This is a genomic window from Bacillus sp. FSL H7-0578 (assembly GCF_038630855.1).
GTDB lineage: Bacteria > Bacillota > Bacilli > Bacillales > Bacillaceae > Bacillus > Bacillus safensis.
The window spans coordinates 402647-864019 of record NZ_CP152045.1 but is presented as its reverse complement, the minus strand read 5'-3'; the positions used below and the strand labels follow the sequence as shown (position 1 = coordinate 864019).

General features: G+C 41.9%; 434 protein-coding genes, 27 tRNA genes, 6 rRNA genes, 9 pseudogenes, 1 CRISPR repeat array, 4 riboswitches and 1 other annotated feature (2 of these 482 only partly in view). Of the genes and pseudogenes, 141 read left to right on the top strand and 335 right to left on the bottom strand.

Features of this window, described 5'->3' with window-relative positions; genetic code table 11:
- The 22 genes from MHB41_RS04350 to MHB41_RS04245 form a co-directional block, all read right to left on the bottom strand.
- Window positions 1-130 carry the 5' portion of a phosphotransferase gene (locus tag MHB41_RS04350; protein ID WP_340899134.1) on the bottom strand. The gene continues 665 nt to the left of window position 1, outside the view, so only the first 130 of its 795 coding nucleotides appear in the window; the start codon lies at window positions 128-130; its stop codon lies off the left edge, out of view.
- Window positions 131-552: 422 nt separating this feature from the next.
- Entirely contained in the window at window positions 553-978 is a 426-nt protein-coding gene (locus MHB41_RS04345) for a hypothetical protein (RefSeq protein WP_340899136.1), read from the bottom strand.
- Window positions 979-1302: 324 nt separating this feature from the next.
- Window positions 1303-1384 (bottom strand) — tRNA-Leu (locus MHB41_RS04340).
- Between the two features lie 37 nt (window positions 1385-1421).
- Window positions 1422-1510 (bottom strand) — tRNA-Leu (locus MHB41_RS04335).
- A gap of 14 nt (window positions 1511-1524) precedes the next feature.
- Window positions 1525-1595, bottom strand: a tRNA-Cys gene (locus MHB41_RS04330).
- Between the two features lie 5 nt (window positions 1596-1600).
- A tRNA-Gly gene (locus MHB41_RS04325) sits at window positions 1601-1675 on the bottom strand.
- A gap of 7 nt (window positions 1676-1682) precedes the next feature.
- A tRNA-Gln gene (locus MHB41_RS04320) sits at window positions 1683-1754 on the bottom strand.
- Window positions 1755-1763: 9 nt separating this feature from the next.
- A tRNA-His gene (locus MHB41_RS04315) sits at window positions 1764-1839 on the bottom strand.
- Between the two features lie 29 nt (window positions 1840-1868).
- Window positions 1869-1942, bottom strand: a tRNA-Trp gene (locus MHB41_RS04310).
- A 14-nt stretch (window positions 1943-1956) separates the two neighbouring features.
- Window positions 1957-2041 (bottom strand) — tRNA-Tyr (locus MHB41_RS04305).
- Between the two features lie 15 nt (window positions 2042-2056).
- A tRNA-Thr gene (locus MHB41_RS04300) sits at window positions 2057-2129 on the bottom strand.
- A 6-nt stretch (window positions 2130-2135) separates the two neighbouring features.
- A tRNA-Phe gene (locus MHB41_RS04295) sits at window positions 2136-2211 on the bottom strand.
- Between the two features lie 18 nt (window positions 2212-2229).
- Window positions 2230-2306: transfer RNA gene (locus MHB41_RS04290), tRNA-Asp, on the bottom strand.
- A 4-nt stretch (window positions 2307-2310) separates the two neighbouring features.
- Window positions 2311-2387, bottom strand: a tRNA-Met gene (locus MHB41_RS04285).
- Window positions 2388-2399: 12 nt separating this feature from the next.
- A tRNA-Val gene (locus MHB41_RS04280) sits at window positions 2400-2475 on the bottom strand.
- Between the two features lie 33 nt (window positions 2476-2508).
- Window positions 2509-2583: transfer RNA gene (locus MHB41_RS04275), tRNA-Glu, on the bottom strand.
- Window positions 2584-2600: 17 nt separating this feature from the next.
- Window positions 2601-2691 (bottom strand) — tRNA-Ser (locus tag MHB41_RS04270).
- A gap of 4 nt (window positions 2692-2695) precedes the next feature.
- A tRNA-Asn gene (locus MHB41_RS04265) sits at window positions 2696-2770 on the bottom strand.
- Window positions 2771-2779: 9 nt separating this feature from the next.
- Window positions 2780-2895 (bottom strand): 5S ribosomal RNA (rrf, locus tag MHB41_RS04260).
- Window positions 2896-3004: 109 nt separating this feature from the next.
- Window positions 3005-5935: ribosomal RNA gene (locus MHB41_RS04255) — 23S ribosomal RNA — on the bottom strand.
- A gap of 182 nt (window positions 5936-6117) precedes the next feature.
- Window positions 6118-7666: ribosomal RNA gene (locus MHB41_RS04250) — 16S ribosomal RNA — on the bottom strand.
- Together the 16S, 23S and 5S rRNA genes with 16 tRNA genes alongside form the textbook arrangement of a ribosomal RNA operon.
- Before the next feature lie 316 nt (window positions 7667-7982).
- Window positions 7983-8861, bottom strand: a complete 879-nt coding sequence (locus MHB41_RS04245) for a nucleotidyltransferase-like protein (RefSeq protein ID WP_024425790.1) — start codon at window positions 8859-8861, stop codon at window positions 7983-7985.
- A gap of 189 nt (window positions 8862-9050) precedes the next feature.
- Between MHB41_RS04245 and MHB41_RS04240 the strand changes: the two genes are divergently transcribed.
- Entirely contained in the window at window positions 9051-9398 is a 348-nt protein-coding gene (locus MHB41_RS04240; RefSeq protein WP_024425201.1) for a YgzB family protein, read from the top strand.
- Window positions 9399-9433: 35 nt separating this feature from the next.
- On the opposite strand, the gene perR is transcribed toward MHB41_RS04240, so the two are convergent.
- Window positions 9434-9871 (bottom strand): peroxide-responsive transcriptional repressor PerR, encoded by a 438-nt coding sequence (gene perR / locus MHB41_RS04235; RefSeq protein WP_012009347.1) that lies wholly within the window; start codon window positions 9869-9871, stop codon window positions 9434-9436.
- Between the two features lie 157 nt (window positions 9872-10028).
- Window positions 10029-10496 carry a thioredoxin-dependent thiol peroxidase gene (gene bcp, locus MHB41_RS04230; RefSeq protein WP_024425791.1) on the bottom strand — a complete coding sequence of 156 codons (468 nt, stop codon included), beginning with the start codon at window positions 10494-10496 and terminating at the stop codon, window positions 10029-10031.
- Window positions 10497-10625: 129 nt separating this feature from the next.
- Between bcp and MHB41_RS04225 the strand changes: the two genes are divergently transcribed.
- Together MHB41_RS04225 and MHB41_RS04220 are read left to right on the top strand one after the other, a co-directional pair.
- Complete coding sequence (locus MHB41_RS04225) at window positions 10626-11921, top strand: glutamate-1-semialdehyde 2,1-aminomutase (RefSeq protein WP_034284215.1); 1296 nt, start codon at window positions 10626-10628, stop codon at window positions 11919-11921.
- A gap of 247 nt (window positions 11922-12168) precedes the next feature.
- The gene (locus MHB41_RS04220) at window positions 12169-13242 is read left to right on the top strand and encodes an aromatic acid exporter family protein (protein WP_034284217.1); all 1074 of its coding nucleotides are present in this window, start codon (window positions 12169-12171) and stop codon (window positions 13240-13242) included.
- A 228-nt stretch (window positions 13243-13470) separates the two neighbouring features.
- On the opposite strand, the gene MHB41_RS04215 is transcribed toward MHB41_RS04220, so the two are convergent.
- From MHB41_RS04215 to fabL, 10 genes and pseudogenes are all read right to left on the bottom strand, one after another.
- Entirely contained in the window at window positions 13471-14367 is an 897-nt protein-coding gene (locus tag MHB41_RS04215) for an ABC transporter permease (protein ID WP_034284214.1), read from the bottom strand.
- Window positions 14368-14384: 17 nt separating this feature from the next.
- A complete protein-coding gene (locus MHB41_RS04210) occupies window positions 14385-15386 on the bottom strand; it encodes an ABC transporter permease (RefSeq protein WP_070326863.1) in 1002 nt (333 codons plus the stop codon).
- A gap of 61 nt (window positions 15387-15447) precedes the next feature.
- On the bottom strand, window positions 15448-17034 hold the full coding sequence (locus MHB41_RS04205; RefSeq protein WP_217008947.1) for an ABC transporter substrate-binding protein: 1587 nt from the start codon (window positions 17032-17034) through the stop codon (window positions 15448-15450).
- Window positions 17009-17986: an ABC transporter ATP-binding protein gene (locus MHB41_RS04200; RefSeq protein WP_217008946.1), complete on the bottom strand. Its 978-nt coding sequence runs from the start codon at window positions 17984-17986 to the stop codon at window positions 17009-17011. The genes MHB41_RS04205 and MHB41_RS04200 overlap by 26 nt, the downstream gene beginning before the upstream one ends.
- On the bottom strand, window positions 17955-18977 hold the full coding sequence (locus MHB41_RS04195) for an ABC transporter ATP-binding protein (protein ID WP_217008945.1): 1023 nt from the start codon (window positions 18975-18977) through the stop codon (window positions 17955-17957). The genes MHB41_RS04200 and MHB41_RS04195 overlap by 32 nt, the downstream gene beginning before the upstream one ends.
- Window positions 18978-19089: 112 nt before the next feature.
- On the bottom strand, window positions 19090-20832 hold the full coding sequence (locus tag MHB41_RS04190) for an ABC transporter ATP-binding protein (protein WP_217008944.1): 1743 nt from the start codon (window positions 20830-20832) through the stop codon (window positions 19090-19092).
- A gap of 95 nt (window positions 20833-20927) precedes the next feature.
- Entirely contained in the window at window positions 20928-21458 is a 531-nt protein-coding gene (locus MHB41_RS04185; protein WP_217008943.1) for a DUF402 domain-containing protein, read from the bottom strand.
- A gap of 147 nt (window positions 21459-21605) precedes the next feature.
- Window positions 21606-21866, bottom strand: coding sequence for a YgaB family protein (locus MHB41_RS04180; RefSeq protein ID WP_034284208.1), 261 nt, complete (start codon window positions 21864-21866; stop codon window positions 21606-21608).
- A 175-nt stretch (window positions 21867-22041) separates the two neighbouring features.
- A pseudogene (locus tag MHB41_RS04175) lies at window positions 22042-22191 on the bottom strand (gamma-type small acid-soluble spore protein); the annotation flags it as partial.
- A gap of 75 nt (window positions 22192-22266) precedes the next feature.
- Window positions 22267-23019, bottom strand: a complete 753-nt coding sequence (gene fabL, locus MHB41_RS04170; protein ID WP_024425211.1) for an enoyl-[acyl-carrier-protein] reductase FabL — start codon at window positions 23017-23019, stop codon at window positions 22267-22269.
- Between the two features lie 81 nt (window positions 23020-23100).
- Between fabL and MHB41_RS04165 the strand changes: the two genes are divergently transcribed.
- Window positions 23101-23325 carry a hypothetical protein gene (locus MHB41_RS04165; protein WP_003217808.1) on the top strand — a complete coding sequence of 75 codons (225 nt, stop codon included), beginning with the start codon at window positions 23101-23103 and terminating at the stop codon, window positions 23323-23325.
- On the opposite strand, the gene mutY is transcribed toward MHB41_RS04165, so the two are convergent.
- A complete protein-coding gene (gene mutY / locus MHB41_RS04160) occupies window positions 23312-24412 on the bottom strand; it encodes an A/G-specific adenine glycosylase (RefSeq protein ID WP_217008942.1) in 1101 nt (366 codons plus the stop codon). The two genes, MHB41_RS04165 and mutY, sit on opposite strands and share 14 nt — an antisense overlap.
- Window positions 24413-24603: 191 nt before the next feature.
- Here mutY and MHB41_RS04155 point away from each other — a divergent pair, with 191 nt between their 5' ends.
- Window positions 24604-25584 carry a metal-dependent hydrolase gene (locus MHB41_RS04155; protein ID WP_217008941.1) on the top strand — a complete coding sequence of 327 codons (981 nt, stop codon included), beginning with the start codon at window positions 24604-24606 and terminating at the stop codon, window positions 25582-25584.
- A 1455-nt stretch (window positions 25585-27039) separates the two neighbouring features.
- A CRISPR array of direct repeats spans window positions 27040-27471; the repeat unit is 32 nt; unit sequence ATTTCAATCCACGCACTCATGTAGAGTGCGAC.
- 175 nt (window positions 27472-27646) lie between these two features.
- Here the strand turns inward: MHB41_RS04155 and cmr6 are convergent.
- The 9 genes from cmr6 to MHB41_RS04110 all read right to left on the bottom strand — a co-directional run bounded on the left by cmr6 (window position 27647) and on the right by MHB41_RS04110 (window position 37230).
- Window positions 27647-28423, bottom strand: a complete 777-nt coding sequence (gene cmr6 / locus MHB41_RS04150) for a type III-B CRISPR module RAMP protein Cmr6 (RefSeq protein ID WP_254114607.1) — start codon at window positions 28421-28423, stop codon at window positions 27647-27649.
- Window positions 28420-28788: a type III-B CRISPR module-associated protein Cmr5 gene (cmr5, locus tag MHB41_RS04145; protein ID WP_041106375.1), complete on the bottom strand. Its 369-nt coding sequence runs from the start codon at window positions 28786-28788 to the stop codon at window positions 28420-28422. The genes cmr6 and cmr5 overlap by 4 nt, the downstream gene beginning before the upstream one ends.
- Window positions 28785-29654 carry a type III-B CRISPR module RAMP protein Cmr4 gene (cmr4, locus tag MHB41_RS04140; RefSeq protein WP_254114606.1) on the bottom strand — a complete coding sequence of 290 codons (870 nt, stop codon included), beginning with the start codon at window positions 29652-29654 and terminating at the stop codon, window positions 28785-28787. Before cmr4 ends, cmr5 begins: the two co-directional genes overlap by 4 nt.
- Before the next feature lie 13 nt (window positions 29655-29667).
- The gene (cmr3, locus tag MHB41_RS04135; RefSeq protein ID WP_340899146.1) at window positions 29668-30900 is read right to left on the bottom strand and encodes a type III-B CRISPR module-associated protein Cmr3; all 1233 of its coding nucleotides are present in this window, start codon (window positions 30898-30900) and stop codon (window positions 29668-29670) included.
- Window positions 30893-32704: a type III-B CRISPR-associated protein Cas10/Cmr2 gene (gene cas10 / locus MHB41_RS04130; RefSeq protein ID WP_340899147.1), complete on the bottom strand. Its 1812-nt coding sequence runs from the start codon at window positions 32702-32704 to the stop codon at window positions 30893-30895. The genes cmr3 and cas10 overlap by 8 nt, the downstream gene beginning before the upstream one ends.
- Window positions 32674-33939 carry a type III-B CRISPR module RAMP protein Cmr1 gene (cmr1, locus tag MHB41_RS04125; protein ID WP_340899148.1) on the bottom strand — a complete coding sequence of 422 codons (1266 nt, stop codon included), beginning with the start codon at window positions 33937-33939 and terminating at the stop codon, window positions 32674-32676. The genes cas10 and cmr1 overlap by 31 nt, the downstream gene beginning before the upstream one ends.
- A gap of 57 nt (window positions 33940-33996) precedes the next feature.
- Window positions 33997-34887: a DUF6602 domain-containing protein gene (locus tag MHB41_RS04120; RefSeq protein WP_342474673.1), complete on the bottom strand. Its 891-nt coding sequence runs from the start codon at window positions 34885-34887 to the stop codon at window positions 33997-33999.
- Window positions 34888-36458: 1571 nt separating this feature from the next.
- Window positions 36459-36680 (bottom strand): sigma-O factor regulator RsoA, encoded by a 222-nt coding sequence (rsoA, locus tag MHB41_RS04115; RefSeq protein ID WP_035391262.1) that lies wholly within the window; start codon window positions 36678-36680, stop codon window positions 36459-36461.
- Window positions 36628-37230, bottom strand: a complete 603-nt coding sequence (locus tag MHB41_RS04110; protein ID WP_024425214.1) for a sigma-70 family RNA polymerase sigma factor — start codon at window positions 37228-37230, stop codon at window positions 36628-36630. The genes rsoA and MHB41_RS04110 overlap by 53 nt, the downstream gene beginning before the upstream one ends.
- Window positions 37231-37396: 166 nt before the next feature.
- Between MHB41_RS04110 and MHB41_RS04105 the strand changes: the two genes are divergently transcribed.
- The 3 genes from MHB41_RS04105 (at window position 37397) to MHB41_RS04095 (ending at window position 39310) form a co-directional block, all read left to right on the top strand.
- Window positions 37397-37561 carry a YvrJ family protein gene (locus MHB41_RS04105; RefSeq protein ID WP_217008937.1) on the top strand — a complete coding sequence of 55 codons (165 nt, stop codon included), beginning with the start codon at window positions 37397-37399 and terminating at the stop codon, window positions 37559-37561.
- A 94-nt stretch (window positions 37562-37655) separates the two neighbouring features.
- Entirely contained in the window at window positions 37656-38819 is a 1164-nt protein-coding gene (locus MHB41_RS04100) for an oxalate decarboxylase family bicupin (protein ID WP_061110592.1), read from the top strand.
- A gap of 68 nt (window positions 38820-38887) precedes the next feature.
- Window positions 38888-39310 carry a regulatory YrvL family protein gene (locus MHB41_RS04095; protein ID WP_061110591.1) on the top strand — a complete coding sequence of 141 codons (423 nt, stop codon included), beginning with the start codon at window positions 38888-38890 and terminating at the stop codon, window positions 39308-39310.
- 4 nt (window positions 39311-39314) lie between these two features.
- Here the strand turns inward: MHB41_RS04095 and MHB41_RS04090 are convergent, their stop codons facing one another.
- Window positions 39315-39782 carry a DinB family protein gene (locus tag MHB41_RS04090; RefSeq protein ID WP_061110590.1) on the bottom strand — a complete coding sequence of 156 codons (468 nt, stop codon included), beginning with the start codon at window positions 39780-39782 and terminating at the stop codon, window positions 39315-39317.
- A gap of 194 nt (window positions 39783-39976) precedes the next feature.
- On the opposite strand from MHB41_RS04090, the gene MHB41_RS04085 reads away from it, so the two are divergent.
- Window positions 39977-41110, top strand: a complete 1134-nt coding sequence (locus tag MHB41_RS04085; RefSeq protein WP_034283758.1) for an NAD(P)/FAD-dependent oxidoreductase — start codon at window positions 39977-39979, stop codon at window positions 41108-41110.
- A 23-nt stretch (window positions 41111-41133) separates the two neighbouring features.
- Here MHB41_RS04085 and MHB41_RS04080 read toward each other — a convergent pair whose 3' ends face one another.
- The 3 genes from MHB41_RS04080 to MHB41_RS04070 form a co-directional block, all read right to left on the bottom strand.
- Window positions 41134-43728, bottom strand: coding sequence for a YfhO family protein (locus tag MHB41_RS04080; protein WP_217008936.1), 2595 nt, complete (start codon window positions 43726-43728; stop codon window positions 41134-41136).
- Between the two features lie 87 nt (window positions 43729-43815).
- Window positions 43816-44799 (bottom strand): glycosyltransferase family 2 protein, encoded by a 984-nt coding sequence (locus tag MHB41_RS04075; RefSeq protein WP_024425218.1) that lies wholly within the window; start codon window positions 44797-44799, stop codon window positions 43816-43818.
- Between the two features lie 300 nt (window positions 44800-45099).
- Window positions 45100-45372: a YfhJ family protein gene (locus MHB41_RS04070; protein WP_024425219.1), complete on the bottom strand. Its 273-nt coding sequence runs from the start codon at window positions 45370-45372 to the stop codon at window positions 45100-45102.
- Window positions 45373-45488: 116 nt separating this feature from the next.
- On the opposite strand from MHB41_RS04070, the gene MHB41_RS04065 reads away from it, so the two are divergent.
- Window positions 45489-45638, top strand: a complete 150-nt coding sequence (locus MHB41_RS04065; protein WP_003217849.1) for a small, acid-soluble spore protein K — start codon at window positions 45489-45491, stop codon at window positions 45636-45638.
- 25 nt (window positions 45639-45663) lie between these two features.
- Entirely contained in the window at window positions 45664-45837 is a 174-nt protein-coding gene (locus MHB41_RS04060; RefSeq protein WP_008360604.1) for a YpzG family protein, read from the top strand.
- A gap of 224 nt (window positions 45838-46061) precedes the next feature.
- On the opposite strand, the gene MHB41_RS04055 is transcribed toward MHB41_RS04060, so the two are convergent.
- Both MHB41_RS04055 and recX read right to left on the bottom strand, forming a co-directional pair.
- Entirely contained in the window at window positions 46062-46376 is a 315-nt protein-coding gene (locus MHB41_RS04055) for a YfhH family protein (RefSeq protein ID WP_025093475.1), read from the bottom strand.
- A gap of 3 nt (window positions 46377-46379) precedes the next feature.
- Window positions 46380-47171, bottom strand: coding sequence for a recombination regulator RecX (recX, locus tag MHB41_RS04050; RefSeq protein WP_024425808.1), 792 nt, complete (start codon window positions 47169-47171; stop codon window positions 46380-46382).
- 94 nt (window positions 47172-47265) lie between these two features.
- Between recX and MHB41_RS04045 the strand changes: the two genes are divergently transcribed.
- The 3 genes from MHB41_RS04045 to MHB41_RS04035 all read left to right on the top strand — a co-directional run bounded on the left by MHB41_RS04045 (window position 47266) and on the right by MHB41_RS04035 (window position 48542).
- Complete coding sequence (locus MHB41_RS04045; protein WP_061110588.1) at window positions 47266-48162, top strand: TIGR01777 family oxidoreductase; 897 nt, start codon at window positions 47266-47268, stop codon at window positions 48160-48162.
- A gap of 52 nt (window positions 48163-48214) precedes the next feature.
- A complete protein-coding gene (locus MHB41_RS04040; RefSeq protein ID WP_017358836.1) occupies window positions 48215-48325 on the top strand; it encodes a YfhE family protein in 111 nt (36 codons plus the stop codon).
- Between the two features lie 61 nt (window positions 48326-48386).
- A complete protein-coding gene (locus MHB41_RS04035) occupies window positions 48387-48542 on the top strand; it encodes a YfhD family protein (protein WP_024425810.1) in 156 nt (51 codons plus the stop codon).
- A gap of 38 nt (window positions 48543-48580) precedes the next feature.
- Here MHB41_RS04035 and MHB41_RS04030 read toward each other — a convergent pair whose 3' ends face one another.
- Window positions 48581-49168, bottom strand: a complete 588-nt coding sequence (locus tag MHB41_RS04030; protein ID WP_061110587.1) for a nitroreductase — start codon at window positions 49166-49168, stop codon at window positions 48581-48583.
- A 274-nt stretch (window positions 49169-49442) separates the two neighbouring features.
- Here MHB41_RS04030 and MHB41_RS04025 point away from each other — a divergent pair, with 274 nt between their 5' ends.
- Entirely contained in the window at window positions 49443-50699 is a 1257-nt protein-coding gene (locus MHB41_RS04025) for a transcriptional regulator (protein WP_034283753.1), read from the top strand.
- Between the two features lie 36 nt (window positions 50700-50735).
- Here MHB41_RS04025 and MHB41_RS04020 read toward each other — a convergent pair whose 3' ends face one another.
- The 3 genes from MHB41_RS04020 to mprF form a co-directional block, all read right to left on the bottom strand.
- The gene (locus MHB41_RS04020; RefSeq protein WP_034283752.1) at window positions 50736-51203 is read right to left on the bottom strand and encodes a DUF393 domain-containing protein; all 468 of its coding nucleotides are present in this window, start codon (window positions 51201-51203) and stop codon (window positions 50736-50738) included.
- Between the two features lie 333 nt (window positions 51204-51536).
- Window positions 51537-52085, bottom strand: coding sequence for a thioredoxin family protein (locus tag MHB41_RS04015; RefSeq protein ID WP_034283751.1), 549 nt, complete (start codon window positions 52083-52085; stop codon window positions 51537-51539).
- Between the two features lie 92 nt (window positions 52086-52177).
- Window positions 52178-54748 carry a bifunctional lysylphosphatidylglycerol flippase/synthetase MprF gene (gene mprF, locus MHB41_RS04010; protein WP_034283750.1) on the bottom strand — a complete coding sequence of 857 codons (2571 nt, stop codon included), beginning with the start codon at window positions 54746-54748 and terminating at the stop codon, window positions 52178-52180.
- 168 nt (window positions 54749-54916) lie between these two features.
- Between mprF and MHB41_RS04005 the strand changes: the two genes are divergently transcribed.
- Window positions 54917-55396 (top strand): MarR family transcriptional regulator, encoded by a 480-nt coding sequence (locus tag MHB41_RS04005; RefSeq protein ID WP_120208572.1) that lies wholly within the window; start codon window positions 54917-54919, stop codon window positions 55394-55396.
- 22 nt (window positions 55397-55418) lie between these two features.
- Here MHB41_RS04005 and MHB41_RS04000 read toward each other — a convergent pair whose 3' ends face one another.
- From MHB41_RS04000 to MHB41_RS03975, 6 genes are all read right to left on the bottom strand, one after another.
- Window positions 55419-55700 (bottom strand): hypothetical protein, encoded by a 282-nt coding sequence (locus tag MHB41_RS04000; protein WP_327827767.1) that lies wholly within the window; start codon window positions 55698-55700, stop codon window positions 55419-55421.
- A gap of 12 nt (window positions 55701-55712) precedes the next feature.
- The gene (locus tag MHB41_RS03995) at window positions 55713-56240 is read right to left on the bottom strand and encodes a YfiT family bacillithiol transferase (RefSeq protein WP_327827768.1); all 528 of its coding nucleotides are present in this window, start codon (window positions 56238-56240) and stop codon (window positions 55713-55715) included.
- Entirely contained in the window at window positions 56237-57262 is a 1026-nt protein-coding gene (locus tag MHB41_RS03990) for a zinc-binding alcohol dehydrogenase family protein (RefSeq protein ID WP_046314304.1), read from the bottom strand. Before MHB41_RS03990 ends, MHB41_RS03995 begins: the two co-directional genes overlap by 4 nt.
- A gap of 90 nt (window positions 57263-57352) precedes the next feature.
- Window positions 57353-57856: a hypothetical protein gene (locus tag MHB41_RS03985; RefSeq protein WP_034283746.1), complete on the bottom strand. Its 504-nt coding sequence runs from the start codon at window positions 57854-57856 to the stop codon at window positions 57353-57355.
- A gap of 100 nt (window positions 57857-57956) precedes the next feature.
- Complete coding sequence (locus tag MHB41_RS03980; RefSeq protein WP_034283745.1) at window positions 57957-58703, bottom strand: anti-sigma factor; 747 nt, start codon at window positions 58701-58703, stop codon at window positions 57957-57959.
- Window positions 58700-59266, bottom strand: coding sequence for a sigma-70 family RNA polymerase sigma factor (locus tag MHB41_RS03975; RefSeq protein ID WP_034283744.1), 567 nt, complete (start codon window positions 59264-59266; stop codon window positions 58700-58702). Before MHB41_RS03975 ends, MHB41_RS03980 begins: the two co-directional genes overlap by 4 nt.
- Before the next feature lie 356 nt (window positions 59267-59622).
- Between MHB41_RS03975 and MHB41_RS03970 the strand changes: the two genes are divergently transcribed.
- Window positions 59623-59949, top strand: a complete 327-nt coding sequence (locus MHB41_RS03970) for a YnfA family protein (RefSeq protein ID WP_034283743.1) — start codon at window positions 59623-59625, stop codon at window positions 59947-59949.
- Between the two features lie 67 nt (window positions 59950-60016).
- On the opposite strand, the gene MHB41_RS03965 is transcribed toward MHB41_RS03970, so the two are convergent.
- The 4 genes from MHB41_RS03965 to MHB41_RS03950 form a co-directional block, all read right to left on the bottom strand.
- Window positions 60017-61057, bottom strand: a complete 1041-nt coding sequence (locus MHB41_RS03965) for an NAD(P)/FAD-dependent oxidoreductase (RefSeq protein ID WP_061110584.1) — start codon at window positions 61055-61057, stop codon at window positions 60017-60019.
- A 153-nt stretch (window positions 61058-61210) separates the two neighbouring features.
- Window positions 61211-61840, bottom strand: a complete 630-nt coding sequence (locus tag MHB41_RS03960) for a rhamnogalacturonan acetylesterase (protein ID WP_340899161.1) — start codon at window positions 61838-61840, stop codon at window positions 61211-61213.
- A gap of 152 nt (window positions 61841-61992) precedes the next feature.
- Complete coding sequence (locus MHB41_RS03955) at window positions 61993-62457, bottom strand: DUF6884 domain-containing protein (RefSeq protein WP_041116240.1); 465 nt, start codon at window positions 62455-62457, stop codon at window positions 61993-61995.
- Entirely contained in the window at window positions 62458-63003 is a 546-nt protein-coding gene (locus MHB41_RS03950) for a VanZ family protein (RefSeq protein ID WP_034283737.1), read from the bottom strand.
- A gap of 176 nt (window positions 63004-63179) precedes the next feature.
- Between MHB41_RS03950 and MHB41_RS03945 the strand changes: the two genes are divergently transcribed.
- The 3 genes from MHB41_RS03945 to MHB41_RS03935 all read left to right on the top strand — a co-directional run bounded on the left by MHB41_RS03945 (window position 63180) and on the right by MHB41_RS03935 (window position 64498).
- Entirely contained in the window at window positions 63180-63758 is a 579-nt protein-coding gene (locus MHB41_RS03945) for a TetR family transcriptional regulator (RefSeq protein WP_046314349.1), read from the top strand.
- Between the two features lie 80 nt (window positions 63759-63838).
- Entirely contained in the window at window positions 63839-64183 is a 345-nt protein-coding gene (locus MHB41_RS03940) for an SMR family transporter (RefSeq protein WP_034283735.1), read from the top strand.
- Complete coding sequence (locus MHB41_RS03935; RefSeq protein WP_041116238.1) at window positions 64184-64498, top strand: multidrug efflux SMR transporter; 315 nt, start codon at window positions 64184-64186, stop codon at window positions 64496-64498. It abuts the gene before it with no gap.
- Between the two features lie 92 nt (window positions 64499-64590).
- On the opposite strand, the gene MHB41_RS03930 is transcribed toward MHB41_RS03935, so the two are convergent.
- From MHB41_RS03930 to MHB41_RS03915, 4 genes are all read right to left on the bottom strand, one after another.
- A complete protein-coding gene (locus MHB41_RS03930; RefSeq protein WP_217008935.1) occupies window positions 64591-65403 on the bottom strand; it encodes a leucine-rich repeat domain-containing protein in 813 nt (270 codons plus the stop codon).
- Between the two features lie 419 nt (window positions 65404-65822).
- Window positions 65823-66149, bottom strand: a complete 327-nt coding sequence (locus MHB41_RS03925; protein ID WP_041116234.1) for a hypothetical protein — start codon at window positions 66147-66149, stop codon at window positions 65823-65825.
- The gene (locus MHB41_RS03920; RefSeq protein ID WP_217008934.1) at window positions 66142-66744 is read right to left on the bottom strand and encodes a sortase; all 603 of its coding nucleotides are present in this window, start codon (window positions 66742-66744) and stop codon (window positions 66142-66144) included. Before MHB41_RS03920 ends, MHB41_RS03925 begins: the two co-directional genes overlap by 8 nt.
- A 17-nt stretch (window positions 66745-66761) precedes the next feature.
- Complete coding sequence (locus tag MHB41_RS03915; RefSeq protein WP_340907453.1) at window positions 66762-72914, bottom strand: SpaA isopeptide-forming pilin-related protein; 6153 nt, start codon at window positions 72912-72914, stop codon at window positions 66762-66764.
- Window positions 72915-73626: 712 nt separating this feature from the next.
- Between MHB41_RS03915 and MHB41_RS03910 the strand changes: the two genes are divergently transcribed.
- Complete coding sequence (locus MHB41_RS03910; protein ID WP_340899164.1) at window positions 73627-75135, top strand: helix-turn-helix domain-containing protein; 1509 nt, start codon at window positions 73627-73629, stop codon at window positions 75133-75135.
- A gap of 53 nt (window positions 75136-75188) precedes the next feature.
- On the opposite strand, the gene MHB41_RS03905 is transcribed toward MHB41_RS03910, so the two are convergent.
- The 13 genes from MHB41_RS03905 to MHB41_RS03845 all read right to left on the bottom strand — a co-directional run bounded on the left by MHB41_RS03905 (window position 75189) and on the right by MHB41_RS03845 (window position 88345).
- Window positions 75189-75470, bottom strand: coding sequence for a hypothetical protein (locus MHB41_RS03905; protein ID WP_024425245.1), 282 nt, complete (start codon window positions 75468-75470; stop codon window positions 75189-75191).
- A 333-nt stretch (window positions 75471-75803) separates the two neighbouring features.
- Window positions 75804-77087, bottom strand: coding sequence for a hypothetical protein (locus tag MHB41_RS03900; protein WP_120208579.1), 1284 nt, complete (start codon window positions 77085-77087; stop codon window positions 75804-75806).
- Between the two features lie 23 nt (window positions 77088-77110).
- Complete coding sequence (locus MHB41_RS03895) at window positions 77111-77680, bottom strand: hypothetical protein (protein ID WP_034283720.1); 570 nt, start codon at window positions 77678-77680, stop codon at window positions 77111-77113.
- Window positions 77681-77905: 225 nt separating this feature from the next.
- A complete protein-coding gene (locus MHB41_RS03890) occupies window positions 77906-79090 on the bottom strand; it encodes a DUF1835 domain-containing protein (protein WP_217008932.1) in 1185 nt (394 codons plus the stop codon).
- A 250-nt stretch (window positions 79091-79340) separates the two neighbouring features.
- Entirely contained in the window at window positions 79341-80528 is a 1188-nt protein-coding gene (locus tag MHB41_RS03885) for an MFS transporter (protein ID WP_120208584.1), read from the bottom strand.
- Window positions 80529-80554: 26 nt separating this feature from the next.
- A complete protein-coding gene (locus MHB41_RS03880) occupies window positions 80555-81376 on the bottom strand; it encodes a MerR family transcriptional regulator (RefSeq protein ID WP_120208587.1) in 822 nt (273 codons plus the stop codon).
- Window positions 81377-81665: 289 nt separating this feature from the next.
- Window positions 81666-81935 (bottom strand): hypothetical protein, encoded by a 270-nt coding sequence (locus MHB41_RS03875; RefSeq protein ID WP_254114605.1) that lies wholly within the window; start codon window positions 81933-81935, stop codon window positions 81666-81668.
- 281 nt (window positions 81936-82216) lie between these two features.
- Window positions 82217-82627 (bottom strand): DUF6508 domain-containing protein, encoded by a 411-nt coding sequence (locus tag MHB41_RS03870; RefSeq protein WP_120208589.1) that lies wholly within the window; start codon window positions 82625-82627, stop codon window positions 82217-82219.
- Between the two features lie 275 nt (window positions 82628-82902).
- Window positions 82903-83754: an LPO_1073/Vpar_1526 family protein gene (locus MHB41_RS03865; protein ID WP_120208591.1), complete on the bottom strand. Its 852-nt coding sequence runs from the start codon at window positions 83752-83754 to the stop codon at window positions 82903-82905.
- A gap of 3 nt (window positions 83755-83757) precedes the next feature.
- The gene (locus tag MHB41_RS03860) at window positions 83758-83937 is read right to left on the bottom strand and encodes a hypothetical protein (RefSeq protein WP_217008931.1); all 180 of its coding nucleotides are present in this window, start codon (window positions 83935-83937) and stop codon (window positions 83758-83760) included.
- A gap of 51 nt (window positions 83938-83988) precedes the next feature.
- Window positions 83989-85008 carry a DUF4062 domain-containing protein gene (locus MHB41_RS03855; RefSeq protein WP_217008930.1) on the bottom strand — a complete coding sequence of 340 codons (1020 nt, stop codon included), beginning with the start codon at window positions 85006-85008 and terminating at the stop codon, window positions 83989-83991.
- A 967-nt stretch (window positions 85009-85975) separates the two neighbouring features.
- Window positions 85976-87373: a 23S rRNA (uracil(1939)-C(5))-methyltransferase RlmD gene (gene rlmD, locus MHB41_RS03850; RefSeq protein ID WP_217008929.1), complete on the bottom strand. Its 1398-nt coding sequence runs from the start codon at window positions 87371-87373 to the stop codon at window positions 85976-85978.
- A gap of 102 nt (window positions 87374-87475) precedes the next feature.
- The gene (locus tag MHB41_RS03845) at window positions 87476-88345 is read right to left on the bottom strand and encodes a DNA-3-methyladenine glycosylase (protein ID WP_217008928.1); all 870 of its coding nucleotides are present in this window, start codon (window positions 88343-88345) and stop codon (window positions 87476-87478) included.
- A gap of 434 nt (window positions 88346-88779) precedes the next feature.
- On the opposite strand from MHB41_RS03845, the gene MHB41_RS03840 reads away from it, so the two are divergent.
- Both MHB41_RS03840 and corA read left to right on the top strand, forming a co-directional pair.
- Window positions 88780-89289 carry a hypothetical protein gene (locus MHB41_RS03840; protein ID WP_024425256.1) on the top strand — a complete coding sequence of 170 codons (510 nt, stop codon included), beginning with the start codon at window positions 88780-88782 and terminating at the stop codon, window positions 89287-89289.
- A gap of 133 nt (window positions 89290-89422) precedes the next feature.
- On the top strand, window positions 89423-90382 hold the full coding sequence (gene corA, locus MHB41_RS03835) for a magnesium/cobalt transporter CorA (protein WP_034283707.1): 960 nt from the start codon (window positions 89423-89425) through the stop codon (window positions 90380-90382).
- Window positions 90383-90479: 97 nt separating this feature from the next.
- On the opposite strand, the gene pdaA is transcribed toward corA, so the two are convergent.
- Window positions 90480-91271: a delta-lactam-biosynthetic de-N-acetylase gene (pdaA, locus tag MHB41_RS03830; RefSeq protein ID WP_034283706.1), complete on the bottom strand. Its 792-nt coding sequence runs from the start codon at window positions 91269-91271 to the stop codon at window positions 90480-90482.
- A 101-nt stretch (window positions 91272-91372) separates the two neighbouring features.
- Window positions 91373-91564, bottom strand: coding sequence for an SE1561 family protein (locus MHB41_RS03825; RefSeq protein WP_012009274.1), 192 nt, complete (start codon window positions 91562-91564; stop codon window positions 91373-91375).
- Between the two features lie 146 nt (window positions 91565-91710).
- On the opposite strand from MHB41_RS03825, the gene yfkAB reads away from it, so the two are divergent.
- The 3 genes from yfkAB (at window position 91711) to MHB41_RS03810 (ending at window position 94618) form a co-directional block, all read left to right on the top strand.
- Window positions 91711-92832, top strand: coding sequence for a radical SAM/CxCxxxxC motif protein YfkAB (gene yfkAB / locus MHB41_RS03820; protein ID WP_041106321.1), 1122 nt, complete (start codon window positions 91711-91713; stop codon window positions 92830-92832).
- A 7-nt stretch (window positions 92833-92839) separates the two neighbouring features.
- Complete coding sequence (locus MHB41_RS03815; RefSeq protein ID WP_024425846.1) at window positions 92840-93676, top strand: mechanosensitive ion channel domain-containing protein; 837 nt, start codon at window positions 92840-92842, stop codon at window positions 93674-93676.
- 222 nt (window positions 93677-93898) lie between these two features.
- On the top strand, window positions 93899-94618 hold the full coding sequence (locus tag MHB41_RS03810) for a YebC/PmpR family DNA-binding transcriptional regulator (protein WP_024425262.1): 720 nt from the start codon (window positions 93899-93901) through the stop codon (window positions 94616-94618).
- A gap of 354 nt (window positions 94619-94972) precedes the next feature.
- Here MHB41_RS03810 and MHB41_RS03805 read toward each other — a convergent pair whose 3' ends face one another.
- The 3 genes from MHB41_RS03805 to MHB41_RS03795 all read right to left on the bottom strand — a co-directional run bounded on the left by MHB41_RS03805 (window position 94973) and on the right by MHB41_RS03795 (window position 97333).
- Window positions 94973-95734 carry a YfkD famly protein gene (locus MHB41_RS03805; RefSeq protein WP_223255680.1) on the bottom strand — a complete coding sequence of 254 codons (762 nt, stop codon included), beginning with the start codon at window positions 95732-95734 and terminating at the stop codon, window positions 94973-94975.
- Window positions 95735-95822: 88 nt separating this feature from the next.
- The gene (cax, locus tag MHB41_RS03800; RefSeq protein WP_034283700.1) at window positions 95823-96890 is read right to left on the bottom strand and encodes a calcium/proton exchanger; all 1068 of its coding nucleotides are present in this window, start codon (window positions 96888-96890) and stop codon (window positions 95823-95825) included.
- A gap of 65 nt (window positions 96891-96955) precedes the next feature.
- Window positions 96956-97333: an OsmC family protein gene (locus tag MHB41_RS03795; protein WP_268413710.1), complete on the bottom strand. Its 378-nt coding sequence runs from the start codon at window positions 97331-97333 to the stop codon at window positions 96956-96958.
- Window positions 97334-97408: 75 nt separating this feature from the next.
- Between MHB41_RS03795 and MHB41_RS03790 the strand changes: the two genes are divergently transcribed.
- Both MHB41_RS03790 and MHB41_RS03785 read left to right on the top strand, forming a co-directional pair.
- Complete coding sequence (locus MHB41_RS03790) at window positions 97409-98572, top strand: MFS transporter (protein ID WP_268413708.1); 1164 nt, start codon at window positions 97409-97411, stop codon at window positions 98570-98572.
- Between the two features lie 16 nt (window positions 98573-98588).
- Entirely contained in the window at window positions 98589-99095 is a 507-nt protein-coding gene (locus tag MHB41_RS03785) for a GNAT family N-acetyltransferase (RefSeq protein WP_268413707.1), read from the top strand.
- Window positions 99096-99303: 208 nt separating this feature from the next.
- Here MHB41_RS03785 and MHB41_RS03780 read toward each other — a convergent pair whose 3' ends face one another.
- Genes MHB41_RS03780 through MHB41_RS03770 form a run of 3 tightly spaced genes read right to left on the bottom strand, consistent with a single transcriptional unit; the run spans window position 99304 to window position 100964 of the window.
- Complete coding sequence (locus MHB41_RS03780) at window positions 99304-100122, bottom strand: YhjD/YihY/BrkB family envelope integrity protein (protein WP_024425272.1); 819 nt, start codon at window positions 100120-100122, stop codon at window positions 99304-99306.
- Window positions 100123-100149: 27 nt separating this feature from the next.
- Complete coding sequence (locus MHB41_RS03775; protein WP_111927625.1) at window positions 100150-100473, bottom strand: YtxH domain-containing protein; 324 nt, start codon at window positions 100471-100473, stop codon at window positions 100150-100152.
- A gap of 20 nt (window positions 100474-100493) precedes the next feature.
- Window positions 100494-100964: a low molecular weight protein-tyrosine-phosphatase gene (locus MHB41_RS03770; protein ID WP_340899175.1), complete on the bottom strand. Its 471-nt coding sequence runs from the start codon at window positions 100962-100964 to the stop codon at window positions 100494-100496.
- A 173-nt stretch (window positions 100965-101137) separates the two neighbouring features.
- Here MHB41_RS03770 and MHB41_RS03765 point away from each other — a divergent pair, with 173 nt between their 5' ends.
- A complete protein-coding gene (locus tag MHB41_RS03765; RefSeq protein ID WP_217008924.1) occupies window positions 101138-102493 on the top strand; it encodes a sodium:alanine symporter family protein in 1356 nt (451 codons plus the stop codon).
- Between the two features lie 77 nt (window positions 102494-102570).
- Complete coding sequence (locus tag MHB41_RS03760) at window positions 102571-102786, top strand: DUF1128 domain-containing protein (protein ID WP_003214000.1); 216 nt, start codon at window positions 102571-102573, stop codon at window positions 102784-102786.
- Window positions 102787-102893: 107 nt separating this feature from the next.
- On the opposite strand, the gene MHB41_RS03755 is transcribed toward MHB41_RS03760, so the two are convergent.
- A complete protein-coding gene (locus MHB41_RS03755) occupies window positions 102894-103412 on the bottom strand; it encodes a type 1 glutamine amidotransferase domain-containing protein (protein ID WP_070326778.1) in 519 nt (172 codons plus the stop codon).
- Between the two features lie 253 nt (window positions 103413-103665).
- On the opposite strand from MHB41_RS03755, the gene MHB41_RS03750 reads away from it, so the two are divergent.
- Window positions 103666-107958, top strand: a complete 4293-nt coding sequence (locus MHB41_RS03750) for a multifunctional 2',3'-cyclic-nucleotide 2'-phosphodiesterase/3'-nucleotidase/5'-nucleotidase (protein ID WP_111927624.1) — start codon at window positions 103666-103668, stop codon at window positions 107956-107958.
- A 38-nt stretch (window positions 107959-107996) separates the two neighbouring features.
- Here the strand turns inward: MHB41_RS03750 and MHB41_RS03745 are convergent, their stop codons facing one another.
- From MHB41_RS03745 to MHB41_RS03715, 7 genes are all read right to left on the bottom strand, one after another.
- On the bottom strand, window positions 107997-108431 hold the full coding sequence (locus MHB41_RS03745) for a terpene synthase (RefSeq protein WP_111927623.1): 435 nt from the start codon (window positions 108429-108431) through the stop codon (window positions 107997-107999).
- 65 nt (window positions 108432-108496) lie between these two features.
- Window positions 108497-109225 carry a trehalose operon repressor gene (gene treR / locus MHB41_RS03740; RefSeq protein WP_061110564.1) on the bottom strand — a complete coding sequence of 243 codons (729 nt, stop codon included), beginning with the start codon at window positions 109223-109225 and terminating at the stop codon, window positions 108497-108499.
- A 19-nt stretch (window positions 109226-109244) separates the two neighbouring features.
- Window positions 109245-110945 carry an alpha,alpha-phosphotrehalase gene (treC, locus tag MHB41_RS03735; RefSeq protein WP_342502606.1) on the bottom strand — a complete coding sequence of 567 codons (1701 nt, stop codon included), beginning with the start codon at window positions 110943-110945 and terminating at the stop codon, window positions 109245-109247.
- A 15-nt stretch (window positions 110946-110960) separates the two neighbouring features.
- Window positions 110961-112397 carry a PTS system trehalose-specific EIIBC component gene (gene treP / locus MHB41_RS03730; protein ID WP_101676698.1) on the bottom strand — a complete coding sequence of 479 codons (1437 nt, stop codon included), beginning with the start codon at window positions 112395-112397 and terminating at the stop codon, window positions 110961-110963.
- 168 nt (window positions 112398-112565) lie between these two features.
- Window positions 112566-112952 carry a DUF1992 domain-containing protein gene (locus MHB41_RS03725; protein ID WP_041116179.1) on the bottom strand — a complete coding sequence of 129 codons (387 nt, stop codon included), beginning with the start codon at window positions 112950-112952 and terminating at the stop codon, window positions 112566-112568.
- A 179-nt stretch (window positions 112953-113131) separates the two neighbouring features.
- Window positions 113132-114856: a methyl-accepting chemotaxis protein gene (locus MHB41_RS03720; protein ID WP_041116177.1), complete on the bottom strand. Its 1725-nt coding sequence runs from the start codon at window positions 114854-114856 to the stop codon at window positions 113132-113134.
- A gap of 31 nt (window positions 114857-114887) precedes the next feature.
- Entirely contained in the window at window positions 114888-116546 is a 1659-nt protein-coding gene (locus tag MHB41_RS03715; RefSeq protein WP_046314247.1) for a pyridoxal-dependent decarboxylase, read from the bottom strand.
- 579 nt (window positions 116547-117125) lie between these two features.
- On the opposite strand from MHB41_RS03715, the gene MHB41_RS03710 reads away from it, so the two are divergent.
- Window positions 117126-119108: an LTA synthase family protein gene (locus tag MHB41_RS03710; protein ID WP_061110560.1), complete on the top strand. Its 1983-nt coding sequence runs from the start codon at window positions 117126-117128 to the stop codon at window positions 119106-119108.
- A gap of 98 nt (window positions 119109-119206) precedes the next feature.
- Window positions 119207-119794, top strand: a complete 588-nt coding sequence (locus MHB41_RS03705; RefSeq protein ID WP_061110559.1) for a YjgB family protein — start codon at window positions 119207-119209, stop codon at window positions 119792-119794.
- Window positions 119795-119838: 44 nt separating this feature from the next.
- Here MHB41_RS03705 and MHB41_RS03700 read toward each other — a convergent pair whose 3' ends face one another.
- Complete coding sequence (locus tag MHB41_RS03700) at window positions 119839-120342, bottom strand: DoxX family protein (RefSeq protein WP_024426621.1); 504 nt, start codon at window positions 120340-120342, stop codon at window positions 119839-119841.
- Window positions 120343-120537: 195 nt separating this feature from the next.
- Here MHB41_RS03700 and MHB41_RS03695 point away from each other — a divergent pair, with 195 nt between their 5' ends.
- Window positions 120538-121296: a DUF817 domain-containing protein gene (locus MHB41_RS03695; protein ID WP_340899182.1), complete on the top strand. Its 759-nt coding sequence runs from the start codon at window positions 120538-120540 to the stop codon at window positions 121294-121296.
- A gap of 18 nt (window positions 121297-121314) precedes the next feature.
- Here the strand turns inward: MHB41_RS03695 and nagE are convergent, their stop codons facing one another.
- Entirely contained in the window at window positions 121315-122682 is a 1368-nt protein-coding gene (gene nagE / locus MHB41_RS03690) for an N-acetylglucosamine-specific PTS transporter subunit IIBC (RefSeq protein WP_034283672.1), read from the bottom strand.
- Between the two features lie 188 nt (window positions 122683-122870).
- Between nagE and map the strand changes: the two genes are divergently transcribed.
- The 3 genes from map to MHB41_RS03675 all read left to right on the top strand — a co-directional run bounded on the left by map (window position 122871) and on the right by MHB41_RS03675 (window position 124178).
- Window positions 122871-123620 (top strand): type I methionyl aminopeptidase, encoded by a 750-nt coding sequence (gene map / locus MHB41_RS03685; protein ID WP_024424611.1) that lies wholly within the window; start codon window positions 122871-122873, stop codon window positions 123618-123620.
- A gap of 124 nt (window positions 123621-123744) precedes the next feature.
- Window positions 123745-123906 carry a hypothetical protein gene (locus tag MHB41_RS03680; protein ID WP_087976421.1) on the top strand — a complete coding sequence of 54 codons (162 nt, stop codon included), beginning with the start codon at window positions 123745-123747 and terminating at the stop codon, window positions 123904-123906.
- Window positions 123907-124040: 134 nt separating this feature from the next.
- Window positions 124041-124178, top strand: coding sequence for a YflJ family protein (locus tag MHB41_RS03675; RefSeq protein WP_064497716.1), 138 nt, complete (start codon window positions 124041-124043; stop codon window positions 124176-124178).
- Between the two features lie 42 nt (window positions 124179-124220).
- Here the strand turns inward: MHB41_RS03675 and MHB41_RS03670 are convergent, their stop codons facing one another.
- Complete coding sequence (locus MHB41_RS03670; RefSeq protein ID WP_034283671.1) at window positions 124221-124871, bottom strand: MOSC domain-containing protein; 651 nt, start codon at window positions 124869-124871, stop codon at window positions 124221-124223.
- Between the two features lie 122 nt (window positions 124872-124993).
- Here MHB41_RS03670 and MHB41_RS03665 point away from each other — a divergent pair.
- Window positions 124994-125268, top strand: a pseudogene (locus MHB41_RS03665) (acylphosphatase).
- Between the two features lie 19 nt (window positions 125269-125287).
- On the opposite strand, the gene MHB41_RS03660 reads toward MHB41_RS03665, so the two are convergent.
- Together MHB41_RS03660 and MHB41_RS03655 are read right to left on the bottom strand one after the other, a co-directional pair.
- A complete protein-coding gene (locus MHB41_RS03660) occupies window positions 125288-126394 on the bottom strand; it encodes a nitric oxide synthase oxygenase (protein ID WP_101676693.1) in 1107 nt (368 codons plus the stop codon).
- A 104-nt stretch (window positions 126395-126498) separates the two neighbouring features.
- A complete protein-coding gene (locus tag MHB41_RS03655) occupies window positions 126499-127056 on the bottom strand; it encodes a PadR family transcriptional regulator (protein ID WP_340899183.1) in 558 nt (185 codons plus the stop codon).
- A 112-nt stretch (window positions 127057-127168) separates the two neighbouring features.
- Here MHB41_RS03655 and MHB41_RS03650 point away from each other — a divergent pair, with 112 nt between their 5' ends.
- Window positions 127169-127654 carry a phenolic acid decarboxylase gene (locus MHB41_RS03650; RefSeq protein ID WP_008341777.1) on the top strand — a complete coding sequence of 162 codons (486 nt, stop codon included), beginning with the start codon at window positions 127169-127171 and terminating at the stop codon, window positions 127652-127654.
- A gap of 61 nt (window positions 127655-127715) precedes the next feature.
- Here the strand turns inward: MHB41_RS03650 and MHB41_RS03645 are convergent, their stop codons facing one another.
- From MHB41_RS03645 to MHB41_RS03590, 12 genes are all read right to left on the bottom strand, one after another.
- Window positions 127716-129347, bottom strand: coding sequence for a M14 family metallopeptidase (locus MHB41_RS03645; protein WP_041116161.1), 1632 nt, complete (start codon window positions 129345-129347; stop codon window positions 127716-127718).
- 177 nt (window positions 129348-129524) lie between these two features.
- Window positions 129525-130823 (bottom strand): citrate:proton symporter, encoded by a 1299-nt coding sequence (locus MHB41_RS03640; protein ID WP_034283666.1) that lies wholly within the window; start codon window positions 130821-130823, stop codon window positions 129525-129527.
- Between the two features lie 347 nt (window positions 130824-131170).
- Window positions 131171-132148 (bottom strand): tripartite tricarboxylate transporter substrate-binding protein, encoded by a 978-nt coding sequence (locus MHB41_RS03635; protein WP_034283665.1) that lies wholly within the window; start codon window positions 132146-132148, stop codon window positions 131171-131173.
- Window positions 132149-132151: 3 nt separating this feature from the next.
- A complete protein-coding gene (locus MHB41_RS03630) occupies window positions 132152-132847 on the bottom strand; it encodes a response regulator (RefSeq protein ID WP_024424602.1) in 696 nt (231 codons plus the stop codon).
- 3 nt (window positions 132848-132850) lie between these two features.
- On the bottom strand, window positions 132851-134446 hold the full coding sequence (locus MHB41_RS03625) for a sensor histidine kinase (protein ID WP_340900255.1): 1596 nt from the start codon (window positions 134444-134446) through the stop codon (window positions 132851-132853).
- 140 nt (window positions 134447-134586) lie between these two features.
- Complete coding sequence (locus tag MHB41_RS03620; protein ID WP_340899184.1) at window positions 134587-137634, bottom strand: exosporium glycoprotein BclB-related protein; 3048 nt, start codon at window positions 137632-137634, stop codon at window positions 134587-134589.
- A gap of 112 nt (window positions 137635-137746) precedes the next feature.
- Window positions 137747-138829, bottom strand: a complete 1083-nt coding sequence (ribD, locus tag MHB41_RS03615) for a bifunctional diaminohydroxyphosphoribosylaminopyrimidine deaminase/5-amino-6-(5-phosphoribosylamino)uracil reductase RibD (RefSeq protein ID WP_135032920.1) — start codon at window positions 138827-138829, stop codon at window positions 137747-137749.
- 283 nt (window positions 138830-139112) lie between these two features.
- Complete coding sequence (locus tag MHB41_RS03610) at window positions 139113-140870, bottom strand: WD40 repeat domain-containing protein (RefSeq protein ID WP_176966827.1); 1758 nt, start codon at window positions 140868-140870, stop codon at window positions 139113-139115.
- Between the two features lie 4 nt (window positions 140871-140874).
- Complete coding sequence (locus MHB41_RS03605) at window positions 140875-141678, bottom strand: SUMF1/EgtB/PvdO family nonheme iron enzyme (RefSeq protein ID WP_034282727.1); 804 nt, start codon at window positions 141676-141678, stop codon at window positions 140875-140877.
- Between the two features lie 32 nt (window positions 141679-141710).
- Entirely contained in the window at window positions 141711-142436 is a 726-nt protein-coding gene (locus MHB41_RS03600) for a GTP cyclohydrolase II (protein WP_034282729.1), read from the bottom strand.
- A gap of 281 nt (window positions 142437-142717) precedes the next feature.
- On the bottom strand, window positions 142718-143374 hold the full coding sequence (locus MHB41_RS03595; protein ID WP_034282731.1) for a methyltransferase domain-containing protein: 657 nt from the start codon (window positions 143372-143374) through the stop codon (window positions 142718-142720).
- Between the two features lie 954 nt (window positions 143375-144328).
- Window positions 144329-144676: a general stress protein gene (locus tag MHB41_RS03590; protein ID WP_034282732.1), complete on the bottom strand. Its 348-nt coding sequence runs from the start codon at window positions 144674-144676 to the stop codon at window positions 144329-144331.
- Window positions 144677-144897: 221 nt separating this feature from the next.
- Here MHB41_RS03590 and MHB41_RS03585 point away from each other — a divergent pair, with 221 nt between their 5' ends.
- Together MHB41_RS03585 and MHB41_RS03580 are read left to right on the top strand one after the other, a co-directional pair.
- A complete protein-coding gene (locus tag MHB41_RS03585) occupies window positions 144898-145275 on the top strand; it encodes a YfmB family protein (RefSeq protein ID WP_024426642.1) in 378 nt (125 codons plus the stop codon).
- A gap of 120 nt (window positions 145276-145395) precedes the next feature.
- Window positions 145396-146400: an NADP-dependent oxidoreductase gene (locus tag MHB41_RS03580; RefSeq protein WP_024426643.1), complete on the top strand. Its 1005-nt coding sequence runs from the start codon at window positions 145396-145398 to the stop codon at window positions 146398-146400.
- Window positions 146401-146437: 37 nt separating this feature from the next.
- On the opposite strand, the gene MHB41_RS03575 is transcribed toward MHB41_RS03580, so the two are convergent.
- On the bottom strand, window positions 146438-147580 hold the full coding sequence (locus MHB41_RS03575; RefSeq protein WP_024426644.1) for a DEAD/DEAH box helicase: 1143 nt from the start codon (window positions 147578-147580) through the stop codon (window positions 146438-146440).
- A 152-nt stretch (window positions 147581-147732) separates the two neighbouring features.
- On the opposite strand from MHB41_RS03575, the gene MHB41_RS03570 reads away from it, so the two are divergent.
- Entirely contained in the window at window positions 147733-149286 is a 1554-nt protein-coding gene (locus tag MHB41_RS03570; protein ID WP_024426645.1) for an ABC-F family ATP-binding cassette domain-containing protein, read from the top strand.
- A 47-nt stretch (window positions 149287-149333) separates the two neighbouring features.
- Here MHB41_RS03570 and MHB41_RS03565 read toward each other — a convergent pair whose 3' ends face one another.
- Entirely contained in the window at window positions 149334-150524 is a 1191-nt protein-coding gene (locus tag MHB41_RS03565; RefSeq protein WP_144496707.1) for an MFS transporter, read from the bottom strand.
- Between the two features lie 56 nt (window positions 150525-150580).
- Entirely contained in the window at window positions 150581-151006 is a 426-nt protein-coding gene (locus MHB41_RS03560; protein WP_024424586.1) for a MerR family transcriptional regulator, read from the bottom strand.
- Window positions 151007-151149: 143 nt separating this feature from the next.
- Here MHB41_RS03560 and folE2 point away from each other — a divergent pair, with 143 nt between their 5' ends.
- Window positions 151150-152046: a GTP cyclohydrolase FolE2 gene (gene folE2 / locus MHB41_RS03555; RefSeq protein WP_081124078.1), complete on the top strand. Its 897-nt coding sequence runs from the start codon at window positions 151150-151152 to the stop codon at window positions 152044-152046.
- A 32-nt stretch (window positions 152047-152078) separates the two neighbouring features.
- On the opposite strand, the gene MHB41_RS03550 is transcribed toward folE2, so the two are convergent.
- Complete coding sequence (locus tag MHB41_RS03550; RefSeq protein ID WP_268413567.1) at window positions 152079-153962, bottom strand: ABC-F family ATP-binding cassette domain-containing protein; 1884 nt, start codon at window positions 153960-153962, stop codon at window positions 152079-152081.
- Between the two features lie 132 nt (window positions 153963-154094).
- Here MHB41_RS03550 and MHB41_RS03545 point away from each other — a divergent pair, with 132 nt between their 5' ends.
- Window positions 154095-155168 (top strand): glycosyltransferase family 2 protein, encoded by a 1074-nt coding sequence (locus MHB41_RS03545; RefSeq protein ID WP_024426649.1) that lies wholly within the window; start codon window positions 154095-154097, stop codon window positions 155166-155168.
- A gap of 180 nt (window positions 155169-155348) precedes the next feature.
- Window positions 155349-156740: an amino acid permease gene (locus MHB41_RS03540; RefSeq protein WP_024426650.1), complete on the top strand. Its 1392-nt coding sequence runs from the start codon at window positions 155349-155351 to the stop codon at window positions 156738-156740.
- A 36-nt stretch (window positions 156741-156776) separates the two neighbouring features.
- Here MHB41_RS03540 and MHB41_RS03535 read toward each other — a convergent pair whose 3' ends face one another.
- Both MHB41_RS03535 and MHB41_RS03530 read right to left on the bottom strand, forming a co-directional pair.
- Window positions 156777-157010: a hypothetical protein gene (locus MHB41_RS03535; protein ID WP_034282744.1), complete on the bottom strand. Its 234-nt coding sequence runs from the start codon at window positions 157008-157010 to the stop codon at window positions 156777-156779.
- A gap of 6 nt (window positions 157011-157016) precedes the next feature.
- Entirely contained in the window at window positions 157017-157274 is a 258-nt protein-coding gene (locus tag MHB41_RS03530; RefSeq protein ID WP_003213975.1) for a hypothetical protein, read from the bottom strand.
- Between the two features lie 65 nt (window positions 157275-157339).
- Here MHB41_RS03530 and MHB41_RS03525 point away from each other — a divergent pair, with 65 nt between their 5' ends.
- The gene (locus tag MHB41_RS03525) at window positions 157340-157819 is read left to right on the top strand and encodes an Hsp20/alpha crystallin family protein (RefSeq protein WP_024424582.1); all 480 of its coding nucleotides are present in this window, start codon (window positions 157340-157342) and stop codon (window positions 157817-157819) included.
- On the opposite strand, the gene MHB41_RS03520 is transcribed toward MHB41_RS03525, so the two are convergent.
- Complete coding sequence (locus MHB41_RS03520; RefSeq protein WP_034282746.1) at window positions 157800-158027, bottom strand: hypothetical protein; 228 nt, start codon at window positions 158025-158027, stop codon at window positions 157800-157802. The two genes, MHB41_RS03525 and MHB41_RS03520, sit on opposite strands and share 20 nt — an antisense overlap.
- 92 nt (window positions 158028-158119) lie before the next feature.
- On the opposite strand from MHB41_RS03520, the gene MHB41_RS03515 reads away from it, so the two are divergent.
- The gene (locus tag MHB41_RS03515; RefSeq protein ID WP_046314051.1) at window positions 158120-158467 is read left to right on the top strand and encodes a hypothetical protein; all 348 of its coding nucleotides are present in this window, start codon (window positions 158120-158122) and stop codon (window positions 158465-158467) included.
- A 120-nt stretch (window positions 158468-158587) separates the two neighbouring features.
- On the opposite strand, the gene MHB41_RS03510 is transcribed toward MHB41_RS03515, so the two are convergent.
- The 3 genes and pseudogenes from MHB41_RS03510 to MHB41_RS03500 form a co-directional block, all read right to left on the bottom strand.
- On the bottom strand, window positions 158588-159220 hold the full coding sequence (locus MHB41_RS03510; RefSeq protein WP_034282747.1) for a type 1 glutamine amidotransferase family protein: 633 nt from the start codon (window positions 159218-159220) through the stop codon (window positions 158588-158590).
- A 74-nt stretch (window positions 159221-159294) separates the two neighbouring features.
- Window positions 159295-160257 (bottom strand): YafY family protein, encoded by a 963-nt coding sequence (locus tag MHB41_RS03505; RefSeq protein ID WP_046314053.1) that lies wholly within the window; start codon window positions 160255-160257, stop codon window positions 159295-159297.
- A 63-nt stretch (window positions 160258-160320) separates the two neighbouring features.
- Window positions 160321-160573: pseudogene (locus MHB41_RS03500) on the bottom strand (recombinase family protein); the annotation flags it as partial.
- Between the two features lie 216 nt (window positions 160574-160789).
- On the opposite strand from MHB41_RS03500, the gene MHB41_RS03495 reads away from it, so the two are divergent.
- Both MHB41_RS03495 and MHB41_RS03490 read left to right on the top strand, forming a co-directional pair.
- Complete coding sequence (locus tag MHB41_RS03495; protein ID WP_034282752.1) at window positions 160790-162829, top strand: penicillin-binding transpeptidase domain-containing protein; 2040 nt, start codon at window positions 160790-160792, stop codon at window positions 162827-162829.
- A 147-nt stretch (window positions 162830-162976) separates the two neighbouring features.
- A complete protein-coding gene (locus MHB41_RS03490; protein ID WP_034282755.1) occupies window positions 162977-164215 on the top strand; it encodes an MFS transporter in 1239 nt (412 codons plus the stop codon).
- Between the two features lie 202 nt (window positions 164216-164417).
- Here the strand turns inward: MHB41_RS03490 and MHB41_RS03485 are convergent, their stop codons facing one another.
- From MHB41_RS03485 to rfbF, 5 genes are read right to left on the bottom strand one after another with little or no spacing between them, the layout of a single operon-like run.
- On the bottom strand, window positions 164418-165347 hold the full coding sequence (locus tag MHB41_RS03485; protein WP_034282757.1) for a putative nucleotide-diphospho-sugar transferase: 930 nt from the start codon (window positions 165345-165347) through the stop codon (window positions 164418-164420).
- Complete coding sequence (locus MHB41_RS03480) at window positions 165348-166538, bottom strand: glycosyltransferase family 2 protein (protein ID WP_034282759.1); 1191 nt, start codon at window positions 166536-166538, stop codon at window positions 165348-165350.
- A complete protein-coding gene (locus tag MHB41_RS03475) occupies window positions 166535-167446 on the bottom strand; it encodes a putative nucleotide-diphospho-sugar transferase (RefSeq protein WP_024426658.1) in 912 nt (303 codons plus the stop codon). The genes MHB41_RS03480 and MHB41_RS03475 overlap by 4 nt, the downstream gene beginning before the upstream one ends.
- Before the next feature lie 12 nt (window positions 167447-167458).
- Entirely contained in the window at window positions 167459-168430 is a 972-nt protein-coding gene (locus tag MHB41_RS03470; protein ID WP_025092661.1) for a GDP-mannose 4,6-dehydratase, read from the bottom strand.
- A gap of 4 nt (window positions 168431-168434) precedes the next feature.
- Complete coding sequence (gene rfbF / locus MHB41_RS03465) at window positions 168435-169199, bottom strand: glucose-1-phosphate cytidylyltransferase (RefSeq protein WP_098676671.1); 765 nt, start codon at window positions 169197-169199, stop codon at window positions 168435-168437.
- Window positions 169200-169553: 354 nt separating this feature from the next.
- Here rfbF and MHB41_RS03460 point away from each other — a divergent pair, with 354 nt between their 5' ends.
- Complete coding sequence (locus tag MHB41_RS03460) at window positions 169554-169703, top strand: DUF1540 domain-containing protein (RefSeq protein ID WP_072367870.1); 150 nt, start codon at window positions 169554-169556, stop codon at window positions 169701-169703.
- 200 nt (window positions 169704-169903) lie between these two features.
- The gene (locus MHB41_RS03455) at window positions 169904-170983 is read left to right on the top strand and encodes a DUF3900 domain-containing protein (RefSeq protein ID WP_034282768.1); all 1080 of its coding nucleotides are present in this window, start codon (window positions 169904-169906) and stop codon (window positions 170981-170983) included.
- Between the two features lie 62 nt (window positions 170984-171045).
- On the opposite strand, the gene MHB41_RS03450 is transcribed toward MHB41_RS03455, so the two are convergent.
- Window positions 171046-172248 carry an MFS transporter gene (locus MHB41_RS03450; protein WP_098676673.1) on the bottom strand — a complete coding sequence of 401 codons (1203 nt, stop codon included), beginning with the start codon at window positions 172246-172248 and terminating at the stop codon, window positions 171046-171048.
- Between the two features lie 102 nt (window positions 172249-172350).
- On the opposite strand from MHB41_RS03450, the gene MHB41_RS03445 reads away from it, so the two are divergent.
- Complete coding sequence (locus MHB41_RS03445) at window positions 172351-173259, top strand: LysR family transcriptional regulator (protein WP_024424569.1); 909 nt, start codon at window positions 172351-172353, stop codon at window positions 173257-173259.
- A gap of 34 nt (window positions 173260-173293) precedes the next feature.
- On the opposite strand, the gene MHB41_RS03440 is transcribed toward MHB41_RS03445, so the two are convergent.
- A complete protein-coding gene (locus MHB41_RS03440) occupies window positions 173294-173773 on the bottom strand; it encodes a YbaK/EbsC family protein (RefSeq protein WP_034282772.1) in 480 nt (159 codons plus the stop codon).
- A gap of 145 nt (window positions 173774-173918) precedes the next feature.
- On the opposite strand from MHB41_RS03440, the gene MHB41_RS03435 reads away from it, so the two are divergent.
- Complete coding sequence (locus tag MHB41_RS03435; protein WP_340899187.1) at window positions 173919-175118, top strand: MFS transporter; 1200 nt, start codon at window positions 173919-173921, stop codon at window positions 175116-175118.
- A 17-nt stretch (window positions 175119-175135) separates the two neighbouring features.
- On the opposite strand, the gene MHB41_RS03430 is transcribed toward MHB41_RS03435, so the two are convergent.
- On the bottom strand, window positions 175136-175867 hold the full coding sequence (locus tag MHB41_RS03430) for a MurR/RpiR family transcriptional regulator (protein WP_034282778.1): 732 nt from the start codon (window positions 175865-175867) through the stop codon (window positions 175136-175138).
- 197 nt (window positions 175868-176064) lie between these two features.
- Between MHB41_RS03430 and MHB41_RS03425 the strand changes: the two genes are divergently transcribed.
- Entirely contained in the window at window positions 176065-177393 is a 1329-nt protein-coding gene (locus MHB41_RS03425) for a 6-phospho-beta-glucosidase (RefSeq protein WP_024424565.1), read from the top strand.
- A 34-nt stretch (window positions 177394-177427) separates the two neighbouring features.
- Here the strand turns inward: MHB41_RS03425 and MHB41_RS03420 are convergent, their stop codons facing one another.
- Window positions 177428-178075: a DUF3885 domain-containing protein gene (locus tag MHB41_RS03420; protein WP_340899188.1), complete on the bottom strand. Its 648-nt coding sequence runs from the start codon at window positions 178073-178075 to the stop codon at window positions 177428-177430.
- Window positions 178076-178188: 113 nt separating this feature from the next.
- Between MHB41_RS03420 and MHB41_RS03415 the strand changes: the two genes are divergently transcribed.
- On the top strand, window positions 178189-178389 hold the full coding sequence (locus MHB41_RS03415; protein WP_340899189.1) for a hypothetical protein: 201 nt from the start codon (window positions 178189-178191) through the stop codon (window positions 178387-178389).
- A gap of 10 nt (window positions 178390-178399) precedes the next feature.
- On the opposite strand, the gene MHB41_RS03410 is transcribed toward MHB41_RS03415, so the two are convergent.
- Together MHB41_RS03410 and MHB41_RS03405 are read right to left on the bottom strand one after the other, a co-directional pair.
- Entirely contained in the window at window positions 178400-179311 is a 912-nt protein-coding gene (locus MHB41_RS03410) for an NAD(P)/FAD-dependent oxidoreductase (RefSeq protein ID WP_098676678.1), read from the bottom strand.
- Window positions 179312-179376: 65 nt separating this feature from the next.
- Complete coding sequence (locus tag MHB41_RS03405) at window positions 179377-179814, bottom strand: Rrf2 family transcriptional regulator (RefSeq protein WP_340899192.1); 438 nt, start codon at window positions 179812-179814, stop codon at window positions 179377-179379.
- Between the two features lie 184 nt (window positions 179815-179998).
- On the opposite strand from MHB41_RS03405, the gene MHB41_RS03400 reads away from it, so the two are divergent.
- Window positions 179999-180370 (top strand): hypothetical protein, encoded by a 372-nt coding sequence (locus MHB41_RS03400; protein WP_046314086.1) that lies wholly within the window; start codon window positions 179999-180001, stop codon window positions 180368-180370.
- 113 nt (window positions 180371-180483) lie between these two features.
- Here MHB41_RS03400 and MHB41_RS03395 read toward each other — a convergent pair whose 3' ends face one another.
- Window positions 180484-181809, bottom strand: a complete 1326-nt coding sequence (locus MHB41_RS03395; RefSeq protein ID WP_046314088.1) for a 6-phospho-alpha-glucosidase — start codon at window positions 181807-181809, stop codon at window positions 180484-180486.
- 17 nt (window positions 181810-181826) lie between these two features.
- Complete coding sequence (locus tag MHB41_RS03390; RefSeq protein ID WP_340899197.1) at window positions 181827-183416, bottom strand: alpha-glucoside-specific PTS transporter subunit IIBC; 1590 nt, start codon at window positions 183414-183416, stop codon at window positions 181827-181829.
- Between the two features lie 148 nt (window positions 183417-183564).
- Between MHB41_RS03390 and MHB41_RS03385 the strand changes: the two genes are divergently transcribed.
- Window positions 183565-184329: a MurR/RpiR family transcriptional regulator gene (locus MHB41_RS03385; RefSeq protein WP_081124069.1), complete on the top strand. Its 765-nt coding sequence runs from the start codon at window positions 183565-183567 to the stop codon at window positions 184327-184329.
- A 135-nt stretch (window positions 184330-184464) separates the two neighbouring features.
- On the opposite strand, the pseudogene MHB41_RS03380 reads toward MHB41_RS03385, so the two are convergent.
- The 3 genes and pseudogenes from MHB41_RS03380 to MHB41_RS03370 form a co-directional block, all read right to left on the bottom strand.
- Window positions 184465-184908: pseudogene (locus MHB41_RS03380) on the bottom strand (SMI1/KNR4 family protein); the annotation flags it as partial.
- A gap of 106 nt (window positions 184909-185014) precedes the next feature.
- Complete coding sequence (locus tag MHB41_RS03375) at window positions 185015-185989, bottom strand: tRNA-dihydrouridine synthase (protein WP_340899199.1); 975 nt, start codon at window positions 185987-185989, stop codon at window positions 185015-185017.
- A gap of 403 nt (window positions 185990-186392) precedes the next feature.
- A complete protein-coding gene (locus MHB41_RS03370; RefSeq protein ID WP_340899202.1) occupies window positions 186393-187520 on the bottom strand; it encodes a tetratricopeptide repeat protein in 1128 nt (375 codons plus the stop codon).
- 465 nt (window positions 187521-187985) lie between these two features.
- Between MHB41_RS03370 and MHB41_RS03365 the strand changes: the two genes are divergently transcribed.
- Entirely contained in the window at window positions 187986-188714 is a 729-nt protein-coding gene (locus tag MHB41_RS03365; protein ID WP_340899204.1) for a hypothetical protein, read from the top strand.
- A gap of 195 nt (window positions 188715-188909) precedes the next feature.
- Here the strand turns inward: MHB41_RS03365 and MHB41_RS03360 are convergent.
- From MHB41_RS03360 to MHB41_RS03345, 4 genes and pseudogenes are all read right to left on the bottom strand, one after another.
- Window positions 188910-189005 (bottom strand): annotated as a pseudogene (locus MHB41_RS03360) (peptidase M15); the annotation flags it as partial.
- Window positions 188996-189121: pseudogene (locus MHB41_RS03355) on the bottom strand (N-acetylmuramoyl-L-alanine amidase); the annotation flags it as partial. The pseudogenes MHB41_RS03355 and MHB41_RS03360, both read right to left, overlap by 10 nt.
- A 566-nt stretch (window positions 189122-189687) precedes the next feature.
- Window positions 189688-191082, bottom strand: coding sequence for a 23S rRNA (uracil(1939)-C(5))-methyltransferase RlmD (rlmD, locus tag MHB41_RS03350; RefSeq protein ID WP_340899207.1), 1395 nt, complete (start codon window positions 191080-191082; stop codon window positions 189688-189690).
- Window positions 191083-191143: 61 nt separating this feature from the next.
- A complete protein-coding gene (locus MHB41_RS03345; RefSeq protein ID WP_024424554.1) occupies window positions 191144-192052 on the bottom strand; it encodes a diacylglycerol kinase in 909 nt (302 codons plus the stop codon).
- 181 nt (window positions 192053-192233) lie between these two features.
- Between MHB41_RS03345 and MHB41_RS03340 the strand changes: the two genes are divergently transcribed.
- Entirely contained in the window at window positions 192234-193187 is a 954-nt protein-coding gene (locus MHB41_RS03340) for a nucleoside hydrolase (protein WP_144496724.1), read from the top strand.
- Between the two features lie 31 nt (window positions 193188-193218).
- Here the strand turns inward: MHB41_RS03340 and MHB41_RS03335 are convergent, their stop codons facing one another.
- Window positions 193219-196419: an efflux RND transporter permease subunit gene (locus MHB41_RS03335; protein WP_061110520.1), complete on the bottom strand. Its 3201-nt coding sequence runs from the start codon at window positions 196417-196419 to the stop codon at window positions 193219-193221.
- A gap of 131 nt (window positions 196420-196550) precedes the next feature.
- On the opposite strand from MHB41_RS03335, the gene MHB41_RS03330 reads away from it, so the two are divergent.
- Window positions 196551-197396 carry a TetR/AcrR family transcriptional regulator gene (locus tag MHB41_RS03330; protein ID WP_061110521.1) on the top strand — a complete coding sequence of 282 codons (846 nt, stop codon included), beginning with the start codon at window positions 196551-196553 and terminating at the stop codon, window positions 197394-197396.
- Between the two features lie 179 nt (window positions 197397-197575).
- Here MHB41_RS03330 and gatB read toward each other — a convergent pair whose 3' ends face one another.
- The 3 genes from gatB to gatC are packed head-to-tail and all read right to left on the bottom strand — an operon-like array spanning window position 197576 to window position 200782.
- Window positions 197576-199006: an Asp-tRNA(Asn)/Glu-tRNA(Gln) amidotransferase subunit GatB gene (gene gatB, locus MHB41_RS03325; protein WP_061110522.1), complete on the bottom strand. Its 1431-nt coding sequence runs from the start codon at window positions 199004-199006 to the stop codon at window positions 197576-197578.
- 13 nt (window positions 199007-199019) lie between these two features.
- The gene (gene gatA, locus MHB41_RS03320; RefSeq protein ID WP_024424550.1) at window positions 199020-200477 is read right to left on the bottom strand and encodes an Asp-tRNA(Asn)/Glu-tRNA(Gln) amidotransferase subunit GatA; all 1458 of its coding nucleotides are present in this window, start codon (window positions 200475-200477) and stop codon (window positions 199020-199022) included.
- Window positions 200478-200491: 14 nt separating this feature from the next.
- Window positions 200492-200782, bottom strand: coding sequence for an Asp-tRNA(Asn)/Glu-tRNA(Gln) amidotransferase subunit GatC (gene gatC, locus MHB41_RS03315; RefSeq protein ID WP_024424549.1), 291 nt, complete (start codon window positions 200780-200782; stop codon window positions 200492-200494).
- 423 nt (window positions 200783-201205) lie between these two features.
- Here gatC and putP point away from each other — a divergent pair, with 423 nt between their 5' ends.
- Together putP and MHB41_RS03305 are read left to right on the top strand one after the other, a co-directional pair.
- A complete protein-coding gene (gene putP, locus MHB41_RS03310; protein WP_034282812.1) occupies window positions 201206-202687 on the top strand; it encodes a sodium/proline symporter PutP in 1482 nt (493 codons plus the stop codon).
- A gap of 161 nt (window positions 202688-202848) precedes the next feature.
- On the top strand, window positions 202849-203547 hold the full coding sequence (locus MHB41_RS03305; RefSeq protein ID WP_169510856.1) for an MgtC/SapB family protein: 699 nt from the start codon (window positions 202849-202851) through the stop codon (window positions 203545-203547).
- Window positions 203548-203590: 43 nt separating this feature from the next.
- On the opposite strand, the gene MHB41_RS03300 is transcribed toward MHB41_RS03305, so the two are convergent.
- The 5 genes from MHB41_RS03300 to MHB41_RS03280 form a co-directional block, all read right to left on the bottom strand.
- Entirely contained in the window at window positions 203591-204598 is a 1008-nt protein-coding gene (locus MHB41_RS03300) for a phosphotransferase (protein ID WP_061110523.1), read from the bottom strand.
- 127 nt (window positions 204599-204725) lie between these two features.
- Window positions 204726-205895, bottom strand: coding sequence for a CamS family sex pheromone protein (locus tag MHB41_RS03295; RefSeq protein WP_231122822.1), 1170 nt, complete (start codon window positions 205893-205895; stop codon window positions 204726-204728).
- Window positions 205896-205937: 42 nt separating this feature from the next.
- Entirely contained in the window at window positions 205938-207944 is a 2007-nt protein-coding gene (ligA, locus tag MHB41_RS03290; RefSeq protein WP_176966838.1) for an NAD-dependent DNA ligase LigA, read from the bottom strand.
- Between the two features lie 40 nt (window positions 207945-207984).
- Window positions 207985-210207 (bottom strand): DNA helicase PcrA, encoded by a 2223-nt coding sequence (pcrA, locus tag MHB41_RS03285; protein ID WP_120208675.1) that lies wholly within the window; start codon window positions 210205-210207, stop codon window positions 207985-207987.
- Window positions 210208-210264: 57 nt separating this feature from the next.
- A complete protein-coding gene (locus tag MHB41_RS03280; RefSeq protein WP_120208677.1) occupies window positions 210265-210957 on the bottom strand; it encodes a heptaprenylglyceryl phosphate synthase in 693 nt (230 codons plus the stop codon).
- Between the two features lie 273 nt (window positions 210958-211230).
- On the opposite strand from MHB41_RS03280, the gene MHB41_RS03275 reads away from it, so the two are divergent.
- Window positions 211231-211596, top strand: coding sequence for a DUF2283 domain-containing protein (locus tag MHB41_RS03275; protein WP_034282823.1), 366 nt, complete (start codon window positions 211231-211233; stop codon window positions 211594-211596).
- 23 nt (window positions 211597-211619) lie between these two features.
- Here MHB41_RS03275 and MHB41_RS03270 read toward each other — a convergent pair whose 3' ends face one another.
- The gene (locus MHB41_RS03270; RefSeq protein WP_017366762.1) at window positions 211620-211850 is read right to left on the bottom strand and encodes a hypothetical protein; all 231 of its coding nucleotides are present in this window, start codon (window positions 211848-211850) and stop codon (window positions 211620-211622) included.
- 139 nt (window positions 211851-211989) lie between these two features.
- Between MHB41_RS03270 and MHB41_RS03265 the strand changes: the two genes are divergently transcribed.
- Entirely contained in the window at window positions 211990-213570 is a 1581-nt protein-coding gene (locus tag MHB41_RS03265) for an FMN-binding glutamate synthase family protein (protein ID WP_061110524.1), read from the top strand.
- 251 nt (window positions 213571-213821) lie between these two features.
- On the opposite strand, the gene MHB41_RS03260 is transcribed toward MHB41_RS03265, so the two are convergent.
- Both MHB41_RS03260 and MHB41_RS03255 read right to left on the bottom strand, forming a co-directional pair.
- On the bottom strand, window positions 213822-214136 hold the full coding sequence (locus MHB41_RS03260; protein WP_024424524.1) for a YerC/YecD family TrpR-related protein: 315 nt from the start codon (window positions 214134-214136) through the stop codon (window positions 213822-213824).
- A 561-nt stretch (window positions 214137-214697) separates the two neighbouring features.
- Entirely contained in the window at window positions 214698-216440 is a 1743-nt protein-coding gene (locus tag MHB41_RS03255) for an adenine deaminase C-terminal domain-containing protein (RefSeq protein WP_252050220.1), read from the bottom strand.
- A gap of 125 nt (window positions 216441-216565) precedes the next feature.
- On the opposite strand from MHB41_RS03255, the gene MHB41_RS03250 reads away from it, so the two are divergent.
- Window positions 216566-216787: a DUF2892 domain-containing protein gene (locus tag MHB41_RS03250; protein ID WP_024426689.1), complete on the top strand. Its 222-nt coding sequence runs from the start codon at window positions 216566-216568 to the stop codon at window positions 216785-216787.
- 31 nt (window positions 216788-216818) lie between these two features.
- Here MHB41_RS03250 and MHB41_RS03245 read toward each other — a convergent pair whose 3' ends face one another.
- Genes MHB41_RS03245 through MHB41_RS03230 form a run of 4 tightly spaced genes read right to left on the bottom strand, consistent with a single transcriptional unit; the run spans window position 216819 to window position 220803 of the window.
- Window positions 216819-218084: a peptidase gene (locus MHB41_RS03245; protein ID WP_340899223.1), complete on the bottom strand. Its 1266-nt coding sequence runs from the start codon at window positions 218082-218084 to the stop codon at window positions 216819-216821.
- 14 nt (window positions 218085-218098) lie between these two features.
- Complete coding sequence (locus tag MHB41_RS03240; protein WP_024426691.1) at window positions 218099-218764, bottom strand: 3-oxoacid CoA-transferase subunit B; 666 nt, start codon at window positions 218762-218764, stop codon at window positions 218099-218101.
- On the bottom strand, window positions 218740-219426 hold the full coding sequence (locus MHB41_RS03235) for a CoA transferase subunit A (RefSeq protein WP_024426692.1): 687 nt from the start codon (window positions 219424-219426) through the stop codon (window positions 218740-218742). Before MHB41_RS03235 ends, MHB41_RS03240 begins: the two co-directional genes overlap by 25 nt.
- A 12-nt stretch (window positions 219427-219438) precedes the next feature.
- Window positions 219439-220803 (bottom strand): aspartate aminotransferase family protein, encoded by a 1365-nt coding sequence (locus MHB41_RS03230; RefSeq protein WP_024426693.1) that lies wholly within the window; start codon window positions 220801-220803, stop codon window positions 219439-219441.
- A 191-nt stretch (window positions 220804-220994) separates the two neighbouring features.
- Here MHB41_RS03230 and MHB41_RS03225 point away from each other — a divergent pair, with 191 nt between their 5' ends.
- Window positions 220995-222653: a PucR family transcriptional regulator gene (locus MHB41_RS03225; RefSeq protein ID WP_024426694.1), complete on the top strand. Its 1659-nt coding sequence runs from the start codon at window positions 220995-220997 to the stop codon at window positions 222651-222653.
- Here MHB41_RS03225 and ablB read toward each other — a convergent pair.
- The 21 genes from ablB to MHB41_RS03120 form a co-directional block, all read right to left on the bottom strand.
- Complete coding sequence (gene ablB / locus MHB41_RS03220; protein ID WP_024426695.1) at window positions 222648-223493, bottom strand: putative beta-lysine N-acetyltransferase; 846 nt, start codon at window positions 223491-223493, stop codon at window positions 222648-222650. The genes MHB41_RS03225 and ablB overlap by 6 nt on opposite strands.
- Before the next feature lie 21 nt (window positions 223494-223514).
- Window positions 223515-223709, bottom strand: coding sequence for a hypothetical protein (locus MHB41_RS03215; protein ID WP_024424515.1), 195 nt, complete (start codon window positions 223707-223709; stop codon window positions 223515-223517).
- 111 nt (window positions 223710-223820) lie between these two features.
- Complete coding sequence (purD, locus tag MHB41_RS03210; protein ID WP_024426696.1) at window positions 223821-225095, bottom strand: phosphoribosylamine--glycine ligase; 1275 nt, start codon at window positions 225093-225095, stop codon at window positions 223821-223823.
- Between the two features lie 12 nt (window positions 225096-225107).
- Entirely contained in the window at window positions 225108-226646 is a 1539-nt protein-coding gene (purH, locus tag MHB41_RS03205) for a bifunctional phosphoribosylaminoimidazolecarboxamide formyltransferase/IMP cyclohydrolase (protein ID WP_070326827.1), read from the bottom strand.
- A gap of 15 nt (window positions 226647-226661) precedes the next feature.
- Entirely contained in the window at window positions 226662-227231 is a 570-nt protein-coding gene (purN, locus tag MHB41_RS03200; RefSeq protein ID WP_024424512.1) for a phosphoribosylglycinamide formyltransferase, read from the bottom strand.
- Entirely contained in the window at window positions 227228-228268 is a 1041-nt protein-coding gene (purM, locus tag MHB41_RS03195) for a phosphoribosylformylglycinamidine cyclo-ligase (RefSeq protein WP_024424511.1), read from the bottom strand. Before purM ends, purN begins: the two co-directional genes overlap by 4 nt.
- A gap of 96 nt (window positions 228269-228364) precedes the next feature.
- Entirely contained in the window at window positions 228365-229795 is a 1431-nt protein-coding gene (gene purF, locus MHB41_RS03190; RefSeq protein WP_024424615.1) for an amidophosphoribosyltransferase, read from the bottom strand.
- Window positions 229771-232002 carry a phosphoribosylformylglycinamidine synthase subunit PurL gene (purL, locus tag MHB41_RS03185; protein ID WP_120208697.1) on the bottom strand — a complete coding sequence of 744 codons (2232 nt, stop codon included), beginning with the start codon at window positions 232000-232002 and terminating at the stop codon, window positions 229771-229773. The genes purF and purL overlap by 25 nt, the downstream gene beginning before the upstream one ends.
- On the bottom strand, window positions 231986-232669 hold the full coding sequence (purQ, locus tag MHB41_RS03180; RefSeq protein WP_024424510.1) for a phosphoribosylformylglycinamidine synthase subunit PurQ: 684 nt from the start codon (window positions 232667-232669) through the stop codon (window positions 231986-231988). The genes purL and purQ overlap by 17 nt, the downstream gene beginning before the upstream one ends.
- A complete protein-coding gene (purS, locus tag MHB41_RS03175) occupies window positions 232666-232920 on the bottom strand; it encodes a phosphoribosylformylglycinamidine synthase subunit PurS (protein ID WP_003214349.1) in 255 nt (84 codons plus the stop codon). Before purS ends, purQ begins: the two co-directional genes overlap by 4 nt.
- On the bottom strand, window positions 232913-233635 hold the full coding sequence (gene purC, locus MHB41_RS03170; RefSeq protein WP_025092620.1) for a phosphoribosylaminoimidazolesuccinocarboxamide synthase: 723 nt from the start codon (window positions 233633-233635) through the stop codon (window positions 232913-232915). The genes purS and purC overlap by 8 nt, the downstream gene beginning before the upstream one ends.
- 72 nt (window positions 233636-233707) lie before the next feature.
- Window positions 233708-235003 carry an adenylosuccinate lyase gene (gene purB, locus MHB41_RS03165; RefSeq protein ID WP_008355754.1) on the bottom strand — a complete coding sequence of 432 codons (1296 nt, stop codon included), beginning with the start codon at window positions 235001-235003 and terminating at the stop codon, window positions 233708-233710.
- Entirely contained in the window at window positions 235000-236142 is a 1143-nt protein-coding gene (purK, locus tag MHB41_RS03160) for a 5-(carboxyamino)imidazole ribonucleotide synthase (RefSeq protein ID WP_120208699.1), read from the bottom strand. Before purK ends, purB begins: the two co-directional genes overlap by 4 nt.
- Window positions 236135-236623 carry a 5-(carboxyamino)imidazole ribonucleotide mutase gene (gene purE, locus MHB41_RS03155; protein ID WP_039183007.1) on the bottom strand — a complete coding sequence of 163 codons (489 nt, stop codon included), beginning with the start codon at window positions 236621-236623 and terminating at the stop codon, window positions 236135-236137. The genes purK and purE overlap by 8 nt, the downstream gene beginning before the upstream one ends.
- Before the next feature lie 169 nt (window positions 236624-236792).
- Window positions 236793-236894: riboswitch (purine riboswitch) on the bottom strand.
- Between the two features lie 79 nt (window positions 236895-236973).
- Window positions 236974-237174, bottom strand: a complete 201-nt coding sequence (locus MHB41_RS03150) for an NETI motif-containing protein (RefSeq protein ID WP_012009137.1) — start codon at window positions 237172-237174, stop codon at window positions 236974-236976.
- Window positions 237171-237725, bottom strand: coding sequence for a DUF2179 domain-containing protein (locus MHB41_RS03145; RefSeq protein WP_024424505.1), 555 nt, complete (start codon window positions 237723-237725; stop codon window positions 237171-237173). Before MHB41_RS03145 ends, MHB41_RS03150 begins: the two co-directional genes overlap by 4 nt.
- A 205-nt stretch (window positions 237726-237930) precedes the next feature.
- A complete protein-coding gene (locus tag MHB41_RS03140) occupies window positions 237931-238722 on the bottom strand; it encodes a hypothetical protein (protein ID WP_120208701.1) in 792 nt (263 codons plus the stop codon).
- 222 nt (window positions 238723-238944) lie between these two features.
- Complete coding sequence (locus MHB41_RS03135; RefSeq protein ID WP_024424503.1) at window positions 238945-239124, bottom strand: YezD family protein; 180 nt, start codon at window positions 239122-239124, stop codon at window positions 238945-238947.
- Window positions 239125-239135: 11 nt separating this feature from the next.
- Window positions 239136-239297: a hypothetical protein gene (locus MHB41_RS03130; protein ID WP_166644707.1), complete on the bottom strand. Its 162-nt coding sequence runs from the start codon at window positions 239295-239297 to the stop codon at window positions 239136-239138.
- 208 nt (window positions 239298-239505) lie between these two features.
- On the bottom strand, window positions 239506-240831 hold the full coding sequence (locus MHB41_RS03125) for an NCS2 family permease (protein WP_056767517.1): 1326 nt from the start codon (window positions 240829-240831) through the stop codon (window positions 239506-239508).
- A 144-nt stretch (window positions 240832-240975) separates the two neighbouring features.
- Window positions 240976-241077, bottom strand: a riboswitch (purine riboswitch).
- A 115-nt stretch (window positions 241078-241192) separates the two neighbouring features.
- A complete protein-coding gene (locus MHB41_RS03120; protein WP_340899241.1) occupies window positions 241193-242089 on the bottom strand; it encodes a LysR family transcriptional regulator in 897 nt (298 codons plus the stop codon).
- 100 nt (window positions 242090-242189) lie between these two features.
- Between MHB41_RS03120 and MHB41_RS03115 the strand changes: the two genes are divergently transcribed.
- A complete protein-coding gene (locus MHB41_RS03115) occupies window positions 242190-243377 on the top strand; it encodes an MFS transporter (RefSeq protein WP_340899244.1) in 1188 nt (395 codons plus the stop codon).
- A gap of 18 nt (window positions 243378-243395) precedes the next feature.
- On the opposite strand, the gene MHB41_RS03110 is transcribed toward MHB41_RS03115, so the two are convergent.
- Together MHB41_RS03110 and MHB41_RS03105 are read right to left on the bottom strand one after the other, a co-directional pair.
- On the bottom strand, window positions 243396-244844 hold the full coding sequence (locus MHB41_RS03110) for a DUF4179 domain-containing protein (RefSeq protein ID WP_327827367.1): 1449 nt from the start codon (window positions 244842-244844) through the stop codon (window positions 243396-243398).
- Window positions 244813-245358: a sigma-70 family RNA polymerase sigma factor gene (locus MHB41_RS03105; protein ID WP_327827368.1), complete on the bottom strand. Its 546-nt coding sequence runs from the start codon at window positions 245356-245358 to the stop codon at window positions 244813-244815. The genes MHB41_RS03110 and MHB41_RS03105 overlap by 32 nt, the downstream gene beginning before the upstream one ends.
- A 179-nt stretch (window positions 245359-245537) precedes the next feature.
- Between MHB41_RS03105 and MHB41_RS03100 the strand changes: the two genes are divergently transcribed.
- Window positions 245538-245723 (top strand): hypothetical protein, encoded by a 186-nt coding sequence (locus tag MHB41_RS03100; protein WP_046314157.1) that lies wholly within the window; start codon window positions 245538-245540, stop codon window positions 245721-245723.
- A gap of 4 nt (window positions 245724-245727) precedes the next feature.
- On the top strand, window positions 245728-246288 hold the full coding sequence (locus MHB41_RS03095; RefSeq protein ID WP_327827370.1) for a GNAT family protein: 561 nt from the start codon (window positions 245728-245730) through the stop codon (window positions 246286-246288).
- A 340-nt stretch (window positions 246289-246628) separates the two neighbouring features.
- On the opposite strand, the gene MHB41_RS03090 is transcribed toward MHB41_RS03095, so the two are convergent.
- Window positions 246629-247810 carry a hypothetical protein gene (locus tag MHB41_RS03090; protein WP_342502605.1) on the bottom strand — a complete coding sequence of 394 codons (1182 nt, stop codon included), beginning with the start codon at window positions 247808-247810 and terminating at the stop codon, window positions 246629-246631.
- A gap of 324 nt (window positions 247811-248134) precedes the next feature.
- Window positions 248135-248444 (bottom strand): annotated as a pseudogene (locus MHB41_RS03085) (GMP synthase (glutamine-hydrolyzing)); the annotation flags it as partial.
- Between the two features lie 104 nt (window positions 248445-248548).
- On the opposite strand from MHB41_RS03085, the gene MHB41_RS03080 reads away from it, so the two are divergent.
- The 4 genes from MHB41_RS03080 to MHB41_RS03065 all read left to right on the top strand — a co-directional run bounded on the left by MHB41_RS03080 (window position 248549) and on the right by MHB41_RS03065 (window position 253247).
- Entirely contained in the window at window positions 248549-249436 is an 888-nt protein-coding gene (locus MHB41_RS03080) for an AraC family transcriptional regulator (protein ID WP_335350870.1), read from the top strand.
- 219 nt (window positions 249437-249655) lie between these two features.
- Window positions 249656-249921, top strand: a binding site (T-box leader).
- Window positions 249922-249978: 57 nt separating this feature from the next.
- On the top strand, window positions 249979-251640 hold the full coding sequence (locus tag MHB41_RS03075) for a 2-isopropylmalate synthase (protein ID WP_335350871.1): 1662 nt from the start codon (window positions 249979-249981) through the stop codon (window positions 251638-251640).
- On the top strand, window positions 251641-252699 hold the full coding sequence (locus MHB41_RS03070) for an AraC family transcriptional regulator (protein WP_098676699.1): 1059 nt from the start codon (window positions 251641-251643) through the stop codon (window positions 252697-252699). It begins immediately after the preceding gene.
- Between the two features lie 38 nt (window positions 252700-252737).
- A complete protein-coding gene (locus MHB41_RS03065; RefSeq protein WP_065215072.1) occupies window positions 252738-253247 on the top strand; it encodes a YbaK/EbsC family protein in 510 nt (169 codons plus the stop codon).
- A 55-nt stretch (window positions 253248-253302) separates the two neighbouring features.
- Here the strand turns inward: MHB41_RS03065 and guaA are convergent, their stop codons facing one another.
- The 5 genes from guaA to MHB41_RS03040 all read right to left on the bottom strand — a co-directional run bounded on the left by guaA (window position 253303) and on the right by MHB41_RS03040 (window position 260393).
- Entirely contained in the window at window positions 253303-254844 is a 1542-nt protein-coding gene (gene guaA / locus MHB41_RS03060; RefSeq protein ID WP_024424487.1) for a glutamine-hydrolyzing GMP synthase, read from the bottom strand.
- Between the two features lie 186 nt (window positions 254845-255030).
- The gene (locus MHB41_RS03055) at window positions 255031-257232 is read right to left on the bottom strand and encodes a transglutaminase domain-containing protein (RefSeq protein ID WP_340899258.1); all 2202 of its coding nucleotides are present in this window, start codon (window positions 257230-257232) and stop codon (window positions 255031-255033) included.
- A 9-nt stretch (window positions 257233-257241) separates the two neighbouring features.
- Complete coding sequence (locus MHB41_RS03050; protein ID WP_335350874.1) at window positions 257242-258327, bottom strand: DUF58 domain-containing protein; 1086 nt, start codon at window positions 258325-258327, stop codon at window positions 257242-257244.
- 101 nt (window positions 258328-258428) lie between these two features.
- Window positions 258429-259391, bottom strand: coding sequence for a MoxR family ATPase (locus MHB41_RS03045; protein ID WP_268413426.1), 963 nt, complete (start codon window positions 259389-259391; stop codon window positions 258429-258431).
- A gap of 102 nt (window positions 259392-259493) precedes the next feature.
- Window positions 259494-260393 carry a cation diffusion facilitator family transporter gene (locus MHB41_RS03040; protein WP_044335634.1) on the bottom strand — a complete coding sequence of 300 codons (900 nt, stop codon included), beginning with the start codon at window positions 260391-260393 and terminating at the stop codon, window positions 259494-259496.
- A gap of 482 nt (window positions 260394-260875) precedes the next feature.
- Between MHB41_RS03040 and gabP the strand changes: the two genes are divergently transcribed.
- The 3 genes from gabP (at window position 260876) to MHB41_RS03025 (ending at window position 264539) form a co-directional block, all read left to right on the top strand.
- Complete coding sequence (gabP, locus tag MHB41_RS03035) at window positions 260876-262264, top strand: GABA permease (protein ID WP_024424482.1); 1389 nt, start codon at window positions 260876-260878, stop codon at window positions 262262-262264.
- 97 nt (window positions 262265-262361) lie between these two features.
- The gene (locus MHB41_RS03030) at window positions 262362-263894 is read left to right on the top strand and encodes a multicopper oxidase family protein (RefSeq protein WP_340899262.1); all 1533 of its coding nucleotides are present in this window, start codon (window positions 262362-262364) and stop codon (window positions 263892-263894) included.
- A gap of 273 nt (window positions 263895-264167) precedes the next feature.
- Entirely contained in the window at window positions 264168-264539 is a 372-nt protein-coding gene (locus tag MHB41_RS03025; protein ID WP_095407866.1) for a carboxymuconolactone decarboxylase family protein, read from the top strand.
- Window positions 264540-264753: 214 nt separating this feature from the next.
- On the opposite strand, the gene MHB41_RS03020 is transcribed toward MHB41_RS03025, so the two are convergent.
- Window positions 264754-265803 carry a hypothetical protein gene (locus MHB41_RS03020; protein WP_041116021.1) on the bottom strand — a complete coding sequence of 350 codons (1050 nt, stop codon included), beginning with the start codon at window positions 265801-265803 and terminating at the stop codon, window positions 264754-264756.
- 73 nt (window positions 265804-265876) lie between these two features.
- The gene (locus MHB41_RS03015; RefSeq protein ID WP_024424478.1) at window positions 265877-266245 is read right to left on the bottom strand and encodes an RlpA-like double-psi beta-barrel domain-containing protein; all 369 of its coding nucleotides are present in this window, start codon (window positions 266243-266245) and stop codon (window positions 265877-265879) included.
- 209 nt (window positions 266246-266454) lie between these two features.
- On the opposite strand from MHB41_RS03015, the gene MHB41_RS03010 reads away from it, so the two are divergent.
- From MHB41_RS03010 to MHB41_RS03000, 3 genes are all read left to right on the top strand, one after another.
- Window positions 266455-267129, top strand: a complete 675-nt coding sequence (locus MHB41_RS03010; protein WP_024424477.1) for a hypothetical protein — start codon at window positions 266455-266457, stop codon at window positions 267127-267129.
- A 124-nt stretch (window positions 267130-267253) separates the two neighbouring features.
- On the top strand, window positions 267254-267721 hold the full coding sequence (locus MHB41_RS03005; RefSeq protein WP_098676705.1) for a hypothetical protein: 468 nt from the start codon (window positions 267254-267256) through the stop codon (window positions 267719-267721).
- Between the two features lie 138 nt (window positions 267722-267859).
- Entirely contained in the window at window positions 267860-268210 is a 351-nt protein-coding gene (locus tag MHB41_RS03000) for a DUF4064 domain-containing protein (protein ID WP_025092751.1), read from the top strand.
- A 30-nt stretch (window positions 268211-268240) separates the two neighbouring features.
- On the opposite strand, the gene MHB41_RS02995 is transcribed toward MHB41_RS03000, so the two are convergent.
- Window positions 268241-268675 carry a hypothetical protein gene (locus MHB41_RS02995; RefSeq protein WP_024426725.1) on the bottom strand — a complete coding sequence of 145 codons (435 nt, stop codon included), beginning with the start codon at window positions 268673-268675 and terminating at the stop codon, window positions 268241-268243.
- 244 nt (window positions 268676-268919) lie between these two features.
- On the opposite strand from MHB41_RS02995, the gene MHB41_RS02990 reads away from it, so the two are divergent.
- Window positions 268920-269456: a hypothetical protein gene (locus tag MHB41_RS02990; RefSeq protein ID WP_024426726.1), complete on the top strand. Its 537-nt coding sequence runs from the start codon at window positions 268920-268922 to the stop codon at window positions 269454-269456.
- A 109-nt stretch (window positions 269457-269565) separates the two neighbouring features.
- Here the strand turns inward: MHB41_RS02990 and MHB41_RS02985 are convergent, their stop codons facing one another.
- From MHB41_RS02985 to groES, 6 genes are all read right to left on the bottom strand, one after another.
- Window positions 269566-270204, bottom strand: a complete 639-nt coding sequence (locus tag MHB41_RS02985) for an FMN-binding negative transcriptional regulator (protein ID WP_111927677.1) — start codon at window positions 270202-270204, stop codon at window positions 269566-269568.
- A gap of 20 nt (window positions 270205-270224) precedes the next feature.
- The gene (locus MHB41_RS02980) at window positions 270225-270743 is read right to left on the bottom strand and encodes a GNAT family N-acetyltransferase (protein WP_111927678.1); all 519 of its coding nucleotides are present in this window, start codon (window positions 270741-270743) and stop codon (window positions 270225-270227) included.
- A gap of 20 nt (window positions 270744-270763) precedes the next feature.
- Window positions 270764-271216, bottom strand: coding sequence for a MarR family transcriptional regulator (locus MHB41_RS02975; RefSeq protein ID WP_041116013.1), 453 nt, complete (start codon window positions 271214-271216; stop codon window positions 270764-270766).
- A 108-nt stretch (window positions 271217-271324) separates the two neighbouring features.
- A complete protein-coding gene (locus MHB41_RS02970; RefSeq protein ID WP_255290936.1) occupies window positions 271325-271456 on the bottom strand; it encodes a hypothetical protein in 132 nt (43 codons plus the stop codon).
- A 138-nt stretch (window positions 271457-271594) separates the two neighbouring features.
- Window positions 271595-273229, bottom strand: coding sequence for a chaperonin GroEL (gene groL, locus MHB41_RS02965; protein ID WP_024424467.1), 1635 nt, complete (start codon window positions 273227-273229; stop codon window positions 271595-271597).
- Between the two features lie 54 nt (window positions 273230-273283).
- Window positions 273284-273568: a co-chaperone GroES gene (groES, locus tag MHB41_RS02960; protein WP_024426730.1), complete on the bottom strand. Its 285-nt coding sequence runs from the start codon at window positions 273566-273568 to the stop codon at window positions 273284-273286.
- 229 nt (window positions 273569-273797) lie between these two features.
- Here groES and MHB41_RS02955 point away from each other — a divergent pair, with 229 nt between their 5' ends.
- From MHB41_RS02955 to MHB41_RS02945, 3 genes are read left to right on the top strand one after another with little or no spacing between them, the layout of a single operon-like run.
- Window positions 273798-274532, top strand: coding sequence for a CPBP family intramembrane glutamic endopeptidase (locus MHB41_RS02955; protein ID WP_034283019.1), 735 nt, complete (start codon window positions 273798-273800; stop codon window positions 274530-274532).
- Window positions 274529-274723: a YdiK family protein gene (locus tag MHB41_RS02950; RefSeq protein WP_003213897.1), complete on the top strand. Its 195-nt coding sequence runs from the start codon at window positions 274529-274531 to the stop codon at window positions 274721-274723. The genes MHB41_RS02955 and MHB41_RS02950 overlap by 4 nt, the downstream gene beginning before the upstream one ends.
- A gap of 56 nt (window positions 274724-274779) precedes the next feature.
- Complete coding sequence (locus tag MHB41_RS02945; RefSeq protein WP_024426732.1) at window positions 274780-275406, top strand: NUDIX domain-containing protein; 627 nt, start codon at window positions 274780-274782, stop codon at window positions 275404-275406.
- A gap of 38 nt (window positions 275407-275444) precedes the next feature.
- Here the strand turns inward: MHB41_RS02945 and tatC are convergent, their stop codons facing one another.
- The 4 genes from tatC to moaC are packed head-to-tail and all read right to left on the bottom strand — an operon-like array spanning window position 275445 to window position 277577.
- Entirely contained in the window at window positions 275445-276203 is a 759-nt protein-coding gene (gene tatC / locus MHB41_RS02940; RefSeq protein WP_098676753.1) for a twin-arginine translocase subunit TatC, read from the bottom strand.
- Between the two features lie 6 nt (window positions 276204-276209).
- Window positions 276210-276389, bottom strand: a complete 180-nt coding sequence (locus MHB41_RS02935) for a twin-arginine translocase TatA/TatE family subunit (protein ID WP_008355689.1) — start codon at window positions 276387-276389, stop codon at window positions 276210-276212.
- A gap of 27 nt (window positions 276390-276416) precedes the next feature.
- Window positions 276417-277070, bottom strand: a complete 654-nt coding sequence (locus MHB41_RS02930) for a redox-sensing transcriptional repressor Rex (RefSeq protein WP_008355687.1) — start codon at window positions 277068-277070, stop codon at window positions 276417-276419.
- A 15-nt stretch (window positions 277071-277085) separates the two neighbouring features.
- The gene (gene moaC / locus MHB41_RS02925) at window positions 277086-277577 is read right to left on the bottom strand and encodes a cyclic pyranopterin monophosphate synthase MoaC (RefSeq protein WP_327827379.1); all 492 of its coding nucleotides are present in this window, start codon (window positions 277575-277577) and stop codon (window positions 277086-277088) included.
- Window positions 277578-277715: 138 nt separating this feature from the next.
- Between moaC and MHB41_RS02920 the strand changes: the two genes are divergently transcribed.
- Complete coding sequence (locus MHB41_RS02920) at window positions 277716-279638, top strand: ABC-F family ATP-binding cassette domain-containing protein (RefSeq protein WP_034283021.1); 1923 nt, start codon at window positions 277716-277718, stop codon at window positions 279636-279638.
- A gap of 270 nt (window positions 279639-279908) precedes the next feature.
- On the opposite strand, the gene tsaD is transcribed toward MHB41_RS02920, so the two are convergent.
- The 12 genes from tsaD to MHB41_RS02860 all read right to left on the bottom strand — a co-directional run bounded on the left by tsaD (window position 279909) and on the right by MHB41_RS02860 (window position 289102).
- Window positions 279909-280937, bottom strand: coding sequence for a tRNA (adenosine(37)-N6)-threonylcarbamoyltransferase complex transferase subunit TsaD (tsaD, locus tag MHB41_RS02915; RefSeq protein ID WP_065215059.1), 1029 nt, complete (start codon window positions 280935-280937; stop codon window positions 279909-279911).
- The gene (gene rimI, locus MHB41_RS02910; protein WP_327827380.1) at window positions 280930-281358 is read right to left on the bottom strand and encodes a ribosomal protein S18-alanine N-acetyltransferase; all 429 of its coding nucleotides are present in this window, start codon (window positions 281356-281358) and stop codon (window positions 280930-280932) included. The genes tsaD and rimI overlap by 8 nt, the downstream gene beginning before the upstream one ends.
- A gap of 25 nt (window positions 281359-281383) precedes the next feature.
- A complete protein-coding gene (tsaB, locus tag MHB41_RS02905) occupies window positions 281384-282073 on the bottom strand; it encodes a tRNA (adenosine(37)-N6)-threonylcarbamoyltransferase complex dimerization subunit type 1 TsaB (protein WP_070326861.1) in 690 nt (229 codons plus the stop codon).
- Window positions 282054-282530, bottom strand: a complete 477-nt coding sequence (gene tsaE, locus MHB41_RS02900) for a tRNA (adenosine(37)-N6)-threonylcarbamoyltransferase complex ATPase subunit type 1 TsaE (RefSeq protein ID WP_034283027.1) — start codon at window positions 282528-282530, stop codon at window positions 282054-282056. The genes tsaB and tsaE overlap by 20 nt, the downstream gene beginning before the upstream one ends.
- A gap of 13 nt (window positions 282531-282543) precedes the next feature.
- On the bottom strand, window positions 282544-283521 hold the full coding sequence (gene thiL, locus MHB41_RS02895; protein ID WP_041115977.1) for a thiamine-phosphate kinase: 978 nt from the start codon (window positions 283519-283521) through the stop codon (window positions 282544-282546).
- 273 nt (window positions 283522-283794) lie between these two features.
- A tRNA-Asp gene (locus MHB41_RS02890) sits at window positions 283795-283871 on the bottom strand.
- Between the two features lie 4 nt (window positions 283872-283875).
- A tRNA-Met gene (locus tag MHB41_RS02885) sits at window positions 283876-283952 on the bottom strand.
- An 18-nt stretch (window positions 283953-283970) separates the two neighbouring features.
- Window positions 283971-284086, bottom strand: a 5S ribosomal RNA gene (gene rrf, locus MHB41_RS02880).
- A gap of 61 nt (window positions 284087-284147) precedes the next feature.
- Window positions 284148-287078 (bottom strand): 23S ribosomal RNA (locus MHB41_RS02875).
- A 182-nt stretch (window positions 287079-287260) separates the two neighbouring features.
- Window positions 287261-288809 (bottom strand): 16S ribosomal RNA (locus MHB41_RS02870).
- A 131-nt stretch (window positions 288810-288940) separates the two neighbouring features.
- Window positions 288941-289014: transfer RNA gene (locus tag MHB41_RS02865), tRNA-Gly, on the bottom strand.
- Between the two features lie 11 nt (window positions 289015-289025).
- Window positions 289026-289102: transfer RNA gene (locus MHB41_RS02860), tRNA-Arg, on the bottom strand.
- 369 nt (window positions 289103-289471) lie between these two features.
- Here MHB41_RS02860 and gltP point away from each other — a divergent pair.
- Window positions 289472-290722, top strand: coding sequence for a glutamate-aspartate/proton symporter GltP (gltP, locus tag MHB41_RS02855; protein ID WP_024425437.1), 1251 nt, complete (start codon window positions 289472-289474; stop codon window positions 290720-290722).
- Window positions 290723-290757: 35 nt separating this feature from the next.
- On the opposite strand, the gene MHB41_RS02850 is transcribed toward gltP, so the two are convergent.
- Together MHB41_RS02850 and MHB41_RS02845 are read right to left on the bottom strand one after the other, a co-directional pair.
- The gene (locus tag MHB41_RS02850; RefSeq protein WP_120209044.1) at window positions 290758-291777 is read right to left on the bottom strand and encodes a S66 peptidase family protein; all 1020 of its coding nucleotides are present in this window, start codon (window positions 291775-291777) and stop codon (window positions 290758-290760) included.
- 62 nt (window positions 291778-291839) lie between these two features.
- Window positions 291840-292715 (bottom strand): DMT family transporter, encoded by an 876-nt coding sequence (locus MHB41_RS02845; RefSeq protein ID WP_034284064.1) that lies wholly within the window; start codon window positions 292713-292715, stop codon window positions 291840-291842.
- Between the two features lie 297 nt (window positions 292716-293012).
- Between MHB41_RS02845 and MHB41_RS02840 the strand changes: the two genes are divergently transcribed.
- Together MHB41_RS02840 and MHB41_RS02835 are read left to right on the top strand one after the other, a co-directional pair.
- Window positions 293013-293738, top strand: a complete 726-nt coding sequence (locus MHB41_RS02840; protein WP_041116816.1) for an AzlC family ABC transporter permease — start codon at window positions 293013-293015, stop codon at window positions 293736-293738.
- Entirely contained in the window at window positions 293735-294061 is a 327-nt protein-coding gene (locus MHB41_RS02835; protein ID WP_034284067.1) for an AzlD domain-containing protein, read from the top strand. The genes MHB41_RS02840 and MHB41_RS02835 overlap by 4 nt, the downstream gene beginning before the upstream one ends.
- A 36-nt stretch (window positions 294062-294097) precedes the next feature.
- Here MHB41_RS02835 and MHB41_RS02830 read toward each other — a convergent pair whose 3' ends face one another.
- Both MHB41_RS02830 and MHB41_RS02825 read right to left on the bottom strand, forming a co-directional pair.
- Window positions 294098-294760: an O-methyltransferase gene (locus tag MHB41_RS02830; protein ID WP_120209042.1), complete on the bottom strand. Its 663-nt coding sequence runs from the start codon at window positions 294758-294760 to the stop codon at window positions 294098-294100.
- Between the two features lie 148 nt (window positions 294761-294908).
- Window positions 294909-295094, bottom strand: coding sequence for a CsbD family protein (locus MHB41_RS02825; protein WP_034284069.1), 186 nt, complete (start codon window positions 295092-295094; stop codon window positions 294909-294911).
- A gap of 126 nt (window positions 295095-295220) precedes the next feature.
- Here MHB41_RS02825 and MHB41_RS02820 point away from each other — a divergent pair, with 126 nt between their 5' ends.
- On the top strand, window positions 295221-295772 hold the full coding sequence (locus MHB41_RS02820) for a GNAT family N-acetyltransferase (RefSeq protein WP_034284071.1): 552 nt from the start codon (window positions 295221-295223) through the stop codon (window positions 295770-295772).
- A 4-nt stretch (window positions 295773-295776) separates the two neighbouring features.
- On the opposite strand, the gene MHB41_RS02815 is transcribed toward MHB41_RS02820, so the two are convergent.
- Window positions 295777-296364 carry a LysE family transporter gene (locus MHB41_RS02815; protein WP_061110609.1) on the bottom strand — a complete coding sequence of 196 codons (588 nt, stop codon included), beginning with the start codon at window positions 296362-296364 and terminating at the stop codon, window positions 295777-295779.
- Between the two features lie 109 nt (window positions 296365-296473).
- Here MHB41_RS02815 and MHB41_RS02810 point away from each other — a divergent pair, with 109 nt between their 5' ends.
- Entirely contained in the window at window positions 296474-297037 is a 564-nt protein-coding gene (locus tag MHB41_RS02810) for an XRE family transcriptional regulator (RefSeq protein ID WP_024425428.1), read from the top strand.
- A 33-nt stretch (window positions 297038-297070) separates the two neighbouring features.
- Here MHB41_RS02810 and MHB41_RS02805 read toward each other — a convergent pair whose 3' ends face one another.
- The 6 genes from MHB41_RS02805 to MHB41_RS02780 form a co-directional block, all read right to left on the bottom strand.
- Window positions 297071-297364, bottom strand: coding sequence for a hypothetical protein (locus MHB41_RS02805; protein ID WP_024427793.1), 294 nt, complete (start codon window positions 297362-297364; stop codon window positions 297071-297073).
- A 350-nt stretch (window positions 297365-297714) separates the two neighbouring features.
- Window positions 297715-298767, bottom strand: a complete 1053-nt coding sequence (locus tag MHB41_RS02800; protein WP_024427794.1) for an LLM class flavin-dependent oxidoreductase — start codon at window positions 298765-298767, stop codon at window positions 297715-297717.
- Between the two features lie 17 nt (window positions 298768-298784).
- On the bottom strand, window positions 298785-299408 hold the full coding sequence (locus MHB41_RS02795; RefSeq protein ID WP_024425425.1) for a nitroreductase family protein: 624 nt from the start codon (window positions 299406-299408) through the stop codon (window positions 298785-298787).
- A complete protein-coding gene (locus tag MHB41_RS02790; RefSeq protein WP_041116800.1) occupies window positions 299392-299865 on the bottom strand; it encodes a MarR family transcriptional regulator in 474 nt (157 codons plus the stop codon). The genes MHB41_RS02795 and MHB41_RS02790 overlap by 17 nt, the downstream gene beginning before the upstream one ends.
- Before the next feature lie 108 nt (window positions 299866-299973).
- Window positions 299974-300516: a dihydrofolate reductase family protein gene (locus MHB41_RS02785; RefSeq protein WP_024427796.1), complete on the bottom strand. Its 543-nt coding sequence runs from the start codon at window positions 300514-300516 to the stop codon at window positions 299974-299976.
- A 77-nt stretch (window positions 300517-300593) separates the two neighbouring features.
- Window positions 300594-301145 (bottom strand): TetR/AcrR family transcriptional regulator, encoded by a 552-nt coding sequence (locus MHB41_RS02780; RefSeq protein WP_024425422.1) that lies wholly within the window; start codon window positions 301143-301145, stop codon window positions 300594-300596.
- 149 nt (window positions 301146-301294) lie between these two features.
- Here MHB41_RS02780 and MHB41_RS02775 point away from each other — a divergent pair, with 149 nt between their 5' ends.
- The 3 genes from MHB41_RS02775 (at window position 301295) to MHB41_RS02765 (ending at window position 302918) form a co-directional block, all read left to right on the top strand.
- Window positions 301295-301918, top strand: coding sequence for a GNAT family N-acetyltransferase (locus MHB41_RS02775; RefSeq protein ID WP_340899281.1), 624 nt, complete (start codon window positions 301295-301297; stop codon window positions 301916-301918).
- A gap of 68 nt (window positions 301919-301986) precedes the next feature.
- Window positions 301987-302382 carry a VOC family protein gene (locus MHB41_RS02770; protein WP_024425420.1) on the top strand — a complete coding sequence of 132 codons (396 nt, stop codon included), beginning with the start codon at window positions 301987-301989 and terminating at the stop codon, window positions 302380-302382.
- Entirely contained in the window at window positions 302379-302918 is a 540-nt protein-coding gene (locus tag MHB41_RS02765; protein ID WP_024427798.1) for a GNAT family protein, read from the top strand. Before MHB41_RS02770 ends, MHB41_RS02765 begins: the two co-directional genes overlap by 4 nt.
- Here MHB41_RS02765 and MHB41_RS02760 read toward each other — a convergent pair.
- Window positions 302915-303184: a YesK-like family protein gene (locus tag MHB41_RS02760; protein ID WP_024425418.1), complete on the bottom strand. Its 270-nt coding sequence runs from the start codon at window positions 303182-303184 to the stop codon at window positions 302915-302917. The two genes, MHB41_RS02765 and MHB41_RS02760, sit on opposite strands and share 4 nt — an antisense overlap.
- 41 nt (window positions 303185-303225) lie before the next feature.
- Between MHB41_RS02760 and MHB41_RS02755 the strand changes: the two genes are divergently transcribed.
- Window positions 303226-303699, top strand: coding sequence for a GNAT family N-acetyltransferase (locus MHB41_RS02755; RefSeq protein WP_208946086.1), 474 nt, complete (start codon window positions 303226-303228; stop codon window positions 303697-303699).
- Here MHB41_RS02755 and MHB41_RS02750 read toward each other — a convergent pair.
- From MHB41_RS02750 to MHB41_RS02740, 3 genes are all read right to left on the bottom strand, one after another.
- Complete coding sequence (locus tag MHB41_RS02750) at window positions 303691-304446, bottom strand: GNAT family N-acetyltransferase (protein WP_340899285.1); 756 nt, start codon at window positions 304444-304446, stop codon at window positions 303691-303693. The two genes, MHB41_RS02755 and MHB41_RS02750, sit on opposite strands and share 9 nt — an antisense overlap.
- 173 nt (window positions 304447-304619) lie before the next feature.
- Window positions 304620-305822, bottom strand: a complete 1203-nt coding sequence (locus MHB41_RS02745) for an MFS transporter (protein ID WP_087975217.1) — start codon at window positions 305820-305822, stop codon at window positions 304620-304622.
- Window positions 305823-305853: 31 nt separating this feature from the next.
- Window positions 305854-306459: a TetR family transcriptional regulator C-terminal domain-containing protein gene (locus tag MHB41_RS02740; RefSeq protein ID WP_340899287.1), complete on the bottom strand. Its 606-nt coding sequence runs from the start codon at window positions 306457-306459 to the stop codon at window positions 305854-305856.
- Window positions 306460-306880: 421 nt separating this feature from the next.
- Between MHB41_RS02740 and MHB41_RS02735 the strand changes: the two genes are divergently transcribed.
- Both MHB41_RS02735 and MHB41_RS02730 read left to right on the top strand, forming a co-directional pair.
- A complete protein-coding gene (locus MHB41_RS02735) occupies window positions 306881-307333 on the top strand; it encodes a helix-turn-helix domain-containing protein (RefSeq protein ID WP_024427804.1) in 453 nt (150 codons plus the stop codon).
- A 56-nt stretch (window positions 307334-307389) separates the two neighbouring features.
- On the top strand, window positions 307390-308274 hold the full coding sequence (locus MHB41_RS02730) for an alpha/beta hydrolase (RefSeq protein ID WP_268420927.1): 885 nt from the start codon (window positions 307390-307392) through the stop codon (window positions 308272-308274).
- Between the two features lie 35 nt (window positions 308275-308309).
- On the opposite strand, the gene MHB41_RS02725 is transcribed toward MHB41_RS02730, so the two are convergent.
- From MHB41_RS02725 to MHB41_RS02700, 6 genes and pseudogenes are all read right to left on the bottom strand, one after another.
- Entirely contained in the window at window positions 308310-309458 is a 1149-nt protein-coding gene (locus tag MHB41_RS02725; protein WP_340899293.1) for a type II asparaginase, read from the bottom strand.
- An 878-nt stretch (window positions 309459-310336) separates the two neighbouring features.
- On the bottom strand, window positions 310337-311098 hold the full coding sequence (locus MHB41_RS02720; RefSeq protein ID WP_034284105.1) for an SDR family NAD(P)-dependent oxidoreductase: 762 nt from the start codon (window positions 311096-311098) through the stop codon (window positions 310337-310339).
- Between the two features lie 166 nt (window positions 311099-311264).
- Window positions 311265-311393: pseudogene (locus MHB41_RS02715) on the bottom strand (MmcQ/YjbR family DNA-binding protein); the annotation flags it as partial.
- A gap of 101 nt (window positions 311394-311494) precedes the next feature.
- Entirely contained in the window at window positions 311495-312388 is an 894-nt protein-coding gene (locus tag MHB41_RS02710) for an alpha/beta hydrolase (RefSeq protein ID WP_217008895.1), read from the bottom strand.
- A gap of 180 nt (window positions 312389-312568) precedes the next feature.
- Window positions 312569-314008: a DHA2 family efflux MFS transporter permease subunit gene (locus MHB41_RS02705; RefSeq protein ID WP_217008894.1), complete on the bottom strand. Its 1440-nt coding sequence runs from the start codon at window positions 314006-314008 to the stop codon at window positions 312569-312571.
- A gap of 79 nt (window positions 314009-314087) precedes the next feature.
- Window positions 314088-314660 (bottom strand): TetR/AcrR family transcriptional regulator, encoded by a 573-nt coding sequence (locus MHB41_RS02700; protein WP_098677671.1) that lies wholly within the window; start codon window positions 314658-314660, stop codon window positions 314088-314090.
- A 271-nt stretch (window positions 314661-314931) separates the two neighbouring features.
- Between MHB41_RS02700 and MHB41_RS02695 the strand changes: the two genes are divergently transcribed.
- Window positions 314932-315660, top strand: coding sequence for a glycoside hydrolase family 16 protein (locus MHB41_RS02695; protein WP_046313988.1), 729 nt, complete (start codon window positions 314932-314934; stop codon window positions 315658-315660).
- 42 nt (window positions 315661-315702) lie between these two features.
- Here MHB41_RS02695 and MHB41_RS02690 read toward each other — a convergent pair whose 3' ends face one another.
- Window positions 315703-316104, bottom strand: coding sequence for a MerR family transcriptional regulator (locus MHB41_RS02690; protein WP_008346757.1), 402 nt, complete (start codon window positions 316102-316104; stop codon window positions 315703-315705).
- Between the two features lie 218 nt (window positions 316105-316322).
- On the opposite strand from MHB41_RS02690, the gene MHB41_RS02685 reads away from it, so the two are divergent.
- Complete coding sequence (locus tag MHB41_RS02685; protein WP_098677661.1) at window positions 316323-317372, top strand: NAD(P)-dependent alcohol dehydrogenase; 1050 nt, start codon at window positions 316323-316325, stop codon at window positions 317370-317372.
- A gap of 329 nt (window positions 317373-317701) precedes the next feature.
- Entirely contained in the window at window positions 317702-318163 is a 462-nt protein-coding gene (locus tag MHB41_RS02680; RefSeq protein ID WP_098677662.1) for a CarD family transcriptional regulator, read from the top strand.
- 277 nt (window positions 318164-318440) lie between these two features.
- On the opposite strand, the gene MHB41_RS02675 is transcribed toward MHB41_RS02680, so the two are convergent.
- Both MHB41_RS02675 and MHB41_RS02670 read right to left on the bottom strand, forming a co-directional pair.
- Window positions 318441-318644, bottom strand: a complete 204-nt coding sequence (locus tag MHB41_RS02675; RefSeq protein ID WP_003214229.1) for a cold-shock protein — start codon at window positions 318642-318644, stop codon at window positions 318441-318443.
- A 367-nt stretch (window positions 318645-319011) separates the two neighbouring features.
- Window positions 319012-319389, bottom strand: a complete 378-nt coding sequence (locus tag MHB41_RS02670) for a hypothetical protein (protein ID WP_034284113.1) — start codon at window positions 319387-319389, stop codon at window positions 319012-319014.
- A gap of 564 nt (window positions 319390-319953) precedes the next feature.
- Here MHB41_RS02670 and MHB41_RS02665 point away from each other — a divergent pair.
- The 3 genes and pseudogenes from MHB41_RS02665 to MHB41_RS02655 form a co-directional block, all read left to right on the top strand.
- Entirely contained in the window at window positions 319954-320850 is an 897-nt protein-coding gene (locus MHB41_RS02665) for a DUF2935 domain-containing protein (protein ID WP_044335098.1), read from the top strand.
- Between the two features lie 421 nt (window positions 320851-321271).
- Window positions 321272-321628: a hypothetical protein gene (locus tag MHB41_RS02660; RefSeq protein WP_267542883.1), complete on the top strand. Its 357-nt coding sequence runs from the start codon at window positions 321272-321274 to the stop codon at window positions 321626-321628.
- 287 nt (window positions 321629-321915) lie between these two features.
- Window positions 321916-322005: pseudogene (locus MHB41_RS02655) on the top strand (hypothetical protein); the annotation flags it as partial.
- Window positions 322006-322128: 123 nt separating this feature from the next.
- Here MHB41_RS02655 and MHB41_RS02650 read toward each other — a convergent pair.
- From MHB41_RS02650 to MHB41_RS02590, 13 genes are all read right to left on the bottom strand, one after another.
- A tRNA-Leu gene (locus MHB41_RS02650) sits at window positions 322129-322212 on the bottom strand.
- Between the two features lie 48 nt (window positions 322213-322260).
- A tRNA-Leu gene (locus MHB41_RS02645) sits at window positions 322261-322343 on the bottom strand.
- Window positions 322344-322350: 7 nt separating this feature from the next.
- A tRNA-Lys gene (locus MHB41_RS02640) sits at window positions 322351-322426 on the bottom strand.
- Window positions 322427-322455: 29 nt separating this feature from the next.
- Window positions 322456-322530, bottom strand: a tRNA-Gln gene (locus MHB41_RS02635).
- A 20-nt stretch (window positions 322531-322550) separates the two neighbouring features.
- Window positions 322551-322622: transfer RNA gene (locus tag MHB41_RS02630), tRNA-Glu, on the bottom strand.
- A gap of 9 nt (window positions 322623-322631) precedes the next feature.
- A tRNA-Ser gene (locus MHB41_RS02625) sits at window positions 322632-322722 on the bottom strand.
- Between the two features lie 4 nt (window positions 322723-322726).
- Window positions 322727-322801: transfer RNA gene (locus tag MHB41_RS02620), tRNA-Asn, on the bottom strand.
- A gap of 222 nt (window positions 322802-323023) precedes the next feature.
- Window positions 323024-324871 (bottom strand): sigma-54-dependent Fis family transcriptional regulator, encoded by a 1848-nt coding sequence (locus MHB41_RS02615; RefSeq protein ID WP_267542882.1) that lies wholly within the window; start codon window positions 324869-324871, stop codon window positions 323024-323026.
- Window positions 324872-324974: 103 nt separating this feature from the next.
- Window positions 324975-326354 carry a dihydrolipoyl dehydrogenase gene (lpdA, locus tag MHB41_RS02610; protein WP_267542881.1) on the bottom strand — a complete coding sequence of 460 codons (1380 nt, stop codon included), beginning with the start codon at window positions 326352-326354 and terminating at the stop codon, window positions 324975-324977.
- Between the two features lie 16 nt (window positions 326355-326370).
- A complete protein-coding gene (locus MHB41_RS02605; RefSeq protein ID WP_061110627.1) occupies window positions 326371-327501 on the bottom strand; it encodes a dihydrolipoamide acetyltransferase family protein in 1131 nt (376 codons plus the stop codon).
- Window positions 327502-327518: 17 nt separating this feature from the next.
- Window positions 327519-328556 carry an alpha-ketoacid dehydrogenase subunit beta gene (locus MHB41_RS02600; protein WP_046313978.1) on the bottom strand — a complete coding sequence of 346 codons (1038 nt, stop codon included), beginning with the start codon at window positions 328554-328556 and terminating at the stop codon, window positions 327519-327521.
- A gap of 20 nt (window positions 328557-328576) precedes the next feature.
- On the bottom strand, window positions 328577-329554 hold the full coding sequence (locus MHB41_RS02595; protein ID WP_268480576.1) for a thiamine pyrophosphate-dependent dehydrogenase E1 component subunit alpha: 978 nt from the start codon (window positions 329552-329554) through the stop codon (window positions 328577-328579).
- 201 nt (window positions 329555-329755) lie between these two features.
- Entirely contained in the window at window positions 329756-330229 is a 474-nt protein-coding gene (locus MHB41_RS02590; protein WP_046313976.1) for a SprT family protein, read from the bottom strand.
- A gap of 98 nt (window positions 330230-330327) precedes the next feature.
- Here MHB41_RS02590 and cmpA point away from each other — a divergent pair, with 98 nt between their 5' ends.
- The gene (cmpA, locus tag MHB41_RS02585; RefSeq protein WP_008346893.1) at window positions 330328-330462 is read left to right on the top strand and encodes a cortex morphogenetic protein CmpA; all 135 of its coding nucleotides are present in this window, start codon (window positions 330328-330330) and stop codon (window positions 330460-330462) included.
- A 20-nt stretch (window positions 330463-330482) separates the two neighbouring features.
- On the opposite strand, the gene MHB41_RS02580 is transcribed toward cmpA, so the two are convergent.
- The 14 genes from MHB41_RS02580 to acpS form a co-directional block, all read right to left on the bottom strand.
- Window positions 330483-332642 carry a Tex family protein gene (locus MHB41_RS02580; RefSeq protein ID WP_342502604.1) on the bottom strand — a complete coding sequence of 720 codons (2160 nt, stop codon included), beginning with the start codon at window positions 332640-332642 and terminating at the stop codon, window positions 330483-330485.
- Window positions 332643-332718: 76 nt separating this feature from the next.
- The gene (locus MHB41_RS02575) at window positions 332719-333318 is read right to left on the bottom strand and encodes a PP2C family serine/threonine-protein phosphatase (protein WP_024427379.1); all 600 of its coding nucleotides are present in this window, start codon (window positions 333316-333318) and stop codon (window positions 332719-332721) included.
- Window positions 333318-334106, bottom strand: coding sequence for an RNA polymerase sigma factor SigB (gene sigB, locus MHB41_RS02570; RefSeq protein ID WP_024427378.1), 789 nt, complete (start codon window positions 334104-334106; stop codon window positions 333318-333320). The genes MHB41_RS02575 and sigB overlap by 1 nt, the downstream gene beginning before the upstream one ends.
- Entirely contained in the window at window positions 334072-334560 is a 489-nt protein-coding gene (rsbW, locus tag MHB41_RS02565; protein WP_024425393.1) for an anti-sigma B factor RsbW, read from the bottom strand. The genes sigB and rsbW overlap by 35 nt, the downstream gene beginning before the upstream one ends.
- Window positions 334557-334886 (bottom strand): anti-sigma factor antagonist, encoded by a 330-nt coding sequence (locus MHB41_RS02560; protein WP_024425392.1) that lies wholly within the window; start codon window positions 334884-334886, stop codon window positions 334557-334559. The genes rsbW and MHB41_RS02560 overlap by 4 nt, the downstream gene beginning before the upstream one ends.
- A gap of 59 nt (window positions 334887-334945) precedes the next feature.
- Window positions 334946-335953, bottom strand: coding sequence for a PP2C family protein-serine/threonine phosphatase (locus MHB41_RS02555; protein WP_024427377.1), 1008 nt, complete (start codon window positions 335951-335953; stop codon window positions 334946-334948).
- 10 nt (window positions 335954-335963) lie between these two features.
- Window positions 335964-336365, bottom strand: coding sequence for an anti-sigma regulatory factor (locus MHB41_RS02550; protein ID WP_024427376.1), 402 nt, complete (start codon window positions 336363-336365; stop codon window positions 335964-335966).
- A gap of 2 nt (window positions 336366-336367) precedes the next feature.
- Entirely contained in the window at window positions 336368-336736 is a 369-nt protein-coding gene (gene rsbS, locus MHB41_RS02545; RefSeq protein WP_003214235.1) for an RsbT antagonist protein RsbS, read from the bottom strand.
- Window positions 336737-336740: 4 nt separating this feature from the next.
- Window positions 336741-337571 (bottom strand): RsbT co-antagonist protein RsbRA, encoded by an 831-nt coding sequence (locus MHB41_RS02540; RefSeq protein ID WP_034283948.1) that lies wholly within the window; start codon window positions 337569-337571, stop codon window positions 336741-336743.
- Between the two features lie 115 nt (window positions 337572-337686).
- On the bottom strand, window positions 337687-338037 hold the full coding sequence (gene ndoA / locus MHB41_RS02535) for a type II toxin-antitoxin system endoribonuclease NdoA (RefSeq protein WP_024425388.1): 351 nt from the start codon (window positions 338035-338037) through the stop codon (window positions 337687-337689).
- Window positions 338038-338041: 4 nt separating this feature from the next.
- Window positions 338042-338323 carry a hypothetical protein gene (locus MHB41_RS02530; protein ID WP_003214273.1) on the bottom strand — a complete coding sequence of 94 codons (282 nt, stop codon included), beginning with the start codon at window positions 338321-338323 and terminating at the stop codon, window positions 338042-338044.
- Between the two features lie 294 nt (window positions 338324-338617).
- The gene (gene alr, locus MHB41_RS02525; protein ID WP_061110629.1) at window positions 338618-339799 is read right to left on the bottom strand and encodes an alanine racemase; all 1182 of its coding nucleotides are present in this window, start codon (window positions 339797-339799) and stop codon (window positions 338618-338620) included.
- Window positions 339800-339926: 127 nt separating this feature from the next.
- Complete coding sequence (locus tag MHB41_RS02520) at window positions 339927-340943, bottom strand: outer membrane lipoprotein-sorting protein (protein WP_098677666.1); 1017 nt, start codon at window positions 340941-340943, stop codon at window positions 339927-339929.
- A 160-nt stretch (window positions 340944-341103) separates the two neighbouring features.
- Complete coding sequence (gene acpS / locus MHB41_RS02515; RefSeq protein WP_061110630.1) at window positions 341104-341469, bottom strand: holo-ACP synthase; 366 nt, start codon at window positions 341467-341469, stop codon at window positions 341104-341106.
- Between the two features lie 94 nt (window positions 341470-341563).
- Here acpS and MHB41_RS02510 point away from each other — a divergent pair, with 94 nt between their 5' ends.
- Window positions 341564-342169, top strand: coding sequence for a rhomboid family intramembrane serine protease (locus MHB41_RS02510; RefSeq protein ID WP_041116754.1), 606 nt, complete (start codon window positions 341564-341566; stop codon window positions 342167-342169).
- A gap of 54 nt (window positions 342170-342223) precedes the next feature.
- Here MHB41_RS02510 and MHB41_RS02505 read toward each other — a convergent pair whose 3' ends face one another.
- From MHB41_RS02505 to MHB41_RS02475, 7 genes are all read right to left on the bottom strand, one after another.
- Window positions 342224-343720, bottom strand: coding sequence for a PH domain-containing protein (locus MHB41_RS02505; RefSeq protein WP_061110632.1), 1497 nt, complete (start codon window positions 343718-343720; stop codon window positions 342224-342226).
- Window positions 343710-344189: a PH domain-containing protein gene (locus MHB41_RS02500; protein ID WP_024425383.1), complete on the bottom strand. Its 480-nt coding sequence runs from the start codon at window positions 344187-344189 to the stop codon at window positions 343710-343712. Before MHB41_RS02500 ends, MHB41_RS02505 begins: the two co-directional genes overlap by 11 nt.
- 112 nt (window positions 344190-344301) lie before the next feature.
- Entirely contained in the window at window positions 344302-345792 is a 1491-nt protein-coding gene (locus MHB41_RS02495; protein ID WP_061110633.1) for a DEAD/DEAH box helicase, read from the bottom strand.
- Between the two features lie 165 nt (window positions 345793-345957).
- On the bottom strand, window positions 345958-346296 hold the full coding sequence (locus MHB41_RS02490) for a glutamate synthase (RefSeq protein ID WP_034283957.1): 339 nt from the start codon (window positions 346294-346296) through the stop codon (window positions 345958-345960).
- Between the two features lie 127 nt (window positions 346297-346423).
- Window positions 346424-347116 (bottom strand): alpha/beta fold hydrolase, encoded by a 693-nt coding sequence (locus tag MHB41_RS02485; protein ID WP_061110634.1) that lies wholly within the window; start codon window positions 347114-347116, stop codon window positions 346424-346426.
- A gap of 18 nt (window positions 347117-347134) precedes the next feature.
- Complete coding sequence (gene murF, locus MHB41_RS02480; protein WP_034283960.1) at window positions 347135-348499, bottom strand: UDP-N-acetylmuramoyl-tripeptide--D-alanyl-D-alanine ligase; 1365 nt, start codon at window positions 348497-348499, stop codon at window positions 347135-347137.
- An 80-nt stretch (window positions 348500-348579) separates the two neighbouring features.
- Window positions 348580-349662 carry a D-alanine--D-alanine ligase gene (locus MHB41_RS02475; RefSeq protein ID WP_034283962.1) on the bottom strand — a complete coding sequence of 361 codons (1083 nt, stop codon included), beginning with the start codon at window positions 349660-349662 and terminating at the stop codon, window positions 348580-348582.
- A gap of 184 nt (window positions 349663-349846) precedes the next feature.
- On the opposite strand from MHB41_RS02475, the gene MHB41_RS02470 reads away from it, so the two are divergent.
- Both MHB41_RS02470 and fbpB read left to right on the top strand, forming a co-directional pair.
- Window positions 349847-350167 (top strand): thioredoxin family protein, encoded by a 321-nt coding sequence (locus MHB41_RS02470; protein WP_034283964.1) that lies wholly within the window; start codon window positions 349847-349849, stop codon window positions 350165-350167.
- A 315-nt stretch (window positions 350168-350482) separates the two neighbouring features.
- Window positions 350483-350632: a Fur-regulated basic protein FbpB gene (gene fbpB / locus MHB41_RS02465; protein WP_065215285.1), complete on the top strand. Its 150-nt coding sequence runs from the start codon at window positions 350483-350485 to the stop codon at window positions 350630-350632.
- 99 nt (window positions 350633-350731) lie between these two features.
- Here fbpB and MHB41_RS02460 read toward each other — a convergent pair whose 3' ends face one another.
- From MHB41_RS02460 to MHB41_RS02425, 8 genes are all read right to left on the bottom strand, one after another.
- Complete coding sequence (locus MHB41_RS02460) at window positions 350732-351067, bottom strand: hypothetical protein (protein WP_017366657.1); 336 nt, start codon at window positions 351065-351067, stop codon at window positions 350732-350734.
- Window positions 351068-351184: 117 nt separating this feature from the next.
- A complete protein-coding gene (locus MHB41_RS02455) occupies window positions 351185-351952 on the bottom strand; it encodes an ABC transporter permease (protein WP_340899309.1) in 768 nt (255 codons plus the stop codon).
- Window positions 351945-352856: an ABC transporter ATP-binding protein gene (locus MHB41_RS02450; protein WP_061110636.1), complete on the bottom strand. Its 912-nt coding sequence runs from the start codon at window positions 352854-352856 to the stop codon at window positions 351945-351947. Before MHB41_RS02450 ends, MHB41_RS02455 begins: the two co-directional genes overlap by 8 nt.
- Window positions 352857-352983: 127 nt before the next feature.
- Window positions 352984-354225: a dicarboxylate/amino acid:cation symporter gene (locus tag MHB41_RS02445; RefSeq protein WP_034283966.1), complete on the bottom strand. Its 1242-nt coding sequence runs from the start codon at window positions 354223-354225 to the stop codon at window positions 352984-352986.
- A gap of 76 nt (window positions 354226-354301) precedes the next feature.
- Window positions 354302-354435, bottom strand: a riboswitch (cyclic di-AMP (ydaO/yuaA leader).
- A 63-nt stretch (window positions 354436-354498) separates the two neighbouring features.
- Complete coding sequence (locus MHB41_RS02440; RefSeq protein WP_024425375.1) at window positions 354499-355521, bottom strand: AI-2E family transporter; 1023 nt, start codon at window positions 355519-355521, stop codon at window positions 354499-354501.
- A gap of 197 nt (window positions 355522-355718) precedes the next feature.
- Window positions 355719-356987 (bottom strand): C4-dicarboxylate transporter DctP, encoded by a 1269-nt coding sequence (gene dctP / locus MHB41_RS02435; RefSeq protein ID WP_041107478.1) that lies wholly within the window; start codon window positions 356985-356987, stop codon window positions 355719-355721.
- A 124-nt stretch (window positions 356988-357111) separates the two neighbouring features.
- Window positions 357112-357795, bottom strand: coding sequence for a response regulator (locus MHB41_RS02430; RefSeq protein WP_034283970.1), 684 nt, complete (start codon window positions 357793-357795; stop codon window positions 357112-357114).
- Window positions 357792-359396, bottom strand: coding sequence for a sensor histidine kinase (locus MHB41_RS02425; protein WP_169737561.1), 1605 nt, complete (start codon window positions 359394-359396; stop codon window positions 357792-357794). Before MHB41_RS02425 ends, MHB41_RS02430 begins: the two co-directional genes overlap by 4 nt.
- Before the next feature lie 82 nt (window positions 359397-359478).
- On the opposite strand from MHB41_RS02425, the gene MHB41_RS02420 reads away from it, so the two are divergent.
- Window positions 359479-360576 carry a DctP family TRAP transporter solute-binding subunit gene (locus MHB41_RS02420; RefSeq protein WP_041116739.1) on the top strand — a complete coding sequence of 366 codons (1098 nt, stop codon included), beginning with the start codon at window positions 359479-359481 and terminating at the stop codon, window positions 360574-360576.
- A gap of 25 nt (window positions 360577-360601) precedes the next feature.
- Here MHB41_RS02420 and MHB41_RS02415 read toward each other — a convergent pair whose 3' ends face one another.
- A complete protein-coding gene (locus MHB41_RS02415) occupies window positions 360602-361432 on the bottom strand; it encodes an EcsC family protein (protein ID WP_034283975.1) in 831 nt (276 codons plus the stop codon).
- A gap of 155 nt (window positions 361433-361587) precedes the next feature.
- On the opposite strand from MHB41_RS02415, the gene MHB41_RS02410 reads away from it, so the two are divergent.
- The 4 genes from MHB41_RS02410 to MHB41_RS02395 all read left to right on the top strand — a co-directional run bounded on the left by MHB41_RS02410 (window position 361588) and on the right by MHB41_RS02395 (window position 364350).
- On the top strand, window positions 361588-361848 hold the full coding sequence (locus tag MHB41_RS02410; RefSeq protein WP_024427360.1) for a GlsB/YeaQ/YmgE family stress response membrane protein: 261 nt from the start codon (window positions 361588-361590) through the stop codon (window positions 361846-361848).
- 221 nt (window positions 361849-362069) lie between these two features.
- Window positions 362070-363347, top strand: a complete 1278-nt coding sequence (locus MHB41_RS02405) for an Nramp family divalent metal transporter (protein WP_098677669.1) — start codon at window positions 362070-362072, stop codon at window positions 363345-363347.
- A 71-nt stretch (window positions 363348-363418) separates the two neighbouring features.
- Window positions 363419-363988: a GNAT family protein gene (locus tag MHB41_RS02400; protein ID WP_034283978.1), complete on the top strand. Its 570-nt coding sequence runs from the start codon at window positions 363419-363421 to the stop codon at window positions 363986-363988.
- A 98-nt stretch (window positions 363989-364086) separates the two neighbouring features.
- Window positions 364087-364350 carry a hypothetical protein gene (locus MHB41_RS02395; protein ID WP_008346966.1) on the top strand — a complete coding sequence of 88 codons (264 nt, stop codon included), beginning with the start codon at window positions 364087-364089 and terminating at the stop codon, window positions 364348-364350.
- A 40-nt stretch (window positions 364351-364390) separates the two neighbouring features.
- Here the strand turns inward: MHB41_RS02395 and MHB41_RS02390 are convergent, their stop codons facing one another.
- The 14 genes from MHB41_RS02390 to MHB41_RS02325 form a co-directional block, all read right to left on the bottom strand.
- Window positions 364391-364615, bottom strand: a complete 225-nt coding sequence (locus MHB41_RS02390; protein WP_034283982.1) for a hypothetical protein — start codon at window positions 364613-364615, stop codon at window positions 364391-364393.
- Between the two features lie 346 nt (window positions 364616-364961).
- Complete coding sequence (locus MHB41_RS02385) at window positions 364962-365438, bottom strand: DUF2247 family protein (protein ID WP_034284336.1); 477 nt, start codon at window positions 365436-365438, stop codon at window positions 364962-364964.
- Window positions 365439-365442: 4 nt separating this feature from the next.
- The gene (locus MHB41_RS02380) at window positions 365443-367035 is read right to left on the bottom strand and encodes a T7SS effector LXG polymorphic toxin (protein ID WP_340900258.1); all 1593 of its coding nucleotides are present in this window, start codon (window positions 367033-367035) and stop codon (window positions 365443-365445) included.
- 192 nt (window positions 367036-367227) lie between these two features.
- Window positions 367228-368949, bottom strand: coding sequence for a pyruvate oxidase (locus MHB41_RS02375; protein WP_034283856.1), 1722 nt, complete (start codon window positions 368947-368949; stop codon window positions 367228-367230).
- A 67-nt stretch (window positions 368950-369016) separates the two neighbouring features.
- Window positions 369017-370843, bottom strand: coding sequence for an APC family permease (locus tag MHB41_RS02370; protein WP_034283853.1), 1827 nt, complete (start codon window positions 370841-370843; stop codon window positions 369017-369019).
- Window positions 370844-370955: 112 nt separating this feature from the next.
- A riboswitch (cyclic di-AMP (ydaO/yuaA leader) is annotated at window positions 370956-371100 on the bottom strand.
- Window positions 371101-371169: 69 nt separating this feature from the next.
- Entirely contained in the window at window positions 371170-373257 is a 2088-nt protein-coding gene (locus MHB41_RS02365; RefSeq protein ID WP_061110672.1) for a cellulose biosynthesis cyclic di-GMP-binding regulatory protein BcsB, read from the bottom strand.
- 4 nt (window positions 373258-373261) lie between these two features.
- A complete protein-coding gene (locus MHB41_RS02360) occupies window positions 373262-374530 on the bottom strand; it encodes a glycosyltransferase (protein ID WP_024427352.1) in 1269 nt (422 codons plus the stop codon).
- Window positions 374523-376235, bottom strand: coding sequence for a DUF2334 domain-containing protein (locus MHB41_RS02355; RefSeq protein WP_046313945.1), 1713 nt, complete (start codon window positions 376233-376235; stop codon window positions 374523-374525). Before MHB41_RS02355 ends, MHB41_RS02360 begins: the two co-directional genes overlap by 8 nt.
- A complete protein-coding gene (locus MHB41_RS02350; RefSeq protein WP_046313943.1) occupies window positions 376225-377076 on the bottom strand; it encodes a diguanylate cyclase in 852 nt (283 codons plus the stop codon). Before MHB41_RS02350 ends, MHB41_RS02355 begins: the two co-directional genes overlap by 11 nt.
- The gene (locus tag MHB41_RS02345) at window positions 377057-378139 is read right to left on the bottom strand and encodes a glycosyl hydrolase family 8 (RefSeq protein ID WP_340899322.1); all 1083 of its coding nucleotides are present in this window, start codon (window positions 378137-378139) and stop codon (window positions 377057-377059) included. The genes MHB41_RS02350 and MHB41_RS02345 overlap by 20 nt, the downstream gene beginning before the upstream one ends.
- A gap of 197 nt (window positions 378140-378336) precedes the next feature.
- Window positions 378337-380523 (bottom strand): DNA topoisomerase III, encoded by a 2187-nt coding sequence (locus MHB41_RS02340; protein ID WP_041116726.1) that lies wholly within the window; start codon window positions 380521-380523, stop codon window positions 378337-378339.
- Window positions 380524-380595: 72 nt separating this feature from the next.
- Window positions 380596-381651 (bottom strand): tartrate dehydrogenase, encoded by a 1056-nt coding sequence (locus MHB41_RS02335; RefSeq protein WP_061110670.1) that lies wholly within the window; start codon window positions 381649-381651, stop codon window positions 380596-380598.
- Between the two features lie 98 nt (window positions 381652-381749).
- Window positions 381750-382673, bottom strand: a complete 924-nt coding sequence (locus MHB41_RS02330; protein WP_061110669.1) for a DMT family transporter — start codon at window positions 382671-382673, stop codon at window positions 381750-381752.
- Window positions 382663-383490: an AraC family transcriptional regulator gene (locus MHB41_RS02325; protein WP_061110668.1), complete on the bottom strand. Its 828-nt coding sequence runs from the start codon at window positions 383488-383490 to the stop codon at window positions 382663-382665. The genes MHB41_RS02330 and MHB41_RS02325 overlap by 11 nt, the downstream gene beginning before the upstream one ends.
- A 153-nt stretch (window positions 383491-383643) precedes the next feature.
- Between MHB41_RS02325 and MHB41_RS02320 the strand changes: the two genes are divergently transcribed.
- Together MHB41_RS02320 and MHB41_RS02315 are read left to right on the top strand one after the other, a co-directional pair.
- Window positions 383644-384318 carry a GntR family transcriptional regulator gene (locus MHB41_RS02320; protein WP_061110675.1) on the top strand — a complete coding sequence of 225 codons (675 nt, stop codon included), beginning with the start codon at window positions 383644-383646 and terminating at the stop codon, window positions 384316-384318.
- A gap of 129 nt (window positions 384319-384447) precedes the next feature.
- The gene (locus tag MHB41_RS02315) at window positions 384448-384744 is read left to right on the top strand and encodes a DUF3817 domain-containing protein (RefSeq protein ID WP_340899327.1); all 297 of its coding nucleotides are present in this window, start codon (window positions 384448-384450) and stop codon (window positions 384742-384744) included.
- 61 nt (window positions 384745-384805) lie between these two features.
- Here the strand turns inward: MHB41_RS02315 and MHB41_RS02310 are convergent, their stop codons facing one another.
- Window positions 384806-387055 carry a hypothetical protein gene (locus MHB41_RS02310; protein WP_267542880.1) on the bottom strand — a complete coding sequence of 750 codons (2250 nt, stop codon included), beginning with the start codon at window positions 387053-387055 and terminating at the stop codon, window positions 384806-384808.
- A 158-nt stretch (window positions 387056-387213) separates the two neighbouring features.
- On the opposite strand from MHB41_RS02310, the gene MHB41_RS02305 reads away from it, so the two are divergent.
- Together MHB41_RS02305 and MHB41_RS02300 are read left to right on the top strand one after the other, a co-directional pair.
- A complete protein-coding gene (locus MHB41_RS02305; RefSeq protein ID WP_041116719.1) occupies window positions 387214-387432 on the top strand; it encodes a hypothetical protein in 219 nt (72 codons plus the stop codon).
- Window positions 387433-387445: 13 nt separating this feature from the next.
- Window positions 387446-387628: a hypothetical protein gene (locus MHB41_RS02300; RefSeq protein ID WP_046313932.1), complete on the top strand. Its 183-nt coding sequence runs from the start codon at window positions 387446-387448 to the stop codon at window positions 387626-387628.
- 615 nt (window positions 387629-388243) lie between these two features.
- Here the strand turns inward: MHB41_RS02300 and MHB41_RS02295 are convergent.
- The gene (locus tag MHB41_RS02295) at window positions 388244-388666 is read right to left on the bottom strand and encodes a pyridoxamine 5'-phosphate oxidase family protein (protein ID WP_061110666.1); all 423 of its coding nucleotides are present in this window, start codon (window positions 388664-388666) and stop codon (window positions 388244-388246) included.
- A 294-nt stretch (window positions 388667-388960) separates the two neighbouring features.
- A complete protein-coding gene (locus tag MHB41_RS02290; protein WP_024425561.1) occupies window positions 388961-389830 on the bottom strand; it encodes an SDR family oxidoreductase in 870 nt (289 codons plus the stop codon).
- A 156-nt stretch (window positions 389831-389986) separates the two neighbouring features.
- Here MHB41_RS02290 and MHB41_RS02285 point away from each other — a divergent pair, with 156 nt between their 5' ends.
- Window positions 389987-390598 (top strand): class I SAM-dependent methyltransferase, encoded by a 612-nt coding sequence (locus tag MHB41_RS02285; RefSeq protein ID WP_046314021.1) that lies wholly within the window; start codon window positions 389987-389989, stop codon window positions 390596-390598.
- 16 nt (window positions 390599-390614) lie between these two features.
- On the opposite strand, the gene MHB41_RS02280 is transcribed toward MHB41_RS02285, so the two are convergent.
- The 3 genes from MHB41_RS02280 to MHB41_RS02270 all read right to left on the bottom strand — a co-directional run bounded on the left by MHB41_RS02280 (window position 390615) and on the right by MHB41_RS02270 (window position 394635).
- Window positions 390615-392702, bottom strand: a complete 2088-nt coding sequence (locus MHB41_RS02280; protein WP_061110665.1) for a transcription antiterminator — start codon at window positions 392700-392702, stop codon at window positions 390615-390617.
- A gap of 129 nt (window positions 392703-392831) precedes the next feature.
- Entirely contained in the window at window positions 392832-393914 is a 1083-nt protein-coding gene (locus tag MHB41_RS02275) for a C45 family peptidase (protein WP_061110664.1), read from the bottom strand.
- Between the two features lie 88 nt (window positions 393915-394002).
- On the bottom strand, window positions 394003-394635 hold the full coding sequence (locus tag MHB41_RS02270) for a GDSL-type esterase/lipase family protein (RefSeq protein ID WP_340899332.1): 633 nt from the start codon (window positions 394633-394635) through the stop codon (window positions 394003-394005).
- 406 nt (window positions 394636-395041) lie between these two features.
- Here MHB41_RS02270 and MHB41_RS02265 point away from each other — a divergent pair, with 406 nt between their 5' ends.
- Window positions 395042-395677: an FMN-dependent NADH-azoreductase gene (locus MHB41_RS02265; protein WP_024425558.1), complete on the top strand. Its 636-nt coding sequence runs from the start codon at window positions 395042-395044 to the stop codon at window positions 395675-395677.
- A gap of 33 nt (window positions 395678-395710) precedes the next feature.
- Here the strand turns inward: MHB41_RS02265 and MHB41_RS02260 are convergent, their stop codons facing one another.
- The 8 genes from MHB41_RS02260 to MHB41_RS02225 form a co-directional block, all read right to left on the bottom strand.
- Entirely contained in the window at window positions 395711-396484 is a 774-nt protein-coding gene (locus MHB41_RS02260; RefSeq protein ID WP_061110662.1) for an IclR family transcriptional regulator, read from the bottom strand.
- Window positions 396468-397514 (bottom strand): biotin-dependent carboxyltransferase family protein, encoded by a 1047-nt coding sequence (locus tag MHB41_RS02255; RefSeq protein ID WP_061110661.1) that lies wholly within the window; start codon window positions 397512-397514, stop codon window positions 396468-396470. The genes MHB41_RS02260 and MHB41_RS02255 overlap by 17 nt, the downstream gene beginning before the upstream one ends.
- Entirely contained in the window at window positions 397511-398257 is a 747-nt protein-coding gene (gene pxpB / locus MHB41_RS02250; RefSeq protein ID WP_041116700.1) for a 5-oxoprolinase subunit PxpB, read from the bottom strand. Before pxpB ends, MHB41_RS02255 begins: the two co-directional genes overlap by 4 nt.
- Window positions 398258-398275: 18 nt before the next feature.
- Window positions 398276-399067 (bottom strand): putative hydro-lyase, encoded by a 792-nt coding sequence (locus tag MHB41_RS02245; RefSeq protein ID WP_041116698.1) that lies wholly within the window; start codon window positions 399065-399067, stop codon window positions 398276-398278.
- A gap of 5 nt (window positions 399068-399072) precedes the next feature.
- Entirely contained in the window at window positions 399073-400290 is a 1218-nt protein-coding gene (locus MHB41_RS02240; RefSeq protein ID WP_061110660.1) for an NRAMP family divalent metal transporter, read from the bottom strand.
- 26 nt (window positions 400291-400316) lie between these two features.
- Window positions 400317-401075, bottom strand: coding sequence for a 5-oxoprolinase subunit PxpA (locus MHB41_RS02235; RefSeq protein ID WP_061110659.1), 759 nt, complete (start codon window positions 401073-401075; stop codon window positions 400317-400319).
- Window positions 401076-401257: 182 nt separating this feature from the next.
- The gene (locus tag MHB41_RS02230) at window positions 401258-402013 is read right to left on the bottom strand and encodes a Cof-type HAD-IIB family hydrolase (protein WP_024425552.1); all 756 of its coding nucleotides are present in this window, start codon (window positions 402011-402013) and stop codon (window positions 401258-401260) included.
- Between the two features lie 126 nt (window positions 402014-402139).
- Window positions 402140-402409, bottom strand: a complete 270-nt coding sequence (locus MHB41_RS02225; RefSeq protein ID WP_080769491.1) for an excalibur calcium-binding domain-containing protein — start codon at window positions 402407-402409, stop codon at window positions 402140-402142.
- A gap of 184 nt (window positions 402410-402593) precedes the next feature.
- Between MHB41_RS02225 and MHB41_RS02220 the strand changes: the two genes are divergently transcribed.
- Genes MHB41_RS02220 through MHB41_RS02210 form a run of 3 tightly spaced genes read left to right on the top strand, consistent with a single transcriptional unit; the run spans window position 402594 to window position 403552 of the window.
- Window positions 402594-402971 (top strand): VOC family protein, encoded by a 378-nt coding sequence (locus MHB41_RS02220; protein WP_081123991.1) that lies wholly within the window; start codon window positions 402594-402596, stop codon window positions 402969-402971.
- 25 nt (window positions 402972-402996) lie between these two features.
- The gene (locus tag MHB41_RS02215) at window positions 402997-403290 is read left to right on the top strand and encodes a DUF5316 family protein (protein ID WP_340899337.1); all 294 of its coding nucleotides are present in this window, start codon (window positions 402997-402999) and stop codon (window positions 403288-403290) included.
- A 25-nt stretch (window positions 403291-403315) separates the two neighbouring features.
- Entirely contained in the window at window positions 403316-403552 is a 237-nt protein-coding gene (locus MHB41_RS02210; protein ID WP_041116688.1) for a DUF2651 family protein, read from the top strand.
- A 198-nt stretch (window positions 403553-403750) separates the two neighbouring features.
- On the opposite strand, the gene MHB41_RS02205 is transcribed toward MHB41_RS02210, so the two are convergent.
- The 5 genes from MHB41_RS02205 to MHB41_RS02185 form a co-directional block, all read right to left on the bottom strand.
- On the bottom strand, window positions 403751-404143 hold the full coding sequence (locus MHB41_RS02205) for a RidA family protein (protein ID WP_340899338.1): 393 nt from the start codon (window positions 404141-404143) through the stop codon (window positions 403751-403753).
- A gap of 226 nt (window positions 404144-404369) precedes the next feature.
- Window positions 404370-406118 carry a methyl-accepting chemotaxis protein gene (locus MHB41_RS02200; protein ID WP_041116683.1) on the bottom strand — a complete coding sequence of 583 codons (1749 nt, stop codon included), beginning with the start codon at window positions 406116-406118 and terminating at the stop codon, window positions 404370-404372.
- A 97-nt stretch (window positions 406119-406215) separates the two neighbouring features.
- A complete protein-coding gene (locus MHB41_RS02195) occupies window positions 406216-407337 on the bottom strand; it encodes a mannitol-1-phosphate 5-dehydrogenase (RefSeq protein WP_041116680.1) in 1122 nt (373 codons plus the stop codon).
- A gap of 1 nt (window position 407338) precedes the next feature.
- On the bottom strand, window positions 407339-407773 hold the full coding sequence (locus tag MHB41_RS02190) for a PTS sugar transporter subunit IIA (RefSeq protein WP_012008933.1): 435 nt from the start codon (window positions 407771-407773) through the stop codon (window positions 407339-407341).
- 95 nt (window positions 407774-407868) lie between these two features.
- On the bottom strand, window positions 407869-409311 hold the full coding sequence (locus MHB41_RS02185; protein ID WP_034283798.1) for a PTS mannitol transporter subunit IICB: 1443 nt from the start codon (window positions 409309-409311) through the stop codon (window positions 407869-407871).
- 507 nt (window positions 409312-409818) lie between these two features.
- Here MHB41_RS02185 and MHB41_RS02180 point away from each other — a divergent pair.
- The 3 genes from MHB41_RS02180 to MHB41_RS02170 all read left to right on the top strand — a co-directional run bounded on the left by MHB41_RS02180 (window position 409819) and on the right by MHB41_RS02170 (window position 412870).
- The gene (locus MHB41_RS02180) at window positions 409819-411453 is read left to right on the top strand and encodes a copper resistance CopC/CopD family protein (protein WP_101677055.1); all 1635 of its coding nucleotides are present in this window, start codon (window positions 409819-409821) and stop codon (window positions 411451-411453) included.
- 15 nt (window positions 411454-411468) lie between these two features.
- Window positions 411469-412083: a DUF1775 domain-containing protein gene (locus MHB41_RS02175; protein ID WP_041106532.1), complete on the top strand. Its 615-nt coding sequence runs from the start codon at window positions 411469-411471 to the stop codon at window positions 412081-412083.
- Window positions 412084-412273: 190 nt separating this feature from the next.
- Window positions 412274-412870, top strand: coding sequence for an NAD(P)H-dependent oxidoreductase (locus tag MHB41_RS02170; RefSeq protein WP_034283793.1), 597 nt, complete (start codon window positions 412274-412276; stop codon window positions 412868-412870).
- Between the two features lie 44 nt (window positions 412871-412914).
- Here the strand turns inward: MHB41_RS02170 and MHB41_RS02165 are convergent, their stop codons facing one another.
- Genes MHB41_RS02165 through gabT form a run of 3 tightly spaced genes read right to left on the bottom strand, consistent with a single transcriptional unit; the run spans window position 412915 to window position 417010 of the window.
- Window positions 412915-414309, bottom strand: a complete 1395-nt coding sequence (locus MHB41_RS02165) for an NAD-dependent succinate-semialdehyde dehydrogenase (protein ID WP_340899343.1) — start codon at window positions 414307-414309, stop codon at window positions 412915-412917.
- On the bottom strand, window positions 414284-415672 hold the full coding sequence (locus MHB41_RS02160) for an APC family permease (RefSeq protein ID WP_340899345.1): 1389 nt from the start codon (window positions 415670-415672) through the stop codon (window positions 414284-414286). Before MHB41_RS02160 ends, MHB41_RS02165 begins: the two co-directional genes overlap by 26 nt.
- A 21-nt stretch (window positions 415673-415693) precedes the next feature.
- A complete protein-coding gene (gene gabT / locus MHB41_RS02155) occupies window positions 415694-417010 on the bottom strand; it encodes a 4-aminobutyrate--2-oxoglutarate transaminase (protein ID WP_211043864.1) in 1317 nt (438 codons plus the stop codon).
- A 109-nt stretch (window positions 417011-417119) separates the two neighbouring features.
- Here gabT and MHB41_RS02150 point away from each other — a divergent pair, with 109 nt between their 5' ends.
- The gene (locus MHB41_RS02150; RefSeq protein WP_041116672.1) at window positions 417120-418544 is read left to right on the top strand and encodes a PLP-dependent aminotransferase family protein; all 1425 of its coding nucleotides are present in this window, start codon (window positions 417120-417122) and stop codon (window positions 418542-418544) included.
- A gap of 31 nt (window positions 418545-418575) precedes the next feature.
- Here MHB41_RS02150 and MHB41_RS02145 read toward each other — a convergent pair whose 3' ends face one another.
- Window positions 418576-418887 carry a metalloregulator ArsR/SmtB family transcription factor gene (locus MHB41_RS02145; protein WP_034283858.1) on the bottom strand — a complete coding sequence of 104 codons (312 nt, stop codon included), beginning with the start codon at window positions 418885-418887 and terminating at the stop codon, window positions 418576-418578.
- A gap of 124 nt (window positions 418888-419011) precedes the next feature.
- Between MHB41_RS02145 and MHB41_RS02140 the strand changes: the two genes are divergently transcribed.
- The 5 genes from MHB41_RS02140 to MHB41_RS02120 all read left to right on the top strand — a co-directional run bounded on the left by MHB41_RS02140 (window position 419012) and on the right by MHB41_RS02120 (window position 424405).
- A complete protein-coding gene (locus MHB41_RS02140) occupies window positions 419012-419386 on the top strand; it encodes a hypothetical protein (RefSeq protein ID WP_101677053.1) in 375 nt (124 codons plus the stop codon).
- Between the two features lie 139 nt (window positions 419387-419525).
- Entirely contained in the window at window positions 419526-420392 is an 867-nt protein-coding gene (locus tag MHB41_RS02135; RefSeq protein WP_251027254.1) for a TetR/AcrR family transcriptional regulator, read from the top strand.
- 16 nt (window positions 420393-420408) lie between these two features.
- Entirely contained in the window at window positions 420409-421845 is a 1437-nt protein-coding gene (locus MHB41_RS02130; RefSeq protein WP_046313897.1) for an MDR family MFS transporter, read from the top strand.
- Window positions 421846-422019: 174 nt separating this feature from the next.
- Window positions 422020-423396: an aspartate kinase gene (locus tag MHB41_RS02125; RefSeq protein ID WP_034283784.1), complete on the top strand. Its 1377-nt coding sequence runs from the start codon at window positions 422020-422022 to the stop codon at window positions 423394-423396.
- A 163-nt stretch (window positions 423397-423559) separates the two neighbouring features.
- Window positions 423560-424405 carry a GAF domain-containing protein gene (locus MHB41_RS02120; protein ID WP_340899350.1) on the top strand — a complete coding sequence of 282 codons (846 nt, stop codon included), beginning with the start codon at window positions 423560-423562 and terminating at the stop codon, window positions 424403-424405.
- A gap of 257 nt (window positions 424406-424662) precedes the next feature.
- Here the strand turns inward: MHB41_RS02120 and MHB41_RS02115 are convergent, their stop codons facing one another.
- The 8 genes from MHB41_RS02115 to MHB41_RS02080 all read right to left on the bottom strand — a co-directional run bounded on the left by MHB41_RS02115 (window position 424663) and on the right by MHB41_RS02080 (window position 433282).
- Window positions 424663-425997, bottom strand: coding sequence for an MmgE/PrpD family protein (locus tag MHB41_RS02115; RefSeq protein WP_340899352.1), 1335 nt, complete (start codon window positions 425995-425997; stop codon window positions 424663-424665).
- A complete protein-coding gene (locus tag MHB41_RS02110; protein WP_340899354.1) occupies window positions 425988-427145 on the bottom strand; it encodes an amidohydrolase in 1158 nt (385 codons plus the stop codon). The genes MHB41_RS02115 and MHB41_RS02110 overlap by 10 nt, the downstream gene beginning before the upstream one ends.
- 34 nt (window positions 427146-427179) lie before the next feature.
- The gene (locus MHB41_RS02105) at window positions 427180-427926 is read right to left on the bottom strand and encodes an amino acid ABC transporter ATP-binding protein (protein ID WP_025093644.1); all 747 of its coding nucleotides are present in this window, start codon (window positions 427924-427926) and stop codon (window positions 427180-427182) included.
- A gap of 12 nt (window positions 427927-427938) precedes the next feature.
- A complete protein-coding gene (locus MHB41_RS02100) occupies window positions 427939-428613 on the bottom strand; it encodes an amino acid ABC transporter permease (RefSeq protein WP_024427305.1) in 675 nt (224 codons plus the stop codon).
- A gap of 24 nt (window positions 428614-428637) precedes the next feature.
- Window positions 428638-429429 (bottom strand): amino acid ABC transporter substrate-binding protein, encoded by a 792-nt coding sequence (locus tag MHB41_RS02095; protein ID WP_034283775.1) that lies wholly within the window; start codon window positions 429427-429429, stop codon window positions 428638-428640.
- Window positions 429430-429450: 21 nt separating this feature from the next.
- Entirely contained in the window at window positions 429451-429954 is a 504-nt protein-coding gene (locus MHB41_RS02090) for a GNAT family N-acetyltransferase (protein WP_024427303.1), read from the bottom strand.
- A 17-nt stretch (window positions 429955-429971) separates the two neighbouring features.
- The gene (locus MHB41_RS02085; protein WP_340899357.1) at window positions 429972-431297 is read right to left on the bottom strand and encodes an LLM class flavin-dependent oxidoreductase; all 1326 of its coding nucleotides are present in this window, start codon (window positions 431295-431297) and stop codon (window positions 429972-429974) included.
- Between the two features lie 197 nt (window positions 431298-431494).
- Window positions 431495-433282, bottom strand: coding sequence for a right-handed parallel beta-helix repeat-containing protein (locus MHB41_RS02080; protein ID WP_340899358.1), 1788 nt, complete (start codon window positions 433280-433282; stop codon window positions 431495-431497).
- A 262-nt stretch (window positions 433283-433544) separates the two neighbouring features.
- On the opposite strand from MHB41_RS02080, the gene MHB41_RS02075 reads away from it, so the two are divergent.
- Window positions 433545-435038 (top strand): peptide MFS transporter, encoded by a 1494-nt coding sequence (locus MHB41_RS02075; protein ID WP_340899359.1) that lies wholly within the window; start codon window positions 433545-433547, stop codon window positions 435036-435038.
- Window positions 435039-435084: 46 nt separating this feature from the next.
- On the opposite strand, the gene MHB41_RS02070 is transcribed toward MHB41_RS02075, so the two are convergent.
- Window positions 435085-436476: an amino acid permease gene (locus tag MHB41_RS02070; protein WP_340900260.1), complete on the bottom strand. Its 1392-nt coding sequence runs from the start codon at window positions 436474-436476 to the stop codon at window positions 435085-435087.
- Window positions 436477-436832: 356 nt separating this feature from the next.
- Window positions 436833-437447 carry a dienelactone hydrolase family protein gene (locus tag MHB41_RS02065; RefSeq protein ID WP_046313885.1) on the bottom strand — a complete coding sequence of 205 codons (615 nt, stop codon included), beginning with the start codon at window positions 437445-437447 and terminating at the stop codon, window positions 436833-436835.
- A gap of 313 nt (window positions 437448-437760) precedes the next feature.
- Here MHB41_RS02065 and tcyA point away from each other — a divergent pair, with 313 nt between their 5' ends.
- The 3 genes from tcyA to MHB41_RS02050 are packed head-to-tail and all read left to right on the top strand — an operon-like array spanning window position 437761 to window position 440011.
- Window positions 437761-438576, top strand: a complete 816-nt coding sequence (gene tcyA / locus MHB41_RS02060; protein WP_142946756.1) for a cystine ABC transporter substrate-binding lipoprotein TcyA — start codon at window positions 437761-437763, stop codon at window positions 438574-438576.
- A complete protein-coding gene (locus tag MHB41_RS02055) occupies window positions 438563-439255 on the top strand; it encodes an amino acid ABC transporter permease (protein ID WP_024427294.1) in 693 nt (230 codons plus the stop codon). The genes tcyA and MHB41_RS02055 overlap by 14 nt, the downstream gene beginning before the upstream one ends.
- Before the next feature lie 12 nt (window positions 439256-439267).
- Window positions 439268-440011, top strand: coding sequence for an amino acid ABC transporter ATP-binding protein (locus MHB41_RS02050; RefSeq protein WP_024424287.1), 744 nt, complete (start codon window positions 439268-439270; stop codon window positions 440009-440011).
- Window positions 440012-440051: 40 nt separating this feature from the next.
- Here the strand turns inward: MHB41_RS02050 and MHB41_RS02045 are convergent, their stop codons facing one another.
- The 3 genes from MHB41_RS02045 to MHB41_RS02035 form a co-directional block, all read right to left on the bottom strand.
- Entirely contained in the window at window positions 440052-440336 is a 285-nt protein-coding gene (locus MHB41_RS02045) for an AbrB/MazE/SpoVT family DNA-binding domain-containing protein (protein WP_024427292.1), read from the bottom strand.
- A gap of 98 nt (window positions 440337-440434) precedes the next feature.
- Window positions 440435-440995, bottom strand: a complete 561-nt coding sequence (locus tag MHB41_RS02040) for a class D sortase (protein WP_061110639.1) — start codon at window positions 440993-440995, stop codon at window positions 440435-440437.
- Between the two features lie 6 nt (window positions 440996-441001).
- Window positions 441002-444616, bottom strand: a complete 3615-nt coding sequence (locus tag MHB41_RS02035; protein WP_340899364.1) for an isopeptide-forming domain-containing fimbrial protein — start codon at window positions 444614-444616, stop codon at window positions 441002-441004.
- 537 nt (window positions 444617-445153) lie between these two features.
- Between MHB41_RS02035 and MHB41_RS02030 the strand changes: the two genes are divergently transcribed.
- The 3 genes from MHB41_RS02030 to MHB41_RS02020 all read left to right on the top strand — a co-directional run bounded on the left by MHB41_RS02030 (window position 445154) and on the right by MHB41_RS02020 (window position 447222).
- Window positions 445154-445798 (top strand): YitT family protein, encoded by a 645-nt coding sequence (locus tag MHB41_RS02030; protein ID WP_061110376.1) that lies wholly within the window; start codon window positions 445154-445156, stop codon window positions 445796-445798.
- 82 nt (window positions 445799-445880) lie between these two features.
- Window positions 445881-446468, top strand: coding sequence for a hypothetical protein (locus MHB41_RS02025; RefSeq protein WP_340899366.1), 588 nt, complete (start codon window positions 445881-445883; stop codon window positions 446466-446468).
- A gap of 61 nt (window positions 446469-446529) precedes the next feature.
- Window positions 446530-447222, top strand: coding sequence for a 4'-phosphopantetheinyl transferase superfamily protein (locus MHB41_RS02020; protein ID WP_061110378.1), 693 nt, complete (start codon window positions 446530-446532; stop codon window positions 447220-447222).
- Here the strand turns inward: MHB41_RS02020 and MHB41_RS02015 are convergent.
- Window positions 447219-448556 (bottom strand): PLP-dependent aminotransferase family protein, encoded by a 1338-nt coding sequence (locus MHB41_RS02015; protein ID WP_061110379.1) that lies wholly within the window; start codon window positions 448554-448556, stop codon window positions 447219-447221. The genes MHB41_RS02020 and MHB41_RS02015 overlap by 4 nt on opposite strands.
- Window positions 448557-448692: 136 nt before the next feature.
- On the opposite strand from MHB41_RS02015, the gene MHB41_RS02010 reads away from it, so the two are divergent.
- The 6 genes from MHB41_RS02010 to MHB41_RS01985 all read left to right on the top strand — a co-directional run bounded on the left by MHB41_RS02010 (window position 448693) and on the right by MHB41_RS01985 (window position 453486).
- Window positions 448693-449601: a DMT family transporter gene (locus MHB41_RS02010; protein WP_254114600.1), complete on the top strand. Its 909-nt coding sequence runs from the start codon at window positions 448693-448695 to the stop codon at window positions 449599-449601.
- Window positions 449602-449949: 348 nt separating this feature from the next.
- Window positions 449950-450249: a hypothetical protein gene (locus MHB41_RS02005; protein ID WP_024427284.1), complete on the top strand. Its 300-nt coding sequence runs from the start codon at window positions 449950-449952 to the stop codon at window positions 450247-450249.
- Between the two features lie 64 nt (window positions 450250-450313).
- The gene (locus tag MHB41_RS02000) at window positions 450314-451738 is read left to right on the top strand and encodes a hypothetical protein (RefSeq protein ID WP_217008888.1); all 1425 of its coding nucleotides are present in this window, start codon (window positions 450314-450316) and stop codon (window positions 451736-451738) included.
- 8 nt (window positions 451739-451746) lie between these two features.
- Window positions 451747-452436 carry an ABC transporter ATP-binding protein gene (locus tag MHB41_RS01995; protein WP_061110381.1) on the top strand — a complete coding sequence of 230 codons (690 nt, stop codon included), beginning with the start codon at window positions 451747-451749 and terminating at the stop codon, window positions 452434-452436.
- Window positions 452393-452926: a stage II sporulation protein M gene (locus tag MHB41_RS01990; RefSeq protein WP_061110382.1), complete on the top strand. Its 534-nt coding sequence runs from the start codon at window positions 452393-452395 to the stop codon at window positions 452924-452926. Before MHB41_RS01995 ends, MHB41_RS01990 begins: the two co-directional genes overlap by 44 nt.
- A gap of 20 nt (window positions 452927-452946) precedes the next feature.
- Complete coding sequence (locus tag MHB41_RS01985) at window positions 452947-453486, top strand: hypothetical protein (RefSeq protein WP_041116633.1); 540 nt, start codon at window positions 452947-452949, stop codon at window positions 453484-453486.
- A 30-nt stretch (window positions 453487-453516) separates the two neighbouring features.
- Here MHB41_RS01985 and MHB41_RS01980 read toward each other — a convergent pair whose 3' ends face one another.
- Both MHB41_RS01980 and MHB41_RS01975 read right to left on the bottom strand, forming a co-directional pair.
- Window positions 453517-454257: an alpha/beta fold hydrolase gene (locus tag MHB41_RS01980; RefSeq protein WP_065215329.1), complete on the bottom strand. Its 741-nt coding sequence runs from the start codon at window positions 454255-454257 to the stop codon at window positions 453517-453519.
- Between the two features lie 6 nt (window positions 454258-454263).
- Window positions 454264-461373 carry the 3' portion of a non-ribosomal peptide synthetase gene (locus MHB41_RS01975; protein ID WP_326134945.1) on the bottom strand. It continues 1086 nt past the right edge of the window, so the window shows 7110 of its 8196 coding nt (coding positions 1087-8196); its start codon lies beyond the right edge, outside the window; the stop codon is at window positions 454264-454266.

Sequence of the window (461373 nt, the reverse complement as noted above, 5' to 3'; positions counted from 1 at the left end):
AATGCTTTAGCAGCTTTCGTATATTGATATTGTCTGACTTTACTTCTCGACGAACCGTATCTCCAGAACGATATACGTTCGAGACATTGCCACCTGTCAATAACTCCTCATGATCATTTTGTTTTTTCATAAATTCTCCCCTCAAACTGGGTCACCATGTTGATGTCAGCTAAAGATGTGTATGTACCCACAAATATTCATTTAGTTACTCAAAGGTAGTACAACTGTTTTATGTGAATGTGCTGCTCCATTTTGTTTCCTTACATGGTTAAATGTATCTTATCAAATGTTGCAAATCATCTAAAGATTATTCTGCCAAAAGAAGTACATACTCATTATTTTCTAATAGGTTCCTATTTTTTATCTAAATAACTCATTTAAACCACAAAAAAACGTTTTACCACGAGGGTGAAACGTTAGGTTCATGGAAAAACCAATCATGAAAATTTTAAAAGATACCGGTGGCCGGGGTCAAACCAGCACTCCGTGATAAATTATTCTAAAAAGGCAAGGTATACCCTCTTAAAGTAAAGCCCCTGTTAATGAAAAGAATTAAAGTTCTTCCTGATATATTTCTGATTTTATCGGCTTTAAACTCAAAGGTATTTTAAACTCATGAATACTTTCAATATGATTAAAAAAATGATCGATATCGTCATAATCCATTGACCATTCTTCTACCACCTTTAACTTTTTTAACTCGCTTGTTGGTTTAAATAAAAATTCACAGTGTAGTTGTTCCATGTGAGAATAATCATCTTCTTCATAAACTGTAAACTGACGTACAAAGTCAAAATGAAATAGGTCCTCTCCTGTAAAATCATAGACACCACACTGAAATAAAATTTCTTTATCTTCTTCGCCCTCAACTGTCTCCTTTGAAAAAGCCTTAAATGTTTCCCAAACCTTTTTTATATCATCGTTATCTTCACCAATGCTATCTTTAAGATAACTTTCAGCATTTTTAACCGTAATCATTACAACTCTCCCTATGTACAATTTATCCAATCCTCTTTCAATTATCCTACCCCTTTAGTTTAATAATAAGGCAACCATCAATAAAGTAAAAGATAATCTCCTTAATATGTTCCTCAAATGATTCAACATAAGACTTAGTTTCCTTTTCTAAAATTGCTAATTCACCTTTCACCAGTGAATACGATTTAAAGTAATTTTGTCGTGTGAAAAACCAGCTAAAAAAATTAAAAAACGCCCTCCTACAATTTGTAGAAAGACGTTTTAAACGTTGATATTCCTTAATTCTTCTGTAATTGACGACAATAAAGAATATCTAAAACTAGATACCGGTGGCCGGGGTCGAACCGGCACTCCGTGAGGAACACGATTTTGAGTCGTGCGCGTCTGCCAATTCCGCCACACCGGCATGATCATTAAAGAGCGCATCTTATATTAAAAAACAATGGTGCCGAGGGCCGGACTTGAACCGGCACGGTAGTCACCTACCGCAGGATTTTAAGTCCTGTGTGTCTGCCAATTCCACCACCCCGGCAGTCTTTTCAAAAAAGGCGACACCCGGATTTGAACCGGGGATAAAGGTTTTGCAGACCTCTGCCTTACCACTTGGCTATGCCGCCATTATTGGAGCGGAAGACGGGATTCGAACCCGCGACCCCCACCTTGGCAAGGTGGTGTTCTACCACTGAACTACTTCCGCACATCAACTGGGCTAGCTGGATTCGAACCAACGCATGACGGAGTCAAAGTCCGTTGCCTTACCGCTTGGCTATAGCCCAATAATAAAATGGGGCGATTGATGGGAATCGAACCCACGAGTGCCAGAGCCACAATCTGGTGCGTTAACCACTTCGCCACAACCGCCATAGATGTTATGAATCATATTAAGAAATTGGCAGGGGCAGTAGGAATCGAACCCACACCGGAGGTTTTGGAGACCTCTGTTCTACCTTTAAACTATGCCCCTATGAAAATAAAAAATGGTGGAGGGGGGCGGATTCGAACCGCCGAACCCGGAGGGAGCGGATTTACAGTCCGCCGCGTTTAGCCACTTCGCTACCCCTCCACTTTTGAAAAACAGTGCCGGCAAGAGGACTTGAACCCCCAACCTACTGATTACAAGTCAGTTGCTCTACCAGTTGAGCTACACCGGCAAATAGTGGTGGCTCGGGACGGAATCGAACCGCCGACACACGGATTTTCAGTCCGTTGCTCTACCAACTGAGCTACCGAGCCAAGTATTCTTTTGAAAAATGGCGGTCCGGACGGGACTCGAACCCGCGACCTCCTGCGTGACAGGCAGGCATTCTAACCAACTGAACTACCGGACCATTTTGGTTGCGGGGGCAGGATTTGAACCTGCGACCTTCGGGTTATGAGCCCGACGAGCTACCGAACTGCTCCACCCCGCGACGATAAAGATATGGTGGAGGATGACGGGCTCGAACCGCCGACCCTCTGCTTGTAAGGCAGATGCTCTCCCAGCTGAGCTAATCCTCCGAATAAAAAATGCTGGTGTATATTCTATAAAAATGGTGACCCGTACGGGATTCGAACCCGTGTTACCGCCGTGAAAGGGCGGTGTCTTAACCGCTTGACCAACGGGCCCTTTATTATGTAAATTGTGGCGGAGAGCAAGGGATTCGAACCCTTGAGACGGGGTTACCGCCTACACGATTTCCAATCGTGCTCCTTCGGCCACTCGGACAGCTCTCCAAATTGGCTCCGCAGGTAGGATTCGAACCTACGACCGATCGGTTAACAGCCGATAGCTCTACCACTGAGCTACTGCGGAATGAAGAAAGCCTGGCGATGTCCTACTCTCACAGGGGGAAACCCCCAACTACCATCGGCGCTGAAGAGCTTAACTTCCGTGTTCGGTATGGGAACGGGTGTGACCTCTTCGCCATCATCACCAGACAATTTAGTGACAAAAGATATTATACTATGTATTGAAAATAAATCAAGAGATATTTTAAAAATGTTCTCTCAAAACTAGATAACAATGTTCATGCTTCACATTAGAATATAGGTTAAGTCCTCGATCTATTAGTATCTGTCAGCTCCACGTGTCACCACGCTTCCACCTCAGACCTATCAACCTGATCATCTTTCAGGGATCTTACTTCCTTGCGGAATGGGAAATCTCATCTTGAGGGGGGCTTCATGCTTAGATGCTTTCAGCACTTATCCCGTCCGCACATAGCTACCCAGCGATGCCCTTGGCAGAACAACTGGTACACCAGCGGTGCGTCCATCCCGGTCCTCTCGTACTAAGGACAGCTCCTCTCAAATTTCCTGCGCCCGCGACGGATAGGGACCGAACTGTCTCACGACGTTCTGAACCCAGCTCGCGTACCGCTTTAATGGGCGAACAGCCCAACCCTTGGGACCGACTACAGCCCCAGGATGCGATGAGCCGACATCGAGGTGCCAAACCTCCCCGTCGATGTGGACTCTTGGGGGAGATAAGCCTGTTATCCCCGGGGTAGCTTTTATCCGTTGAGCGATGGCCCTTCCATGCGGAACCACCGGATCACTAAGCCCGACTTTCGTCCCTGCTCGACTTGTAGGTCTCGCAGTCAAGCTCCCTTGTGCCTTTACACTCTGCGAATGATTTCCAACCATTCTGAGGGAACCTTTGGGCGCCTCCGTTACATTTTAGGAGGCGACCGCCCCAGTCAAACTGCCCACCTGACACTGTCTCCCTGCCCGATAAGGGCAGCGGGTTAGAAGGTCAATACAGCCAGGGTAGTATCCCACCGATGCCTCCACCGAAGCTAGCGCTCCGGTTTCCAAGGCTCCTACCTATCCTGTACAAGCTGTACCAACATTCAATATCAGGCTGCAGTAAAGCTCCACGGGGTCTTTCCGTCCTGTCGCGGGTAACCTGCATCTTCACAGGTACTATAATTTCACCGAGTCTCTCGTTGAGACAGTGCCCAGATCGTTGCGCCTTTCGTGCGGGTCGGAACTTACCCGACAAGGAATTTCGCTACCTTAGGACCGTTATAGTTACGGCCGCCGTTTACTGGGGCTTCAATTCGCACCTTCGCTTACGCTAAGCGCTCCTCTTAACCTTCCAGCACCGGGCAGGCGTCAGCCCCTATACTTCGCCTTACGGCTTCGCAGAGACCTGTGTTTTTGCTAAACAGTCGCCTGGGCCTATTCACTGCGGCTTCTCGGGGCTTTAACACCCTAAGAAGCACCCCTTCTCCCGAAGTTACGGGGTCATTTTGCCGAGTTCCTTAACGAGAGTTCTCTCGATCACCTTAGGATTCTCTCCTCGCCTACCTGTGTCGGTTTGCGGTACGGGCACCTCTCACCTCGCTAGAGGCTTTTCTTGGCAGTGTGGAATCAGGAACTTCGCTACTAAATTTCGCTCGCCATCACAGCTCAGCCTTTACGGGAAACGGATTTGCCTATTTCCCAGCCTAACTGCTTGGACGCGGATATCCAATACCGCGCTTACCCTATCCTCCTGCGTCCCCCCATTGCTCAAATGGTGAGGAGGTGGTACAGGAATATCAACCTGTTGTCCATCGCCTACGCCTTTCGGCCTCGGCTTAGGTCCCGACTAACCCTGAGCGGACGAGCCTTCCTCAGGAAACCTTAGGCATTCGGTGGACGGGATTCTCACCCGTCTTTCGCTACTCATACCGGCATTCTCACTTCTAAGCGCTCCACCAGTCCTTCCGGTCTGGCTTCACAGCCCTTAGAACGCTCTCCTACCACTGTTCGTAAGAACAGTCCGCAGCTTCGGTGATACGTTTAGCCCCGGTACATTTTCGGCGCAGAGTCACTCGACCAGTGAGCTATTACGCACTCTTTAAATGGTGGCTGCTTCTAAGCCAACATCCTGGTTGTCTAAGCAACTCCACATCCTTTTCCACTTAACGTATACTTTGGGACCTTAGCTGGCGGTCTGGGCTGTTTCCCTTTCGACTACGGATCTTATCACTCGCAGTCTGACTCCCAAGGATAAGTCATCGGCATTCGGAGTTTGACTGAATTCGGTAACCCGGTAGGGGCCCCTAGTCCAATCAGTGCTCTACCTCCGAGACTCTTACCTTGAGGCTAGCCCTAAAGCTATTTCGGAGAGAACCAGCTATCTCCAGGTTCGATTGGCATTTCACCCCTACCCACACCTCATCCCCGCACTTTTCAACGTGCGTGGGTTCGGGCCTCCATTCAGTGTTACCTGAACTTCACCCTGGACATGGGTAGATCACCTGGTTTCGGGTCTACGACCACGTACTCATGCGCCCTATTCAGACTCGCTTTCGCTGCGGCTCCGCATCTTCTGCTTAACCTTGCACGGGATCGTAACTCGCCGGTTCATTCTACAAAAGGCACGCCATCACCCGTTAACGGGCTCTGACTACTTGTAGGCACACGGTTTCAGGATCTATTTCACTCCCCTTCCGGGGTGCTTTTCACCTTTCCCTCACGGTACTGGTTCACTATCGGTCACTAGGGAGTATTTAGCCTTGGGAGATGGTCCTCCCGGATTCCGACGGAATTTCACGTGTTCCGCCGTACTCAGGATCCACTCTGGAGAGAACGACATTTCAGTTACAGGGCTGTTACCTTCTTTGGCGGGCCTTTCCAGACCTCTTCGCTTATATCATTCCTTTGTAACTCCGTATAGAGTGTCCTACAACCCCAAGAGGCAAGCCTCTTGGTTTGGGCTGTTCCCGTTTCGCTCGCCGCTACTCAGGGAATCGCATTTGCTTTCTCTTCCTCCGGGTACTTAGATGTTTCAGTTCCCCGGGTATGCCTTCTCATACTCTATGTATTCAAGTATGGATACTACTCCATTACGAGCAGTGGGTTTCCCCATTCGGAAATCTCCGGATCAAAGCTTGCTTACAGCTCCCCGAAGCATATCGGTGTTCGTCCCGTCCTTCATCGGCTCCTAGTGCCAAGGCATCCACCGTGCGCCCTTTCTAACTTAACCATTTCTTACTTTAGAAAGAATCACTATGTGTGATGAACTTTGCATTGCATTCAATGTGAATGTATTACTTATTGTTATCTAGTTTTCAAAGAACAATCCTGTCTCGCTAGAGACATGTTTTGAAGGAATGATCCTTCAAAACTAAACAAGACGAAAACGTACGCTGCTCCATATATCCTTAGAAAGGAGGTGATCCAGCCGCACCTTCCGATACGGCTACCTTGTTACGACTTCACCCCAATCATCTGCCCCACCTTCGGCGGCTGGCTCCATAAAGGTTACCTCACCGACTTCGGGTGTTGCAAACTCTCGTGGTGTGACGGGCGGTGTGTACAAGGCCCGGGAACGTATTCACCGCGGCATGCTGATCCGCGATTACTAGCGATTCCAGCTTCACGCAGTCGAGTTGCAGACTGCGATCCGAACTGAGAACAGATTTATGGGATTGGCTAAACCTTGCGGTCTTGCAGCCCTTTGTTCTGTCCATTGTAGCACGTGTGTAGCCCAGGTCATAAGGGGCATGATGATTTGACGTCATCCCCACCTTCCTCCGGTTTGTCACCGGCAGTCACCTTAGAGTGCCCAACTGAATGCTGGCAACTAAGATCAAGGGTTGCGCTCGTTGCGGGACTTAACCCAACATCTCACGACACGAGCTGACGACAACCATGCACCACCTGTCACTCTGTCCCCGAAGGGAAAGCCCTATCTCTAGGGTTGTCAGAGGATGTCAAGACCTGGTAAGGTTCTTCGCGTTGCTTCGAATTAAACCACATGCTCCACCGCTTGTGCGGGCCCCCGTCAATTCCTTTGAGTTTCAGTCTTGCGACCGTACTCCCCAGGCGGAGTGCTTAATGCGTTAGCTGCAGCACTAAGGGGCGGAAACCCCCTAACACTTAGCACTCATCGTTTACGGCGTGGACTACCAGGGTATCTAATCCTGTTCGCTCCCCACGCTTTCGCTCCTCAGCGTCAGTTACAGACCAGAGAGTCGCCTTCGCCACTGGTGTTCCTCCACATCTCTACGCATTTCACCGCTACACGTGGAATTCCACTCTCCTCTTCTGCACTCAAGTTTCCCAGTTTCCAATGACCCTCCCCGGTTGAGCCGGGGGCTTTCACATCAGACTTAAGAAACCGCCTGCGAGCCCTTTACGCCCAATAATTCCGGACAACGCTTGCCACCTACGTATTACCGCGGCTGCTGGCACGTAGTTAGCCGTGGCTTTCTGGTTAGGTACCGTCAAGGTGCGAGCAGTTACTCTCGCACTTGTTCTTCCCTAACAACAGAGCTTTACGATCCGAAAACCTTCATCACTCACGCGGCGTTGCTCCGTCAGACTTTCGTCCATTGCGGAAGATTCCCTACTGCTGCCTCCCGTAGGAGTCTGGGCCGTGTCTCAGTCCCAGTGTGGCCGATCACCCTCTCAGGTCGGCTACGCATCGTCGCCTTGGTGAGCCATTACCCCACCAACTAGCTAATGCGCCGCGGGTCCATCTGTAAGTGACAGCCGAAACCGTCTTTCATCCTTGAACCATGCGGTTCAAGGAACTATCCGGTATTAGCTCCGGTTTCCCGGAGTTATCCCAGTCTTACAGGCAGGTTACCCACGTGTTACTCACCCGTCCGCCGCTAACATCCGGGAGCAAGCTCCCTTCTGTCCGCTCGACTTGCATGTATTAGGCACGCCGCCAGCGTTCGTCCTGAGCCAGGATCAAACTCTCCGAGGTATGCAGGATGCATATCACACATGCGCTGCTACACGATGTAGCGAACTTAGCATGTGATCACTTCCTGCCTCGCCAGTTTGACTGACTACCTATGAAGTATCATAGGATTTTTTTATAAAAACTCGAATTAACAGGTACGTTTTGTCTTGTTTAGTTTTCAAAGATCATCTTCGTCGTCTCTCAGAGGCGACTTTCTTAATATAACATTTGAGCGCCGTGTGCGTCAAGCGTTTTTTAGAATTTCTTTTTGTCAGCTTTTCTTTCAAAGCAACTCAGTTGCTCATTAGCGACGTTTAATAATATACCATCATAATATTCATGCGTCAATATCTTTTTTCACAAAATATCCTCGATGATAGATTTTTTGTCCCTTTGTCTCAATCGGCTCCACTTGAACAATTCCTTTTTCCACAAAGAAATCAATCATGACGCTAAGGTCAGGCGTGAAATACTTTAGATCTGGGTGTGCAAGAAGCTCACCAAAAAGCCATATATCCTTCTGTTCCATGACATGACGCAAATGAGCGGCACCAATTTCTGCTTTTGAATGGATCAAAAAATCATTTGCTAAAAATAAAAGTTCCAAACGTTTATGCAGACTTTCATGGCTTTCAATCAGTTCTGAGTAAAGTTTGTATACTTCAGGTTCCATATGACGCACTTGGTTCCAAACGGTCACTTCTGGGTGGAAGCCTTTATCAATTACTTCAATACGTGCTAGGTGATGCAGGGCATGCACAATGGAATTATATGCATCAAGGAATTGATTTGACTCAAAAAATGCTTTTCCTTCTATATATCTGCGAATGAGCTTGCCATATTCTAAACCGATTTTGAGCTTGCGGTTTGAAAACGGGAATGTACTTAGTTCATCAATTAAGTTGAAGATATATTCATTTCGATCAAACAGGACTTTTCCATTCAAAATCCAATCGATGATTCGGCGGTTAGTGCCGAGGGTAATCCATTCCTTCAGTTGATCATCTGTGACAACATTTAAAGAAGCTGTTTGGTGATCGGATTCATAGTGCTTGATAAATAAAGGCTCTTCCGCTTCTTTTACGATGACCAAAAGTGCTGCATCAAAGTTATCCGTCTCAGAAGATACTTTATGTCTTCTTTCTACTATAATCACAGCTAATGTGTCTGGATGGCTTGCTCTCTCTTGATAAATAGGACGGAGAAGATTTTCCATAGTGATTCCTCCAATACTCGGGTGTAAGGTTCTTCTCTAATGCTATGTATTTCTCCTCATAGAATCAAAATTCCTTCAATACATGAAAAAAGATCATTGAATCATTATAAGCAATTTATTCACAAAACTCTATAACTAATTCAAACGGAAAGGTAAAATGTGCTATATTGGAGATAAGGGGGACTAGGGATGGCGAAATACTCCAGTAAGATTAATAAAATCAGAACATTTGCACTTAGTTTGGTTTTTGTTGGCTTTCTGATCATGTATATCGGTGTGTTCTTCAAGGAATCGATTTGGCTGTCGACTTTCTTTATGCTGCTTGGCGTCTTATCGATTGGATTAAGTACAGCCGTTTACTTTTGGATTGGTATGCTTTCTACGAAGGCAGTACGTGTCGTTTGTCCAGGCTGTGAGAAGGAAACAAAAGTGCTTGGGCGGGTTGACATGTGCATGCATTGCAGGGAGCCGCTTACACTTGATCCAGCATTAGAAGGTAAAGAGTTTGATGAATCCTACAATCGAAAAAAGTCATAAAAATAAGCTGACCTTTTAAACGGTCAGCTTTTTCATTAATGATTTTCTTTTTTCGCACATTCTTGACAAGTTCCATAGATCTCCAAGCGATGATGACTGACTTTAAAGCCTGTCACATGGGATGCAAGCTGTTCAACTTCATCAAGGCCAGGATAGTGAAAATCTACGATTTTTCCGCAGTTTTCACAAATCGCATGGTAGTGGTCAGATGTCGCAAAATCAAATCGGCTTGAGGAATCACCATACGTTAATTCCTTTACTAATCCAGATTCCCGGAAGACTCGTAAATTGTTGTAAACCGTTGCGACACTCATATTTGGAAATTTTCCTTCAAGTGCTTTATATATATCGTCCGCGGTTGGGTGTGTCATAGAATTTACGAGAAACTCCAAGATGGCATGGCGCTGCGGGGTAATTCGAACACCGGTTTCTTTTAGAGCATCTAAAGCGTCTTTTAGTTCGTGAGCAGCCATTTCATCATGCACCTCTCTTCAAAAATATTCTTATATTATAATCTTTATAAATAGTGTACCCCCAGAGCCGAAACTTTGTCAATTACAATCCTCTTTTTTACCTATTCTTCTTTACAAAAAAGACCGGCATGACTGCCGATCTCATCCTGTGAGGATATTAAGCGTGAGCTTTCAATTCCTCAAGCGCTTCCTCTACGTGGTCTTTTACCTTTACTTTTCGCCATTCTTTCACAAGCGTGCCTTCTTTATTAATCAGAAACGTTGAACGCTCGATTCCCATATATTCTTTTCCAAAGTTCTTTTTCAGCTTCCATACCCCAAAGGCTTCAGACAATTTCTGTTCATCGTCTACAAGAAGAAGAAAAGGCAAATCATGTTTTTCTTTAAACTTTTGGTGCTTGTCCTGACTGTCTGGGCTTACGCCGATAATGACAGCATCTAATTCTGCAAAGCTTTGATGGCGGTCGCGGAAATCACATGCTTCTGTTGTACAGCCTGGTGTCATATCTTTTGGATAGAAATAAAGAACAATATGTTTTCCTTTAAAATCAGAAAGCTTTACTTTCTCCCCATTGTCACCGGTTAATTCAATGTCAGGTACTTGCTGCCCTACTTCGATTGTCATGACACAATCCCTCCAACCTATTTTTTAATTAGCCTATCCAATTTTGAGAGGATATTCAACTAAGGACGCTTGCATCGGCATGTTAAAATAATGATAGACGACGTGATACGTTGAGATAGGAGGCTATTTATGAAATTCACAGAATCAGAAAAATTACATCAAGAGGCGCTGGAGCACATTGTTGGGGGTGTCAACAGCCCGTCTCGTTCATATAAGGCAGTAGGCGGCGGTTCACCCGTTGCGATGGAAAGAGGAGAAGGCGCTTATTTTTGGGATGTTGACGGAAACCGCTATATCGATTATCTGGCAGCATACGGTCCAATTATTACAGGACACGCCCACCCGCATATTACAAAAGCCATCACGAAAGCGGCTGAAACAGGTGTCCTTTACGGAACACCAACGAAGCATGAAGTCACTTTTGCTAAAATGCTGAAGGAAGCCATGCCTGCTTTAGACAAAGTTCGTTTTGTCAATTCAGGTACAGAAGCGGTGATGACAACAATTCGAGTGGCTCGCGCATATACAGGCAGAACAAAAATCATTAAGTTTGCCGGATGCTATCACGGCCACTCTGATCTTGTGCTAGTGGCTGCAGGCTCTGGTCCTTCCACTTTAGGAACACCCGATTCCGCGGGCGTACCAAAGAGTATCGCCAATGAAGTCATTACCGTTCCATTTAATGATATTGACAGCTATAAAGAAGCATTAGATCGCTGGGGAGATGAAATAGCAGCTGTCCTTGTCGAACCAATTGTCGGGAACTTTGGCATCGTAGAACCTAAGGACGGTTTCCTGCAGCAGGTCAATGACCTCACACATGAAAAAGGCGCACTGGTGATTTATGATGAAGTCATTACCGCTTTCCGCTTTATGTATGGCGGTGCACAGGATTTGCTTCAAGTAAAACCTGACCTCACTGCATTAGGAAAAATTATTGGCGGCGGACTTCCTATCGGCGCTTACGGCGGTAAAAAAGAAATTATGGAACAAGTGGCCCCGCTTGGACCAGCCTATCAAGCTGGCACAATGGCAGGAAACCCTGCATCCATTCTTTCAGGTATTGCCTGCTTGGAATTGTTAAAAGAAGACGGCGTTTACGAGCGTCTTGATCAGCTAGGCGCTATGTTAGAGGAAGGCATTTTAGCCCATGCCAAAAAGCATCAAGTAGATATTACAGTGAATCGCTTAAAAGGAGCGCTCACAATTTATTTCACAACAGAAACGATTGTGAACTACGAGCAGGCTGAAAATACGGATGGCGAAATGTTTGCCCGTTTCTTCAAATTAATGCTCGCGCAAGGCATTAACCTCGCTCCTTCTAAATATGAAGCTTGGTTCTTAACGATCGCACATACTGAAAAAGATATTTCTGAGACGTTGCAAGCAGTAGATCATGCATTTGCACAGCTGAAACAATCATAATGAAGTCCAAAACAGGCGTAAAAACATGCGTCTGTTTTTTTATTTACCAGCTCTTGTTTGTCAAAAGCGTGCGAATCTGTTACATTTCTTCTCAATACCTTCTTTTGATGTTTTCATGAACTTTCAAAAATCACTTGAATATTTCGGAAGACCGCTGTATATTACTTAGTTGTTTCATCAAAATATGAATGATAAATGACGAGTGATCATCTATTATCGAAAAGAAAGGAATGCAGGGACAAAACCAATGAAACTTGGAGCCCGTATTTTAAAAACTGGTATTGCCATTGTACTCGCGCTTTACCTGGCAACATGGCTTGGGTTGCCAACGCCCGTCTTCGCGGGAATTGCAGCTGTATTTGCTATCCAGCCATCTATTTATCGATCTTTTTTAACCATTGTTGATCAAGTGCAAGCCAATATTATTGGAGCAGCGCTTGCCATTACGTTCGGTCTGCTTTTTGGCACAGGACCAGTCATTATCGGTTTAACCGCCGTCATGGTCATCGCCATTAATTTAAAGCTGAAGATTGAACACACGATTCCGATTGCACTTGTAACCGTCATCGCGATTTTAGAAAGTGCAGGGGATCATTTCCTTTCCTTTGCCCTAATCCGAACAGCTACTGTGGTGTTAGGAGTTCTTTCTTCATTTTTAGTGAATTTAATCTTCCTGCCGCCAAAATATGAAACAAAACTTGTTCATCACATTATGGAAAATACGGAGGAGATTTTAAAATGGATCCGTCTGAGCTCCAGACAGTCTACTGATCATTCCACATTAAAGGATGACATCGATCAAATAAAAGAACGCATGATCAAATTAGATCATATTTACTTGCTATACAAAGAAGAACGAAGCTATTTAAAGAAAACCACGTATGTCAAATCAAGAAAGCTTGTTTTGTTCAGGCAGGCCATTATGACATCGAATCGCGCTCTGTATTTGCTGAAAAAGCTTCATAAATTAGAAAATGAAATTCATTTAATGCCAGAGCATTTCAGGGAAAGCTTAACGGATGAAATTGATTATTTACTGTATTGGCATGAGCGCACATTGATGAAATTCGTCGGAAAAATGAAGCCGCAGGATGATGAATTTCAAAATGAATGCTCTCTTCGCCTTGAGACGTTAACGAAATCATTTATTCAGCATCAGCAAAACCAAGAAAACGACTTACTCGATTACAACATGCTGAATGTCATGTCCAGCATCATCGAATACCGTGATGAATTAGAGCATTTAGATACATTGATTACAAGCTTCCAGACGTATCACCCAAAAGATAGTGAAATTGAGACAGAAGAAAAAGAAGCATAAACAGAAAAGACCGATTCCTAGAATCGGTCTTAAATTGTTGACAAAGAGCTAAAATGATCTTGATTTTAGCTCTTTGTCTTCTTTTCAGCGTAACCTGAAAACCTTTGCAGTCTAGGAAGAACGAGTACCGGAGCGGAGCGAATTGAGTATTCGTGAGCACCGGCACGCAGGACTGACACCGAATGCGAGGGTTTGCCTGCGCGCTAAGACCGATTCTGAGAATCGGTCTTATTTTATTTTCTTCATTTTAGGATCCAGTGTGTCTCTTAATCCATCCCCCATCAGGTTAAAGCCTAGAACCGTCAGCATGATCGCTATTCCTGGGAAGAATAATGTCCAAGGGGCTTGAACGAGATAAGGTCTCGCATCGGCGAGCATTTTCCCCCATTCTGGACTTGGCGCCTGTGCCCCCAATCCTAAAAAGCCTAAAGCCGCTGCCTCAATAATTGCGGTGCCGATTGCTAGCGTTGCCTGTACGATGACTGGCACCATACTATTTGGCAGAATGTGACGCAGTACGATGCGGCGGTGTGACATCCCCACCGCCTTTGCTGCCAGCACGTATTCTTCTTGTTTAATACTCAGCACTTTTGAACGAACGAGCCGTCCAAAGGTTGGGACATTAATTATCGCAATGGCAATAAGGGCATTTTGTAAGGAGGGGCCTAGGATGGAGACAATAGCAATCGCTAATAGAATGCTAGGAAAAGCGAGTAAAATATCAAACAGTCTAGAGATCACAGCATCTAGCACTCTTCCGCCATAGCCTGCTATCAATCCAAGCAGTGTGCCTAAAATGACAGACCCGAGAACCGAGAAGAAACCGACCCATAAGGAAATCCGTGCTCCATGCACAACTCTTGAAAATATATCTCTGCCGAAATCATCCGTACCAAACCAGTGCGCAGCTGAAGGGGCACTAAATCGCTCACCAAGTGATTGCTCATTGATTCCATAAGGAGCAATGAGCGGTGCAAAGATCGCTAGGATCAGAAATAAAAAGACAATCACACTGCCAATGACCGCCAGCTTGTGCTGAAAGAACTGCTTCATTGATTCAAGAATCAATGATTGAGAGCGTTCATCTTTTGTCTGAGGTGGTTCAAGCTCTTTTTGTGCTTCCATATTGTCACTCTCCCTCCCTAATATTTAATCCTTGGATCAATGACCGCATACAAGATGTCCACAATGAAATTGATCAGGACAAATATAAGCGCAACGACAAGAATACCTGTTTGAATGACTGGGTAATCACGATAACTGATGGCGTCATATATATACCGTCCGATTCCCGGCCAAGCAAAAATGGTTTCTGTTAAAATCGCTCCACCAAGCAAGAGGCCCGTTTGAAGACCAATAATCGTCAAGATCGGAATGAGCGCATTTTTCAGGCCATGCTGATAAATGATAAAAAATGAACGTACTCCTTTTGCTTTTGCTGTTCGAATAAAGTCTGAATGAAGCACTTCCAGCATACTTGCCCTTGTAATTCTCGCAATAATCGCAGCAGGAATTGTTGCGAGTGCTGTACTTGGTAAGATCAAATGCTTGATGCTGTCAGTGAATTGATCAAACCGGCCTTGCAAAAGCGTGTCCAGTGTATGAATATACGTGATCGACTCGACTGGATTCCTTACATCTTCTCGGCCTGTTGTCGGCAAAATACCTAATTCGATCGAGAACAGCCACTGCCCCATTAAACCTAACCAGAAAATCGGCATGGACACTCCGATGAGTGCAATAAACATCGCGGCATAATCAAAGAAAGAATGCTTAAACCAAGCACTAATGATTCCGGCATTCACTCCCACAACAATCGCCAGCACCATGGCAAAAAAGGTCAATTCTAACGTCGCAAATAAGTAGGGCTTCATTTCCTGGGCAATAGCCGCTCCTGTTCGAATGGAAGTTCCTAAATCCCCTTTTAAAAGGCCAAGCATATAATGACCGTATTGAACGTACCATGGCTGATCTAAACCGAGCTGGATCGTTAATTGTTCTACTGCCTCTTTCGTTGCCCGCTGTCCTAAGATGACCTGCGCTGGATTTCCAGGTATAAAACGAATAATTGAAAACACGACCAATGTCATTCCGATGAGTACTGGGATGAGCATTCCTGCCCGCTTCATACAATAAGCAAACAAACAGCTTTCACCGCCTTTTTCTTTGTTTGAATAAGGGAGATACAAGATCTCCCTTATTTGCTTATTCGAAATACACGTCAGTTAAAGCTTCTGAACCAGTTGGATGCGGCTGATAGCCTTTTAAATCATTAGAAGCGGCAAGCATTGGAATCGAATGCACCAATGGAATCCAAGGCGCTTCGTCATGAATGATTTCCTGTGCTTTTTTATACAGCTCATTTCGTTTCTTTTGATCTGTGTCTGTTTGCGCTTCAATTAAAATGTCATGCATTTTATCATTTTGAAAAAATGTATAGTTGTTGCCGCCAATGCTGTCTTTGTCCAGCAGCGTGTAAATGAAATTATCAGGATCGCCATTGTCCCCTGTCCAGCCTAATAAGAACACATCTGCTTCCCCTTTACTTGCTTTATCTAAATAGGTGGCCCAGTCATATGTCACAATTTCTGCTTTGACGCCGACCTTTTCAAAATTTGACTGAATGACTTCTGCTACCTTCATCCCATCTGGCATATATGGACGCGGTACAGGCATTGCCCAAAGCTTGATGCGAAAGCCGTCAGGGAAGCCCGCTTCTTTTAATAGTTCTTTCGCTTTTTCTGGATCATACGGATATGGCTCAATGTCGTCATTGTAGCCTTCTAAAGCAGGCGGCAATGGATTTTTTGCTGGCTCAGCAAGTCCGCCATAAAATGACTCAATAATCGATTCTTTATCGACCGCATAATTGAGTGCCTGACGAACGAGCTTGTTATCAAGCGGCTTTCTTGTGACAGTCAGTCCGATATAGCCTACGTTCATCGATGGTCTTTCAATGAGCTGGAGTGCTTTGTCGGTTTTAATGCCATCTAAATCTGATGGATTCACGCCATCCATTAAGTCGATCTCGCCTGTTTTAAGGGCATTTAAACGAGCAGAGTTTTCTGGAATGGAGCGGAAGATGATTTGATTCAGCTTTGGCTTATCCTTCTGCCAATAATCCTCGTTTTTTTCTAACACGATACGGTCGTTTTGCTTCCACTCTTTAAACTTGAATGGTCCTGTCCCCACTGGATTTTCTCTAAATGAATCGCCGCTTTTTTCAACAGCCGCTGGACTTGCGATGCCAAATGGTGACATAGCAATGTTTTTGAGGAATGTCGCCTGCGGGCGCTTTAGCTGAAATTCAATTTCATGCTCGCCTTTGACGATGATGTCTTTAATGACATGCCCTTTATCTTTTTTATAGCCGCCAAACATCCCATAGTAAGGAAACTTTTCTGCGTCTCCATTCATCCAGCGCTCAAAATTGAATTTCACTGCTTCTGCGTTAAAGTCTGTACCATCGTGGAATTTCACACCTTTTCTTAAGTAGAACGTGTATGATTTTCCGTCCTTTGCAACATCCCATTCTGTTGCGAGGCCAGGATGGATGGTCGTGTCTTTCTCACCGTAATTCAAGAGCTTTTGAAATATATTCTCTGTGACCTTAAAGGTTTCGCCTTCTGTTGTGGTGATTGGATCTAGTGAAGTGGAATCTCCCCCTCTGCCAAATACGAGGGTATCTTTTGTTGCCTTTTCTTCTGATGTCGGTGAAGACGAGCATCCCCCTAAAAAGAGCGCCAGTGCCAGCACAAAAATGAAACTACTGAATAACCATGTCTTCTTCATTGTTTTCCTCCTTTTGATATAAATAACACGCGGCTGCGTGCCCCGGTGCCTCCTCATACAAAGCAGGAACTGCTTTCAGGCATTTCTCCCATCTTTTTGGACACCTTTTGTAGAAAGGACAGCCGCCGCGTTCCGTCATTGTGGTCTCTTCTGCTGCCACATCTTGCGCCTCTAGTACGTGATCCATATGTGGAATGGATTTCAGAAGCAGCGACGTATAGGGATGAAGCGGACTGTGAAACACATCTTCGGCAGGCCCCATCTCCACAATGCGCCCAGCATACATGACGGCGATCCGGTCGCTCATATATCTGACAACCCCAAGGTCGTGAGAAATAAACAGATACGTCAGAGAAAGCGTCTTTTGCAATTCAAGCATCAAATTCAAAATTTGCGCTTGAACGGATACATCCAAAGCCGAAACTGGTTCATCGGCAATGACAAGACTTGGGTGCGTAATAAGTGCTCTAGCAATACCGATACGCTGCCTTTGCCCGCCGCTGAATTGATGCGCATAACGTTCTCCGTAGGAAGGATCAAATCCAACAATGTGCAGCATCTCTTTTACCCGTTTCCGTCTTTCTGCTTTCGTCCCATGCTGATGGACAATCAGGGGTTCCTCTAAAATATCTTTGATTTTCATTCTTGGATTTAAAGAAGCATATGGATCTTGAAAGATCATTTGAATGTCTTTTCTTAAGGAACGCATGTCTCGTTCTTTTAGAAGGGTGATCTCCTGCCCTTTTAATTGAATAGAGCCTGACGTCGGTTCAGTCAATCTCATTAGGCTTTTGCCAAGTGTTGATTTCCCGCAGCCTGATTCACCAACAATGCCAAGCGTTTCTCCTTCCTTCACGTGAAAGGACACTTGATTTAAAGCCAAAGTCGATTGTTTATGTTTAGAAAAAAAAGCGGCTGTGTCATACCGTTTTGTCAGCTGATTCACTTGCAAAAGTGGGTGACTCAGTGTCTTCTCCTCCTTCCATTAGAAAACATGCCACGCGGTGATTCTGTTCAATGGATTGTAAGGCTGGATCTTTTTCAAGACATTGCGCCATTTGATATGGGCAGCGTGGTGCAAATTGACAGCCGGACCGGATGGCCCCTGGCTTAGGCACATGACCTGCAATAGAGATGAGCTTTTCTTTTTTCTCTTTAAACGATGGAACTGAGGCGAAAAGACCTTTCGTGTAGGGATGCAGAGGTTTTTGATAAATACGGTCAACGGTTCCTTCTTCTACAATTCGACCGGCATACATAATCATGACTCGCTGGCATATTTGCCGCACGACGCCTAGATCGTGGGTAATAAATAAAATAGCAGTGTCCATCTCTTCGTTCAGCTTTTTGAGCAGACGAAGGATTTGCGCTTGGATGGTCACATCAAGTGCAGTTGTCGGTTCGTCAGCGATCATGAGCTTTGGATGACAAAGCATTGCCATCGCTATCATGACTCGCTGGCGCATGCCGCCTGATAATTCGTGTGGATATTTTTTAAGTAACGATTCCGCTTGCTTCAACCCAACTGTTTGAAGAAGATCAATCGCCTTCGCTTTTGCTTCTTTCTGACCGATTGATTGATGTGTAAAAAGGGCTTCCGTCATTTGTTTGCCGATGGTCATTAATGGGTTCAGAGATGTCATTGGCTCTTGGAAAATCATCGAAATGTCATTTCCTCTTATCTCTCGCCACTGTTTCTCTGAAAGTGACAGCAGATTTTGCCCTTCGAAATAAACCTCGCCCGTTGTATCAGTTTGCTGATTCAGACCCATTAATGACATGCTTGTGATACTTTTCCCGCAACCAGATTCGCCCACAATCCCTAACGTTTCCCCTTTTTGAATCGAGAACGATATGTGATGGACGATGGGTACTTTTTGCTTTTTCTGCTGAAACGCAATGGACAGCTGTTTGACATCTAGCAGCACGTCTTGTTCTTTCACATATTCACCACCCCGTCATACTTTTTAAAATTGTATTGAGACAAGCTGGGAAATATGTCATGTTTTTGACAAGCATAAAAAAGCCTATCCGCTAGAATCGGATAGGCTTCTACTAATTTAAAGTTTGAATGGTAAATAAATGACGATAGTGGCTGTCTTGGTTCATTAATTCTTCGTGTGTTCCTTTTTCCACAATTTCGCCTTGTTCCATGACCACAATTTGGTCAGCATGTGTAATGGTTGATAATCTGTGTGCGACAATAAAGGTTGTGCGATCCTTCGCCAGCTTTTGCATCGCTTCTTGAATGTAATGCTCACTTTCTAAATCAAGTGCGGACGTCGCTTCGTCTAAAATCAAAAGCGGTGGATTTTTAAGAAATACCCTTGCAATGGAAATCCGCTGTTTTTGCCCGCCTGACAGCTTCACGCCCCGTTCTCCTACTTTCGTGTCATATCCTTCAGGAAGAGACATAATAAAATCATGCGCATTTGCCGCTTTTGCAGCCGACACGATATTTTCAAAAGGTGCTTCAGGGTCACCAACCGCAATATTTTCTTTAATCGTGTCACTGAATAGGAATGTATCCTGCAGCACCATTCCGACTTGATTTCGAAGACTTCTTGCTTTGTACTCTTTGATATCAATGCCGTCAATTTCAAGTGACCCGTTTGTGACATCATAAAACCTTGGAATTAAGCTGACGAGTGTCGACTTCCCTCCACCGCTCATTCCTACAAGCGCAACCGTTTGTCCTTTTTCTACTTTCAAGGAGATATTGTGCAGAATCTCTTCCTGCGTGTGTTCATAACGAAACGACACATTTTTAAACTCTATCTCTCCTTTTAAATGATTGGCTTCTTTTGCATTCGGCCGGTCTGTGACCTCATATGGCTCATCAATAAACTCAAAGATCCGATCCATTGATGCAACGGACTGGGTTAACGTCGTGGATGAGTTAATGAGACGGCGAATCGGATTGTACATCCGGTCAATATAGCCGACAAAGGCGATCATGGTCCCAATCGAAAGCGATCCATTAATCACAGTGTAGCCAGCAAATGCAATGATTAACAGCGGTGCAATGTCAGTGATGGTATTGACGACGGCAAATGTTTTGGCGTTCCAATTCGTATGGTTGATTGCTTTGTTTAAGAAATTTTTGTTTTCATCATGAAAATTCTCTTGTTCATATTCTTCAATCGCAAAGCTGCGAATGACCGGCATTCCTTGTACCCGCTCATGCAGGTGCCCTTGCACTTCAGCCAGCGCCTGTGACCGCTCTTTTGTCAGCTTGCGAAGCCGTCCGTAAAAATACTTTACTGCAAACGCGTATAGCGGAAAAATAATGACAGACACGATGGTGAGCTTCAGATCCAGTGTACACATAATAGCGATCACGATCAGTACAGTCATCATATCCAGCCAAATGTTCATGAGCCCTGTGATGACAAATTCCTTTGTCTGCTCCACATCGTTGATCACTCTTGAAATAATTTCTCCTGTTCTCGTGTTGGCATAATAACGAAGACTTAGCTTTTGAATATGCGAGAACAGTTTTTCCCGAATATCAAATAATACCTTACTGCCTGTCCACTGAGCGTAGTATTGTCTATAGTATTCAACAGGCGGCCTCAACACTAAAAATAATACGAGCATGATTCCCATTATGATCAGTAGAGTTGATGTCTTTTCTTCAGCTGACCCCGAGCCTTGAATGACATCATCAATGACATACTTTAAAAGCAGAGGCAAGGTTAAGGGAATCGAAAACTTAATCATTCCGATGACCATTGTCAATGCAATCTGTTTTTTATACGGTGTTACAAAAGCCATGTAGCGTTTAATGACCCCCATGTAAATCTCCTTCCCAATCTATCAGTGCCTCTTATCCGTACGCAGTCAAAAACCTGTTAGCCTAAAAAGCCAAACAGGTTTTTTGATGCTCTTGCTTATTTTGTATAATGTAAAAAACGTTCATACCACATATCCACAAATTCAGGCGCAAACGGACCTTTCCGCTGGTGAATCCAATACAGTAATGTATTCAGATGCTCTCTTAAGATACTATCGATTTCTTTTGGATAATTCATCTGCCTCTTATGATCTGCATATTCGTCCTCATCCAAAATATTGTACGTCATGTCTGGAAAGACTTTGACGTCTAAATCGTAATCAATATACTTAATTGCCTCATCATCTGTCGCAAAAGGAGAGCTGATGTTGCAGTAATAATATACCCCATCATCTCTAAGCATCCCAATTACATTAAACCATTGTTTTGCATGGAAATAGCAAATAGCCGGTTCTCTCGTCATCCAAGTACGGCCGTCGGATTCAGTCACCATTGTACGGTCGTTTGCACCAATGATACACAATTCCGTTGCTTTCAGAATGGTGGTTTCATTCCAAATCCTGTGGATCAAGCCATTATGTTTATAGCTTTGAATTTGGATGGTTTCTCCTTCCTTGGGATAGCCCATATTTTCTCCCCTACTTTCTATAACAAACAAACCTAACAGTCCAAAGACCTAATTTCCCAACTAAACATGTCTCTATTATATTATACCGTTACATCATTAAAAAATGAAATGAAAAAGCCATTCAACCCAATTGAACGGCACACTGACTTACATCACGCTAGAACTCTTTTCCATCTGTTTATATGAGTTGATGACCTCTTCTGTCTGTTTTGTAAATAAGGTTTGCACTTTTTGCAGTTCCTCACGTTTCTGTTTGATCTGATCACAAAGCCTATGCCACTCTTCTTTTTTTTCATCCTGCTGCAATTGTTTTTCTGTTTCTAAGCATAGATCGAGTTCTCCCTGCACATCGAGCAGCTGATCCATGAGCTGCATTTGTTCTTTTACAAGCTGATCGAAATCAGACATCTAACTCCTCCCTTTTCATCGAATCCACTTTTTGTCTGTATACCATTTCTTGAAAGAAAGAAGAAATCCTTTGACTGTTTATGTAGAGGTTTTACAGGTTTTGTCGGATGGTGATGAGAGGCAAAAAAGAAAAGCACTTCATTCGTATATGAAGTGCTTTCCTTTGTTTCAGTGATTAGCTGTTTTGTTGTTTGTTTTGCTCAGCTTTTTGGTTGTATTTTTTTACTTGCTGTACGTCAGTCTCACTAGCAAATTCAGTACCAAATTGACCGCCTTGTGCAGAAGCTTGGTTTTGTTTCTTCACTTGTTGCGCGTTTGTTTTGTTTTGTTGTTGATCCATCATTATCACCTCCACGCACATTAATTTGTGCAGAAGGTGCAGATCCTATTCATGATTTTTTTAAACAAGCAAAGAACGTCCGCCATCCACAATAATCGTCTGGCCTCTAATCATGTCTGCTTTGCCTGATACAAGGAATTCCACGCTGTCGACCATGTCTTTAATTTCCACCATTCGGCCGGCAGGTGTGTTTTTCTTCGCATCTTCTAAAAGCTCTTCACGGTTCGGGAAGTGCTTAAGTGCATCGGTATCGATTGCGCCGCCTGATACAGCATTGACAACGATATTTTTTTGTGACAGCTCAACAGAAAGGTAACGTGTCAAAGCTTCTAGTGCTGCTTTTGATACGCCGACTACTGTGTAATTTTCAAGATAGCGAATAGAGCCTAGTGAGCTAATGCTGACGATATGTCCGCCGCCGTTTTTCTCCATTAGTTTTGCCGCTTCTTGTCCGCAGAATAACAAGGCTTTCGCATTGATATTCATTGTCCAGTCCCAATGATTTTCTTCAAGGTCCATAATTGGACGCTGAACGCCAGATGCCGCATTGTTCACAAATACGTCTAAACGGCCAAACGTTTCGTCAATTTGCTGGAACATGTCTTTGATTTTCTCTGGCTGACCAACGTTGGCTTTGACAACTAATGTTTTAACACCCATCGCTTCAATTTCTTCAGCTGTTTCAAGTGCTGCTTTTTTGCTTCTTGCATAGTTAATGACAATGTCATATCCTTTTTCAGCGAGGCGGAGGGCTACTTCTTTCCCTACTCCTCTGCTGCTTCCTGTAATTAATGCACATTTACGTTGACTCATTATCGTTCATCTCCTGATTTGAATAGTTTTCGTTCATTCGCTTCACACTAATAGGAAAGTTCCTATTAGGAGGTTACATTCATGTATGTCGGACGCGATTTAAGCCAGCTTGGCATGATGTCCAAGGATCAATGGAAAGATACTGAGCTTGCTTACTTTCATCATGCTTTCCAACAAATTTTACCTTATTTGAACGAAGAAGGGCAATCTAAGTATCGAGAAATCATTTCTGAAATCGAAGACCGCGGGGGTCTGCACCGAAATGAAGCAGATTATACTCACGGTACAACGGTTAAATACGACTAGGCTGCTCAAGTGCCATCTTCCAAATTTTTTGGTGTGAGACTGGCAAAGCATACGCATCAAATTCTTCTGTTGTGACTTTCTTCAGCATCGTGTCATCAGATACAGAGGTAACTCGTCCAAAGAAAACAGAAATATTCCAGATGAGGTGGGTAAATACATGCTGAATGGTGCCTTCTAAATCACCAAGCTCCGCTTGTACACCTGCCTCCTCTTTTAAGAAATCAATCAGCTGCTCTTTTTCCGTTTTTCTTCCCTTCATGGTTTCCATATTAGGGAATTCCCATAAATTCGCAAGGAGGCCTGTACTTGGCCGCTTATGAATATATAGGTTGCCTGCGTCATCAAATAACACCGCTGCTGCCATTGATTTTGCAGTCGGCTTTTTCTTTTTGCTTTTCACTGGGAGCTCATGCTGAACGCCTTCCTCAAGTGCCGAGCAATGCATGTTCACAGGGCAAATGAGGCAGGCAGGGGATGTTGGGGTACAAATGAGCGCACCAAGCTCCATCAGCCCTTGATTAAATTCTGACGGCTTTTCCCGGGAAATGAGCTGATCGACCGCAAATTCGAAAATGTTTCTCGTTTTTGGTTTTGCAATATCATCCCATATGGACAAAATACGAGAAATGACCCTCATCACGTTGCCGTCTACCGCAGGATACGGCTTGTTATAGGCAATACTCAGAACTGCGCCGCTCGTATATGGGCCTACACCTTTGAGCTTTGAAAATTGCTCTTTCGTATCAGGCACCACGCCACCGTAGGATTCATATACTTCTTTCACAGCTGCCTGTAAATTACGCACTCTTGAGTAGTAGCCAAGACCTTCCCATGCTTTCATGACCTTTTCTTCATCAGCTAAAGCGAGATCCTTCACCGTCGGAAATTGCTCCATAAACCGGTTGAAATACGGAATGACCGTATCTACTCTCGTTTGCTGGAGCATGACTTCTGATACCCAGACGCGGTATGGATCTTGATTTTCACGCCACGGCAGTGTTCGTTGTTCTTTTTCATACCAATCAATTAAATCATGCTGAAATCCCGCAATATCTTTGCGGTCCAGCTTTTCTTGAATGTCTTTCATATCTATACTCCTTCTCATTGGACCGAGGGCTAACGTTCTGAATAGAACCTTATTTGTTGTATACTGTTTGTAGATACGTTAACATGTTACATTAAATCGGGATAAAGCAAAAGTGATTTTGCACATAGTCTTGATTGGAGACGTATACTTTGTATGATTGTTCCTAAGCATGACAACTAGGAGGTAATCAATTGGACACTGGTACTCATGTAGTAATGGGCATTTCTCTTGGGGGACTTGCACTTTTAGATCCAGCCGTCAGCGCAGATCCACACATGGCACACGCCGTGATGATCGCGACCATCTCCGGCTCCCAAGCACCAGACATTGATACTGTGCTAAAACTAAAAAATAATGCGGTTTATATAAGAAATCACCGAGGATTTACACATTCCATTCCGGCTGTACTGTTCTGGTCATTGCTGATTCCGGCTGTGATTTTCCCATTTGTGCCGGGGGCGAATTTACTTCACCTTTGGTTATGGACACTATTAGCCGTTGTACTTCATGTGTTTGTAGATATATTTAATGCATACGGCACACAGGCCATTCGTCCATTTTCAAAGAAATGGGTAGCACTTGGGATCATTAATACGTTTGATCCGTTTATCTTTTTTACACACCTTGTCGCCATTGTCGTTTGGGCGATTGGCGGACATCCCGGCTATACGTTTATTACGCTGTATGCCGTGATTTTCTGTTACTATATCGTCAGGGTCATCATGCAGCTTCAGATTAAACGTCAGCTGCGTGCACGATTCGATGAAATTGAAGAGATTATTATTTCGCCTACAATGAAGTTCAGACAATGGCGCATTGCCGTAAAATGTAAATCCTCTTTCCATGTTGGGCGCAGCATGAATGGTGAGGTCGTCATTTTAGACACATTTAACCGTGTGCCGGTCCCTGATACTGAAATTATGAAAATTGCTAAGCAAGATGAAAACATTTCAGCCTTTCTCTCCTTCTCCCCTGTCTACCGGTGGGAAGTGGATAAATACAAGGATCATTATGAAGTGCGGTTCATTGATTTGCGCTACCGCAGCAAAGGTCACTATCCTTTTGTCGCGATCTGCCATATCGACATGGACCACCAAATCAAAAATTCCTATACCGGCTGGATTTTCAGTGAAGAAAAACTGCAAAAAAAATTAAGACTCGGCTCTGTGTGAGCGAGTCTTTTTTTGTTGTGTAGGGCTTGAATTTAGGTGAATAGATATTTGAATTTATGTAATTCGCAGAAACTGTGAACTATGCACTTATGTTGAGTGCGACTAAAAACAATTTTAAGTAGTAGATGAACAATGGTATTTCAATCCACACACTCATGTAGAGTGCGACTTAAACTGACCAGTGAGGGTCAAAGTGCGAAAAAATTTCAATCCACGCACTCATGTAGAGTGCGACATTTGCGCTGCTGTTTGAATTTGATGGGGGTGTATTTCAATCCACGTACTCATGTAGAGTGCGACTGCGATTTCCGCCTTAATTATAATATTTTTTAGGAAATGATCCTTAAGTTTCTATATAGAATTTTGTTTTCACCCCTGAAAAATATACATTTTTTCCCATTTTTGTCGAATGAAACGGTGCGAATGTTTCAGGGATTTTATGTTCACCTCACATTCGCACCGACTTTTTCTTAGTATGAAATCTATTGAAACTTGTTAATCATACTTCTTTATATTTCAGCAACAATTGAATTCAATTAGATTCATGACTACTGAGGCAGGAGGCAGAGTTATGTTTTCGCAATTATTAATCCACCCACTCATGTTGAGTGCGACGACCAATACGGTGACACGCCGGTTAAATCAACGATATTTCAATCCACGCACTCATGTAGAGTGCGACTTGTTCATTTTCCTATTACTGCTGATGTCCGCCTATTTCAATCCACGCACTCATGTAGAGTGCGACTGCAATTTCTGCCCTAATTATAACATTTTTTAGGGAATGATAGCCAAAACCACCTCTAATAAAATATACATTTTTTCTCAATTTTGTCGAATGAAAAGGTGCGAATGCCCCAGGAATTTTATGTTCACCTCACATTCGCACCGAATCTTTCTTAATCCTATTTAATTAAAAACTATTATTGATGATAATCATACTTATTTCGCTGTTTCATCAACAGCTTTGAATTCATTAATAAAATGGGTGAGACAGAGTTATGTTTTTCACACCTATATCAAGTGCAATTGTCCATATATCTTTCAAGCTACATTCTGACAAGAATTTTATTCCTCACACTCATATAGAGTGCGATTTTAAAAAAACATCAAGCTGAACCATCGGCTAATTTAAACCCACGCACTCATGTAGAGTGCGACTGCGATTTTCGCCCTAATTATAACATTTTTTAGGGAATGATCGGCAAAACCCTTAAGTTTCTATATAGGAATTAAGTTTTCACCCCTAAAAAATATACATTTTTTCTCATTTTCGTCGAATGAAACGGTGCGAATGTTCCAGGGATTTTATGTTCACCTCACATTCGCACCGACTTTTTCTTAGTATGAAATCTATTGAAACTTGTTAATCATACTTATTTATATTTTCAGCAACAATTGAATTCAATTAGATGCATGACTACTGAGGCAGGAGGCAGAGTTATGTTTTCGCAATTATTAATCCACCCACTCACGTAGAGTGCGACCTATTTTGACCAAAAAAGTCAGCGACGCTTCAGATTTCACCCCACGCACTCATGTAGAGTGCGACGAAAACTAGCTCCTTTTGAAAGCGAGCCGCATTATTTCAATCCACACACTCATGTAGAGTGCGACCAGTATTTTTCTTGTTTGGGTTACCTTGTATCAATTATTTCAATCCACGCACTCATGTAGAGTGCGACTGTCCTGCTCATGCTGATGGTAAGCAGCAGGAAGCATTTCAATCCACGCACTCATGTAGAGTGCGACAATATAAGAAGCCTACGATCATTACAAGCAATTTAAGATTTCAATCCACGCACTCATGTAGAGTGCGACCTTGTCTAAAGAGCGAACTCTACTCAGTGATTAAATTTCAATCCACGCACTCATGTAGAGTGCGACTGCGATTTTCGCCCTAATTATAACATTTTTTAGGAAATGCTCGTCAAAACCCTCAAGTTTCTATATAGAATTTTGTTTTCACCCCTAAAAAATATACATTTTTTCTCATTTTTGTCGAATGAAACGGTGCGAATGTTCCAGGGATTTTATGTTCACCTCACATTCGCACCAAGTTTCATGAAATGACGTCGTCAATTTTAAGTCTTCCATAACCTGCATTTGTTTTAGCGCCGATTCCTTCGTGTTCTAAAGCGCCTAGTAAGATGGTTTTGGCGAGTTCGAGCCATTCCGCTTCTTCTGGTAGATTCCTTTTTGTTTTCAATAGAAGTTGAAAGCGGCCGTTGACCACCGTTAAGAAATGAATCGGTGTTGGTGAGTCATCGTCTCGAGGGGCTGGAACACTTCCCCCTTTGTTCATCTTATCTAGCTTGACGCTGTTGTAGTCTGAATGATGTGGTGTCATCACATCCACTTTGAATGCTTCTCCTACCGTCTCTGGCATCATGAGCGCATCATGAAATTCGATGATACCGGCACGTTCGTTTGTTCCAAACAATGTGTTGTAATCACTACCATCTTGTTTTAGTTCTTCAAAGTTTTCACCTAATACAGAATGGGCATAATGAGAGGCTACGCCTTTTAAAGCTGTTCCTGGTAAATAAGGAATGCCGTATATCGGGTGTAATAACAATCCCGTTTCAAGTACACCCTCTCCTCCATGTCCAATGACTAACGGCGATATGGACTTGACTAGGCATGTGGGGTTCGTATCGGTATAATATTGCTCCACAAATCTTTCATACAAAAAGCGATTTTCCCCCCACTGTTTTCGATGTAGACGAATTACATTTTCATAAAATGACTGCTTCTCCGCACTGTCATTTATGATGTCCGACAATGTAGAACCACCAATCTCCCATTTGCTTTTGTTTAAGGTTAATGACAGATTCATTGGATGTCCTCCACATTTTCCGCCCCTTGTTCCACCTTTAAAATAGATTCCGCATATCTTTTTAACCAAACAGATGCACTTAAAGCTTGTCTTGATTTGATTAAGTAATTTCGATTAGAAGCTGACCAATCTCCTTGTATATCTAGTGTTTCTTTTATATCCTGAACGAATTGTTGATAAGCATTTCCTTTTTTTGATTTTGCTTCAAAAAATGTAATGGTGAGCCTTAATCCATTTGTTAAGATCATTGAGGCGAATCTGTGACAGAGTTGTCCATATTGATTTGAGAAATTCTCCTCATTCGTTTTGGCATTCATCACATGTTGATACGCTTTCTCAGCATAATGATGTTGAATGAGTTTCATGATCTCTCCCCTCCTGTCATACGCCAGGATACTCTTCCTTTACCTACGTTTGTGTTTCCACCTAATTGAAGATACATCTGTTTTTCTAGTTGATTTAAAAGTTGATGTCTAACAGATAAATCATTGCTTCCATCGACACGATCACACCACATGAGTCCATAAAATATGGCTTCTGCCGGTACATACTCTTCATACCAGAGAGCTCCTTTACTAACTGTTTGGGTTTCATGATCAATTCTAATACGAGGTGTCACTTCAGAATTCATGGTGACAATGTATTGAAAAACGTCATCACTTACAATCACAAATCGTTCTATCCAAAGAGTTTGTGATTGTTTATCGTCGAATAAGAGTTTGGCCATCTGTTTAGCAAAATCGGTTAGTTGTTGAGATTTTTTCGCAGCCCCTTGAAATTCACCTAGATATAATTCGTCATTCTCTACTAATTTAGAATTCATGGTGACTAGCGTGCTTGATTCTTCTATGAAATCAGGGATATCCAGCGATACGCCTAATGCTTTTGCATCGCGGGCTAATCTTTTCAATATGAGTGGACTTGCCACATATCCAAATGTACCGTATCTACTCGCCACCGGGAATGAAAATAACCGGCCATCTGTCATGACGACTGCTCCTGCGCTTCCATCTTGATCTCCTTGTGTACCAAATACTTTTTGTACGAATGTGTCTTGTCCTTTCGCGCGATAATGCTCACGCTGCACGCCTTTGATACTGCTTCCAGGTATAATCGGCCATTCTGTTACTTTTTCTCGTTGAATAGGCATATCAATCACGCCAATTCCTTCACCCGCTCCAATATGAAGGGGGGATAAACAATGTATCCAAAACCAACGGCTTGCTTCCATCATCTCACTCCTCTTATTCATTCGGTTTCCATATTCCCCAAAGTGCTAACCCGCAGCCATCTTCACGATCAAACGCTTCTTTGCGCCGGTTACGATCGGATACTGATTGAAGCCACATTTTTTCGGCCAGTTCTGCTGGATCTCCTTCTTCTACTGTAAAGAAGTAAACGCTACCCGCGGGGACTAAGCGGCGGATTGCTTTTTCACGCCCTTTGTCTTTATTTGCTAAGCTCCATCCAGAGATAGGCTGCCAATGTGGAACAGATGCCCAAACCAATTTCAGTCGTACATTTGTATCAAATAGTGGTTTTGACATGAGCTGTTCATCCAGCCAGCCGGGCTGCCATCCTTTACTGAAATAAGCAGGTGTCGCCAATATCATGCGAACATATAGCTTGTTTTTGAGCGATTCTTTAATAGCATCCGGACATGTCCAATCTTGTTGGTATACATGAGGCCTGTCTTCTATATGAGCCAGCCGACGTTCACCACCTATCGGGTGAAGACTTGAGAAAGGCTTTAATTCTTCTGACTCTTCAGTAGATAACTCTATTCCCGCCTCCAGTTTAAAGTCATCTGGGAATAAGAGCGATTCTGTTGAAAATAGATGCTGATCTTTTGCCTTTTTACTGCCAGTTTCCACCTCAATTTGTGTTCGTTCCTGACGCTGTAATGCTGGAATAAATGCTGGTGGTGTTCCCTTTTTGAAAGAATGATTTTCCTTCTGCATATGTTGGTATTCAGTCAAGGCTTCCTTCACCTGACTCTCATCCACTGCGTCTGTCAGCCAGTTCACCATCCACTTTAGTGATACAAAAGCAGGCGGCGATTTCATTTTTTTACGAGCACCAGCTCCAATTGGCGGCCATAATGCCTCACTAAAACGGCCTGTTTTTCCTGTACCATAAAAGCCCTGTCCTTCCGACATCATTGGCTTCGGTCTCACTTGATACATGCCATACTCATCATCGAATAACTCAAGGTCATGAGGCATTGGCACATATAAATGATCATGCCAGCGATATAAAGGACCTCGCACAAGAGATTTTGAATAATAAGAAAGTGGCGTCGTGTGTTTGATTGATTGTCGTTTCTTTGCTAGAGCTGTACGAAGTGTTCCTGCGACCACACTTGGCGGAACATCGTTTAGTGAACGCGCCCGTATACCTGGTACACTTTGAAATGGGCGTGCATCACGAATAAGCAGCGGATCAAGCGGTTGAATGTGAAACCATCTTTCAGGCATGTCCACTTACCTCCTCCAGTTGAAGAGTAATGATCATACATTCAGCGATTGTATGTAATTCTTCTAATGTATTCTTCTTCGGTATATACTTCGCAATCAATTGATCGATCCACTCTTTCGTTTCTTGCTCTGTTTTTGCTTCCGTTTTCTTTTTGAATGCAAGACGTCTTATCTCTAGTGGAATGAGTTCATCTAAAATTTCCGGCTGTTTTCTAAAAGAAGACTGTTCGTATGTTTGATACAACTCTCGTAAGCCATATGCAAAGCCAGATGTGAAATAAGACTGTTTTAACCACGTCGTCATCTCTTGGATAGAGGCCACTGGATCTATTTGAAATGAGACTGAGATATTCATTGTGTCTCCTCCGCCTCGCTTTTGGAAATGAATCGCTAATGAATTCCGCTCTTGTTTCGCATATTGTTCAGCCTGACGTGCCATGCTTCTTACTTCTTCAAGAGGCTCAAGCATATGAACGATGGCGATTCCAATTGAAATCGAAGGAGGTATTTCACTATGTTGATGAGCCTTCATCGTTGAAACAAATTCACTTTGTAATTTCCCAGCTGCTTCTAAGCATTGGTGCACCGGTACATAAGCCATGACATCATCTCCACCACCATAAATCAATGTACCTTCACATTTGGAAATAATCTCACTTGCCTTTGAAGCAAAAGTTGAGAGCGTTTTAGAAAATGCAATATGACTTTCTACATGCTGTATATTTCGCAGTTGGCTGCCCATCTTATCTCCATCCGCCATGAGAAAGGCATAGTAAGGTGAAGGTACTGGTGGTTTGATCGGCTGGCCGTGATGTTTGCTGTATTCACCTTTGAAATATTTTTCAAGCAGCTGTGTGATGTTATTTTTTGCTTCTGTTTGTGCTATTCCAACAAGTCCTCGTTGTTCAAGAAAATCTTCAATTCTTCTTTCATAAAAAAGCGATGCCTCACTCAAATCAAGAGGAGCTACTGTCAGGTTCGTATTCTCAAGATACGTTTCTACATTTTTCACATATTGTGTGGCTGCTTTCTTCATCTGTTCATTTTGTTCCAACATGTTTTGATAGGGAGCAAAAGCTTTATCGCATACAGATGGAAATGTCTCGCTCGGATGCTTATGTAAGGACAATCGTTTGATCACTGAAATCGCATCTAATGATTCATGTTCACCAATTCCCCATTTCGCTAGTTGCGCCACTTGCTGTGGTGTTTTTTGCTTTTGGAAAACAGACTCTCGTCCACCATCAAGTGATGATTTTGGTTCACCGAATAACGCCCCTGGTTCATTTTGTTTAAAATCTCTTAAAGTCTTCCGTGCCGCCATTAAGCCTTCGACTTCTTGAAGAGCCAAATGATATGGACTTGCGGACGCATTTGCCGCTTCCTCTTGAGTTTGCATCTCAGTCCATACAGTATAAAATTCTATTAAATCATCTACTTGTCGATTCCATGTGCCTATTTGAATATAAGGATCCACAATCTCTCTTACAAAGTCTGCGTATTCCTTCCATTTGTCATATACTGCTTTTTTTACTTGTCTTGCAACGGATGAAGGTTGTTCGTGTGAGATTTCCCCCAATATTTTATTTGGTGCGTTGTTTGGTTCTGCAGAGGATTCGTTGAACACAGGGAAAATAAGCGTTCCACCCAGTTCCTGAAATTTCTTCGCACCTGCTTTACTTAATTCAGATAGAAGAAAAGAGCCAAACCATAAATCACGCGTCCGCCTTGCTTGCGCAATAAATTCTTGAACGGGCCCTATCGAAAATAGCATCAATGTTTGTTTTTGTAATTCTTCTGACAAAATGTTTGCACCTCCTTGCTATGTAAAAAGGCTTGAATCGCCGATGAGTGCGTACGGCCACTCTCGTCTTGTAATGGGTTTTTTGAGTAGGTGGCTGTTGGGTAGATACTTTGTTCATCTGTCACATCGGGCAAAGGCTTTCTGTCCCCTAAAAGCGATAAAGCTTCGATCTTTGGTTGCTGCAGCACCATCACCATGCCCACTGATTCCTTTTGATTAATAGCCAATGGTTTTAAGATGAGTGGTGAAGCTAAGCGATCCTTTCCTTTAGGTAGGAGCGTTACAGGATCTGGATCTTTCCCACTATCTTTAGGAGCAAATCGGAACTGAATAGGCAAACCAAATTGAGCTCTAGGAAATGCTTGATATCTAAATGGTTTCTCTTTTGGATAAGGGATGTGATGACCTGATTTAGCCTTACCTGTTAACAGACGAATAGTATCTGCTTCCGGCCAGCAACTTCTTCCCCTTTTTTTGTCCGGGTTAGATCTTCTTCGAAATGTTTCATATGTCTGAATGACAGACCGCCAGCTTGAGATCATAGATGATGGAAATGCCTGTACTTTGAATTCTCGACTAAGCGTCGGCCATTCTCGGCTTGATGCTGGCAATTGGATGTCATATTCTAAAAGCTTTTGCTCAAACCATTTTTCCAATTGGCTTTTTGTCCTCTTGTTGTGTGGTGAAAATTGCTTGCAATATAAACTGCCACACCCACGTCTCGTTCTTGACCCAAGCCCACCGAAGTTGATCCAAGCCCATAATGCTGCTTCAACTTCTTTTTTGATTAACTCAAAATCGGTTGTTTTTTTAGATAACCGGATATTTAAAGAAAATTGCGCCTTCATGAGGTATGGTGTTTTATCTTTCATATTTGAAAGAACATACCGTGGAAAAGGATGATTTTTCTTTTTAAAAAATACTTTTGAATTTCTTTTCACTTCGTCTTTTTCATAATGGGTTACCACTTGAATCTGGCTCGCTTGTTCTGTATGACCAAATATCTCTGCTTCTCTTTTAGATAATTCATTCGCATTTTTGCAGGCAGCTCCTCGAGTTGCACGCCACCAGAAACGAAGATGTCCACGAATTGCACTTTCTCGAATCGGTCTGTCTTGATCAATTGAGTTTGATTGGGGCCCTCCCCCAAACATTGGCGTAACCAAATGAATAGTGAGCGGCTCTTTAAAAAGTCTTTGGTCTTCATGAATTTTCTTGTCAATCGCATGTTTCACATCATGCCAATTCGTTTTGGGCTTACTAGATTCCCTTGTCATGTCGCTCTCCTTTCTTCACTTCGTTATCTGTTTCTGAAATAGCTCGGCATATGCATAGTGAGGGAAAAACATGGGATTGTTAATGAGCATCAGCAATTGATTTAATTGGAAGTTCAGCGTTAACAGATCGTATCCATCAATACGTAAATCGCTGAGTTTGTTCGAAATCACTTTGTCTTTACTATCATCTTTATTTTTCTCACTATTTTTTTTCTTTTCTTTATCCTCTTGTTCCTTAGACCTTTCTGGATCATAACAATTTAATTCATTAGCCCACCATCCTAGCTTTTTATCTTCATTAGGAGCTCTTAAATGAAATACACTCTTTTGTTTCATAAGAATAAGGTCAAATGCTTTGTCTAATATTTCAAACATCTTTGAAGATGAGTTTGCTGTTTGCCTTTTTAAATTACTTGCTAAAATTAAAATAGGACGTGTTCGTTTCTGTGTATCATTTTCAACCATGTCAACCCCTTTGGCGGCTATCCTAGCTATTCCTTTTGTTTTCGGTACTAATTTTTTTATATTGTCAGACCAAACTTTTAAATTATCAACATCGAAATTTGAACTTTTACATTCTATAGCAACCGCAACCGCCTCAATCGGTATAAATTTCAACGAATTGTGTTGGAACACATACGGCGTATACTGCTCATCAAATACGGCAATATCGACTTCGTTAGAATGATTTCCTTCTGAGTCAATAATGATGACACCTTGTGCTAATGAATACTTTTTAGGAATGATTTTCCGAAAAAACTCCAACCACATCACTTCTCTAGAATCTCCTGTCAGCCCGCCATGATTAGAAGCAAAGTCGACTTCTTCGGATATCATGCTGTTTAATCTTTGATAATTCTCTAAGATCAGCTGCTCAACTTTACCAGTTCGCTCCGTTTCACCCAAACCAATTCCTCCTTCATCATTCACTACGAATGGATAAAATTTGAATCTAAATAACTACTTTTCATTTCGACTTGTTTTGAGATTTTTTTAGGTGTATTCAGGAAAAAGAAGAAGAAAAAAACATGACTGCAAGGAGTCATGTTTTCACTATACAAATGAACAGTATATTCTGATGGCTTTTGTATCTGAAAGAGGGTGTTGTAAGAAGATGATCTTTAAGGTAGTCATAACCGTTTAAGAGCATATTTCAATCCACACACTCATGTAGAGTGCGACTGTCTGAAATGTCTGTAATGCCGGAAGTTGTTTCATTTCAATCCACGCACTCATTTAGAGCGCGACTGCGATTTCTGCCCTAATTATAACATTTTTTAGGGAATGATAGGAAAAATCCACAAATTTCAATATATAATTTTGTTTTCTTCTTCATAAAATATACATTTTTTCTCAATTTTGTCGATTGAAAAGGTGCGACTGTCCTGGGGTTTTTATGTTCACCTCACATTCGCACCGACTATTGAGTCAGTCTTGTTTTTTCACACCTATATCAAGCACAATTGTCAATATATCTTTAATAGCTACCTACTGATGAGGGTTTCAATCTCACACTCATTTAGAGTGCGACAATCAAACATGTTACAGCTGGTCATGAGCAAAGAATTTCAATCCACGCACTCATGTAGAGTGCGACTGCGATTTCCGCCCTAATTGTAACATTTTTAAGGAATAATTGTTAAAATTCACAAATTTCAATATATAATTTTGTTTTCTCTTATTAAAATCAAGAATAGCTAAGCACTCATGTAAAGTGCGACACGGCAATCATGTTTAAAAGCCGAAGCAGGCTAATTTCAATCCACGCACTCATATAGAGTGCGACTGCGATTTCCGCCCTAATTATAACATTTTTTAGGGAATCATAGCCAAAACCCTCAATTTTCTATATGGAATTTTGTTTTCACCTCTAAATAATATACATTCTTTCTCATTTTTGTCGAATGAAAAGATGCGAATGCCCCAGGGATTTTATGTTCACCTCACATTCGCACCAATTTTTTATTAATCCTATTTAATTAAAAACTATTGCTCTAAAGGTACTTATTCATTATTTAATCAACAGGTTTGAATTCATTTAAAAACATGTCTACTGAGCCAGAGTCATGTTTTTCACACCTAAATCAAGCACAATTGTCAATATATTTTTCAAGCCACCTACTGACGAGAATTTCAGTCCTCACACTCATGTAGAGTGCGACGAGTACCAAACGAAGCAGCTTGCCGGCTATTATCATTTCAATCCACCCACTCTTGTAGAGTGCGACTTCATGAGACAGGACGTAAATCTCGATGCAAGCGATATTTCAATACACGCACTCATGTAGAGTGCGACTGCGATTTCTGCCCTAATTGTAACATTTTTTAGGAAATGATAGGCAAAATCCACAACTTTCAATAAAGAATTTTGTTTCCCCCTTTATAAAATATACATTTTTCCTCAATTTTGTCGAATAAAAAGGTGCGAATGTCCCGGGGATTTTATGTTCACCTCACATTCGCATCATAAGCCTTTCTTACATCTTCGTCATATATTCCACAATAAACTCCCAAAAGCCAGGTCCTTCTTGGTAAATCAGCCAGTCTACTTTTTCGATGAGTTTGATATAGAGTTCTTGTTCGAGGTCTTCTCTTTCTTGATATGCCGTGTTTTGTAGTTTCTTTTTGATCATGGGTGTGAAGGTTTCAATGAGTTCTTCCATTTCTCCATTGGTCATTTTGTCTTCGTGCACGGACATCTCCCCCTGTTTCTTCTTTTAGTTTGTTGAGTGCTTTTTTGTGAATGTTTGAGATGTTTTGTCTTGTTTCGCCTAACTGATCGGCTATTTCCTTCATCGTTTGGCCTTCGACATAGATTTGGGTTAAGACCATTTTTTGTTTGTCTGTGAGCTGCTGGTAGGCCTTGTACAATGTTTGGTCTTGCAGATGCTCTCCTAAGTCTTGCTGGTTGAAGAGCACGGCTTCATACGTATCTGTTTGAACAGGGTCTTTCACTTCTTGTGTATCAGGATGATCGAGTATGAGCGGAAAACGCTGCTGTTTCTTTTTTACTCGTTTGTCAAAGTCGACTGAAAAGATGCGTATCATTGTGGAGATATACTTGATGATGCGGATTTTCTGATAGAACTGTTTGAACTCGGAATCTAGTTTTTTGGCATTTTCCTCGTTTGGCTCTTCCATGACTTGCCGGAGCAGCTGCTCGTTTTTCGGGTTGCTTAAAAACTGCTGAATGAGCGGGTGATCAATGATTTCCTTCCATTTTGCTTTCAATAACAGCCGATAATCCATGTGCATCCTCCCCTTTGTTCCCTCTACTAGCATTAAGTGGACAAAAGTTAAAAAAAGTAAACTTCGTGAAACGGGTCTAATGGTTCATTTTATCCCCCTCTACTTTCCTTTTTCTTCTTTCATACCACTTATATAGAAGACGAGCATCCGCTGGGAGGTGAGACAAATGGAGACCTTTTTTTCAGAGGAATGGCTGAAGCAACTCGGTCAGGCTGGCTTCCCTGCCATTTTGACGGTTTACTTGCTGACACGCTTTGAACGAAAGTTTGATGAATTAAGCAAGCTCATCCAACGATTAGTCGCTGCTCAAAAAAATGATGAATTAGATTGACATCTGCTTGATTCGTTTCACCTTATGAAAACGAGGGCGAAATGAAAGGCCTTTTGTCACCTCACACAATACGATGTTGAAAGGGGATTTTATCATGAGTGAAAAGCCAAATGGAATACCACAGCCGATTCGAGGAGAAAAAGGAGCAACGGTCAAAATTCCACGTAATCTCGAGCGGGACAGACAAAATCCAGATATGCTCACGCCGCCAGAAACCGATCATGGAACGGTCTCCAACCTGAAATATTCTTTTTCTGATACACACAATCGTTTAGAAAAAGGCGGCTATGCCCGAGAGGTAACAGTCCGCGAACTGCCGATCTCTAAAAGTCTTGCATCTGTCAATATGCGGCTAAAGCCTGGTGCGATTCGTGAGCTTCACTGGCATAAGGAAGCGGAATGGGCGTACATGATTTATGGGGAAGCCCGGATCACATCGGTTGATGCAGAGGGGCGCAATTTTACAGAGGATGTGACTGAGGGTGATTTGTGGTACTTCCCTTCTGGCCTGCCGCACTCTATCCAAGCACTTGAACCGGGAGCTGAATTCTTGCTTGTATTTGATGATGGGTCATTCTCAGAAAATAGTACGTTCCAAGTAACTGATTGGCTTGCCCACACGCCAGAGGAAGTCGTGCTTAAGAACTTCGGTATGACAAAAGAGCAGTTTGACAAGCTGCCAGAGAAAGAAAAGTATATTTTCCAAAAAGGAATTCCTGGTTCCCTTGAATGTGACAAGGTGAAAACAGAGCAAGGGGAAGTCCCGAATTCATTTAAATATGAGCTGTTAAAACAGGAGCCGATTACGTCAAGCGGCGGACAAGTGTGGATTGCGGACTCTACCAATTTCAAAGCGTCTAAAACGATTGCATCCGCTCTTGTGAAAGTTGATCCAGGTGCTATCCGAGAGCTGCACTGGCATCCAAATACGGATGAATGGCAATATTTTATTTCTGGAAAAGCACGAATGACGGTCTTTGCTTCTGATGGACATGCGAGAACCTTCAACTATCAGGCGGGAGACGTTGGCTATGTGCCATTTGCGATGGGGCATTATGTAGAAAATACAGGAGACGAACCGCTTTATTTCTTAGAAATCTTTAAGAGCGATCATTATGCAGACATTTCACTCAATCAGTGGCTTGCGGTCACACCGAAACAGCTTGTTTTGGATCATTTAGATCAAGGCGAAGATTTCTTAAAACTGCTTGATACTGAAAAACACCCTGTGATCGCTGCGCCTAAAAAAGAGGATTAACGTATGACTTCCTGCAAAAAGGCTGTCCTTTTTGCAGGTATCTTCATGTAAAGGAGTGTTGTTTACCCATGCAGCAATCTGTTCACGCTTTATGGCAAGGGCTGAAATGGCTCATGGCGGCGTCGGCTGTCTGTTACATATTTTTGTTGTTTTGTGTGCTGTTCTTTCATTTGACGGGTGCTTTTTATCATTCGATTTTATCGCTGCTTCTGTTTATGGGCATCTATGTTGTACTTGGTATCTCTTTTGAACATCTGGAACACGTGCTCATGCGGTTTGTTCGTAAGTGCCGGTCCAAAAAACGATCCATCGTTTTCTATGCCGTTTTACTTCACCTTTTGTTTATTTGGGGTGCTGTCTATGTATCAGACGAATTGGTTGACGGCATTTTGCTGACTACTTCTGAAGAAATTCTATTTGCGCTTAGTCTTTGGCTATTTCATTTTTTGTTTGATTATGCGACGTTTTCGTTTGATAAGGGAGCTTCGTGAGGCGCTATCGTCTTTTTGTGGAGAGCGCTTGTTTGACCTGCTCCATATGATGGAGATCATGCTTAATCAAACCTTGAAAATAACTTGATAACGTCAGCTCGGTTTGACCGATCAGAAAGGGTGTAGTCCAGCGAGATGCTTCGATTTTCTTCATTTCTTGAAGCAATTTTGTTCTAACAGCAATAAATCGCCCAATCGTCTCGCTTCTCTCTTCCTTTCTTGCTCTTTCGGCTGACTGCTGATTCATTTCATGCACATCAGGTGCCTGAGGTAACGCTTTATTGTTCCAAAATTCCTTTAGGCGATCGTGTAAAATAAATTCATCCCATGGAACGAAATGTGCGATGATCTCAGCAATACTCCACTTTCCATCAGCAATAGTGCGGCGCCATTCTTCGTCTGTTACATCCGCTAGTGACAGTACCCATTCAAGGGTGAGTTCGTAGTGTTTTATCACGGTGTCTTTGTTCATATTTTGTTATCCCCTTCATGTTTTCAAAAGAAATTGGTTAGTTTCATTCTTGCGAAATCATTTATAACATATTATCATATACTTTAATTACCAAATGAAAAGGGGGAATTGTCATACGCTGTCCTACATGAAAAAGCCTATTTTTTGTACTAAAATAAACCGACCGGTCTGTTTATATGGAAGGAGGAAAAATGATGAAATCTCAAAATGTGATCATTATTGGCAGTGGTGTAGCAGGATTGGCTACTTCTTTATTTTTAAAAAAGGCTGGAATGGAAAGTACGATTTATGAAAGCAGGTCAGATGAAGAATTAGAAACAGGCGCAGGTTTTTTACTGTCTCCAAATGGGGTAAAGATTTTGGATGAAATCGGGTGTAAAAATGAAGTGATAGCAAATGCAGCAGTGATAAAGAGGATCCAGCAAATAAACAGTGAAAATGAAGTGGAAGCAATCTTTAACAATCATAGCGAAAAATATCATCATGCCCCTTTGATCAACGTCATGAGAGCACAAATCATAACCATCCTTTTAAAGGAAGTTGAGCGACAAGGAATCGAAGTGAAATACAACAAAAAGTTAACCTCGATCAAACAGCAGCCTCATTCCGTTCAGGTTCTTTTTGAAGATGAAACTGTGATAACAGGTGATATTGTAATAGGAGCAGATGGGACTTTTTCGAAAACAAGAGAAGCGGTTGCATTTAATGCTAAATTAGACTATAGCGGTTTTTGGGGACTTCAAGGGGTATCCTATGTGAAGGATTTTGTCTTAGAGGAGGCAACGAGTTATTTTTACAATGATGAACACTTTCAATTCATTTTTGGAAAAGCGCATCCGACAAATCAATTGAATATTTTATGGCAGGCTTTCTCGCAACGTCCTGAAAAATTACCTGCAAAACATTTTGAGAAAGCCAGCAAAGAAACCATTCGACAGTTATTATATCAACAAATGGAAGGCTGGAATATTCCGAAGCACCTTTTTGACATGATCGATCATACAGAGATGTTTTTCCCAAGAAGTATTTATGAAATCAAGGACCTCTCTGTGTGGTCAAAAGGACGTGTTGTTCTTGTAGGTGATGCTGTACATACGGCTAATCCTTTTGTTGGTCAAGGAGCATCATATAGTCTAGAAGATGCGATGGTCATAGCAAAGATGCTGAGGGATCATGATTATCGAGATGCGTTCTATTATTATGAACAGGATCGAAGAACGAGGACAGAAGAGTTAAATGCGTTATTTCAGCATATGAATATTCAACACGATATTGATCGAAAGATGAACGAATACCATATTAAATGGGAAGAAGAAACATATGTATGAGATGAAAGATAAAAAAACACCACTTATGATGAAAAGTGGTGTTTCTTGTGTTTTCTTCGTGCATATAAGATCGCACCAATCAAACTGACGAGTGAAATCAACGCGAGAATTCTGATATAAGGCGGATAGTAGGTTAACACAATCTCGTTTTTGCCTTTTTCTATTGGAAAACCGATAAAGGCGTAATTGGCTTGTTCAATATCGGTCTGCTTTCCGTTCACCGTGAGCTCCCAGCCTTTTTCATATGGTACTGGCAGAACCATATAATCATTGCCACGTTTGTTATCATATGAAATCGTAAAGCGGTTGTTTTCGAGCTTTACCTGCTGGCTGCCATGATCCTGTTTTTCTTTTTCATATGCCTTTTCTAGGATGCGGTAAGGCTCTTGATACAGCCTCAGTTGATTGAGTTCATACGTCCCTTTTGGTACTCGAATGGAAAGGATTTTTTCCGCAGGGACTCGAATCGTCACTTCATTGACACCTGTTTTGTAGATGGATGTATTGCTTTTTCGTGAGGTGACGTAGTGATCAACAGATAACTGAAATCCTTCGTTACGGTCTGTCCGCTTCACATAAAAGCTCACATACACATCCCCAGCGCGGGCCATATCATCTGGCAGCGTGATATTCAGGCCGCCTGTTTCTCCGTATACATCAAGCACGCCATGTTCGTATATGGCTTGTATCGTATGAATATTTGTATCCTTGACTCGATCTGGCGCGTGCTCAATTTCAGCGTTTCCTTTTTTGTCTAAAACCACACCTTGCAGCATCGCATGCTCCCTATCAAGTGCTGAGGCATCCTTTAAGGATTCTTCTGAATAAACGGTGCTTGTTGTTCTTGCAAATGGCAGCGGCCGTGTATTTTCATACACTTTATAATGCTCGCTTTCCAATATAGGCTTAAAATAAGCTGGCGGTGAGTAAGGCATCGCGCTCGTTCTCATATAATACTTTCCATAGGTCAGGCTGTATAAATTCGCCCTGTCCCCCATTGTTGCATAACGGCTGACACTTTCCCGTCCCATATCGATTTGCAGGTCATTCCAGTAGAAATTGAGTAAATGCTGATTCAATATACTTGAATACGCACTCATGCCTTGAAAGCCTTCAAATAACGGGGTGTTGTTGCGCACGCCGTTCATCCAGTCAATCCGGGCAAGCGGATCTTTTGAAGAGCGGCTTTGAATCTGCTGAATGAGCTTCATTTGCTCATGTCCAGCATAAGCCTCACTATTCAGATACGTATCTGATACGCTCTTAATATTGCTTCTTTCAGATAAGTAGCCTTGCTGATACACGCCTGCTGTCAGTAAGCTGACAACGATGAGCACAGCTGAAAAGAGACGAAGGTGCTGGCGTTTTTCCGCATGAATCAAAAGGAAAAACAAGCTGATCACAAGCAGTCCTATGCCTGTAAATACAACAACATCCATATTTCCCTTTGCTCGTTCTGATAAGATGACTGCGAGAAGAAACACGATCCAAGCGCCTAAGACCGCACGCTTTTTCCACTTCCACTCGATTTGCGAGAAATGCTTGATGGTGATGGCTGCGACCGCTCCAACTGTAAAGGCAAGAATGTACTCAAATCTGTACTGCGGTGCTGAGAAACCATTAAACACGCTCGCCATCTTTGGACTGTAGTGAAAAACAATGAGCAGAACGCTGATCGATGTAAACATGAAAAACCACCTGTTCCGGTAAAGCGGAACGAGGAACATACAAATGAGAAAGATCACAGGTAATAAATACACCCTGCTTGTAAACAGCAGATGATCATGCAGATCAAACCAAGGTATGGATTGATCATATGGCGGCCTTATATTATTCAGAAAGCCATAGACAGACGGGACAAAAAAGGCGGCACTGATTCCAAAGGATAACAGCGTAGAGACCGCCAGCGTCCAGAACACCTTCCACCCGTTCTCCTCACTTCGAAGCTTGATGATATATCTGAAGACAAGATAGATCGCTAAAAAGATAAAATGAATATAAGCAAAGTAAAAATTGTTGATAAGCATCAGGCTGCACGCCGCAATAAACCAAGCCGGCTTACCTGTTTTGAAAATCCGTTCAACCCCAAGTACAAGCAGCGGGAGCCACATCATACTGTCGGTGAAAAACTCCCAAAATGTTTGATGCCGAAAATACACAATAGACAATCCGTAAATTGCGGCTCCTGTTAATGCGCTCAGCCTATGCTGAACCATTGAAAGAAGCACACGGTAAGCGATGAAAAGAATAAGCGTCAGCTTGATCACACTCAGCCAAATGACGGCATTTGCCCAGAAATGAATGTCCGTTGACTGGATGAAATGAAGCGCATTCATCAGCCAGACGACAGCGACTGTGACCATAAAGACAGTCGACGTTGTGAAATAATAACCTAATTGCGTATATGTACCGCCGCCTAGACCGAATTGATAGGAATAAAAGAAGTTCCCTTTGACGTATTCATCGTAAAGCAGCTTTTTAAATGGGAGCATTTGTGAGATTCCGTCTCCATCTCCTGTCATATACCGGCCTTGCGTATATTCATATAAGAAAAAGGAGTGTCCTAATAAAGCGAGAATGAGGCACATTCCTATCATTATCCATCTACGTTTCATCATCTAAATCCTTTCCACAAAAGATCCACTTTTCTTTGAAACAAAACAACCCAGCAAGCGATTCGTGCTTGCCGGTTATTTGACTCCACGTTATTTAAATAACTGTGTTAACACTCGGTCTTGTTCCTTTGAGCTTGTCTCTTGTTCCATCACATTTGATTCCTGGATTAAATAATGCGGCCTCTTTTTCGTTTCATAATAGATACGGCCAATATATTCTCCAATCACACCTAGACTCAAAAGCTGGACACCTCCGAGGAACAGCACAGCCGATATTAAAGTAAAATAACCCGGCACCATAATGCCCGTTCTGACGATTTGAATAAAGGTGGCCACGATGTAAATCAATGAGAGAAATAAGATCAGTATGCCAGTATAAAAACAAATTCGCAGCGGGCGGTTGTTAAAGGAAATGACGCCATCTATGCCATAGTTAAATAATTTCTTCAGTGACCATTTTGTATCACCATGCTGTCTTTCTACATTTTCATAATAGATGACCTTTTCTTCAAACCCAATCCAGCAAAAAAGCCCTTTCGAAAAACGATTCCCCTCTTTCAGCTGAAGCAATGCATCGATGGCTTGGCGTGAAATTAAACGGAAATCCCCGACGCCATCACGCAAGTCCACTTCTACTACCTTGTTCATCACCTTATAGTACATGGATGACAGGTAAGAGCGCAGCTTGCTGTCACCTTTACGATTCCGTTTGGCAATGACTTGATGATAGCCTTCTTCATATCCCCTGACAAAGTCCTGAATTAAATACGTCGGGTGCTGCAGATCGGCGTCCATAATAATCGCAGCTGCTCCTTTTGCATGTTCAAGACCTGCCAAAATAGCGGCTTCCTTTCCAAAGTTACGCGAAAAGGAAATATATTTAACCTTTGCACTTTTTCGAGAGAGCTCTCTCATGTATTGAAGCGTGTTGTCTTTGCTTCCATCATTCACAAAGATGATTTCAAAGTCATAATGAAAATCGCGAAACTCTTCCTCGAGTGCCTCAAAGATTCGTCTGATGTTTTCACCTTCATTGTAAGAAGGAATTATAACAGAGAGCAGTTCCCGTTCCATATCGCACCTTCTCTTCACTTTTTTCACATAGTCTGATATGTTCATTATTCCTTTTTTGTCAGAAAACGAAACCCTTTTTTATTATCCATAAATTACATGTCTCTTTAATCGTTTCATTATATCAGAGTTTTATTTCCATTGATTTTCAGCAGGATGAATTTAATGTAATTTTAAGTTTAATCATTGTAAAAAGCCTGTAATTTTGATCACAGACTGGGTATTGTTTCATAAAATTGTTTGTTCATTTATATATTTTCCTATTTATTGAAAAAGATGAATGGAAGTGAAAGGGCAGCCTTTTTAGTGAAGCAGCCCTCGATTGTTTTGTTGCAGATGCTCGTTTGCCTTTGATTGTTTATTTTGAAATAAATGCAGCTGCGCTCCGTAGCTCTCGATCCACTCTTGGACAATTCGTTCTGTTGTTTCCTGTCCTTTATACTTACGGCCAGCCTTTGCATAGGTCGTTTCAAAATCACTCCAAAGCAGCTCTACCCATGTACGTGCTTCGTCATATGTCAGCATATTGTTTTTTTCCATAAGTTGTTCTGTTAGTCGCTCAAAGTATTGTTCCATGCCTGTTCCTCCTTCATCTAGCAGAAAGTGCCTTTTTAAAAAAACTTCTTTTTTCATATACTACCCTTACGTCTTCAAAAGACGCAAATGATTTGTATTGTTTGGAGGGAATCGATATGCGTAATAAAGCAAAAGGCTTTCCAAATCAGGTAAATCACAAGTTTGAAGGCGAACCAGGCGCTACAGATGCTTATGCGTCTAAACGGCCGAATGGTGAAACGAATACACGTCCACAGGAACGTATGAGGGCATCAGGGAAACGCTAATTTTTCCAAAGGGAGTGCTTGAGATATGAGTTCAAATGGGAAATCGTATATGGCAGACTTTGTTCAATTAAGGACAACCGCTTACCCTCAACCATGGGCAAATGCAAAGCATTCTGCCTCTCAGGTCAACGGAGAAACGCAGCAAACGCAGCACGACATCGTACTTCAGAACAACGTCCGTAAACAGCGTTCGAAGTAAAGAAAAGGACTGATCACTTGGATCAGTCCTTCAGATTGTTGACAAAGGGCTAAAATGATTTTTATTTTAGCCCTTTGTCTTCTTTTCAGCGTGATAGAAAACCTTTGCAGTCTAGGAAGGATGAGCACCGGAACGGAGCGAATTTGACATTCGTGAGTACCGGCGCGCAGACCTGACAACGAATGCGAGGGTTTGTCTACACGATGAAGGACTGATCACTTGGATCAGTCCTTTTGCGTCAGCATTGAAATCGGCAGAGCATCTTCTTTATTTGGAGCCGATACTCTGTATCCCCACGCAAAAACGCCATTTAGATATTCTACATAAAACTCTTCGTCTGTGTCTTTGATTTGATAAGTCGTTTTCGTTTGAATCAAGGCTGGATCTAATAAATAGGCTTTCGCCATATCGATTTTCCGTTCTAAAACTGCGTATTCATTCACAATGCCAAGCTGCTCAGCCTTTCGTGCTTTTTCAGAAAGGGCGGCAATCTCCTGCTTCAATTCATATTCTGTCATCTCACTATAGCGTTTTTCCATCTGTCATTCCCCTTTGTCTAAAACGTGATCAATTGTATCGAGATCAAAGCCTTTTCTGAATAAAAATTGCTTCACTTTCATCTTCTTTTCAAATGATCCGTCATATCCTACCTTGCGTTTTGCCTTCTCCAGCATATAAAGGAGGGCTTCTTCTTCCTTTTCCTCTTCTTGTCCATCATAGGCTTCTTGAAGGGCTTTATCAATGATCTCAAACGAAAATCCCTTTCGCTGCAGCTGCAGCTTGATGCGCTGCTCGATCTCTTTTGCAGAACGATTTTTTTCTTTTTTGACAAGCTTGAGAACCTGCTTTACGGCTTCCTCCAGCTGTAAATCATCAGGGTATTGAGACAGCGCCTGTTCAATCGTGTCATCGTCTATCCCCTTGAGCTTCAATTCTTTTTTTAGGACGGACGGTCCTTTGCTGTTCGTTTTCCGGTGGGTGCTGACATAGGCTTCTGCAAATTCAAGATCATTTACATACTTATAATGCTTTAATTTGTGTATAATTTCACTAATAGCAGGTGCAGGGATTTCTTTTTTCGTTAAATAATCGGTGACTTCTTTTACTGATCTCATTCGGTAGGATAAATAATCAACGGCCTGCTGAAATCCTTTTTTCACCGAATCACCGAATTGAATCTCAATGATATCTGCTTCGTCCAGCTCTTTTCCTTTTTTCAAATCGTGCTGGACGAGCACATCTAAATCAACGCTAAAGGCGTACTTTTCATCAAGAAAGATGTTTACCCGCTCTGTATTGTTTTTCTGAGCAGAAATTTTTGTAATATAGGGCATCCTGTGATCACTCCTTTTCCAAAACAGTCAGGATGTTTCTTCTGATTCAAAATCGTGAAAGATATAGGTATGTATATGAGAGGAGAGATGTCAATTGAATATCGCCATTACCGGAGGAACCGGTTTTATCGGCCAGCATGTTACAAAAGTGCTCGCTGCTGAGGGACATCATCTATATATTTTAACAAGAAATCCAAAGGAATCCGAACAAAATCATTTACATTATGTGCAGTGGCTGACCGAAGGTGCTGCGCCTGAGCATGAATTACCTGCCATTGATGTATGGATTAACCTTGCTGGAAAATCCATTTTTACACGCTGGACAGACAAGGCAAAAGAAGGCATCCTCTCCAGCCGTCTCAAATCAACACAAGAGATAAAACGCATTATAGAAGCGCAGGAATTGAAACCTTCTGTGCTGATTCAAGCAAGTGCTGTCGGGATTTATGGCACATCTCAAACAGGAGATTTTACGGAGGAATCACCTCCTGCAGATTCTGATTTCTTAAGTCATACATCAAAACTTTGGGAGGCTGAGGGACAAAAGATTGAAGCACTCGGCATTCGTACAGTCTACACACGCTTTGGCGTCGTGTTGGGCGAAAAAGGCACACTGCCGCTGATGACACTTCCTTACAAGCTGTTTGCCGGCGGGACAATTGGGTCTGGCTCGCAATGGGTTTCATGGGTTCATGTTGAGGATGTGGCACATCTCATTGCTTATGCGATTCATCATGACGACCTGTCAGGTCCGCTCAATGCGACATCACCGAATCCTGTTCAAATGAAACAGCTTGGACAAACCATTGCTTCTGCCCTTCACCGCCCCCATTGGCTGAAGGTGCCATCTTTTGTGATCAAAACGGCGCTTGGTGAAATGTCATTACTTGTTTTAGAAGGCCAGCGTGCTCTGCCAAAAAAAGCACTGCTCTCTTCTTATGACTTTTTGCACCCTGAACTAAAAGAAGCGATTTTGCATTCTGGGGAATAAATGTTGTCAAAAACACCCATCCTATTAAAAATGAGATGAGGGGGCGATTTTGATGAAGAAAAAAGAACACCAGCCAACTTCGAAGCTGAAGAAAACCCAGGAAGTCCTGTATCAGCAGGAATTCAAAAAAGCGGAAAGAGCAGCAGAAAAAAGAAACAAATAAGGCGGATATTCCCCTCCAACAAGCACATAACTAAAGTGATCTTGTAAAGGAGGGAAAGGCTTTGAAAAAAGAACAACACAAAAAATCCAACCACGAGCTCGCGGCACAAGAGACGGATGGCGAATATGTTGAATTTTCCAAAGAACTTGCAGATCCGAATGACGTAAAAGCAATGGCACGTATGAAAGCAGCCGATCAGCGCGCCAAAAAACAATAAGTAAAAAAGCAGACCTTATTCAGCGGTCTGCTTTTCTTTTATTTGATTTCAGTAAGAAGACTTGATGCTTTCTGGCGTGATTTTTCCTCAGGCACCTCTTCTGGATAACCTATATGAAGGATCGCAGCAAACCGTTCATTTTCCTTTAATCCCATGTCTTGTTGAAAGCCTTTGTCGTATAAAATACGTCCGCTCTTCCATACCATACCGATCCCTTGATCCCACGCAAGCAGCTGAAGATTTTGAATGAGCGCGCTGACAGCGGCAAAATCATCATTTCTCACAACAGGGTTCTCGTCTTCTTTTAGCACGACAAGTAAAAGCGCTGGGACCTTAGAAAAGTAATCTCTGTATTGATTGATTTTTTCTTCTTTTGCATCTGGGTTGTTGCGCTGAAAGAAAGCAATGAAGCGCTCTACAAAAGTCGCTTTGGCTTCATCCGTCACCGCATATAAAAAGCGCCACGGCTCCGTGATTTTATGATTAGGTGCATAGACTGCATCCTCTAATAGCGGCTGAAGCTGCTCAATCGTCACCGGTGTGTCTTTGAATTTTCGAATCGATCGTCTATATCTGACAGCGTCTCGAACCGTTAACGCTTCTGTTTGTTGTTTCATTTCTGGCATAAATGTCATCCTTTCAATCAACTTAATTGAAATTGATTCTCATTCACATTATAAACGTCATCGTGTGCAGTTGCAAATCAAGTATCTCTTCTCCCCGTCTGCTAAATAGTTGTTTGACTTTTTCAAGTAATGTTACAATCATATTACGTTTTAAACAAATTTTGAGAAAAAAGCCAAGATGATGAAATGATTTTCAAGTATTCCCATTTTGTCTGATCTTGTTTTTTTGTCAAAAGGCTTTCAACCATGATTGGAAGGGAGGCTTCTGGATGGAATGAAAATCAATATTGGACAAATCATTAAACTCTACCGTTATAAACAAAATATGACCCAATCTGAATTGGCAGAAGGAATTTGTTCTGTCTCTCATTTAAGTAAAATTGAAAATGGCTCAAAGGAGGCCAATCAAGATACGATCAATCTGCTGCTTGAACGGCTTGGCATCAGCCAAGAAAAGCTGTCACAAAAGGCGCGTCATCTGCTGTCACTTTTGGATGAGTTTCAAATGAATATGTATTTCTATGCTCTCGATCAGGCTGAACAAAATGCAGAAATGATCATTCAGCACGAGGAGCAGTTCTTTTCGCTCGATTTAGGCATTCAGTATCATTTGTCCTTATTTCAATTTTATTTACTAACGGATAAACAGCCGCTTGCCTTAAAAACACACCGCGTGCTCAAAAAATTCGAAAAAACCTTTATTGAAACGGAAAAAGAAATTTTTGAATATCTTGACGGCATTCATCAAATTAAAATTGGTCAGCTTGAAGATGGACTGAAAAAGCTTGAAAGCTGCTTTTCCTACGCTTCAGTTGAACAAAGTGATTTGTATTATCACTATGCAAAAGCACTTGGAAACTTGGGACAGCTGGGTGATGCGCTTGAAGCGACACATCAAGCGATGGATTTATATAGACAAAAGAACAATTTCAAGCGGATTATTCACTGTACACTTATTCACGGCGTGATCTCACTTGAACTAAAAGCCTATCAAACTGCGAAGAAATATATAAAGGAAGTGATTTTGCACACGTCCCTTCACCCTGATGCCTTTATTAAAATGTCCGCTTATTTTTATTACGGGGTGCTCTTAAAACGTGAAGGTGATTTCTCTTCAGCTGTGCCTTATTTACTAGATTCACTCAATTACTTTAATCAAGAACAGATAGAAGATCGTTACTGTGAAACGCTATATGAAATTGCGACACTATATGCTGAATATGACCGCAAAAAAGCACTTCCCTACATACACGAGCTGTTAAAACAGCCTCGTATTCAGCCAAACTGTTTATATATGATCAAAATCTATAAATTGATGATTGAGGAAAACCCTCTTGATTTGAAAACCTATTTGGTCGAAGCAGCCCTTCCTTACTTTGAACACAATGAGCTGCACAGTGAATATTTGTTTGCTCTTAGAACCTTACTTACCTATGCAGGTGCTGAGCTTGATGAGCAGACGTATCAGTCCTATACAAAAAAGCTTCTTGATCATTTAGCGGGATATCTTCCCTATTACAAAAAAGCATGACCTTCTGCCGATCGAAGGTCATGCTTTTTCTATTTATTAAATGGTCTCTTGTTGATCTGTGTCATGATGGTTCACCGGTTTGACAGAATGAATATACCGTCTTTTTGCAAAGAAATCGTACGCATGCTGTCCAAAGCCAAGCCAAATACTGAGCAAGATGAATGGGACCGTTCCCCATAAAGCAGGGATATGGCAGGCCATACGCAGCCAAGTATAAATCCCTGAATTCTTTTGATTTTTGGCTAGGGAAATAGACACGATTCGTTTTTCCGCCTTCTCTTCACTGATTTTATTCAGCCTGAGCAGCTGCGAGTGTCTAAAGGATTCAAAGTGAATCCGATTTTTCCAATCGAGTGATCTTAATAAATCAATCATTTTTGCACATGCAGGACTTTGTCCGTCATAAAACACAAGCAGCCTCAGTGATTTAATGGAACGCTGTTCTCTTTTTTTCGATTCAGCGAGCTTCTTTTTTTCTTGATCGAGATAAATGATTTTTTTCATAAATTGATCGCCTGTCCTTTTCCGTCATTTTTTTAGTTCGTTCAAAGGAGATTACAACTAGATTACTATAGTTGCTGGGCCTCTTGTATTGGGAAAAAGCCAACCGTTGTGCGTTATATGAGCCTTTGGATAAGGGCAAAATCATTGATTTCATGGCATATATGAGGTTTTTCAACTAAAAGTGGTTGGGAAAATCGTGGTGCTTTGCGGTTTTCTGCGGTATTTGATAGAATTCTGCGGTTTTCTACATCTTTATGCGGTGGTTTTGTAGGTAAAACGCAAAAACAAGATAAAAAAAGACTACTTCCCATTGCGGCGAAGTAGTCTTTTGGTTTATATTTTTGCCAAAACTTCTACTATTTCTTTCTCAATATCTTTCCATAAGTAACGGTCGGTCGTATAGTGATGTGCGGCTTCTTTCGCAAATACTTGAAAAGCTTCTTCAAAATCAGGTGCATCTTTGTCCGGTTTTTTCTCATCGACAAAGCGCTGTGCTTCTGCTGAGCGAGGTCCCCATTTGCCCACTTCATTCCCGTCCTGATCAATGATGACGATAATCGGAATCGATCTTGCGGTCCCGTTCGTTAAATACTGATCCATCAGGTCTAGATTCTCATCCCGAATGAAATAGCGCACATCAATGAGTGCTTCATTTGCAATACGCATGAAAATCGGAACATTGACCATCGCATCTCCGCACCAATCCGCTGTGATGACAAGCGCTCGGAGCTTTTTCTTTTGCAGCTTTTGAAGCAGCTCTTTTTCTTTTTGATGAATTGCATACTGGTTGTACACCGTGAGCAGATTTTCCCGGTTTTTCTCCATGTTGTGTACATATGTACGTTCAGCTAATCCCTTTGTAAACCATTCATTTAATGTCATATGAACATCCCCCTTACCCTTCAACTTTACCACTTTTGCTATTCTTTTGTCTAAAAAAACCTTCACCTAGTGAAAGGTAAAGGTCTTTTGGTTTATGGACGCCGCTTTCGATTTGGGTCCATCCCGATCAGCTTGGTGACTAGCACCATTGTGACAGGCAGTGACGTATTCTTTTTATATGCTAAATATTTCCCGCGCCATTCAGGCTTATATTTCTGTTTAAATGACCGTAAACCGCTGAAGCTGTACATGTATCTGACATTGTTGAAAATAACACTCGCCAAACGCTCCGTGAGAAAGGACTGATGGAACGTCCCCACATTCGATAAAGGTGCCATTCCCATGTTAAACGATTTGTAGCCTCTTTCTTTCGCCCATTGAAACAGGTGGATAAACAGCGCATCCATCATCCCGTTCGGTGCATCATGCATATGACGCATTAAATCGATGGAAATCTCCCCTTCTTGATACATCGGCATCAATGATACAAAGGAAATGATCTGCCCTTGCTCATCCTTTAGAATCGCAATCGGTGCTTTTTGAAGATAGTCTTCTTGAAAATAACCGAGCGAAAATCCTTTTTCTTTTTTCTTTCCGAGCCAGCTGTCAGAGATCTGTTTTAAGGTGGAGATCAACTCATTTGAAAAGGGAGGTTCCAGCATTTCAAAGGTGTAGCCTTCTCGTTCAAATTTATTCGCCACAGCTCGTAAATTTGATTTTTTCTTACCTGACAGAGTAAACGTTTCTAAATCGACCATGGCTTCTTCCCCAAGCTTAAAGAAGTGAAAGCCTAAGTCATGATAAAGAGCCATCCCTTCTCGTTCTACTTGATAAAAAGCGACGCGGTAGCCGGCTTTTTCTGTCTCCTGTAAAAACTCTTCAAGTACAAGCGGATAAGACGCCTCACGTCCAGATGGATCTCCGAGCACAATGACGCAGCGGCCAATTCGCCCAAACTGAAGCATTGCTTCTCCATCACTTGAGAAAAATAGTTTTTTGTCGCCTAAAAAGCCAAGATGACTGAGGGCATTTCCGCCCTTTTCTTCTAAAAACGTTTTTAATTTTTCATCATCTGCTTTTTCTCCAATCGGAAAGGCTTTCTTATTAAAAATCAATTTACTAATGAAGAAGAAAAGCGGTACACCGATGAGAGCGATCATGCTTGTCATCGTGATATGCCGTTCATTATGCACCAAGTAATCCTTACTCAAGAAATGCCCGATTTTTGTCCAAATAAAGTTGCCAATCACATTATAGTTAAAGAGCACGAATAAATAACCAGCGGCAGCCGTCACAAACTGATTTAAGGAGTAAGGTGCCTGCTGCTTCACAAATTGATTTCGAAGAGAGAAAAACACAGCCATGATGACTGGCAAAATAAAGATCAGACTGAGGTTAAACCCCTTTAACAAAGTAAACACAAAACCGCCTGCTAAGGAGATCATTGTCAGCACGTACGATCTTTTCGTTCTTTTATACACTTCAATGGACAAAATCATCAGAATGATTCCGAACATTAAAGAAAGACCATTAAATCCTGATAACAGAAAGCGCGGAATGCTGGTAATCACACCTAATCGATCAACTGGAAGCACAACAGATGCCATGATAAGCAAGCCGCTTCCAAAGGTTAAAATCGATAAAGATCCGTACAATAAACGGATTAATAAAGCACGGTGCAAAACAATTAAAACGTTCGTTGTTTCAATGGCAGGTGCCATTTTCGGATTGCCTTCAAGACGTCTAAGCGTCGTTCCCGTTAAATCGTAAGCAGCTAGACAAAGCCCTAAAATAAACGGGAAAATCGAGTACACGAAACGGTACAAGACGAGCGCCGTCAGCACCATCTCTTTATCAAAACCAATGTATTGCATGCTCAGTAAAAAGATAAGGTCAAACGAACCAAAGCCGCCCGGAACCATACTGATTAAACCGCCGATTGACGCAATCGCAAATACACCTAATACAATTCGGACATCGACATTCATCCCCATAGAGACAACAGCCATGTACATGACAAGTCCAGCTGCCAGCCATTCTAAAAACGATGCCCCGATATAAGCGTAAATTGGATGCTTCAGTCCATTTTCACCGCTCTCAATCGAGCTTTTTCGAATGGATGCCATGACGATATATATCGGTACAATACAGGCAAAGATAATGACAAATGCCCATAGCCACGGCTCCTGGCTGATAATACTTTCAACTGGAAGCACCCTGACCAAGATCAAATCACTGAAAATAGATAAGCCCAAAAGGACAGAGGAAGTCAAAAGGGCAATGCCTTTCAGCAATTTTTTCGTATCTGTTATGTACTCCTTATAGAGAAGCGTTCTAAGCCCTGCTCCTGATAGACCGCCAAATCCAAGAACACTGTTAAAGGAGTTCGCAATCCATGAAATGCGTATCGTTTTCCAGCCGCTGATCGGCATATTCAGGCTTTTTCGTAAAATAAAATCATATAAGGACATCGATAAAACCGCGACAAGTCCAAGAAAGACAAGAATAAACAAGTCCATTCGGTTCAAGCTGTCAATAATATAAAACGTCTTTTTAATGGAAAGTCCGCTCAGCTCCTGCTTTGCAACGAAGATTAAGACAAGGATAATGACGATCGGAAAAAGCATTTTTAAGATGGTCATACCCGTTTTTTTGTTCCACATGTTTTTCCCAACTTTCTAGGTTGCTTCATTATTTCAACTGAACATTATTATACAACAAATACCACTTGATTCATGCAGTTTAACATTTAAAAGCTTGACGAACCTTTCAATTAGAAGTAAAAATCAGTAATATAAAGAAAAAGAGCCGCTTAAAGGAAGTGAACAAGCGTGGAATATAATATTCATGACACCACCGTATTAAAAGAAGAGATTCTATCTCCAGAAGAAAAAAAGACATGGGTTCTTTATATGAAAGTGCTCACAGCTGCAGGTCTTGGAGATGTTTCTGAATGGATGAAGCTTGATATGAGTATGCCTCAAATGAAGGTGCTCATGCTGCTCAATAACCATGGCTCTCTCAAAGTATCCGAAATCGCTGAAAAAATGGGCGCTTCTTTGTCCAATATGACAGGCCTGCTTGACAGGTTAGAACAATCTAACTTTGTCATGCGAAAGCACTCTGAGCGTGACCGGAGAATCATTGTCGTAGAGCTGACAGAGGAAGCGAAAAATATTTTCAGAAGTATTTATCAAAAAGGACACGAAAAAATCAAAAATTCCCTGCAGCGGCTCAATGACGAGGAAAAAGAAAAAGTCAATGAAGGCCTTGCTATCTTAGAAAAAGCACTGCGTCCTGAACGCGGCTAAATATGAAAAGGAAAAAAGACGGTCACTTGAGGTCCGTCTTTTTTATTTCTTCTACTTGTTTATCTGAGAGGACGAAATTTTTTTGAAGAACTTCCCTGTCATCCCATAAAAGATAGGCTAAGCCAATGATGAGAAAAAAGATGCTGATCCACGTACCGCCAGGAAGCAGCTGTTCAAGTTCCTCAATCGTTCTTTCTGAGCCTAAGCTGTGACTATAACGTATCTCAAAAAGAACATATTTCGCTATATAAAACAATCCCGCCATACAGATAAACATGGCGCCGACAATTCTTCTACCAGACATGCGTTTACTCCTTTAAATCCACTGATTTCTTTTGATTAATTCCGTGATATGGGCAAGGTGATGCTTTGAATGCCAGACGTACATTCCTGCTGCATTATATAAGGACACCGTTTGTTGATCGGCAGGGTGATAATAAGAAGCGTTGAAGTCATCCTCTGACATTCCCCGCAGTAAAGTGACCCACCTGCGATGCAGACTGCTGATCAAAGGCAGGGATAAACTAATGGGCGCCTTGCTGTCAGGAAGTGAGGCAAATCCCTCCTGATCATATGGACGTATGTCCGGTGTATCTTCTGTCAAAGCAAGTTTGAATCGTAAGTATGCATTCAGATGGCTGTCTGCTACGTGGTGAATGAGCTGACGAACAGTCCATCCTCCCGGCCGATAAGGTGTATCAAGCTGCGCATCTGTAAGCGGTGCAGTCACCGCTTCATACTCTTCGGGGATTGCAGCCAGCTGATCAATCCATGCTTCAAGCTGTGCTTTCGTTTTTGTTTCAACCGGTTCATATAAGCCAATCGGATATTGTAATGACGTCATACGTTCTCCCCTTTCTCAAATCCTTCAAGTACAAATTTGCCAATCATCTTTCCATGCTCAAGTGTTTGATGTGCCTGCTTCAAGTTAGCAGCATTGATCGGACTGAGAACCTTTGTTAAAGTATGCGTTATTTTTCCCTGCTCAAATAACTCACCCGCCTCTGTCAAAAGCTCATGCTGTTTGATCATGTCCGCTGTTTCAAACATAGGGCGTGTGAACATGAATTCCCATACAAATGCCGCACTTTTATTTTTGAGTAATTGAATGTCTAGGTTGTGCTGGTTTTCGACAATGGTACAGATCGTTCCTTGCGGTTTGATGGCTTCTGCCATGCCTTTGAAATGTCCATCTGTATCATTTAAGCATAAAATAAAATCCACTTCGCCGATTCCTTTTTCCTCTAGCTGCGCTAAAAGCGGCTGATGATGATCAATGATATGATCGGCACCTAAGGACAGACACCACTCTTTTGTTTCTGGTCTTGATGCGGTAGCGATCACAGTTGCCTTCGTTAATTTAGCTAGTTGAATGGCGATAGAACCAACACCGCCTGCACCACCAATGATCAGCAAGGTTGAGCCTTCAGCATTCCGCTTCATATGCATCCGGTCAAATAAAGCCTCATAAGCCGTAATTGTTGTAAGGGGCATTGCGGCTGCTTCTGCAAAGGATAGATTGGCAGGCTTTTTCGCCACAATACGTTCATCCACAAGCTGGTATTCACTATTCGAGCCTTGACGCGTAATATCTCCCGCATAGTATACGTGATCACCTGGCTGAAACAATGTACACGATTCACCCACTTCAACAACCGTACCGCTTGCATCATAGCCTAGTATTTTCAGTTTTTCTTCCTTCTGATCCTTCGGTGATCTCACCTTTGTATCAACTGGATTCACGGACACAGCTTCTACCTTCACCAGTACATCTCTGCCAGACGCTTTAGGCTTTTCGACCTCCTGATCCATCAGGCTTTGCTCATGCTCAATCGGCAAATACTCCAATAGTCCAACTGCTTTCACTCGTTCGCACTCCCCTTCTCCATTCTTTCTTTCCACATTTTATCATAATTTTCTGATGTTTATGGCTGGATCAAACGAATGACGGCACATTTATGACCTTTTCAGGGCGTTTCGCTCCCTCGCCATGTATGAAGGACGTGCCTTTTGCAAAGAAGGGACATAAGTGAACCAGCTGCTCGTTTTAAAAAATAGCTGAACGTAATAAAACTGGACGTGCTGGAGAAAAACAACGGTCAATAGAAAAAGAGTGAATGAGAGTGTAGATAGATCCGCCCTTCCTTGTATCCATTCATTGATCAAAAGAATCACAAAACCGAGGATGATGAGCTGTTCAACTCTTTGCACGAGCTGGCTAAGGAGCTGCCCGCGTTTTAATAAATCACCAGATTGGTGCTTTCTAATTTTTCTCGATTTGTAGAACCAAATGATACTTTCTGCTAAGTTATGAGTTATAAATAGTGCAATAAGCGCTATCGATAAAGGAGATGGGTGATAAAAAATTGGGACTGCAAATGGGATCACAAGAAAATAAATGGCAATCAATGCGTGTCTGACTGATAAAAGAAATAGGTCTTTTTCTATAGATGTTTTCATGTGTTTCACCTCCGTATGTACTACGTTTCAATTGCCAAAATGTTCCCCTTCGCTATCAAAAAAGGATGCCCCAAGAAGGCATCCTTTTCATGAATCAAACTTAAAAAGCAGCGCTTAGTACGACAGGGCCTTGCGGGAGCTTGTTATCCTTTTTCGGTTCAAGTGTAACAGCCACGGTATCCCATGATTCGCCTGCTTCTTTTTCAGATAACGCATAGGTGACGGTTCCTTCCCCCTTGTTATCTGTTTTAAAGGCACCGGCTGGCACCGGCTGATCTCCTTTAATGAGCCACACTTGATAAACAGCAGATGAATCAAGCTGACCCTTTAAGCCGTCTGCACTCACCACAAGTTCTTTTTTACCGTTATGCTCTATTACTGAAAAAGCACCTGTCGTTTTTGGTGATGCGGCCGATGCCAATGATTTTGTGGCAACAACCCTGACAGGTTCTTCCGCCTGTTCTTTTCCATTCGATAAGAAATACACATTTCCAGCTGCTGATATGAGAAGCAGTGCCGCAACGAGCGGTAAGAGCCACTGGTTTCGTTTCTTTTGCAGCGGTTTGATTTCGTTTGGCTCAGGTGCAGCCTTGAGCTCTTTTTTATGGCTGTTCTTTTCTTCGACTGTCTCTTCTTCAAACACCTGGGATAAAATACGGTCTTTCATCCCTGCCGGAGGTGTTTGGTCACCTGCTAGAAATGGAATGTCAGACATGAGCGATGTTAATTCTTCAAGCTCTTCTTTGCAAGCTGAGCAGTGCTTGATGTGCTCTTCAAATTGCGTTTTTTCTTCTCCTTGTAAATGCCCGTTGAAATAATCAATCACTTGATGTTTACACTGAGTCATGCCTCTTCCTCCTTTCCTCCGCGAGACAGTTTCGATCGCAAATGCTTCAATGACAATCGAACCCTTCCTTTTACCGTACCAATAGGGATGCCCAGCTTGTCTGCGATGCTCTTTTGTGTCATTCCTTTAAAATAGACATCTTCTATGATGGTTTGCTGTTCTTTTGACAATGTAGATACTGCTTCACGTATGATTTGTTTTTCCTCGTTCCATTCTACTTCTTTTGATATATCTTCTTGATGATCAGCTAAATATTCAATCTGCTCATCTTCCAAAGCCGTTTCATTCCGGTTCTTTCTTATAAGATCAATGGCCGTGTTGCGTGACATCATAAATAACCACGAGGAGAATTTCCCTTTATCCGTATGATATTCTCCTATGCCGCGCCAGAGCTTGATGAAGACCTCTTGAAGCACTTCCTCCGCGAGCTCACGGTTGCCAGTCATTTTATAAATAAACGAATATAACACACGTTCATAGCGATCGTACAGCACTTCAAGCGAGGGCTTGTGACGATCATATTTGATCTTTTGATACAGCTCAAAATCTTGCAATGTGTCCATGGTCATCTCCTTCCTTTTTCATGAGAAAGAGCATGCGTATTCATCATGAAATCCTTCACGTATTGCTTATCACTCGATTTACTGAAATAAGCCTACCTTGTACTTTACTCTTTTTTCAAGGAGAAAAAAAGAGTGCTGAAAAAGGAAGTGTGCTCCTCATGAGAATGTACTTACTTTACGACATAACAGACCATTTGGATCACTCGTGGTACAAAAGTCAAGAATCCATGTGTGACCACTCTCTGATCAGCTGATTTTAGCAAACTCTCGTCTCCCTCTCAATTCAATTGAGGTAGAACGCATTCTTTCCTCATGTCATAATAGGGTGTAAATTGGAGAAATTGGAGTGTCCGTATATGATGGTGACGATTGTTCTTTTTTTATTAGCAGGTTTAGCAGAAATTGGCGGCGGCTATTTGGTATGGCTTTGGCTGCGTGAAGCAAAGCCTGTCAGCTTCGGGATCGCCGGCAGCCTCATCTTGGTAGCATATGGCATCATTCCGACCTTCCAGCAGTTCCCGACTTTCGGACGGGTTTATGCTGCCTATGGCGGTGTTTTTGTCATTCTTGCTGTATTCTGGGGCTGGTGGGTCGATCGAAAAACACCTGATCTATATGACTGGATGGGTGCTTTGATTTGTTTGGCTGGAGTCAGTGTGATGTTATTTGCGCCTCGCAGTTAATGGACCCATATAAAAAGTGCTGCCACATGCGATGCGGACAGCACTTTTGCTATGTTATTTGAATGATTTAACGAGCTCCAGCCGTTTGTAATTCTTTGTTTTTCTCTTTAAAGCGTTCGTTATGAGAGGAAACGTACGCCACTTTTTCAGCTTCTGGTTCGATGTAAAGCTTCGCGCTATTCAGTGCATTGACTCCATCAACAAACGTGCCGGCAATTAAGCGGACCTTGCTTTTATGTGTACACAAGTCGCCTACCGCATAGACGCCCGGTAAATTGGTTTCCATTTTTTCATTAACCTCGATCAGTCCCCATTCACCTTGCTTGAGGCCCCATTCTGATAGCACGCTTAAATCGCCTTTCATCCCGTGATTGACGATCACAGCATCTGTTTCGATTCGTTCTTTTTCACCTGTCTCTATGTTTTGAATGGTGACCGCATCAATTTTGTCGCCTTGACCATGCAGCTCTGTTAGTTCATGCGGGGTTAAAATTCGTTTGCAAGTTGCCTTCATGTTGGCGACGTTTTTCTCATGTCCGCCAAACATGTCACGGCGATGCACGACGGTGACACTTTCAGCAATCGGTGCAAGAGCATTGGCCCAGTCAACCGCTGAGTCGCCGCCTCCAGAAATCACAACCCGCTTCCCTGCAAATGTCTTAAGCTCCTGGACAGTGTAATAAAGGTTTGTCACTTCATAGCGGTCTGCATCCTCGATTTCAAGTTTCCGCTGAACTGGAATGCCGTGACCCATCGCTAATATGAGGGTCTTTGTCAAATGACGATCACCATTTTCAGCCGTCAGTAAGATGTGATTATGTTCATCTCGCTCGAATGACGTGATTTTTTGATTCAGTGCAATCTCTGGTTCAAATGTTTTCGCCTGTGTTTCCAGCTGCTGTATCAGCTGTTCTCCTCTTGTTGGCGGCAAACCGCCGACATCCCAAATGACCTTTTCAGGATAAAGAAGGATTTTCCCGCCAAGGCTTTCGTTGTACTCAAGTACCTTCGTCTTTAAGTCCCGCATCCCACTATAAAAGGCGGTGTACATGCCTGCTGGACCGCCGCCAATAATGGTGACGTCAAACAATTCAAGCTGATCTGTCATTTGAGTCCCTCCAGTTTTCCATCGAATGATCTATTTTTCAGTGATATTGATTCTCATTATCATATGTGTCTATTGTAGTCTACTCTAGTGAAGGGAATCAATAGCTTTCTTCAAAAAAAGAACAGGACGAGCGCTCACTCGTCCTGTCATCCATCACACAATGGTTAAACCAAGGTCTTTTAATTCAAGAGAAACAAGTCTTGCAATCGCATCTGCGCCTTCTTTTGTAAAATGCGTGCGGTCCTCAATTCCTGTTGACAGCATAAAGTAAGAAGTCGTTTTCTCTATACCGGAAATTTGATAAAACTGAAGGCTTACCGTATTTAAATCAACAAGAAGGACTTCTTCTTCATCAGCTAGTTCTTTCATAGCGGCACAGTAATCAGGAAAATCATTGATAAATTCTCCGTCTTTTTCATGAAAACGGCCGACTGGCGTGAGTAAAAGTGGTGTTGCCCCTTTTGCTCTTGCTCCATGAATATATTGAGACAGGTAGCTTTTATACGTCGTGAAAGGATCTGTATGCCGCTCAGGCTTTTCCTTGGAAGCATCATTGTGCCCCATTTGTGTGAAAAGCCAGTCTCCTGGCTGAATGTCAGCCAATATGTCATCAAGGCGTCCTTCTTCAATGAATGTTTTTGAGCTTCTTCCACCAATGGCACGGTTCTCGACGTTCACCCCTTGCGCTGTATAGCGGTGTAAAAACTCTCCCCATCCTCCTTGAACAGGACGATCTGGATATGATGAAACGGTCGAATCACCAGCTAAATAGATGGTTGTCATGTTCATACGCCTCCCTTTTTCATTGAGCCACTTCACCCGAGCGATACGGGCATCCTAGTGGCTGCTGAAAAGATATGAAACAATCAGCATCGCTATTTCAATTATTCTCTTTTTAAAGATCAAAACCCTGCTTACCGGTAGATGTGAATGTGTTAAATATGCGGCGGAAGTTCTATTTTTGATTCCACTGCTTGATGTAACGCCTGAAGCATGTAGCCAATTCCTTTATATGGAGCCAGCGGATAATTTGCTTTTTGATGAGGCTGTAATAAAGGGTCGATCACTTTTCGATATTTCTTTCCACCTAGTACCACCAATTCATCATATGCGAAAAGATTTTTTTGATGAAATTGCTGGCTCAGTTCTTCTCGTGTGATCTGCTTAGCATGCGGTGTACCAAAAGCAACATCATAATTTTCATGTATGATATCATCTGCCTTTAAGAACCCGTGCTTCGCTGATAAGATCATCCAGTCTGAAAAAAACGTTTGGGCATAGCTTTTCGTACGCTGATGCAGCGGACTTAAATAAACGAGGTTCGCCGGCTGGCTCCCTGCTTCTGGATCGACGTCCCAAATTTTCTTCGCGCCACATGGAATGATACAAACTCGCTTCACTCAGGTTTTCTCCTTCCTTTTTCGATAGATCTGATACACGATACAGCCTAGCGCTGTGCCAAGTGTATTTAAAAGAATATCATCAATATCGCTGCTTCTTGTAATGATACCAGATTGTGAGAACATCCATTGGAGCAATTCGATCATGGTTGACAGGAGAAAGCCACCAAGAACCGCCTTTTGCCAGCGCATGGTTCGAAAGGCTTGATATAGAAAAAAACCGAGTGGTACAAATAACAATATGTTGCCTGCTAAATTTAAAAAGACAAGATTTGGATAGCCGTGATGGTAGGCGTGAAGATTTTGATAAATGGACTGCAAAGGCAAGAGATTAACACTCACCTGATCTCTTGGGGCGGAAAAACGATTTGGAAAGACCGTCAAATATAATAAAACATTCGTATAAATAAACAGACTGGCAAGAACCAATTCTGTCCGCAAATAAATAAAACGATTGTGCTTTTTTGCCTGTCTGTATCTCATATGTAAATAGAGCGGGACGAGCAGGAGAAAATAAGCAATGGAAAACATAGCACTGGATGTCATACAGAAAGCTGCCCCTTTCTCACATGATGATGCTTGACCATATTTACAGCTTATTCAGGCTTGCCCGCATCTATTCATCACTTATTCTCACATTCAATGAAGAGAAAACCATATTGACAAATCGTCATTTTCTCGCTAAACTGAATGACATTCAGTCAGTTAAGGCCGGTGATGATATGTCGAAACGAGAAAAGATTATGCTTGCTGCGATTGATGCGTTTAAAGAAAAAGGAATCGAAAAGACGACCATTTCGGATATTGTGAAAGCAGCAGGAGTAGCGCAAGGAACGTTTTATTTATATTTTCCTTCAAAGCTTTCCGTCATGCCTGCTATCGCTGAACATTTGATCGCACAGATGGTGCCTGCGATCGAAAAGGAATTAACTCAGCATGCAGATGTCCTCGATCAAGCAGATGCGCTTGTTGAATTCATTTTCGCTTTTACAAGGCAATACCGTGATGTCCTTGCCCTGACCTACTCAGGCTTAGCCGCCACCGAGCATTTAAAGGAATGGGAAGATATTTATGAGCCAATTTACAAATGGGTCGCTGCTTTTTTAGAAAAAGCAAAGCAGGACAAAAGGGTCCGTGCGAATTTGAACTGTCAATATGCAGCCAAATTCATTATCGGTTTACTCGAATCTTCTGCTGAGCAAATGTACTTATTTACGGAAACAGATACAGAAGAGGTTCTGATTCAAAAGCGAGAGGTGAAGCAATTTCTTCTTTACGCACTTGGCTTAGAGACACCTTAACTTAGTACAGCACTTGCTGTACGCTCTTTTTTGGTTTCAAAATGACGAATCGTCATTTTTAAGTTTTAGGAGGAAATACGATGAAAAAAAGCTGGATGTATGTTGCACTCACTTGTTTATTCGAATTACTTTGGGTGTTTGGTTTAAATAGAGCTGATGCTGTGTGGGAATGGGCGGTCATTATCTGCCTGATCCCGGTTGATTTTTATTTTTTAATGAAGGCCTGCGAGAAGCTGCCGACAGGGACTGTGTACGCCGTGTTTGCCGGAGTTGGAACGATTGGTACGTCATTGATGGATTATGCGCTGTTCGGCGGTTCGTTTTCATTAGAAAAGCTCTTATTTATGGGCATTTTAATTCTCGGAATTATCGGACTGAAAGTGTCTGATGGAGATGCACATGAGCAGAAAGGAGAAGCGGTATAAATGGGCTGGTTTTTTGTACTGTTGGCCTCTGCCTGCGAAATCGGCGGCACCATTGGCCTCAATATGTTTAGTAAGAAAAAGCAATTCACGACAGGCATTTTATTTGTCGGCGGGTTTGCCTTATCCTTTTTGTTTTTATACGCCTCGTTTTCTTCCGTTCAAGTCTCCGTTGCCTATACGGTTTGGATTGGACTTGGAACAGCGGGCTCTGTCTTGTTTAATATGATTCTATTTAAAGAGCCGAAAAACATGGTTCGTATACTAAGTTTGCTGCTGATTGTGATTGGTGTGGTTGGGCTCAAGCTGTTTGCGTAATTGAATCACAAGAAAGAAAAAATTTATGATGGTATTGCCATTACAGTAGCAATAGAAAAAGCAATGGAATTGATGTTCCATTGCTTTTTAAGTTAATTTATATACTTTTCTTGGTACGCTTTAAATTGTTCTTCGTATTTTTGCAGCTTTGCCCCATCAACTTTTGAATTTAATTTCGGTTTTCGCTTTCCAATCACCATCACATCTTTATCTACAATAGGACTTGATAAAAAGATGTATGGCGCAAAACGATCACACTTCGTATTTGGGAGGGTTACGGATAACCTGGCATATTCTTCTGTCGGGAATTGGTTCGAAATTTCAAGTTCCTTGAGTCCCACTAATTCCGATATCGGCTCTAAAGACTCGTTCTTCACTTTTATATTTGATAAACACAGATATGTTAAATTCTTGAGGTATCTTAAAGGTTGAAGAGTATTTAAGTTTAATGAATTAAAAAGACCGCCTGACAATTCTAACCATTCTAAATCAGTTTTTTTCTGCAAAGGGGCTATGTCATTCAACTTTGAAAAATCTGTTATGGATAAAGTTTTTAAAAAAGTGTTTTTTGATAAATCCCATAAACTTTGTGCCTTTGTATTCCATTCAAGTGCCAATACCTCAACATCTTTAAGAGAACTGATGATTGATAAATCTTCTACTCTCAGTTCACGCATATAGAGCATTTTGGGATTAACTAAGCTCAAGATCGTATTGAATTCCTTTTGGTTCACTTTGTAAATCCACAATTTCGTCAGATTAGAAAAAGATTTCAACCTTTCAATATTTTTTGTTTTTCCTGTGATTAACAACTCAGTGGAATTTTCATCTACATCGGCTAAATCATGAGCAACTTCTGGTCGTTTATCATGATGAAAAATATATTGGGGGTCTTCTTTTAGCATTCTTCTACCTCCACACCTATAATTAGGGAATATCTAAATAAATTTTATCAGTATTTTGGAGTCAACACATTATTATCCTTAGCACTTTCTGATATTTCTTCTGAAGAAACAGGGGAAGGGATAAAAACTAGATGATCTTCTTTGGTCGTCAATCGTGATTATGACCTCTGTTTTCAATCCATTTTATAAAATCTTTATCATCTAAAATATGGAGCAGTCATTGGAGACTATCTGCTAGGCAGCGGACTTCTACCAATTGATATGCTAATTTTAGTAGATAATAAAGTTAGTAAAATGCCTATATATAAATAAAAGAACTCTAATTCTTATCCGAATTAGAGTCCTCATGATATGACTGATTTTATTTTTCTACCTTAAAATCGAACCCGTTCATCAAAGCCTCTTTTTTTATTTCTCGTTTAATGGGTATCTTGCTGCTCAAGCAAGAAATCCATTGCGTAAATCGATTCGCCTTTCTCATCCAATAAAAAGTACACAATCAATGGCTCTCCAAAAGCTGCTGTCTGCTGCGTGAACAAAACACAGGTGAATTTTTCAATACCAACTGGCAGCTTTCTTTTTAATAAAGGGTGAAGAATAGGCGAAGCCCGAATTGTATCTACATCAACATCCCAACGTTCGTTTTTTAAAGTTGGATAATGCTCTGATAACAATTGGTGTAACATGCCGGTCGTGAGCGCTGCTTTTCCATCGTATCCATCATTTATTATGTTGGTGTTATACATTCGATGGCAGCTCACCCTTTGAAGCGTTGATTCGTATTCCTTTTAAGACAAATCGTTTCTGACCATCAAGTGTACAAGTGATCAATGTCAGTTCATTTTTCCCGCGATCCTTTAGTACATCCACATCCGTCGGTTCAATCGTAGCTGAGCTGACAATTTTATATTCGTATGTTTCAGCTTGATGATGTAAGACGACCTTTTCTCCTTTCGGCACCTCTGGCAGCTGCCTGAAAAGCCGGTCGCCTCTATACCCTCTATGCCCTGCAATCGTGAAATTCCCTTCACCTGGCATTTGATGAGATTTAATTTGAGTCAGTGCAATACCTAAATTTTCTTTTGTTGTAACAGGAAGCACTTTTTCGTTTAAATCAATTGACGGGATCTCTAGCTCCATCACATCTCGCAGGTCTTCTTCTGACACAGTTAAATGTGGAATAGAAGAAAGGGCATCACTGTCATTTTCTGCAATCATCTTTAATGCCTCTTCCATTGCCGCTGTCTCTTGAGAAGTTCGCCACTCATATAGAAAAGGAACGGAGATGAGCATTAGCCCCGCGACCACCAAAAAGCTGCCTAATAAGGTTCTTTTTTTCATCAATACACTCCTTCCTTTTACTGAATGGTTCTTCTTCTAAGAACAAGGAGAACAGTTCCAGACACTACTAGTAAAATCCCTGCATACATCATATAACGCAGCCATTCTTCTCCAGTCTTTGGCAGCTCACCGTTTGAGTCATGAGGCGGATGCTGATCCCCTTTATCTGAAGCTGGAGGATTCGTGTGATCCTCTTCATTCTTCACAGGTGCATTTTTCACAATCATTGTCTTGATCTTCACTTCGCCCATTTGAATTGTAAAAGCGAGCGGCTTCTTTAAAGCTACATAACCATCTGGTGCTTTCGTCTCTGTGAGTATATATTCTCCAGGTGTAAGCCCTTTGACAATCGCTTCTCCGTCTTTTCCTGTTGTCACAGATTTTATGGTTTTCCCGGCTTTTGTACGAATGTCAAAGGCTGCCCCTTTTAAGGTTCTATCTGTCTGCTGGTCTACCTTTATGATACGCAGACTTCCTAAGATCAAGTGATTCTTCGCTGTTAATTGAAGCGGCTTCTGCTGATTTTTCTCAATTGTGAATAGGATCGGCTGATGATCCAATTGATAGCCATGAGGTGCTTTCGTTTCAACGAATTGATATTGTCCCGGTTTTAAATCGTTGATGTGAAGCTTGCCTTTTTGGTCCGTTACAAGTGATTTCTTCAACGTTTTTCCTTCTTTACTCAGAAGAGCAAACTCTGCATTTTCCAGCGTATGTCCCTCATCATCCACTTTGGTCAGTTCCACTGCTCCCGGCGTCAGCTTGTTAATCATTTCTACTTTTGATGGTTTGTCTTGACCTAATCGAATCGTAAAGGTGACAGGTGTCTGATCCAATTCATAGCCGGCAATGCTTGCTGTTTCGACAAATCGATAGGTGCCTGGCTTCAGTTGATCGACTGTCAGTTGACCGTTTTTGTCTGTCTTTAAGTCTTTCTTTATACGTTGATCGTGCTCATCAAGCAGATCGAAGGTCACTCCATTGAGCAACTGACCATCTTCTCCTTTTTTCTGAAGCTGCACAGCACTTGTCGTCCGAATATTTTCTTTTGTCACTTTCACCAGTTGATTTGGGTTGAATTCAATCTTAAAGTCTACTGGTTCTGTATCTAGTTTATGTCCAAAAGGAGCCTTCGTTTCAACCAATTGGTAAGCGCCTGGTTTCAAATCGTTGACAGTGATGATGCCTTTCTCGTTTGTTGTTAAACCCGACATCAATTCTTTACCATCGTCATTGAAAAGGGTAAATTCTGCGCCTTTCAATCTCTCTTTTTCTTCCCCTATTTTGGTGAGTTCTACAGAACCTTTCTTGAGCTGATTGATGGCCTCCACTTGAATCAATTCTTTTTGACCTAATTCAACTTGAAAGGCAAGTGGTTTCGTACTCAATTCATAGCCTTCAAGACTCTTTCTTTCAACAAATTGATAGGTTCCAGGTTTTAAACCTGTGAAGGTGATCTTTCCATCCTGATTGGTTGTAATCCCTTCTCCTCCTGCCACTATCTTTCCTTTGGCATCAGATAGGTCAAAGACAACTCCTTCTAATGATTTCCCATCTTCTCCTTTTTTGTGTAACAGCACTCCGCCTGTAGTGCGGCTATTTTCTTTTGTCACACTGACCAGCTTCTCAGGGTTAAATGGAATAGCAAAAGTGACAGGTGTTTCGTCAAGCTCATGACCGAATGGAGCCTTCGTTTCAACAAACTGATAGGTTCCAGGTTTCAGATCGTTGACGATGATCTTCCCGTTCTGATCAGTGACGAGACCTGTTTTTATCTCTTTTCCATTTGCATCTACAAGCTTAAATTCGGCTCCTTCAAGCACATCATCCTTTTCACCGAGCTTTGTGAGCTGGACAGCTCCAGTTTTAAGATCATTGATCACTTTGATCTCTGCTGGTGTTTTTTGTGCGACTTCGATGGTAAACGGATAAGGTTTATTTTTCTTTTCGTAACCATCAATACTCTCTGTCTCTACGAGCTGATATTTGCCCGGTTTGAGGTTATCGACAAAAAGCTTCCCATCTTCATCTGTTGTCAAATCTTTACGCACAACTTCGTCATTTTGATCCCTGACTTCAAAGCGAACACCTTGAAGTTTCTCGCCATCTTCCCCTTCTTTCATCACTTCTAATGCACTTGTTTCATATAGGTTCTTTTGCGAAATAACGACTGGTTCCTTTGGATCAAGTGGTACTTCAAATTTGATTGGTGTTTCATCTAACACATAACCATCTGGTGCTTTTGTTTCAATGAGCTGATACGTACCCGGTCTTAGTTCGTTTATCGTGATCTTGCCATTTTCTCCTGTGACAAGCGAACCTTTTAACTCATGCCCGTCTTGATCTAATAGCTTGAACTGTGCACCTTCTAGTCTCTCTCCGCCTTCACCTATTTTGCTCAATTCTGCAGAGCCTTTGATGATGTCATTTACGGCGGTTACAGTTGTTGTTTCTGTTTGATTTTCTTTAATGGTGAACGGCCATTTTTGCTGATTTAATTGATAGCCTTTCGGTGCGTTTGTCTCCACAAAATAATAGGAACCTGGCTCAAGATGTTTGAAAAGAATTTCTCCTTTTTCGTCCGTTTTCAAATGGGTTTGGACGGTCTCTCCAGATTCATTTTTCAGTTCAAATTCTGCATTCTCTAATGCAGCACCTGTCTCTTTGTCTTTTTTCATTAATTTGACATGCTGGCGTATTTCTTGGTTCTGCACCGTCATGCTATTTCCTGTTTTCGCTTGATCTCCTGATTCGTAAGGCTGATCAATCGTTACATGGATCGGTTCCTTCGTCTTAATATAACCATCAGGTGCTTTCTCTTCTGTCACGATATAGTCACCATACAGAAGACGATCAAATCGAAGAGCTCCTTCTTCATCTGTTGCCTTTGTTCCAATGACGATACCACTCGCAGCATCTGTCAGAGAAAAGCTTGCTCCTTTTAGCGCTTTTCCAGTACTTGCATCTACCTTTTTAATGGTTAAAGCACCAATCGCTCCTGTGCCATCTCCCATGCCAGCTGTGCGTTTGACCACAATTGAGGCTTCGGATTCCTTTTTGATTTCTTTTACATTTTCACCTCTAAACGTTACTTCGTTTTGAAGTGTACTTCCCACTTTATCTAAAATGAGAGATTGGTATTCTAAAATATATGGTCTCGTGATTTCTTCTTTAAATTTAATTTGAAAAGAATCTGGATCGAATTCAAGGTCTAGCTCATAATCCTTCCCTTTTTCCAGCTCTTCTCCTTTTGCCACTTGCCCCTTTTCATCTATTGTCGTCGAATAGAGATGAAATGAGTTTTCTATTATGGCTTGGTTACTGCTTGGATGATCTATAATCGTCGCATCTTGGACGGTTGATTGACCAAAGTTGATATTCAGTTTCCAATCAATGACTTTCCCTTGTTGATTTCCTGATTTGCTCGTGTATTTCCCTCCATTTGGAATGGACACTACAGCATTCACGTCTGATTCTTTTGTCTGTCCATCATAAAGGGTCGCCTTATTATCGTAGGTTTTCTGTACTAAATCCATTCCTTCAACACTTGTTTGATACGTGATTTTGTATGGGGAATCAATGGCTTTTTTGAAAATGACTTCGAAGCCTGTTTCTCCCTTTTCATTTTCAAGGAATTTGATGTCATAATGTTCTTTCGCTAATACCTCTTTTTCTTCTGCTCCATTTTCCCCGCCTTGTAAATCAAGCGAGTAAACGGTGATTGAATCTTTAAGCAAACGCTGATTTCCTTGAATGAAATCCTCGATTTTCGCCTCTTCTAAATGTTTCAAGTTATAGTTCACACCGATATTCCATGTGATCTCTTTTTTCTTTGCATCATAAGTTCCGTTCTTGAATCCATTTGACTGCGTGTATGTGTCAGGCGTGAAGACAGATTGATTTTCCTTCGTCAAATCCTTGCCATCTTCATTTACCCATTCAAGCTTTACATGATTACGCAGGTTCTTTTGATCCTTATCTGCTCTTTTTTCATAATCAAAAGCCGTTGTATATGTGACGGTATGTTCTGTGTTTATTTCTTTCATAAATTGAATATCAAATCCATTTGCATGTTCAACGATTAGATAGTCTGTGCCTTCTTCAAGCACTGAATTGCCTGTCGTTACTTTTAAACTATCTTTTTGCAGCGTCAATCCTTCGTTTGTAAACGTATCTTTTAATATTAGATTGTTCATCGTTTGTTGATCTTTGTTGAAGGTGATACGCCATGGAATGGTCTTGTTCTTGTAATTCGGTGTTCCATGACTTTTCGTTAGGATTTGCTGGTCAATTCTTTGCTTCCCTTGTTTGCTCTCTTTGCCAGCTGTTACAGTATTGATAATCTCTTCAGCTTCAAAAATCCGCTCGGTTGCTTTCGTTTGATAGGTGATGAGATAAGCTGATTGAATATCTTGATTGAATTGCAAGGTAAACCCGTTTTGTTCATCCTTTTTTTGAGGTTGAACTACATAATTTTCAAACGCTTTAGTCCCTGCTTCGTTGCCATTTTGATCAATTGTGACTTCTTTGACTTGAAATGAATCAGAAATCAGCGCCTGGGTGCCGTTAAAGTAGTCTTCTAACAAAGCGTCCTTTTGAGCCAGCTTTTTTTCGTTATAGTTATATCGAATTTCCCATGTAATTGTTTGTGTGACTGGATCGTAGTGAGCGGCTTTTTTATTTAAAGGACTGCCTCTTGTCACATTCACTGTTCCTTCTGCTGAACTGATCACTTTATCACCAGAAACAAGGGACGCTTTATTACGAAATGCAGATTGATCCTGATTCGTAATATCCGTTTCATACATTAAACGGTAAGCTAGATGAACGTCATCTTTAAATTCAATCGTGAAATCTTGACCATCTGCTGTTTGGCCAATTGTGTAGTGGTTTTCGTCAAGCAGCTGACCAATCGATGTTTCGCCATTTAGCTTTGTATCAATACGATAAAGCTTAATTGAATCTTTTTTCAATGCCTGACCTTCTTGAATCGGATCTAACAGTTTCGCTTGTTTCACATCTTCTAAATCCATATTAAAATCTACTGTCCATTGAATGGTTTCAGCATTGTAAGTTCGATTTGGTTCTCCCTTTTTAGAGACATTTGGGCCATTTGGAATGTATTTAATCGGGATGGATATTTTATCCTTTCCTTCAATCGGGGTAATGACCACTTCTTTTTCTTCAGTAATGACAGTTTTTTTATCTAATTGCGTCCACACTTGAAGTGTTCCATGAATATTTGAATATTGTTTAATAAAATCAGTGAACTCGATGGAGGCATTTCCGCTTTCATCTACAGAAAAATAACCAATGGTTGCCTGATTAAATTTCATCTCAAGACGATCGATTTTTTCATAAATCACTAATTCCTCTGGAACCTTGAAATGGAATTCATCCCCGCCATTATAGCTATGACCGTTCGGGATGGCCCACTCATAGTTAATGGAAATCAGTGAGTTGATATCAGGCTTTTCAACTGAATTTCCTTCCTGATCTTCAAATATTAATTTCGCATCAGTGAGGAGATTTTCTTGTATCAGCATTTGTTTTGAAACACTTTGCAGCCCTGCACGCTTGGACACGCTCACTTTGTTTTTTAGTAATTCATCTTCATCGTTTTGTTTCGTTTGAGCGGCTTCTTGATTGTTAGAAGCTTTATCTTTCTCAGATGAGATTGAGTCATCTTTTGGAAGACTTTCTTCACCCTTATTTTGCTTTGTTTTCTCTTCTTGCTGAGTTATACTGGTGACATCGATGTCAATTGATCCTTCTAAATTTGGATCGATCTCAACATCTTCTTTAAATGTCACCGTCACTTCATTTTCTTTTGAAACGGTATACTCGCCAACAGTTATGTCACCCACAGTAATGGGTTCCTTCTGCTCCTTCTCTACCTGGATGGTTGAAGGAAGAGTGAGAACATACGGATATTGTTTTTTTAGATCAATTCCTTTTATAGACCAATGCACAGTGGCCTTTCTTACTTGCTGATCTTCCATGCTTGATAACTTATTGCCTTCGCTATCAGCAAACTCAATATCCCCATAAATGTTTTCATGAATTTCTTTTGCTTGTGCCCCTGCTAAAGGCAAGATTCCTAATATACTAGACTGTATGACTAGCACTGTAATGAGTGCCAGCGACAATATTCTTTTCAATACATCCACCCTTTTCTAAAATTAATTTTCAACAACGATAAAAAAATCATTCGTATACTGTCAGATCAATCACTCCGCTTCTGATCAATATTTTCTAAAAATTGCACCTTAAGACCCTATGAATAAAATGAGTTGATCAATCATGAGCTTGAAAGGTCATCATGAGTAGTGGTTAGAGTAACTGGATTGGGGTCTATAGAAATGGGGAATAGTGAGAGGATCGTGAAAAGATTAAATGTGAATTTTTATATTTATACTGGAATGAACAATAAACGATGTGTACATGCATATATAAGCATGTATTCACATATGGTTCGTTCATATGAAGAAACAAGCATGTATCATATCGTATGTAAGGTGAGTCAGTTCAGCATTATATAAATCGCATTCCTTTCTACTCCCTTTCATATGGTAATCAAAAAGCTGCTGCGTTTTATTCTTACATTTACCGTTTCAACAGCAAAAAAATAAACTTAAATATCTAAAATGATCCATTTTTATAGGATTCATGGCTTACTTATCACCTTTTAAAAGAAATATATGGAGAAACAGGGAATAACATTTGTTTTCGTCTAATTTTTTTCTCTTTTATCATGAAAAGTGAAGACAAAACGATTTAGCCTAAACATTAAAATCATTTTATGCCTATTTAGAAAATCAAATGTTCTTTAAGTGAACTTCATCATATAGAGGCAAGCCAAGGGAAGGAGTTAGTTGTTTAATGGAGCTCATTGATAATAAATCAAAGAGATGGATAAACATTTTAAAACTGCTTGTATCAAAAGATAAGTGGTGGAGCCTACAAGAGATATCGAATGAAAATATCGGTTCGGTTCGTGCCATTCAAAGCGATTTAGAACAGATGAAGTCGTTCCAAACAGAGAACGGAGAGCCGTTAATCCACATAAAGCCAAGACAAGGCATATCCATTTGTTATACACAGACGATACGAGTCGACTACTATATCAAAGAAATTCTAAAAGATACGATTGAAATTCGATTGATTGACGGCGTTTTTTTTGAACAAAACAGGTCTTTCTATGAATGGATGGACACGCTGAATATCAGTAGATCCACATTGTATAACACCATTCATAAAATCAATTCGCTCCTTATCTCGTATGACATTGAGTTACGACCAGATAGTATGCAGTTCCATGGAAATGAGAAGGAGATCCGTCAATTTTTTGTGGAATTTTTGTTTGAAGTCTATGGAAGCAGGCTTTGGCCATTCGATGATATTCAAAAGCAAGATGCAGTTGATTTTTTACAAAAGCTATTTGAGGTGCTCGAAGTCAATCTACCTGATGTGGCTATAGATAAATTTTGCCTATGGCTCGCCGTTTCCATACACCGAGTGAGGAAAAATTTTTCAATACGACGCAATTATAGGTACTCAATGGATAAGGAAAAACAAACAGCTACAGCTAAAGGTATCTATAATCAAATCAAAAACTTGGAAGAACACGTTTGCCAAATGACAAAGGACACTTTTGGTGTTACGTTGGATCGTCACGAATTTGTCTTTTTACTATTGATTGAACCAGCTATTGGCCATTATAAATCAATTGAAACTGTCGAAGAAAAATTGACGTTCTTTCAATCGCATACACCACACCTCTTCGAAGCTATTCATTCCTTTATCAATCAATTGGAGTTGATTTTTCATCAAGAGATAGCTAATCGCAAGGTGATGACACTGATTCTTCTCCAATATTATGTGTATTCTAGGGAAATTACCGTAAGAGATGGATTCCTTTTCAAAAAGAAATCGAGGTATTTATCAGAGGTAAAAAAACAGCTTCCTTACTTCTATTCGAGGATTACTCATATCATTCAAGAGTTAAAAACAGACGATATACTTGCTTCTTTTGTGAAAAATGAACGAGAATTGATTCGTATCATTACTTCTAACTGGAGGGGGCTTGTTCATTTGGAAATGGATCGGAGAAACGTGTTGAACATTTTTGTCATTTCAACATTAGGTTATAATCATAGTTTGTTGATTGCGGATTTAATTAAATTAAGATTGCCTCCTCTCATTCATATTTTCACAAGTCCAGAAAATACATTAAATGAACTGACAATGGATCGACTTGGGATTGATATGATTGTGACCGATACTGAGCTTCCTAATCAATTAGGACGGTCTACACTGCTGATCAGCTCTTTTCCAACAAAGAAAGAATTGGACAACTTGCACTCAAGATTGGTTGATATGACAAACTAATATTCACAAGAAAAGCTGCTGAGGAGCTCTCAAGCAGCTTTTTTGCTTCTGTATTAATGAAGCGCTATTTGTTCATTCATCAAATCAATGGCGTAAAGCGATTGCTCATATTCATCTAATAAAAGGTAAACTTTGAGCGGTGCAGCGGTTTGATCTGTCTGCTGCGTGAATAGGACACAAGTGAATTTTTCGATTCCTTCTGGCAGCTTGCTTTTCAGAAAAGGATGAAGAATAGGAGAGATTCGAAGGGTATCAACATCTTTCAGCCAAAGCTCATCTTGTAACGCAGGATAATGGTCAACCAAAAACTGACGAAACACTTCCAATGTACTCAAGGTAGATATCCTCACTTTCTTCTATTTATGGCTTTAAGCTTACCTAAAAACAAACATGTTCAACTCATCCTATGATCTTAGTCCGCCTAGTTTCGCTTACTACTAGAGACACGAATTCCTCTAAAAGATTGTAGATCAACTTTACTGCAATGGGTTTTCAATATGTATGACGTTTACTATATGAAATACGAATTCCAACCGATGGACCTATGATCATATTCTTATCTGTTTCTTTCGTGATGAAACGACAACTTCCTTCTACAAAATTCCATTTTTATTCTAAAAAGAGGAAAATAGGCAAAAAAGAACAGCTGCTCACTGTTCTTTTAGAAGTTATGAAAGGTCTGTCAAAGAGAACACTTCACCGCTCACTGCATCAACGCCTTCATGACAGTCGAGCTTTCCGCATAAAACATATTGTTTTTGCACATCGTCATAGACATAGATGGGTGTAAGTTCGAGGCGTTCTCTCAATGTTTCAAAGGCTTCTTTCGGAGATATGGTGATTTCACTAGCTGTTTGAGATGGATTGAGTATCCCGCATACTTGAAACATCTCTTTTTTATCTATGTAATTAATGGCTTCAAAAGTGCTGGCGTCAATGAAGACCTTGATCTTATCCATAAAACCACAGCCTTCTTGCTCATTCGTTTTTAATATCGCTTGGATGTAGCCATGATCACGGTGGAGTGTTTTTAGCACCCACTTCCCTGTATCCTTTGAATATTTTTGCGCCAAAAAGGTTCGAACCGCTTTGATACACGCAGCTTGCTCTTCTTTTGAGATTGGGAAGGTATCTGGTGAAGGCTCCAGTGACAAGGCTTGTTCAGCAGTAATGTCCTCGTTTATATCGATTTCCTTTTTTTCAAAGGCTTTGTTTAACGGTTCATTCCACTCCATGACCTGATGCATGTGTATACAATGCGTTTCTTCACGTCCAATTTCAAACGGTATTGTTCCTGTTCCATCGTTCTTGACATAAATTTCTTCTAACGCATATATAGGGCGGATTCGATTCTGCTCGAAGGATGGCCAATCAAACCGCTGCACTTGCTGCTTAGCTAAATCCTCGATCCTATCAATGGAAAGCACATATTCTTCAGTTTTTAGTCGTTTTTTTGCCATAAATGGCCCTCGATGTATATAGTGAATGAGCTGCCCATGTTCATCCCATTTCACTTCGATTCTGCCTGAAGGCGTCACTTTCACACCATCTATTGCTTCTTCGAAAAAAAGTTCCCCTTTCTCCTTTTGATGCATGTGAAAATGCTCACCATAGACCAATCCTGTTTCTTTTTCGATCCATTGAATGACATGAGCTGGATAAGGCCTCTTAAATGTGACACCATTCTTCGCGAAGGTTTTGTCCATGACAAAAATGACCGTTTCAATCTGACCTGTATTTAAGTTCACGTCAATCACAGCTGTGCCGTCCGGGTTTAGATCATCGTCCTCGGGTTCAGCTTCATGAGAGGGAAACCATTCCATATTCAATGTATAAACCGTTTCATTGAACATATTGACGTAGCGATAAAAACTGTGCCTTTTTAAATAGTAAAGATCTAAACCAAATTTCGCCTTTGTCTGATCGATCAGTTGTTGAATGTTTGCATTCATTTGTTTCACCTCAACATTCTGTTTTATGGAAGAAAAAAGATGACGATAAATCCGAATATGACAATCACTGATAATAATCCTAAAGCCATTGCCATCATGTTTGATTCCTTTGTAAAGCCTTTTAATCCATGCGCTTCCGTCGATCGGTCGATTTTTCTAAAGCGAAAGAGCATGCTTATATTGATAATGGCTAGAGCCATAACAAATAAGAAAATGAGAAACTTAGGTTCTATATGAAAAAATGGATCTTGCATCGTTTGAAAACTAAATGACTGGAAGAACATTAGTCCGCTCAATATCAATTTCCAAATGTTTTCCACTCTTTGTTCTTTCTCCCACTCTTTTCCCAATTTCTCTTTTTCATAAATGGCTACCTGCTCAAATATGGGAATGATAGACTTTGTTGATCCTTTTTTGATCAAGCCGTAAATGCCTTGAAGGAGCATGAAGATTCCTAAACAAAGAAAGAAATATGTAAATTGAATCTCAACTTTTTGAATCAAAACAAAAAAAATCAAGATCATCATGCCAAATAGCAAATTAGAGGTAACTACTTGTTTAGTCCTCATTTTTTTCAGTGCAGCTTGTTCCATGTAATACTCCTCTCCGTTTTAAATGTTTCTGTTGAACGCTCTATCTTTATTACGATTTTACCGAAAAAATGTTTCAATATTTTCCCTTTCCATTGCAGATTCCGTTTTTCTGCGGATCTTAAATTCTTTCATAAATAAAAAATAAGAATTAAACATTCATTTCCATCAGTTCAACGAATGTCTAATTCTTAGAAAACCTACATTTACTTAATTAATTCTATTGTTTTAAATAAAATATCTCGTCATTTCACTTGGGCTGTATTCAATTTGATACGCAGGAGATAATTCACGTTTCACTTCTTTCGTGATTCGCTCTCCTTCTTGATTAAACTTTCTTTCCATGTCTACGCCATTTGGCAGTAAATCATCGATTTCTTCGTCAAACCAGCGACCATACTGTATATTCCAATTCCAAATCTTTGAGAAAAGGGTATCGCTTACTGGTACATCATCTCTTTCTAAATGACATTGACAATGCCCGCAATGAAAGGGTTCACTACCGTAATCTCCTTCAATTTTCACAAAAGGATGATCCACAAACTCTCGACAGCACACCCACTTTTTGAAGTTCTGACCAAACTCTGTCAGTTTAATCGAGTAATAACGCATGGAAGTTCGTTTTCCTTTCATGTCAAAAATCCCTTGATCAATTAATGTCTTGAGTCGATATTCAATAAAATCATCGCCGGTATACTGATCTAAATGACCAATGACTTCTCCTATTAGACGTGGAGTTACGATGTACTCTTCTTCTGGCGCGGACTGATGAAGCCGCTTAGCCATTTTCACTAAATAAGCATCAAATTCATCTTCTGGTACGCTGATCGTTTGCCCTTTTTTCCATATCCGCAGCGTATGATTTTCTTTAGCAAGTGAAAGCCATTCGTTTTGTATTCTTTCTCTCTCTTCTTTTGTCACTGGGTGAATATGCTCTTTACTCTCGTACAAAATTTTAAATTTTTCAGATGCAATTTCTCCGGAATGTCGAATATCCATTCTTCTTGTATTTGTATTGAACAGCTGATCAAATGCTGTCGTTATATTGATTACAGACAATTCAACCCTTTTTTCTTTTAATAAATAGACGGCATATCGCAAGCCAATTTGCTCATGGGCATTACTGCCTGTCCAGATGAGAATACGACTGCCTGCTTTTATTTCTTTTATTTGCTGAAGCATTCTGTGCTGATCGTTGACCATGTCGTCAAAATAGCCAAATTCATTTGACATCACGTTACGCAGCCACTCTATACGGTTCGCTTGTCCTTTATGTTCGTGTAAATGTAGAAGTGGTCCAATCGAATAAATATCATCAAAAGCGATGATATCATCTATTTGATCTTGCTTCATTTCACGTACTGCTTGTTTTAAACTACCGGCAGCTGCCGCCCCAAATATGATATGTATCATCATCCGTCTCCCTTTATCTTACAGTTTATTTCATCTTCACCTATTCATGGTTCTTACGTCAATTCTATTGAGTCAATTTCATTCAAAAGTATGACAAGGAGATCAGGTATTTACAGAAGTAATAAAGCAGAACTGTAGAGATAAGAATTTTTATAAAAAAAGCCCACGAAATGGGCCAAGGAACTACCCGAAATAAGCAGTTCCCACAATACAATACTAAATTTGTATGTTCACTAGTGAATCGATCATGTTATCTACCTTGCTCCATCACCTTCAAACTCTTCTGCTGAGAGATTCGGTCAAACGCCACCATCAAGATAGTCATGAGTAAAGCAAGAAGAACCGTTCCAGCGCTGATCCAGCTTAGGTGCAATATAGATGTCCTGCTCAATACAAGCCCTCCTAACCCCGAGCCTAAAGCAAATCCGAATTGAATAAATGATGTATTGACACTTAATGCGATATCAGGAGATTTGGGTACAAGTGTGACGAGATACAGCTGCTGAGCTGGCGATGTGCTCCATGTAGCAATCATCCATATCATGATCACCACCACCATGACCACGAGTTTCCCTGTCACAAATGCCAGCAGCATAAGCATGATGATTTGTAGAATAATTCCGGAGAAAATTGTGAATGTTGGGCCTTTTTTATCTGCTGCAACCCCTCCAAGACTGGAGCCCAAAAAGCTGCATATTCCCGCTAGTAACAAAATGCCACTGATTTCTGTGATGCTAAGGTTAGCTGATTCTTGCAGGAAGGGCGTTAAATAGGTAAATAAGGTGGAGTATCCTCCTACATAGAACAGCGTCACTGTCACTGCCAGCAAAATTCTCTTATCCTTTAATATCGATAACTGCATACCTAGCGTCACCGTTTCTTGTTCTTTCATAGAAGGGATGCGCCTATACACAACAATCAGCGGAATGAGCGTGATCAATCCAATGGCTGCAAATAATGCTTTCCATCCAATCATGCTGCTTAGAAACGTCCCGATTGGCACACCTAAAACTAAGGAGCTGCTTAATCCCATTAAAATGATGCCAATCGCTGTTCCTCTTTTTTCTCGTTCGACAAGACGAGTAGCCACTGCCATTGCCACCACAATGGCCGTCCCTCCACTAATTCCTTGTAAAACCCTTGTCATTAGCACCATTTCAAACGAATGGCTGACACTTGTGATGATATTACTTAAAGTAAAAATGATCAGCATCCATGATAATATTTTTCTGCGGTCGATATTGATGGTCAGTGCAATGACAATCGGCGCGCCAATTGCTGCGGAAAGTGCTAGTGATGTGACCAATAAACCAGCAGCTGATGTCGTGACCTGTAAATCATCTGCGACCATTTGAATAATTCCTGTAATGATATATTCGATTGTTCCGATTAAAAAGGCTGCTAAAGCAAGTAAATAGACAACGGCTTTATTTTTCATCGTGACGTTTCTCCTTTGGGCAATGTTTACGATTTGACTTCATTTTTTATAGGAATTTGAATTTCAATGAGTCTTCCTTCTCCATTTTCAGCCAACGGGTAATAAATCTCTCTCCCCGGCTGATCTTCTTTCATGCGATATCCGTTATGTTCAATCCATGTCGCCAGATCAACACAAGCAGTTTGTGCAAATGGAGAATCTGAATGAAATAAGAGCGTCGCCATGGTTTCTTCGGCTGGTAACGTACGTATCGTGATGCTTTTAGGCAGAGAGCCCCTTATCGCTTTCGCGGAATACCCAACCTCAAATTCGAACTCACTTTCTTTAGCAATTGATTCCCTCCACAGCACGATTTGCGGCTCAGAGTTCAATTCTTGCGGATGTAACAAATGATGAAACGTTTGAAAGAAGGAAGGGATTTCGTCAACAGTTCCGTTGGATTGAAAAGACATGAAACGTTTGCTTTCAACCGATTTGATGATAACCTCCTGCTCTTTTTCAACACACCCCTCTCGTTTGATGAGGTGCATCCGCTCCTTAATACGCGCTAATTTCTGTTGTTCTCTCTCGATCAATTGCTGAATCTCACTCTCTTTCAAGAGAAACATGCCCTGAATCTGCTCGACAGAAATATCTTCACGAAGAAGCTGTCCCATTTGCTTTAACGTAAAACCTAATTCCTTGTACAGAAAAATTCGATTGACCTCAAGCAGCTGCTCAGCTGAATAATACCGGTATCCAGATTCTTGATCGATCTGCTTAGGCTTTAATAAATCTATTTGGTCATAATACCTTAAGGTTTTTACAGGGACTTTACTTAACATAGAAAAATCGCCGATTTTGAACATCCTGCATCTCCTCCGATTTGTTGATCTGATCAAAGTATAAACCTTTCAGTAAAGGGGAAAGTCAATAGAAGAATTTAATATTCATTCGTATTATCATTAGATTAAGTTGAAGAATACAGACTCCAACTTCACATTCATTATCTATTAAGCATTCAGTCACCATGAAATAACTGCTGTTACGTAAAAAAACCTAGATTTCTTAAAATCTAGGTTTTGCTAATTTTTTGATTCTGATTACATTACATGCACACAATTTGAGTTACTTTGTAAATTTACATCTATATATCGATTAAAGTTTTTCTAACAATCCCATCTGTTCAACAATCTTTATATCATTCATAAATCGTTGTAAACTTACTTTATGCTCTTTTTTTTGTAAATCTGTTGAATAACCTAAGCATATATTAAAAATACTATCTAACCTTTCTCCATTTCCACTATAAAAATAAATCGTCAATACTCCATTATTTTCACTTGCAGGAACCACAACTGTAGCCATCTCTAATACATATTCTATATCTTCTTTAGAAATCGTTCGATCTTTTTTCTTAGCACTCATGAATTCATCCTATGAATAGAACGAATCGTACCTTCAAGTAAATTGAGTATAGACTTCTTATAAATGACATACACACTGTGAATATGACTTTTATCAGGACAATAGGGATCTTGTAAAATGAATTTTATACGTTCATCTTCTTTTTAAATTTTTATTGCATCAAGTTCATATAATAAAATTTGATCAATTTCTTCTATTTTCAAAGGAGGAAAAGTATCGACTACATCGGTTTTATTTTTCATTTGATCACTCCAATAATTGAAATAAACCGCCCACCGCTCTTACTCCAAACAATCCAATCTTTCAAGACACTTCAACATGTTTCCACTTTTAAAGAAATTGAATATGGCTCCCTCACTAAATCGCTCAGCTCTCACCACTCCCATGATGAGAGCAAGTACACACTGCGCATTTAAATTTGAGAGGTCCCCATTCTCGATATCGTTCAATCCACCTTCAATGCCATTATCTTTTAGGATCTCTCTGTAGCGGGTAAGCTCCAGCTCTTGATGTTGTTCTACAAAGGTATAGACATCTTCGATAAAGTGACGGACCGTTTCGGAATAATGGACAAAAGGCATCTGGATTGGGCGTTCAGCTGTTCCATCATTTTCTTGATCGATCACCCATTCTCCGATATGGTCCTCGCGGAGCATCGGTATGTATTTTGTTAGACTCTCGAATTGGCTCATTTCCATCCTCCTCTACCTCATTCATATGGTTTACTCTGATCGACACCTATGGATCAGTATATAAAAAATCCGTGATTATCCTACCGGCTAGACACCAGTATTCAAATCACGGACAGTCTTTATTCACTTCACTTTTTTACACTCTCACCATTGATACAACGGTCTCCACAGTATTGGGTTATAGAATATACAGAAATTTCATTAGTACATTAAAAACAAGTAATTCACAAAAAATCTATTCAAGTTTTATTATAAGAATATCAAAATCAAAAATTTTATCCTACAATCCAGATATCTAAATCACCATACGAGGAACCAACTTTTCTAGTTAAATTAGTATGGCCAATTGCAATTCCAACTGAAGTGATATCCATATTTTTCAAAGATGTTTCATTCCATGATTTCATTATCTGAGAAGATAAAGGGAAACCGTTAATTTTATGAACTATTTCAGCGTTATTTTTAGAATCAAATATCTTCTGATACTTTTTCTTAAAACATTCCTCATATTTAGTTTGACCGATTGATAACCTTCCACATCCAGCATAGATAAGATGTTCTAAAAGTGTAACTTCTTCTACAGTTGGTAGTTCATTAATAAACTTACAATAAATTCTCTCATAGTAATCTAATATTTCATCAATTTCTTTATCAGAGTCTATGTATAGATTATTGACAGTTCTTCTGATAATAAAAACTAAAGAGAGTATATCAATTTGCTTCTGATTTAGCTTCGTAACCACTGATAGTGACTCATCCAATACAATTTGCTTTAACGACCTATCATCTTCTTTTGTTCTTTCCACAAGCAATTCAATTAATACCTCTTCTAAATTTTCATCACCTGTTCTTGCAAATTCTTTTTGAGCAGTGTACATTGCAAATTGCATATCAGGATTTTTCATTTTTTCAATTCCAATAGGATTTTCTTGCTTTAACTTTTCAAGAGTATCAATTACTAATTTCTCAGCTCTATAAGCAGCAATTTCCGCAGCCTGCTGAGAAAGTTCTAAAAAATTCGCCTTAAACAAATCTAGTGCAATATTTCTTGCCTCGTCTGCAGTAACACCAACATTAATAACTTGAGCTTGATAGTTAGTGCTATCCTTACCACCACTTTGCTTCATAATTCAATCCTCCTTTCTAGGTGCATTTATCGTCATACTTCCAGAAGATTGGTAATTATTGGAATTATTCCCACCTTTTTGCTTTTGTAGTACCTTTTTTGATTTAGACATCTGCTTACTAGTCAAAAAAGTTAAAGCAAAAACCCCAATCCCACTAAACACCCATGTATACCATTCCATCATCGTCATCCTCCATTAATTGTATAATATGTAAGCGTTTATTTTCTAATTGTATTAATTATACAAAACAAATCTTGAATGACGAACAAAATTTTTTATTTCTTCAATAGTTTCATTCGTTATATCATTCAATTCCTTATAATATTTTTGATATTTCAATCTTTTCTCATCATCTACAAATCCAAAGTTATCATTTAAGTCAGGATATAAATACTTCCTATCTCCTAAAGTGCCACGTAAAGTAAAAAAATTGACTGATATAAAATAAAAATATTTATTTAACTTTTCAATTATTTTTTCAAATAATCTCTGAACATCTTTATTATAAAAATGGGTGCTGGGTTTTTCAGCAAAATACAGCAGCTCCTCAATCTCTCTTCCTTCGTGAACATAAGACCTTTGAAGAGCTATCGTTTCTATTTGAGAAATAAAATTACCTTCTTCTATAAGAATAATTATCTTATCTAACAAGGATTCATCTAATTCTAATATCTTATTTTTACCATTTTCTACTTGTAATAAATCTTTGAATTTTTTTGTTCCTCTAATCCAACCTTTAAAATTATATTCCTTTTCATCATTTTTCATAAATTCATTTAAAGCTAGAGTAACTTCGGTCGAAATCTGATTTATATCCTGAACAAAGCTAACTAAATTTGAAGTAACCAATTCTTTAAATGTTGCATACTTATCAATATTATGACTATCAACCTCATGTTCATAGACCTTTAAATTAATGTTAAGACTCTTCTTATTTGCTAAGTATTGTTCATTTAAAACTACTGCAAAGACAGGAATTCCATTTTTCAATGCAAATTCGTATTCCAACTGAGTATAACTTTTACCGCTTCTCGGCTCGATTGAACCATACTTACCACCAAGTATCAACATGAGTATATCTGACTCTTTAATCCATTTTTCTATAATAGTCCATTGATTTTTGTTTGCAGGAATAAATAACTCCATTCCTGCAGGAATATGACCCGCTCTCAAAATACCTTCAACAGCTTTTTGTCTTTCATCTATTAAATCTAAGTAAGTAGAAGAAACAAATACTTGTAGCTTTTTACACACGGTCTAACCTCCCGATAATCTTCTATATCAAATAATAAAAAAGAAATTAAAGTTTAATCACAAAACATCTCCTAAATCAAAAGAAAGTTCAAAAAAATGACAAGTATTGTCGCGAGATAAAATAATTAGTATGGATTGCCGCTAAATATCATCTACCAATTAAATAAACTATCTCACTTTTAGAACAATTATCTCTACTTTATCCACGAATAATTTTGTCAAATATTAATATATCTCAACTTAAGAATAAATACCCTTACTTCCCCCTGTGAAATATCATAAAAAATTCACAATGTCTTCTGTAGATACCTTAACAAATAAGCAAGTACCACTGAAATTTCATGGAAATCGATAAGTTTATCCGCTACGACCGTCTAAAATAAACTTTAATTATCATACAAAATAAGCCATTTAAATTTTATTAAAAGTGACCTTGTTCACTCATCTTCTACCACCTTTAGTTTTTTATTCCTCATTTTTAAGTGTTGTAGATAGAACGATAGGAGATTAAATTATTAGAACTATTAAAGATTTCTGAGGTTGCTAAAATCTTAAAGCTATCTGAAGATCGAGTTTATGTACTCAACAATACAAATGATATTTCTCTTATTAAAAGTAGGCAGTTCGGTATGAGTGCTACAGAATGACTAAGTTTATATCAATGTTGGTTTGGGGTAATAGTGATAAATGAACTTGGAAAATTTTATTTCGATGAAACTGTAGCGGAGTATTATATGTCAAAAACAAACTATCCGTAAGAGGATAAAGAAAGATAAGTTAAAGGCTCTAAAACTTGCAGAAAGATTTGAAGCTATATGAAACTGCACTTGAAAAATCTGTTTGACAAGCATACTATAAGTGATTAAAAAAAATGGATAAAACAGTAGAAAAACCCGCTCATTTAGAAATAGGGAAGATTAAAGTACATTACAACCTTCCCTCTCTCTTTTCTCTTATTAGATACAGTTTAATGGACTGTATCTTTTAAAACAAGCTTAACTATCACTTCCACATGCGCCGTATGCGGAAACATATCGACTGGCTGCATGTATTCGATTTTGTAGTCTTTTGACATGTATTCAAGGTCTTTTGCTAGTGTGGATGGGTTGCAAGAGACGTAGACAAAGCGTTTTGGTTTGACTTGTTTGACGGTGTCTAAGAAGGTGCGCTCGCAGCCTGTTCTTGGCGGGTCGACGACGATGACGTCAGGGCGGAAGCCTTCTTTGACCCATTTTGGCAGCCAATGTTCAGCTGTTCCTGTTACATAGGTCGCGTTTTTCATGCCGTGTTTTTTGGCATTTTTCTTGGCATCATCAATCGATTCTTTGATGACATCCATTCCTCGTACTTCTTTGGCGCCATCTGAGAGCCACATCCCAATGGTCCCAACACCGCAATACGCATCGACAACCTTTTCTTTGCCTGTCAGTTTGGCCGCTTTTTTCGCTTCATCGTAAAGCTTTAGCGTCTGCTTCGGATTCAATTGGAAGAAAGCACGTGCACTCAATTCAAATGAGACGTCTCCTAAAAATTCTTGAATGACCATATTGCCAGCTAGGTGAGATGTTTTATGGCCGAAGATGACCGACGTTTTTTCACCATTAATATTGTGCATAATGGACGTCACTTCAGGCAGACGTTTTTGAATGGCTTCGGCTATTTCTTTTTTCTTTGGAAATTCAGGTTTTGATGTGACAAGAACGACCTGCACTTCCCCTGTTTCAAAACCGACACGCACGACAATCGAGCGTACGTCGCCTTTTCTTGTCCGTTCATTGTAGACCGATACGCCGAATTTCTCTAAAATTTTGCGGACAACGCCTGTTGTTTTGTTCGTTTTTGGATGCTGCACGATACATTCCTTGATCGGTACAAGCTTATGGGAATTTAGTCCATAAAGTCCTGCAATGATGTCTCCGCTATGAGAACGTCCTACTTGGAACTGACTTTTGTTTCGGTAGTGCCACGGATCTTCCATGCCGATCGTTGGCCGAATATCAAGCTTTTCAACCGATAGCTTTGTATGACGCTCCATTGATTGAATGACAATATCACGCTTTTCATTTAGCTGCTGCTCATACGCCAAATGCTGAAGCTGACAGCCGCCGCACTGCTCGTATACTGGGCATGGCGGTTTGACTCGATACTCGGAACGCTTTCGCACTTTTCTGACTGTGCCTTCTGCATATTTTGCTTGGACATTCGTTGCTTCAACTACCACTTCCTCACCTGGAAGCGCGCCTGGGACAAAGACCACTTGCTTTTTAAAATAACCGACCCCTTCACCATTAATGCCAAGGCGTTTAATGGTAAGCGGGAACTGCTGTCCCTTTTGCAAAAGGGCACCTTGCTGTTTTTCTTTCACTTTATTCTCTCCGTTCTATTTGAACCCTTAATAGGTTGTCTTCATTTTATTCCATCTCATTAGTATACCACGTCTTAGACAAAGAGAGAAAATGCCTTTCATTTATTTATCTGTCTCAATGCTTCTCCATAAATATAAAGAAGCGTAGCTTAAATATGGGGTCCATTCCTTGCTTAGCGCTGCCATCTCTTCTTTTGTCGGTTTTTCAGGCAGATCAAAGTGCCGTTTGATTGCGTTTTGAATGCCGATATCTGCCACCGGAAAAAGATTTGGTCTTCCAAGCCCATTCATGAGCACATTTTGAACCGTCCAAGGGCCGATCCCTCTAATCGGAAGCAATCGCTCTTCCACCTCCAGATCAGATAAATCGTGTAATTCTTCTAAACAAAGAGAGCCGCTCACAATTCGTTTCGATACATCGATGACATATTCTGCTTTTCGCTGACTAAATTGAAGCTTTCTCAAATCCTCTGTTTCAAGAGAAGCAATGGTTTCTGGTAAAGGATCAAACCATACACCTTCTATTTGCTCGCCGTACGTATGGACAAATCGTTTCGTGAGCTCGTAAGCAAACGAAAGATTAAGCTGCTGATGAATGATGCATTTCATTAAACAATGATATAAATGAAAATCCAGCATGAGCGGCGTTCCGATATGCTGCTCAAAAATGGACGCTAGATTGGTTTGAGAAAAATGGTCTTGAATCATGTGTAATTGATGCTCCATGCCAAATATCCGTTTCACCTCAGAAAGAAGGGGTTCCTCTGGGCCGTTTGATCGCACCCGGAACATAGGCGCATCCTTTGTTCCAGTAGCTTGAACGATGACCACGTACGGTTTTTGCTCTAATCTGATCGGCACTTTTATTTCTCTTTGACTCAAATCGACTGCTTTTAATGGATCACTTGATAAGCGTCTAAGCACTTGATCGAAATGATACGGCGGCTCTACCGCAAGCTGTTTTTCCCACATACATGTCCTCTTCCTTTCTGCAACCATACGCAGATGTGATTGTTTCATTTTGCATGAATGATTCTCTAGATTGAATACTTTTAAACATAAAGAGTACAAGAATTTATCAGTTATATCTTCCTTATTTGTGGTCATTCTCCTTTTGGATAGATGAAAGTTTTTAGTCGAATTCAGCTAAAATTCGACAGCATCCTTCAACATTTTAGGCTCATTTTCCTTAAATTAGAAATAGAACCTCTGGGTGATATCTTCCATTCAAAAAATATTTGTATAATTATGACATATCAAGGAGGTGAACAAAGAAATTAGCGGATTAGGCAATCATTTGTTTTATCTTGCAGGAACATATTTACCTCATTGATGACCGGCTTCACTTAGTTTCACATTTTACAAAAAAGAAGACCCAAAATTTAAAAACAAAGGAGATCCGACCAATGAAAAAAACAATTCTTTCTGTTGCCCTTGCCACTGCTGTTTCTTCGACACTGCCAGTATTCGCTGACGCTGCTGAGCCAAAAACTTCAGCACCTGTTTCTACTACACTTCAGCAAACTGTCTTAAACAAAGCTGCTGAAGGTAAGGCATCTACAACTGCAGGAAACGTTAATATTAACTTTGATGTACTTGGTATTGCAAATGCATTAATCAATGCTGCAAATGCTAACACAAACCGTGAAGGCTTTGTCAAAGGATTAATGGAGTCTGCTTTCTATGCTGCCGGCGCAAAATACAATGTCATGGTATTTAACTTAAGTCAAGGTTATGAGACTCGTTTCAACGGCGTCAAAACGTTTGCTACTGTGAAATACGGAAGTATTACGTACGGAGTCTGGGTATTTGAAAATGGATCTTTCACAAACAAAGGTGACGGCGGCTACATCAACTGGGCATTTAGAGGCTGGTTCGACCGTAATGGTGGTTTCGTCAACTTCCGTCGCCCTTAATTCTCGGTTTTATCCATCAATCATACACGCACATTGAACCGATCTCAAAAATGAGATCGGCTTTTTTTATGAAGAAAACGTATAAGTTCACCGGCGCTGCTTCATGATATAATGCAAGTCTGGAGGGGTGCACATGCTGAGAAAACTTGCAGTGACAAAAAACGGCGACTTGATTGAACATGCAACATTGCAGCAGCTTTCAAGCCCCGATATCGCCTGGTATTGGATTGATTTTCATGCGCCAACGGAAAAGGAAGCAGCGCTTTTAAAGGAATATTTTCATTTCCATCCACTCGCGATTGAAGATTGTTTTCATTATTTACAGCGGCCCAAGCTTGATTTTTATGAAGGATATTTGTTTTTCGTGCTGCATGCCCTTAATCAAAAAACGCTTCGTTCTGAGGAAGTCGATCTGTTTGTTGGTGAAAACTATATCGTGACCTTTCATTTGAAAGAAGCGCCGTACGTTGAACGTGTGATTCGAAAGCTTAAAGGGTCTGATAAAGCGAGAAACAGCGGACCTGAGCATATTGCCTACATGCTGATTGATGAGCTTGTTGATGATTATTTCCCTATTATTTATCAAATTGAAGACAGGCTGAATGAAATTGAAGATGAAGAAGGGCATAAAACGTATGGCACGCTGATGAACGAAGTATTTGGGATTCGATCCGATTTGCTCAAACTGCGAAGAACGATTATCCCGATGAGGGACCTTTTATATCGTATTGTGAACACGAATATGATGAAAAGCGATCCAAACCGCCATGCTTATTTTAATGATATTTATGATCATCTTTTGAAACTCACAGAGATCGTTGAGTCAAACCGTGATATGACAGCCGATTTACGAGACAGCTATCAGACGCTGAATTCCAACCGGATGAATGCGATCATGATGACATTGACCATTGTATCGACCATTTTTATTCCGCTAACCTTTATTGTTGGGGTGTACGGAATGAACTTTGACAACATGCCTGAATTACACTGGAAATATGGCTATTTTGGCGTGCTGATTTTTATGGGTCTCCTCGTCTCGGGGATGCTTTTGTGGTTTAAACATAAAGGGTGGTTTAGGATTTTTAAATAGTGTTTGACTCTTTTTTCACCTCATCATCCTCTTTAGTTTCAGCGTAAAATCAGAGAGGGAAAATCAAAAAGCCTGCAGGTCTTCTGCAGGCTTCTTTCTATAGCTGTGGCAGATGCCATACTTTTTCAAGCATGAGATCGTCTAGACTTTTAAAGGAATATCCTTGTTTTTTCAGAGCGGTGATGGCATCATCCAGCGCTTCTGCATTGTCTCTTGAGACGGTATGAAGTAAGTAAATGGCACCTGGGTGTGCCTGCTTCATCATTTGATCGTATGCATACTGTTTTCCTTTTTGATGATGGATATGCCAGTCCACAAACGCCACTGACCAGAAAATGGTTTGGTAGCCGAGCTGTTTTGTTTCTTTTAATACCCTTTCACTGAACACACCGCGCGGCGGACGAAGATAGAGGTTATCCTGTTTTCCTGTGATTTTGTACACATCTTCATTGACACGGTCCAGTTCTTCTTTGATTTCTTTTGTACTCTTTGTTGTTAAATCAGGATGGTGATAAGAATGGTTGCCAATGATATGACCTTCCTCTGCCATACGTTTGACAAGCCCCGGCTGGTCCTTTACAAAATGACCTGTCACAAAAAAGGTGCCTGGTACTTGATGTTTTTTCAGCACGTCTAAGATCTTGGGTGTGTACCCATTTTCATAGCCATTGTCAAAGGTAAAATAAATCTCTTTCTTTTTCGTGTTGCCTAAATAGAACGCATCATACTTTTTTAAGAGTGCCGTCAATTCTTTGCCCGCATCCGGCGGCCTGTGCTCTTTACTTTTCGCAAATCCCCAGTTAATGGGCTTATTAGACACGGCTTCCGCTTCTGAGAGAGGCATGGAAACAAAAAGCGCACATAAACAGATCAGCATGAATTTTTTCATTTACGTCACTTCCCGGTTTTTCTTCTATTGTGCAGAATAAGACCGAGACTCATACACCGATTCTCCTGCCAATTTAAAGAAAAAAGCCCGCACCGCGCGAGCTATTCTTCCTTCCAATCATTTTTAAACCGTTCATATTTCGCTTCTAGGTCGTCAATCATCTGGATCAGTCTGTCTATATCCTCAACGTCTGTTGATTCAGGATCTAATGAATCAATCACATTCATAAACATATCTAATCGGTTCTTTAAATAATCAACCTGCTGCTCTTTGCTGTCTGCTGCCTTACCCATCGATACACTCCCTTTAGCATTTGTTTATAGCTTATCTTTTTTTCCTTTGTAAATCAATTGTGTCCCTCTTGCGTATAACCGTGATGAGGCTTAAAATTAACTGTTGGCGGGTCTACGTTTGCCCGAATGAAAAGGAGATAGATACCATGAACCAAAAAACAGCACTTCGTCCGATCACACCTGCATACGACCCTTGGGAAGCCTATCTCGATGTGCAGGATTACGGAGAAATGAAGCTGACTAATATTGAATTTACGACAACAACGCTGTGTAACATGAGATGTGAGCATTGTGCGGTCGGCTATACCTTACAGCCTAAAGACCCGAATGCGCTGCCGATAGATTTACTGCTTCGCCGTTTAGATGAAGTTCCGCTCCTGCGCTCACTCAGTATTACAGGCGGAGAGCCCATGCTTTCTCTTAAATCTGTACGGGAATATGTCGTCCCTTTATTAAAGTATGCCCATGAACGCGGCGTCCGTACACAGATCAATTCAAATTTAACCCTTGATTTGGCGCGGTATGAAGAAATTATCCCATACTTAGATGTCCTTCACATTTCACATAACTGGGGCACTGTCGAAGAGTTTGCAACGGTCGGTTTTGCCATGATGGATCGAAAACCAACCTTTGAGCAGCGCGAGAAATTATTTAACCGCATGATTGAAAATAGTCAAGCACTTGTCAAAGCGGGCGTAACCGTATCCGCTGAAACCATGCTGAATAAGCGCACACTTCCATATATCGAACACATCCACCGGCAAATCGTCGAGGAAATGAAATGCCAGCGCCACGAAGTTCACCCGATGTACCCAAGTGATTTCGCCAGCGCCCTTGAATCATTGACGCTTCCGCAAATGCGGGATGCGATTCATCAGCTGCTTGATATTCGTGATCAAAACACATGGATGTTGTTTGGCACCCTGCCATTTTATTCATGCAGCACAGATGAAGAAGACCAGCGACTCCTCAACCGATTGCGCCAGGAGAAAAATGTCACGGTACGAAATGACCCTGATGGACGTTCACGGTTGAATGTGAATATTTTTGATGGGAATATTATTGTGACAGACTTTGGCGATACTCCGCCGCTTGGAAACATCGCAACTGATACATTGCAATCAGCCTATACACGCTGGATGGACACAAAATTAGCAAAAGAATTGAATTGTCATTGCCCAAGCGTGCAGTGCCTCGGTCCGAATGTTTTAGTGAAAAACAGCTATTATCAAGATGTTGATTTTACTTCTCGTACAGCCAGGGGGTAACCGATAGATGGACGATACATTTCTGACAGTGGTCAAAAACAAATACATTGAAATTCTCCTTGTTGGACTCATTCTTTGGCTTGCTGTCTTTATGATTAACAAAGCCCTTCAAATTTTCTTTAAACGAACTGAGTTTATAGAGGACAAGAAGAAGAAAACGATCGAGAGCTTAGTCAAATCGGTCACGCAATACACCGCTTCGATTTGCTTTGTGCTCTATGTCATTTCTCTGTTCTTTCATGACTTTGGGAAAATTCTTGCGGGTGCTGGTGTTGCTGGGATCGTCATCGGTTTTGGCGCCCAGACGCTGATTCGTGATATTTTAGCAGGCGTTTTCCTCATCTATGAACGCCAGATTCATAAAGGGGATTATGTGACGGTGAATAACCTCTTTAATGGAACCATTGAAGAGATTGGTCTCCGCTCATTGCAAATTAGAGAATGGAGCGGCAAGCTGTTAACCATTTCTAACGGAGATATCCGTCAAATCCAAAACTATAACATGCACTACATGCGGATTACGGAATCTGTGTTAATTAGCGCGAATCAAAACCCAGATATCGCCTTTCAAGCACTTGAAACAGCATGTGACAATTTAAATCAAATGCATCATGATTTTCTTAAAAAAGACGAATTTCAAAACGCCATTGAACCCTTTCAAGTTCATGGAATTATGGGTCTGAATAAGCTGAATCGCGGGATTGAAATCACAGTAAAGGGAATGGTCGAAGACGAAAAATACTTCGACGCCGCCCTCGCTGTGCGAAAAGAAATGATCAAACAACTTCATCAGCATGATGTCAAATTGCTTGAGGATCTCGCTTATCCTCAGCCTGCAAAATAACCTCATTTATGATGGGGTTATTTTTTTATATACAAGTTGCCGGGCTGACTCGGGCTTGTGAGAAACATGGAACACTTGAACATTCGCTAACAATTCTCTTCATTTCAGCCCCTCTAACTTCTATCCTCTTGACTGATTCATGTATAATAGATAGCAGAATGATTTCATGCAGCATGGGGACCCTCATACTGTGTATTTTCTAAGTGAAAGAGAGTGAATAAGATGGGTCGTAAGTGGAACAACATTAAAGAAAAGAAAGCATCAAAGGATGCCAGTACAAGTCGTATTTACGCAAAATTCGGGCGTGAAATCTATGTGGCTGCCAAACAAGGTGAGCCAAACCCAGAATCAAACCAAGCACTTCGTTTTGTCCTAGAACGTGCAAAAACATATAGTGTCCCAAAACATATTGTGGACCGTGCCATTGAAAAAGCCAAAGGCGGTGCGGAAGAGAACTTCGATGAGCTGCGCTACGAAGGATTTGGTCCAAACGGATCAATGGTGATCGTTGACGCCCTCACCAATAACGTAAACCGGACAGCTTCAGATGTTCGAGCAGCATTTGGGAAAAACGGTGGAAACATGGGCGTAAGCGGCTCTGTTGCCTACATGTTTGACGAAACAGCTGTCATCGGTGTCGAAGGGAAAAGCGAAGAAGAAACGCTTGAGCTATTAATGGAAGCAGACGTTGATGTACGTGACATCATGGAAGAAGATGAAACGGTGATTGTGTACGCTGAACCAGATCAATTCCATCAAGTACAAGAAGCATTCAAACAAGCCGGCGTAGAAGAATTCACTGTCGCTGAAATCACAATGCTTCCGCAAAACGAAGTGACATTAGACGATGAATCGAAAGCACAATTTGAAAAGCTGATCGATGTATTAGAAGAGCTTGAAGACGTGCAGCAGGTTTATCATAATGTGGATTTAGGGGAATAAAAAATTTAAGCCATAGTAGTCGTTGAGTTCATTCAACTTCTACTATGGCTTTTTTTCTCAAAAAAAATGTAATATATGTATAAAGATGTTAATGTCTACAATTTTCAAGGAGATGAGTTTCATCTTTAAAACATGGTGGTTTTCTTATTATGGATTTATGATCATCCCTTATTTTGGCCTATGTCTTATTTTCAACAACTTACCGATATTGACTAAAGTTATCTTCTTTCTTTTTATCATTTGGTATTTATATAACGCCTTTGACTTTTACAAGAATGAACTAAAAAGAAAAAAAGAGAAAACCTCTTAGAAAAAAACAGTCATCTCCTCTTTTGATAAGAGGAGATGACTGTTTTAATTCATCCCTTGAAACCCAAACGTCAAGTGATCCTGAACAGGAATCCAAGCGCCGATTCCTTGTGAGGTCACGTTTTTTACGACGAGTTTTCGTTTATTTCCTTTTAGCACAAGGTACACTTCTCCGTATGTGACCTTACCTTTTTCGTTAATCGCTGGTGCATAGGCATGAAGCGATGCTGCTTTTTTCGGAGAGACGTGGTATGACTGATCTCGTTTTGTTCCTGCACCAATCACGGTGTCAAAAGCGAGGGGCAGCTTTGTTTTTTGAATCGCTTTTTGCATCATCAATGTTTTCACATCTTCTGGGTTCGGCACTTTTGCTGTGAGGCCGCCACTTACTTTCACTTGCTGCTTTTGAACGTATTTTCCAATGGCTGTTTTGTTGCCGCCTCTGTTATCAATGTGGTTCGTATTCACTTTTTTGTATTCCCAGTTGGCGACCGTTTCGTTTGAATCGTAGCTCAGCGCCCATCTTCCGAGGAAAATGGTCGCACGGTATCCAACAGCTAATGGCGTCCCTGAAATGCTGGATTCATTCAGCATTTTAATCAAATGAGTATTCTCAATCGGTACACTTGTTGTTTTGAACAATTCAGCCGTCAGCTCGCTCGGCTGGAGCAGCGGCTGATCCTGTGACGCGTTGGGATACGTATTCTCCTTGGAGATACTGGCGACAGAGGATGGCACTTTAAATGGCTTTGCCGCCTCTGCTGGAAAGCTGTATAGAAAACTTAAGGATAAGAGAACAACAAACATGATGCGGAGCATCTTTTTCATATCATCACTCTTTCTCATTCATTTTTCCATAGTATTTTCCGCAAAGACGTCCCTTATCCACAAAAGATTATAAAAGGAAAAATCCAATCGCCATAATAAAATAGGCAGCGAGTAATGTGGCGCCTTCAAACCAGTTTGTATCCCCGTCATTAGATAAAATGACCGTGAGCAGCACAGAGGATGCCATCGCAATGAGCTCTGGCAAGGAGAAAATGAGCGGCATCTGCTTATCAAAAAATAGCGAGCTAATGACTAGGATTGGCGCGACCATCATGGCAACCTGAAGTGTGGAGCCAAAGGCAATTTCCACTGCTACATCCATTTTGTTTTTATACGCCATGATGACAGCTGAGGCATGTTCTGCGGCATTGCCGACGATGGCCACAATAATGACACCGATAAACAGCTCACTCCAGCCAAACTGTTCTCCTACCGTATCAAAAGTATGAACAAGACGCTCTGAAATGTACGCAACTGCAATCGTCGAAAGCAGCAAAATGACAGTGGCAAACTTTCCAGACCATTCAGGTGTTTCTTCTTCCGTCTCCGCTTCACCTTGCATACTGTCCTGCTTAGCAACATAGACTCCGCGGTGGCTGACCAGTTTGAAATAGAGCGCCGCGACATAAAGCAAAATCATCACAATGCTGATCCCAATGCTTAAAACAAACTGCTTATTCTCTGCCATCTCCATCGAAAACACTTCTGGAATGACAAACGCTACAATGATGGCAAACATGAGCAAGCCTGAATTGTGCCTTGCATCATGGACATTGAACACTTGGCGCTTATATTTTAATCCGCCAACAAAAAAAGACAGCCCCGCCACAAGCAGTAAATTTCCGATGACTGATCCAGTTAATGAAGCAAGTACGATGGCCGTCAGTCCTTGTTTTAAGGCAAAAAACGATATGATTAATTCCACTGCATTTCCGAATGTGGCGTTTAAAAGTCCGCCAATTCTAGGTCCCGCAATGATGGCAAGACTTTCTGTGGCTCTTCCCATAAAACTAGCAAGACCAATAATGGCGATACAATAAACGGTAAACATGATGACCTGCGGGAAATGAAGAAAACTGCCAATCACCGATAGCGGAACACCGATTGCGACAATCACAAGAAATAAACGATTCATACAGCCATTCTCCTTTACATATGTCTGACTGTTATTCTTTCGTGAGTGCCGTCATCGTATACATTTTAGATTCGCGCGTGTGAGAGGGTGATATCAATACTCTCTTTCACGGACTGCACCATAGAGCAGTGCTTCAATGCAAGGGTGATCATTTTATCGATTTGTTCATCAGATGTATTGATGTCTTCAAATAAGATATGTAAATGAATGCAGGAAATTTTGTTTACAGCTCCTGCCCTTGTCGTTTCAGATGTGATCGTCATCCCTTCATAGGATATTCGCTTTTTACGGCATACATGAATGAGCATTTCTCCAAAGCAGCCTGCAATGGCTGAGGTGAGCAATTGAGATGGGCGGTACCCCAGTTCTTCTGTTCCTGAAATAGGCAGCTGCCTGTCCTCAATAAGTGCGATCCAATGATCCTTTTCGTATGTCAGCTTCATTCCTTTTCCACCTTTCTATTGAAACCCCTCTGGTTCCATTGTACGATGAAATCATGAACTTGTAAGGAGCATCTTATGTCGAGAATTCACTTTATGATTTTAATTTTACTGGTATCCGTATCCGGTTTTTCACAGGGTGCATTACTTCCTGTCATTTCCATTATTTTTGAACATGCCGGCACTTCTCCTACGTTAAACGGCCTGCATGCCACAGGCTTATATCTCGGTGTGCTGCTTGCGTCTCCTTTTATGGAAGCACCGCTTCGCCGGTTTGGATTTAAGCCGTTAATCGTCATTGGAGGAGCTGCTGTCTTTTTAAGCTTGTTTAGCTTTGTGTTTTTTGAATCTTATGTCGTCTGGTTCTTCCTCCGGCTCATGATCGGGATTGGTGACCATATGCTGCATTTCTCTACACAGACGTGGGTGACCTATGCTTCATCATCAAGAAATCGCGGACGAAATATTTCATTGTATGGATTATCATTTGGACTCGGTTTTGCCGCCGGCCCTTTTTTAACGCCGCTCATTGAGATCAATCCAGCCTTGCCTTTTATTATTTCTGGTGCCGTTAGTTTATGTATTTGGCTGCTTGTGTTTGTTTTAAAAAATACATATCCAGATACAGGCGAAGTGCAAACGTCAGAGCAGACAAACAGCTTGAAGCGCTTTAAAAAGGCCTTTCAATTTGGCTGGGTCGCCTTTATGATGCCATTTTGCTACGGCTTTTTAGAAACGACGCTTAATAGTAACTTCCCTGTATATGCGCTAAGAAGCGGTGTGACAGTAGATGCAGTTGCGTTTATTTTACCTGCGTTTGCCATTGGGAGCATTGTCTTTCAGCTTCCTCTTGGGATGCTTAGTGACCGGTTTGGCAGGCGCCGCATCATTTTATGTGTGACACTCGCTGGATCATTCTTTTTCCTTTTGGCAGGGATTTTCATTCAATCCGTTTTGGCTGTGGCCATCTGTTTCTTTATCGCTGGAATGGCTGTAGGCTCTACCTTCTCGCTTGGCATCAGTTTTATGACCGACTTATTGCCAAAGCATCTTCTTCCCGCCGGGAATTTAATGTGCGGGATGGCGTTTAGTGCAGGCAGTATTCTCGGGCCGGTACTCGGAGGATTCTTTGTGCAAACGTTTGAAGGAATGAATTTACTTTACCTTGTCAGCATCGTCATATTATTTGTGTTTTGCTGCGTTCGATTTGGGAGAACGCAGGCAGTGCTGGAAAGTCACTAAAATGGGGGATCAATCGTTGTTTACATATCACATCACAAATGAATTGACTTTGGCATCTCTACAATTAGATGATGCGGACTCACTATTTAGCCTTATTCAAAAGAATAAGGCCCATTTAGGGGAGTGGCTGCCTTGGGTTCATCACTGCAAAAGCATAGAAGCGGTCAAAACGTTTATTCAATCAACTCAAACCACCTACAATGAACAAAAAGGGTTGGAAGCTGGCATTCAGCTGAACGAGCAATTAATCGGTGTGTTCCGTCTGACATTTGATCAACAATTAGGCAATATCGGTTATTGGATTGATGAAGACGCGCAGGGACAGGGCATTGTGACAGCCATCGTGAAATATATGACAGATACCTTTGCTCCTAAAGTCGATGGATTTGAAATTTTTTGTCCTGCTGGCCATGTCAGAAGTGAACGTGTAGCGATAAACGCAGGGTTTCAGCATGATCCTCATTACCAGTCAAAACCTGATACAGCTTTTATTCTTAAGCGATATATACGATTGTCGAAATAAAAACTCCCCTGCATCTATGCAGAGGAGTTTTTTTCATTTAATGATAACCATTTTGCCCGTTTGCACTGCCGCTTGTTTTGTGCTTTGGCTGATGGCCTTTGTTTTGTTTCGTGTTGCTTCCGCCTTTTTTCGATTGTTTGGACATATGTGATTCCCCCATCTATCAAGATTGAACATGTTCGTTCTTCTTTAGGATGCCCGGATTTCTTCACACCTTGCCTGGTACGATTTTACGCTTATGTAAAAGCGCATTGAGCTCGCCGCCAAGAATGATCATGATGCCGGTTAAATAAAACCAGATCATTAAAATAATGATTCCCCCAATACTTCCGTACATCGCACTGTAATTAGCAAACTCGCCTACGTAAAATGAGAACAGCATGCTCACCAAAATCCATCCAATCGAGGCAAAAATAGCGCCTGGCAGAACAAATTTCAATTTCAATCTAATGTTTGGGGCGAAATAGTACAAGGCTGTAAACACAATCAATAAAATCAGCGGGCTAATGATCCACCTCATGGCCGTCCAAATGGTGAGAAAGGCATCTGACTGCCCGACTAATTCAGCGAGAAATAAGCCAAGTTCTTTTCCAAAGACAGGCAGCATTAAGGCAAAAATAATCGTAAGAACCATTGCTATGGTTAAGATGATGGATGTTAAACGTACGAGAATGAAGGAACGATTTTCCTCAACTTCGTAAGCATGGTTAAATGCTCTGACGACGGCATTAATCCCGTTAGATGCAGACCAAAGGGCGGCAATAATCCCGAATGACAGCAATCCGCCGTTACGGCTGTTCAGTGTCTCTTCGGCAATGGATTCAATCATCGAAAGCGCTCCTTCTGGCGCATAACCAGAGATGACGCTTAGGACATCCTTCGACGTCAGCGGCAAATATCCAACGAGCGTCAGCACGAAGATGAGAAACGGAAATAATGAAAGCAAAAAGAAGTAAGCAAGCTCAGCAGATTTTGCCGGTCCTTCATGCAGCAAAAAGCGTTCAATTAACGCTTTAATAAAACCCATACGCTTCATCTCCAATGATCAATCTTTCTATTTCGATCGAAAGTGATCCTTTGTTTCTTCAATAATCTCTAATACTTTTGGGGTTGTTTCCTTTAACTGATTGACTTGTTCATTTAAAAATGACAAATCATCTGAGACTGTTCGCATCAGCTGCTTCGTTTCTTCCATTTTTTCTTTCATGCAAGCAGAAATTCTGGCTGGCTCCTGACGGTATTCCGCCAGCTTTTCCTGACAGTCATTCCATTTGTCTTTGAGCGCGATTCTCGTTGGCCGATGAAATAATGTCAGCAGTGCGCCGCAAGCTGCTCCTATCACAGCTCCTCGAAGCATGATTTGATTTTTTTCTTCCATCTCGTCTGATCTCCTTTCAGTTAAAGGTGTTTCTCTTTTTTTACATACGTCAAAAAACGATCAATTCCTTTTTCAATTAAATTATGTACTTCCTCAAAGTTTCCAGTGTAATAAGGGTCTGGCACATCATCACGATCGTCGTCTTCAACAAAGTCAAGAAGACGGCCAATAAAGTGATGTTTCCCATATCCGGCTATACTGCGAAGTGCTCCTACATTTTCAGCATCCATCGCAATGATATAGTCGTATGCTGTGATGTCCTCATCTATGATTTGTCTTGCGGACATCCCTTCATAGCTGATCCCTTTTTCATCAAGCAGCTTTCGTGTTCCTTCATGCGGAGGGCTGCCTTGATGCCAGCCGCCAATGCCTGCTGAATCAATGACAAAGTGCTCGCTTAGCCCCTCATCTTCTACTCGTTTTCTAAACATGGCCTCTGCCATCGGTGATCTGCAAATATTGCCAAGACATACGAATAATACATGAATCATCCTTCATTCTCCTCCTATCTTTTCCCTAAGAACTGCTTTCGGAAACCTTTTCTCTATCATATCAAGCCCTTTTTCTTTTGAAAACTTTGCAAGAAAAACTCCCATCGGCATTGACACATTATACAAAAAAAGGTGACACTTTAGGAGAAATAAACAAATAAAGGGGGATACATATGGGATGGGTAGAACAGATTGTCAGCAGTATCAATGATGTATTATGGGGACCGCCGCTTTTGTTTTTGATCGTGGGGACAGGGATTTACCTTACCTTTCGCGTGCTCTTCATTCAAATTAGGCTGCTCCCCTATTCGCTTAAGCTGGCATTTTCAAAGCAAGATAAGACATCAGAAGGTGATATTTCTCACTTCCAAGCATTAATGACAGCCCTTGCTGCAACGGTTGGAACGGGAAATATTGTAGGGGTCGCCTCTGCTGTCATTGCCGGCGGACCAGGCGCTGTGTTTTGGATGTGGTTTGCAGCGTTCTTTGGAATGGCGACAAAATATGCTGAAGCTGTTCTCGCAGTGAAATACCGTGTCAAAAATGAAAAAGGGGAAATGTCCGGCGGGCCGATGTACTATTTGGAGCATGGCTTGAAGCAAAAATGGCTAGGGGTGCTGTTTGCTATTTTTGGCGCTACGGCTGCCTTTGGGATTGGGAATCTCGTGCAGTCAAATTCGATTTCTGGTGTCATGAATTCAACCTTTCAAATTCCAACATGGATCACCGGCATTATTATTACGGCCTTTACTGCCCTCGTGATTTTAGGCGGGATTAAAAGCATTGGCCGTGTGACGGCTATTTTTGTACCGGTCATGGCTTTATTCTACGTCATTTGCGGACTGATCATTCTTGTCATGAATGCGGATCTTGTCCCAAGTGCCGTCGGGCTCATTTTTACGGATGCATTTACAGGTCAAGCCGTTGCAGGCGGTGCAATCGGCACCGTAATCCGCTGGGGTGTGGCGAGAGGGGTATTTTCCAATGAAGCGGGTCTTGGTTCTGCACCAATCGCTGCAGCTGCTGCCAAAACAGATATGCCTGCTCGTCAAGCGCTTGTGTCAATGACGCAAGTCTTTATTGATACGATGATTGTTTGTTCCATTACAGGGATCACAATTGTCATGGCCGATATGTACGTCACAGAAAAAAGTGATGCACTCACCTCGTTATCCTTTGCTCATTTCCTTGGTCCAATCGGCTCAATCATTGTTGCAATCGGCTTACTTTTATTCGCCTATTCCACCATTATTGGCTGGTCCTATTATGGCGAAAAATGCTTTACATATTTGGCGAAAGATTCATATGTGATGTATTATCGTGTTGTGTTTGTTATTGCTGTCTTTTTCGGTGCCGTGTTTAAGAATGATTTCGTCTGGGGCGTGGCTGATATGCTAAACGGACTGATGGCTGTTCCTAACTTAATCGGCCTCATCGGTTTATCTGGGGTTGTCGTGTTTGAATCTAAACTAATCATTGATAAGATCAAGCAGGAGAAAAAGGAGAAAAACATCTCGGTGTCGTCTTAATAGCCCTTTTATTCTTTTGCATTTCTGTTAAAATAGACATATTATTCAACACATATGCAGGAAAGGACGTGCCGCCCTTGTCAGAGCAAAAAGCGGCTGAAGTCAATCAGCTGATTGAAGACATTTCGCAAAAGTTAAATATGCTGAACATTGGAGTCATCAAAGCCGAGGACTTCAGTCCAGACAAGTACGAAGATATTGAATTTCTACACCAAATGGTGATGAAAAAATCTTCATTCAGCCCAAGTGAAATGCAAGCCATCGCAAGCGAGCTAAAAAACTTAAGAAAATAATCGTGCAAAGGAAACTGGATTGCGGTTTACGCCGTTTTCTTCCATCCATGCGCAGAAAAAGCCAGCACCCCGCAAGGTGCTGGCTTTGTTTATCCTGTCAAAACTGCTTATTTTGCGAGCAGTTTTAATGATTCACGGTTAAATGCTGGAATGTCATCAGGTGTACGGCTTGTCACAAGCTGATCCTGACAAACGACAACTTCTTCATCTTTGAATTTTGCGCCTGCGTTTTCCATATCTACTTGAATGGATGTATAGCCAGTCGCGCCTCTGCCTTCCAGCGACTTCGCTGTAATGAGCAATTGCGGTCCGTGACAGATCGCAAATACTGGTTTTTTCTCGTCCATAAATGCTCTTGTAAATTGGACATAGCGATCATCTGCACGCAGAATGTCTGGTGAGAACCCGCCAGGAATCAGAAGTGCATCGAAGTCTTCAGGCTTCACGTTATCAATGGACGCGTCCACTCTCACTTCTGCTTCTCCTTGCTTCCCTTTCACTGTTTTTCCTTTTTCGTTTTCAATCACTGTGACCTCATGGCCTGCATCTTTAAAGGCTTTTGCAGGCTCGGTGAATTCAACATCCTCAAAGTAATCTGTTAATACAACTGCAATTTTCTTACCCATGTAGAAACCCTCCTGCTTGATTATCGTTACATTACACACTATACCCGGGTACATTGAAATCAAACATCCTATCCCGATCAGAAAACCCCTTATGATGAAAATAAGCATTTAGACTTATTTATATTCCCTCAACAAGGTAATTCGTATGATTTATGTTATCTTTACAATAATCTGCAAAAAATAACTACAAAAGTTAACGAAACATTTCTACAATAGGTATTGTGGTCAAAAAAATTAGAAAGGCGGAGATCAGGTGAAGAAGCAAGCACATAGGTCTAAACGAAGGAAAAACCTGTCTATTCTGCTCACTTCCATTATGATGATTAGTCTCATTCTCCCAGCAGTACCTACTCATGCAGCAATAGAAAACGGCGATGCCGTAAAAGTCAGCATCTTAGCCACAACGGATGTACATGCCAACATGATGAATTACGATTATTACAGCGACAAAGAAACAAATGAATTTGGTTTGGCAAAAACAGCCGAGCTGATAGAAAAGCACCGTTCACAAAATCCTAATACACTCCTTGTTGATAACGGAGACCTGATTCAAGGAACCCCTCTTGGAGAATACGTTTACAAAAATGAGAAAGACCGCATCATTAATCAAACAAAGGTTCACCCCATTATTCATACACTCAACAAACTAAAGTACGATGCAGGAACACTTGGCAATCATGAATTTAACTACGGATTATCATTTCTTGATGGTACCATTGCCGGCGCTAACTTCCCGATTGTCAATGCGAACGTCAAAAAGTTAAATGGAGAACACCGTTTTACGCCTTATGTGATCCAAGATAAAACCTTTAAAGATGCAAACGGAGCTTCACAAACTGTAAAAGTCGGTTACATAGGATTCGTTCCACCGCAAATTATGACGTGGGATAAGAAACATTTAGATGGACAAGTTCAAGTGCAGGATATCGTCGAATCTGCCAATGAAACCATTCCTGAAATGAAGGAAAAAGGGGCAGATATCATCATCGCTCTTGCCCATACAGGAATTGAAAAAACCGCTTCGCCTAAAGGGTCAGAAAATATGATCTTTGATCTTGCCACGAAAACAAAAGGCATCGATGCGATCGTGTCCGGCCACCAGCACGGCACATTCCCAAGCGCTGAATATAGCGGCGTCGACAAATTCGATGTCTCAAAAGGAACGATCAACGGCATTCCAGTCGTCATGTCAAAAAACTGGGGAAGCTACCTCGGAGTCATTGATTTAACATTAGAGCCTGACGGCAGCAAATGGAAGGTCACAGACGGAACAGGAAAGATTGAACCTGTTGCAGGAGTCACTTCTCAAAACAGCACTGTGAAAGATGCCATTCAAACAACGCATCAAAACACACTTGATTATGTGAGAAAACCTGTCGGTAAAACAGAAGCAGACATTAACAGCTTTTTTGCTCAAGTGATGGATGACCCCTCTATTCAAATTGTGACAGATGCACAAAAATGGTATGCACAAGAAAAAATGAAGGATACCGCGTACAAAAACTTACCGATTTTATCTGCAGGCGCCCCGTTTAAAGCCGGCGGTCGAAACGGTGTGAATTATTATACGAATATCGCAAAAGGTGATTTAGCGATTAAAAATATCGGCGATCTCTACCTTTACGATAACACCGTGCAGATTGTTAAACTCAAAGGCAGTGAAGTAAAAGACTGGCTCGAGATGTCTGCCGGACAGTTTAATCAAATCAAACCAAACGATTCAAATGAACAGCCTATTTTAAACGAAGAATACCGCTCGTATAACTTTGATGTGATCGATGGTGTCACCTATCAAGTCGATGTGACGCAGCCGGCTAAGTACAGCACAACAGGCACCCTTGTCAATGCAAATGCAAACCGCATCAAAAACCTGTCCTTCAACGGGAAACCAGTCTCTGACAATCAAGAATTTTTAGTCGTGACGAACAACTATCGAGCTTCTGGCGGCGGAGGCTTCCCGCATCTGACGCAAGATAAAGTGGTGCTAGCCTCAGCTGATGAGAACCGCCAAGTACTGATGGATTATATTATCGAACAAAAAACCATCAACCCAAGTGCGGATCAAAACTGGTCCATTGCACCAATCAAAGGCGCAACAGTCACATTCGAATCTTCTCTTATGGCTAAGCCGTTTGCTGAAAAATCAAGCAGCATAGACTTTGTTCGTAACGCCAGCACAGATGGTCTTGGCGTGTACAAGCTAGCCTTTAAAGAGGATGGCACAACAGAACCGCCTGCATCAGACAACTGGAATTTAACGGTGATGCATACAAACGATACACATGCACACCTTGATGATGCAGCAAGACGTGCAACAAAGATTAAAGAAGTTCGAGCCGAAAGCAAAAACAACATTTTATTAGATGCTGGAGACGTCTTCTCTGGTGACCTATATTTCACAAAATGGCAAGGACTTGCCGACCTAAAACTAATGAACTTAATGAAATATGATGCCATGACGTTTGGTAATCATGAATTTGACAAAGGTCCTTCTGTTCTTCGTCAATTCCTGACGGGTGATGCTTCAGATGTAGATGCGAAAAATCGTCACCAATTTGAAAAGCCTGCATTCCCGATTGTGTCATCAAACGTTGATGTCTCTAAGGAAAAACAATTGAGCGGCTTAGTGAAAAAGCCAGCGACATTTAAAGCTGGTGAGAAAAAAGAAGCTGGGATTTACCCATACATTCTGCTTGATGTAAACGGTGAAAAGGTGGCTGTATTCGGCTTAACCACTGAAGACACGGCCATTACATCCAGCAGCGGTCCTAACATTCAATTCAAGGATGCATACAAGAAAGCAAAAGAAACAGTTAACACGATTCAAACAGAAGAAAAAATCAACAAAATCATTGCTTTAACACACATTGGCTATAACCGTGACCTTGAGCTTGCTCAAAAAGTAGATGGTATTGATTTAATCATTGGCGGTCACACGCACACCCTTGTTGAAAAATTAAAGGTCGTCAATAAGAAAGAACCAACGATTGTCGCACAGGTAAAAGACTACGGACAATTTTTAGGAAAAGTAGACGTGGCCTTTAATCAAAAAGGAGTCGTACAGCCAAAGGAATCTTCTTTTGATCTCATCACCATCGATGACTCTGTCAAAGAAGATGCTGATGCAAAAGCGATCCTCGATCAGTACAAGGCAGATATTCAAGATTTAAAAACGGAAAAAGTCGGGTCTGCTGATGTCCTCTTAGATGGACAACGCGAGCATGTCCGTGCAAAGGAAACGAACCTTGGGAACTTTATTGCTGACGGCATGCTGAAGAAAGCACAAGAATCTGCTGGTGCTGATCTTGCCATCACAAACGGCGGCGGAATTCGAGGCAGCATTGAAAAAGGAGATATCACTTTAGGTGATATTTTAACGGTCATGCCATTTGGAAACACACTCTATGTCGCAGATTTAAAAGGCAGCCAAATTAAGAAAGCACTCGAACAAGGGCTTTCAGGCATTGAGGAAGGCGGCGGCGCATTCCCTCATGTAGCTGGCATTGAATATACGTTTACACTGAGTAAACCAGCTGGCAGCAGACTCATTGATGTCAAACTGAAAGACGAAAACGGCAAACTAACAGACATTGATGATAAGAAAACATACCGCGTGGCGACAAACGCATTTGTCGGCACAGGCGGAGATGGCTACAGTGTCTTTACAGAAGCCTCTCACGGCGAAGACTTAGGCTATGTTGACTATGAAATCTTCAAAGAGCAAATTGAACAGGCAGACGGCGGGCATATTTCTCCTGTCATCGATCACAGGGTGAAAGAAGTGTTCCTTCCGCGTGCGAAAGGAAAAAGCACCTATGACATTCAAGATGATGAGAAATTCCAAACGTATGTGCAGCATACAAACAAAGCATTGCTCTATTTAGACAAAGCGAGCGAAGCGAAAAACGTTCAATTGTCTCTATCAAAAGCACAGGTAGCCGAGCTGAAGAAAAGAGAGCAAGATCCAAACGTCACCATCTATCATGACAAAGTGGGACTCGCATTACCGCTCTCTAACTTGTCCGAGAAAAGCGCAGATATATGGATGACAAAGACGGATAAGGTGAAAAATGCATTAACGGATACGTATGATTTCCAAATCAAACAAGATCAGAAAAAGGTTTCTACCTTTAAAGATCCTGTCACACTATCCTTTACATTAGATGAGCCTCAAAAGGCGAAGAAACCTGGTGTATATTATGTAGACCGCAAGAAAAACCGTTATGCAAAAACAAGTAACGGATCGTTCGAAAATGGTGTCGTATCAGGTCAAACTGAACACTTCAGCGAATATACCGTACTCAACCAAAGCGGGGCAGCTGGAACAACGCCAGATCAAACTGGCGGAGACGGCGGTACATCAGCGCCAGGCGGAGGTACAGGTACAGATCCAAACCAAGATGGAACCGGACTCCCAGGCGGCACACTCCCGAATACAGCAACAATGATGTATACAGCTGTATTGATTGGCGTACTCATGCTTGCCTCAGGCGGTATCCTATATTACTACCAGCGCAAGCGTACAAGAAAAAATGTATCATCCTAAAAGAAAAGGACAGAGCCTATGCTCTGTCTTTTCTCATCTCAATCTTGGGATAAATAAATCCAATTGCGTTTATCAAATTGTTTCACCTCATCTGATCCTATATGACGCAGCATTCTATTGAAGAATGTGATGTCATCTTCATCATCGACGGCATATAAATCCTCTTGAACATAATCTCTTATAATAAAATTCGTTAAGTTTGTATTATTCACAAAGTCTGCAAAATAATCTTCTACAAGAGTTAAATCCTCTTCACTTAATTTTTCATCATTGATAATGGAAATATGAAAAACATTCAAATACGCTTGTATATCTTCTTCATCCATATAACATAAAGGTTCCAGCTTTCTGTCTTCTGCCGTAAACGGTTTTCGAGTATCTTCAATGATGACATAACATAAAATCTGCTGATCTTTCATCACACTGAATATTTCTAAATCTCTTAATTTTAATGGTCTATTTACTCTCATCATCTTTCCTCCAGAAAGTAGTGATCTATTCGTCATCTACTTTTCCCATAACCTGAAAAGGACAGAGCCTAGGCTCTGTCCGTTCTTTCTCTTCTAGCAAAATCGACGAATCTGAAGCGGTCTAATCGGTGACGGCTTTCTGTGTATTGAAATAGACTCGTATCCTCTAAGAACACATAATTTTTTACCACAACGACATGGTCAAATCCCTTCAAATCAAGGTACTTGGCGTCCTCTTCTGTACATGGCTCTACCACAAATTCTTTTTGAGCATAGCTGATCGATACACCGAGTTCTCCCTCAATATACTCGTAGATTGATCCTTCGCATATGTCTTTAGACAATACTTCGACATGCTTTTGCAAAAAGTAGTCCTTGTCTAAAATCACCTCTTCACCGCTAATATTGCGAGATCGAATGACTTTCCAGACGTCTGTCTGTTCATCAATTTTCAGCTGAGACTGAATATACTGATCCGGTTTGATTAAACCAAATTCATGAACTGTTGTGACCGTCTTTCGGCCAAGCGTTTGGGAAAGCTCTTTAAAGCTGACAAGACCTGAAACAGGAAACTGCATTTTCTCCCGATTCAGCAATACAGAACCTTTCCCGCGGATTTTTTGAATATAGCCATTTTGCACCAGAATATTTAATGCCTTTCTCACCGTCTCCCGGGACGTGTCGTACATGATAGAAAGTTCATGCTCTGATGGGAGGATGCCTTTATCCTGCCATTCACCTTGCTCAATTCGTCTTGCGAGCTGATCATAAATCACTCGAAACTTATTCTCTTTCATTTTCCCTCCGCCCCATTTTCTAGCGTTTGGTTAAATGATAAACGATTGACTCATATGGGCGCAACGTAAATCCCTTGATATGTGCCGGCACATCCTCATAATTGGATAACAGGACTTGCCCCTCCATCTCATCTACAGCCTGCACAAGCTCATCAGGAAGCGTAAAGTCCGCCTCCCCTGCATAAAAGTGGTTGATCACGAGGAGCTTCTCATTCTTGCTTTCTCTAACATAAGCAAAAATCTTTGGATCTTCTGCTAAAAGTAAGGAGAAGCTGCCATATGTGATCACATCAAGTTCTTTACGCAGTCTGCAAAGGGCTTGGTAATGATAGAAAATGGACGTCCGGTCTTTTAACGCAGCTTCGACCGAAATGTCGTTATCGGCTGGCTCAATCCAAGGCGTTCCTGTTGAGAAGCCTGCATTCTTCTCTGAGGTCCACTGCATTGGAGTTCTCGCATTATCTCTTGACTTGACCTTTAAAATGGCGAGTGCTTCTTCCTTTGATTTTCCCTTTTCAAGCATGACTTCGTACATATTGAGTGATTCGATATCACGGTAAGACGAAATGTCCTCAAAGCGAGGATTCTTCATGCCAATTTCCTCACCTTGATAAATATAAGGAGTCCCCTGCATCAGATGAATCGTGGTCGCCAGCATCTTCGCTGATTGCTGATGATACGTGTCATCATCACCATATCTTGAGACGATACGCGGCTGATCATGATTGCACCAGAACAGCGCATTCCAGCCGCCGCCCTCATGCATTTTCGTCTGCCATTCAGACAGAATCGACTTTAATTCTTGAAAATCAAATGGTGCGATCGCCCACTTTTCGCCGTTTGGATAATCCACCTTTAAATGATGGAAGTTAAACGTCATATCCAGCTCCTGCCGATCAGGTCTTGTATACCGAATGCAGTCTGCGATATTCGTTGAAGACATTTCTCCAACTGTCATGCTATCGTATTTCGAAAAAACCTCCTGGTTCATTTCATGCAGAAATTCATGAATTCTCGGCCCGTCCGTATAGTACATGCGGCCGTCGCCTTGCACAGATTGTCCGGCATCATCTAAGAAGCGCTGATCCTTTGAAATGTTGTTGATGACATCCAGCCTGAACCCATCAATTCCTTTTTCAAACCAAAAGTGCATGATGTCATATACTTTCCTGCGCACCTCATCCTTCTCCCAATTGAGATCCGCCTGAGTGACATCATATAAATGGAGATAATAATCTCCTGTTATTTCGTCTAGTTCCCAGGCTGGGCCGCCAAATTTCGACTGCCAATCGTTCGGAGGAGATCCGTCCGCTTTTGGCTCCTTCCAAATATAATAATCTCGGTAAGGGTTATCCTTTGACTCACGCGAGGCTTGAAACCACTCATGGAAAATGGATGTATGGTTAACGGCTAGATCCATGATGACTCGTATTCCTCTCTCATGCGCTTCCTTCAGCATGCGTTCAAAATCTGTCATTGTGCCGTACATGTCATGGATTTTTGTATAATCACTAATATCATAGCCGTTGTCATGCTGCGGGGACTCATACATTGGCGTGAGCCAAATACAATCCGCCCCAAGCTCTTTGATGTAATCAAGCTTTTTCGTCACGCCGTTGATATCCCCTGTACCAGAGCCCGTTGTATCTAAAAAGCTCTTCGGATAAATTTGATAGACCACCGCTTTTTTCCACCACGGTTCATTTGATTGCTGATTCAATTTCCTTCACCACCACTAGTTAAGTTCTTCTGAAAAATCCTTCTTCTTTTTTAGTTTTGCATATAAAAGAGTACCGATGAATGGGAGGATGAGTACAATCACCATTCCAATTGCAAATGCCCCCCAATATTTCGGGATAATGGAGAAGATTCCTGGAATGCCTCCAACACCAACTGAGCTTGCCAGCACCCCTTGAGAGGCGATAAACATACCGGCTAATCCTGAGCTGATCAGTGCAAAAATAAATGGGAATCGATAACGCAGGTTGACCCCAAACATCGCCGGTTCGGTAATTCCTAAATAAGCAGAAATACTTGATGTCAGCGAAAGTCCTTTTTGCTTTTCATCTTTTAAGACAAACATCATTGCCAGTGCAGCTGATCCTTGTGCGATATTGGACAGTGCAAGCATTGGCCATAGGAACGTGCCGTGCAGCTTTGAGTTAATCAATTGAATATCCACAGCGAGGAACGTATGATGCATTCCTGTAATGACTAATGCTGCATACAGTCCGCCATATAATAGACCGCCAAGTGCTGCGAATTGCTGGAATACAGCTACAAGTCCAGATGTTAAAACATTACCGATTGCAAAGGTAACAGGTCCAATGACGATAAATGATAAAAATCCAATGACTAATAACGTAATCGGTGCAACAACTAAAAGCTGAATACTTTCAGGTGTCCGTTTTGTAATAAATAATTCGAGCTTTGCAAGTAAATAAGAGGCAACGAGTATCGGAAGAACCTGTCCTTGATAGCCTACCTTCTGCACTTCAAGTCCAAACAAGTTCCAAACAGGAATGTCACCGGTCTTCTCAGCCGCTCCATAGCCCCATGCGTTTAACAAGTCTGGATGTACAAGCATTAGTCCAAGGACCATCCCTAAAAGCGGATTCCCCCCAAACCGCTTCACAGCTGACCAGCCAATTAATGCTGGCAGGAAGGTGAAGGCAGTGCCTGCAATTAAGTTGATCATATTCGCTAAATCAGCCCATGCCGGATACACATCCACAATCGATTTTTGATCGAAGAAAATATCAGGAGCTGTTAAAATATTGTTAATCCCCATTAATAAACCGGCTGTGACGATGGCAGGAAGAATCGGTATAAAGATATCCGCAAGCGTTTTCACAGCACGCTGCAATGGATTTAGTTTTTGATCAGAGGCACGCTTGACGTCCTCTTTTGTGGCTTCCCCAATCCCCGTCCTTTTGACCATTTCGGCATATACTCGATTGACGACCCCTTGGCCGATCACCACTTGGTATTGACCGTTCGCTGAGAAAGATCCCTTCACTTCTTCAATTTGTTCAAGTGCTTTCTCATCCACCTTACCTTCATCTTTCAGCACAAAGCGCAGCCTTGTCACACAATGTGTCGCTTGATCAATATTTTCTTTGCCGCCGATGGCTTTCACAATCTGATCTGCTGCTGCCTGATAATCAGCCATACTATCCCCTCCGAGATCGTTTTTTTATATAAGAAAAAAGAACCAAAAAACTTGTATATACATGTTTGATTATTATTTTATATTTGTATATACATGTAGTCAACAACAAAATGCAGCGCTTACATAAAAAAAGCCCCCTCAATGTGCTCAGGGAGAGGCAGCGTGTCATCATCTTTTTTTATGCTCCGTTAATTTCTCGTAGACCTTATTTTTATAAAAGGAGGAAGCTGGACGGGCAAAAGTTTGGCGCTTAGATGTAAGTTCATCCAGACGTTTTTGTTTTTCTTCACATATGAGAGACAGCTTTTTTCTCTCCTCTCCGTCTATACTGGAGCGAAGCAGCTCTTTGACAGTCATGAGTTCTTTTTTCAGCGCTGTTTCTTCCCCAGCAAATCCGGCATTTTTCATGATGCGGTAGCCCATTCTAAGTTCTTCTGGTACATGAGCAGCATCATCTTTTGGCAGAGGCTTCCCAAAGCCAGATAATCCTTCAAAAGCCCCGTTATCCATCGCTTTTTTGATCCGTTCTTCTGATAATCTCTGCGCAAAATCCATAGCGTTTCTCCTTTCGCCGCAAGTATTTGATTAAGCATAGCAAAAAAGCTGGCTCTCTCACAAGAGCCAGCTTCAGCATCTAGACAACCCCTCGCATTCGGTGTCTATCCTGCGCTCAGGTGCTCGTCCCTTCTTCGCTGAAAAGAGAAAAAGGGCTAAAATATTTTAGCCCTTTCTCGTTATTTATTGTCGACTTTGAAGGTTGAGACCATTTGTGCTAAGTCATCCGACATATCAGAGAGCTGTTCAATCGCACTTGAAATTTGCTGCATACCAGCACTTTGCTGTTCTGTTGCTGCCGCCACTTCTTGAGAGCTGGCTGCATGTTCTTCCGATACAACAGAAATTTGCTCAATCGATGTAGAAATCGTTTGATATGCTTTCTCAACTTGCTTAATAGAAGCAAGCAAATTGTTCGTTCTTCTTGAAAACTGGGACACACCGTCGTAAATCAAAGCGAAGTTTTGTGACGTGCCTTCCATTTGCTCACGTCCTTCTTCCACTGCTTTACTGCTTTCCTCTACGCTTTCAAGAACGCGCTGACTGTTTTCCTGTGTACCGATGACAAGGTCTGAAACGGTTTTAGCCGCATCCGCTGATTGCTCAGCTAACTTGCGCACCTCATCTGCCACAACAGCAAAGCCTTTTCCTTCTTCTCCAACACGTGCCGCTTCAATGGAAGCATTCAGTGCAAGCAGATTCGTTTGTGCTGAAATGTCTGTAATAATCGAGATGACACTTTCAATCTCCGTTGAATGAGATTGTAATTCTTCTGCTGCCTGCTTTGAGTTGGTCATCTTGTCATGTAGCATATTCAGATGATCAAGCACATGGTTCACTAATTTTTGACCAGATTCTGACTGCTCTTGTACGTTAGATGAAACAGATTTCATTTCATCAACTTCTTTTGTGACACCTTCGATTTGCGTATCGATCTCAGCAACGGATGTCGTACAATCCGTAATATTTGCGACAGAATCATTGATTCCTTCACTCATATTCGTCATGGCTTCTGATACTTGCTGCGCACTTTGACTCGATTCGTTCGTCACCGTACGAAGCTGTGAAGACATTTTCGACACTTCACTAGATGAGTGTGAGATTTTCGAAATGAGCTCTTTGATCCGCCCCTGCATCTTTTGGAAGGATGCGGCAAGCTGGCCGATCTCGTCTTTACTTTCAACCTCTACCACACCAGTTAAATCACCGTCAGCAATTCGGTTCGCTGATTCCATCAATGAACGTGCTGGTTTCGCAATTCTTCTTCCCATAAAGTATGAGAAGAGTAATCCACCGATGAGCACAATGGCAGATGCCACTGTGATATAGATCGTCAGCTTCTGCGTTGTTTGAGGCACGACAGACGCATCTAAATCAATGCCTAAAATCCCTGTCAGCTCACCGCCTGAATCCTTGATTGGCAAAAAGACTGATTTATGTGTACCAAATGAATCTTTGTAAATATCACTTTTGACCATTTTATCTTCAGAAAGAGCTTGTTTCATCTCATCTGAAAATGCATAATCCTGGTCAAAATCATTGTCTTCTCCAGTTAATACGATAATTCTTTCTTTACCGCCTTTATTAGATAACACGTATAAGTTCTCAAGCGTATGATCTTTTTGAAGCTCTGTGAATTTCGTTTTAATCTCGGCATAAATGGGATCATCCTTCCCGCTAATGCTGAGCACGTTTCCATCGATGTTATCGATTTCTTTTTTGGCAGTATCAATATCTGTTGTTAATCGATAATCAAATTGCTTTAATAACTGGGATGATAAATCCTGGCTCACTAGATAAAAGGTTAGAACGAATAATGCAACGGTTGCGAGTAATGTTACGGTAACGACTGACATGATTTTAGAGGATATCGTGTATCCTCCAAATTTCCTTTGTTTCGCCATTTTTTCCTACATCTCCACTCTCAGATTTGATTTAAGCATGTACATTTTCAAATTGTCCACAAACAGATGCAATCACATCTTTTAAATAAGATACGATATGAGGGATATGCTCTGGTAACGTATAAGGTGAGATGACAAAAAACTTACTAACACTTAGATAGAATTCTTGGCCTTCTTTCGAGTTGACAAGTAAAAACTTCGTTGTATCGCCAAAGAACATCTCATCTCTTTTCTCTCCAAGCTTTTCAAACAGCATTTTGTTCAATTCATTGTTCCGCTCAATTTCGATTGAAGTCGCTTCGCCAGAAATCTCTTCTTGAAAACGCGGTGAGCCGTCTAGGTAAATTCTAAATAATGTAGCCATTCCGACGTTGTCATCATTCACGACTTCTGCTTGCGGAATTTCCCGACTAAGTGCTTCTCTGAAGGCAAGGTTCACTTCTAAGAATTGACCAAGCAAGCGCTGATAGCCTTCAATCCCAAACGTTAACAGCACACTCAGCATACTGATCGAGCTTCCCATTCTTGAGCATTCCAGTGTATAACCCGTATGGTATTCCCCGTAGCCTCTATGGCCAACATATGGTGTCTCCTGTTCTTCCAGGTCCAAACGCTTTAAGTCAGCAGCGTTTTTCACTAGGAATAAACTGGATGTGTAAGGTGTTTGGCCAAGCTTTTGAAAATCAAAGCACATCGAGTCTGCAAGAGACAGATGCTGGAATTTCGCTTTGATTTCTTTTAGCATACGAAGAACACCGTCTGAGAATTGCAGCGGGTTTTCCGATACATCATACTCATTAAAGAAAGCAAAGAATCCACCCAGCGCCGAATCTGCATGAATATGCGGCACCTTCAGATCATACTTTTCAGCAATCGTTTCTGCTGTTTCACGTACCCCTTTTACATCATCAATTGCAATGGCATCTGTTGTTCCGGTTGTTGCAACAATATAAACGGGAATCCCGCCACCCTGTGCAACACGTTCCATTTGACAACGCAAATCTTCCATATCCATTGAATGATCTTTATTCGTCTTAATTCTGATTAAGTTGTTTGTGCCAAGTCCTGTTGCTTCCATTGACTTAAATAGGCTGTAATGTGCAGCATCAGAACAAAACGCATAAAGATTTTGCGGAACTCCTTTTCGCAGTGACTCCGGCGCAGCTTTTGCGATCGCTAAACGAAGTCCTGAAAAAATCGCTCCTTGACCTCCCCATGTTGTGTATCCCCCGCTCACATTTGGATCATATCCGATGAGCTTAGACATCATTGAGACCACTCTGACCTCAGCTTCCGCACCTGCTGGTCCATAAACATCCCATAGGTTGTTTCCGTTTACCAGCATCGCTGTCAGCATGCCTAAAATTCCTGGTGTACTTGCCATTGGCAAAATGTTCGTGAAGAAATACTTGGTGTGGTATGGATGGTTATGTAAAAGCTTCAGTAATTCTTCATTCACAAGTTCCGCTTGCTGGCCGTTCATCGGAATTTGACTTGTTTCAGTGAGCTTTTTGTAAAAGTCCTCCCCACGATTCTTTTCACCTTTAAGGTGTGCACGGTTGGGATCTTTCAGGTCATCGACCCCTGAAATGATCTGCTCCATCAATTTGATGAGTTCTTTACGCTCTCCTGCATTTCCGTCCTCACTCGGAAACCAGTTCTGAACGAGGTTCTCTGCTCGTACAGTCATATACTATCAATCCTTTCAATGGAAGATTTCCTGTCACTGTCTATATCGACCCCAATTCAGAAGTTTATAGTCTCAATATGTTCACTTAAGTATATTTAGATAATTTGTTCACTTATTAAAATAAATAAAACCCTTAAAAAACACATGAAAACCATTATTTTCGTGAAACACAAAAATATATTGATATATTGTTCGAGAGGGATTTTTATCCATCGCTTTGTTCCATTCCATGGCTCATTTTTTTTGCTTAACCTGCATAAACATTAAGAAACAATGGAAATACTCTCTAAATGACCATTGTAGAAATCAAATTAATTCTTTAGACTTGTGTCTTTTTACCTGTTTTATTGATATAGCAACTGGAAAATTACTGAATTTTCTGTCAATAATAGGTCGATTTTCATAAAAAGTTTTTCGATGGGCGAATATTTTCATTTTCTCTCCTTTTATTGCTCGGACAGGCTTCCAAAGGCTCTTCACTGGTTATGACTTTTCTATTTGTGCATTTCGTGGTATATTCTAATGGTTCGTTTTCTTTCGTTCCGCCTCTTCCGTTTAACGGAGAAAAGGAGTGTTTATATGAAAACATTTATTCAAAAAAGAGGTCTCGGCTTCTTTCTGATTGCAGCCGTCTTACTATGGCTCAAAACGTATTCAGCGTATTTAATCGAATTTAAACTTGGTATATCAAATGTGCTTCAGCATATTTTGCTTTTCGTGAATCCTATTAGCTCCAGCTTGTTCTTTCTTGGCTTTGCTTTATTGTTCAAGAAAAAATGGCAGTCTGCCGCTATCATTGTGATTCACTTTTTCATGTCTTTTTTACTATACGCAAACATCGTGTACTATCGATTCTTCAATGACTTTATCACGCTGCCTACAGTGATGCAGGCAGGAACGAATGGCGGACAATTAGGTGATAGTGCATTTTCACTCATGCGTTGGACTGATGTGTTTTACTTTATTGATACAATCATTTTGATCGTACTTGCAGTCCGCATGAAAAGGCAGCAGCAAACAAGTACAGCCACTGTACCTGTTCAAAAGTCAAAATCGTTTAGACTCGTCCTTGTGTCCTCTGTTGTGATCTTTGTTTTAAACTTAGTGGCTGCAGAGATCGATCGTCCAGAGCTTTTATCAAGATCGTTCGACCGCAATTATTTAGTTAAATATTTAGGCGCTTATAACTTTACTGTGTTTGATGCCATTCAAAATGTAAAATCAAACAGCCAGCGTGCTCTGGCAAATTCAAATGACGTGACAGATGTAGAGAACTATTTAAAAGCGAACAGCGCTGATCCTAACCCTGCTTATTACGGGAAAGCGAAAGGCATGAACGTCATTACAATTTCTCTTGAATCTCTGCAAAACTTTGTCATTGATTATAAGGTCAATGGAAAAGAAGTAACGCCATTCCTTAATTCATTGGCACACGACAACAAAACGTTTTACTTTGATAACTTCTTCCATCAAACAGGACAGGGAAAAACGTCTGATGCTGAATTTATGATGGATACTGGGTTATTCCCATTATCACAGGGCTCTGTTTTTATTAACAAGGCGCAAAACACATATCAAGCACTTCCTGGTATTTTGAAGAAGGATCAATATACGTCAGCAGAATTCCATGGAAATACGAAAACCTTCTGGAACCGTAATGAAATGTTTAAATCCTTTGGATATGACAGATTTTACGATTCTGAGTACTACGATATGAACGAGCAGGATACGAAGAACTATGGACTGAAAGACAAACCGTTCTTCAAAGAATCGATGCCAATTCTTAAAAACATGAAGCAGCCGTTTTATTCGAAATTCATTACCTTATCGAACCATTTCCCATTTGGAATGGATGAAGGTGATACTGATTTCGAGCCTGGTGATTTCGGTGACTCTGTCGTCGATAACTACTTCCAATCGGCTCATTATTTAGATGAAGCGATTGAACAGTTCTTCAACGATTTGAAAAAGTCAGGTCTCTATGACAATACCGTCGTTATTATGTACGGAGATCATTACGGTATTTCTGAAAATCATAATGAAGCGATGGAAAAAGTGACAGGGCAAAAAATTGGAGATTATGAAAATGCGCAGCTCATGCGTGTGCCGCTCTTTATCCATGTTCCTGGCGTAAAAGGCGGACAGATTCATAAATACTCTGGTGAAGTCGATGTCGCACCAACTCTTCTGCACCTGCTTGGCGATGATACGAAGAACTATTTAATGTCTGGTTCTGATATCTTATCGAAGAACTTTAAAGAGCTTGTGCCATTTAGAAACGGTGACTTCGTGTCTAAGGACTACACGAAAGTAGGCAATAACTATTACAGCAACAAAACAGGCGAGAAAATCGAGCCAACTGACAAGGCATCGCAAGAAAATGAAACGGTGAAAAAGATGCTGGAGACATCTGATAAGATTGTCACCGAAGATTTACTCCGTTTCTACAAGCCTAAAGGCTTTACACCAATTGACCGCAACGATTATGACTATACAAAGAAAGTACAGGATGAAAAGGATTCCTCTTCCGCCAAAGATGAATCCAGCTCTTCTTCAAAATAACGTTCTCATGCTAAGAACCAGCCGATCCTTGATCAGCTGGTTCTTTTCACGTTTGATCATGATGGCCCCGGGTATAGGAGAAGAAGGAGGGATTTATCATGAAGAAAACAGCAGCTTTTGTCGTAACTGCCTCACTTGCTTCATCGGCCCTATTCGGTTTCAGCCCTGCGGTCTCAGCACACGCCATGATTAAACCAGCAGCAGAGCAATCCATTCCTCAAGGTCCAAAAGCCGCGCTTAACAGCATTTATAAGCTGGCACATAAAGGACAAATGCCCTACTATGCGAAGGGACTGAAAATAGGCATTCAAACAAAAAAAGACGTTCATCATCAGCTCGGACATCCATATCCAGAAACAGGTCAAAGCAGCTTTGATTTGTATCATGCTGAAATGGGGAATCCTGGATTTGCTTTTCACTATGATGCGAAAGGCAAAATTGATGAAATCCGTTATTTCGGTACAAATGTAGAAAAAGAAACAAATATCGGCGGTATGACCCCTTCGTTACTAAAGAAACAGCTTGGACCAGCGGATTCAGTGAGTACCATTCCGCAGACAAAAGAGAAAAAATATGTGTATCGAACCGGTGATTATGAACTCGAATTTATCGTAGGCCATGATCCAGATATGAGTCAGCATGAGCTCACCGTCCTGCATATCAACCTCATTAAAGCCGATTCTTAAATAAAAAAGCATCCTGAGCGTTTACTCAGGATGCTTTTCTTTTATTATGATGCCACTTCTAATTGCGGCTTTCTTTTCAATTTTCGTTTGAGGACTGGACCTGCTACATAATCAAGACCAAGTTTTCCGGCATTTCCTTTCGCTGCCATGATGAAGACTGCGATCAGAAGAAGCAGCGGGTTCACAGAGACAGTTCCAGCTAATAAGAAAGAGACATTCATCACGCTTCCAAAAAAGGCTGCCGTTGTTGTAAACAATCCAACAATTAATCCTAGGCCTACTAAGATTTCTCCCCACATGACCATGGCACTGAATAGTCCGGCATTTGGCAAAGCGACATTTTCTAAAAACCATACATAGAACGGATACACTAGATGACCATCTTTGACGACAGGTTCAGATATTGCAAATTGCAAATAGCCTGACGCATCAAATCCACCTGTTAGTTTTCCAATACCAGATGTCAGCCAAGTCCATCCGATATAAAGTCTTGCTGCCAAAAGGATAACGGCTGCCCATACATTCGTTTGTAAGAATTTTGTAAACATGATGATGCCTCCTTTTAAATTATGTGAAATATTTCACATTTTCTTTATGATCTTATTATACTATGCTATATCTAATTTGTGATCTTTTTCACATATATATTCACAAATTGTTCATGAATATCTAGTTGAGGTAAACTTTTCCCTTGCTAAAACCGTCTAAGTCATTTCAGACAGTAAAAAGGGGTTTAATTTTGTATGAAAACACTATTTCATTTTGCTTATTTACAAGCCATCTCATGTCTATTTCCCGTCATGATCTTTGCGGCGCTTGCCCTATCAAAGACGGTGTCTATTCCTTTTCTTCACCGGTATGATTTCATTCTACTGCTTTGCATCGCAGCTCAGATCCTGATGCTGACGCTGCGGCTGGAGACTTGGGCGGAGCTAAAGGTCATTTGTCTATTTCATCTCATAGGAATCTGTTTAGAAGTGTATAAAGTACATATGGGCTCTTGGTCCTACCCTGAAGAAGCTTATACAAAAATATTTGGGGTTCCACTTTATAGCGGCTTTATGTATGCGAGTGTGGCTAGTTATATTTATCAGGCACTTTCACGACTTCATGTAAAAGTGGCCGACTGGCCTCATCCATTTCTTTCAATTGGCATCAGTTTGTGCATTTATCTCAATTTCTTTACGCATCACTGGCTCTATGATGTCAGGTGGTGGCTGACATGTCTGCTTGTTGTTGTGTTTCGGAAAACGTCGGTTTCGTTTCAGGTTGGTCCATCTTCCTTTCGAATGCCGCTTGTTGTTTCATTTCTCCTGATTGGCTTTTTTATTTGGATGGCCGAAAATGTCACGACCTTTTTAGGCGCATGGCAATATCCAAATCAGCAGCATGCTTGGTCTCTCGTCCATCTTGGTAAAATCAGTTCGTGGTTTTTACTTGTTGTCATCAGCATTGTACTGGTGATCGAACAGCGTAAACAAAAAAACGTTCAGCCCATTTGACCTGGCTGAACGTTTTTTTTAATCTCGATCGACTTCCTTACGGAGATCATCTGCGACAAATTCTACATTCGTTCCAATGATGATTTGTACGGTTGTTTTTCCAGAAGTCAGGACCCCTTTGGCACCTGCTTTTTTCAATGTACCTTCATTTAATAAATTTGTATCCTCTACTGTTAAGCGAAGACGTGTGGCACAATGATCAATCGTGGTGATATTGTCTTTGCCGCCAAGTCCCTCTACGAGCATACTCGCTCCTCCTGCCGTCACCGTATCATCCGCTGCGATATCTTCCATGTCATCATCTTCCCTGCCTGGTGTTTTCAGCTTTAATAGTTTAATGAGGAAATAGAAAACGACAAAGTACACGACGCCATAAATGATTCCTACTACAAGAAGCAAGATCGGTTTTTGCGCAATTCCGAAGCTTAAGACGTAATCAATCGCACCTGCTGAAAAGGCAAAGCCGCTATGAATCCCAAGAGTGTTTACAATAAAAAGCGAAAGCCCCGTCAAAATAGCATGGACACCATATAAAAGTGGAGATAAAAACATAAAAGAAAATTCAATTGGTTCAGTGATCCCTGTTATAAATGATGTAAGTGCCATCCCAATCATCAGACCAGCTGTTGCTTTTCGCTTCTCAGGTTTTGCAGTTACAACCATGGCTAGACATGCCGCTGGCAGACCAAACATCATCACTGGGAAGAATCCGGTCATAAAGACACCCGCGCTTGGATCTCCTTTAAAGAATCGCGCTAAATCCCCTGTTGCACCGCTGAATTCCCCGAATTGAAACCAAAATAAGTTATTCAAGACATGGTGAAGTCCTAATGGAATGAGCAATCGGTTAAAGAAACCAAACAGCCCTGCACCTGTTGCACCAAGACTTAAAATCCATTCTCCTAAATCATTGATTACACTTTGAATCGGCGGCCATACATATCCGAAAACGGCTGCTAATAGAATGGTGAAAAGTGCGGTCATAATAGGCACAAGCCGCCTTCCGCTAAAGAAACCTAAGTATTCCGGCAGTTTCGTATCCTTAAATTTATTGTAAACATAACCTGCCAAAAGCCCGCATAAAATACCGCCCAATACCCCCATATTGTTGGTTGAGTTAATCGACGTTGTACCGGCTGACAAAATAAAATAAGAGATCGCTCCTGATAATGCCGCTGCCCCGTTCCCATCCTTTGAAATACCAATCGCTACACCCATTGCAAAAATTAAAGCCAAGTTCGCAAAAATTGCATTCCCTGCCGCATGAATAAACGGGATATTGAATACATCCTCCCGCCCAATGGCCAAAATAATCCCTGCTGCTGGAAGTACAGCGATTGGAAGCATAAATGATTTTCCTAGCTTTTGAAAAAACTGAAACACCATCTGATTTCCCCCCTTTGTCATCATCATGACCAAAATCATTCATGATGTTCATAAAAAATATATCATATGCACGTCTAGTTATCTATACCAATTTGTCCACATCCATTTGAATTCCGCTCTTTACTCTTTTTGCGTAAAATGTGGTAAGCTATTGAATAGAATGAAGATATAGAAAGCGGGAATGAACAGTGATTGTCAAACATGATCATGAGTTAGAAGCCTTAAAAAAAGTCGGCCGAATTGTCGCTTTGGCAAGAGAAGAAATGAAAAGCCAAGCGAAACCAGGCATGTCTACAAAAGAATTAGATTTGATTGGGAAAAAAATATTAGAAGAGCACGGTGCCAATTCAGCACCTGAAAAGGAATATGACTTTCCTGGTACCACTTGTATCAGCGTAAACGATGAAGTTGCACACGGTATCCCTAGTGAAAAAACCATTTTACAAGAGGGAGACCTCGTGAACATTGATATCTCAGCAGAGCTTGACGGATATTATTCCGATACAGGTATTTCATTCGTTTTAGGAACAGGTGATGCTCGTCTTGAAGCATTATGTAAGTGTGCGGAGGATGCGTTCCTTGAAGGATTAAAGCATGCAAAAGCCGGTAAAAGACAAAACCAAATTGGCCGCGCGGTCTACAATACAGCGAAAGAACAAGGATTTACTGTCATTAAAAACCTGACAGGACACGGCATTGGGAAGAATCTGCATGAAGCACCCAACCATATTTTGAACTACTATGATCCATTCGATAATGCTTTGTTTAAAAATGGCACAGTCATTGCCTTTGAACCTTTCATTTCAACAAATGCTGAATCGATTTATCAGGCTGATGATGGCTGGACATTTAAAACACCAGATAAAAGTCTAGTGGCACAGATTGAACATACGATTGTGATTACTAAAGACGAACCGATTATTTTAACAAAGCTGTAAGCCAAGCGAGTCCCCTCCTTCACAGGTGGGGATTTTTTCATGCCCGTTTCACGAATCTGTCACGACTAAACAAAAAAGCCTGTGGTAAAATAGGCAAAGATATGCGAAAGGGGTCTTATTTGATATGTGGTTCATCATCATAGGTGTTATCTTTTTCATCGAAAGTATTATCTTAACGGTTGTAGGGATTAAGAAAAAACAATCCATGATGACCTATCTTGGTGTTATCATCATGATTATGACGGTCGGCATGATCCTCGTTACCCTCAACCCGCCAAATTCATAAATCAATATTTCCAGCATATACATGGATCATAGGCAGATAGAATCAGTTTTCATTTCTTGACACCTGCACGCTTTTCACCTTCTTTTTTGAGATGTTACAATGCAGGCAGTTTCAATTGAAAGGAGTTTTCTATCATGCATTATGGTAGCAAAGGCTGGTATGTCGAAGAATTAAAGAAGCTTGGTGTGACCAAGCATGAAGGAAGAAAGCTTCAAAGCTTAAAAACATATTTCCTTGCAAATCTTCTTGAGCAAAAGAAACGCAGCTCATAAGCTTAGAAAAGCCGCACATCTTAAGCTGATGTACGGCTTTTTTTAAATGTGCTGAATTCGTTTTTCTAAAGACTTCCTGACCACATCTGCTAAGGCATCTACTTCAAGAACGGCTTTCAGTCTCTCTGGACTTGTTTGTCGATATTTGACTTCATTGACCTCATGGACCGTAATGTGATGGGACGCTTTTTCTACTAGTACTAGCGATGCATCAGGCGGCACCATGCCTTCTTTCAATACACGTAAATAAAAGCCTGTATACCCTGTTTTTTGCACTTCCTTTACAAGCTTCATGTTGCCATGCTTAAGAGACAATTTCACACAAGGCTGTCTTGGCTGGCTCACCTCAACAAATGCATCCCCAAGCTGAAACACATCGCCAATATGCACATTCGTTTCAACTAGCTGGCGTACTGTTACATTCTCGCCAAAGGCAGCTTCCTGTAATGGAACCCCTAAAAATTGTTCAAAGTGAGCATAATGATCATACGGAAAGACGCAGACGGCTTTATCATAACCCCCATGATGAACCAAATCCCCCTGACCATCTCCTTCAAAATTGACCTGACTTAAATACACAGGCTCATGAATGCGCCTTTTGTTGATGGCTGTTTTGATTTCTTTTCCATTCGCATAGGTAATGATAGGTTGTCCTACTTGGATTCCTTCTATGTCGTATCTCTTTTGTCCCACGATGGCCATCTCCTTTGGTTGTCTACTGGCTTTTATTTTACATCGTTTGACAATCAAATCATAGTCGAGGCGTGAAGATCAGATGCAGGCTATGGTACGATGTGAAAAAAGGAGTGATGATCATGATTCATTATCACGCCATTGTAAAAGGACGTGTGCAAGGAGTCGGCTTTCGTTATTTTGTTCAGGGAGAAGCTGTCAATCGTGGAATGAAAGGCTGGGTAGGGTACGCAACACAGATGAAGGTCATGTCGAGTTAAAGGTAGAGGGTGAGCAGCAGAAAGTGATTGATTTCTTAGAGACTGTCCGGAAAGGAAGTCCTTTTTCAAAAGTCACCGACATGCAAATGGAGCCGCTCACTGAGCTGGCTCATTATCAGGATTTTCGAATAAGATAATAAAAAAACCTAGCTCTCGCTAGGCTTTTTCTGTCCCGTGATAGGGCTTTTCCTGATAAAAATAGTTTGGTTTCACAATGGTATTGTCGTAATGCTTGTGGAATATGTGGGTAGCAGCTGGTGATACTGGCGGAATCAGCCATGTCCAGTCCCCAGTCAGCTTGCGGTCAGCCTTTTCTTCCTGCTTTTCAAACTGCTTGAATTGATGTGCTGCTGTATGGTGATCAACAATGGTCACCCCTGCTTCACGATAAGAATGGAGAACCGCCACATTCAATTCGACAATGGCTTTATCCTTCCAAAGGGACGCATTCTTGGTTGTGTCCAGTCCTAAAAGAGAAGCGACTTTTTTCAGCATATTGTAGCGGTTTTCATCCGCTAGGTTGCGTGCGCCAATTTCTGTGCCCATATACCAGCCATTAAACGGTGCAGCATTGTAATGAATACCGCCAATCTCTAATTTCATATCAGCAATAATCGGAACCGCATACCATTTTAGTCCCAAATCACGGAATCCATCATATTCAGGATGGGTGATCTCTACCTCTTGGACGATTTCTTTCGGAAGCTCATACAGAACAGGCGGCTGACCTTTTAGCTGAAACATGAGAGGCAAAATATCAAAATGTGTGCCTTCTCCTTCCCAGCCATAGGCTTGACATAATTTTGTTAATTCAAGAGATGCCTCGTCGCCGATGATGCCATATTCCGACTCATAGCCTGCATAACGAACGAGCTGATGATTATAAATGACGACTTCCTTCTGTCTGTTTTTCTCTGGGGGAAAAATCGTAATGGACGGTTTGATTTTCCCGCCATTTGTCGCATACTCAATATGATGAAAGAGCGCCTCCTTCACCTCATCCTCTGTCTTTACATGCCGGCAGTCATGCACTTGCAGGGTCGACCAAAACAAACGGCCAATGCAGCGGTTACTGTTGCGCCATGCCATTTTCGCCCCGTGAGCTAATTCCTCTAGTGTATGCGTATAAATTCCTTCAGACTCAATTTCTTTTTTTATTTCATGCAGACGTGCTGCTTTCTCTTCATTTGACTTGTTTAATTCTTCATAGCATACAGAAATAAAAGCTTCTGCTTCATTCCACAACGCTTCTTGATTACTCAAACATACTCGCCTCACTTTAATACGAATATATCCATTGTAGCGGTTTCTATTGATAAATTCACTCGTTTCAAACCATTTTTTATCATATCATCCGACCATTGTCCTTAGATCATAGATGAATCAATACGTTTAAGGGTCTTTTGGAGCCAGCGGACATAGCCTTTTTCTCTTTCAATTGCCCTTGTGAGCACTAAGTAATGCCCAAATTGCGCTGAATGCAGCGATTCAGCAGAAGGGTCTTCCTCTGTCAAAGCGTGCAGCTTCTGTTCCAGCACATCTACTTTCTTGGTGCGCTCTAACAGTTGATAGGCAAACAGGTCAGCCGCTTCTTTTTTGTCCATGGAGGAGATGAAAAAGGTTTTGAGCATGAATTCATCCTTTGTTGTTTCCGGAATCGGATCTTTTGTTTTTAACCACTGACGCAATTCTTCTTTTCCTGCCGCTGTAATTTGATAGACCTTCTTCTCCAGCTTTTTTCCTTGTATGTGAATATCAAATTCAATAAATCCTTCCTCTGTAAGACGCTTCAGCTCAGGGTAAATCTGACTGTGCTTCGCACTCCAAAACTGTCCAAGGGAATCCTTAAAATGTTTCGTGATATCGTATCCCGTCAGCTCATGCTGATCCAGCAAGCCAAGAATGGCATATTTTAGTACTCTCATGATGTGCCTCCAACGCTTATTCTTTGACAATAGTATACCATAGACTTTAAAATAAATATGTAAATCACAACATGTTTGAAAAAACATCATTCTAATGAAAGAAGGAATAAACATGGATCAATTCGTTGGACTTCATATGATTTATACGTATGAAAATGGCTGGGAATATGAGATTTACATTAAAAACGATCACACCATTGATTACCGCATTCATAGCGGAATGGTTGGAGGACGCTGGGTCCGTGATCAAGAAGTAAATATTGTGAAGCTGACAAAAGGCGTATACAAAGTCTCTTGGACAGAACCAACTGGGACAGACGTCTCTCTGAACTTTATGCCTGAGGAAAAACGCATGCATGGCGTCATCTTCTTCCCTAAATGGGTGCATGAACGTCCAGATATCACAGTTTGCTATCAAAATGACTACATCGATCTCATGAAAGAATCTCGTGAAAAATACGAAACCTATCCGAAATATGTTGTCCCAGAATTTGCGGACATTACGTATATCCATCATGCAGGTGTGAATGACGAAACCATTATCGCAGAAGCACCATATGAAGGCATGACAGATGAAATAAGAGCTGGACGAAAATAAAAAAAGCGGCACGCCTAGTGCCGCTTTTACATTTGATAAAGGGCTATCATTTTAGTCCTTTTTATTGAATGCCTAACGTCTTTTTTGGAAGCATGAAACGATAGACTGGCAGTTCATCACCTGCTTTTGAAGCAATAAACCCTGATGACATATAGCTGTCCTTTGATTCTGGTTCAAGGGCAAGTGAGAGCAAATTGGTTTGCGGCTGTGCCGTGACATATACCTTTGTTCCTTTTGGCAGCTGGCGTTTCTTGTCAACGAGTTTTGTTTCAAGCTGAATATCTGTTTTGCTCTTTTCCTCTCGCTTTGTCACCTGATAGGCTTGTACCGGCACTTTCATGCCAGCCGGCAATGTGACACTTTTTAATCCTAATGTTCTGAGTTTCCTTTCTACTCCTTCATGCCCCGGAAGAATGAGATAAGCTGTCGGCCGTTCTCTTGTTAAGACGGGAACAGCATCGCTCGCACTGTGAAAGCGTACAGGAACTTGAGTCGTTTGTCCCTTCTCAATATCAACCATTTCCAACGAGTCATTGACAGATGCTTTGAAATCGTCTTGAATGACTACCTGATCATCATCATTTGGCAGCAGTCCTTTTTTGACCAGCTTCAGCCGCTCCGTCACCATTTGCTGCTTCACCTGTTTGGCATGTTTCACTGTAGTTTCAATGATTTTTTCATGGGTGGCTACTTGGGCAGCGACGCGGCGGGCAAAATCCTCTCTTCCAATCCCAATCCCTCTGCTTTCTACAAGAAATGACAGGGCTGGCGAAAGTGCAAGGGCATTACGGCCAATTCGCGCATCCGTTCCACCTTCATAGATGTCGATCTTTCCATCCTTTCCTCTTGTGTTTGTATAATACAAATCGTTAGAAAACCCTTTATTTGTCAGCGTTTCACGAACTCCGTTTACATACAACTCATTTGATGTCAGCCGGATGCTTTCTGGAATATTTAGATTCTTCCCTGAAAGAATAAGCAAATCATGATATTTGAGAGCGCCTGATGAACCGATATTTTCAAACTGCTTTTGACCCACATCGTATTCATGGGCATCAATGACCACTTCTGGCGCATACCGATTAAATTCTTGATGCAGGGCTGTCAGTTCTGGAGATTCTAATGTCATATGATCACGGTTTCCGTCTAATCCGTTTGCCAGTCTGCGGTCAAACGCATAAGAACCATCAGGATTGATTCTTGGGACAATGATGATATTGACATGATTGAGTATACGCTCTCCTTCTTCACCTGCTAATCGTTTTGCAATAACGAGAGCAGATTCACCGGAGGCTGGTTCATTTCCGTGTATTTGTGCTTGGAGCCAGATGGTTGGCTTTTTTGAAAGTGGCGTGATGGAGCGATCCTTTGTAAAGTACAGAGCCGGAATGGATCTGCCTTCAATGGATGTTCCAATCTGTCTCTGCGTGGCGTAAGGACTTTTGCGGACAATGTCTCGTAAGAAAGCTTGAAGCTCTTCTTGGGTCGTAAATGCTTCTCCTTTTTTCTGAAAGGCAGGGGTATCAAACGTCTCGTCAGGCTCAGGGTATAGCTTTTTCACTGAAGCCGGCTGTTCATAACTCTTTCCATAATAAGGGGTTTCTGCATGAGCTGAAGCTGGGCTCACCATCGACAAACTGCCTGCTAAGAGGCATGCAGCAGCAAAAAGAATCGTGCCTTTTCGTTTGGACATGCTATCCTCTCCCTTCGTTGATTTGCATTATAAAGAAAAAAACAGCAAAAGTGTCAGTATTTTTCAAAAATAAATCTTTTGGAGGAACAGGCTTGTCTTTGTCTAGGGCAAATGAATGGAGCCTGGTCGGCAATATGACCTAAAAAAAGTGCCTGCCCGCAGCAGACACTTTTTTATTTACCAGATGGAAATGGCCCCAATGAGAACCGCCATGACGGTCATAGCGACGACTGCCAGCACAGCCCATTTCATCCCAAATTTCTGATGCTGATCCAGTGATACGCCAACAAGTCCAACAAGTAAATGAGTCGATGGAACAAGTGGACTTAACATATGAATCGGCTGACCAATAATAGAGGCTCTGGCAATCTCAATTTTATCGACACCATATGCTGCCGCTGTTTCTGATAGGATCGGCAGTACGCCGTAAAAGTATGCATCATTCGGCATAAAGAAAGTAAAGATCCCGCTTGTTAATGCGACAATGACTGGAATAAAGCCGCCCAGCTGCTCTGGAATTGCAGATACAATCGAAATCGCCATTTCATCGACCATTTTCGTTCCAGTTAGAATACCTGTAAAAACACCTGCCGCAAAAATCATCGAAGCAATGGCTAAAACGTTTGTTGAGTGAGCCGCAATTCGCTCACGCTGCTGGTCCAAGTTCGGATAGTTCACGATAATCGCCACACAGAAAGCAAGAACAAATAGAACAGTTAAGCTGACTTTACCTGATACAAGCAGCAGCACCAATAACAAAGTCAGCGCCAGGTTAAACCACCAAAGCTTCGGCCGTTTGATGTCATCTTGCAGTGCCGCTGCCATTTCATTTGCATGAATCGGCTGGTCAAGTTCAATCACACCAAGGCGTTTTCTTTCGGCTTTTCCAAGAAAATAAGCAACAATAATCATACTGAGAACCCCTGCACCAATGACTGGAATCATTGGTCCAAATAAAAGTGAAGGATCGACGCCAAGTGCACTCGCCGCTCTAGGTGTAGCTCCTCCCCATGGAATTGTATTCATAATTCCCATGCCGACCCCGGCAATACCCGCTAAAATAATTGGACGGATGCCAAGCAGCGTAAATAGTGGAAGCATCGCTGTTGTTGTAATCATATACGTTGTCGTTCCATCACCATCAAGTGCAACAAGCATCGTCAAGACAGCTGTTCCGACAACGATTTTTAATGGATCGCCTTTAACGATTTTTAAAATTTTCGCCACCATTGGGTCAAATAAACCCGCATCAATCATAATGCCAAAGTACAAAATCGCAAACATGATCATGACTGCTGTTGGTGCGACTTGCTGCACACCTTTAACAATCATGTCTGAAATTTCAGTAAAATGAAAACCTGCAATAAGAGCAAATGCAATTGGTGTTAACACCAATGCCGTTAAAACAGACATACGTTTCGTCATAATCAAAACCATAAATACAATCATCATAAGAAATCCTAAGATTGCTAACATATTGTTCACCCCTTATGTTGTATACGCTTTCATTAATGTGTTGGTATCCCATTTCCAACCCTTTTTGTCATCATATCTGAGGTGAGAATTGAAGTAAATATTATGAATTTTAATTCTTTTTCGGTCGATAAATGCTTTTTGTTCATTTTGTTCAAACATTGGGCTTTTTAATTCCATGAAAAAAACAAAGGGTTTATTTAAGCCCTTTGTCTTCTTTTCAGTGTGATAGAAAACCTTTGCAGTCTAGGAAGGATGAGTACTGGAGCGGAGCGAATATGAGATTCGTGAGCACCAGCACACAGAACCGGCACCGAATGCAAGGGTTTGTCTACACGCTGGAAGCGGTCTCACTCGATCGCTTGTTCTCCTTGTATCAATTGCTCATATTGCCTTAATTGATCTTCCATAAAGACCTTTGCCTCTTTGCTGTTCATATAACGACTTGTCCAGCCCTTTTGCTTTAATCGCTTTTTCCAGGACTTCGTTTTCGTCATTTTTTGAAGAAGCTGATCCCATTCACGAACCTCATGCTGACTCATTTGTTTTGGGCCCATCACACCGCGCCAATGGGAAAAGATGAGCGGAATGCCCTGCTCTTTCCATGTCGGCACATCTTCAAATCCATCTAAGCGCTGGCTGGTTGTCGTCGCTACGAGCTTCAGCCTCTTTTTTTCATAATCATGACGAACCTCTGTAATGGTAGTCGTTGCTGCATCCACCTCATGGTCGATGAGCGCCTGAAATAAATCATCTGCACTGTCAAATTTCAAAAATTGAATGCGATATGGATCAATTCCTGCCATTTCTGCTGCCCGGGCGAATGAGATTTGATCATCATTTCCAAAATCAGGGGCAAATCCAATTTTTAAGGAATCTGGTTTTTTCTTAAGTGCGTGTAACAGCTCCTTCCCATTTGAAAAAGGAGAATCCACTGGGACTGCGACGACCTGCCACTCTTCTGCAAGGATTGCCAGCGGTGTCACATCATTCATCGTCACGTTACTGCTGCCAAGCAAATTACGGCTTAACAATAAGCTTGAATTTAAACTGATATAGTTGGCTTCTCGCTCCATCATGTATGTCCATCCTTTATCCACCGTTCCGCCTCTTTGATAAAGAATGTTCACAGGCCGGTTCACCAGCTTCTCTTGTTCAAGCACTGATTTCATCACCTGAGCCGTTTGGTCAAATCCCCCCTCTGGTACACCCGACACCACAATATATAAGGAGCTTTGCTGCAGGAAAGAATCACCGGCCTTTTTTTCATTAAAGGTGAGCGTCATACAAAGGCAGAGCACGATCACAAAAAGTATTCCTTTTTTCATCTTTTATGACTCCGCTTGTTTGGCAGGGTAATATTTACGTTCAGGTCTGCCAATGATTCCGTATGCAAGCTCTGCCCGGCATTCCCCTGTTGTCACGAGATACTCTACGTACCGTCTCGCCGTTGTACGTGATGCGCCCATCTTTTCCCCGAGTTCTTCTGCTGTAATTCCGCTATTCTCTGATGCCATCAATGTTTTCACTTTATCCAAGGTCAGTGAATTGATGCCTGTAGGAAGATCTCTGTCATCCCTTTGTTTTGGCTCTTCCTGCATCTGCCCAAAAAACAGATCGATCATCGTTTGATTGACTTCATCCTTTGAATTGATGATGTCTTTCTTCTCTTTATATTCAGTTAAAACTTGTGCAAACTTTTGTGCGGTCACCGGTTTGATTAAATAATGAACCACTCCGTAATGAAGCGCATCTCTTAAAAGCGTCGTTTCCGTTGCAGCCGTGATAATGATCACATCTACTTCAGGATAGCGTTCTCTTAAAAGCGGCAGCAGGTTTGTGCCGAGCTCATCAGGCATATAGACATCAAGCAAGATGAGATCCACTTGTTCCCTCTGGAGCGCCTCCCACATATCCTTTGCACTCTTTGCCTTTCCAGCGACCTTAAATCCTTCTATCTTTTGTATATAAGATTCATGAATGGCAGCGATTCGAAAATCATCCTCCGCAATGAGTACCTTAATCACCATCTATTCCCCCTTTGTGCCTTTCGGTATGTATACAGTGAAGATGGCACCGCCTTCTTTTTGGTTCGCAACTTCAATCCAGCCCCCAAGCTCGTCCAACACTTCTTTCACATTTGCAAGCCCATAGCCTCGTCCTTCTCCCTTTGACGAATGGCCTCTTGTGAAAATCTGTGACAGCTCCTCTTCATTCACTCCATCACCTGAATCTGACACTTCTATGATAATATCAAACCCAATATCTGTGATGAACAGGTCTACCTCGCGCTTCTCCTTATTTAATACAGCTTCAAAAGCATTATCTACGAGATTGCCAATGATGGTGATAAAGTGAGATAGGCTTAAATGAGCTGGGAGCGGCTCTAGTGAGCTATTTTCATCAATGTGGAAATGGACTTTTTTCTCAGATGCTTTCCCTAACTTGCCAAGTAAGATGGCTTGTATTTTAGGAGAACGAATCTGCTTCATGAGTAAATCGTGCTGACGGTTTTGCAGATGATATTCTTCTTTAATTAAGTCGATGGCTTCATCGAATTGCTTCAGCTCAAGCAGGCCTAAGATGGCGTACAGCTTATTTGAGAATTCGTGCGTTTGTGCCCTCAGGTCTTCTGAATATTGACTGACCTCTGTTAATGTATCCAGCAGCTTCGTCAGCTCTGTTTTCTCCCTGAAGCTCACAATCCCTCCGAATACTCGATTCTCCTGCATTACTTTTTTCACATTTAAGACATAGGTTTTATCATTAACGACGGTTTCGATGTTAGGTTCAATCATCTCTGCCTTTAAATAGAGAAGAAGTTTGGCATTTGGCAAGACTTGATCAATATGAAGGGGCAGCTTTGATGAGACGCGCAGCATGTGCTCAGCTGATGTATTCATCATCGTAATCGCGCCTTTCTGGTCAAACGCAATGATCCCTTCTTTTATAGCGAGCAGCATCGCCTCTCTCTCTCGATACAACGAAGCAATTTCATGCGGCTCAAGCCCTAATGTATCTTTGCGAATACTCTTCGTTAAAAAAATCGCACCGAATATGCCAGGCAAAAGCACAAGAAGGGCAATATAGCTAAGTTTCAATAGCTGATGAGCTGTCGCTTGATCAATTTCCTTTTTTAAAAATTCGACGGTGACTGTGCCGATAATTTCTTCATACCCCTCTGTTTCTTTCATAATGGGTGCACTGCCTCTGACAACGGTTTCACCATTAGAATCATCAGTTGATATGGAGGTTCCTCCAAATAAGAGGGTACTTCTTCCTTCCGATACACTGATGGTTTTTCCTACGTCCTCATGATTCGTATGAACAAGGACCTTTCCTTTTCGATTGGTAATGAAGATGGCATGTGCTCTTACTTGCTCCTTCATTTGCTCAAGCACTGCCTGTTCTTCATTTTGGGACGCTGATAGAGCCACCGATGCTTTAATGGGCGGCATATATGATATCGTTCTAGCGGTCTGCACCGCCAGCTGTTCAGCTTGCCCCTGCCTTTCTGATGTCTGCAAAAAACCAAAACAAATGGTTAATAATGCAATGACAACAAGCAAAAGCCCGATAATTAACCCCAAAATTTTCGTTTGTAAAGTGACTTTCCTTTTGCCCATTCTCACCGCTACAACCCCTAATTCAGTAGATTCACCCGAATAGACTCTAAGAAAATGATATCATTTTTTCTGACTAAGTTAAGAGAAAATTCTTTCAAACAAAAAAGACGACTCAAAATCGAGTCGTCCCTGTATGCCTATTACGTGATCGATAAACCAGCACTCGCATAGCCTGCTACGGTATTCACTAAGGAAAGACCTGTAGCTGATGCGGAGAATACAACAAGCAATCGTGTTTCAGGTGTGACTGGTACATTTAGACCAGTCGCGATACCATTTGCAATTGCACCCAGCGTTAAAACACCGGTTAAAGCTGGTGCTAAAGTGACACTCGCTACTTGAGTGAAACTGTTATTTGGTGTTGGTGAAGCAAACAAACTAGCTGTGACCGTAATACTTGTGCCAAGCAAAGAAAGAGCAGCTGTCGTACTGAAATAGCCGGCAAATGATGTGATTGTTCCGGCTCTAGGAACTGAGAACGCCATGTTGAGTAAAGTGCCTGCAGCGCCGGTTAAATCAATCACTCCGCCTAAAATACTGACACCTGTCGCTGAGTTACCAAATCCGATCAAGCTGGATGTTCCAACGAGACCGCCTGCAATTGTTGTCAGGACAGCAGGTGTACCTGAAGCAAACGGAATGATCGCACTCGATCCTGTCACTCCTGTTGGACCGGTGGCGCCTGTTGCTCCTGTACCTGTGACCCCCGTTGCGCCGGTCACTCCGGTGGCGCCGGTGAGACCTGTAACTCCGGTGACTCCGGTGACTCCAGTTAATCCAGTTGCTCCGGTTGCTCCGGTTAAACCTGTGGCTCCCGTGGCTCCTGTTACTCCAGTTGCTCCGGTTAAGCCTGTGGCTCCTGTGACACCGGTCGCTCCGGTTACTCCAGTTAATCCAGTTGCACCGGTCACTCCTGTCGCTCCGGTGACTCCAGTTGCTCCGGTGAGACCTGTAGCTCCTGTGACTCCAGTCGCACCTGTATCACCCGTTACCCCAGTTGCTCCGGTTACTCCAGTTGCACCCGTATCTCCTGTTACCCCGGTGGCTCCTGTGACGCCGGTTGCTCCTGTATCTCCAGTTACACCGGTTGCTCCTGTACCCGTGACGCCCGTTGCTCCGGTCGCTCCTGTATCACCGGTTGCACCAGTTTCTCCTGTCGCTCCCGTGACACCTGTCGCGCCTGCGGCTGCTAATAACGTATAGTCTGAAGAAGTATCCGGTGTGCCTGTTGGCGGCGCTGTATTGACCAGATATGTTCCACCTTCATATGTCACCACTTGACCTACTGGATAGGTTGGCGCTGTTGCTGGGTCAAATGTCAGAATACCAGTTAATCCTACACCGGTTACTCCTGTTGCCCCTGTATCACCAGTTATCCCAGTTGCTCCAGTTGGGCCTGTGACGCCGGTTACACCCGTATCTCCTGTTACCCCGGTGGCTCCTGTGACGCCCGTTGCTCCGGTCGCTCCTGTATCACCGGTTACCCCAGTTGCTCCTGTCGCTCCCGTGACACCTGTCGCGCCTGCGGCTGCTAATAACGTATAGTCTGGAGAAGTATCCGGTGTGCCTGTTGGCGGCGCTGTATTGACCAGATATGTTCCTCCTTCATATGTCACCACTTGACCTACTGGATAGGTTGGCGCTACTGCTGGATCAAACGCTGCAACTCCAGATAAACCGACACCTGTCGCTCCGGTCACTCCTGTTGCCCCTGTATCACCAGTTGGTCCTGTGACGCCGGTTGCACCAGTTTCTCCTGTCGCGCCTGTGATCCCTGTTGCTCCTGTTGCTCCTGTGCCAGTAGCTCCGGTTGGGCCAATTTCCCCCGTCGCTCCCGTAATACCAGTAGCTCCGGTTGGGCCAATTTCTCCCGTAACTCCAGTGACGCCGGTAGCTCCGGTTGGACCAACTTCCCCGGTTGCTCCTGTCACTCCTGTTGCGCCGGTGGAACCCGTGACTCCTGTACCGGTTGCTCCCGTAACGCCAGTCGCTCCTACAGCGGCCAATAACGTATAATCTGGTGACGTATCAGGTGTACCTGTTGGCGGCGCCGTATTGACGAGGTAAGTTCCTCCTTCATATGTTACCACTTGACCTAATGGATATGTCGGCGCTGCCGCTGGATCAAACGCTGTGACGCCGGCTAGACCTACTCCCGTCGCTCCTGTAATCCCTGTGGCACCGGTGGCTCCTGTGGCTCCCGTATCACCAGTTGCTCCTGTGACACCGGTTGCTCCGGTTGCACCGGTGGTACCCGTTGCTCCTGTGACTCCTGTGCCAGTAGTTCCGGTTGGACCAATTTCTCCAGTCGCTCCTGTAACACCAGTGGCTCCGGTTGGGCCAATTTCTCCCGTCGCTCCCGTGACGCCGGTGGCTCCGGTTGGACCAATTTCTCCTGTTGCTCCCGTAACGCCGGTGGCTCCGGTTGGACCAATTTCTCCTGTTGCTCCCGTACCGGTAGCGCCTGTAACGCCAGTCGCGCCTACAGCGGCTAAAAGCGTATAATCTGGTGATGTATCTGGTGTACCTGTTGGTGATGCTGTATTCACAAGATACGTTCCACCTTCATATGTCACCACTTGCCCCAATGGATATCCTGGTGCTGCTGCAGCATCATACGGTACAACCCCAGTTAAACCCACGCCGGTGGCTCCAGTTGGACCTGGATCTCCTGTGACACCTGTTGGCCCTGTACCTGTTTCCCCCGCTGCAGCTAATAATGTATAATCTGCCGACGTATCCGGTGTACCTAATGGAGGTACTGAATTGACGACGTACGTACTGCCATCGTATGTCACCACTTGCCCTACTGGGTAGGTTGGTGCTACTGCTGGATCAAATGCCAAGATGCCTGTTAAACCTACGCCTGTTGGACCGATTGGACCTGCTGGACCTGCTGGGCCTGCTGGGCCTGCTGGGCCTGCCGGACCCGCTGGACCCACTGCACCCGCTGGACCTGCTGGGCCTCTTCTTCCTCTCCCGCCTGGCGGACCTTGAATCACACAAACACAAGGATCTTTTCCGCAGCAAGGATTTTTTACTGGTTTCCTAGGCTTTTCTGATATCCCTTTTTTACAACTATCACATTCCCAGCCATCATCCTTATACGCATCATACCAGCTTCCTTTTTGGTAGTGGTCTGTCGAATGAGTTGGATATGTCTTACCACATTGCCTACATCTTTTCATAGAATCACCCCCATCCATCGTATTCATCATGACTGGGAAAGGTGTATGTACACTTTTATTTTTTTAAAATAATCAAAAGACCTTGCACTTTATGCACAAGGTCCTTCTTTCATTAAAGTCTCATCGTCATTTTTAAATCTTTTCCTACCATACTATAATCCATATCTACCGGCCGGATGGCTTCTTTTAATGATTTCGTACCTTCTCCTTCAAAGAAAGTAGGTGCATCTTTCCCTCCAATTAATAATGGTGCCATATAAATAATGACTTCGTTCACAAGTGACGCTTCTAAAAAGGATGCGCTCACACTCCCTCCCGCCTCTACAAGCACCGACATCACAGAGCGCCTTTTCAGCATACGTAACACCGCATGAAGATCTGTCCGATTTTCTCCGCTTGTGACAAATACTTGATGTCCTTTTTGCACCAGTTGATGGTATTTTTTTTGATCATACTTGTTTGAGGTACAAATGATGGTTTCTGCCATATGATCATTTAAACATTTCGCATGAAGCGGAATCCTTAAGGTGGAATCTAAAATGACACGAATGGGCTGTGTCACGATTGAATCTTTTACAATAAGACCTGCATCATCTTGAATAATGGTTTCGACGCCTGTTATCACAGCATCTGCTTCTTGACGTAATTGCTGCACTTCATTCCTCGCTTCTGTCCCTGTAATCCATTTGCTTTCTTGATGAGCTGTTGCAATTTTCCCATCTAACGAAATGGCTGTTTTTAATATGACATAAGGAAGGTCTGATTGTATCGAATGAAAAAAAGGAAGATTTAAGCTGTCCGCTTCCCGCTTACATACCCCTTCTTCTACTTCTATCCCTGCCTGTTTCAACATCGTGACCCCTTTACCTGCTACAAGTGGATTTGGGTCCCCAGTGGCAATGACCACACGTTTCACCCCGCTCTTTATAATGGCTTCTGAGCAAGGGCCTGTTTTTCCATGATGCGAACAAGGTTCGAGCGTCACATACATATGAGCCCCCTTCGCCTTATCTCCTGCCATTTGCAGTGCATGAATTTCAGCATGCGGCTCGCCCGCCTTCATGTGAGCACCAATTCCAACGATCTCACCTTTTTTGACTACCACTGCCCCGACAAGCGGATTTGGCGAGGTTTGTCCTTTCATGGCCTTTGCGTTGGCAATCGCTAGCTTCATATAAAAAACATCGTCTTTCATGTAAGTCTCCTTTCCTCTCTTTCAAGGGAAAGAACTCCTTCAGGGAATGAAGGAGTTCTATTCTCATGTGCTATATTTTTTCCATCCGTTTCTTTTCAGATCGATCATAGTAAGGCAAGGAATAAAAAAGTTTATAAGATGCTCGTTGTTTACAAAAACAGCATTTGCGACATTCATATTTATTAATGAGGAGCACATGCGGACAATTGAGTACAGACAGACCTTTTTTCATATGTTCCTTGCAAACACTTATCATGAGAATCCCCCGCTTACATTCTTTTTCTTAATGAGAGATTACTTCTTTCGGAAATTGTTCAAATAAGCGTAGTACTTCGGTATGCGTCCCATCTTCTCGAACGTGATAAATCCCGCCGTCATATGAGCTTGCGTATACATCATTGCCTAATTGTCTGATGGCACTAATCCCATTTTGGGCAATTCTAATTGGGCCGGTGTTGACATCCAGCTCTGGATTCCACACAACGATATAGCCCCAATAATCACCGCTTACAATATAGCCTGAGTCTGTGACTGTGACCGATTTAATCGAATACTGGTGTTCGTTATGCTGGCCTAAAATTCTTCCTGTATGCAAATCAAACAATCTCACATTCTTGTCGCGGCTGACAATGGCGATACGGTCTCGTTTACTATCAATAAAGACATCATTTAACAGCTCTGTCGCACCAATGTACTCCGCTTTTAAGGACAAACTCTTTTTATCTAAAAGACAAATGGTTCCTTCAACTGCTGCTGTGATGATAAGATCTCCTTCTACCTTTAATGCTTTAACTGCACAATCGTGTGCTTTGGAACGGCCGATTTCCTTTAAGTGTTCTGTCGAAATGACATGTACATAACCGCCGTAAGTTCCAATATAAAATTGACGATCCTCCTCGTGGAAATACACGCTGTTGACCGGACCTGTGTTAAGATCAAACGAAACCATTTGCTGTAATGACTCATGAACAATATGCACCTGACTTGCATGGTCTCCCCACGCATAATAGCTTCCATCCCGTGCAACAGCTACTCCATTTGTTAAAACGCCCGTCGATTTGGCAATTTCAATCCCATTTTTTCTGAATTTTCCATCATCGGATGCGGTAATAATATCACCTGCATCAGTCAGCGCAATATCATTGATAGATGGTGTCGCCATTTCGATCTCATCTGATACGACTTTGCCCTTTTCGATCGACCATTCACAATATGTTTTTCCAAAGCTGGCTCCTAGTATTGACTTCTCATCCTCTGTCCAGACAAGTGAGCGCTCCCACTGATATTTATGAGGCAGCAGTGTATCGACTAAATCACCTGTTTCATAATTCCACAGCTTAATTAAATGGTCGTAGCCTGCTGTCAGCAAGTAATTGCCGCTTGGGGAAAAATTCACGCGCTTGACGCCCTGTAAATGGGCTTTAATGATTTTCTTCTCCTGTAAAGTACCCGCATCATAAATAATGACGGTGCCATCATCTCTGCCAAGTGCGAATACTTCTTTTTGATTGCTGCCGCTGATCGTATCGAGCTCATAATCAAACGGGCCGATTTCCCCTACAATTTCTCCGGTTTCATACAGCCATACAAGGACATATCCATCATCACCTGTTGTATAAGCTTTATCACCATGTATCCATACAGCTAATACATCTTTGCTATGGCCATGGAATTCTCTTAAAATAGCGCCCGTTTCGATATCCCAGACTAAGCATCTTCTATCTCTGGACACGGATACAAGCAAAGTATCCTGCTTCGCAAAAGCGACGGCTTCTACATCATCTGCATGACCAAACAACGTGCGGATTCGGGTATTTGTGCCTGTATCATACAATTGAATCGTATAGTCTGACGATGCACTCGCTAAATACTTTGCGTTTTCAGAAAGAGATATAGAATTAATGATATGCTCGTGACTGCCAATAAACGTTCCTTCTCCCGTCGCCCGGTTCCACTGATAAATACAGCGGTCATAGCCGCCAGTGTAAACAATTTGGTCGTGCTGAGTTGATAAAACAGATGTAATTGGTCCTCTATGCATGGTTTTACACTCCCACCTTTATATGTTGTTTTTGACGAGTCACTAAACGAAAACCAGTAAATCGAAAAACGGGATCTGGGTGCTTCCCGTGTCTTCTTGCGACTCTGCATAAATCTCCGCCTCTTGCGAAGGAGCCGCCCTTTAAAATGTAGTAATCATTTCCGAGTGTTTCCGTTAAATCATCGACGACCTCGATGCCGCCTTCATATACGTGATATTTGGTATTGACCCATTCCTCGACGTTGCCCCCCATATCATAAAGACCAAATAAGGATCGGCCCTTTTCGTAATGACGGACAGGCGTCGTTTTTTCAATATTTGATTCGTGCGTATTGCAGTAAGAAGGATCAAACTCATCTCCCCACGGGTATTGATTTCTCGTGTTTCCCCGGGCAGCATACTCCCATTCTTCTTCAGTAGGAATTGAAACATCAATCCCAAGTTTCCCGCTCAGCCACTGACAGAACGAGAAGGCTTCCTCAATGTCCATGCCCCAAGCTGGATGATCTTTTCCTCCGCCAAGCTCTTCGTTCGTTAAGCTCTCTGGGTATGTCTGGCCTGTTTCATCACAATAGCTTTGATACAATTCATTGCTGACGACCGTATCTGAGATAAAAAATTCGTTGATATACGGCTGATAGGATGGAAATTCTTTGTACAGCCATTTTTGAAATTTTTTCTCACGGCCGTAGGTTGGATTGAGCAGCTTGTCCTTCCAGAATTCTGCTGCCTTTTTCATATCTTCTTCATTACTTCCAATCGTTGCATAGCCGCTTGGGATTTGAATCCAATTGATATCAGGTTTCACGCTTTTCTCCCGCCTTCTTTCAATAAACTCGTCTATTGATTAATTAATTTCTTCTCATCGACCATATGCCCTGAGGCTGCTTTTGCCTTTAAATAGGCTTCATTGTAGAGAGAGGCTTCGACCGTATGATCAAACCGCAAAACAGGAAGACCGTAAGCTGCAATAGAATCGACTTTATCTGGATTGTTTGTTAGTAAATGCAATGGTTTCCCTTTGTTTAAATAGTGCAAAACAGCTGCTGCTTCCTCGTAATGCCGATCATCATCCCCGCAGCCGATCAGGCGGTTGGCTTCAAAAGTATCCAGCTGCATCTCCTGTAATTTATACGTCAACGCTTTTGCCATCAGCCCAATAGACCGACCTTCTTGATTGGCCATATACACAAGCATGCCTTTTCCGTAATCGGTGATTTTCTTCAGCGATAATGCAAGCTGTGGACCACAATCACATTTCAGTGACCCAAACACATCCCCTGTTTGGCAGACACTATGGATTCGCACAAGCGGCGGCCGTTCATTTTCAAAGTCGCCAAATAAGAGACAAGAGGAAAAGGTTTGCTGCGCGGTACTCATTTGGACAATAGATTCGATCGTTGGTTTTGTATCCCGTTCAACAGGCGCAAAGGCATACCACTTAAATGGCACTTCTTCATGTTGAATGGAAATTGGCAGATTCACAGGCCCCACGAGCAAATAGTGTTTTTCTTGAAAGGTAAAATGATGAATCATTGATTGTAATTCATCTACAAACTTGTTCATTTGTCTCCCCCCTATTCATCACTGCACCCAAATCGACTCCCATAGCGCAGTGATGGAGTGATGAATATGTGTACGCACTCCCTCAGCTTGTGTGCTCCCGCAGAAAGAAATGGATGTGCAGTGTCTCTCATCGCTTTAGACCTTGTCCTTTTCCAGTACAAAGGAGCAGAAATCTTGGTTCATATGCTTTATTTTCTGTCAGAGCAGCAAACGCCCTTGATTGATAGACGCTCTTTCTTCCCATGAACACCTCTGCTAGCTTTGAATCACTCACCTTTGTACTAGATTTTGACGGCAATGACATGATGCTGGCTGATTCCGGCCTTCGCTTGTAACGGTGATATGGATACAAGCTCAAGACCTGATGTACAAATTTTTTCGCCAAGCTGAGAATCTGAAAATGAAAAATGGAAACGGCCATCTTCTCCGATTAATCCTGTTTTCCACTGTTCTCCCCAGACAACAAGTGAAAAGACACCGCCTTCATGAAGTAAAGAAGAGACCTGTTTTAAATAACGTTCATGATCATCAGGATGTTGATGATGAAAGCAGCCATGATCTAAAATTAAATCAAACTGCATCCCGCGTCCCTGATCCATGGACCATGACATAAAATCTTGATGAACAAAATGGACAGGAACTGTTTCTCTTTTCTGTAACCCTTCCCACTCCTCATGCTCATACAGGTCGATACCGACATATCCGGAAAGCCCGCTTAAATGTTCTAGTGCACGGCCGTTGCCGCACCCGATATCCAGCACAGAAGCAAGTGCATTCTTTTCCCTTGAACGCCATGCCTTTAATGACATCACTGCTGCGTCTGTTAAGGATGGATCAGTAGACCACATATCTGTTCTTTGCTCATAATGCTCTTGGAATGCCATGCGCATCTTTTCTAAATAAAGCCCACTGTCTTCATGGTACAAAGCCTTTTTCATCATGAAACCTCCTTCAATTCACAATCTTCTTTTCGGGCAAAGGTGGTTTTCAAGCCAAAAACCTTATGTTAAAATGAAAGATGGATTTTTTAGGAAAATCTGTTTTTCTGAAAAAGGAGAGAAGCACCCCACATGTTCACTCTTCTTTTTCAGCATTCACCCTCATATGCAGCCGTTCGAGGGCCGCATCGCCTCAGCTTGTTCTCTCTTTTTTTCATATGAGTTCACCTCCTTTACCGTTCGATCAACTCACATTTCTTATTGAAACCGCTTTCTCTTTTTTATAAGGACTTAACGTCTTTTTCAATCTCTTACACTATGCTTTTAGTAGAAAGATCAATCTACTGTTTAGAATGGCGATCATTTTTTCTTCAAGTAAACGACGATTTGTTCTGTTCTAGTAGACATTTTTGTATCTAAGAGGCGCTTACGCCTTTGTTCTTGCCACCTCCTTTCACTAGATTATGCTTGGAATAAACCCGCCAGAAATTTAACAACTAATTCCATAATGACTGGATTAAGCCAAATATATTGTTTTTAGTTTATTTTGTCAACAAATTATTTCCTAAACATTAAAATGAATTTCTAATTGAAAATACAGGTATTTTTCGTGGTTTTTTGACCTTAAAACACTTATTTCTACACAAAAATACAACTTAAACCAATAGAACTAAGAAATTTATCTACTAAATTACACAAGTTTTTATTTAATTTTAAATCAAAATAGAAAGATACAATGATTATTTCCCGAATGGTTTTTTGTGATATTTCGACTATTTTTTTGATTCTCCATGATTTTCATTGGTATAACGGCATTTTCAATTAGAGAGTTTACTATTTATTCCATACTTCTGTATTTACTTATTATCGTAAAAAAGATATATGTCTCTCTTTCAGACATGGAAGCATGAAAAAAAGCCCCTTACAAAAGTAAGAGGCTTTTTCGGTTGGCGTTTACGCCCAGTTTTTCACTTTTTCATGATCTGTGACAAAGAGAAGGACTTTCCCTTCGTCTAAATGTTCTTCAAATGTCTCAGCTTCTTCTTTTGAGAAACCAATTTCATGAATTTTATTGCGGAGCTCATCACCCTTTTTACTAAAGATGTTTCCAACCGCATGTTTGAGTCCAACTTCTCTTGAGCCAATCGTATTGGCATCTGCATTATTTGCAATACGCTCTGTTCGATCATCGTCATGGGACAGAACATAAATGTCCTCTCTTGCAACACCGAGTGCCTTTAATTGCTCTACATCTTTTTGAAGTGTTTCATCATTTGAATACTCTCTTACAACAGGTTTCATTTTATATTCCTCCTTTAACGTCTTACGAATCTTTTACCCGTCACTTTTGACATTAAACCTTCCACGAGCACATCCAATTTTCTTGAAAGACGTACTATGTCTATCGACTTATTTTTGACAAAAATCCTGTAAAAATGACTAAATTTTCTGAATTATTATGTTCAATCCTGTTGATTTGTTGTACAATTCTTATACTGGAGGCTAGAAATGAGGGAGAGCTGATGTATTACTTTTCTGCGGAGCAGCAGTTTAATGCTTGGGTTGTCAGTGATTTGGTGAAACAGCTTTTTCAAAAGTGGAATCCTGAAGAAGCAAATACAAAGCCGCTTACATTGTTTGCCGAACAGCACTTTCACATCTCAATTGATTATCTCTTTTCCATCATTATTAACATTGGAGATATCGAGTCAATTGAACAAGATCCACAAGACATGTTGTCCTCATACTTGAATATCCTTTTTCCTTTTGTGACGCGCGATATGATGAAAGCCTCCATGCAAAATGCAAACGAATATTTGTTAAAAGAACGTGATGCGGATGTGTATCAGCTGTTTGGCTGTCTCCCGCCGCTTCTCTCTGTATCTTTTCAGAAAAAGTAGTCCCTTCGATGAGATGGCGGCTGCTTTTTTGTGTGTGTTTTGAAAAGACCGTATGTTTTGAACGAAAAGAAGCATCATGTTAATGTAAATCTAGGCTGTAAGTGAAAGGGAGGATTTGACATGAGTCAACAAAAGCAAATTCAATTAGCTAAACGTCCAAAAGGATTACCTACAAAAGATGTTTTTCATTTTGAAACAGTAGATATACCTGTACCGCAAGATGGAGAGGTCTTGATTCAAACGAAATATGTTTCTGTAGATCCTTATATGAGAGGACGAATGCAGGATACTAAATCCTATACACCTCCGTTCAAGCTAAATGAAGTGATTCAGGGCGGTGTCGTCGGAGAAGTCGTTGAGTCGAAATCGCCTCAATTTGAAAAGGGTGATTTTGTCCTTGGATTCCTTGGATGGCAAGAATATTCCACTGCCAAAGCTGAATCTCTGACTAAAATTGATCCGTCCATTGCGCCATTGTCCTATTATTTAGGCATTTTGGGCATGCCAGGGCAAACCGCTTACTTCGGCCTGCTTGCGATTGGCCAGCCAAAAGAAGGCGAGACGGTTGTCATCTCTGGAGCCGCAGGAGCTGTTGGTTCTGTTGTAGGACAAATCGCTAAGATCAAAGGCGCACACGTCGTTGGAATTGCCGGATCTGATGATAAACTCGCTTATTTAAAAGAATTGGGCTTTGATGAAACGATTAATTATAAAACAACAAATGATTTAGATGATGCCATTGCAAAAGCCTGTCCTAACGGCGTTGATGTGTACTTTGACAATGTAGGCGGCGAGATTTCAGATGCGGTGATGAATCATTTAAACCGTTTTGCACGTATTCCAGTGTGCGGCGCCATTTCTTCTTATAATATTAGCGCAAGCGAGGACATCGGGCCGCGTGTGCAAACAAAACTCATCAAAACAAGCGCATTGATGCAAGGCTTCATCGTTGGCAACTATTCAGATCGTTTTGGAGAGGCAGCGAAGGATCTCGCACAATGGGTAAAAGAAGACAAACTCACATATAAAGAAACAATCATAGAAGGCTTTGACAACATTCCTGACGCATTCCTTGGACTATTCAAAGGAGAAAATGTCGGAAAACAGCTTGTCAAAATTTCATAACAAAAAAGGACCCTGCCAATAATGGAGGGTCCTTTTCTTATGCCTGCTTGGGCGCAAGGTGCAGCTGGCCTTGCTTATACACAATTTCTTCAAGCGAAAGATTCAGCTTTTTCGCCATCTTTTTCAGCATTGATTGCTCTTGAGGTGTGACAAGGCTGATGACTGCGCCTTCTTTTCCTGCGCGCCCGGTTCTGCCTGAACGGTGGATGTAGCCCTCTTCATTTGGCATATCTGCATGAATCACATATGGCAGATCATCAATATCGATTCCTCTTGCTGCAATATCTGTTGCAAGGAGGAGCGGGAATTCACGCTGTTCAAATGATTTCAAGATCACAGCACGTTCAGCTTTTTTTGCTTCACTATGAAGGACACCAAGGTCGACATGATGGTACGCTAATTTCTCTGCATAAATGCTTAAGTTCGTAATGTCACGTACAAAAACGAGCGCCTGCATGTCCTCAAGCCGTGATAGCTTTTGCAGCAGTTTCACTTTGTCACGCTGATCACATAACAGATAATAGTGACCCACTTTCTGCGCTTCTTCCTCGCTTCTAGCAATTTTCAATACTTCTGGTTCAGATGTCATTTCTTTGATCAGCTGAACGGTTTCTTCTTTCAATGTTGCAGAAAAACAAAGGATTTGTCTTTCTTTTAATGTGGACTTAATGATTCCTTGGATCGTTTTCATATGCTCTGGCACAAGAAGCTGATCTGCTTCGTCTAATACAATCGTTTTGACTTCATGCATTTTCAGTTTCTTGATTTTGATTAATTCTTGTACTCGGCCCGGTGTCGCCACAACGATGTTCGGATGTTTCTTTAGTTTTTCTTGCTGCTTCTTGATGTTCGCTCCACCAATCAAGGAGACCGCTTTGATGTCTGATCCTTGTTTAAACTCTTGCACGACATCAAAGATTTGCATCACAAGCTCTCTTGAAGGTGCCAAGATTAAGACTTGCGGATGCTTAATATTGACATCAATTTTATTTAAAAGCGGCAGAACATACGCAAGTGTCTTCCCCGTTCCAGTTGGCGATTCTGCGATCACATCACGCTTCTCCGTAATCCACTCTGCTGTTTTTTCTTGTATAGCTGTTGGTTTTTCGAAGCCAGCCGCTTGAAAGTTTTCCTGAATAAATGGCTTTGCTTCTTTCAAAAATGCCCAATTTTCCGTCATGTCGATCTCCTTTATCCTCATTCAATCTATCCTTTAGTATCTCAAAATCAGCTTTGAAACGCAATTTTTCTTTTGATGCTTTTATCGAGCCGGACAGTTCGATATAATCATGAGAGGCACTAGCCGTTTTGAATCTATTTGAGGTGTAAAAAATGATATTATCTGTTAAAGATTTAAGTCATGGCTTTGGCGACAGAGCCATTTTCCACGAAGTGTCCTTCCGTTTATTAAAAGGCGAGCATGTCGGCTTAATCGGCGCCAACGGTGAAGGAAAGTCAACGTTTATGAATATTATTACTGGCAAGCTGGAGCCAGATGCAGGAAAAGTCGAATGGGCGAAAAATGTCCGTGTCGGCTACCTTGATCAGCATACCGTGCTAGAAAAAGGCAGAACGATCCGTGAAGTCCTTCAGGATGCATTCCATTATTTATTCTCCATGGAAGCCGCGATGAATGACATTTATGGCAAAATGGGTGAAGCCGATCCTGATGAGCTGGAAAAGCTGTTAGAGGAAGTTGGCGTCATTCAGGACGCACTGACAAACAATGATTTCTATATCATTGATTCTAAGGTCGAGGAGATTGCAAGAGGTCTTGGCTTAACGGATCTTGGACTGGACCGTGATGTGACGGAGCTCAGCGGCGGTCAGCGTACGAAGGTCCTGCTAGCGAAATTGCTGTTAGAGAAGCCAGAAATTCTCCTTCTCGATGAGCCGACCAACTATTTGGATGAGCAGCATATTGAGTGGCTGAAGCGTTATTTACAGGAATATGAAAATGCGTTTATCCTCATTTCACATGATATTCCGTTTTTAAACAGTGTTATTAACTTGATTTATCATGTTGAAAATCAAGAGCTCACGCGCTATGTTGGTGATTACGACCAATTTAAACAAGTGTACGAAGTCAAAAAGCAGCAGCTCGAAGCAGCCTATAAAAGACAGCAGCAGGAAGTGGCTGAACTAAAGGATTTTGTCGCAAGAAACAAAGCACGTGTCAGCACAAGAAATATGGCGATGTCCCGTCAAAAGAAATTGGATAAGATGGATATGATTGAACTGGCAGCAGAAAAGCCAAAACCAGAATTCCACTTTAAACCGGCACGTACGTCTGGGAAACTGATTTTTGAAACGAAAGATTTGGTCATTGGTTATGATGAACCGCTCTCCCGCCCATTGAATTTGAAAATGGAACGCGGGCAAAAAATTGCGCTGTACGGCGCTAACGGTATCGGAAAAACGACGCTGCTCCGAAGTCTTCTTGGGGAAATCACACCTATTTCTGGTGAGGTGGAACGTGGAGAATTCTTGCATATTGGCTACTTTGAGCAAGAAGTAAAAGAGCAAAACAGCAATACTTGTATTGAAGAAGTATGGAGCACCTTCCCTTCTTACACGCAATATGAAGTCAGAGCCGCTCTTGCAAAATGCGGATTAACAACAAAACATATTGAAAGCCGTGTGTCTGTATTAAGCGGAGGAGAAAAAGCAAAGGTCCGTCTTTGCAAGCTGATCAACGAAGAAACCAACTTACTTGTTCTCGATGAGCCGACAAACCATTTAGATGTCGATGCAAAAGAAGAACTAAAACGCGCCTTAAAAGAATATAAAGGCAGCGTCTTATTGATTTCTCACGAGCCTGAATTTTATCAAGATGTGGCAACTGAAACTTGGAATTGCGAATCTTGGACGACAAAAGTATTATAACGACAAAAAAGCCTTATATCTTTTGCAGATATAAGGCTTTTTTCTAATTAATGACCTGCTTGGATATTCACCAAATGCTTACGTCCAAGGAGCAGAATAATCATGCCTAGAAGAACAACACCAGCCCCGACATAGTAAGGTGTACTTGCTGTATAGGATTCAGCGAGAACTCCGGCAATCCAAGGAGCAATCGCGCCCCCAATAAACCGTACAGCACTGTAAGAGGATGAAGCAATTGAACGTTCAACCGGTGCTGATCCCATCACAGCTGTCGTGAGAACCGTATTGATCATACCGAGAATTCCCCCAGCAATGACAATTCCGCAGATCACGACCACAACATGAGACGTCCAAACCCCAATGCCGAATAAAATCACAGCAAACGAAGCAAACAAAACCACCAGCGAGGTCAATGTCCCAAGTTTACGATGAATGACCGGCGCGGAGAAGACGGAGGTCACAGCCAAAAATAGCCCCCAACCAAAAAAGACATAACCAAGTCCATGCTCATCAAGATGGAGCACAAATGGTGAATACGCTAAAAGCACAAAGAAACCAAAATTATATAAGAAAGCGGCAGATGCCATCGTTAAAAGCCCTTTATATTTTAACGCCCCGACAGCCTCAAATAATTTCACTTTTTTCTGCGGCTTTTGCATAGGTGGAAGCATAAAGGTAATCGCTAAAAGAGCGATAAGCATTAACACGGCAACGCCAAAGAAAGGCCCGCGCCAAGAAATTGTTCCAAGCTCACCGCCAAGCAGCGGTCCAACCGATATCCCAAGACCTAGTGCTGCCTCGTATAAAATAATGGCCTTCGCACTTCCTCCAACAGACACACCGACAATGACAGAGAGTGCAGTTGAAATAAATAAAGCATTCCCGATGCCCCATCCGCCTCTAAAGCCAATTAATTCATTAATCGTTGAAGAAGTACCTCCTAAAGCAGAAAAAACAATAATAAAAATGAGTCCTACTAATAACGTCCATTTCGCACCAATCCGGCTAGAAATAAAACCGGTAAAAAACATCACAAAGCCGGTCACAAGTAAGTAGCTTGTAAATAAAAGAGACACCTGGCTTGGAGATGCGTGTAATTGCGATGCAATGGCTGGCAGGATCGGGTCAACGAGTCCTATTCCCATAAACGAAATCACACATGCAAAGGCAACAGCCCAAACGGCTTTTGGCTGCCTAAGCAGACTTGTACGCTGTTTCAACACTTCTTCTTCCTTCATTCCATCAGAACCTTTCCTTCAAATGTTGACAAAATAAAATAAACACGCAGAGGTGTTTATTTTTGTAATTGCTCAATTGCATGAGCCGCTCTTTCTTTCATCGCTTCAAGATCCTTTTTAAAGGATTGAATGGTTTCAAGCTTTTTTGAAATCAATTGATGCTGCACAGTCAGCTGCGCCTCAATATCTAACAGCTTCTCTAATCGTTCCTTCGGATCAAGCGACAGCAAGTAGCCTTCTTTATTCAGCTCTAGCTGCTTTCCGATTTCCATAAACGATTGAAGCTCCTGTAAAGAAAAGCCGAGTACCTCTTTTGCCTGCATCACTTTCTCTAGCTCTTCCATGTCGTCCTCTGAGTAAAGTCTGACTCCGCCCTCTGTCCGCTTTGGTGCTGATAATAAACCAATCTCTTCATAGAAACGAATCGTCCGTTTTGTCAGTCCGCTTCTTTTCGCCACTTGATCAATTTTCATCCATTCCATCACCAGTGCCTCCTGCTCATCAATTCATGTTTTATTATACACCTTTATAACCTTAACGTAAACGTCAAAGTTTTAACCCTTGATTTCCTTCGTGTTTTATCGCAAAATAAATAGGAATAATTACGATTTAAAGGAGGTACTATATGCGCTCATTTCCATCTAAAGAAGAACGGCATCAGCTATTCGGATCTGTACCGCCAAGTCTTGGCACAAAGCCTTGGCAAAAAGAGGACATGACGGACATTCAAAAAACAGAGCAAAACTTTTATTTTCATCTTGAACAAGTCGGGATCTGCCGCATGTCCTATCCGGTGCATATCGTATCTAAAACAGCACCACATCGCCAGACAACTACAGCTGAATTTACACTGAGTACTTCCCTGCCAGCTCATCAAAAAGGCATTCATATGAGCCGGCTCACTGAACAGCTGCACTCGTTTTATGAGAGCAGCAAGCCGCTTAATGTGAATGCCCTAAAAGAATGGACGGCAGCGCTCGCCCGGAAAATGGATCAGCCCTCTGCTTCCATTCAAGTTGCCTTTCCATGGTACATGGAAAAACAGAGCCCAGTCACCGGTCAGTCAGGCTTGATGCATGCGACCGTCCAATATGACGTCCATTTTCATGAAAAGGACGGATGGACCTGTCACGTTGGCTGCGATGCACAGGTCACGACATTATGTCCTTGTTCCAAAGAAATCAGTGAATATGGTGCACATAATCAGCGCGGATCTGTTTCCATTCAAGTAGGGTTATTTGAACAAGCATCGCATCCTGACGACATCAAGGCCGCTCTTTTACATATCATCGAGTCCAATGCGAGCGCACCGCTTTATCCCGTGCTCAAAAGACCTGATGAAAAGAAAGTGACGGAAGAGGCTTATGAAAATCCGCGCTTTGTAGAAGATATCACAAGATTAATTGCCATCGAATTATATGAGCAGCCATGGATTAAAAGCTTTCAAATCGAGTGCCGTAATGAGGAATCCATCCACCAGCATGATGCGTATGCCAAATGCTCCTATCAAAAAAACCTGTAGAGCGATTCTACAGGTTTTTTATTTCCACATCTTTATTCATTCAATTCCTCAATCATAAGCGATAATTCTGTCCAGCGGTCCATTGCTTGTTCTAGTTCTTCCGCAACGGCTTTTTGTTCGTCCATCAGCTCTTGAATTTTTCCAAAATCACTTCCTGCTTCTACAATGCTGGTTTCGAGCTGCTGATGTTTTTCCTCTAATGCCTGTATCCGGTCTTCAATCCCGTCCCATTCAAGCTGATCTTTATAAGAAAGTTTTTTTCTCTTTTTAGGTGCGGCTTCTACTTGTTTCTCAGCAGGCTTTGTCTCTGTCCGCTTCTGCTCTTTTTCCTGTTCCATATAATCGCTGTAAGCACCTTGGAAGTGTGAAATGCGCCCATTTCCTTCAAAGACAAGCAGACGGTGAACCACTCGGTCTAAGAAATAACGATCATGGGACACGGTGATGACGACTCCAGGGAACTGCTCTAAATAATCTTCTAAAATACTGAGGGTCTCTGTATCAAGGTCGTTCGTCGGCTCATCTAAAAAGAGAACATTCGGCTCTTCCATTAAGACCTTCAATAAATACAATCTGCGGCGTTCTCCCCCTGACAGCTTACGAATATACGTCCGCTGCATCGATCTTGGAAAAAGGAACCTCTCTAGCATCTGCTCTGCTGTGACAATAACGCCATCAGACGTCTTGACGATCTCAGCTGTTTCCTTGATATACTCAATGATGGTCAGCTCATCATTCATTTCCTTGTGATCCTGCGTGTAATAGCCAATACGAACGGTTTGTCCAATGGTCAATTGTCCTGAGGTCGGTTCAATCTTACCCGCTAGACAGTTCAGCAGAGTGGTTTTGCCGACTCCATTCGGTCCGATGAATCCGATACGATCACCCGGCACGACTAAATCTGTAAACCGCTCCACAAGGGTCTGGCCAGCAAATGAAATTGATAAGTCTTCTGCCTCTATCACTTGTTTCCCCAAGCGGTGCGAGCCGATGGCAAAATCAAGCTCTCCCTTCGCATCAGGTCCTTTTTGATCTTTCAGCTCTTCGACTCTGCCGATACGTGCTTTCTGCTTTGTCGTTCTTGCTTTTGCTCCTCGTCTCAGCCATGCAAGCTCTCGTCTAAGCAAGTTTTGACGCCTCGTTTCTTTCACCTGAGCCTCTGCTTCCCGCTCCGCTCTTTTTTCTAAAAAGACTTCATAATTTCCTTTATACGTATAAAGCTGCCCTTGATTTAACTCATAAATCCGATTGGCCACCCGGTTTAAGAAATAACGATCGTGCGTCACGAGGATGACAGCACCGCTGTATTGACTCAAATATCCTTCAAGCCATTCAATAGTGGCATTATCAAGGTGGTTGGTTGGCTCATCTAAAATCAGCAAACCTGCAGGCTGAATTAAATTTTTAGCAATGGCGACACGTTTTTTCTGTCCGCCAGATAATGCATGTACAGAGCGGCTCACATCTTTCACGCCAAGCTTTGTCAAAATCGTTTTAGCTGAAAGGTTCGCATCCCAAGCATCTTCCTGATCCATTCGATTTTGCATGCGCATCAGCGCCTCTTGTTTTGCCTCATTTTGCGGGTCATGCTCTAAATCGGCGAGTGCCTGTTCATACGCCTTCATCGTTTGAATCATTGGTGCCGTTCCAGAAAAAATGTAGTCAAGAATCGTTTCATTTCCGGTCATTTCAGGATCTTGCTCAAGAAATTCGATATCAAGTGTCCCTGCTTTCGTGATGTCACCTTCCTCAAACGATTCAAGTCCCGCGATGACCTTTAGAAGTGTTGACTTCCCTGTACCATTTGGTCCAATCAATCCGATGCGTTCCTTCGGTTCTATATGAAACGAAATATGATCAAACAGCGTTTTCTCGCCATAGGTTTTATATAATCCTTCAACATTCAATAAACTCATTTTATCAGCCCTTACATAGATTCTTCCTTTATTTTAAATCAGCCAGTAGCAGAAAACTAGTTTTAAAAAACCCGCTGCTGAAAAGAATGTTTCCTTTTGATGCTCGATACACTATGAAGAGGTGATCTAAAGATGATAACCATTAGCTTATGTATGATTGTGAAAAATGAAGAGGAAGTGCTGGCGGAATGCCTTTCTTCTGTTCAAGACATTGTCGATGAGATAATCATCGTTGATACGGGATCAACAGATCAAACAAAAGAGATCGCTCATTCCTTTTCAGCAAAGGTGCTGGATTTTGAATGGGTGCAGCATTTTGCAAAAGCACGTAACTTTGCTTTCTCACATGCAGCGAAAGAGTATATTTTATGGCTCGATGCTGACGATGTTCTGCTTGAAGAAGACCGCCAAAAACTGCTTCAACTCAAGCAGACACTTGATCCCTCAGTGGATGCCGTTTCGATGTTTTATCATGTGGGCTTCGATGAAAGCGGTCAAGTCAATTTCAAATATAGAAGAAATCGCCTTGTGAAGCGTTCCTTAAACTTTCAGTGGTACGGGGCCGTTCATGAGTTTCTTCAAGTGTATGGAAACATCTTTCCAGCAGATATCGCCGTCACACATCAAAAACGCAAGAAAACAACTGCTGGTGAGCCTGGGCGCAACTTGCGAATTTATGAAGACATGCTGGCAAAAGGAGAGGACATGACGCCCCGTGATCTCTTTTATTTTGCCAATGAATTAAGAGACAATGGGCAGCATGTCAGAGCGATTCGTTTTTATCATGAATTTTTAAACACAAAACAGTGCTGGATTGAGGATGAAATTCGCACATGCCAATATTTAGCGGACTGCTATTATGCGGCAGGCTTTGAGGAAGCGGCCTTATCCTCCTTATTACGATCCTTCTTATATGATCAGCCCCGGCCAGAATTTTGCTGCCGGATCGGGGATCATCTAAAAATACAAAATAAACATCAGGCAGCCATCTTTTGGTATGAGCAGGCGCTGAAGGCTCCTGAAAACGAAACAGCCTTCACACTTACACAATATAAAACGTGGTATCCTCACCTTCAGCTTTGCTACTGTTATTATCAGCTCGGTGACCTGGAGCAAGCCAAAATACATCACCATGCCTCCTCCGCCCATCATCCGACTCATCCAAGTGTGCTGTACAATGAAAAAATATTTGCTGATCAGACATAGATCGTCTGACACCACATCCGCCTTCGATCTCACGGCGGATGTCTCTTTTTATACACTTATTCGGTTGTGACGTTTAACACTTTAGTGATTTAAAGCGTTTTTCAACCAATTGACTAAATTGTCATTTGCGCATATACTAACATTCGTCTTACGAAAAGATTTATCCATTAGGAGGTCAACATGAGTTCTTTATTTAGAAAAAAATCTCTCGACCAGCTCATGCTTGAAAGTCAAACAAAGCGGCTCAGCCGTTCGTTAAATACGTTTGATTTAATCTTGCTTGGCATTGGCTGTGTGGTCGGGACTGGAATCTTTGTCATTACGGGGGTTGCTGCGGCAAATGATGCGGGACCTGCGATTATTATATCTTTTATTTTGGCTGCGATTGCATGCGCCCTTGCTGCTTTTTGCTACGCTGAATTCTCCTCTTCCATTCCTGTGTCAGGAAGCGTTTATACGTATTCCTACGCAACACTTGGAGAATTTCTCGCCTTTTTAATGGGCTGGGATCTCATGCTTGAATATGTCATTGCGCTCTCTGCTGTAGCAAGTGGATGGTCGTCCTATTTTCAATCACTGCTCAGCGGATTTGGCCTGCACATACCGAAGGCTTTATCAGCTGCACCTGGAGCCGCTGACGGGGCCGTCTTTAACCTTCCAGGCGCACTCATTATTTTGCTCATCACCTTTATCGTCTCAAGAGGCGTCAAAGAAAGCACAAAGCTGAATAACATTATTGTGCTGATCAAAATTGCCATCGTCCTTCTCTTTATCATTTCAGGCTTTGCTTACGTCAAACCTGAAAACTGGACACCGTTTATGCCAATGGGATTTGAGGGCGTGATCGCAGGCGCAGCAACAGTCTTTTTTGCTTACCTCGGATTTGATGCAATCGCCAATGCATCGGAAGAGGTCAAAAATCCGCAAAAGGCAATGCCGATTGGGATTATGGGAGCGCTCGGTGTATGTACCATTTTATACATCGGGGTTTCCTTTGTCTTAACAGGCATGGTTCACTATACGAAACTGAATGTCAGTGATCCTGTCGCATTTGCTCTTCAAGTGGTCGGTCTGAATAGTGTGGCGGGTATCATATCAGCCGGTGCCATTATTGGGATTACAACGGTACTCATTGCCTTGGTCTATGCACAGGTTCGCTTAACCTTTGCGATGAGCCGCGATGGACTTATGCCAAAGGTTTTCTCAAAGGTTCATCCAAAATCACAAACACCTGTTGCCAACACTTGGCTGACAGGGGCAGTCGCAGCATGTATCGTAGGTTTTGTGAATTTATCGACGCTTGCGAATTTAGTCAGTATCGGAACACTTGCAGCCTTTACGGTGATTTCCATTGCGGTCATCATATTGCGAAAAAAACACCCGAATGTTAAAGCAGCGTTTAAAGTGCCATTCGTGCCTGTGCTTCCAATTATCAGCGCGATCATTTGTATCACACTTGCGACAACACTTTCTTGGGTCACATGGAGAGCCTTCCTCATCTGGATCGCCATCGGTGTTGTTGTCTATTTCACCTATGCAAGACGAAAAAGCCATCTCAATGAAACACATTAGAAAAGAGACACGGGGATTCCCGGTCTCTTTTTTTGCTTAAATCACGCTGTTTTTGACTGAATTTGAGTCCACCATATCTGGATCTAGCACGCTTGAAATCGGAATGACAAGCGGTGAACAATCTCCATTGTCCTCACCAAAACCTTGGTTCATTTTCATTGAGAGAAAATAATCAATCTGCTGATAAGGTCCTAGCGTCAGTGATGCACCCCGATCCATTGCATTGATTTTAAAAGCACCGACATTGACGACTGAGGGTGAGAATAACATCACACGTCACTTCCTTTGAATGGGTTTAGCTGCTGGTGAAAAAGAGGCAGGTGAGTCCACTTGATCTCGATCATCTACATGGCTTTTTGTACCGACAAAACCGCTGGCATCTCCAAAATTCTGTCCGTAACCCTGATTTTTTTTATCTGAGTTTTGCCACTCTGCTAACAAATTTTGTCCGACATTCACCGCCGACGCATTTTCAAAGGAATTAATTTTTAACATGAAAATATTAATATTGATATACGGAGTTGGTTGAACCACAGATAAACCTCCTTTTTATAGGTATATGCAAGCACCCATCAAGTATGTTAACGGGAGGTCTTCACATGGACTTCGAAAAAATGAAGCAGTGGATGGATATTGCCCAGCAAATGCATGGAGATGATTTTTGGAAAATGATCTTCGATGATGAGCAAAGATCCCCCTTTATGGCAAACGGTCCATCTCCATTTACATTCACACAGCAGGATCAGCGGGGTTCAGATGCGTCGTTTCCTCCAATCGACATGGTGGAAACCCATGCAGAAATTCAATATTTAATTTATTTGCCTGGCTACCGAAAGGAAGATGTTCAGGTGTTATCATATGGTGAATATTTGGTTGTGAAAGGACAGCGTTTTTCCTTTTTTAACGAACAGGACTTTCGCCAAAAGCAAGGGAAGTATGGTCCGTTTGAAAAGAAAATCCGCCTTCCAGAAATGATTCTTGGTCAAATGAATGCTGCCTTTAAAGACGGTGTACTTTACATCCGCCTGCAAAAGGATGAAGGAAAAGCGACGGCTATCATCATAGATGACGAATATTGATACTCACTGCGTCTATTTGATCACGATCATCAATTGTTTCAATTGGCAGGATCGTGATCACGCCATCAGCATTCTGTTCCCCAAAGCCATTGTTTCGTTTGATCGTACTGCAATGATTGCGAACAAACGTCGAGCCAAACGTCATAGATGATCCTGTGCCAATCGAATTCGTTTTCATATGGGCAATGTGAACCTGAGTAGGCAGCATATGCTTCTCCCCTTTCTTGTCATCTCTATAAGTATATACGGGGCAGCTTTTCCATAGACTAGAGTAAGGCGGAAGAAAAGGTTGTGGTCTACTTGAAACATTTCATTCAATCACTCTTTAAAAAAATTGAATCCAATCCATCCCCATCTGTCATTGAGCTAGAAAAAAGACTCGCCGCTCTTGAGCAAAAAATGTCTGCACCAGCTGCTCCTGTCTCAGAGGATACACACATCCATATCGAATCCCTGCGAGTGGACAAAATTGACTACCATTTAGAATTTGGGGAGCTTTCTATTGACCAGCTTCAAGGCAGGCTCAATATTGGGGCAACCTATTACACGCCAAAGGACACATGCATCAAAAAATCCACACAAACACCGAAGCCAAAAGAAACAAAAACACCGGTTGTCTCGATTCGATCAAAGCCTTCATCTTCTTAATGTGCTCGGCTTTTTAGTACAATCGGGGCAGTATCACAAACGATAAGACAAGTCCAAAATAAAAAGCTCCACTTCTCTACAAATCAAAGTAGTGAAATTGAGCTTTTTCCGTTACTTCATTTATTTATTTATTGAATTCATCAATCGGAAGAAATATTCAGATTGATGTGTCTTATTCAGGTTATACCAAGAATGTAAGGCATCTGGTGCAAATACTTCTATTTTTTTCAGCACTTCCATTGCAAATTCTAAAGGAGCTATTCCTGATGCAGTAACTAAATTCGCATCAGATACCGCAGGTGCCAACTCATAGAACTTCTCTCCTTTATAGTTAGGACAAACCATTTTAGTATATTCTAAGTTATTACTTGTATGCCTTCTAGTATTTAAGTATCCCATATTCGCGAGCCCGTCAGTTGCACCACAAATTGCAGCAACAATTGTGCCAAGCTCTAAGGCTTGACCAATTCTCCCCAAGATAGGTTGGTGAATTTTTTCACCCCAAGTCGTCCCTCCTGGTAAAATCAAAAGATCTTTGCTCTCAAGATTACATTCTTCAAGGGAAATATCTGGTTTTATGCTCAAACCTCCCATAGTAGTCTTTATTTCTTTATTAACTCCTACTGTAATTACTCTTAAAGGTGCTAAATCTTTTTTGAAATATCTACCTGAGTTTAGTTCAGCGATTAAATATCCATATTCCCAGTCAGACATCGTATCAAATACATATAGATAAACTTTTTTTGTTTGCATCCAATCACCTTCCATTCACAATTGATATAGCTATTATAAAATAACTTCCCTGACAGTTAACGTCAGGGAAGTTATCATACTTGGTAAAATTTTATCAAATCCGACAAAACTTCAATAACTCTTTTCTTAAGACTAATTGGCTCAACAACTTTAATAGATTTATTATAAGGTAAAAGTAAATAAGGTACATATGTATGTATCATATCTTTTGGAAGAAGAAAAACTGCTTGATCTGAAGTCCGTTCTTGTAAATAATGTCCTAAAAACCAATGTTGGCAAATATCAGCCAATACATTTTTATCCCCATGAATCACCAAAGAAATAATCTCTTCCTTATCTTCTAAAGTTGGTAGGAGACTGTTTATAAAAAAGTCACGTGCTGAAAAATTTTCTTTCTGGTCAAAATGATTTACTGTCAGCATTAGACTTTCAATTCGATCTACTCTAAAACTACGCATATCATTCCTAAGATGACAAAATCCAATCACATACCACTTATTATTCCAATAGATTATTCTGTATGGATCGACACACCTATGATGTAATTGCTTTTCTCCACTTTTATTGTAAAGAATTTTCACCGTGTATGCGTCTGCTATGGCCTTTTCCAACTTCTTTAAAGAAGGTTCCAAAGAGATTGAAGGGGTTCGACTTATTACTTCAAGACTAGTTATATGTTGGTTTACCTTTGTTTCTTGCTCTTGATTTGAGTGTTTACTAAGTTTTGAAATGGCCCTTTTTAGCGCTTCATCTCCATAATATCCGGCTTCTTCTGCAAAAACAGCAGCGTGAAATAGTGAAGTCATCTCCTCAAAATCAAAAAATAGAGGGGCCTCTATAAAATTGTTCAATAAACTATATCCACCGTTATGTCCTGGTTCTGAAATAATAGGTACGCCACTCGTTGAAAGTGTATCAATATAACGATACACAGTTCTTATATTCATCTCTAACTTTTCTGAAATTTGTTTTGCAGTTATTTTTTTATCCGAACGAAGCATCCATAAAATGGATAACAAATTGTCTACTTTAGGCATATAATTCCACCTTTATATGAGTTTTATTTCCGATGATATACTTGTGATTTTTGGTATAACTCATCAATTTCTTTCCGATATCTTTCTAATTGAAGCTTTACACAGATTTGTCATTTCACACATTTGATTTACAATTTTATTTTCCTCTTTATAAAGCTTTACTGCATCATGGTATCTCAAGCAGACCTTAAGCATTGGATAATATCACGTTCTAATTGGCTTACACCCGCCATAAATGTAAATTAAGAATTGGCTGTAAGGATTATCTTCTGATATCTAGCTACGTATCTTTTAAGAATTTTAAATTTGTCTTTTTACTGTGAGTAATACAGGGCTAGGTCTGTACCATAAATGATTTCACCTTTTTCTTCAATAGAGGACTTAGATATTATTAATAAAATTGGGTATCCTAAACGATAAATCACAGGTCGTTTTTCTTATCTATTTAGCTAGGTTTCTATGAGAAACTATACAAATCACGACCAATCACTGTAAAATATAGAGGATCTAATCAAAAATTGAGGTGTTTTCATTGTATACGGGTCAAAAAAAATCATTTTGGAAACAGAAAAAAGTCATCATCCCTCTTCTTAGCATCATCGTAGTTGCTGCTGCTTTCTTTTTCTTAAAAGATACTCTTTTCTCAAAAGAAAAAGAGGCTTTAAAAGCCGCTCAAAGCTTTACGAAACATATGGAGAAGAAAGACTTTACGAAGCTGGCAGATGAGGTGACAAGTGCATCTTTGAAAGCCAATGACTTTTCAAAAAAACAACTAGCCGAAAAATACGACAATATTTTCAACGGCATTGGTGCTTATGATCTGAACATATCAAAACTCAACGTTGAAAAACAGGACAAAGGAGATGGGTATCAATTCTCCTATGATGTAACGATGAAAACGTCTCTTGGCAAGCTGCATAAGCTGTCTTACAAGGGCATTCTCTCTGAAGAGGGCGACAAGTGGAAAGTGGACTGGAAACCAAATCTCATCTTCCCGCAAATGGAGAAAGGAGATACCATCAAGGTCAAATCAGACCCTGCTGTCCGCGGAAACATTGTCGATCGAAAAGGACGTACGCTGGCAGAAACAACTGGTGGAAACGCACTTGGCATCATCCCGGGCAAGCTCGGAACAGGAGAAGAAAAAGAACGCAATATCAAAAAAATCAGCAAAGCTTTTGATATAGAGGAAGAACTAATCAACAATCAGCTGAAACAAGCATGGGTCACAGACGACACGTTTGTCCCGCTCAAATCGATGTTAAAACAAAAGCCAATTCCAAAGGACGTCAATGGCGTTACCTATCAATCAAAGGAAATGCGCTACTATCCATATAACAAAGCCGCCGCTCATCTCACCGGATATGTAGGAAAAGCAAATGCGGATGATATCAAAAGGAATCCAGCATTAAAAGCGGATCAAATCATCGGCAAAACCGGCCTTGAATTCACATTTGACAAAAACTTACGCGGACAAGATGGCGGAAGCATTCTCATCGTCCATGATGAAACAGGCATTGAAGAAACATTGCAAAAATCAGCTCGAAAAGATGGAAAAACAGTGAAGCTGACGATTGATGCTTCTTTACAGAAAAAAGCCTATGATCAGCTGAAAGGTGAAAAAGGGGCCGTCACGATCATGAATCCATCATCAGGTGATCTATTAGCACTTGTCAGCACCCCTTCCTACGATGTCAATCTCATGACAAACGGGATTACACCTAAGCAATATCAGGCATACAGTGAAAATCCAGACCTTCCATTCCAAGCTCGATATGCGAGCCGGTATGCACCAGGGTCCACATTCAAAACCATTACAGCCGCCATTGGGCTGGAAACAGGTGTCACAAAGCCTGACAAAGTGCGCACCATTCACGGACTGAAATGGCAAAAGGATCAATCTTGGGGAAATTATCGCATCACCCGGGTTCACGATAAAGAAAAAGTAAATATGGTCGATGCCCTTGTGTACTCAGACAATATTTATTTTGGACAGGAAGCACTCGAAATAGGCAAAGCCACCTACGATAAAAAAGTGAAAACATTTGGATTCGGCGAAGACTTACACATGCCATTTACAATGAAGCCTGCACAAGTATCGAACGATGGCATTCAATCGGATATCTTACTGGCTGACTCGGCGTATGGGCAAGGCGAATTACTCATGTCACCGATTGAACAAGTACATGCCTATTCTCCATTTGCTACAGGAGGCAAGCTTGTCTATCCTCGAGTGATTCAAGATGAAAAAACAGCTTCACCAAAACAAATCATCAAAGAAGGCTCGGCAAACACAGTGAAAGATGCATTGACTAAGGTCGTGACCAGTCCAAACGGAACAGCCCACTCCTTACAAATCGAAGGAGCGGATATTGCCGCTAAAACGGGAACGGCAGAGTTAAAAAGCAAACAAGGTGCAACAGACGGCACCGAAAATGGATTTTTACTTGCGTTTAATCCTAAAAAAGAAGATTACGTCCTCGTCGGCATGATCGAAGGGGTAAAAAACCGCGGCGGCAGTGGGCTTGTCGTTCAAAAAATGAAGCCTGTGATTGCTTCTTTTTACAAATAACTCTTTAGAGACACAAGCTCAATCAAATGCTTGTGTCTCTTTTTTTCTAAATCATGACAATTTGCTATTGTTTTATAGTTCACCTTATGAATAAAATGAGAAGAATGCAAAAATCAGAAAACAGATAAATGAAGGGAGGAAGTCTCATTGGCCATTGCTGCTCGTACAAAGGATAAACCTCAACATTCTGTTACCGGCTCAACGGTTTATCCCATCTTATTGATTATTGGTATTTGTCATATGCTGAACGACACATTACAAGCTGTTATTCCTGCGATGTTCCCTATTTTGGAACGCTCAATGGGGCTGACCTTTACACAATTAGGGCTGATTGCCTTTACATTAAATATGGTCTCCTCCGTGATGCAGCCTGCTATTGGGTGGTACACAGATAAACGGCCGATGCCTTATGCACTTCCGATTGCTTTATTTTCAAGTGCTGTCGGTATATTCGGACTCGCGTTTGCTCCGTCCTTTGCCACCATTCTGCTTTGCGTTGTCTTTATCGGACTCGGCTCTGCGATCTTCCATCCAGAGGGCTCCCGTGTTGCCAACATGGCAGCTGGTCCAAGACGAGGTCTTGCCCAGTCCATCTATCAAGTAGGCGGGAATACAGGTCAAGCCTTTGCTCCGCTTATCGCTGCATTAATGCTCGTCCCGCTCGGTCAGACAGGCGTGGCTTGGTTTACGATTGTTGGAATGTTGGCGGTTGGTTTCCTTCTTTATATTTCAAGATGGTACGCAGGAAGGCTTCAAACCATTCGGGCCCAAGCGAAAAAAACACCTACAAAAGCGGCTAGATCTGATATTCATCGTAAATCAGCACTCATTGCACTTGGCATTATCGTCTTTCTCATCTTCGCCCGCTCTTGGTATGGAAATGCCATTTCGAATTTCTATGCATTTTATGCGATTGAACAATACGGTTTGACGATTAAAGAATCACAGACTTATATCTTCTTATTTCTCATTCTAGGTGCAATTGGGACATTTTTAGGCGGTCCGCTTGCAGACCGCTTTGGCAAGAAAAACGTGATTTTAGTTTCCTTATTGGCATCCTTCCCGCTTGCCCTGCTGCTGCCATTTGCCGGACCCGTTTTTGCTTATGTTTTACTCGGGCTGATTGGGCTCATTTTGACATCAAGCTTCTCTGTTACCGTGGTTTATGCCCAAGAACTATTTCCCGGGAAAATTGGCACAATGTCTGGTTTAACTGTTGGGCTTGCGTTTGGTATGGGTGCAATCGGATCGGTTGCCCTCGGCTCATTCATTGATGCCTTCGGCTTAACGCCTACCATGATCGGTGTTGCCTTTTTACCGATATTAGGCATCCTAGCCTTCTTACTTCCTAGCGACCAAACCATCTCCAAATGGAATGAATCATAAAAAGAAAACCGCTCAATCAATGAGCGGTTTTTTTCAATTGTTGACAAAGGGATAAAATGATGTGTATTTTAGCACTTTGTCTTCTTTTCAGCGTGATAGAAAACCTTTGCAGTCTAGGAAGGGCGAGCACCGGAGCGCAGACCTGACAAAGAATGCGAGGGTTTGTCTACACGCTGAAACCGCTCAATAAATGAGCGGTTTTTCATCTCTCATAAAAATGCGTGTCAGGCACATGCTTCTTCGCAATAAATCCTTGCTTAAATTCTGGAAATACCTTTTGCACCTGTTTAATCTTTTGATGAACCAAGTCGGCATACGGAATATACAAATGATCCACAAGCTTCTGTTCTTTCATATAGTAATACCAATTAAGGTTAAAGGTATTCTCATCAATGATCGTAAAGGCAGAAAAATGATAGAACAAGAGTGGACATTCGTCGAGATACATATCTCCTTTTACAACTGAAAGCTTGTAGTTTTCAATGTTCCAAATCGCCGCATTGGCTCCTTTAGATGCAACGATATGAACCCCTTCAAAATCATCAACCCATCTTTCCACATACCGCTGATCTCCGTACGTCTTTTTTTCTGTATCCATTTCTACTGTACAATGGGCAAGACAATTTTCTTTCCATTGCGTGACTGCCTGTATGGCAACATCTGTGTTACGACAGCCTACAAACCCTGTATTAAAGCGGCCAGACAACTCATAAAAATGATAGAACCGCTTGGAATTCATATGATCCGTCAAAAATAAATGAGCGCTTGGATTCTCTGCAAAAATCGCCTCCGGATCATGATAAAAATACAAATCCGTATCCAGATGGGCAAGATAATCCGCATCTGAGGACTCAAGAATGTTGAGCAGAAAAGCAGGCTTTAACGTCCAGCAATACTCATGAAACGTTCGATCTTCTTTTGCCTTTCGCAGCGTATCATCTTCAATGTCCTCAAGCTGTTCATATTGAACATGCGGGTGAGGGAACTCCTTTAATACATTATAAGCCAAAGGGTCTGCACATAAAACGGACAGCTTAAAGGCATGAGCGTTTTGTTCAAGCGAATGAATCAGCGCCAAAAGCTTAAAAACATGGGTATTCGACACAATGGTTGTAAAGTGATAAGACGCCATTTACAACACATCCACTTGGAACAAATCAACGCGCAACAGCTCTTTCGTCAGCCCTTGAATGGCTTCTACAAGCACCATGCAGCCATACTCCTCACGTGCAAGCTGCGCCGCTTCTGCCAGCTTTTTCAAAGGAACATGCTTGGCTGTCAGCATATCTTTTTTATCCCGCTTGATGCCTACATTCCGCTCTGTGATCAAATGAAGCAGCTCTAAAAAATAGGATAACAGGTCATCAAATGCTGGATTCTCACGCAGCTGCCGAACTTCTTTCACAATATCATTTGTCACAGTGTGAGAAAACGGACCAGAGAAAGCCAAATGGACATCAATGGAATCAATATTGTTATACTTCTCACACATATACAAAATGTTGTATTTGATGTCATCAAATGACGTTAAATTACTTGGATGCTCTTGATGCACACTCATGATATCCTCTCGCAATTCAAAGGAGAGACCAAGCTGATTCAGTCGAATTCCTAAATCATAATCCTCAAATCCATACCGAACGATATTTTCATCAAACATCCCTAGTGCCATGACATGCTTACGTTTAACAGAGGAGTTATTTGTAATAAAAAAGCGCCATGGCAGCTCATAAGAACCTAAATCATAGTGGTACGTTTCCAAAATGTCTTTCAGGATATCAATAAACTCAGACTGCAAATCGAAGCTTTTCTCTAGAAATGCACCATTTTCGACTTCTTCCAATGATAAAAGAGGCGTTTTGTCCTCCATTTTCCGTTTATACAGTCCTTGCTTTTTCAACCGCTTCATATGATCCTTATCAAAAGCTGTGTAAAAATAGCGATAAATCCGCTTCCAGCACACACCGCAAATTACAAGACTCTCCCTGTCAGCATGGGCCTCTGCATGCTTTTGAATAAATCTCGGTTCTGCCAGCATATCACTGTCATGAAAAATGAGCAGATCCCCCTCCGCCTCGCGAATGGCATGATTACGCCCCTTTGCAATTCCTTGATTGACAGGAATACGCACCTTTTTAAATGGGAAGTTCACCTCAATATTCTCGAGCATTTCCATCGTGCCATCCGTTGAGCCATTATCAGCAACAATGACTTCAAATGGAATATCTGTTTCCTGAAGCGTTAAAGAAAAAAGGCTTCCCTCTAAACGCTCTTTGGCATTATAGCTTGGAATAATGACGCTTACCTTTGGCTTTTCATTCATGCGTCATCCTCCTCCCGTTTGGCATAGCCGTTAAACAGCGGGTCGACCTGCTCCACAGATTCAATCACGTGGCGAAGCACTTGCCGATAGGCTTCTTGAAAAAACGGCAGGTCATTTCGTCCCTTTTCATGAATTTGCTGCATCTCATCCTTACTCACAATCCGAAAGCCGCTGTAATGATAGCAAATGAGCGGGTGCCCATCCTCCAGAAGAATACGTCCATTCTCCTCCCGATAAGAATGCTGCCCATAGTTCCAATGACCAATATTCACGCCTTTTGTCTCAATATCTTCTACTTTGTCAAACAGCCTCGGCATATGATCTAGATATCCTTGATCGCCAAACTTGCCTTCTCCCGGTGCATTTTTACATTCTTTTAAGCATTCTTCTTTCCACCAGCTGAGGCATTTTCGTCCGGCTTCATCTCCTTTAAAATGCAGAAAGCCTGAGTTATAGCGTCCTAAAAGCTTCTGAAGCATCTTCACTTCCTCTGCATCAAAGCTTGGAATGACAATATCCCCTCTCGAAATTAAAACAGAAGCATTCGGCTGATGTTGAAAAATCACCTGAGGGCTCTCATAAAAGAACAAATCCGCATCAAGATAGGTCACGCTCTCTGCCTGCTCCTGTTCAAATAACCACTCAATCCAAATCGGCTTTAAGGTCCAGCAATATTCCGATGCATCCCGTTCCTCTTTTTTCTCCAGCAGCTCTGGTGTTTCGAGCTCCCGTACATGAACAAGATCCACATGCGGAAAATTCATTTGATGAAGCAAATCAAATGCAGCATCATCCATACATAACGTCTTGATGACAGCATCATCTTCTACTTGCTTCAACGATAAGAAAAACGCAATGGCTTGATAAAGTCTTCCACTTGAAAGAACCGTACAATATATGCTGTTCATCTATTTACACCTCTATTTTTGAAAGAATTCGCGGTACCATTCAATCGTCTTCTCTAAGCCTTCATCAATGGAGTAATCAGGCTTCCAATCAAGCAGCTTTCTCGCTTTCTCTGCTGACAAATATTGATGCTTAATTTCATGTGTTCCTTGATTCAAAATACGAGGCTTCAGTTCACTTCCCATTGCCTTTAAAATCTTATCCACAAGCTCTAGCACTGTCAGTTGAATCTCGTTACTAAAGTTAAAGGCTTCTCCCGCCAGCCCTTTTTCCTCCATCTTCTCAGCTAGCAGCAAATAAGCCTTCACTGCATCTTCAATGTAGAAGTAATCACGAATAAATGTCCCGTCACTTCTAATTTCCGGCGCCTTTCCTTCTAACACAAGCTGAATGGTTTGCGGAATGATTCTGTTGAAATTCAAATCCCCGCCTCCATATAAATTACCGCAGCGTGTAATACAAACTGGAAGACCGTATGTGTTGTAGTACGTATGAGAAATGAGATCTGCACAGCTCTTCGAGACATCATACGGATGTTTCCCGTTTAACGGCATGTCTTCATCGTATGGCAGCTGCTCTTGATCACCGTATGCTTTGTCACTTGATGCCACGATCACTCGTTTAATCAGCGGCTGTCTTCTGCAAGCCTCAAGCACATTCCATGTCCCTAAGATATTTGCTTCAAATGTAGAAACAGGATGTCTGTTCGCGACCCCAACAATGGCTTGGGCAGCCAAATGGAAGACGGTGTCAATTTCATATTCTCCTAACGCACGTTCAATCGTCTGCATATCCTCTAATGCGCCTTGCACCACATTCATTTTTTCAAATTGACTGCCTTGATATAAATTCGACCTAGGCACCTGATCACGCACAAGTCCAGTCACGTTTGCCCCTTGATCAATCAATTCCTTGACGAGATAGCTCCCTAACAGCCCTGTACATCCAGTTACAAATACGTTCTTTCCATTCCAAAATCCGCTCATGCTGTCACCAAACCTTCCATGGTTGTTTTCCATCTGTCCACATGTCGTTGATTTCCTTCAGGTTTTTATACGTATCAATTGCTGTCCAAAATCCGTGATGCTCATAAACGGCAAGCTCTCCATCATCCGCCAGGTTTTGAAGAGGCTCTGCTTCAAACACGCATTGATCATCGTCTGTCAAATAATCAAATACCTTTGAAGACAACACAAAAAATCCTCCATTGATCATCCCGATACTGTCTGTCTTCTCAGAGAAGGATTGTGCCATCCCGTTATACACCTTCAGTGTCCCGTACTGGGACTTCTTTTCAATGCCTGTGACAGTCGCAGCTGCTCCAAGATCCTGATGACGTTTCAGCAAATGAAACATATTGATATTGGCCAGTCCATCACCATACGTCATCATAAAGGTCTCATCACCAATGTAATCCTGTGCCTGCTTTAAACGTCCGCCTGTCATCGTATCTTCACCTGTATCTAAAAAGGTGATTTTCCAGTTCTCCGATTTCCCTAATAGCTTCATTTCTCCTGTCGTCATATCGAGCTGCATGCTGTGATGCTGCCAGTCGTAGTTCAGAAAGTACTCTTTGATCTTCTCTCCTTTATATCCAAGCAATAGGATAAATTCGTCTACACCGTAATACTGATAGATTTTCATAATATGCCATAGTATAGGCCGGTCTCCGATCATAGCAAGTGGTTTAGGAAGCGCTTGTGTGACCTCACTCATTCTCGTTCCCTTTCCTCCGCAGAGAATGACTGCTTTCATCTTCTCCCCTCATCTCTCTATGAAGATTTTTGATTAAAACCCTATCTTTATGCGGAAAATCAGTACATGTACCCTCATACTTTGTCCGACATCAGGTTTTGAATCTACTCTATTCATATGTCGAAATGAGAGAGTGTGCCACCTAGCATTTAACTATTTTTACAAATAAAAAAAGAGCGAGATTCATATTCTCGCTCTTCCAAAGTTTAAATTGTATATTTTCAGGGTAGATGGTATGATAAACATGTGCATAATCAGCACAGACAGCCTCTTTCTACAAAGAGACTACTAGATTGAATGAATTCAAGTGGCAGCTTGCTTCATTCTCAATATGAATCACGGAGGTGAATTCCCATGGCACAAAACGTTCTTTGTGAAGTGAACTCTTGCCGTTTTTGGGCTGAAAACAGCTGTACCGCTTCTACCATTAAAATTGGTAAAAACACGATGACTGAAGTGACTCGTAATACTGAAACTGATTGCGAAACATTTGAAACAAAATAATCTATTTTTCTCTGAGATGAAGGAACTGGCAGGTTCCTTCTTTTCTTTTATCATTCTATCAAGAATGATAATTATTATCAAGTGTTTTTCAATAAACATTTCTCGGGAAATAATGACACGATATTTCTCCATTCGTTGACGATTTTCACTCCTTTTTCTATACTCAACATATCCGAAGAAGAAAAAGTGGTGACCTATCAATGGATTTTACGATACGTTTTCTCTCATTCTTTGTCGTGGAAATCGAAGGCAAAGATGAACAAGCAAATAAACGGTTTAAACATTATCAAACACTAGATCAAGAAGAATTTGAACAAAGTGAGCTGAAGGACTTTTTAGACGGTGAGCTGAAAAAAATCGTCAAACGAAAAGTGGACAGACACCCTAAATCTGAACAAGTACCGACCAAAATTGGCCGATTTATTGTAGAACCCGGTCATGAGCTCGATTCAAATCCCAACTACAACCTATTTCATCAAACGAGATTTGCAGATACAAAAGAATTGTTTAATGAATGCAGTGAACAGTTTGTTCGCACATATTTAGATACAAGTGCTGTCAGAGGCGGCGTTTTTTTAGTTGCTTCTGCTGTTCCAAAAAAGTATTTCGATGATTCCTTTGTCTTTATTATGAAATGCGATTTCGAACAGAAAGTGGCTTCTATCGCTGATACATCTACCTTGATTAGAAAAGTCGAAATGGCCATTACGACAAAAAACATGAAATCAATTCAATACCCGTTTATGCCAGAAGAGGGCATGACTGAGGAAGCTGAAGTGAAAATTCATCAATCTTCACACGCTCGTTATTTTGAGGACTTTTTGAAATTCGTCGAATACGGTGAATCCATGCCTGAAATCATGAAATCACAGGTCATGAATATGGTACAGGAACAGGTTTTTGAAACATTACAGGATGAAAGTGAAGAATTAAAGCAGTTTGAAGAGGATCTTGAAATATGGGAAGCGAGTGAAAAGCGAGAAATTAGAGAAACACTCGATACAGAACAGGTCACACAAGCGGCCTCCCATATTGTTGAACAAACCCCTGATATCACAATGAAAATGCGTCTAGGCGAAACGGAAATCAAAGGTCTTCTAGCAGACTTCGGCCAATCAATCCATATTGCAAAGCTCAACAATCGATATGTCGTGCTCGTTGAAGCAGATCAAATCGTCTTCGAAAAGGGAAGCACACCTGTTGAGTTTCATAAACCAAATGGGTTAAAAGAGGTGGTCAGCCAGCTGACGCAAAAAGCCTATGATTCAGATCTAGAATAAAAAAACATGACTGCCTCTTGCATCCAGCGCATGAGGCAGTTTTTTGTATAACGCTTGATTTATTACGCTGGATCAGAAGAAACATGCAGCTCCCTGCCTCTTGCCCACATGCTGACAAGCAATAAGCTTATGATGAGCATCAGCCAAAAGACGCTGCTTGATCCAAAAAACTGAATCATCGTATACCCGCACAAGGGTCCTAAAGCCGCTCCCATATCTTGAACAAAGGAATAGCTTGCGAGGAAGCGGTTTTTATCTGTTTGAGCAGACGCTTTTTGAAAAGCAAGCGTGTCCGTTAATGTCGTTAAGATTGTTGAGAGCAGTTGGATCAAAAGCAGCATCACAAGAAACCAGCCGCTTACCTTCAGCATGACCGCCAGAAAACTGAGACCTCCAAATGAAAGAAACATCCAGCAAAGCGTTCGTTCCTTCATCACAAGCCCATCAAACCATCTGCCCGTTTTCGGTGCTACAAATGGTTCCCACCCCCATCTGAGCGCTTGAATGATTCCACTTAAAGCCGAAGCTCCGATAACAAAGCCGAACAGAGCAAATTCACCATGACCAATCCTTGCTTCAATGACATGACTGAATGTTGATGCGAATAACCCTTGTATCACAAGTGCGATCAGCATACCTGTCATTAATACTTTTACAACATCCCGTGCAAGCCACCTCTGTTTGATGACTTGATACACCTGCCCCTCTTCTCCCTTTTCAATCTCATCCAAAGAGACATAAAAAATGACCCCTAGTAATGTGAGTAAACCAAAAACTAACGTCATGGACTGGAAGCCGATCAGGCTGGCGAATATTCCGCCAAATAACATGCCGAATAAACTGCCAAGCCGGTAAAGTCCATTATAAATGCCCGTATAATGCCCTTGAGAGCTTTCCTCCATCTCAGCAATTAATCTCATTCCACTCATACGCAATAACGTCCATGCCAGCCCCCAAGCGCAGCGGCAAATCAGCAGCAGCCAAAAACCACTCACACCATATAGCATCGTGGTCACTGAAGCAATCAAAATAGCGATCAATACACCAGTCTTCATTGGGACAAACCGATAGAGCCACCAAACGACAGGCGTTAGCGGGATGCGGATGAATCGGTTAATGGACAGCAGCAGCCCGACCTCCCAAATAGACGATAAACCAATCTCTTTCCAATAAATCGGAAGAACAATATAAAGCATTGAATCCCCAATCAGTGCAAATGCTGTGATAAGCGATATTGACACCACTTGCTTTCGACGATGATCCATTTCCCTTCCCCCTTCGCTATCTTTACAATAAGGGATGCCTTATAATAAATCTAATGAATGTTTTTGATTAAACCATCAAAATAATTGATAGGTGGTGCAAAGTTGAATTTACATGCCCTTCGGATTTTTGCAAAGGTCGCAGAGACAAAAAGCGTTACACAAACAGCAGACGTACTGTCATTGACACAGCCTGCTGTGACGGCTCAGCTTAGAAGCATTGAAAGTGAGATCGGTTTCCGTCTTTTTAAACGAAATGGCAGAGGCATTACACTTACGGAAATGGGGAAAATTCTATACCCTTATGCCCGGCAAGTGTTCGAGGCTGAAAAGGAAGTAGAATATCAGATCACACTTTTACAAAACGGAAAAAAGGGGCGGCTCCGCATCGCTTCTACCTATGTACCACTTAACTTTTTACTGCCAGATTGGCTTGCTGCCTTTAAAACATCTTCACCACAGACAGAAATTGAATTAAAAAGCGGAAACTCCGCTCAAGTTTTAGAGAGCCTGCTTCAATATGAATCAGATGTGGCCATCGCTGTGATCGAGGATCTGCACCATGAAGAGATTCTCACCTCTCATTTAACGAATTTAAGCTATGATTTTATTGTGCCGGCAGACCATCCATTGAACGGAAAAACTGTCCCGCTAGAGCGCCTGAGTCAGGAGCCTTTTTTGATGCGTGAAGAAGGCAGTTCCACAAGAGATAAGCTCTTTTCATTATTTACCTCGAAAGGGATCAAAAAACCAACCGTTGATTTACAATTCAGCGGTGTTCATGAAGCGATTCAAATGATCAAAGCTGGATATGGCATCACACTTGTTCCCCGTGATGCGGTTCATGGCAGTCTCAAGCGGCAAGAAATTGGGCGCGTGTACATTGAAGGCATTGAGATCGTCAGACCGGTTGTTGTGTGCAAACGGGCGAATGATCTTGAAGAAAATAGAACCGTGGATGCCTTCCTGCAAATGAAAGGTATCGGTCCATTTACTACGCCTGCTGCCAATTAAAAAAGTGCCTGCTTCTGAAACAGGCACTTTTTTTCTATTCGGCTGGCTGCACGATGTCAAACGGTACAGCTTTTGAGGCTTTCACTAATTGTTCTGGGGTGATGAGGATTTCATTTCCCCATTCGCCTGCTCCAACACCTAATATCTCCTCTTCTAATAACGAAGCCTCAATAATGGTGCGGAATCCTTCTGGCTGCCAGCAAAACGGCGGAATCGAGCCAATTCGATAGCCCGTCACTTCAAGAACCTTCTCCGGTGAAGCCATTTTAATATTACGGGAGCCGGCGGCTTTCTTTAGTTTCCCTGACTTAATATGCTGATCAGCGCCAACCATCACAAGCAGCTGCTCTCCTTCTCCTGTTTCAAAAATCAATGTTTTAATCATTTGTCTTTCACGAAAACCAAGAGCTGCCGCTACATTTGCTGCTCCCTTCTCTGTTTCGGCAGAAAATGTTTTGATCTCATATGGGATCTCGTGTTTGTCCAAAAAGTCATGAGCCGGTAATTTTTTCAATCGATTGAACCCCTTTCCTTACAATGTCCTTCATTTAGCTTATCACAATCTTCTCATCCTTAAGATGTATTTTTCAATGGAAAGCCTATGGACCCTTCATCACCATGCTATACTAAACTTGTTTTTGAAAAGGAGCCGGTTTGATATGGGAAACAAGTTTTGGTGTTATACAAGCAGTAAAAGCCTGCTCATGCTGAGTGATATTTTATTTGTGATGACGATCACGTTTGTCATTTATCAAGATACACAATCTGTTGCCTATGCGGCTGTATTTCCGCTGATCAGAACAATATGCCAGCTATTGGCTGGGCTCTTCTCTCCTGTTTTAACCGATTACTTTCAAGCTGGCCGCCTATTGAAATGGGTCCCGCTTTTACGTCTTGGGATGCTCATCGTGTTTACAGCCCAATTTCATTTCTTTCAGCAGCATATAATCTGGCTGTTTAGTGCGCTCATTTTGATTTCCCTCACAGGCGGGTTCATCAGTCCTTTAATGCAGGCCATCATGCCGATGCTTGTGCCAGCAAATCAGCTTGTGAAAGCAAACAGTACAGCCTCCATTTTTCATCAAATGATTCAAATCGCCGGCTATTCGTTCACTGGAATGCTCGTCCTATGGATCGGGCCATTTTATTTAATGTGGATCACTTGTGTCATGATTGTATTGTCTTATCTATTTTTCATTCCTGTCTTTCCTCTTCTCAAGCAAGAAGAGACGGTTCGAAAAGCAAATAAGATGAACAGCTTCAAAGATGGCTGGACGATCATTTGGAGAAATAAAACGGTGCGCACCCTGACCTTTATGGATGTTTGTGAAAATATTGCGGGTGCTGTGTGGATCGGAGCAATTACGCTTGCTTTTGTCACCCATGATTTAAAGCAAGGTGAGGAATGGTGGGGATTTATCAATGCCGCTTATTATACAGGTGCCATCATAGGCGGGCTCTTAGCTGCATGGATGAGTCAGTTTATCCAAAAACAGCTTCTCCTCTTTATGGCAGCTGGTTCATTCATTTATGCAGTGCTGACCATTGTCTATTCACTGAACAGCCTCCCGTGGCTTGCTTTGCTGCTTTGTATTTTGATGGGGCCTGCTTATCAAATCCGAGATGTTTCGCAGCAAACCATTCTTCAAACGGAAACGCCAGTACGTGATTTATCAAAGGTGTATTCGGCTCACTACGTCCTTTCTTCAGTATCGGTCGGTTTATCTATTTTTTTTGTTGGATTGATTGCAGATGTATACGGGGCGAGGTCTGTGTATTTGCTAGGCGGTCTGTTTGTGCTCGTCTGTTCCGGCATTGCCATCCTTGCTTTTATGAAGCAGAAAAAAGAGAGCAGCTGATGTATGCAGCGGCTCTTTTACTTTTCTTTTAACATCGCAAACATGTCACGGGCCATGGCTTCTAAAATATACACAACTGGCGTCTGTGTGGTGATATTGGCTCTGTGGACCCGTTCATCTGTGACGTAGTAGGCAATATTTAAATCTGAAATGCGCGAAATCGTGCAGTGCTGGTTATTCGTAATACTAATGATTGTGCTGCCTTCTCTTTTTAACTTCGAAATATGATCAATCGTAATACTGTTCTCCCCTGATACAGACAGCACAATGGTGACACTATTGTCTAAATACTGCATATTCATCGGGAAAAACGGATCGTTGATGTAAAATGAAAATTTCTCAAGACTTGAAAAGTACCTCGCTCCATACTGCGCCAAAATGCCAGAACTGCCAGTCCCAATAAACAGCACATTTTTTGCCTCAGCAATGAGCTTCGCTGCCTCCTTAATTTTCCCCTCAAAGTCCCCCTTTAATGTTCGTTCAATAAATTCATATAGAAAGTGCTGTGTGCTTTTTAAAGAAGGTGTCTGCTCTGATTCTAAATACATTTTGAGCTTCACTTTAAACTCTGAAAAGCCATCACAATTTACTTTTCGGCAAAAGCGAAGGACAGACGAGGTGGAAATATGTGCAGCATCTGCAAGGTCTCGAATTCTCATGTACACGACCTTTTCACTGTTTTCCATGATATATCGGTATAAAGCGCTTTCTAGTTCATTAAAGCTGGAAATGACCTCACTTGAAAACATCTGACTTCCCCTTTCTCCAACAACATGTCACAATGTGTTTCTTTTATGTAACAAATCTCTAAATAGGGCACCCTTGCCTAAAGACGCTGAAGTCATTTACGCACGCGATGCTCTCACGATAAGCTATTGATGTACACAATAAAAAAGACTTTTCTCTATTATAACATTGCGCGTTACATTATTCGGAGGTGCAGAGCATGGCAAAAGGATTAAAGGTTGTCACAATTGGCGGAGGATCAAGCTATACACCAGAGCTTGTAGAAGGATTTATTAAACGATACGATGAATTTCCGATTAGCGAACTTTGGCTCGTTGATATTGAAGCGGGAAAAGAAAAGCTTGAGATCGTCGGAAATCTTGCAAAACGCATGGTCAAAAAAGCAGGGCTTCCAATCGAGGTTCATTTAACATTAGATCGCAGGAAAGCACTTGTAGATGCTGATTTTGTCACAACACAATTCCGTGTCGGACTTCTTGAAGCACGTATGAAGGATGAACGCATTCCTTTAAAATATGATGTCATTGGTCAAGAAACAAATGGTCCAGGAGGTCTATTCAAAGGACTTCGCACCATTCCTGTCATTCTTGATATTGTCAAAGATATTGAAGAGCTTTGCCCGAATGCATGGCTTGTGAATTTCACAAATCCAGCTGGTATGGTTACTGAAGCCGTTCTTCGTTATTCAAACCATCGCAAAGTCGTTGGTTTATGTAACGTGCCGATCGGCATTCGCATGGGAATCGCCAAAGGGCTTGGTGTCGACGCAAGCAGAGTCGAAGTCAGCTTTGCTGGGTTAAACCATATGGTCTTTGGACTCAATGTATTCTTAGACGGCAAAAGCATCATGGATCAAGTCATTGAAGACATGGCTGATCCAAACTCCAGCATGTCAATGAACAACATTCAAGCGATTCCGTGGGATGCTGATTTCTTAAAAGGGCTTGGCGTCATTCCTTGTCCGTATCACCGCTACTACTACAAAACAAGTGATATGCTGGCTGAGGAAAAGAAAGCAGCAGCAAATGAAGGAACTCGTGCTGAGGTCGTTCGCGCATTAGAAAATGATTTGTTCGAGCTTTACAAAGACCCTGATCTCGACATCAAACCGCCACAGCTTGAAAAACGAGGCGGTGCCTACTACAGTGATGCGGCTTGTAACTTAATTGCATCCATTTATAACGACAAGCATGACATTCAGCCTGTAAACACCATTAATAATGGGGCTATTAGTGACATTCCAAATGATTCTGCGGTTGAACTCAACTGTGTTATCACAAAAGACGGTCCTAAACCAATTGCTGTTGGTGAAATGCCAGTCGCTGTCAAAGGACTCATTTCTCAAATTAAATCCTTTGAACGTGTAGCTGCTGAAGCAGCCGTGACAGGCGATTACAACACAGCTCTTGTCGCAATGACCATCAACCCGCTTGTCCCATCAGATGCCATTGCAAAAAGCATCCTAGATGAAATGCTAGAAGCACACAAAGAATATTTGCCGCAGTTCTTCAATAAAGTAGAAGCATAAAAAGAAGCCGCACTTGTCGAAAGTGCGGTTTTTCTTATTTCGCTGCAAACACGCGGTCCATCTGAGGGCGATCATAGTCTAATAGCCAGTGCTGTAAGCCTTCATAGACTGGTCTTAAACGCTCTGGATCTGCCGCAATGAGATCACAGCCTCGATCATCATATAAGTGAAAAATCATTTTTTTCGAGAGATTCATTAGGTAAATTTCATAACCATGCTTCCCCTTCAAGATTTGATTCGGTGCATAGAAGTCTTCCTGGCAGATCGCATGGAGAAGCGGACGCAATCGAATGTCTTGCAGCTGGCATTTGAGTGTAAATCTCTCTATTGTCAGTGAATCTTCTATTTCTGGACGTACATAGGTCAAAAGCTCATGACGCAATCGGTAACGCATTTTCCGATTGACATATTTTTGATAAACCAAGAGCTGACGCTTCGTTAATTCATGTTCATGTTCTGTATACACATCCGTTACAAGCAGCATCTCGTCTTCTGGATCAAAAGCATATTTCACAATCTCTAAAGCACGATCCCCCGCTTTTTCTAATACAATCGATTCTTTTCCTAATGACCAATCTGCCAATTCAAACCGAAGCCCAATAGGCCACTCATAAAAAAGCGGCGGCGTGAGGATAAGATCAGGAAAATGATTTTTTAAAAATCTATTGGTTTGATCACTCATTTGCTTTCCTTTCACTCGTTTTATTTTTCATTTTACCGTTGAAACATATAGGAAAACAATTGGAAATGAACTGTCATTTCTTATATGATAGAAAGAGATGGAGGTGTGGCCAATTGAAAAAATGGTTTTTACAAGTGTTCCTTACAGCACTAATCACCATGTGGATACAGGCTGGACTTGATCAAGCGAACATCATTCAGATCACCAATGTATGGGTCGATGTCAGCAGCTGGATCCTGATCTTCTCTGTCATCTACGCACTTTTTGAATGGACAGCTCACGTCTTAGCAAAACGAAAAACCGCTCTCCGCTGAACATCTCTTTTCATAGAGATGTTTTTTCTTGAAATTCTTCTTGCACAAGTTCATGAATGACGCCCATTCCTGCCTGGCTTCCGGCTGCTGCTGCGAGAACTAACTGAGCAGGACCGCCTAAATTATCACCACATGCAAAGACACCACTGACGGTTGTACGTCCAAGAATATCTGTTTCAATACCCGCATTCTTCGTCATTTGACAGCCAAGCTTTTCGGCAAATGGGGCTGACTGCTTGAATTCACTTGCGACAAAACCGCCTTCCCTATTCACTATCTCCCCATTCGCAAGCTGTAGAGAGCGCAGCTGCCCATTGTCATGATCAATCGACACAATTGGCACATCAATGACTTGAATAGAATGTGCCGTCAGAAGCGTCTTGTCTTCTTCAGCTAACATGTGCCCATTCGTAAACACGATCAAATCCTTTGTCCAATTGGAAAGAAGTTTAGCCATGTGCAAGGCTCGCTGATTCTCTGCAATGAGGGCAAGTGCTTTCTCCTTTAATTCCCATCCATCACAGAAAGGACAACTAAACAATGTTTTTCCGTACACATCATGAATTCCTTCGATCTCTGGCAGTATATCCTGCAATCCAGTTGCCAAAATGATTTTTTTCGCTTCGAATGCATCCCCCTCGTGTGTTAGTAACGTAAAGCTTTCCTCTTTCTTTTGTATATCAACAATTTGACTTCGTTTGATTTGGATATGAGGATATTTTTGAAGATCTGCCTCTCCGGCTTGTCTAATCTCAAATGGTGTCATTCCATCGTTTGTAATAAATCCATGTGATTCCTGCGTCACTCGATTTCTTGGCAGCTCATTATCAAATACAATGACCTGCTTTCTGCCTCTTCCTACAACAAGTGCTGCACTTAATCCGGCTGGCCCGCCTCCGATAATGGCACAATCTAATAACATATCAATCTCTCCTTTTTTATTAAAGATTTTAAAGACTCTTAATATCTATAATTAGTTCAAAAAAATCACACGTTTAAAAATGGATTTTTTTCTGTTTGCTCAAGTTGGTTCGCAATATCAATTAACCGATTTTGACTTAATGTCTCCTGCATTTTCGTTTCAACATCCTGCATAACTTGTTCAATCAAACAGCCATCATGAGGCATGAAGGAGTCATGCTCTAAAGAGCAGCGAAATAAATTCGTTTGCCCTTCTACAGCCTGAATGACATCTAAAAACGAAATGTCTTCCTTTCGTTTGATAAGGGTGTATCCTCCCTTTGCACCAGGTGTTGATTCAATCAGTCCCGCCTTCACAAGCTTTGTTAAAATTTTGGATAGATAGGTTGGTGAAAGGTCTTGCATCTTAGCAAGAGGCTCAACGCCAATCGCTTTACCCTTTGGCGCAAGAGTTAAAAACACCATCGTATGCAGCGCATAGTTGGTTGCTTTAGAATATTTCATGAGGAAACTCCTTTCTATCTATTATAGACCTTTTATATCTGTAATTGATCATAGATGATTCAAGAGAAAAAAGCAAGAGTTGTGAATCTGCTCCACTTTTCATTCCACATTTCACATTTCCTTCCGATAATAGAAGTAAGCACGAAATAAAGTTTTGATTGAGAACGAGAAGGAGTGAAGAAAAATGTCAGATCAGCAGCACAATGCAGCACACGAAGAAGAAGAGGAATTTAACGTATACGACATGCTTCCGCCGGCAGGTACAATCATCGGAGAAGCAACAGAAGAAGAAATGGAAGCCGCAGCAGCACTTGAAGTGAGACACGTCGCGTTCATGCGCCTTCAAGATATGTTCATTCAATTTGATGGCTCGTCTTACAAAGACTTATTAAAAGACTTCCAAGAATTCGAATTGGATTCCACAAAATTCTGGAGAGCCATTGCTAGACGACTTCAAATCCCATACGAATGGCCAATCCGAATCGACCACGCTAACGGCCCTATTTATATTGGTGAAACAGAGGATAGCCGTGAGGTTGAGGAGAGCGCAGAGTAAGGAATGGCGGCCCCCTTTTGGTAAGGGAGCTTTTTGTCTCCATTACAATACATCGGTTGAAAAAACAAATAAGCAATATGAGCGCTGTCACGCCCATATTGCTTATTCTCGTGTTATGTTAACTCTGGCCAAAATGCTTGATTTGCCACAATTAAGTCGTCTAAAATATCTTTTGCTACTTTAGCACTTGGCACCGTTTTCGATAATGTGATGGCCTGCCATAGTTTTTGATAGGATCCTTCTTCAAATGCTTCTACTACTAATTTTTCTACGCCCACTTGCTGCTCCATGAGACTTTTTTGAAATCTAGGAATCTCTCCAACTACTAATTTTTCTGGACCGCTGCTGCCAACGATACAAGGAATTTCAACCATGGCTGTTGGATCAAAGTTCCTAATAGCGCCATTGTTCTCTACGATCATCAGCATCCGTTCTTTTTTATTAAAAGCAATAGCTCTTGCTAAATCAACAATATAAGAAGCGTGCTCATCAATGGTCAGCTTTGTTTCCTTTGCAGTTCCTTTATCAATGATGGCCTGACATTCACTAAAAACAAAAGCTTCCCGCCCCTCCATCACTTCATTGGCACGCGTGAACTCAATATTTGAATGTGCCACTTCTTCATCTGGAAATAGATAGTATTTCAAATACGTATTCGGTACCGTTTTTGGATCAAGTGCTTGAATATCTTTGGCCTTTTTTAATGTGCTGTTCCAGCTCTTCTGCTGTTCTAGCTCAGATGTTCCATCTGTTGCATAACCATGCTGGCTTACATGCTTAATTACCTCAGGCATTAAGCTATTTCCAGCTTTATCTCGAATATCTGTCCACCAGCCAAAATGATTTAAACCATAGTAATCGACTTCTAGTTCTTTCCGCGAAGATAAGCCTAAATTTTTTGCAATTAATTCTTCGATACCAATTGGCATATCACATATGTTTAAAATCTTGGCATTCGGCCTTAGCTTACGTGTTGCCTCTGCTACTATCGCTGCAGGGTTCGAATAGTTTAACATCCAAGCTTCAGGTGAGTATTTTTCCATATAATCGACAAGTTCTAATACACCTGGAATGGACCGCATCCCGTAAGCTATTCCGCCTGGACCGCATGTTTCCTGTCCGACAACTCCATGCTTCAATGGAATTTTCTCATCTAATTCACGCATTGCATATTTGCCGACACGAATATGTGCCATCACAAAATCGACTTGAGTAAAGGCTTCTTCTGGGTCCGTGCTTGCTAGTAATCGCACTTCTGGTGCTCGTTCTTTTAACATAATCTCACATGCATCTGCAATCGTCTTTTGTCTAGCTTCATCATTATCATAGAGCTTAATTGTATGAATTGGGAACTCCTCTAGATAGTCTAACAGCATCAAAATGATTCCCGGTGTAAATGTACTTCCGCCTCCAGCGATGGTAATATTAAATTTTTTCATCATATCCAGCTCCTTTTTCAATCTAATGAAAGTTTTGTCTCAAAGGACTCTCTTACTTGCGGTACACTTAAGCCAACAATGATTTGAATGCTTTGACCACCCTTCGCCATGCCGTGGGCCAGTTTATTTTTTGTAAAGTAGTCCCTATCTTTCACCAAGCTAGGGTCAATCACTGTAATACGCAGACGTGTGGCACAGTTTGTCACATCTTTAATGTTTTCTTTACCGCCAAGGCCTTCTAAGAAATAAACGGCTTTCTCTTCATACTCAGACGCATAAACGGGCGCTTCCTTTCGGTCATGACCTTTTTTATGAGCATTCTCATAATCCTGTTTTGTATATAGCCTCGTCTCCTCCTCATGTTTTCGTCCTGGTAATGGAATATCAAATTTCACAATCATCCATCTAAAGATGACAAAATACACTGCTGTAAAGAGAAGTCCAATCACCGCTTGGATCAGATAAGTCCCTCCATGATTTGAAGAGAGCGGAATCCAGTTCAATGCAGCTATTTCAATAAGCCCGGAACCCATCATTCCAACAACACCAAACATATTCATGATTGTCACCATGGTCGCTCCAAGAAGTGCATGTATCACAAATAAATAAGGCGCGAGAAATAGGAATGTAAATTCAAGCGGTTCTGTAATTCCGGCAAATATGGCTGTTAATGTGGCCGGTAATACCAATGCCAAAACCTTTTTTCTGTTTTCTTTCGGTGTAGAAAAATACATGGCTAAAGCTATCCCTAAACAGCCGAACATCTTAATATTCCCATGCAATAAAAATCCGTATGGATAAAGATCCTTCAAATCGGAAGTGGAGGACGCAAATTCATTTAAGTGAGCAATCCAATATGGTTTTAACCCCCCATTTACAGCCGCTGGACCAAACTCAAAAGGTGTATAAATAAAATGGTGAAGTCCTGTTGGAATTAACACCCTTTCCAAGAAATGAAACAGCCAGACACCAATATAACCAGACTGTGCCATGAACCCTTGGAGGGATTGAATCCCCTGCTGAACATAGGGCCATACAAAAGCCACGATAAAAGCAATAGGAATCATCACAAAGAATCCGATGATGACAACAAATACAAGCCCCTGGAAAATCCCAAGCATCTCAGGCAGCTTTTGATCATAAAAACGATTATGGATCCAAATGACAATTCCAGATATCATCACCGCACCAATGATACTTGTATCCAGTGTAGGTATACCTGCAATTTCTTTTACACCCGCTACGTTCTCGACACCTTGCGATAAATCAACACCAAAAGTAGACGGCCAAAGTGTCAAAATAGCATGAATATAATTGTTAAATACGAGATAAATCATTAAAGCTGCGAGTGTCGCACGTGCTTGCGCTTTTTTCGCAAGTGAGATGGGCAATCCAATCACAAAAGCTAGTTCCATATGATTGAAAATCGTCCATCCCCCGCTTTCAATCAGTGACCAAACCTTGTACCACATCGTACCTTCTACAGCCATTTCCCCCATAATCGCTGAATTCTTACATAAAGTCGCGAGGCCGACAACAATACCAAAAAACGCGAATAAAAGTACAGGAACAACCATAGCACTGCCAAACCGCTTGATTGCATTCATAAGCATACCCCCTTTGCTTGATCCATAACATCACTGTAAAGGGAGCGCTTACAAAAACCAATAGGTTTGACGTATTTAGAAATCAAGTTGTAACATTAGATTATATATTCACAGGAAGAAAATATTTTCATGTTGGAGGGCACATCGCATGATACTGGACAAGCTGGTTAATAAACACTTCGAAGATTTAAATAAGAATGACCTGCATATTATTAAAACGATCCATGATCATCTTGAAGAAATGAAGACAATGAAAATTCAGGACCTTGCCCGTTATGCTCATACTTCCATCTCATCCATCCACCGCCTTGCCAAGAAAATAGGGTTCGACGGCTACAGCGACTTAAAGTCTTATGTGAAATTAAATGCTTTCACTGAAGAGACCACACAAGATTTAATGGAGCTGCTTGATCAAGACATCCGGCAGACAAGGAAATATATGGAGCAGCTCGACTTTCATCAATTAAATCAACTGATAGATCGTGCACCGTATATTTATATTTATGGGACAGGAACAGCACAGCTCGATTTGGCCAATGATGTACAGCGGCAGCTATGGTCACTGCATAAAAAATCTCAAGTATTACGAAGCAAGCGGGACTTAACAGATGGAATCATTGAATTTGGTGAGGATGACCTTTTATTTATCATTTCTTTATCGGGTGAATCGAAAAATTTAGATGAAATCATTCAATTGGTGAAAACGAGACATATCAAATTTATCAGCATGACCACATTAAGAAATAACCTTCTTGCACAAAATGCCATGTTTAACATCTATGTAAGCAGCACCCCGTTTCTCTTATATAACAAAGTAGACAACTCCAGCTTTCTGCCATTTTACATTGTGGCAGATATTATCGTCAGAAAATTTAGTGAGTGGAAAGTGAACCAATTGAATAATAGGACTTAAACATAACAGATACAGTTTTGGAGAGAGATTCAATGTTGCTTCGCAAAAAAAAGAGAGACTCTTTTGTCTCTCTCAAAAAATACTGTATAACAACGGTTTTAATGAAATATATCTATTTGCGGCTGCCTTTTCCTATTCAGCGGTATAATGCCCAGCAAGCAGTTCATCAAACGAATCCGCTAATTTGAAATCCGTCTCATCTTCTAGATCAAAGTAGTGAATCGGCGGATGCTCCTTTGTTTCTCTATAATCCAATGCAATCCACGTATGACCATCCCCACAAATGAGCACAAGTCCCTCAGGCAATTCCCATTCTTCTATTAAATAATCACTATCCATAATGCCTTCATTCTTGGCAATTCCTCTTAAATGATCAAATGACACATGATCCTCTGCCCATCCATTCGGCTGATCCGTTGGAAAAGCATTATGCAGGGTATACCCGCCATTTTGTTCGAGGATCAGTTGCTTATATGTATCAGGCAGGATGACGCCTAGCTTCTTTTCCGCTTTTGCAATGCCTTTCTCATTGATTTTCTTAAATGTTTCTTCACTTTCTCTATCCCAAAATGGTTTCAAATAAAATACCTCCAATTGTTATTTCTATCTCATTTTACCATTTAAGAGAACTAGTTTAATAGTCCTATTTAATAAAAAAGAGAAGGGTTCCCCCTCCTCTTGTTGGTCATGATTGGTCTTGATTTCTCGCTTCAAATTCATCCAGCATTGCACGCACTTCATCTGTTGATGATGTGTTCATTAATTGATTTCTCAAGAAACTCGCTCCTCTGAATCCTTTTACATAAATCTTAAAGAAACGGTGCAGTGCCTTGAATGGACGCAGACCTAATGATGAGTATTGATCATGAAGATCAAGATGTAACCTTAAAAGACCAAGCAGTTCATCACTTGTATGCTCCTTCGGCTCTTTTTCAAAAGCAAATGGGTTATGGAAAATCCCGCGCCCAATCATCACGCCGTCTATTCCATACTGCTTAGCGAGCTTTAAGCCTGTTTGACGATCTGGAATATCACCATTGATTGTCAAAAGAGTATCAGGTGCTATTTCATCACGAAGTTTTTTGATCTCAGGAATGAGCTCCCAATGCGCATCCACCTGGCTCATTTCCTTTCTTGTGCGAAGATGGATTGATAAATTCACAATATCTTGCTCCAAAATATGTCTAAGCCACCCGCGCCATTCATCGACTTCAGTAAAACCAAGTCTTGTTTTGACGCTGACTGGTAATCCCCCAGCTTTTGCTGCTTGAATCAGCTCTGCGGCAACATCTGGACGAAGAATCAAGCCGCTGCCCTTCCCATTTTGTGTGACATTTGGGACAGGACAGCCCATATTAATATCAAGCCCCTGAAATCCTAATTCCGCCATTCCAATGCTCATTTGTCTAAAGTTTTCAGGCTTGTCTCCCCAAATATGAGCAACAATCGGCTGTTCATCCTCTGTAAACGTTAAACGCCCCTTCACACTTTGAATACCATCAGGGTGGCAATAACTCTCACTGTTCGTAAACTCTGTAAAAAACACATCCGGTCTCGCCGCCTCACTCACAACATGACGAAACACAACATCTGTCACTTCTTCCATTGGTGCTAATATAAAAAATGGCCGCGGTAAATCACGCCAGAAATTTTTACTCATCTTTCATCCAATTCCTCTCATGACATAGCACCTAAAGGGCATGTCCTTCTATAAAGTCTTTCAGCAATTTTTATCATTATATACTTTTGTAAGGATTCAACGCAAAAGGAGTATAAAATGAACAAAAAACTATCAACACTTTATAAAATATCAAAAATTTGAGGAGACGTAAACGCCGTTCAAAAGCTACTTCTGGGAAACGTGTCACGCGACGGGCAGCAGGAACAGCATCCGGCAAACTAATGAAAAGATATTCAAATAAAAAAGCCCTATGCAGGGGCTTTTTAAATTGTAATTGCCTTTTCTGTTACATGATAAGTGTTAGAAGTAATGATTTTATCAAGTGACCAACCGGCAGCGAATAACACAGAAAAAATTGTTAAACTGATAAATAACTTTTTCATCATAACGCCTCCGCCATTTTTAGTATTTGTTGTTGTGCTTTAATGGTCTTTTTTAGATATTCTCTATTCAATTCAAAATTCCCTTTTTGATAATGATAATCTGCGAGTTTTTCTGATAACTCCGCTACATCTTGCCACAAACTTTTGCTTTCTAAATAACTGAGGCTTTCATTTACCTCCGATTCATTATATTCTTCAAAAAGCGCATAAATGATTTTTAATTTAGCTATATATTCTTGATCGTCTGCAAAATTAGCTCTATTTAAGCCAATGGTGAAATATTGGTTTCCTCTATCTTTTTTATCTTGTTCGTAGAATACCCAGGACAACATATAAAGTGTTCTAATTCCCGAGATCGTTTCGGCATGTTCTTTTATTTGAATTGAATTTAGAAATTCATTTTCTGCGGTTTCAATTTCTCCGGCTCTTTTTTTCACTAAACCTAAATTATGATGTATTACACCAATAATCCGTTGGGCTGTTTCCTCATTAAGCTCTTGAGCCATGCTCAAGGCTTCCCTATAATAAGATTCTGCCTCATCTAAGCGGTATAAGTCGTACATATTCGCTCCAAATTTGATATTACAACCGACTACTTTTGCTTTGTAAAACTCGCTTGTTGAATACATTTCTTTTGCTTTTTCCAAATGGTTTAACGATACGAAATGTTGATCAATGCGATAATATGCATCAGCTAGTTTATAATGAAATTCCGCTCTTTCTATATCATCAGGTACATTCTTTAAATGTTCTTCAGCAATCTTATAAAAATTTATAGCAGCAACATAATTTTTGTGATGGAATTCGTGCATACCTCTAAAGAAGTTTGAATAGTAGTCAAGCGTTCCTTTGACATGAGGTTGTTTGTTCTCTATTTCTTTGAGTAAGTTGGGTAAAGTGGGGCGTTGTTGATTCATTTCAATAGGCTCAAGGCTCTCAAGCATGAGTCGATGCCTAAACTCCATTAATTGATAATAAAGTAGTAAATCTTGATCCTCTTCCATGTTCTCTATTTCTCTTTCAACCTGTTCTTTTAAAATCTCTGCATCCGGCACGTTGAATGTTCTTATAAATCTATACCAATCATTTATCAAGATACCAACTTGAGAAGAAAGAATTTTCCCCACTCCCGCTATCTACTTCCTTAATATCCCTTATAATGACACATATTATTATTTTTGGAATAACACCACACCGAAAAGAAACCGCAATAATAAAAAAGGACTCCCGAAAAGAAGACGAGTGATGAATAGGAATTTGCTAAAGATGAAAATATTTGAAGTCCAAATTTTTAATCCCGGTTATGCGGACAAACATAAATTGAGTGATGATTGTATGAATGTCTTGAATAAGAAAATTTATAGCTTCTTTACAAATCGAAAAACTATCAGAAGGGTCTTTATGATTAATTGACTTCAAATGACATAGAAATTTTTAACTATTTTATGATAAAAATGTTTGTTTTTGAATATTTTACATGTTAATGTTTGTAATAGGGAGGGTTGCTTATAGACTTATTGCATTCTGATTATAGATTTGATTGTGATGTAGGTATAAACTCTTGGAAAAAAATTATTAAGGGAGAGAGAAAAATGAAGAAATCGGTTCTTTTATTTGTGATTGTTTTTGCGACAATTGGATTATCTTTACCACAACAAGTATCTGCTCAAGAAACTCAAAACAATAGTCCTGAAGATCAGAGTGGTTTTACTAAGAAGCAACTAGATAAAGTGAAACAAAACATGCAGACTGAAGGAGTAGTATCTTTTGAGACTCAGGATAAGCTATTAAAGAAACTTGCTAGTGGGGAAGCTCTGGATTCTTTTGTTTTACCGGAAGAAAAAGCTATTGAAACTATTAAAAAAGAAACAGCTACTGGTTATGAAATAACTTACATTTTTTCTGATGGTTCCTATACTCAATCGGCTGTTGATGAACCTGGTTTTTCCACCCTAGCATATATCGGCATTGATGGAGGAAAGTGCCAAGGAGGGTCAGGTTACACTAACTGCTCAGGCAGGAATATTTATTACAACAATAGTGGTACATTTTCATTGAGTTTTAAAGCCAGCTATTCAATTATCAAAGGTGGGTTTGATTCAATCTCTAGTGCTGGAAAGTGGAACATTTGGACAGTAACAGGTAGTTACAGTAATCCAAAGATGAGAATTATCAGAAAGAAAGAAACTGATTTCAAAAAAGCAGAAGCTAGGCTTTCAGCTACATTGGTTATTGGTGGAGGAATAGGCAGTATAACACGAAGTGTTTCCCTCATCGTAGGTAAAGATAAAGCTAAAGCACAGGGTAACACTTACTACTAAGATTATGGGGGTATCGAATGGCAGTCGGAGATATTGTGTTCCAAGCATTTGCTTATGGTATACCAACTTTAATTTTCATAGGGATTGCAATGTTTGCAATAAAAAAATATAAAAAAAGGTCAAGTTGACCAATGATAAAGAAAAAGACTGTCGATTTTTTCGACAGCATGCCCCCTCTAATTGAGGGGTTTTTCATTATTTCAACGCTTTTTCTAATACTGCTTTAGTCTTTGAACCATAGATGCCTTCAGCAGCAAGACCATGCATCAATTAAAATCATTTGACAATGGAATGCGGTGATCCATCATTAATTGGCGAATTAACCATTGAGCGTTCTCGACTGCCTTCTCAAAATCCCCGTCACTATTTGCACTAATTTCAATGCCGATCCAGTTCATATTGCCCGTGAGTGTGCCTCAATCCATGAGCCGTTATTCTTTTAGATTGATCTAGTTGATTCAATGCGTTTTCTGTGCAACGCGCATTCAGTCTATACACTTTATCAAACTGATCTTTAATTTTCCCATGCAAAGGAGTATTTGAGTTTGACAGGGAATATTGAGCTACTGAAAGATGATCAAAAAATAGCTATAGTGAGTACAAACACGCCCCAGCATTTAAAGTTGCTTTATATTACTTGATTAATAAACCCCCCCTTTTAATTTGCTTTTAAATGCCCCGCCATGCACGTTAACCAATCCAAAAAGAACTAGAACAGGTAGCGGCATAAAGTAGAGAAGCGTTACGTTCAGATCATATATTTCTTCTTATTCTAACTACAATGAATTTCCGCAAAAGATAATTCGAAAATATCTTTATTTTAACTTTTTTATATATAACCAATTATCCCTCTATCTAAATTTTTGGTTTTCATTTTTTGGAACATAAAGATGAATTCCAATTAAACATTGGATTATGTTCGAGCACCTCTATACAAAAAAGCTTGCAGACTTAATCTACAAGCTTAGGGTTCTTAATTTGTAAATGATTTATCTTTTCTAACTAGCAGTGAACAGCACTCCACATGACTCGTATGCGGAAACATATCCACAGGCTGCACTTCCTCTGTCACATACCCGCCATCTTCAAGAATGCGCAAATCACGAGCTAGCGTCCCAGGATTACAGGAAACATAAACAACTCGTTTTGGTTTCATCTTTAAAATGGTGTCAAGCAGTGCTTCGTCACAGCCTTTTCTTGGCGGATCAACGACTAATGTATCTGCTTTAATGCCTTCTTTGTACCAATTCGGAATAACCGCTTCTGCTTCACCGACTGCGAATTCAACATTGTTGATTCCGTTTAAGGCAGCATTGCGTTTTGCATCTTCAATTGCTTCTGGAACAATTTCAACCCCATATACTCTGCCTGCTTTTTGTGCGAGAAATAAGGAAATCGTACCGATTCCGCAGTAGGCATCGATGACGGTTTCTTCGCCTTGCAGCTCTGCATATTCAAGCGCTTTGTCGTAAAGCACCTTTGTTTGAGCTGGGTTCACTTGATAAAATGAGCGGGCCGAAATGGCAAATTTGATGTCGCCAATCGTGTCATAAATGTATTCTTCCCCCCATAAAACGGTTGTTTCGTCTCCGAAAATGACATTTGTTTTCTTTGAATTCACGTTTTGTACAATTGACCGAACATGTGGGAAGCGTGCTATAATCTGCTCAATCACCTGCTGCTTTTGCGGAAAATCAGCCGTTCTAGTCACAAACACAACCATCATTTCACCTGTTGCAATACCGTAGCGAACCATCACATGACGCAGCCAGCCTTTGTGCCGCTCTTCGTTATATGCTTTGATGCCAAACGCATTGCATATATCTTTTACTGCCTGTACCACTTCGTCGTTTTCTGACTGCTGAATCAAACATTTTTCCATATCAATGATTTCATGGGTACGCTGCTGATAAAATCCTGCAACAAGTCCGCCTTCGCGTTCACCAATTGGAACTTGTGCTTTGTTTCTGTAATTCCAAGGATCTTCCATGCCGAGTACAGGATGAACTTTTACACGGCTCATATCAAGCTTGCCGATCCGCTCTAAAACGTCCTTTACTTGTTTCTGTTTAAATAGCAGCTGGCCTTCATAACTCATATGCTGAATTTGACAGCCGCCGCACTGCTTGTAAATGGGACATGGCGCATCTTGCCTGTGCTGACTTTCCTTTGTCAGCTCCATGAGTCGTCCAAAAGCAAATCCTTTTTTGACTCGTGTAACTTTGATTTGCCCTTGTTCGTCAGGAAGGGCATTCGGTACAAAGACAGGGAATCCTTCAATTTTTGCTACACCTGCACCTTCATGCGTTAAGTCTTCGAAGGTTACATTGTAGTATTCATTCTTTTCAACAGGCGGTTTCATTTTCACCAATTTTATCACCTCATTTGCAAAGAAAAACTTGGCCGCCATAAGGAACCAAGTTCAGTCTTCACCCTATTTTTTCAGCTGTTGCTTTTGGCACAATAAATTCAATATGGCGATACAGGTTTTCAAATTCACCTGGCAGCATGCCGCCGTATTCACCATCTAAATTTAATTGCATTTTATCTTTTACATCTACCTTCACGCGATTCGCTTTTGCGTAGATGACATTGTTATCATGAATATGCTCGCCTCTGAGTGCAAGGCTGACCACTCGAATGGCTTCTGCTAGATTGACCTTCTTTAGAATGATCAGGTCAAACATCCCATCATCTAAAATGGAATCTGGCGCTAGTTTTTCAAAGCCGCCTACTGAGTTTGTGAGTGAAACAAGAAACAGCATGATTTCTCCATGAAACAATTTGCCGTCATATTCAATTTCGACTTCTGTCGGGCGGATAGAAGGAAGCATCTCCATGCCTTTTAAATAATAAGCAAGCTGTCCAAGCATGGTCTTCAGTTTACTAGGCACCTCATAGGTGAGCTCTGTTAACCGGCCGCCGCCAGCAATATTAATAAAATAATGGCCATTGACTTTACCGATATCAAGCGGCTTCGCTACACCCTCAATAATGGCATCTGTCGCTTTCAAAACACCTTCTCGTGGAATTCCAAGTGCTCTTGCGAAGTCATTTGTTGTTCCAACTGGAATAATTCCTAGTTTTGGTCTTTTTTCAAGCGGTGCTAGTCCGTTGACGACTTCATTGATCGTGCCGTCTCCACCTGCTGCTACAATTAAATCAAAATCTCTCTGTGCGGCTTTTTCTGCTGCTTGCGTGGCATCTCCTGCACATGTCGTCGCATGACAAGAAGTTTCATAGCCAGCTTGTTCAAATTTTTGCAAAACCTGCGGTAAATTCTTCTTGAAGAGTTCACGCCCAGATGTCGGATTGTATATAATTCGAGCACGTTTCATTCATCATCATCCTATATTCATTATGCAATCTATTTTCACCACTAACAACCTTTAATTATACTATGAGATTTGAAAATGGCAACAAAACAACCACCTAATATGTGAAATCTCCTACCACATTTCCCGCAGCAAGAAAGCATTCTGATAAGATAAAAGAAAACGCTGTAAAGGATGATATGCGATGAAAAAGCCTGTCTATTTTAATCATGACGGCGGTGTTGATGACCTCGTCTCTTTATTTCTTCTCCTTCAAATGGAACATCTGAAAGTCATCGGAGTGTCTGTGATTCCTGCTGATTGTTATTTAGAGCCTGCTCTCAGTGCATCTCAAAAAATCATTGATCGATTCAGCCCTTATGAAATGGAAGTCGCTGCTTCAACTTCTAGAGGCGTCAATCCATTTCCGAAGGAGTGGCGGATGCATGCTTTTTATGTAGATGCTCTGCCAATTTTAAATGAAAAAGGCACTGTTGATACAAAAGTGTCCAAGCTGCCAGCACACCTTCATCTGATTGAAACGGTTAAGAAGGCAAAAGAACCTGTCACCCTGCTCTTTACTGGTCCGCTCACAGATCTTGCACGCGCTTTAGAAGAAGATCCTTCGATCTCTAATAAAATTGAGAAATTGGTGTGGATGGGCGGCACGTTCCTTGAAAAAGGCAATGTTGAAGAACCCGAGCATGACGGGACAGCAGAATGGAATGCCTTTTGGGACCCTTATGCTGTGAGCACTGTCTTTCAGGAACCGTTCCCTATTGAAATGGTCGCACTTGAAAGTACAAATCAAGTCCCGCTTACACTTGATGTACGTCAGCGCTGGGCTTCTCTTCGTTCTCATATTGGAATAGATTTTATCGGTCAGTGCTACGCCTTTTGCCCGCCGCTCATTCATCATGAAACGAACTCGACGTATTACTTATGGGATGTGCTGACAACAATTACTCTTGCATCTACATCATTTACCCGTTCGAAAGAAGTTAATGCGATCGTTTATACCGAGACGCCAAAGCAAGGACGCACCGAAGAGCATCCAGATGGAAAATCAATTCAAGTGATTGACCATGTCGATCGTGATGCCTTTTTCCACGCATTTGAAGAGCTTATGAGAAAAGCTGTTTGTCAGATTTCAAAATAAAAAAAGCCCCGCCAATGAGCGGGGCTTCCTCTTATTCTTCTTCTGCGTACTTTTTCTTACGTCTAAACTTGCTTAACATTTCATACACGATTGGGACGATGACCAATGTGAGAAGTGTAGAACTTGTTAAACCGCCAATTACGGTTACGCCAAGTCCTTTTGATACGATCTGGCTTCCGCCTTCAAATCCTAATGCGAGTGGCAGCAGTGCACCGATCGTCGCAAGTGCCGTCATTAAGATTGGGCGTAATCTTGTTGTTCCAGCTTCAAGTAATGCTTCTCTTGTTGAGAGACCTTCTTTTTCTTTATGAATCACGCGGTCAATCAAGACAATGGCATTTGTTACAACGATACCGATCAGCATGAGCAATCCAATCATGGCATTTAAGCTGATGGTTTCTTTTGCTATAAACAATCCAAGCAGTGCGCCAATAATCGTAAATGGCAGTGAGAAGAGAATCGCAAATGGTGCAAGTCCTCCGCCAAATGTGATGACGAGAACGAGATACACAATGGCAATCGCTGCAAGCATTGCAAGGCCAAGCTGTGTAAAGGATTCCTCAATATCCGCACTTACGCCGCCTGTGTCAATCGTTACGCCAGATTTTAGATCAAGCTTGTCGACTTTCTTCTGAACATCCTGCGTTACACTTGAGACGTCGTCTGTTGTCATGTCACCAGACACTTCTGCGTAGATTTTCCCATCACGTTTTGTCACCGTATTTGCTGTCGTACCATCTTTTACTTTGACGACATCACCAATACGGACTTCTTGCCCTGTTGGTGTGGTGATCTTTTTATTTTCTAAATCTTTTTTGCTCTTATATTCATCTTTTTCCGTTTGAAGCTTCACATCAAGTTCTTTGCCGTCCTCTGTGACTTTCGTCAGTGTTGTTTCACTATTTTGAGGTGCAATCGCTTGAGCGATTTGTGAAGCAGTTAGACCTAGTTTCGCTAGTTTTTCTTGATCTGCATTAAACGTATATTCGTCGTATTTCTCAGATAAGCTTGTGCTGACATTTTTCAGGTTTTTCTCATCTTTTAAGATGTTCTCAACATCTTTTACTGTGCCTTCAATATCACTTGCTTTATCCCCGTACACATAGTACGTCACCGTATTGCTTGCACCAGCAGATGAGAAGTCTTGTGATTTCCATTCCCCTTTAGATGCTTTATCTTGCAGAGCTTTGACCACGCGGTCTTTTTCTTTATCAAAGTTTGGCGTGTCATCATCATATTGTACGAAGAATAATGCACCGTTAGAGTTACCGCCAACACTTGCTGTCATGGCATTTGAAGAGCCTAGTGAATACTGAACTGTATTGACATGATCACGTTTCATCAAATAATCTTCAGCTTTTTTCGTTTCATCAATTGCTTGCTCTCTCGTTTGTCCAGGCTCTGGCGTGTATGTCACCATGGCCGTTTTCTCTGCTTCCTGTGGTAAGAAGCTGACACCGACAAGTGGTGCTAAGAATAAGCTTCCGACAAGCATAAGAATGGCAATTCCTGATGTGATCCATTTATGGTTGAGTGTCCAATTAAGTACACGTCTATAACCGCCAGCAAGTTTGCTTGGTTTATGTTCTTTTACTTTTTTCGCTGTGCCGTAGAGATTCTTTTTAAATAGACTGTGTGCCATCATTGGAACAATTGTAATGGCGACAAGCAGTGAAGCAAGTAACGCAAACACAATCGTTAGGGCAAATGGGATGAATAGTTCACCAATCATTCCACCTACTAATGCTAACGGTAAGAATACTGCAATTGTCACAATGGTCGAAGACATAATCGGGATAAACATTTCTTTTGTGGCTTCTCTGACGAGTGCCTTGCCTTTTAATGGTTCATCCTTTAATGCCATTCGTCGATAGATGTTTTCTATGACCACTATCGAGTCATCGACAACACGCCCAATGGCGACGGTCATGGCACCAAGTGTCATGATATTTAATGTAATATCCAGCTGATTTAATAATAAAACAGCAATCAACAGAGATAACGGAATGGAAATGACCGAAATTAATGTTGATTTGATATCTCGAAGGAACAACATAATGATAATGATCGCAAAGATTGCTCCGATGATCGCCTTGTTCAGCATTGTGCTGACAGACTCTTTAATCGGTCCTGCTTGATCATATGTGGTACTTACTTTGATGCCTTTGTTGTCTTTTTTAAATTTCTCAAGCTCTTTTGTCACTTCTTCTGCTACACTCACTGTGTTGGCATCAGAACCTTTAACAATTTGCAGACCGATACTGTCTTTTCCGTTTGTTCTAGAGATCGATTCTGCATCTTTTACGACTTTAATATCTGCTATCTCAGATAGCTTGATCGTCGGCAGCTCTACAGATTGACTGCTTGCTGCACCTGCTTGCTGCTGACTTGCACTTCCAGCCTGCTGCTCCGCACCTTGCGCACCTGGGTTTTCTGAGCCGTTAGAAGGTGCTCCAGCTCCAGCGCTTCCCGCACCGCCGCCTGCACTTGGTGTGACTGGAATACGCATGTTTTTCAAATCTTTGACGCTTAAAATATTGCCGTCCACGACAACTGATTTTTGTTTGTTGCCAAATGTGTATAGACCTAATGGTACATTCACATCAGAGCCTTTGATCATGTTTTGGACGGTATCTTCATCTAGACCGTATTCTTTCAATTTCTTTTGTTTAAACGAAAATTCTACTTCTTTGATTTGCTGTCCTGAAGTTTCGACAGAAGAGACACCGTCTAATCCTTGAAGTGAAGGAACGAGATCATTTTCTACTTTTTGTGTAAGGTCTTGTAATGATTCTTTATCACCAGAGACACTAAGAGCTAGGATTGGAATCGCATTAATACTAAAGCGTGCGATTTTAGGTTTTTCTGCATTTTCAGGGAAATCGATATTGCTAATCGCATCTTCAATTTCCTTTTTTGCTTCATCCATGTCTTTGTTGTAATCGTACTCGATTTGAATGGATGATGCATTTTCAAATGAATTAGAAGTGACCACGCTGACCCCATTGAGGTTTTGAATCGATTTTTCAATTGGATCTGTCACCTTATCTGATACTTCGTCCGGCGTTGCGCCAGGGTACGTTGTAGAAACCGTAATGACTGGCGTGTTGATATTAGGGATTGATTCTTGTTTCATATTCAATCCGGCATATAGACCAGCAACTGTTACGATAATCGTCATGAGCCATACAGCGAACTTATTCTTTAATACAAAATTGATGATCGAATTCATTATATCCTCCATTTTCCTTTATGTATTGACTGACTGGTCATTCTATATCATAATAAACGGTGATATACAATGCCGTCAACCATTTCACTTGCGTTTGACGTAACATTCTAAAGCTGAAGGGGCCTTATTTCATGAACGAAAAAAAAGAAAAAATCATTAAAGCAAGCATCCAATTGTTTGCGAAAAAGGGTTTTTCTTCTACGACCATTCAGGAAATTGCAGATGAATGCGGAATATCAAAAGGCGCATTTTATTTACATTTCAAATCAAAAGAACAGCTTTTCAACCGAGCGTTTGAATATTATATCGACACTTCGATGCAAACTATCGAAATGATTCGAAAAGAGAATCAGCATCTCGCGCCGAGAGAGATCTTTCAGAAACAAATCGCTGAACAGTTTCAGCATTTTGCTGAGAACAAGGATTTTATCATTCTGATCCTCAGCGAGAACATTATTCCGGAAAACCAGCAGATTAAAAAGTATTCAAAAACTGTGAAAAAGCAAATGAACGATGAAATTCAAATTTCCATCTTGACCACTTATGGACAGGAAATCGAACCGTATATAACTGACCTGTCAGTCATGATTCAAGGAATTATCCAATCATATGTGCAGGTTCTGCTTTTACAGGATCAAATGAAATTATCATTTGATGAGCTCTCATCCTTTATACTCGAACGGTTTGATGATCTGGTTCACGGCTTGCTTCGTTCTCAGACGAAGCCGATTTTGAAGCAAAGCATTTGGGATGATGAAGCGCCGAGTGCTGCTTCCCTTCAAGAGGAGCTTCGCTTGTTAAAGCTTGAGCATCTGCTTTCAGATGATACCGTTATATCCATTGAAGTGATTGAAGAAGAGCTGGCAAAAGCTGAACCTCGTAAGCCAGTCATCCAAGGAATGCTGACGAATTTAGAAAAGTGTGAGGAGCCTGCTGTTCTAAGAGCAGTGGAGCAATTGAAGCTGTTTCTTCAGTAACATGTCGTGCTGTTTTTCGATTTAGCTCACCTTTCCCCCTTCGAATGTGCACTTTCGCTTATGCTTCATTATAAGAAAAGATTCTCTAAATTGATATACGGCGGTGGTCTGAATCTATGTTAAGACCCTGTCATTTCAAGCAAAAAAACCGCCTGTTTCATCAGGCGGTTTTTTGCGATTTAGCGTTTTTTGATTTCTTCAAGGAGAATCTTGTTCACCATCGGCGGGTTAGCTTGGCCCTTCGATGCTTTCATGATTTGTCCGACTAAGAAACCAATCGCGCGGTCTTTACCATTTTTAAAGTCTTCAATGGATTGCGGGTTGTTATCAAGTGCTTCTGTGACAAGTTTGAGCAGTGCACCTTCGTCAGAAATTTGGACAAGTCCTTTTTCTTTGACGATTGTTTCTGCATCTCCTCCATTTTCAATGAGCTCTTTGAATACCTTTTTCGCAATCTTAGAGGAAATTGTTCCTTTTTCAATAAGCTTGATCATGCCAGCAAGTCCTTGCGGCGTTAGCTTTGTATCGTCCAGCTCTTTTTGAGCAGAGTTTAAGTAAGCAGATACTTCACCCATGAGCCAGTTCGATGCTTGCTTCACTTCTGCACCTTCTGAAATGGTCGCTTCAAAGAAATCAGACATTTCTTTCGTCAGCGTGAGTACCATTGCATCGTATGCAGGGAGTCCAAGCTCATCGATATAGCGTTTGCGGCGCTCGTCTGGAAGCTCTGGGATCGATGCTCTTACACGTTCTTTCCACTCGTCATCAATGTACAGTTCCACCAAATCCGGTTCTGGGAAGTAGCGGTAATCATCAGATCCCTCTTTGACACGCATCAGGATCGTCTTTTTAGACGCTTCGTCATAACGGCGGGTTTCCTGTTCGATCAAGCCGCCAGAAAGCAATACTTGCTCTTGACGCTTCTCTTCGAATTCAAGGCCTTTTTGTACGAAAGCGAATGAGTTCAAGTTTTTGAGCTCTGTCTTTGTACCAAACTCTTCACGGCCGATTGGGCGAAGAGAAATATTGGCATCACAGCGAAGTGAGCCTTCTTCCATCTTACAGTCAGAAACGCCTGTATATTGAATAATGGATTTTAATTTTTCTAAGTAAGCATACGCTTCTTCTGGCGTGCGAATGTCTGGCTCAGATACGATTTCAACAAGCGGTGTGCCTTGACGGTTGAAATCGACGAGTGAGTAACCGTCGCCTGTGTGCGTCAGTTTCCCTGCATCCTCTTCCAAATGGAGACGCGTAATACCGATTCGTTTTGTTTTGCCTTCTACTTCAATTTCAATCCAGCCGTTTTCACCGATCGGTTTATCAAATTGAGAAATTTGATACGCCTTTGGGTTATCAGGATAGAAGTAGTTTTTACGGTCAAATTTTGTATCTGTTGCGATTTCACAGTTCAGCGCCATGGCCGCTTTCATCGCAAAGTTCACCGCTTCTTTGTTCAGTACAGGCAGTACGCCAGGATATCCAAGGTCGATGACACTTGTTTGCGTGTTGGCAGCTGCACCAAAAGGTGTCGGCGAGCTTGAGAAAATTTTCGATTGTGTTTTTAGCTCTACGTGGACTTCAAGTCCAATTACCGTTTCAAAGTTCATTCTGATTCACCCCTTACAGTTCAGGTTTTGCTTTATGATGATCTGTTGCTTGCTCAAAAGCGTGAGCCACGCGGTACACTGTTCCTTCGTCAAAGTGCTTGCCGATGATTTGCAGTCCTAACGGAAGGCCATTTGCAAACCCACAAGGCACACTGATTCCTGGAACGCCTGCAAGGTTAACAGGGATCGTTAAAATATCGTTTGCATACATGGTTAGCGGGTCGCTTGTCTTTTCACCAATGTTAAATGCAGGAGTCGGCGTTGTTGGTCCTACAATGACATCATACTTTTCGAAAACATCTTCAAAGTCTTTTTTGATCAATGTACGGACTTTTTGCGCTTTTTTATAGTACGCATCGTAATATCCTGAGCTTAGCGCGAATGTACCCAGCATGATGCGGCGCTTAACTTCGTCTCCGAAGCCTTCAGAACGAGTATTTTTGTATAAATCAATCAGGTTGTCTGCATTATCTGTACGGTAGCCATAGCGGATGCCGTCAAAACGTGCAAGGTTTGCAGATGCTTCTGAAGAAGACAGTAAGTAGTAAGTCGCAAGCGCGTATTTAGAATGCGGAAGAGACACTTCTTCCCACGAAGCACCAAGTCCTTCTAATACTTTTAACGCTTGAAGAACAGATTCTTTTGCTTCCTCGCCAACACCTTCGCCAAGGTATTCTTTCGGCACAGCAATTTTCAAGCCTTTGATGTCGCCAGTTAATGAAGAAAGAAAATCTGGGACATCGACATTTGCGCTTGTTGCGTCCATTTGATCGACACCTGCAATTGCTTGAAGAACATATGCGTTGTCCTCTACATTACGTGTAATCGGACCAATTTGGTCTAATGATGAAGCAAATGCGATTAATCCGTATCTGGATACACGGCCATATGTCGGCTTAAGACCGACAACCCCGCAGAAAGATGCCGGCTGACGAATAGAACCGCCAGTATCTGAACCAAGTGAGAACGGTACTTCACCTGCTGCAACAGAAGCTGCTGATCCACCGCTTGATCCGCCTGGAACGGTGTTTAAATTCCATGGGTTTTTCGTCGCTTTGTAGCCTGAGTTCTCCGTAGAAGATCCCATTGCGAATTCGTCCATATTTAATTTACCGATTGTGACTGCTTCTGCGTCTCTTAAGCGGTTCACAACGGTTGCATCATAAATCGGATCAAAGTTTTGCAGGATTTTACTTGAAGCTGTTGTACGCAAATCCTTTGTAACAATGTTATCTTTCACACCGATCGGCATACCGAACAATAGGCCAAGCTCGTCCTTTTCACCAACTGCCTCGTCCAATTCCTTTGCATACGCACGTGCTTTTTCTTCGTCCAGTGCAAGGAATGCTTGTACTTTCCCGTCTACTTCATTGATTCGTTTATAAGACTCGTCCACTAAATCAGAAACAGACAGTTCCTTTTTATGTAAAAGCTCTTTTAATTCAGAAATTTTGTGATCAAACAGTGACATGTCTCGGGCCTCCTTTAGTCCAAAATTGATGGCACACGAATATAACCGTCTTTATGATCAGGCGCGTTTTTGACGACTGCCTCAATGGAAAGACCTTTATTCGGAACATCTTCTCTCATGACGTTTTTCATTTTTAATACGTGTGTAGTAGGTTCAACGTTTTCCGTATCTACCTCGTTTAACTGCTCTGCAAATGAAATGATGCTATCAAGCTGTTCTGTAAACATCTCAGCTTCTTCTTCTGTAATCGCAAGCCTTGCTAAATGGGCAACGTGCTTGACTTCTTCTATTGAAATTCTTGACATGCAGGTTCACCTCCAAAAATGATGCGTACTCGTGGTCATGATCATAAGTCATATACACTTTATCATATCAAATTTTACTGTTCTAAAGCAACTTTACGAAGGTGCGGTGAAAGGTTCGTTTTCTTTAAAACGTCTTCTTATCAAACCAATAAATGAAATATTCATCAGGTGACTTTTTATTTTTCAGAAAATTTTTACTTTTGTTTATTTTTGTAATCGCTTACATACTGGTTCTTATCACCGATCTGTCCATTTTTTCTTCAAAATGAAGAGGTTTAGGCAGGTTGATCACTTGGGAATACTCTGTTAGGTTAAGTAACCATAGCAGTGAGCGGGACAGTCAAGCAAAAAAGCTGCCATCGCTCTTCTGTATATTTTGATTGAGGTGATGTCAAATTAATACGAAAAAGGTGAGAACACAAAATGAGTATTGAAGTTACAATTTCCTTATCTATTTATTTTATCGGGATGCTTGCCATTGGCTGGTACGCATTCAGGAAAACACATGATTTAAATGATTATATGCTTGGCGGACGCGGGCTTGGCCCATTCGTTACAGCCCTTTCAGCAGGTGCTGCGGACATGAGCGGATGGATGCTGATGGGTGTGCCAGGTGAGATGTATAAAACAGGTTTATCGACAGCCTGGCTTGCGATTGGTTTAATCGTTGGTGCTTACTTGAACTACCTCATTCTTGCACCTCGTTTACGTTCTTATACAGAGATTGCGGATGATGCGATTACGATTCCTGATTTCTTTGATAAACGATTCAAAGGATCATCTGCTTTATTAAAAGCTGTTTCAGCCGTCATCATTTTAATTTTCTTTACGCTGTATACATCGTCTGGGATGGTATCAGGCGGACGTTTATTTGAGTCAGCATTCGGTGCTCACTACATGTTTGGACTGATTTTGACGTCAAGTATTGTCATTTTGTATACATTGTTCGGCGGATTTTTGGCAGTGAGCTTAACGGACTTTGTCCAAGGAGCTATCATGTTTTTAGCATTAGTGCTCGTGCCGATCGTTGCCTTTACACAATTAGGCGGACCTGTTGCTACATTCCAAGATATTCAACAGATTGACCCTAAATTGCTTGATATTTTTAGAGGAACGAGCGTCATTGGCATTATTTCCTTCCTTGCCTGGGGACTAGGTTACTTTGGACAGCCGCATATTATCGTGCGCTTTATGGCCATTACGTCTGTTAAAGATTTAAAACCAGCACGCCGAATTGGAATGAGCTGGATGATTATTTCAGTGATTGGATCACTGTCTGTCGGTTTAGTGGGTGTTGCCTATGTTCATGAAACGGGTATGAATCTTGCTGATCCTGAAACCATCTTTATCGTTTTTTCTAAAGTATTGTTCCATCCATATATCACTGGATTTTTACTTTCTGCCATTTTAGCTGCGATTATGAGTTCAATTTCGTCTCAGCTGCTTGTCACAGCAAGTGCCATGACAGAAGATCTATACAGAACGTTCTTTAGAAAAACAGCATCAGACAAAGAGCTCGTCATGATTGGCCGGATGTCTGTACTCGTTGTCGCTGTGATTGCTCTCTGCCTTTCACTTAACCCAAGTGACACCATTCTTGACCTTGTCGGTTATGCTTGGGCAGGATTTGGTTCTTCATTTGGTCCAGTCATCTTGCTTTGCCTATACTGGAAACGAATGAATCATCACGGTGCCCTAGTTGGAATGATCGTTGGTGCAGTTGTGGTTCTGACATGGATTACAACAGGCCTCAACCATGCCACAGGTATTTATGAAATGATTCCAGGCTTTACCCTTAGTGGATTAGCTGCCATTATTGTGAGCTTATTGACAAGTAAGCCGTCAAAAGCATCAAAACAGCTATTTCACAAAATGGAAGATCATCTTGAAGAAGAAACAAAATAAAGAATTGAAGAGTCATCTGCCCTATGCGGATGACTCTCTTTTTAAATAAAATAAAAAGCTTTTCTTTCTTCAGAAACTGAATAAAATAAGAGTTGTGCAGCCATATGGGCTGTGAGAAGATCATATACATGTTGTGAAACGTACATGAAGTGAAAGGAGCGATACGCATGTTTTGGACAATTGAATGGGATACAGTCTTAAAATTAGCCGTGGCCACCTTAATCGGTCTGATTATCGGGCTTGAACGAGAGCTGAAGAAAAAGCCCCTCGGCTTAAAAACGTGTATTGTCATTGCTGTCAGCTCCTGCGTCTTAACCATCATCAGCATTGATGCAGCCTACAATTTCCCTCGAGTCTCTAAGCTTCAAATGGACCCACTCAGGTTACCGGCGCAAATTATATCTGGTGTTGGTTTTATTGGAGCAGGTGTGATTCTTCGAAAAAGCAATGATGTCATCTCAGGACTCACGACTTCTGCGATGATATGGGGAGCAGCAGGACTTGGGGTTGCAACAGGTGCAGGATTTTATAAAGAAGCCTTCCTCAGTCTTTTCTTTATTCTCATTAGTGTCGAATTCCTGCCATGGCTCTTCCAGCGGATCGGACCGATTCGTCTGCAGGAAAAAGAAATCCGCATCAGAATGTCTCTTTCTGACCGAAACCGCATGACCGATATTTTAAAAGAAATGAAAGCCCTCAATATCCGCATTCATTCTGTACGAATTGATGATTTAAAAGAAAAGGACTATCCGATCATGGAAGTACGTGTACGAGTGCATAAAGACCGCTATACAACCGATGTGTACTTTGATATTAAAGATCTAGAAGGCGTCGTTGGCGTGAAGTGTGATACGGTGTAGTCATAAAAAACCCCTTGCTGTTTGACACAGCAAGGGGTTTCTTTTATCGGGCCAGCTGTTGAAAGTCAAAAGGAGTAATTGGTGTTTTTTGCTCAATTTCCTTTCGAAAACATGACAGCATGGCTTTTTGGTCAGAAGTCATTGTTTGGAGATCAAATGCTTGATGTAAAAGCCCATAAATAAGCATATGACGCAGCATGAGAAAATCAGGGATTGTTGCCAGCCACGCGTCATCAAGCTCATTCTCCTGTCGATAGCCTTTTAAAAAATGACTCATAAATTCTGCCGTAAATTCAGCTTTATCATCATATGGAATCACTGGATACCAAAGAACATTGTATAGCAAAATACTAATATCATTGATAAACCAGTGATATCCAATATCATCAAAATCGAATGCGATAATCTCTCCTTGATGATAATGGAAGTTCCCGTGATGCAAATCGGCATGCACCAGCCCATACACATCCTTCGAAATTCGGAGCTGGTGAAGCTTTTGCATCAGTTCATCTTTTCTTCGCAAAACAACCGTTTGATCAGACGGAATATATTGATCAAGCTTTAATTGATCCTCTTCATACCACTCTTGACGCTTATAAAGAGGATCTTTTACTTGATATCGTTTTGTTATTTGATGCATTCGTCCTGTATAGGACCCTAACGCTTCAAACAGCTCCCCATTCCAATCTCCTTCATTCACTTTTCTCCCCGGTGCTTTTTCATACACACGGAGTAAAAATGCGCCTCCGGCTTGATCAGGAATGGTTTCAACGTCTTTTCCTCTTGCTGATGAAATCGGCTTTGCTACGGAAATACCATGATGAGACAGGAATCGAATCCAGTCCATTTCTCCTAAAATATATGTGGGTGAACGACGAATGGTATGGGTGATTTTTAATATATAATTCTCCCCATTCATTGCCTTATATTCATACACATAATTTTCTGCATCGGCTAGAAATGTGACTTGGTCAAGCTGAAATTTATACAAGTGAGCCGCTTTCTTTAAGACTTTCTGTTCATCGTATCGTGCTTTTACTTCTTTATGCATGCTGATTCTCCTTTATCGTCTTTTTAAATGTTCTTGACGGTAATCAGCATTATACGAGCATCAACATACCTGCCTTTCTTCTTGGTTTCTACTAATATTTTGACAAGAGTTTGGAAATCCCTCTTATTTAGTCATATATATGAACAGTCGGTTCTTTGTCTTCAGCATTTTTCGTGATCAGGGCTTCTTGTTGATCAGAAGATGTGATGTTGATTTCAATATTGGTACTCTTGTAATAATCCATGACTTCACCCGTTAAATATTGTGTGAAGGCTACAACTTCCGTTTTTCCATAGAACTGCATTGGAATTTCGATTTTCATTTTTTGCAGGTTGCCGTTTTTGTAAAAGCCTTTTCCTACAACACCAGTGTAATTCGGGAAGTAGTCTTCGACCTTTGTCTTGAAGCGGTCAAATCGCTCTGAATCATCTTTGTAGCTGCTTTTCGCATTATCTGAAGGGAAGAATACATTCTCCTCATTGAGCGTATCCCAATTTCCGATATCAGCAGAGCCTGCTTTCACATCCGTTTTGGCGATAAAGTTGCCTGGAACGATAGATGATTTTGGTGCTTGCTTATAAAGGGCAATCATGACAGGCACTTTTTGCAGTCCGTCCATTTGACGAATGCGCTTAACCACTTGTTCAGCGATTTTTTCACCCTCTGCCAAAAGTTTCTTTGAATTTTTCGATGAATCGATGGTCACCTCTTGCTGCGGGTCACCGATCTTTTCACGGTAATAATAAACAGAGTTCAGTGCAAGACCAATGACAACTCCGCCAAGCTGTAAGCTGTTTTTGTCTTTTCGAATTAAGTAATTATGCTCTAGCATCGAAGCTAAGTAGATAGGACTATTTTCATTTTTAGACTTTGTTGAACCTGAGTTTGGAAGAGCAGGATTTAAGCCTAGATTCTTAAAGTCTTTATCTTCTTTTTCTGCCTTTTTTAGATCACTGCCTGTTTTTTTGCGTGCCAGCCAGCTGAGAACGGTGTCCTCATCTAAATGCTGTCCTTCTTGGAAAAGATAGTCGTTTGTATTAAATGACTCTGTTGCGAGGCGCATGAGTCCTGTTTCAAATTCATCAATGTCCAAGCGTGTGTTGAGACGCTCCGCTGTTAAACCTCTCGCAGCTCCTTGTTTAAACGGCAGCACCATTTTGTAATAGGAGTCTGAGATATTGTACATCGGGATGATGGCTGTTTCCTTTGTTTCCTTCGTTTCATCCGTTTTTTGTGTGACCTCTTCCTCTTCCTTTCCCCCAAAAGGTGCACACGCTGACAATACCAGTGTGAGCATTGTCAGCAGCAATAACAACTTTTTCAATAGAAAACACTCCTCTTATTTCTTTAGCTCCTCGAGCATTTTAGCTTCGTCCCAAATTTCAATATTGAGTTCTTCTGCCTTTGTCAGCTTACTCCCCGCTGCTTCTCCGGCAATGACTAGATCTGTTTTTTTACTCACACTGCCTGCCAGCTTGCCGCCTAATGCTTCGATCGCTGCTTTTGCATCGTTTCGAGCCATTTCTTCTAACTTTCCTGTCAGCACAATGGTTTTTCCTGCAAAATAGGAATCACTTTCTTCTGCTTTTACCGGCTTTGGCCCTGTATAGGTCATATTGACTCCAAGCTCTTTTAGTTCGTTCAGCAGATCAAGTATTTCTTCTTTCTCAAAGTACGTGACGACGGCATCAGCCATTTTTTCACCAATTTCGTCGACTTCAAGTAATTGTTCTTTCGTTGCTTGCTTTAATTGATCGATGTTTTCGAAATGCATCGCCAAGGTCTTAGCCGCCTTTGAACCAATAAATCGAATGCCGAGTCCAAATAGTAAACGCTCAAGAGAGTTTTCTTTCGACTGCTCAATCGAACGCAGTAAATTGTCGACAGATTTTTCGCCCATTCGTTCAAGCTGAATCAGCTCTTCTTTTGTTAATCGGTAAAGGTCTGACACACGAGAAACGAGCTGTTCCTTGAAGAGCTGTGTAATGACCCGCTCGCCAAGCCCATCAATATTCATTGCATTACGGGAAACGAAGTGAATGAGACCCTCACGTATTTGGGCAGGACATTCTGGATTGATGCATCGCAAGGCCACTTCTCCTTCGATTCGCACCAGCTCACTATAACACTCTGGACATTCAGTTGGCATGTGAAACGGCTTTTCTTCGCCTGTACGCTGATCGACAAGGACACCTGCGACTTCAGGAATAATATCGCCGGCTTTTTTCACAATCACCTGATCAAAATAGCGAATATCCTTTTCTTTGATCAAATCTTCATTATGAAGCGATGCACGCTGCACTGTCGTCCCTGCTACTTTGACAGGCTCAAGAATCGCTGTTGGTGTAATCACGCCTGTTCGCCCGACGCTTAGTTCAATATCAAGCAGCTTCGTTACGACCTCTTCAGCTGGAAACTTGTACGCAACCGCCCAGCGCGGGCTTTTTGCTGTAAAGCCGAGTTCTTCCTGCTGAGCCAGTGAATCGACTTTAATGACAATTCCATCGATTTCATATGAAAAATCGGCACGCTTTACTTTTAATGTTTCAATAAGGTCGATGACTTCTTCGATCGTTTGGCACATCCGTCTTTCTTTGTTTGTTTTAAAGCCAAGTTCGTCGAGAAGATCAAGTCCTGCGCTTTGCGTTTCAACACCAATTTCATCAAGCTCCGCTATACTGTAGACGAATATATCAAGGTTTCGTTTCGCTGCAATTTTCGTATCAAGCTGACGAAGTGAACCTGCAGCCGCATTACGCGGGTTTGCAAACGGCTCTTCTTCGTTTTGTATTCTTTTTTCATTTAATGCTTCAAAAGAAGGTTTTGGCATAAATGCCTCGCCTCTCACTTCAATCGACAGAGGGCGTTTGATTTTTAGCGGGATGGAACGAATCGTTTTGAGGTTTTCAGTAATATCCTCCCCCGTTGTTCCATCTCCGCGTGTCGCTCCTCGGACAAACACGCCATTTTCATAACGGAGAGAAACAGCGAGTCCATCAATTTTCAGCTCGACATTGTATGCGATATCGTCACCGACTGCTTGACGAACCCGGCGGTCAAAATCAAGAAGGTCCTGTTCATTAAACGCATTCCCAAGGCTGAGCATCGGTGTGCCGTGACGCACTTTTTGGAAGGCGTCTAAAACAGCGCCGCCTACTCTTTGTGAAGGAGAATCCGCTGCTTTTAAGTCAGGGTGTTCTTCCTCCAGAGAGATCAGCTCACGCATCCGCGCATCATATTCAGCGTCAGGAACACTTGGACGATCAAGTGTATGATATTCGTAGTTGTATTGATTCAAAATCTGGTGCAGTTCCTCGATCCGGCGTTTCGCTGCTTCTTTATCCATCTGCTTCTTCCTTTCAATTCATCCGTTTTGTCCTATCAGTTTATTGCTTCTCGATTGGTGCAAATGCTGCGAGAAGACGCTTAATGCCTGTAGGGCTTGGGAACGCAATATCAAGCTCTGTGCTGTCTCCGCTGCCTTTCACACTCACAACCGTACCAACGCCCCATTTTTTATGGGCCGCTTTATCGCCCACAGCCCAGCCAATACTGCCGCCGCCTGTGTTTTGAATCGTTTGTGTTTGCGGACGTGAGACAGGTCCCCGTCTTTGCGGTCTTTCTCTTGTTTGACCAAACGGTGTTTTTGTTTCTTTTTTCTCATTTAGGTTGTCCAATAAATCGGCTGGTATTTCTCGAATGAATCTTGATTCAAGGTTCATGTTTGTCCGGCCGAAAAGTGTTCTCATTTTTGCACTTGATAAATAAAGCTCTTCTTCAGCCCGTGTGATGCCTACATAAGCGAGGCGGCGCTCTTCTTCCATCTCTGCATCTTCCATTAATGAACGGCTGTGCGGGAAGACACCCTCCTCCATTCCCATTAAGAAAACAACAGGGAATTCTAGACCTTTTGCGGCGTGAAGTGTCATTAAGATGACGGCATCCTGATCTTCTTCTTCATTCTCATCCAGCTTATCAATGTCTGCGACGAGGGCGAGATCTGTCAGGAAGGTCACAAGTGACTTGTCTTCATTTTGTTCTTCAAAGTTCTTAGTGACGGATAGAAACTCGTCAATATTTTCTAAGCGGCTTTGTGCTTCAATCGTTTTTTCAAGCTTCAGCGCTTCACGATAGCCTGTTTTCTCTAGAATTTCTTCTGTTAATTCAGTGACAGATAAATAATCCTGCATGTTCGTCATTTGATCAATGAGCTGTTTGAACTCATCAAGCGCATTGGCTGCCCGTGCACTCAGTCCAATGAAATCCACCTGACCAAGTGCTTCAAACATAGACAGGTCATTCATCTCCGCATATGCTGCAATTTTATCAACAGATGTCGCCCCGATTCCGCGCTTTGGTACGTTGACAATTCGCGCAAAACTAATATCGTCATCTGGGTTTGCCACTAGGCGTAAGTATGCCAAAATGTCTTTGATCTCTTTTCTGTCATAGAACTTCGTGCCGCCGACAATGTTGTATTGAATGTTGGCTTTCATTAACGTTTCCTCTATGACACGAGACTGGGCATTTGTCCGGTAAAGGATCGCAAAATCGGATAATTTGCGCTTTCCGCTCTGATGAAGCTGACGAATCTTTCCTGCGACAAATTGTCCTTCACCAAATTCATTATCTGCACGATAATAGGCAATCTTCGCTCCTTCATCATTTTCTGTCCAAAGATTTTTCGGCTTCCGGTTTGCATTGTTTTGAATGACCGTATTTGCGGCATGCAAAATGCGTTTCGTCGATCTGTAATTTTGCTCAAGCAGAATCACTTCACTGGATGGATAATCTTTTTCAAAGGAGAGAATGTTTGTAATATCCGCTCCGCGCCAGCGATAAATAGACTGATCCGAATCACCGACAACACATATATTTTGAAAGCGCTGCGCGAGCAGTTTCACAAGCATGTACTGTGCTCTGTTCGTATCCTGATACTCATCTACATGAATGTATTGGAATTTCCGCTGATAGTGCTCTAATACTTCAGGAATGCGCTCAAACAGACGAATTGTCATCATAATTAAATCATCAAAGTCGAGTGATTGGTTTTTGAGTAAACGCTTTTGATAATCTGTATAGACATCGCTGACCACTTGATCATAGAAATCACCAGCTGTTTTGGCGTATTCCTCTGCGTCAATGAGTTCGTTTTTTGCACTGCTGATGGAACCTAAAATGCTGCGCGGGTCAAACTTTTTAGGATCGATATTCCGTTCTTTTAAAATGTTTTTAATAACTGAAAGCTGGTCAGATGTGTCTAAAATAGAGAAGTTGCGATTCACACCAATGCGGTCAATATCACGTCTTAAAATACGGACACACATGCTGTGGAACGTAGAGATCCAGATGTCATCTGCGCCAGGCCCTAAAATAGCATGGACACGTTCACGCATTTCACGTGCTGCTTTATTTGTAAATGTAATCGCTAAAATGTTCCACGGAGCCACATGCTTTTCTGCCATTAAGTAGGCAATTCGATGTGTGAGCACCCGTGTCTTCCCGCTTCCTGCTCCTGCCATCAACAATAAAGGACCGTCTGTTGCTTTGACTGCTTCTTTCTGTGCGTCATTCAGCCCTTCTAATAGATGATTCGATATTTCATTCATTCCATTCACCGCCAATTCGAACTTATGTTCTATTTTAACCCGTTTCGTCTTATTTGACTATGATGACTTTTTGACTGCCTCCACTGTCTTTAATGCTTCTTTGAAATTGTCATAAATGACGTTTCCTACAACCACGACGTCTGTATGCTGGGAGAAGTCTTTTGCCTGCTTAGCGTTCTCGATGCCGCCGCCATAAAAAAGAACTGTTTCATCAAGCACTGCTTTTGTTTCTTTGACAAGCTCTATGTCTCCAAGCGTTCCACTATATTCCAGATAAAAAACGGGCAGCTTCATCAAATGCTCTGCCACTCTTGCATATGCCCTGACGTCATCGATATCCAGCGCTGTATTTGCCTCTGTGAGCTTGGCCGCTTTACAATCTTCATTTAAGATGACATAACCTTCAGGCACAATCTCTTCCATTGACATCAAATCACCGAATTCCTTCATTGCGTCCTTATGCAGCCCAACAATCCAGTCAGGATGAGAGCTGTTTAAAACGGTCGGGATGAAATACAGATCAAAGCCAGGCACAATCATCTCATGTGTGGAGATTTCGAGCACACATGGCACTAGAAACCGGCGGACCTTTGACATCAATTGAAGCACGTTGTCCTCTGTCACATGATCACTTCCGCCAATCAATATGGCATCCGTCCCAGATTCGCAAATCGCTTCTAGCTGTTCATCGGAAATTTCTTTATTTGGATCGAGTTTAAAGACATGCTTCCACTCGGTAACATCATACATGAAAAACGTTCCTCCATTCGTTTCATTCCATTTAAATATTATAACAAAATCAAAGGCCGCAAAAAATGGGTAACCTCCTTTAGCTAAAAGTTTCATTCTTTTGAAAATGGGTGATCGTGACTTTACATAAAATTGCTGGAGAATAGATAAAAAATCCACTAGAAGAGGAGCTGAAAGAGGTTGTTATTTTGGCACTTTGTCACATACTATTATACAATAAAGGAATATTTTACTATAGATTTAAAAACCATCTATTAAGCAGAGGTGACTCAGTTGAAAAGAACGATTACATATGAACAAAATATAGACATCGGATACATCTATATCACCCCGCAAGCGAAGCATATGAAAATCAAAAAAACCATTGAATTAGATGTCAATGAATGTGTCAATGTAGATATCGACCAAGAGGGCCGAGTGGCTGGCTTGGAGTTATTTTCAGAAGAATCCAAAGTGCTGCGGAACACACCGGTTTATGAGGATGAGCTTTCTTTACGTTTGACGGATCAGGAAATTCTCTCAACCTATCAACTGTCAGGCGTTGAATTCCAATTCTCAACACCTGATCACAATGAGCTGATCGGTTTTACTATTTTCGATCCTCTTCGCTATAACATCACAAGAAAAAAACCGTTTTGATCTTTCAAAACGGTTTTTTCAAATTATTGTCTCACTTCATTAAAATAATGGACGGATGTCATGGCCCCTTCGTCGACCATCTTGTTGTCTTGGATATCTAATGGATCTGGGTGGCCGGCTTTTTCAGGAACCTTTTCATCTGACCGGAACATGCTTGCCCATTTTTTCAGATGCTGTTTATTTTTTACCGCTAATAACACAGCTCCTCCAACCCCTAATCCTGCAAGTACATACGCATTTGGACGCTTATTCATGTATGTTCCCTCCCCTTATGATCTTATTTGTAAGTTACCCCGCCTTTTCATTTCTAAACGTCACAATATGCTGATGTGGTTTCTCTTTCATTAAAAAGTGGAATAACAACAGCAATGAAAGAGAAAAGAGGGGATCTTCGTGACAACAACCTTAATTGTCATCGGCGCATTGCTAGTCATTTGTTTGATCATCCCAATCATTCTATTGATCTGGATTTGGATGAGGGATGAAAAACAAGAAGAACATTCAGTTCTGCGAAATTATCCGGTCATTGGAAAGCTGCGGTTTATCTTTGAAAAAATAGGACCTGAGCTTCGCCAATATCTGTTTCTGAATGACCGAGAGGAGCTGCCCTTCTCAAGAAGAGAATACGAGCAGGCGGTCATGTCTGGGAAGTACAAAAGCCGGACGATGGGCTTTGGATCAAAACGTGATTTTGACAAGCCAGGCTATTATATTCGAAACGTCCTGTTTCCAAAGCAGCGAAATGAACTACGAATCGATCAATCTGAAAAAATCAAAACAAAAGTGTATCAGATTGATCAAGACAATTTACTGCGAAGAAGTGAACATGTCAAAGAAGTCGAAGCAAATCCTTACTTTCTCCATCAAGAGGATGTACAAGTCATTGGCGAACACACATGTCAAAAGCCTTTCCATGTGAAAGGACTGATCGGTCAATCTGCCATGAGCTACGGCTCCTTAGGCGACAGGGCGATTACAGCTCTATCCTCAGGATTAAAAATGGCCGGCGGGACGTGGATGAACACAGGTGAAGGCGGGCTTTCTCCCTATCACCTCAAAGGCGGCGCAGATATTATTTGCCAGATTGGGCCTGGTTTATTTGGCGTTAGAACAGAGGATGGCTCATTTTCCTTTGAAGAATTCAAGAAAAAAAGCGAACACGAGGAAGTCAAAGCCTTTGAACTCAAGCTGGCACAAGGAGCAAAAACACGCGGCGGTCATATTGACGGCGAAAAGGTGACGGAAGAAATAGCGAATATCCGTAAATTGCCGCCTCACCAATCCATTGACAGCCCAAACCGCTTTGAGATGTTCCACTCCATTCCTGACATGTTTGATTTCATTGAACAGCTGCGGAGTATAGGAGGAAAGCCAGTTGGAATCAAACTTGTTGTCGGACATAAAGAAAATATTGAAGAGCTCGCCAGCTATATGAAAAAAAGCGGGAAACACCCTGATTTCATTACAGTGGATGGCGGAGAAGGCGGTACAGGGGCGTCCTTTCATGAATTGGCGGATTCCGCAGGGCTGCCGATTTTCACGGCGCTCCCAATGGTTCATCAAATATTGAAAGAATACGGTGTCAGACATCAGGTGAAGCTCTTTGCTTCTGGCAAGCTTCTCTCTCCTGATAAAATTGCGATTGCCCTTTCAATGGGAGCTGACTTTGTGAATATTGCCAGAGGTCTCATGTTTTCAGTCGGATGCATTCGCGCCCAAGTCTGCCACACGAATAAATGCCCGGTCGGGGTCGCCACGACTGATCCAAAGCTGCAAAAGGGTTTATCGATTGAAGAAAAAAAATACCGAGTGTGCAATTATATCCTCTCTCTTAGAGAAGGTTTGTTTAATTTATCCGCAGCTGCGGGTCTAGAATCGCCTATTCATTTTAATGAAAAACATATTATTTTTAGACAAGAGAATGGCGAGACAAGCGAAGTGCCGATGTTCTCAGGCACACAGCCATCTGTCTAGCTCGAAAAGGTGCGGAAACGCGCCTTTTTTGTTAATATTTTTAATCAATCGCGTACTAAGTTTGCAAACAGTAGGATTTAAGAAAATCATCTCAAGCGAAGACGGCATCTCCTATGAAGGAGAAAGATGGTTGATGGGCGAGCTAAAGTAAAAAAACAGGGACACTTTATCAGCCCCTGCCCGCCTTTTCATAAAAAAACTGCAAACAAGTCCATTTTTCGTAAAAAGGATTGTTTACAGTGAAAGCTGCTTTATTTTGTTTCGTTATTTTCCTGCTGTTCTGCTACGCGGTCAAGTGCCATCGTATAGGCATCGTTGCCATAGTTCAAGCAGCGTTTGACACGTGAGATGGTTGCAGTGCTTGCACCTGTTTCCGTCTCAATTTTATGATACGTGTTTCCCTCACGAAGCATACGCGCTACTTCAAGACGCTGTGATAAAGATTGGATTTCATTGATGGTACATAAATCATCAAAGAATCGATAACATTCTTCCAGGTCTTTAAGGGATAAGATGGAGTTGAATAACTGATCTAAGCTTTTGCCCCTTAATTTATCAATTTGCATCTTAATACATCTTCTCCTTTACTATTGCCACACCGCTTCGCACGATCTTCTTCTAAGAAAGCGGTATCTTTCCTGACTAATTTTTTTAAAACCTCAGCAATGAGCTTTGAACAGATCATGACAGGTTTGGTTCTACGCTGAAAATGCCGTCAGGTTCTTTCGTAAGCCGAAGCTTCTTTATCGTAAACAAATTCGACAAGTTCTGTCATTTTCCTTGTATGACAATCTGACAAACTTGTTTGCTTCCGGTATAAAGATGACTTCTGCTTGGTTAGGTCTTCTGCCCTCATATACAGGCTTTACGGAAAGCTCGGCGAGACCACAAATATGCGCCCCGCCTTGCTCGGGTTATTCAAAATATGTTGGCCGGTCAGCGTAACCGGCAAATTCATTTTACAATTAGAGTACTTCATTCGTCATGTCAAAGCCCTCTGCTTTGTCAACAGCTCCACATAAGATCATGATCACTTACATGGCAGTGAAGAGAACCATGGCTCACTTCTGCCCTATAACAGCAGTCAGAAATGCAGCAAAGATGATACAGCTCCACTCTGTTATATTTTAACGCATTATAGACGGAAAGAGTACAGTTTTTTTCATGACATCAAATATTCCTCTTGGTGTCACTCGAATATACGGCAAATGTGTACTTTGGAAAAAGACAAGTGTATCAATTGGGCAGTCAAATGGATAGCCGCGCTCAATGAGCAGCTCGCGTAATGTTTGTTCCTGCTGAAGAACAGTTTCAAACGGTTCAGCCGATGCACAGCCGGATAATTGCAGCGGGATTTCGTGCAAAATTTTCCCGTTCTCTGTGAGTACGATTCCCCCGCCAATTTCTTTCATCCGCTTATGTGCCAGCATCATATCTTCTTTATTTTTCCCGATCACTAAAATATCACCCGTGAGCGAAAATGAGCTGACAAAGCCCTGCACTTTATTTGCGAACCCTTTTAGCATCGTATTCACACGCCACTCACCTTTTCGGTCAATCAGGCTAAAGAAGCTTTGATCATGGTCACATGACAGCTGGTTGATTGAGTTATCAATTTCCACTGTATAAGGCTCCATGATGACAGCATTTCTCATCTTCACACCTAGCGGCATAGAGAATTGCAAATCACTCATCGTGAGGTCGTAGCTTAAATCTAATGGAAGAAGCCCGCCATTTTCCCATTTTGTTTCTTGGAATTGATGCTGGTTCTCGCCATCTAATTTGAGAATAACCCCTTTAGATATGACCGTTTCAGGATTTGGGTTCATTGGATCATCTAAAATATTCAAAGAAGCCAGCCGGCCTGGGCCAACAACGCCTAATAAATCATCAATTTGATAGTATTTTGCAATGTTAAATGTCGCCATATTATACGCATCAATGATCGGCACGCCTTCTTCAAGGGCAATCGAAATCAAACGGTTAATCATGCCTTCCTCATAAAAGTGAGGGGCAGCACCATCTGTTGTATAGAAAAAGTGATCATAGTGTCTAAAGTCACGCTCATGCAGTTCTCTTAAAATGTTCACTAAATCTGGGCGGATGGAAGAATGCCGCAATGAAACATGATAGCCAAGGGACAAGCGTTTTAACACATCGTCGGCATTCATCGCTTCATGATCACTGTCCGCGCCAAACAGCTTCATTTTTGTTAGCGTTTTCTCAGAAGCTCCAGGGAAATGCCCTTCAATTCGTTTTCTCTGCTTCTTTGTTTCTTGCATGCAATATAAAATGAGATCATCACCGTCCATCAATCTTGGCCAGCTTGTTAATTCGCCGCCTTGGAGGACGTCAGGATGATCAATCCATTCCTTCCGGTAGTTGACTGGCAGCATCTCATCTTCATATCTGACTTCCGTTTGAAGATCGTATCTGGACCACCAGAAATACTGAAATGGCTGCTTTTTTAATTCACATAGGGTGGAAAGCGCTTTCTTTTCATTGCTTTGCAAAAGAAGAAATAAGTTATCGCTGACCATCGTTGTTGTGCCAAATTGAGACACATATTCTGCAAGTGATTGGGGATTATAAATATGGAACGGATGCGCGTGAGGCTCTATATACCCAGGCACAATGTATTTCCCTTCACAATCAATCACACGTTTAGCTGATTTATTTTGAGGAAGCTCTGCTCCGACATAAACAATTCGATCATCATGTATCCAAATATTTGCCTTCACCCATTGCTTCAAAAACGGGTTAAGCACGAGTCCATTCGTTAAAAGGAGTGTTGGAACTATTTTTGAGTCGACTACATCGATTTGTGTGCGGATGTCATTGTTTCTCCAATTAAAAGTACGTTCGGACATTCACATACTCTCCTTCATTTGTATTAGCCCTATCGTAACATAACGAACTACGTTACGCATTAATGAAACGTTACAATTTCTTGAAATCACACTTAAAATAATTTAAAAAAGGAGATTCACCTTCAATGAAACCTAATCTCGGCTTAATGGAAGCGCTCATTAGAATTGCCTGCGGAATGACAATATGTACTGTGGCTGGATCCTTATATGCTAGAAAACCATGGAGTAAAATGCTGCTTTTTAGCATCATGTTTGGCGGTATGAAACTGGGGTCTGGCATTCTTCGTTTTTGTCCAGTGACATATATGTGTGAGCAGCAGGACACACATAAAGAGAAGGCTGAGTAAGGCAGCCTTCTTTTTTGTGATCATTTTCATCTCATTCCACTGCTTCACACCATTCGACCATTGTCCCTGCAATAATTTCAGCTGCTTCAATCACATGCTCAATGTCAATGGATTCATTCGGAAAATGGGCAAGCTCCGTTGTTCCCGGTCCAAACACGATGATCGGAATACCTGCAGCTTGTGACAGTAATCCGCCGTCAGTTCCCCAAGGGGCGGCTTCGATTTTCGGCGGCTGCTTCATGACCGCTTCATATTGTTCCTTCAATAAACCTAAAAGCGGATGATCTGTATCGATTGAACCCGGAAGCCATCTTGCACCAAACCATTCGACCTCAACAGGATGCTCTTGGAACCATTCATCTTTTTCTCCGAGTCCTGCCATCCAATTTTCTAATTCCTTCTCTGCCTGTTCTACCGTTTCACCGGGCATCACCCCGAGCCTGCCTTCCATTGTGACAAGGTCTGCTACAGAGGATGGCCAATCACCGCCTTGAATTTTCCCGATATTGATTGGGATCGGGATTGGGATATGCTGAAACAGCGGCTCGGTGATTCGCTGATTTCTTTCTTCTTCAAGTGCCGCTATATGTGAAAGGACAATCGTGCTCTTTTCAATAGCAGAAACGCCGTGATATCTTGTTCCGCCATGAGCAGCCCTTCCTTTAATATGCAGTCTGAACCATTTAGATCCCTGCTGAATCGGAAAGATTTTCATATGACTTGGCTCTGGAATGATGGCTGCATCTGCGGTATATCCTCTTAGTATGGCTGCAAGGGTGCCTGCACCGCCGCTCTCTTCTTCGACAACACTATGAAACACAACATCTCCCTTCAGCGGAATCTGAAGCGCATGCAGTGCCTCAAGTGCAAAGAGTAAAGAAACGTTTCCACCTTTCATATCTGTTGCCCCGCGTCCATAAAGTCTCCCGTTTATGATATGCCCGCTGTAGGGCGGATATGTCCATTGTTTGTGATCTCCTGCCGGGACAACATCCACATGCCCATTTAATAAAATAGATTTGCCGCCTCCTTTACCTTTCAATCGTCCAGCGACATTGGGACTTCCGTTAAAGGAACGCCTCGGGGAATAAAAATACGGATGGTTCAGCAAGTCATCTCCGCCAATGTCCCACATGTCAACATCAAAGCCAATGGCAGAAAGTTTATTTGCTACGATTTGCTGTACTTCTTGCTCATTTCCTTGTGTGCTGTCACATTGCACCATTTGCTGAAGAAGCGTCACGGCTTCCTCCTTATGCTCTTTCATCCAGTTTCTGATACGTGTGGTTGGCTGCAAGTCGGTCATCCTTTCTACACAACAGATTTGACATCAGGCGCTAAAATGAGCGGCGCCTCTGTCGCCCTCATGACATCTTCCGGCTGATACGGCGGCATGACTTCACGCAAAATGAGCAGCTGTGATTTGACCTCAATGACTGCCATATCCGTAATAATCAGATCTACACAAGACTTAGCAGTTAAGGGCAGCGTGCAGGCTGCTTTTATCTTAGATTGTCCATGTTTATCAAGGTGGCTCATCACGACCACCACCTTTTTCGCTTTTTGCGCAAGTTCAATCGCTCCACCCATACCCGGCACTCGTTTCCCTGGCACAATCCAATTGGCAAGATCCCCATGACTGCTGACTTCAAGTGCACCTAAAATGGTCATATCCAGCATTCCTTTGCGAATGATGCCAAAAGCGGTTGTGCTGTCCATATATGAGCCGCCTTTTGTTAACGTAATGGGAAAACCGCCGGCATTGCACAAATTCGGATCTTCTTCCCCTTGTACTGGTGAACCGCCTGCTCCCATAATGCCGTTTTCTGCATGCAGCCACACCTCGTAATGTGCTGGGATGTATTCAGCTGCAAGGGTCGGGATGCCGATCCCAAGATTGACGATCATCCCATCTTCAATTTCCTGTGCCGCGCGTTTGGCTATGCGGTGTCTTAAATCGATGTCTCCCATGCCCATGTCCAGTTCACTCCTTTTGATTGCACGATCTGGTTCACAAATACGCCTGGTGTGACGATTTCCTCTGGATGAAGCCTACCAACAGGCACAATCTCTTCTACTTCCGCAATGGTCCAGTCTCCTGCCATCGCCACAATCGGGTTTGTATTCCGCGCGCTTTTATCAAAAATCAGGTTGCCTGCTTCATCTGCTTTGAGGGCATTCACAATCGCGATATCCGCAGTCAGTGCAGGCTCAAGAATATACTTCTTTCCATCCAGCTGAACCAATTGTTTCTCATCAAGATTGAGACTATCCATGCCGACATCTGTCACAATGCCCGCTAAACCCATCCCGCCTGCCCTGATCTTTTCTGCTAGGATGCCCTGCGGGTAAAAAAGAACGTCTAGTGTACCTGCCTGCATTTTCTGCCCAGCAATTGGATTTGAGCCAATATGAGAGGCAATGATTTTCTTCACTCTTCCTTCTGTGATCAGCCTGCCAACACCGATTTGCGGGAAGCCTGCATCGTTTCCGATCAATGTCAGGTCTTTGATATTGGCTTCTAGGATGGCATCGATCAATGATGGCGGGGACCCCACACCGCCAAAGCCGCCAAACATGATGGTCATTCCGTCTCTAAAATGCGTGATGACTTGATCAAAGTTCGCTGTTTTGTTCATCATTTTTCCTCCCTACATGGCAGATGGGAAAAACCCTCGATTGATGACTTCTTGCTCGACCTGCGTCATTGTCTGCCCGAATAAATGAATCAGTTCATCCATCTCCTGCTGCGTAATGGAAAGAGGTGGTGCGATCATGACCGCTGCACCTCCCACACCATCCTCTCCAGCGCTTGCTGGGTAAACAAGCAAACCATTTTGCTTGGCCGTCTCCACAACTAAATGCGTCATTTGAGCATGGGCAGGAAATGGTGTTTTCGATAATCGGTCTGCGACAAACTCAATGCCAATGAGCAGTCCCTTTCCTCTCACATCCCCTATGATGGAATGTTTTGTTTGCAAATCCTTTAAAGCATTCATTAAATATCGGCCAGACAGATCAGCCCGTTCTGAAAGCTGGTGTTTTTTCATGTATCGAATGACAGCCAGTGAGACGGCTGCTGAAAGCGGATTGCCGCTATAAGTGTGGCCTGCCATCACAGAGCCCGAACCGCTGAGAATCGGTGCAATCACATGATCCGCTGAGACAGCTGCTGCAATTGGTGAATAGCCGGCGCTCATGCCTTTTCCGAGTACCATAATATCTGGTACGACGCCCCAATGTTCCATGGCAAACATTTTCCCAGTTCGTCCAAAGCCTGTCATGACTTCATCTGCAATCATTAAAATATCGTTTTCCTCACAAACTCGCTTCATCGCCGCAAAATATCCATCTGGCGGAACAAGCGCCGCGCCCGCTGCTCCAACAATCGGCTCTGCAATAAAAGCCGCAATCCTCTCTTTTCCTATACGCTGGATGACAGTTTTAAATTCCTGTACATACCATTCGACCTGCTTGCTTTCTTCCTTTGGCAGCCACGAACGGTAGCTGTATGGCGGAGACAGCACCGGGTGTTTTTCGAGCAGTGGTTCAAAGCGCTCTCTCCTTGCAATATGCCCTGACATCGACAGCGCACCGAGTGTGATGCCATGATAACTCATCCATCTTGAAATGATGTGATTCTTCTCAGCCTTCCCCTGCTCCTGCCAATGCTGAATGGCAATTTTCATGGCGGTTTCTGTTGCCTCTGATCCGCTTCCGACAAAAAAAGACCAGTTCAGGTTCCCTGGGCAGAGCGTACTCAATTCATAGGCAAGTTCTTCTGCTGGTTCATTTGTGAATTGTGATCTGTACGTAAAGCTCACCTTTTCCGCTTGCTCTGTCATGGCATCAATGATGTCTCGTATGCCATGTCCAATACTCGCCGTGACAGCACCCGATGAGCCGTCTAAATATTTTTTCCCGTCCCGATCATATAAATAAATCCCCTCTCCTTTCACAGCCACAGGATAATGCTGATTCAACATCGGTTTGATTAAGTAATCCCGGGTCTCCACTTTGTCATTCCTCCCTTTCTCGTCAGCAGCTGCATCTTTCTTTTTTCATGAATCGCAAGAAAATTTTGTATACTTGTTATAAGATTAGCTTAATCAAGAGGGCAGTCATCCTCCATTCGCCACATGCCCGAATTTCACACGTATTTTTTATACATCGTGTATAAGAGTGTTCAAAAGGAGGTCATGAGTCTATGGCGATTCTCGTCAAAGATGCACTCTCGCTCGATATCATGAAGGAAACAAAGCTGCTTGCTGGGGAAAATGGACTGGATCGTCTCATTCAGTGGGTGACCATCGTGGAAATTATCGAAGATACTTCAAGGCTTTCAGAAGGGGAACTGCTCGTCACAACCGGCTTTGGGCTTGCAGACAATCAGGAAAGGCGCACCCGGCTTGAGGAGCTGATTCAATCTCAACGCCTATCGGCCATTGCGATTTATAAAGGCGTATACTTAACGGAAATTCCGGCATCACTGATCGAAGCTGCCAAAAACAGCGGCATTCCACTCATCGAGATTCCTTCACATGTCAACTTCTCAGACATTACAAAAGCCGTCCTAGAGCAAATCGTCAGCAGCCAGCTCCATCAGCTTAAATATTCTTCAGCCATTCACCAAAGACTAACCCATTTAAATGTCAGCAATAAAAATGTCACACAAATTACAGATGAGCTGGCACACCTCACTTCGGCGAACATCGTTGTGCTTGATGTTTTTTTACATCAAACAGCAGCTCATCTCATAAAAGATGAAGTGACGTACGCTCCTGCTTTTGGCTTTCTGACAGATCATGAACCAATCGAAACGACGCCTCTTCTCAAGCAGGCTGAGGAGAAAGGAAGGCTCGTTTATGACACGTGCGGTGCGTTTGTCCTCGCTGCGTGTCCAGTGATTGCGATGGGCGATATTTTCGGATTTATTGTATCTTTAAAGAAAAAGGATGCGTGGCATCATCTCGACGCGATTGCCATCGAGCATGCCGGGGCGGTGTATGCGATTGAATGGCTGAAGCAAAAAGCCATTCAAGATACAGAAAACCAAATGCAAGGTCATTTGTTAGATGATATTTTGCAGCAGCAATACACAGAAGAAAGCTATGTGGTCGAACAAGCAACAAAGCTGCAATACGATATGAGCGATGAGCAGGTGGTCATCTACTTTCAATTTCAGCATCAGCACACACAGCTCGATCACCAAATGATGCAGCGCCTGTCTCAATTGCTCACGTCGATATTTGAACGCAGACATATTCCTTTTTTACTTAAAACAAGGCTCGATTCCATTTTTGTTCTTACGCCAGCAGGAAAAAAAGCATTTCAAGAAGCAGAGTGGTATCGTGCAGCAGAGGAGTGCCGGAGCACTTGGTCTTATTTTTTTCCCGTCCATCCGATTGTGATTGGCATCGGGAGAGCCTATGACCAAATCGGTCTCTTTGCAAAAAGCGCGAAGGAAGCACAGTATGCAGCAAGGCTTCTTCCACTTTTAAAGACAGACGAATGCATCATTCATTATCAGAAGCTCGGCTTATACGGGATGCTGCTTGAAATGAATGAAGCGGGTATGAATTTGCATGACTTTTACGTGGAGCTGTTAAGTCCCTTGCTTTATACGAAAAAACAGGGGGCTGACCTGATCCATACACTCGAAGTGTATTTGGCACACAATGAAAATATTCAAAAATCTGCGGGGGAATTGTTTATTCACAGGCATACATTAAGCTATCGCTTAAAACAAATTGAAACGAGAACAGGCTGCAGCCTCAAATCCACGGATGACCGGATGAAGCTGCAGCTCAGTATCATGGCGTACCGCCTATCTGGTCTGCTTGATCAGATGAGAACCATTTCATGATTCATTCGGCGTTTTCACCCATAGATTCATATCTTCAATTTTGTCAAAAATATAGCAGTTGTTTTGGAAACGCCCGGTATACGTATAGCCGAGCTGATAAAACACTTGGTTCATTCCATAGGACAGTGCACGTGCGAGAGAATAAAAGACATAGATGTGCATGGATTGAAGTTCTTTTTCGAGTGCTAGAATCAAATGATGCATGAATCCTAGTTTTCTGTATGATGGAAGGGTCGCACAATCTGTTAATTCCGCATGACCATACGGCGCATTGATTTCAGCGGATGCCGCACTCACAATGTGCCCGTCATGTTCAACGGCATAAAAGACGGTCCCTTCCTCCATCACCTTTTGGATGTAATCTGGCTCATTCATTGGCGTAGGATACGTTTCAAAAACGGTATCATAGAGCTTTGCCAGCTTGTGAATATCCTTCGGATCGGCTTTCCTCATCACATACTCATCCTGCCAAGTGCCTTGGTCTTTTTTGAGAGGCTTTTTCTGAATAGACGCAACAATTTCATCTTCCTTCAGCCAATACGGGCTGTTCATCCGATCCTCCGTCAGAAAGAGCGACATGCCGTACGCATCACTTCCAAGGAAATAATGAGAAAACACGCCTTCAAGCCGAAAGCCGTTTTCTAAAAAAAGAGGCATATGCTCACGCCTGACTTTCACAATGACCTTAGAAGCCTTGCAGTCTGCCGCTTCCTGAAGAACCGACTGAATCACATCCCTCACCCTGCCGCTGTAGTCATCCAAACGGATGCGCTCATTAAATGAATCAATACAGATCGAGGCAGAAAAACGCTCGTTTGCAAGTTCCTTCAATTGCACCATATACTCATCCTCTCTTATAAATCAGCTAATAAAAAAAATCCAAATGGAAAATGAAACAATGACGATACCAGAAAAAATCGACATGATCATATACCTAATGGCTGAGCCTTTTTTGGCTTTGTTTTGCTTTCTCGCTTCATACATGATGAGATTGGAGAACAGTATAAATAAAATAAGTAACACAATTGCAAATAGAATGATTCCTTGAATGACCATGCTGCCTCCTCATAAACTCGTCATCCCATACTACTTCTTCATATTCAATCATCATCCCTTCTCATGAATAAAAAACACCTTTCCATCTCGTCAGATAGAAAGGTGTTTTGATTAAACGTTTTTCCCTGCAGCCTTCAGCGCACGGGCACCGATGTCACGGCGATAAAATAGACCTGGCTGTATGATTTCTTCAACCGCTTCATACACTCTTGATCTTGCCGCTTCAAATGTGTCGTCAAATGCGGTTACATTCGCTACACGGCCGCCATTTGTGACGAATTGATCGTTTTCTTTTTTTGTTCCTGCGTGAAAGGTCACTACATCAGTGACAGTCGTTTGCAAGGCACCGATCGGCGTCCCTTTTGCATAGTCTTCTGGGTATCCTTCTGATGCAAGAACCACACTGACAGCCGCAGTGTCTTTCCACTGTAAGTCCACATCTTTTCCATCAAGAATATCGAGGAATACTTGGACTAGATCTGATTCAAGACGAGGGAGAACCACCTGCGTTTCAGGGTCGCCAAAGCGTGCATTGAATTCAATCACCTTTGAGCCTTCTGGTGTCAGCATTAAGCCCGCATATAAAATGCCTGTAAATGGACGCCCTTCCTGCACCATCGCGCGAGCTGCCGGTTTGACGACATCTTCCACCGCTTTTTGGACGACTTCATCTGAAATTTGCGGAACTGGTGAATAAGCGCCCATCCCGCCGGTATTCGGCCCTTTGTCATCTTCAAAGGCCCGTTTGTGATCCTGCGCAATCACCATCGGGTACACCTTTTCTCCGTTGACAAAGGCCATGAGTGAAAATTCTTCGCCTGTTAAAAATTCTTCGATGACAACAGATGCACTTGCATCGCCAAACTTTTCATCCTCTAAGAAATCATGCAGACAATCGACCGCCTCTTCCAGCGTCATGGCCACTGTGACGCCTTTTCCTGCGGCAAGCCCGTCTGCTTTAATAACAATCGGCGCACCCTTTTCTTCCACATATGCCTTTGCTTCTTCAAACGAGGTAAAGGCAGCGTAAGCAGCCGTCGGGATATCGTAATTCTTCATTAAATCTTTTGCAAATTCCTTTGAGCCTTCAATGACCGCAGCTTTTGCATTCGGTCCAAATACTTTTAGACCTGCTTCTTCAAATGCATCAACGACACCTGCGATTAAAGGAACCTCTGGACCGACAATGGTTAAGCCGATTTCGTTTTCTTTTGCAAAACGAATTAATGACTCATGATCGCCTTCGTCGATTGGTACAAGCTTCGCAGCATCTGTCATTCCATCATTGCCGGGTGCGACAAATACTTGGCTGACAAGTTCACTTTGATTCACTTTCCATGCGATGGTATGCTCTCTTCCGCCTCTGCCGATAATTAGTACGTTCACACTGTCATCCCCTTAATGTTTGAAATGTCTAACGCCAGTGAAGACCATGGCGATGCCGTATTCATCTGCTTTTTGAATTGATTCTTCATCACGAATAGATCCGCCTGGCTGAATGATCGCTGTGACGCCTGCCTTTGCAGCAGCTTCCACTGTATCGCCCATTGGGAAGAATGCATCAGAGCCTAGTGCGCTTCCTTTTGCCTTTTCACCTGCTTGCTCAATGGCAATGTTAGCTGAGCCCACACGGTTCATTTGACCAGCACCGATCCCTGCTGTCATTTGATCTTTCGCAAGGACAATAGCATTTGATTTCACATGCTTGACGACTTTCCAAGCTAGCTTTAAGTCTTTCCATTCGTCTTCTGTTGGTTCTCTTTTCGTTGGAATAGAGATGGTTGCTTCCTCTAATCCGTACGTGTCAATATCCTGAACAAGCAGTCCGCCATGGACACTTGTCAGCTGCTTTTCCTTTTTCCCGAGATCCGCTTCTACATCTAATGTTAATAGACGAAGGTTCTTTTTCGCCGTTAACACGTCAAGGGCTTCTTGGCTGAACGATGGGGCGATGACAATTTCTAAGAAAATCGTATGCAGCACCTCAGCCGTTTGTTTGTCTACTTCACGGTTAAGTGCCACAATGCCGCCAAAAATAGAAGTTTCATCTGCCTTGAATGCTCGGTCAAATGCTTCTGCAATCGTTTCTCCTGTGCCAACGCCGCACGGGTTCATATGCTTCACAGCGACAGCTGCCGGCTCCGTGAATTCACGTACAATTTGGAGAGCGGCATCTGCATCTTTGATATTGTTGTAGGAAAGTTCTTTTCCATGTAATTGCTTTGCAGTAGCCAAAGAACCTTTGGCTGGAAGAGCATTTTCATAGAAAGTCGCCGCTTGGTGCGGGTTTTCTCCATAACGAAGGGATTGTTTTTTCTCAAACGTGACAGTGAACTGTTCTGGCTCTGTTTCGCCCACAAAGTTTGTTAAGTAATCCGCAATCAGAGCATCGTATGCAGCCGTATGACGGAATACCTTGGCAGCGAGCTCACGTTTTTTCTCGAGTGACACGCCGCCGTCTTTGATTTGCTGAATGACTGTATCATAGTCACGAGGATCGACAATCACGGTTACGTCTTGGTGGTTTTTTGATGCTGCACGAAGCATTCCCGGTCCGCCAATATCAATGTTTTCAATTGCTTCTTCATACGTCACATCGTCTTTTGATATCGTCTCTTTGAATGGATAGAGATTCACGACAACAAGATCAATCGGCTGAATGCCATGCTTCTCAATCTGTGCCATATGCTCATCGTTTTCTCTCACTGCTAAAAGTCCGCCATGAATGTTCGGGTGAAGTGTTTTGAGTCGTCCGTCCATGATTTCAGGGAATCCAGTGACTTCTGAAATTCCAATGACATCAATGCCGTTCTCTTGAAGAAGCTTATGTGTACCTCCAGTTGAAATCACTTCAACGCCAAGTTCTGTTAATTCTTTCACAAAAGGTACAAGATTCGTTTTATCGGAAACACTGATTAATGCGCGTTTGATCGTCATGCCTTCGTCACCTCATTAAGATAATTCTAAAAGTGATTTGATCACTTTTGGATATAGTGTGTGTTCTAGTTCATGCATTCTTTTTTCAATCGATTCAAGCTCTTCCCCTTGTTCGATATAAATCGCGGCTTGGTCAATAATCGGGCCGGTATCCATACCTTCGTCGACAAAATGGACAGTGATTCCTGCCACTTTGACGCCTGCTTGATAGGCTTGTCCAATGGCATCCAGTCCTGGGAAGGCTGGCAGCAAGGACGGGTGGATATTGACAATTTTCCCTCTGAATGCTTCAAGTAATGTCGGACCAATCAGTCTCATATACCCAGCAAGGAAAATCCATTCCACTTCATGCAGCCTAAGCTGTTCAATGATCGTTTGTTCAAAAGCGGCTTTATTCGGAAAAGCCTTCGGGGTAAAGGCAAAGGAGGGAATGCCCTCTTTCTCAGCACGCTCCAGCACCTTTGCACCCGGTTTATCACAAATCACAATGGCGGCCTCTGCCTGCCACTGTTCTTTTTTTAATGTATCCATAATGGCTTGAAAATTCGTCCCGCTTCCAGAGGCGAAGATCGCAAACTTCTTCATGAGAGGCTTCCACCGCCGAATGTGACACCTTCTCCTTTTTGAACACGGCCGATGAGAAATGCTTTCTCTCCGTCTTCTTCAAGTCCTCTGATCACTTCGACAAGGTCATCTTCTTTTACCGCTAAGACAAAACCAATGCCCATATTAAACACGTTGAACATTTCTTCAGCCTTTAACTGTCCTTTTTCTTGAATAAAGGAGAAAATTGGCGGTACTGGCCATGAGCCGTTATCAATCTCAACGCCAAGCCCTTCAGGCAGCATACGCGGTAAATTTTCAATAAAGCCGCCGCCTGTCACATGTGCCATGCCGTCAATCTTGCCGGCTTTCACTTGTTTGAGAACAGGCTTCACATAAATTTTGGTCGGTTCAAGAAGCTCTTCTCCAAGCGGTCTTGTAAAAGGTTCATACGTTTGATGCAGATCCAGACCAGCGTCTTCCAGCAATACTTTACGAACGAGAGAGTACCCATTGCTATGAATTCCGCTTGAGCTGAGTCCGATAAGCAAGTGCCCCTCTTTGATGCTCTCTCCTGTCACGATTTCATCCTTTTCAACGACGCCTACTGAAAAACCAGCAATATCATATTCATCTTCTGTGTAAAGACCCGGCATTTCTGCTGTTTCTCCGCCGACAAGCGCTGAACCAGACTGCTCACAGCCGTCAGCCACACCTTTGACGATTGATTCAATTTTTATCGGATCTGCTTTACCAACTGCTAGGTAATCTAAGAAAAAGAGCGGCTCTGCCCCTTGTGCCAGCACATCGTTCACACACATTGCCACGGCATCAACACCGATCGTATCGTGTTGATCCATTAAAAAGGCAAGCTTTAATTTTGTTCCGACACCATCTGTTCCTGAGACAAGAACGGGCTTTTTGTATGGCAGCTCAGATAAATCAAACATACCGCCAAATCCGCCTAGAGCACCCATGACGCCTGCTCTTTTTGTACGTTCCACGTGTGTTTTCATTCGTTTGACGGCTTCGTATCCTGCTTCGATGTCGACACCGGCGTTTTTATATGCTTCTGACATCCCATTCACTCCTTTTAGCTGCTTCTCTTCCATTTATTTTCAGCAGAATGAAAGAGCAGCATATCAAATCATCTTGACTGCTGCTCCTTTATTCGATTATTTCGTCAGTGCTGTTTCCTTCACATGCGGAAGAACAGTATCTTCATAAATTTCAGTCGGATATTTCCCAGTAAAGCATGCTAAACATTGACCGCGCTGCGGATCATCATACTTCCTGCCAATCCCGTCCATTAAACCGTCTACAGATAAAAATGCAATGGAGTCTGCACCGATTTCCTGTCTAATTTCTTCCACTGAATGAGAAGAAGCAATCAGCTCTTCATGTGTGGACGTATCAATTCCATAAAAACATGGATGTGCGATAGGCGGTGAACTAATGCGTACATGGACTTCCGTCGCACCCGCTTCTCTCAGCATCGTCACAATGCGGCGGCTCGTAGTTCCGCGTACGATGGAATCATCGACCATCACGACACGTTTTCCTTCGACGACCCCGCGCACAGCTGACAGCTTCATGCGCACGCCCTGCTCACGCAATGCTTGAGACGGCTGGATAAAGGTCCGTCCGACATAACGGTTTTTAATTAAACCGAGCTCATATGGAATACCTGTTGCTTCGGCATATCCAATCGCTGCAGAAATACTCGAATCTGGTACACCTGTCACGACATCTGCTTCGACATGCGCTTCCTCGGCAAGCTTTTTGCCAAGGTTCTTTCTCGCACTATGCACGTTGATGCCGTTGATATTGCTGTCAGGTCTTGAGAAATAAATGTATTCCATGCTGCACATGCTGCGGTTAATGTTCATGGAGAAGCGTTCAGATTTCAGGCCTTCATCATTAATGATCAGCATTTCTCCAGGCTCCACATCTCGTAAATACGTGGCACCGACAACATCAAATGCACATGTTTCAGAAGCAACAACATATGCGTCACCAAGCATACCAAGTGAAAGCGGACGTAAGCCGTTCGGATCAAGAGCCACAATCATTTCTGTTTCCGTCATAATTAAGAAAGCATATGCGCCTTTAAGCATGGACAGGGCATTTTTGATCTGCTCTTTCAATTCAACATAGCCGCTGCGCTTAATTAAATGAGCAAGCACCTCAGTGTCAGAAGATGTTTGGAATATACTCCCCTGGTTCTCTAGCTGCTGCTTTAATTGCGTTGCATTCACTAAGTTCCCATTATGAGCAAGGGCAAGACTGCCGTTGTTTTGCGAGCGGAAGAAGAGGGGCTGCACATTTTCAAAGCCGCCTCCGCCTGCTGTCGCATACCGAACGTGTCCGATCGCACCTTTTCCTTTCAAATCCTTTAGCTCACCGTTTTGAAAGACTTCCGTAATCAGTCCAAGGCCTTTATGTGCCGTCAGGTTTTCACCATCTGTTGCAATGATTCCCGCACCCTCTTGTCCTCGGTGCTGAAGACTATGCAATCCGTAATATGTGATTTGCGGGGCTTCTTCGTGTCCCCAAACCCCAAAGACGCCACACTCTTCGTTTAAGCCTCTGATTTCAGCAAGCATGGGATCGCTCCTTTCCATGCGCGTTCAAGCTCGTTGACCGCTGCATGAATCCATTGTTGTCCTTCTTGATTTTTGACAGTGAATACCCCATCATTTGTGACCGTTCCAACTTCTATCGCATCTTTGACAGCCGCAGCAAACGCTTCGCGATGCTCTGGTTTCACTGTGACGACAAAACGTGACTGTGTTTCACTGAATAATGAAGCTTCGCTGTTTAGATCAATTTGGATATGAGCGCCAAGACCATCTGTTCCAAATGTACTTTCAGCAAGTGCAACACCAAGACCGCCTTCAGACACATCGTGTGCTGATTGAACAAGTCCGTTTTGAATCGCAGCAAGAAGGGCTTCCTGACGAGTGAGCTCTACATCCAAATCAATTTCTGGTGCTTTTCCGTAAATACGGCCTTCTGTCATCTTTTGAAGCTCACTGCCTGCGAATTCTTCCTTCGTCTCACCAATGACGAAAATCACATCGCCAGCCTGCTGGAACGACTGCGTCGTAATATGAGCTGTATCTTCCACCAAACCAACCATCCCAATGACTGGTGTTGGGTAAATGGCTGTTCCATTTGATTCGTTATATAAAGAGACGTTACCACCGATAACTGGTGTGCTTAGCTTGCGGCACGCTTCGCTAATACCGTCAGCAGATTTTTCAATTTGCCAGAAAATTTCTGGTTTTTCTGGGTTACCGAAGTTCAGGTTATCTGTTACTGCAAGCGGACGAGCGCCTGAGCACACAATGTTACGTGCTGCTTCTGCGACTGCGATTTTCCCGCCGACCTCTGGATCAAGGTACAGATAACGTGCGTTACAATCGGTTGTCATCGCAAGGGCTTTTTTCGTTCCGCGGATTCTTAAAACGCCCGCATCAGAGCCTGGTGCAACGACTGTATTTGTCCGAACCATGTAGTCATATTGGTCATAAACCCATTCTTTACTTGCAATTGTCGGCTGCTGGAGAAGCTGCTTTAACGTTTCGGCTGCATCTTTGATAGCAGGTGCTTCAACTTTTGTTTCTAAAAACTCACGATAGTATGCAGGCTCACTTGATGGCTTGTGATAAACCGGCGCTTCTTCTGCAAGTGCATCAACAGGAAGCTCACATACTACTTCACCTTGATGAAGTAAACGAAGCATTTTATCGTCTGTCACATGACCGACTGATACCGCTTCAAGATCGTATTTTTCAAAAATATCAATGATTTCTTGTTCACGGCCTTTTTCAATGACCAGAAGCATTCTCTCTTGAGATTCAGACAGCATCATTTCGTATGCTGACATGCCTGTTTCACGCTGCGGGATAAGATCTAGATTCATCTCGATACCAGAACCTGCTTTACTCGCCATTTCCGCACTTGAGCTTGTCAAGCCAGCCGCTCCCATATCCTGAATTCCAACGAGTGCATCGTTTTTGATGACTTCAAGGCACGCTTCAAGCAGCAGTTTTTCCATGAACGGATCACCGACTTGAACTGCTGAGCGTTTTTCTTCTGATTCATCAGAAAATTCCTCAGATGCAAATGTTGCACCGTGAATTCCGTCACGTCCCGTTTTAGCACCAACGTACATGACCGTGTTGCCGACACCTTTGGCCTGCCCTTTTTTGATGTCTTCATGGTTGATTAATCCAACACACATTGCATTTACGAGCGGGTTGCCTTCATAGCTTTGATCGAAATGAACCTCTCCGCCGACTGTTGGAATTCCGATACAGTTTCCATAGCCTGCGATCCCTGCCACTACTTCTTCAAACAAGTACTTCACGCGAGGTGAAGTCAGTTCACCAAAACGAAGAGAGTTTAATACAGCAATTGGACGCGCACCCATGGAGAATACATCACGGATAATTCCGCCGACACCTGTCGCCGCTCCTTGATACGGTTCAATCGCAGATGGATGGTTATGTGATTCGATTTTAAATACAACCGCTTGGTTGTCTCCAATATCAACGATCCCAGCGCCTTCCCCAGGACCTTGAAGGACGTGCTCTCCTTTTGTCGGGAATTTGCTTAAAACAGGCTTTGAGTTTTTATAACTGCAATGCTCTGACCACATGACAGAAAAAATGCCCGTTTCTGTGTAGTTTGGCAGCCTGCCAATAATGGATTCGATTAAAGCGAATTCTTCATCACTCAATCCCATTTGCTGATACAATTTCTCTTCTTTAATTTGCTTGTGACTTGGTTCAAGCAGTAGTGACATGAGTGTCCCTCCAATTTTTCACGATAGATTGAAACAATTTAAGTCCGTCTGCGCTGCCTAGTAATGAATCAACCGCGCGCTCAGGGTGCGGCATCATGCCGAGTACATTGCCCTCTTCATTCGTTACACCTGCAATACGATTCACACTGCCGTTAATATCGTCTCCGTAAGTGAAAGCGATTTGGCCGCGTTCAATGAGCTTCGCTAAAGTGTCTTCATCACAGTAGAAGTTGCCTTCACCGTGCGCTACAGGAATCGTAATGGATTCGCCTTTTTGATAACCGCTTGTAAATTGCGTTTCGTTGTTTTCTACAATGAGTTCAACTGGACGACAGATAAATTTCAAGTCTTTATTTCGTCTCATCGCACCCGGAAGAATGCCTAGCTCCTGAAGAATTTGGAACCCGTTACAAACACCAAGAACAGGTTTTCCTTCCTCAGCTGCTTTTTTCACCGCCGGCATGATGTTTGAGAAGCGGGCGATCGCACCACATCTTAAGTAATCCCCATAAGAGAAACCGCCTGGTACGAGTACACCGTCAAATCCGTCAAGACTCGTTTCGTCGTGCCATACATATTCAACTTGTTCACCTAACTCATCTTGAATCGCATGGTACATATCGATATCACAGTTAGAGCCAGGCAAGACGATCACTGCAAACTTCACTGTGCGACAACCTCCTCCACCTCATAGCGGTAATCTTCAATCACCGTGTTGGCAAGTAATTTTTCGCACATTTCTTTGACGACTGTGTCTAAATCACGATCTGATTTTTCAATGACAAGCTCCATGTATTTCCCGATACGGACATCCTTTACTTCCTGATAAGACATGCTGTGCAAAGCGTGCTGCACGGCACTTCCTTGTGGATCAAGAACGCTCTCTTTTAAGCTGACAAAAATTTTCACTTTATACATGTTTATGGCCTCCAAGTCTTTTGAAAATTTCTTCGTATGCATTCGTTAAGCCGCCCAGGTTTCGTCTGAACACGTCTTTATCAAGCTTTTCGTTTGTATCTTTGTCCCAAAGCCTGCACGTATCAGGTGAAATCTCATCAGCTAGCAAAATACGATTCTCGTGATCTATTCCGAATTCAAGCTTGAAATCAATTAAATTCACATGACAGTCTGAGAAGATTTGCTTTAACTCTTCATTCACTTGTCTTGTGATTTGTTTCATTTCCTCGACCTGCTCTGGTGTCGCTGCATCTAAAATGCGGATATGATCTTCTGTAATGAGCGGATCACCGAGCGCATCATCTTTGTAGTAAAACTCAATCAAAGGTGTGTCCAGTTTCGTTCCCTCTGGAATGCCGAGGCGTTTTGACATACTGCCTGCCACTACATTTCGTACAACCACTTCAAGCGGAACAATCTGCACCTTTTGAATGAGCTGCTCTGTTTCAGAAAGACGTTTCACAAAGTGATTGTTGATCCCCTTATCATGCAGCATTTGAAAGATTAAGCTCGAAATTTCGTTGTTCAGTCTGCCTTTGCCTTCGATTTCGGCTTTCTTTTCGCCGTTAAATGCTGTAGCTGAGTCTTTATATTCGACATATAAAATATGCTCGTCATCGGTCTGATAGATTTTTTTCGCTTTGCCTTCGTAGAGAAGTTCTTGTTTCACAGTCATTCAGGTTGGCCTCCTAATTTGAATGTTGGCAATTTTCAGGATTAGGCGCCTGGCAAGCAGGCGGCCCATTTCTTACGCAAGACCTAGACGTTCGAAAATCATATCGACATTTTTCAAATGATAGTTGTAATCGAAGCAGTCAGCGATTTGTTCCGGTGTTAAACGTGACGTGATTTTTTCTTCTGCTTCTACTAATGAACGGAACGGCACTTGCTTCTCCCACGCTTCCATCGCCTTTGGCTGAACCGTGTCATATGCCTCTTCACGTGCCATACCTGTATCGATTAATGCAAGAAGAACGCGCTGTGAGTAAATTAAGCCAAGGGTGCGGTCCATGTTGCGTTTCATGTTCTCAGGGAAAACCGTTAAGTTTTTCACGATGTTTGAGAAACGGTTGAGCATATAGTTCAGTGCAATCGTTGCATCTGGTAAAATGATGCGCTCAGCAGATGAATGAGAAATATCACGCTCATGCCAAAGCGGTACATTTTCATAAGCTGTCAGCATATATCCACGGATCACGCGGGCAATTCCCGTCATATTCTCAGAACCGATTGGGTTACGCTTATGCGGCATCGCTGATGACCCTTTTTGTCCTTTGGCAAAGAACTCTTCTACTTCACGTGTTTCACTCTTTTGAAGACCACGAATTTCAACAGCAAATTTCTCAATGCTCGTTGCGACTAAAGCAAGAGTAGCCATGTAATCTGCATGGCGGTCACGCTGCAAGGTTTGGGTTGAAATTGGTGCAGCTTTGATGCCAAGCTTCTCACATACATATTGCTCAACAAACGGGTCGATGTTCGCATATGTGCCAACAGCTCCAGAGATTTTGCCATATTCAATGCCAGCTTTTGCTTGTTTAAAACGTTCTAGGTTACGCTTCATTTCTTCGTACCAAAGAGCAAGCTTCAGGCCAAATGTTGTCGGTTCAGCGTGTACACCGTGTGTACGGCCCATCATGACCGTATATTTGTGCTCTTTTGCTTTTTCTTTTAGTATGTCAACAAATCTCTCAATGTCCTTGAGCAAGATATCGTTCGCCTGTTTTAATAGATATGAAAGCGCCGTATCCACTACGTCTGTCGATGTTAATCCGTAATGAACCCACTTTCTTTCTTCTCCTAGAGATTCAGAGACAGCACGCGTAAAGGCAACCACGTCGTGGCGCGTGTCTTGTTCAATCTCTAAAATACGTCCAATATCAAAGCTTGCATTTTTGCGCATTGTCACAACGTCTTCTTTCGGAATGACGCCAAGCTCTGCCCAAGCTTCACAAGCGAGAATTTCTACTTCAAGCCATGCATTAAATTTGTTTTCCTCTGTCCAGATTGCTGACATTTCTGGTCGTGCGTAACGTTCGATCATTTCCCGTTTCCTCCATCTCTTTCAGTCCATATCTTTGTGATGTTTGTCATCCACTCATCATCGAGCTGTTTCATAAACGTCATATGCCCCATTTTGCGGCCGGCTTTTACTTCATGCTTTCCATATAGATAAAGCTTCGCTTCTTTGAGAAGCTCAGGATGCTCTTTTGGAATGTCCACTTCATCGCCTAATAAATTCACCATCATTCCCTCTGATAAAAGGGCTGTACCGCCAAGCGGCAAACCACATATAGCGCGGACGTGCTGTTCAAACTGACTTGTCTCACATAAATCGAGTGTATAATGACCAGAATTATGCGGGCGCGGTGCCAGTTCATTGACGAGCAGCTTTCCGTCATTTGTCAGGAACAGTTCTACAGCAAGAGTACCAACCAGCCCCAGCTTTTCAGCTAGTGTTGTTGCCAATTCTTTCGCCTTCTCCTGAATGCGGTTCTCTACCCTTGCAGGCACAATGCTTTGGAACAAAATATTATGCTTATGAATGTTCTCAGCGACTGGGAATACTGAAATCTCTCCATGAACAGAACGAGTGACGATCACCGAGAGCTCCATTTGAAATGGAACCCAGCTTTCTAAAATACAAGTTCCATGTGTGAGCAGTGCAGCTGCTTCCTGAAGCTGTCCTTTTTCTTTAATGACGTACTGTCCTTTTCCGTCGTAGCCGCCTCTGCATGTTTTCAGCACGGCTGGCAAACCGAGCACGTCCACTGCGTCTTCCAGCTCTTTTTCATCATGAATGATGCGGTAAGGCGCTACTTCACAGCCTGCGTCTACAATTCCTTTTTTCTCGGTCTCACGATTTTGAGTTAAAAGGAGAAGGTCGCTTCCTTGTGGTAAATAGGCTTCTTCCTTCAGCTGATTGAGTGCATCATAATCAATATTTTCAAACTCATAAGTCACCACATCGCTGATGTCTGCCAGCTTTCGAATCGCTTCAAGGTCACTATATGCGGCTGTGATTTCTTTATCGGCAACCTGTCCGCAAGGAGATTGTGTGACTGGGTCTAGAACTGCTGCCCGGTACCCCATTTGCTTTGCGCTGACAGCCATATATCTGCCAAGCTGTCCGCCGCCAATGATCCCGATGGTTGCGTTTGGAAAAATGGTCTGCTTAGCCAAGCTGATCACTGCTTTCTAGTACAGTCTGTTTTGTCTGCTCTCTTCTTTCTTCAAGGCGAGCTGCGATCGTTTCATCAAATGCTGAAATCATTTGTGCGGCAAGAAGGCCTGCATTTGTTGCACCGGCTTTGCCAATGGCTACTGTAGCAACTGGTACACCGCCTGGCATTTGAACGATGGATAATAAGGAATCCAGCCCGTTTAGTGCCTTTGATTGTACAGGCACACCAATGACCGGCAGTGTCGTTTTTGCTGCGACCATCCCCGGTAAATGTGCTGCGCCTCCAGCACCGGCAATGATGACCTTTAGTCCTTTACCTCTTGCTTCAGTCGCATATTCAAACATCAAGTCAGGTGTCCGGTGTGCGGATACTACCTGTTTTTCATACGGAATGTTTAATTCCTCTAAGATGTCGCACGCATTTTTCATTGTTTCCCAATCAGATGTACTTCCCATGATGACACCTACAAGCGGCTTCATTTTGTCCCCACCTTTAAGCTGTTATTCGATTTTGTATCGTTTGACACGCTTCCCAAACCTAAGCAGCTTGTCAAACGCCGAACAAAAAGGCCCGGTCTGTATTGCAATGTTAGGAAGCAACACAAACCGGGCCATGGTAAGCGCTGTTCGCTTTTGAAACGCCATGTCAGTTTTGTTCACTATCCTGCATAGTCCAGTCATTTACGGTAACTGGGTAGAAACTTATGGGCCATATTCCCAAGATTATATGAGGCTCGTGTTTTGATTTCATGTTTATCTTAACAACGGATGTTCATGATGTCAACGGATTTATCGAACAATCTATGAAGTCGTCGTTTTAATGTTCGGATTTAGACTATTTTTCCTTCAAATACGATTTTTTTCCCAATCGGAATGATCTGAATCGACCCATTTTCCTTCTTTTCTTGAAAAATCGGTTCCTCCATTCGACGGACAGGCGAGTAGCCTTCCGCTGCCATCTGGGACAACACTTGATCAATCGTCATGTTGTCTTCCACATAGAATTTTTTCTTCTTTGGTTTTGCGGTCATTCTTTAATTCTCCTTTTCTTCACAGCCTTCACCCAGAAGCCGCCGTGAATCGATTTGGGCTCATATGAAATGATAAACGCCTTTGAATCCAGCGTCTTAATCGTTTCATATAATTGCAGTTCATATTTTCTCGGTGTTAAAATTTGCAATGCTGTCCGGTCTCCTTCAAGACCGCCTGCTACCCAGCTGGTGACACCATATCCTTTTTCTCTCAATTGTCTTGGGAGATCGACATCCAATTCTTTTGTGATCACGTTAACAGTTGTGTAGCCAAGTGCCAGCTTCTCTTCAATTTTCATCCCGACAATGATCCCCATCCCATAACCTAGCGCATACGCAATGACATTTTGTATTTGATCTAAGTTATCTAAAACGATACTTAACCCAATGACATAAATGAGCATTTCGATCGTACCCGCAAAAGCAGCTGCGTACCGTCTGCCTTTCATCGTTAAAATTAAACGCATGGTGGAAAAAGAAACATAAACAATATTAATCACTAAAATGATTAAAACCATGGTGAACGCATTGGATAAAAGTTGTTGAAGCACGATTCGAACCCCCTGCACTAAAAAATCAAATAAAGCACCCCATATTCTACTAGAGAACATACCTTGATACAATCAAATTTACGCGATCAAAACACATATATCTTTCGACAACAAGGATGGTGTTTGTTACCAAGAGTTTACCCGTTTTTTTCACTTCTCAACATGAAAACCCCCTTTTTCAAAAAAGGAGGTTTTCAGTGTGTTTTTATCCAAATCGAACAGGAACAAGTGATGGAATCAAATACTCCCCGACTATGCCCCAGAGCAGCGCAATAATGACAAGCTCAACCAATAAAAAGACCCAGCCCGCATACATCAAATCTCCTCGTTCGGCATCATGCTCCGACTGAATCGAGCGAAAGAGCACGACCGCAATCAACTGAAGACCGACAAACATCATCACGGATAATATGACGGTCACATATGGAATATTCAGCATGGCAAATACAAGCCAAAGGATGGATAAAACCAAAACCGGCACAAGCGCAGCACCAAACTTCATGATCACTTCTTTCAGTGATATGTTGCCTTTTAGCATGTACTTTCCGAGCAGCCAGACGGTAAGCATCATCAATGTCAACACAATGAGTGTAAAGACTGCCACTCTCAAAAAGGCGTCGCCAAAAGAATAATGAATGCCAAAGCCTAATAAACGGGTCTTTGACGCCTTTAATTGAACATAGTTGCCTAAAGCAAAAAACACGCTGAATAACACAATCGAGATCCAGGCGTACTTCATACGCAATGTTTCCGCTTGATTAATGGCCTGGCTCGGTGATTTTAACATCGCCAGTCCATATGAACCATAACGCTTAAACGCGCCTCCTACACCTTGCAGTATACGCTGGATAGCTGGGCGCTCATCATCCGCTGTTTTTGAGGTTCTTCCTCGTTTTGCAGCGCTGCGGCTGAGGCGGGATTGCCTTGTTTCTTGATCTATTGATGACTCTTCGTTTTTCTTTTCAGATGTCCCCTGATCTTGATCTTTCTCTAACATCTCATATCAACTCCTATCCAATCCTTACAGTGCTAAAAGTGCATGAACTGTTCGGATGACTCCTCTTAAAGTAGCGGAGTCTCTCTATTCAGTCAAGATTCCTTGACGTTCATACGAATAGACGGATAAAAGGCAGCAGAGGTTTTAAAATGGAGAGAAAATAAGACAAAACAAAAAAGCTGACGGCCTCCATCAGCTTTTTATCAATGTTGAAATTCATGGTCAACGATATTGACTCCGCTTTCCTTGCTGGACCCGGAGATTCTCCTGATGAGCGGGGAACCGAGTCTTCTTGGTCGTATCAACCTGTGTAATATGTCCATTATGAATGGTGATGACCACTGATCCATAGTCGATCCCTTTTAAGGCAGATAAAATATAATTCAGCTTTTGTTCATCCATCGCTCATCCCCCTATTTTTGTTTTCGCTCTTTTAAATAGAGAACCTCATTTTCCAGCTCATGAATTGTATAATGCATGAGCGCTTCCTGCTTTTCTTCATGCCCCCATAAAAGGAGCTTTTGAATCAGCACCTGCTTTTTTCGTTCAATCACCTGTCTAAGCCAGCGTGACAAAAGACATCTCCTCCCCTTTTGAATGTCTGCAAGAAAAAAAGGCACCCTGAAACCTTCTATTAAAAAAGGAAATCAAAGCGCCTTTGGTGATCCAATCAGCGAATTATGTCTTTTTATCATAAACACATAATTCCTATAAGTCAACTATGTTTTGATTTTTTTAACAAAAAAACAGCAGCTTCCATGAGCTGCTGTTTCAGATGTTCAATTAATGATTTAAGAAAGCAAAATATAGAATAAAGATGACAAACAATCCATACATAATTGGATGTACTTCTTTCGCTTTCCCTTTAAAGATCATCGTAATCGGGTAGAAAATAAAGCCAACCGCAATACCTGTTGCAATACTGTAAGTCAGTGGCATCATAATCATCGTTAAGAAAGCTGGTACCGCAATTTCAAAACGATCCCATGCAATCTTCGCCAGCGGAGCAACCATCAACGCACCAACAATAATCAAAGCAGGTGCTGTCACATTAGGTGTAACAATGGATAAAAGCGGTGAGAAGAACATCGCCAGCAAGAAGAAAATCCCTGTGACGACAGCTGCAAAACCAGAACGCGCACCAGCAGCAACACCTGAGCTAGATTCAACATAAGACGTTGTTGTAGATGTACCAAGAATAGAACCTACAACGATTGAAGAAGAATCCGCCAAGAGTGCTCTTCCTGCACGTGGCAGCTCATTATTTTTCATTAAACCAGCCTGTGTTGCCACAGCCACAAGCGTACCAGCTGTATCAAAGAATCCAACGAAAAGGAACGTTAAAATCACAATAAGCATTTGAATGGAGAATATTTCTGGTAAGTGAATCAAGGCTTGACCAAAGGTTGGAGACAAGCTTGGAATACTGCCCACAATTTGAGACGGTACTGGTATAAGACCAAAAATCATCCCGGCAATAGCAGTCACAAGCATCCCAATGAAGACACCTGAATTCACACGAAGAACCATTAATATAACAGTCACTACGATACCAAACACCGTTAACAGAACCGGACCACTATGAATATTTCCAATCGAAACGAGCGTATTATCATTATTGGCGATAATGCCAGAGCCTTGCAGACCGACAAACGTAATGAACAAACCAATACCTGCACCAACTGCCAGCTTCAGCTCAGCCGGAATGGCATTGATGATTTTTTCACGGAAACCTGTTAAAGAAAGAGCAACGAAAATCAATCCTGAAACAAACACACCTGAAAGTGCTGCTTCCCATTTGATGCCCATACCAAGCACAACCGAAAAGGCGAAGAACGCATTCAGACCCATACCGGGTGCTATCGCAATCGGATACCTGGCGATCAATCCCATCAGAATACACCCTGCAGCAGAAGCTAACGCCGTCGCTGTAAAGACTGCTCCCTGATCAATACGTAATTTATCTGGAAAATCCGGTACCGACACTAATGCAAGTGTGATCGGATTGACAAACAGAATATAAGCCATCGACAAAAATGTGGTTAAACCACCGATGATTTCTCTGCGGTAATTCGTACCTAACTCATCAAACTGAAAAAACTGTTTCAAGCCAACTGACTCCCTTCATGTCCTTTTGCTTTAGCCTGCCCCATTCACTAGTCAAATAAAAAACGCCCCAACAGTTTTGGGACGCTTGACTACATATGTGAATTCAGACTGTGACATAAAACAAGAACAATGCATGATTTATATCAAACGAGTGTGAATTGACGTAGTCAAGCCATTTACGGTAGCTTGGTAGAAACTTGCGGGCCATATCCCCGCGATTATACGACTTCTATCTATTTGATTTCTGTGTCTATTGTACCAACTTCATTTTTAAAACACAATACGAAAAGCGAACATTTTTCAAAGAAATGTCCGCTTCATTCGTCTTATTACACGAATTTGGAAAATCATATCTAGTTCTTTATACACCCTTCCCCAAATCCTTCTCTTTTGCAAAAACCGTTTCAGCTACACGAAAAAACTCTTTCACTGCCGGAGAAGCTTGAGAGAGAGACGGACAGGCGAGCGCAACCTCACGATGATGAGAGATATTCAGCTGGCGAATATGCACAAGCTGCTGCGTTTTTAAAAATAACTCAGGGCCTATTGTGATACCAAGCCCTTCCCCGACCATACGGGCAATGGTCGTACAATCATGAACTTCAAATAAAACAGCTGGCTTCATTTGCGCCTCCGAAAAAATATCCTCTACATGTGATTGATACATGCCAATCGGCATAATAAATGGTTCACCCGCCAAATCTGTTATATCTACAATGGGCTGCTGTTCATATCGATGATTTGGGTGATAGGCGACGACCATCTCATCTTTCATAAGCGGCAGTAAATCAAAGGCTTCATCCGCATGGCCTTTCACAACAAATCCAACATCAATGATGCCCGAATCCAGCCACTCCAATATTTCTTCATACGTTCCCTCATAGAATTTAAATTCGATTTTTGGATGTTTTTTCTGATAGCTTACAAGCAGCTTAGGCAATAAACAAGCAGAGGCACTGGCAAATGTGCCGATACGAATCATACCTGTTTCAATATTTTTCGTTAGCGCAATTTCTTGCTGGATTTTCTCCACTCTATTTAACACTTCTCTAATATGCGGGAGAAGGGTCTGACCAATGTCCGTCAGCATAATGCCCTTTTTTCGGTCACGAATGAATAAAGACACGCCCCACTCTGACTCTACATTCGCCACTGCATGACTGACAGCTGACTGCGTCATATTTAATGCTTCAGCTGCTGCTGTAAAACTGCCAAGCTCCACAACTTTTGCGATAATATCAAAGCGAACAAAGCTCATGAGTATTTACTCATCTCCTTCATGAAAAACATCAATTTTACTTATGTTAGCACGGAATTTAAACTAAAGACAACGTATCAACATGAAGGAAGGGTTCAAAATGAAAAACACATCTCATCAGCTATTGATTATTCTTTTAGCTGTCGGTTCATTTGTCACAGGCACGTCAGAATTCGTTGTGTCTGGCATTCTAGATATCATTGCTGTTGATTTACACATTTCTATTCCTGCTGCCGGACAGCTCATCACCGTCTATTCTCTTTTTTATGCAGTAGGCGCTCTCTTTTTAGTCATGGCAACGTCGAAGCTGAACCGAAAAAAGGTTTTGTTATCAGCTATTTTTGTGTTTATTTTAGGCAATATGCTCGCCTTTTTCAGCCATCATTTTGTGCTGCTCCTGCTATCTCGCGTCATCATGGCCATGAGCGGCGGCTTATATATTGTCGTTGCCACGAATTATGCAGCGCAGATCGCCCCGCCAGAAAAAAAGGGAAGTGCAATGGCGACCGTCATCACTGGCTTCACCGTTTCACTCGTACTTGGTGTACCGATTGGAACATTTCTATCAGGTCATGTGGATTGGCACTATATTTTTCTCATCATTGCACTAGGTACTGCTTGTCTCTTCTTGCTTCTTTATCAATTGCTGCCACGCATAGAGGGACATTCACATCTGCCATTAAAGCAGCAATTACACATTCTTCAAGACCCCAGGGTGATCAGCGGCTTAGCCACAACCGTCTTTTGGATCTTAGGCTACACGATGGTCTTTGCTTATATCTCTCCTTTATTGCGACAGACCGCCGGCTTTTCACTTGAAATGACAAGCATGGCCTTGCTCTTCTTAGGCATTTCTGCTTTTATTGGCTCACGCTTTGGCGGCTTTGCCGTCGATCAATGGGGACCAAACCGAACCATCACGATCAGCATCATGATCCAGATGTTCGCTCTCTTTGCCTTATTCTTTACGCAATTCTCTACAATTAGCGTCTTGATCACACTTGCCATTTGGGGCATCGCCACATGGACAACAACACCAGCGAAGCAATACTATCTGATCTCCCTTAAACCCCAAGCATCAGAAACCGTGCTGAGCTTTAATACAGCGATTATGAACATCGGCATGATGCTCGGATCGTCAATGGGCGGCGTGATTATACAGTATACAAATGTCACGAATTTAAGTTGGATTGGTGGATTAGCTAGTTTTGTGGCGTTGATATTGATCAGGTATTCGTTCAATCGTCATCGACTGGTGGAACAACAGACAAAAAGCGAACATGTATAACCATGTTCGCTTTCTTATTTATCGACTAGCTTTTGAAGTTTCTTTTTTGACTGGAATGGTTACCGTTATTTCTTTTTGCGGTGCCAACAGATTCAAATCTGACAAATTAAGATAAAGCCCATAATCCTTAAATGAAAAATGGTTTAATGATAAAGTCTCTAACTCCTTATTATCAAATTCAAAGGTGGATTGCATCGAAGCTGACTTCAAATTGGTTACCTTCGCATTGTTCCCCTTCAAGTAATATCCGTTTTCATAGTCTGCTTGTGGATCGGGCCATGATTTCATCTTTTCAACATCGCCTAATCCAATGAATTCACCTATATTCTCCATCACATCCTGATCTAATTCTTTTCGATCTACTCCAGTAAATTGATAATCAACAATCACAGAACGGTCTTTTTGCTTTATCTTATTGATTTTGATTCCGATGCCATGGTGTTTTGTTTTGAACTGAACAGGCAGCTTTGTCTTGAGAGGAATGATGTGGCTGTATTCTCGTTCGATATCCACAGATGTGTCAAATGTCAATTCGGTCGCCTTTGGATTGATCGGCTGATTCAAAATCGTCAAATGTTCTTTTCTATTTTTATCAGAAGTCAGTTGTTTTTTCCTTAAAACAGTTCCAATCTCAAGCTCATACTCATTTCCTAAATTATCTTTCATCCCATGTATACTAACTTTATCATCTTTGGCAAAACCATTGTAATCAATGGCATATTGAATAGCAGAGCCATTCACTCCATTTTCTACCTTTACATTTCTTATTTGATAACGTCCATTTAAAATAAACACGTCTTTTTGTCCCGCTAGTAAGGTGGTTTTTTGCTTGACCACAGGTAATTCAAAACGCCAATTCCCTACAATATCTCCAATTTTTGAAATGACGAGTGGGGCTTTTTGACCTTGCTTAATTGTCTGTCCATTTGTATAGACTTCCATTTGTCCAACATATCGGCCATCCTTTAATTTTTTCAATTCCTGATTGTCGTAACTCGGTCGGAAATTTTCATTTATATGATCTAAGTTGCTGACGATGAATGGTACAGAATCTTCCTTTGTATTCAAATGATCGACAGTAAACGTATAAACAAGACGCCCGGCATCATAGTATACACTGTTTACTTTCACAGTAATTCCTCTTGATTCAGCCCCCTCATTGACATGTTTCACCAAATCACTCTGAAAAAGAGCCATTCCTACTTTATCGTGAAACATCATATAAAATTGCCCAATAATCGGGACACGTGCCATCGCTGTATTAAGAGAAGGAAAAAGGAAACCTGATGAAAAGTAAAGGACGATGAGAACAATGGCAGAGTATATTGGCGTTCTCCAGTTCCAATTGAACCAATGTCTTTTCTGTTCCGCTTTCACATCCCCAATGGCTTGGCGAATCGCAGAGGTCACTTCAACTGTTGGTACATCAATCTCATCATAAAGCTTTTTCATTTCTTTTCGTTCCATCGACACTCTCCTCCTTCTCCAATGTTTGCTTTAATAACTTTCTTGCTCGATACAAATGAGTTTTAACCGTTCCTTCAGGCACACCCATCTGCTCAGAAATCATCGAAATTGAATAATCTTGAAAATAAAATAGCTGAATCACGAGCTGATATTGCTCATCTAACACTTCAAGTGCATGTTTTAAATCGAGCTTGTCTTCTAAAAAATCATGTCGCTCAACGCTCTCATGATGCTGTTCAAACGGAACAACATCTTGCTGTTTTTTCTTCATCGCAAAAATTGTATGAATCAAAATTCTCGTCAGCCAGCTAGAAAAATAAGCCGGTTCTTTCAAACCAGATAGATGCTTAAACGCTTTAAATACCGTCTCTTGAACAGCATCTAACGAATCCTCTTTATTTCTTGTGTAGAGAAAAGCCGTTTTATATAAACGCTCCTGATACATCAGCATTAATTTCTCAAATGCCGGGACATTCCCTTTTTGTGCTTTTTTAATTAGACGCACTTGCTTCATCTCATCCACACCTCCTACACCTGTTAGAGCAAGCTTTCTCTCAAACGGTTTCAACAAATGGAAATTTCTTTTACTTAGCATATGTCGGATAAAAATAGAGAAAGTGAAGAACGAGCCGCAAAGATTTTGTCGAACATTTGATATAATGGAAGAAATATGTACAAAAAGGAGTAAGTCTATTGTTTCTATTTGAAGAACCCGCGTGTGCTAGCTGTCAGAAAAAGATAGAAGGAAACGAAGAAGTGTACGTCAAGCTGATCTATCCAAAGAGAAAAGGAATGACAGAGGTGAAGGCTTGGCTGAGGAATGAAGGGGTTTTTTATTGTAAGGCATGTACAGAACAAAAGACATCTCATGGAGGATAACCAAATGAACAAAATCAACTTTCCACAAACATTTCCAACAATACATACCGAAAGACTAATCTTAAAACAAGCGACGACCGAAGACGCTGAGGATATGCATATCTATTTATCCAATGAAACCGTGTGCTGCTACATGGGAATCGATGCTCATGAAACGATTGAAGACACACAAGGAGAAATCAAGTGGTATCACGACATCTTCAAAGAACAAACAGGGATCCGCTGGGGCATTTCTCTAAAAGACAATCCAGCCATCATCGGCAGCTGCGGATTTCTCAATTTAGAAAAACAGCACCTCCGCACCGAAATTGGCTATGAATTACACCACGATCATTGGAGAAAAGGCATCATGAGCGAGGCGATTGCTGCGGTGCTACGATATGGATTTCAGGAAATGAATCTGAATCGGATTGAAGCGATTATTGATCCAGAAAATACATCTTCCGTTCAATTATTGGAGAAATTTGATTTTGTAAGAGAGGGTTTATTGCGGGAGTATGATCTTGGTCAGAATGGGTTTGATGATGTGTTTATGTATTCGATTTTGAAGAGGGATTTCAAATAAACTGAATGATATTTAAACAGAAGCGTTAAAGTGAACGATTTAAAATTGCACAATTACCCAGTAAGAAACCTCTAGTCAAATTAATGACTAGAAATTTCTTTGCATGGTAACCTTTCTAATTTACTTACAATTCCAGCAATATTCAACACCCTTTCTATAATTATTGTATCAGTAATAGTAAAAATTTTTGGACAAAATGCAGATCCACACTTAAGTAATCAATAATTTTAAATTCTTTGATAGAATTTAATAGTTTACACTATTTCACTTACTTTTCTTTTCTAGGTACAAAATTCAAATAAAAATAGCCTATTCTTTAATCTGTTTTAGTTGCAATAATTCATATTCCAAAAAATAACTTTTGTCCATTTTCAATTTCACTGATTAATTTAGATTTTTCATTTTTAAAATCTATTTTAGTGACATTATTTTTACGTTTACTTGTTTCGCTTTCAATTTTATTTAATAAAAATTCATCGTTACAAATATCTTTTATACCTACCTCTCGAATTGCAAGCGGTCTTCCATCATTAATTACAAAAATCTTTATTTGATTTATTTTAGATAACTCATTAAAAGCATCATCTCTTGAACTGAAATATGATAAAAATATCTCTTCCTTATTACTATTATCTATAAAAAAAGATTGTTCTATTAATCTTACATGGTAAATATCCCAAACTGTATTTAAAATGCGCTCAACAGTTTTTTTAGAGTACCCTTTTATTTTCTGAAAAGTTTTTTCAATAGATTTATCAGATTCTAAATAAAAATTGATAAGTACAGTCTCCAATTCTAAATAAACATTCAATACATCTAATGAATACTGCAATATAACTTCTAGTTTATTTTTGATTTTCTTATCTTGTTTCACCAAAAATGCTTTAAGTAACAAGCAACATAATGCGGTGTATTTAACATCTTGCTGATTTCTGCACTCAAGTAAACTATAATAGATTTCTTTAGCCCAGCTATAGTCAGCTTCAGATAACAAAAACATATCTGGTTCGTTTATATCAAACTTTATATTTGAAAATTTAACGTATGAAAGAATAATTTCGCTCCAAATATTCTTATCAACACCACTTATATTGGACATTGAGCGTTCCATTAATGCAGTAGTAATATTATAATTGAATTGATTATTTTTAAAAAAATTTAGATAATCGAGAAATTCCTTCTTCTGAATTTTTAGTCTATAATCATTTAATAACCTGTTTAAATACGTCAAAATATTCAAATCAAAATGTACAACTTTACCAACTTTTAATTCTCGGTAATCCTCTCCAATATATTTACTATCAAGAATCCACATTTTTGTATAGTCAGTAGGACCAAATATTTTATATCCGTTAATTTCCCTATTTTTAAAACTTTCATTAATATTTGAATATTTTTCATCGAATAAAAATATTTTTATATTATCTGATTTACTAAAAAATTTTTCGAATATGATATTCTTTTCAATTGTATTATCTGCTTTAATTATGAGATCAATAATAATTTTAAGTTGTTCATTCATTGTATTCCCTCACACCTGATTTTCTTTCAATATCCCTCAACCTACATTTATCTAATTAAATATTTTTTGCAGTTCTGCTGAAACTGTAATTAAATCATTATCACGGATATTTTTTTAACATCGTTTGAAGTATGTATTCCTTTGAATATAAATTGATTATTCTTACTAGGTAGATTTATTTCAATTCATTTTATATTGGGAATAATTACTATAATTAATTGTATCAAATGAAAGCAATGCCTGCTACTATTAAGACTCATAATTTTGTTTATAAGTTGGTGAAACTGACTTAGAGGGCTTCTCCATGAGAATAACTAAAAAAATTTATTTCACAGCATTTGATTCACGATACGAATTGAGTTTTCTAAGCACATTCCAAAAAAATTCTAGGCCAATCACTCGTCTTGCCATTAATCAAAGTGATAGCACCGATACCAATTGTTTAGTCGTATATTCTAGCGTCATCCATGGCATCTTTGTTGCGGATGTCTGGGAGAACCTTAAAATATTGTCAGATGTCTCACTCAAAGCCCAAGATGGCAATTTCTTCGAGTAGAATTAAATCTTATTCTCGGATGATTTCTAGATTTTCTTCAGAAACTCCACCCAGTACACGGATACCCAGTCCTGAACCTAGGACTAAAAGGTCCATTCTAAAATTGCAACACAGCACAAAAAGTCAAGTTTCCTAAAGATCATTTCCGCTATACTAAACTCGTAAGGCAAGGAGGTGCTCGGTTGTCCTATCAAGAACATGAGAAAACGATTCAAGAAACATTAAATTATATTGAACAGCATCTGAAAGATGATTTACCGCTTCAAACTCTAGCGAAACACGCTGGTTATTCTAGGTTTCACTTTCACCGTATATTCAAAAAAGTGATTAAGAAGTCAGTTGTTGATTATATACGGGAACGTCGAATGACCCAAGCGGCGAAGGATTTAATTCATACGAACCAAAGGGCGATCGATATCGCATTGCAGTATCGATTTAGTTCACAGGAATCCTTCACTAGAGCCTTTAAGAAGATATATGATATGTCACCCGCACGTTATCGGAGATTACTAAGGAATGTCATTGATAAGGAGGAAACAAATATGGCTGAAAATAAGAACACACCTACTGGCTGGATTATGACGGGAGAAACACCATCTGATTATGAAACAGGTCTGGATGACAGAATTGTACACAGTGGTACTACCTCAGCTTACCTGAAATCCAAGGATGAAAAAGCACGAGGATTCGCGACCTTGATGCAGCAAATTAAGTCTGATCGTTACCGTGGAGAACGCCTTCAATTTTCTGCTTTTGTCAAAAGCGAAGAGGTGAAAGGTTCAGCTGGTTTATGGATGAGGATTGACCATTCTTCAGGTGAAGTTCTTGCGTTTGACAACATGATGAACCGCCCCATTACAGGAACAAACGGCTGGAATCATTTTAGTGTAGTATTGGATGTTCCAGTCAAAAGTGAAGTCATTGCGTTTGGCATATTACTACATGGTCAAGGTCACATTTGGATGGACGAACTTAGTTTTAAAATTGTAGATGAAAGCGTGCCAGTGACAGAACAAAATACTGTGGATCATCTAGAGGATGAACCAGTGAATTTAAATTTTGAAGGCTAGCAGACTGAATTTAAGAGGAGGTTCATTGCCATGAAAAAAATTGGTGCGATTTTATTGTTCGCTATGAATTCACTCACCTTTATTTGTGGCCTTGGAATTTTATTTGGTGAAGAGGATTAAAGATAAGCACCCATAGAACAAAAAAAATCAATTAAAAAAGATATCCCTATCACTATCTCTTTTTTATAGACTTGGTATAATAGAAAAAATCAGAAAAATGAGAATGCGATGATAAGGAATAGTACTTGCCGAAATGTTTTCAGAAAGTTGCTGGTTGATGAGAAGCAATAACAAAAAGGCAGGGAACTCACCTTAGAGTAGCCTTAGTGAAATGAAAAGTATCAATGTAGTTAAGGACGGCCCCCCCCACCGTTATATGGGAAGGATACAGATCAAACAATCTGTATCCGAATAAGGGCATGATAATGTATGGTTATCATGAAACAGGGGTGGTACCGCGTAAGAAGAAGTCTTTCGTCTCCAAGTTAAATCTTGGGGATGAAAGGCTTTTTTTATATTCTATTTTCTAGGAGGAATCGATGATGTTTAACCACAAAAAATACGAAAAGAAATACTTTTTGCCACCGAACCTTACGTATGATTGGGTGAAGAAAGAAACATTAGAAAGTGCTCCGATATGGTGCAGTGTGGACTTACGGGATGGAAATCAAGCATTACCTATTCCTATGAACTTAGAAGAAAAATTAGAAATGTTTCAGTTACTAGTAGAGATAGGTTTTAAAGAAATTGAAATCGCATTTCCAGCTGCTTCTGATACGGAGTTTAGGCTGTTACGGACACTGATTGATCATCATATGATTCCAGACGATGTCACGATTATGGTGATCACACAAGCGAGAGAGCATATTATCCGCCGAACCTTCGAAGCCATTAAGGGAGTACCGAAAGCGATTGTTCATTTATATAATTCGACTTCAGAAGCGCAGCGCAGACAAGTATTTAAGAAAACAAAAGATGAAATTAAACAAATTGCCATTGATGGAGCTATTTTAGTAAAAGAACTTGCCGAAAAAACAAATAGTAATATTTATTTTCAATATAGTCCTGAAAGCTTTCCAGGAACAGAAGTTGATTATGCGTTAGATATTTGTAATAGTGTTTTAGATATTTGGAAACCGACACCAAATCATAAAGCGATCATCAATATTCCGACCACAGTTGAATATTCAATGCCTCATATTTTTGCAAGTCAGATTGAGTATATACACAAAAATCTATCTTATCGAGACAGTGTGACATTATCTGTTCATCCTCATAATGACCGCGGCTCTGGGGTGAGTGATGCAGAATTTGGTGTTCTAGCTGGCGCAGAAAGAGTCGAAGGTACATTATTTGGTATCGGTGAACGTACAGGGAACGTAGACTTGATTACCTTGGCGATGAATATGTATTCACAAGGCTATGATCCAAAATTGAATTTCAATAACCTAGAAGCTATTCGTAAAAAATATGAAAAACTAACAAAAACCACTGTTCATGAGAGACAGCCATATTCTGGGGAGATGGTTTTCACCGCATTCTCCGGGTCACATCAAGATGCGATATCTAAAGGTATGAAATATAGAAAGGAAAATCATGTTGATAAATGGGACGTTCCGTATATTCCAGTAGATCCAGTTGACTTGGGGAGGAATTATCAAACGGATGTGATTCGAATCAACAGCCAGTCTGGAAAAGGCGGCATAGGCTATATACTAGAAACAAATTATGGCATTCAACTTCCTTATCAAATGAATGAAGCCATGGGATATGCAGCGAAGAAAGTATCTGATCAGACAAATAGGGATTTGTCTATCGAAGAAATATATCATGTTTTAAAAGAACAGTATGTTGATTTTCACCCTCATTTCAAGCTGCTTGATTATCAATTTCATAAAGGAGAGAAGCAGGAAGTTACCTTAACTTTGCTGAGAGATGATCAACAAATTAAAATACAAGGAACTGGCACTGGAAGTTTAGATGCAATCAGTAATGCGTTAAAAGCATATTTTCATCTCGAATATGTTTTAGAAGTCTATGAACAGAATTCTTTAGGCAAGGATTCCCAAGCACAAGCCTGTGCACAGATTGGAATTTCATATCAAGGAAAAATGCATTGGGGTGCTGGAATTGATAAAGATATTATAGAAGCAACAGTGAAAGCCCTGATGGTTGCAGTAAATAAACTAGAGGTTTGGATGTAGATGGAAAAAGATAAACTTGAAAAACATGAAGTGATGCAATATTTAAGAGAATATAACGAGCAAGAAATCTTTTATCTACAATACCAACAGAAAAAGCAGGACTATCAATCATTGCAATTATTTTTGAAGGATTATGATAAACACAATTTAATGCATAAGCAAATATATATAGAAGAATTTTTGCAAAATGGGCAGAACGAATTTGAAAAGGAAGATACCATGTGGTTAGGTCAGGAGAAAGATATCGAAGTGAGAAAGTATAGCCGTTTTATGCCTCAATTGTCGGCTATCCATGATTTCTTTGAGATGATCTATGTTCTGGAAAATGAGATGTGTTTAGAAGTGGAAGATAAAAAAATGACTTTAAAATCAGGAGATATTGCCTTTATTCCACCTGACACCCTACACAAGCCAATTGTAATGGAGAATACAATCGCCATGCAAATCATGATCCGTAAGAGTACTTTTCAAAAAGTGTTTTTTAAAATGTTAAAAGGAAATAATGTCATTTCAGAGTTCTTTTTGAATGCATTGTATATAAAAGAAAATAAAAATATTCTTATTTTCCATAGTCACTTGGATAAACATTTGCTAGACTGCTCTCTTCAACTATTTACAGAAAATTATAATCGGTTTCCTAGTTACCAGTTGATTATGAATAATTTGTTTGAGATATTATTATGTCTTTTATTAAGGTTCAAACCAAGTCATATGAACGTAAATCAGGTCAAACAATATCGTGAAATACGTATTATTCAAATGCTCCAATATATTCAGCAATGTTGTGAGCATATAACAATCCAGGAGATGGCAGAGGAATTTAACCTTTCACAGTCTTACCTGTCAAAATATATATCTCGTAAGCTTGGCAAATCATTTCGTGAGATTCGACAAGAAATAAGATTGGAAAAAGCCTGCGAAATGCTCACTGGCAGCAATTCACAAGTAGATCATATTGCGGCAGCCGTTGGTTATCAAAATGTAGAGCATTTCATTCGTTTATTTAAGAAAAAGTATCACGTAACACCACATCAATATCGTTTAAATAATAAAGTCTAGCAAACATCAATCAATACAAATAAAAAGGAGAAATCATCATGTCAATCAAACAAGTAAAAGATTATTTTAAACAATATGATATGGATACTCGAATTCAAGAATTTTCAGTATCTAGTGCAACTGTAGACTTGGCTGCTTCTGCATTGGGCTGCGAACCTGAAAGAATCGCAAAAACACTCTCCTTTCTAGTAAATGGACAAGCTATTTTAATTGTGACCTCTGGCGATGCAAAAGTTGATAACAAAAAATTCAAGGAATATTTTAAAACAAAAGCTAAAATGCTTTCTCCTCATGAGGTCGTTGACTTGGTCGGTCATGAAATTGGCGGAGTATGTCCTTTTGCTATAAAGAATGGCGTTTCTGTTTATTTAGATATTTCACTCAAACGTTTTGAGACAGTCTATCCAGCCTGCGGGAGCAGTAACAGTGCTATTGAACTCACAATAAAACAATTAGAAAAACACTCCGGTTATTCACAATGGATTGATGTGTGTAAGGGATGGAATGATTCATTAACACATGAAGACGGAAGGGAAAAGTGCAGTTAATAATAAAAAAGAGCTAGAAACCCTTGATACACAAAGGTTTTTAGCTCTTTTACAATTATTCCCACTCAATCGTAGCAGGCGGCTTACTCGTAATATCATACACCACGCGGTTAATATGCTTCACTTCATTGACGATACGAGTTGAGATCTTTTCAAGCACGTCCCAAGGGATTCTTGCCCAGTCACTCGTCATACCATCAATAGAAGTAACAGCACGGATACCGATTGTGTAGTCGTATGTTCTTGCGTCACCCATGACACCTACGCTGCGGATGTCTGGGAGAACCGTGAAGTATTGCCAGATGTCGCGCTCAAGGCCGAAGTTGGCAATTTCTTCGCGTAGAATCGCATCAGATTCACGGACGATTTCTAGTTTTTCTTCAGAAATTTCACCTAGTACACGGATACCTAGTCCTGGACCTGGGAATGGCTGTCTCCAGACAATGTCATCAGGAATGCCAAGCTCTGAACCTAGGGCACGAACTTCATCCTTGAATAGCGTATTGAGTGGCTCAATCAATTCGAACTGCATGTCTTCTGGAAGACCGCCTACGTTGTGGTGAGATTTGATTGTTTGCGCCGTTGCTGTTCCGCTCTCAATGATGTCTGTGTAAAGTGTTCCTTGTGCTAAGTAGTCGATTCCTTTTAGCTTGTCCGCTTCATCATCGAATACATAAATGAATTCGTTACCGATGATTTTACGTTTTTGCTCAGGATCAGACACACCTTTTAGCTTGTTTAAGAAACGATCTTTCGCATCTACTTTAATCACGTTCATGTTGAAACCTTCGCTAAATGTTTTCATAACCCCTTCTGCTTCGCCTTTGCGAAGAAGACCGTGGTCAACGAAAATACATGTCAGCTGATCGCCGATGGCTTTGTGGATCAATACCGCCACAACAGATGAATCCACACCGCCGCTTAGTGCACACAATACTTGCTTGTCGCCTACTGTTTCACGGATTTTCTGCATTTCGATTTCAATGAAGTTCTCCATTGACCATTTGCCATCACAATCACACACGCCGAAGACAAAGTTTTTCAATAGGTCATTTCCGTACTCAGAGTGACGAACCTCTGGATGGAATTGAACGCCATAGAAATTCTTCTCAGCTAAGCTCATGGCTGAGTTTGGACAATGTGCACTTGTTGCATCGACTGTAAAGCCTTCTGGTACTTCAACAACGAGGTCACCATGGCTCATCCAAACGACTTGATCAGTTGGAAGGTCTTTGAATAAAGCAGGTGTTCCGTTAATATGGATATCTGCTTTTCCATATTCACGTTGGCTGGCCGCTTCTACTTTCCCGCCTAAATAGTGAGTCATGAGCTGCATGCCGTAGCAAATGCCTAGAACCGGAATGTCTAGATCAAAGATCTTTTCATCACAGCGGAAAGATCCTTCATCATAAACACTGTTTGGTCCACCAGAAAGGATGATTCCTTTAGGTGCCATTTCTTTAATTTCTTCAGCAGTTAAAGTGTGCGGATGAAGCTCACTGTACACACCAAATTCACGAATACGGCGTGTGATCAGCTGATTGTACTGACTGCCGAAATCGAGAACCAAAATCATTTCATTTACTAAATTTGTCATGGTGTCACCTCTATGTCCAATATAGTTTTTTATAAACGCACAGAAAAAATGAGAGGAGAAAACCTGCTCTCAGTGTGAATCACGCTTTTGAAGCGCCCAGACTCACATCCGAACGCTTCAATTTCATGTATTTTAGAAGGTTTTAATATTCACCTATTCTAACAACAGGAAGGTACGCGGTCAAGACTATCTCCTGTTTATTAAATTTTCCCATAACTTTGCCGATTGCTGCCAAAGCGCCGAGGCATCCTCTCGCCGGTAGAGCGCACGTTCATAAAACTGCGTCAGCTCTGACATATGATGATCTCCATTCTTCTCATCAATCAACGAAGCGAATTCTCTTAGCGTCATACCTGGCTTTTTCTCGATTCCTCTGCGCCCTAGCTGCTTTAATAGAGCTGCATACGCATAGAAGAATGCTTCATCCTCTGGCAGACGTTTCACCTTTCTTACAATAAAGAATGGCAGCCATCTTGTTCTAAATCGATAAAGCATCCAGCTGATGAATCCAAGCAGGACAATAGCTCCTGCCGCATAACCTATAACCCAACCAACATGCACCATATTTGGCTTTGCCTGCGCTGTTTGTTCCTTTGGTTGTGCCGGCTGCTCTGTCTCCTGCCGAGGCTGGTCTTGCTGCTTTTCTTCACTTGCATCAGAACTAGACTGATCTTTTTCTTCCTTTTGATCATCCGTTTGATCGCTTGAAACAGCTTCATTCGTAAATGTCTCTGGGTTTGTAAATCCTTTTGTCGGTTCAAAGGTGACCCAGCCTCTGTTTGGAAAATAAACCTCTACCCATGAATGCGCATTGTTATTGGTCACTTCATACACATTGTTTCCATCCATTTGTGTTTCATATAACTGGCCAGACGTATACCCTTTCACCCATCTCGCCGGAATTCCGATCGAACGAAGCATCACAATCATAGAGGTTGAAAAATTATCACAATAGCCGATCATCGTATCAAATAAAAATTGATCCACATAATCTTCATTACGACCAGGCACAGCGACATTCTGCGTTTCATATGAAAACTTCGCAGATCCTAAATAATCCTCGATTGCTTTGGCTTTATCATACATATTGTCCTTCGTTTCCGTTAAGCTGTTTGCCAAAGTTTTCACACGCTCTGGGAGTGAGGATGGAAGCTGCAAGTATTCACGGCCTACCTGCTGATTCACCTGCTTCTTTGTCGGTACTTTGATTCTCTGTAAATCCTCCAGGATAAATGTAGGGGATAAAAAGCTGACTTGATAGTTCCCTAAATTTTTAGGTGGGTTTTGCATAGACGGGACAATTTTCTCCGTTTTGCCCATGATTTGCAGCGGAATATTTTCCATTGGTGTCAGCGTAATCGTACCAATCGGATAGACGGCATGATTAAATCGATAGTTCGATTCCATATCGACTCTCGTTTCATGTACCTCTGTTTTCACTCGCTCAGTAAACCACCGATTCGGCACAGTGTCGTCCTTTAACCGAGTAGACTTCGTATCATTTGAAGCATCCTCCCAGCCCTTTCCTGTGTAAATACTTTTTGTTTCTACACGAAAGTAAGACGGCTCCTTTCCGCTCCATTTAAAGACAGGTGTGCGGTCCTCACTAAATGGTCCGCCAAGCGCCGAATCATCTGCACTATATCCCACTTTATTCTGCCCGGCTGTCCCATCTTGATTCGTCACTGCCTTAAAAAACGGGACAGGATCAGGCCATTTCGGATCAGACTTTGGCAAAGAAGCGCCGAGTGACGCTGATAGAAGGACAAGCACCAGCATGGGCAAAAACCACTTTAGGCGCGCTTTCTGTGACACCCGAACGCCCTCAGCCGAACGCAGTCGATCAAAATACAGCAATCCAAGCAAACAAAATCCAAATACCATAATACGAACGATCGCAAAGGTCGCATCATATGGCGTAAACGTATCAAGAATCGTGACATACACAATCGTCATCAGTAAAAAGAAAAAGATACGCTGCTGATAGACCACCCAATAATGAAGCAAATAGACAAGCAGCCACAGCAAAATATAAAACAACAATGTGCGGAAAGACGGATACATGTCACTCCACATGCCCATGCTCATTAACGTGATATTATCCTTGATATCAGCAAACAAAGCAGCCGGATAACCTGGCGCTGATTGATAAAAGATCAAATATAAGGCGAGAAAAATCAGTCCAGCACAAATAGGAAACGTCACATACCACTTCAGACGAAAGAACGTAAACAAACACGTAAGCCCGATAAAAATGATGAAATAAGACGTATGGCTCGTCTCTGTAAAATCCTGAAGTGGACGAAGCCACTCCCATAGTAGCAGAAAAGCTACAGCATAATAGATGAACAATTCAAAACGGCTTTGCCGCAGATGCGTATGCAGCATAAATGTTTGTCACCTCACAGTTCTTTCGTGCAGCCGGTCTTCAAATAAAAGGGTGGTGCGTATTCCAGAGGCCTTGAGCCGGTCTACAAGCTGTTTTTCTTTTGTCGTCAAATGGTCAACGGCTTTCTTCACTAAAAGCACGGTGATGTTCTTTCTGTTTCGATTTCCAAAAAGACTTGCCGCAAGCTCCTCCTGCAGCTGACCCGTGACGACATATTTTCCTGAGTGCTGGTACTCACTCGCTGCTAACGGTTTATATTCTAGTGCGCGGGAAGGCTGATGCTGCACCCTTGTTAAATAATAAAGCATGTTCTGTAAATGAAGTTCTCCTTGATCGACTCGAAAGGCATGCTGATCTCCTAGAGGGACAAGACCTGACGGCACGCCTTTTTTCACAGCCGTTTGAAGAACAGATGCTGTAATAGAGACGACTGTTTCAAAAACAGTTTGATCGGTAAAATCAGCAAACACGACAAGGTCCTTTGATTGATTCTGTTCAAATTCCTTCGTCATCAGCTGGCCTCTTCTGGCCGTCGTCTTCCAGTCCACCCAAGCAAAACGGTCTCCTTGCTGGTATTCCCTTACGCCTGTTGTCACATGGGTCGGTTCATTTAACCAAGAGTGAACCGCTTTGCTTCCATTTTCATTCACTGACTCAGCAGGCTCCACCGGGATATCCAGCACTTTGGGGTAGACAAGCAGCTTCTTCTCTAACGGAATGATGATTTCTTTCTCAACAAACCCAAACATATCACCCGTTTTGATTCTAACCGCTGTCAAATGATGCTCTCCCCGCATGACATCATTCAATTGATAGGAAAATCGCCAAGTTTTCCGAAACCAAGGAAAAAGCATTTGCTTCATTTCAATCTGTTCCTGTAAGTGAAAGGTATCTGGCGGAGCATCCTCTATCATGACGTAAACGTACGGAAATGGATGTGTCCGCTTGATTTCAAGGTCAACGGACAGCACATCCCCCGCCTTTAAGCTTGTTTGCTGTATTGTCCTCTTGGCTGTCGCGCGAAGCGGAATAAGTGCAAACAGCAATGCATACAAAGCATATGGTAAAAATGCATAAAAAAGGAACCAACTCACAAACCCTCCCTGAAACATGGCATAACAAAAGGCTGCCGCAGTGAGAATGATGAGCATCATCACCCTTAACCATAATGAAATTGCTACACGATGACGTGACTTCATTGAGTCATCGACTTTTGAACTGGCACGCCAATTTGCTCAAGCATTTGCCGCAGCAGTGTCTCCGCCTTCTTCCCTTCATATGTCGCTTCTGATGTCAAAATCATACGATGCGGTAATGTATAATTCGCCAAATACTGTACATCATCAGGAATCACATAATCGCGCTGATTCAAAAGTGCATACGCCTGTGCCGCTTTCATCAAGGCGATCGATCCCCTTGGACTCACACCTAGATAAACAGATGGGTGTTTACGCGTCGCTTGAGCAATTTCAACAATATATTCTTTAATGGATGCATCCACATGAATGGTCTGAACAGCCTGCTGCAACGCATGGATATGTTCCTTTGTCATGACAGCTTGAAGCGTATCAATCGGGGATTGCTTCTCCTGCAAGTTGAGAACCTCCAGCTCCTCGAGCATGGTCGGATATCCCATCTGCAGCTTGAATAAAAACCGGTCCATTTGCGCTTCTGGCAGCGGATAAGTTCCTTCATATTCCACTGGATTTTGTGTCGCCATGACAAAAAAAGGATCCGCAAGCGGCATCGTTTCTCCGTCCACTGTGACACTGCCTTCCTCCATCGCTTCAAGCAATGCTGATTGTGTTTTAGGAGAAGTCCGGTTGATCTCATCAGCTAAAATAATCTGCCCCATGATCGGTCCTTGCCTAAATTCAAATTCATTCGTCTTTTTATTGTAAATCGACACGCCTGTTACATCTGAAGGCAAAAGGTCAGGAGTGAATTGGATTCTCTTAAACTCACAGCCAATGGATTTTGCCAAAGCACGAACCATCATCGTCTTCCCTACACCAGGCACATCCTCTAGCAGCACATGCCCCTTCGCCAAAATCGCAACAAGGCTTAATATCGCAATGTCTTTTTTCCCAACCATGACTTTATTGATGTTATCTACGATTTTTTGTAAATCTGAATGCATCGGTTCATCAAATGCCATCCTGATCCTCCTATCACGTTTCTGTCAAATTTCATATAGTCTAACTTTACCATACAACGCGCATTTGCATATAACATCAGCACGTATAAAAAAGAAGCCTTCTCACGATGGGAAAGACTTCTTCTCTTCTTTTGACTTACTTGCTGGCTCCATATGAACATGAGAGTGTAAAATATCATGCTCCTGCTTCATTCTTCGTTCAATTTCATCTGCAATATCATGGCTTTCTGCTATGTTCAAGTTAGGCTCGACCTCAACCACTACATCCACATGGACTGTACTTCCAAGATAACGCGCTTTTATATCCTTTAAATCGCCTACTCCTGGTGTTGCTTCAATGGTCTCTTTATATTTAGACATATCTTTGATATGAAAACCGTCTGTTAACGAATGAGAGGCATCTCTGAAAATCTCCCACGCAGTTTTACAAATAATTAAGCCAATGACAAAGGCTGCTAGCGTATCAATCCATGCCAGCTGAAATTGAGAGGCCATAATTCCTACAAATGTTCCAATACTCACATACGCATCTGATTTATTATCAGCAGCTGCCGCATGGAGAGCCTGGCTATTAATTCGTTTGGACAGATTGCGGTTATAAATATACACACCGTACATCACAACAGCACTTCCTGCTGCTGTCCAAGCCGCGATCATATCCGGCGTTTGATGCTCAGATGAGAAGAGCGACTGGCCTGCACTCAGCAAAACTTGAAGTCCAACAAGCATCATGATAAAGGAAGCCACAAGAGACGCAATATTTTCCGCTCTAAAATGACCATACGGATGATCTTCATCAGGCGGCTTTTGAGAAATACGCAGCCCAATCAACACAGCAAGGGATGCAATAATATCCGTCGTGTTATTCAATCCATCTGCTGAAAGAGCCTCTGAATGAAACACATACCCAATAATGAGTTTGACCGCAGATAAGATCACATAGGCAATGATGCTGACCCAAGCACCTGTTTCACCTTGTCTTAATTCGTTATAGCGCTCCATGTTGAACCGCGCCTCCTCACACATCACTTTTCTATTATTTATCTTACAAAGCAAAGCCCGTGTGGGTCTACAGCAACATGATTCGCTTATGTCAGCAAAATAGGATAAATAGAAATGTGTTGACCTAAGTAAACTTATTTTTACAAGGTCAAATGACCTCAAGACCTACTCCCATCAACCTTTTTCCAATTCTCTTCGAAATGGACATATCGTCAAATCACTCTTCTCTGGTAAATTATCAGAATAATTTTATTTCGAGACACAACTTCCCTCCTTCCTTTTTTATGCTATTTTAAAAATAAACAGAGGGAAAAGAGGGAACATAATCTCTCAAATCCTTTCTACTTTTTAACATCGTGTTAAGAGGTTTGAAATGTCAGTTTGATAACCTGTCCAATGCTGAATGACAATTCAGTATGATAAAATTTAAAATATTCTAAAAACAAATTCTCTATTCATGAGAAATGTTTGGAGGTAAAGAAATGTCCAACATGACAAACGGTCTTCAAAAAAACCTTAAAACAAGACATATTTCGATGATCTCCATTGCTGGGGTCATTGGGGCAGGGCTATTTGTTGGTAGTGGCGCTGTCATTCATTCTGCAGGGCCTGGATCCATTCTTTCCTATTCTTTTGCCGGACTTCTGGTGATCTTTATTATGAGAATGCTTGGAGAAATGGCATGTGCCTATCCGACAAGCGGTTCTTTCTCACAATATGCGAGCGATGCCATCGGTCCATGGGCCGGGTTTACAATCGGCTGGCTTTACTGGTTCTTCTGGGTGATCGTCATCGCCATCGAAGCCATTGCCGGTGCTGCCATTATTCAATATTGGTATGGAGATGCACCTGTTTGGCTCACAAGTCTTATCCTCACAATCCTCTTAACATTAACAAATATCTTTTCTGTTAAATCTTTTGGCGAATTTGAATATTGGTTTTCATTAATTAAAGTCGTCAGCATCATTCTCTTTCTACTCATTGGTTTTGCATTTATCTTTGGTTTTGGCGGTCATCATACTTCAGGTCTTGCCAATCTAACAGGGAACGGCGGTTTTCTTCCAAATGGATTCAGCTCTGTGTTACTCGGAATCGTCGTCGTCATCTTTTCCTTCATGGGAACGGAGATTGTGGCCATAGCGGCCGGTGAATCAGCAGACCCAGTCAAATCTGTGACGACAGCCACCCGCTCTGTTGTATGGCGTATTATCGTATTCTATGTCGGATCAATTGCTGTCGTTGTCACCTTGCTTCCTTGGAATTCCGCAAGTATTTTAACAAGCCCGTTCGTTGCGGTATTAGAATACATTGGTGTTCCATCAGCCGCTCAAGTCATGAACGTCATTGTCTTAACAGCTGTTCTATCTTGTTTAAACTCCGGTTTGTACACAACGTCCAGAATGCTTTATTCATTAGCAGAAAGAGGCGAAGCGCCGAAACGCTTTATGAAAATCAGCAAACGTGGTGTTCCTGTAGCGGCTACAGTCGCAGGTACCTTCTTTTCCTACATTGCCGTCATGATGAACTACTTTTATCCTGAAACCATCTTTTTGTTCTTAGTCAACGCATCTGGTGCCATTGCCCTTCTTGTTTACTTGGTCATTGCCGTTTCACAATTAAGAATGCGACGCAAAATCGAAAAAGAAAATCCAGAACAGCTCAAAATCAAAATGTGGCTGTTCCCATACCTCACGTACTTTACCATTTTGGTCATTTGCGCCATCTTGGCATCGATGCTGTTTATCGAATCCATGCGGCCACAGCTCATTTTGACGAGCATCATTACCTTTGGCGTACTGGCTGCTTATTTCATCTTTAAACCGAATAAAAAAGTGCCTGCAAATGCGGCGCTTGAAAATAAACACCCGTAATTCTCCCGCTGAAAAGCGGGTTTTTTTATTTTATTCACCTATTTGGATGTCCGCACTTATACTGTATCAAATTGAATTTAAGTGAGGATTAGTCAACATGAACCTAGAAAAATTTGTTGACGAGCTTCCAATTCCAGAAGTCGCGGAGCCCGTCAAAAAGAACCCAAGACAAACGTATTATGAAATTGCTATGGAGGAGGTATTCTTAAAAGTTCATAGAGACCTGCCCCCAACCAAGCTATGGACCTATAATGGCAGCTTGCCTGGTCCAACCATTAAAGCCAATCGAAATGAAAAGGTCAAAGTGAAATGGATGAACAAATTGCCATTGAAACATTTTCTGCCTGTCGATCACACCATCCACTCCGGTCATCACGATGAACCAGAGGTGAAAACAGTCGTTCATCTGCATGGCGGCGTCACACCAGCAAGCAGTGACGGCTACCCAGAGGCCTGGTTTTCACGGGACTTTGAAGCAACCGGTCCTTTTTTTGAAAGAGAGACTTACGTCTATCCAAATCATCAGCAAGCCTGCACATTGTGGTATCACGATCATGCAATGGCACTGACACGACTAAATGTGTACGCCGGTTTAGCTGGGTTTTATTTGATCTCAGATCCATTTGAAAAGTCTTTAGAGCTTCCGAAAGATGACTATGACATTCCTTTAATGATTATGGACCGTACGTTTCAGGAGGATGGCTCACTGTTTTATCCTAGCAGACCAAACGACACGCCAGAGGACAGTGACATTCCAGACCCATCCATCGTGCCCTTTTTTTGTGGAGAAACGATCTTAGTCAATGGAAAAGTATGGCCATATTTAGAAGTAGAGCCGCGAAAATACCGTTTTCGTATATTAAATGCGTCCAATACTAGAACTTACGAGCTGCATCTAGATAACGACGCTACAATCCTGCAAATTGGTTCCGATGGGGGCTTTTTGCCAAGACCCGTTCGCCATCAATCCTTTAGCATCGCGCCTGCTGAACGTTTCGATGTCATCATCGACTTTTCAGCTTACGAAAACAAAACGATCACTCTCAAAAATACAGCCGGCTGCGGACAGGATGTGAATCCTGAAACAGATGCGAACATTATGCAATTCAAAGTCACACGTCCACTAAAAGGGAGAGTACCTAAAACCTTACGTCCGATTTTCAAACCGCTGCCACCGCTTCGGCCAAGTCGAGCTGATAGAGAGCGTACACTCACACTTACCGGCACGCAGGATAAATACGGCCGCCCTATCCTATTGCTCGATAACCAATTTTGGAATGACCCTGTCACAGAAAATCCTCGTCTTGGCAGTCTAGAGGTTTGGTCTATCGTCAATCCAACCAGAGGGACACACCCTATTCATTTGCATCTTGTTCAATTTAGGGTTTTAGACAGAAGGCCATTTGATACAGAAGTCTATCAATCGACAGGAGAAATCGTGTATACAGGACCAAACGAAGCGCCTCCTTTACATGAACAAGGCTACAAGGACACCATTCAGGCGCATGCAGGTGAAGTCATTCGGATCGTTGCTCGATTTGTTCCATACAGCGGCCGATATGTGTGGCATTGTCATATTTTAGAACATGAAGATTATGACATGATGAGGCCGATGGATATCATTCAGTAAAAATGAAACCACTCTTCCACTAAATGCGTAGAACTTATGAAACTGCTGATTACAAAGGGGCTAACGGACATCCATTCATTAGCCCTTTTATGATCCATTTCAAAATGGAAAAATAAATCGCATGAATCATTCCTTTGAAGAGCGTTCCATACTTAAAAAGTTGACGCAGCAAACCGATAATACTACTATATACCCATTACATCTATCAAAAGGCACATAAGCCATAATGAACGAACAAATGGAAAATTGCGATAAAAAACGGAGGAGTTCAATTTGAATGAAGAAAAAGAGACTTGCCAGGTCAAACAAGAAACAGCGGCAGGTAACAGAGAGAAGCTTTCAATCCATGAGAACGAGAGCATTCGGTCAAACATTGAACAACTAACCATTGAACTCAGTGAACAAAAAGAATTCAATCACTTCATATTAGATGAAAAACAAAAGGCCATCAGCACATTATCTTCCCTCATCACAAAAGGCAATTGTGATGAAGACTTAAAGACTCATTTTGAACAAGCATTACATATCGGACTTTCTGTTATAGAGATTATGGAGATTATTAAACACTGTACAAAGGTTGCTGGTTTCCCTCACTCCATTAATGCCCTGTTTATCTTTCAAAACTTATTAGATGAAAACAAATAAAACAGAGAAAACGAGATGTCAACAATCCTCTCGTTTTTTTATGTTCACTCATACTACTCTTTTTCTTTTCTTCTGTCACATAAGTAAAATATGAAAATAGCCCTCGTATCCCTGCTTAAAAACTGATTTTCCATCTATAAACCCACCATTTCTTCAGCATTTCAAGTGACAAAATAAAAAAACGTCCAGTTATATAAATAACTGAACGTTTCCTTTATCGATTGACAGTGAAATTGTTAACGATTCCGCCATCCTTCTCCCAAGCGGCTTCCACTGTTTTCTTCTTCATATTGTATTCAAAAATCGTTCTTACCTTCGCCTTTCGTCCGGTGTCATCCTTTAATTCTTTTGCGTTTTTTGCAACACCTAAGAAATAAACAGACGACCCGTCCGTAGAAAATTGCGGCTGTGCAGCACTTAAAATATGAACATCCTGGCTGTTTTTAACGAGTGTCGTCGTTTTTCCTGTTTCTACATCAAGCATCTTAATCGAGGATATTTCTTTTTCTTTACGAACCTTTACTTCTGTATAAATCAATTTCTTATGATCTGGAGAAAATGAAATATCATTGATCGTTTGTGAGATACGTGCAATGCGTTTCCCCTTCTCACCTGTTTGAAGGGTGATCTTCATGGTCGTTGGTTCAGGATCTCTTCCCTTTTCATTCGCTTCATCGGTTTTTTGATAATCTTCTTTTAAAGAATAATGCTGGATCGCCAAATCATTTGAAGTCGGATCATATGCAAAAGAACTCACCGTATCATCCTTGCTTTTTTCTGGATACAGCTCCTTCATTTTGTGTGTGTTCAAATCAAAAGACGCGACAAAAAATTGCTCTCCAGAATCCTTGTTATACCTTAGAAATAACTTCTTTCCGTCACCAGACAGCCTCATACTGTCGATAGAATCATCACTCGTAAACAGTGTTTTTTCTTCTTCAGATTTCACATTTAATTCCCGAATACTCACCTTTTGCGTGTCTTCATCCGTATACGTGTAATATAAAACTTGTTTCGTAGAATCATAAGCAATCGAAGGATATGCTGTCAGTTTCTCCGTATGAAGCGCCCGATCATGCAAGTAATAAGTATTGTTTAACTTTTGATCTGTAAATGAAACGAGCAATTCGTCTTTTGCATCTTGATTTGTTTTGACTTTTCCTGTATGTTTCGCTTCTTGTCCAGGCTTCATCATGAAGAAAATAACTGCCGCAATCACTGCGACGCCAATGACTGTGATGATCCACCATGTTGATTTTTTCATTGCCTTTCAGACCCTCTCTACAAGAAAAGAAGCCAGAAAATGAACTTTTCCCGCTTCTTTGCATGCCTATGTATTAATAAGTGTAATGCCCTTTTACGACACCTTTACTTGTTTTATACCCAAGTGCTTTGAATGCTTTTGGACTTACGTCTAGTACAGCATTTGGCATTCTGCCTACATCATATTTATATACTGTAATCACTTTATGTGGTTTCGCTTTTGTTGTCACTCTTAGTTTTGTACCTTTTTTCGGTACGTCAAAGCCCATTTTAGTTGCTGCATCCCAATGACCGAGTTTTTTTCCATCTGCGCCTTTTTTGCCGACACCATTATACCAAGTAATATTGCCGCTTACTTTTTTTGCACTTGCTCCATGTGAGAAACTGAATGCTAAAAATAAACTAGCTACTGTTACGATTGTCGTGATAAGCTTTTTATTCATTAAGAAATCCTCCGTTTTTGGTTTCTGCACTCATTATACATGAAGATGAACCCAGTTATTTTACAGATACATTACAATTCAAATACAAGTTGACCACTTTATGACCGATAAAGTTCATAAATACTACCATAAACAGTCAGAACATGGTAAGCAGCCCCCCTCTTTCATTTTATATAATAAAAGTGAATCAAATTTAAGGGGGAATTTTCATGAAAAAGTGTTTCACCGTTTTGATTGTAAGTTTGGCCTTCGTTTTGATGTTTTCAAGTCTTCCTGCCTCAGCGGCTAGTCCTCGTCACGGCGCCATTGTGACGCAAACAGATGAAGCCAAATGGTCAGGTATCTCTGCTGATATTGTCCTTCCGAAAACAGCCACCATTAAAAACGGCTATGCGGACTGGTATCTCGGTCTCGGCTCTGCTGTAGTAGAGAGCGGTATTTCAAAAACGTCTTCTGGCTATAAAGTTTTTCTAGGCAGCGGCTCACAAGGCGGCAGTAAATACTGGAACAGCGAATACGATACAAGTATTAAAGATGGCGCACGTGTCAACTTAAAGCTCATCAACAATGGTGATGGCACGGTGTCACTATATGTCAATGGGAAACTGCGCTATAAGCAGCCTGTTTACAACCCTAGCCGTCTGAAAAACCTTGATGTTGTCAAAATGGTACATGGCGTACAGGATAATGGAACAAACAGCTATTCACAAGCAAGCTTTTCGAATGTACAACTTCGCGCAAATACATCAGGAAGTGTCTATAAAAATTGGGATGGGTCAATCAAATCATCGCTTTTACGTAAAAATTTAGAATCCGGTGCCGCAGCTCCTAAATTCACCGTCATTTCTTCTATCCCATTAAGTACAAGCCTTTCAGCACAATAAGAAAAAAGCACCCTCCATTGGGTGCTTTTTATTGTTCACAGCTTATCAACACTTCTCTTTTAATCAAAACAACGATTCGTGGTAACATAAACATACATCATTCGAAGAAAAAAGGAGAACGAACGTGAAAAAAAGTCTACTTGTTTTCATGAGTCTAGTTGCAAGTCTCTCCATTCTAGCAGCTTGCTCAAATACGACAAAAGAACAAAAACCAGAATCTAAGGCACTTCCAACGATTAATGAACGCATTCAAAAGGAAACGAAAGAAGTGATGGAACAGTCTAAACTCATCAAAGACACTGACATCACCGTTGATCAAAAGAAAAAAGTCATTTCTTTAAACGTAACGGCTTCCTCTGATACCAATAGTGATTACGCTGAAGTCATCGGTTTAAACTTTGCAAAAACGCTGGCCATTGGAGCATCAACTGAAAAAGAAAACAATCTTCATAAACCGGAAAATGACAGCCTCGGCGCCCTCTATTCCTTTTATGACCTAAACATCACCGTAAAACAAGAAAACGGCAAGGTGCTGGCAAAGGGAAAGAAAACAACCAATGAAACAAGAATCACTTGGGAGAGAGCCCAATAATTGGACAAGAAAATCCTTTATGGATTTTCTTGTTTTTTTTAACAAAACTATTAACTTTATGAAAAGAATGCCGATTAGTAAGATTGTGTTGGTTCTTAAGTACCAATAATTCTTATTTACATATCGGAGGAAAGTATCATGAAAAGAACAACTGAATTTGTTTTAGGTTTAATTGGAGGTATTTTTGGATTTTTCGGCGCAATGTTCGCTCTTGCTTTCGGAGGAATCGATGCAGCATTTAGCGATTCAGGCACGAGTGAAATTACAGGATTAGGCTGGGCAGCAATGCTTTTCTCTATTCTTGCCATTGTCTCATCTGTCATTGTAAAGAAAAAAGCAAAGCTTGGTGGAATTTTATTATTAGTATCTGCTGTAGGCGGCATTATTTCTATTTCTATGTTCTTCATCCTTCCAGCTGTATTAATCATCATTGCAGGCTGCATGGGCGTGTTTAGAAAAGAGCCTGTCGTCAATAACACAACTGCATAAAAATAGAGAATAAAGCTTGTAGAGATTGCTCTACAAGCCTTTTCTCTCTACTCTTTGTAATTCATATTGAATGGCATCAACTAACTCTATTATGTTTTCATCTGTCCAAAGATCCAACATAAATAATATATCATTCACCATGTGTGACAAATCTTCTTGGCTCATCAATTCTTCTTTGTAAGCAGGGACAACAAAGAAATAGAGTAGATCAGCCAATTCAAGAACGACACGTACATCTTTTTCATCCATGATGGCTTTATGCAAAGAATGAATCAGCCATTTGAGATCTTCATGAATTTCAATAGGAACATACATCAATTGGTGTATTTCATCGGTATCCCTCTCACTTAGAATCCTCTCAGCAGATTCCTTCGAAAGAGCCCCAACTGTATTTGAAGATATATTCAGAAACAAGAATTCATGTTGATCCTCTCTATTAACCGTCTTGATTGACGAACCTTCCATCTCAATCACTCCCAATCCCTTATAATAATTCTATTATAAGGAAATTCAAGTTCGTTTTAAGTCACAAGAAGTGGATTTTATGTAATTTTAAGCTAACTGGTTTATAAAAAACAATCCAAAACAATTATTTTCTATTTTTATCATTTTTTGTTGATTTACAAGTACTTTTATCCTATTATAATAGTCATGATCAATATATAAGCACAGGACGCTTATATAAATTAAACAAAAGGGGATTTTCATTTTGAAGAAATTCTATGCTTTATTTTTAGCTTTAGGGCTAACATTTACACTGGCTGCTTGCGGCTCAACAGAAGATGTGTCTACAGGTGCATCTAAAGAAAAAGAGTCTACAAGCACAAAAACACAATCAAAAAACAAAAAAGACGATGGTTCAAAGAAAATAAATGCGAGCAAACACAAAACAACTGCTCAAGGAATGAAAGTAAACCTTGGCGAGATTAAAATTATGAAGGATAGAATCAATGTTGGGATGAATATCGAAAATACAACAGATAAAGTTCTAAACTTCTATCCAGATCAAGGTAAAGTTGTAGCTGGAAGCATGCAATTAGATGCCAATATGTTTATGACTGATGGTGATATTGGTGGCGAAGTTGAAGGTGGCGTTAAACAAGATGGTGTTATTCAATTCTTAGCTCCTGAGGGCAAAGAGATCAACATTAAAAATATCAAAGAATTAAAGCTGAAATTTGGAAATGTCACAACTGACGATTACATGAATAGTAAAGATGTAACCTTCACAGTTAAAGTAAAATAATTTGTTTCATTAAAGCCCTTGAATGATGAGGGCTTTTTTATTTATCATCACAAAAAACACTTTCCTAGAAGAAAGTGTTTATGTAACGTTCTCATTCATTTTTAGCGCTTCATAAGAATAACTGATCTTTCGAGAAGCCTCTTACACGGAACTCTCTTTTCATCGCCTCAGCCATTTCCACTTCACCCTCTGCCTCCAGCTTTTCAATGATGCGGTCATAATCCCTTTCGTGGCGATTTTGGCTTAATTTGAAAGCAGCCTGAACTTCATCAATGATGATCTTAAAGCCTACAATGCCTTTCATTTGCTTCTCTAACAGTTCCTCAGACAACGTATCCCATAACACCGGCTGTTCTCTGTGAGTTTCGTATGTCTCCAGCATTGTGGTTAATTCCTTAACCAGTTCCGATTTTTCAAGCAGTTCCGCCTTTCCATAAACATGAACAGCCTGGTAATTCCATGTTGGTACTGCTTCTTTTTCATACCATGAAGAGGATATGTAGGCATGCGGCCCTTGAAAGATGACGAGCGTCTTCTCGCTCTCTTCAAACGTTTTCCACTGAGGATTCCCAATCGCCATATGCCCTGAGATCACATACGAATCGTCAACTTGATGAAAACTCACCGGAATATGTGTCGCAATGGGCTTTCCATTCGATGTCGTCACAACTGTTGCAAATGAATGAGATTGAATAAATGATTTGATTTTCTCCATATCTTTCACTCGAAAAAATGATGGGATATGCATGTACCCTTCCTCCTTTTTGATCAGCTCAAAGTTTTGGTCATAATGAAATCCATTTGCTCTTCGTCCCCCATGAGAAAGGCGTGCACCCCTGTTTGAACAAACCCATGCTTTTGATAGAAAGCGATGGCCGCTCTGTTGTGCTCCCACACCCCAAGCCAAACATCCCGTTTATGATGATTTTTCGCAATTTCAATGGCTTGATCGATTAAATATTTGCCTAATCCTTGCTTTTGAAAGGACTGCTTGATATAAATTCTTTCAATCTCTAACGCGTCACTCCCCATCTCTTCTGATTGGGCATCATTCATATTGATCTTCAAATAACCAGCTACTTCCCCATTCACTTGAACAAAATAAAACTGTGAAGAAGGGTGCTGTAATTCCTTTAACAGCTGGTTTAGGTGAAAAGCTGTCTTCACGTAAGCTTCGATATGTTCCACTTTGTTTTGATCCAGAAAGGTTTCTTTAAACGTATTGATCCCTATTTTCTGTAGCTCCTTTACATGTTGTACATTGCACCGAATGAAATTGACGGTCATAAAGTCGCCCTCCTTATTAATTAGTAGCTTCTCTTTATCCCTTTTTTCACATCTTCCCAGTCTTTTTCTATATTCTTTCGCACCCTTAGAAGATACTCATAAATCTGTTCCGCTTCTTCCTCAGAAAACCCACTGAGCGCCACTTGATTCGAATAATCATGTTCTCGTTTGATCATTGGGTAGACCGTTTCCCCTTTTTCAGTTGGAAACAGCTTTTTGATTTTTTTATTCACACGATCCTCTTTTTTCTCAATAAACCCATGCAGTTCTAGCTTTTTGATAGCCCGAGCCGCCGTAGTTCGATCCACCTTAATCATTTCCGCCAGCTTTTCCTGAATGATACCAGGCTCCTCACAAATACGCACAAGATACAAATACTGCCCCTTCGTTAAATCGTACTCTTTAAATTCAATATTACTTATGGAATCAAGCGCGCGAGCAATCACGCCGATCTCCCGCAAAATCTCTTTCATGTACCTCGACTCCTTTTATTGCATTTACAACAAACAACTAAAATTAGTATAACCAATTAATGTTGTATTTGCAATAAAAAACCCAACCTCCAATTGGAAGTGGGTTTTTTATTTATCACGCTTCTTTGATCCAAACACTCCAAACACGACGGCCAGTGCAACAATAATCGCTACCCATGTAGTGAAGCCCATATGATCACCGCTTTTCTTTTTAAAATACCGTATCGGGTAAAAACCCATGAAATCACTTACTCTTATTTTAACGATTGAAAAGCAGAAAAGGTTTCAATTCAGCAGCCCTGATACTTTTTATTGCATGTGATCAAATTCATGAAGACATAACAAAAACCCCTATATTTCAAGGGGTTTTCGAGGGTGTTACATCATTCCGCCCATTCCACCCATGCCGCCCATATCTGGCATTCCGCCGCCTGAGCCGCCTTCTTCTGGTTTGTCAGCAACGACTGCTTCAGTTGTTAGAAGCATTGCTGCTACAGAAGCTGCGTTTTGAAGTGCAGAGCGAGTTACTTTTGTTGGGTCAACGATTCCTTTTTCGATCATGTTTACCCATTCGTTTGTTGCTGCGTTGAAGCCTACGCCAATTTCTTCATTTTTCAAGCGCTCAACGATAACAGATCCTTCAAGACCTGCGTTGTGAGCGATTTGACGAATTGGCTCTTCAAGAGAACGTAGAACGATGTTCACACCTGTTTGAACGTCACCATCAGCTTCGATTGAAGCGACTTTGTTGTATACATTCACAAGTGCTGTACCACCACCGGATACGATACCTTCTTCAACTGCTGCGCGAGTTGAGTTCAGTGCATCCTCGATGCGTAGTTTACGCTCTTTTAGTTCTGTTTCAGTAGCAGCACCAACTTTGATGACAGCGACGCCGCCAGCTAGTTTTGCAAGACGTTCTTGTAATTTTTCTTTATCGAATTCAGAAGTTGTTTCTTCTACTTGAGCACGGATTTGGTTCACACGTGCTGCAATTTGAGCAGAATCTCCTGAGCCCTCTACGATTGTTGTGTTTTCTTTTGTCACAACAACTTTAGACGCGCGGCCAAGCTGACCGATTTCAGTTGATTTCAGGTCAAGTCCTAGGTCTTCTGTGATTAATTCTCCGCCAGTTAGAACAGAGATGTCTTCAAGCATTGCTTTACGACGATCACCGAATCCAGGTGCTTTTACTGCCACTGCGTTGAATGTACCACGAAGTTTGTTCACAACAAGAGTTGCAAGTGCTTCGCCTTCTACATCTTCAGCAATGAGCAATAATGGTTTTCCTTGTTGTACAACTTGCTCAAGTACAGGAAGGATTTCTTGAATGTTTGTGATCTTTTTATCCGTAATTAAGATGTAAGGATTTTCAAGAACCGCTTCCATCTTATCAGAATCCGTCACCATGTATGGTGAAGCATATCCGCGGTCAAATTGCATACCTTCAACCACTTCAAGCTCAGTTGTGAATCCTTTAGATTCTTCAATTGTGATAACTCCGTCGTTACCTACACGTTCCATAGCTTCTGCGATTAGGCTGCCGACTTCTTCATCTGCTGCAGAAATAGCCGCAACTTGAGCAATTGATTCTTTGCCTTCGATTGGTTTAGAAATCTCGTGCAAGCCTTCAAGTGCTACTTTCACTGCTTCTTCGATCCCTTTACGCACGCCAACAGGGTTTGCACCAGCTGTTACGTTTTTCAGACCTTCACGGATCATCGCTTGAGCTAGAACTGTTGCAGTCGTAGTACCGTCACCAGCTACGTCGTTTGTTTTGCTTGCAACTTCAGCCACAAGTTTTGCACCCATGTTTTCAAATGCATCTTCTAATTCGATTTCTTTTGCAATCGTTACACCATCATTTGTGATAAGTGGAGAACCGAATTTTTTCTCAAGAACCACGTTACGTCCTTTAGGTCCTAAAGTTACTTTTACAGCATCTGCAAGTGCATCTACACCGCGTAACATCGCGCGACGTGCTTCTTCACTGAACTTAATATCTTTTGCCATAATAACGAAACCTCCTCAGTCTTTTTAAAAATTTATCTCAATTTTTTTATGTGATTAGCCAATAACGGCTAAAATGTCGCTCTCACGAAGGATTAAATATTCTTTGCCTTCATATTTCACTTCAGTGCCTGCATATTTTGAGAAGATAATGCGGTCGCCTGTGCTTACTTCTAACGCAACGCGCTCACCACTTTCAAGTACACGCCCTGAACCTGCTGCAACAATTTTACCTTCTTGCGGTTTTTCTTTTGCAGAATCCGGTAAAACAATACCGCTAGCGGTTTTTTCCTCAGATTCAACGAGTTCAATGATTACGCGATCGCCTAATGGCTTTAACATAAGAAACAACCTCCTCAATTTTTATATGTAGTCTTTTTTAGCACTCATCACCAGAGAGTGCTAACACATTTATTATAATAAAGAATGTCTTCTGCAATTTCAAGTAAAAACCTTTAAAAATTTTTACGCTTTCACGATCTTTTTTGATCTCAGATTCTTTCCTTTTCATCGAAAAAGGAGACTTGTGTTACAATAAATCTAGTTCTTTTAGTAAAGGGGTTTTCGTTACTTGAAAAAACAATATTGGTACATCATCTTAACGTATATATTGGTGCAGGTTTCTGCGTTTCCTTATGTGCTCATTATGAAATGGCTGGGATTCATTCAATCACCGATGACTCAAACAGAGCTTTCAAAATTATCAGGAACGTGGACAATCATCAGTTTTTGTATCGGATTGATCATTATTCTGCTCATCCTTCGAACCGTCCCAAAAGCTTCACTGCGAAATGAAGCGCCAGTTTCAATCGGTTCTGCTATCGCATGGATCATTGGCGGTTTCTTTCTTTCTCTCTTTGCACAATCGATTGCGGGGGCGATTGAACAATATGGATTCGGCATTGGCCGTGAGTCAGAAAATACGCAAACCATTTTATCCATTATGGATGCCGTTCCTTGGCTTGTCATTGTCATCGCCCTGATTGGTCCAATCTTAGAGGAAATCATTTTCCGTAAAATCATCTTTGGTGTGATTTATGAAAAAACGAATTTCTTCATTGGAGCACTTGCCAGTTCAGTGGTTTTCGCTGCTGTACACTATGATTTTCCCCATATCTTGCTCTATACCGCAATGGGCTTTACCTTTGCCTTTTTATATGCGAAAACAAAACGAATCATTGTTCCAATCGGCGCTCACATGCTGATGAATTCACTTGTCGTTCTTGTGCAGATTGAGCCAGTGAAAAAAATGATTGAAGAACAATCTCAAACCATGCAAATGATTATTGGAGGCTTTTTCTCATGAGAAACCCAGTCGTATGGGGCATCATTTATTTTGCCGTAGGTGTGGCTTTCACCTATATGGCCATTCAAAACCCAGGTGACATGTGGTCATTTTACAGTATTTTGCTGATGGTGTTTGCGGCCTATAATATCAATATCGCGCTTAAAATGTTTGCCTTCTCTGTCAAACTCAAAAAACAGCAGCAAAAATAAATGAAAAACCATTTTCCACTGTTGGAAAATGGTTTTTTTATGGAGGATGTATCTTCATGGAACATGAAAAACTTCGTATATTCAATGATCAGCATGAAACAATTGGAGCTGCCGCTCGTTCAGTTGTCCACGCCCAAGGCCATTGGCATGAAACATTTCATTTCTGGCTTCTTAAAAAAGAGCATAACACCATGTATCTCTATTTTCAGTTAAGAAGTCCCGCAAAAAAGGATTTTCCTTCTCTGTTTGATATCACCGCAGCGGGCCATCTTCTCGCAGATGAACAGCCTTCTGGTGGCTTAAGAGAGGTAGAAGAAGAACTTGGTCTTTCCATCCCTTTTGAGAACCTCACCTTTGCAGGTGTCATACAGGATGAAATCCATATGCCTTCGTTCATCGATCGTGAGTTCTGCCATGTGTACCTTTATATGAATCAAGTTGAGCACATGGAAGTTCATCTACAGAAAGAAGAAGTCGCTGGTCTGTACAGAGCAAAGCTGCTTGATGCGCAGCAGCTGTTAACAGGGACATGTGAAAGAATTCGAATCGAGGGCTTTCAAGTTGATGCAAACGAAGAACGACGTGAGGAAAGCATCGAAGTGGGTGTTCATGATTTTGTCCCGCATGTGCCCGCCTATTATGAGCACCTCTTTCACGCGATCAATCAATTTCTTATACAATAGAAAAAGCATCGTGATCCTCATTGGATCATGATGCTTTTTTATGAAACATAATGTTTTTCTTTCTCCTCTGTTTGCTGCATTTTGCGGTAGGTCACTCTCGAAATGATAATGCTCACTTCATATAAAACGAGCATTGGCAAGGTGACCATGAGGTGAGAAACAAGCTCTGGCGGTGTAATAAGTGCGGCAATGACAAGGAGGACAAAATAGGCATACTTCCGTATTTTTGATAAAAACATCGGTGTGATGATACCAAGTCTTGTGAGAAACATCAACACGACGGGCATCTGAAACAAAAAGCCAAATGGAAGTGTTAACTGCATCAGAAATGTAAAATACTCATGAATCCCAATGACTTGCTCTACATTTAAATCATTCGACATTCGCATCATAAAGTCGACGACAAACGGAAACAAAATAAAATAAGAGAAAGCCACACCGCTCAAAAATAAAAGCAGTGCAATCGGAATGTAAGCAAGTGTCACCTTTCTTTCTTTTTCATATAAGCCAGGACTCACAAACGCCCACAGCTGATATAAAATAACGGGACACGTCAAAACCAAAGCAATGACAAATGCGAACTGCATAAACACGTACAGTGGATCTGTAAGCTTAAATGCGTTCAGCGTGAGTGTTGCCGCTTCATCGGTATTTTGTAAATACACAATGACCGGCTTCGCGAGAAAAAAACCAGCCACCATAAAGGCGACAAAAAACATCGCAATGATCACTAAGCGTTTTCGCAGTTCCACAATATGCTCCATAAGCGGCATATCTTTGACATTCATGAAGCTCATCCTATTCTACTGATCTTCTTTTTTCTTTTTTTCTTCCTGATCATCAGCTAAGCCTTTTGTGGCATTTTTGAATTCACGTAGTGTATCTCCTGCTGCTCTTCCTAATTCAGGAAGCTTTTTCGGCCCAAAAATAATGAGCGCTACAATCGCAATCAGAATCAAACTCCCAGGACCGATCGGACCCATTTGCTCCACCCCCTTTACCCCTTTTCGTCAGTCCTCCTGCGTAACAGAGTAATGCTTTAAGAAATACACAAGAGACTGAAGTTCAACCGCCAAATCTATATGATGAATTCGAATGTGTTCCGGCACATTCAATCGAGCCGGCGTAAAGTTAAGGATTCCTTTGATGCCAAGGGCAATCAAACGATCTGTAATGGATTGAGCTGCTACGGCAGGTACTGTCAAAATCGCAACAGGGATATCTCCTACCTCTTGAACATGCTCTTCAAGCTTATCCAAATCATAGACAGGCACGCCGCCTATCTCACTTCCTATTTTACTCTCATTGACGTCAAAAGCCATTGAAATTTTTGTATTATTATTTTTTATGAAATTATAGTGTAAAAAAGCAGTCCCTAAATTCCCGACACCGATGAGCATGACATTGGTCATTTCATCTTGGTCAAGGGTCTTTCTGAAGAAGGTCAAGAGATAATCGACATTATAGCCATACCCTTTCTTCCCAAGTGCACCAAAGTACGAAAAATCTCGGCGAATGGTGGCAGAATCCACTTTGACTGCATCACTAAGCTCTGCCGATGACACCCTTTGTTTTCCTGATGCATGCAGATTTTTTAAAAAACGGTAGTATAGCGGCAAACGTTTGGCTGTCGCTTGTGGAATTTTTGACTGATCTATATTCATATAAGGTCCTCCAACTTAAATATCAGATGCTCTGTGAAAATCACCGTTTTTCCCGCCTGTCTTTTCAATTAGATAGGTAGGACCGATGATCATGCCTTTATCAATCGCTTTGCACATGTCGTAAACGGTCAGTGCACATACTGAAGCAGAAGTGAGCGCTTCCATCTCCACACCCGTACTTCCTTTTGTTTTTACCTGTACTTGTATGTTCAGGATGTGCGCATTTCCGTCTTCCTCCCAATGAAAGGAGATATCCACGCCTTTTAGTGCAAGCGGATGACACATTGGAATGATGGTAGATGTTTGCTTTGCTGCCATGATGCCAGCAACCTGTGCAACAGACAGCACATCCCCTTTTCCAATTTCACGCTGCTCTATTTTATGAAACACTTCTTTTATCATACGAACACTTGAAACAGCAACGGCGGTTCTCACTGTAGACGATTTGTCAGTAATGTCGACCATCTTTGCTCTTCCCTGTTCGTTAAAGTGGCTAAATTGACTCATCTTTCAACGCTCCCTTACTCAAATGATACACTATTTTTTCCTATCTGTCTTTCATTTGAATATGGCGATTGTATGTAACATTTGCCGGTTTACTGCTGATAAGCTACACTTAACATATTATAGCAGAGGTGAAGTTACATGATGATTCTACAAGTGAATCAGCTGTCCAAATCGTTTGGCGCTGATACCGTTTTAACGAATATAAAATTGGAAGTCAAAGCAAGGGATCGCATTGCCATTGTAGGTCGTAACGGCGCAGGCAAATCCACGCTTTTGAAAATCATTGCCGGTCAAATGTCTTACGAGCAAGGTGAGATCATCAAACCAAAAGACCTATCGATCGGCTATTTAGCACAGCATACCGATGTAACGTCTACACGTACGTTAAAAGACGAATTATTATCGGTTTTTGATCATTTAAAAGAGATGGAACAAGAAATGAGAACCATTGAGGAGAAAATGGCTTCTTCCACAGGTTCTGAGCTGGATGCCTTGATGAAAACCTATGACAGGCTGCAGCAGGAATTTAAAGATCAAGGCGGCTATCAATATGAAGCAGATGTCCGCTCCATTCTGCATGGACTCGGCTTTAGTCATTTTGAAGATGAGACAACCGTCCAATCCTTAAGCGGCGGCCAGAAAACCCGTCTAGCGCTTGGAAAGCTCTTATTAATGAAACCAGAACTCTTAATTTTGGATGAGCCGACCAACCATTTAGATATTGATACCTTATCATGGCTGGAGCAGTATTTGCAAAATTATACAGGTGCCATTCTCATCGTGTCCCATGACCGCTATTTCTTAGACAAAGTCGTAAACCACGTCTATGAAGTCTCAAGAACTTCGATGAAAAAGTTTGCAGGAAACTATAGTAAGTATCTTGAGCTGAAAGCAGAGCAGCTAGAGCGTGATATGAAACTCTACGAAAAGCAGCAAGAAGAGATCTCAAAGCTTCAGGATTTCGTGGATCGCAACCTGGCAAGAGCCTCGACCACAAAGCGCGCTCAAAGCAGACGCAAGCAGCTCGAACGGATGGATCGTTTAGATAAGCCTTTAGGAGACGAAAAATCCGCAAACTTTCATTTTGATATTACGAGACAAAGCGGCAATGATGTGCTGAAGGTGCATGATCTCGATATTCGTTATGATGAAAAAACACCGCTCCTATCCTCTCTTTCTTTTCAGATTAAACGAGAGGATAGTGTGGCACTCATTGGTCCTAACGGGATCGGGAAATCAACCCTTTTAAAAACGTTAACAAACACATTAACACCAGTAAAAGGCGAGATCACTTTTGGATCTCATGTCACGATCGGCTACTATGACCAAGAGCAAGCCAAACTGACATCCTCGAAAAAAGTGCTCAATGAGCTTTGGGATGATTATCCTCATATGAATGAAAAAGAAATTCGGACATGTTTAGGAAACTTCCTATTTTCCGGTGATGACGTTTTAAAGCCTGTCCATGCATTAAGCGGTGGAGAAAAAGCACGCCTTGCACTAGCAAAGCTGATGCTCCAAAAAGCCAACTTTCTTATTCTCGATGAGCCTACAAACCATCTGGACTTAGATAGTAAGGAAATTTTAGAGAATGCACTAATTGATTATCCAGGAACCATCTTATTTGTCTCGCATGATCGTTATTTTATCAATCGTCTCGCCACGAAAGTATTTGAGCTTTCGCCTACAGAAACAAGAGAATATCTCGGTGATTATGATTACTATCTTGAAAAGAAAAATGAACAACTAGAGCTGGAGGCACTTCAAGAAAATGAACCGCTTAAAATACAAGCTGCACAGCAAGCAGAAAAGGCAAAGCTTTCTTATGCGGAAGAAAAAGAGCTGAAAAAGAAAGAAAGACAAAAGCAGCGCAGAATCGAAGAAATTGAAGAACGTATTGCTGTCATTGAAGAAAAGCTCAGTGAAAATGAAAAGCTTCTATGTGATCCTGAAATTTTTCAAGATCACGAAAAGGTCCAAGACATTCAGACAGAAAATGATACGCTCAATCAAGAGCTGGAATCACTTTTTGCGGAGTGGGAAGAGCTGTCAGAAGCTTAAAGAGTGCCCTAAGGGTACTCTTTTTTCTTTCAATGAAAATTTATTATCCACAATGATACCCACAATAACTTCTTGATTATTCTTAAATACTTTGGACTTATCCACTTTATCCACAGAGTTTTAATCACATATCCACAAAAAAGATCATATTTATACACACCCTCTTCATTTTAAAACAAAATTTTCTAACAATTGTGGATATATAACGTTTACATGTGAATAAATCGCTTTCATCGAAAAATAAAAAACCCCTGTAATCCACAGGAGTTTTCATTCATATGAGACTAGTGATAACCCTGGCTGGCCATTCATCGTCATATCGCCTCTGATTCCTTTTTCAAATGCAACGGTTCCAGCAGCAGCGATCATGGCTGCATTGTCTGTACAAAGAGATAATGGCGGAATAATGACCTTCACGTCTGGCAGCTTCGTAAATGCTGAGGTTAAAGCTTCTCTTAGTCCTTTATTGGCAGCGACTCCTCCAGCTAGAACAACTTGCTTCACACCATAGGCTTCTGCTGCTTTCAATGTTTTCCCAACAAGCACCTCAATGACGCTTGCTTGAAAACTTGCGGCCAAATTCTCTGGGGCAATCGTTTCACCCTTTTGTGACGCATTGTGTAAGGTGTTGATCACAGCTGATTTTAAACCACTGAAGCTAAAGTGATAGGACCCTTCTTCAAGCCATGCACGAGGAAGCTTAATTGTCGGCTCCCCTTCATGCGCTAACCGATCAATGTGAGGTCCGCCTGGATACGGGAGACCCATCGTCCGGGCCACTTTATCGTACGCTTCTCCAGCTGCATCATCTAATGTTTCTCCGATGACCTCAAAAGATCCGTGCTCCTTCATTAAAACAAGCTCAGTATGTCCGCCAGAGACAACAAGAGCTAAACACGGAAACTCCAATTCATCAACAAGCTGGTTTGCATAAATATGCCCTGCAATATGATGAACACCTACAAGAGGAATTTGATGGGCAAAGCTCAGTGCCTTTGCTGCATTGACACCAATCAGCAGAGCACCGACGAGGCCAGGTCCTTCTGTGACAGCAATCGCATCTAAATCCTTAAAGCTCATACCCGCCTGTGCCATCACTTCTTCTAATACGATGGTGATTTGCTCCACGTGATGCCTTGAAGCAATTTCGGGTACAACACCGCCAAATCGTTTATGACTGTCTATTTGCGAGGCCACAACATTTGCCACGATTTCCTTTCCATTTTTGACAATGGACGCAGCTGTTTCATCGCAGCTTGTTTCTATACCTAATATGAATCGATCTGTTTGTTCACTCATTTATATTCACCCACATGACTAATGCATCTTCTCCATTATCCGTATAATAATTCTTTCGAATTGAAGCTGGTCTGAAACCGAGCTTTTCATAGAGGGATTGTGCTGGTGTATTCGAAACCCGCACCTCTAAAGAAAGATGATCTGACTTTTTTTCTTTGCAAAATTCCATGACATGTCGAAGCAATGCTTCCCCGTAGCCTTTTCCTCTATGCTCAGGGAGAATGGCAATGTTCGTAATTTGTGCATCGTCCATGACAATCCAGACCCCGCAATACCCAACAGGCTTCTTATCTTCTTCGATGAGGAAATAATGGCTGTATTGGTTATGGAGAATCTCATACACAAACGATTCCTTTTTCCAGGGTGCTGTAAACGAATGCACTTCAATCGTATACACCTCTGGAATGTCTGCTACTGTCATTTGTCGAATCTCTGCTAGGTTAAGATTATTTTTGTCCTTCAAGCCATTTCACTTCCGCTTCTGCCAAACGAATATAGTTAGGAACAAGCTGATGGACATCTTCAGCAGGACGATCTGCGCCTAAAAATGCAAGCACTGCAGGTCTTGGGTTATGAAATGTCCCCTCTGCCAGTACAGCCGTTTCTCCTAAAATGGAGCTTATGCTATCTTCATGAAGATGCACATCTTGTCCAAGAAATAGAACAGGCTTTCCTGTCTGCTTCAGTTCATGAAGCCAATCCGTGAGCAGGATATTTTGATCTGGTTCTACCTCTTTGATCTTACCCTTTTCAAACATATATAGTCCGGTATAAACTTGGCCTCTTCTCGCATCAAATAGAGGTGAGATATATCCATCAAAATATTGGCCATTTGCCGCAAGTGTTTCTAAACTCGAAACAGCTGATATCGGGATAGACAGCGTCCACGCAAGTGTTTTTGCGATGGTAACACCGATTCTGACGCCAGTGTAAGAACCAGGTCCTTTTGCTACAACGATTTTGCTTAGTTCGCTTGGTGATACACCACATTCTTTCATCAATGCTTCAACAGTAGGCATCGCTCGGACGGAATGGTTCTTTTTTAAATACGTAATGCTCTCGCCAATCACAGTGAAATCTCTTACAAGAGCAATTCCTAGTGTATGGTTTGATGTATCAATGGCCAGTATGGTCAAATTCTTTCATCTCCTTACAAAGGGTCTCATAACGCTCCCCTTTTGCATCAAACGTGAGATGCCGTTCTTCTTCACGTTCTGTTCTCAGCATTTCTATTTTTAAATAGGAAGAAGGCAATTGAGGCTCAATAAGATGTGCCCATTCAACCAAGCATATACCTTCACCCTCAAAATATTCTTCGAGTCCGATCTCTTCATCTGCATCTTCCATGCGATACACGTCCATATGATAAAGTGGCAGTCTGCCATCAGTATATTCTTTAATAATTGTAAAGGTGGGGCTGTTGACGATACGGGTAATTCCTAAGCCTTCCGCAAAACCTTTTGAAAAAGTGGTTTTGCCTGCACCTAAATCTCCTTCTAATGTCAATACATCGCCTGGCATCACAAGTTTGGCCAAAGCAGCGGCAATTCGTTTCGTCTCATCCGCACCTTTTGTCGTCCATGTTAATTTCACCGGTGATGTCACCTCATTTCTTAAAATGATTATATCCTTTTTTCATTAACATTGTTTGTTGATCATTGTCTTTTAACATAACACTGGCTGCTTGATCATCTTTGACTTGTCCAATACGTGTGATCTGAATGCCTTCTTTTTGACATTGCGATTCAAAGCTTTCCCAATCAGATTCTGGTATCGTACCAGTTAAAACAAAGTCTTCTCCTCCAAATAACACCCATTCAAGCCAGTCTTTGCGCAGCACCTGTAAATCTGGATGAATTGGAAGCTTATCAGCTTCTATCTCGATCATCACACAGCTCGCTTCGGCTATCTCATTCAACTCACTCGCTAATCCATCACTCACATCATTCAAGGTGACCCGCGGGAAACTTGAACAAATGTGTCCAGCAGCAATATGAGGCTGAGGCATTTTATGACGCTTAAGAAAAAAATCAGCATCGACCGCCTTAGAAGGGGCTGCTTTGTTCATTAAGATTGATAACCCAGCAGCTGATGAACCGAGTTCACCTGTGACAAAGACAACGTCTCCAGTCTGAGCACTGTGACGATAACAAGCTTTTCCCTTTGAAACCTCACCAATCACCGTCACGGTAATAACAAAGTCACTGCGGGTGGCCACTGTATCTCCACCAATTAAATCCATATGATAAGAGTCAGCCAACGCTTTCATTCCCTCGTAAAGTTCCGTGACGATTGTCTCATCACCATGAGGCGGGATCGCAATTGAAACAAGATAATACTTTGGGGTCCCTCCCATTGCAGCGATATCACTGACATTGACTGCCACTGCCTTAAAGCCAACTTCAAATGGTGTGGAAAAGTCAAAACGAAAATGAACATGCTCCACCATTGTATCAACACAAACGACCTCTTCACAATGTGAATGAGGTTGATAAACACTTGCATCATCACCGATGCCCATGATCAAAGAGCGCTGATATGTATCTTTTGGTGTGATTCGGCGAATAAGATCAAATTCATCCATAAAAAGACAGCCCCTTCTTGCAATCAATTGGTTAAGTAGACATGAGGTCAAACACAGTTAGTATTAGTGTAGCGAATATAAGTCTCAGTTCCAACTAAAAATGATATAAAGAAAGCCTGGTGTGAAAAAACCAGGCTGAGTTGAGGTAATCTATCTATTCTTTCTTATAGTGTAGCCAAACACAAATCATTTCATTGCAACTTGGGTACTTGTAGAAAGAAAAAGACATAAAAAAAAACGAAACTATACGTTTTCGTTTACAAGTCATAAAAATGGCGGTCCGGACGGGACTCGAACCCGCGACCTCCTGCGTGACAGGCAGGCATTCTAACCAACTGAACTACCGGACCATTTTGGTTGCGGGGGCAGGATTTGAACCTGCGACCTTCGGGTTATGAGCCCGACGAGCTACCGAACTGCTCCACCCCGCGATGATATAAAGATAACAAGCTTGGCGGCGTCCTACTCTCACAGGGGGAAACCCCCAACTACCATCGGCGCTGAAGAGCTTAACTTCCGTGTTCGGTATGGGAACGGGTGTGACCTCTTCGCTATCGCCACCAAACCTGATGGAGAGAATGTTCTCTCAAAACTAGATAACAATGTTCATGCTTCACATTAGAATATAGGTTAAGTCCTCGATCTATTAGTATCTGTCAGCTCCACGTGTCACCACGCTTCCACCTCAGACCTATCAACCTGATCATCTTTCAGGGATCTTACTTCCTTGCGGAATGGGAAATCTCATCTTGAGGGGGGCTTCATGCTTAGATGCTTTCAGCACTTATCCCGTCCGCACATAGCTACCCAGCGATGCCCTTGGCAGAACAACTGGTACACCAGCGGTGCGTCCATCCCGGTCCTCTCGTACTAAGGACAGCTCCTCTCAAATTTCCTGCGCCCGCGACGGATAGGGACCGAACTGTCTCACGACGTTCTGAACCCAGCTCGCGTACCGCTTTAATGGGCGAACAGCCCAACCCTTGGGACCGACTACAGCCCCAGGATGCGATGAGCCGACATCGAGGTGCCAAACCTCCCCGTCGATGTGGACTCTTGGGGGAGATAAGCCTGTTATCCCCGGGGTAGCTTTTATCCGTTGAGCGATGGCCCTTCCATGCGGAACCACCGGATCACTAAGCCCGACTTTCGTCCCTGCTCGACTTGTAGGTCTCGCAGTCAAGCTCCCTTGTGCCTTTACACTCTGCGAATGATTTCCAACCATTCTGAGGGAACCTTTGGGCGCCTCCGTTACATTTTAGGAGGCGACCGCCCCAGTCAAACTGCCCACCTGACACTGTCTCCCTGCCCGATAAGGGCAGCGGGTTAGAAGGTCAATACAGCCAGGGTAGTATCCCACCGATGCCTCCACCGAAGCTAGCGCTCCGGTTTCCAAGGCTCCTACCTATCCTGTACAAGCTGTACCAACATTCAATATCAGGCTGCAGTAAAGCTCCACGGGGTCTTTCCGTCCTGTCGCGGGTAACCTGCATCTTCACAGGTACTATAATTTCACCGAGTCTCTCGTTGAGACAGTGCCCAGATCGTTGCGCCTTTCGTGCGGGTCGGAACTTACCCGACAAGGAATTTCGCTACCTTAGGACCGTTATAGTTACGGCCGCCGTTTACTGGGGCTTCAATTCGCACCTTCGCTTACGCTAAGCGCTCCTCTTAACCTTCCAGCACCGGGCAGGCGTCAGCCCCTATACTTCGCCTTACGGCTTCGCAGAGACCTGTGTTTTTGCTAAACAGTCGCCTGGGCCTATTCACTGCGGCTTCTCGGGGCTTTAACACCCTAAGAAGCACCCCTTCTCCCGAAGTTACGGGGTCATTTTGCCGAGTTCCTTAACGAGAGTTCTCTCGATCACCTTAGGATTCTCTCCTCGCCTACCTGTGTCGGTTTGCGGTACGGGCACCTCTCACCTCGCTAGAGGCTTTTCTTGGCAGTGTGGAATCAGGAACTTCGCTACTAAATTTCGCTCGCCATCACAGCTCAGCCTTTACGGGAAACGGATTTGCCTATTTCCCAGCCTAACTGCTTGGACGCGGATATCCAATACCGCGCTTACCCTATCCTCCTGCGTCCCCCCATTGCTCAAATGGTGAGGAGGTGGTACAGGAATATCAACCTGTTGTCCATCGCCTACGCCTTTCGGCCTCGGCTTAGGTCCCGACTAACCCTGAGCGGACGAGCCTTCCTCAGGAAACCTTAGGCATTCGGTGGACGGGATTCTCACCCGTCTTTCGCTACTCATACCGGCATTCTCACTTCTAAGCGCTCCACCAGTCCTTCCGGTCTGGCTTCACAGCCCTTAGAACGCTCTCCTACCACTGTTCGTAAGAACAGTCCGCAGCTTCGGTGATACGTTTAGCCCCGGTACATTTTCGGCGCAGAGTCACTCGACCAGTGAGCTATTACGCACTCTTTAAATGGTGGCTGCTTCTAAGCCAACATCCTGGTTGTCTAAGCAACTCCACATCCTTTTCCACTTAACGTATACTTTGGGACCTTAGCTGGCGGTCTGGGCTGTTTCCCTTTCGACTACGGATCTTATCACTCGCAGTCTGACTCCCAAGGATAAGTCATCGGCATTCGGAGTTTGACTGAATTCGGTAACCCGGTAGGGGCCCCTAGTCCAATCAGTGCTCTACCTCCGAGACTCTTACCTTGAGGCTAGCCCTAAAGCTATTTCGGAGAGAACCAGCTATCTCCAGGTTCGATTGGCATTTCACCCCTACCCACACCTCATCCCCGCACTTTTCAACGTGCGTGGGTTCGGGCCTCCATTCAGTGTTACCTGAACTTCACCCTGGACATGGGTAGATCACCTGGTTTCGGGTCTACGACCACGTACTCATGCGCCCTATTCAGACTCGCTTTCGCTGCGGCTCCGCATCTTCTGCTTAACCTTGCACGGGATCGTAACTCGCCGGTTCATTCTACAAAAGGCACGCCATCACCCGTTAACGGGCTCTGACTACTTGTAGGCACACGGTTTCAGGATCTATTTCACTCCCCTTCCGGGGTGCTTTTCACCTTTCCCTCACGGTACTGGTTCACTATCGGTCACTAGGGAGTATTTAGCCTTGGGAGATGGTCCTCCCGGATTCCGACGGAATTTCACGTGTTCCGCCGTACTCAGGATCCACTCTGGAGAGAACGACATTTCAGTTACAGGGCTGTTACCTTCTTTGGCGGGCCTTTCCAGACCTCTTCGCTTATATCGTTCCTTTGTAACTCCGTATAGAGTGTCCTACAACCCCAAGAGGCAAGCCTCTTGGTTTGGGCTGTTCCCGTTTCGCTCGCCGCTACTCAGGGAATCGCATTTGCTTTCTCTTCCTCCGGGTACTTAGATGTTTCAGTTCCCCGGGTATGCCTTCTCATACTCTATGTATTCAAGTATGGATACTACTCCATTACGAGCAGTGGGTTTCCCCATTCGGAAATCTCCGGATCAAAGCTTGCTTACAGCTCCCCGAAGCATATCGGTGTTCGTCCCGTCCTTCATCGGCTCCTAGTGCCAAGGCATCCACCGTGCGCCCTTTCTAACTTAACCATTTCTTACTTTAGAAAGAATCACTATGTGTGATGAACTTTGCATTGCATTCAATGTGAATGTATTACTTATTGTTATCTAGTTTTCAAAGAACAATCCTGTCTCGCTAGAGACATGTTTTGAAGGAATGATCCTTCAAAACTAAACAAGACGAAAACGTACGCTGCTCCATATATCCTTAGAAAGGAGGTGATCCAGCCGCACCTTCCGATACGGCTACCTTGTTACGACTTCACCCCAATCATCTGCCCCACCTTCGGCGGCTGGCTCCATAAAGGTTACCTCACCGACTTCGGGTGTTGCAAACTCTCGTGGTGTGACGGGCGGTGTGTACAAGGCCCGGGAACGTATTCACCGCGGCATGCTGATCCGCGATTACTAGCGATTCCAGCTTCACGCAGTCGAGTTGCAGACTGCGATCCGAACTGAGAACAGATTTATGGGATTGGCTAAACCTTGCGGTCTTGCAGCCCTTTGTTCTGTCCATTGTAGCACGTGTGTAGCCCAGGTCATAAGGGGCATGATGATTTGACGTCATCCCCACCTTCCTCCGGTTTGTCACCGGCAGTCACCTTAGAGTGCCCAACTGAATGCTGGCAACTAAGATCAAGGGTTGCGCTCGTTGCGGGACTTAACCCAACATCTCACGACACGAGCTGACGACAACCATGCACCACCTGTCACTCTGTCCCCGAAGGGAAAGCCCTATCTCTAGGGTTGTCAGAGGATGTCAAGACCTGGTAAGGTTCTTCGCGTTGCTTCGAATTAAACCACATGCTCCACCGCTTGTGCGGGCCCCCGTCAATTCCTTTGAGTTTCAGTCTTGCGACCGTACTCCCCAGGCGGAGTGCTTAATGCGTTAGCTGCAGCACTAAGGGGCGGAAACCCCCTAACACTTAGCACTCATCGTTTACGGCGTGGACTACCAGGGTATCTAATCCTGTTCGCTCCCCACGCTTTCGCTCCTCAGCGTCAGTTACAGACCAGAGAGTCGCCTTCGCCACTGGTGTTCCTCCACATCTCTACGCATTTCACCGCTACACGTGGAATTCCACTCTCCTCTTCTGCACTCAAGTTTCCCAGTTTCCAATGACCCTCCCCGGTTGAGCCGGGGGCTTTCACATCAGACTTAAGAAACCGCCTGCGAGCCCTTTACGCCCAATAATTCCGGACAACGCTTGCCACCTACGTATTACCGCGGCTGCTGGCACGTAGTTAGCCGTGGCTTTCTGGTTAGGTACCGTCAAGGTGCGAGCAGTTACTCTCGCACTTGTTCTTCCCTAACAACAGAGCTTTACGATCCGAAAACCTTCATCACTCACGCGGCGTTGCTCCGTCAGACTTTCGTCCATTGCGGAAGATTCCCTACTGCTGCCTCCCGTAGGAGTCTGGGCCGTGTCTCAGTCCCAGTGTGGCCGATCACCCTCTCAGGTCGGCTACGCATCGTCGCCTTGGTGAGCCATTACCCCACCAACTAGCTAATGCGCCGCGGGTCCATCTGTAAGTGACAGCCGAAACCGTCTTTCATCCTTGAACCATGCGGTTCAAGGAACTATCCGGTATTAGCTCCGGTTTCCCGGAGTTATCCCAGTCTTACAGGCAGGTTACCCACGTGTTACTCACCCGTCCGCCGCTAACATCCGGGAGCAAGCTCCCTTCTGTCCGCTCGACTTGCATGTATTAGGCACGCCGCCAGCGTTCGTCCTGAGCCAGGATCAAACTCTCCGAAAAAGTACAAAACCGAAGTTTTGCTTTTCGCCAGTTTGACTGACTACCTATGAAGTTTCATAGGATTTTTTTATAAAAACTCGAATTAACAGGTACGTTTTGTCTTGTTTAGTTTTCAAAGATCATGTTCAAAATGGAGCGGGTGATGAGAATCGAACTCACGACATCAGCTTGGAAGGCTGAGGTTTTACCACTAAACTACACCCGCGTGGTTTGTATTGGCGCGCCCGAGAGGAGTCGAACCCCTAACCTTTTGATCCGTAGTCAAACGCTCTATCCAATTGAGCTACGGGCGCTTAATCAGGCGACTTAATTATCTTAACATATCGTTTTTCTTAAGTCAACATCTTTTTAAAATTTGTTTGCCGCATGTGTGTGAACGTCTGCGTTTCAAATACGTCATCAGCGACGAATAAAAATATACCATGAATCACATAAAAGGGTCAATACATTTTTCTAAAAAAGTTTCATGTTTTTTAAAATTGATTTTTTCTTAGATCAATAGACATGTAATAGCCCTATTTTCTTCTCTTTCTTCATAATTCCAATGATTCTTAAATAAAATCTTTCTAAATACAAAGGAGGACAAAACATGGCCACATAGAATTTTTATTTATTAGAAAATTCTTAATACTTTTCCAGACATTTAAAGGAGGTAGGAGATGATGAAAAAGTTTATCGCTTTTCAAATCATGATCGCTTTGGTGATAGGAGCTCTTATCGGCCATTTCTTCCCTGACTTCGGAATGGCACTCAGGCCAATTGGAGATGGATTCATCAGGCTGATTAAAATGATCGTTGTTCCAATCGTTTTCTCTACCATTGTTATTGGTGCAGCCGGCAGCGGCGGCATGAAGAAAATGGGCAGCCTTGGATTAAAGACGATCATTTGGTTTGAGGTCATCACAACCATCGTTCTTGGGATCGGATTATTATTGGCAAACGGGCTAAAGCCTGGGGTTGGCCTCGATTTCTCTAAATTAGCTAAGAAAGATATTGGGGAATTAGATGGTTATACTGAGAAGGTCGTTGACTTTAAACAAATGGTATTAGATATCATTCCAACCAATATCGTCGATGTTATGGCTCAGAATGATTTACTTGCTGTCATTTTCTTCGCCATCTTATTTGGTGTAGCGGCAAGCGGCATCGGTAAAGCTTCTGCTCCTGTTCTCACCTTCTTTGAATCAGTGGCACAAATCATGTTTAAGCTCACACAGATGGTGATGGTGACAGCACCTATTGGGGTTCTTGCATTAATGGCTGCTTCTGTCGGCCAATATGGCATTGTTTTATTAATCCCAATGATGAAGCTTGTCGGGACTGTATTTTTAGGATTATTCATTATTCTCTTTGCTTTATTCCCTCTGGTCGCACTGATCTTCCGTTTTAACTACTTCGAAGTATTAAAAATGATTTGGGATTTGTTCCTTGTTGCCTTCTCTACTACGAGTACTGAAACTGTCCTTCCTCAATTGATGGAACGAATGGAGAAATACGGGTGTCCAAAAAGAATCGTTTCCTTTGTAATTCCATCTGGTCTTTCTCTCAATTGTGACGGATCAAGTTTATATTTATCGGTTGCCTGCGTATTTCTTGCACAAGCGTTTGGTGTCGACATGAGTCTGTCACAGCAGCTTTTGATGATGCTTGTTCTTGTGTTAACGAGTAAAGGTATTGCAGCTGTGCCATCCGGTTCACTCGTTGTTCTTTTGGCAACCGCTCATGCAGTCGGTCTTCCAGCAGAAGGCGTTGCCATCATAGCCGGTGTTGACCGAATTATGGATATGGCACGAACAGGCGTGAATGTTCCAGGGCATGCCGTAGCATGTATTGTCGTATCTAAATGGGAAAAAGTATTCCGTGAGTCAGCGTGGGAAGTTCCTAAAGCGGGTGAAGAAACAAAAGGGATGTAATGTTATATGAAGGAAAGGGTTCACCCTTTCCTTTTTTATGCTAAAAATGTTTGCTTAAGTACGGCTTTTCCTTGAGGTTGCAGCTGTACTTCTGCATATGCCCCATTAATCAGCGTCATTTGCGGCGGGACATGCCCACAATCTATATCGTAAAAAATGGGGATTTGTAGTTCCTTTTGTAATTCTTCATATATATCCTGATACTGATACCCTTCAACAGGCACATCTACTGCACTTCGCCCAAACATCATACCTGAACAGTGATCAAACCACCCTGCTAGTTTTAATTGCACAAGCGATCTCTTCACGCTTGCAGCATTTAATTCGCAGTTTTCGAAATACCAGAGAATTGGTTCATCGTTTATGAATGTTTTCTGAAAAGTTTTGACGTCCCCATAAGGTGTCCCTGCTAAATGACGTATGACATCAATGCAGCCACCCAGCAGTCTTCCCTTTACCATCTTTTCTTGTTGATCAACCGTATGCCATGCAGTAGATTCTGTTAAATGAAAGACATGTTTAATCGGATCGTCACGCTTCCATTCCTTTTGATACATAGATGAAGAAAACTGGCTTATGGCCATTTCCCCTTTTGTTGAAAGCACCTCTTCCCACATGACAGTCGTTTGATCAAGCTCTTCTCCCTGAAGATCTACTAGGTTCGGCCCATGCGCTGTAGCAATGCCTGTTTTTAATGTCAACGCCAGCAGGAGTGCACTCGTATCTGAGTATCCTAGAATCCACTTTTTTTGCATGGATGAGAAATCGAGGTGCTCTAACACTTCCATAAGCAGCTGTCCTCCCCATGGCGGGATGATGTGGTCAATCTCCTCACATGTCATCATGTACTGAAGTTCGTTTGCTCGTTCTATCGCAGGGGCAGATTTTGCCTTTTCCTGATGCCAGACCGTCTCTCCACATATAACATCATAGCCTCTATGTTTCATTCGTTCACATGAAAGCTGAAACATGTCATGCAAAGATGGCTGTACACCTGACGAAGGTGCTGTGACGCCAATTGTTTGTCCTTTTTGCAAATGCGGAAATTGTATCATCCTGTTTCCCTACCCTCTCTCATTTATAAAGAAGATGCCCCTGTTAGAAGGGACATCTTCTTTTATTCCTTTTGACGCAATACAGTATAGACTCCTGCAAAGATACACAGAATCCCAATGAATGAGCGTATCCCCATCTCTTCACCTAAAAGCAGCCAGCCAAGAGCTGTCCCTACGATCGGTTGAAAGAAGAAGAACAGACCGCCGCTCGAGGCATCCATCAATTGAAGCCCTCTATTCCACAAAAAGAATGCTAGAGCTGTTGAGATGATGCCTAGATAGAGAATACCGCCCCAAATCTCTGGCCTGGCCATCTGCTCCACATCTAGATGAGGTAAACGAAATAAAGCAGGTGGTGTTAAGACAATGAATGCAATGATGATCGCATATGTGGTCGTCACGACTTGAGGGTATTTTCCTGGAACTCGTTTCAGCAAAACAGACATCAGCGCCCAAGTTAAAGCAGCGAAAACTAATGAAAGACCGCCAACAAATTCATCTGTTTGCACTGCGACTGGTCCAATCATGAGCCATACACCTGCTGTCGCAAGCAGGATGGATGCGCACTTTCGAACAGTCATAGCTTCTTTTAATAGAAAGAACGCAAACAGCACCATAAAAGCAGGGGTCGCAGATGTAATCACAGCCCCCATTTGTGCCGACGTATACATGGTGCCAATTTCTTGGGTCACAATTGATAGGAAATTTCCGATCAATCCGATCATGACAACAAGCGGGATATCTTTTTTATCTAATCGAAAGGAATAGCCCAAGCGCCAAATGGTGCACACCAGCACGATTCCTGCTACAGCATATCTCATCCATACAAGCTCAAGCGGCGGAACCACCGCTACTGTTACTTTGACAACAACGTACATGCCGCCCCAAATACTTGCAGCGATTGCTAGGTAAAGGGCGCCTATATATTTTTCCTTCATCTTTTCCCCTCCGTTACTGGATATATTGACCGCCATATCCACAAACGGAGATCACTCTCCGTTATGGACGGAGGGTGTTTGGTACATCATGTTCAAATAAAGGCTTCCATAGCATTGTCGTCACCTCATTTGTTTTTATTTTCAGACTACTTTATAACAAATTCTGGTTGACTTCAATCCTTTTTTGTCACCATTTTTCTTCATATAATAGAAGATAAACGGGTATTGACATGCTGAATTCGTTTTCATATAGTAAGTAAAACTATTGGTGGCCACGGAGAAAAGGAGTAGAGGACGTTGGATATTGAAGCGAGGAAACACATTCCCAGCACGGAACATGAACCGTTTCTTGAGGGAATAAAAGATTGTGTGCCAACCCTGCTCGGTTATATGAGTATTGGGTTTGCCTTCGGAATTGTTGGAATTAGCGCACAGTTAAGTATATGGGACATTGCGCTTTTATCGATTTTTATTTACGCAGGTGCTTCACAGTTTATTATCTGTGCACTGCTTGTGACAGGGAGTCCCCTTTCTGCTATTATTTTCACCACATTTATTGTGAATCTGCGTCATTTATTGCTCAGCCTGACGCTTGCTCCTCATTTTACACGCTACTCTGTGAAACAAAATATTGGGTTCGGTCTTTTGCTGACTGATGAATCCTTCGGTGTAGCGATGAATAAATTAGCGCAGCAAGGAAAGCTGAATAACAGGTGGATGCACGGACTGAACATAACGGCGTATTTATGCTGGATTGCAGCCTGCATACTTGGCGGCATTTTTGGACACTGGATTTCAAATCCTGAAGCGCTTGGTCTTGATTTTGCTTTATCAGCGATGTTTGCCGCACTGCTAGTCCTTTCGTTACAGACAGTACCCAAAAATAAGTTAACTCATCGCCTGTCGCTTGTCTTGTATATGGTCGTTGCCATGTTTGTTCTGCTTCATTTTGTTCCATCACATGTGGCTGTTCTCATAGCTACTGTACTTGTCGCAACCATTGGGGTGGTGACAGATAAATGATCAGCAGCTTTATGTTATGGCTCATTGTTGGTTGTATGATCGTCACCGTCATTCCGAGAGTCGTACCCTTTATATTTGTACGGAGTATTCAGCTGCCTGAAGTGGTGCTGAAATGGTTATCGTTTATTCCTATTTGTATCTTTGCAGCTTTGATTGCAGAGCATCTCTTCATCCATACAACAACAGGCACAGGCGTCACTATCCACTGGATGTATCTGGCTGTCTTGACTCCTACTGTACTCATTGCTGTTTGGACCAAAAGCTTGTCACTTACTGTTCTTGTCGGCGTCATGCTGATGGGCACTGCTAGATGGTTTTTCTAAAAGAAAAAGCTTAACCACATGTGGTTAAGCTTTGTTTCATTTGACGATTCCGTATACAAATCCATCATAACCTTTTTCCCCAACAGTTTGAATCGCTGTTGCCTCTATTCTCGGCTCTTGTTTGAGCAAATCGAAAAATTCACGAGTTCCTTGTACTCGTTCATCCTCATCAGAGTTATGAAGGACTGCACCATTTCTGACGACATTGTCTGCAATAATCACTGTTCCCTTTTTCGAGAAATCTAACGCCCACTTCAGATATTTCGGATTGTTCGGTTTATCTGCATCAATGAAAATGAAATCGAATGGAAGCGCAGCCTTCTCTTTTAACTGAGATAACGTATCTAATGCCTTTCCTTCCAAAATGCTCACCCGTTCCGATAAGCCCGCTCTGCTGATGTTTTGCTGTGCGATCTGTACATGATGGCTGACAGCCTCTAATGTGATGAGTTCCCCATCCTCCTCAAGAGCACGCGCCAGCCAAATAGTACTGTATCCACCGAGTGTCCCGATTTCTAAAATGCGCTTTGCATTCTTCGTTTTTGCTAATAAATAAAGCATTTTCCCTTGGGCTGGTGACACATCAATTTCTGGCAGACCCGCTTGCTTATTATGAGTAAGGGTTTGCTCCAATACATCATCTTTAGGGATCAGCTTGTCTGTGATATACTCGTCGACGTTCTCCCACACGTGCTCCATTTCATCCATCTCCCTTGATCATGTCTTCTATATCAAGTCTATATGATGATCGTGAGAACGTATAATCAATTCTTTTCACACATCTATTCATTTTTTTGATGAAAGACATGTGATGAGGAATACATGAAGCAACCTACTAGTTTCGGTTCTACTCGTTCAGCTTATTTTTGACATCCCCTTTTTTATCTTGAAGCTTTCCTTTTGCTTGATCCTTTTTCCCTTCTGCTTTCAAGTTTTGATGATCGGCTGCTTCACCAAGCTTTTCTTTGACTTGACCTTTGACTTGATTTGTTTTTCCTTTCGCTTTATCCATATGTCCTTTTTCTTTACTCATTTGTTCCACCTCCACGTTTGATACTATTCATTTAGCCTTTTTGAAAGATACAAAACATCTGAGTGTGCGATGTACACGTTTCAGGTATGATAGACATACTGGAAAGAAGGGTGGGTGTTCTCATTAATGATCATCTCTAAAAAGATATTCACAGTTCGTGGGTTGACCTATCATATTCGGTCCGCTTCAGCGGCTGATGCCAAGCAGTTATCAGCTCTCAGACTGAAAATCGATGGTGAAACAGAATATTTAGACCGTGAACCAGGCGAAGCCTTTCTTGATGAAAAAGCATTTGAGGCTTTGATTCAAGAGGATACTAAACAAAGCCGGCATTTATTTTTGGTCGCTGCTATTGAAGGAAAAATTGTCGGTTTTTCAAGATGCGAGGGCCATTTACTCAAGCGATCTGCTCACAAAGTGACATTTGGCGTTGCCATCCAGAAAGATGCTTGGGGCTATCACATCGGGAAAGAGCTTTTAGCCGCTTCGATCGACTGGGCAGATCAGCAGGGTATTCAGAAGATGTCACTTCAAGTGCTGGAAACGAACAAAAAAGCCATTCGGTTATATGAGAACCACGGCTTTTTGATTGAAGGCGTATTAAAAAACGATAAACGGCTGAGTGACGGATTATATTATGATACTGTTGTGATGGGCAGACAGCGGCCAAGCTCCTGACTACTTACATCACATAGTCCCATATCATTGAAATCGCACTGTATATCAGAAGCAGCCCCATCACATACTGGAACGGTTTTTCGTAAGCAGTCAAAAAACGCTTATACAAAGAGCCAAATAAGCTCCAGCTGAATGTACCGAGAAAGCCAATGAGTGCGAGAATCAGCGTCCATATGACATACTGCATATTAGATTGTCCATATGGCAAAACAAATGTTGAAATCACAGTCAATCCATACAAGATCGCTTTTGGGTTGATAAATTGCAGCATCATACCAGGGATAAAATGATTGTAGCGATCAAGTGTTTCGTCATTCCCGCCTTTACTTTTCATGATTTTGACCGCTAAATAAATCATGTATGCAGCTCCGATGAACGCCATGACCCAGCCTATTTTCGGCATCACTTGATAAAGAATGATATTAAAGAAACAGCTCAAACACAAAATAACGAGAAATCCGATCCCCACACCTAAACAAAATCGAAATGTTTGCTTGACCCCATATTTATTCGTAAAGACCATGGCCATGATGTTGTTTGGCCCTGGGGTAAAGCTGCTAACAAAAGCATAGATCAACATAGATACAATCAAGATGAAACCTCCCTTATACGTTATATAGACTTTAATTACTTTATTACGTATGATGCGTTTTATTGTACCGTTTGATCTTTATAAAGTAAATAGAGAAAGGAGTTTTTTCATGGAAGACGTACAATCGATTATTTCGAAAAATGTGAGGCTTCTTAGAGATCAAAAAAAATTGAGCCTAGAAAAGATGGCAGAATTAACTGGTGTCAGCAAGACGATGATTGGACAAATTGAAAGAGGAGAATCGACCCCTACCATCACGACTTTGTGGAAAATCGCCAACGGATTAAAGGTATCTTTTAGTGAGCTCATTCACGCACCACAGCCTGAAATCAAGGTAGTACGCAAGGAAGATGCACAGGTTTTAACTGAAGATGATGGAAAATATCGTGTATACACGACTTTCCCTTTCGACGACCGGGGGAAATTTGAAATGTACCGAGTGGAAATTGATCGAGGCGGGTCGCTTCGTGCGAGTGAACACATTGGGGGAACAGAAGAATTGATCACTGTTTTTGAGGGAGTCCTTGATTTATCCATTGGTGATGAACAATACACCTTAAAAGCCGGAGACTCTATTCGTTTTAAAGCGGACCGGACGCACACGTATAAACAAACCGGAGAACAAATGGTACGGATGCAAATGATTCTTTATTATCCTCATGAAAAAAGCTGACAGGCTTGTCCACCTGTCAGCTTTGCGTTTTATTTAATTAAATCCCGGATCGCGTACCACTGTTCCAGTAAATGTGACTCTATATTTTCCTAATCCTAATTCTTCAATAGAGGTTTGTTTTAAAATCCCTACCCAGCCATCCTCTGCATATACAATACTTTCTGGGATGTTTGATGTCGTATATGTTCTTGTTACTGAAACAGTTCGACTGGCCTGCGCCGTTACTTCACTTTTTGTTTGCTCCTTTGCTTCCACTGGAGCAGTTGCGACCCCAGCACCCGTTAAGACAATTGCTCCAACCAAAACAGAAGACATGACCTTTTTCACAAAAAAATCCCTCCCTTTTTTGTTGAACGTATAAACTATACCATAATTTAGAACTTTTGTAAGTTTATTTTTTCATTTTTTAGAAAATTATGATATCATTGTCTTATGCTGGATAGAGAGTGTTACATACTTCTATGCATTTATCCTCATCTCAATCTAGTGAAACAATTGTGAACGGAGGTGATTTCATGAAAAAATGGCTCATCTGTTTTCAACTTGTTTTCCTCTTCTCTTTGGCGATCACACCGTTTGCTTCTGCTGCCAAATGCCCTACAGTAAAACCATGTATCACTGATCCTTAAGCATAAGAAAAGGCCGATCAAGCCTATTCTCTTGATCGGCCTTTTTATTTATTTTTGCTCTGCTTCCCAGCGGGCAACCTCTTCTCTTACTTTAGGAGCCACTTCTTTTCCAAATAGCTCAATGGCTTTCAGCACTTGATCATGCGGCATTGAACCAACCGGTACATGAAGCATAAAACGTGTGATGCCTACATTTTTTCTAAGGTGAATGACTTTCTCTGCCACTGTATCTGGATCTCCTACATACAGCGCGCCTTCTAAAGTTCTCGCTGCATCAAACGTAGAACGAGTATAAGGTCCCCAGCCGCGCTCTCTCGCTAATGTGTTCATCACATGCTGTGTAGATGGGAAGAATTGATCTGCTGCCATGTCTGTTTCTGCCGCAACAAATCCATGAGAATGTGATGCTACAGTTAAGTTCTCAGGGTCATGTCCAGCGTGCACTGCCGCTTGCTTGTACAGCTGAACGAGCGGTGCGAACTGTCTAGGACTTCCGCCAATAATGGCAAGTACAAGCGGTAACCCTAGTAATCCAGCACGTACGACAGATTCACGGTTTCCTCCACTGCCGATCCAGATTGGAAGCGGATCTTGAACAGGTCTTGGGTACACCCCAACATCCTGAATGGATGGGCGATGCTTTCCGCTCCATGTTACACGCTCTGACTGCTGTAATTTCAACAGCAAATCAAGCTTTTCTTCAAATAATTCTTCATAGTCATCAAGGTCATAGCCAAAGAGCGGGAATGATTCAATAAATGAACCACGGCCTGCCATAATTTCTGCACGTCCGTTTGATAGTCCATCTAGCGTTGCAAAATCCTGAAATACACGAACAGGATCTGCTGATGAAAGAACTGTCACAGCACTTGTCAGACGAATATTTTTTGTTTGTGTGGCTGCAGCCGCTAAGACGACAGCTGGATTCGATGCGGCGAAATCCTCACGGTGATGCTCACCTACGCCAAATACATCGAGACCGACTTGATCTGCTAAAATAATTTCTTCTACTACTTCTCGAATACGCTGTGCGTGACTGACTGTTTTTCCTGTTTGAAAATCGGGTGTTGTTTCAACAAATGTACTAATTCCTAGTTCCATAATGGGAACCCCCTGTCTTATAAATATGTCACAAATTCAGAAACTGGCTTTCTATAGCCTCTCGCTTGTCTGCTCTCTACTTTTTCTTTTCCGAGTGTAATCATTAACACAGGAACCAAATCTGATTGAATGTTTAATACCTTTTTCATTGCTTCGGGATCAAAACCGATCATCGGGCAAGTATCCCAGCCTTTATTTTTAGCGGCAAGCATAAACAGCATGGCAGATAAGGAAGCATTGCGGATCGCCTCTTCCTTCTGGAAATCGGCTCCTCTCTGCACATAAAAGCTCATGGTCTCTCTGACCATTTCTTCATATTGCTGCGCATTGATAATGCCTAGCATTTTTAGGCCTTCATATATGTTCCCTGCGTGCTCATAAGCTTTTGGATCTCCGAGTACGATGATCGCTGCTGAAGCAGAGTGCACTTTATATTGTCCAAATGCCGCTTCTCTTACTTGTTCTTTCAGCTCTTCTGTTTGGACGACAACATATTGTGTATGCTGTAAGTTAAAAGCTGATGGTGCCAGCTTGACCTCTTCAAATATGCTGTTAAGCTCTTCTCTCGAAATCGAGATATTTGGCAAAAAATTTGATGCGGATCGTCTTTCACGTACCAACGTATCAAAGCTGAGTGTCATCTTGTTTCCCCTTTTCGCGAAGTTGTTTTGCACCTAAACCGATTTTTTTCAGTAATTCAATGAGCTGCTCTTTTTCTTCTTTTTCAATAAAGGCTAGATTTTGCGAAATGACCTCTGTGTGTTTAGGGAAAATATCGTCAAACAATTGCTTCCCTTTTTCCGTCAGCCGTACATGAAATACCCGCTTATCTGAAGGCGCACATTGCCTTTTCACCAGTTCTTGTTTTTCTAGTTTGTTCACGACATATGTCATGCTTCCACTTGGGATTGAGAGGATATCGCTAATTTTTTGAACAGGCTGAGGCCCTTTACTGTAGAGCAATTCAAGGATCTGAAAGTTTTCAAATCCGATATCATAACGTTCAATGTCTTTTTGGATATTTGTAAAAAGGGCTTGATAGGCTTTCATCCACACGCGGAATAGCCTTAAATCTAATTCATGATCATGCTGCACCATGGCAACTACTCCTTTTTCAAGAAATCCTAGTGTTAGGATAAATTTATCCTAACACTAGGATTTTTTCTTGTCAACGAGTTTATTTCATAAAAAAAAGACCACCTTGGTTCAGTGATCCTCTTCTTTTAAGATAAAATGCATTTCAGCAATTTGTTTATATTGATTTACTTCCTGTAATGAAAACTTGGATTCAAGATCCGCCGGCGAAAAGAGAGGAATTCCTCTTCCAATGATGACAGGTACGATTTGAAGAAAAAGCTCATCAACCAATCTTTCTTTTATGAAAGATTGAAGCAGTCCCCCGCCGCCGACAATCCAAATATTCCGGCCTGTTTCATTCTTTAATTTTTTCACAAATGATAAGACATCTTCGCGAATGATATGGGTTCCTTCCAGACTGTCTTGTAACGTACGTGACATGATATAACATGTCTTTCCTTCATAAGGAAACTCATCTGGTGACAGCTGAAGCACTTGTTCATATGTATTGCGCCCCATGATCAGCGTATCGACTGACGCATAAAAGGTGTCGTAGCTCGTTTCTTCTTCGCCCTCTGTCCCTATCAGCCAATCGAGCCGGTGATCCTCTCTCGCTAAATATCCATCGATACTCATCGCCCCATAAAAAAGCAGCTTCCTTTTCTCACTCACTCCCACCACTCCCTTACTTCAAATAAGAACATATATTCTATTTTATCAAAAAGGAAAGACAAAGGCTACATAACTTTTTACGATTCCTGTTCCACCTTGAGAAGAAGTTCGTATAATTTATGCGCGAGCTTGCCGGCATCAATGGTCATTTCTTCGTGAATCCATTCCTCGAGTACACCCACGACACCAGACACGACAAAAGAGGCCTCTATTTGCTCATTCTCTGTAATCGGCCGCTGATCAAGCTGCCATTCTTTCATGATTTTTTCTTTGAAAAATGCTTTGAATTGGTTTGTCGTTGGACCATTTGGTTTTACAAATAACGTCAACATATATTGATTCTCTTTCAAGTACTCCGTCGTTTTGTTTAAAAAGGAAAGCATATCAAGAGGGTCCTGACTTGGAAAGGTTTCATCATATAACCCCCCGAGCTGATCGAATAGTTCTTTCTCAAGCTGTTCATATAAATCAAACACATCTTGATAGTGCAAATAAAAGGTTCCCCTGCCTAAATCCGCTTTCCTTGATAGCTCTGATACCGTAATCTGCTGCACTTCCTTTTCCTTTAACAGCTCAAGGAAGCTTTCCCGAATGGCTCTTTTTGTTTTGATTGTTCGTCTGTCCTTCATGACATCCCCTCCATTGTTGAACAATCAGGCGCCAAATGTCTATTTATGAACAGGATCTCATCCATTGCCGATGTTCGATTGGTTTACTTCTTATTATACTCAACACATGTTCAATAATCTATATGTGTTCAGTAAAGGAGGACCATTATATGTTTCATTTTAGACTTGCTAGAGAGGATGAACTGCCTCAAGTGGCAGAGTTGTTAGATGATTCGTTTCATGACTATTCATTTTTTGACCTATTATGTGAAAAGGTCTCAAACCGGTCTGCTTTCGCTCGTCAGCTGCATTTGGTCAATACAAAGGTGTATTTTCAGCATCAAATCTGTTTGGTCGGGGTTGAAAACGAGAACATTGTGTCTGCTGCCCTTTTAAAGCATCCGCGTCTTCCTGAACCAAGCTTCATGGATTATGTGTTATCAGGTGGGTTAAAGCTGCTCTTCATTGGCGGTATATCGGCGGTTCAGCATGTGTTCCGTGTGTTAAAGGAGGCGAAAAAGGCATGTTCTTCCTTAAAGCAGCCTTACTGGTATTTAGAAGCACTTGTCGTGGCAAAAGACCAGCAAGGAAAAAAACTCGGAAGCCGCATGTTAAAGCAATGCCTTTTTCCCTTTATCGCCCGGCAAGGCGGCGGACTGTTTACACTGATGACACACAACGAGGCCAATCGTCATTTCTACCGAAAAAATGGCTGGATGGAGTTTGATGAAAGGGTACTGCGTGGAAAGGAAGTGTCCTTGGAAAGCTGGAGCTATAAAACCGTGATTAAATAAGGTATCCTCTTCAGGTGATGATATAATAGAGTCAGTTCAATCAATGATCATACTTGGAGGAGAGACTGATGATACGACGACTTGATCATATCGTGTTGACTGTACAACATATGGAGGACACCATTCGCTTTTATACAAACGTATTAGGGATGAAGGAAGAAACTTTTGGTGAAGGCCGTAAAGCGCTTCGTTTTGGTTTACAGAAGATCAACCTTCATGAAGCTGGTCATGAATTTGAGCCAAAAGCAGCTCATCCTCTTCCTGGATCTCATGATTTGTGCTTTATCACCGATTTAGACATGGACAGTTTGCTGCTGCACCTCCGGAAGCAAGTGGTCCCCATTGAAGAGGGGCCGGTCAGACGCACAGGTACATTAGGTCCAATTGAATCTGTTTATATCCGTGATCCTGATCTGAATTTAATTGAAATCTCTCGATATATAGAGGAGGGTGATCCGTCATGACTCGTATATTTTTGAGACCGATTGAAGAGCAAGATTATCCTGGTATTCAAAGAGGATGCCAGCATGCAGAAACACTTTATATGACTGGCACACGCAAAACGTTCACACTAGAAGAAATTCGCTCCGCCTATACTCGCTTTTTGCAAGATGACAGCAGACGAGATTTCGCCATTTGTCTGCTAGACACGAAAGAGATGATTGGAGATGCGGCGATTGTGGACATTGATCCAATCAATCATACGGCAAGCTTCCGCATTGCGCTTCACGGGCCAGAGCATTTTCAAAAAGGCTATGGCACTGAAGCTGTTCGGATGGTTCAAGCATTTGCCTTTGACACATTAGAACTCAACCGTCTTGAGCTTGAAGTCTTTTCCCACAATCCAAGGGCCTTTCGAAGCTATGAGAAAGCCGGATTTCAATACGAAGGAAAAAGACGCCAAGCGCTCTATTTCAACGGTACATACTCAGATGTCATCATCATGGGCATCCTTCGTGAAGAATATAAAAACATGATGAATACAGATGCTCCTGCTTAAGAAGGGTCATCTTTTTTAAAAAATTGAATTCCAGTGACGATGATTAAACAAATAATGGAAGAGAGAACGATAGAGATACTCGCTAGACTAAGCACCATGCCTTCCCATCTGCCAATAAAAAAACTAACAATCAATAAAACCAAACCAAATAAAATCAAGCATATTGGGACAATGAACCCCGCATGGCGCTGCCGGCGTCTTTTCCCTGCCCACCATGAGAGACACAAGACAACGATTGTAAAAAAGGCGGTTTGCAGCCAGAACATGTGATATCAACTCCTAACCCATAACAATGGAGGTACTTCAAATGAACATTAGACCCATTGAGCAAAAAGACAACCCGTATATCGCAGCGATTATCCGCCAGTCACTAGAATCAGCGAATCTAGCGATTGAAGGAACAGCCTACACTGATCCCCAACTTGACCAGCTTTTCGAATACTATCAATCATTGACTCATGCAGCCTATTGGATTGCTGAAGAGCAGGGTGAGATTGTGGGCGGTGTAGGGATTGCTCCATTTACAAAGGGAGTATGTGAATTACAAAAGCTTTATTTAAGTCCAAAAGCACAAGGAAAAGGTGCGGGCAAAAAACTGATGGATACGGCGCTGGAATATGCCTCTGCATACTACGAAGCGTGTTATTTAGAAACCCGCCGGGAATTAACAGCAGCTATAGGCCTTTATCATCGATATGGCTTTTCTCTTCTTTCAGAACCGCTTGAAGGCTCTGAGCATTCTGCAATGGATGCTTGGTATCTCAAAACCTTCTCATCTTGAACCATAAAACAATCGATAGGTTTTGAGCCTATGAAAGCCTAACTTCTCTGCTAGTTTGATTGAAGCTAGGTGATGGACATCGCAATCCCAATGCGGTGTCCTCTTTTTTTCAAGACAGATGCTGATCATATGCTGAGCGGCCAGCAGCGCCAAACCTTTTCCGCGATAAGACTCATCTGTCCAAATATCTATCTCCGCACGATCCATACTTGAAAAAATAGAGACGCATTCACTTACCACGTTCTCTCCATTTAAAATGGCAATCCCGATTCCCTTTGATAGAAAACGAGCTGTTTCTCCCCAATAGGCTTCGTAATAGCTAGGAGGGAAAGCACTGCTTGCAGTCATCACCTGCTCATTTGTCCGCTCTACTCTATAGCCTGGATGAGGCTGAGTGGCATGAGAATATGCCTGTGAATAAACGTACGCATGTCTTTCCATTTCATTCAGATGTAACCCAAGACATTTTTTCATCATCGCATCTGTTAATGGATTTGCTGAAAATATGGTAAATCGGCCGTTTTGTCTTTTCTGCCTTTCGTACACATCCACGATAAAGGCTGAGGAACGTAACAGCTCCGCTTCACTCCTTCCTGCTACATAATAAATGCCGCATGAAGCTTCGAGAAAATAAACAAGCGGATGCGCTTCATTATCTACATAAAGATTTCCTTGAATAAAACCATCCATGACCGCATCTACAAACACTGGATATGCCGGATCAATCTGCCGAATTCCTTTTTTCATTGATGGTGTATTTTGCCGTTCTAAGAGATGTACGAATTCTCCTCCTTTCCTTCCATTATAAAGAAAAAGCTGCTGACATTCAGGTCTCTTTTCAGCAAAAGGAATTCTTCTGCATCAATCACGCAATTAAAGAAAGAGACCTTAGTTAAAAGGTCTCTTTCTTCTGCATGACATTATTCTGCCGCTGCCTCTTCTGACACTTTTCCCTTCCAAATCAGGGTTAAGCCTAATCCAAGAAATAAGACAACACCTGCGAATAGAAATGGGAAGTGAATATTTTGGTCAAATAAGATGCCGCCAAGTGCCGGCCCGAAAATCGTACCTAGGCTTGTGTAGGTGGAGTTCATTCCTGCGACAAATCCTTGCTGGTTGCCAGCGATTTTAGATAAGAAGGTCGTTAATGCTGGACGTAATAAATCAAAGGCAAGGAAAATGACACATGTGACAATCAGAACAACCAAAAAGCCTGAAACAACAGTTGAAACGAAAGCAAGGACAGCCCCGATAATCAGACATAGCTGAATGACTCTTTTTTCTCCTAGGGCATTTACCAGTTTACCAAACACAAGTACTTGTATGATGACAGCCACAATCGAGCTGACGGTAATGATCACGGCAATATCTTTTGGACCAAATCCAAACTTATGATTTGTGAACAAGCTAAAGACTGTTTCATATGCAGATAGTCCAAATGCGAGGACAAACACAATGATAAAGGCGATGAGGTAGCTTGGATGAATTGATTTTTTCAAATCTTTAAAGAAAGTCGATTCTTTCACTTCATTCATTTGCTTCTCTCGCTCTTCTTTTGTTAAAGGCTCCTTTAGCATAAACATAGACGAAATGACGGCAATAAACGCAATCCCTGCCGCAAAGAAGAATGGCAGGCGTACGCCGTATTCTGCTATAAACCCGCCAATTCCCGGACCGATGATAAAACCAGTACTAATGGCCGCAGAGACATAGCCCATTGCCTTTGATCTTTCTTGAACGGTCGTAATATCTGCGACATACGCAGTGACAGCCGGCATAATAAATGCCGCACTAATACCGCCTAGAAGCCTTGCAAAATACAGAACATACACGTGTGTACCAAGACCAAAAACGAGTTCTGATAACGCGAATAGAAACAGCCCAGACACAATCATAATCTTTCTTCCGTAGCGGTCTACCCATCTCCCTGCAATAGGTGATGCGATGAGCTGGGCAACGGCAAACGCCGCCACAAGGTATCCCATCGTACTCCCTGTTAGATGCATGACATTCATGAATAGCGGCATGACAGGAATAATGAGACCGATGCCTAAAAACGCAATAAATATATTACTTAATAAAATCACGAGTACTGCTTTTTGCTCACGAATCGGTTTTTGCATGATGTTTGTTTCCCCTTTACTGACTCACTTGTTACTCATGATGGTTGATTCCGTGAATAAACAATGAGATCGCCTCTTTTTGTAACTCTTTCTTCTGCTCAATGGTGTCATTTTTATATAACACGTCTAATCCATAAAAAACGGAAAGTAATATTTTCACTTTTGACTCCACATGCTGGATCGACCAGCTGCCATCTTTGTTTCCTTCAAGTAAGATATCTCTCATCACATCATCAAAATCGACATCAATCTTGTTCAGCCGCTCCATGACTTCGTCTGATGCAAAAGCACTGGCACAAAATTCCTCACTCGCTCTCATTAATGGGTAGTTAATGCCCATTTGACTGAGCATCTCTGCAAATGCAGCGAGCTTATCGACAGCCCGGTGCTGTGTTTTCTTCTCCTCATGCCACGTTTCCATCATCAAACGATGATCCTCTTCCATAATATGAAGAAACAAAAACTCTTTTCCTTTGAAATGATGATAGAGATTGCCTTTACTCACCTCAGCAGCCTCTAAAATATCGCGCACGGATGTTTCTGAATATCCTTTTTTCGCAAATAAATCACGAGAAGCGGTGACGATTTTTTGCTTCGTCTTCTCACTCTTTCCAGCCCCGCTTTGTGTACTTGTCATGTGTCACAATCCCTTTCTACCCTGCATTTCTTCATGCGGAAAAAATAAAACCGACCAGTTGGTTTATTTTTTATTATAAATGGATTTTCCTCATAATACAATGAAAAAGGCATTGGACTTCATAAGGAGTGATTCATGTGAAAACAAACAGAACAGTCATTTGCGCTATCACCAAAAAGGACTTATACGTATTTTTCTTCTGCGACCTTTTCATGGCTACTTTGGCGTACTACGTGTTCAAATTCAAGCCAACGACATTTTATGAATGTGCGGGAATCATGGGAAGTATTCTTTGTCCCTTTTTGATGAAAAAGTGGATATACCGGTGATCTCCCTTTCAAGTATATCCGTCATTCATTTAACTTTTCTTTATATTTAACTTCACTTAAATATCAAGATTGCCTATAATAGAAAAGAGGTGATGTCATTGGATGAGGAAATCATTCATTACGGTAAAAAGATCATTGAATACTCGAATGCTCTAGGCTCAATTTATGTAGAAGAGTATCAGCGATTCTTAAAACATGAGTATGCAGATTTATCAGCCAAACAAGAGCTGACACTTGAGCTATTGCGCACGAAAACGAGAACAATCAATGAATTAGCTGATTACTTTTCGATTTCTGCCAGCGCAGCTAGCCAGCTTGTATCAAAGCTTGAGAAGCTCGGCTATGTCAAACGAGAAATTAATCCACATAACCGAAGAGAAATCATTGTTGATTGTGCTCAAAAGGGCCATGACTATCACAAGAATACGGAAGACATTCAACTGCACCTTATACAAAAATACTATGCAAAGCTTCCAAAAGAAGATTTAAAAACATTACTATCTCTATACGAAAAAATCTATCAGATTGCAAAAGAAGCGCCTTAATACGGTGTTTCTCTCATCAACATTTAAGTTATCTAAACTATTAAGGGGATGAAAATATGCAAAGCATTCATTTACAAGATGGCCGGTACATCGGTTTGACTCAATACGGTGATCTTGAGGGGTTTCCAGTATTCTTTTTTCATGGGACACCTGGATCAAGAGTGATGTTTTTAGATGATGATCCAATCTCTCAAGAACTCGGCATTCGTCTCATCTGTGTTGATCGACCTGGATTTGGTTTATCTACCCCTCTACCTGACCGTACAATTTTAGACTGGGCAAAAGACGTGCTGGAAGTGGCAGATGATCTTGGTATTCAACATTTTTCAGTGATGGGTGTATCTGGAGGCGGCGCATTCGCTGCTGGTTGTGCCTATCAATTGCCGGAGCGCGTCCTTTCAGCTGCACTGATCTCAAGTACAACCCCTTTTCAGAACGGGAAACCGCCTAAAAGTATGCTGAAAGAAAACAAATTGGCTTTTTTCCTTAGTAAGAAGTTTCCTTGGCTATTGAAAGCAAGCTATCGTTCCCAGAAGAAAATGATTGAGAACAAACCAGAGAAATTTAAGAAGTTGGCCAAAAACGGGAACAAGCATTTACATCCGTGGGATCGGCAATTCCTTCAAACCGATGAGCAGTTAGAGATGATGATGACCCATTTATACGAAGCGACTCGTCAATCGGTGGATGAATGTATTCGTGAACCCATTTTACTTTCAAAGCCATGGGCATTCGATATGAAAGATATTCAAAGCCCTGTTGATGTCTGGCATGGAAAAGAAGATACGATGGCTCCATTTGTAGAAATAGAAAAAATAGCTCAGTCGATTCCAAACGTCAAAACCCATTATATCGATCAAGCAGGGCACTTTCTTACTGATGTAGACGATATTTGGCGAGATATTTTACTCTCTTTAAAGGAACGTGCTGAAAATGCATGAAAAAAGACCCGATGTCTTTCGGGTCTTTTTCTCCATTAATACTGTTCATAATACCTTTGCACTTTATCTGGATCATTTGTCTTCGTTAGTGCCAGCATGAGCAGAATACGTGCTTTTTGCGGGTTTAATGAATCAGACGACACAAAGTGATGTTCATCATCCGTTTTTTCATGGGTGACAATTCCATTACCCGTACGGCTTGACCTCACAAGAACCACATCTTTTTTCACTGCATCTGTTGCCCCTTTGATGGCTTCTGTTGACATCGTTCCATTTCCTACTGCAGCGACGACAATCCCTTTCGCACCTGCTTTTACTGCTGCATCATACATATATTTTTGATCATTTTGATAGCCATATAAAATATCGACTTGCGGTAATTCTTTTATCTTTGATACATCAAATTCACCTTCAGTCGTATGTTTTCTTGTCGGTTCGTTATAAAAGGACACCACTTCACCAGTAACTTCTCCGATGTATCCTTGCTCAAGTGACTTGAACGCATCGGTTGTAGTCGTGTTTGTTTTCGTAACAAATCGAGCTGATGCAATTCGGTCATTTAATGTGACCATGACCCCTTTGCCCTTTGCTTCTTTGGTTGATGCAATTTTCACTGCATGATACAAGTTAAGCGGACCATCCGCACTGATTGCGGATGCTGGTCTCATTGAGCCAACGACCACCACAGGCTTATCACTTTTAACAACCAGATGTAAAAAGTAAGCTGTTTCTTCAAGTGTATCTGTTCCATGCGTGATGACAATGCCATCTACTTGATCATCTTTTAATAGTTCATTCACTCGCTTGGCTAATTTTAAAAGAAGAGCGTTATCAACATTTTCACTGCCGACATTCGCAACCTGCTCACCCGTGACATTTGCAATATCCTTCAGCTGTGGAACGGAAGCAATGACTTTATCAATGCCGAGTGAACCAGATTTATAGCCCGTCGTATCTGTATCACTGTCTGAACTGCCAGCAATCGTCCCGCCCGTGGCTAATACCTTAATATTTGATAAGGACTTATTCCCTGTTTCAACCGCCTTGTTTTTCTCTTTTGTTTCATTGGATACGTTTTCTTTTTCGCTTTGAGTATTCTCTTGAGTGCCTGTGTTCGCACAGGCTGCTGTCACCAATAATAAAACAGAAAGAAGGACAGCACCTAACCATTTTGTCATGTTCATTGGATCATCTCTTTTCCTCATTTGATGGATTTCATGGCTAAATCTCTTTCTATAGGCTTTACTTTATACCATACCTTCATTCATCGGCATGAGGCTAAAGATATAGAACCAAATAAAGGTAAAAAGGGCATTATATTAATGATTTATTCAATTCTTATTACCTAAATTTGCTGTAATTAAGTTGAGTATTGAAGGTGGCGTATTTTAAAAATAACTGATGCTTGTTAATGAATTTATGATAAAATATAGTAAATTTTACAAAAAAGGAGTATACATTTTGCATTCGCTTCAACCCTTTTACAAAATCCTAATCACTCTATTCATCAGCTCTATTTTACTCGGCTTGTTTGTCTGCTTATTTCCACCTATTCAAGCTGAGCCTACGTTTCTGATATTTTATATTCCTATCTTTTTTGTTTTTTATTTCGTCTTTGCGGTTCCTTTGCAGTTATTGTTTTCTTTGCAGCCAAAGGCTTTCCATCCTCTTTATTTAGCTGCGTATTTACTGATTGCAATGGTTGTCATGCTCTTTTTCATTGATGGAATTGGGAGTCAAGCGTCTTTACCCATCATCATCATGAGCAGTCTTATCTACTGGACTTGTGATTCTTTGTTTTATCAAAGAATGCATGAAAAAAACACCTAACGCGAAGGTGTTTTTTTCATTAGTTTCTTTAAAGCATTTTTCTCATCAAATAATCGGTATCCATTTTGAACGATCTTCCTAGGACGTACAAAATCCTTTTCTGTAAAGTGACAAAGGGCAATTTTTTAATGCTTAATCGCCTTCACTTGTTACATTTCTCCTATGCTTGACCACACAGCCAATCATGCCATAAAAAAATCACTAAGGAAATCTACCTCAGTGATGGGAATCGTTATTTCATACTTGTACCAGCATGTGAAAAGATCGGATCTTTTAATTCAAATTCGAATGTCTTTCCGTCCACAATACCGACTGTTTTTTCACTGTCATAAAGCTCAAGCAGACAAGCTGCCATTTCTTTTGATGTATGATATTTCTTGAAATTGCCTTCATATTCAAATTCGTCTACATCCAATGAACGCTTTGCAAATTCTGATTCTGTCGCGGAAGGTGCTAATATTTTCGCCTGTAATTTGGCTCCTTTTCCTTTCAACTCTAGTGCCAGTCCTTCGGTAAAGGCACTCACGTAAAACTTCGTGGCCGAATAGGTGACGGCATTGCCGACGACTGTATAGCCAGCTCGTGAAGAAATGTTAATGAGCTGCGCTCCCTCTACTTGCTCATAATCACGGACAAATAAGGTGGATAGAATCGTTAATGCTTCGATATTCAGATGAAGCATATCCCCAATTTTACTTAAATCTTGTTCTCCTATAGAGCCAAAGTGACCAAACCCTGCATTATTAATGAACGTATCCAGCTCATAATCAGACAATGACTCATAAAATGAATACACTTGCTCTATGTTTGTTAAATCGACTGACTGTATGACTACTTTGATATTGGGATATTGATCATGAATCTTCTTTTTCAATTCTTGGAGTTTATCGAGCCGGCGTGCAGCTAATATAAGATTTTTCCCTCGTGCTGCAAAGGCGAGAGCCGCCTCATATCCAATACCTGAGCTTGCTCCTGTAATGACTGTATAACTCATTTTATATCCCCCTATTCGCGTCTTCTAACTGGTTAAATTATAACGACAGCGTTTCGCTCAAGTCAATTTTGAAGAGAGTCAAAGGGCAGCATGTCTAACTTAGGACAGCTCCTCAGTCATTTCCTTTTGAATCATTTTGGAGGATATCATGTTGAGATTTTTTTGTTCATTTTTGAAAAACCAATTGGTAGGAATGTTCGATTAACTCCTCTACAAATGAGGATGGAATGTCTGCATCAAGGTAAATGGAATTCCAATGAGTCTTATTCATATAGTAGCCAGGGATAATTCCTTGAGGAAAGATATCTGACCCTTTTTACATTCACTTTTTTTTCAGAAACAGTAATAAAAGCACAGGCCCATTGTCTCCTGTGCTTTTGAATCACTCTACTTTTCTTATTCAAACGCCTTCTTCAATTGATCACTCATCAGATGCCAAGCTTCTTCAGCTATGGCTAAATCTCCGGCGTGCGTGAAGCCGTGTGGAACGCCTTTAAATTGTTTGTACGTGACGTCTACCCCAGCTTCTTTTAACTTGGCAGCATATTGTTCGGCTTCTTCAGCCAGCGAATCCCTCTCTGCTGTGATGACGAGAGCTGGAGGCATTTGTGCTAAGGATGAACGATCTGCAAAAACCGGAGAAACGAGCGGATTGTGCGGATCTTGGCCTTGCAGATAGAAGGCATTAAAGAGCCTCGCCAATTCAACTGGGATCGCTTCTTTAAACGCTGGCTTTTGTGCTGGATCAGTGGCTAGATCAAGCGGCGGATAATCAAGCACTTGATAGGCAATTGGGAGTGTATTTCCTCTTTGAATATTCAATAGACAAGCAGCCGTTGCCAAATTTCCTCCTGCGCTATGTCCGCCAATGGCTAATGCATTCCGATCGATTTGAAGCTCCTCAGGATGTTCATACAGCCACTTCAGTACATCGTAGCATTCATGAAGAGCGGCTGGGAAAGGGTGCTCGGGTGCAAGCTGATACTCGACATTGACGACGATACATTGCGCCCGGTCTGCAATGACTGGACACCAGGGATTATCCATTTCAGCACTGCCCATGATAAATCCGCCGCCATGTAAATTCACAAAAACAGGAAGCAGCTGTTTTTGTGTGTTCACTGGCTTAAATACCCACACCTTTGTTTCGCCAGCACTTGTTGGAATGTCATATTCCATTTTGTTCACTTCAGGAGGATTTACCGGTTTTAGTTCCGATTGACTCGGTAATGAACCTTCAGATGGCTGGCGTAATGACGCAGCGATTTTGATTTGTTCTTCTAAGTTCATGATCTCAGACTCCTTTCATATTCATTTCTAACTCATTCGTTCCTTTTTCCTCTTCTCCTCCTACTGCAATTTTCATTGGTTCACTTTTTACCTATCTCCCCTTTTCCTCTCTCTTTGAAACAAGCATTGAGCAAATAAAAAAGCACTGCGGCGCTATGTCCTCAGTGCTTTTGATTTCTCTTATGATACTTGCTGTTCTACCTTCACTCGTTTAATGAAGAAAGCAATAATTAAACCAACGATGGTCATGATTACTGCAAAGATAAATGCGTGCTGGACGCCATTTGTAAAGGCGAGCAGCTTATTCACCGGATTTGCGGGATCAGACACATTTTCCATAAAGCTGCGGGCGCCTGAAGAAAGGATCGAGATACCGACCGCAGTACCAATGGCTCCTGACACCTGCTGCAATGTATTCATAATCGCTGTACCATGCGGATATAGCTCTGGCGGCAGCTGATTCAATCCATTTGTTTGAGCAGGCATCATGATCATCGCGATTCCGATCATTAAGGTAATATGAAGGGTGACAATGAATCCAATCGACGTATTCACACTTAGATTCGTAAAGCCAAACATCGTCGCTGCGACAATGACAAGACCTGGAATGACAAGCCATTTTGGACCAAACTTATCAAATAGACCACCCATGATTGGAGATAGGAGTCCGTTGATAATTCCACCTGGCAATAGCATTAAACCTGCTGTAAATGTAGAAAGCGCCAAGGATGTTTGCAGATACAATGGTAAAATCATCATAGCAGACAGCATCACCATCATACACACTAAAATCAGAAGTAACCCAATGACAAACATTGGATATTTAAACGGGCTTAAGTTCAGCATTGGTTCTTTCATGTTCAACTGTCTTAAGGAGAACACAAGAATCCCTATGACACCTACTACAATTGCCACGATCACATGCATACTGCTCCAGCCGCCGCCTTCACCGGCACTGCTAAAGCCATACACAATTCCGCCGAAACCAATGGTTGAAAGCACAATTGATAAGATATCGATTTTCGGTCTTGTTGGTTCTGTAATATTTTGCATAAAGATATAACCAAATACGAGTGCAGCCATTAATAAAGGAAGTGAAATCCAGAAAATCCAATGCCACGTCAGCGATTTCAGAATAAGACCGGAGACGGTTGGACCGACTGCTGGTGCAAACATGATCACAAGACCAATAATCCCCATCGATCTGCCTCGTTTATGAGGCGGGATGATGACCAAAATCGTATTAAACATCAATGGCAGAAGCAATGCTGTACCGACTGCCTGCACGACACGTGCTACCATTAAAATACTAAAGACCGGCGCAACCGCCGCAATAAATGTTCCGATGATTGAAAAGACGAGCGATGTAATGAAAAGCTGTCTTGTCGTAAACCATTGAAGAATGAGTCCTGAAATCGGTACGAGAATACCAAGTGTTAATAAATATCCTGTTGTCAGCCACTGAGCAGTCGTCGCTTCAATTCCAAAGTCTAACGTTAAACTTCTCAGCGCCATGTTTAATGCCGTTTCACTGAACAGGCCAATAAATCCAGCCGTGATAAAAGAAATAATTATGGGCAGCGTTCGAATGTCAGAAGCTGCTGCTTTCTGTTTGTTCATATTAAGTTGGCTCCTTTTCTTTTTCAATTTAGATGAACCTTAGGAAGTCAGGGTGGTCAGAAATGAGCCACTTTCATGTCTATTGAAAGACGGATAAAATCTGTTTTTCTGCAGCAAATTGAGCGATTCTTTCGATTGAATAGCCAGATTCATGTATATAAAACATGAGCTCAGGCGTCATTGGAGAGGACATACATAACGTTGTCAGTTCTATGTCCTGTATATTCGCTTCTCCCTTTTCTCTCGCTTCCTCAAGCAAATCACGAATGATTTGTCTAAGTGATTGACTGTAATGACTCTCATACACTTTACTTGTCTGCTCTAAATTCCCAGATATTGTAAGTATCCGAATCCAGTCTAGATGGTGACCGACGATGAGATGAATTTCTTCGAGAACATAGCGCAAACGTTCACGGACCGGCTGATCACTTATTTTGCTCAAGTAAAGATGCAAAGCTGGTATCAGCTGTTCAAATCTCTCCCCAAGGATAGAAAGGCACAAATCACTTTTATTGGCGTAGCGGCGGTAAAGAGTACCCTGCCCAACACCAGCTGTTTTCGCAATTTTATGCATGCTGACATTTTCTACACCAAATTCTTGAAACAAGGAGAATGCAATCTCTTCAATTTCCTCCCCAATATCCTTTTCCACCATGCTCACCTTCTTTACCTTCATCCACATGACACTTATCTCTATGTGTTAAATCAAAACACTTTAGGTTTTTCTTAGGACAATTGTCCCGATATTATCTTACGGACAACTGTCCGCAATGTCAATCATTATTTTTTACTTATGATCCTTCTTTCAATTCTATTAAATAATGCACACTGTTTATCATTATTTAGACCGATTTTCCCTTTTGAAAGAATCATGTATGATCAATAAAGAAAGCGCTTCCATAAAAGGAGAGGAGAATGCGAATATGTACCGTATGAAACGAATGTTGATGCTGCTTGTCACTGGATTAGTCTTGAGTTTGTCCACATTTACAGCGGGTGCCTCGGCACAAACGGGTGGATCGTTTTATGAACCTTTTAACAACTATAATACGGGGTTATGGCAAAAAGCCGATGGATACTCGAATGGAAACATGTTTAACTGTACGTGGCGTGCAAATAACGTGTCGATGACCTCATCAGGTGAAATGCGTTTATCGCTCACAAGTCCCGCCTATAATAAATTTGACTGCGGAGAAAACCGCTCCACACAAACTTACGGCTATGGGCTATATGAAGTCAACATGAAGCCAGCCAAAAATGTGGGGATCGTCTCTTCTTTCTTCACTTATACGGGACCGACTGATGGCACGCCTTGGGATGAGATTGACATTGAATTTCTAGGAAAAGATACGACAAAGGTACAGTTTAACTACTATACCAATGGTGTAGGAAATCATGAAAAGATCGTCAACCTTGGTTTCGATGCAGCGAACTCTTATCACACGTATGCATTTGACTGGCAGCCAAACTCTATCAAATGGTATGTCGATGGACAATTAAAGCATACCGCCACCACTCAAATTCCTCAAACACCAGGGAAAATTATGATGAACCTGTGGAATGGTGCAGGTGTCGATGAATGGCTCGGCTCCTACAACGGTGTTACCCCGCTCCACGCACATTATAACTGGGTGCGTTACACAAAAAGATAACTCTATCAAAAAACCTGTGACAAGTCACAGGTTTTTCTTCGTTTAATTAGAATGAGTTTTCAGCTGATGAGCGAGTTTTTTCTCATGATTGTGGATAATATCTTCATAACTTTCTATTTTGAAATCCAATCGTTTAATGGTCTCTTCGATTTCCTTTTGTTTTTGAACGAGTCTTTCTCGTTCATTGACCAAAATGTTTTTTCGCGAAGATAACGTATGATCATCATCCTCAAAAAATAAGGCTGTATATTCTCTAAGCGCATCAATCGAGAGCCCTGCATTTCTCATACACTTGATAAATTCAATCCATTGAAGATCATCCTCTGTATAATCACGAATCCCATGATCATCACGTTTGATTTCCCTAATCAAACCAATATTTTCGTAATATCTAAGTGTCGCAGTGGATAAATCAAGCTGTTTTGCTGCTTGTGCTATTTTCATTGTGCCCTCCTTCTTTCTCTTACCTTCCGATCTCCCTTTCCTCATCATCTCCATTTTGAAAAAGAAAGCAAGATGCTTTTGGCTCAATTCTTGATATCAGAATGTTGTAACAGCCTGGATTTATTATTACAGAAGGTTTTCTGTTGACTTATAGTTCACTTTAAGACGTACAGTATAGAGGAAAGAATCGAATCTTATTTTTGAAAGGATGATCAAGAATGTGTCAGACGCACCAATCAAACGTTTTAAGTGTATCACATGCAAAAGCGAATTTTGAACGGACGACCATTGAAAGAAGAGCGCTTCGTCCACATGATATTTTAATTGATATTCAATTTAGCGGGATCTGTCATTCAGATATCCACAGCGCTTTTGATGAATGGGGCGGCGGCATTTTCCCGATGGTTCCAGGTCATGAGATCACTGGGGTCGTTGCAGCTGTAGGGGATGATGTGACGAAGTTTGAGATCGGAGACCGTGTAGGTGTTGGCTGCTTTGTGGATTCCTGCGGCACCTGTGAGTATTGTCAAAATGGAGACGAGCAGTATTGCACAAAAGGGGTCGTCCAAACGTATAACAGCCGTGACTATGACGGGGAGCCGACTTATGGCGGCTACAGTCAAAAAATTGTCGTGACTGAACGATTTGTTGTCAGCATTCCTGATCAACTGCCCCTTGATGCCGCAAGCCCTCTTCTCTGTGCTGGCATTACAACTTATTCTCCATTAAAGCACTGGAAGGCAGGCCCTGGCAAAAAGGTTGCGATTGTCGGAATGGGCGGACTCGGTCATGTGGCTATTCAATTCGCGAGTGCTCTAGGCGCTGATGTGACGGTATTGAGCCGCTCTTTGAATAAAAAAGAAGAGGCACTGTCATTTGGCGCAAAAGACTATTTTGCTACAAGTGATCCTGATACGTTTCAGACACTAGCCGGACAGTATGACCTTATTCTCAATACGGTCTCTGCCAACATTAATGTGGATGCCTATTTGTCCTTACTCCGTGTAGATGGAACCTTGGTGAACGTCGGTGCACCGCCTAAGCCGGATCAATTCCACGTCTTTTCATTAATTTCCGGCCGCCGCAGCATAGCTGGTTCACTCGTTGGCGGCATCCAAGAAACACAAGAAATGCTCGATTTCGCAGCTGCTCACAACATCGCACCACAAATTGAAGTCATCAATGCTAATCAAGTTGATGAAGCGTATGAACGAGTGCTGAAAAGTGATGTTCGTTACCGGTTTGTGATTGATATTTCGACGTTGTGATCGGATTCTTTTTTGAAAGACTAGCTCAATGGCTGGTCTTTTTTTAACATGATTTCCTCATAAACAGCTGTTTACGTTTGAATGACTTGATACGGATATAAAGGCTGGCACCCGAGCTGTTATTGTGGATATCTCCTGTTTTTCTTATAGCGAGGAGGATATGTTCAAATGAAAAAAAACACATCCAAAATTCCCACAAAATAACCCCCCTTTTTTAGAACAAAATTTATTGACAACAAATAAATAAACATGTTATTATTGAAAATTTGATTATTTTCCCCATAAGTGTGGTACCCTTAAAGTAGATACATTATATGGAGGTGGATGATATGTTTCAAATTGGTGATAACATTGTTTATCCAATGCACGGAGCAGGTATAATTGAAGCCATAGAAGAAAAAGAATTCTCTGATGAAAAACAACAGTATTATGTGATTAAAATGTCAATCAGTCATATGAAAGTAATGATTCCAACACGGAAAATGTCAGGTTCACGTATTAGACCTGTTACAGATATACTGGCTTTAAAGAATGTAATGCACATTTTCCAGCATGGCAAATCAGATCAATTACTGACATGGAAAGAACGGCATACAATTAACACAAACAAAATAAAAACGGGTAACATCCAAGAAGGTGCTGAAGTTGTGCGTGATCTGATGCGTATGAAGAAAGAGAAAGCACTCAATGCAAGTGAAAAGAAAATGCTGGATGATGCCCATGAATTTTTGCTAAGTGAATTAGAAGTCATCAAAGGGATTACAGAAAAACAAATTAAAAGTTTCTGTTAAGAACCTCTTCCACACTCACCATTTTTGAATACATGTTCTCTACGAACATTTCCATCCTTCAATTTATTAAAGAAAAAAAGAATTTATTTAGGCAAATTCCGCATATTGTAAATCCAATATGCTATACTGTTGATAAACCTTTGAAGCATGAATTTTTTTACGATTACCTTGTAACACCTCCCTACTTGTACGCTGAGTAGGGTTTTTTATTGAAAAAATGCGTGAAAGCATAAAAAAACAGGCTCTCTACAGAGAACCTGTTTTAAAAGGATGAAGATTAAGCAGTTTTTTGAACGTTAGCAGCTTGAGCTCCACGAGAACCTTGCTCTACGTCAAATGTTACTTTTTGACCTTCGTCTAAAGATTTGAATCCGTCACCTTGGATAGCTGAGAAATGTACGAATACATCGTCGCCTTCTTCACGTTCGATAAATCCAAAACCTTTTTCTGCGTTAAACCATTTTACTGTACCTTGTTCCATGTTTGTTGCCTCCTCGTGCGTATACCACACAATGTATTATACTATCCTTGCCCAAAGTATCCTCAAGACGAAAAGTCTTTCTTCATGCTATCCTTTACGCCGAACAAAAATAATTATTCTTATTGTAGCATGAATCGGAAATAATTGCAATTTAGGATTTAAAAGAACAAAATCAACGATCCCACATAATTTTGTTCTTCTCTGACTTTAAGATAATTTTTTCTAAAAAATGGACGTTCAATCTCGAAAGGAATAAACAAGTTCATAACGTCATTCCATTTTTCAGACATCTGTCAGTATTATTTAAAAGTGGTAATAACGAAAACATTACTGTACTCTTAGAAAATTGATGTCATTTCTATTTCAGCTAATATTCAACATTTTTATTCCTATCTATTATTAAAGTTACTATAAGACTAGCTACGCTGACTAAAGTTCCTGCGATAGAAACAACAATTGTCAAAAAGCCATCTGGAATAAAAAATCCTATTGGAATTAGTACCAGAAAAGAGAGAACAATAAAACATTGGTATACACCAGATATAGTTCTCACAATCAAGTTACTGAAAAAAGACATCACCAACGGAGGAATGAATAAAAAAACCACTATTCCAATTGATATTATTAAGATGCGAGGCTGATCAAATGAAATGACATTATCTCCAGGGGAATTTTGGGCAGCCACTAGCATAACAACTATAGACATCATTAGAGTAAGTAAAACTAGAGAAAACCTTTTTATCATGCTATAACTCCTTTTTCATATTGAATAGTTTTATAGGGACAGGCTAATTTAGTCAACCAATTTTTATGTTGACACAAATCGCTGTATTTTCTGGATAATCATGAATTGGTCATGAGCTTATAAATTTTTTGAAGTTGACCTTATGCAACTTAATTCCATTTTATCAAATTATCTCATCGAAACCTTTATTTAACAATATAAAAAATGAAAGGAAGCTAGAAGCTGAATAAAAGAATTTATTCATGATGTTCTTATGGACAACAACCGCATCATGACTGGCAACTATACTTTAGAGGATACAAAAAAACCAAAGGTCTACAAACTTTGGTTCCTTAGATGCGGCCGAGGGGACTTGAACCTCCACGTGTTATTCACCAACTAGGCCCTCAACTTTGTGAACCGATACCAATCTTCCTTTCATTGAACTCTCTAAATTCCGTTTTCACCTTTTCTTTCACATTCACATAAACCCGAATTTAAAAGTCTTTATTTCCACCTTCCCTCATACTTAGATTCAATGCCTCATATATTTCTAGAAAAGTATAAGTTATAGGGGGGGATGTCATGAACAATCAATTTCTAGATCAGGAGTATCAATCGAATAATCCTATGTTGGAACCACCAGAAAGATTAGCAGCACCATCTGAATCCTTAACAGAACAAACATTTATTGAACGTTCATTAATTGAAAATAAGTTCTGGCTGCGTATTATGAAAGAACATGCTTTATTTCTTGGCGAAGGATTTAATCGTAAAGATAAACAGTTTATCCAACAAACAGACCGTTTTCATTATTATTTTGAACAACAAGAACAACGAGCCTATAAAACGCCTAACAATGTCCAAGCTGTACGTAAACTAAATGAAGATAGTATTGATCTAGCATATGGTTTTCGAAATTTCAAAAGAAATTTACTTATATTGATCATTAACTGCAAGGTTTCAGGGTTTAACTTTCCATTGCTGGTTGATCACATCGCTCGTGAAGCAGAATATTTCGTGCGAACACTTCAAAAATTTAACAAAGGCATACTTGACCCTATTCAAGACGCCATTATTAGTGAAAATGTTTTCTGGCTGAGAATTATGATGGAACATTCCAGATTTATTGCCTCACTATTAGACCAATCCGAACGTAAACTTGTTCATAAAGCCAGTGAATTTGGAGATAATTTCGAGGTTTTGCTTAATCAGGCTAGAGATGTTGAATCCATGTTGTTTAGAAAAAAACCAACTTACCCTATTATTGCTAAGCTCAATGATGATAGCGAGGACGCTACGACAGAGCTTAGAAACTTCAAAAAAGCAGGATTAGAGATGATTAAATCATGTCAAATCAAAAATGTGATCAATCCTCTACTAGCAGATCATGTTTTGCGTGAAGCAAATCACTTTCTATATATGACAGATGTATTAGAAAAGCGTTTAAAAGAAAAACAATCTATGGAATCTTCTTATTAAGCCCTTCATTTCAATGAAGACATTTTTTTATTGATCAGTCTTCCCCGACTGCATGATCGATAAATTAGACGAATACCCTTATCAAAAAATGATCTAGGTGCATAACCTACTCCTAAAAGACATTTAATAAAAGGAGTTTAGATATGTATTATTATTCTGATCCGTATTATCTCGATAATTTTAGACAACAACCTGATTTGAGTCAGGCAAATGAAAAAATGCGTAGCCTTTTATCTACGATTCAACATATCCCTGTACACTCATCCTCTTTCCAACGCTCGATGGCTACCGTAGTGAAACATCTGCAAGTTGTCAGTAGAGCACTTGCTCTTGGATGCGGTATGAGTTCAGAATTCAGATTCCTTCCAGATACTTGGGATTACGTGAGCTTCATATTGTACACGCAAAATATCTAACTCCATTGAGTTATCACGTTTATTCTGCCTTAGGTGCAGCTGAGCTTCTTGCCGCAGGACAAGGTCGAGCTCCTCATTTTGCTCTTATGATTGGCTGTATGAATTCAATACTTCGTCTATGGTCAAACTTTCCTGCAGCGATAGCTGACCTTCGAAGAGCAGCAGGCCAACAATATGCATCTTCAGTAGACGAGGCAGAAAGACTGCTGAGTCCAATGGTTCCATCCACTCAACAGGCATTATCCATCAGTCAATCTGCAGTTAGTCCGGTTATTTGGCAGGCTACCTTACATGCTACACATTTAGCTCGGGAAGTACGGCAGATTGTTGCACAATCAGTGAGTCAGGGATCTTCATATTAATCAGTCGATACGATATGAAATTTCCATGGAATCAACCTTTGCCAATTAAAATGCTTGTATGTAGTCTTTAAAAATAAATGCTGATCTTAAAAAGGTATCCTTGTGCTGCGGTACCTTTTTATTTCGAATCCTCATGAAGTTGCTGCTACATTTTTATACCGCACTGTAAAAAAACCGACTGAGCTAACCAGGAAAGGAGCATTCCTCCTACCAGAAACAAAACAAAAAAGAACAGATTATCTGACTGGAGGAAGCTTATTGAAATTGGCGCTCAATGGGGGATACGTGCATCTATTCGGACAGCAATAGATGTATATGGTCACTTATTTCCTAACAAACAAAAGGCTATGGCTGAAAAATTGGACGACATTATATAAAAATATCGATCTCTAACAAAAAAAGTCCACTTACTTACGGTGAGTGGACAGATTTTGGACAGATTTATTTAGAAGTTATATAAAATAAAAATACCAAAGGTCTACAACCCTTGGTATCATTGATGCGGCCGAGAGGACTTGAACCTCCACGGGTTATTCACCCACTAGGCCCTCAACCTAGCGCGTCTGCCATTCCGCCACGACCGCATGTATGATGTGCTCATATATTCATAAGTGCACTGTTTGAAAAAACAATGCGGGTGAAGGGACTTGAACCCCCACGTCATAAAGACACTAGATCCTAAGTCTAGCGCGTCTGCCAATTCCGCCACACCCGCGTGACAATGGTGAGCCATGAAGGACTCGAACCTTCGACCCTCTGATTAAAAGTCAGATGCTCTACCAACTGAGCTAATGGCTCATCTGCTATGCAGAAAAACATATAAAAAATGGCTGGGCTAGCTGGATTCGAACCAACGCATGACGGAGTCAAAGTCCGTTGCCTTACCGCTTGGCTATAGCCCAACGAATCAAAAAACAAAACATGACCCGTACGGGATTCGAACCCGTGTTACCGCCGTGAAAGGGCGGTGTCTTAACCGCTTGACCAACGGGCCATACAATAATGGCGGAGAAGGAGGGATTTGAACCCTCGCGCCGCTTACGCGACCTACACCCTTAGCAGGGGCGCCTCTTCAGCCACTTGAGTACTTCTCCATTATGGCTCCGCAGGTAGGACTCGAACCTACGACCGATCGGTTAACAGCCGATAGCTCTACCACTGAGCTACTGCGGAATAATAGACATGTTTCATTATATCTATGCCAGAAAAATGTGTCAAGAATTTTTAAGTGTTTCATTCCTGTCTCATTAGCGACGGCTTTTATAATTTAACATATACTAATATAACAGTCAAGCCTTTCTTCCTTCCTTTTTGTTTTCTGTTTAGACATGACAGAAAGACCCCGACCTCTAATTGAAAGACCAAGGCCTCCTTGCTGCTGCGCTCTCTATGGGTTCATGACAGCTTATACTTCCGCATCCACTTGTAAAAGGTGCTTCTTGGCACGCCTGCTGACCTCGCTGCTTCTGACACATGGCCCTTCGTTTTGTGAAGTGCGTCTATCACTGTTTGCTTTTGAATGCGTTCCCTAAACGTGAGTTCTTTTGGATTCTCGGTATACTCTGGTAGATGCAGCTTCTGCTTTTTCTGATCCATCGCCTCTAATACCGCCGCATATTGCGATTCACCAATCCATCCTCCTTTAGGAAACAGTACCCTTATATGTTCAAACAGATTAAAAAGCTCTCGTATGTTTCCTGGCCAATGGTACGCTTCTAGCTTACGAAAAAAAGATTCAGGAAATGTCGCATTCCATTGGTGTTTCTTTTGGTAATAACGATATAAATCAACAATGTCTTCTTTTCTTTCTCTAAGCGGCGGGATGTTGATTGGATAGACATGAAGACGGTAATACAAATCTTCACGTATTTTTCCTTCCTTCAGCAGTTCGTTCATATTCCGGTGTGTCGCTGTAATGATTCTCATATCCAAGGGGATTTCGTTTGTCCCGCCGAGCGGTACGACTTTCCTTTCTTCAATGACCCTAAGAAGCGCCACTTGCATCGCATAAGGGATTTCGCCAATTTCGTCTAAAAAGAGCGTTCCTTTATGCGCCTGTTCAAATTTCCCCTTTGCTCCATGACGTTTTGCCCCTGTAAAAGCACCTTCAGCATAACCAAATAGTTCGCTTTCTAACAGGCTTTCAGGTATGGCTCCACAATTAACGGCAATAAACGGTCCTTCATGTCTTTCACTAGCTAAGTGAATCGCTCGAGCGGCCAGTTCTTTCCCTGTACCTGTTTCTCCCCAAATATAGACATTTGCATCTGTTTGTGCCGCTCGTTTTATTTTGCTGAGCGTCTGTTGAAATACCGTACTTGTTCCAGATTCCCCGGGAAATTGAGCAAAAGAAACGGTTATATTGCTCTTCGCTGCTTCTTCAAGCGAAAAAGACATCCCAAGCATCTTTCCGTCCTGCTCTGACTGAATGATCTGCTTGTCCCGTGTAACAAATGTATCACCCGTGAGCAACTCAACATCCATTCCATACCAGTCTGAAAATCGGTCTCTAATCGGCTTACTTGCCAAAACAATCTGCTTTTTCTCATTACAGACAACATACGGCTCGTCCGCTTCTACCTGCTGGAGACAATGACTGATCAGCTCCATCTCTTTCCTTTTTTGCTGGACCTGAATTTCTCTCTCTATGGCATATGCAACTGTTGAAGCCATTCCAAGCATAAAAGGATGCCTTTGATCCGCCATACAGGAAATATCAATGACTCCTATGATCGTGCCGTCTGCATCACGAATAGGGGCCGCTGAACAACTCCAATGGTGGGAAGCGACTGAAAAATGCTCAGTTCCGTTGATCGCTACAGCTTCCCCAATGACCAGTGCCGTTCCAATAGCGTTCGTCCCCACATCGGCTTCGGTCCAGCGCGCACCCTCCATAAAATTTATTTTTTTCGCTTCTACCAGCGTCCTTTGGCTTCCTGTCAGACTTAGCACATAACCATCTGCATCGATGAGTAAAGCCATCATGTCAGATTCTTTTAATTGCTGACTGATTTTATTTAAGTAAGGAAGAGCGGCATTTAGAAAGAGTGAGTACTTCTTTTTTTGAACACTGAATAATTCCTTTTCTAACAACGACTGTCCTTTATCTAAATACGGGTTCACATTTGCCTGTTTACATCTGTGCCATGACTCCATCACTCTCTTATCCAGACGAGACCTATCAAGCAAACCTTCATGAACAAAACGTTTCCAAGTATTTAAATAACAAGGCGTCGGATTCATTCCATCCTCTCCTCTGGGGGCTTTTTATCCATTATAGATAATTATAAAAACGCTTTCAATTATTGGCTGACCCAGGAAGTCAATCGGATAGAAGGTTTCTCTATCAGCAGTGCACCGCTCGTCCATTTGTTTGCAGCAAGGCTTCGTGTATCGCCTCAGAGAGTGTCGGATGTGCCGCAATAAACTGCTCTAATGTATCAGCTGTCAACTCTGTATGCATCATCACCGCCGCTTGTCCAATCAGTTCTGTGGCATTCGGTCCGATGATGGATACACCTAAAATTTCTTGATATTGCGGTTCGACAATGACCTTTACTTGACCAGCTGGCTGATTTAAAATTAGTGCTTTTCCATTTGCAGAGAATGCAAATTTCCCTATCTGAATCTCCCCATATTGTTTTCTAGCATTCTCTTCATTTAAACCGACACTAGCGATTTCTGGAGACGTGTAGATGCACCTTGGAATCACGTGTTCATTGACCTTTACATCTTCCCCTGATGCATGTGATGCCGCAATCGTTCCTTCATGAAAAGCAGCATGAGCAAGCTGAACGCCGCCTGTCACATCACCGCACGCATAGATATGCGGGAGATTGGTTTGCATATGCTCATTCACGCAGATGCCGTTCCTGTCAAATTCAATGCCGATCTGCTCAAGATTCAGCTCTTCCAGCCTCGGCTTTCTGCCAATGGCGACTAAACAATGATCAGACTGGATGTCACAGCGCTCCCCATGAACCTTCTCAACGGCCACTTTTTTTGAGCTTGCATCAAGCTGTTTGACTGCTGCTGATGTCAAAATCTCTACACCTGCTTTTTGAAGCTGATCGTGAAGACAGTTAGCTGTATCGTGATCTTCTTCAGGTAAAATGTGTGCTGCCTGTTCCACCATGACAACCTTTGATCCCATTCTGCTAAAGATGCTTGCAAACTCACAGCCGATCACCCCTCCACCAATGATACAAAGCGAATCTGGTATTGAAGGGAGCGTCATGGCATCCTTACTATCAATGATCCACTCTCTGTCAAATGGGGCGAAAGGTAAAGCAGCAGGTTCTGATCCCGTAGCAATAATGAATTGTTTGGCTTGAATGATTTCAGATTTCCCTTCACTTTCTATCAATAGCTCATGGGCTGAAAGAAATGATGCTTTCCCATTTAACACGCTGATTTTGTTTTTATTCATCAAATAACGAACGCCATCAGTCAGCTGCTTGACGACTGACCGCTTCCGCTTTTGAACGGCATCCCAATGAATAACAGGCTCCTTTTCTGAAAGCTCAATTCCAAAATGTCCAGCTGATTTCACATGCTCGTACATATCGGCGCTTTGCAAAAGTGCTTTCGTTGGAATACAGCCTTCATTCAGGCAGGTACCTCCTAACAGGCCTTGGTCGATTAATACAACCTCTCTGCCAAAACGGGCGGCAGTTATTGCCGCCACATATCCTGCTGGCCCGCCTCCTATAATGACAAGCGTCATTCATTTCACCTTCTTCCTATAAAAGAATGGATACTGGATTTTCTAAATACGTTTTAACAGTTGATAAAAATTGTGAAGCCGGCGCTCCGTCTAGCACGCGGTGATCAAAGGTCAGACTGAGTGGCAGGATCGTCCCTTTACATAATTCATTCCCATGATATACAGGCATGTGATCCGCTTTGCCAACGCCAAGAATACCCGCTTCCGGTGGATTCAAAATCGGTGTAAAATGTTCCACACTATAGGCGCCTAGGTTAGTGATTGTAAAGGTAGAGCCTTCAATTTCATCGTGGAGAAGTTTGCCTTCACGTGCTTTTTTGCCATACGATTTGATGCTCTTCGCCAGCTCAATAAGTGAAAGTTTTTCCGCATGCCGAATAACAGGCACTGCCAGACCGTGATCTAAAGCAGCAGCGATTCCAAGATGTACATGCTCAAAAGTTTCGACTCTATCATTCTGATATTGACTGTTCATTGCAGGATGCTCTAGCAGGGAAAGAACCACTGCTTTGGCTACAAAATCGGTCATGGTTAATTTCATATCGTGTCGTGCTGCGGCTGTTTCGTTCAACTCAGACTGTAATGCTGTCAGCTTTGTCACATCCGCTTTCATCGTTATTGTTAATTGTGCACTTGTTTGCAGGCTTTCCATCATTCGCGAGGCAATGGTTTTCCGCATCATGTTGACTGGCTGATGCTTTGGTTCATTTTGTTGGTTTTCTTTTTCATCAGGAAGTGCCCGAAGCACATCCGCTTTCGTGATTCTCCCATCTGGCCCTGTTCCCACTAAAGTATGAATATCCAGATTAGCGCTTTGAGCAATCTTACGTGCCACAGGGGAGATTTTCTTTCTCACTTTCTTTTGTTTTGGCAGCAGGTCTTTTTCTTTCTTTTCCTCGACCTGTTCATTTCCTTCACCGATATAGCAGATGACCGTGCCAGGCGGTACACCTTCTCCCTCAGGCACTTTTATATCCAATATGGTTCCTTCTGCAGGTGATTCGATCTCCATTTCAATTTTTTCAGAGTTGATGCTTGCAATGCTTTCCCCTTTATTTACGGTTTCTCCGACCTCTTTATTCCAGACAGATACCGTTCCTTCTTTCATTGACATGCCCAATTTCGGCATCACAACCTCGACAGCCATCTCCCTCTCTCCTTTCTTTAGTTCAAGATCTTGTCATGACTCTTTCCAACCATCTCTAATACGGTGTTCACAACCTTATCAGGTGTCGGCAAATAGATATCTTCAAGCGGTGGTGAAAACGGAACCGGTGTATGAGGAGCCGTCACTTTTTTGATTGGAGCGTCAAGTAAATCGAATCCTTTATCCGCAACCAGAGAAGAAATATCTGCGGCAATTCCGCACCTTGGATTTGCTTCATCTACAATGACAAGCCGATTTGTTTTTTCTACTGAAGTTAGAATGGCTTCTTCATCGAGCGGCGACAAGCTTCTTGGATCAATGACCTCTGCTTCAATTCCACGTGTAGCTAATTGCTCTGCCGCTTCGAGTGCTGTATGAACTTGTTTGCCTACAGCAAAAATGGTCACATCTGAGCCTTCTCTTTTCACCTCTGCTTTACCAAGCGGCAGCGTGTAGTATCGCTCTGGAACATCTCCTGTGATATTGTAAAGCGTTTTATCTTCAAAAAAGATGACAGGGTCCTGATCCTCGATGGCTGCCAGCAGCAATCCTTTGGCATCGTATGGTGAAGAAGGCACCACTACTTTCAATCCAGGGATGCTTGTAAATAGCGCATACAAGCTTTGCGAATGCTGAGCAGCTGCTCTAAAACCCGCCCCATGTGTCGTTCTGATCGTGATCGGCACCTCTGCTTTTCCGCCAAACATATATCGGAATTTTGCTCCTTGATTCAGCACTTGATCCAGACAGGTGCCGATAAAATCATTAAACATGAGTTCTGCAATTGGCCTTAACCCTGTGGAAGCTGCTGCCATGGCCGCACCTACATAGCCAGCTTCACTAATCGGTGTGTCAAGAACTCGCTCACGTCCAAACTCCTGAACGATTCCTTTCGTTACACCAAGCACACCGCCCCATGCTTCATCATCCTGTAAGTGATCGACATGAGCACCTCCAGCAACATCTTCCCCCATTAAAATGACATCCTCGTCTCTTCTCATGGCAAGTTTAATCGCTTCATTTAATGCACTAGACATGCTGATTTCTCTTGTCATTTTCCTCTCCTCCTTCTGATTTATTGATACGAAACATATACGTCGGTCAATAATTCGGTCTGATCTGGATATTCACTTTCTTCACTGAATGTAACGGCTTCATCTATCGCTTCTGCTGCAGCCGCTTCAATCTTTGATAGCTCCCCATTCGTCAGCAGCTGCTGCTTGATTAATTCATTTTTAAAAAGAGCGATCGCATCTCTCTCTTCTTGGTGTTCTGTTTTTTCTTGATTGGTTTTGTAACGCTGGGCGTCTCCTTCGAAATGGCCATAATTCCGATATGTCATGCATTCAATCAATGTTGGACCTTCTCCATTTTTTGCTCGTTCAATTGCTTGTTCTGCGGCTTGATAAACGGCCATCACATCTTTTCCATCTACTTGAATCCCAGGAATGTCATAACCGGCCGCTCGATCCACGATTGATTTGCAGCTTGAAGCATAAGAAAATGGTGTCGCTTCCCCGTATCCATTGTTTTCTGCAATGAAAATGACGGGCAGTTTCCAGATGGCCGCGAGATTGATTCCTTCGTGGAAAGTCCCTTGATTGTTTGCACCATCTCCAAAAAAGCAAACGCTTACATTTTCTGTCTTTTTATATTTGGCTGTGAGGGCTGCCCCGCACGCAAGAGGAAAGCCGCCTCCAACAATTCCGTTGGCACCGAGCATTCCTTTATCAAAATCTGCAATGTGCATGGATCCGCCTTTGCCTTTACAGAGACCTGTGGCTTTCCCATAGATTTCTGCCATCATTCCTTTTAGATCACAGCCTTTCGCTATACAGTGGCCGTGGCCCCGGTGTGTACTTGTAATACTGTCTTTTTCATTCAGATGAGCACAGACTCCTACGGCAACAGCTTCTTCGCCAGCATAAAGATGGACAAACCCCGGCAAAATTCCTTTTGTAAAAAGCGTGTGCACCCGGTCTTCAAATTGGCGGATTTCCTGCATCTTTTGATACATCCATACGGCTTTTTCTTTACTCAATGCCATTTCCATTTAGTAAAACCTCCTATCCTTTTTTGCTTGCACTTCTATACAAGCAAAAATCGTGCCAACATGAAGACACATGAACACTTAGGTTTTGACCGAATCACACTGATGAAAAAAGAGACAAAATGAGACATGCGTCTCTTTTTGTCTCAATATGTCCACACATCAATTGGAACAAAAAAAAGCATCCCCGTAGAGGAATGCTTATCACAATGAATCGATTGTGCGCAGCCACTTTAATTTTCCTTTGCAGACGCCGCATACATAACGAGAGGTATCAAACCGTCTTTTCCTTATAAAAGACCGGCCGCATCCTGTGCAAATATATTCATGGCGTTTCCCCGCACGGCGCTTATTTTGTACGGTCTTTAGCGGTGTACAAAAACGCGGGGCTCCTACTTGCTTTAATAACGCTTTAAAATCACGGTCGCGATGCTGATAGCCCTTTCCTTCAAGATGCAGATGATAATGACACAGCTCATGCTTGATGATTCCGATTAATTCTTCTCGTCCATGCTCCTCTAGGTATCGGCGGTTTAGTTCAATGTTGTGTGTACCAAGTAAATATCGCCCGCCTGTCGTTTTTAACCGGTCATTAAAAACAGCCTGATGGCGGAATGTCTTGCCAAAGAACTGCTGGGAAATGTGCTCTGTTAACTGCTGTAGCTCTTTCTCGTTCAATCAGATCGTTCCTTTCTATAAAAACCTCGAACGGGACAATTTCCCCTATGCATACATTGAAGGTACATCCACTGTTTCGACCAAAGGAGGAATGGGCGATGCCCAACTGGCTGAAAAATCAGATGCAGAAGGCATTTTATGAGAAAAATCATTATCAAATCAAATTGCTGAATCAATGCTGGTACTTCTATAGAAAAAAACATTCAGTCACATCAAGGCACACCCCATCCTAAGGTGCGCCTCGTTTTTTTGTTTACTCTGGTTTCAGCATGGTGAGGGCAACGCGGCCTTTTGCTTGGTCAACGGAGTCCACCCATACGGTCACAATGTCACCAACTGATACAACATCAAGCGGATGCTTCACAAAACGGTTGCTTAGCTTAGAAATATGCACAAGCCCATCCTGCTTTACTCCTATATCAACGAATGCGCCGAAGTCTACAACGTTTCTCACCGTTCCTTGCAGCTCCATTCCTTGCTTCAAGTCTTCCAATTTCAACACATCTGTTTTGAGCAGCGGTTTTGGCACTTCATCCCGCGGATCACGCTCAGGTCTTGTCAGCTGATCAATGATATCTCGAAGTGTAATTGTCCCAATGTCCAGCTGCTGGGCTGCTTCGTCCAGTTTAACTTCAGCAATCTTCTCTTTTAACTGCTCTGTGCCAAGATCGTCTGGCGTCATGTTGATCATGCGTAAAAACTGTTTTGTTTCTTTATAGCTCTCAGGGTGAATACCTGTACGATCAAGCGGGTCTTGTCCATCTGTAATGCGAAGGAAGCCGATACACTGCTCATATGTCTTAGCACCGAGTCTTGGAATATCCTTCAATTCTTTTCTGCTTGTGAATCTCCCAATCTCTTCGCGGCGCTTGATGATATTCCCTGCGACGGCTTTTGAAAGGCCTGATACGTATTGCAGCAGCGCCTGTGAGGCTGTATTGACGTTTACACCGACTTGGTTGACGACTGTCTCAACAACGAAGGTTAACGAGCTGTTTAATTGCTTTTGACTCACGTCATGCTGGTATTGGCCCACACCGACAGACTTTGGATCAATTTTCACGAGCTCTGCTAAAGGATCTTGTAATCTTCTAGCGATTGAGATGGCGCTCCGTTCTTCGACTTGCAGATCTGGGAACTCCTCTCGTGCCAGCGCTGATGCGGAGTAAACACTTGCTCCTGCTTCATTCACGATCAAATAGGACACCGGCTGATCCAGCTCTTGAATCAAGTCTGCAATGAATTGTTCTGTCTCTCTTGAAGCTGTTCCGTTTCCAATCGCAATGACTTCAATGTTTGATGATTGAATGATCTCTTTCACTTTTTGTTTCGCTTCCGCTTTTTTCTGCACGGGCGGATGCGGATAAATGACGCCAATATGGTGGACTTTGCCTGTATCATCCACGACAGCTAATTTACAGCCTGTCCGAAATGCAGGGTCGACTCCAAGTACACGCTTCCCTTTCATCGGCGGCTGAAGCAGCAGTTTTCTTAAGTTTTCAGCAAAAATATGAATCGCTTGTTCCTCTGCTTTTTCTGTCAGCTCTTTTCGTATTTCTCGTTCGATGGAAGGCTGAATGAGGCGTTTATACGCATCATCGATTGCCGCTTCAATAAACGGTCTCGCCGTCGTCTGTCTGCCTTTTAGAACTTGTTTGTCGAGATAGAAGCGAATATTTTCAGCAGGTGGTTCGATGGCTGCCTTTAAAATGCCTTCTTTCTCCCCGCGGTTGACCGCTAGTACACGGTGAGGGACAATCTTTTTGATTGGCTCTTGATAATCGTAATACATTTCATAGACGTTTTTCTCATCGCTTTCGACGTCTTTTCCTGATGTGACCAGACTGCCCTTTTGGTACGTTTCGCTGCGAATCCATTTCCGCATATCAGGATCATCTGCCAGCTGTTCAGCAATGATATGCTGAGCGCCTTCTAGTGCCTCTTCTACACTTGTTACTTCCTTTTCTTCGTTGATAAAAGAAGCGGCCTTCTTCTCGATCTCATCACTTGGCAGCGTGAGTATATATTCTGCCAGCGGCTCAAGCCCTTTTGCTTTGGCTACATTCGCCTTTGTTTTGCGCTTTTGTTTGAATGGCCTGTATAAATCTTCGACCTCTTGCAGTTTATGAGCTTGTTCAATTTTCTGTTTTAATTCATCGGTCAGTTTATCTTGTTCAGCAATTAAGCGAATGACTTCTTCTTTTCGGTTCGTGACATTTTGGAAATATGTATAGCGCTCTGAAATGGTTTGAATTTGCACCTCATCCAGTGAGCCTGTCTGCTCTTTCCGATAACGGGCAATAAACGGGACGGTGTTGCCATCCTCTAAAAGCTTGATCACACTTTCAATTTGTTTTGTTGAAAGCTTTAATTCTGTCGCAATTTGTTTCAATAAAAAGTCAGATGTCTTCATACTTTGCATCCTCTCACTGTGTCTTCTCTTTTAGTGTATCAAAAAAACCGGCAAAACAGAAAAAAGGTCAGCTATTTTACGTGAGCTGACCAAGTACATAGGTGAGATCGTCCTTTTTGTCTTGTGTGTATGTTTCAAGCTGTTTGGCGATGTCTTCAACTGAATGTCCATGCTTTAAACACATGCGCATGTTTGGCACATTCAGTCCGTCTGAATACATAATGAATATCGATCCTTTTTCGTAGGAATAGGTGTATGTTTTATATTTTCTAGGTTTCCCTGATAAGTATCCTGATGTCGGAAGTGGATAAATATAGTCGCCAGAAGGTGCATTCAAGATAAACCGAATATTACCAACCGAACAATAGGTAAATTGCTGCTGGGAAAAATTCACCTTTAATATGGCCACAGTGGCCCCGCGTTTATTTTTCATAGCCTGATTGCATCTGTCGATGAGGGCCGCCACATCCTCATGTCCATATTCTTCGACAATTTCGCTGACTAAAGAAGATGATTCATTGGCGTACTGGCCGCTGCCCAATCCGTCTGCTACAGCACAAATTAGTTCTTCATCATCTGCTTTAATAAAAAAACTGTCCCCGCAGCATGCTTTTCCTTCTTTATTCGATTGATAAATAATGGCGTTTACATGCTCATGCTGTTCAATCTGCTTCATTACCCTAGCTCCATAGACGCATCTTCTGATAATGCATCTCGCAGTTTTTTCACTGCCTTTCGCTGCAGTCTCGATACATGCATTTGGGATATACCAAGCAAATCGCCTGTTTCTTTCTGACTCTTATTTTGCAAGTAAGTCAGATTGATAATCTCTTTTTCTCTATCCGACAGCACATGAAGCACACTCTCAAGCATCATTTTTTGATTCACACGTTCGTAGCCCTCTTCCTGTGAGCCGACAACGTCTAAAATCGTCACAGTACTTCCTTCAGAATCAGCCTCTACGCCTTGGTCAACAGACAGCGCTTGATAGCTTTTGCCCATCTCCATGGTTTCAAGTACTTCTTCTTCTGTTACATCTAAGTATTCTGCAATTTCTTGGACTTTAGGTGATTTCTGTGTCTCTGTTGTCAAATGATCAACTGCCATTTTGATTCTTGGTCCAAGCTCTTTAATCCGCCTTGGTACATGGACACTCCATGTCTTATCTCGTAAAAAGCGTTTGATTTCCCCGATGATGGTTGGAATAGCAAAGGCTTCAAATGATTTACCGACGAGCGGGTCGTATCGTTTAATAGCGCCAAGTAAACCTATCATTCCAACTTGTCTAAGGTCCTCATGAAAGCTTTTTCCTTTAGAATATTTTTTCGCCAGCATATCAACCAAGTTTGTATAGCATTCGACCAGCGTGAGCTGCGCCTGCTCGTCTTGATTGGTTTGATAGCTTTGGATGAGGCGGTCTACTTCATCTTTAGTTAGTTTCATAGTTTTGGATGGTTGTGTCATGGTCAACTCGCTCCCTGTTTAAAAACTTTGTCATCGCCACGGTAACTCCGGAGTTTGCTTGCACCTCGACTTCATCCATCAATGTTTGCATTAAGTATAAACCAAGACCTCCTTCTGCCAATTGATCCACCGTATGAGCAGATGTGTACGGTCCGAGGTCTTCCTGTTTTTGCTTAAAGTCAAAGCTACCGCCTTTGTCAGCGACAATGATTTCTAGACGATCCTCGTAGACAAGAAAGCGAACAGCCACCTCTCCATCTTCGCCGTCTTCACCTTTGTAGGCATGCTGAACTGCATTTGTACAGGCCTCACTGACGGCAATTTTTAAGTCCTCAATCTCTTCATAGGCATAGCCCATCCGGCTCGCTACGCCTGACAGAGTCAAGCGAATGATGCCTACATATTCTGGTTTTGCCGGTATTTTCATCTCGATTAGATCTACTGATTCGTTCATTGTACCCCACCCTCTGACTTTGCAGAAATGTCAATGATGTCCTTTAATCCAGTGATTTCAAACAACCTTACAAGCCGTTCTGACAAGTTCTCAAGCTTTAATGTGCCACCTGCTTTTTGAGCCGCTTTAAACAGCCCAACGAATACACCTAAACCTGTACTATCCATATACGTAACATCCTTTAGACAGATTTCAAGATGCTCTCCCGCCTCAGCTTTAGGCATGAGCGTTTCTCTTAGCTCAGGAGCGGAGTACACATCAATTTCACCGCTGACACTGATTTTCGTTTTTTGATCTATTTGATGCTCTTTTACAGACATATTCATTATGCATTCACCTCGAAATTCTTGTTTCCTAAAGTTTTATATACCCGCATGTTCACTTTCTAAACCTTTCTTTTGAGAACAAGTAAAGTAAAGTCATCGTGCAGCTGAAAATCCTGCAGTTTGAGTAAGCTGGCGTAGATGGCATCCACCATTTCTTGAGCTGAGTAGGATAGGTGCTCTGATATGAGTGTTTTGATGTCCTCCCTCTCTAAGAAACCATCCTCTGACTTGGATTCTGTGACCCCATCAGAGAATAAGATCACCATGTCTCCTGCATCCAAATGCTTCTCGTACTGTCTGTAGTCAAATTCTGGTGCGATCCCAAGGACAAGCCCTTTTGCGTCTAAATCGTAAAATGTGTTCTCTTTTTTGCAATAGAAAAAGCCCGGCTCATGACCAGCCGATGCGTATTTAAACTCATGCGTTTCTTTATTATAGCTGCCATAGAACATCGTGATAAACATACTTGGGTCTACGTTTTGCTCGACAACACGATTCAGGGTTTTCAGCACCTTTGTTGGGCCGCTCCCTGACTCTGGCAAGGAATCCATCGCATATTTAATCATCGACATACAGAGCGCAGCCGGGATTCCCTTTCCAATGACATCTGCGATCGCGATATTGATTGTATCGTGATCTGTTACAAAGTGGTAATAATCTCCACTCATCTGTTTTGCCGGTACACTAATTGCACCAATATCAAAGGTATCTCCTTCTGGAATTTTCGTTTCCAGAAGGGTTTGCTGAACATTTGCAGCAATTTCAATTTCAGATTTTATTTCTTGCTGGATGCCTCTGAGTGTTAAATGTTCTTGGTAGGCAAGTCCGTACCCAATCATGACTTCAATTAAGAAGTCTAGTGAATGAAAAACATCTTCCGGCAAATCAGGGTAAAGCTCCTGAATCACTTTTCGGTGAACACTCACTATTTCTTCAGGAGGTATTTGATGCTCAATGGTTTTACGGCTAAATTTTTGAGCTTGATAAAGCGATGTTTCAGTTAAATCACTGATATAACGACTGAGCAGCTGATGGTACCGCTGCTCCATTACCTCCTTAAAATCCATGGTTTCCCTCCTAGCGAAGCCACTTAACAGCTTGTATCTCCGTTCCTTGTTCTGGTGCAGAATCTAATTTAAATTCATCCATCAGCCGTCTGACGCCCGGAAGACCTGCTCCGAGTCCGCCTGATGTTGAAAATCCGTCTTCCATTACTTTACGTATATCCATGATACCCGGCCCCTCATCTGCTGCGATGACTTTGAGTCCACGCTTTCCGCGCTCCATCACTTCTTCTATACAAATCTGACCTTTACCAGCGTATAAATAGATGTTTCGAGCTAATTCTGAAATGGCCGTCGTAATTCTTGCTTGGTCAACTGTTCCAAATCCAAGTTCTTTTGCAACATTGCGCCCCAATTGTCTTGCTGCGACTATGTCCCATTCCGTCAATATTCTTACACAGGATTGGTCTTTCATATCTATTCCCCCAATTCCCGCTTCAGTGTCTCAAGCCCTTGTTCAAGATCTAGTGCTGTCTGAATTTCTTCAAGCGATATTCCAAGTTCAATCAGCGTCACAGCGACTGCCGGCTGTATTCCTGTTAATACAACTTTCGCCCCCATGAGCTTGGACATCGTGATCACATCACCTAATACCTTTGCAATAAAGGAATCAATCATGTCAACGGATGTGAGGTCAATGACAACACCGTTTGCTCCTGTTTCATGAATTTTATTCAGCAAGTCTTCTTGAAAGTGGAGAGCTGTTTGATCATCAAGCTCCCACTGTATCGAAATCAGAAGACAGTTATATAGTTTTAAGATTGGAATCTTCGGGTGATTTCTCACTAGGTTATCCCTCCAATGAAACAATTTTTCGATTTGTCATTTCCAAAGCAGTTTGAATTCCTTTTTGAAGGGTATTCTTTGTTGTAACTTGAGATAAATCAATTCCAAGGTTCACAATGGTTTGGGCTATTTCTGGACGAATACCGACAAGCAAGCACTTCGCACCTACTAATCTCACAGCCTCTGATGCTTGAATGATATGATGCGCTACCATTGTGTCAACGACAGGTACACCCGTAATATCAATTAAGACGACTTGTGAGCGATGTTTGACGACACCGTTGAGCAGATTCTCCATAATTTTTTTGGCACGTTCTGTGTCAATTGTTCCAACAAGCGGCATGACGGTAATGTGCTCAAATACTGGGATCAGCGGGGCAGAAAGTTCCTGCAGCGCGATTTTTTGAAGGTTGACTGTTTTCTCCCATGAGATGGAATACTGGTTTAAGATCTCGTTATGAATAGGTGTGATGAATCGATCAATTTGCCAGATGAGGTCATGACTTTCTTCTGTTGTATCTTTGTCATCGTTCATTTTGTGATATAAATGTGAACGGATTTCTGTTAGACCATTTGCCAGTAACTTAAGTGATATACCCATTTGAACAATTTTTAAAGCAAAAGTTTGCACTTTTTCTTCAAAATCTTCAGCATACCCTTCTGAAAGAGATGTAATGATTAATTGAACATATTCCGAACAGATGGTTTCATACATATTGTCGTTCAGCATCATGTCCGTTTCTTTTTCTCCGAGTCGTCTAAAAATGTCCGTCCACTCTTTTTGTAATTCCTCTCGATGCTCTCTTGCAAAAGCTAACACGATATGATTCGACATGTTTTACCCCCTACGTACATAAACAGCACTTCTTTTAGTCTTTCTTCATTATAACGTTAATAAAAATTGAACACAAAAAAAGTTGCTCCCAACAGAGCAACCAAGTATCACCATATTAAAAATCAATAAGAGCCAAACTAACTTGTAAGGCTTCATCAACCTTCTCCATCATCTCATCATCAAGATGTGTGATTTTATCTGTCAATCTTTGTTTATCGATTGTACGAATCTGCTCCAAGAGAATGACAGAATCTCGTTCAAAGCCGTAGCGCTTTGCATCAATTTCGACGTGAGTCGGTAATTTCGCTTTTTGTATTTGGGCTGTTATGGCTGCAACGATAGCAGTCGGGCTGAAGCGATTTCCAATGTCATTTTGAATCACCAATACTGGGCGAACCCCGCCCTGCTCGGAGCCAACAACAGGAGATAAATCAGCAAAGTAAACATCACCGCGTTTAACAATCAAATGTTTAACCCCCGCTGACTAATCGCTCAACTGTATTCTCAGCCTCAAATTCTGCGTATTGTGCCTCTGAAGAGATATTCAGATTAATTTTCGCCATCTCCATGTAGCCGCGTCTCATCGATTCACGATTTTGTCGAATATTACGTTCACGAATATACGTTTTTGTCGCTCGGTAGATCAATTCATTTCTTGTTACCTTATCCTGCTCTGCTACTCGTTCGATTTCAGACATCAAAGCCTCCGGTAGTCGAATCTTCATTTCGTTTGTTGCGCTGGATTCAGACAAAAAACATACACCTCCACAAAACTTACGGATACCGTTTCGATCCATTCCAAGACTAATCATACCATTATTCAATGCGCAAGCAAAGCTGTTTTTTCATGATTTCTTATTAGAACATGAAGCGGCTGTTCACCCGTAAATCAAAGATGATAATGGAGTTCCTCTTTCACATTATACGCTTTTTTCCGAAAATCATACGGTATTTCCAAAATCTCTAAAAAAGGGAGAATGTTTACCCCTTCTTTGTAGAATAAAAAGGAACGATGTCAGTTTGACGATCGTTCCTGTGTAAGCTGTTTAGAAAAAGCTTGGCCCGCTTTGAAGCAGCGGATTCCGCACATGCACCCTTTTGCCGTCCTCTATATAAACTCTTGGGACGCGGTGGCCAATGGAGCAAGTGACTTCATAGTTAATGGTTTCAAGCCTTTTTGCAATTTCATCGACTGATACCATTTCTTCACCTTGTCCACCAATCAAAACGACTGGCTCCCCTGCCGGAAGGTTCTCTTTCAGTTCAACCATGAATTGATCCATACATATCCTTCCGGCAATCTTCCGGCGCTTTCCGCCAACAAGTACTTCCGTGCCTGCCAGCTTCCGGATCCATCCGTCTGCATAGCCGACTGGTACCGTACCGATCCATGTATCTTGATTAGCTGTATACGTCGCCCCATAGCTGACACTCTCACCCTTTTGAATGAGCTTCACATGGGCAAGCTTTGTATGAAGAGACATGGCTTCTTCCAGCTTGAAAGGAAGTTCATCTTTGATTTCCTCTGATGGTGACAGCCCGTACATACTGATGCCGAAGCGAACCATATTAAACAACACTTCTTTAAACCTCAAACCTGCTGCACTATTGGCACAATGAACGAGCAGCTTTTCCGTATGAAGCGGCTGAAGCAGGGTTTGAAAGGTGTCGATTTGCCGCTCAAAATAGTTCTCATCCTTTTCATCTGCTGTCGCAAAGTGAGTAAATACACCTTCCAGCTGTAAATAAGAATGCTCGCTGACAAGCTTCTTTACTTCATTCACTTCCTCCAACGTTTTCACACCTAAACGGTTCATTCCGCTGTCTATTTTCAAATGAAAACGAATGGGTTGTCCCATCTGCCCTTTCATCATATCGACGACTTCCCTCAGCCAGCTGGTGGAGTAAGCGGTCATGACCACATTGTATCGAACGGCGGTTTTGACATACTCCGGCGGCACAGCGCCGAGTACAAGAATCGGTGCTTTAATGCCTTGATTTCTTAAAGAAATGGCCTCATCTAAAAAGGCTACAGCTAACAAGTCTGCACCTGCTTTGAGGGCAGCTCTTGCCACTTCTATATCTCCATGTCCATATGCATTGGCTTTCACAACAGCCATCAATTGAACATTTTGACCGATATGATCTTTCATATGTGAAACATTGTGCTTGATTGCTGTTAAATTAATTTCTGCCCATGTGTCTCTATAAAAGGCATTTGTGTCCATCAGTCACACTTCCCTATTGAATGATTCAATCCCCTCATATGATACTAAAAATCAAGAATAATGTGAAACAAATCAAAGAAAATCAGCCCTTGCACAGGGCTGATATGTTGTTTTTTAAGGCTCTCGCCTATTTAGCTGACTGGCCTTCTACACTCTTTGCAACCATCAAAAGCTCTTCCTTCGATAAATCACTTGAGGAAATTAAATAGTCAACTCCGTCAGATGTCCATGAGAGGGATTGATCTGTCAGAACCCCTACTGTCATGCCAAGATCGACCGGCTCGCCGTTCATCGTGACAGGCGTAGATGCTTCAGCTACTCTCGCTTTTTCCTGGATGAGTGTGAAGGATTTCTTGCCGCCGTAAGTAATCACATAACGCTTCCCAGCATCTGTCGTCATTTCTTTTTCTTCCATCTTCTTCACGCCTTCTGGCATATCAACTGGTGTTTTCACCGCAAAGCTGTCAGATGGGTCTGCACTTGTGGCAACATCCATTTGAGAGAGTGTCATGTTTTTCTTCTCATCAAATGCATCTTTGTCAAAGGATTTATTGAATTCAAAGTGAGAGAATTCCACTTTCACCATTGGCTTTTTGTCGCTATCCAGCACTTTCACACTGGCAGGCGCCATTGTTTTCTTATGAAAGGTAATCTCTTGGGTAGGCAGCATTTGGTTGTGCTGATAATTGGTCTTCGTTTCGAACACATACTTTGACTCTTTCGCTTTGAACTGAGCTGCACTGTCATTTTTAATGTCCTTCACAAGTGATTCGAATAAATAGACCTGACTGCTATTATTCGGCCAATCACTATGGAAACGGAAGCTCTTGTTCAATGAAGGTGTCAGCACAAACACACCATTGCCATTTCTTAAAATGACTTGACTCTGATCCTTTTTCGGATTTTCTAAATAGACACGGTAAAGCTCCGGCTTTTTGTACCAAATTTCTACCTGGTACTCCTGCGGGTCATTTCCTGTCTCAATGGTCATTTTTGCTTTGGCTTTGTATGATGTCATTTCCTCTGCCTTTTTGTTTAAATCTCCAACGATATCCTTCTGAGATTTTTGACCGCATGCGGAGAGAATCAGTACAAAAAGGATTCCCGTTACAAGCAAAACAAAGCTTTTTCTCACCCTTTTCAACCCCTTCGTTAATTGTGTTAAAAGGAAGAAACCGCTTGTTTGACTTTAACAGTACGCCTCAAGAGTTAACTGCGTACCGCGAACCATCAAAGCCTGTTAGCAACTCGCCCTTCCTTATCGCACTACCCAATATATGAAGGGGGGACAAACAATATGCAGACTAGCTTGACAACCTTTCAATTAAAACTTGTGCAGCAGCATATTCCTTTGTATGGGTTATCGACACATGGACCTGATCTCCCTCTGCTTTCTCGCTTTTGATGAAGGGTTTCCCCTTATCGTCTTTTTGAATGTCTATGTCATGAAAGCTTAAATGCTCACCGATTCCCGTTCCGTATGCTTTAGCGAAGGCTTCCTTTGCCGCAAAGCGTCCTGCCAAAAATTCCAGCTGTCTTTTTTCACTGAGTGTAAGAAAGACGTCCTGTTCACTTAAAGTCAAAATTCGTTCCGGTAAACGGGGCTGTCTGCTGAGCACCCGCGAAAGACGGTCGATCTCTACAATATCAATGCCTATTCCTTTGATCATGAGGTACCTCCTATGATACTCGTACTAATTTGAGTGTTCGCTTCATAAACGTGTTACTATAAACTTACCATTATCTAGTCAAAAGGGGTTTGTTATGTTTATTCGAACGGAGAGCTTTCAACAATTTATTAGATCGTATCCAATCGTAACAGCGATCCTTGCTTTACAAATCGGCCTGTGGCTTATTTTTGCGGTTCCTATCCCTATTATACAGCTTGGACAGGATCATCTCGTCGGTTTCAATTATGGTGTAGCAGCTGGGGAATGGTGGCGTCTCGTCACACCTATTTTTCTGCACGGGAGTCTCACGCATATTTTATTCAATTCCATGTCCCTTTTCTTGTTCGCCCCAGCGCTTGAACATTTGCTTGGGAAGGTTCGATTTCTAATCATTTATCTCGGTGCAGGATTCATTGGCAATCTCGGAACCTATTGGGTGGAGCCTTTAGAGTATGTACATGTTGGCGCTTCCGGTGCGATCTTCGGTTTGTTTGGGGTTTATCTATACCTTGTCCTGTTTAAACCGCACATGATGGACCGCGGGAATTCACAAGTGATTTTAACGATTCTTGCTGTTTCTGTCATCATGACGTTCGTCAATTCGAACATCAATATCATGGCTCACTTATTTGGATTGATCGGCGGTATGATTCTAGCACCGATTACGCTGCTTTTCCATTCAAAAAAAAGACGCTATTAATCTCATAAAAAATGTCGATCACTCCTCAAGCAGGAGCTGATCGACATTTTTCGTTTAAGACGATTGATTTTTTTCATACGAGTACCAATCAAATACACGTGCCGCATCTTCTTCCTCAAGGTGATGCACACCAAAGGAATCAAGCAGCGCAGAGGATTTCACAAAGGTGTGAATACTGGCGACCCGGCCTTTCTTTTGGAAAAAAGATTGCGTCATCGTATAGTTTTGCATTCGTTTTCTCAAGACAATGCCAGTGGTCTTGCCAATGCCTCTTGATGTCATTTGAATCAATGAATCTTTGATTGTATATCCTGATTGTTTATAAGCTAAATAGCCAAAGAATAGAGCAAGCGGTAACGGAATGAGTCCCAAATATCCCCATGGCGGAAAGCGTACCGACAGGATGATACCTACAAGTAACGGCACAAAGCCATATGAGATCAGGTAGCGCTTGAGCGAACGTTTTGGCACTTTTTTCAGCTCTGTTTCTGGTGCTACATGATAATGATCGGTGAATTGTGACAGCAATTCATTTATTTTTTTCTTCCGAATGAGCGGAAATAAGACGGAAGAGGTTTCTTTTTCTGTAATCGAACCTCCTGCACTAACAAGCATCACCGTCGCAAAACCAAAAGGCTCACGGATCATATTCTCTTTGATTTTCACTGCTTGAATTCTCGCAAGTGGAATGGTCATTTGATGTCTCTCGATGAGCCCTCTTGTAATGATGATGTCATTCCCTTTCCGCTTTGCAGCAAAATTCGCATACTGAAGTGCTGTTACCCCAACACTCAAGATCCATGCGATCAATACAGCAAGAAATATCAAAATCGCATAGATTTCAACGCTCGCATGACTTAAAAAAGAGAACTGCTTGAAGAACCCGTCCAAAGGAAGAATTTCATCTATTTGCGTGTAGATGGCGAGACACCCGGATATAATGACTCCGATACCGCTTGAAGTGGTCGCAGCCAAAAGCAATTCTGGCACACCCATACGATAGGAGACATTGATTTCTTCCTGCACAGGTTTTTGCACAGTCAAATGGCCAGGCAGATCACCCGCTTCATCCGTCATTTCTTCTTCCTGCAAGCTTTTCTTCCGGTTGAAAATCGACTGCTTTAATTGTTCCGCTTCTGCTTTTGTAATCGCGGTCAGGCTCACTTCTGGACCATCCGTTCCGCCTGCCGTTTCGATTTGGACCCGTACTAAACCGAAAATCCGCTGAAAAATGCCTTCACTTGTATTAACCGTTTGAATTCGTTCTAACGAGATATATTTTTTCTTTTTCGTAATCACACCCGATTCCACACGAAATTCATCGTCTTCCATCCGGTAAGTGAATCGTCTCCATTCTAAAATGGTAAAAACGGCTTTCCACAAAAGAAGCACACCAAGAATGATAAATGCATAAAAGCGAATGCTCGAATTCGAGTTCACAAAAATCAGCACGAAAAAAGGGATAATGAAGTTTTTGATCATGGATACAGCATCTGATATAAAATCAATGAACATCGAGATGGGATGTACACGTTTTGGTTCAGACATCATCTTCTGTCACCCTTGCTAAACGAGATATGTAATCACGAAGCTCATCTGCCTCTTCTAATTCTAGCGCCGGTATATCATGAACTGTGGCAGCAGTCGAAATTTGAACAGATGCCAAACGGTAGCGCCTTAAAAGCGGCCCTTGAGATGTATCAACATGCTGAACACGAACCATCGGCACAATTACACGTGTGACGCGAATGAGTCCATGCTGTATTTCAATTTCATTTTCGAATACTTCGTAGCGCCAGATGTGATGGCGGATTTTTGGTATGAGCCAAATGCCAAATATGACCTGTAAGACCCATAAACCAGAAAGGATCGCTCCAATCCAATATGGCCATTGAAAATAGTAGCTGGCAACAAATACCCCAATGATGATGAGTAAAAAAATCAATGAGATAATTCCATTTTGAAGACGCCATACCTTTAAACCATTTAAACTAATTTGACGTTGCGGCTGTTTTCTCACATTCTTCCCCCATTCTCTTACTTTTCTATCAATATATTACGTAACAAAGCCTAAAAAGTTTCAATTTCAGCCTGTTAAAAAAAGCGAACCCTGCAAAGGATTCGCTTTAGAATTAATTGTTATAAGATTTCTTTTGACGACGATCGTTAGAAGAACGATTGCGGTCATTTGAAGAACGCTTTTTATCACCGTAAGATGAACGGCCTTTCCCGCGATAGCCGCCTCCGCCGCCACCGTCTCTACGTTTAGAAGAGCTGCGGTTGTTACGATTGCGTTTTGAAATCATTGGTGCTTCATCTGTCAAACGAACAGGCGTTGCATCCGGCTCTTTTGTCATCATTTTGATGGCAGCCGCAACCACTGTCACAGAATCATGATCTTCCAGCAATTCAGCAGCAGCTGTCATGTAGAAGTTCAAGTTGTTTTCACTGATGATTGTACGCAGACGATCAATGGTTACTTGCTGTTGTCCTTCGATTGCCTCATCTAGTGTTGGTTCTTTCATACGATCCATTTTACGTTTAGTCGTTTGCTCAATCGCACGAAGCATATCTTTTTCACGTGGTGTGATGAATGTCATCGCCATACCTGTACGTCCAGCACGTCCAGTACGTCCAATACGGTGAACGTAGCTTTCTGGATCTTGCGGTACGTCAAAGTTATACACGTGTGTGACGCCTGAGATATCAAGTCCACGTGCTGCAACGTCTGTTGCTACAAGCACATCGATTGAACCTTCTTTGAATTTACGAAGCGCAACCATACGTTTTGCTTGAGTCAGGTCACCATGAATTCCTTCAGCTGTATAACCTCTAAGGTTAAGTGCTTCAGTCAATTCGTCAACACGGCGTTTCGTACGGCCGAAGACAATTGAAAGCTCAGGTGATTGAATGTCAAGAAGACGAGTCAATGTATCAAACTTTTTACGCTCGTGAATATCCAAGTAGAACTGTTGGATGTTAGAGACTGTCATTTCTTTCGCTTTTACTTTTACGTGTTCTGGGTTTGTCATAAAACGCTCTGCAATGCGCTTAATTGGTGCAGGCATTGTCGCAGAGAATAAAAGTGTTTGGTGTTCACTTGGTACATTTGAAAGGATCGATTCAATGTCTTCAATGAAACCCATGTTTAACATTTCGTCTGCTTCATCAAGCACAACTGTTTCAACATTTTGAAGACGCATTGTACGACGGTTAATGTGATCGAGTAAACGTCCTGGAGTCCCTACGATGATATGAGGATTTTTCTTGAGCGAACGGATTTGGCGGCCGATATCTTGTCCACCGTAAATCGGAAGTACGCGCGCACGCTTGTCTTGGCCGATTTTATATAGCTCTTCAGATACTTGAATCGCTAATTCTCTTGTTGGCGCAATGATAATCGCTTGGATGTTTGGAGAAGCTGGGTCAATTTTTTCTACAAGAGGAATACCAAATGCTGCAGTTTTTCCTGTACCTGTTTGTGCTTGTCCAATGACATCTTTATTCTGAAGACCGAGAGGAATTGTTTCCGCTTGAATCGGTGTTGCTTCTTCAAATCCCATGCGGTTAATAGCTTTCATGAGACTTTCGCTTAATTGAAAATCTTGAAACGTTATAGTCAAATTATTCAAACTCCTTCTAATTGCTGTTTCAGTAATCTCGTGAATGATCATTAAAAACTGCCCTTTTCCGAAAGGACAGGTCCATTATATACAAAGCCCGAATTACCCTACCTTATATCTTACCATTACCCTATTTGTTTTTCAACAAGACAGAAATGGATATATCTACTGTTCTACAATGACAGATTCACCTTCACTTTGATCTCCGTCCATCCATTTCCACTTTTCAAACAGTTGAATTTTTCCGTTATCCAGCTGCTTTGGAGTGGAATTGCAAGTCCCGCTTCTCATGCTGCCGTCCTTGCTTACATGGTGATATCTAAAATGAAGTGTTCCATCCTCATTCACAGTTCCTACAAGTACGCCAGATATAATACTGCCGCCTTGATATGTGCCCGTTAATATATTCCCGTCCTGACGATATTGAAATATGGTTCCTGCTGATACTTCTCCGTTACTCGAATTAGACTGCGGGACAAAGGTTTTTCCGTCATATTGAAACAACCGAATCAACCACCTTTTCTTTCCTATTGTACCATATGCCTGTCACTCATTCGACAAAAATGATGCAAATTTTAACAAGTGGGATTCAATTTATATTAGTTTAGCCACATTTTAGCTTTTCTATAGATTAAATTGCTTTTTTTAAAAAATGTTCTACTTTCTCAAACAATTGCTGGGCACATGGCTCATGACAAACATGATGTTTACAATCGGGCAAATAAAACATTTCTTTCTGGCGAGACGGGACTTTATGATAAATAAATTCTGCACTTGAAGCGGGCACAATTCCGTCGCTTTCACCTTGAACAATTAACACAGGCAGATGAAGCTTCTCAAGCGAATTCTTCGTTTGCTTTACCAGCTTCATAAATTCTATCGCAGCTGACAGCGGCGTGCTTGTGAGCTTATGACGATATCGATCATACAAAGGGTTTGTATCAATTAACCCAGACAGGGACTCCTTTACCATCTGCCTTGTGTCTTGCATCATTTGTTTTGGGTTCACATATTTAGCCGCAGCACTTAATAGGACGAGACGGGCAACTGGGTACTTCGCTGCTAAATAAGAAGCAATCATTCCGCCCATAGAAAAGCCGATCAAATACATGGTGTCACAAGTTCGATAAAGGGATAGAAGTTCGAGTTCAGCTGTCGCTATCCATTCTTGATAAAGAATGCCTTTTAACTGAAGCTCCTCTCCATGCCCCGGAAGCGTAACAGACTGCACATTCCAATCTGCCGCCTGTTTTAAATATTGCGCCAGCGGTTCTACTTCATAAGGGGCACCAGTAAAACCGTGGATACATAAACAGCCAATCATTCTGTCACCTTCTCACTTTTATAGTGCAGTAATGACTTCTTCCAATTTCATACCGCGTGAGGCTTTGACAAGCACAACATCGTCAGGCCCTGCCACTTCAGCTAGTTTTTTCTTCAGGTCCTCTTTGTCCATAAAGGAGAAGACGTGCTCAGCCCCGAATGATTTTTTCGCTCCTTCAGCAATGAATGCACCTAGACGGCCATACGTCATGACATGATCAATAAATTCTGGCTTGATGTAACGGCCTAATTCATAATGATACGTTTCTTCTTCGCTGCCCATTTCGAGCATATCTCCAAGTACAAGAATACGATTGGCGAAGCCGTCCATATCTCCCACAAGATCAATGGCTGCTTTCATAGAAGTAGGACTTGCATTATATGCATCATTGATGACAGTGATTCCTTTGTCTGTTTTAATCAGCTCAAGACGCATCCCCGTCAACTTCGTTTGCATCAGCCCTTGGGCAATTTGTCTTTCATTCAGCCCAAAATGCTGGCCTATAGCAATAGCAGCAAGTGCATTCTTCACATTATGTTTCCCTAATACAGGAATGAGAAAACCTTGGGCATACCCTTCGACCTGAAATTCTGTTCCTTCTGCAAGCTGGTTGATGTGCGTTACCTTGATATCACAGTCCTCTGCTTCTCCAAAGGTTTTCACACGCTGAGAAAGTGAACTTGCTCTTTCGCGAAGCAAAGGCTCATCACCTAAGTAATAAAAGATGCCGTCTTCTTTTAATCCTTTTACGATCTCACATTTTGCATCAGCAATGGCTTCTCTTGATCCTAAATCTTGCATATGTGATTCCCCGATATTTGTGATGACTGCCGCATCAGGCTCAGCCAGATCTGATAAAAATTCGATTTCGCCTTTTGCACTCATGCCCATCTCCAAAACCGCAATATCGGTTCCTTCTGGCATTGCAAGAATGGTGAGCGGAAGACCGATATGATTATTAAAGTTACCGTTTGTTTTATGAACTCGATACGCTGTTTGCAAGACGGAATGAATCATATCTTTCGTTGTGGTTTTCCCATTACTTCCTGTAATACCGACAACACGAGGGTTTTCTTCTTTTAAGTATGATTTCGCCAGCTGTTGAAGGGCAGCTAGTGTATCCTCTACAAGAATTACCGGAACGCCTTCTGGCGGATTGGCTTCTTTTTGATTCCAAAGAACAGCTGATGCTCCAAGCTCCACTGCTTTCGAAGCAAATGTGTGACCATTAAAATGTTCTCCGATAAGCGGGATAAACAGGGCGTCGTTTGATACTTTTCGTGTATCTGTTGTCACTCCGTGAATCTGTTCTTCGCCAAAAGCTTGATTAGATAGGGTTCCACCAGCCATTTGGGCGATTTGTTTCACTGTACGTTTGATCATGATTTTTCGCCTCTCTTTCTCATTTCACGTTTGAAGGAAAAGAGACACTACCTAAGGATAGTGTCTGCTTGCTGCTCACATTAAAAAGTTGTTTTAATGGTTTGTTTTTCTTGATGGCGTTCAATTGCAAGTGACACCAGCTTTTCAATTAACTCTGGATACTCTACACCAGTGTGCTTCCAAAGTAATGGGAACATACTAAATGGTGTGAATCCAGGCATTGTATTCACTTCATTGATCAACACTTCACCTTTTTCTGTAAGGAAGAAGTCTGCACGTACGAGACCAGATCCATCGAGGGCTTTAAATGCCTTAATCGCCATGTCATGAATCGTTTTATATTCATCCTCTGACACACTCGCCGGAATGATCAAATCTGTATCGCCATCTTCATATTTTGCTTTGTAATCATAAAAATCTGTTTTAGGCGCAATCTCACCAACGACAGAGCATTTCGGCTCATCATTGCCTAATACACCAATCTCGATTTCTCTTCCAACGACGCCTTCTTCTACGACCACACGACGATCATATTGGAAAGCGAGGTCAAATGCAGTCTGCAGTTCTTCTTTGCTGCGGCATTTGCTAATTCCAACACTTGATCCCATGTTGGCAGGTTTCACAAAGCATGGATAGCCCAGTACTTTTTCAACCTGTTCTAAGCTGTCTCGTGTCGCTTTCTCGTAGTCTTTTTTATTGAAAGAAAGGTGCTTTGCTTGTGCAAGTCCTGCTTGTGCAAAAACATCTTTCATCATGACTTTATCCATACCCGCGGCAGACGCGAGAACGCCGTTGCCGACATACGGGATATTTAACAGTTCAAGTAATCCTTGCATTGTGCCATCTTCTCCATTTGGTCCGTGCAGCAACGGGAAGACAACATCAATTTTCTCATCAGCCGATGCAGGCTGTGGAAACATGCTTTCATTTAAAGAAGTTGGTAAAAACGTCTTTGCGTTCTGTTCAAATTGAAGCATTTTGACGTTTGATACTGGTTCAGTGAGTTTTTCTCCTCTTAACCATTCACCCTCTTCTGTAATATAAATTGGATGTATATCGAACTTCTCAGTGTTAAGTGCTTTTGTAACTGCAAGGGCTGTTTGCAGTGATACATTATGTTCGGCTGACTTTCCGCCGTAAATCAATCCTAAACTTATTTTCAATGGATACTCCCCCCACTAAAATTCATCTTTACTATCTTATCACTTTCAAGCAAAAATGCTCTAATTAATTTTTGTTGTTACGTAATTGAAATGATTTGTAAAGGTTGTAAGCGCCTCCCGAGCATTTGTATGTCATTCGCCTTTATTTTATATTAAAATGACATTGAAAAGGAGTTGTGACAAATTGAAAAAAATCACAAGTACTGAACAATTCAATGAAATGATTCAATCAGACAAAGAAGTCATCGTTAAATTCTTTGCAACATGGTGTCCTGACTGTACAAGAATGGACATGTTCATTCCAGACATCCTAGAAGCTTATGCTCACCATGAATGGTTTGAAATAAATAAAGATGATTTCCCTGAATTAGCTGAAACGTATCAGGTAATGGGCATTCCAAGCCTGTTAATTTTCAAAAATGGTGAAAAAACAGGTCATTTACACAGTGCAAATGCAAAATCGCCTGAAGAAGTGACAGAATTTCTTCAAGAGCACGTTTCTTAATTGATGAAACGAAGGACATCAGCAAACTCTTGCTGATGTCTTTTTTCTTTTTAAATCTCTTCATAAGACGAGCTGCACAGCCAAAACGTTTCAAATTGATGTTTCACTTACGACAAGTCACGACAACATTATTTCCTGGGAAAGAATGCAGCGTCGAACCAGCTTGGAATATGTCGGTTACGTGAATTTTCTGAATTGAATCTTTACTTCTGACATTTGTCTTTGTATAATGGAATTGCTAATTGAAAATGATTATCAATTTCATCTATGTGAAATCCTATAGACGTCCATTCTTATTAAGGAGCGATGAGTCACATGTCTAAGAAGAAAATTAAAACCTACCAGCAATTGATTGAAGAGAACAAAAAGGCCATCATGCGCGATCCTCAAATGATGGAAAGTATATACGAAACCATCGACAAAAAACACCAGAAGCAGCTTGCAGCTGCTGGGCGTGAATCATAACTATGAGAGAGGAGCAGTCATCACTGACTGCTCTTTTGTCTGCTTCAACAAAATAAAAAAGCCGATAAAATCTGTTATTCGATTTTATCGGCTTTTGTTTTAATGTGATTTCGCTACACGGTCCTGCTTCATACCTAAATAAATGAGCATATATGTGAGATAACCCATTGTCATCGTTAAACCACCGAAGAAAAATTGAGAAAAGACTGGTTCCTCAAATGTCGTGACGGCAGCAAGAACGATCCAGCTCGCATATAAATAGACCATGAACCATTTCATATTTCTTTTAAGTGTATACAGAAAGAAAAGACCCGCTAACGAAAAAATCCCCAGCGCTAGTCTGAAATAAACAAGATGATCAAATTGGAAGGCAAAAGACACAAACGAAAACGACAGCAGCAGCAAAATTGGTAAAGCCGTAATGAAATTTTTCACGATAGTGCCACCTCCATGACTCCCTCTTATTATAAGACAAAATCAGCCGGTTATCGTGAAATACAGACTCGTTTTCACAAAGATGTCACGAATTTTCCTTGTTATTTGACACAATTTTTACACATTTACATCACGTTTCCAAAAAAGAATCCAAGCCGATCCAATAAAGAAAACAAAATGCGCCCCTACTATAAATAGAGAAAACAAAAGGCTCATCCCATGAAAAGGCGGCGGTCCTTGAAAGCTGTACTGAGTAAAGTCCGTATTCGCGAAAAGGAGGATTTTCCCCCACTGATTTTCTAAGAGAGACATGATCGGCACAAGTGATTTCGCCGCATATAAAACAAAAAACGAGGTCACAAGGGCAACAAGACTGTTTCTAAACAAACTGGAACACATAAAAGCAAAGCTTGCCATCATGATCACTTCCACCCACTGAGATCCAATGACGGCAAACGTATGCTGAAATAATTGCCCTGTTCTTTCACCAAAATCAGTACCGAAGAAAATAAGACCAAATAGAAAAGCCAAAACATAATAAAAAACAAACAAATAAATGACTGTCAGCACAAGTGTGATGTATTTTGACAGAAAAATGTGCAGTCTTGTTTTTGGCCGGATCAATAGAAACTTGATCGTCCTTTTCTGAAACTCTGTTGAGATCAAGGTCGCGCCAATAACAACAGCAAGCACCTGCAAAATAAACACGACGTTCGTGGAATAAGCAAAATAGTTCGCGACTGTGTCTTGTCCACCAAAGCTTGATATGACTCGTTTTAAGGTTAGAGCCATGGCCAGTTGAAATACAACGATCAATAAAAGAGCAATGAGTGTGATCTTTTTCTTCATGATTTTCTTATGCTCATTCTTGATGAGGTTAAGCATCTGTCGTCCCGCCTTCCGTCCATTTCATAAATGCCTCTTCAATTGACTGCTTTTGAGGCATCAATTCAAGTACATCAAACCCCGCCAGCACAAGCTGTTTGTTCAGCTCTGGCACACGTTCTTTGTTCAGTTGAAGCAGTACACGCGCTCCATTTCGTTCATATGTATAGTCGTGTGCGTCAAGCCATGAGACCGCCTTTTCTACTGGCTGAACATTCATCAGCACCTGCTCTTTCCCCTCCATATCCCGGAGATGAGTACTAGCTTTGATCTGTCCCTTTTGAATGATAATCATTCGGTCACATAGCTCCTCTACCTCATGCAATAAATGCGTCGCAAATAACACCGAGGTTCCTTCTTCCTTTACAAGCATTTGTAAGTGCTCCCGGAATTCCTTCATTCCTGCAGGGTCCAGTCCATTTGTCGGTTCGTCTAAAATGAGCAGGTTCGGCCGATGCAAAATAGCTTGTGCAATCCCAAGCCTTTGTTTCATCCCTAGTGAATACGTCTTGACCTTCTGATGAATGGCATCCTCCAGACGAACTCTTTCCACCACTTCCTGAATGCGTTCCTCCGTCACGCCATCGTGCATCGCTGCATACATTTCAAGGTTTTCAAAGCCTGTTAAATACGAATAAAATTCTGGGTTTTCTATGATCGCACCAACAGATGACATCGCTTTAAGAAAATCGTCATCTTGTGAATATCCATTGATCATGATGTTGCCATTGTTTTTTTTCATCAAGCCAACGATCAATCGAATCAAAGTTGTTTTTCCAGACCCATTGGGACCAAGTAATCCGACAATTTCTCCTTGCCCAATGTCTATAGAAATATCCTGCAAGATCATTTTCCGGCCAATTAGTTTATCGACTTTCTCTACTTTTAAAACAGCAGACTGCAAAGTGGTTCCTCCTTCTGATGTAAAGCCTGTGGCGGCAGTTATGACCGCTCATCCTGTAAAAAGTATATCACGCGAGACAAATCAATCCATGAAAAAAAGGACTGATCCAGTCAGCCCTTCTTGCTTATTACAGTGATAAGTTAGGTGTCGGTGCTTCTTTCTCGTGCTTCTTTTCGGTTTCAGAAACAATCACCGCACATGCTGCGTCACCTGTAATATTAACTACGGTTCTTGCCATATCTAATAAGCGGTCTATGCCAAGGATCAGCGCTATTCCCTCAACAGGAAGATTCACGGAATTTAACACCATGGCCAGCATGATGAGCCCTACCCCTGGGACACCTGCTGTACCGATACTTGCTAAAACAGCTGTTAAGACAACCGTCAGCATTTGAACAAGCGTCAGTTCAACCCCATACACTTGAGCGATAAAAATGGTCGCAACACCTTGCATAATGGCTGTGCCATCCATATTAATGGTTGCACCCAGCGGCTGCACAAAGCTTGAAATCGGCTCTGGCACCTTTAAACGCTTTTGCGCTGTTTCCATTGATACCGGCAGTACTGCGTTACTGCTTGATGTACTAAACGCAACAACCATCGCTGGTGAAAATCCCTTAAAGAATGCCATTGGATTTCGTTTAGCTAAGATAGCAATGGTTGATCCATATGTCAGGAAGAAATGCAGGATAAGCGCAATTAACACGACCGAGAAGTAAAGTCCCATCGCTTTCATGGCATCCAGCCCCTGACTGCCGATTGCCGTTGCAATCAAACCGAATGTCCCGTACGGTGCAAATTTCATCACAACACCGACAAGATACATCATTAATTCATTTCCTTGTTCAAACAGCTTCAGCAAGCCTTCCGTTTTTTTACCAAGCATGGCTATGCCAAGACCTAAAAATACACAGAAGACGATAATTTGAAGCATGTCTCCTTCAACTAACGATTGGACTGGATTGGTTGGAATGATGTTGAGTAGTGTGTCTGCCATTGATGGGGCTTCCTCTGCGGAATAATCAGCCGCTTTTGTATCAAAATTGCCGAAGGCTCCCGGCTTGATCAATAAGGCTAATGAGATGCCAATGATGATGGCAAAAGTCGTAGTGAGCAGGAAATAAGTAATGGTTTTTGCGCCGATTCTGCCTAGCTTCTTCGGATCACCAAGGCCTGCTACACCGAGCGTGATCGAAAAGAATACAATGGGCACAACCAGCATTTTAATCAGGTTTAAGAAGATTTGACCTAGAGGTGTAAATAAATAAGGGTCTAACACTTTGAATACATCTGGAGCAAAAAGGTTGAGCAGCAATCCTGTGATTGCACCTACAAACAAGGCAATAATAATTTTCGTCGCCAGCTTCAATAAAATCTCCCCTTCCTCGTCAAAAAGCCCACGAGAGAGTCTTCTCGTGGGCCTGCGTGTCCATACATGTACCACTGTCTACTCTCTTCACGCTGATGAGGTTAGCTGACGGGTTAGGACGAAGAGATGTCCTTTTTTCTCAGATAAGAAAAATTCACCCCAAAAACATGGGTCCCCCATTCCTTTAGAAGGATTAAGCGTGTGGTAATATGATATTTTCATACCATTTATACCTTATTTTTAGAAAATTGTAAACAGGTTCATATGAACTTTTTAATTACTTTCTTCCCTATTTGTCACTTCAAGGATATCTAAAATAAACACAAAGATTGGGATACCGATAATAAGTCCCCAAATGCCAATATAGTGTTCAGAGAAGATCAGCACAATAAACGTGAAGAAAATAGGGAGCTCTGTTTTAGCTGACATGAGCTTCGGATTTAAGAAGTATGCCTCAATGGCATGGATAATGACAATCACCAGCACAATATACAGGACATACATTCCGCCTCCGAGTGTATACGCAATGATGCTGAGTGGAATAAGAGAGATCACTACACCCGCTACTGGGATTAAGCCTAGCAAAAAAACCATGACCGCTAATCCAAATAACTGCGGGAAACCCATAATGCCTAACGCGATGGTCGTTAGCACACAATTAACGGTTGCAATAATAAACTGAGCTTCAAGTACTTTTCCAAACGTTCGGGAAAATTTACGTCCAAAGAAGGCAATTTCATGATAGAACACGGAGATTTTACTCGTTTTGAACTTGTTCATGAATTGAATGAGGCGTTCTTTTTCGAACAGGAAGAACATGCTTAATATTAAGGACATAATGACCTGGATACTGAATGTGCTGAAATCGGTTATGTATGTATAGAGGAAATTAAACCCTTTCTCAAAGAAAGCTGATATTTTGAAATCTCCGAATACGTTCGTGATGACGTCAAAGAAGGGTAAATCTTGTGGATGATCTGCAATTTTCTTTCCTAAATGAAATAGCTGCTCTACCTGTTTGGCGATGATTGGCACAAAAACGAATCCGCCAAATGTCAATCCGCCAGCCAGAAGAATATACAAAATGGTAATGACCGATTTCTGTCCTATTTTCAGGAAGCGATTTAAAAAGCCTCTAATGACCTCTTCCAACCGATTCATCAAAAAGGTGAAAATGAAGGTCAAAAGAATTAAATTCATCATTCCTCTTAATAGATATAATGCTGTGGCTAATACTACAAATACTGAAAACCGCTTAACACCGGGTTTTTCGAACAATTTTAAAAATGCCGTCATTACGTTACACACCTGCCAGGACTAAAGTCTATTTTTCATCGTATCTGATATACATTATATCGGATCTTTCTGTAAATTATATAATAAAAGGTCAAAGAGGTCTTACGATTTGTATTAATTTTATTGTTTTTTCTTTTTTACACAAAAAAACCGAACCCATGTAGAACATAAGGTTTCGGTTTTTGGTTGTTTTTATACTAAACAGCCTGCTTCATATTCCGCATTTCCTGAAGTGCTGTTTTGCTCTTCGCTTCGTCAAATTCACCTTCACTCTTCGCGACAACAATTGTTGCGATTCCATTTCCAATGAGGTTTGTAATCGCTCTTCCTTCACTCATGAAGCGGTCAACCCCAAGGAGCAGTGCTAGACCCTCTAACGGAATGACCTGTAGTGCCGCAAGAGTAGATGCAAGCACGATAAATCCGCTTCCTGTCACCCCAGCAGCTCCCTTTGATGTAAGCATCAGAACAAGGATAATAGTGATCTGCTGACCGATCGACAGGTCTACACCAAACACTTGCGCCAAGAAGACGACGGCCATTGATAAATAGATTGAAGTTCCGTCTAGGTTAAAGGAATAACCTGTTGGAATGACAAGACCGACAACAGACTTAGAGCACCCGTAGCGTTCCATTTTATCCATCATTCTTGGCAGCACGGATTCTGAAGAACTTGTGCCAAGTACAATTAAAATTTCATCCTTGATAAACCGCAGATAACCGAGCAGGCTGAAGCCATACATTTTACAAATGATGTTCAGTACAACGAAAATGAACAAGAACATGGTCATATAAACGGAGAGCATCAGACTCGCCAGCGGTTTAATCGATGCCAAACCAAAGTGTCCGATCGTATAAGCCATTGCCCCAAACGCACCGAGCGGCGCAGCACGCATGATATATCCAATGATTTTAAAGAAAACAAGTGACAGCTTATCAAGCCATTCGATGATGCCTTTCCCCTTCTCGCCAAGAGCAGCGAGCGCAACACCGAATAAAATAGAGAAGAATAAGACCTGTAAAATATCACCCTTTGCGAAAGCATCAACCATGTTAGATGGCACGATGTGTGTAACAAATTCCATCCAGTCGATACCCTGTCCGCCATTTTGGGTATATTGTGAGACATCCCCTTTTTCAAGCTTGCTATAGTCAAGACCTGCACCTGGCTTCATGATATTCACAACAAAAAGACCGATGACCAGAGCAAGTGTCGTGACGACTTCAAAATAAATAAATGCTTTTCCCCCAACTTTTCCAACCTTTTTCATATCCCCCATCTTGGCAATACCAAGAACAATGGTTAAGAAAATAATTGGTGCTATGACCATTTTAACGGCATTGATAAAGGTGTCACCAAGCGGCTTCATTTCTTTTCCGACGTTTGGCCAAACCATCCCGACAATGATCCCGATGATGACAGCTGCAATCACCTGAAATGTCAGGTTCTTCAAAAGCCTTTTCATAAAAAATCAACTCCCTCACCCTTTGATGTAAACGCTTAACTGTTATCTGTAGATAAATGATAGCGATTTCATCAAAGGCTGTGAAGCTTATGGACATATCGTACATTTTGGTCTTTTTGGTCTCTTAGTCAGAATGTACGATATATTTATTCACAGGCCGTCCAATCCCCCCATATTGCATATCTAATTTCAGCTCGCCTTCTTTGACGAGGAAGTCTAAATACCGGCGTGCCGTGACACGGGCTATGCCAAGTGCATTAGCAACTTCCTCTGCAGACTGGGCGCCTTCCTGCAAGCCCATATAAGCTTTAATTTCGTTCATCGTATGCACATTCAGCCCTTTAGGAAGCCAAGTATCTTCCTGCTTAACAGCAGGCTTTCGTATGATATCATCGAGCATCTCCTGAGAAAATTCTGCTGCGGTTTGGATTTTTGATTTAAACGCCTTATAGCTTTCAAGTGATTCTTTCATTCGTTCAAATTTGAATGGTTTAATAATATAATCCCGCGCACCATTTTGAAGCATGATGCCGATGGTCTCTTTGTCCTTCGCTGCTGAAATGACAATCACATCCACTTTCATCTTCTGTTTTCTGATGTCTTGCAGCGTTTTGACGCCATCCTTTTTTGGCATATATACATCAAGTACCACGAGGTCTGGACGAATCTCTTTGATCAGCTGGATGCCCTGCTCCCCATTTCCAGCGACAGCTGCTACTTGAAAGCCAGGAACACTCATAATGAACTCTTTATTCACTTCTTGCACCATCGGGTCATCTTCAATTAACAGCACCTTAATCTGAGTCATCTGTCTCTCTCCTCTATGGTCATTGGGAATTCGATTGAGAAGGTGGTACCAATGCCGATGCTTGATGTGACCTCTACACTTCCCATCCCTTTGTCGATAATCGTTTTTACAATATACAGGCCATAGCCTGTTCCGCCCTCTTTGCCATGTGTGAAGCCTTTATCGAAAATAGAAGGAATCATTTCTTCTTCGATCCCGGAGCCATTGTCTTCAATTAAAATCGCGAGGACATCCTCCGTTTGATCGATACTAATGGAAATGACTTTTGTGTCTCTTTCTACAGTATCATACGAAGCAAAGGCGTTCTCAATGAGATTTCCGAGCAGCTTCGTCATATCATGCTGATCAAGCCGTTCAGGGAAATCACGCAGACAGCTATGTTCATCTACTTCGACCATGATGCCAAGCTCCTTGCCCCTTCTGATTTTGCTCATCAATAACCCTGAGACAGCATCATGCTCTATGACGCGGTGAAGAAAGTCCGTCACATGTTCCTGCTCCTCTGTCGTTTGAAAGGCCAGATCGAGCGCCTGATCGGCTTTACCCAGCTGAATCAGACCGGCAATCGTATGAAGCTTATTCATATGCTCATGGTTTTGCACCCGCAAACCGTCCACAAAGTTCTTAACCCCTGTGAGCTCCTCCGCCAATTTTGCCGCTTCCGTCCGGTCCTGAAAAATGGCAACTGCTCCGATGATCTTCTTTTTCATCACAATCGGAATCCGGCTGCTCATGATCCGCTTTCCGCTCATATGAATTTCTTCATTGTAGACGGGTTCTGCGCGATCGATAATTTCAGGAAGTCTTGTATCAGACAGCACATCCCAAATATTCCGGCCCACGACATCACCCGTCACGCCAAAAATCTGCTTCGCCTTCTCATTAAAAATGGTAATCATGTGCTGATTATCAATGGCGATAACCCCTTCATTAATAGAGTGAAAGGTTGCAGTGCGTTCCTCTAGCATTCTCACAATCTCATGCGGCTCCAGCTTAAACATTTGCTGTTTAATATGACGGGCGAGCAAAAATGAACCCACAAGCCCAAAGCTGAGCGTCAAGAGGAGAATCATGAGGATATCGCGCTTCATTTCTCCTAATATATCTGCCATACTTGGCAGAGTTCTTCCTACAAGCACAACCCCTGTTTGATTAAATTGATCATCCTTGACTGGATAAAAAGCTCTGATGGCTGTTCCAAGCTCTCCCTCTGCTTCTGAGAAATAAATATGCTCTGCAAAAGCCGGCTCTTCATCAGTTCCTTCTGAGCGCTGGCCAATCCTCGTTTTCACTGGATGCGTTAATCTCACATGATCCATATCCATCACAACAATATAGTCAGCGTCTTGAATAATCCGAATCTCTTCGATCGCATGCTGTAATCGATCACGTTCCTTTGTCTGATCAGCTAACGCCTGCTTCACCTCATTCATTTCAGCCACAGTTCTCGCCGTGTTCATGAGTCTTTTTCGAAGCTCCCGTTCCTCTGTTTGCTGAATTCCCCCAACAAGGACAATTCCTCCGATTAAAAGGGCGAAAATGACAACGAAATATGTGAGGATGGTAAGCTTCCATCTAATAGATAATTGTTGTAATTTCAATCGATTTCTCATCATTTTTTCACCTGTATCTTTACGAATTCTTCCTCTGTCAAGTATGCTTGACATAAGGGGGATCTGACGCATGAAGAATTTACTCGCTTATACACTTTTGCTCATGATCGGTTTTGTAACCGCTTTATACTTTGGTTTTTATCATATGATGCCAAAATCAGCGACAACCTTTGATGATGAACAGACAGGACTGAAGGACCAGCTTGTGTTCAAATTCAGCCATGTCGTGGCAGACAATACACCTAAAGGACTTGCCGCAAAGAAATTTGCTGAGCTCGTGCACGAAAAATCCGATGGAAAGATCAGCATTCAAATTTTCTCCAACGGAAGCCTTTATTCTGATATTGAAGAAATTAATGCACTCAAAGAGAATCAAGTTCAATTTATCGCTCCGTCTACCTCGAAGCTCGGCATGCTGTCTCCTGAGTGGCTGGCACTTGATCTTCCCTTTGCTTTTTCAAATTACAGCGCGGTTCAAGAAGGCCTGCACGGTGCAATTGGACAAAGGTTGTTTGGCACGCTGCAAAAAGATGGATTAAAGGGAATGGCTTATTGGACAAATGGCTTTAAGCAAATTACCTCTAATAAAGGGCCCATCAAACAGCCGGCTGATTTAAAAAACCAGTCTCTCCGCATTATGCAAAGCGACATGATTGAAAAACAATTCAAACTCCTTGGCGCAAAGCCCTATCAGGAATCATTTAATTCAACGTTTCAGCTATTAGAAACTAAAAAAGTAGACGGTGAAGAAAATACCATTTCAAATATTTATTCAAAAAAATTCTATCATATACAAGACTATATGACGATCAGCAATCACGGGTATTTAGGCTATGTGGTCTTAACAGATCAATCCTTCTTTGACCGCCAGACACCCGAAACGAAACGAATTTTACTTGAAGCCATGGAAGAAACAACGGCTTGGAATGAAAAGCATGCAGAACAGATGAACAAAGATCAGCTGGAGGACATTAAACGTGAATCGCCGATTGCCATTCATGAATTGACGCCAGCAGAAAGACAAAAATGGATGAAAGCCCTTGATCCTTTGTATGATGAAGCCGAAAAAACGATCGGCTCCACCCTCATCAAACAGATCCGCGAACTGCGTGCACGTTATGAACACTCACCTATTCATGCTTTTCAGGAAGAGGATGAGAGCAAATAAAAAATCCCTTTGATAAGGGATTTTTTTATGCGCCGGACTCACTCTGTTCTTGCTGCGTGAGCTCTTCTAATCTTGTTAAAATTCTTCGTTTTCGGTATTGCATCATGCCTGTTTCGGCAATTCCTTTTAATTGTGAGCGGTTCGAAACGGCACCAAACAAAATCCCAGCAATGGGCACAAGCTGAAACAGTTTCTTCCAGCCAAACGAATCCCGGTAATTATAGACGACCTCACGCCACCCTTGGATTTGAGAAATCATGTTTTCATGCTTCCCTTCGGATGCATGATAGCTTTTCAGCTCTTTTAGAATCGATTTCTTTCCAACGACATCAGCAGAGTTCAGCTGCAAGCATTTAATGATGAAGACCCGCTCCTCTTTGTTTTTAGGATCATAGCCATAGGTGACGGCAATATCCTGCAATGTTTTCAGAGAGAGGCCCAGGACCGCAGGAATATCAGCAGCTAGCGTAAACATTCCGCCGACACCAGTTGTCGCGCCTTGTACCGTCGCGAGATTCGTTCTGTTTTTCCCCATATGTTCACTAATGGCATCCATCAATTCGATTGGTGCCTTTCCAATATCCTCTATACGCTGGATGGATTCGCCCTCACACTTCTTTTGAAATTGATGAATGATGCCTTTTTCCGACGTCAAATAGGCACCGCCAGACTGAATGTAATGACCCATTTCATCTAGCAGCACACCGATTTTTTTCTGAATAAAAGCAGGCGTCAGCTTGTCCAGCATTTGAAATGGAAGGCGGCTGAGTTTCTCCCAAAACCATACCTTTTGCTGGTCTTTCTCCCATTTTTCAATCTCCTTTAATTGTGCTTTTAGCCACTCTCTTTCCTCCATGCATATGCCTCCTTAGATGTCGCTGAAGTATTTGTCTGTTATTATACACAATCCTTGTCCATCATACGTATAGAACATTGAAGCGGTTCCGAAAGGTTTTAAACTTTTTCAAAACGGTTATTGCTTAATAAACAAACAAAAGAGGAGTGGTCAACATGTTAGGATTTCTAATTTCATTAGTTGTGGCGATTGTCATCGGTCTCATTGGGAGTGCACTCGCTGGGGGCAGTGTACCAGGAGGATGGATCGGTTCAATGATTGCCGGGTTTGTAGGCGCTTGGATTGGTCATGGATTACTGGGAACGTGGGGTCCTAGTCTGGCAGGCTTTGCGATCATTCCAGCAATCTTAGGAGCAGCGATCTTTGTCATTATTTTAAGCCTGATCTTCCGCAGTGTGGGATCAAGGGTATCTTAAAAAACAAATAACAGAGGAAGCAGTAGGGACACCGTCTAAAAGGCGGTGTTTTTTATGTTGCTCGTTGACAAGGTATCTATTTTTTTCACTTACATATGATAAACAAACCTATTAGTTCAGATAGTTGACTTTTCATGAATATGGGCATATGATGATTAAAAATTGCATCAAGGAAACTTTTTGTGCCCAAGCAAAACTTTGTAGAATCTAGGTGATGACATATGACAAACAAATACATCGAGGCACAGGCACACATGTCAGCGGCAGCTGAGCGTGCACTTGAAGGTAAGGTCAAAGGATTTAGAAGGCTTCTTCCTTTTCTAGGCCCTGCTTTTATCGCTGCCATTGCTTATATTGACCCAGGAAATTTTGCCACCAACATTGCGGCTGGCTCTAAATATGGATATCTCCTTTTATGGGTCATTCTCATATCAAATCTCATGGCTTTGCTCATCCAATCCTTGTCCGCAAAGCTTGGAATAGCGACAGGTAAAAACTTACCTGAAATCGCACGTGAAGAGTTTCCAAAACCCGTCTCCATCGGTTTATGGATTCAGGGCGAACTCGTCATTATTGCCACAGATTTAGCCGAGTTTATCGGGGCTGCACTTGGTTTATACTTGCTTTTTCGGATCCCGCTGCTTGAAGCATCCATTATTGCAGCCATCGGATCATTTGCGATTTTAGAATTGCAAAGACGGGGATATCGCGCATTAGAAGCCGGCATCACCGGCATGCTATTCGTTGTCGTGATCGCTTTCGCTGTGCAAACCTTTGTCGCCAAGCCTGATATGGCAAGTGTCGCAGGCGGGCTTTTCATTCCAAAATTTGATGGTGCAGATAGTGTGCTGCTTGCAGCTGGAATTTTAGGTGCCACTGTGATGCCGCACGCGATCTATTTACATTCAGCATTAACCCAAAGGAGAGTCGTCGGCAGAACGGAAAAGGAGAAAAAACAGATTTTCCGCTTTGAGTTTTTAGATATCCTTATTGCGATGCTAGTCGCTGGAGCCATCAATGCCAGTATGTTGATTGTGGCAGCCGCTTTATTTTATAAAAATGGTCTCTTTGTTGAAGATCTGGATGTTGCGTTCCAGCATTTTAGCACACTCGCAGGTCCTGTATCAGCTATCTTATTTGGTGTAGGACTGCTTGTAGCCGGACTATCAAGCTCTTCTGTCGGTACATTGTCAGGCGATATCATTATGAAGGGTTTTATTCAATACCGGATTCCGCTGTATGTCCGCCGGCTGATTACTATTATTCCCCCTATTGTGATCATTGCATCTGGGGTGAATCCGACATCTGCACTTGTGATGAGTCAGGTGGTCTTATCCTTTGGTATTGCCTTTGCTTTAATTCCGCTCATCTTATTTACAAGTAAAAAACGAATTATGGGCGAATTAACGAATGCCCGCTGGGTAACAGGAATATCTTGGGTGATAGCAGCTCTTGTTGTCGCACTCAATCTCTTTTTAATTGTGGATACGTTTATGTAAAAGACAGTAGTGATGCTGTCTTTTTCTTTTCATATGGTTATGGTAAAATTCCCCTGAGAGGATGTGGGCACATGTTTTTTTATCAGGATCAAGAGATAGCTATGCGGCTGCTTGAGCCAAGAGACGCAAGAAGTCTATATTTGCTCATCCAGCGGTCAAGAGAGCATTTACGTGAATGGATGCTTTGGGTGGATTCAACGAAAACAGAGGAAGACAGCATGGCGTTCATTCAAGGCGCAATGCAGCAAGCCTTGCAGAACAACGGTTTTCAAGCGGGCATCTGGTCACATGGAGAGCTTGTCGGGATCATCGGCACCCACCAAATTCATTGGATCGACAGGACTGTTTCAATTGGCTATTGGCTCGGAGAAGGCTATCAAGGAAAAGGCATCATGACAAGAGCGTGCAAAGCAGTCATTCATTATTTATTTGAAGATTGTGGACTGCACCGCATTGAAATCAGGGCTGCTGTCGATAACCTGAAGAGCAGACGCATCGCAGAGCGTTTATCCTTTTCGCTTGAAGGCATTTTGAGACAATGTGAATGGCTGGGCGACCGCTTTACGGATCATTGTGTATACGCCCTTTTGCAGCCTGAATATATGAAAGAAAAAACGCATTCTATGAATCAGCCCACGTAATTGTGTCGATTGCATGAATTATTTTACAAAGTGAAGCTTTGTAGTATCGGTTGCGATCAGCATCTGATAAAATAGAAGGAAAAATCGAGGTATGAAGTATGTCTCTTATTATTTTATTTTACTTATGGATTGTCCCTTTATTATTTGGCATTTTCTTCTCATTCTTAACAAAGAAAGCCACCTACAAACGCCGCTTTGTCCCATCATATAGCATGGCAGGACTCAGCATCGTTTTTCTCATTCTGGCACTTGTCTTTTCAGCCAGCCATTTTCTATTCATTTGCGGTATGTTCCTATTTGCCACAACCCTTGTCGGCACAGGCATTCCTTTATTTTTAGCCTTTACAAAAACACCATCATAAACAAAAACCACCTTTTCGCAATGGAAAGGTGGTTTCTTTTTTATTGATTTGGCATTCTGTAAGTCACAGTGGCATCTTGATTGGCTTCAATCGTTTTCACAATGTCTTGAAGGACCTCTGCTGCACGATCGTTTGAGTCATACTTACCGAGCGTCTTCACCCAAGTATCGCTTCCTGCGATCATCCCTTCAATCTTTTTGCCGGCTACAGTGACTTCGTGGACATGAACGAAACTTTGCTGGTTTTGTGTGAAAATCCATAGCATGGTTTTAGCTCCTTTTTATTGGTTTATTTTAACATATTAATTTCTGACTGGAATGAAATGGCTTGTGCAGGTAAAAATCAAGGTGACTGTTTCATTCAGGTTTGTTGTATTTTTTAGCATCTTTTTAATTTACCGTCTATCATAATCGTAATTCCTTCTACGAGTTCACCAGTATTTTCATTTTCAAACTTCTCAGACAGGATGCTTATTTTATGGTCACTCATTGTTTTCTCCTCAATTGCTTTCTAACAAATCTACTTTATTTTTTATCATACCAATCTCTTTACCAGCAATGAATGAAAGAAAACGATGGACCATTAGTCCATCGTTCTATTAAACTCTCTAGTTATAAAATCAATTCCTTTTCATCTTCTAAAAACTCTTCTACAAGTTCTTTAATTGTATTTTGTGAATCGTGAGGGTAATAAAATGCGTCTGAAACTTTTCTAAAAAAATCATACATATTTTCGGGCGTATGAAAGATTGAAAAAATATTTTCAATTTCTTCAAATATGTTTTCATCAGTTGAATTAGTATAAACCTCTTTCATAGTGCTATATAGCCACTTATGATACTCTCTCTTCATGTCTTCCGATGATTTGTCAGAGACTATGCTCTCAAGTATATGATCTACTTTAACTTCTTCTTGTTCCCAAGCTAATTCAAGGATTAATTCATTGTTAACATTAGGGTTGTTTTCTAGATATTTAACAGCATAGTTTGTTACTTCTATTGCCGAAATTAAATTAAACTGTCTACCAACAAACAGTGTAGACCAGTTACAATCAAAACCATTTTTCGTGATTATATCCGTTTTATACAATTTTCTATTTCCCCCATTGATTTATTTTTCCTGTCACTTTGCCACCAGGTATAAAAGTTCTATGGGTTACTGTATTCGTTGTTGGATCTACCACCCATTCAAACACGCCATTCCTTATTTCTTTCGACTGTAACATTTCAGGGGCGTTGTTCTTTACTTTTACATATTTGGTTTCGTACTTAACCACCGAGCCCTCTATTTGATACAACGAATCCATATGGCCTTTTCTATTTGGTAAATCAAATCTCTTAGAATGAACTGCGTAGTTGTCAATTATATCATTAAAGCTATGATAAAAATCATCTTTTAATGCACTACCTACTCGTGGATTATCTAAAACTGGATGCTTAAGTTCTCTCGTACTCTTAATGCCCATCTTCCCATGAAACCCTTTAGCCCCAAACGGCAAAAGCATCCCCAGAGCCGCGTTCATACTCGCTTCCTGCTGTTCTTTCGAGATCTTATTTCCAAACATGTCTCGGCCTGTGATCGCTTCGCTGAAACCGTTGGTGGCGGTGAGACCATATAAGCCTTTTTGCGATGTTTTTAAGGCGTCAAAGGATTTTTGTGATGTCTTGTAAATATCGACCGCCCTGACTGCGGCTGATGTGGCTTGGGTCGTTTTATAGACAGCTTTTCCGCCTTTGAAAATACGGCCTGCCCAGCCGACGCTTGGGATGTAGCCTGCGGCTGCCATGCCGCCTGCCGCGACTCGCTGGCCTGCGGTGAGTTCCTCGCCCGTGATTGGATCAACGCCTGTTGCTGCACGTTTTGCATCGTTCACACCTGTCAGTTCATTGACAATATTTCCACTGTAATCGAGGGCTTTTTCATACCAAGGGCGGTTGGCGAGTGCTTCTTGTTCCTTTGCGATCTTGCGGGCTTCTTCTTGTTCTTTTTTGATTTTCAGATATTCAGCAGTTTGCTTCTCAATATCGCTCTTTGCCTTGTAGATGTCGCTATTTTGATACGCTTTCTTGTCAAAATTCATAGGCGAAATCGCTTTTCCGTCATTTGTCGCATTGATCATTTCAGCGTACAATGCCATTGTAGCTTGCTGTTCCGTCTCTGACAAAGCATATTCATCTTTTAAATTTTGATCAAGCTCTCTCAGTTCTTTGACCGTTTTTTTTCGTTCATCTTCCGCATCTTCTATTTTTTCATCAAAGGTTTGGCTATCAAATACCTCTAGGGAAATGAGGTCATCAATGTCTTGAAAAATCGTTTTGAGTGCCTTTTTTTGATCCTTTACAATGCTTTTGGCGTTTTTGATGCCCATATGTACTGCGTTGTCTAAAAAGTGTTCCTCTATAAAGGTATCGCCGCCAAAGCTCGTATCATCCAGTGTCCCAGAAACACCTTCATGAAAGGCTTTTTGTTTATCAATGAAGCTGATAAACATGTCTACATTTCCAGCGAGCTCTTTATAGAAACTTTTAATATTATCGGCACCTTTCCCAGTGAAATCATCACCGAGGTTGGCAACACCTTGTAATGCCTTTTTTAAATCTACCATTTGTTCGCGGAGTTCTTGATAGTGTTTTGCCCTTGTGTCCATGGCACTTGTTAGTGCTTTTGCATCAAGTATCTTGCCCAGAAGAAGTCACTCCCCCCATTATTGATCATAAAGTCTATTTTACCTTTCTCAGCGAATTGGAAAAATAGGCTTTAAGTTACAAAAATAATTTCCATATATTTTTAGAGGAAATAAAACAAGTGATAATTGAAATGTTTTTTCCTTTCATTAAAAAAAGTCAGTCCTCTTTTGAGAGGACCGACTACATTTTGTTTAGAAAAAGCGTTTTAAACTTTTCTTGAGTGGAGGGATATCCAGCTCGCCTTTTTCGAAGAATTTTTTCAGTAAGTATTTACTAAAACCAGCTGCTTGTGTGTACGTAATTTTCCCAGGTAACGGCGGTTCATTGGTGACAGCAACATCAATAATGACGGGTTTATCTGATTGAAGGGCTGCACTAAAAGCTGGAGCTAGTTCTTCATGTGATGACACGGAGATTCCTTTGCCGCCGCATGCTTCTGCGAACTTAGCAAAATCAATATCTTCCAGCTCTATACCATAATTGATGTTTCCTTTTACCTGTTGTTCATATTCGATCATTCCAAGGTTGTTGTTGTTTAAGATCACAACAACGATCGGCAGTTTATATTTTACCGCTGTCACAAAGTCTTGCATGACCATTGTGAAGCCACCATCGCCGCAGACAGCAACCGCTTGACGATTCGGTTCATTTAACTTAGCAGAGATCGCTCCAGGCAAACCACAGCCCATTGTGGCAAGCCAGCTGGAGATGATGAAATCCTGCTGTTTCATTTCAAAATGGCGTGCCATCCATACGGTCACATTCCCTACATCAACAGAAAGAATGGCGTCGTCTTCAACTGCTTCTTCTAGTCTAGCAATGACTTGCTGCGGTTTAAGCGGTGATGTGGCAACGGATTTTTCCTTATCCATTTCTTCCCGCCATTTCATCATATGCTCTGTACAAGCTTCAAGGAAACCACGCTGCTCTTTATATTCAATGTAGGAGGTCAGTTCCTGCAAACCACTCTTGCTGTCACTCACGATTCCTACGTCTACTGGATATCTTTTACCGATTTGATCTGGTTTAATATCCAGTTGAATGGCAGGTGTGTCCTCTGGTAAGTAGTCTCTATATGGAAAAGAAGTTCCAAGCATAATTAAGAGGTCACACTCTTCCATTGCTTCATAAGCTGGCTTCGTTCCAATTTGACCTAGGTTTCCTAAAAAGTATGGATGCCTGTCTGGCACAACCCCTTTTGCAGGAAGTGTGATGACGATAGGTGCAGCAGCCTTTTCTGCAAATGAAAGAAGCTCTTCTTTTGCATTTCGTAATCCTTTACCTGCTAAGATGACCGGCTTCTTCGCATTGTTAATTAGCTGTGCTGCCTTTAGCAGTTGATCTTTCTTTGGCCGTACCTCTCCCTCAACATAAAGAGGAGATGTATAAACTGGCTTACGCTTAATTTTTTGAGAAAATAAGTCATCTGATACGGTGAGAACAGCCACCCCTTTATGGGTATAAGCTGCTTTAATGGCTTGATTCAATAAATCAGGCAGAGCTTCTGCTGTTTGTACCTGCTGATTAAAGACAGCGACGTCGTCAAACATCCGCTCTAATTTGATTTCTTGGAATGTGTCTCTTCCTACTTCATTCGACGCAACCTGCCCTGCAATTGCTAAAACGGGTGCGCCATCTGCTTTTGCATCGTATAGTCCATTTAATAAGTGGACAGCACCCGGTCCAGCGATGGATAAGCAGACACCGAGCTTACCTGTTAGTTTGGCATCAGCCGCCGCTGAGAGTGCCGCCACTTCTTCATGTCTCGTTTGTATAAATTGTATTTGGCTTGATTCATGCCTAAGCTCTTCAATCAATTCGTTTATGCTGTCGCCGGGCATTCCATAAATATGTTTTACGCCCCACTCTTCCAGTAGCGCTGTTACTTCTTTTCCTGCGGTTCTTTGCGGCATGTGAGAAAACTCCTTTTTTCTTACTCCATACCACCGCACCCTTTTGATCAAACGTTTCAACTTGCTGCTACTTTTTAAAATGATATGGAAGGGTGGCGACCACAATATCCCGTTTCCATAATAGACGGAACCTTAATAAAAAGGCAGATTGGTTATGCAAGATCGTATGCCATCTTTTTTTCGGGATAAATTGAGGCACGAGCACCATCACTTTATATTGATGCGCATTTGCTTTTGCCTCAACCGTTTCAAGAAATTTATCAAGCGGATGAATAAGACTTCGATAAGACGAATGCAATATCACAAGCCGCACACCGCTGTTCAGTTTTTCCCAATCCGCTTCAATTTTCTTATCCTTTTCTTTATCAAAGGATACATGAACTGCTATGACTTGATCTGATAAGGATTTTGCATATTGAACAGATTGCTCGACGACACGTGTTACACCGGCAATTGGCACGATGACCACATTTCCTTTAATCTCAACAGGCTCTGTTTCATTCATTAAACGCAGTTGTTCTCCAACAGACAGATAATGCTTTTTAATGGAATGAAAGATCAATAGCACAATTGGCATGAAAACAAATACTGGCCATACAAGATGGAACTTGGTCAAAATGAGAATCATGAGAACGGTGAAAGAAATCAGTGCTCCGACTATATTGATAGGCATTTTCGTTTTCCAGCCCTGCGGTTTTTCACGAATCCACTTCACACACATACCGGTCTGTGACAACGTAAATGGAATAAATACACCTACAGCATATAGCGGAATGAGGTGTTCCGTTTTCCCATCAAACAACCAAATGAGCAGCATAGAAGCTACACCTAAAAAGATAATGCCATTAGAATAACCGAGTCGATCCCCTCTTACAGTAAACATGCGCGGCATATATTTATCCTTTGCTAAGTTGACCGCCAATAAAGGAAAGGCGGAAAAGCCTGTGTTTGCCGCTAATATCAAGATTAAAGCTGTGACAGCTTGAATGACATAATAGAAAAATGTACGTCCAAATGTATCTGATGCAATTTGTGATACAACCGTTTCTTCTGGCTTTGGTGAGATGCCAAAACCAAACGCAAGCAATGTCACGCCAACAAATAATACAGCTAGTAATCCACCCATCATCAATAATGTTCTCGCTGCATTTTGTGCAGCTGGTTTTTTAAAGGATGGAATGGTATTTGAAATGGCTTCTACCCCAGTCAGTGCAGAACAGCCAGACGAAAATGCTTTTAATAAAAGAAACAATGTAATGCCAGGTACATGCGTGCCTATCGCTGTATGCTCAGGTGCTGGAGGAACGCCTCCTGTTAATAATTTAAAACCGCCGACTCCAATTAATATAAGGAGTGATATGACAAACAAGTATACGGGATAAGCCAAAATAGATGCCGATTCTGTCAATCCACGAAGGTTGAGCACCATAATCAAGATGACCAATACAATTGAAATCAGCACATGATATGGATATAGTGCCGGAAAAGCCGATGTGACGGCATCGGTACCCGCTGATATGCTCACTGCTACAGTCAAAATATAATCTACAAGCAATGATCCGCCAGCGACCAGTCCTGGTTTTTCACCTAAGTTTCTGCTAGAGACGACATAGGCTCCGCCGCCTTCTGGATAAGCATAAATAATCTGGCGGTAAGATAGAATTAACGCCATTAAAAGAATTAATACACAACCTGCAATCGGGAGTGAGTACCAAAATGCTGCTGCACTAACGACTGAAAGAACTATCAAGATTTGTTCTGTACCGTATGCAACGGATGACAATGCGTCTGATGACAATAATGCCAACGCTTTGATTTTTGATAGTTTTTGTTCTCCTGCTGCCTGTGATTTTAATGGTTTCCCAATTAAAATACGCTTCATCAAACTGTACATGTGATGCCCGCTCCTTTAGTGTCAAACGATTTAAGTTACAAAAGATGGATCGCCAAAAAGACACAGAGGCAATAGAATGCCCCTGCGTCTATTGTTTAGATCACAGGTTGGTCTTTGCTCTCTTTAACGCTTACGAGGTTAGCTGACGGATTCGGGCGCATGAGACTTTGCCCTACCTAAAAAGGATTCACCCCACGTGGTGTCCTGCACCACCAATGGTTCCCCCGCTCATCGAAATGATTCAGCGATTGGTCTTTTATAAAAGAGATCATACTCCCGTTTAACACCAAAGTAAAGACATTTTTTCAAGGTCTTTTGATCGTTTATCAATCAGTCTTTTTGCGGTTTTTTCGCACGAAATAAATAATCATCACGACCACAAAAATAATCAGTGCAGCGATACATGCAAAGTAAATCCAAGAATCATTGATGCCTTGCTTTTCATCTTTTGGGAGATCATTTGTTGTGCTGCTGACCGTTTGATGATTAGAGAACATGTCTTTGTTTTTGCTCTCGATTGCAACTGTTGCCGTTTCCGTATTTGTTTGCAGGAAATGAATCACTTCATGTGAAAGATCAGCGTCAGCTGCATTCATTCCGGAAAAGACGGTCATTGTTTGTTCTTTATTCCATACAGATGGCTGCGTCCATACAATACGAGCAGTCGTTTCATTGATCATGCCAAAGGAGGATACATCATACTGATCCTTTTTCACTGGAACGATGAGATCGTCTGCCTTTTCTTTTAAAAGAGAGAACGTTTGAATGCCCCCGATGAAAATGAGAGAGTGATCTTTCAATTGATCATTTGTCACATTTGAAGCTTCGATCAAATGATATTGGGCAGCTTCCGGCTGACTAAATGATTCTGTCAGCATCGCCATTTGATTGATCGTTTCTTGCTTGATTTGATCTGGCATGATGATCAATGTTTTTCCTTGCTGCGTTTTTGATGTGAAAGGAAGCGGCCATGCAGCTAAATCCGGTGTATCACTAGTCGTCCCTTCTGGTATTTGAAGAGAGCTGTTCTTATCAATGTAAATCCAGCCTTCTTCATCCGTATGTCTGCAGGCTTCCATGTTTTTAAAGCCTGTAGTAACAAATTGCAAATCAATATATTCGTTCTTTTGGAGTACTTGTGAATCTACTGGAATTGACACATGATAGAATCCATTCTCATCTTTGTTTCCTAGTTTTGTTAACGGTACGTCGTGCGGTTCGTTATTGATCATGACTGTTAAGCGTTCCGCTTTGTTCGCTGTATCAGATTTTTTAAATGATAGATTTAGTTTAGCTCCTGATTTTTGATGAGCGATCAATGCCTTTGGATAATAGTAATGATCAGATGCCGTCTTTTTGGTTCCAACCGTGACATCATCACCACCAAAATCTTTTAAACGAATTTGATGAGATGGTTTTGATGTTTTAACAGTAACCTTTTGAAGGAGTAAATCTGTCCCAGTGAGCTGACCTGTCAGTTCTGGTTGAGTCAGGACATTGATTTTTTCAGCAATTGTTTTTGGCTGCTTAGCAGTGACAAATAAAATGGGCTGTTCTTTTTTCTTTCCTGTCAAGGTTCTCACCGCTAACGTGAGCTGATCGCTTGCTGTTTTCATCTTTGCAGCTTGCTCGATCGATTTCACTCGTCCATCCCAGTTTCCTTTTGCTCCCACAGCAATGGTTGGATGAGCGATTTGCTTGAGGTCCTTTTCTTGGACGAGTTTGAGGTCTGCTTGGCGGTCTTTGTTTTTCAACGTCCGGTATACTTTCATAGCCGCTTCTAATTCAGCTGCTTCCGGTGAATTTGGAATCACAATATCTGTTTGTTCTTTCTGATCACCTGTTTGAATGAAAAATGAAGGGAAGCTGTCTAACGTCACGTCTTTCGTTTGAGTTCCTTTGAAATCCAGCTCACTTTCAGGATATACTTTCAGCCAATTGGCAGGTGTCTCTTGGTTGATACACACACCTTCTTTTAACACGCCATAAAATGTGAGCTGAATTTGATGAGAACCTTTTTTCAATTGCGCTTTGTTCAATTTGATTTGAATTGATTTCTTTTGATTTTTCCCTGATACGGGAATGGTCTTTTCAATCTCTCCATCAATCATGACTGTGAACGAAGATGGCGAAATAAGTAATGGTGAAGCCTCTATATTTAATGTAAGGGTGCTAGACTCAACTTTTCCTCTCTCTATTTGATAGGAAAATTCAGTGCGGTCTTCTTGTCCATACAAGGTTACTACATCTTCTGATAATGCTTGCGTTTCCGTTTGACTTCCTTTAGATGAGCGAATCCAGTCATCTTTCACTTGTACTCGATTTGATTGCGCCATTGCTTGACCCGCCATGAAAAAAGGCTGAATGGCAAGGGATATCATCAATATAAAAATCATCCATTTTACCGATTTCAATTTGTCACCCGCTTTTCTTTTGTTGTTGATCGTAACGCTCAGTTTTGTACCATTTCACTTCTTGTTTGAATAAACGGCTCTTTGCCTCTACACATAAGGAGTACACGACTAGCGCAATCCATACTTGAGAATAAGTGAAGTACATGAGCGCCACAATGAGTATATTTTGTTTGGTGAGCTCTGTTTTCTCAATACTTAGTGTAATCATCACTTCTGTTAGAAAGAGGAAGAAGGCCAATCCCCACAGGATCAGTGCAACAGCCCCTACAGATAAGTGAAGGTCAACAAATAGGTTCACGATAAAGATGCCATTTGAGAGCAGGACACCGAAGAAAAATAAGAAATACGTAAAGAAGAAATAAAACAAATCAAAAATCATTCGTTTTCGTTTCAGCTTCATAAACTGTTTCAAAAATTTGAGGACAACATATTGATTGCCTCGAGCCCAGCGCGTTCTTTGCCGCCACCAGACCTTCCATGTCTCAGGCTCTTGTTCCCATGTAATCGCAGCTGGGAAAAATCGAATGACATAGCCAAGGTTATAGACACGGATCGTTAATTCGGTGTCTTCAGCCAACGCATGAACATCCCAGCCGCCAAGCTCTTCTAAAATGTGCCGGCGGATGGCGAAGTTGGTGCCCGGTATTGTCGCAATGCCAAACCACTTCCATCTTCCGCCTTGCGCCATCCATTGAAAGCAGATGGTCTCAATATTAATAAATTTGGTCAGCAGATTTTTGGCTGCATTGATGACCCTGAATTTCCCGACAACAGCGCCTGCCTTTGGGTCATTCAATAAACCAAGAACCAAATGATAGACGGCCTTTTGTTCAGGCATGTTATCTGCATCGTATACGCAGATGACTTCTCCTGTTGAAGCCTTTAAGCCTTCATTCAGTGCAGTTGATTTTCCCTTTCCTGCAAATGGCGGTTTCGTTTCAATCATATGGACATGATCATATTGCTCACTGAATGACTGCACGATGTCCCCTGTGCCATCGGAGGAATTGTCATTAATCACAATGATTTCAAGGAGATGTTTAGGATAGGATAGCTGGACCATTGCTTTTAGCGTTTGCCGAATGACAACTTCTTCATTATGAGCAGGAATCAGAATGCTGACGGTCGGCAGTTCTTTCCCTTGTTTCGTCCATTCAGGCAGCACTTTTTCGTAGGTCAGGTAGTGCTGAAAGCCGCCCTGCATGAGAAACATGTGGTATAGGAGCATGATCCAAATCAGTATTAATGAAAGATAAAATAAGACATCAGCCACCTAATTTTCTCTCCTTAAAAATACGTTTTTTCATTGTCAGTCTTAAATACAATGTGTAAAAAGCAAATGCCGCAATAAACAGCATCACCACGACGGTGAGAATTCGCAGCATATTTTCCATGCCGCTTCGTTTAACTGTTGTGGTTTCCGCTCTATTGGATTGTTCTACATGAATATGTCCATCCCCTGATGTTTTGATCTGTACATGTGGTGTTTGGACTGTCTGTTTTGTTTTCTTTAAATCCAGCCATTCACTAGAAGGAATTGCATCCATCTGCGTCATCAGATTCTGCAATCCAGCTATTCCGGATTCCACATCATAGGACAGCCCGATTGCGGCTGATTGAAGATGCTGGATGGATTGAATCTTTTGTTCTGTTAAAATATTTGAACCTTCTTCGTCAGACGCTGGCTCTACTGATTGCTGAGGATATAAAGTCATGCCATGAAGCATGTCGGGTTTCGTCACGAGCGGCGGAGCACCGGCTGTTTTCCAAGTATGATCCGACAGCTGTACCTGTCCAAACAGACTGGACACATGCCTTGATATCACTTCGTAGCCTTGTTGAGATATGGCATCATGCGGCACCTCGAATGCCAGTGGATAGAGACCTTGCTGCGCAAGAAACTCAATGCCTTTTGTCAGTTTTTCTTCTGTATAGATGGTTTCTTGCTGCTGATTCGATCTCGTATAAGCATGGAAGTCTTTTTCATTCGAAAAATGGCTTTCACTTTGCTTCTTCTCAGCTTTTTTAGGGTCATTTGACGTAATGGACTGATCATTCTTTGCATCCCAGAACTCAAAGTCCTGACCAGAATCCTCCGTGCGATACGTACGGCTAAATCCATGGAGAATGATGCTGGCTCCATCGCTTTGCAATTGTTTTAACACTTTTACAAGCTTCGGGCGGTCACTCAGTGTCACTTCATCGCCTGTTGTTCGATCCACCCAAACAGGGGTTACCGCTATTAGAAACGGAATATGCTGAGTGGATACGTATTGTCCAAGCTCAAGCAGCTTCTTTTCGTCAGTGACAGGACTGATGTTCCCAAGCCTTAAGTATTTTGTGGTCAGTTGATTAGAAGAAGGAAGGCGTTTTTCTAGCACTTCTGCAAGAAGCTCGCTGTGCTGCACGACATTTAGGATTCCAATATAGGCGGCACCTTCCTTTGTTTGAATCACAAATGGAAGATCAGCTTTATGTTTTTTCAATAGAAATTCCCTTTGCAAGTCTGCCCCTTGAACCGTTAACGCACTGATCCTTTTCTCTAGCTGACGGTATGCTTTATCATCTGTATATTTGATTTGACTCGTGTGATCTTGTTTGTGAAAAGTAAGCGCGGAAAATGGGCGCAGCTGTTCAGCATTGTATCCAATGGCTATGATCTTCTGTGCTTCGTTCATTACACGAATGGTCTGTTTTGGTAAGGTTCTCTTTATTTCCCCTAGATAGATGACTTGCTGAAATTCGCTGATCTTCTTTTCAGCCAAATGTTCATCAGATACAATCGTCGTCTGTTTGGAAAAATGTCCAGCGAGTAGATCCAGCATATGCACTGCTGGAGTCGCTTCTCCTGAATCTGTTGAATAAACGATCAGGGTATCTGGCTTGGCAAGAGCGTCGGCTGAAGCCATGTATTGAAACGAAAGAATCAAAAAGAGAGCAATCATCAAGCAGCATTTCATCAAAGAATTAAAGTTCATTCATCATCATCTCTTTTTCTAGTTCTTCTAAAAATTGTTCTGGCGTGCGATAATCCGAACTGCTTGTTAAATGACAGACATGAAATGTCAAGGTGACTTCACGGCCGTTTAACAGCACATGCTTTTTCAATTTATCCTTTAGCTTCTCAAGGACGACAGAGACATTTTCTTCTGGTGTGTGAGTAAGCAGCAGGCCTATTCGTTCTTCAGATAATCGAAATTTCTTATCGGTTTCTCTGACACTTTCGCGAATCTTGTTACTTAATTGCTGAAATAGGTGCTGCATTTCTTTTTCTCCATATAACGATTTGAATTCTGCTGCATAATGAATGTGAAGAAGGATAAATACGAATGGCTGTTTGTAGCGTTCTGCCCGTTTCATTTCCTCAGACAATTCCAGCCTCATCCGTTCTGCATTGTCAAATCCAGTGGTGGAGTCAATCGCCACAAATTGTTTCATAGCCTGCTTTTGTTGTTCAATGGTTTGCCGCATCGTCTTAATCCGCTCATGCAAGCTTCCTGCTGAAATCGCGAAAAAGAGGAGGGCTGCGCCCCAAATCACCACATCTTGCAATGTTTGATTGGTAAAGAAGGGGGTTGTGTGGCCAAGCTCTGTAAAGAACATAGCACTTCCTATAAAGAACAACATCAGCAAGGTAAAAATTAATGCTGGTAAGATGCCAAATAAAATCCCGCATCCTAACACGACAAAAGTCAGTGTGATCATCAAAAAGCTCTCTGCATCATGTACGCCAAGGTAGCCCATAAACAAAATAAGACCTGCAAACGTGAGGAGCAGAGAATAATATAAACGATACGTATTACTGAATAACCGATTCATTAAAAAGCTCCCTTTCTGCAATGAGAGGCAATAAATTGTCAAATGAGTGTGTGTCTTTTTCGTTCATGTACCCTCCATAATAATCCTTGAGAGGATCTTGAATTTGTAATTCTTTCATGCGGTCATACACCTCTTTTGCGAATTCCGGTTCGTTTTGTTTAAGAGCATACAAGATGACCAGCGCATATACAGAAGGCGATTCATACGTCACTGCTGGCTGCAATGTGCTCAGTTTATATCTACCGTACAATTTTCCTTCTTTTGTAAAAGTCGTTTTAAGCCATTTCATGATCGCGGACGTATTCACCTTTGCACGATCGGCATGTAGAGCCGTATAGAGTTGATCAATCATATTGATTTCTCGATCAAATGAATAGGCTTTTTTCTTTATGTCATAGGATTTAGGAAAGAATCCTTTTTTTCTCGGTGCTTGTTTTAGAATGGCCAATTGGTTACTCGTCATTTGTTTCGTGAATATTTTGAGGGATTCCAATTCTTTGATTGCTTTTGGGTCTAAATATGAGAGTGTGATTGTGTGTGAAGTTCGATTTGTTGATGCATCATAATAATCGGACAAGATGCCTCTATACATATTTTTGTCTTTTAACGCTTGTGCGATTTCTTTTGCTGTTGTTTGATACGCTGTATTCTTCCATAAACGATCTGCCTTTTGAAGTGCCGCCACTACCCGTAAATCATCAACTAGAGCATTAGCCTTACTTTTTTGATCAGATTCGATTTGCCAGCTGAGAAGATGATGGTCTAGTAAAAATTCATCTTGCAGGACACCAAATTGTTGGTCAAACGAATTTTGGTCTTTTTTTCGAACAAGATAATCCATCCAAAGCCCCAGCGATTCGGATAAGTAGATGTGCTGCTCTGCAAATGAAGTGCGGATCAAGCCTTGATCTGTCATGAGGTGATGAGTAATAAAATATTCTCCGGGCAATACTGGCTGTGGTGATACTGGATAAGCTGATTCCGTCTGCTGATTCCAGGTACATCCACCTAGTAGAATGACAATGAGTAAAACAATACCTATGCGATGTATGGGTGTATCCATTCGTGTCCCCTTTCAACTCCCGTTCTCTTAGCATTCTAACGATTTATTATAGATTGTTTCTGTTTAAATTTAAATAAATATTTTATACCAAATTACGAGTCTTTTCGCATAGACATTCCCATTTTCAGAAAAACAATATGTCGATATGCTTGATTACATTGGAAAACCCATGCGTTTCCGCATGGGTTTTTATAATACTATTGATCTAATTTTAATTTCTTTAATTGCTCAGCCAGTGCGTTATTGATTGGTTCTTCCACTTTCTTTTGTTTCTTCATATATTTAGACACATCGTGCTTACTGGCTTTCTTTTGATTGGATTGTGATTTGCGTTTTTCGAAAACAGACAGTTTTTCTCTATGGCCGCACACACAAGCAAAGATTTTGCCATCGCCTTCTCCGCGCAGCTCGAGCTTTTTATGACAGTTCGGGCAGCGTGCGTTTGTTTTCTTCGCCACATTTTTACGGTGGCCGCATTCTCGGTCTTGGCACACGAGCATTGTGCCATGTTTTCCGTTTACTTTCAGCATCAGTTTTCCGCAGTCCGGACAATGGGTGCCAGTGACATTGTCATGCTTAAAGGTTTGGTTCGTTTGTTTGATTTCAGATACGGCTTGTTTTGCATAGGACTTCATTTCACTCATGAATTGAGAAGCCTTCAGCTGTCCTTTTGCGATTTTAGAAAGCTTTTGTTCCCATTCCGCTGTTAACGCAGGAGACTTTAAGTCTTCAGGCACTAAGGAGAGCAGCTGCTTCCCTTTCGATGTGATGAAAATGTCTTTGCCCTTTTTCTCAATTAAGAAACTGTTAAACAGTTTTTCAATGATATCGGCTCTTGTGGCCACTGTCCCTAGTCCGCCTGTTTCACCAAGGGTTTTCACTAAATCCTTTTCCTGATTCTGCATAAATGCAGCTGGGTTCTCCATAGCAGATAGCAGGGTTGCTTCATTAAAACGAGCAGGAGGTTTCGTTTCTCCTTTTGTTTCTTTCAGCTGGCGTACTTCAAGTGATTGCCCTTCGGAAAGTACCGGCAGATGCTGATCTGCTTCGGCTGATTCCTCGTCTTCATAGGATTCATCGTACACAGCTTTCCAGCCGGCTGATTGCACAGTTTTTCCTTTTGCTGTGAATGTTTCACTGCCTATTTTGGCGATCACCGTTGTTTCCTCGTATTCAAAAGGATTCATGAGTACAGCAAGGAATCGTTTGGCAATCAGATCATATAATTTACGCTCTTTATCACTTAATGCACCAGGATACAGTTCTTCCTCGGTTGGAATGATCGCATGGTGATCTGACACTTTTGCATCGTTGACAAAGCCTTTGTGTGCTTTCACGCCTGATTGTAAAATGCGGTTCACATGCTGAGCGTACGGTCTGACATTCATTCCTTTTAATCGATCTTTTAATGTAGGAACGATATCCGCTGAAATAAATCGTGAATCTGTACGCGGATATGTTACAAGCTTATGCTGCTCATACAACCGCTGAAGCGTAGATAATGTTTCTTTTGCTGAGAAGCCGTAGCGTTTATGCGCATCACGCTGCAATTCAGTCAAGTCGTACAGCCCTGGAGCAAAAGCTTTTTTCGCTGTTTTTTTCAATGCATCGATCACTGCTGGTTTTCCTTTGCAGCCTGCCAAGCGCTCTTTTATGACATTCTCTTGGAATGTGCGGTTTTGCTTTGTTTTGGCATCCTGCCACGTCAAGGTAAGTCCATCTACTTGTGCAGTCATTCCATAAAACGGCTTCGGCTGGAATTGCTGAATGTCTTCTTCTCGTTTGGCGATCATGGCAATCGTTGGTGTTTGTACCCGTCCGCAGGAAAGCTGCGCATTGAACTTGGTCGTCAGCGCTCTTGTTGCGTTGATCCCTACAATCCAGTCTGCCTCAGCACGTGCAACCGCTGAGCGGTACAGATTATCATATTCTCTGCCGTCTTTTAGTCGTTTGAAGCCTTCTTGAATGGCTTTGTCCGTAACAGATGAGATCCATAGTCGTTTTAGCGGCTTTTTCACATGCGCTTTTTCAAGAATCCATCTTGCGACAAGCTCCCCTTCACGTCCAGCATCTGTTGCGATGACAATGTCTTTTACATCTTTTCTTGCAAGCTGTGCTTTTACTGCTTGGAATTGTTTTCCTGTCTTTTTCATGACGACAAGCTTGAGCGGCTCTGGAATGATCGGCAAATCCTCTAAACGCCAGGATTGAAATTCTTTTCCGTAGCCTTCTGGATCAGCCAGTGTGACCAAATGGCCAAGGGCCCACGTGACAATGTATTGATCTCCTTCTAAAAAACCATTTCCTTTTTTATGACACTTCAATACACGCGCTAAGTCACGTCCTACTGAAGGTTTCTCTGCTAATACAACTGTTTTTGACACTAGATTTCACATCTCTTTCTTCTATCCATCCTTTTATTATAGCAGACGTGGAGATGCGGTTCTAATGACGGATTATTTCTTCAAACGCGTGATAATTTCGTTTGTGATTTCTTGTGTTTGATAAGCCCCGCCGATGTCTGCCGTTAAAAAGCCGTCTGCTGTGACTGACTCGATGATTTCGAGCAGGTGTGTACCTAGTTCTTCCTCTCCGAAATGATCAAGCATGAGTTTAGCGGTCCAAATTTGACCGATTGGGTTGGCAATTCCTTTCCCTGCAATGTCTGGGGCTGATCCGTGTACAGGCTCAAACATGGATGGATATTTGCCATTTACATTGATGTTGGCGGCAGGCGCCACGCCAATACTTCCCATAATCGCAGCCCCAAGATCAGTTAAAATATCGCCAAATAAATTGCTGGCAACAATCACATCGAATTTCTCTGGTCTTGTCACAAAGAAGGCTGAGAGCGCATCAATGTGCTGCGAGTCTGCTGTCACCTCTGGATAATCCTTTGCTACGTCTTGAAACACTTCATCCCAAAATGGCATTGTATGAACAATTCCATTCGATTTGGTTGCACTTGTCACATGCTTTCGTCTTTTTTCTGCTAATTGAAAAGCAAAGCGCATGGCTCTCTCTGTCCCTTTTCTGGAGAAAACAGCATTTTGAATGGCAAGCTGATCTTCCCCTTGATAGATGCGGCCTCCGATTTCACTATATTCGCCTTCACCGTTTTCTCTTACAACAAGAAGATCGAAATCCTTTGGCTGAGCAAGCGGGGAGCGAATACCGCTCAGCTGTTTTGCAGGTCTAACGTTAATCACCTGCTCAAATTCACGTCTAATTTTAATCAGCAATCCCCAAAGCGATACATGATCCGGCACTAAATTGGCATCTCCGACTGCCCCTAAGAAAATACTGTCAAAGGCTTTCAGTTGTTCCAATCCATCCTTTGGCATCATTTCGCCATACTCTAAATAATATTCACAGCTCCACGGAAAATCCTGAAAGGTGAAAGACAGCCCGCCATGCACATCTGATATCGCTTTCAAAACTCGGATGGCTTCAGGCACAACTTCCTTTCCAACCCCGTCTCCTGGAATTGCTGCAATTGAAACATGCTTCATTGATTTTTCCCCCTTCGTCATCGGTCGACCGTCGACCATTTAATTCGAGTTTACTAGAGAGTGTCTGTTCTTACAATGGACAAAAGACGCTTTTTTGATCAAAGCGCCTTTTTATCCTGCATCAGCACACGTTTCTTTCTTCCCGTACTTTTTTTATCTGAAAGCAGCAAACCTCCTAAGGTCAGTGCCGTTCCAAGCGCAGACATGAAGGTCAATTTCTCGTGAAGAACGATCATTGAAATGACCATCGTAATAATGGGCACTCCATAAATATACACACTCGATTTCACCACACCGATCGTTTTCACGGAAAAGCTCCATGTCAGAAAACAAATGGCAGATGCGAAAAAGCCTAGAAACAGCAAGTGGAAGGCAAACGATGGATTCGTCAACCGTTCCCAGTCTAAACGAATTTTAAAATGCCAGATCAGTGGAATCATCCATAGCAGTCCGTAAAAGAAGACACGCCTTGTTACCTGAATGATATGGTAGCCATATTGGTTGATCATCTTCGATAAAATGGAATAGAATGCCCAGACGATGGTAGCCGTTAAAGCTAACGCATCACCGAGTGGATTCAATTGAAACGTGGTCATTCCATTCATGCTGATCAGCACGATTCCCGTCATTGCGATGAAAAAGCCTATGAAAAACCGGCTGTGCAGCGGCTCATCTTTTAATAAAAAATAAGACAATAGAAAAGAGAAGAATGGGACAACGGAGCTGATGACACCTGCATTCGAAGCAAACGTATAAGTAAGTGCGACATTTTCTAAAAAGTAATATAAGACCACACCGCATAAACCTGCCAGCGCAAACATCCCTTCATGCTTTTTATTTCGCACCTTCATGGTGACTGGATAGATGATCACCAGAGCCAAGTACCCTATAAAAAAACGGAAAAATAAAATCTCTGTTGGAGAAAAAGCCGTTAATAATATTTTGGTAGAGATAAAGGTGGATCCCCATAAAAAAATGGTGAACATGGCCGCTAAATGACCAAGCAGCTGTTTATTTTTCATCAGCTGTTACCTGCTTTACAAAAATTTGCTGATACTGCCCTGGCGTGAGCCCAATAAATTCTGAAAAGAAATGACTGAAATGACTTTGATCAGAAAATCCAGCGGAGGCAGCCGCATCTACAGGCTTCACTCCTTGGGCGAGAAGCTCCTTCGCATAGTTCACCCTGATTGTCTGTAAATAACGATACGGCGTGATGCCTCTGAACTTTGTAAAAGCACGCAGCAATGAATATTTGTTCATGGACACAAGCTCACCTAAGTCATCTAACGAGATATTTTCCGTGAGATGTGTTTCGATATATTGCTGTACGTCTTGGACTTTTCGTTCGTTGGCACGTGCGGGTGATGCTTTTTCCTCTGATGTATCAGCATAGGCTTCAATCAACTGTTTCATAAAGAAATAGAAGGTTTCCTGTTTATTCAAAGCAGGCGCTTCTTCTGTGATCATTTGATGTAGATCATATAACGGCTTTGTTCGTTCACTTTGTGAAAACACAGGGGCTTTAAAATGCGGCTTGTGCTGAAAGATTTTTTCCAGCACCTCAGCTTCAATATTTAAGCAGCGATAATCGAGTGTCCTGTGATCAATTTGTTCACATGCGTGATTATCATACGGATTGAAAAGAAGGATATCACCCTTTTCAATGATGTATTCTTGATTTTGGCAGATCAAACGTCTTTGACCATCTTCAATAAATCCAATCACATAATATGTATGAAAATGATTCGGGAACTTTTGCATGATGCCATGAAAGCGATACGCCTCTATTTGCAAGTCTTGATCAAAATGTACAGTTCGTTCCTCTTGTGTGTTCATGTCGATCCCTCTTTTCACTGAACTGATCATTAGTGTAGCACACCCTTTTTCTCTTGGATTGTACGATATTGACTTTTCGATGCAGGCTTGCCTAGAGGGAAAAACTTGGATAACATGAGACAAAAGATGATGAATAAAAGAGGGAATGATGGGATGAATTCATTCGAGATGGAAAGACCAGCACCGTATCACATGCAATTTTATGAACAGCTGAAGCAAATGATATTTGATGGCCAGTTTCAGCCAGGAGAGCGCATCAATGAAACACAGCTTGCCAAACAATTTGGCGTAAGCCGATCACCGGTAAGAGAGGCGATGAGACTGTTAGAAAAAGACGAGCTCTTAATCGCAGATCATCGATCAGGCTATTCCGTCTATACGTTAACAGAAAAAGATGTCGAGGAGCTTTATCAAATTCGGGCGGCCTTAGAAACACTTGCTGTTGAGCTTGCCTGTAAGGAAGCCTCGCAAAGAGAAATGGATGAAATTGAGCAGGTTCTCACGCAGGCGGACGAAGCGATCAAGCAGCAGCTGCCATCTAAAGAGATCGTCCAGTTACATGAAGCCTTTCACCAAAAAATCATTTTGGCGAGTCACAATGACCGCTTATCCAAACAATTGAATCACGTGAATGCACTCATTCACTATTGCCGCATCTTCCATTTTAGCGGCGGGGCTCGTGCTGAAACCATTCAAAGAGAGCATACAGCCATCTATTCTGAAATAAAAGAGCGCCGCTCCATAGAAGCGGTTCAAGCAATGACAGAGCACTTATTACATGATGTTATGCACTTAAAGCAAGTACTCTCTAAAACAAACAAAGAATAAAGGGCTTTTCCCATTTTTTAAGCATTCCATGAACATATTTTGAATTTTTCGTAGATTTTAGCATGTCCAGACGATCTTTCGTTTATATTAGAAGATGAGAAACTAGCTTTTATACAGGAGGATTTGTATATGCATACAAGTATTAGCCGTCTTCGACAGGCGGGTTTTATTGAGGGTATGTCTCTTTTAACCCTTCTTTTAATTGCCATGCCTCTAAAATATTTTGCAGATATTCCGATGGCAGTCACTATTGTAGGCTCTCTTCATGGCGCATTGTTTGTCATCTATATGCTCGTTTTGGCATATGTGACTTTTAAAGTTCGCTGGCATTTGAAATGGTCCATCGCCGGTTTTTTTGCGGCTTTCATTCCTTTCGGTAACTTCGCCTACGATAAGATGCTCCGCCAATATGATACAAAAGCTTAATCAAAAAGGGCTAAAACGACATTCGTTTTAGCCCTTTTTTTCCACGCTGGGGAACGCTTTTTTATATCGATGCATATTTCACAATGGCTGCTTGACGCGTCATGTCGTGATACGCCACCCATAATTCATCACCAGGCAAGACGCTAGTGATTGGATCGATTGGCTGTTTCACTTCATACATCATGCCATTTCTCTCAACCTGAATGATTGCTAACGGCAGATTGCCGATGACGCCAGCAAATTCAACATTGGTCACTTTTGCACTTCCTTGTTTCTCTTGCATGAGACCCATTTCTCTATCCAGCTCTTCTTTTTTTGTCTGGATCGTGATTTGAGTGCCGGCTGTGACCTGCATATGATCAGGGATGAATTGGCTGACCGTTTTTGTGATGGACTCATCGCCGTTTGAAACCGACACATCAAGCTGAATAGGCTTTTGTTCATGGATGGCCACTGGATATTGCTTCACACGCTGAATCGTTCCTGTTAACGTCACATCTTTCCCCGATCGATTCCTCACTTCATAGCCATAGGCTGCCATTTTGAGCTGGCCGTTGATATCGACAAGATCGGCTTTTTCTCCTGTTCTAAATTCAAAACCGGCGGCTTGAATCATCGGAATGATATACGTTTTCTGATCTAATTCAAATGTGAGTGATAAGACGGTGCCTCGTCCTACAGTTCCATATGATTCTATGTTTCTTAAAACAGCGCCTTTGATAAACTTTGGCTCGCTTGGCTGCGAGAAGTCACCCTCTTTTAAGAGCATCGCTTTTTTCTTCTTTGGATCATAGTGAATGACAATACGCTGTCCCGGCTGTGGTATCTGGGTGTAGGATACAACCGTTTTAACCGTCTTTTCTATGCGCTGCCCTTCATATTCAAATTGAAGCCGCATGCTGACAACTGGCTGTTCGTTAATGTAGGTGCCCGTTTCTTTAACAGACACAATATTGGCTTCTAATGTGACACTGTCCTTTATCTTGTTTCTCCTCACCAGTCTCAAAATCGGCGGCAGGAAGATCGCTAGCACAAATAATAATAGCGGGATCAAGATCCATATCGCCCAGTTAAGAATGAGCGGTCCGCCCTTCATAACATATTGCGTAAAGGTATCAACAGACGTTTGGTGGGCCCGACTGGCGTTTTCAATTGAGATGACCTTTTGCAAAGGAAATTCCTTTAGTTCTTTGCTTTTCGTCTCAAATGCACCCGTTAATTGATTGTCAAATGAATAATAGAGCCAGTCGCTCTTCACATTTTTATTGAAAGAGAGCCCTTCTCTTTGTAAAGATTCATATGAAAACGACTGCAAAAGCTTGCTGGCAGACGTCGCCTTATTCGTGCGATGGTTATATATATAACCTGTCAGATTGCCTTTTGCTTCGTCCTTTGCTGTAGAGCCTGCAAGAAGAACTTCTTCTTCATTAAGCTGGTAAATAAAGGTTTGATAAATCGGCTTTGGTGTTGGAACGACTTCCCCAAGCCTTCCCTCTGCATTCACTTTCCTTGCCCTTTTTGGATAGTTAGATTCGACAGCGACTGCAAAGTTTTGTGATGTCCCGATTGTTTTCTCCAGCTGCTGCTCCACTTTATCTTCAATGAGACTGAACGGTTCAGCGTTTTTGGAGACATAAACCCCAAGCTGTTGCTTCTCGTTTGAGATTCCGCTGACATACGCCTTCTGGTCATTTTTCAAAGCCAATTCAAACATAGGAATTGGCGTCTGCCCTCTAAAGGAATTCATGACGACATCGATAGAAACGGGTCTTGCTGGCAGCTTTAGATCGTTTAGATTGTGCACATGAAACTGACCATCCTTCAGCTCACCGATGACTGCAGCGGCACCATCCATTTCTCCTGTAAATACGAGCCGTCCATTCCATTGGTATGTATTCGTTTTTAGAAATGAGGGAATCTGCAGGGTATTTTGAACGAGCTTTTTCTTTTCTCCGCTTGGTGTTAGTTTCTCGATCAACAGCTGCCCGTCTTTATTTTTTAAAGTCAGTAAGAGATTGTTTCCTTGAATGGATGGTAGCATTTCATGAAACGTATCACTTTCTGTGGTCCATTCACTAATTCTTTTTCCTGATTGAGGATCATACATTGCAAAATGGAGCTGCTGGTCTTTTGATACAGCACTCACCACTCGTTTTCCTTCATCAAATGTAAACATTCCTTTGACGTCATACTCTGTTACTTTCCCATCTGACAAATCATCTTGGTAATGGTTCCACACCAAGACACTAAGAATGATCGCTGGAATAAAGAAGACAATATATCTGAGGAAGATGATTGGTATTCTTTTCACTTGATCGCTTCCTTTCATGAGGTTCCTTAAACTTATACGTCAGTACAGCGAAAATGTTTCATGCTAGAAGAATACCATCAAAGCCTCTGAAATCCATATTTTACAAACTTTGTTGTTTACGATAAAATCCAATCAGATTCAAAAAAGGAGTTATCTCATTGGATAAGCTATCATCAATCATTCTAGCGGCTTGGCTGCGTGTCCCTCGCTGGTTCAAGCAATGGGTACTCGTATCCATTTCCATTTTCTTTTTTTATATGTGTTTTGTAAAGGGGCTGACTAGCTGGCACACCTTGCCGCCTGTCACATTGCTCTCATGTGTGATTGGTTCCTTCATCATTTGGCTGATGTGGCTTAAGAGGCAAAAAAATAAGTGAAAAGAGGAAAATGATGAAAAAATTGATTCTATATTTTGCGATCTCTTTTGTTCTTCAATTCATTTGGTTTGGTCTTGTGCATCCAAATAGAGGCGTGACACTGCTGGATATGTTCATGTTTTCTATTTTGTTTGCGGTCATGTTCTTTTTTATTGAGCGGATTTGGCGGTATCAGAAAAAAGGACAAAGTAAATGATCATGAAGCTCGCTTTATTCACTCTGATTATTTGTGCATTTATCGGCCTGCTTTTAGTGTCAAACCCTTTTGGGGCGGACGCTATGCGAATGGTTGCGACCTTTGTTTTTCCTTGTGCTCATTGGTTTCGGGGTTCTATTGTTTGACCTAATGAAAAAGGCTGCCAAATAGATGGCAGCCTTTTCCTTACTCTTTTCATGCAAATAAATAATCAATGTTTAATCTCCGTTACGGAGTGTATGAATTAAGATTCGATCATATCAGTGTGTCATATGTGTTCCGAGTGAACCTACGTTTGAAAGTAAACGCCATGGAAGTTCTGGATAACAAGACAACGAAAGCCCTACCTCTCATTCGTCCTTACGGCTCCGAAGCCGTGCCAGTGTGAATTGTAAATCAAAACGTCTTTTTTCCATTCTTCCGCTCTTATAGGGGGGCGGTGGCAGAAGGAAAAGAATAAGTTTGTTCGCTTTGACAGCGTCTCGTTCTTATCAAGTAGAAGCTCTATTGCTTCTCATTATGTCATAGAAAAAAGAAAGTTTACTTTCTTTATTTATTTGCTTATTTCAACACTTAATATCAAACTATAACACATTCCCCCTGCTTGCGCAAGTGTTAAAGTGATAATTCTGCTGGTGTACGGCTTCCTTCATTCATATAACGAATGGAGGCTGGGTCAATCTTCAGGATCACTAGATTTGGGTCATCTTTTCCTTTAAACCATTTCTCCATCTCATCAGACCAAAGACGGTCAATCAGTTCCGGATCGTCGGTTAATGTTGCGGTGCCTGCAATCTCTGCATACGTATCACCGAATCCTTCGCCTGAATATCCAATGAGAATATGAACATTCGGGTTTTTTTCAATTTCTTCTGCTTTATGTGTTTCTTTACTCGTTGGTGTATATAACGTCAGCCCTTCATGAAAAAAAGTCATATAGCGGGTATGCGGCTTATCCTGTTCAACAGTCGCTAGTGTTCCCACCTTTTGTTCATCTAACAGGTTTAATACCTTTTGTTTTAATTCTCCTTGAGACATATCGTTTCACTCCTTCAAAATTTCATCCGTATACGTAGGTTTCCACGACAGCCCATTCATTAAACAAAGAAATGTGTTTTTCATAAAAAGAGACCTTCTGGCTGATGCTATAAAAAACAGGTTCAATGAAGGGAGAAATTGAACATGCATCATGAAACGATGTTTCATTTGAGCTCACTTGTCATTGCGGCAGTTGTTGTAGGCATAATCGTATGGTCTGTCATATCTGTGCAGAAAAATCGCAAGAAATACTAAAAACACCGCCCAATCAAAGCTGGGCGGTGCCGCGGTAGATCATGTATTCATAAAGGAACCGCCATTGACATGAAGTGTCTGTCCTGTCATATAAGACGATTCGTCAGAAGCCAGCAGGACAAAGCAGCCGACATGCTCAACAGGCTGTCCTGGTCTTCCCATCGGAGTTTCTGCTCCGAAGCTTTCCACACTGTCTTCATCAAATGTAGATGGAATGAGCGGCGTCCAAATTGGACCTGGCGCTACACCGTTCACCCGAATCCCATCTTTCACAAGCGATTGTGCCATAGAACGCGTAAAGCCGTTAATGGCTCCTTTTGTTGCCGTATAATCAATCAGCACTGGGTTACCTCTATATGGGTTAATGGATGTTGTGTTAATAATGGAGCTTCCCGGTTTTAAATAATCCAGTGCCTTTTTCGTAAAATAGAAATAGGAATAGAAGTTGGTTCTAAAGGTTTGGTGAAGCTGTTCACTCGAAATATCTTGAATACGTTCTTGCGGATGCTGTTCAGCCGCATTATTTACTAAAATGTCTAATTGACCAAAGGCTTCAACTGTTTTTTCTACTGCTTTCTCACAGAAGGCTTCGTCACCGACATCTCCTGCAATCGTTAAGCATTTAACGCCTTCTTGTTCTACACGTTTTTGCGTATCCTCTGCATCCTCATGTTCATTTAAATACACAATGGCAACATGTGCACCTTCCTTTGCATAGGCAACAGATACTGCCCGTCCAATTCCACTATCTCCACCTGTAATCAGTGCCACTTTTCCTTTTAGCTTGCCAGAACCTTGATATGATTCATCCTCAAAGATCGGCGCTGGATTCATTTCTCTTTCACTGCCTGGCTGCTGATCCTGCGTTTGGCGCGGAATGCCATTTGTTAAATATTCACGTAAATCCATGTGTAAGCTCCTCCTTGATTTGTTGATGTATCCTTTCATTACCACCTCATTTTTTCACTCAAACATCATGAAGCTGTATTGATGTGTTCCCGAAAATCAGCATGTTTGAAGAGGGGAAAAATCGGTTACATGATCATCAAAAAGGAGCGTTCTCACATGCTGTCTACTATTTCGAAAACCTTTAGCAGACCAAAAGGCTGGCTCGGAAGCATTGCTGGACTCATTATGGCAAATGAAAATAAAGCATTGAATCAGTGGGCCATCCGCCACTTAGATTTGACAGATGGTGAAAACATTCTGGAAATTGGCTATGGACCCGGCTACAGTATCAAACATATGCTCAAGCATTATCAAGACCTTCACATTGATGGGCTGGATGCTTCTTCCACCATGCAGGAGCAAGCACAGTCCCGCGTCAGCAAACGGGCAAAAGACAAACAGGTTCGTCTGTATGTCGGCAAAATCGAGAAAACACGTCTTCCCGGAGAGCAGTATGACAAAGTACTGTCTGTTAACAATTTTACGATTTGGGATGATCCAAAAACGGGCTTACTCAATCTTTATCACACCTTAAAACCAGGCGGGACACTCGCTATTGTGATGCAGCCAAGAGAAAAAGGAGCTGACGCCAATCGGACAAAAGAGATGGGTGAAAACATATTAAATGACTTGCAGTTTGCAGGGTTTGACGAATTTTCTATTGAGTATGAAGAAATTCGCCCTACCCTTGCCGTCTGTGTCACAGCAAAAAAGCCGAGAAGCGAATAAGCTCTCGGCCTTTTTCTTACCACTTTGCCTCTTTGACAAATTGATAGAAAAGCTGATGTAATTTCTGTTCAATGTTTTCCTTTGTTCCTTGTCCATAAAGCGCCATGCTTTCTTCACTTTCAATGATGGATGAACTGATCAGACTAAACATTTCTGACCCTTCCTTGCCAAGCTCTTGCGGCGCCAGCATCATGAGCATTCGTGACATCTGCTGCTGCCCGCCATCCATGCTTTTAACCTCGTATGCCTGATCAAGATCATAAATATGAAAGATTGGTTCCTTGATGAATGTATGCTTTAAATGATAAAGAGCAAATTCAGTGCCAGGTATGCCTAAGCCGCCTTGCTGTTCACGTTCCAAAAGGCCGCCCGCCACATCATCTGCATGTATGATAAATCCTTCCTCTTCAAGCTGACGAAGCAGCTGCCTAATGGTTTCATCATGCTGCGGCATCGTCTCTCTTTTTTCGATGGTAAAATGGGACAGGATGCTGCGAATCACAAACATATAGTTCGTCACCTGCTCTGCAACCGCCATCATATCAACGGTTTCTTGCACCAATTCTTTAGGAGATTCTTTTATTCTTTTTTTCTCGATGATATAAGGAATCTTCCGTTTAATATGAGCCTTCACACGCATAGCATCATCCTCGTTTAAAAGCGGGCTGACCATGATGTAATCGATATGCTCATATGGGATTGGAACGGTCGAGACAATCATGTCATAGCTCGATGCATCGATTTCCTTTAGCTCCATCAAAGAGGATAGATCGAATTTGGCGATCTCCGGCAATTCTTTTTTCAACCGGGAGGCGAGCATTTTCGAGGAACCAATCCCGCTTGAGCAAACAACCAGCGCATGAATTTTTGTTTCTTCTTTTTTGATTTCAAGCACTGAGCCAAAGTGAAGCACAAGAAAGGCAATTTCATCCTCTGGAAATTCAATCTCTGGAAAGAAACGCTCGACTCCTTCTTCAATCGCCATAAACAGCAAAAAGTAGTCTTTTTTAATTTGTTGTGTGAGCGGATTATAGATTCTCATCTTTTCCTTTAGACGGTTCATGGCAGGCTCAAGATGAGACACGAGCCCCTCATACAATGAATCATTTTCATTGAGATGATAGCCGGTTTTATTTGAAATAAAATCAATGAGCTTTTTCGTTCTCAGCGCTATATCCAGCTCAATTTCATCAATACGGTATTCAGTCTGAAAGCTGCGATTTGCGCTGCGAAGGTGGATGGTCATATATCCGACCTCCGCTTCAGGGATCTCCACATTAAACATGCGTTCAAGCGCTCTTGCCATTCGAAGTGATGATTCAAATTCCTTCGTCCGCTTTAATTCCAGCAGCTCCTCCTCTTCCATTCGAATGGTTTCCCCAAGCTGAATACGTTCGATAGCATAGGTTAAGTGAACAACAAGTGCAATATAGGCACTATCAGATAAGGAGAGTGACAGTCGATCTTTCAAATGAAAGAGCAGCCTTTCTACCTTTAGCAGCTGTCCTCTGCTGACAACGCCAAACACCTTTTCCGTTGCTTTCGTTCGATGTTTGATATTCATTTCAATCGTTTCTAAAAACAATTGAATGTCGAGCCGGTCAACAATGAGATTGCCGACAATTTTTCGTTTTGCTTCCTCCGGCCCTTTTAATTCAATGCCGTACCCGCGCTTGCGGATAAGCTGCAAACCGTATGGAGCAATCCACTCCGTCAGTTCATCTAAATCATAGCTGATCGTCGCATTTGTTACCTGCAAGTCAGCTGCGAGTGTGTATAATTTCACCGGTTCCTTCGCTTCAAGCAGCGCACATAGAATTAAGAGCTTTCGTTCATCTGAGCTATATTCGATTTGATCCTCATTTGACATATGAGCAAGAAGCCGCTGTTTATCCTCCTGTTCGCCGACTGCCTTCAAGCCTTTCCCCGGCTGTTTATCTAATGAAAGATGATAATCTTTCAATATTGGTTTAATGGATTTTAGTTCTCTATGGATCGTTCTAGTACTTACCTGAACAGAATCGGCTATCTCACGAATGGTGACATAACGATTTTGCTGAATGATGTATTTAATGACTTTCTGTTCTCGTGCCGTTATGTACATGAAATGCCTCCTTCTGTATAAATAGGTCTATTGTCACACCTTAATATAAAACGCTTTCAACGAGCGTTGCAATCTTAAGTTGATCTGAATTTGGCACAGCGGCTGTGACAAAATATAAACAAGGGATCATCAGACACTTCTCCAAAATGAAGGTCCATAATCCTTTTGATGAAATTGAACCTTTTGTTCTTGAAAAGGCAGTGAACCCCCCGCTTTTAAAGAATAAGTCGGATTGTATACTGGAGAGCCAAAGCAATAATCGATTGTGCCTTCTTCCGGACGGAACATGACGGTTCGCATCGTTCCAAACAGCTCCTCATAATTGTGCACAGCCAGACCATCAGGATATTCTGTCTGGAACAGTTTCGCAAGAGAATCACTTGATCGTTGTTCTTTTAACGCTTCCATTAACATATCGTATCTGACAACAGAATGATGTTTGGTCATCCCTTTTGCTGTTTGATCAGCTACCGGATGATTCGTTGCAGCAATATAACCTCTCTCCGGTCTTCTCACCATTTTTTGACCATCAATGATTTCAATCACAGCGGCCTCTCCTTTTCGATCCGCAAGCATGATGTGAACATTTGAGGCAACGGGCATTTCCTCGATAGAGCGAATGGCTTCCTCGACCGTTTGACAGGTTTCCAGAACAGAGCGAATCACATGATACACCTGCAAACCGGCGACTGCTGGGGGCTTTAAACCGGGTTCATTGCCAACCGGCGGACCGCAAGCAGAGAAAGTCACAGCAAGACCATGCTCATTCATCCCATCAGATCTGCCAAACAAGAGCAGCGACGAGCCTGTATGATATGCCGAGCCTTTTACATGTGTCGTCACAAGACGCATATCATCAAAAATCGGGGAGAAATCATAGTTACGAAGCATGACCGTTTGTTGGCCTGCCGCCATATTCCCCTGCCTCACACAGTGGGAACAGCCTGGCTGAAGATGAGATGAATAGAAAAAGGTCAAATAACACTCATCTAATTGCATTTCATCACAAAAACCAGCAAACTCTTCATCTAATTGAGGAAGAAAGGGACGGATCAGCTGCTTCGTTTCTTTCACAGCCTGTTGTGTTACCGGTTCTGTTCGAATATATTGTGTCTTTAGCAGCGGGTTCTCCTTAAGCCAGACAGCCTGCTGTTTTCCCACTTCATAAGCCGTTCCAGTCATCTCTTGAAAATATGCACTAATCTCCTCCATGCCTGCACACCTCTTTCGCCTTCGTTTCTTTTATCATATCGAAACCGTCATTTATTGAAAAGGATGAAAAAAACTGCAATCCCACGGATTACAGCTGTTTACAGTATGCCTTAAACAATGCTTCTGCCATCGCTTCATACCCCTTAGGATTCGGATGAAATTGATCAATCGATAAGTAGGCTCTTTCATGCCCTTCAAACGCTCGGTACACATCCACAACTTCTACATGCGGATTCGCAGCAAGCAAACGAAGTTGTTGATTATATTGCTGAAGCCACCGCCCGGCTATTGGTATTTGCGGAAATGGATTATATAAATTCATGAAATATACGTAGTAAGGCTGATGCTGCCCTTTTTTGATCTGTGCAATTTCTTGAATCATCTTGCTAAAATTCGCCTGACAATGTATGACTGCTTGCAGCAGTTTCTTTTCATCTTCACCTTCTTCATACTGCTGAACAGCTTGAACAAGATCATTCCCACAGCCTGTGATGGTGATGATGTCTGCTGCTGCAATCGCACGTCTCACCTCTGACCGTTTGAAGAGCTGTAAAATCTGTTCAGTCGTTAACCCTGATTTTGCAAATACGGACAGCTCGACTGGTGCATGTGTCTTTTTTTCAAGCATCCACCGAAATCGCTGAACAAATCCTCCGCCAAATAAACGTGCCCCCCCCCCAACTGTTAAGGAATCTCCAATCGCAACATAGGATCGTCCCACTCTTATCCCTCACTCTCTCCTGCCTTCTCTTATATATACGAATTCGGAGAACAGTTGCTTGTAGCAGATGACTTAGGGGCATCCATCTATTTTTGAGATGCAGTGCCTTTACAAACTCTTTACTTGCGATATCGAACGATTTTTTGTTCAATAAGAGTAAGCTTTTTGCGCTGAAAACTGCGTGTTTACGCGTTCCAGAAAAATTTACAAACTTTTTATCTTGATTTCGAGACTTTATACCTTGACTTCAAACTACATTGTGATTACAATGAAAATATCAGTTTTCATGTAACTGTGCTTGTTACATCTTTTTCATAGCATTCCAATATGATTAAAGATGCCACATATTCAGTGTATCATTGGGATACGCTAAAAAAATAACCGAAACAGAAAGGATTGAATGAACATGGCAAAAGTTTTATACATCACTGCACATCCGCATGATGAAACAGTTTCTTACAGTATGGCTACTGCTAAGGCATTTATCGAATCTTATAAGGAAGCAAATCCAAGTGACGAGGTTGTACATATCGATTTGTACAAAGAAAACATCCCTCACATTGATGCAGATGTATTCGCTGGCTGGGGCAAACTTCAATCTGGCGCTGGTTTCGATACACTTTCAGCTGAAGAGCAAGCGAAAGTTGCTCGTCTAAACGAATTAAGTGATCAATTCGTTTCTGCTGACAAATATGTATTTGTTTCACCACTTTGGAACTTCTCATTCCCACCAGTTCTTAAAGCATACATCGACTCTGTTGCTGTAGCTGGTAAAACATTCAAATACACTGAGCAAGGTCCTGTTGGATTATTAACAGACAAAAAAGCTCTTCACATCCAAGCACGTGGCGGATACTACTCTGAAGGTCCTGCTGCTGAACTTGAAGCAGGTCACCGTTACCTTGGTACAATCGCTAACTTCTTCGGAATTCCTTCTTTCGAAGGTCTTATCGTTGAAGGTCACAATGCTGAGCCTGCGAAAGCAGAGCAAATTAAAGCAGATGCAATCGAACGTGCGAAAGCTTTAGGAAAAACTTTCTAATAACTGCACGCAAAAAGCCAATGATCTTTACGGTCATTGGCTTTTTATTTGTTCAGATGAAAATCCTAATTCCCTCGAAATATCACTGGCGGCTTTTTTCACCTGTTTAATTAAGTAAGGTAAGCGTTCTTTTTGATATCCTGCTTCAAATCCTGCAATGCTAATACCTGCTGCCACTTCCTCCAGATGATTGAAAATTGGGGCTCCAATCGCAGCTGTATAGTTTTCAAGCTCAGAATAGCTTAGTGTATATCCCCGCGCATTTGATTCTTCCAGCATGTTTCTTAGAACCTCTTTATCTGTGATGGTCCCAATTCCGATCTTCCCCAGCTCAATTGAGTCAATATAGGCAAGTCTCTCGCTCTCTGGCAAAAAGGAGAGAATACTTCTCGCACAGGCACCCGCATATAGGGGGGACCGTCTGCCGACGGCGGTGTAGAGACGAACAGGCTGCGTACCTTCAATCTTTTCCACGTAAATGGCTTCGTCGCCCTCACGAACAATGAGCTGTACAGCTTCACCTACTTCATCCCGTAAGCTTTCCATAAATGGTCTTGCAATCCTTCGAATATCAAGGCGGTCCGCCACAAGCTGACCGTATTCAAGGAACATCAAGCCTAATCGATAAACACCCGTTTCTTGCTTTTCTAACAGCCCCATATCAGCTAAAGAGCTCGCCATACGATGAACAGATGTTTTCGGCATACCGGAAAGCTCGATCATTTCATTTAATGTTAATTGATCGTGAGCGATAAACAGCCGCAAAATCTCCATTGATTTCACAACCGTTTTATTTGTGTTTTTCATCTTCTTCACCTTTTCTAAACGAGAATGCTTCCAGCTTGATTCTTGCGGCCAGCTCCCTCAGTTCGGCTTCTTGCTTAAATAACGCCTGCTCTGCATCCCGGTGATCTATTTGTTCAAAATACAGCTTTGCCCCAGGCATCGCCTGTGCAATAAGCGGCAGATCAACAGTTGCTACTTCTCCAATACGCGGGTATCCGCCTGTCGTCTGCCGATCTGCCAGCAGAATAATCGGCTGGCCATCGGGTGGAATTTGAATAGATCCAAAGGCGACAGCTTCTGAGATCAATTCCAGCTTTTCTTTTAAATGAACCGGCTCCCCCTTCAGCCGGCAGCCCATACGATCTGATTGGGGTGTGACCTGATAAGGCTGCTCAAAAAAAGCGGTTTGAGATGTTTCTTGAAAAAAAGAAAGATGCCTGCCTGCCAGCACGCGAATCACTGGCGATTTCAGCAGCGGCAAAAAATGATCATGACTCACTGTCCAATCGGGTGCGCCGTATCCCGCCTGTTTCACTTTATTTTTCAGCCTATCAAACAAATGATCCGCTACGATAGACGGCTCTCCAACAGGCAGAATGTCGCCTTTTTCAAGCGGTCGTCCTTTCAGTCCACCGATTCCTGCTCTGACATAAGTGCTTTTGCTCTGCATGACTGGTGCCACATCAAATCCACCTGCCACAGCAAGATAAACGCGGCAGCCTCTCTTACAAGGACCAAAGGTGATCGTGCTTCCTGATCGGACAAAAAGCGGCTTCCATAATGGTGCCCGCTCTCCATCAATATCAATCTCAACATCAGCACCAGTGACGGCAATGAGCTGATCCTTCTCACATGTGAGCACAGGCCCCGGCCCCATCAACGTCACTTCCAGCACTGCTTCGTTTTCTTGGTTACCGGTGAGAATGTTGGCGATTCTAAGTGAGAGCGGGTCCATGCCGCCGCTCGTTAAGACGCCATACTTTTGATAGCCTTGCCGCCCTTTATCTTGAATGGTTGTGTAGATTCCTGGCTTGATGACATGAATACTCAACGTTCTGCCTCCTTCATGCTGAAAAATTCCTTTTCAGACATTTGGACAAATCTGACCTCGTCCCCTGCTTTCAATAAACTCGGAACTTCCTCGTCTGGGCGAAAAAGCGGCAGCGGGGTTTGCCCAATGAGCTGCCAGCCCCCGGGTGTAGAAATTGGATAAACGCCTGTCTGCTTTCCTGCAATACCAACAGAGCCTTTTGGAATGGACATTCTTGGTGTTTCTCTGCGTGGTGCTGCGATCTTTTCAGACAGCCCGCCTAAAAACGGAAACCCTGGGGCAAATCCAATCATATAGACAAGGTACGTGCCAGCAGTGTGAATACGCACGACTTCCTCTGGCGTTAAACCATTGATACGGGCAACCTCTTCTAAATCAGGGCCCAGCGCTCCCCCGTAACAGACTGGAATGTCAACGATGCGTCGCTTTACCTGAACTCCCTCCTGCCATTTGTCTTCAAGAAGTTGTTCAATATAGCCTTTGACCCATTCATATGGAGACAGGTCATGTGTTTGAAGCTGGGCCGATTGATGAACGGTATAAGGCTCGTAGAAAACAGTCACATTAGTAAAGGCTTGAACCGCTTCTACATATCCTTCAAATGGGTGCTGTTCAATACATGCAAACAGCTGCTCAACACGTGCATGAATCTCCTCACGTATGTCAGCTCCAGCTTGGATGACGATCGCTGCATCTCCCAGCGGGTGGTAGGTGATGGAGTCTTTTATCGTTGAAAAAGCCACTTGAGAACACCTCTCTTTCTACAGTACACCTAGCTTTTGATCTCTTCGATCTGTGATGAACATATGACCGGGTGCATGAGTGATCGCAATATCGGGTTTTGTATGCATGACAATGGCTTGCGGCGTCACACCACATGCCCAAAACACCGGGACTTCTCCTTCTTTGATCACAGATGGTTCTCCAAAGTCAGGCTGACCTATATCGGAAATGCCAATCACCGCTGGGTCCCCTATATGGATCGGTCCGCCATGGACTGATGGAAATCGAGATGTCACTTGAACACTTCTTGTGACTTGATGCGCCGGAATGGGTCTCATGCTGACCACCATCGGGCCATGAAAGACTCCTGCTTTTTCACAAGCTATATTCGTTTGATACATGGGTACGTTATGACCGTCTTCGATATGGCGGACAGGAATGTCATTTAGCATAAGCGCGTGCTCAAACGTAAAACTGCATCCAATGAGAAAGGCAACCATATCATCCTCCCAATAAGCAGTGATATCTGTCACCTCTTCTTCAAGAATCCCTTTTCGGTAAATACGGTACTTAGGAAAGTCCGTACGAATATCCGCTTGAGGGGCCGACCGTCTTGGTACTGGATCACCTGGGTCCAGTACATCAAGCAAGGGACATGCAGCCGGATTCCGCTGACAAAATAAAAGAAAATCAAAGGCAAGTTCCTTTTTGACAATCATTAAATTGGCTTGAGCAAACCCCTCTGCAAAGCCAGCCGTTGGTCCTGTGATCTTTTTTTCGCGAATCAATTCTCTCATCTGTGATGGCTCATATGTTTGATAAGTATTCATCTGAATCAACTCCATAGTTTCGGGATTTCATTAATGATGGTATAGCCGCCCATCATCGCCATAATGACCACAACAAATGCACCAGTCACTGTCAAAAAGAATGGATGCCGATAATCTCCGACAATGTCTTTCTTATACGCCGCAACGAGTAATGTGCCAAGGGCGAGCGGCAAAATCAATGCATTGATCGCTCCAACTAATATCAAGATGTTCACTGGTCTTCCGATCGTAATAAAACAAAGGGTCGAGAGGGCAATAAAGCCAATGATGATACCACGCTGGTTTTGCTCAATTTTTGGTGAGAAGGTTTTGAAGAAAGAAACAGATGTGTATGCTGCTCCAATGACGGATGTAATCGCCGCAGCCCACATAATAATCCCGAACATTTTATATCCGATATTTCCTGAAGCTAATTGAAAAACAGAGGCAGGCGGGTTGGATGGATCTATCTGCAAGCCTTTTGAGACAACTCCTAATGTGGCAAGAAAGAGTGCCACACGCATGACAGATGTAATTAACACACCGAAAATAGAGCTTTTCGTCACTTGCGGCAGTGCTTTCTTCCCCTTAATACCTGCATCCAGCAAGCGATGCCCGCCAGCAAAGACGATATAGCCGCCTACCGTTCCGCCCACAAGTGTCACAATGGATAAAATATCAATCGTCTCTGGGACAAATGTTCTCACGGCTGCTTCTCCAACTGGCGGCGCTGTTGAAATCGCCACGTACAGCATCAGGCCAATCATGACAAAGCCTGCTGCCTGCGTAAAACGGTCCATCGCTTTCCCAGCCTCTTTGATCACAAAGATGAGAATGGCAATCACAGCACTGATCCCTGCGCCGATTCGCGGATCGACACCGAAGATCACCTGAAAACCGAGACCAGCTCCAGCGATATTTCCGATGTTAAAGGCAAGTCCTCCAATGACAATCAAAAAGGCCAGCACATACCCGAGACCCGGGAGCACCATATTCGCTATATCCTGACCTCGTTTTTCTGAAACGGCAATGATGCGCCATACATTTGTTTGTGCAAAAATATCTAATAAAATTGAGATCAAAATGACAAACCCAAAGCTAGCCGCAAGCTGCTGTGTGAAGACGGTTGTTTGTGTTAAAAATCCCGGTCCGATCGCGGACGTCGCCATTAAAAAGGCAGCGCCCATCAGCATAGACCGATTCCCCTTTGGTGCCTTCATGTGTTTGACTTTCTCTGTTTTCATGCTGTTTCCCCCTTTGATGACGATTTTTATTGAAAGGCCTTGAGATGAATCCCGGCTTCTTTTAGCTTCGCTGTAATGGTTTTTGCAAATTGAAGCGCATGGTTGCCGTCTCCGTGAATGCAGACCGTATCTGCTTTGAGCTCGATATCTTCTCCTTGAACTGTACGAACCCTGCCTTCTCTCACCATACGAACAACCTGGTGGACGGCCCGTTCATCCTCTTCAATGAGTGCATGTGGTTCGCGGCGGGATGTCAGCGTCCCGTCTGTTTGATACGTCCGATCAGAAAACACTTCATGTGCCACTTGCAGACCTATTCGTTCACCTGCTAACGCAAGTTCACTGCCTGACAGACCAAATAACACAAGGTTTGGATCCACATCATACACAGCCTGCGCAATTGATTCAGATAATTCAGTATTTTCAACCGCCATGTTGTAGAGGGCGCCGTGTGGTTTGACATGCTGCATCGTGCCGCCCTCGGCCTTGAGAAAGGCTGATAGAGCGCCAATTTGATAGATGACAAGATCATAGGCTTCCTCTGCGGAGATAGCCATTGGACGTCTGCCAAAGCCGGCCAAATCTTGCAAACCCGGATGCGCACCAATTTTGACCCCTTTATCCAGTGCCATTCTAACTGTCTTTCTCATGACCGTTGGATCTCCTGCATGAAAACCGCAAGCAATGTTGGCTGATGTGACGTATTCTAAGATTTGTTCGTCTGCACCGATTGTGTATTGACCAAAGCTTTCTCCCAAATCACAGTTGATATCCACTTGATACATAGAATCCCTCCTTGTTGTTCCGAAATACGGAATATAAAGTCCGAATATTCGAATTTATATTGATTATACCAACTTTGGATAGACTGCACATGAAATTGGCAGAAAACATAACATTCGAACTAGGAGAAAACAAAAAAAGCGAGAGGCAAAGTCCTCTCACTTTTTCTGTAATGAAATGCACCTTATTTAGACAGCACCCAATGTTGGATGGCTTTTGCAACACCGTGTTCTGTGTTAGGAGCCGTAATCCAATCAGCTGCCTCTTTCACCACTTCCTGAGCATTTCCCATCGCAATGCCTAATCCGGCTTCTTGAATCATGGCCATATCATTGAGGCTGTCGCCAAGTGACATGACGTTGTCCATCGTACAGCCAATGCGTTCTGCTACTTTTGCAAGAGCTGCCGCTTTGTTAATGCCGGCTGCATTCACTTCGATATTCGTTGGACTTGAGTTTGTGATCTCTAGGTGCTTATTTGTTTTCAATGTATTGAGTACTTCCTCACGAACGTCATCATCATGAATATCAAAGCCAAATTTCAGCCATTCATGGTCATGAATCCGTTCAGGGAATTCACCTCTCCACACCTTATCCACAGTCGAAGCCCAGTAATCGGTTTCGTACCTATTTTTTAAATCCCACATCATTTGGACGTGATCAGGATGCAGCAGATCTCGTTCGATCAGCTGAAAATTTGAATCCCAGATTTCACTTCCGTTTGCTGTCACGAGGTAAGACGATAACTTGAGCGGCTCAACCAGCTCTCGGCATGTCATCAGTGTCCGCCCTGTGCTAATGACCACATGGACCCCTTTTGCTTCAGCTTCTTTAATGGCTTGTTTATTTTCCTCTGGAATGATGTGCTCACTGTTTAACAGCGTGCCATCCATATCAATGGCAATCAATCGGATGTCTTTCTTATGAGCTTGTGTTGACAAATTGAGACCCCACTTTGTATCGATTTTTGAAACTATCTTTATTTTAATATAAAGATGAAGCTGGCACAAAGGGACGAGTTTGATCCCATAGAAAAAAGACCTTGTGATAGGTCTTTTCACATGTGCTTAGCGTTCACACGCAATGCCGTCTTTGTCGCGGTCAAGCCGCATATTTTTTTGATAGAGTGCTTTTGATACATATGGCTTGTACTTTGTTTTTCCGCCTTTGTTTTTCGTGTTTTTGCTTTTTGCTACGCCGCCTTTATATACCTTGTTCAGCGCTTTGCAGTTTTTGTAAGACTTGACCGTTTTTGCATCTGCTGTGTGGGTGTCGACTTGTGTAAAGCTTAGTAAAAGACCTAAAGACAAGACAGCCACCATGATTTTTTTCAACATGTAAGATCCCCCTATTTTTTCTAATTTTACATTTTTATCATATGTCACCACTTTTTGTTTTTCAAGACTATTGAGCTAAATATTTTGATTTTTTTGGCATGAAATAAACATTATTTCCTATATGGTACAATGAGTGGGAAACCTTTCCGTTTTTGACACGTATATGAAGAGAGGAGTTTTTCACATGAAAATGAAATATACCATTTTATATGTAAACGATGTGGAGGCAAGTATTCATTTCTATCAGCAAGTACTTGGTTTCCCAATAAAATTGAGGGTTGAATCCTATGTTGAGTTTGATACTGGAGACGTGACGTTATCGATTAATTCACGCCAGGATGTCAAAGAAGCACTCGGATTGCCTGTTCCTGATGCAAATCAAGCGTCTCAAACGTTTGAAATTGGCTTTGTTGTGGATGATGTGGAGCAAACGATTGCATCAATGAAGGAAAAAGGGGTTTCGATCATCAAAGAACCTGCAAAAAAACCATGGGGTCAAACGGTCGCTTATGTGTCTGATCCTGATGGTCATTTCATTGAAATATGTGATGCGGTCTCCTAATTGTCTTTGAAGGGAGTGAACCAGAATGAGAAAAAAACATGCTTTTTTCGCCGGTGTTTGCTCAATGATTGTGATTTGCAGCGCCGCTATGATGTTGCAGCACCTTGAATGGATTAAGTTTGTCAGCGGCGGGATTTCTATTATTGGGGTCGTGATGTCTGGGGTGCTAATGGGTGCTTGGACAAGTGGAGAAGAGACACGAGCAGCCTATCATTCTGAAACAAAAGAACACCGCATGTGGCGCCTTGATACGGCTTTTCTTGTGATGATTTTTGCACTTCCGCACATGGCTGCTTCGGTCTGTTATGTTTTGATATAAACACTTATTAAAAGGAGTTAGCAATATGGCTGTTTTTATTCTATTCATTGTATTTGGCTTTCCTATTATCTCTGTGCTGATTGGCATTTTGGGCACGCTCTTTTTGAAGAATGTTTGGATGCCTACTTTGATTGTGCTGTTAGCAAGCTTGATCTTCATGTTCACCTCTATTGGCGGGAACGTATCTTTTCTCATTTGGGTCATCGTCTACACCGTCTTTACGTTCCTTGCTGGATGGATCACAAAGCGGCTCAGCGTGTAGACAAACCCTCGCATTCTGTGTCAGGTCTGCGTGCCGGTGCTCACGAATGTCAAATTCGCTCCGAGCCGGTACTCGTCCTTCCTAGACTTCAAAGGTTTTCTATCACGCTGAAAAAAGAAGACAAAGGGCTAAAATCAAGATCATTTTAGCCCTTTGTCAACAATTTGAAAGAACAGTTTTCACTGTTCTTTTTTTGAATCATATATCCGCACACCATAATTCAATTTCAATTTTCAGCTCCGGCCATCCTAAAGCTGATACATAAGCAATCGTCATTGATGGGTAAGCTGTTTTGAAGATCGTATTCCACTGAGGATATAGATGGTCCCAGTCGATTTCTTCTGTTGCCCATATATTGACCTTGATCACATGTTCTTCATTCAATCCTTCTGATTCAAGGATTTTTTTAATGTTTTCAAACGTATTCGTTACTTGGTCGTTTAAGCTTGATGGGATCTGCCCATCTATATCTGTCCCTACCTGACCCGATGTAACAAATAATCCCGCACCCTTTGGCACCCTTGTGATATGACTGTAGTGACCAACAGGTTTCGGCATACTTTCTGGGTTTTTTCTCGTGATTTTTTCCATGTTATATCCCTCACTCACGTTTATTTTTCTGCTTGTTTCTTCGTTTGGTAGACAGACTTCACCAATTTCTATCTATCCTAAAAGAAAACAGCAGTGGAGTATCCATAGCCACAAGGTAAGAACATTAATATCTTCTTTTTCATGACCGAAACACTCCTTTTGTTTGCGTGAGCAAGGTTTTGATTAACTTCATCGTACCTGACAGGTGATACATCGTCAAAATGATTTATAGACGATAACGCGCAATGTCCTGATTCAATCGCATGCTAAGCTCATTAAGTCTTTCTGCTGCTTTTGCCACATTAGAGATGGCTGTCACTTGTTCGTCTGTGGATGCAGTGATTTCTTCGATCGCCGCCGCATTTTCTTGAGAAACATGTGCTGCGCCGTGCATGGCTTTTGTGATGAGGTCGTTTTGCTCCAGCAGTGTATTCAGCTCTTTTGCCATCGCGTTTGTTTCAACGATGGTTTGTGAAATCAATGTAGAGATGGCATTGAATTCATGTTCTGTTGCATGCACCGCTTCATCCAGCTCGGCAAAACGATCCATTGTGCTCGACATGATGCCGGCTGTTGCCGTCGTTTCTTCTTTAATGCCTTGAATCATTTGCTGAATTTGAACGGCTGATTGTTTTGTCTGTTCAGCTAAATTCCGCACTTCACTCGCCACAACTGAGAAGCCTTTGCCATGCTCTCCTGCACGTGCTGCCTCAATACTTGCATTCAGTGCCAGTAAATTCGTCTCATTTGAAATGCTCTCAATCGTATCTGTGATTTGAGAGATATCCTGTACTTTTGTACTTAACTGCTCGATTCCTGCTCTAATGCCTTGAGACGCCTGAATCGATTGTTCATTCGATTGTTTTAATTGCTGTACGATTTGCTGGCCCTGCTGTGATGATTGACTCGATTGGTCGGAAATCCGTTTAATTTGATCACTCTGTTCTTTGACATTCTCAATCGATTGATTAAACTGGGTCATTTGTTGATTGGCTTCTTCAAGATCAGATGCTTGATGAAGTGTTCCAGTCGAAATGTCTCCGATGGCTCGTCCAATTTCTTCACTGCTGGCTGAGGTTTCTTCAGATATCGCCGATAAATCTGTCGCTGATTCAACAAGCTGACTGCTCGTTTCCTGTAAACCGCTCACCAGTGTTCTGAGCTCTCCTGACATATGGTTAAAGCCTTTTGCCAGCTGTCCGATTTCATCCGTTGTTTCCTTTAAGCTGGTGCGTTCAATATTCCCCGCCGCAATTTCCTTTGAAGCAGCAGTGACTTGCTTCAGCAGTCTGACTTTTCCTCGAGCAGCTAAATAAAAGACGCCTAGACTCAGAAGGGCGACACCCGCTGTAATGAGAATAATATAAAGCTTCATCTGCTCTAATTCTTTATAAAATTCGTCCTGGAAGACAGCGATACCTACACTCCAATTCCACGGTGTAAACTGGCTCATATAGGCGAGCTTTTCTTTTTCTTCGCCGGTTGCATCGTCCTTATCCATATAGGTCACATAGTGTGCATCCTCGCCTTTTGCATTGGCGCCAGCGACCATTTTTTCACGATTGGTCGTGTTATCTGGAATGACACCGATGTCGTTGACAGGATGAACCTGGGTAGAATAGTCAGTGCCATAAGCGATCAGATAGCCTTTATTTTTATAGATAAAATCTGATTTTTGAGATTGATATCCCTTCCCGTTGTCATTTTTGGGTCCGCTCAAGTAAAGCCGGGCTTGTTCTTGCGCCTGCTCAAGCGTCAGTTCTTTTTTCTCCACACGGTCATTCAACTGTTCAAGTGTGGCCATCGCTCCGCTGACGATGTGCTTTAAATCTGCTTTCCCTGCATCAATTAAGACATGTTTCGCTAACAAATACCCCGTTGTTCCAACTAGTCCGCCCGTTAAAATCGTGATCACAATAATGGCAGACATTAATTGAAAAAAGACACTTCTTGACGCAAACGCTTTCTTTTTCATACAAATTCCCCCTTACTTTATATATCGTCAAGCAGGGAAAAGTATTAAAAAAGTCATAGAAAAAATCCCTTTCACACGTTGGAAAGGGATTTTCTGATTAATGAGCTGCTTCTTTAAGAATGGCTTGATAAAGATCGTCTGATGGTGAGAGTCCACATACCTCTTCCAGCACACCTTCAATGCCTTTTTCTTTTCTTAATGCCTGCAGACGAACAGCTTCTTCGTCTTCAGTAAAGTCGTAAGCCAAAGCTGCCACAATGCCTTTAATTAAATACTGTGGCTGTCTGATCTTTTTCGCTGGACCGATTAAACGGTCATCTGCTCCAAGCTTTCTAAGCGGGGAACGTGCGACGCGCGTGACTTCATCAGAGATAAAGGCATTTTCAAATCGTTTGATGATTTTTTGGATATACGCATCATGTTCTTCTTTTTGAAAACCATATGTGTCGATTAAATAACTGCCCGTTTCGTGAAGTGCACCTTCGACCACTTGACGAATCTCTGGTGTATCGACAGCTTCTTTAATCGTTTGAACGCCTTTCTCGTACCCGACATAAGCAGCTAGTGCATGTCCTGTGTTGACAGTAAAGAGCTTACGCTCAATATAAGGCGTCAAATCTTGTACAAAGGTCGCTCCATCGATCTGTGGAACGTCTCCAATAAAGCCTGTCTCATCAATGACCCACTCGAAAAATGGCTCGACTGATACTTTCAAAATGTCCTCATGGTGCTGAATGGGGACAATGCGGTCAACCGCAGCGTTTGGAAAACCAACTGTGTGTGACAGCGCTTCTTGTTCATCAGCTGTTAAATGAGAGAAAACAGCTTCCTTTAAATGAGAGCTGCCGCCAATCATATTTTCACACGCCACAATGTTGATGATATGATCAGGCTTTTTCTGTTTTAAACCTTCAGCAATCGATGAAGCAATGATGTTCAAAACAGCTGGTCCAACAGCTGTTGTAATGAGGTCAGCTGTTGCAACTGCCTCAGTTAATGCAGCTGGATCTTTTGCGGAATTGATGGCGGACACAGGACCGACTACTTCTTGCTGCTGCCCTGGAGCTGCGAGTTCCACTGTGTATTCTTTTTTTTCATTCAGCTCGTTGATCACCGCTTCATTTACATCGGTAAAAACGAGCTCAAAGCCTGATGCTTTTAACAAAGATCCGATAAATCCTCTGCCAATATTGCCTGCTCCAAAATGAAGTGCCTTCATGTTAGTTCACCTCGTTAAAGATGGCGATCAGTTCATCCTGATCCTTTGCATGAATGATACGCTCTACGTTTTCTTCCTCTGAACAGACAATCGCAATTTGAGAAAGAATATCGAGATGCTCATTATTTTTACCAGCGATACCAAATACAACTTTGGCAATATTCCCCTCGCCATATTCAACGCCATCTGGAATTTGGATAATGGAAATTCCTGAATGAAGGACAGCCGCTTTCGCATCCTCTGTTCCATGAGGAATGGCAATTCCGTTGCCCATAAATGTAGAAGAAATATTTTCTCTTTCAAACATTTTGTCCACATAATCACTTGTGACATAACCGTTTGCCACTAAGACTTCGCCTGCTTTTTTAATGGCTTCTTCTTTAGAGCCCGCTTGTTCGTTTAGAAAAATATTGTCTTTTGAAAGTACTTGTTTCATGAAAGATCACACACCTTTTTTAGAATGGAAAATCAGAAAACAACCAAAACGGGGAGTTCAATTAGGAAAAATTGGACTCAACCCGTTTCGTCATGTTATTTTTTCAATTTCTCAATCAGCTCATCGTATTTCGGGCTGTTTAAGAAATTATCAACTGAGATATGGACAGCTCCTGGCAGTTTTGCCTTGGCTCTATCTGTTAAATCTTTATGAGTAAAGACCACATCGGCATCATCTGGGATGTTGCTGATGGATGTATTTGTTACATCAATATCTAGCTCTGCCTTTTTGACTTTATTCTTTAAAACGGACGCACCCATCGCACTTGAGCCCATTCCTGCATCACAGGCAAAGATGATTTTGTTCACGTTATCTGGATTGATTTCATCTGGAGATGCTGCTTGCTCGCTTGCTTCAGCACCTTCTTTTTGTGCTGTAAGAGCAGCTGCTGCTGCACTTTTCTTGCCTTTCATGTCTTGCATTTTTTCAGTTGCTGCTGTTAAGTCTTCGTCCACTGCTTTAGACGCTTTCAAAATGACAGAAGCGACAAGGAATGATACGACCGCTGCCACGACAACACCTGCTAGAACGGCAAGGTGGCCGCCTTTTGGTGACATGAGCATAAGAGCGATGATACTTCCTGGTGACGGCACAGCCTTTAAGCCTGCATTTAACAGTGTAAAGGTCAGAACGCCGCTCGCTCCCCCAGCAATAACCGCCAAAATGAGCTTTGGCTTCATTAAGATGTATGGGAAGTAAATCTCATGGATTCCCCCTAAGAATTGAATGACAATCGCACCCGGTGCAGACTGCTTTGCAGTCCCTCTCCCAAAGAACATGTAGGCTAGAAGAACACCTAGACCTGGTCCTGGGTTTGTTTCAAGCAAGAACAGAACGGACTGGCCTGTCTTCGCCGCTTGCTCCACCCCTAATGGACCTAAAATTCCTTGGTTAATGGCATTGTTTAAGAACAATACTTTCGCTGGTTCAATGAAAATACTTGCCAGCGGAAGTAAATGTGCATTGACAATGATATCTACACCTGCCGCAAGAGCTTTATTCAGGCCTAGTACCACTGGACCGATGGCGTAGAAAGCAATGGCGACTAAAATGGCACCTAGAATACCTGCACTAAAGTTATTAATCAGCATTTCAAAACCTGATTTGATTCGGTCTTTAAACAGCTGATCGATTTTCTTAATGAGATAACCGCCAAGCGGTCCCATGATCATTGCGCCTAAAAACATTGGGATGTCCGAACCGACAATAACCCCAATCGTAGCGGTTGCACCGAGTACCCCGCCTCGATGGTCATATACGAGCTTCCCGCCTGTGTAACCGATTAAGAGCGGCAGCAAGTAGTTGATCATTGGACCAACAAGTGTATTTAATTGTTCATTTGGAAAATAACCACTTGGAATGAATAATGCGGTGATGAGTCCCCAAGCGATAAACGCTCCAATATTCGGCATGATCATACCGCTTAAATAGCTTCCAAAGCGCTGTACTTTTACTCGAAATCCGCTTTTTTCCTGCATCTATGAAAACTCCTTTCTTCTCTCCCTTTATTTAGGGCTTTATAGGTCAAAAGATATAAGAACAAGATTCAGTGAAGCCCTTATGCCTATCGTAAAACGCTTTCACTTTCTCTTCAATTGAAACTAAATGTCACTTTGTCACATAGTGTGTGACAAAATTGAAAAATGATGTGAAAATACCTTCAGATCCTAATACAAAAGGGGTGAAAAGGTTGATCTGCCGTTGTTTTGAAACAAAATTCATGGGAATTTCACAACTTTCAAATGGTCTCTTCTTGTTTCCTCTTCTTAAATCGAATAGGCTTATAATTGATCAAACCTATTCAATTAAGAAATGTCTGCGCAGACATGACACAGAAAAAGTGAACCATCTTGCTGTTTGTTTCGTTTACCTTTTAAAGAGGGCGGTACAATAGGAAGAGCGGTTTTTTCTGTGACTCACAGTTTACTGCCGCTTTCTTTCTGATACATGAGACATTTTCATAGGTAGAAAGGCGGTTATTCACCTTGTTTAAAAATAGTAAGTGGCTTCTGCTTCTTATGGTCATGTTCGCTTTTTTCATTCCAAAGGAAGCATTCGCTCACGCATACGTCGTGAGCTCGAACCCAGCAGCAAATGAAGAGCTGGATCATCAGCCTCCTTCAGTCTCGATCACATTTAGTGAAGGAATTGAAAGCGGCTTTCATGCCATTAAGGTGCTAAATGCAAAAGGTGATCGTGTGGATAAAGGAGATACGGTCATTAAAGATCAAAAGATCATGGAAGCAGCTTTAAAAAAGAATTTACCAAAAGGGATTTACACCATTCAGTGGAATGCGGTATCAGCGGACGGACACTCTGTCTCTGGCATGATTCCGTTTAGTATTGGAAAAGCGGATGGCGGTTTTGACCAATTAGAGCAAGGCCAAACGGATGAATCCATAGATATGGCTTCAACTATTGATAAAGCCTTTCTTTATACGTCATTCAGCTTATTCCTTGGGACCATTTTGTTTGGACTGCTTTGGTTTAAGAATACGATTTCACCTGTATTGGAGAAACGAATGAAGCGGCTTTTGACCGTGTCATTGATCATGATGGGCGGAGCACTTGTGTTCCAGCTGCCGATTCAGACAAAATCAGCGGCAGACGTGTCCTTTTGGGGGGCATTTCAGCCTTCGCTTTTACAAGAAACGATTGCGTCCACTTCTGGCGGTAGTCTGTGGATGATGCTTATGGCGTCATTTGTTCTTCTCACCATCTGGACAATTGTGGCGGTGAGAAAAGGGGATTTCTCTTCTTTTCGAGTTTGGCTGTTTCCACTGCTTCTCTTCATAGTGCTTCTTTGGCTGAAGGCACAAATCGGACATCCAGCCGCAACAGACAATAAAATACTCACAACATCACTTGATTTCATCCATCTCATCTCTGCTTCGATTTGGGTCGGTGGTTTAACAGCCATTGTCCTTCTATTGATAAAGAAACTGCCAAATGAAGATGAGCCGCTCATACGGAGTACGCTAGCAGCGTTTCATCCTTGGGCACTGCTCTCCGTTGGACTCATTGTGTTTTCAGGATTTGTGAATGCCATCTTTATTTTGCAATCGTTTGACGCTCTTTTCCAATCAGCATACGGACGCACCTTTTTAATCAAGCTTGGTTTATTTATCATCATGGGCCTTCTTGGGCTTATGCATTACTTGATGCTGAGATGGGAAAAGAAGCAGAAACGCAGCATTTCCTTACGAGCCGAATGGATGATCGGGATCGCCATTTTGTTATTAACGGCTGTCTTTACCAATATTCCGAGCCCTCCTCCGCCTGCACCAGAGCCCTTCTTTGGCGCAAATCAGGTCGAGCATCGTGATATTGTGTCCTTGAGCATTACTCCGAATGCCCCGGGGAAAAACTCATTCGAAGTGGCATTTACAAAGAAGAATGGCGAAACGATCACTGATATTCAATCTGTAACAGCCAAGATCCATAAGGTGGCTTTATTCGGTGATGAGACACCGAGTGAATTTCAGCTGAAACGATTAAAAAATGGGCATTTCTCTGCTGAAAATCTCTTATTAAATGAAAAAGGCACATGGAAAATTGAAATCCATGCGTTAACTGGTTCTTTTAAGAATATCGATACCACATTTATTAGAAGAAACTAAAAGGAGTTATCACATATGAAAAAATACGTTAAAGCTTTATTACCAATGCTTCTCGCTTCATTTTTATTGGCAATTCCTGTGAGTGCGCACGTAACAGTCAAGCCTGATACATCTGCGACAAATGCTTGGGAGACCTATACATTAAAGGTTCCTTCTGAGAGTGACAGCCCGACGACTAAGGTTGTCGTGACAATTCCTAAAGGCGTAGAATTCCAGCAATATGAGCCAGTACCTGGCTGGAAAACATCAACTGAAGAGAAAGATGGCAAGGTAACAAGAGTGACTTGGGAAGCAACAGGTAAAGGTGTGCTTGCTGGACAATTCCAGCAATTCGTTTTTGTAGCGAAAAACCCTGAAAAAGCAGGTGAAGCTGCTTGGGATGCGTATCAATATTATAAGGATGGAACAGTCGTTGAATGGACTGGCGATAAAGATGCTGATAAACCTCACTCCATCACAAACATTGTGGCATCTAATACTGTAACGGATTCACATGGCCAGGAAAAACCAAAAGAAGAAAAGGCCTCTGAAACAGCCACTGCTTCTTCCTCACCACTTGTCCTTGGTCTGTCCATTGCTGCTCTAGTCGTGGCACTGATTGCACTTGGACTTGCTTTTAGAAAGAAATAAAAGCTGTATGAGCGATCGTTTTCTTAGAAACGATCGCTTTTTCTTCCTTTACACATGTACAAATCGCACTGTTTACTTTTATGACGATCAATTATTTTCCATTTTCCCAACTTGTTATTACCAATATAGGATTGAATAGGATAAAGCCGCGTGACATAATGAGACAGATGACCACATAGGAGGCTATGAGATGAACCATGTAATCATATTTGCTCATCCCCAGCAAAGCTTAAATCAAACCTTATTAGATCTTGTTGTGAGCACTCTATTGAACAATGGTCATAAAGTGACTGTTCGTGATGTCTATGCCCTAGGTTTTTCGCCAGAGCTCACCATTGCAGAAAAGGCTGCCATCAAATGCGGTGATGTCCCGATTGCCATTCAAAGAGAGCAGACGCTGATTCAGCAAGCGGATGTGCTGACGTTTATTTTTCCAATATGGTGGACAGGCTTGCCGGCTATGCTAAAAGGATATGTAGAACGCGTCTTTTCTGAAGGTTTTGCTTATCAGATCAGTGAGGATGGAGAGATTGAAAATCTGCTTCGGCACAAAAAAGGTGTCATTATCAACACCCACGATGCACCGAGGACTTTTCTTAATTCCAATAAGATTTCCACCTCCTCCCATCACATGACAACCGATACTGAAGTCTTCAATTTTATTGGCGTTCAGCCTGTCGAACGGCTTTTGTTCAGCAGCATGGAGCAGGCATCTGCAGATTACATACATGAAATTTTGAAAGAAACGAAAGAAACGGTGGATCAGCTTTTCCCGCCTGCTGTTTAACATAAAAAAGACTGCCGAGATTCCTCTGACAGTCTTTTTCACGTTTATTCGTCTAAACCAATGGATACATATTTTGTTTCTAAATAAGGCTCGATCCCTTCGATGCCGCCTTCTCGGCCAATTCCGCTCTCTTTCATACCGCCAAAAGGTGCTTGGACAGCCGATGGACCGCCATCATTCCAGCCAATGATCCCATAATCGAGATGTTCTGAAATGTAGAGTCCGTTCCGATAATTTTCTGTAAAGAAATAAGCTGCAAGGCCAAAAGGTGTATCGTTGGCTAATTCAATTGCCTCGTCTAACGTTTTGAATGTCGTAATAGGTGCCACTGGACCAAAGGTCTCTTCATGCATAATGTTCATCGAAGGGTCCACATGTGTAAGAACCGTTGGCTGGACAAAATAATATGATTTGTCATCGTCGAAATACGTATCGCCGCCTACAAGAACTTTCGCCCCTTTATCCACTGCATCTTGAATTTGGCCGACAATTTTATCAAAACCGCGCTTGTTGATAATTGGACCGATGGATGTGCCTTCTTCAAAGCCATTTCCTACTTTCAGCTTTTCTACTTCTTTGCTGAATCTTTGCGCAAATGCTTCATGAATGTCTTCATGCACAATTAAGCGGTTGGCACAGACACAGGTTTGCCCTGCGTTCCGAAACTTAGATGCCACTGCTTGTTTGACAGCTAGTTCAAGATTCGCATCCTTGTCTACGATGAGCGGAGCATGACCGCCAAGCTCCATTGATACGTGTTTGACTGTACTGGCACTGTTTTTGATCAGGTGCTTCCCGACGGGCGTTGAGCCTGTAAACGTGATTTTTCGAATCAATGGACTATCTGTGAAGATTTCACCCACTTCTTTGCCATCTCCCACAACCCATTGCAGTGCATCCTCTGGAATGCCGGCTTCATGACCTAATTTTACTAGTTCTATAGCTGTCAGCGGTGTGTCTTCAGCAGGTTTTACAATAAACGTACAGCCTGCTGCAAGCGCAGGAGCTGCCTTTCTCGTAATCATCGCCGCAGGGAAATTCCACGGAGTAATGGCAGCAACAGGACCAACTGGCTGTTTTGTGACGAAAAGGCGTTTGTTCGTCGTATGTGACGGGATGGTTCTGCCGTAGATTCGCTTTGCTTCTTCTGCGTACCATTCAATATAACCAGCCGCATAGACGATTTCTCCTAATGCTTCTTGATACGGCTTTCCGTTTTCTTCTGTGATGATTTTCGCAAGCCTCTCTTTATGCTCAATCATCAGATCAAACCACTTGCGAATGATATTGGCACGTTCATGTGCTGACGTTTTTGCCCATGATTTAAATGCTTTGTGTGAACGGGAAATTGCATCTTCGATCTGTTCTTTTGTATGCTGAGCAACTGAAGCAATTTCTTCTCCTGTTGCAGGATTATACACTTTGAGTTCGTTTGTCATGCTCTACCGTCTCCTTCGTTCTTGGATTCATTACATATAGTATATACCCAATGAGTACCCAACCTAAAAGCAATATCCATTCAGCTGGCCAAGATAAGGAGGCCGGCATTCCTGGAAAGTAAAATGAAAGGAAAAGAAGACTCAGTCCGATGGCTAAAACACCTGTCGTCCGCCAATATTTAATGCTGTATGGACGCTCCAGCTCAGGTTCTGTTTTCCGAAGTCTCATAAAGGCAATGGACACGATTAAGTACCCGACGATGATTCCGACACCGCCCGCATTGACAATCCATACGAGGGCAGGGCGCCCTAATAATGGAGCGAAAAAAGCCAAAGCTCCAAGAAATAAAATGGCATTTGTCGGTGTTTTATACTTTGGATGAATATACGCAAACCATTTGGAAATCATACCTCTTTCCGCCATAGCATATAAAATACGGCTTGCACCGATAATAAAAGCATTCCAGCTCGTCACAATCCCTGCTACACCGCCAATAACCAGCACTGTTCCAAACGCTTGATGACCGAGAAGCTGAACCATCGCATCTGCTGTTGCTAATGAAGAGGCTTCAAGCTGTCCCTTTGACATTCCAGCAGCTACCCCAAAAACAATAAGCAGATAAAAAATGACCGCACTCACGATGGAAATAATCAAGATTCTCCCAATGATTTTTTTTGGTGCGTTAATCTCCGCCGCTACTTGCGGAATGACATCAAACCCAACGAATAAAAAGGGAATCATGACTAACACCGCCATAAGACCGCCAACCCCGCCTTGAAACATCGGCTCAAGGTTTGCAAAATCTCCATTAAATGTTGCGCCGCCTAAAAGGAGAAAACCTGTCAGAATAATCGCCACTGTGAACACGGACTGAAAAATGGCAGCAGGCTTCGCCCCAATATAATTCAGCGCTGTTAAAAACAATGCACCGCCAGATCCAATCAATACCCACGTGAAATAAACGTCCCATCCCCCTATATTCCATAAGAAGCCAGCATGCTGTGTTGGAATCGCATAATCAATGACGGTCGGCAAGGCGACAGCTTCAAACGTAATCACAGACACATAACCAAACAATACGCCCCATGCTGAGACGAACGCTGCTTTCATCCCAAATGCCCGCTGGACAAAAACGAGCCCTCCGCCTGTCTCTGGAATCGCAGACGAAAGCTCAGCATACGTAAGTCCGATAAAGATGACGAGAATACCGCCTATAACGAAAGCAATCACACTGCCTAAAAATCCAGCTGTTAAAATCCAATCTCCCGAAAGTACAACCCAGCCCCAGCCAAGCATTGCACCAATGGACAAAAACAGTACGTCAGACTGCGACATGGTTTTTGCCATTTGTTGTTTTTGCATACAACCATCCCCCTTTGTTGTTTAGCGTGCTTTGAAGGCGTCCTCGATGATCCCTAGTCCTTCGTGAAGCAGCTCATCTGTGATGACAAGTGGTGTTAAGAAGCGAATGATATTCCCATTAATCCCTGCCGTTAAAAGAAGCAGCCCGTGCTCATTTGCATATGCTGCAATCGCTGCGGCTCTTTTCTTATCTGGTGTACGCGTTGTTTGATCTTCCACAATTTCAATTGCCGCCATTGCCCCTAACCGGCGGACTTCTCCAATGAATGGATACGCTGTTCTCCATTCATTGGCTTTGTCCTCAATGACTTGTCCAATGTGTTCAGATCGTTGATTCAGTTGTTCTGTTTCAATGATATCAAGGACAGCCAGTGCAGCCACACAGCCTAACGGACTTCCTGCATATGTTCCCCCGAGCTCTCCTGGATCTGCCGCATCAAGCAGTTCTTTTCTGCCAACGACACCGCTCAGCGGTAAGCCAGCTGCAAGAGATTTTGACACAGTAATTAAGTCCGGTACCACATCAAAGTGCTCAATCGCAAAGTATTTCCCTGTTCTTGCAAAACCGGTTTGGATTTCATCTGCAACAAAGACAATCCCGTGCTGCTGACAGAAGGAAGCGACATGCTGAACGAAGCGCTTCGATGGCACAATGAATCCGCCCTCCCCTTGGACTGGTTCCATGACCACACAAGCAACGGTTTCTGGTGCAACGGTCGCGACGAAAAATTGATTGAATTGATCAATGATGTACTCGTCATAAGCAGCATCGCTTAATCCTTCAGGTTTTTGATAGTAATAAGGGTACGGTGCTTGGTACACCTCAGATGCGAATGGCCCGAAGCCAAATTTATACGGCTTGACCTTGCTCGTCATGCTCATTGTCATATTCGTTCTGCCGTGAAAACCTCTTGTGAACGACACAACGGCCTGTCTTTTCGTATATTTACGTGCAATTTTCACCGCATTTTCAACAGCTTCTGCACCTGAATTAAGAAAAATGGCTTTCTTATCATGATCCCCTGGTGTGAGATGGCACAGCTTCTCTGCCAATTCGATATACGATTCGTACATCATCACGTTGAATCCTGGGTGAATCAGGCTCTCTGCCTGTGCTTTGACCGCTTCCACGACCTTTGGATGTGAATGTCCTACGTTTAATGTGCCAATGGCGCCTGCAAAATCGATAAATCGGTTCCCATCAATATCGAACAGCTCGGCTCCTTTCCCCTTCGCTGCAAGATGACGGTTGCCATTACTTACGCCTCTTGCGACGTATTGATCTCTTTTCCCCTGCCATTCTTCAGTTGAAAAACGGTTTGTTGTCGTTTGACTCATGGTCATCCATCCCCTTTATATCCTTTTTTATTATTCTGAATATTTTTTGGTATGATAGAAAGTACCAATATCATTTTTTTCATGGTATCAGAGAGGATGGAATGATGAGATGCTGACAATTCAACTAGATCAAACAGGGCAAAACGGATATATTTATCATCAAATTTATACGAAAATTAAAGGGGAAATCTTAAACCGCAACCTTCAGCCGCATGATCAATTACCGTCCAAACGAGAGTTAGCCGATACATTAAACGTCAGCGTTAATTCAGTGAATGGCGCCTATCAGCAGCTGCTTGCCGAGGGATATTTATATTCGGTTGAACGCAAAGGGTTTTTCGTGGAATCACTAGAAACGTTTCATAAATCTGGTCAGCTAAAACCCTCTTCTCTTCCTGTAGATTTAAAGGAAGAACCGATTGCACGAGACGACTGGTATTCCTTTTCACATATCTCCGTCGATACAGCGAACTTTCCATTTAAAAGCTGGCTGAAAAGTGAACAAAAGGCGATCCATCTCCACCAAGATGCCTTCGGTGAGCTTCCGCATCCACAAGGTGTGTATGAGCTGAGGGAAACGATTGCCCGGCTGATCGGACTTGCGCGAGGAGTCAAATGCTATCCAGAACAGCTCATTTTAAGTGCAGGCACACAGTCACTGATCCATTCGTTATCAAGCATTCTTCCGGCCGATCAAGTATACGGGCTAGAAAACCCTGGCTACCGCCGGCTCTATCAAATGCTGAAAAACAATCATCACCAAATTGAAACGATTGGCATTGACCAAAAAGGTGTGCGGATGAGCGACATTCTAAAAAAACAGCCGAATGTGTTGATCATTACCCCTTCACATCAATTTCCAACAGGGGTGATTATGCCGATTTCCCGGCGCATTCAGCTGTTAAACTGGGCAGCCGATCAGCCAGATCGTTATATCATTGAGGATGATTATGACAGTGAATTTAAATATGGCACAGACAGCATTCCGGCGCTGCAAAGTCTTGACCGATATGACAAAGTCATTTATATGGGCACCTTTTCAAAATCATTGCTGCCCGGCTTGCGGCTAAGCTATATGGTGCTGCCTCAGCATTTATTGAGACGCTATAAGGAGGAACAGCATTTTTTCATTCAAACAGCTAATCTTTTTACACAATACACCCTTCTTCATTTTATAAAAGATGGGGCGTATCAACGGCATATTAAACGAATGAATGGTTTATATGAGGAAAAACGGAAGCAGCTCATTGAAGAGCTCAATACGGTTTTTGCTGACAATGTGCGGATTATTGGAGAAAATGCCGGGCTTCATTTTATTGCAGAGTTTCGCTCAAATCGAACGCAGCATGAGATTTTACAGCGAGCGAAAGAAAGAAAGCTGAAAATGTACGGAATGGATCGCTTTACCCTTGATGAGCAATTGCCGGGGCATCAGCCAGGCTTTGTTCCGCTCGTCCTCGGCTTCTCACATATGAAGCAAGAGGATATTCAGCCGGCAGTGAAACGGCTGTATGACGCCATTTTCGGGAAATAAAACAGCCAGCTGCCCTTCACAGACAGCTGGCTTACCACCGCTTTTTATCTATAGCTAGAATCGATGACATGAGTCCAGGAAAAGCGGTCTCGATGTCTTCTTTTCTTAAAGAATAGTAACGGTGCTTCCCGTCAATTCTCACTTTCACGACGCCTGCCTCCCTCAGCACTTTGAAGTGATGGGAAAGCGTGGATTTGGCAATATTCATCTCATACGTGCCGCATGTCCTCTCCCCCGCCTCTGCTAAGCAGCGGACAATTTCTAACCGGATTGGATCAGCCAATGCGTGCAGCACAGAAATCAGTCTCATATCTTCTTTGTTTGGATGGTTTGGATTCGTCATACAATAAATGTATCGTATTTTGTGCCAACATACAATCTCATTCACCTGAAGCACTAGTCAAGTAACGATATGGCTTCACAAACGTCCATTATTCATGAGACTGTCTGAAGGGAAGGAACCCATTTTGAAACATAATATATGGATTAGTTTATTGATGATGATTCTCGCGATCTTCCTCTGCGCCTGCCAGTCCGTCCAATATTCTCAGTCAAAACCACCTAGTGCGGAAGAGTTATTAGCTATGGATCAGCAGGCAGATTTATTTCAATGGGAAGGAACGGTCTATGAAACAAATGTAGATTGGACGACATCCTTACACGTCACAAAACATCAGCAAGTAGGTGTCATTCAGAAAACAGCCGTCAAAAATTTTGAACATGGTACAGCTTCTAGGCTGCAAAAAGGGACCGCTATTTACTCTGTGAAAGAGAGAGAAGACATTTTGGTCATCGAACTTCACGGCAAAACAAAAATATATACCGCACATGCGGAAGGATAAAATACCTGTCATGCAGACGGGTATTTTTTTAAGTTCATTTTCTTGTCTTAGGGCATTGGTTTTGTTATCATAGCAAAAGTGACCACTCGGTTTCCATTGTGACCCTATGGTTTTGCCGATTCGGAAAGGACTTATGAAGATGAACGAAAAGCAAGAAGAGATTTTGCGGGTTTCAAAGAAATTATTTTCTCAAAAAGGCTATATGAGTGTCTCCATGCAGTCAATTGCCGATGCCTGTAAAATATCAAAAGCGTCTATTTATAAACTGTTTGATTCAAAGGAAGCTCTTCTACTAGAACTGATTAAATACAATCAGCGCAAAATGAGAGAGATTTCCCGCATCATTCATTCAGAAACGACGCTGTCCAAAAAGGAAAAATTCACAAAGAAGATCAAGCTTGAGCTTGAAGAGTTTAAAGAGAATCATAAATTTTTGAACATGCTGTCCTTTGAAGCTTTTTCTCAGCATTCGCCTATTGTCATTAAACACTTACGCGAGACACGCTCCATTATCATGCAGCGGCACAGAGACATTATTTTGAGCACATATGGTGAATCCGTCGCTCCTTATGTCTGGGATCTCGTGATTGTTCTCAATGGATTAATGAGAGAATTCATCTTAATGCTGGCGATTGAGCACAAGAACATCAAATTAGAAAATGCTGCCGAGATGATTATCGGTGTGATGGACCGTGTATCGAAAAAGCCTTGCTCAATTGAGCCTGTGTTAACAGATCAGCTGATGGAATCTTATTTGTTTTCCTCACAGGACGGATATGATGAAGAAAAACTTGTCATCTCGTACTTAACGAAGATCAAACAAGAGCTTCACGCACTGTCAAACGGAGAAGAAAAGGACGATCTCCTCTCTGCGTATGAGCTGCTCAATCAAGAATTATCAAAGGATGAACCGAGGACCTTTTTAGTCAGCTCACTGCTCGATTATTTAGGCAAAAACAGCGTTTTATCACAAAACGTGTCACAGCTGAAAAGCATCATTTTATAGATAAAGAAGGGATAACATGAACCAATCAACTACATCGTATAATCGATCTGTGATTGTTGGGATTTTCCTCGTTGGGGCATTCGTTGCGATTTTAAACCAAACGCTTCTCATTCCAGCGATCCCGCATATCATGGAAGATTTCAATATTGAGGTCAGCAAAGGACAGTGGCTTACAACAGCCTTTATGCTGACAAACGGGATTCTCATCCCTATTACGGCTTTCCTCATTGAGAAATTTTCAAGCCGTTCTTTAGTTTTAACGGCACTTAGCATCTTTACAGCCGGTACAATTCTTGCTTCATTTGCAACGAATTTCCCGGTGTTACTTGCTGCGCGTATCGTGCAGGCAGCCGGTGCAGGGATTTTAATGCCGCTGATGCAAACGATCTTTTTAACCATTTTCCCGAAAGAAAAACGCGGGCAGGCAATGGGCATGGTCGGACTTGTCATTTCGTTCGCACCTGCACTTGGGCCAACACTTGGCGGCTGGATTGTTGACTCCTTCAGCTGGAAGTTCTTGTTCTATATTGTTCTGCCAATCGGTATCATTGATCTCATTCTTGCTTTCTTTTTAATGAAAAATGTGACGCAGCAAAGAGAGACACGTATTGATGTCTTATCTGTCATCTTGTCATCGTTCGGTTTCGGCGGGCTGCTTTACGGATTTTCTAGTGTCGGCACATATGGATGGACGAGTGCGACTGTTCTCATTTCGCTGATTGTCGGCGCTGTGAGCTTGTTCTTCTTTATCCTGCGCCAGTCGAACTTAACAAGACCGATGCTTGAGTTTGGTGTATTTAAATTTGCGATCTTTAGCTTAACAACCTTCCTTGGGATGCTTGTCTTTGCTTTATTGATTGGTACAGAGACGATTCTGCCGCTTTATACGCAGAATGTCAGAGGGCTGTCTGCACTTGATACAGGGCTTATCTTACTGCCAGGTGCTCTCTTCATGGGACTCCTGTCACCGATTATTGGACGGATTTTTGATAAAGTCGGCGGAAAAGGGCTGGCATTAGGCGGTTTTACGATACTCACCGTTACCACCCTGCCGTTTATGCTGCTCACCCTTGATTCATCAATCGCCCTCATTACGGTCGCCTACACGCTTCGCTTAATTGGGGTTGGGATGATCATGATGCCGCTGACAACCGCAGGTATTAACTCTTTACCGCCTCATTTGATCCCTCATGGGACAGCGATGAATAACACGATGAGACAAATAGGCGGTTCCATTGGAACGGCTGTGCTTGTTTCCATCATGAGCACCTCTGCTGCAAATGCAGAATTGGCCAATCCATTAAAATCGGCCGTTCATGGAATGAATACGTCATTCTTCATTTCTGGTCTGATTGCGGTCATTGGACTCGTCCTCTCTTTTTTCTTAAAGGAAAAAAAACGTGAGAATAAAGTGATGAAGCAGGAGCTATCTTCCTCCTCGTCTTCTTCATAAGAAAAAGAGCTCGGCATATGGCCGGCTCTTTTTTCATATACTCATACAATATCGTCCTCTCTGAAAACACATTTGTATTTCTAGTAAAGAAAAACCTTGATAATTTAAGGAAAAGAGTTGATAATAGGAACTATTCAATTTGTGAGAAAATTTTTACTATAGGAGATGTATGCATTGAAGGTCGTTAAATTTGGTGGCAGTTCACTTGCATCTGGCAAGCAGCTGCAAAAGGTATTTGACATTGTAACAGCAGATCCAGCTCGAAAAGCAGTCGTTGTTTCCGCACCAGGAAAACGGCATTCAACGGATACGAAGGTCACCGATCTATTAATTAGCTGCGGTGAACAATATTTACGTTTAGGCGAAGCACATGATTTAAAGGAAGCAGTCATCGAGAGGTATGCCTCAATAGCGGATGAACTCGGATTAGGTCAAGACATTATCGATACCATCAGGCAAGATCTAGACACATTATTACAGGCTGATTCATCCCGCCCTGAGTGCTATCTTGATGCCATTAAAGCAAGCGGTGAAGACAATAACGCTAAGCTCATTGCCGCCTATTTCCGCCACCAGGGTGTTGAAGCTCATTATGTGAATCCAAAGGAAGCTGGTTTGTTTGTGAGCGATGAGCCTGGCCAAGCGCAAGTTCTGCCGGAGTCTTATGATCATTTGTACAAATTAAGAGAGCGCTCTGGCATTATTATATTCCCTGGCTTTTTTGGCTTTAGTCTCGCGGGAGACATCGTCACCTTTTCGCGAAGCGGCTCCGATATTACCGGCTCCATTTTGGCGAATGGCCTGAAGGCAGATGTATATGAAAACTTTACAGATGTCGATGCTGTCTATGCCGTCAATCCAACAATCGTTCATGAACCGAAAGAGATTACAGAGCTGACATACCGGGAAATGCGCGAGCTGTCCTATGCTGGTTTTTCTGTGTTCCATGATGAAGCACTTATTCCTGCCTTCCGTGCAGGTATTCCAGTTCAGATTAAAAACACCAATAACCCGTCGGCAAAAGGGACAAAAATCGTAAATCAGCGGGACCATACAAATGGACCTGTTGTTGGAATTGCCTCAGACAATGGATTTTGCAGCATTTACATTAGTAAATATTTGATGAACAGAGAAGTCGGTTTTGGACGTAAGGTGCTGCAAACATTAGAGGAATACGGGCTTACGTATGAGCACGTACCTTCTGGCATTGATGATATGACCATTATTTTACGGCAGGATCAGCTGGAGGAGCAGCATATTGAAGAGGAGCTGCTAGACCGCTTGAAGCTCGTGCTTGATGCAGATGAGGTCGTTTTAGAGCGAAATCTCTCGCTGATTATGGTTGTAGGAGAAGCGATGCGTCATAATGTTGGCACAACAGCAAGAGCGGCAAAGGCGCTGTCAAAAGCGAAGGTCAATATTGAAATGATCAATCAAGGCTCTTCAGAGGTCAGCATGATGTTTGGCGTCAAAGCGGCGCAAGAAAAAGAAGCTGTCCAAGCCTTGTATGAGGAATTTTTCTCCATGTCTACTGTCCCTGTCTCTCTTTAATCAGCAGACTGCCAGATCTTTGGATCGGCAGTCTTTTTCATCTCGACGATCAGAGTGTTTTTGCGCATTAAAGTGTATCTATTTCTTATTTGATTTTGTATGATAGAGACAAATCAACTACACGTTCCGGCCTATGTTCGGAGCTACAAGGAGTCCTAAAACAATGCCTCGTCAACAACTATTAAAACAGTTTCGCAATTTTCATGATGCTTCTACTAGTATTTTAAACATGATGAGTCAATTCATTGATGTGAATACACTGTTTATTGCTAAAAATGATCAAAACACCAATCAGATTGTAAAGGTGCTAAATCATGACGAGCAGCTTCTTGAAGAAGGAGAAGAACTTCCTTACGAAAAAACATTTTGCAAACTGGCGGTCGATCATCAGGATACACTTGTGATCCCTGACATTTCGAGGGATGACCGTTCTAAATACTTAGGGGTCACGAAACACCTTCAAAGCGGCTCGTTTATTGGGGTTCCCATTGATTTTACAGATGGGACGAACTACGGGACGATTTGCGGACTTGATTTGAGACCGAAGCAGTTCACAGAAGAGCATGTGTATATGTTTGAAACGATGGCTTCTTTATTAAGCTACGTTCTCGAACTAGACCGTGCTAACCGGCAGATTAAGCAATTGTCTGTACCGATCGTACCTGTTGTTGATGGTGTCGCCGTGCTTCCTCTGCTTGGTGATATCGAAGAGACACGTGCTCAGCATATTTTGGAAACCATTTTACAGGAAAGCTACAGGCTGTCGCTCTCTCATTTGGTCATTGATGTATCGGGAACAAAAAGCCTGAATGAACAAAGCATTCAATATTTGGTCAGCTATGCACAAACACTGAGACTTTTAGGAATTTCGGCAGTTTTAACGGGCATTAAGCAAGACCTTGCTTTAAGTGCGATTCAATCCAATATATCGTTTAAAGACATCACCATCCGGAAAGACTTACCACAGGCACTTGCTCATATTGGATTGACGTTTACCAAGAATGAATAAGTTGTGATTTTGTGACTCCATAAAGAAAGGCTCATCTCAATGGATGAGCCTCAGATTATTGACAAAGAGCTAAAATGATCTCTATTTTAGCTCTGTCTTCTTTTCAGCATGATAGAAAACCTTTGCAGTCTAGGAAGGACGAGTACCGGAGCGGAGCGAATGAAACATTCGTGAGCACCGGCACGCAGGACTGACAACGAAAGCGAGGGTTTGTCTACACGCTGAGGCTCATCCCGATGGATGAGCCTCATTCGTGATCATACCAAAAGCTGCAAAAAGGAAGAATCGTTCCCCTCTTCTACTGCCTGCCGTATAAGCTGGGCATGAGAATCGTCTGTCACACTGTTTAATTTTTTCATGATATCATCTGTCGATAGCGCGTGTCCGGGTGCTCCCTGCGGAACATCAACACGTTTGCTGATGGTGGTGCCGTCAGATAAGGTGAGCTTCACAATCGTAAAGCGGTCTTTTGGAACAGCATCGGAATGAGGTACAATCGTTTGATCATATCCTCTGCTTACCCGCTTCATCCATGTCCGCATGTCTGATGGAATGGTTTTTTTCGTAAAGGCATCCAGCGTAAGCGTCTGTCCAAACACTGCCAGTGCGATGACGTATTCGACACTGAAACGTCCTTCTTCTCCAGTCAAAGGTGTCTGCTCAATAAGCGCTGCATCTCCGCCTGGCGGGAATATGACATCGACCTGTTTCACCTGCTCCGGCAAGAAAGCCCGCTCTTTCGTTAAAGATTGGATCGCCTCTGCTGCATGGTGGGCTGCTGAGCAGAATGGATATACTTTGAACCACAGCCCCGGTGAAACGATACGCCATGTAAAACCATAGCCCTCTAGTAAACGGCTTTCCGCAAGTTCCAGATCTCCATAGAGTGAAAAGAAACCAAGTGCGCCATCAAGAACCGAGTCATTCCCGCCAAAACCTGAACAAGCTAAGTCCATAGACCAAACGGCTGTTTTAGCAGCTAAGCCGGCTTGTAATGGTTTCATATCAGAGCCAAATTGCTTCCGCATTCCGGCTGATTGCGCTCCGGCAAAGCCGATTGCTTTCATCAGTTCTTCTCGTGTGACCTGCTTCAAATAACCAATCGCACATACTGCCGCAATGGCTCCGAGTGTTCCTGTATTATGCCAGCCCCGCTCATAATGCGCCTTGCCGATGGATTCGCCAAGTCTTGCCATCACTTCAACACCAGTGATATAGGCAGCTAAAAACCGCTCGCCATACCCTTTGCCGTCTGTCAGCTGTGATAGCAGCGCCGGAATGATGACCGCACTTGGATGTCCTCTCACATCTGAGTGCACATCATCATAATCAAGGGCATGGATGAGGTAGCCGTTCAGCATCGCTGCGGATTGGCGGCTCACCTTCTTTCCTTGTCCAATGACAGGAATCTGAGCGGTTCCGCCTTCCTGTTCAAGAAGCTGCATCAGCTTCTGAATCCCTTCATCCTCTTTCGCAGCAAGCGCTGATGCCGCAGCGTCTAACAGTGCATTTCTCGCCATTTGAATGGCCCGTTCATCTTGAAGCGGATCAGCAGAAAGCACTGCTTCTGCCAGTTGTTTTGTTAATTCCATGATCGAGACTCCAATGCCCGAACGGCAAGCTCAGCAAAGAAGGCAGCGGAAACTGGAAGTGCGTCTTCATTTAATGTAAACGCAGGGTGATGCCACTCCCTCGTTCCACTAGTCCCCATCCATACAAAAAATCCTGGAATGCGTTCTTGATAAAGAGCAAAATCTTCTCCGCCCGGTGACTGCTCTGCCTGTACAACATGTAAGTCAAGCGAGCCAGCCGTTTCTTCAACCACCTTTGTCAGACGCTCATCATTCATGACAGAAGGCAAATAAGGATGCCATCTCACTTCAGCCTCTGCTCCAAATCCTTCTGCAATTCCGCTGACGATTTGTTTCATAAGCTCTGGAATCATCGCTCTTACTTCAGGCTCAAATGTCCGAACGGTTCCTTCCATCTCAACACGGTCGGGTATGACATTCCATGATGTACCGCCTTGGATGCGTGTGATACTGACAACCGCATGATGCAAGGAGCTGATGCGGCGGCTGACGATTTGCTGAAGGGCGCTTGTGATCTGCCCGCTGATGGCAATGGGGTCTACCGTGTGATTTGGAATACCGGCGTGGCCACCCGTTCCTTTAATATCGATTTCAAACCGGTCCACACTCGCCATCAATGCTTTTTCTCTAATGCCAATCGTGCCAACTGGCAGGTCAGGCTTGTTGTGCATACCGAAAATCGCATCGACTCCATTTAAAACGCCTGCCTCTATGACGTGTTTCGCCCCTTGAGCAACTTCCTCAGCCGGCTGGAACAAAATACGGACCGTTCCTTTGATCTCGTGTTTCCGCTCTTTTAATAAAAGAGCCGCGCCAAAAATAGAAGCTGTATGGAAATCATGACCGCATGCATGCATTTTACCCGGTACCTTTGAAGAAAATGATTCGCCAGATGCCTCTTCAATCGGAAGTGCATCAATATCGGCTCTCAAAGCAATTGTCGGCCCCTCTTGTTCTCCTTTGATTTCACAGACAACGCCTGTTTGAAGGGCTGGGATATCAAGTACAGTGATCCCTTCCTCTTCTAACCAGTGGCGCAGTTTCTTTGTCGTTTCATATTCTTCAAACGCCAGCTCTGGATGCTCATGAAGCGATCGGCGAATGTTGATCAAACGTTTGTTTAAAGCTTCATTTCCTATTGATTTCACTAGACACTCACCCCTCTAAAGAATAAAAAGCAGCTTACGCTTCTTCAGCCGCTGCTTCTTTTTGGATAAATCGTTTCGTTCGTTCATTCTTTGTTTCATCAAATAGCTCAGTTGGCGTGCCCTGCTCAATAATATGACCATCCGCCATGAAAATCACATGGTCTGCCACTTCTCTTGCAAACGCCATTTCATGTGTGACGATAATCATTGTTGTTTCTTGAATCGCAATGGATTTAATGACTTGAAGCACACCTGAGACAAGCTCTGGATCAAGCGCTGACGTTGGTTCATCCAGCAAAATCGCATGTGGATCAACCGCTAACGCGCGGGCAATCCCAATCCGCTGCTGCTGTCCGCCAGATAATGTGACTGGATAGCTGTCAGCCTTTTGCTCTAACCCTACCTGCTTCAGCAGTTTCATACCGATTTCATTCGCCTGCTGCTTCGTCATTTTTTTCGTCACAAGCAACGATTCTGTAATGTTTTGCAGTGCTGTCTTGTTTTTAAATAAATTATAGTTTTGAAACACCATGGCCGTTTGTTGACGCAGGTGATGGGCTTCTTTACGTGAATATTTGGACGCATCGAGCCTTGCATCACCAATTTCAATCGTGCCTTCATCTGGTGTTTCTAATAAATTTAAACAGCGGAGCAAGGTGGATTTACCGGAGCCAGAAGGTCCGATAATGGCCACAACCTGCCCTTTTTTCACGTCGAGATTGATTCCGTCTAAGACGACAAGGTCGCCGAATGATTTCTTCAAATTGGTGAGCTTGATCATGTCCACACCTCCTTAATTCCGGTAAGGTTTGCTGATTTTTCGTTCAAACAGGTCCTGCAGGAAGCTATAAATGATCGTCATCACCCAATACACGATCCCTACGGCTAAATAGGTTTCAAAGTATTTATAGTTCGCCGATGCAATCATCTTCCCTTGTGCAAACATTTCTGCCACACCAATCGTAAAGGCAAGAGATGTTTCTTTTAAAAGACCAATAAAGGTATTCCCCGTCGCTGGAATTGCATTTCTAATGGCCTGCGGGAAAATAATTCTAACGTAAGACTGCCATCTTGTCATACCGACAGATAAGCATGCCTCCAGCTGCCCTTCATCCACTGAGTTCAGAGCTGCTCTGAAAATTTCTGCTAAGTATGCCGAGTTTTTAATACTTAATCCGATAATGACCGCTGTTAAAGCATCCATTGAGGTCATCGCAGGGAATAGCTGCGGGAGACCAAAATAAATGAGAAAGAGCTGAACCAAGGTTGGAACCGCTCTGAAGAAAGAAATATACAGCTTGGCAAATTGGTATAAAACAGGTATCCGGTTTTTCGTAATGAGAGCGAATACCACACCAATAATAATGGCAAATACCATGGAGACAATCGCCATGAAGATCGTTATCGGCAAGTATTGAAGCAATGTCGGAAACACCGTCACCATATACTGCCAATCAATTTTGTTCATGTCTGCTCTTCACCGCCGCTGTCTTTATTTTTTAATTGGCACTGTGACATCGTCTTTGAAGTATTTCTCAGACAATTTCTTAAGTGTCCCGTCTTCTCTTAATTCTTTGATGGCTTTGTTAAATTCTTCTCTTAGTTTGTCATGCTTTTTATCTTTCGCAAATGGGTAGCCTACTTCTTCATATACAATTGGGTTGCCTACGATTTTCAGCGGCAGACCTGTTTTTTCAATTTGAGCAAGTAATACACTTCGTCCGTTGACATAAGCATCTACGCGGCCATTTGCCACTTCATTTAATACGCCGTCTTGCGTTTCATATGTTTTAATCTTAATTTTCTTGTCCGGGTCTTTGCTCTCTAAGTTTTTAGCATGGTTAGAGCCAAGAACCGCCGCCACTGTTTTTCCTTTTAAATCGTCAAGACCTTTGATGTCGTTGTTGTCTTTTTTCACGATGATTTGTGTTCCTGCGTAAGCGTACGTATCTGTAAAGTTAAATGTTTGTTTACGCTCGTCTGTGATGGCAACTTGGTTTGACACTGTATCGAGCTTACCAGACGTCAGCTGTCCCATCAGTCCGCTGAATTCACTCAGCTGCCAGTCTAGTTTGTAGCCAAGCTTTTTCGCAATGGCTTCTGTTACTTCAACATCGAATCCGACAAGCTTGCCATTGTCTTTATAAGCAAACGGATAGCTTTGTCCTGTAGCGCCTACTTTTAACACTTTTTCGTCTTTGCCTTCACTCTGATTGCCGCCGCAAGCTGCTAAAACTGCCAGCATTGCTGCAAATAGAACGACTAGCCACTTTTTGTTTTTCATGTTTGTAAACCCTTCTTCCTCTTATGGTTGTGTGATATCTGATCTTAATTGTTTTTTGAAATAAACCGTGATATGACCTTTGCCTAAATCTTTTTCTCCTGCTCTGACATAGCCTTTACGCTCATACATCTCTATCAGCCATGGATGCTTATCAGCTGTACCGAGCGACACGTACGGCACCTTCAGTGTATCCCTTAGCACTTCGGTTTCCACCCATTCCAGCAAGGCTGAGCCTGTGCCTTTTTTGGCGGCTGGTTCTGAGGCAAACCACCAGATATGAGGGACGCCGAACGGTCCTGGCTGCTCTCCCCAAGGCATACGGAGTGATAAGGTGGATAGAAGCTCTCCGTTTTCTTCCATCACATAGCAAAGATTCTTTTGTACATTTTTCTGAACGAGAGCGAAATCGGCATGTGCTGCTTGGAACTGGATGCCTAGCTCACGAATTGGCTCGTATGCTCTTGTTGTCAGTTCAAGCAGCGCCTCTATATCTGCCTCTGTTGCCAGACGAAACGTGTATCCCAACGTTAGTCACCTCACCCTTATGTCGTGTAGCGATTTTTTGGCTCTGTTAATCCAAGATTTTCTCGTAAGGTTTGTCCTGTGTAATCGGTTTTGAATAAGCCTCGCTCCTGAAGGATTGGGACGACGCGGTCTACGAACACATCCAGCCCTTCTGGCAAGAGCGGCGGCATGACATTAAAGCCGTCTGCTGCTTCTTCACGAAGCCATGTTTCCATCACATCTGCCAGCTGCTGCGGCGTTCCAATGAAAATATTATGACCGCGTGAGCCGGCAACCGATTGATAAATCTGGCGAATGGTCAGGTTATCCTTTCTCGCCATATTCATCACGAGATCAAAACGGCTTTTCACCGCATTTGACGTGCTCGGATCAATCTCTGGAAGCGGTCCGTCTAAAGGATACTGAGACAGATCAATCCCGCCTAAGTAATTTTGCAGAATGCTCAGTCCAATCTCAGGAACAATCAGCTCCTGTAATTCTTCATATTTCGCTTGGGCTTCTTCCTCTGTATCAGCAATGATTGGAAAGATACCCGGCATGATGCTGACGTCCTCTCTAGCACGGCCAGCAGCCTCTACTTTCCCCTTCAAGCTTTGATAAAATTCCTTCGCTTTATCGAGATCGTTTTGTGCAGTGAAAATGAGCTCTGCTGTTTTTGCTGCAAGCTTTTGGCCATCTTCAGAAGATCCTGCTTGAATGATCACGGGCTGCCCTTGCGGCGTGCGTGATACGTTGAGAGGACCTCTTACTGAGAAGAACTCACCTTTGTGCTGGAGCTCATGAAGCTTACTAGATTCGAAGAATTCTCCCGTTTCCTTGTTTCTGACAAGGGCGTCTTCCTCCCAAGAATCCCAGAGACCTTTGACGACCTCGACGAACTCTTCTGCCCGCTCATATCGTTTATGGTGTGCTAAATGCTCTTCTCCGCTAAAATTTTTCGCTGTTTCTTCAATAGAAGATGTGACCACATTCCATGCCGCTCTTCCGCCTGATAAATGATCAAGGGAGGCAAACTGCCTTGCAATATGGAAAGGCTCACTGTATGTAGTGGAAGCTGTTGCTGCTAAACCAATGGTTGAAGTAGACTCAGCAATAGATGAAAGCAGCGTGAGCGGTTCAAATCTTGTTAATACGTTCGGATGAGAGGTTTGATTAATGGATAAACTGTCGGCTAAAAAGAGCAAATCCAGCTTTCCTTCCTCTGCCTTTTTCGCTAATTGTTTAAAATAATCTAGGTTCATGGCTGCATCTGGTACTGCATTCGGATGTCTCCAAGAGGCAACGTGATGTCCAGTTCCTGCGATGAATACGCCTAGCTTGAGCTTCCTTTTCGGCTGTGACACTTGTTCTTCATCCTTTCTATATCCTACATGTATCAAACTGAAGTCTTAGAAGATACATTTTTCTGATTGAATTAATCGGTTTTATTAATAAAAAAAGGGCAAATGTTGCGAAAAATGAAAAATAATTATTACTATATGCCCTTTTTACAGGATTGTCAACCGCCTTCTGAACCTCCAAAATAAGGGATTTCAAACGCTCATGATGGTGTATCAATCTCAATATTTCCGATGAGCCGGTCTGTGGTATGTGTCAACAATTGACTGCGTTCCAGCATGTTGTGAGCGATGACAGAATGAGTGGAATTTGCGGTGCGGACAGCAATCGCTTTTTGAGGAGATAGATTGATGATGTTATTGCGCAGCACACGGGCTGAGGCGGCCTGGTCAATAAAGATCGCCGTCGGCTGTCCGATCGATCGATTTAAATAGAAACGGTTATCTCCAATTTGTGGCGAACCATTTTTAATATACATCACCACATATAAGGATGTTTCTTCAAAGGAATTATCTTTAATCTCTAATGCCCCCGTCGTGCTGCTGTATACAGCGTAGTTTTGATAGTTTTTAAAGCGATTCTGCCAGATGAAAGCCTTTGCATTTTCGGTGACACTGATCGTATAGGAAGAATCTAGCTCCGGATGTCCTTCTTGAATAAAGTGATTGCCGTTGATCCCGACTTCCCCTTCCTGCACCCAGATTCCTCTGCTGAATTCTTTGAATTGATTGTGCTGGATGAGAATATTCGTTCCTCTCACCACGGCCGCATCGATAACAGAGTAGACCGTATTGTTTGAAAAGACGACACTATCCGATTGATAGATACGCAGCGAGGCGCTTCTTTTTCCGGTATTCGTTCCTGATTCAATATGGTTTCCTTCTATTAGAATACGATTCGCCATATAAACGGACACAGCCGCATCTTCAAAAAGACTAATCTTATTGCCTGTAATGTGAACACTGTCTCCCCTCACATCAATCCCTTTTTCAAACCCCTCAATCATATTGCCAATAATCACCACATTGTTTTCCGTTTGACCAAGTGAGACGCCTAAGCTCGTAATCCCTGCTTTTGTCACACCTCCTCCTACTGCACGAATCAAATTGTTGGCAATGATCGTTTCGGTGGAGAAGCCATAGGAGATACTGCTATCTGTATGATTGCCTTCAATGATCACACCATAGCCGTTAAAGTTATAGATGGAGCTTGCAGCACCTCCTCTGACGATGTTGTTGCGAATCTGAATATTCAGAGGCTCCTCCATATTAACGGCATTTTCTCCATAGCCTTCAATATCAATGCCCATTCTTGGCTCGACCCCATTTACTCCTGCTCTTTCCAAGAGACAGTCCTCCACAATAACCCCATCACAGCCTGTAATCGAAATATTGTTTCGTCTCGAATCTGTGATGGTGCAGCCAGAAATATCAATAGATGCAGCAGGCGAGTATGGTTCCCCCTCTGTCAACAAACCGTGGGGACTGACAATGATGCCGTCTCCCGTACAATTTTTTATTTGGACATGATTGACCTCTACATGGGAGGCACCTTCAATACATATCCCAAAGCCCCATTCATGGGTTTTTCGTTCAGCGGGGAGCGGCTTGTATACATGCTCATGACGATCCCCTTCAATACGCCCGCCTCGAATGGTCACATGCTCAACCTTTCCTATATAAAAAGCTGCATACCCCCATGAATCATTTGGTTTCACCTTTATTACAGCGTCTGACGCCATCTCAATGCATATATGACTTGGCACCCGTATACCTGCACCTCGGAAAGGAAAAAATGGATCACCTCTGTACACCGCATCGATTAAATATGTGCCGCTCGGCAGCCAGATATGGGAATATCCCTGTGCTTTTGTCCACTCTAAACATTCATTGAGCTTAGCTGTGCAATCCGTTTTCCCGTCAGCAATTACGCCAAAATCTAGTACATTGACAACTGGTTTTTTTAGATCAGATTCATTCAATTCCCCCAACCTAATCACTCCTTTTCACACATGTTCTCTTGTCATCCTATGCATGTGGTAAAGGTTTGCTTGTACATTCCTTCAAATTTTAAATAAATTCTTTTGGAATAACTTTCCGATAATTTTCACTTCAAAGAATTTTTCAATTTTTTGAGTCTTTACGCCTATTGAACTAACATTTTCCTGTTTTAGAATAGTTTTATATTGACACAAGAACTATACAAGAATATCATTTTTCTCATATCTCTTTTTTTAAGAAAGGATCTATGCCATGTCTACAATTGATCACGATAAAATTGTTAAAAGTGTTCCTCAAAAAGGGTTTTTTGGACATCCTAAAGGACTTTACACACTGTTTTTCACTGAATTTTGGGAGCGTTTCTCCTATTATGGCATGCGTGCACTGCTTATTTATTATATGTACACAGAGGTGACAAAAGGCGGTCTAGGCTTTGATCAGACGACAGCCAATTCGATCATGTCTGTCTACGGTGCGCTTGTCTATATGTCAGGAGTGATTGGCGGATGGCTCGCCGACCGGGTATTTGGATCATCCAGTACGGTCTTTTATGGCGGAGTTTTCATTATGCTTGGCCACATGATTTTGGCTTTGCCAAGCGGAGCAACAGCGCTCTTTATTAGTATGGGACTGATTATTATCGGGACAGGTCTTCTCAAGCCAAACGTTTCAAACATTGTTGGCGACCTGTATACAAAAACAGACCCGCGCAGGGACTCTGGATTTAGTATTTTCTACATGGGGATCAACATGGGTGGCTTTATCTCCCCATTAATTGTCGGAACACTCGGTCAAAAAGTGAATTTCCACCTCGGGTTCTCACTCGCTGCCGTTGGGATGCTTGTTGGACTCATTACATTTGTCGTCACAAAAAAACCGAACCTTGGTCTTGCCGGCACGTATGTGACAAATCCATTATCAGCTGCCGAACGTAAGAACTTCAAAATTTACGGATCATTGGTTGTGATTTTGCTTGCGGTTTTTGCTGTCATTGGCATTCAAACAGGCGCACTCACAATTATTCTATTCACTTGGTTTGTCAGTGCCCTTGGTGTACTCATTCCGATTGTTTATTTCATTGTCATGTATTTCAGTAAAAAGACGAGCGCAGTGGAACAATCCAGGGTTCTCGCTTATATTCCATTGTTCCTTGCTGCCGTGATGTTCTGGGCAATTCAAGAGCAGGGCTCAAACATTTTAGCAACATATGCAGATCAACGAACAAACTTGAATTTCCTTGGGATGACACTAGCGTCTTCATGGTTCCAATCATTGAACCCAATCTTTATTGTGCTGCTGTCTCCAGTGTTTGCTTGGTTATGGGTCAGACTTGGGAAGAAACAGCCGTCTACCCCGATTAAATTCTCACTCGGTCTTCTGTTTGCAGGGTTATCCTTCATCATCATGATCATTCCTGCATACATGTCCGGTCCGAACACACTTGTGAGCCCATTATGGCTCGTTCTGAGCTTCTTCCTCGTCGTGATCGGAGAGCTCTGCTTATCACCAGTTGGACTGTCAGCGACAACAAAGCTGGCCCCTGCTGCCTTCTCAGCGCAAACGATGAGCCTTTGGTTCCTTTCAAATGCAATGGCACAAGCGATCAATGCGCAAGTAGTCAAACTGTTTGATAAAGTGCCGGAAACCGTCTATTTCGGTATCATCGGATTCCTTGCCATCGTTTTATGCGGTGTGATGCTATTACTGACACCAGTGATTAAGAAAGCGATGAAAGGCGTTCATTGAATTAAAAAAAGAAGCCTCCCGATTGGGTTGGCTTCTTTTTGATGGTTTAAAACCGGATCTCGTCATCTCCATGGATTTGCAGATTCAGCGGCTCACTTTGTGCCTGATGCTTTTTCACATAGCGGTGATAGACAACATATCCAATGATCATAAGCGGTACACCGACATATAGCCCGATGCGCTGCTCTTGATCAAAGGCAAGACTGACCAATACGATGGTATTCAGTGTAATTGCAATGATCGGCAGCACCGGATAAAGAGGCGTTTTAAATTTTAAGTTTTCCAGCTTTCCGCCTGCTTTCAAGTATTTTCTACGGAAAAGCAGCTGTGATAATGTAATCGTGATCCAGCCTGTCTGGGCACTCATGCCGGCAATGGACACGATCCAGGCAAATACCGTTTTCTCAGCAAAGAACCCGGATAACAGCGAAATCCCTGTAAATAGGAAGGTGAGCAGTAAGGCATTCATCGGAATACCGCGTTGATTGACGCGTCTAAATGCTTTTCCTGCCATTCCTTCCTTCGATAAGGAATACAGCATTCTTGTTGATGCATACAAGCCAGAGTTCGCAACAGATAATAAAGCAATGATAATGACAAAGTTCATGATGTCTGCCGCAAAAGGAATGCCCGTTCTCTCAAACACAGTAACAAATGGGCTTTGCAGCACACTAGCTTCCTTCCAAGGCACCATACCGGCTAAGACGAAAATCGATAAGACGAAAAAGACAAGTGTACGCCATACGGTCTGATGGATCGAACGGGGAACGGTTTTCTCAGGGTTTTCACTTTCTCCTGCCGCAATCCCGATCAGCTCTGTTCCTTGAAACGAAAAATTTACTGTTATCATCGTAACCACAACAGCGAGCAGGCCATTTGGAAACAGCCCGTCACTCACAAAATGGCTGAAGTATGGGGCGGGTTCACCGCTCGTTGTTTCAATAAACCCAAACATCGCCGCTCCACCTACGCCAATAAAGAGTAAAATCGCAATAATCTTAATGGTGGAAAAGAAAAACTCCGACTCCCCGAACGCTTTCGCTGACCGGGCATTTAATAAGAAAAGACAGAGTCCGAATATGAGACACCAAATCCACACATCCACTTGCGGGAGCCAGCGCCTCATCAGCTGCCCTGCTGATAAGAACTCAAGGGCGACCGTTGCTGCCCAGCCGAGCCAATAAATCCAGCCGACAGCAAAACCTGCTGCAGGGCTGACAAATTTCGTCGCATACGTATGAAACGACCCCGACACAGGAAGTGCAACCGACAGCTCACCAAGACACAGCATGGTTAAATACATGATCAATCCGCCCACAATATATGAAAGAACAGCTCCGACTGGCCCTGCTTGTCCAATCGTATAGCCCGTTCCTAAGAAAAAGCCTGTCCCAATGACACCGCCAAGTGAAATCATAAATAAATGGCGGGAGGTCATCGCCCTTTTCAATTGTTCAGGCTGATTTTGTCCAACATCCACAATGATGCCCTCCTTCTTCTAAGATGCTCTGTTATCAAAACATGTCTCCATGTGATTCATTCCATTTTCAAAACAACCTACTAATTATACATCTTTTATAATAAATATGCTTCCTTCTATGGTCACTGTCTCAAAGTCTTTATTTTAGTAATGTTCGCACAACTATGTGGTGGATCAAACCATTTGATAGGATGCCATATATCTAAAATATTGCACAAAAAAACCAGCATGAAACTTTATCGTTGCACACTGGTTTCGTTTCATTCTTTTCGAGTCTCATTTTAGACAGTTCTTATGATCACTTTTGTCACAAGTCATTCTGCTTTTAGCAAACATACTTTGATAAATTCATCTATTTCCTGAAAGCAGCGATTTTTAGATTCAGCGTGAAAAGCCGCAGAATAAGGATTGGCGAATCCATGCTCTCCCTCTACTATTGTCACGCAAAGCTTTTTCTTTTTCTCCAAAACACTCGCAATCTCCCTGGGATGAAAGGATGCTTCGATCTCCGGGAAAAATAACAGCGTTTTGCAGGCGGGCGCAAGATCGACGTCATCTCTGATCCTTGAACCATAAAATCCAATAACTCCTCTAAACAGCTGATCATTTTGGCTGCATCGCCAGGCAATTGTTGCCCCCACACTAAAACCTAGCAGAAATATATCTATCGCGGCATTCTTCGTCTTTAACTCTTTTGCCAGATTCAGTACACTCTTTACCGGCTTATCAAAACCAACTTTATTCATAAAGTAGTCGTAAGCCTCATTTTCACTGACATAAGGGAAGTGCTTCGCCTGTCCCAATAAATGAGGACAATAAACCTCAAATCCAGCTTTGTCGAAATAATGGATCATACTCTTCATATGATCATTTATTCCGTATATTTCGTGTATTAAGATCATGACAGGTTTTTGTTTCGATGTATGCAAATGTTCACACTTCCCTTTTGTTTCTTAGAAGTCAATTGAATCGATTGGAAAATTTCGTTGGGATGATCATAGCATATTTTACCCGAATCGTTTATCTAACGTTCCACCAATCAAATCATCTTAATCATCTTGAACTTGTGTATGGTTTTATTCACCTTTTAACTTGGGTATAGTTCTATCGTTTGTCCGTTCGACCGTTTGAGGGCATAAAGTTGGTGAGATTCGCTCAAGCTAGTTTCAAATGCTTTACTTTTAGGTTGCTTCTCTGTAAGATCATATGTTGTAAATACCAACAAGAAAAGTGGGGAATAAAATGAAAAAAATGTTCTTTGCCATTATGTTAGGCGTTTGTGTTGCATTGATCACGGCATGTGGATCTGGTGCAAGCGACAACGCGAATAAACAATCTGGGTCTAAGGAATCAGGAGACCTTTGGAAATCCATTCAGGATAAAGGTGTATTAACCATCGGAACAGAGGGTACTTATGCTCCTTTCACCTTCCATGACAAAAAGACAGATAAATTAACTGGCTATGATGTAGAAGTCATCACAGAAGTAGCAAAACGTCTTGACTTAAAACCTGAATTCAAAGAAACACAATGGGACAGTATGTTTGCTGGACTGAATGCAAAACGTTTTGACGTGGTAGCGAACCAAGTTGGGAAAACTGGACGTGAAAATCAATACGATTTCTCTGATAAATATACGACATCTCAAGCTATTGTTGTGACAAAATCAGATAACAACGACATCAAGAAACTATCTGATGTGAAAGGCAAAAAAGCAGCACAATCATTAACAAGTAACTACAATAAACTAGCAACAGATGCTGGCGCTAAGATTGAAGGCGTTGAAGGTCTTGCACAATCCATTCAATTGATTCAGCAAGGACGTGCTGATCTGACGTTCAATGACAAATTGGCTGTATTGAATTACTTGAAAACAAGCGGTAACAAAAACCTAAAAGTTGCATTTGAAACAGGAGATCCTCAAGAAACGTATTTCGCATTCAGAAAAGGCAGCGGCGAAGTCGTTGACAAAGTGAATGGCGCATTAAAAGAAATGAAAAAAGACGGTACACTCGCTAAGATTTCTAAGAAATGGTTTGGTGAAGATGTTACAAAATAACATCCTAGGAGTCGTCATTCCTTGGGATCTTCTTCAGCAATCTTTTTGGCCAATGGTGATGCAGGGGATTTATTATACAATTCCCCTCGCCATCATTGCCTTTATTATTGGTATTTTTATCGCGCTTGTGACAGCTCTTGCTAGAATGTCTAAAATGAAAGCCCTCAGATGGATTTTCTCCATCTATGTGTCGGCCGTTCGCGGAACGCCGCTTTTTGTGCAATTGTTTATTATTTTCTATTTCTTTCCGACATTTAATATCACACTGGATCCATATCCAAGTGCCATTATTGCTTTTTCATTAAACGTAGGTGCGTATGCGTCGGAAATTATCCGTGCATCCGTCCTGTCTGTTCCAAAAGGGCAATGGGAAGCAGGTTATTCCATTGGGATGACACATCGCAAAACGCTCGTCCGCGTGATTTTACCGCAGGCTGTGCGTGTATCGATTCCACCGCTCTCTAATTCATTTATTAGTTTGGTGAAGGATACATCCCTTGCCTCCCAAATTCTCGTGGCAGAGATGTTCCGTAAATCACAGGAGATTGCTGCGGCGAACTTGGATCAGATCTTGTTTATTTATATGGAAGCAGCCCTCATCTATTGGGTATTCTGCTTCATTCTATCGCTCGTTCAGCATCAAATTGAAAAACGACTTGATCGATATGTCGCAAGGTAAGGAGGGAACGACATGCTAACAGTCAAAGGCTTAAAGAAATCCTTTGGTGAAAATGAGATTTTAAAGTCGATTGATTTTTCGATCAACAAAGGGCAGGTTGTGGCCATCCTCGGTCCATCTGGTTCAGGAAAAACAACGATGCTTCGCTGTTTAAATGCACTTGAAATACCAAATGGCGGCTCCTTTACCTTCGATGATTTCTCGATTGATTTTTCGAAAAAAAATAAATCAGCTGATCTGCTGAAGCTACGCCGGAAATCAGGAATGGTGTTTCAGGATTATCACCTGTTTCCTCACCGTACAGTGCTTGAAAATGTGATGGAAGGCCCTGTCCAAGTGCAGCGCCGTCCAAAGGAAACGGTTCGAAAAGAAGCCATTCAGCTCTTGCAAAAGGTCGGTCTGGAAGATAAAAAGGATCTGTATCCATTCCAGCTCTCAGGCGGTCAAAAGCAGCGTGTCGGGATTGCCCGTGCACTTGCCATTCAGCCAGAGCTCATGCTTTTTGATGAACCTACCTCTGCGCTTGACCCTGAGCTTGTCGGAGAAGTCTTAAAGGTCATGAAGGATCTAGCGAAGGAAGGCTGGACCATGGCGGTTGTCACACATGAAATCAAGTTTGCCCAAGAAGTAGCAGACGAAGTGATTTTTATTGATGGCGGCGTCATCGTCGAACAAGGTCCTCCAGAGGAAATCTTCAAACGACCAAAGGAAGAACGAACAAAACAATTCTTAAACCGGATTTTGAATCCAGTATGATGAAAAAAGGCTGTTCTCACGTGGTGAGAACAGCCTTTTTTTATATCTCTTTTTGCAGGCGAAGTGCCAGTAAATCTTGCAGGAGCAGTCTCGCTCCCTCTGGACTGATAACCAGCCCGCCGGATAGCACCTTATTGGAACACGTCACTTGTCCTGTTACGATGCAAGGTTTGTCCTGCCAATACGGCTTCATCACAATTTGGTCTTCTTCTCGATAAATCTCCATAAAATCTTGCGGATGAATGTTCAACCGTTTTCTCATCTCTGTCGGCAGGACGATCCTTCCAAATTTATCTATATATTTAACATAATCGTTATTTAACAAATTGCCCCCTCCTGCATCTCTAGATATGATATAAAAGATTCCCTCTTTATGAAGGGATTAAGCGATCAAATCGGTTAATCTGCAGGCTGTTCCAGTGACTAAATACGCTTCCCATATATGATATATCTGTTTGGTGCAGGACCAATATAGGAAAAAGGGTAACATGTGGTGAGGACAAGTTCTTCCTTTTCCTGTTGTAAAGTAATAATTGTTTGATCATCTTTCTTCACTATCTTTGTTTTCTCGATTTCATAGACAAAACGTCCATATGAAAGCTCGACAATCAATTGATCTCCTTTCACAAGTTCTCCTGTTCGTCTAAACACCGTATCACGATGCCCTGATAGAACGATTTGTCCGTGCTCGTTTGGAAAATAACTCTCGTGAAAGTGACCAACGCCTTTTGCTAAATCATCTGCATCTGTTCCTTCTACAATCGGTAACTCAGCTTTTAGCTTTGGGATGTGCAAAAGCCCAATCGCTTCACCAGTCTGCGGTGCAAAAGGGGAATCTGTTTGCCCCTTTTGCTGAATGGCTGCTTGTGCAGACTGAAATGACTGATCTACTTCTTTTTGTCCATCAACGATATTCAAATATCCTACAATCGCAAGACAAAGCCCTGCTATGATCATTATCGCTGAGATGAATTTTTGAAACATGACTGGTTATCCGTTTCTTTTTCTTCTATTCCAAAAAATCAGGGCTACACCTATTAATACGAGTGCAAATCCTGCTAGTAAAAGGTTGTACATCGCAGTTGCAGTATTCGGAAGATGATGTCCAGATGTATCCTGTTGTGGATCAGAAGGTTGATCTGGATTTGCTGGGACTTCTGGCACATTTGGTGGTTCTACTGTCGTTGAGTTTTCAGGTTTGTCTGGCTCATCTACATTCTCACCCTTCACGACTCCGATATTTTGAATGGTTTTCCCTTCAGATCCTTTGGCAGCCTTCGCTTCAAAGGTCACTGTATGCCAGTCCGTATCTTTGATATCGCCAAATTGAGCGGTGACTGTGCCTTTTGTGTAGTCTCCGTTGTCATCATCTTTTGCATCTGTGACGGCTTGTCCATCTACTTTTAGTGAACCTTCGACATATTCAAGACCTTCTGGCAGTTTATCTGCGATCACTAAGTCTTTGATGACACTGTCTTCTACACTATTTTTTGTTTTGATCGTGTAAAGCAGGGTGTCGCCTACTTGTACTTCTTTTTCATCGGTATTGCCTTCTGCTTTTTGAGAGATTTCTGATGTTTTTTCTGATTCAAGCTTTGGATCTCTTGGATCAATGTTTGTTTCGGTTGTTGGTTCGTCTGGCGGCGTGTTTTCACCTGTTACTTTCGCTGTGTTTTGAATGCTTTTACCTGATTGGCCTTTAGCGACCTTCGCTTCAAAGGTCACTGTATGCCAGTCCGTATCTTTGATATCGCCAAATTGACCGGTCACCGTACCTTTTGTGTAGTCTCCGTTGTCATCATCTTTTGCATCTGTGACGGCTTGGTCATCTACTTTTAATGAGCCTTCGACATATTCAAGACCTTGTGGCAGTTGATCTGTGATGACTAAATTTTTGACGATGCTGTCTTCTTCAAGATTCTTTGTTTTGATCGTGTAGAGAAGGGTATCGCCTACCTGTGGTGTCTTTTCATCTGTGTTACCTTCTGCTTTTTTCTGAATGCTCGCTGCCTTTTCTGATGTTAGTTTTGGCTCACGAGGGTAAATTTCTGTTTTTGTTGTTGGATCATCTGGCGGCGTGTTTTCACCTGTTACTTCAGCTGTGTTTTGAATGTCTTGACCAGCCTGTCCCTTTTCAACTGTCACTTTAAACGTCACAGTATGCCAGTCCGTGTCCTTCACATCACCAAAATAACCTGTGACCTTTCCATCTGTGTAGTCACCGCTATCGTCGTCTTTCACATCTGTGACAGAATCTCCATCAATTTCAAGAGACCCAGTGACATACTTCAGCCCTTTTGGCAATTGATCTGAGATGACTAGATTTTCAATAAGGCTGTCTTCTATCGTGTTTTTTGTTTTAATCGTATAAAGGAGGGTGTCACCTACTTCTGGATGCTTCTCATCTGTATTGCCTTCTGCTTTTTTCTGTAAGACCGCTGATTTTTCTGATTCAAGTTTCGGATCACGAGGATAAATTTCTACGTTTGTTGTCGGTTCGTCTGGTGGTGTGTTTTCACCTGTGACACTCGCTGTATTTTGAATGTCTTTACCAGACTGTCCTTTTTGAATCGTGACCTCAAACGTCACGGTATGCCAATCGGTATCTTTAATGTCACCGAATTGTCCTGAGACGGTTCTGTTTGTGACATCGCCATTGTCTTGATCTTGCTCATCTGTCACCGCTTGTCCGTCTACCTCAAGTGAATTGGACACATATGCCAATCCTTCCGGCAGTTCATCTGAGATCACTAAGTTTTCAACGAGACTGTCTTCTATCGTATTCTTGGTTTTTATTGTATAAAGAAGTGTGTCACCGACCTCTGGATGCTTCTCATCTGTATTACCATCTGCTTTTTTCTGCAAGACGGCAGATTTTTCAGAAGTCAATTTCGGGTCACGAGGATAGATTTCTACATTCGTTGTCGGCTCGTCTGGTGGTGTGTTACCGGTTGTGACACTCGCTGTATTTTGAATGTCTTTGCCTGCCTGACCTTTTTCAACTGTGACTTCAAACGTCACGGTATGCCATTTCGCATCTTTCACTTCACCGAACGTTCCAGTGACAGTTCCGTCTGTCATATCACCTTTATCATCATCTTTTACATCTGTGACTGGATTTCCATCTACCTGAAGTGAATTTGGTACATATGATAACCCTTGAGGTAACTTGTCAGAAATCACAAGATCTTCAATCACACTATCTTCAACAGCGTTACGGGCTTGAATGGTATACAGTAATGTGTCGCCTACTTCTGGATGCTTCTCATCTGTATTACCATTTGCTTTTTTTTGTAAGACCGCTGATTTTTCTGATTCAAGCTTCGGATCACGAGGATAAATCTCTATGTTTGTTGTTGGATTGTCTGGCGGTGTGTTTTCCCCTTTGACATTCGCTGTATTTTGAATATCTTTACCCGCTTGCCCTTTTGCTACTTTCGCTTCAAATGTCACCGTGTGCCAATCGGTATCTTTCACATCCCCGATTTGACCTGTCACAGTACCGTTTGTATAATCACCTTTATCTTGATCCTTTGCATCTGTTACGCTTGTGCCATCTACCTTAAGAGACCCAGAAACATAGGTTAAACTGCTCGGAAGGTTATCTGATATCGTCAGATTCTTAAGAATGCCATATTGCACCGTATTTTTTGCTCTAATTGTATAAAGCAATGTGTCGCCTACTTCTGGATGCTTCTCATCTGTGTTGCCCTCTGCTTTTTTCTGTAAGGCAACAGTTTTTTCTGATTCAAGCTCTGGAGGGAATGGATCAAATTCAGGCTTCACACGTGAAGCTAAGTCGTAAGTTAATGAATCACCTGCAGTGCCTATATACGTTGTACTTAATGTTTTCGCATCAAGTGTAAAAAAAGTAGAATGACCGATAGATTCATCTTTTCCTGATTGTAATAGCATTTGTCCATTTGGCAAGAAGCTAATCCCCCGAACGCCTCCGTCAATCATTTTACCATCCGCATTTGTAATCGGAATGACACGAATCACTTCGGCTGTTTCAGGATTCATTTGCGCAATGGCCCCACTGCTATTAGATGCGAACCAAAGATAGCCATCCTTATCGACTACAAGGTCTCCGCCAATGTCTCCACCAATTCCAGAACCAACGTCATAACCGACAATTTTTTTGGACGTTTTTTGACCCGTAATTAAATCGTACGTTCCAAGGAAAGAATCACCATTAGAAGGATAAGAATATATATATTTATCTTGATACACAACGGCATTAGTAGCGCCTTCAGGTAGTTTAGTTACGATTTCTGCTTGTCCTGATGTCGCATTTATTTTATATAGAGCACGGCTAGTGCCATTTGCAGTTGCATACACTACATTTTCTCGATCGCTTACAGCAACACCATTCACTGCGGCTACATCTATTCCTTTCACTTCTACACTAGCTTTTACATTTGTTGGATTGTTTCCATCGAGTTGCTGAAGAACTAGTGGTCTACTCCCAATCATGTAGGAATCCGTATTGTTCACAACCACTGTTCCAGCGGCTTTTGTAACAGGTGGTGAAACTGTTAATATATTTCCAGCAATCAGCACCAATATAAGAAATAATTGACTCGTTCTTTTTAATATATTCATTTTTTGACATCCCCTTTTCCCTGCTCTAAATCATATGGTATGTACCAGTTCACCCCCCACACTTTGGTAAAGAATATCAGTAAGATTTCAAAAGCCTCAACAGGACTAAATGACTATTTTCGACAAAAATAGACATTTTGAACTATATACCTATCAATGATTGACTTGCTTATATTTTTTCCAATAAAACAGCCTTTTTCCATCCCGAATTTCATCATCTATCTATCTTTCTAAACAGGTCTTATGTTGTGAATTACATACAATCCTTTCTATTTAATGATAAATATTCTTTAATTGGGTGATGATTATTTTTTGTCAGTATATATTGAAATTTTTTCATTTTATCTTAAAAAAAGGGAATGATTGGTGCACTTTGTTAAAAAAAACAAACCAAAAGTCTTACTGCTTGTTTTGATGTTTTACGATGTGAAAAAATTATTTTGAGGAGTAAGCGATTACAATTGAGCAAAGCCATTTAAAGGGGCGTGGGAGTATGTTACGATTGAATTCGAGTGTTTAAGAAAGAAGGGAAAGCTTTTGAAGCGGGAACATCTTTTACGTTGGTTTTTTTATTTTGTTGGATTGATCGTACTAGCTTTTGGACTATCGCTGACAGTGAAAGGGAAGATCCTTGGGATTGGTCCTTGGGACGCTTTCCACTACGGACTGTTTCAGCATTTTGGACTCACGATTGGACAGTGGTCCATCATTATTGGTGCACTCATTGTGACACTGACTTCTGTTTTTACGAAATCATTTCCAAAGGTCGGCGCATTACTGAACATGGTGCTGATTGGTATGTTTATAGATTTCTTTAATGCGGTATTGCCTGCACCACACGGGTATTTACCCGCTTTATATGTGTTTATTACGGGCGTTGTGGTTTCAGGGTATGGTGTTGGCATTTATGTCTCAGCGAATCTTGGCGCCGGGCCAAGGGATTCATTAATGCTGCTCATCTCAGCGAAAACAGGATTGAACGTGCAGTGGGTGCGAAATGGCATTGAGTTAACAGTGCTTTTATTTGCATGGATGCTCGGTGGACCGATTGGAGTTGGAACGATTTTGACTGCGATCTTCACAGGTCTTGTCCTTCGTTTCTCCTTGCCGCAATCAACACGGCTCCTGCAGCTGCTCATTACAAAAACAGCAGAAAAACCTGTTCAAACCCTTACAAGATGAAAGCAAGCCATTCTATAATTAGAATGGCTTTTCTTGTGCTAAAATAAATAAACAGAATATTCACATACCGGAGATGAGACCTATGCAGCTTTTCCACTATCATTACTGGACACCATTTGTTGAAGAGACAGAACAAACATATCGTTCGCTAGGCTTTGAGGTTAAAGGCCGTTTCACAAAGGATGGCTCCTATCATCCCCCGCTGACATGGGATGATTTTAGAGAAGAGCAGCCGACTTTTCGAATCATCGAAATGAGAAAAGGACAGATCAATATCACATTTGGCTATAGCAAAAAAGTCCTTTTTGATCACATCGGCTTTCTTGTCTCAGACGAAAAATATGATCAACTGCTTGCACAAGCTAAAGAACTAAACTGGCCAATCCAAGCTGGGGAACGGAGAACGTTTCTTTCGACACCTCTTCGTTTAAGGCTTGAATTACAGCGCCGTACAGATGTCATTGAAACTGGAACCGATGCGCTGCATGCTATGACAATTGCTGTTCCTGATTTGTCACAGACACCTAAAGTCGATCAGCTGCTATCACCTTTGCATCAGCCCATTCACTGGCAAAAAGGAGAACGGCTTTCCCTGCTTGACGTGATCATGACGGATGTTGATGGAGTTGATACAACTGATCCGAATGGTGTTCACATCGTAAATCGTTAATGGACCCTTTTGCACGCCGCTCTCCAATGGTACAATCAATGTAAAAAATTAGAGGTTTGTTATGAAGATATTTGCTATCCAATTACAACACTTAGATGAAATCAATGAACGACAACAAATAGATCGTCTGAAACCCTTTGTTTCAGCTGAAAAGCGTGCTGCCGCTGAACGCTTTCGTTTTTTAATCGACGCAAGAAGGACCTTGTTAGGTGAAGTGCTGGTTCGTCAAACGATCCATGATATGTACGAGCTGCCTATGGACGAGATCGTTTTTGAAACAGAGGGCAATGGCAAACCTGTCGTCCGGCAACTTCCTTCTTTTCATTTTAATCTTTCTCACTCTGGCGATTGGGTCGTTTGCGCAGTAGATGATGCACCTGTGGGCATTGATATTGAGGAAATCAAGCCTATTGATCTGGCGATTGCCAAACGATTTTTTTCAGCGGATGAGTATCAGGATTTACTCTCACAGCCGGCAGAACGGCAGGAAGCCTATTTCTTTCATCTTTGGTCAATGAAGGAGGCCTTTATCAAGCTGACTGGAAAAGGATTATCCTATGGGCTTTCGTCCTTTACAGCCCGTCTGTCAGAGGATGGACAGGCTGCGTTAACATTACCTGATCATGAAGCGCCTTGCTTTGTTCAAACATACTCACTTGACCCTGCCTACCAAATGGCGGTATGCACACGAAAACCTGCTGCGGCTGAAAGCGTTGAGAGACTCACTTGCAGCGATGTACTGTCCCGCCTTTAATAACGCGTGCTTTGCTGAAATACCGTCTTTAATAGATCGACTCCGCGTGTGATCTGCTCTTCTTTCACCTGCCAAATGTTCAGCTGAAGAATGGGGTCCTTTTGATAGGCCGACAGGTAATAACGGTCAATTGGCTGAATGGAAACAGATGCCTTTTTCAGCTGCTGAATAATCTGGTTCATGGGAATCGACCGGTCGACACGTAAATGTGTATGGGTAGCCGGCTCCTGTTCTCCCAGCTGATAAGCGCTCTGATCATTTTTTAATCTTGCCACGAGCTGCTTGGAGCGGTTTCGATAGGTCGCCCGCATCCTGTCTCTATGCCGCTCAAACATCCCGCTTTTTAAATATATTTCTAAGGCTGCCTGGGACAGCATAGAGCTGTCGATATCAATCAGCCGTTTGTGTTCGCTAAAAGGCCGAATCAGTTCTTCAGGTAAGACGACCGCTCCTGTCCGCAGCCCCGGAAATATGATTTTAGAAAAGCTTTTCAAATAAATGACCTTTCCTGCCTGATCGTACGAGTAGATCGGGTCTCTTTTTGTGTCGAATTCTAAATCTGCTATATAATCATCCTCAACAATGTAGACATCATATTTCTCAGCAAGGGCTGCAATCGCTCTTTTTTCTCGTTTTGATAAACTCGTTCCAAGCGGGTTTTGAAATCTTGGCATCGTATAGAAAAAACGAATCTCCTCTTCTCGAAAGATATGCTCTAATTCGATAAGATCGATCCCTTTTTCCGTCCGCTGAATTCCGCGCACAGGCAATTGGTTTTTCTCTAAATATTGGAGGTATAAGTGATAACCCGGCTGTTCGACTAGTATGGTTTGTTTTCCATTCGGAAAAGGAATGGTGCTTAAAATGGATAAAGCGAGCTGAATACCAGAGGTCATGACGATCTGTTCTGGATGAGCAAACACTTGATAATCCATTAATCGCTTTGAAATGACTGGCAGCAGTGATGGTAAGCCGTTGGCTGTGCCGTAAATAAATAAGTCATTTTGATATAAATCGATCGCTTGGTTGATGCAGTGCTGGAAATCGACATATGGAAACACAACGGGATCAGGTGCAGATGAAGCAAAATCAATCCATGTGCCGTCCTGCTTACCTGCTCGCTGCTTCGTTTTCACGACATAATAACCGCTTCTTTCTACAGAATACAGCAGATGTTCACGCTCCAATGTATCCAGCGCCTTGATGACAGTGCTTTTACTCACTGCATATTGAGCAGCTAAGTGGCGAATGGATGGAATTTTCATCCCAGCACTGTACTCACCAGAATCCATTTTTTCTTTTAAGCTCAAGACAAGCTGATCATATTTCCTCACACCTTTTCCTCCTTGTACCGGTACAGATATCATGTTCTCTTATTGTACACGTTAGATGATCCGATTACGATAGAAGAACAGAACCGGTCAATTCATTTGAAGCATGCATGCTCATGTAAGGAGTCACGTTGTGAATATGTCAAAACAAAAAGCGTATGCTGCTGCGATCGCATACGCCTCTATCATTGGTTTTTCCTTTTTGTTTGTCAAAATAGCATTAGAATCAGCAAACCCAATCGATTTATTGGCACACCGCTTTACCGTTTCTTTTGCTGCCGCTCTATTGCTGTATCCGTTTCTACGAAAAAAGTATCGCATATCCATTCAATGGCGTGATCTCATTTATATCGTACCGTTTTCCTTGCTTTATCCTGTTTTGTTCTTTGCTTTTCAAGTGTGGGGATTGATGTATACATCTTCTTCAGAGGCTGGCATCATTCAAGCGACGATTCCCATTCTGACAATGCTGCTGGCAGCCTGGTTTTTAAAGGAACGTGCGACATGGATACAAGTGCTGTTTACCTTTCTTTCTGTGTGCGGGGTGATGCTTCTCTTTGTCATGAAGGGAATTGATGTCAAGCATTCTCACTTCATCGGCTATGTGCTGATTTTACTTTCAGCCCTGTCATCCAGTGCATATAGTGTGTTTGCCAGAGTGATTACAAAACGATTCCATGTGATCGAACTCACCTTTGTGATAACCTTCTTTGGCTTTGTCTTTTTCAATGCCGCCGCGCTTACCCGGCATTCGATCAATGGGTCATTGCCGGAGTTTTTCAGTCCATTTACAGAAGCATCCTTTGTATGGTCGATGCTCTTTTTAGGTATTCTTTCATCTCTTCTTACCGCATATTTATCAAACTATGCACTCTCGCAGCTTGAAGCGGCAAAGGTCAGCATCTTTAACAATTTATCCGCGTTTATCACGGTCGCCGCCGGGGTTCTCATTTTACACGAAACGATTGATTGGTATCATCTCCTCGGAGGGGTGCTGGTCATTGGCGGGGTGATTGGCGGGAATGTGGTGAAGAAACAGCATTCATAAGTAAAAGCGGCCTCATTAAAGAGGGCCGCTTTCTTTTTAATGTCTAATCAATTGTTGATTGTCTTGTATAAGCATCTTTTTTCGTCCAAATTAAATATCATATTTAATATAATAAGTAATTTCACCTTGTATTTCATAGCTAGTTACTCAAGTAATGTCATTATCAATATAAAAAATACGATTTAGGAGCTATTAATTCTCGAGTAATTTTACTACCCTTTCTCATTCCATCAAAATACTACTAAATCTTTCGTTACAGAGAAATAAAATACAGTATAAAAAACCCGTTTATTAAATATCCTTTTTTTGTATAATATGGGCATATAAGCAAGGGAGGGGGTGTTCATTATGGAATTGAGTTTAAAAAATAGATTTTTTGCAATTGTAGGCTTGAGTCTTATTTTCACTCTAACTCTAACAACTATGATTTTATTGACTCTTGAACCAGTTACACCTTTTGCAAATCTAGTAGCAAACTATCCTCAAATACCTGGCTGGGCTATAACTTCTGTTAGTGCAATTCTAAATGCAGCAGGTACAGTGGGTGCTGTTGCTGCTGTCTTAGGTACTTTTGGACTTGGTGCTATTGCTTCATTGGTCATTAGTTATGCTAGAAAATACGGAGTGAAATACGCTATTTCTTTCTAAAAAAGATTTAATAGAGAAGGTGTAACAGCCTTCTCTATACACCTTTAAAATGGAAGTGTTGTAAATGCATAAATATTTAACATATACAAAAATCTTGTTAATCAATGATTTAAGAAGACATCATCGGAAAGATGCTCTCATTTTTGTATTTTTTGCTTTTTTATACATAATAACACCACTATTACTAGGTATATTAACTCCTTTTTTCTTTAAGGATTTATCAATAATTTATTTATCGCTGTTTATATTTATGTTTACAGTTAATATTGATAAGAGTTTGATGAGAATACTTTTCTCCTCTGATAAAAAACAGATGGCTATTTTAAAAGTTCATCTAGATCAATATATTTTCGGCAAAGATATGAGTAAGTTTCTCAGCACTATTGTGGGTGTATTATTCTTCATTTTAGGGTCTTACTTAGCAAATTTAATTATAAATGGGTACGAGGGATCTTTTACAATAGCAGCTCTGGCTGCCACTTCTTTTATTTTTGGTTACTTACTTAGATTACACGTCTTGTTGCTACTTTCTAATCCAAAGTTTTTCTCAATTTCATCGAGCATTGGTTATATAACTACAGGCCTCATTGCTCTATGGGTATTCACTGTATTTAGATTCAATTTATTAACAAATTCTTTATCTAGTTATTCAATATATTTTATTTTAATCTTCACATTCATTAGTTTATTGTTATTGATGAATTGGAAGAAAAATGTTCGTAATGTACCAATTTTTAATTCCCAAAAAGAATTACAAGAAAAACGAAAAAGAACATCTAGAGAGTTTAATCATATCTTGTTTTATGAAATTACACTTCTCTTGAGAAATCCTCCTATTCAATGGTCAGTATTATTATTTATATTAACATTATCTGGGGGGTTATTTGGTCTCATTCTTTATGGTGTTAATACAAATCAACTTGAAACATTGAATATAGAAAATGATTTTTTATTTATTTTTAGTGTAATTTTTCCAATGATTATTATATCGAATGCCATACAACCATATGTCTCTTTTGATATTGATGGCCCCATTCTTCCTTTGAAACAGAATCTACCTAACTTAGTGAAAAATAAAATTAAAAATAAGATTATTTTATCTATTATATTACACTTGTTTTTTTGTATTTTATATATCATTTTTTCAAGTTTTGTATTAAAACTAGATCAGCCTTTTTACGTGATGATTACTTTAATAAACACTTGCATTCTCGTCAGTATTTGTACTGTCGGTTCTACTGTTGTATTTCCTTATTTTAATTGGGAATTTGTTTATCAAGTTCCAAGTTCTCTTAGTAAATTGACTTTAAATATTTGTTATGGTTTCATTCTAGCTTTATCAGTGATTTCCTCATACAGCACAGTATATCTCATTTTAACAAATTCTGTTATGGCTGCTTGTTCATTCATCATTTTATTTTTAATGATTAAATTTTGGGATAGAACAATCAATAAAAACTACAAATCATTTAAAACATTATTTGAGTGAGGGATTGTATGTTATCAATTCATGGTCTAATTAAAGAATACAAAGAGTCTAACTTTAAAGTTATGATCCCTGAGATGCATTTCCAAGAGGGTAGAATAATCGGACTATTAGGTAAAAATGGTGCTGGAAAAACGACTATTTTAGAAATGGTAGCTGGATTAATAAATCCTGATGAAGGTCAAATATTAATAAATCATAAAAAGCAAAATTTTTCTTCTGTCGGATATATGGAAGACGATCCAACTCTATTTGAAAACTTAACCTGTTTTGAACTTGTAAAATATCAATCTATGCTTGTAGAAGAACCTTTAGAAAATGGACAAATCAAGGATTTATTGAGCAAATATGGATTAGAAGAGCAAATTCACCGCCGTTCCTCTGCTCTTTCAAGAGGCATGAGACAAAGAATGTCTTTTATTTTAACAATATTACATCATCCAAACATTATTTTATTAGATGAGCCATTTACAGGTCTTGATCCTACAAACATGGCTGACATGAAAAAACATTTAAGAAATTTCAGAGATGCCAACAAAATCATTTTGCTCTCCACACATATCATTCAATTTGCTGCAGACTTATGTGATGAAATCCTTTTTATTGATAATGGTAGTATTATTCACTCAGAAAAAAAATCTTCAGGAGTGACTTTTCATGAAGATCAACTCAAAAAGAAATTTTTTGAAAAATTATCTTAAAAATTTTTCAGTTTTTATCATACTATTTTTAGGAGGTTTTAGTTTAAGTATTTTTGCTTCAACATTTATAGATAGTATAGATTTTAAAAACAACATTGAGATTCATAGCTATCTAGAAATTTTTTTAAATAACCTTTTTGTGTCACTCCTAATATTAATATCTGGAATAGTTAGTTTAGGTTTGTTATCTAGCATGATTATTTTTCTAAATGGTTTTTTCCTAGGTGCATTTTTTATATCGTATACCTATATATATGGAATTGATATAGCATTATACTATATTATTTTCCACGCTCCGATGGAGATTGTCGGTTTGTTCCTTTTTTATTTTGTCTCTTTTGATATATCAAGACAGATTATAGGATATATCATATCTAAAAACAAAATTTCATTTAAAACAAAAGGGAAAATCTATGCTAGTCAGCTTATAACCGGCGTTTTCTTATTATTTATTGCTTCGATGATTGAATTTTATTTTATAAAAATTTGATATTGTTAAAGGGTGCTATTATGAAAAAACACATTTTATTAGTATGTATGCTTTCTGGTATAATAGCTTTCATCCTTTCTATAATAAAAATGGATGAAATAAACAAAAACCTACTGGAACTACAACTTGATGGGAATCAAGATGTAATTGAAGTTAGTAAGTGGATAGGTATTTCACTTGCTGTGATTGGAGAAATATTCAAGCCAATGGTTGAGGTTTTATTTTTTTCATTAGTCATTTTTTTAAGTTTTATCATTTTCGGAATAAAAGATTCCTATAAAAATATTTTTAAAAAAGGGATATTAGCTTACTATTACATTTTGCTAGGCAACTTGATTGTTATTATTTTATACCTACTAAAAGTATCTAATGCTGAACGAACGATTACACTTCCATTTTTATGGAACATCAATATTTTCGTCATAGTATCATTTAGTGTGTGGTGCTATTCTTACGTAAAAAATCAAGAAAATAGAAGCTATAAATTTTTCATTCCTTTCGTTTTATTATTCTTATTTTCATTAGCCATATCAGCGTTTTCAAGTATGATTCCTCAGTAAAAAACGACCCTATTGATGGGTCGTTTTTTCTTAATTGTTGATCAATTGCTGCTTGGCTGTAAGCTCAATGACATGTCTCATCTCTTCTGCAAATTGCTCAAGGTGTGTGTTGATATACATGTGGCCTCCATCGAAATTAGTGCGCTCGATGGTTTTTGCCCATTTTAGCCAGCCGCTTGCATCCTGCATGCATTTCTCATCTTGCTTCCCATTGAATAAATAAACAGGTGTGTCGATGATCGATTGATCTGTGTGCTGGAAGGTTTCCAGTGCCCGGTAGTCTGCACGCAATGACGGTGTAAAGTAATCCATCATTGGTTTGTTCTCTAGTAATTCCTTTGGAATCCCGCCCATTTCGGCAATATGCTGTACAAATGCTTCGTTGGATAAATGCGTCAGCATCTGCCGTTTTGTTTGTGGAGGCTGAATGGCTGAGATCACCACTGCTGCAGGATAAATTCCTTCCTTTTCTAGCAGCTGGGTTAGTCTGTATACCACAAGCCCACCCATTGAATGTCCGAACAGAATAAATGGGCGGTTCAATTTGTTCGTGAGTCCTTCTTTGTACAGCTCTGCCAGCCGGTCAATGCTTGATTCAAGCGGCATGAGATTGGTGCCGTGCCCTGGGGGCTCTGCTGCTGTGATTTCGGCCACGTCTTTTAGCTGTTCAAAAAGCGGACGGTATGAGGCGGAATATCCGCCGGCAAAAGGAAAACAAATAAGCTGAATGAGATCTGATTTTTTTTCAAAGGTTTTCAATAACTGATTCATACGTCTTTACCCCTTTATAATCGTTTGAAGAATCCGTGCCAGTTCATCTGCCTGCGGTCTTTTCATCATGGTGACATGGTCGCCTTTGATGTGGTAATACGAGCACGACTCTTTCGTATAAGCCTCCCAGTCTGCGAACTTCTTCTGGAAATCGCTTGCGTGATCACTGCTTTGGACAATATAAAATGGCACAGGGAATGGTTCTTTTTCTAATTCAATGGCTTGTGACATGATCGTATTATGCGTTTGCATTTGCAAATATTTATCTAAATATTGATCATTCATGAATTGATGAACAACTTCATCCTTTTCTGCCTCTTTGAGAATTTTCTGCTTCACTTCTTGGAAGGTCAATCCTTGTAAAGCTTCTGGCTGAATGCCGACCAGATTCCCCATTCCAAGGACAAGCGCGAGCATTTTCACTTCTTCTTCGTTCATATCGGCATGAAGTGCCTGATCTGCCTCATCTCTTAGCACTGGCACCGTATCTAAAATGATGAGCCCTTTCGGTGCTTTCCCTGCATGGCAGAGCCGCTGATTCATTCCGTAGGCAAGATGCCCGCCCATTGAATGCCCTGCGAGATAGTCAATCCCCGGACGGTAGAACGTCTCAATAGCTTCAATAAAAAGGGTTACAAGCTCCGTGTAATGGAGGAATTGCGGCTCTTCATCCTCATATAGGCCAGGAGACTGCAAGGCATACACAGCACCTTGATGTGTCATGAGCTTAGTAACATCAATATAGCCCATCACCGTTCCACCAGCAGGCGGTGCAAAGAATATTCTCGGTTCGGCTGGATCGCCTTTTTTCAGCTCGATCACGTAGTCCTTCGGAGACCTTTCGACGTTCTCAGCGGCTTCTGGCACTGCGTCCAAATGTGCGGCTAATTGCGCAGGCGACGGGTGCATGAAAATCCATTTTGGATCAACTCGAACACCTTTTTCTTTTAATTTGGCCACAGCCTGAATACTCATAATGGAATCGCCGCCCAAATCAAAGAAGGAGTCATACATACCTACTTGCTTCACACCAAGCACTTCCTTGAAAGCGGCGACAATCCGCTCTTCCGTTTCGGTGACCGGTTTGTCGTCATCATGTGAAAGGGTGATTGTTTCTGTTGGCTCTGGCAGTGCTTTTTGATCAACCTTCCCGTTCGTTGTCACCGGCATTTCATCCAGTACGACAAAGTAACTTGGAATCATATAGCCTGGCAGGCTTTCCTGCAAAAAGGCTTTCCAGCTCGGAACAGGGTTTTCTCCATCTGTCACAAGGTAGGCCGCCAGCCGTTTTGAGCTGCCATACGTTTTGGCGATGACTGTACATTCTTTGATTTGTGGATGCTTGAGCAGGGCTGTCTCAATTTCTCCGCATTCAATACGGTAGCCTCTAATTTTCACCAGGTGATCCTTTCGGCCGAGATATTCAATGGTGCCATCTGACCGCCATGTACCAAGGTCGCCTGAACGATACAGCTTGTCTCCCTTTAGTTCAGGAAAAGGATTGTCAATAAACCGCTCCTTTGTCTGCTCTGGATCATGAAGGTAGCCTTTCGCAAGGCCGGTTCCGCCGATATAAATTTCTCCTTTGACGCCTGCTGGTACTGGATTGAGCGCTTCGTCTAGTATGACAACAGTTGAGTTCGACACCGGCACACCAATTGGAACTGATTTTGCGCCTGCTGGCACGTGTGTGACTTGATGTGTTGTGGCTAATGTCGTGTTTTCTGTTGGACCGTAAGCATTGACAAGCACACCTTCCATATGCGGCAGTGCCTTTCGTGCATGCTCACTAGACATGGCTTCCCCGCCAACGAGTAATGTGCGGTAGCCTGCCACACTTTTTGGATCGTGCTCCACCAGTCGATTAAATAATGCGGTTGGCAGACAGTTGGCTGTCACTTGATACGTTTTGATGAATTGCGTTAATTCTTCCATATTCAGTGCTGCATATTTTGGGAGCAGAATCAGCTGACCGCCATTCAGCAGCATTCCCCATAATTCAAATGTAAAGGCATCAAAAGCATAGTTTGAGAGCTGTAGCATTTTGTCATCTGGACCGAGCTTGATATAGTTTGTTTCTCTCACTAAGCGGATAACTCCTGCATGAGGGAGCATCACGCCTTTTGGTGTACCTGTTGAGCCTGATGTGTAATTGACATAGGCGATCTGGTCTTCACCTATAATCGATGATTCTCTTTGATACACTGCATTTGTTTCTCGTATTGGCTTGTCCATGATAATCCTTGTACCTGTAAAGCCTACTAGACGATCTGCAAGATGAGACTGAGTGATGATCACATCGCTTTGCGTATCACGAACGATGAGACGGATGCGTGCATCAGGATATTCAGGTGACATCGGAACATATGCAGCACCAGATTTGATGATTCCTAGTACCGACACAATCATGTCAAAGGAGCGATCAAATAGCATCGGGACAAGGGAGCCTGGTCCAATTCCTTTTGACTGCAAGTAAGCAGCAAGCTTTGTCGCCTTCTTATCCAAGGCTTCATACGTCATGTGTTCATCCATATAGGACAAGGCAATACGATAAGGATCACGCTTCACCTGTTCTTCAAACAATTCTTGAAGCGTCCGCTTTGGATATGGCGTATCTGTTTGATTTTTTCCTAGAATCATGGCCGCCTGTTCCACTTTGTCCATTAAGCAATAATCAGCAAATGTACGCTCAGGCTGTGCCGTCATGCCATCTAGCACATGGAGATAATAGTTCATATAACGATGAATGGTCTCTTGATCAAATAAATCCGTATTGTATTCCACATGAATCGACAGCTGCTCTTCCTGTTCAAATATATGAAGGGTGAGATCAAATTTAGATACTGTATGATGGACCATCACATGTTCACTTGTCAGCCCTTTAAGGTTTACATCGAGCGAATCGGTGACATACCCCATAGCCGCCTGAAAAATAGGTGACCGGCTTAAATCTCGATCTAACGAAAGGTCATCGACAAGCTTATCAAATGGATAATGCTGATGTTCAAAGGCTTTTAACGTCATCTCTTTCACGTTTTCCAAGAGATCAGCGAACGTCTCTGCTGTTGAGACGTCCTGTCTCAGCGCAAGTGTATTCACAAACATCCCAACAAGCTTCTCTGATTGCTTGGCATCCCGGCCCGCGATAGGCGATCCAATGATGATATCCGTCTGTCCGGACAGCTTGTGAAGCAGGACGTAGTACGCGGACAGCATCGTCATGAACAAGGTCGTGCCCTGCTTTTTGGACAAAGCCTGCAAGCGTCGGATAAGCGGTTCATCCAGTACAATTTGCTCTGTAGCACCGTTAAATGTTTGAACCGGCGGACGAGGACGGTCAAACGGCAGCTCCAGCACTGGAAGTTCACCTTGTAACGTATTGAGCCAATAGGTTTGGTCTTTTTGATGATGCTTTAATTGTTCATTCTCCCAATGTACATAGTCTGTCCATTCGATTTCTAAGGCTGGGAGCTGCGGCGTTTCATCTGCAAGCAGTGCGTCATATGCCACTTCTAATTCCTGAATGAGCAGGCTGAGTGACCATGCATCTGAAATGATGTGGTGCTGCGCGCAAAGGAGATAATACTCCTCCTTGCCCATATCTACTATCGTCCACTGCGCAAGAGGCCCTCTTTCTAAATCATAGACACGTTCTGCCTCTTGCTGAATGAGCTGCTTGAGTCTTCTCGCTCTTGTTTTTTCATTAAATAACGAGAAATTGGCCACTGTCACAGATGGCGGAAGGTCTTCACGAATGAGTTGAACCGGCTTGCCGCCAAGTGATTTAAATACTGCCCGAAGTGCTTCATGCCGTTTTGTTAAAAGACCAATCGCTTTTGTTAATGCTTGAATGTGTAATGGTCCTGTCAGCTTCCAAGCACCTAATATATTGTAATGATGGCTCTTTTCTAATGTGGATAAGAACCAAATACGCTTCTGGGCATGAGACAATTCATAGCTTGTTTGCTTTTCAAGCTTTGGAATTTCAGCCTCCTGAACGGCTGGCGCCCCTTTGATGTCATCAACCATTTGCGCCAGATGTGCCAGATGTTTGCTTTCAAATAATATTTTTAAAGGCGCCTTCATTGAAAATTCATGATTGATCCGGGAAATGGTTTGAGTCGCTTTTAGTGAATGTCCGCCAAGGTCGAAGAATTGATCCTCTTTGTACACGCGATCTACATCTAAAATGTCCTGCCATATGGCGGCAAGAACCTGCTCTGTCTTCGTTTCTGGTAATTGCTTTTCAAGACTTTGTCCATTTTTGTGATGATTCAGTTTGAGGGCTTCATGATCAATAAAGCCATCTTGTTTTTTCGGTATTTCCTGTACTTGCTGAATGTCCCATTTGCCTGCTGCGGCGCTCGTGATCTCTTCAACATGCACTTCTTTGCCAGGCTGAACGGTGTAAAAAAGCTTTTTCTCAAAGACCGGTATTGGAGCTGGCTGAAGATACCCGGCGATGTCTGGGTTTGCTCCGTCCAGACCAATAAATAGATGCGCTTCATTGAGCCGGACACCTAAACATAATGAATGGAGACCTTGTTTCTTTCCAATCAATTGAAATCCCTTGCGAACGGTGAGAGCTGCTCCGGTATGCCCCTTAGACAAACCGAGATTATCCCACATACTGAAGTTCAAAGAGATTGCTCGTCTTCCTTCTTGAAAGGTGAGAGCGTGCGCGAGTCCATCTAAAAAGCTGTTGGCCGCAGAGTATGCCCCAAATGTTGTGCCGCCAAAAAAGCCATTGACCGATCCAAAAAAGACAAACGGTACTGTCGGATCATACTTAAAGGCTTCCTGCAGGACCCATGCCCCGTCTGCTTTCCCTGACATTTCTTTTGTGAAATCCTCTTCTGACGTATGAGCCAGTGTATACTTGTCCGCCTGCTGAAAATGCTCAGACACATTACCAGCACCGGCCAAATGCAGCACACCCCGGATCGATTGTCCAAAATGCTTTTCTGCTTGATAAATCGCCTGTTCGACGTCACGTAAGTTGGTCACATCTGCTTGGATATAAATGACGTCACCAACATCTTTTAGCTGTGAGAAGGCTTCTTTCTTTTCCAAGCTGTCTTCCAGAGATGTCCGTCCAATCAATACGAGCTTTAAGCCAAATTGGAGCATCTGCTTAGACAGCTCAAACCCAATTCCGCCAAGTCCTCCAGTCAATAAATAAAGACCTTCATATTCTAAAAATCCTCCTGTTTGAGGCGCTTCAATCATATTGACTTTTTCCAGCTTTGGTACGAATCTGTCCCCATTTCGGTAAGAAACCTCTGCTTTTATATGAATCGCAGACAATTCTTCCGCAATATGCTTGGCATCCTGTTCTACATCCTCCGCTTCAATATCAAGATGAGACACCTCTGCTCCTTCCCATTCTTGCGGAATGGTTTTTAGCAGACCGACAAGCGGCGTTTTCTCCACATGAAGATCGTCTCCAGGCTTCACAAATTGACCGCCTTTTGTCACAACGACAAGACGGATGGGCTCTTTATTTGCTTGTCTCAATGCTTGATACAAGTACAAAATGGATTGACCCGTGCTGGCATGCAGCTCTTTGAACTGCGCAGGATCCACGATGTCTTCTTTGTCTGACACATTCCACAGATGGAGCATGCGCCCGGTCTTTAGTTCATCTGCTTCAAGTGCGGCAACGAGCCTGACGTAATCCCCCTTGATTCTCGGATTTATCTGGTACATCCCTTTGGACAGACGCAAAAATTCATGCCCTTTTCTCACAGAAATATATGGCTGTTTCTTTTGCTCAAATTGTGCGTAAAGCGATTGATATAGTCCTTTTTCATCCTCGAAAACGAGAACATGGTCAGCAAAAGGCTGAGTTGGACCGATATGCTCCTTAGCCCAAATGCGTTTGAAAAACCAGTCTGGGAGTGTTTGTTCATTTTCAGAAGCAAGATCCAGTGCCTGTTCAATGTCACGGAATGCTCCATCTTTTAGTGCTGCGCCTAACTGGGCACGCTGGATTTTCCCACTCTCCGTTTTTGGAAATTGGTCTTTTTTCACCGGAATGATGTGATCAGGCTCTATTCCGATTTTTCGAATGATGGCCTCTCTCATCTGTTGAATTATCGTGATTTGTTCCTCTATTGAATCCCTTTGTGAGACAAAAAAGACGGCAAGCGTGTCATTGCTTGATTCGGGATTATAAATGCCGTACGCAGCGGCAAAGGTGACTTCAACCCCGTCCACCTCTTCAACAACCGCTTCAATTTCGTAATTCAAATAGTTAGCGCCGTTGATAACAATGATGTCTTTTTCTCGACCTGTCAGAACGAGACGCCCTTCATGAATAAAACCTAAATCCCCTGTGTGAAACCAGCCGTTTTCCGCAAAAACTTCTTGATTGGCTTCTTCATTTTGATAGTAGCCCATCATAATTGTTGGACTCTTCACTTGCAAGCGCCCAACCTGATCTTCTGGCAGCACCTCGTGATGCTCATCTACAATTCGAATCCATACAGAAGGAATCGGCGTGCCGACTTCTGTAAACGTCATCTTGTTCGGATGATCGTGCGTCACATATTCGATCTCACTTGTTAACGAGGTCTGATCGATCGTCAGCTGTCCATCCTGTTCACTGTTCCGCATAAATTTCTTTGACTGAACAATGGCTGAGGATGTTTCTGACATGCCGTAAGCAGGTACCATCGCATGACGGCTTAATCCATGCTGCCCCATGATATGCATGAAGCGCTGCGTGACTTTCGGAACAACCGCTTCGGCTGCATTCATAATATAAGTCAGAGTAGACAGATCCCAGCTCCCCTTGCGAATGTCGTCCTCATATTCATTCATCATGGCAAAAGCAAAGTTTGGTGCCCATGTCCTTGTGACACCGTATGTTTCTACCCAATCCAGCCACACCATCGGCCGCTCGATAAATTGATCGATAGATGGACTAATCTGCTGGCAGCCAAGGTAGACGTCATGTACATGAAACATGACAATTCCACCAACATGATCAAGCGGCATCCAGTTAAGCGACACATCCTCATGTGTAAAGCCGTTAACCTGCTCAAAAGCAATAATTCTAGATAAAATGCTTTGATGATGATGACGGATACACTTTGGAACACCCGTACTTCC

What these genes read in the sequence shown, in the direction of transcription:
- MHB41_RS04345 (WP_340899136.1), bottom strand. Translation starts at nt 978, where the DNA reads ATGATTACGGTTAAAAATGCTGAAAGTTATCTTAAAGATAGCATTGGT.
- MHB41_RS04245 (WP_024425790.1), bottom strand. Translation starts at nt 8,861, where the DNA reads ATGGAAAATCTTCTCCGTCCTATTTATCAAGAGAGAGCAAGCCATCCA.
- MHB41_RS04240 (WP_024425201.1), top strand. Translation starts at nt 9,051, where the DNA reads ATGGCGAAATACTCCAGTAAGATTAATAAAATCAGAACATTTGCACTT.
- perR (WP_012009347.1), bottom strand. Translation starts at nt 9,871, where the DNA reads ATGGCTGCTCACGAACTAAAAGACGCTTTAGATGCTCTAAAAGAAACC.
- bcp (WP_024425791.1), bottom strand. Translation starts at nt 10,496, where the DNA reads ATGACAATCGAAGTAGGGCAGCAAGTACCTGACATTGAATTAACCGGT.
- MHB41_RS04225 (WP_034284215.1), top strand. Translation starts at nt 10,626, where the DNA reads ATGAAATTCACAGAATCAGAAAAATTACATCAAGAGGCGCTGGAGCAC.
- MHB41_RS04220 (WP_034284217.1), top strand. Translation starts at nt 12,169, where the DNA reads ATGAAACTTGGAGCCCGTATTTTAAAAACTGGTATTGCCATTGTACTC.
- MHB41_RS04215 (WP_034284214.1), bottom strand. Translation starts at nt 14,367, where the DNA reads ATGGAAGCACAAAAAGAGCTTGAACCACCTCAGACAAAAGATGAACGC.
- MHB41_RS04205 (WP_217008947.1), bottom strand. Translation starts at nt 17,034, where the DNA reads ATGAAGAAGACATGGTTATTCAGTAGTTTCATTTTTGTGCTGGCACTG.
- MHB41_RS04190 (WP_217008944.1), bottom strand. Translation starts at nt 20,832, where the DNA reads ATGGGGGTCATTAAACGCTACATGGCTTTTGTAACACCGTATAAAAAA.
- MHB41_RS04185 (WP_217008943.1), bottom strand. Translation starts at nt 21,458, where the DNA reads ATGGGCTATCCCAAGGAAGGAGAAACCATCCAAATTCAAAGCTATAAA.
- MHB41_RS04180 (WP_034284208.1), bottom strand. Translation starts at nt 21,866, where the DNA reads ATGTCTGATTTCGATCAGCTTGTAAAAGAACAAATGCAGCTCATGGAT.
- fabL (WP_024425211.1), bottom strand. Translation starts at nt 23,019, where the DNA reads ATGAGTCAACGTAAATGTGCATTAATTACAGGAAGCAGCAGAGGAGTA.
- MHB41_RS04165 (WP_003217808.1), top strand. Translation starts at nt 23,101, where the DNA reads ATGTATGTCGGACGCGATTTAAGCCAGCTTGGCATGATGTCCAAGGAT.
- mutY (WP_217008942.1), bottom strand. Translation starts at nt 24,412, where the DNA reads ATGAAAGACATTCAAGAAAAGCTGGACCGCAAAGATATTGCGGGATTT.
- cmr6 (WP_254114607.1), bottom strand. Translation starts at nt 28,423, where the DNA reads ATGAATCTGTCATTAACCTTAAACAAAAGCAAATGGGAGATTGGTGGT.
- cmr5 (WP_041106375.1), bottom strand. Translation starts at nt 28,788, where the DNA reads ATGAAACTCATTCAACATCATTATGCTGAGAAAGCGTATCAACATGTG.
- cmr4 (WP_254114606.1), bottom strand. Translation starts at nt 29,654, where the DNA reads ATGGAAGCAAGCCGTTGGTTTTGGATACATTGTTTATCCCCCCTTCAT.
- cmr3 (WP_340899146.1), bottom strand. Translation starts at nt 30,900, where the DNA reads ATGCCTGAAAGATGGTTTCACATTCAACCGCTTGATCCGCTGCTTATT.
- rsoA (WP_035391262.1), bottom strand. Translation starts at nt 36,680, where the DNA reads ATGTCCGTGCACGAAGACAAAATGACCAATGGAGAAATGGAAGAACTC.
- MHB41_RS04110 (WP_024425214.1), bottom strand. Translation starts at nt 37,230, where the DNA reads ATGGATTATCGGCTGTTATTGAAAGCAAAATGGAAGGAAATCATTGAT.
- MHB41_RS04105 (WP_217008937.1), top strand. Translation starts at nt 37,397, where the DNA reads ATGGAGACCTTTTTTTCAGAGGAATGGCTGAAGCAACTCGGTCAGGCT.
- MHB41_RS04100 (WP_061110592.1), top strand. Translation starts at nt 37,656, where the DNA reads ATGAGTGAAAAGCCAAATGGAATACCACAGCCGATTCGAGGAGAAAAA.
- MHB41_RS04095 (WP_061110591.1), top strand. Translation starts at nt 38,888, where the DNA reads ATGCAGCAATCTGTTCACGCTTTATGGCAAGGGCTGAAATGGCTCATG.
- MHB41_RS04090 (WP_061110590.1), bottom strand. Translation starts at nt 39,782, where the DNA reads ATGAACAAAGACACCGTGATAAAACACTACGAACTCACCCTTGAATGG.
- MHB41_RS04085 (WP_034283758.1), top strand. Translation starts at nt 39,977, where the DNA reads ATGAAATCTCAAAATGTGATCATTATTGGCAGTGGTGTAGCAGGATTG.
- MHB41_RS04080 (WP_217008936.1), bottom strand. Translation starts at nt 43,728, where the DNA reads ATGATGAAACGTAGATGGATAATGATAGGAATGTGCCTCATTCTCGCT.
- MHB41_RS04075 (WP_024425218.1), bottom strand. Translation starts at nt 44,799, where the DNA reads ATGGAACGGGAACTGCTCTCTGTTATAATTCCTTCTTACAATGAAGGT.
- MHB41_RS04070 (WP_024425219.1), bottom strand. Translation starts at nt 45,372, where the DNA reads ATGGAACAATACTTTGAGCGACTAACAGAACAACTTATGGAAAAAAAC.
- MHB41_RS04065 (WP_003217849.1), top strand. Translation starts at nt 45,489, where the DNA reads ATGCGTAATAAAGCAAAAGGCTTTCCAAATCAGGTAAATCACAAGTTT.
- MHB41_RS04060 (WP_008360604.1), top strand. Translation starts at nt 45,664, where the DNA reads ATGAGTTCAAATGGGAAATCGTATATGGCAGACTTTGTTCAATTAAGG.
- MHB41_RS04055 (WP_025093475.1), bottom strand. Translation starts at nt 46,376, where the DNA reads ATGGAAAAACGCTATAGTGAGATGACAGAATATGAATTGAAGCAGGAG.
- recX (WP_024425808.1), bottom strand. Translation starts at nt 47,171, where the DNA reads ATGCCCTATATTACAAAAATTTCTGCTCAGAAAAACAATACAGAGCGG.
- MHB41_RS04040 (WP_017358836.1), top strand. Translation starts at nt 48,215, where the DNA reads ATGAAGAAAAAAGAACACCAGCCAACTTCGAAGCTGAAGAAAACCCAG.
- MHB41_RS04030 (WP_061110587.1), bottom strand. Translation starts at nt 49,168, where the DNA reads ATGCCAGAAATGAAACAACAAACAGAAGCGTTAACGGTTCGAGACGCT.
- MHB41_RS04025 (WP_034283753.1), top strand. Translation starts at nt 49,443, where the DNA reads ATGAAAATCAATATTGGACAAATCATTAAACTCTACCGTTATAAACAA.
- MHB41_RS04020 (WP_034283752.1), bottom strand. Translation starts at nt 51,203, where the DNA reads ATGAAAAAAATCATTTATCTCGATCAAGAAAAAAAGAAGCTCGCTGAA.
- MHB41_RS04015 (WP_034283751.1), bottom strand. Translation starts at nt 52,085, where the DNA reads ATGACATTAAATGAATGGTTTACAAAGGGATTAGCTGAACGTACATAT.
- mprF (WP_034283750.1), bottom strand. Translation starts at nt 54,748, where the DNA reads ATGTGGAACAAAAAAACGGGTATGACCATCTTAAAAATGCTTTTTCCG.
- MHB41_RS04000 (WP_327827767.1), bottom strand. Translation starts at nt 55,700, where the DNA reads ATGTCTGGTAGAAGAATTGTCGGCGCCATGTTTATCTGTATGGCGGGA.
- MHB41_RS03995 (WP_327827768.1), bottom strand. Translation starts at nt 56,240, where the DNA reads ATGACGTCATTACAATATCCGATTGGCTTATATGAACCGGTTGAAACA.
- MHB41_RS03985 (WP_034283746.1), bottom strand. Translation starts at nt 57,856, where the DNA reads ATGAAAACATCTATAGAAAAAGACCTATTTCTTTTATCAGTCAGACAC.
- MHB41_RS03980 (WP_034283745.1), bottom strand. Translation starts at nt 58,703, where the DNA reads ATGACTCAGTGTAAACATCAAGTGATTGATTATTTCAACGGGCATTTA.
- MHB41_RS03975 (WP_034283744.1), bottom strand. Translation starts at nt 59,266, where the DNA reads ATGGACACATTGCAAGATTTTGAGCTGTATCAAAAGATCAAATATGAT.
- MHB41_RS03970 (WP_034283743.1), top strand. Translation starts at nt 59,623, where the DNA reads ATGATGGTGACGATTGTTCTTTTTTTATTAGCAGGTTTAGCAGAAATT.
- MHB41_RS03965 (WP_061110584.1), bottom strand. Translation starts at nt 61,057, where the DNA reads ATGACAGATCAGCTTGAATTGTTTGACGTCACCATTATTGGCGGCGGT.
- MHB41_RS03960 (WP_340899161.1), bottom strand. Translation starts at nt 61,840, where the DNA reads ATGACAACCATCTATTTAGCTGGTGATTCGACCGTTTCATCATATCCA.
- MHB41_RS03950 (WP_034283737.1), bottom strand. Translation starts at nt 63,003, where the DNA reads ATGACATCCAGTGCTATGTTTTCCATTGCTTATTTTCTCCTGCTCGTC.
- MHB41_RS03945 (WP_046314349.1), top strand. Translation starts at nt 63,180, where the DNA reads ATGTCGAAACGAGAAAAGATTATGCTTGCTGCGATTGATGCGTTTAAA.
- MHB41_RS03940 (WP_034283735.1), top strand. Translation starts at nt 63,839, where the DNA reads ATGAAAAAAAGCTGGATGTATGTTGCACTCACTTGTTTATTCGAATTA.
- MHB41_RS03935 (WP_041116238.1), top strand. Translation starts at nt 64,184, where the DNA reads ATGGGCTGGTTTTTTGTACTGTTGGCCTCTGCCTGCGAAATCGGCGGC.
- MHB41_RS03930 (WP_217008935.1), bottom strand. Translation starts at nt 65,403, where the DNA reads ATGCTAAAAGAAGACCCCCAATATATTTTTCATCATGATAAACGACCA.
- MHB41_RS03925 (WP_041116234.1), bottom strand. Translation starts at nt 66,149, where the DNA reads ATGTATAACACCAACATAATAAATGATGGATACGATGGAAAAGCAGCG.
- MHB41_RS03920 (WP_217008934.1), bottom strand. Translation starts at nt 66,744, where the DNA reads ATGAAAAAAAGAACCTTATTAGGCAGCTTTTTGGTGGTCGCGGGGCTA.
- MHB41_RS03910 (WP_340899164.1), top strand. Translation starts at nt 73,627, where the DNA reads ATGGAGCTCATTGATAATAAATCAAAGAGATGGATAAACATTTTAAAA.
- MHB41_RS03900 (WP_120208579.1), bottom strand. Translation starts at nt 77,087, where the DNA reads ATGAATGCAAACATTCAACAACTGATCGATCAGACAAAGGCGAAATTT.
- MHB41_RS03895 (WP_034283720.1), bottom strand. Translation starts at nt 77,680, where the DNA reads ATGGAACAAGCTGCACTGAAAAAAATGAGGACTAAACAAGTAGTTACC.
- MHB41_RS03890 (WP_217008932.1), bottom strand. Translation starts at nt 79,090, where the DNA reads ATGATACATATCATATTTGGGGCGGCAGCTGCCGGTAGTTTAAAACAA.
- MHB41_RS03885 (WP_120208584.1), bottom strand. Translation starts at nt 80,528, where the DNA reads ATGAAAAATAAAGCCGTTGTCTATTTACTTGCTTTAGCAGCCTTTTTA.
- MHB41_RS03880 (WP_120208587.1), bottom strand. Translation starts at nt 81,376, where the DNA reads ATGTTCAAAATCGGCGATTTTTCTATGTTAAGTAAAGTCCCTGTAAAA.
- MHB41_RS03875 (WP_254114605.1), bottom strand. Translation starts at nt 81,935, where the DNA reads ATGAGTGCTAAGAAAAAAGATCGAACGATTTCTAAAGAAGATATAGAA.
- MHB41_RS03870 (WP_120208589.1), bottom strand. Translation starts at nt 82,627, where the DNA reads ATGAGCCAATTCGAGAGTCTAACAAAATACATACCGATGCTCCGCGAG.
- MHB41_RS03865 (WP_120208591.1), bottom strand. Translation starts at nt 83,754, where the DNA reads ATGAAGCAAAGTGGTGGTAAGGATAGCACTAACTATCAAGCTCAAGTT.
- MHB41_RS03860 (WP_217008931.1), bottom strand. Translation starts at nt 83,937, where the DNA reads ATGATGGAATGGTATACATGGGTGTTTAGTGGGATTGGGGTTTTTGCT.
- MHB41_RS03845 (WP_217008928.1), bottom strand. Translation starts at nt 88,345, where the DNA reads ATGTGGGAAAAACAGCTTGCGGTAGAGCCGCCGTATCATTTCGATCAA.
- MHB41_RS03840 (WP_024425256.1), top strand. Translation starts at nt 88,780, where the DNA reads ATGAAAAAAACAATTCTTTCTGTTGCCCTTGCCACTGCTGTTTCTTCG.
- corA (WP_034283707.1), top strand. Translation starts at nt 89,423, where the DNA reads ATGCTGAGAAAACTTGCAGTGACAAAAAACGGCGACTTGATTGAACAT.
- pdaA (WP_034283706.1), bottom strand. Translation starts at nt 91,271, where the DNA reads ATGAAAAAATTCATGCTGATCTGTTTATGTGCGCTTTTTGTTTCCATG.
- MHB41_RS03825 (WP_012009274.1), bottom strand. Translation starts at nt 91,564, where the DNA reads ATGGGTAAGGCAGCAGACAGCAAAGAGCAGCAGGTTGATTATTTAAAG.
- yfkAB (WP_041106321.1), top strand. Translation starts at nt 91,711, where the DNA reads ATGAACCAAAAAACAGCACTTCGTCCGATCACACCTGCATACGACCCT.
- MHB41_RS03815 (WP_024425846.1), top strand. Translation starts at nt 92,840, where the DNA reads ATGGACGATACATTTCTGACAGTGGTCAAAAACAAATACATTGAAATT.
- MHB41_RS03810 (WP_024425262.1), top strand. Translation starts at nt 93,899, where the DNA reads ATGGGTCGTAAGTGGAACAACATTAAAGAAAAGAAAGCATCAAAGGAT.
- MHB41_RS03805 (WP_223255680.1), bottom strand. Translation starts at nt 95,734, where the DNA reads ATGTTTGTTGTTCTCTTATCCTTAAGTTTTCTATACAGCTTTCCAGCA.
- cax (WP_034283700.1), bottom strand. Translation starts at nt 96,890, where the DNA reads ATGAATCGTTTATTTCTTGTGATTGTCGCAATCGGTGTTCCGCTATCG.
- MHB41_RS03795 (WP_268413710.1), bottom strand. Translation starts at nt 97,333, where the DNA reads ATGAAGCTGACATACGAAAAGGATCATTGGATCGCACTTATTGAGGAC.
- MHB41_RS03790 (WP_268413708.1), top strand. Translation starts at nt 97,409, where the DNA reads ATGTCGAGAATTCACTTTATGATTTTAATTTTACTGGTATCCGTATCC.
- MHB41_RS03780 (WP_024425272.1), bottom strand. Translation starts at nt 100,122, where the DNA reads ATGGGTTTTATTAAAGCGTTAATTGAACGCTTTTTGCTGCATGAAGGA.
- MHB41_RS03775 (WP_111927625.1), bottom strand. Translation starts at nt 100,473, where the DNA reads ATGGAAGAAAAAAATCAAATCATGCTTCGAGGAGCTGTGATAGGAGCA.
- MHB41_RS03770 (WP_340899175.1), bottom strand. Translation starts at nt 100,964, where the DNA reads ATGATTCATGTATTATTCGTATGTCTTGGCAATATTTGCAGATCACCG.
- MHB41_RS03765 (WP_217008924.1), top strand. Translation starts at nt 101,138, where the DNA reads ATGGGATGGGTAGAACAGATTGTCAGCAGTATCAATGATGTATTATGG.
- MHB41_RS03755 (WP_070326778.1), bottom strand. Translation starts at nt 103,412, where the DNA reads ATGGGTAAGAAAATTGCAGTTGTATTAACAGATTACTTTGAGGATGTT.
- MHB41_RS03745 (WP_111927623.1), bottom strand. Translation starts at nt 108,431, where the DNA reads ATGATGAGAGTAAATAGACCATTAAAATTAAGAGATTTAGAAATATTC.
- treR (WP_061110564.1), bottom strand. Translation starts at nt 109,225, where the DNA reads ATGAAAGAGAATAAGTTTCGAGTGATTTATGATCAGCTCGCAAGACGA.
- treP (WP_101676698.1), bottom strand. Translation starts at nt 112,397, where the DNA reads ATGGCTGATTATCAGGCAGCAGCAGATCAGATTGTGAAAGCCATCGGC.
- MHB41_RS03725 (WP_041116179.1), bottom strand. Translation starts at nt 112,952, where the DNA reads ATGGATTTTGCGCAGAGATTATCAGAAGAACGGATCAAAAAAGCGATG.
- MHB41_RS03720 (WP_041116177.1), bottom strand. Translation starts at nt 114,856, where the DNA reads ATGGCGAAACAAAGGAAATTTGGAGGATACACGATATCCTCTAAAATC.
- MHB41_RS03715 (WP_046314247.1), bottom strand. Translation starts at nt 116,546, where the DNA reads ATGACTGTACGAGCAGAGAACCTCGTTCAGAACTGGTTTCCGAGTGAG.
- MHB41_RS03710 (WP_061110560.1), top strand. Translation starts at nt 117,126, where the DNA reads ATGAAAACATTTATTCAAAAAAGAGGTCTCGGCTTCTTTCTGATTGCA.
- MHB41_RS03705 (WP_061110559.1), top strand. Translation starts at nt 119,207, where the DNA reads ATGAAGAAAACAGCAGCTTTTGTCGTAACTGCCTCACTTGCTTCATCG.
- MHB41_RS03700 (WP_024426621.1), bottom strand. Translation starts at nt 120,342, where the DNA reads ATGTTTACAAAATTCTTACAAACGAATGTATGGGCAGCCGTTATCCTT.
- MHB41_RS03695 (WP_340899182.1), top strand. Translation starts at nt 120,538, where the DNA reads ATGAAAACACTATTTCATTTTGCTTATTTACAAGCCATCTCATGTCTA.
- nagE (WP_034283672.1), bottom strand. Translation starts at nt 122,682, where the DNA reads ATGGTGTTTCAGTTTTTTCAAAAGCTAGGAAAATCATTTATGCTTCCA.
- MHB41_RS03680 (WP_087976421.1), top strand. Translation starts at nt 123,745, where the DNA reads ATGTGGTTCATCATCATAGGTGTTATCTTTTTCATCGAAAGTATTATC.
- MHB41_RS03675 (WP_064497716.1), top strand. Translation starts at nt 124,041, where the DNA reads ATGCATTATGGTAGCAAAGGCTGGTATGTCGAAGAATTAAAGAAGCTT.
- MHB41_RS03655 (WP_340899183.1), bottom strand. Translation starts at nt 127,056, where the DNA reads ATGAGAGTACTAAAATATGCCATTCTTGGCTTGCTGGATCAGCATGAG.
- MHB41_RS03650 (WP_008341777.1), top strand. Translation starts at nt 127,169, where the DNA reads ATGGATCAATTCGTTGGACTTCATATGATTTATACGTATGAAAATGGC.
- MHB41_RS03645 (WP_041116161.1), bottom strand. Translation starts at nt 129,347, where the DNA reads ATGTCCAAACGAAAAGGCACGATTCTTTTTGCTGCTGCATGCCTCTTA.
- MHB41_RS03640 (WP_034283666.1), bottom strand. Translation starts at nt 130,823, where the DNA reads ATGTTAGCAATCTTAGGATTTCTTATGATGATTGTATTTATGGTTTTG.
- MHB41_RS03635 (WP_034283665.1), bottom strand. Translation starts at nt 132,148, where the DNA reads ATGAAAAAAGGAATACTTTTTGTGATCGTGCTCTGCCTTTGTATGACG.
- MHB41_RS03625 (WP_340900255.1), bottom strand. Translation starts at nt 134,446, where the DNA reads ATGGGCAAAAGGAAAGTCACTTTACAAACGAAAATTTTGGGGTTAATT.
- MHB41_RS03620 (WP_340899184.1), bottom strand. Translation starts at nt 137,634, where the DNA reads ATGAAAAGATGTAGGCAATGTGGTAAGACATATCCAACTCATTCGACA.
- ribD (WP_135032920.1), bottom strand. Translation starts at nt 138,829, where the DNA reads ATGAAAGACGATGTTTTTTATATGAAGCTAGCGATTGCCAACGCAAAG.
- MHB41_RS03610 (WP_176966827.1), bottom strand. Translation starts at nt 140,870, where the DNA reads ATGCATAGAGGACCAATTACATCTGTTTTATCAACTCAGCACGACCAA.
- MHB41_RS03600 (WP_034282729.1), bottom strand. Translation starts at nt 142,436, where the DNA reads ATGAACAAGTTTGTAGATGAATTACAATCAATGATTCATCATTTTACC.
- MHB41_RS03595 (WP_034282731.1), bottom strand. Translation starts at nt 143,374, where the DNA reads ATGAAAAAGGCTTTGTACCATGAAGACAGTGGGCTTTATTTAGAAAAG.
- MHB41_RS03590 (WP_034282732.1), bottom strand. Translation starts at nt 144,676, where the DNA reads ATGAAACCTGTTGTAAGAGAGTATTCAAATGATGAAACACTTCAAAAA.
- MHB41_RS03585 (WP_024426642.1), top strand. Translation starts at nt 144,898, where the DNA reads ATGTATTACTTTTCTGCGGAGCAGCAGTTTAATGCTTGGGTTGTCAGT.
- MHB41_RS03580 (WP_024426643.1), top strand. Translation starts at nt 145,396, where the DNA reads ATGAGTCAACAAAAGCAAATTCAATTAGCTAAACGTCCAAAAGGATTA.
- MHB41_RS03575 (WP_024426644.1), bottom strand. Translation starts at nt 147,580, where the DNA reads ATGACGGAAAATTGGGCATTTTTGAAAGAAGCAAAGCCATTTATTCAG.
- MHB41_RS03570 (WP_024426645.1), top strand. Translation starts at nt 147,733, where the DNA reads ATGATATTATCTGTTAAAGATTTAAGTCATGGCTTTGGCGACAGAGCC.
- MHB41_RS03565 (WP_144496707.1), bottom strand. Translation starts at nt 150,524, where the DNA reads ATGAAGGAAGAAGAAGTGTTGAAACAGCGTACAAGTCTGCTTAGGCAG.
- MHB41_RS03560 (WP_024424586.1), bottom strand. Translation starts at nt 151,006, where the DNA reads ATGGAATGGATGAAAATTGATCAAGTGGCGAAAAGAAGCGGACTGACA.
- folE2 (WP_081124078.1), top strand. Translation starts at nt 151,150, where the DNA reads ATGCGCTCATTTCCATCTAAAGAAGAACGGCATCAGCTATTCGGATCT.
- MHB41_RS03550 (WP_268413567.1), bottom strand. Translation starts at nt 153,962, where the DNA reads ATGAGTTTATTGAATGTTGAAGGATTATATAAAACCTATGGCGAGAAA.
- MHB41_RS03545 (WP_024426649.1), top strand. Translation starts at nt 154,095, where the DNA reads ATGATAACCATTAGCTTATGTATGATTGTGAAAAATGAAGAGGAAGTG.
- MHB41_RS03540 (WP_024426650.1), top strand. Translation starts at nt 155,349, where the DNA reads ATGAGTTCTTTATTTAGAAAAAAATCTCTCGACCAGCTCATGCTTGAA.
- MHB41_RS03535 (WP_034282744.1), bottom strand. Translation starts at nt 157,010, where the DNA reads ATGTTATTCTCACCCTCAGTCGTCAATGTCGGTGCTTTTAAAATCAAT.
- MHB41_RS03525 (WP_024424582.1), top strand. Translation starts at nt 157,340, where the DNA reads ATGGACTTCGAAAAAATGAAGCAGTGGATGGATATTGCCCAGCAAATG.
- MHB41_RS03520 (WP_034282746.1), bottom strand. Translation starts at nt 158,027, where the DNA reads ATGCTGCCTACTCAGGTTCACATTGCCCATATGAAAACGAATTCGATT.
- MHB41_RS03510 (WP_034282747.1), bottom strand. Translation starts at nt 159,220, where the DNA reads ATGCAAACAAAAAAAGTTTATCTATATGTATTTGATACGATGTCTGAC.
- MHB41_RS03505 (WP_046314053.1), bottom strand. Translation starts at nt 160,257, where the DNA reads ATGCCTAAAGTAGACAATTTGTTATCCATTTTATGGATGCTTCGTTCG.
- MHB41_RS03485 (WP_034282757.1), bottom strand. Translation starts at nt 165,347, where the DNA reads ATGGCGTCTTATCACTTTACAACCATTGTGTCGAATACCCATGTTTTT.
- MHB41_RS03480 (WP_034282759.1), bottom strand. Translation starts at nt 166,538, where the DNA reads ATGAATGAAAAGCCAAAGGTAAGCGTCATTATTCCAAGCTATAATGCC.
- MHB41_RS03475 (WP_024426658.1), bottom strand. Translation starts at nt 167,446, where the DNA reads ATGAACAGCATATATTGTACGGTTCTTTCAAGTGGAAGACTTTATCAA.
- MHB41_RS03470 (WP_025092661.1), bottom strand. Translation starts at nt 168,430, where the DNA reads ATGAGCGGATTTTGGAATGGAAAGAACGTATTTGTAACTGGATGTACA.
- rfbF (WP_098676671.1), bottom strand. Translation starts at nt 169,199, where the DNA reads ATGAAAGCAGTCATTCTCTGCGGAGGAAAGGGAACGAGAATGAGTGAG.
- MHB41_RS03460 (WP_072367870.1), top strand. Translation starts at nt 169,554, where the DNA reads ATGGCACAAAACGTTCTTTGTGAAGTGAACTCTTGCCGTTTTTGGGCT.
- MHB41_RS03455 (WP_034282768.1), top strand. Translation starts at nt 169,904, where the DNA reads ATGGATTTTACGATACGTTTTCTCTCATTCTTTGTCGTGGAAATCGAA.
- MHB41_RS03450 (WP_098676673.1), bottom strand. Translation starts at nt 172,248, where the DNA reads ATGGATCATCGTCGAAAGCAAGTGGTGTCAATATCGCTTATCACAGCA.
- MHB41_RS03435 (WP_340899187.1), top strand. Translation starts at nt 173,919, where the DNA reads ATGGGAAACAAGTTTTGGTGTTATACAAGCAGTAAAAGCCTGCTCATG.
- MHB41_RS03430 (WP_034282778.1), bottom strand. Translation starts at nt 175,867, where the DNA reads ATGTTTTCAAGTGAGGTCATTTCCAGCTTTAATGAACTAGAAAGCGCT.
- MHB41_RS03425 (WP_024424565.1), top strand. Translation starts at nt 176,065, where the DNA reads ATGGCAAAAGGATTAAAGGTTGTCACAATTGGCGGAGGATCAAGCTAT.
- MHB41_RS03420 (WP_340899188.1), bottom strand. Translation starts at nt 178,075, where the DNA reads ATGAGTGATCAAACCAATAGATTTTTAAAAAATCATTTTCCTGATCTT.
- MHB41_RS03410 (WP_098676678.1), bottom strand. Translation starts at nt 179,311, where the DNA reads ATGTTATTAGATTGTGCCATTATCGGAGGCGGGCCAGCCGGATTAAGT.
- MHB41_RS03405 (WP_340899192.1), bottom strand. Translation starts at nt 179,814, where the DNA reads ATGAAATATTCTAAAGCAACCAACTATGCGCTGCATACGATGGTGTTT.
- MHB41_RS03400 (WP_046314086.1), top strand. Translation starts at nt 179,999, where the DNA reads ATGTCAGATCAGCAGCACAATGCAGCACACGAAGAAGAAGAGGAATTT.
- MHB41_RS03395 (WP_046314088.1), bottom strand. Translation starts at nt 181,809, where the DNA reads ATGAAAAAATTTAATATTACCATCGCTGGAGGCGGAAGTACATTTACA.
- MHB41_RS03390 (WP_340899197.1), bottom strand. Translation starts at nt 183,416, where the DNA reads ATGAATGCAATCAAGCGGTTTGGCAGTGCTATGGTTGTTCCTGTACTT.
- MHB41_RS03385 (WP_081124069.1), top strand. Translation starts at nt 183,565, where the DNA reads ATGATACTGGACAAGCTGGTTAATAAACACTTCGAAGATTTAAATAAG.
- MHB41_RS03375 (WP_340899199.1), bottom strand. Translation starts at nt 185,989, where the DNA reads ATGAGTAAAAATTTCTGGCGTGATTTACCGCGGCCATTTTTTATATTA.
- MHB41_RS03365 (WP_340899204.1), top strand. Translation starts at nt 187,986, where the DNA reads ATGAAGAAATCGGTTCTTTTATTTGTGATTGTTTTTGCGACAATTGGA.
- MHB41_RS03345 (WP_024424554.1), bottom strand. Translation starts at nt 192,052, where the DNA reads ATGAAACGTGCTCGAATTATATACAATCCGACATCTGGGCGTGAACTC.
- MHB41_RS03340 (WP_144496724.1), top strand. Translation starts at nt 192,234, where the DNA reads ATGAAAAAGCCTGTCTATTTTAATCATGACGGCGGTGTTGATGACCTC.
- MHB41_RS03335 (WP_061110520.1), bottom strand. Translation starts at nt 196,419, where the DNA reads ATGAATTCGATCATCAATTTTGTATTAAAGAATAAGTTCGCTGTATGG.
- MHB41_RS03330 (WP_061110521.1), top strand. Translation starts at nt 196,551, where the DNA reads ATGAACGAAAAAAAAGAAAAAATCATTAAAGCAAGCATCCAATTGTTT.
- gatB (WP_061110522.1), bottom strand. Translation starts at nt 199,006, where the DNA reads ATGAACTTTGAAACGGTAATTGGACTTGAAGTCCACGTAGAGCTAAAA.
- gatA (WP_024424550.1), bottom strand. Translation starts at nt 200,477, where the DNA reads ATGTCACTGTTTGATCACAAAATTTCTGAATTAAAAGAGCTTTTACAT.
- gatC (WP_024424549.1), bottom strand. Translation starts at nt 200,782, where the DNA reads ATGTCAAGAATTTCAATAGAAGAAGTCAAGCACGTTGCCCATTTAGCA.
- putP (WP_034282812.1), top strand. Translation starts at nt 201,206, where the DNA reads ATGAGTATTGAAGTTACAATTTCCTTATCTATTTATTTTATCGGGATG.
- MHB41_RS03300 (WP_061110523.1), bottom strand. Translation starts at nt 204,598, where the DNA reads ATGCATAAAGAAGTAAAAGCACGATACGATGAACAGAAAGTCTTAAAG.
- MHB41_RS03295 (WP_231122822.1), bottom strand. Translation starts at nt 205,895, where the DNA reads ATGCTCACACTGGTATTGTCAGCGTGTGCACCTTTTGGGGGAAAGGAA.
- ligA (WP_176966838.1), bottom strand. Translation starts at nt 207,944, where the DNA reads ATGGATAAAGAAGCAGCGAAACGCCGGATCGAGGAACTGCACCAGATT.
- pcrA (WP_120208675.1), bottom strand. Translation starts at nt 210,207, where the DNA reads ATGAATGAAATATCGAATCATCTATTAGAAGGGCTGAATGACGCACAG.
- MHB41_RS03280 (WP_120208677.1), bottom strand. Translation starts at nt 210,957, where the DNA reads ATGTATGATGTTACCGAGTGGAAGCATGTCTTTAAACTCGATCCAAAT.
- MHB41_RS03270 (WP_017366762.1), bottom strand. Translation starts at nt 211,850, where the DNA reads ATGAATAAGCGTCCAAATGCGTATGTACTTGCAGGATTAGGGGTTGGA.
- MHB41_RS03260 (WP_024424524.1), bottom strand. Translation starts at nt 214,136, where the DNA reads ATGCAAATTGATAAATTAAGGGGCAAAAGCTTAGATCAGTTATTCAAC.
- MHB41_RS03255 (WP_252050220.1), bottom strand. Translation starts at nt 216,440, where the DNA reads ATGTCCGAACGTACTTTTAATTGGAGAAACAATGACATCCGCACACAA.
- MHB41_RS03250 (WP_024426689.1), top strand. Translation starts at nt 216,566, where the DNA reads ATGAAACCTAATCTCGGCTTAATGGAAGCGCTCATTAGAATTGCCTGC.
- MHB41_RS03240 (WP_024426691.1), bottom strand. Translation starts at nt 218,764, where the DNA reads ATGGGCATGGGAGACATCGATTTAAGACACCGCATAGCCAAACGCGCG.
- MHB41_RS03235 (WP_024426692.1), bottom strand. Translation starts at nt 219,426, where the DNA reads ATGAACAAAACAGCGAACTTTGATCAAGTCATCACGCATTTTAGAGAC.
- MHB41_RS03225 (WP_024426694.1), top strand. Translation starts at nt 220,995, where the DNA reads ATGGCGATTCTCGTCAAAGATGCACTCTCGCTCGATATCATGAAGGAA.
- ablB (WP_024426695.1), bottom strand. Translation starts at nt 223,493, where the DNA reads ATGGTGCAATTGAAGGAACTTGCAAACGAGCGTTTTTCTGCCTCGATC.
- MHB41_RS03215 (WP_024424515.1), bottom strand. Translation starts at nt 223,709, where the DNA reads ATGGTCATTCAAGGAATCATTCTATTTGCAATTGTGTTACTTATTTTA.
- purH (WP_070326827.1), bottom strand. Translation starts at nt 226,646, where the DNA reads ATGACGATCAAACGCGCATTAATCAGTGTTTCCGATAAAACGAATCTT.
- purN (WP_024424512.1), bottom strand. Translation starts at nt 227,231, where the DNA reads ATGAAGAAGTTTGCGATCTTCGCCTCTGGAAGCGGGACGAATTTTCAA.
- purM (WP_024424511.1), bottom strand. Translation starts at nt 228,268, where the DNA reads ATGTCAGAAGCATATAAAAACGCCGGTGTCGACATCGAAGCAGGATAC.
- purF (WP_024424615.1), bottom strand. Translation starts at nt 229,795, where the DNA reads ATGCTTGCTGAAATCAGAGGCTTAAACGAAGAGTGTGGCGTCTTTGGG.
- purL (WP_120208697.1), bottom strand. Translation starts at nt 232,002, where the DNA reads ATGTCACTACTGCTTGAACCAAGTCACAAGCAAATTAAAGAAGAGAAA.
- purS (WP_003214349.1), bottom strand. Translation starts at nt 232,920, where the DNA reads ATGTATAAAGTGAAAATTTTTGTCAGCTTAAAAGAGAGCGTTCTTGAT.
- purC (WP_025092620.1), bottom strand. Translation starts at nt 233,635, where the DNA reads ATGACTGTGAAACAAGAACTTCTCTACGAAGGCAAAGCGAAAAAAATC.
- purB (WP_008355754.1), bottom strand. Translation starts at nt 235,003, where the DNA reads ATGATCGAACGTTACGCACGACCAGAAATGTCAGCAATCTGGACAGAG.
- purE (WP_039183007.1), bottom strand. Translation starts at nt 236,623, where the DNA reads ATGAAGCCGCTTGTAGGTGTCATCATGGGAAGTACATCTGATTGGGAA.
- MHB41_RS03150 (WP_012009137.1), bottom strand. Translation starts at nt 237,174, where the DNA reads ATGACCGCAAAACCAAAGAAGAAAAAATTCTATGTGGAAGACAACATG.
- MHB41_RS03140 (WP_120208701.1), bottom strand. Translation starts at nt 238,722, where the DNA reads ATGTTAGAGAAAGATCAAGATCAGGGGACATCTGAAAAGAAAAACGAA.
- MHB41_RS03135 (WP_024424503.1), bottom strand. Translation starts at nt 239,124, where the DNA reads ATGGATGAACAAAAGCTGAATTATATTTTATCTGCCTTAAAAGGGATC.
- MHB41_RS03120 (WP_340899241.1), bottom strand. Translation starts at nt 242,089, where the DNA reads ATGAGCTTTGTTCGCTTTGATATTATCGCAAAAGTTGTGGAGCTTGGC.
- MHB41_RS03115 (WP_340899244.1), top strand. Translation starts at nt 242,190, where the DNA reads ATGAAAAACACATCTCATCAGCTATTGATTATTCTTTTAGCTGTCGGT.
- MHB41_RS03110 (WP_327827367.1), bottom strand. Translation starts at nt 244,844, where the DNA reads ATGGAACGAAAAGAAATGAAAAAGCTTTATGATGAGATTGATGTACCA.
- MHB41_RS03105 (WP_327827368.1), bottom strand. Translation starts at nt 245,358, where the DNA reads ATGAAGCAAGTGCGTCTAATTAAAAAAGCACAAAAAGGGAATGTCCCG.
- MHB41_RS03095 (WP_327827370.1), top strand. Translation starts at nt 245,728, where the DNA reads ATGAACAAAATCAACTTTCCACAAACATTTCCAACAATACATACCGAA.
- MHB41_RS03090 (WP_342502605.1), bottom strand. Translation starts at nt 247,810, where the DNA reads ATGAATGAACAACTTAAAATTATTATTGATCTCATAATTAAAGCAGAT.
- MHB41_RS03075 (WP_335350871.1), top strand. Translation starts at nt 249,979, where the DNA reads ATGTTTAACCACAAAAAATACGAAAAGAAATACTTTTTGCCACCGAAC.
- MHB41_RS03070 (WP_098676699.1), top strand. Translation starts at nt 251,641, where the DNA reads ATGGAAAAAGATAAACTTGAAAAACATGAAGTGATGCAATATTTAAGA.
- MHB41_RS03065 (WP_065215072.1), top strand. Translation starts at nt 252,738, where the DNA reads ATGTCAATCAAACAAGTAAAAGATTATTTTAAACAATATGATATGGAT.
- guaA (WP_024424487.1), bottom strand. Translation starts at nt 254,844, where the DNA reads ATGACAAATTTAGTAAATGAAATGATTTTGGTTCTCGATTTCGGCAGT.
- MHB41_RS03055 (WP_340899258.1), bottom strand. Translation starts at nt 257,232, where the DNA reads ATGCTGCATACGCATCTGCGGCAAAGCCGTTTTGAATTGTTCATCTAT.
- MHB41_RS03045 (WP_268413426.1), bottom strand. Translation starts at nt 259,391, where the DNA reads ATGGCATTTGATGAACCGATGCATTCAGATTTACAAAAAATCGTAGAT.
- MHB41_RS03040 (WP_044335634.1), bottom strand. Translation starts at nt 260,393, where the DNA reads ATGGAGCGCTATAACGAATTAAGACAAGGTGAAACAGGTGCTTGGGTC.
- gabP (WP_024424482.1), top strand. Translation starts at nt 260,876, where the DNA reads ATGTCCAACATGACAAACGGTCTTCAAAAAAACCTTAAAACAAGACAT.
- MHB41_RS03030 (WP_340899262.1), top strand. Translation starts at nt 262,362, where the DNA reads ATGAACCTAGAAAAATTTGTTGACGAGCTTCCAATTCCAGAAGTCGCG.
- MHB41_RS03020 (WP_041116021.1), bottom strand. Translation starts at nt 265,803, where the DNA reads ATGAAAAAATCAACATGGTGGATCATCACAGTCATTGGCGTCGCAGTG.
- MHB41_RS03015 (WP_024424478.1), bottom strand. Translation starts at nt 266,245, where the DNA reads ATGAATAAAAAGCTTATCACGACAATCGTAACAGTAGCTAGTTTATTT.
- MHB41_RS03010 (WP_024424477.1), top strand. Translation starts at nt 266,455, where the DNA reads ATGAAAAAGTGTTTCACCGTTTTGATTGTAAGTTTGGCCTTCGTTTTG.
- MHB41_RS03000 (WP_025092751.1), top strand. Translation starts at nt 267,860, where the DNA reads ATGAAAAGAACAACTGAATTTGTTTTAGGTTTAATTGGAGGTATTTTT.
- MHB41_RS02995 (WP_024426725.1), bottom strand. Translation starts at nt 268,675, where the DNA reads ATGGAAGGTTCGTCAATCAAGACGGTTAATAGAGAGGATCAACATGAA.
- MHB41_RS02985 (WP_111927677.1), bottom strand. Translation starts at nt 270,204, where the DNA reads ATGCATATCCCATCATTTTTTCGAGTGAAAGATATGGAGAAAATCAAA.
- MHB41_RS02980 (WP_111927678.1), bottom strand. Translation starts at nt 270,743, where the DNA reads ATGACCGTCAATTTCATTCGGTGCAATGTACAACATGTAAAGGAGCTA.
- MHB41_RS02975 (WP_041116013.1), bottom strand. Translation starts at nt 271,216, where the DNA reads ATGAAAGAGATTTTGCGGGAGATCGGCGTGATTGCTCGCGCGCTTGAT.
- MHB41_RS02970 (WP_255290936.1), bottom strand. Translation starts at nt 271,456, where the DNA reads ATGGGTTTTTACCCGATACGGTATTTTAAAAAGAAAAGCGGTGATCAT.
- groL (WP_024424467.1), bottom strand. Translation starts at nt 273,229, where the DNA reads ATGGCAAAAGATATTAAGTTCAGTGAAGAAGCACGTCGCGCGATGTTA.
- groES (WP_024426730.1), bottom strand. Translation starts at nt 273,568, where the DNA reads ATGTTAAAGCCATTAGGCGATCGCGTAATCATTGAACTCGTTGAATCT.
- MHB41_RS02950 (WP_003213897.1), top strand. Translation starts at nt 274,529, where the DNA reads ATGAGAAACCCAGTCGTATGGGGCATCATTTATTTTGCCGTAGGTGTG.
- MHB41_RS02945 (WP_024426732.1), top strand. Translation starts at nt 274,780, where the DNA reads ATGGAACATGAAAAACTTCGTATATTCAATGATCAGCATGAAACAATT.
- tatC (WP_098676753.1), bottom strand. Translation starts at nt 276,203, where the DNA reads ATGAGCTTCATGAATGTCAAAGATATGCCGCTTATGGAGCATATTGTG.
- MHB41_RS02935 (WP_008355689.1), bottom strand. Translation starts at nt 276,389, where the DNA reads ATGGGTCCGATCGGTCCTGGGAGTTTGATTCTGATTGCGATTGTAGCG.
- MHB41_RS02930 (WP_008355687.1), bottom strand. Translation starts at nt 277,070, where the DNA reads ATGAATATAGATCAGTCAAAAATTCCACAAGCGACAGCCAAACGTTTG.
- moaC (WP_327827379.1), bottom strand. Translation starts at nt 277,577, where the DNA reads ATGAGTCAATTTAGCCACTTTAACGAACAGGGAAGAGCAAAGATGGTC.
- MHB41_RS02920 (WP_034283021.1), top strand. Translation starts at nt 277,716, where the DNA reads ATGATGATTCTACAAGTGAATCAGCTGTCCAAATCGTTTGGCGCTGAT.
- tsaD (WP_065215059.1), bottom strand. Translation starts at nt 280,937, where the DNA reads ATGAGTGAACAAACAGATCGATTCATATTAGGTATAGAAACAAGCTGC.
- rimI (WP_327827380.1), bottom strand. Translation starts at nt 281,358, where the DNA reads ATGACAGTAGCAGACATTCCAGAGGTGTATACGATTGAAGTGCATTCG.
- thiL (WP_041115977.1), bottom strand. Translation starts at nt 283,521, where the DNA reads ATGGATGAATTTGATCTTATTCGCCGAATCACACCAAAAGATACATAT.
- gltP (WP_024425437.1), top strand. Translation starts at nt 289,472, where the DNA reads ATGAAAAAGTTTATCGCTTTTCAAATCATGATCGCTTTGGTGATAGGA.
- MHB41_RS02850 (WP_120209044.1), bottom strand. Translation starts at nt 291,777, where the DNA reads ATGATACAATTTCCGCATTTGCAAAAAGGACAAACAATTGGCGTCACA.
- MHB41_RS02845 (WP_034284064.1), bottom strand. Translation starts at nt 292,715, where the DNA reads ATGAAGGAAAAATATATAGGCGCCCTTTACCTAGCAATCGCTGCAAGT.
- MHB41_RS02835 (WP_034284067.1), top strand. Translation starts at nt 293,735, where the DNA reads ATGATCAGCAGCTTTATGTTATGGCTCATTGTTGGTTGTATGATCGTC.
- MHB41_RS02830 (WP_120209042.1), bottom strand. Translation starts at nt 294,760, where the DNA reads ATGGAGCACGTGTGGGAGAACGTCGACGAGTATATCACAGACAAGCTG.
- MHB41_RS02825 (WP_034284069.1), bottom strand. Translation starts at nt 295,094, where the DNA reads ATGAGTAAAGAAAAAGGACATATGGATAAAGCGAAAGGAAAAACAAAT.
- MHB41_RS02820 (WP_034284071.1), top strand. Translation starts at nt 295,221, where the DNA reads ATGATCATCTCTAAAAAGATATTCACAGTTCGTGGGTTGACCTATCAT.
- MHB41_RS02810 (WP_024425428.1), top strand. Translation starts at nt 296,474, where the DNA reads ATGGAAGACGTACAATCGATTATTTCGAAAAATGTGAGGCTTCTTAGA.
- MHB41_RS02800 (WP_024427794.1), bottom strand. Translation starts at nt 298,767, where the DNA reads ATGGAACTAGGAATTAGTACATTTGTTGAAACAACACCCGATTTTCAA.
- MHB41_RS02795 (WP_024425425.1), bottom strand. Translation starts at nt 299,408, where the DNA reads ATGACACTCAGCTTTGATACGTTGGTACGTGAAAGACGATCCGCATCA.
- MHB41_RS02790 (WP_041116800.1), bottom strand. Translation starts at nt 299,865, where the DNA reads ATGGTGCAGCATGATCATGAATTAGATTTAAGGCTATTCCGCGTGTGG.
- MHB41_RS02780 (WP_024425422.1), bottom strand. Translation starts at nt 301,145, where the DNA reads ATGAAGGACAGACGAACAATCAAAACAAAAAGAGCCATTCGGGAAAGC.
- MHB41_RS02775 (WP_340899281.1), top strand. Translation starts at nt 301,295, where the DNA reads ATGTTTCATTTTAGACTTGCTAGAGAGGATGAACTGCCTCAAGTGGCA.
- MHB41_RS02770 (WP_024425420.1), top strand. Translation starts at nt 301,987, where the DNA reads ATGATACGACGACTTGATCATATCGTGTTGACTGTACAACATATGGAG.
- MHB41_RS02765 (WP_024427798.1), top strand. Translation starts at nt 302,379, where the DNA reads ATGACTCGTATATTTTTGAGACCGATTGAAGAGCAAGATTATCCTGGT.
- MHB41_RS02760 (WP_024425418.1), bottom strand. Translation starts at nt 303,184, where the DNA reads ATGTTCTGGCTGCAAACCGCCTTTTTTACAATCGTTGTCTTGTGTCTC.
- MHB41_RS02755 (WP_208946086.1), top strand. Translation starts at nt 303,226, where the DNA reads ATGAACATTAGACCCATTGAGCAAAAAGACAACCCGTATATCGCAGCG.
- MHB41_RS02750 (WP_340899285.1), bottom strand. Translation starts at nt 304,446, where the DNA reads ATGAAAAAAGGAATTCGGCAGATTGATCCGGCATATCCAGTGTTTGTA.
- MHB41_RS02745 (WP_087975217.1), bottom strand. Translation starts at nt 305,822, where the DNA reads ATGCAAAAACCGATTCGTGAGCAAAAAGCAGTACTCGTGATTTTATTA.
- MHB41_RS02740 (WP_340899287.1), bottom strand. Translation starts at nt 306,459, where the DNA reads ATGACAAGTACACAAAGCGGGGCTGGAAAGAGTGAGAAGACGAAGCAA.
- MHB41_RS02735 (WP_024427804.1), top strand. Translation starts at nt 306,881, where the DNA reads ATGTCATTGGATGAGGAAATCATTCATTACGGTAAAAAGATCATTGAA.
- MHB41_RS02730 (WP_268420927.1), top strand. Translation starts at nt 307,390, where the DNA reads ATGCAAAGCATTCATTTACAAGATGGCCGGTACATCGGTTTGACTCAA.
- MHB41_RS02725 (WP_340899293.1), bottom strand. Translation starts at nt 309,458, where the DNA reads ATGAACATGACAAAATGGTTAGGTGCTGTCCTTCTTTCTGTTTTATTA.
- MHB41_RS02720 (WP_034284105.1), bottom strand. Translation starts at nt 311,098, where the DNA reads ATGAGTTATACAGTCATTACAGGAGCAAGCTCAGGTATTGGATATGAG.
- MHB41_RS02710 (WP_217008895.1), bottom strand. Translation starts at nt 312,388, where the DNA reads ATGAACTTAGAAGAACAAATCAAAATCGCTGCGTCATTACGCCAGCCA.
- MHB41_RS02705 (WP_217008894.1), bottom strand. Translation starts at nt 314,008, where the DNA reads ATGAACAAACAGAAAGCAGCAGCTTCTGACATTCGAACGCTGCCCATA.
- MHB41_RS02695 (WP_046313988.1), top strand. Translation starts at nt 314,932, where the DNA reads ATGTACCGTATGAAACGAATGTTGATGCTGCTTGTCACTGGATTAGTC.
- MHB41_RS02690 (WP_008346757.1), bottom strand. Translation starts at nt 316,104, where the DNA reads ATGAAAATAGCACAAGCAGCAAAACAGCTTGATTTATCCACTGCGACA.
- MHB41_RS02685 (WP_098677661.1), top strand. Translation starts at nt 316,323, where the DNA reads ATGTGTCAGACGCACCAATCAAACGTTTTAAGTGTATCACATGCAAAA.
- MHB41_RS02680 (WP_098677662.1), top strand. Translation starts at nt 317,702, where the DNA reads ATGTTTCAAATTGGTGATAACATTGTTTATCCAATGCACGGAGCAGGT.
- MHB41_RS02675 (WP_003214229.1), bottom strand. Translation starts at nt 318,644, where the DNA reads ATGGAACAAGGTACAGTAAAATGGTTTAACGCAGAAAAAGGTTTTGGA.
- MHB41_RS02670 (WP_034284113.1), bottom strand. Translation starts at nt 319,389, where the DNA reads ATGATAAAAAGGTTTTCTCTAGTTTTACTTACTCTAATGATGTCTATA.
- MHB41_RS02665 (WP_044335098.1), top strand. Translation starts at nt 319,954, where the DNA reads ATGAACAATCAATTTCTAGATCAGGAGTATCAATCGAATAATCCTATG.
- MHB41_RS02615 (WP_267542882.1), bottom strand. Translation starts at nt 324,871, where the DNA reads ATGAATCCGACGCCTTGTTATTTAAATACTTGGAAACGTTTTGTTCAT.
- lpdA (WP_267542881.1), bottom strand. Translation starts at nt 326,354, where the DNA reads ATGACGCTTGTCATTATAGGAGGCGGGCCAGCAGGATATGTGGCGGCA.
- MHB41_RS02605 (WP_061110627.1), bottom strand. Translation starts at nt 327,501, where the DNA reads ATGGCTGTCGAGGTTGTGATGCCGAAATTGGGCATGTCAATGAAAGAA.
- MHB41_RS02600 (WP_046313978.1), bottom strand. Translation starts at nt 328,556, where the DNA reads ATGACAAGAGAAATCAGCATGTCTAGTGCATTAAATGAAGCGATTAAA.
- MHB41_RS02595 (WP_268480576.1), bottom strand. Translation starts at nt 329,554, where the DNA reads ATGGAAATGGCATTGAGTAAAGAAAAAGCCGTATGGATGTATCAAAAG.
- cmpA (WP_008346893.1), top strand. Translation starts at nt 330,328, where the DNA reads ATGCCCAACTGGCTGAAAAATCAGATGCAGAAGGCATTTTATGAGAAA.
- MHB41_RS02580 (WP_342502604.1), bottom strand. Translation starts at nt 332,642, where the DNA reads ATGAAGACATCTGACTTTTTATTGAAACAAATTGCGACAGAATTAAAG.
- MHB41_RS02575 (WP_024427379.1), bottom strand. Translation starts at nt 333,318, where the DNA reads ATGAAGCAGATTGAACAGCATGAGCATGTAAACGCCATTATTTATCAA.
- sigB (WP_024427378.1), bottom strand. Translation starts at nt 334,106, where the DNA reads ATGACACAACCATCCAAAACTATGAAACTAACTAAAGATGAAGTAGAC.
- rsbW (WP_024425393.1), bottom strand. Translation starts at nt 334,560, where the DNA reads ATGAACGAATCAGTAGATCTAATCGAGATGAAAATACCGGCAAAACCA.
- MHB41_RS02560 (WP_024425392.1), bottom strand. Translation starts at nt 334,886, where the DNA reads ATGAATATGTCTGTAAAAGAGCATCAAATAGATCAAAAAACGAAAATC.
- MHB41_RS02555 (WP_024427377.1), bottom strand. Translation starts at nt 335,953, where the DNA reads ATGGATTTTAAGGAGGTAATGGAGCAGCGGTACCATCAGCTGCTCAGT.
- MHB41_RS02550 (WP_024427376.1), bottom strand. Translation starts at nt 336,365, where the DNA reads ATGAAAGACCAATCCTGTGTAAGAATATTGACGGAATGGGACATAGTC.
- MHB41_RS02540 (WP_034283948.1), bottom strand. Translation starts at nt 337,571, where the DNA reads ATGTCGAATCATATCGTGTTAGCTTTTGCAAGAGAGCATCGAGAGGAA.
- alr (WP_061110629.1), bottom strand. Translation starts at nt 339,799, where the DNA reads ATGGACACAAATGCCTTTTATAGAGACACATGGGCAGAAATTAATTTA.
- acpS (WP_061110630.1), bottom strand. Translation starts at nt 341,469, where the DNA reads ATGATCAAAGGAATAGGCATTGATATTGTAGAGATCGACCGTCTTTCG.
- MHB41_RS02510 (WP_041116754.1), top strand. Translation starts at nt 341,564, where the DNA reads ATGTTTATTCGAACGGAGAGCTTTCAACAATTTATTAGATCGTATCCA.
- MHB41_RS02505 (WP_061110632.1), bottom strand. Translation starts at nt 343,720, where the DNA reads ATGATGTCTGAACCAAAACGTGTACATCCCATCTCGATGTTCATTGAT.
- MHB41_RS02485 (WP_061110634.1), bottom strand. Translation starts at nt 347,116, where the DNA reads ATGATTGGCTGTTTATGTATCCACGGTTTTACTGGTGCCCCTTATGAA.
- murF (WP_034283960.1), bottom strand. Translation starts at nt 348,499, where the DNA reads ATGATCAAACGTACAGTGAAACAAATCGCCCAAATGGCTGGTGGAACC.
- fbpB (WP_065215285.1), top strand. Translation starts at nt 350,483, where the DNA reads ATGTCTAAGAAGAAAATTAAAACCTACCAGCAATTGATTGAAGAGAAC.
- MHB41_RS02455 (WP_340899309.1), bottom strand. Translation starts at nt 351,952, where the DNA reads ATGCTTAACCTCATCAAGAATGAGCATAAGAAAATCATGAAGAAAAAG.
- MHB41_RS02440 (WP_024425375.1), bottom strand. Translation starts at nt 355,521, where the DNA reads ATGACGGCATTTTTAAAATTGTTCGAAAAACCCGGTGTTAAGCGGTTT.
- dctP (WP_041107478.1), bottom strand. Translation starts at nt 356,987, where the DNA reads ATGAAAAGGCTTTTGAAGAACCTGACATTTCAGGTGATTGCAGCTGTC.
- MHB41_RS02430 (WP_034283970.1), bottom strand. Translation starts at nt 357,795, where the DNA reads ATGACTCAGATTAAGGTGCTGTTAATTGAAGATGACCCGATGGTGCAA.
- MHB41_RS02420 (WP_041116739.1), top strand. Translation starts at nt 359,479, where the DNA reads ATGAAGAATTTACTCGCTTATACACTTTTGCTCATGATCGGTTTTGTA.
- MHB41_RS02415 (WP_034283975.1), bottom strand. Translation starts at nt 361,432, where the DNA reads ATGGAGGAAAGAGAGTGGCTAAAAGCACAATTAAAGGAGATTGAAAAA.
- MHB41_RS02410 (WP_024427360.1), top strand. Translation starts at nt 361,588, where the DNA reads ATGTTAGGATTTCTAATTTCATTAGTTGTGGCGATTGTCATCGGTCTC.
- MHB41_RS02405 (WP_098677669.1), top strand. Translation starts at nt 362,070, where the DNA reads ATGACAAACAAATACATCGAGGCACAGGCACACATGTCAGCGGCAGCT.
- MHB41_RS02400 (WP_034283978.1), top strand. Translation starts at nt 363,419, where the DNA reads ATGTTTTTTTATCAGGATCAAGAGATAGCTATGCGGCTGCTTGAGCCA.
- MHB41_RS02395 (WP_008346966.1), top strand. Translation starts at nt 364,087, where the DNA reads ATGTCTCTTATTATTTTATTTTACTTATGGATTGTCCCTTTATTATTT.
- MHB41_RS02390 (WP_034283982.1), bottom strand. Translation starts at nt 364,615, where the DNA reads ATGCTATGGATTTTCACACAAAACCAGCAAAGTTTCGTTCATGTCCAC.
- MHB41_RS02375 (WP_034283856.1), bottom strand. Translation starts at nt 368,949, where the DNA reads ATGCCGCAAAGAACCGCAGGAAAAGAAGTAACAGCGCTACTGGAAGAG.
- MHB41_RS02370 (WP_034283853.1), bottom strand. Translation starts at nt 370,843, where the DNA reads ATGTACAGTTTGATGAAGCGTATTTTAATTGGGAAACCATTAAAATCA.
- MHB41_RS02355 (WP_046313945.1), bottom strand. Translation starts at nt 376,235, where the DNA reads ATGAACTTTAATTCTTTGATGAAATGCTGCTTGATGATTGCTCTCTTT.
- MHB41_RS02350 (WP_046313943.1), bottom strand. Translation starts at nt 377,076, where the DNA reads ATGAATCGGTTATTCAGTAATACGTATCGTTTATATTATTCTCTGCTC.
- MHB41_RS02345 (WP_340899322.1), bottom strand. Translation starts at nt 378,139, where the DNA reads ATGGATACACCCATACATCGCATAGGTATTGTTTTACTCATTGTCATT.
- MHB41_RS02335 (WP_061110670.1), bottom strand. Translation starts at nt 381,651, where the DNA reads ATGAAGCATGTTTCAATTGCAGCAATTCCAGGAGACGGGGTTGGAAAG.
- MHB41_RS02330 (WP_061110669.1), bottom strand. Translation starts at nt 382,673, where the DNA reads ATGAAAAATAAACAGCTGCTTGGTCATTTAGCGGCCATGTTCACCATT.
- MHB41_RS02325 (WP_061110668.1), bottom strand. Translation starts at nt 383,490, where the DNA reads ATGAACACACAAGAGGAACGAACTGTACATTTTGATCAAGACTTGCAA.
- MHB41_RS02320 (WP_061110675.1), top strand. Translation starts at nt 383,644, where the DNA reads ATGAATTCATTCGAGATGGAAAGACCAGCACCGTATCACATGCAATTT.
- MHB41_RS02315 (WP_340899327.1), top strand. Translation starts at nt 384,448, where the DNA reads ATGCATACAAGTATTAGCCGTCTTCGACAGGCGGGTTTTATTGAGGGT.
- MHB41_RS02300 (WP_046313932.1), top strand. Translation starts at nt 387,446, where the DNA reads ATGAAAAAATTGATTCTATATTTTGCGATCTCTTTTGTTCTTCAATTC.
- MHB41_RS02295 (WP_061110666.1), bottom strand. Translation starts at nt 388,666, where the DNA reads ATGTCTCAAGGAGAATTAAAACAAAAGGTATTAAACCTGTTAGATGAA.
- MHB41_RS02290 (WP_024425561.1), bottom strand. Translation starts at nt 389,830, where the DNA reads ATGGATTTACGTGAATATTTAACAAATGGCATTCCGCGCCAAACGCAG.
- MHB41_RS02285 (WP_046314021.1), top strand. Translation starts at nt 389,987, where the DNA reads ATGCTGTCTACTATTTCGAAAACCTTTAGCAGACCAAAAGGCTGGCTC.
- MHB41_RS02280 (WP_061110665.1), bottom strand. Translation starts at nt 392,702, where the DNA reads ATGTACATAACGGCACGAGAACAGAAAGTCATTAAATACATCATTCAG.
- MHB41_RS02275 (WP_061110664.1), bottom strand. Translation starts at nt 393,914, where the DNA reads ATGGAGGAGATTAGTGCATATTTTCAAGAGATGACTGGAACGGCTTAT.
- MHB41_RS02265 (WP_024425558.1), top strand. Translation starts at nt 395,042, where the DNA reads ATGGCAAAAGTTTTATACATCACTGCACATCCGCATGATGAAACAGTT.
- MHB41_RS02260 (WP_061110662.1), bottom strand. Translation starts at nt 396,484, where the DNA reads ATGAAAAACACAAATAAAACGGTTGTGAAATCAATGGAGATTTTGCGG.
- MHB41_RS02245 (WP_041116698.1), bottom strand. Translation starts at nt 399,067, where the DNA reads ATGAATACTTATCAAACATATGAGCCATCACAGATGAGAGAATTGATT.
- MHB41_RS02240 (WP_061110660.1), bottom strand. Translation starts at nt 400,290, where the DNA reads ATGAAAACAGAGAAAGTCAAACACATGAAGGCACCAAAGGGGAATCGG.
- MHB41_RS02235 (WP_061110659.1), bottom strand. Translation starts at nt 401,075, where the DNA reads ATGTATCAAGTGGATATCAACTGTGATTTGGGAGAAAGCTTTGGTCAA.
- MHB41_RS02225 (WP_080769491.1), bottom strand. Translation starts at nt 402,409, where the DNA reads ATGTTGAAAAAAATCATGGTGGCTGTCTTGTCTTTAGGTCTTTTACTA.
- MHB41_RS02220 (WP_081123991.1), top strand. Translation starts at nt 402,594, where the DNA reads ATGAAAATGAAATATACCATTTTATATGTAAACGATGTGGAGGCAAGT.
- MHB41_RS02215 (WP_340899337.1), top strand. Translation starts at nt 402,997, where the DNA reads ATGAGAAAAAAACATGCTTTTTTCGCCGGTGTTTGCTCAATGATTGTG.
- MHB41_RS02210 (WP_041116688.1), top strand. Translation starts at nt 403,316, where the DNA reads ATGGCTGTTTTTATTCTATTCATTGTATTTGGCTTTCCTATTATCTCT.
- MHB41_RS02205 (WP_340899338.1), bottom strand. Translation starts at nt 404,143, where the DNA reads ATGGAAAAAATCACGAGAAAAAACCCAGAAAGTATGCCGAAACCTGTT.
- MHB41_RS02200 (WP_041116683.1), bottom strand. Translation starts at nt 406,118, where the DNA reads ATGAAAAAGAAAGCGTTTGCGTCAAGAAGTGTCTTTTTTCAATTAATG.
- MHB41_RS02195 (WP_041116680.1), bottom strand. Translation starts at nt 407,337, where the DNA reads ATGAAGGCACTTCATTTTGGAGCAGGCAATATTGGCAGAGGATTTATC.
- MHB41_RS02190 (WP_012008933.1), bottom strand. Translation starts at nt 407,773, where the DNA reads ATGAAACAAGTACTTTCAAAAGACAATATTTTTCTAAACGAACAAGCG.
- MHB41_RS02185 (WP_034283798.1), bottom strand. Translation starts at nt 409,311, where the DNA reads ATGCAGGAAAAAAGCGGATTTCGAGTAAAAGTACAGCGCTTTGGAAGC.
- MHB41_RS02175 (WP_041106532.1), top strand. Translation starts at nt 411,469, where the DNA reads ATGAAAAAATACGTTAAAGCTTTATTACCAATGCTTCTCGCTTCATTT.
- MHB41_RS02170 (WP_034283793.1), top strand. Translation starts at nt 412,274, where the DNA reads ATGAACCATGTAATCATATTTGCTCATCCCCAGCAAAGCTTAAATCAA.
- MHB41_RS02165 (WP_340899343.1), bottom strand. Translation starts at nt 414,309, where the DNA reads ATGACAAACGAACTCAAAGTGTATAATCCTGCAACAGGAGAAGAAATT.
- MHB41_RS02160 (WP_340899345.1), bottom strand. Translation starts at nt 415,672, where the DNA reads ATGCAAAAACAACAAATGGCAAAAACCATGTCGCAGTCTGACGTACTG.
- gabT (WP_211043864.1), bottom strand. Translation starts at nt 417,010, where the DNA reads ATGAGTCAAACGACAACAAACCGTTTTTCAACTGAAGAATGGCAGGGG.
- MHB41_RS02150 (WP_041116672.1), top strand. Translation starts at nt 417,120, where the DNA reads ATGCTGACAATTCAACTAGATCAAACAGGGCAAAACGGATATATTTAT.
- MHB41_RS02145 (WP_034283858.1), bottom strand. Translation starts at nt 418,887, where the DNA reads ATGACGAATCCAAACCATCCAAACAAAGAAGATATGAGACTGATTTCT.
- MHB41_RS02135 (WP_251027254.1), top strand. Translation starts at nt 419,526, where the DNA reads ATGAACGAAAAGCAAGAAGAGATTTTGCGGGTTTCAAAGAAATTATTT.
- MHB41_RS02130 (WP_046313897.1), top strand. Translation starts at nt 420,409, where the DNA reads ATGAACCAATCAACTACATCGTATAATCGATCTGTGATTGTTGGGATT.
- MHB41_RS02120 (WP_340899350.1), top strand. Translation starts at nt 423,560, where the DNA reads ATGCCTCGTCAACAACTATTAAAACAGTTTCGCAATTTTCATGATGCT.
- MHB41_RS02115 (WP_340899352.1), bottom strand. Translation starts at nt 425,997, where the DNA reads ATGGAATTAACAAAACAACTGGCAGAAGCAGTGCTTTCTGCTGATCCG.
- MHB41_RS02105 (WP_025093644.1), bottom strand. Translation starts at nt 427,926, where the DNA reads ATGATCAAGCTCACCAATTTGAAGAAATCATTCGGCGACCTTGTCGTC.
- MHB41_RS02100 (WP_024427305.1), bottom strand. Translation starts at nt 428,613, where the DNA reads ATGAACAAAATTGATTGGCAGTATATGGTGACGGTGTTTCCGACATTG.
- MHB41_RS02095 (WP_034283775.1), bottom strand. Translation starts at nt 429,429, where the DNA reads ATGAAAAACAAAAAGTGGCTAGTCGTTCTATTTGCAGCAATGCTGGCA.
- MHB41_RS02075 (WP_340899359.1), top strand. Translation starts at nt 433,545, where the DNA reads ATGTCTACAATTGATCACGATAAAATTGTTAAAAGTGTTCCTCAAAAA.
- MHB41_RS02070 (WP_340900260.1), bottom strand. Translation starts at nt 436,476, where the DNA reads ATGACCTCCCGCCATTTATTTATGATTTCACTTGGCGGTGTCATTGGG.
- tcyA (WP_142946756.1), top strand. Translation starts at nt 437,761, where the DNA reads ATGAAAAAAATGTTCTTTGCCATTATGTTAGGCGTTTGTGTTGCATTG.
- MHB41_RS02055 (WP_024427294.1), top strand. Translation starts at nt 438,563, where the DNA reads ATGTTACAAAATAACATCCTAGGAGTCGTCATTCCTTGGGATCTTCTT.
- MHB41_RS02050 (WP_024424287.1), top strand. Translation starts at nt 439,268, where the DNA reads ATGCTAACAGTCAAAGGCTTAAAGAAATCCTTTGGTGAAAATGAGATT.
- MHB41_RS02040 (WP_061110639.1), bottom strand. Translation starts at nt 440,995, where the DNA reads ATGTTTCAAAAATTCATCTCAGCGATAATGATCATAGCAGGGCTTTGT.
- MHB41_RS02035 (WP_340899364.1), bottom strand. Translation starts at nt 444,616, where the DNA reads ATGAATATATTAAAAAGAACGAGTCAATTATTTCTTATATTGGTGCTG.
- MHB41_RS02025 (WP_340899366.1), top strand. Translation starts at nt 445,881, where the DNA reads ATGCAGCTTTTCCACTATCATTACTGGACACCATTTGTTGAAGAGACA.
- MHB41_RS02020 (WP_061110378.1), top strand. Translation starts at nt 446,530, where the DNA reads ATGAAGATATTTGCTATCCAATTACAACACTTAGATGAAATCAATGAA.
- MHB41_RS02010 (WP_254114600.1), top strand. Translation starts at nt 448,693, where the DNA reads ATGTCAAAACAAAAAGCGTATGCTGCTGCGATCGCATACGCCTCTATC.
- MHB41_RS02005 (WP_024427284.1), top strand. Translation starts at nt 449,950, where the DNA reads ATGGAATTGAGTTTAAAAAATAGATTTTTTGCAATTGTAGGCTTGAGT.
- MHB41_RS02000 (WP_217008888.1), top strand. Translation starts at nt 450,314, where the DNA reads ATGCATAAATATTTAACATATACAAAAATCTTGTTAATCAATGATTTA.
- MHB41_RS01995 (WP_061110381.1), top strand. Translation starts at nt 451,747, where the DNA reads ATGTTATCAATTCATGGTCTAATTAAAGAATACAAAGAGTCTAACTTT.
- MHB41_RS01990 (WP_061110382.1), top strand. Translation starts at nt 452,393, where the DNA reads ATGAAGATCAACTCAAAAAGAAATTTTTTGAAAAATTATCTTAAAAAT.
- MHB41_RS01985 (WP_041116633.1), top strand. Translation starts at nt 452,947, where the DNA reads ATGAAAAAACACATTTTATTAGTATGTATGCTTTCTGGTATAATAGCT.
- MHB41_RS01980 (WP_065215329.1), bottom strand. Translation starts at nt 454,257, where the DNA reads ATGAATCAGTTATTGAAAACCTTTGAAAAAAAATCAGATCTCATTCAG.